Source organism: Burkholderia sp. 567 (assembly GCF_040545115.1).
Lineage (GTDB): Bacteria > Pseudomonadota > Gammaproteobacteria > Burkholderiales > Burkholderiaceae > Burkholderia > Burkholderia ambifaria.
Genome location: NZ_JBEPLG010000008.1, coordinates 55,750 through 385,083 on the forward strand (window position 1 = coordinate 55,750; position 329,334 = coordinate 385,083).

Annotated in this window: 306 protein-coding genes, 3 tRNA genes, 1 other RNA gene and 3 pseudogenes (1 of these 313 only partly in view); 197 read left to right on the forward strand and 116 right to left on the reverse strand. The window is 66.3% G+C overall.

The window, feature by feature from the left end; all coding sequences use genetic code 11:
- Positions 1-488, reverse strand: the 5' portion of a protein-coding gene (locus tag ABIC50_RS22850; RefSeq protein ID WP_012364094.1) for a PspA/IM30 family protein. Its footprint begins 193 nt before the window's first position; 488 of the gene's 681 nt are visible here — the first part of the coding sequence; the start codon lies at positions 486-488; its stop codon lies off the left edge, out of view.
- A 438-nt stretch (positions 489-926) separates the two neighbouring features.
- Here ABIC50_RS22850 and ABIC50_RS22855 point away from each other — a divergent pair, with 438 nt between their 5' ends.
- On the forward strand, positions 927-3,446 hold the full coding sequence (locus ABIC50_RS22855) for a penicillin-binding protein 1A (RefSeq protein ID WP_175660550.1): 2,520 nt from the start codon (positions 927-929) through the stop codon (positions 3,444-3,446).
- A 228-nt stretch (positions 3,447-3,674) separates the two neighbouring features.
- Here the strand turns inward: ABIC50_RS22855 and ABIC50_RS22860 are convergent, their stop codons facing one another.
- The 3 genes from ABIC50_RS22860 to mfd form a co-directional block, all read right to left on the reverse strand.
- Positions 3,675-4,694 (reverse strand): threonine/serine dehydratase family protein, encoded by a 1,020-nt coding sequence (locus tag ABIC50_RS22860; protein WP_006752026.1) that lies wholly within the window; start codon positions 4,692-4,694, stop codon positions 3,675-3,677.
- Between the two features lie 60 nt (positions 4,695-4,754).
- Positions 4,755-5,975 (reverse strand): acetylornithine deacetylase, encoded by a 1,221-nt coding sequence (argE, locus tag ABIC50_RS22865; protein ID WP_342612979.1) that lies wholly within the window; start codon positions 5,973-5,975, stop codon positions 4,755-4,757.
- Positions 5,976-6,071: 96 nt separating this feature from the next.
- The gene (gene mfd, locus ABIC50_RS22870) at positions 6,072-9,542 is read right to left on the reverse strand and encodes a transcription-repair coupling factor (RefSeq protein WP_165751591.1); all 3,471 of its coding nucleotides are present in this window, start codon (positions 9,540-9,542) and stop codon (positions 6,072-6,074) included.
- Between the two features lie 108 nt (positions 9,543-9,650).
- Here mfd and ispD point away from each other — a divergent pair, with 108 nt between their 5' ends.
- Positions 9,651-10,361 (forward strand): 2-C-methyl-D-erythritol 4-phosphate cytidylyltransferase, encoded by a 711-nt coding sequence (gene ispD / locus ABIC50_RS22875; RefSeq protein WP_354166950.1) that lies wholly within the window; start codon positions 9,651-9,653, stop codon positions 10,359-10,361.
- A 29-nt stretch (positions 10,362-10,390) separates the two neighbouring features.
- A complete protein-coding gene (gene ispF / locus ABIC50_RS22880; RefSeq protein WP_175660552.1) occupies positions 10,391-10,876 on the forward strand; it encodes a 2-C-methyl-D-erythritol 2,4-cyclodiphosphate synthase in 486 nt (161 codons plus the stop codon).
- Positions 10,877-11,035: 159 nt separating this feature from the next.
- Here the strand turns inward: ispF and ABIC50_RS22885 are convergent, their stop codons facing one another.
- The 4 genes from ABIC50_RS22885 to ompR form a co-directional block, all read right to left on the reverse strand.
- On the reverse strand, positions 11,036-11,563 hold the full coding sequence (locus ABIC50_RS22885; RefSeq protein ID WP_006752031.1) for a carboxymuconolactone decarboxylase family protein: 528 nt from the start codon (positions 11,561-11,563) through the stop codon (positions 11,036-11,038).
- A 76-nt stretch (positions 11,564-11,639) separates the two neighbouring features.
- Positions 11,640-12,188, reverse strand: coding sequence for a peroxiredoxin (locus ABIC50_RS22890; RefSeq protein ID WP_006478563.1), 549 nt, complete (start codon positions 12,186-12,188; stop codon positions 11,640-11,642).
- Between the two features lie 188 nt (positions 12,189-12,376).
- Positions 12,377-13,738 (reverse strand): ATP-binding protein, encoded by a 1,362-nt coding sequence (locus ABIC50_RS22895; RefSeq protein ID WP_011657176.1) that lies wholly within the window; start codon positions 13,736-13,738, stop codon positions 12,377-12,379.
- A gap of 40 nt (positions 13,739-13,778) precedes the next feature.
- Positions 13,779-14,513: an osmolarity response regulator transcription factor OmpR gene (gene ompR, locus ABIC50_RS22900; protein WP_004192636.1), complete on the reverse strand. Its 735-nt coding sequence runs from the start codon at positions 14,511-14,513 to the stop codon at positions 13,779-13,781.
- A gap of 258 nt (positions 14,514-14,771) precedes the next feature.
- Between ompR and ABIC50_RS22905 the strand changes: the two genes are divergently transcribed.
- The 3 genes from ABIC50_RS22905 to ABIC50_RS22915 all read left to right on the forward strand — a co-directional run bounded on the left by ABIC50_RS22905 (position 14,772) and on the right by ABIC50_RS22915 (position 18,012).
- The gene (locus ABIC50_RS22905) at positions 14,772-15,050 is read left to right on the forward strand and encodes a hypothetical protein (protein WP_126228058.1); all 279 of its coding nucleotides are present in this window, start codon (positions 14,772-14,774) and stop codon (positions 15,048-15,050) included.
- A 120-nt stretch (positions 15,051-15,170) separates the two neighbouring features.
- Positions 15,171-16,733, forward strand: a complete 1,563-nt coding sequence (locus tag ABIC50_RS22910) for a DUF1800 domain-containing protein (protein WP_354166953.1) — start codon at positions 15,171-15,173, stop codon at positions 16,731-16,733.
- Between the two features lie 67 nt (positions 16,734-16,800).
- Complete coding sequence (locus tag ABIC50_RS22915; protein WP_354166956.1) at positions 16,801-18,012, forward strand: DUF1501 domain-containing protein; 1,212 nt, start codon at positions 16,801-16,803, stop codon at positions 18,010-18,012.
- Positions 18,013-18,037: 25 nt separating this feature from the next.
- Here ABIC50_RS22915 and hpnD read toward each other — a convergent pair whose 3' ends face one another.
- Positions 18,038-18,871, reverse strand: coding sequence for a presqualene diphosphate synthase HpnD (hpnD, locus tag ABIC50_RS22920; RefSeq protein WP_354166959.1), 834 nt, complete (start codon positions 18,869-18,871; stop codon positions 18,038-18,040).
- Between the two features lie 235 nt (positions 18,872-19,106).
- Between hpnD and ABIC50_RS22925 the strand changes: the two genes are divergently transcribed.
- A tRNA-Leu gene (locus ABIC50_RS22925) sits at positions 19,107-19,193 on the forward strand.
- Between the two features lie 196 nt (positions 19,194-19,389).
- Positions 19,390-19,683 carry a hypothetical protein gene (locus ABIC50_RS22930; RefSeq protein WP_354166961.1) on the forward strand — a complete coding sequence of 98 codons (294 nt, stop codon included), beginning with the start codon at positions 19,390-19,392 and terminating at the stop codon, positions 19,681-19,683.
- 109 nt (positions 19,684-19,792) lie between these two features.
- On the opposite strand, the gene ABIC50_RS22935 is transcribed toward ABIC50_RS22930, so the two are convergent.
- From ABIC50_RS22935 to ABIC50_RS22950, 4 genes are all read right to left on the reverse strand, one after another.
- Complete coding sequence (locus ABIC50_RS22935; RefSeq protein ID WP_126228054.1) at positions 19,793-20,023, reverse strand: hypothetical protein; 231 nt, start codon at positions 20,021-20,023, stop codon at positions 19,793-19,795.
- A gap of 101 nt (positions 20,024-20,124) precedes the next feature.
- Complete coding sequence (locus tag ABIC50_RS22940) at positions 20,125-21,234, reverse strand: histone deacetylase-like amidohydrolase (RefSeq protein ID WP_354166964.1); 1,110 nt, start codon at positions 21,232-21,234, stop codon at positions 20,125-20,127.
- 16 nt (positions 21,235-21,250) lie between these two features.
- Positions 21,251-22,489 carry an MFS transporter gene (locus ABIC50_RS22945; protein ID WP_354166967.1) on the reverse strand — a complete coding sequence of 413 codons (1,239 nt, stop codon included), beginning with the start codon at positions 22,487-22,489 and terminating at the stop codon, positions 21,251-21,253.
- Between the two features lie 22 nt (positions 22,490-22,511).
- Positions 22,512-23,555 carry a porin gene (locus ABIC50_RS22950; protein WP_481183614.1) on the reverse strand — a complete coding sequence of 348 codons (1,044 nt, stop codon included), beginning with the start codon at positions 23,553-23,555 and terminating at the stop codon, positions 22,512-22,514.
- A gap of 299 nt (positions 23,556-23,854) precedes the next feature.
- On the opposite strand from ABIC50_RS22950, the gene ABIC50_RS22955 reads away from it, so the two are divergent.
- Both ABIC50_RS22955 and ABIC50_RS22960 read left to right on the forward strand, forming a co-directional pair.
- Positions 23,855-25,000: a helix-turn-helix transcriptional regulator gene (locus ABIC50_RS22955; RefSeq protein ID WP_229060537.1), complete on the forward strand. Its 1,146-nt coding sequence runs from the start codon at positions 23,855-23,857 to the stop codon at positions 24,998-25,000.
- A gap of 100 nt (positions 25,001-25,100) precedes the next feature.
- Entirely contained in the window at positions 25,101-26,099 is a 999-nt protein-coding gene (locus tag ABIC50_RS22960) for a 2-dehydropantoate 2-reductase (protein WP_175745817.1), read from the forward strand.
- A 280-nt stretch (positions 26,100-26,379) separates the two neighbouring features.
- Here the strand turns inward: ABIC50_RS22960 and ABIC50_RS22965 are convergent, their stop codons facing one another.
- Both ABIC50_RS22965 and ABIC50_RS22970 read right to left on the reverse strand, forming a co-directional pair.
- A complete protein-coding gene (locus ABIC50_RS22965; protein ID WP_011657164.1) occupies positions 26,380-26,829 on the reverse strand; it encodes a MarR family winged helix-turn-helix transcriptional regulator in 450 nt (149 codons plus the stop codon).
- A gap of 62 nt (positions 26,830-26,891) precedes the next feature.
- Positions 26,892-28,037, reverse strand: coding sequence for a glycerate kinase (locus tag ABIC50_RS22970; protein ID WP_354166972.1), 1,146 nt, complete (start codon positions 28,035-28,037; stop codon positions 26,892-26,894).
- Between the two features lie 386 nt (positions 28,038-28,423).
- Between ABIC50_RS22970 and tig the strand changes: the two genes are divergently transcribed.
- From tig to ABIC50_RS23005, 7 genes are all read left to right on the forward strand, one after another.
- Positions 28,424-29,770, forward strand: a complete 1,347-nt coding sequence (tig, locus tag ABIC50_RS22975; protein WP_011657162.1) for a trigger factor — start codon at positions 28,424-28,426, stop codon at positions 29,768-29,770.
- Positions 29,771-29,910: 140 nt separating this feature from the next.
- Complete coding sequence (clpP, locus tag ABIC50_RS22980) at positions 29,911-30,564, forward strand: ATP-dependent Clp endopeptidase proteolytic subunit ClpP (RefSeq protein WP_006496351.1); 654 nt, start codon at positions 29,911-29,913, stop codon at positions 30,562-30,564.
- 165 nt (positions 30,565-30,729) lie between these two features.
- Positions 30,730-32,001: an ATP-dependent Clp protease ATP-binding subunit ClpX gene (gene clpX, locus ABIC50_RS22985; protein WP_006754177.1), complete on the forward strand. Its 1,272-nt coding sequence runs from the start codon at positions 30,730-30,732 to the stop codon at positions 31,999-32,001.
- A gap of 197 nt (positions 32,002-32,198) precedes the next feature.
- On the forward strand, positions 32,199-34,622 hold the full coding sequence (lon, locus tag ABIC50_RS22990) for an endopeptidase La (protein ID WP_011657161.1): 2,424 nt from the start codon (positions 32,199-32,201) through the stop codon (positions 34,620-34,622).
- Positions 34,623-34,837: 215 nt separating this feature from the next.
- Positions 34,838-34,913, forward strand: a tRNA-Val gene (locus ABIC50_RS22995).
- A gap of 23 nt (positions 34,914-34,936) precedes the next feature.
- Positions 34,937-35,013 (forward strand) — tRNA-Asp (locus ABIC50_RS23000).
- A gap of 138 nt (positions 35,014-35,151) precedes the next feature.
- Entirely contained in the window at positions 35,152-37,086 is a 1,935-nt protein-coding gene (locus ABIC50_RS23005; protein ID WP_354166975.1) for a SurA N-terminal domain-containing protein, read from the forward strand.
- Between the two features lie 90 nt (positions 37,087-37,176).
- On the opposite strand, the gene ABIC50_RS23010 is transcribed toward ABIC50_RS23005, so the two are convergent.
- Positions 37,177-37,854: an arylesterase gene (locus tag ABIC50_RS23010; protein ID WP_354166977.1), complete on the reverse strand. Its 678-nt coding sequence runs from the start codon at positions 37,852-37,854 to the stop codon at positions 37,177-37,179.
- On the opposite strand from ABIC50_RS23010, the gene ABIC50_RS23015 reads away from it, so the two are divergent.
- Positions 37,853-38,554 (forward strand): ABC transporter ATP-binding protein, encoded by a 702-nt coding sequence (locus ABIC50_RS23015; RefSeq protein ID WP_354166980.1) that lies wholly within the window; start codon positions 37,853-37,855, stop codon positions 38,552-38,554. The two genes, ABIC50_RS23010 and ABIC50_RS23015, sit on opposite strands and share 2 nt — an antisense overlap.
- Positions 38,555-38,629: 75 nt before the next feature.
- On the opposite strand, the gene pgi is transcribed toward ABIC50_RS23015, so the two are convergent.
- From pgi to ABIC50_RS23030, 3 genes are all read right to left on the reverse strand, one after another.
- The gene (pgi, locus tag ABIC50_RS23020; RefSeq protein WP_175734953.1) at positions 38,630-40,252 is read right to left on the reverse strand and encodes a glucose-6-phosphate isomerase; all 1,623 of its coding nucleotides are present in this window, start codon (positions 40,250-40,252) and stop codon (positions 38,630-38,632) included.
- A gap of 111 nt (positions 40,253-40,363) precedes the next feature.
- Positions 40,364-41,908, reverse strand: coding sequence for an NAD(P)H-hydrate dehydratase (locus ABIC50_RS23025; protein WP_354166983.1), 1,545 nt, complete (start codon positions 41,906-41,908; stop codon positions 40,364-40,366).
- Between the two features lie 53 nt (positions 41,909-41,961).
- Positions 41,962-43,266, reverse strand: a complete 1,305-nt coding sequence (locus ABIC50_RS23030) for an FAD-dependent oxidoreductase (RefSeq protein WP_175737662.1) — start codon at positions 43,264-43,266, stop codon at positions 41,962-41,964.
- A 351-nt stretch (positions 43,267-43,617) separates the two neighbouring features.
- Here ABIC50_RS23030 and purL point away from each other — a divergent pair, with 351 nt between their 5' ends.
- Positions 43,618-47,682, forward strand: coding sequence for a phosphoribosylformylglycinamidine synthase (gene purL / locus ABIC50_RS23035; RefSeq protein ID WP_175675518.1), 4,065 nt, complete (start codon positions 43,618-43,620; stop codon positions 47,680-47,682).
- The gene (locus ABIC50_RS23040; protein WP_354166986.1) at positions 47,682-48,224 is read left to right on the forward strand and encodes a GNAT family N-acetyltransferase; all 543 of its coding nucleotides are present in this window, start codon (positions 47,682-47,684) and stop codon (positions 48,222-48,224) included. The genes purL and ABIC50_RS23040 overlap by 1 nt, the downstream gene beginning before the upstream one ends.
- A 235-nt stretch (positions 48,225-48,459) precedes the next feature.
- Here ABIC50_RS23040 and ABIC50_RS23045 read toward each other — a convergent pair whose 3' ends face one another.
- The 5 genes from ABIC50_RS23045 to ABIC50_RS23065 form a co-directional block, all read right to left on the reverse strand.
- Positions 48,460-49,242 (reverse strand): peptidylprolyl isomerase, encoded by a 783-nt coding sequence (locus ABIC50_RS23045; RefSeq protein ID WP_165751569.1) that lies wholly within the window; start codon positions 49,240-49,242, stop codon positions 48,460-48,462.
- An 18-nt stretch (positions 49,243-49,260) separates the two neighbouring features.
- Positions 49,261-49,569: a BolA family protein gene (locus ABIC50_RS23050; RefSeq protein ID WP_012364068.1), complete on the reverse strand. Its 309-nt coding sequence runs from the start codon at positions 49,567-49,569 to the stop codon at positions 49,261-49,263.
- 1 nt (position 49,570) lies between these two features.
- The gene (locus tag ABIC50_RS23055; RefSeq protein WP_105834071.1) at positions 49,571-50,101 is read right to left on the reverse strand and encodes a septation protein A; all 531 of its coding nucleotides are present in this window, start codon (positions 50,099-50,101) and stop codon (positions 49,571-49,573) included.
- 124 nt (positions 50,102-50,225) lie between these two features.
- Complete coding sequence (gene msrB / locus ABIC50_RS23060) at positions 50,226-50,657, reverse strand: peptide-methionine (R)-S-oxide reductase MsrB (RefSeq protein WP_011657150.1); 432 nt, start codon at positions 50,655-50,657, stop codon at positions 50,226-50,228.
- Positions 50,658-50,695: 38 nt separating this feature from the next.
- Complete coding sequence (locus ABIC50_RS23065) at positions 50,696-52,264, reverse strand: protein adenylyltransferase SelO (RefSeq protein WP_126228036.1); 1,569 nt, start codon at positions 52,262-52,264, stop codon at positions 50,696-50,698.
- Positions 52,265-52,427: 163 nt separating this feature from the next.
- Between ABIC50_RS23065 and ABIC50_RS23070 the strand changes: the two genes are divergently transcribed.
- From ABIC50_RS23070 to ABIC50_RS23090, 5 genes are all read left to right on the forward strand, one after another.
- Positions 52,428-54,071 carry a 3-(methylthio)propionyl-CoA ligase gene (locus ABIC50_RS23070; protein WP_354166988.1) on the forward strand — a complete coding sequence of 548 codons (1,644 nt, stop codon included), beginning with the start codon at positions 52,428-52,430 and terminating at the stop codon, positions 54,069-54,071.
- A gap of 194 nt (positions 54,072-54,265) precedes the next feature.
- Positions 54,266-56,350, forward strand: coding sequence for a 3-hydroxyacyl-CoA dehydrogenase NAD-binding domain-containing protein (locus tag ABIC50_RS23075; RefSeq protein WP_354166991.1), 2,085 nt, complete (start codon positions 54,266-54,268; stop codon positions 56,348-56,350).
- Between the two features lie 44 nt (positions 56,351-56,394).
- On the forward strand, positions 56,395-57,027 hold the full coding sequence (gene pncA, locus ABIC50_RS23080) for a bifunctional nicotinamidase/pyrazinamidase (protein WP_006753411.1): 633 nt from the start codon (positions 56,395-56,397) through the stop codon (positions 57,025-57,027).
- A 49-nt stretch (positions 57,028-57,076) separates the two neighbouring features.
- Positions 57,077-58,255 carry an acetyl-CoA C-acyltransferase gene (locus ABIC50_RS23085; RefSeq protein ID WP_126228033.1) on the forward strand — a complete coding sequence of 393 codons (1,179 nt, stop codon included), beginning with the start codon at positions 57,077-57,079 and terminating at the stop codon, positions 58,253-58,255.
- A gap of 297 nt (positions 58,256-58,552) precedes the next feature.
- Positions 58,553-59,953: a sensor domain-containing diguanylate cyclase gene (locus tag ABIC50_RS23090; RefSeq protein WP_011657144.1), complete on the forward strand. Its 1,401-nt coding sequence runs from the start codon at positions 58,553-58,555 to the stop codon at positions 59,951-59,953.
- 145 nt (positions 59,954-60,098) lie between these two features.
- Here the strand turns inward: ABIC50_RS23090 and ABIC50_RS23095 are convergent, their stop codons facing one another.
- On the reverse strand, positions 60,099-62,240 hold the full coding sequence (locus ABIC50_RS23095) for a glucosidase family protein (RefSeq protein ID WP_354166994.1): 2,142 nt from the start codon (positions 62,238-62,240) through the stop codon (positions 60,099-60,101).
- A 692-nt stretch (positions 62,241-62,932) separates the two neighbouring features.
- On the opposite strand from ABIC50_RS23095, the gene ABIC50_RS23100 reads away from it, so the two are divergent.
- Positions 62,933-63,463 (forward strand): isochorismatase family protein, encoded by a 531-nt coding sequence (locus tag ABIC50_RS23100; protein WP_354167336.1) that lies wholly within the window; start codon positions 62,933-62,935, stop codon positions 63,461-63,463.
- Positions 63,464-63,566: 103 nt separating this feature from the next.
- Here the strand turns inward: ABIC50_RS23100 and ABIC50_RS23105 are convergent, their stop codons facing one another.
- Entirely contained in the window at positions 63,567-64,277 is a 711-nt protein-coding gene (locus ABIC50_RS23105) for an immunity 52 family protein (RefSeq protein WP_354166997.1), read from the reverse strand.
- Positions 64,278-64,488: 211 nt separating this feature from the next.
- Between ABIC50_RS23105 and ABIC50_RS23110 the strand changes: the two genes are divergently transcribed.
- The 3 genes and pseudogenes from ABIC50_RS23110 (at position 64,489) to ABIC50_RS23115 (ending at position 66,018) form a co-directional block, all read left to right on the forward strand.
- Positions 64,489-65,532 carry a hypothetical protein gene (locus ABIC50_RS23110; RefSeq protein ID WP_354166999.1) on the forward strand — a complete coding sequence of 348 codons (1,044 nt, stop codon included), beginning with the start codon at positions 64,489-64,491 and terminating at the stop codon, positions 65,530-65,532.
- 100 nt (positions 65,533-65,632) lie between these two features.
- Positions 65,633-65,770 (forward strand): annotated as a pseudogene (locus ABIC50_RS34005) (hypothetical protein); the annotation flags it as partial.
- A complete protein-coding gene (locus tag ABIC50_RS23115) occupies positions 65,731-66,018 on the forward strand; it encodes an integrase core domain-containing protein (RefSeq protein WP_471686046.1) in 288 nt (95 codons plus the stop codon). The pseudogene ABIC50_RS34005 and the gene ABIC50_RS23115, both read left to right, overlap by 40 nt.
- A 63-nt stretch (positions 66,019-66,081) precedes the next feature.
- Here the strand turns inward: ABIC50_RS23115 and ABIC50_RS23120 are convergent, their stop codons facing one another.
- Positions 66,082-66,453 carry a hypothetical protein gene (locus tag ABIC50_RS23120; protein WP_126228029.1) on the reverse strand — a complete coding sequence of 124 codons (372 nt, stop codon included), beginning with the start codon at positions 66,451-66,453 and terminating at the stop codon, positions 66,082-66,084.
- A gap of 98 nt (positions 66,454-66,551) precedes the next feature.
- Positions 66,552-67,058 carry an Arm DNA-binding domain-containing protein gene (locus ABIC50_RS23125; protein WP_354167339.1) on the reverse strand — a complete coding sequence of 169 codons (507 nt, stop codon included), beginning with the start codon at positions 67,056-67,058 and terminating at the stop codon, positions 66,552-66,554.
- Between the two features lie 326 nt (positions 67,059-67,384).
- On the opposite strand from ABIC50_RS23125, the gene ABIC50_RS23130 reads away from it, so the two are divergent.
- The gene (locus tag ABIC50_RS23130) at positions 67,385-71,392 is read left to right on the forward strand and encodes a LexA family protein (protein ID WP_354167002.1); all 4,008 of its coding nucleotides are present in this window, start codon (positions 67,385-67,387) and stop codon (positions 71,390-71,392) included.
- A 56-nt stretch (positions 71,393-71,448) separates the two neighbouring features.
- Here the strand turns inward: ABIC50_RS23130 and ABIC50_RS23135 are convergent, their stop codons facing one another.
- The 5 genes from ABIC50_RS23135 to ABIC50_RS23155 all read right to left on the reverse strand — a co-directional run bounded on the left by ABIC50_RS23135 (position 71,449) and on the right by ABIC50_RS23155 (position 74,745).
- Positions 71,449-71,652: a helix-turn-helix transcriptional regulator gene (locus ABIC50_RS23135; RefSeq protein WP_207921131.1), complete on the reverse strand. Its 204-nt coding sequence runs from the start codon at positions 71,650-71,652 to the stop codon at positions 71,449-71,451.
- Positions 71,653-71,905: 253 nt separating this feature from the next.
- Entirely contained in the window at positions 71,906-73,228 is a 1,323-nt protein-coding gene (locus ABIC50_RS23140) for a pyridoxal phosphate biosynthetic protein PdxJ (RefSeq protein WP_354167005.1), read from the reverse strand.
- Positions 73,228-73,590, reverse strand: coding sequence for a beta-hexosaminidase (locus ABIC50_RS23145; RefSeq protein ID WP_354167008.1), 363 nt, complete (start codon positions 73,588-73,590; stop codon positions 73,228-73,230). The genes ABIC50_RS23140 and ABIC50_RS23145 overlap by 1 nt, the downstream gene beginning before the upstream one ends.
- A gap of 48 nt (positions 73,591-73,638) precedes the next feature.
- The gene (locus ABIC50_RS23150) at positions 73,639-73,857 is read right to left on the reverse strand and encodes a hypothetical protein (protein WP_354167011.1); all 219 of its coding nucleotides are present in this window, start codon (positions 73,855-73,857) and stop codon (positions 73,639-73,641) included.
- 456 nt (positions 73,858-74,313) lie between these two features.
- The gene (locus ABIC50_RS23155) at positions 74,314-74,745 is read right to left on the reverse strand and encodes a transcriptional regulator (RefSeq protein WP_354167013.1); all 432 of its coding nucleotides are present in this window, start codon (positions 74,743-74,745) and stop codon (positions 74,314-74,316) included.
- Positions 74,746-75,133: 388 nt separating this feature from the next.
- Between ABIC50_RS23155 and ABIC50_RS23160 the strand changes: the two genes are divergently transcribed.
- The 4 genes from ABIC50_RS23160 to ABIC50_RS23175 all read left to right on the forward strand — a co-directional run bounded on the left by ABIC50_RS23160 (position 75,134) and on the right by ABIC50_RS23175 (position 79,631).
- Positions 75,134-75,676: a phage regulatory CII family protein gene (locus ABIC50_RS23160; protein WP_354167341.1), complete on the forward strand. Its 543-nt coding sequence runs from the start codon at positions 75,134-75,136 to the stop codon at positions 75,674-75,676.
- Positions 75,624-76,046: a hypothetical protein gene (locus ABIC50_RS23165; RefSeq protein ID WP_502913494.1), complete on the forward strand. Its 423-nt coding sequence runs from the start codon at positions 75,624-75,626 to the stop codon at positions 76,044-76,046. The genes ABIC50_RS23160 and ABIC50_RS23165 overlap by 53 nt, the downstream gene beginning before the upstream one ends.
- Before the next feature lie 266 nt (positions 76,047-76,312).
- Positions 76,313-78,820 carry a virulence-associated E family protein gene (locus ABIC50_RS23170; RefSeq protein WP_354167016.1) on the forward strand — a complete coding sequence of 836 codons (2,508 nt, stop codon included), beginning with the start codon at positions 76,313-76,315 and terminating at the stop codon, positions 78,818-78,820.
- 223 nt (positions 78,821-79,043) lie between these two features.
- Complete coding sequence (locus ABIC50_RS23175) at positions 79,044-79,631, forward strand: hypothetical protein (protein ID WP_354167018.1); 588 nt, start codon at positions 79,044-79,046, stop codon at positions 79,629-79,631.
- Between the two features lie 279 nt (positions 79,632-79,910).
- Here the strand turns inward: ABIC50_RS23175 and ABIC50_RS23180 are convergent, their stop codons facing one another.
- Positions 79,911-81,137: a hypothetical protein gene (locus tag ABIC50_RS23180; RefSeq protein ID WP_354167021.1), complete on the reverse strand. Its 1,227-nt coding sequence runs from the start codon at positions 81,135-81,137 to the stop codon at positions 79,911-79,913.
- Positions 81,138-81,522: 385 nt separating this feature from the next.
- On the opposite strand from ABIC50_RS23180, the gene ABIC50_RS23185 reads away from it, so the two are divergent.
- From ABIC50_RS23185 to ABIC50_RS23325, 29 genes are all read left to right on the forward strand, one after another.
- Positions 81,523-82,092, forward strand: coding sequence for a MarR family transcriptional regulator (locus ABIC50_RS23185; RefSeq protein ID WP_354167023.1), 570 nt, complete (start codon positions 81,523-81,525; stop codon positions 82,090-82,092).
- A complete protein-coding gene (locus ABIC50_RS23190) occupies positions 82,055-84,043 on the forward strand; it encodes a phage terminase large subunit family protein (protein ID WP_354167026.1) in 1,989 nt (662 codons plus the stop codon). The genes ABIC50_RS23185 and ABIC50_RS23190 overlap by 38 nt, the downstream gene beginning before the upstream one ends.
- Before the next feature lie 9 nt (positions 84,044-84,052).
- Positions 84,053-84,259, forward strand: coding sequence for a phage head-tail joining protein (locus tag ABIC50_RS23195; protein ID WP_011657129.1), 207 nt, complete (start codon positions 84,053-84,055; stop codon positions 84,257-84,259).
- Positions 84,256-85,743 carry a phage portal protein gene (locus ABIC50_RS23200; RefSeq protein ID WP_354167029.1) on the forward strand — a complete coding sequence of 496 codons (1,488 nt, stop codon included), beginning with the start codon at positions 84,256-84,258 and terminating at the stop codon, positions 85,741-85,743. The genes ABIC50_RS23195 and ABIC50_RS23200 overlap by 4 nt, the downstream gene beginning before the upstream one ends.
- Before the next feature lies 1 nt (position 85,744).
- Positions 85,745-86,848 carry a head maturation protease, ClpP-related gene (locus ABIC50_RS23205; RefSeq protein ID WP_354167032.1) on the forward strand — a complete coding sequence of 368 codons (1,104 nt, stop codon included), beginning with the start codon at positions 85,745-85,747 and terminating at the stop codon, positions 86,846-86,848.
- Positions 86,849-86,878: 30 nt separating this feature from the next.
- Positions 86,879-87,223 (forward strand): head decoration protein, encoded by a 345-nt coding sequence (locus ABIC50_RS23210; RefSeq protein WP_175701312.1) that lies wholly within the window; start codon positions 86,879-86,881, stop codon positions 87,221-87,223.
- Between the two features lie 84 nt (positions 87,224-87,307).
- Positions 87,308-88,303, forward strand: coding sequence for a major capsid protein (locus tag ABIC50_RS23215; RefSeq protein ID WP_354167035.1), 996 nt, complete (start codon positions 87,308-87,310; stop codon positions 88,301-88,303).
- Position 88,304: 1 nt separating this feature from the next.
- Positions 88,305-88,595 carry a head-tail joining protein gene (locus tag ABIC50_RS23220; protein ID WP_284890545.1) on the forward strand — a complete coding sequence of 97 codons (291 nt, stop codon included), beginning with the start codon at positions 88,305-88,307 and terminating at the stop codon, positions 88,593-88,595.
- A 2-nt stretch (positions 88,596-88,597) separates the two neighbouring features.
- The gene (locus ABIC50_RS23225; RefSeq protein WP_284890546.1) at positions 88,598-89,128 is read left to right on the forward strand and encodes a phage tail protein; all 531 of its coding nucleotides are present in this window, start codon (positions 88,598-88,600) and stop codon (positions 89,126-89,128) included.
- Positions 89,118-89,642 (forward strand): hypothetical protein, encoded by a 525-nt coding sequence (locus ABIC50_RS23230; protein WP_284890548.1) that lies wholly within the window; start codon positions 89,118-89,120, stop codon positions 89,640-89,642. Before ABIC50_RS23225 ends, ABIC50_RS23230 begins: the two co-directional genes overlap by 11 nt.
- 3 nt (positions 89,643-89,645) lie before the next feature.
- Positions 89,646-90,326 (forward strand): phage baseplate assembly protein V, encoded by a 681-nt coding sequence (locus ABIC50_RS23235; RefSeq protein WP_354167038.1) that lies wholly within the window; start codon positions 89,646-89,648, stop codon positions 90,324-90,326.
- A 110-nt stretch (positions 90,327-90,436) separates the two neighbouring features.
- Complete coding sequence (locus ABIC50_RS23240; RefSeq protein WP_354167041.1) at positions 90,437-91,264, forward strand: hypothetical protein; 828 nt, start codon at positions 90,437-90,439, stop codon at positions 91,262-91,264.
- Between the two features lie 68 nt (positions 91,265-91,332).
- On the forward strand, positions 91,333-91,533 hold the full coding sequence (locus tag ABIC50_RS23245) for a hypothetical protein (RefSeq protein ID WP_284890554.1): 201 nt from the start codon (positions 91,333-91,335) through the stop codon (positions 91,531-91,533).
- Positions 91,534-91,550: 17 nt separating this feature from the next.
- The gene (locus ABIC50_RS23250; RefSeq protein ID WP_354167346.1) at positions 91,551-91,868 is read left to right on the forward strand and encodes a GPW/gp25 family protein; all 318 of its coding nucleotides are present in this window, start codon (positions 91,551-91,553) and stop codon (positions 91,866-91,868) included.
- The gene (locus ABIC50_RS23255) at positions 91,865-92,761 is read left to right on the forward strand and encodes a baseplate assembly protein (RefSeq protein WP_354167349.1); all 897 of its coding nucleotides are present in this window, start codon (positions 91,865-91,867) and stop codon (positions 92,759-92,761) included. Before ABIC50_RS23250 ends, ABIC50_RS23255 begins: the two co-directional genes overlap by 4 nt.
- Positions 92,751-93,329, forward strand: coding sequence for a phage tail protein I (locus ABIC50_RS23260; RefSeq protein WP_354167044.1), 579 nt, complete (start codon positions 92,751-92,753; stop codon positions 93,327-93,329). The genes ABIC50_RS23255 and ABIC50_RS23260 overlap by 11 nt, the downstream gene beginning before the upstream one ends.
- Complete coding sequence (locus tag ABIC50_RS23265; RefSeq protein WP_354167047.1) at positions 93,317-95,524, forward strand: phage tail protein; 2,208 nt, start codon at positions 93,317-93,319, stop codon at positions 95,522-95,524. Before ABIC50_RS23260 ends, ABIC50_RS23265 begins: the two co-directional genes overlap by 13 nt.
- 13 nt (positions 95,525-95,537) lie before the next feature.
- Complete coding sequence (locus ABIC50_RS23270; RefSeq protein WP_354167050.1) at positions 95,538-96,299, forward strand: tail fiber assembly protein; 762 nt, start codon at positions 95,538-95,540, stop codon at positions 96,297-96,299.
- Between the two features lie 79 nt (positions 96,300-96,378).
- Entirely contained in the window at positions 96,379-97,548 is a 1,170-nt protein-coding gene (locus ABIC50_RS23275; RefSeq protein ID WP_354167053.1) for a phage tail sheath subtilisin-like domain-containing protein, read from the forward strand.
- Between the two features lie 10 nt (positions 97,549-97,558).
- On the forward strand, positions 97,559-98,062 hold the full coding sequence (locus ABIC50_RS23280; RefSeq protein WP_175677924.1) for a phage major tail tube protein: 504 nt from the start codon (positions 97,559-97,561) through the stop codon (positions 98,060-98,062).
- 96 nt (positions 98,063-98,158) lie between these two features.
- Positions 98,159-98,461, forward strand: a complete 303-nt coding sequence (locus ABIC50_RS23285; RefSeq protein ID WP_011657111.1) for a phage tail assembly protein — start codon at positions 98,159-98,161, stop codon at positions 98,459-98,461.
- Positions 98,462-98,541: 80 nt separating this feature from the next.
- A complete protein-coding gene (locus ABIC50_RS23290) occupies positions 98,542-100,986 on the forward strand; it encodes a phage tail tape measure protein (RefSeq protein WP_354167056.1) in 2,445 nt (814 codons plus the stop codon).
- An 11-nt stretch (positions 100,987-100,997) separates the two neighbouring features.
- On the forward strand, positions 100,998-101,876 hold the full coding sequence (locus tag ABIC50_RS23295; RefSeq protein ID WP_354167059.1) for a phage tail protein: 879 nt from the start codon (positions 100,998-101,000) through the stop codon (positions 101,874-101,876).
- Complete coding sequence (locus ABIC50_RS23300) at positions 101,851-102,057, forward strand: tail protein X (protein WP_011657108.1); 207 nt, start codon at positions 101,851-101,853, stop codon at positions 102,055-102,057. The genes ABIC50_RS23295 and ABIC50_RS23300 overlap by 26 nt, the downstream gene beginning before the upstream one ends.
- Before the next feature lie 9 nt (positions 102,058-102,066).
- On the forward strand, positions 102,067-103,116 hold the full coding sequence (locus ABIC50_RS23305) for a phage late control D family protein (RefSeq protein ID WP_354167062.1): 1,050 nt from the start codon (positions 102,067-102,069) through the stop codon (positions 103,114-103,116).
- 79 nt (positions 103,117-103,195) lie between these two features.
- Positions 103,196-103,480: a phage holin family protein gene (locus ABIC50_RS23310; RefSeq protein ID WP_354167065.1), complete on the forward strand. Its 285-nt coding sequence runs from the start codon at positions 103,196-103,198 to the stop codon at positions 103,478-103,480.
- A gap of 2 nt (positions 103,481-103,482) precedes the next feature.
- Positions 103,483-103,977, forward strand: coding sequence for a glycoside hydrolase family 24 protein (locus ABIC50_RS23315; RefSeq protein WP_354167068.1), 495 nt, complete (start codon positions 103,483-103,485; stop codon positions 103,975-103,977).
- A complete protein-coding gene (locus tag ABIC50_RS23320; protein WP_354167071.1) occupies positions 103,974-104,468 on the forward strand; it encodes a DUF2514 family protein in 495 nt (164 codons plus the stop codon). Before ABIC50_RS23315 ends, ABIC50_RS23320 begins: the two co-directional genes overlap by 4 nt.
- Before the next feature lie 169 nt (positions 104,469-104,637).
- A complete protein-coding gene (locus ABIC50_RS23325) occupies positions 104,638-105,426 on the forward strand; it encodes a DNA adenine methylase (RefSeq protein ID WP_354167074.1) in 789 nt (262 codons plus the stop codon).
- A gap of 40 nt (positions 105,427-105,466) precedes the next feature.
- Here the strand turns inward: ABIC50_RS23325 and ABIC50_RS23330 are convergent, their stop codons facing one another.
- From ABIC50_RS23330 to ABIC50_RS23355, 6 genes are all read right to left on the reverse strand, one after another.
- Positions 105,467-106,201 carry an immunity 52 family protein gene (locus ABIC50_RS23330; RefSeq protein ID WP_502913501.1) on the reverse strand — a complete coding sequence of 245 codons (735 nt, stop codon included), beginning with the start codon at positions 106,199-106,201 and terminating at the stop codon, positions 105,467-105,469.
- Between the two features lie 5 nt (positions 106,202-106,206).
- Entirely contained in the window at positions 106,207-106,785 is a 579-nt protein-coding gene (locus ABIC50_RS23335; RefSeq protein WP_354167352.1) for a restriction endonuclease fold toxin 5 domain-containing protein, read from the reverse strand.
- A complete protein-coding gene (locus tag ABIC50_RS23340) occupies positions 106,670-107,149 on the reverse strand; it encodes a hypothetical protein (RefSeq protein ID WP_354167079.1) in 480 nt (159 codons plus the stop codon). Before ABIC50_RS23340 ends, ABIC50_RS23335 begins: the two co-directional genes overlap by 116 nt.
- Positions 107,142-107,645: a DUF4123 domain-containing protein gene (locus ABIC50_RS23345; protein ID WP_354167082.1), complete on the reverse strand. Its 504-nt coding sequence runs from the start codon at positions 107,643-107,645 to the stop codon at positions 107,142-107,144. The genes ABIC50_RS23340 and ABIC50_RS23345 overlap by 8 nt, the downstream gene beginning before the upstream one ends.
- 4 nt (positions 107,646-107,649) lie before the next feature.
- Entirely contained in the window at positions 107,650-108,057 is a 408-nt protein-coding gene (locus ABIC50_RS23350; protein WP_175765987.1) for a PAAR domain-containing protein, read from the reverse strand.
- Positions 108,058-108,173: 116 nt separating this feature from the next.
- Positions 108,174-108,641, reverse strand: coding sequence for a hypothetical protein (locus ABIC50_RS23355; RefSeq protein WP_354167085.1), 468 nt, complete (start codon positions 108,639-108,641; stop codon positions 108,174-108,176).
- A gap of 77 nt (positions 108,642-108,718) precedes the next feature.
- On the opposite strand from ABIC50_RS23355, the gene ABIC50_RS23360 reads away from it, so the two are divergent.
- Together ABIC50_RS23360 and ABIC50_RS23365 are read left to right on the forward strand one after the other, a co-directional pair.
- Positions 108,719-109,423: an SOS response-associated peptidase family protein gene (locus ABIC50_RS23360; protein ID WP_354167087.1), complete on the forward strand. Its 705-nt coding sequence runs from the start codon at positions 108,719-108,721 to the stop codon at positions 109,421-109,423.
- Positions 109,424-109,565: 142 nt separating this feature from the next.
- Positions 109,566-110,735 carry a PIN domain-containing protein gene (locus ABIC50_RS23365; RefSeq protein WP_354167090.1) on the forward strand — a complete coding sequence of 390 codons (1,170 nt, stop codon included), beginning with the start codon at positions 109,566-109,568 and terminating at the stop codon, positions 110,733-110,735.
- Positions 110,736-110,813: 78 nt separating this feature from the next.
- Here ABIC50_RS23365 and ABIC50_RS23370 read toward each other — a convergent pair whose 3' ends face one another.
- A complete protein-coding gene (locus tag ABIC50_RS23370) occupies positions 110,814-111,722 on the reverse strand; it encodes a hypothetical protein (RefSeq protein ID WP_354167093.1) in 909 nt (302 codons plus the stop codon).
- Between the two features lie 745 nt (positions 111,723-112,467).
- Here ABIC50_RS23370 and ABIC50_RS23375 point away from each other — a divergent pair.
- Positions 112,468-113,154, forward strand: coding sequence for a hypothetical protein (locus ABIC50_RS23375; protein WP_354167096.1), 687 nt, complete (start codon positions 112,468-112,470; stop codon positions 113,152-113,154).
- Between the two features lie 217 nt (positions 113,155-113,371).
- Here ABIC50_RS23375 and ABIC50_RS23380 read toward each other — a convergent pair whose 3' ends face one another.
- Positions 113,372-114,604 (reverse strand): tyrosine-type recombinase/integrase, encoded by a 1,233-nt coding sequence (locus ABIC50_RS23380; RefSeq protein ID WP_354167098.1) that lies wholly within the window; start codon positions 114,602-114,604, stop codon positions 113,372-113,374.
- Between the two features lie 177 nt (positions 114,605-114,781).
- Here ABIC50_RS23380 and ABIC50_RS23385 point away from each other — a divergent pair, with 177 nt between their 5' ends.
- The 5 genes from ABIC50_RS23385 to ABIC50_RS23405 all read left to right on the forward strand — a co-directional run bounded on the left by ABIC50_RS23385 (position 114,782) and on the right by ABIC50_RS23405 (position 118,175).
- Complete coding sequence (locus tag ABIC50_RS23385; RefSeq protein WP_006753419.1) at positions 114,782-115,096, forward strand: Dabb family protein; 315 nt, start codon at positions 114,782-114,784, stop codon at positions 115,094-115,096.
- Entirely contained in the window at positions 115,093-115,572 is a 480-nt protein-coding gene (locus ABIC50_RS23390; RefSeq protein WP_006753420.1) for a PaaI family thioesterase, read from the forward strand. The genes ABIC50_RS23385 and ABIC50_RS23390 overlap by 4 nt, the downstream gene beginning before the upstream one ends.
- A gap of 108 nt (positions 115,573-115,680) precedes the next feature.
- Entirely contained in the window at positions 115,681-116,679 is a 999-nt protein-coding gene (locus tag ABIC50_RS23395; protein WP_354167101.1) for an NADP-dependent oxidoreductase, read from the forward strand.
- A 61-nt stretch (positions 116,680-116,740) separates the two neighbouring features.
- Positions 116,741-117,700 carry an alpha/beta hydrolase gene (locus ABIC50_RS23400; RefSeq protein ID WP_175664841.1) on the forward strand — a complete coding sequence of 320 codons (960 nt, stop codon included), beginning with the start codon at positions 116,741-116,743 and terminating at the stop codon, positions 117,698-117,700.
- Positions 117,701-117,734: 34 nt separating this feature from the next.
- Complete coding sequence (locus ABIC50_RS23405) at positions 117,735-118,175, forward strand: GNAT family N-acetyltransferase (RefSeq protein ID WP_138847577.1); 441 nt, start codon at positions 117,735-117,737, stop codon at positions 118,173-118,175.
- Positions 118,176-118,220: 45 nt separating this feature from the next.
- On the opposite strand, the gene ABIC50_RS23410 is transcribed toward ABIC50_RS23405, so the two are convergent.
- Both ABIC50_RS23410 and ygfZ read right to left on the reverse strand, forming a co-directional pair.
- Positions 118,221-119,066: an NRDE family protein gene (locus tag ABIC50_RS23410; protein WP_105834083.1), complete on the reverse strand. Its 846-nt coding sequence runs from the start codon at positions 119,064-119,066 to the stop codon at positions 118,221-118,223.
- Positions 119,067-119,141: 75 nt separating this feature from the next.
- On the reverse strand, positions 119,142-120,176 hold the full coding sequence (gene ygfZ / locus ABIC50_RS23415; RefSeq protein WP_175703762.1) for a CAF17-like 4Fe-4S cluster assembly/insertion protein YgfZ: 1,035 nt from the start codon (positions 120,174-120,176) through the stop codon (positions 119,142-119,144).
- 77 nt (positions 120,177-120,253) lie between these two features.
- Here ygfZ and mltG point away from each other — a divergent pair, with 77 nt between their 5' ends.
- The 9 genes from mltG to ABIC50_RS23460 all read left to right on the forward strand — a co-directional run bounded on the left by mltG (position 120,254) and on the right by ABIC50_RS23460 (position 128,797).
- Complete coding sequence (gene mltG / locus ABIC50_RS23420) at positions 120,254-121,273, forward strand: endolytic transglycosylase MltG (protein WP_126228023.1); 1,020 nt, start codon at positions 120,254-120,256, stop codon at positions 121,271-121,273.
- A complete protein-coding gene (gene tmk / locus ABIC50_RS23425) occupies positions 121,273-121,893 on the forward strand; it encodes a dTMP kinase (RefSeq protein ID WP_354167104.1) in 621 nt (206 codons plus the stop codon). The genes mltG and tmk overlap by 1 nt, the downstream gene beginning before the upstream one ends.
- An 18-nt stretch (positions 121,894-121,911) precedes the next feature.
- Entirely contained in the window at positions 121,912-122,940 is a 1,029-nt protein-coding gene (locus ABIC50_RS23430) for a DNA polymerase III subunit delta' (RefSeq protein WP_105834086.1), read from the forward strand.
- A gap of 79 nt (positions 122,941-123,019) precedes the next feature.
- A complete protein-coding gene (locus ABIC50_RS23435) occupies positions 123,020-123,802 on the forward strand; it encodes a TatD family hydrolase (RefSeq protein WP_354167107.1) in 783 nt (260 codons plus the stop codon).
- Positions 123,803-123,842: 40 nt separating this feature from the next.
- Positions 123,843-124,553, forward strand: coding sequence for an ankyrin repeat domain-containing protein (locus ABIC50_RS23440; RefSeq protein WP_011657081.1), 711 nt, complete (start codon positions 123,843-123,845; stop codon positions 124,551-124,553).
- Between the two features lie 119 nt (positions 124,554-124,672).
- Positions 124,673-125,029: a Rap1a/Tai family immunity protein gene (locus ABIC50_RS23445; protein WP_006755340.1), complete on the forward strand. Its 357-nt coding sequence runs from the start codon at positions 124,673-124,675 to the stop codon at positions 125,027-125,029.
- 96 nt (positions 125,030-125,125) lie between these two features.
- Positions 125,126-126,298, forward strand: a complete 1,173-nt coding sequence (locus ABIC50_RS23450; RefSeq protein WP_006755342.1) for a mechanosensitive ion channel family protein — start codon at positions 125,126-125,128, stop codon at positions 126,296-126,298.
- A gap of 22 nt (positions 126,299-126,320) precedes the next feature.
- Entirely contained in the window at positions 126,321-127,496 is a 1,176-nt protein-coding gene (locus tag ABIC50_RS23455) for an AAA family ATPase (protein ID WP_175723134.1), read from the forward strand.
- 236 nt (positions 127,497-127,732) lie between these two features.
- Positions 127,733-128,797, forward strand: coding sequence for a glycosyltransferase family 4 protein (locus ABIC50_RS23460; RefSeq protein WP_012364042.1), 1,065 nt, complete (start codon positions 127,733-127,735; stop codon positions 128,795-128,797).
- 96 nt (positions 128,798-128,893) lie between these two features.
- On the opposite strand, the gene ABIC50_RS23465 is transcribed toward ABIC50_RS23460, so the two are convergent.
- The 3 genes from ABIC50_RS23465 to ABIC50_RS23475 all read right to left on the reverse strand — a co-directional run bounded on the left by ABIC50_RS23465 (position 128,894) and on the right by ABIC50_RS23475 (position 130,789).
- Positions 128,894-129,481, reverse strand: coding sequence for a BPSL1445 family SYLF domain-containing lipoprotein (locus ABIC50_RS23465; protein ID WP_011657078.1), 588 nt, complete (start codon positions 129,479-129,481; stop codon positions 128,894-128,896).
- 240 nt (positions 129,482-129,721) lie between these two features.
- Positions 129,722-130,180, reverse strand: a complete 459-nt coding sequence (locus ABIC50_RS23470) for a hypothetical protein (RefSeq protein WP_354167110.1) — start codon at positions 130,178-130,180, stop codon at positions 129,722-129,724.
- A 318-nt stretch (positions 130,181-130,498) separates the two neighbouring features.
- Positions 130,499-130,789: a PsiF family protein gene (locus ABIC50_RS23475; RefSeq protein WP_012364040.1), complete on the reverse strand. Its 291-nt coding sequence runs from the start codon at positions 130,787-130,789 to the stop codon at positions 130,499-130,501.
- 274 nt (positions 130,790-131,063) lie between these two features.
- Between ABIC50_RS23475 and ABIC50_RS23480 the strand changes: the two genes are divergently transcribed.
- On the forward strand, positions 131,064-132,086 hold the full coding sequence (locus ABIC50_RS23480; protein ID WP_354167113.1) for an asparaginase: 1,023 nt from the start codon (positions 131,064-131,066) through the stop codon (positions 132,084-132,086).
- 97 nt (positions 132,087-132,183) lie between these two features.
- Here the strand turns inward: ABIC50_RS23480 and lysM are convergent, their stop codons facing one another.
- The 4 genes from lysM to gcl all read right to left on the reverse strand — a co-directional run bounded on the left by lysM (position 132,184) and on the right by gcl (position 136,719).
- Positions 132,184-132,654: a peptidoglycan-binding protein LysM gene (gene lysM / locus ABIC50_RS23485; RefSeq protein WP_006755060.1), complete on the reverse strand. Its 471-nt coding sequence runs from the start codon at positions 132,652-132,654 to the stop codon at positions 132,184-132,186.
- Between the two features lie 500 nt (positions 132,655-133,154).
- Entirely contained in the window at positions 133,155-134,048 is an 894-nt protein-coding gene (locus tag ABIC50_RS23490) for a 2-hydroxy-3-oxopropionate reductase (RefSeq protein ID WP_165751549.1), read from the reverse strand.
- A gap of 41 nt (positions 134,049-134,089) precedes the next feature.
- Positions 134,090-134,899 (reverse strand): hydroxypyruvate isomerase, encoded by an 810-nt coding sequence (gene hyi / locus ABIC50_RS23495; protein WP_124520198.1) that lies wholly within the window; start codon positions 134,897-134,899, stop codon positions 134,090-134,092.
- Between the two features lie 44 nt (positions 134,900-134,943).
- Positions 134,944-136,719, reverse strand: coding sequence for a glyoxylate carboligase (gene gcl, locus ABIC50_RS23500; RefSeq protein WP_011657072.1), 1,776 nt, complete (start codon positions 136,717-136,719; stop codon positions 134,944-134,946).
- A 171-nt stretch (positions 136,720-136,890) separates the two neighbouring features.
- Between gcl and ABIC50_RS23505 the strand changes: the two genes are divergently transcribed.
- The 10 genes from ABIC50_RS23505 to ABIC50_RS23550 all read left to right on the forward strand — a co-directional run bounded on the left by ABIC50_RS23505 (position 136,891) and on the right by ABIC50_RS23550 (position 145,565).
- On the forward strand, positions 136,891-137,802 hold the full coding sequence (locus ABIC50_RS23505; RefSeq protein WP_059449916.1) for a LysR family transcriptional regulator: 912 nt from the start codon (positions 136,891-136,893) through the stop codon (positions 137,800-137,802).
- A gap of 172 nt (positions 137,803-137,974) precedes the next feature.
- The gene (locus ABIC50_RS23510) at positions 137,975-138,616 is read left to right on the forward strand and encodes an RNA polymerase sigma factor (protein WP_011657071.1); all 642 of its coding nucleotides are present in this window, start codon (positions 137,975-137,977) and stop codon (positions 138,614-138,616) included.
- The gene (locus tag ABIC50_RS23515) at positions 138,606-139,499 is read left to right on the forward strand and encodes a zf-HC2 domain-containing protein (RefSeq protein ID WP_354167116.1); all 894 of its coding nucleotides are present in this window, start codon (positions 138,606-138,608) and stop codon (positions 139,497-139,499) included. The genes ABIC50_RS23510 and ABIC50_RS23515 overlap by 11 nt, the downstream gene beginning before the upstream one ends.
- A gap of 241 nt (positions 139,500-139,740) precedes the next feature.
- A complete protein-coding gene (gene rpsF, locus ABIC50_RS23520) occupies positions 139,741-140,115 on the forward strand; it encodes a 30S ribosomal protein S6 (protein WP_006755436.1) in 375 nt (124 codons plus the stop codon).
- Between the two features lie 40 nt (positions 140,116-140,155).
- On the forward strand, positions 140,156-140,455 hold the full coding sequence (priB, locus tag ABIC50_RS23525) for a primosomal replication protein N (RefSeq protein ID WP_011657069.1): 300 nt from the start codon (positions 140,156-140,158) through the stop codon (positions 140,453-140,455).
- A 4-nt stretch (positions 140,456-140,459) separates the two neighbouring features.
- The gene (rpsR, locus tag ABIC50_RS23530; protein WP_011657068.1) at positions 140,460-140,735 is read left to right on the forward strand and encodes a 30S ribosomal protein S18; all 276 of its coding nucleotides are present in this window, start codon (positions 140,460-140,462) and stop codon (positions 140,733-140,735) included.
- 27 nt (positions 140,736-140,762) lie between these two features.
- Positions 140,763-141,215: a 50S ribosomal protein L9 gene (gene rplI, locus ABIC50_RS23535; RefSeq protein ID WP_006755438.1), complete on the forward strand. Its 453-nt coding sequence runs from the start codon at positions 140,763-140,765 to the stop codon at positions 141,213-141,215.
- A gap of 143 nt (positions 141,216-141,358) precedes the next feature.
- Entirely contained in the window at positions 141,359-143,779 is a 2,421-nt protein-coding gene (gene dnaB, locus ABIC50_RS23540; protein ID WP_354167118.1) for a replicative DNA helicase, read from the forward strand.
- Between the two features lie 138 nt (positions 143,780-143,917).
- Positions 143,918-144,544: a DUF47 domain-containing protein gene (locus ABIC50_RS23545; protein WP_006755440.1), complete on the forward strand. Its 627-nt coding sequence runs from the start codon at positions 143,918-143,920 to the stop codon at positions 144,542-144,544.
- Between the two features lie 10 nt (positions 144,545-144,554).
- Positions 144,555-145,565 (forward strand): inorganic phosphate transporter, encoded by a 1,011-nt coding sequence (locus ABIC50_RS23550; protein WP_011657066.1) that lies wholly within the window; start codon positions 144,555-144,557, stop codon positions 145,563-145,565.
- Positions 145,566-145,683: 118 nt separating this feature from the next.
- On the opposite strand, the gene ABIC50_RS23555 is transcribed toward ABIC50_RS23550, so the two are convergent.
- Together ABIC50_RS23555 and ABIC50_RS23560 are read right to left on the reverse strand one after the other, a co-directional pair.
- On the reverse strand, positions 145,684-146,748 hold the full coding sequence (locus tag ABIC50_RS23555; protein ID WP_354167121.1) for a C40 family peptidase: 1,065 nt from the start codon (positions 146,746-146,748) through the stop codon (positions 145,684-145,686).
- Positions 146,749-146,987: 239 nt separating this feature from the next.
- Positions 146,988-148,808, reverse strand: a complete 1,821-nt coding sequence (locus tag ABIC50_RS23560; RefSeq protein WP_012364032.1) for a PhoH family protein — start codon at positions 148,806-148,808, stop codon at positions 146,988-146,990.
- Here ABIC50_RS23560 and ABIC50_RS34010 point away from each other — a divergent pair.
- Positions 148,704-148,948, forward strand: a pseudogene (locus ABIC50_RS34010) (hypothetical protein); the annotation flags it as partial. The gene ABIC50_RS23560 and the pseudogene ABIC50_RS34010 sit on opposite strands and share 105 nt — an antisense overlap.
- Before the next feature lie 192 nt (positions 148,949-149,140).
- On the opposite strand, the gene ABIC50_RS23565 reads toward ABIC50_RS34010, so the two are convergent.
- The 9 genes from ABIC50_RS23565 to ABIC50_RS23605 form a co-directional block, all read right to left on the reverse strand.
- Positions 149,141-149,602, reverse strand: coding sequence for a peroxiredoxin (locus ABIC50_RS23565; RefSeq protein WP_011657063.1), 462 nt, complete (start codon positions 149,600-149,602; stop codon positions 149,141-149,143).
- A 107-nt stretch (positions 149,603-149,709) separates the two neighbouring features.
- Positions 149,710-150,606 carry a polysaccharide deacetylase family protein gene (locus ABIC50_RS23570; protein WP_011657062.1) on the reverse strand — a complete coding sequence of 299 codons (897 nt, stop codon included), beginning with the start codon at positions 150,604-150,606 and terminating at the stop codon, positions 149,710-149,712.
- A 13-nt stretch (positions 150,607-150,619) separates the two neighbouring features.
- Positions 150,620-151,672, reverse strand: coding sequence for a bifunctional UDP-4-keto-pentose/UDP-xylose synthase (locus ABIC50_RS23575; RefSeq protein ID WP_011657061.1), 1,053 nt, complete (start codon positions 151,670-151,672; stop codon positions 150,620-150,622).
- Complete coding sequence (locus ABIC50_RS23580; protein WP_354167123.1) at positions 151,669-152,616, reverse strand: formyltransferase; 948 nt, start codon at positions 152,614-152,616, stop codon at positions 151,669-151,671. The genes ABIC50_RS23575 and ABIC50_RS23580 overlap by 4 nt, the downstream gene beginning before the upstream one ends.
- Positions 152,613-153,647 (reverse strand): glycosyltransferase, encoded by a 1,035-nt coding sequence (locus ABIC50_RS23585; RefSeq protein ID WP_105834098.1) that lies wholly within the window; start codon positions 153,645-153,647, stop codon positions 152,613-152,615. The genes ABIC50_RS23580 and ABIC50_RS23585 overlap by 4 nt, the downstream gene beginning before the upstream one ends.
- Before the next feature lie 6 nt (positions 153,648-153,653).
- Positions 153,654-154,805: a DegT/DnrJ/EryC1/StrS family aminotransferase gene (locus tag ABIC50_RS23590; protein WP_354167126.1), complete on the reverse strand. Its 1,152-nt coding sequence runs from the start codon at positions 154,803-154,805 to the stop codon at positions 153,654-153,656.
- A gap of 149 nt (positions 154,806-154,954) precedes the next feature.
- The gene (locus tag ABIC50_RS23595) at positions 154,955-155,326 is read right to left on the reverse strand and encodes an SMR family transporter (protein WP_006758361.1); all 372 of its coding nucleotides are present in this window, start codon (positions 155,324-155,326) and stop codon (positions 154,955-154,957) included.
- 13 nt (positions 155,327-155,339) lie between these two features.
- A complete protein-coding gene (locus ABIC50_RS23600; RefSeq protein WP_175675486.1) occupies positions 155,340-157,016 on the reverse strand; it encodes a glycosyltransferase family 39 protein in 1,677 nt (558 codons plus the stop codon).
- Positions 157,017-157,152: 136 nt separating this feature from the next.
- The gene (locus ABIC50_RS23605) at positions 157,153-157,527 is read right to left on the reverse strand and encodes an Mth938-like domain-containing protein (protein ID WP_041489817.1); all 375 of its coding nucleotides are present in this window, start codon (positions 157,525-157,527) and stop codon (positions 157,153-157,155) included.
- Between the two features lie 316 nt (positions 157,528-157,843).
- Here ABIC50_RS23605 and ABIC50_RS23610 point away from each other — a divergent pair, with 316 nt between their 5' ends.
- The 6 genes from ABIC50_RS23610 (at position 157,844) to ABIC50_RS23635 (ending at position 164,192) form a co-directional block, all read left to right on the forward strand.
- Positions 157,844-159,082 (forward strand): pyridoxal phosphate-dependent aminotransferase, encoded by a 1,239-nt coding sequence (locus tag ABIC50_RS23610; RefSeq protein ID WP_006754745.1) that lies wholly within the window; start codon positions 157,844-157,846, stop codon positions 159,080-159,082.
- Between the two features lie 56 nt (positions 159,083-159,138).
- Positions 159,139-160,467, forward strand: a complete 1,329-nt coding sequence (locus ABIC50_RS23615; protein WP_175700439.1) for a homoserine dehydrogenase — start codon at positions 159,139-159,141, stop codon at positions 160,465-160,467.
- Positions 160,468-160,481: 14 nt separating this feature from the next.
- The gene (gene thrC / locus ABIC50_RS23620) at positions 160,482-161,933 is read left to right on the forward strand and encodes a threonine synthase (protein WP_105834102.1); all 1,452 of its coding nucleotides are present in this window, start codon (positions 160,482-160,484) and stop codon (positions 161,931-161,933) included.
- Between the two features lie 248 nt (positions 161,934-162,181).
- Complete coding sequence (locus ABIC50_RS23625; protein ID WP_354167129.1) at positions 162,182-163,429, forward strand: molybdopterin molybdotransferase MoeA; 1,248 nt, start codon at positions 162,182-162,184, stop codon at positions 163,427-163,429.
- Between the two features lie 19 nt (positions 163,430-163,448).
- Positions 163,449-163,706: a molybdopterin converting factor subunit 1 gene (moaD, locus tag ABIC50_RS23630; protein ID WP_006758354.1), complete on the forward strand. Its 258-nt coding sequence runs from the start codon at positions 163,449-163,451 to the stop codon at positions 163,704-163,706.
- A gap of 9 nt (positions 163,707-163,715) precedes the next feature.
- Positions 163,716-164,192 carry a molybdenum cofactor biosynthesis protein MoaE gene (locus ABIC50_RS23635; RefSeq protein WP_006755405.1) on the forward strand — a complete coding sequence of 159 codons (477 nt, stop codon included), beginning with the start codon at positions 163,716-163,718 and terminating at the stop codon, positions 164,190-164,192.
- A gap of 77 nt (positions 164,193-164,269) precedes the next feature.
- Here the strand turns inward: ABIC50_RS23635 and ABIC50_RS23640 are convergent, their stop codons facing one another.
- Positions 164,270-164,830 carry a group III truncated hemoglobin gene (locus tag ABIC50_RS23640; protein WP_354167132.1) on the reverse strand — a complete coding sequence of 187 codons (561 nt, stop codon included), beginning with the start codon at positions 164,828-164,830 and terminating at the stop codon, positions 164,270-164,272.
- A gap of 262 nt (positions 164,831-165,092) precedes the next feature.
- Between ABIC50_RS23640 and ABIC50_RS23645 the strand changes: the two genes are divergently transcribed.
- On the forward strand, positions 165,093-165,611 hold the full coding sequence (locus tag ABIC50_RS23645; protein ID WP_165751533.1) for an Rrf2 family transcriptional regulator: 519 nt from the start codon (positions 165,093-165,095) through the stop codon (positions 165,609-165,611).
- A 145-nt stretch (positions 165,612-165,756) separates the two neighbouring features.
- The gene (gene clpB / locus ABIC50_RS23650) at positions 165,757-168,354 is read left to right on the forward strand and encodes an ATP-dependent chaperone ClpB (RefSeq protein WP_354167135.1); all 2,598 of its coding nucleotides are present in this window, start codon (positions 165,757-165,759) and stop codon (positions 168,352-168,354) included.
- A 127-nt stretch (positions 168,355-168,481) separates the two neighbouring features.
- On the opposite strand, the gene ABIC50_RS23655 is transcribed toward clpB, so the two are convergent.
- A complete protein-coding gene (locus ABIC50_RS23655; protein WP_105834106.1) occupies positions 168,482-168,913 on the reverse strand; it encodes a YidB family protein in 432 nt (143 codons plus the stop codon).
- Positions 168,914-169,001: 88 nt separating this feature from the next.
- Positions 169,002-169,613, reverse strand: a complete 612-nt coding sequence (locus ABIC50_RS23660) for a ComEA family DNA-binding protein (protein ID WP_212070189.1) — start codon at positions 169,611-169,613, stop codon at positions 169,002-169,004.
- A 300-nt stretch (positions 169,614-169,913) separates the two neighbouring features.
- Here ABIC50_RS23660 and ABIC50_RS23665 point away from each other — a divergent pair, with 300 nt between their 5' ends.
- Together ABIC50_RS23665 and ABIC50_RS23670 are read left to right on the forward strand one after the other, a co-directional pair.
- Positions 169,914-170,375, forward strand: a complete 462-nt coding sequence (locus ABIC50_RS23665; protein WP_011657045.1) for a MerR family transcriptional regulator — start codon at positions 169,914-169,916, stop codon at positions 170,373-170,375.
- Positions 170,359-170,793 (forward strand): carboxymuconolactone decarboxylase family protein, encoded by a 435-nt coding sequence (locus ABIC50_RS23670; protein ID WP_011657044.1) that lies wholly within the window; start codon positions 170,359-170,361, stop codon positions 170,791-170,793. The genes ABIC50_RS23665 and ABIC50_RS23670 overlap by 17 nt, the downstream gene beginning before the upstream one ends.
- Before the next feature lie 28 nt (positions 170,794-170,821).
- Here the strand turns inward: ABIC50_RS23670 and ABIC50_RS23675 are convergent, their stop codons facing one another.
- Positions 170,822-172,753 carry a sigma-54-dependent Fis family transcriptional regulator gene (locus ABIC50_RS23675; protein WP_354167138.1) on the reverse strand — a complete coding sequence of 644 codons (1,932 nt, stop codon included), beginning with the start codon at positions 172,751-172,753 and terminating at the stop codon, positions 170,822-170,824.
- Positions 172,754-173,276: 523 nt separating this feature from the next.
- Here ABIC50_RS23675 and ABIC50_RS23680 point away from each other — a divergent pair.
- The 5 genes from ABIC50_RS23680 to lipA all read left to right on the forward strand — a co-directional run bounded on the left by ABIC50_RS23680 (position 173,277) and on the right by lipA (position 178,577).
- On the forward strand, positions 173,277-174,335 hold the full coding sequence (locus ABIC50_RS23680) for an ATP-NAD kinase family protein (RefSeq protein WP_354167141.1): 1,059 nt from the start codon (positions 173,277-173,279) through the stop codon (positions 174,333-174,335).
- Between the two features lie 98 nt (positions 174,336-174,433).
- Complete coding sequence (locus ABIC50_RS23685) at positions 174,434-175,417, forward strand: thiamine pyrophosphate-dependent dehydrogenase E1 component subunit alpha (RefSeq protein WP_011657041.1); 984 nt, start codon at positions 174,434-174,436, stop codon at positions 175,415-175,417.
- A gap of 67 nt (positions 175,418-175,484) precedes the next feature.
- The gene (locus ABIC50_RS23690; protein ID WP_126227995.1) at positions 175,485-176,489 is read left to right on the forward strand and encodes an alpha-ketoacid dehydrogenase subunit beta; all 1,005 of its coding nucleotides are present in this window, start codon (positions 175,485-175,487) and stop codon (positions 176,487-176,489) included.
- A gap of 4 nt (positions 176,490-176,493) precedes the next feature.
- Entirely contained in the window at positions 176,494-177,609 is a 1,116-nt protein-coding gene (locus ABIC50_RS23695; protein WP_354167144.1) for an acetoin dehydrogenase dihydrolipoyllysine-residue acetyltransferase subunit, read from the forward strand.
- A gap of 2 nt (positions 177,610-177,611) precedes the next feature.
- The gene (gene lipA, locus ABIC50_RS23700; RefSeq protein ID WP_354167147.1) at positions 177,612-178,577 is read left to right on the forward strand and encodes a lipoyl synthase; all 966 of its coding nucleotides are present in this window, start codon (positions 177,612-177,614) and stop codon (positions 178,575-178,577) included.
- 24 nt (positions 178,578-178,601) lie between these two features.
- Here the strand turns inward: lipA and ABIC50_RS23705 are convergent, their stop codons facing one another.
- The 8 genes from ABIC50_RS23705 to trxA all read right to left on the reverse strand — a co-directional run bounded on the left by ABIC50_RS23705 (position 178,602) and on the right by trxA (position 187,188).
- Positions 178,602-179,957 (reverse strand): MATE family efflux transporter, encoded by a 1,356-nt coding sequence (locus tag ABIC50_RS23705; RefSeq protein WP_354167150.1) that lies wholly within the window; start codon positions 179,955-179,957, stop codon positions 178,602-178,604.
- A 2-nt stretch (positions 179,958-179,959) separates the two neighbouring features.
- Entirely contained in the window at positions 179,960-181,717 is a 1,758-nt protein-coding gene (locus ABIC50_RS23710; RefSeq protein WP_354167153.1) for an ArnT family glycosyltransferase, read from the reverse strand.
- A gap of 216 nt (positions 181,718-181,933) precedes the next feature.
- Entirely contained in the window at positions 181,934-182,197 is a 264-nt protein-coding gene (locus tag ABIC50_RS23715; protein ID WP_006761151.1) for a type B 50S ribosomal protein L31, read from the reverse strand.
- Between the two features lie 158 nt (positions 182,198-182,355).
- Positions 182,356-183,186: a M90 family metallopeptidase gene (locus ABIC50_RS23720; protein ID WP_354167155.1), complete on the reverse strand. Its 831-nt coding sequence runs from the start codon at positions 183,184-183,186 to the stop codon at positions 182,356-182,358.
- A gap of 38 nt (positions 183,187-183,224) precedes the next feature.
- Positions 183,225-184,781: an MFS transporter gene (locus tag ABIC50_RS23725; protein ID WP_354167158.1), complete on the reverse strand. Its 1,557-nt coding sequence runs from the start codon at positions 184,779-184,781 to the stop codon at positions 183,225-183,227.
- Complete coding sequence (locus ABIC50_RS23730; RefSeq protein ID WP_175664811.1) at positions 184,778-185,278, reverse strand: MerR family transcriptional regulator; 501 nt, start codon at positions 185,276-185,278, stop codon at positions 184,778-184,780. The genes ABIC50_RS23725 and ABIC50_RS23730 overlap by 4 nt, the downstream gene beginning before the upstream one ends.
- Positions 185,279-185,403: 125 nt before the next feature.
- Positions 185,404-186,666, reverse strand: a complete 1,263-nt coding sequence (gene rho / locus ABIC50_RS23735) for a transcription termination factor Rho (protein WP_006753675.1) — start codon at positions 186,664-186,666, stop codon at positions 185,404-185,406.
- Positions 186,667-186,861: 195 nt separating this feature from the next.
- Positions 186,862-187,188 carry a thioredoxin TrxA gene (gene trxA, locus ABIC50_RS23740; protein ID WP_006402348.1) on the reverse strand — a complete coding sequence of 109 codons (327 nt, stop codon included), beginning with the start codon at positions 187,186-187,188 and terminating at the stop codon, positions 186,862-186,864.
- Between the two features lie 402 nt (positions 187,189-187,590).
- On the opposite strand from trxA, the gene ffs reads away from it, so the two are divergent.
- The 10 genes from ffs (at position 187,591) to ABIC50_RS23790 (ending at position 197,270) form a co-directional block, all read left to right on the forward strand.
- An RNA gene (gene ffs / locus ABIC50_RS23745) (signal recognition particle sRNA small type) lies at positions 187,591-187,689 on the forward strand.
- A 128-nt stretch (positions 187,690-187,817) separates the two neighbouring features.
- Positions 187,818-190,286: a DNA polymerase III subunit gamma/tau gene (locus ABIC50_RS23750; RefSeq protein WP_354167161.1), complete on the forward strand. Its 2,469-nt coding sequence runs from the start codon at positions 187,818-187,820 to the stop codon at positions 190,284-190,286.
- A 94-nt stretch (positions 190,287-190,380) separates the two neighbouring features.
- Positions 190,381-190,707: a YbaB/EbfC family nucleoid-associated protein gene (locus ABIC50_RS23755; protein ID WP_006755698.1), complete on the forward strand. Its 327-nt coding sequence runs from the start codon at positions 190,381-190,383 to the stop codon at positions 190,705-190,707.
- A 40-nt stretch (positions 190,708-190,747) separates the two neighbouring features.
- Positions 190,748-191,344 carry a recombination mediator RecR gene (gene recR, locus ABIC50_RS23760; RefSeq protein WP_006755697.1) on the forward strand — a complete coding sequence of 199 codons (597 nt, stop codon included), beginning with the start codon at positions 190,748-190,750 and terminating at the stop codon, positions 191,342-191,344.
- A 48-nt stretch (positions 191,345-191,392) separates the two neighbouring features.
- Complete coding sequence (locus ABIC50_RS23765) at positions 191,393-192,598, forward strand: CaiB/BaiF CoA transferase family protein (protein WP_354167164.1); 1,206 nt, start codon at positions 191,393-191,395, stop codon at positions 192,596-192,598.
- A 211-nt stretch (positions 192,599-192,809) separates the two neighbouring features.
- The gene (surE, locus tag ABIC50_RS23770; RefSeq protein ID WP_011657030.1) at positions 192,810-193,571 is read left to right on the forward strand and encodes a 5'/3'-nucleotidase SurE; all 762 of its coding nucleotides are present in this window, start codon (positions 192,810-192,812) and stop codon (positions 193,569-193,571) included.
- The gene (locus tag ABIC50_RS23775; protein ID WP_011657029.1) at positions 193,568-194,500 is read left to right on the forward strand and encodes a protein-L-isoaspartate(D-aspartate) O-methyltransferase; all 933 of its coding nucleotides are present in this window, start codon (positions 193,568-193,570) and stop codon (positions 194,498-194,500) included. Before surE ends, ABIC50_RS23775 begins: the two co-directional genes overlap by 4 nt.
- 5 nt (positions 194,501-194,505) lie before the next feature.
- A complete protein-coding gene (locus ABIC50_RS23780) occupies positions 194,506-195,393 on the forward strand; it encodes a peptidoglycan DD-metalloendopeptidase family protein (protein WP_354167167.1) in 888 nt (295 codons plus the stop codon).
- A gap of 11 nt (positions 195,394-195,404) precedes the next feature.
- Positions 195,405-196,490 carry an RNA polymerase sigma factor RpoS gene (rpoS, locus tag ABIC50_RS23785; RefSeq protein ID WP_011657027.1) on the forward strand — a complete coding sequence of 362 codons (1,086 nt, stop codon included), beginning with the start codon at positions 195,405-195,407 and terminating at the stop codon, positions 196,488-196,490.
- A gap of 3 nt (positions 196,491-196,493) precedes the next feature.
- Positions 196,494-197,270: a 3'-5' exonuclease gene (locus ABIC50_RS23790; RefSeq protein WP_006755578.1), complete on the forward strand. Its 777-nt coding sequence runs from the start codon at positions 196,494-196,496 to the stop codon at positions 197,268-197,270.
- Between the two features lie 27 nt (positions 197,271-197,297).
- Here ABIC50_RS23790 and ABIC50_RS23795 read toward each other — a convergent pair whose 3' ends face one another.
- A complete protein-coding gene (locus tag ABIC50_RS23795; RefSeq protein WP_354167170.1) occupies positions 197,298-198,152 on the reverse strand; it encodes an endonuclease/exonuclease/phosphatase family protein in 855 nt (284 codons plus the stop codon).
- A gap of 146 nt (positions 198,153-198,298) precedes the next feature.
- Between ABIC50_RS23795 and rlmD the strand changes: the two genes are divergently transcribed.
- A complete protein-coding gene (gene rlmD / locus ABIC50_RS23800) occupies positions 198,299-199,753 on the forward strand; it encodes a 23S rRNA (uracil(1939)-C(5))-methyltransferase RlmD (protein WP_207789416.1) in 1,455 nt (484 codons plus the stop codon).
- A 65-nt stretch (positions 199,754-199,818) separates the two neighbouring features.
- Here the strand turns inward: rlmD and ABIC50_RS23805 are convergent, their stop codons facing one another.
- Positions 199,819-200,517, reverse strand: coding sequence for a Bax inhibitor-1/YccA family protein (locus ABIC50_RS23805; RefSeq protein WP_006755774.1), 699 nt, complete (start codon positions 200,515-200,517; stop codon positions 199,819-199,821).
- 249 nt (positions 200,518-200,766) lie between these two features.
- On the opposite strand from ABIC50_RS23805, the gene ndk reads away from it, so the two are divergent.
- From ndk to ABIC50_RS23890, 17 genes are all read left to right on the forward strand, one after another.
- Entirely contained in the window at positions 200,767-201,192 is a 426-nt protein-coding gene (ndk, locus tag ABIC50_RS23810; protein WP_006755775.1) for a nucleoside-diphosphate kinase, read from the forward strand.
- A 55-nt stretch (positions 201,193-201,247) separates the two neighbouring features.
- Positions 201,248-202,387, forward strand: coding sequence for a dual-specificity RNA methyltransferase RlmN (rlmN, locus tag ABIC50_RS23815; RefSeq protein ID WP_011657023.1), 1,140 nt, complete (start codon positions 201,248-201,250; stop codon positions 202,385-202,387).
- 176 nt (positions 202,388-202,563) lie between these two features.
- Positions 202,564-203,583: a helix-turn-helix domain-containing protein gene (locus ABIC50_RS23820; protein WP_354167173.1), complete on the forward strand. Its 1,020-nt coding sequence runs from the start codon at positions 202,564-202,566 to the stop codon at positions 203,581-203,583.
- Positions 203,584-203,689: 106 nt separating this feature from the next.
- A complete protein-coding gene (gene ispG, locus ABIC50_RS23825) occupies positions 203,690-204,994 on the forward strand; it encodes a flavodoxin-dependent (E)-4-hydroxy-3-methylbut-2-enyl-diphosphate synthase (protein ID WP_012363994.1) in 1,305 nt (434 codons plus the stop codon).
- Between the two features lie 16 nt (positions 204,995-205,010).
- Positions 205,011-206,351 carry a histidine--tRNA ligase gene (gene hisS / locus ABIC50_RS23830; RefSeq protein ID WP_006754903.1) on the forward strand — a complete coding sequence of 447 codons (1,341 nt, stop codon included), beginning with the start codon at positions 205,011-205,013 and terminating at the stop codon, positions 206,349-206,351.
- A gap of 56 nt (positions 206,352-206,407) precedes the next feature.
- A complete protein-coding gene (locus ABIC50_RS23835; RefSeq protein WP_012363993.1) occupies positions 206,408-207,037 on the forward strand; it encodes a tetratricopeptide repeat protein in 630 nt (209 codons plus the stop codon).
- A 40-nt stretch (positions 207,038-207,077) separates the two neighbouring features.
- A complete protein-coding gene (bamB, locus tag ABIC50_RS23840) occupies positions 207,078-208,223 on the forward strand; it encodes an outer membrane protein assembly factor BamB (RefSeq protein ID WP_011657019.1) in 1,146 nt (381 codons plus the stop codon).
- A 247-nt stretch (positions 208,224-208,470) separates the two neighbouring features.
- The gene (gene der / locus ABIC50_RS23845; protein ID WP_126227979.1) at positions 208,471-209,808 is read left to right on the forward strand and encodes a ribosome biogenesis GTPase Der; all 1,338 of its coding nucleotides are present in this window, start codon (positions 208,471-208,473) and stop codon (positions 209,806-209,808) included.
- Positions 209,809-209,962: 154 nt separating this feature from the next.
- On the forward strand, positions 209,963-210,205 hold the full coding sequence (gene hfq / locus ABIC50_RS23850) for an RNA chaperone Hfq (RefSeq protein WP_006754897.1): 243 nt from the start codon (positions 209,963-209,965) through the stop codon (positions 210,203-210,205).
- 72 nt (positions 210,206-210,277) lie between these two features.
- Positions 210,278-211,453: a GTPase HflX gene (gene hflX / locus ABIC50_RS23855; protein ID WP_175697639.1), complete on the forward strand. Its 1,176-nt coding sequence runs from the start codon at positions 210,278-210,280 to the stop codon at positions 211,451-211,453.
- A gap of 47 nt (positions 211,454-211,500) precedes the next feature.
- Positions 211,501-212,862, forward strand: a complete 1,362-nt coding sequence (gene hflK, locus ABIC50_RS23860; RefSeq protein WP_354167175.1) for an FtsH protease activity modulator HflK — start codon at positions 211,501-211,503, stop codon at positions 212,860-212,862.
- A 14-nt stretch (positions 212,863-212,876) separates the two neighbouring features.
- Complete coding sequence (hflC, locus tag ABIC50_RS23865) at positions 212,877-213,776, forward strand: protease modulator HflC (protein ID WP_354167178.1); 900 nt, start codon at positions 212,877-212,879, stop codon at positions 213,774-213,776.
- Positions 213,777-213,812: 36 nt separating this feature from the next.
- Positions 213,813-214,004 carry a DUF2065 domain-containing protein gene (locus ABIC50_RS23870; protein WP_006755322.1) on the forward strand — a complete coding sequence of 64 codons (192 nt, stop codon included), beginning with the start codon at positions 213,813-213,815 and terminating at the stop codon, positions 214,002-214,004.
- Between the two features lie 112 nt (positions 214,005-214,116).
- On the forward strand, positions 214,117-215,265 hold the full coding sequence (locus ABIC50_RS23875; protein WP_006755321.1) for an ATP phosphoribosyltransferase regulatory subunit: 1,149 nt from the start codon (positions 214,117-214,119) through the stop codon (positions 215,263-215,265).
- A 113-nt stretch (positions 215,266-215,378) separates the two neighbouring features.
- Positions 215,379-216,725 (forward strand): adenylosuccinate synthase, encoded by a 1,347-nt coding sequence (locus ABIC50_RS23880; RefSeq protein ID WP_165751508.1) that lies wholly within the window; start codon positions 215,379-215,381, stop codon positions 216,723-216,725.
- An 8-nt stretch (positions 216,726-216,733) separates the two neighbouring features.
- Positions 216,734-217,330, forward strand: coding sequence for a phosphoribosyltransferase (locus ABIC50_RS23885; protein WP_006755319.1), 597 nt, complete (start codon positions 216,734-216,736; stop codon positions 217,328-217,330).
- A 274-nt stretch (positions 217,331-217,604) separates the two neighbouring features.
- Positions 217,605-219,518, forward strand: coding sequence for a potassium transporter Kup (locus ABIC50_RS23890; RefSeq protein ID WP_165751507.1), 1,914 nt, complete (start codon positions 217,605-217,607; stop codon positions 219,516-219,518).
- Positions 219,519-219,629: 111 nt separating this feature from the next.
- Here ABIC50_RS23890 and ABIC50_RS23895 read toward each other — a convergent pair whose 3' ends face one another.
- On the reverse strand, positions 219,630-221,954 hold the full coding sequence (locus ABIC50_RS23895) for a Tex family protein (protein ID WP_105834130.1): 2,325 nt from the start codon (positions 221,952-221,954) through the stop codon (positions 219,630-219,632).
- Positions 221,955-222,114: 160 nt separating this feature from the next.
- Here ABIC50_RS23895 and ABIC50_RS23900 point away from each other — a divergent pair, with 160 nt between their 5' ends.
- The 3 genes from ABIC50_RS23900 to yoaA all read left to right on the forward strand — a co-directional run bounded on the left by ABIC50_RS23900 (position 222,115) and on the right by yoaA (position 225,459).
- The gene (locus ABIC50_RS23900; protein WP_011657013.1) at positions 222,115-222,867 is read left to right on the forward strand and encodes a hypothetical protein; all 753 of its coding nucleotides are present in this window, start codon (positions 222,115-222,117) and stop codon (positions 222,865-222,867) included.
- A 77-nt stretch (positions 222,868-222,944) separates the two neighbouring features.
- Positions 222,945-223,160, forward strand: a complete 216-nt coding sequence (locus ABIC50_RS23905; RefSeq protein ID WP_006755091.1) for a YdcH family protein — start codon at positions 222,945-222,947, stop codon at positions 223,158-223,160.
- 55 nt (positions 223,161-223,215) lie between these two features.
- Positions 223,216-225,459 (forward strand): DNA repair helicase YoaA, encoded by a 2,244-nt coding sequence (gene yoaA / locus ABIC50_RS23910; protein WP_354167181.1) that lies wholly within the window; start codon positions 223,216-223,218, stop codon positions 225,457-225,459.
- Between the two features lie 78 nt (positions 225,460-225,537).
- On the opposite strand, the gene ABIC50_RS23915 is transcribed toward yoaA, so the two are convergent.
- Positions 225,538-226,362, reverse strand: coding sequence for an outer membrane protein assembly factor BamD (locus tag ABIC50_RS23915; protein ID WP_006755093.1), 825 nt, complete (start codon positions 226,360-226,362; stop codon positions 225,538-225,540).
- A gap of 41 nt (positions 226,363-226,403) precedes the next feature.
- Between ABIC50_RS23915 and ABIC50_RS23920 the strand changes: the two genes are divergently transcribed.
- The 7 genes from ABIC50_RS23920 to phaR all read left to right on the forward strand — a co-directional run bounded on the left by ABIC50_RS23920 (position 226,404) and on the right by phaR (position 233,533).
- Positions 226,404-227,621, forward strand: a complete 1,218-nt coding sequence (locus ABIC50_RS23920; RefSeq protein WP_175679767.1) for an RluA family pseudouridine synthase — start codon at positions 226,404-226,406, stop codon at positions 227,619-227,621.
- Between the two features lie 6 nt (positions 227,622-227,627).
- Positions 227,628-228,467: a peptidoglycan editing factor PgeF gene (pgeF, locus tag ABIC50_RS23925; protein ID WP_175745855.1), complete on the forward strand. Its 840-nt coding sequence runs from the start codon at positions 227,628-227,630 to the stop codon at positions 228,465-228,467.
- Between the two features lie 95 nt (positions 228,468-228,562).
- Complete coding sequence (locus ABIC50_RS23930; protein WP_175660663.1) at positions 228,563-228,700, forward strand: hypothetical protein; 138 nt, start codon at positions 228,563-228,565, stop codon at positions 228,698-228,700.
- A gap of 132 nt (positions 228,701-228,832) precedes the next feature.
- The gene (phaC, locus tag ABIC50_RS23935) at positions 228,833-230,707 is read left to right on the forward strand and encodes a class I poly(R)-hydroxyalkanoic acid synthase (protein WP_011657009.1); all 1,875 of its coding nucleotides are present in this window, start codon (positions 228,833-228,835) and stop codon (positions 230,705-230,707) included.
- 99 nt (positions 230,708-230,806) lie between these two features.
- The gene (locus ABIC50_RS23940) at positions 230,807-231,988 is read left to right on the forward strand and encodes an acetyl-CoA C-acetyltransferase (protein ID WP_354167184.1); all 1,182 of its coding nucleotides are present in this window, start codon (positions 230,807-230,809) and stop codon (positions 231,986-231,988) included.
- A gap of 119 nt (positions 231,989-232,107) precedes the next feature.
- Positions 232,108-232,848, forward strand: a complete 741-nt coding sequence (locus tag ABIC50_RS23945) for a 3-ketoacyl-ACP reductase (RefSeq protein ID WP_011657007.1) — start codon at positions 232,108-232,110, stop codon at positions 232,846-232,848.
- A 118-nt stretch (positions 232,849-232,966) separates the two neighbouring features.
- A complete protein-coding gene (gene phaR / locus ABIC50_RS23950) occupies positions 232,967-233,533 on the forward strand; it encodes a polyhydroxyalkanoate synthesis repressor PhaR (protein ID WP_011657006.1) in 567 nt (188 codons plus the stop codon).
- A 266-nt stretch (positions 233,534-233,799) separates the two neighbouring features.
- On the opposite strand, the gene ABIC50_RS23955 is transcribed toward phaR, so the two are convergent.
- Together ABIC50_RS23955 and ABIC50_RS23960 are read right to left on the reverse strand one after the other, a co-directional pair.
- A complete protein-coding gene (locus ABIC50_RS23955; RefSeq protein ID WP_175699760.1) occupies positions 233,800-234,075 on the reverse strand; it encodes a hypothetical protein in 276 nt (91 codons plus the stop codon).
- An 829-nt stretch (positions 234,076-234,904) separates the two neighbouring features.
- Positions 234,905-235,159 carry a hypothetical protein gene (locus tag ABIC50_RS23960; RefSeq protein WP_011657003.1) on the reverse strand — a complete coding sequence of 85 codons (255 nt, stop codon included), beginning with the start codon at positions 235,157-235,159 and terminating at the stop codon, positions 234,905-234,907.
- A gap of 31 nt (positions 235,160-235,190) precedes the next feature.
- Between ABIC50_RS23960 and ABIC50_RS23965 the strand changes: the two genes are divergently transcribed.
- Complete coding sequence (locus tag ABIC50_RS23965) at positions 235,191-235,418, forward strand: hypothetical protein (RefSeq protein WP_354167186.1); 228 nt, start codon at positions 235,191-235,193, stop codon at positions 235,416-235,418.
- Positions 235,419-235,671: 253 nt separating this feature from the next.
- On the forward strand, positions 235,672-236,424 hold the full coding sequence (locus tag ABIC50_RS23970) for an AbiU2 domain-containing protein (RefSeq protein ID WP_354167189.1): 753 nt from the start codon (positions 235,672-235,674) through the stop codon (positions 236,422-236,424).
- Positions 236,425-236,493: 69 nt separating this feature from the next.
- On the opposite strand, the gene ABIC50_RS23975 is transcribed toward ABIC50_RS23970, so the two are convergent.
- The 5 genes from ABIC50_RS23975 to ABIC50_RS23995 form a co-directional block, all read right to left on the reverse strand.
- Positions 236,494-237,288 (reverse strand): TIR domain-containing protein, encoded by a 795-nt coding sequence (locus tag ABIC50_RS23975; protein WP_354167191.1) that lies wholly within the window; start codon positions 237,286-237,288, stop codon positions 236,494-236,496.
- 111 nt (positions 237,289-237,399) lie between these two features.
- Positions 237,400-237,684, reverse strand: a complete 285-nt coding sequence (locus ABIC50_RS23980) for a hypothetical protein (RefSeq protein WP_354167194.1) — start codon at positions 237,682-237,684, stop codon at positions 237,400-237,402.
- The gene (locus tag ABIC50_RS23985) at positions 237,681-238,763 is read right to left on the reverse strand and encodes a phage Gp37/Gp68 family protein (protein ID WP_354167196.1); all 1,083 of its coding nucleotides are present in this window, start codon (positions 238,761-238,763) and stop codon (positions 237,681-237,683) included. Before ABIC50_RS23985 ends, ABIC50_RS23980 begins: the two co-directional genes overlap by 4 nt.
- A complete protein-coding gene (locus ABIC50_RS23990) occupies positions 238,760-239,107 on the reverse strand; it encodes a hypothetical protein (RefSeq protein ID WP_354167199.1) in 348 nt (115 codons plus the stop codon). The genes ABIC50_RS23985 and ABIC50_RS23990 overlap by 4 nt, the downstream gene beginning before the upstream one ends.
- Complete coding sequence (locus ABIC50_RS23995; RefSeq protein WP_354167201.1) at positions 239,104-239,514, reverse strand: hypothetical protein; 411 nt, start codon at positions 239,512-239,514, stop codon at positions 239,104-239,106. Before ABIC50_RS23995 ends, ABIC50_RS23990 begins: the two co-directional genes overlap by 4 nt.
- A 79-nt stretch (positions 239,515-239,593) precedes the next feature.
- Between ABIC50_RS23995 and ABIC50_RS24000 the strand changes: the two are divergent.
- A pseudogene (locus ABIC50_RS24000) lies at positions 239,594-239,762 on the forward strand (SOS response-associated peptidase family protein); the annotation flags it as partial.
- Between the two features lie 593 nt (positions 239,763-240,355).
- The gene (locus tag ABIC50_RS24005; RefSeq protein WP_354167204.1) at positions 240,356-240,985 is read left to right on the forward strand and encodes a hypothetical protein; all 630 of its coding nucleotides are present in this window, start codon (positions 240,356-240,358) and stop codon (positions 240,983-240,985) included.
- Positions 240,986-241,249: 264 nt separating this feature from the next.
- Here the strand turns inward: ABIC50_RS24005 and ABIC50_RS24010 are convergent, their stop codons facing one another.
- Positions 241,250-241,474, reverse strand: a complete 225-nt coding sequence (locus ABIC50_RS24010; protein ID WP_354167206.1) for a hypothetical protein — start codon at positions 241,472-241,474, stop codon at positions 241,250-241,252.
- 615 nt (positions 241,475-242,089) lie between these two features.
- Here ABIC50_RS24010 and rimO point away from each other — a divergent pair.
- The 4 genes from rimO to ABIC50_RS24030 all read left to right on the forward strand — a co-directional run bounded on the left by rimO (position 242,090) and on the right by ABIC50_RS24030 (position 246,407).
- Positions 242,090-243,451: a 30S ribosomal protein S12 methylthiotransferase RimO gene (gene rimO / locus ABIC50_RS24015; protein ID WP_354167209.1), complete on the forward strand. Its 1,362-nt coding sequence runs from the start codon at positions 242,090-242,092 to the stop codon at positions 243,449-243,451.
- Positions 243,452-243,454: 3 nt separating this feature from the next.
- The gene (locus ABIC50_RS24020; RefSeq protein ID WP_354167211.1) at positions 243,455-244,381 is read left to right on the forward strand and encodes a sugar kinase; all 927 of its coding nucleotides are present in this window, start codon (positions 243,455-243,457) and stop codon (positions 244,379-244,381) included.
- A gap of 187 nt (positions 244,382-244,568) precedes the next feature.
- Positions 244,569-245,111, forward strand: a complete 543-nt coding sequence (locus ABIC50_RS24025; protein ID WP_212085909.1) for a hypothetical protein — start codon at positions 244,569-244,571, stop codon at positions 245,109-245,111.
- Positions 245,112-245,222: 111 nt separating this feature from the next.
- A complete protein-coding gene (locus ABIC50_RS24030; protein ID WP_354167213.1) occupies positions 245,223-246,407 on the forward strand; it encodes a cystathionine beta-lyase in 1,185 nt (394 codons plus the stop codon).
- A gap of 77 nt (positions 246,408-246,484) precedes the next feature.
- On the opposite strand, the gene serB is transcribed toward ABIC50_RS24030, so the two are convergent.
- Together serB and ABIC50_RS24040 are read right to left on the reverse strand one after the other, a co-directional pair.
- Positions 246,485-247,330: a phosphoserine phosphatase SerB gene (gene serB, locus ABIC50_RS24035; RefSeq protein ID WP_354167216.1), complete on the reverse strand. Its 846-nt coding sequence runs from the start codon at positions 247,328-247,330 to the stop codon at positions 246,485-246,487.
- Between the two features lie 189 nt (positions 247,331-247,519).
- Positions 247,520-248,461, reverse strand: coding sequence for a LysR family transcriptional regulator (locus ABIC50_RS24040; protein WP_354167219.1), 942 nt, complete (start codon positions 248,459-248,461; stop codon positions 247,520-247,522).
- Between the two features lie 123 nt (positions 248,462-248,584).
- On the opposite strand from ABIC50_RS24040, the gene ABIC50_RS24045 reads away from it, so the two are divergent.
- The 3 genes from ABIC50_RS24045 (at position 248,585) to ABIC50_RS24055 (ending at position 250,991) form a co-directional block, all read left to right on the forward strand.
- Positions 248,585-249,601: a zinc-binding alcohol dehydrogenase family protein gene (locus ABIC50_RS24045; protein ID WP_354167221.1), complete on the forward strand. Its 1,017-nt coding sequence runs from the start codon at positions 248,585-248,587 to the stop codon at positions 249,599-249,601.
- 160 nt (positions 249,602-249,761) lie between these two features.
- A complete protein-coding gene (locus tag ABIC50_RS24050; RefSeq protein WP_105834522.1) occupies positions 249,762-250,313 on the forward strand; it encodes a DUF6013 family protein in 552 nt (183 codons plus the stop codon).
- Positions 250,314-250,517: 204 nt separating this feature from the next.
- Positions 250,518-250,991, forward strand: a complete 474-nt coding sequence (locus tag ABIC50_RS24055) for a PliI family lysozyme inhibitor of I-type lysozyme (RefSeq protein WP_175699765.1) — start codon at positions 250,518-250,520, stop codon at positions 250,989-250,991.
- Positions 250,992-251,034: 43 nt separating this feature from the next.
- Here ABIC50_RS24055 and ABIC50_RS24060 read toward each other — a convergent pair whose 3' ends face one another.
- Positions 251,035-251,838: an ABC transporter permease gene (locus tag ABIC50_RS24060; protein ID WP_165751492.1), complete on the reverse strand. Its 804-nt coding sequence runs from the start codon at positions 251,836-251,838 to the stop codon at positions 251,035-251,037.
- The gene (locus tag ABIC50_RS24065; protein ID WP_012363965.1) at positions 251,835-252,536 is read right to left on the reverse strand and encodes an ABC transporter ATP-binding protein; all 702 of its coding nucleotides are present in this window, start codon (positions 252,534-252,536) and stop codon (positions 251,835-251,837) included. Before ABIC50_RS24065 ends, ABIC50_RS24060 begins: the two co-directional genes overlap by 4 nt.
- Positions 252,537-252,687: 151 nt before the next feature.
- Between ABIC50_RS24065 and ABIC50_RS24070 the strand changes: the two genes are divergently transcribed.
- Positions 252,688-254,985 (forward strand): AsmA family protein, encoded by a 2,298-nt coding sequence (locus tag ABIC50_RS24070; RefSeq protein WP_354167223.1) that lies wholly within the window; start codon positions 252,688-252,690, stop codon positions 254,983-254,985.
- Between the two features lie 145 nt (positions 254,986-255,130).
- On the opposite strand, the gene ABIC50_RS24075 is transcribed toward ABIC50_RS24070, so the two are convergent.
- Positions 255,131-255,583, reverse strand: a complete 453-nt coding sequence (locus ABIC50_RS24075) for a lipocalin-like domain-containing protein (protein ID WP_105834488.1) — start codon at positions 255,581-255,583, stop codon at positions 255,131-255,133.
- A 168-nt stretch (positions 255,584-255,751) separates the two neighbouring features.
- Here ABIC50_RS24075 and ABIC50_RS24080 point away from each other — a divergent pair, with 168 nt between their 5' ends.
- From ABIC50_RS24080 to ABIC50_RS24105, 6 genes are all read left to right on the forward strand, one after another.
- On the forward strand, positions 255,752-257,344 hold the full coding sequence (locus tag ABIC50_RS24080; protein WP_354167226.1) for an ABC-F family ATPase: 1,593 nt from the start codon (positions 255,752-255,754) through the stop codon (positions 257,342-257,344).
- Positions 257,345-257,586: 242 nt separating this feature from the next.
- Entirely contained in the window at positions 257,587-258,336 is a 750-nt protein-coding gene (locus ABIC50_RS24085; RefSeq protein WP_354167229.1) for an FkbM family methyltransferase, read from the forward strand.
- Positions 258,337-259,329: a phosphotransferase enzyme family protein gene (locus tag ABIC50_RS24090; protein WP_354167232.1), complete on the forward strand. Its 993-nt coding sequence runs from the start codon at positions 258,337-258,339 to the stop codon at positions 259,327-259,329.
- A 1-nt stretch (position 259,330) separates the two neighbouring features.
- Positions 259,331-260,209: a radical SAM protein gene (locus ABIC50_RS24095; RefSeq protein WP_354167234.1), complete on the forward strand. Its 879-nt coding sequence runs from the start codon at positions 259,331-259,333 to the stop codon at positions 260,207-260,209.
- Positions 260,206-261,273: an asparagine synthase-related protein gene (locus ABIC50_RS24100; protein ID WP_354167237.1), complete on the forward strand. Its 1,068-nt coding sequence runs from the start codon at positions 260,206-260,208 to the stop codon at positions 261,271-261,273. The genes ABIC50_RS24095 and ABIC50_RS24100 overlap by 4 nt, the downstream gene beginning before the upstream one ends.
- Positions 261,274-261,280: 7 nt before the next feature.
- Positions 261,281-262,486 (forward strand): glycosyltransferase, encoded by a 1,206-nt coding sequence (locus tag ABIC50_RS24105; protein ID WP_354167239.1) that lies wholly within the window; start codon positions 261,281-261,283, stop codon positions 262,484-262,486.
- Here ABIC50_RS24105 and ABIC50_RS24110 read toward each other — a convergent pair.
- The gene (locus ABIC50_RS24110; RefSeq protein WP_354167242.1) at positions 262,443-263,132 is read right to left on the reverse strand and encodes a cephalosporin hydroxylase family protein; all 690 of its coding nucleotides are present in this window, start codon (positions 263,130-263,132) and stop codon (positions 262,443-262,445) included. The genes ABIC50_RS24105 and ABIC50_RS24110 overlap by 44 nt on opposite strands.
- Here ABIC50_RS24110 and ABIC50_RS24115 point away from each other — a divergent pair.
- Positions 263,131-264,123 carry a phosphotransferase gene (locus ABIC50_RS24115; RefSeq protein ID WP_354167245.1) on the forward strand — a complete coding sequence of 331 codons (993 nt, stop codon included), beginning with the start codon at positions 263,131-263,133 and terminating at the stop codon, positions 264,121-264,123. The two genes, ABIC50_RS24110 and ABIC50_RS24115, sit on opposite strands and share 2 nt — an antisense overlap.
- A 12-nt stretch (positions 264,124-264,135) precedes the next feature.
- On the opposite strand, the gene ABIC50_RS24120 is transcribed toward ABIC50_RS24115, so the two are convergent.
- From ABIC50_RS24120 to ABIC50_RS24140, 5 genes are all read right to left on the reverse strand, one after another.
- Positions 264,136-264,711 carry a polysaccharide deacetylase family protein gene (locus tag ABIC50_RS24120; protein WP_354167248.1) on the reverse strand — a complete coding sequence of 192 codons (576 nt, stop codon included), beginning with the start codon at positions 264,709-264,711 and terminating at the stop codon, positions 264,136-264,138.
- A 125-nt stretch (positions 264,712-264,836) separates the two neighbouring features.
- Positions 264,837-265,646 carry an ABC transporter ATP-binding protein gene (locus ABIC50_RS24125; protein WP_354167251.1) on the reverse strand — a complete coding sequence of 270 codons (810 nt, stop codon included), beginning with the start codon at positions 265,644-265,646 and terminating at the stop codon, positions 264,837-264,839.
- Positions 265,639-266,703: a FecCD family ABC transporter permease gene (locus ABIC50_RS24130; protein WP_354167254.1), complete on the reverse strand. Its 1,065-nt coding sequence runs from the start codon at positions 266,701-266,703 to the stop codon at positions 265,639-265,641. Before ABIC50_RS24130 ends, ABIC50_RS24125 begins: the two co-directional genes overlap by 8 nt.
- Entirely contained in the window at positions 266,700-267,635 is a 936-nt protein-coding gene (locus ABIC50_RS24135) for an alpha/beta hydrolase (protein WP_354167257.1), read from the reverse strand. Before ABIC50_RS24135 ends, ABIC50_RS24130 begins: the two co-directional genes overlap by 4 nt.
- Positions 267,636-267,642: 7 nt before the next feature.
- Positions 267,643-268,764, reverse strand: a complete 1,122-nt coding sequence (locus tag ABIC50_RS24140) for an ABC transporter substrate-binding protein (protein WP_175731030.1) — start codon at positions 268,762-268,764, stop codon at positions 267,643-267,645.
- Between the two features lie 162 nt (positions 268,765-268,926).
- On the opposite strand from ABIC50_RS24140, the gene ABIC50_RS24145 reads away from it, so the two are divergent.
- From ABIC50_RS24145 to ABIC50_RS24180, 8 genes are all read left to right on the forward strand, one after another.
- The gene (locus ABIC50_RS24145) at positions 268,927-269,898 is read left to right on the forward strand and encodes a helix-turn-helix transcriptional regulator (protein ID WP_354167260.1); all 972 of its coding nucleotides are present in this window, start codon (positions 268,927-268,929) and stop codon (positions 269,896-269,898) included.
- A 117-nt stretch (positions 269,899-270,015) separates the two neighbouring features.
- Positions 270,016-272,205 carry a TonB-dependent receptor domain-containing protein gene (locus ABIC50_RS24150; RefSeq protein WP_354167263.1) on the forward strand — a complete coding sequence of 730 codons (2,190 nt, stop codon included), beginning with the start codon at positions 270,016-270,018 and terminating at the stop codon, positions 272,203-272,205.
- 44 nt (positions 272,206-272,249) lie between these two features.
- Positions 272,250-273,440 carry an isochorismate synthase gene (locus tag ABIC50_RS24155; protein ID WP_354167266.1) on the forward strand — a complete coding sequence of 397 codons (1,191 nt, stop codon included), beginning with the start codon at positions 272,250-272,252 and terminating at the stop codon, positions 273,438-273,440.
- On the forward strand, positions 273,437-275,053 hold the full coding sequence (locus ABIC50_RS24160) for a (2,3-dihydroxybenzoyl)adenylate synthase (RefSeq protein WP_354167269.1): 1,617 nt from the start codon (positions 273,437-273,439) through the stop codon (positions 275,051-275,053). The genes ABIC50_RS24155 and ABIC50_RS24160 overlap by 4 nt, the downstream gene beginning before the upstream one ends.
- 48 nt (positions 275,054-275,101) lie before the next feature.
- Positions 275,102-275,977 (forward strand): isochorismatase, encoded by an 876-nt coding sequence (locus ABIC50_RS24165; RefSeq protein ID WP_354167271.1) that lies wholly within the window; start codon positions 275,102-275,104, stop codon positions 275,975-275,977.
- Positions 275,974-276,300 (forward strand): DUF2218 domain-containing protein, encoded by a 327-nt coding sequence (locus ABIC50_RS24170; RefSeq protein ID WP_354167274.1) that lies wholly within the window; start codon positions 275,974-275,976, stop codon positions 276,298-276,300. The genes ABIC50_RS24165 and ABIC50_RS24170 overlap by 4 nt, the downstream gene beginning before the upstream one ends.
- Positions 276,301-276,344: 44 nt before the next feature.
- Positions 276,345-281,051, forward strand: a complete 4,707-nt coding sequence (locus ABIC50_RS24175; RefSeq protein ID WP_354167277.1) for a non-ribosomal peptide synthetase — start codon at positions 276,345-276,347, stop codon at positions 281,049-281,051.
- A gap of 54 nt (positions 281,052-281,105) precedes the next feature.
- Positions 281,106-282,344, forward strand: coding sequence for an MFS transporter (locus ABIC50_RS24180; RefSeq protein ID WP_354167280.1), 1,239 nt, complete (start codon positions 281,106-281,108; stop codon positions 282,342-282,344).
- Between the two features lie 149 nt (positions 282,345-282,493).
- Here the strand turns inward: ABIC50_RS24180 and ABIC50_RS24185 are convergent, their stop codons facing one another.
- A complete protein-coding gene (locus tag ABIC50_RS24185) occupies positions 282,494-282,859 on the reverse strand; it encodes a hypothetical protein (protein WP_011656964.1) in 366 nt (121 codons plus the stop codon).
- 267 nt (positions 282,860-283,126) lie between these two features.
- Here ABIC50_RS24185 and ABIC50_RS24190 point away from each other — a divergent pair, with 267 nt between their 5' ends.
- From ABIC50_RS24190 to ABIC50_RS24200, 3 genes are all read left to right on the forward strand, one after another.
- Positions 283,127-284,563, forward strand: a complete 1,437-nt coding sequence (locus ABIC50_RS24190) for an aldehyde dehydrogenase family protein (protein WP_138847660.1) — start codon at positions 283,127-283,129, stop codon at positions 284,561-284,563.
- A gap of 127 nt (positions 284,564-284,690) precedes the next feature.
- Positions 284,691-285,881: an NAD(P)H-dependent flavin oxidoreductase gene (locus tag ABIC50_RS24195; protein WP_354167283.1), complete on the forward strand. Its 1,191-nt coding sequence runs from the start codon at positions 284,691-284,693 to the stop codon at positions 285,879-285,881.
- Positions 285,882-285,946: 65 nt separating this feature from the next.
- Entirely contained in the window at positions 285,947-286,588 is a 642-nt protein-coding gene (locus ABIC50_RS24200; RefSeq protein WP_012363958.1) for an OmpW/AlkL family protein, read from the forward strand.
- On the opposite strand, the gene ABIC50_RS24205 is transcribed toward ABIC50_RS24200, so the two are convergent.
- The 4 genes from ABIC50_RS24205 to ABIC50_RS24220 all read right to left on the reverse strand — a co-directional run bounded on the left by ABIC50_RS24205 (position 286,585) and on the right by ABIC50_RS24220 (position 291,528).
- Positions 286,585-289,152: a fimbria/pilus outer membrane usher protein gene (locus tag ABIC50_RS24205; protein WP_354167285.1), complete on the reverse strand. Its 2,568-nt coding sequence runs from the start codon at positions 289,150-289,152 to the stop codon at positions 286,585-286,587. The genes ABIC50_RS24200 and ABIC50_RS24205 overlap by 4 nt on opposite strands.
- Before the next feature lie 28 nt (positions 289,153-289,180).
- The gene (locus tag ABIC50_RS24210; protein WP_354167288.1) at positions 289,181-289,945 is read right to left on the reverse strand and encodes a fimbria/pilus chaperone family protein; all 765 of its coding nucleotides are present in this window, start codon (positions 289,943-289,945) and stop codon (positions 289,181-289,183) included.
- A gap of 115 nt (positions 289,946-290,060) precedes the next feature.
- Complete coding sequence (locus tag ABIC50_RS24215; RefSeq protein WP_354167291.1) at positions 290,061-290,726, reverse strand: DUF1120 domain-containing protein; 666 nt, start codon at positions 290,724-290,726, stop codon at positions 290,061-290,063.
- 598 nt (positions 290,727-291,324) lie between these two features.
- Positions 291,325-291,528 carry a DUF1289 domain-containing protein gene (locus ABIC50_RS24220; protein WP_006493160.1) on the reverse strand — a complete coding sequence of 68 codons (204 nt, stop codon included), beginning with the start codon at positions 291,526-291,528 and terminating at the stop codon, positions 291,325-291,327.
- A 355-nt stretch (positions 291,529-291,883) separates the two neighbouring features.
- On the opposite strand from ABIC50_RS24220, the gene ABIC50_RS24225 reads away from it, so the two are divergent.
- From ABIC50_RS24225 to ABIC50_RS24240, 4 genes are all read left to right on the forward strand, one after another.
- On the forward strand, positions 291,884-292,978 hold the full coding sequence (locus ABIC50_RS24225) for a polyamine ABC transporter substrate-binding protein (protein ID WP_354167293.1): 1,095 nt from the start codon (positions 291,884-291,886) through the stop codon (positions 292,976-292,978).
- Positions 292,979-293,064: 86 nt separating this feature from the next.
- Entirely contained in the window at positions 293,065-294,225 is a 1,161-nt protein-coding gene (locus ABIC50_RS24230; RefSeq protein WP_354167296.1) for an ABC transporter ATP-binding protein, read from the forward strand.
- Positions 294,222-295,151 carry an ABC transporter permease subunit gene (locus tag ABIC50_RS24235; RefSeq protein WP_011656955.1) on the forward strand — a complete coding sequence of 310 codons (930 nt, stop codon included), beginning with the start codon at positions 294,222-294,224 and terminating at the stop codon, positions 295,149-295,151. Before ABIC50_RS24230 ends, ABIC50_RS24235 begins: the two co-directional genes overlap by 4 nt.
- Positions 295,148-295,969: an ABC transporter permease subunit gene (locus ABIC50_RS24240; RefSeq protein ID WP_011656954.1), complete on the forward strand. Its 822-nt coding sequence runs from the start codon at positions 295,148-295,150 to the stop codon at positions 295,967-295,969. The genes ABIC50_RS24235 and ABIC50_RS24240 overlap by 4 nt, the downstream gene beginning before the upstream one ends.
- Before the next feature lie 104 nt (positions 295,970-296,073).
- Here ABIC50_RS24240 and ABIC50_RS24245 read toward each other — a convergent pair whose 3' ends face one another.
- Genes ABIC50_RS24245 through ABIC50_RS24255 form a run of 3 tightly spaced genes read right to left on the reverse strand, consistent with a single transcriptional unit; the run spans position 296,074 to position 299,476 of the window.
- On the reverse strand, positions 296,074-296,880 hold the full coding sequence (locus ABIC50_RS24245) for a sulfite exporter TauE/SafE family protein (RefSeq protein WP_175731042.1): 807 nt from the start codon (positions 296,878-296,880) through the stop codon (positions 296,074-296,076).
- Positions 296,881-296,898: 18 nt separating this feature from the next.
- A complete protein-coding gene (locus tag ABIC50_RS24250; protein WP_354167299.1) occupies positions 296,899-298,578 on the reverse strand; it encodes a bifunctional protein tyrosine phosphatase family protein/NAD(P)/FAD-dependent oxidoreductase in 1,680 nt (559 codons plus the stop codon).
- 28 nt (positions 298,579-298,606) lie between these two features.
- Positions 298,607-299,476 (reverse strand): MBL fold metallo-hydrolase, encoded by an 870-nt coding sequence (locus ABIC50_RS24255; RefSeq protein ID WP_471686044.1) that lies wholly within the window; start codon positions 299,474-299,476, stop codon positions 298,607-298,609.
- A 264-nt stretch (positions 299,477-299,740) separates the two neighbouring features.
- On the opposite strand from ABIC50_RS24255, the gene ABIC50_RS24260 reads away from it, so the two are divergent.
- From ABIC50_RS24260 to ABIC50_RS24280, 5 genes are all read left to right on the forward strand, one after another.
- The gene (locus ABIC50_RS24260) at positions 299,741-301,138 is read left to right on the forward strand and encodes a sigma-54 interaction domain-containing protein (RefSeq protein ID WP_175697544.1); all 1,398 of its coding nucleotides are present in this window, start codon (positions 299,741-299,743) and stop codon (positions 301,136-301,138) included.
- Positions 301,139-301,210: 72 nt separating this feature from the next.
- Complete coding sequence (locus ABIC50_RS24265) at positions 301,211-301,738, forward strand: M949_RS01915 family surface polysaccharide biosynthesis protein (RefSeq protein ID WP_354167305.1); 528 nt, start codon at positions 301,211-301,213, stop codon at positions 301,736-301,738.
- A gap of 157 nt (positions 301,739-301,895) precedes the next feature.
- Positions 301,896-302,456, forward strand: coding sequence for a DUF2975 domain-containing protein (locus ABIC50_RS24270; RefSeq protein WP_354167308.1), 561 nt, complete (start codon positions 301,896-301,898; stop codon positions 302,454-302,456).
- An 8-nt stretch (positions 302,457-302,464) separates the two neighbouring features.
- A complete protein-coding gene (locus tag ABIC50_RS24275; protein ID WP_011656947.1) occupies positions 302,465-302,689 on the forward strand; it encodes a helix-turn-helix domain-containing protein in 225 nt (74 codons plus the stop codon).
- Positions 302,664-303,371, forward strand: coding sequence for a hypothetical protein (locus ABIC50_RS24280; RefSeq protein ID WP_354167311.1), 708 nt, complete (start codon positions 302,664-302,666; stop codon positions 303,369-303,371). The genes ABIC50_RS24275 and ABIC50_RS24280 overlap by 26 nt, the downstream gene beginning before the upstream one ends.
- A gap of 57 nt (positions 303,372-303,428) precedes the next feature.
- Here ABIC50_RS24280 and ABIC50_RS24285 read toward each other — a convergent pair whose 3' ends face one another.
- From ABIC50_RS24285 to ABIC50_RS24300, 4 genes are all read right to left on the reverse strand, one after another.
- Positions 303,429-304,460 (reverse strand): MerR family transcriptional regulator, encoded by a 1,032-nt coding sequence (locus ABIC50_RS24285; protein ID WP_354167314.1) that lies wholly within the window; start codon positions 304,458-304,460, stop codon positions 303,429-303,431.
- A 126-nt stretch (positions 304,461-304,586) separates the two neighbouring features.
- A complete protein-coding gene (locus ABIC50_RS24290; protein WP_354167317.1) occupies positions 304,587-306,194 on the reverse strand; it encodes an efflux transporter outer membrane subunit in 1,608 nt (535 codons plus the stop codon).
- Positions 306,195-306,196: 2 nt separating this feature from the next.
- Positions 306,197-309,355: an efflux RND transporter permease subunit gene (locus ABIC50_RS24295; RefSeq protein ID WP_354167320.1), complete on the reverse strand. Its 3,159-nt coding sequence runs from the start codon at positions 309,353-309,355 to the stop codon at positions 306,197-306,199.
- Positions 309,352-310,461: an efflux RND transporter periplasmic adaptor subunit gene (locus ABIC50_RS24300; RefSeq protein WP_175655685.1), complete on the reverse strand. Its 1,110-nt coding sequence runs from the start codon at positions 310,459-310,461 to the stop codon at positions 309,352-309,354. Before ABIC50_RS24300 ends, ABIC50_RS24295 begins: the two co-directional genes overlap by 4 nt.
- Before the next feature lie 191 nt (positions 310,462-310,652).
- Between ABIC50_RS24300 and ABIC50_RS24305 the strand changes: the two genes are divergently transcribed.
- On the forward strand, positions 310,653-311,273 hold the full coding sequence (locus tag ABIC50_RS24305) for a TetR/AcrR family transcriptional regulator (RefSeq protein WP_105834449.1): 621 nt from the start codon (positions 310,653-310,655) through the stop codon (positions 311,271-311,273).
- 72 nt (positions 311,274-311,345) lie between these two features.
- On the opposite strand, the gene ABIC50_RS24310 is transcribed toward ABIC50_RS24305, so the two are convergent.
- Complete coding sequence (locus ABIC50_RS24310) at positions 311,346-313,079, reverse strand: ClcB-like voltage-gated chloride channel protein (protein ID WP_334041744.1); 1,734 nt, start codon at positions 313,077-313,079, stop codon at positions 311,346-311,348.
- A gap of 115 nt (positions 313,080-313,194) precedes the next feature.
- Complete coding sequence (locus ABIC50_RS24315) at positions 313,195-314,271, reverse strand: YeiH family protein (RefSeq protein WP_354167323.1); 1,077 nt, start codon at positions 314,269-314,271, stop codon at positions 313,195-313,197.
- A 113-nt stretch (positions 314,272-314,384) separates the two neighbouring features.
- Between ABIC50_RS24315 and ABIC50_RS24320 the strand changes: the two genes are divergently transcribed.
- The 8 genes from ABIC50_RS24320 to ABIC50_RS24355 all read left to right on the forward strand — a co-directional run bounded on the left by ABIC50_RS24320 (position 314,385) and on the right by ABIC50_RS24355 (position 322,223).
- A complete protein-coding gene (locus tag ABIC50_RS24320) occupies positions 314,385-315,278 on the forward strand; it encodes a LysR family transcriptional regulator (protein ID WP_229060391.1) in 894 nt (297 codons plus the stop codon).
- Positions 315,279-315,442: 164 nt separating this feature from the next.
- The gene (locus tag ABIC50_RS24325) at positions 315,443-316,207 is read left to right on the forward strand and encodes an IolE/MocC family protein (RefSeq protein ID WP_354167325.1); all 765 of its coding nucleotides are present in this window, start codon (positions 315,443-315,445) and stop codon (positions 316,205-316,207) included.
- Between the two features lie 28 nt (positions 316,208-316,235).
- Positions 316,236-317,228, forward strand: a complete 993-nt coding sequence (locus ABIC50_RS24330) for a sugar kinase (RefSeq protein ID WP_006754794.1) — start codon at positions 316,236-316,238, stop codon at positions 317,226-317,228.
- A 160-nt stretch (positions 317,229-317,388) separates the two neighbouring features.
- Positions 317,389-318,669 (forward strand): MFS transporter, encoded by a 1,281-nt coding sequence (locus ABIC50_RS24335; RefSeq protein ID WP_165751450.1) that lies wholly within the window; start codon positions 317,389-317,391, stop codon positions 318,667-318,669.
- A gap of 5 nt (positions 318,670-318,674) precedes the next feature.
- Positions 318,675-319,640 (forward strand): NAD(P)-dependent oxidoreductase, encoded by a 966-nt coding sequence (locus ABIC50_RS24340; RefSeq protein ID WP_354167328.1) that lies wholly within the window; start codon positions 318,675-318,677, stop codon positions 319,638-319,640.
- 322 nt (positions 319,641-319,962) lie between these two features.
- Entirely contained in the window at positions 319,963-321,006 is a 1,044-nt protein-coding gene (locus ABIC50_RS24345) for a LacI family DNA-binding transcriptional regulator (protein ID WP_011656933.1), read from the forward strand.
- Positions 321,007-321,060: 54 nt separating this feature from the next.
- Complete coding sequence (locus ABIC50_RS24350) at positions 321,061-321,849, forward strand: YhfC family intramembrane metalloprotease (RefSeq protein WP_354167330.1); 789 nt, start codon at positions 321,061-321,063, stop codon at positions 321,847-321,849.
- 11 nt (positions 321,850-321,860) lie between these two features.
- Positions 321,861-322,223 (forward strand): DUF3022 domain-containing protein, encoded by a 363-nt coding sequence (locus ABIC50_RS24355; protein WP_011656931.1) that lies wholly within the window; start codon positions 321,861-321,863, stop codon positions 322,221-322,223.
- 120 nt (positions 322,224-322,343) lie between these two features.
- Here ABIC50_RS24355 and ABIC50_RS24360 read toward each other — a convergent pair whose 3' ends face one another.
- A complete protein-coding gene (locus ABIC50_RS24360) occupies positions 322,344-322,775 on the reverse strand; it encodes a PGDYG domain-containing protein (protein WP_011656930.1) in 432 nt (143 codons plus the stop codon).
- 128 nt (positions 322,776-322,903) lie between these two features.
- A complete protein-coding gene (locus ABIC50_RS24365; protein WP_354167333.1) occupies positions 322,904-323,446 on the reverse strand; it encodes a Spy/CpxP family protein refolding chaperone in 543 nt (180 codons plus the stop codon).
- A gap of 364 nt (positions 323,447-323,810) precedes the next feature.
- Here ABIC50_RS24365 and ABIC50_RS24370 point away from each other — a divergent pair, with 364 nt between their 5' ends.
- Both ABIC50_RS24370 and ABIC50_RS24375 read left to right on the forward strand, forming a co-directional pair.
- Positions 323,811-324,275, forward strand: coding sequence for an Lrp/AsnC family transcriptional regulator (locus ABIC50_RS24370; RefSeq protein WP_006481526.1), 465 nt, complete (start codon positions 323,811-323,813; stop codon positions 324,273-324,275).
- 437 nt (positions 324,276-324,712) lie between these two features.
- On the forward strand, positions 324,713-325,813 hold the full coding sequence (locus ABIC50_RS24375) for a saccharopine dehydrogenase family protein (RefSeq protein ID WP_006755042.1): 1,101 nt from the start codon (positions 324,713-324,715) through the stop codon (positions 325,811-325,813).
- Between the two features lie 107 nt (positions 325,814-325,920).
- Here the strand turns inward: ABIC50_RS24375 and ABIC50_RS24380 are convergent, their stop codons facing one another.
- Together ABIC50_RS24380 and cydX are read right to left on the reverse strand one after the other, a co-directional pair.
- Positions 325,921-326,538 (reverse strand): P-loop nucleotide/nucleoside kinase family protein, encoded by a 618-nt coding sequence (locus ABIC50_RS24380; protein ID WP_041491177.1) that lies wholly within the window; start codon positions 326,536-326,538, stop codon positions 325,921-325,923.
- Positions 326,535-326,681: a cytochrome bd-I oxidase subunit CydX gene (cydX, locus tag ABIC50_RS24385; RefSeq protein WP_041491176.1), complete on the reverse strand. Its 147-nt coding sequence runs from the start codon at positions 326,679-326,681 to the stop codon at positions 326,535-326,537. The genes ABIC50_RS24380 and cydX overlap by 4 nt, the downstream gene beginning before the upstream one ends.
- A 179-nt stretch (positions 326,682-326,860) precedes the next feature.
- Between cydX and corA the strand changes: the two genes are divergently transcribed.
- Positions 326,861-327,838, forward strand: a complete 978-nt coding sequence (corA, locus tag ABIC50_RS24390) for a magnesium/cobalt transporter CorA (RefSeq protein WP_175675411.1) — start codon at positions 326,861-326,863, stop codon at positions 327,836-327,838.
- A 9-nt stretch (positions 327,839-327,847) separates the two neighbouring features.
- Here corA and ABIC50_RS24395 read toward each other — a convergent pair whose 3' ends face one another.
- Positions 327,848-328,135, reverse strand: coding sequence for a YciI-like protein (locus ABIC50_RS24395; protein WP_011656925.1), 288 nt, complete (start codon positions 328,133-328,135; stop codon positions 327,848-327,850).
- 464 nt (positions 328,136-328,599) lie between these two features.
- Here ABIC50_RS24395 and ABIC50_RS24400 point away from each other — a divergent pair, with 464 nt between their 5' ends.
- Positions 328,600-329,088 (forward strand): aminoacyl-tRNA deacylase, encoded by a 489-nt coding sequence (locus ABIC50_RS24400; protein ID WP_006755037.1) that lies wholly within the window; start codon positions 328,600-328,602, stop codon positions 329,086-329,088.
- The last annotated feature ends 246 nt before the right edge of the window (positions 329,089-329,334 follow it).

Below are 329,334 nucleotides of genomic sequence, written 5' to 3' on the forward strand. Positions count from 1 at the left end.
TTCTTGCCGCCGATGCCGCCGAGCGCGGTTGCCGCGACGTCCTTCGCCTGCGCGATTTCATGCTTCGCCTGCAGGATGTTCGAGCGCGAGTTCAGGTCGTTGCGGCGCTGGCGCATGTCGGCGATCTGCCCCTTCAGCTTGTCGACCGACGGTTCGAGCGTCGTCAGCTCGGCCGCGAGTGCATCGCGCTCGGCTTCGGCGTTCGATTGCGCGGCGAGCGCCTCGCGTGCGAGTGCTTCGTCGCCGGCCTGCAGCGCGCGCTTCGCGCCGTCTTCGTACTTCTTCACCTTGTCGTCGGCCGCATCGCGCTTGCTGCGCTGGGTCGCGACTTGTGCCTCGATCTCGATCAGCGAATTCTCGGCACGGCCGATGCTGTCGTCGAGCTCCCGCACGATCTGCCGTGCGTCGCGCGACGGATCCTGTACCGAGTCGGCCGCATCGTTCAGCAGGCCTTTGATCGTGCGCGAAATAGAGTCGAAAAGCGACATGAAATCCTCCGTGGTTGAAAGGTGCCGCGTGAGCGGCAGTACCCGTCGCGAATCGGTTCCGACCCGCGTGAGCCGGCGGATATTACACCGCCGGCTCCTTAAATACGGCTTAAGCGCTGGAGTTCAAGCGCGATGCGTGCGGAGTATTCGAACCTTTCGCGTTTGAAAGCAACGCCGCGGCACGCGACGGGCCGCGTGTCCATGATAGGCGGAGCATGCGGCCAATACGTTCCGCAAATCGCGGCGGTGCGGGAATTTTTACAAAAAATCGCGAAGTCAACCGGTCGATTTCATTAAAATGCGCTGTCACGTCGCGGGAACGGATCGCCGCGCGGCGGGGTCTGTCGACGTGACAGTTGCCACGATGCACCACACTCTGATTCATCCGCTTGCATTTCCGCATGCGTCCGAGGGCGCCACGCCGCCTGCCATTCCGACATGCCAATTATCAAACGACCGCCTTCTTCTTCCGACCGGAACGAACCTCACTACACATTGCGCCGTTCGCCGTCGGGAGCCTACTACCCCGATGACGACAACGGCGACGACGATCGCCGCACGCAGCGCCGTGGAGGCGGGGGCGGCGGCCGCCGCTCGTTCGGCTCGCGCGTCGCGCTGTGGTTCGTCGGACTGTTCGCGACGCTCGCGGTCGTCGGCGCGCTGATCGTCGGCTACGCACTCGTCGTGATGGCACCGCAACTGCCGTCGCTCGATGCGCTGACCAACTACCAGCCGAAGGTGCCGTTGCGCGTGTTCACCGCCGATCACGTGCTGATCGGCGAGTTCGGCGAGGAGCGCCGCAGCCTCGTGCGCTTCCAGGACATTCCCGACGTGATGAAGAAGGCCGTGCTCGCGATCGAGGACTACCGCTTCTACGAACACGGCGGCGTCGACTTCCTCGGCATCCTGCGCGCGGGCGTGGCCGACCTGATGCACGGCGGCGCGCGCCAGGGCGCGAGCACGATCACGATGCAGGTCGCGCGCAACTTCTTCCTGTCGAGCGAGAAGACGTATACGCGCAAGATCTACGAGATGCTGCTCGCGTACAAGATCGAGAAGGCGCTGACGAAGGACCAGATCCTCGAGCTGTACATGAACCAGATCTACCTGGGCCAGCGCTCGTACGGCTTCGCGGCCGCCGCGCGCGTGTATTTCGGCAAGGACCTGAAGGACATCACGCTCGCGGAAGCGGCGATGCTCGCGGGGCTGCCGAAGGCGCCGTCCGCGTATAACCCGGTCGTCAATCCGAAGCGCGCGAAGGTGCGTCAGGAATACATCCTGAAGCGCATGCTCGAGATCGGCTACATCACGCAGCCGCAGTACGACCAGGCGGTGAAGGAGGAGATCCGCGTGCGCACGCCGGGCAACCAGTATGCGGTGCACGGCGAATACGTGTCCGAGATGGTGCGGCAGATGATGTACCAGCAGTACAAGGACGAAACCTATACGCGCGGGCTGACCGTCACGACGACGATCAACTCGGCCGATCAGGAAGCGGCGTACCAGGCCGTGCGTCGCGGCATTCTCGATTACGAGCGCCGCCACGGCTATCGCGGGCCGGAAGGCTCGATCAACCTGCCGGCGGCCGGCGACGAGCGCGACGAGGCGATCGACGACGCGCTCGCCGATCATCCGGACAACGGCGATCTGCAATCGGCGGTGGTGCTGGCGGCGTCGCCGAACGCGGTCGAGGTGCAGTTCGTCGGCGGCGCGACGACGACGATCGGCCCGGCCGGGCTGCGCTTCGTGTCGGGCGCGCTGAATCAGCGCGCGAATGCCACGCTGCGGATCAAGCCGGGTTCGATCGTGCGCGTGCTGAAGGATGGCAAGACGGGCTGGCAGGTCGTGCAGCTGCCGCAGGTCGAAGGCGCGCTCGTCGCGATCGCGCCGCAGGACGGGGCGATCCGCTCGCTCGTCGGCGGCTTCGACTTCAACAAGAGCAAGTTCAACCACGTGACGCAGGCGTGGCGCCAGCCGGGTTCGTCGTTCAAGCCGTTCATTTATTCGGCGTCGCTCGACAAGGGCCTCGGACCGGCGACGATCATCAACGATGCACCGCTGTACTTCCCGCCGAGCGTGCCGGGCGGCACCGCGTGGGAGCCGAAGGACGACGACCAGCCGGACGGCCCGATGTCGATGCGTACCGGCCTGCAGCGTTCGAAGAACCTCGTGTCGATCCGGATCCTCGCGTCGATCGGCACGCAGTACGCGCAGCAGTACGTGACGCAGCGCTTCGGCTTCGATCCGGCGAAGACGCCGCCGTACCTGCCGATGGCGCTCGGTGCAGGGCTCGTCACGCCGCTGCAGCTCGCCACCGGCTATGCGGTGTTCGCGAACGGCGGCTACAAGGTCGATCCGTATCTGATCGCCGAAGTCGACGACGCGCACGGGCAGGCGCTGCAGCGGTCGCAGCCGGTGGTCGCCGGCAGCACGGCGGCGCGCACGATCGAAGGTCGCAACGCGTACGTGATGAACAGCCTGCTGCATACGGTCGCGACGGCCGGCACGGGCGCGGGCACCAACGCGCTCGGCCGCGGCGACCTGCAGGGCAAGACGGGTACGACGAACGATGCGAAGGATGGCTGGTTCGCCGGCTACCAGCAGTCGCTCGTCGCGGTCGCGTGGATGGGCTTCGATCAGCCGAAGAGCCTCGGCAGCCGCGAATTCGGCGCGCAGCTCGCGCTGCCGATCTGGGTGAACTACATGCGCACCGCGCTGAACGGCGTGCCCGAGCAGCAGATGCCGATGCCGGACGGCCTGACGACGGTCGACGGCGAGCTGTACTACGCCGATCGCACGCCGGGCAACGGCTTCGTCGGGAGCGTGGACATCAACCCGGCCGAGAACGCAATCAGCGCGAACGACGCACTCGGCTCGGCCGGCGCGGCCGGGCTTGCGCCGCCGCCCGTCACGCAGCAGGAGAAGCAGCAGATCATGGACATGTTCGAAAACAAGTAAGCGATACGCGGATGTTTCGCATGCGACGGGCGCCTTCGGGCGCCCGTTTTTTTGCGTGTCGCCGTGCGTCAACCCACGCGCGTCGGCGGCGTCATCTGCCTATTTCGCGTCCGGCACGCTTCGCGCTTGTAAAACGCTGCGCGCTCAACCACTTGCGTGCTTGCCCGGCGGGTTATCAACAGGGCTGTCAACATAAACTGGGGATAACCCGCAGCGCCATGCGCAGGTTCAGTGCTGCAGTTTCGCGTGCGCGAGATGCATGCCGAGTGTCGCGGGGTCGGTATTCGTGCCAGACAGCAGCACGCCGACGCGCTTGCCCTGCAGCGTCTCGCGCAGCGGGCCGAGCAGCGCCGCGAGCGCCGCCGCGCACGCCGGTTCGACCGCCAGCTTCAGGTGCGAGAACAGGAACAGCATCGCCGCGCGCAGCGCGTCGTCGGACACCGTGACGATGCGGTCGATGTGGCGCCGGCACAGCTGATAGCTGTATTCCTCGGTGTGCGGCGCCATCAGCGAATCGGCGATGGTCTGCATCGCGCTCATCTTGATCGTGTGATTCGCCGCGAAGCTGCGGCACATCGCGTCGGCGCCTTCCGGCTCGACGCCGTACACGTGCACGCGCGGATTCGCGAGCCGCAGCGCGGTCGCCATGCCGGCCGCGAGCCCACCGCCGCCGATCGGCACGATCACCGCGTCGAGATCGGGCGTCTGCGTCGCCCATTCGTAGCCGAGCGTCGCGGTGCCGAGAATCGTGTGATAGCCGTTGAACGGATGGATGAAGAAGCGGCCTTCCTCGGCCTCGATCCGCCGTACGAGGTCGAACGCCTGCGACGCGCTGCCGGCCAGCACGACTTCCGCGCGGTACTGCTTGCACTGCGCGATGCGCGTCGGGCTCGCGGTATGGAACATCACGACCTTCGCACTGCTGCCGAGCCGCATCGCCGCATACGCGACGGCCGCCGCATGATTGCCGGCCGAGACACACGTGACGCCGGCGTTCTTGCGCGCTTCGTCGAGTGCCAGCAGGTGCGTGAACGCGCCGCGCGCCTTGAAGCTGCCGCTCGCCTGCAGCAGCTCGAACTTGAAGTTGACGTGCGTGCCCTCGAGGGATGGGAGATCGGCGCGCTCGAACACCGGCGTGCGCGCGACCCACGGTGACAACGCGAAATGCTGCGCGGCGATTTCGTCGAGCGTCGGAATCGGCTCGCCGTCGATCGTCGTATGGGCGGTGCCCTGTTGTTCAGTCGACATGACGTGGCGGGTGGCGGGGGTGGGGCCGGCCCGCACACGCAGGCCGGCGTGGCGGGGCAGTCAGTGTGCGTCGACCGACATGCTGCGGATGAACTTGCGCAGAAACTGCTCGCAGGCGGCGAGCTGCGCGAGCTCGACATATTCGTTCGGCTTGTGCGCCTGCTCGATGTTGCCGGGCCCGCACACGACGCTCGGGATGCCCGCGCGTTCGAACAGGCCGGCCTCCGTGCCGTATGCGACCTTGCGCTTGTCCTGGTCGGCCGTCAGCGCGCGCACGAGCTGCGTGATCGCGGCCTGTTCCGTCGCGTCGAGGCCGGGTGCCGCCGCGATCTTCGAGAACTCGATCGCCGCGTTCGGATGTTCGCGCAGCATCTGCGGCAGCAGCGTTTCCTGCGCATACGCTTCGATGCGCGTGAAGATCTGCTCGGGATCGAGCGTCGGCAGGTTGCGGAACTCGAAGTCGAACCGGCATTCGGCCGGCACCGTGTTGATCGCGTTGCCGCCCTGGATCGTGCTCGTCTGCGCGGTCGTGAACGGTACGTCGTACAGCTCGTCGAACGGGCCTTCCGCACGGAAGCGCTCGGCGATGTCGCGGATGTGGCAGATGAGGCGCGCCGCGTATTCGATCGCGTTCAGGCCCTTCGGCGTCAGCGACGAGTGCGCGGCGTGACCGCGCACGCAGCAGCGGTACGCGTTGATGCCCTTGTGCGCGATGATCGGCCGCATGCTGGTCGGCTCGCCGACGATGCAGCCGGACGGCTTCACGCCGCGCTTGACGAGATCGGCGATCAGCAGCGGTGCGCCCGCGCAGCCGATTTCCTCGTCGTAGGACAGCGCGAAATGAATCGGCTTCGCGAGCTTCGTCGCCTGCATCTCGGGCAGCAGCGCGAGCGCCGCGCCGATGAAGCCCTTCATGTCGCAGGTGCCGCGGCCGTACAGGCGGCCATCGCGGATTTCCGGCGCGAACGGGTTGCTGTCCCACTGCTGGCCGTCGACCGGCACGACGTCGGTGTGCCCCGACAGCACGATGCCGCCGTCGGTCGAGCCGTCGTGCGCGGGCACGGTCGCGAACAGGTTGGCCCAGCCTTCGCGCGGATCGTGCGTGAGCGTCGACACGATGCCCTTCGCGGCCAGCGCGTCGCGCACCGCTTCGATCAGGCCGAGGTTCGGCACGCGGCTCGTCGTGTCCATCGACACCAGCTGCTTGATCCAGGGCAGGCTGACGAGCGAAGCGTCGCCTTGGTCGGCGGCGGACGGCGCCGTCGCGTCGAGAGTGGACATGGCAAAACTCCGTCTGAGGAATGGGAAAATCATACTCAAAAACGCGCCGGCCCGCCTTCGCCGGCCGCGATGCGGTGCAGCATCGCGGCCGCGCGCTCAGCGTGCCGCGGTCGCGGCGTCGGCGCGCGGCGCGAGCGCGCGCAGCGTTTCCTTGATCGTCGACACGCGGATCGCGAGATCGGGCGAGCGCGTCTCGATGCGCAGCTTGTCCTGGCCCGCGAGCTTGATGTGCCGGTGCTTCTGCACCATGTCGATGATGCGCATCGGATCGATCGGCGGATTCGGCTCGAACTGCAGCCCGATCGCGGCCTCGCTCGCGTCGATCTTGACGATGCCGAGTGGCTTCGCGGCCAGCCGCAGCCGGTGCGTCTCGACGAGCGCGTGCGCCTGCGGCGGCAGCTTGCCGAAGCGGTCGATCAGCTCTTCCTGGATGCCGTCGATCGCGTCGCCGTGCTCGCAGTTCGCGAGACGCTTGTACAGCGACAGCCGCTCCTGCACGTCCGCGCAGTAGTCGGCCGGCAGGATCGCGGGCGCATGCAGGTTGATTTCCGTCGTCGCGGCGAGCGGTGCGGTGAGATCGGGCTCCTTGCCGTTCTTCAGCGCCTTCACCGCGTCGTTCAGCATGTCGGTGTACAGCTGGAAGCCGATCTCGTGGATCTCGCCCGACTGCTTGTCGCCGAGCACCTCGCCGGTGCCGCGGATCTCGAGGTCGTGCATCGCGAGATAGAAGCCCGAACCGAGTTCCTCCATCTGCTGGATCGCCTCGAGCCGGCGCTGCGCCTGCTTGGTCAGCGACTGCGGATCGTGGACCAGCAGGTACGCATACGCCTGGTGGTGCGAACGGCCGACGCGGCCGCGCAGTTGGTGAAGCTGCGCGAGGCCGAACTTGTCCGCGCGGTGCATGATGATCGTGTTCGCGCTCGGCACGTCGATGCCGGTCTCGATGATGGTCGTGCACAGCAGCACGTTCGCGCGCTGCGCGACGAAATCGCGCATCACGCGTTCGAGTTCGCGCTCGTGCATCTGGCCGTGCGCGATCACGATGCGCGCTTCGGGCACGAGTTCCTCGAGCATCGCCCTGCGGTTCTCGATCGTCTCGACCTCGTTGTGCAGGAAGTACACCTGGCCGCCGCGTTTCAGCTCGCGCAGCATCGCCTCGCGGATCACGCTTTCTTCCTCGCGGCGCACGAAGGTCTTGATCGCGAGCCGCTTCTGCGGCGCGGTCGCGATCACCGAGAAGTCGCGCAGCCCCTCGAGCGCCATCCCGAGCGTACGCGGGATCGGCGTGGCGGTCAGCGTCAGCACGTCGACTTCCGCGCGCAGCGCCTTCAGCGCTTCCTTCTGGCGCACGCCGAAGCGGTGTTCCTCGTCGATGATCACGAGGCCGAGGCGCTTGAACTGCACGTCCGACGACAGCAGCTTGTGCGTGCCGATCACGATGTCGACGGTGCCTTCGTTGATCTGCGCGATCGCCGCATTCACTTCCTTCGTGGTCTTGAAGCGCGACAGCTCGACGATGCGCACAGGCCAGTCCGCGAAGCGGTCGACGAAGGTCTGCGTGTGCTGCTCGGCGAGCAGCGTGGTCGGCGACAGCAGCGCGACCTGCTTGCCGCCCATCACCGCGATGAACGCGGCGCGCAGCGCGACCTCGGTCTTGCCGAAGCCGACGTCGCCGCACACGAGGCGGTCCATCGGCTTGCCGCTCGTCATGTCGCCGATCACCGCCGCGATGGCCGCCGCTTGGTCGGGCGTTTCCTCGAAGCCGAAGCTTTCCGCGAACTTCACGTAGTCGCGCGGATCGAGCGCGAACGCGTGGCCTTCGCGGGCCGCGCGGCGCGCATACAGGTTCAGCAGCTCGGCCGCCGTGTCGCGAATCTGCTGCGCGGCCTTGCGCTTCGCGCGCTCCCACTGGCCCGAGCCGAGCGCGTGCAGCGGTGCGCTGTCGGGATCGGCGCCGCTGTAGCGCGAGATCACGTGCAATTGCGCGACCGGCACGTAGAGCTTGCTGTCGCCCGCGTATTCGAGGTGCAGGAATTCGGTCTCGCCTTCGCCGAGATCCATCGACACGAGGCCCATGTAGCGGCCGATGCCGTGCTGCGCGTGGACGACCGGGTCGCCGACCTTCAGCTCCGACAGGTCGCGCACCATCGCGTCGACGTTGCTCGCCTGTTCCTGGCGGCGCCGGCCCGCGCGCCGGCCGAGCGCGCCGTACAGCTCGGTTTCGGTGACGATCGCGTAGCCTTCGCCCGGCACCGCGAAGCCGCTCGCGAGCGGCGCGACACCGAGCGCGAACGGCGCATCGCTTTCGAGCCAGCCCGCGAAGTGGTCGTTCGACGCGGGGCGCAGGTGATGCTCGGCGAGCAGTTGCAGGATCGTTTCGCGGCGGCCGGCCGATTCGACCGTCAGCAGCACGCGCTTGCCCGACGATTCGACGAACGTGCGCAGCGCGGCGAGCGGATCGTCGGCATGGCGATCGACCGTGAGCTCGGGCAGGCCCGTCGCCCAGCCGCCGGCCGGCTGCGCGGGCAGCACGACGCGCGCGAACGGCTTCGCGAACGCGAAGAAATCCTCGTCGGACAGGAACAGGCGCTGCGGCTCGAGGATCGGCCGCTCGCGGTCGTGCGCGAGGAACGCGTGGCGCTGCTTCGTATCGGCCGTGAAGCGGCGGATCGACGCTTCGAGATCGCCGGTGAACACGAGGTGCGCGTCCTGCGGCAGGTAGTGGAACAGCGTGGCCGTCTCATCGAAGAACAGCGGCAGGTAGTACTCGATGCCGGCCGACGGCACGCCGTTGCCGATGTCCTTGTAGATCGGCGCGCGGCTCGGGTCGCCTTCGAAGGTCTCGCGCCAGCGGCTGCGAAAGGCCGTGCGCGCGGCTTCGTCGAACGGAAACTCGCGGCCGGGCAACAGGCGCACGTCGCGAACCGGGTAGAGGCTGCGCTGCGTATCGGGATCGAACGCGCGGATCGAGTCGACCTGGTCATCGAACAGGTCGATCCGGTACGGCAGCGGCGAGCCCATCGGGTACAGGTCGATCAGCGAGCCGCGCACGCAGTATTCGCCGGGCCGCACGACCTGGCTCACGTGTTCGTAGCCGGCCAGCGTGAGCTGCGCCTTCAGCTTCGCCTCGTCGAGCCGCTCGCCCTGCGCGAACGCGAAGGTGTACGCGGCCATGAACGACGCGGGCGGCATCCGGTACAGCGCGGTGGTCGCGGGCACCAGCAGGATGTCGCAGCGGCCCTCGCCGAGGTCGTGCAGCGTCGCGAGCCGCTCGGAGACGAGATCCTGGTGCGGCGAGAACGTGTCGTACGGCAGCGTTTCCCAGTCCGGCAGCAGGCGCACGCGCGCATCGGGCGAGAAGTAGCGGAGTTCCTGCGACAGCCGCTGCGCGTCGACCGCGTTCGCGCAGATCACCGCAAGGAGCGGCACCGCGGCGCGGTTCTCGGCGAGATAGCGGGCGATGGCGAGTGCGTCGGCGGAGCCGTGCGTGCCGTCGAAGGCGAACCGCTGGCCCGGTTTGACGCGGGCGACGGGCGAGGCGAACGGGATGGAAGCGTTGTCTGGCATAGGGACGGCAGGGGTGGCGGGCACGGGCGCGGCGCGGTGCGCCGGTCGAGACGAAAGACCTATTATAAAATCCGCTTCTCGATTTCATCTTTCCGGCGTTTCCACTTCGTGACTCCCCGACTTTTCGCCCTGATTCCTTGCGCCGGCACGGGCAGCCGCTCCGGTTCGGCCGTGCCGAAGCAATACCGCACGCTGGCCGGCCGCGCGCTCCTGCATTACACGCTCGCCGCGTTCGACGCGTGCAGCGAATTCGCGCAGACGCTCGTCGTCCTCGCGCCCGACGACACGCACTTCGACGCGCGCCGCTTCGCGGGCCTGCGCTTTGCGGTGCGCCGCTGCGGCGGCGGCTCGCGGCAGGCGTCGGTGCTCAACGGGCTGCTGGAGCTGGGCGAATTCGGCGCGACCGACCAGGACTGGGTGCTCGTGCACGACGCCGCGCGCCCCGGCATCACGCCGGAGCTGATCCGCACGCTGGTCGCGGCGCTGAAGGACGATCCGGTCGGCGGTATCGTCGCGCTGCCGGTGGCCGATACGCTCAAGCGCGTGCCGGCCGGCGGCGACGCGATCGCCCGCACCGAGTCGCGCGACGCGCTGTGGCAGGCGCAGACGCCGCAGATGTTCCGCATCGGCATGCTGCGCGACGCGATCCTGCGCGCGCAGCGGGAAGGGCACGACCTGACCGACGAGGCCAGCGCGATCGAATGGGCCGGTCATACCCCGCGCGTCGTGCAGGGCAGCCTGCGCAACTTCAAGGTCACGTACCCTGAAGATTTCGCGCTCGCCGAAGCGATCCTCGCGCGCGGCACGAACGCTTCCTGACTTTCACCTCATCTCACACCGGAATACGCATGGATTTCAGAATCGGACAAGGCTACGACGTGCACCAGCTCGTCCCGGGGCGCCCCCTCATCATCGGCGGCGTGACGATTCCGTACGAGCGCGGCCTGCTCGGCCATTCGGACGCGGACGTGCTGCTGCACGCGATCACCGACGCGCTGTTCGGCGCGGCGGCGCTCGGCGACATCGGCCGCCATTTCTCCGACACCGACGCCGCGTTCAAGGGGGCGGACAGCCGCGTGCTGCTGCGCGAGTGCGCCGCCCGCGTGAAGGCGGCCGGCTTCACGATCCAGAACGTCGACAGCACCGTGATCGCGCAGGCGCCGAAGCTCGCCCCGCATATCGACGGGATGCGTGCGAACATCGCGGCCGATCTCGGGCTGCCGCTCGAGCGCGTGAACGTGAAGGCGAAGACCAACGAGAAGCTCGGCTACCTCGGCCGCGGCGACGGCATCGAGGCGCAGGCCGCCGCGCTGCTGGTGAAAGAGGGCGCGTGAGCGCCTGATGCCGGGTCGACGCCGGCCCGAAGCGGCGCGCAGGCTGCGCCGCCGCAATGAAAAATGCCACGCGCTTGCGTGGCATTTTCGTTTCTGGCCCGGGGCGGCGGATGCGGCGTCGAAGGACCGCCGCACCGCGCTGCCGGCCGAGCGGTGCGCTTACTCGCCTTCGGCGGCGATCACCTGCGCGGCGGCGTTGATCACCGACGCGATGCGGCCGACGTCGCGCAGCTGCGTCGTCGTCATCCCTTGCTCGTTCTTCAGCAGCGCATAGTGCGACTTCACGCAGAAGTGGCACTTGCCGACGATCGACGCGGCGAGCGCGTACATCTCGAAGCGGCGCTTGTCGACGCCGCCGTGCGACGCATACGCGCCCATCCGCAGTTCGGCGCGCTGCGTCTTCAGGTCGGCGTCGTCGGCCATCTCGACATACGGATACCAGGTGTTGTTCATCCCCATCAGCGCGGCCGCCGTCAGCACGGCGTTCGTCTCTTCGGGCGACAGCACGCCGGCTTCGCGGATCGTCTTCACGAGCACGGTGCTCTTCGCCGCGACCGCTGCCGCCAGCGCCACGCCGACCGCATCGTTGCCTTCGAGCGACGAGCGCGAGATCGTGCCGTCGAGGTTCAGGCGAATGTCCTTCGCGTAGTCGGGAATACGTGCCTTAATCGAGTCGATGAATTCCATTGATATCTCCTATGGGTTGGCCGTTAAAAAAGCCCGCAGGCAGAACGTGCGCCGCGGGCTTCGTGCATCGATGCGCTTACAGCGTTGCGCCGCCGACTGCACGGTTGCACGGGCACAGTTCGTCCGTTTGCAGGCCGTCCAGAATGCGCAGGACTTCTTCCGGGCTACGGCCGACGTTCAGGTTGTTCACCGAAACGTGCTGGATCGTGTTGTCCGGATCGACGATGAACGTCGCGCGCAGGGCCACGCCGGCTTCCTTGTCGCGCACGCCGAGCTGGTCGATCAGCTCGCCCTTGACGTCGCCGAACGAGTAGTGGTTCAGCTTGTCGAGATCCTTGTGCTCACGGCGCCATGCGAGCTTCACGAATTCGTTGTCCGAGCTGCCGCCGAGCAGGACGGCGTCGCGCTCTTCGAACTGCTTCGTCAGCTTCGCGAACTCGACGATTTCCGTCGGGCACACGAACGTGAAATCCTTCGGATAGAAGTAGATGATCTTCCACTTGCCCGGGAACGACGCTTCGGTGACGGTCTCGAACGCCGACTGGCCGTTTTCCTCGTGATTGTTGAAGCCCGGCTTCGCGGCTACGACGGTGAATGCTTCGAGTTTATCGCCCACGGTTTTCATGCGGATACTCCTGTGTGAGTTGGGAAGAAGACTGAGTCAAGCTACCTCGGTGCTGCAACGTTGATGTGACAGCATGCGAAGACTGTAACACTATTAACCAAGCGATTCAATAGATTTTGACTAACGATTCCCATAGTTTTTTTCAACCGCACCGATAGTGTGACGCGCAGGACGCGTGCGCGAACGCGTCACGCCGTCGCACGCGCCTTGCCGGCGCCGGGGAATTCGAGCGTGACTTCGAGGCCCGCGTCGGGGCTGCGGTTGCGCAAGCGCAGCGCGCCGCGATAGCGGCCCACGAGGCGCAGCACGATCGCCATGCCGAGCCCCGTGCCGTCCGCCTTGGTGCGCGCCGTGTCGACGCGGTAGAACGGCCGCATCACGAGCGGCAGCTGATCCTCGGGAATGCCGGGGCCTTCGTCGGTCACCGACAGCTCGACCCGCGCGTGCGTCACGCGCGTCTCGAGCGTGATGCGCGACACGCCGTCCTGCCGGCTCTGGCCGTATTTGCGCGCGTTCTCGACGAGGTTGCCGATCACGCGGCGCATGTCGGTCTCGTCGGCTTCGATCACCGCGCTCGGCGCAAGCCGCGTGCGGATCTCGACGCCGTCCTCGCCCGACACGCGCGCGGCGACTTCGTGCGCGATCGACGACAGGTCGACCGGCTCCGGCTTGCGCTGGGACGGACGCGCGTAGTCGATGAAGGCCGCGATGATGCGGTCCATCTGCTCGATGTCGTCGACCATCGCATCCTTGGTCGCCTGGTCGGACGGGCTCATCTCGGTCTCGAGCCGCAGCCGCGCGAGCGGTGTGCGGAGGTCGTGCGAGATGCCCGCGAGCATCAGCGCGCGATCGGCCTCGAGCTGTTCGAGGTCGCGCACCATCTGGTTGAAGCTGCGGTTGGTCTCGGCCGCGACGCCCATCCCGCGCTCGGGCAGCAGCTCGGGCGTCTGGCCCGAGCCGATCTGGCGCGCGGCGAGCGCGAGCCGCGAGAACGGCCGGTTCACGAGGCTCGTGATGAACGCGGAGCCGAACAGCGACAGCGCGAGCGCGAACAGGCCCCAGCCGGCCCACTGCAGGCCGGTGACGCTGTCGAGCTGGTCGCGGTCGAGCGCGACCCAGTAGTCGTCGTCGTCGATCTTGAAGCTGATCCACACGCCGGGAATGTCGTTGACCGACTGCGCGATCACGGTCTCGTCGCCGAGCCGGCTGCGGATATCGTGTTCGATCAGACGGTTCAGCGATTCGTCGGGCTGCAGCTTGAACTTGTCGGTTTTTTCGCGCGGGTAGACGCGCACGCCCTCGTTGCTCTCGAGATCCTGCAGCAGCGCGCGCCGCAAATCGGGATCGGAATAGAGCAGGGCGGTGCGCGTGAGCTTCACGATCGCGACGAGCTGGAGCGCGACGCGCTGCGCGCGCGGCTCGCGCTCGATCACGCGAAAGCTCTGGAACCACGCGGCGAGACTGACCGAGATCAGCAGCGCGATCAGCAGGAAGGTGCGCCAGAACAGCCCGCCGAACGCGAGCTGCAGGAGGCGCCGGTCGATACGCATGGGACGGGCCGAGGACAGGCGAAACCGGAAAGGAAAAAGATCAGGCGGCGCCGTCCGGAATGAACACGTAGCCGAGGCCCCAGACAGTCTGGATGAAACGCGGGCTGCCCGGATCCGGCTCGATCAGCTTGCGCAGGCGCGAGATCTGGACGTCGAGGCTGCGGTCGAACACTTCGTATTCACGGCCGCGCGCGAGCTCCATCAGCTTCTCGCGCGACAGCGGCTGGCGCGGATGGCGCGCGAACACCTTCAGCACCGAGAATTCGCCGGTGGTCAGCGGGATTTCCTGGCCCGACTTCGTGAGCGTGCGCGTCGCGAGGTTCAGCGAGAATTCGCCGAACTCGAACACCTCGGTGGTTTCCGAGGGCGCGCCCGGCAGTTCGGCCGGCGCCTGGCGGCGCAGCACCGCGTGAATGCGCGCGACCAGTTCGCGCGGGTTGAACGGTTTCGGCAGGTAGTCGTCGGCGCCCATCTCGAGGCCGACGATGCGATCGACATCCTCGCCCTTCGCGGTGAGCATGATGATCGGCGTGCGATCGTTGCTGCCGCGCAGGCGGCGGCAGATCGACAGGCCGTCCTCGCCCGGCAGCATCAGGTCGAGCACGAGCAGGTCGAAGCGCTCGCGCACCCAGAGCTTGTTCATCGCAGTCGCGTTCTCCGCGACGTATACGTTGAAACCCTGCTCGCCGAGATATCGGCGCAGCAGATCGCGCAGGCGCGGGTCGTCGTCGACGACGAGAATCTTGGAGGGGTTTTTCGTTTCCATGAGCGGCATCTTATCGCGAATGGGAAATCACGCACGCTCGCGTATTTTCGCGCGTTACAGTCCGTTACAAAATTTACCCGTAGTGTCGCGTGGAGTAAAGGCACGCTATAGAGATTCCTTTACTCGAAGCCGGAGTTCGGTAGATACTCCCCAGCACTCCATCTTTCATCTTTGTACACCCGAATTCCGCAGGGTTTTTCAAGTACCAGAGGTAACCGGTTGCCGCGTGACGAAGCGAACAAATCGACCAGAGAAGCGAGGACGGTCATGCGATCTGCGCGGATTGCAGTGATGCTGACGATCGCACTTGCCGGTCCATATGCGTCGAACTTCGCGTATGCGCAGCGCCCCGAGGCGGGCGCATCGTCGCGCAAGCTGCAGCGCGGCAAGGCGCCGCAGTCCGACCGCGCCGCCGACACGGCGGTCCGGTCCGCCGTGCCTCCCGATCTCGAACAGCACCGCCGCGACGGGCACATGACGCCCGAAGAGCGCCACCTGCTGCGCCAGCACATCGAGGACGCCGTTCGCGAGCTGTACAAGCGCTGACACGCACGCGTGCCCGCACGGCAACGAAAGATTCCGTAGCAATTTTCCCGTCAACTTTCCCATGCGTGCCGCCGTTGAACCTGCATCCGCACCGCCGGTGCGTTCCGGGAGTCCACGACGATGAAAGCGAACGCTGCCGCCCCGGCATCGCCCGCGATGCAGGCGCCGCTCGACGCCGACGATGCGCTGTTCTTCCTGAGCCGCACCGGCTTTTCTCCCGCACCGGCCGAGGTCGCCCGCATCGTCGGCATGACGCGCGCGCAGGTCGTCGCCGACACGCTCGGCAACGTGCGGCGCGAGCCCGTGACGCGCTGGCCCGACTGGGTCGCCGAGTTGCCGCCGACCCGCGCGCAGCGCCAGGCGCTGACCCCCGATATGCGGCGCGACGAGCAGCGCGAGCGCAATCGCCGCTACGATGCGTTGCGCGCGGCGTGGGTCAACGAGATGGTCGCGACGCCGTCGCCGCTCACCGAGCGCATGACGCTGTTCTGGCACGGGCACTTCACGTCCGGGCAGGACAAGGTCCCGTATCCGCAGACGATGGCCGCGCAGCATGCGCTGTTTCGCCGCGAGGCGCTCGGCAGTTTCGACACGCTGCTGCACGCGGTCGCGAAGGATCCGGCGATGCTCCAGTATCTCGACGGCGCGAGCAACCGCAAGGGACGCCCGAACGAGAATTTCGCGCGCGAGGTGATGGAGCTGTTCACGCTCGGCGAAGGGCACTACACGCAGCACGACGTGACCGAAGCCGCGCGCGCGATGACCGGCTGGAGCGTCGATCCCGATACGCTGCGCTTCGTGGCGCGGCCCGAGTGGCACGACACGGGCGAGAAGACGATACTCGGCGAGACCGGTGCGTTCGACGGCGACGGGTTTCTCGACATCCTGCTGAAGCGGCCCGACACCGCGCGCTTCATCGCGGGCAAGCTGTGGCGCGAGTTCGTGTCCGATACGCCGGACGCCGGCGCGCTCGAGATCGTGGCCGAACGGTTCCGCGCGAGCGGCTACGACATCCGCACGGCGCTCGCCGCGCTATGGTCGACCGACGCGTTCTGGGATCCGGGCAATCGCGGCGTGCTCGTCAAGTCGCCGGCCGAGTTCGTCGTCGGGTCGGTGCGGCTGTTCGACGTCGCGTACGGCGATCCTCAGATGCTCGCGAACACCGTGCGCACGCTCGGGCAGAACCTGTTCTATCCGCCGAACGTGAAGGGCTGGCCGGGCGGCGCGCTGTGGATCAACAGCACCACGCTGCTCGCGCGCAAGCAGTTCGTCGAACAGCTGTTCCGCGCGACCGAGGCGGCCGGGATGCGGGCGCCCGCGCACGCGATGGCGCAGCCGGTGCCGAATGGGCGTGCGCGTGCGATGCCGGTTGCGGACACCGCCTCCGGTGCCAGCATGCCCGGTGCCGGTACGCCCGCTGCCGGTACGCCCGCTGCCGGTACGCCCGGTGCCGGCATGCCCGGCGCGCCGGTCAAGCCCGCACGCGGTGGCCTGCGGTTCGACCTCGAACGCTGGCTCGCGCAGTATCGTATGCGGCCGCAGGCGCGCGCCGGCTTGTCCACCGAGCTTCAACTGCAGCACGCGGTGCTGCCGGTGTCGCCGGTCGCGGCGATCGATACGGACTCGACCGGCAGCGCGTATCTCGAGGCATTGCTGATGGATCCGGCTTATCAACTGAAATGACCGAAACGACGACGAACAGGCGCGCTGCAGCGGTGGCCATGCCGCGCGGCGAACCGAAGGATGCACGATGAACCGACGTGATTTTCTGACGCTCACGGGCGCCGCGGCCGCGGCGGGCGTGTCGTTGTGGCAGCCGGCCACGCAGGCGGCTTCGATGCCCGCGACGGGGCGGGGCGGCTATGCGAACGTGTTGATCCTCGTCGAGCTGAAGGGCGGCAATGACGGCCTCAACACGGTCGTGCCGTATGCGGATCCGCTCTACTACCAGTTCCGCCGCGGCATCGGCATCAAGCGCGACCAGGTGCTGCAACTCGATGCGCATACGGGGCTGCACCCGGCGCTCGCGCCGCTGATGCCGCTGTGGCGCGACGGGCAGGTCGCGATCGTGCAGGGCGTCGGCTATCCGCAGCCGAACCTGTCGCATTTCCGTTCGATCGAGATCTGGGATACCGCGTCGCGCTCGGACCAGTACCTGCACGAAGGCTGGCTCACGCGCACGTTCGCGCAGGCGCCGGTGCCGCCGGGCTTCGCGGCGGACGGCGTCGTGCTCGGCAGCGCCGAGATGGGACCGCTCGCGAACGGCGCGCGCGCGATCGCGCTCGTCAATCCCGCGCAGTTCATCCGCGCGGCGCGGCTGGCCGAGCCGTCGTCGCTGCGCGAACGGAACCCGGCGCTCGCACACATCATCGACGTCGAGAACGACATCGTGAAGGCGGCGGACCGGCTGCGCCCACGCGGCGGGATGCGCGAGTTCAGGACGGCCTTTCCGGCCGGGACGTTCGGCACGTCGGTGAAGACCGCCATGCAGGTGCTCGCGGCATGCGAAGCGTCGGGGCCCGGTGCGCAGGACGGCGTCGCGGTGCTGCGGCTCACGCTCAACGGGTTCGACACGCACCAGAACCAGCCGGGGCAGCACGCCGCGCTGCTCAAGCAGTTCGCGGAAGGGATGGGTGCGATGCGCGACGCGCTGATCGAGCTCGGGCGCTGGAACCAGACGCTCGTGATGACGTATGCGGAATTCGGGCGGCGCGTGCGCGAGAACCAGAGCAACGGCACCGATCACGGTACCGCCGCGCCGCATTTCGTGATGGGCGGCCGCGTGGCCGGCGGGCTGTACGGTGCAGCGCCTGCGCTCGGACACCTCGACGGCAACGGCAACCTGCCGGTCGCGGTCGATTTCCGTCAGCTGTATGCGACCGTGCTTGGGCCGTGGTGGGGGCTCGATGCGACGCGCGTGCTGCAGCAGCGCTTCGACACGCTGCCGCTGCTGAAGGTGTGATGGGGGACGCGCGTTGTGGCGCGGGTCAGCGGCGGCGCGCGGCGCGCCATGCGATCCACAGCTTGCGGATTGGCGTCAGCGCGATGCGCTGGTGCAGCACCTGGTAGCCGTCGCGCTCGATTTCGTCGAGCAGCGCGTCGGCCAGTGCGATCTGCGCACGCAGCGTGCGTTGCGCGCGGCGTTCGGACGCGGGGATCGCTGCGTCGGCGGCGGCGAGCGCTTCGCGCGCGCGGGCCGTCTGAAACTGCAGCAGCTCGGTGAAGGCCGGGCTGTAGCGACGGTTCAGCAGGTCGGCCGCGGTCACGTTGTAGCGTTGCAGTTCGTCGATCGGCAGATAGATGCGGCCATGGCGCGCATCGTTGCCGAGCTCCTGCACGAATTGCGCGAGCATCAGCGCGCGGCCGGCATCCGCGGCCCACGGCTGCGGGTCGGCCGGATTCGCGGCGCTGGCGCGCGCGACCAGCGACGCGAAGGTGCCGCCGACCTGCGCGATGTAGCGTTGCAGGTTCGCGAAATCCAGGTAGCGCGCCTGCTCGAGATCCATCCCGTAACCGTTGACCAGCGTGCGCAGCGCATCGGCTTCGGCCGCGATCGCCGAGTGATGCTGCGCGAGCGCCTTCGTGACCGGGTGCGACGGTTCGCCGGCGGCGAGCGCGGCGAGCTCCTTGTGCCACCACGCGAGCTTCGTGTGTCCGACGGTCGGGTCGCTGGTTTCCTTGACGGTTTCCTCGAGTTCGCGGCGCAGCGCGAACAGGGCGGTCAGGCGCGGTTCGGCGGCGCGCGGCGCCTGGCGCAGCGCGTAGTAGACGCTGGAGCCCGCGGGGGCGGCCTTTTGCTGACAGTAGTCGTCGAAGTTCACGGGTGGGATCGTGGCGGAGGCGGGTTCGGGGGCGCGCGCCGGCGCGGGGCCGGCACGTCGAGCGCGGCATTCTAGCACCGCTGTCCGGCGGGCGCCGGCGGGGCGAGACAACGCCGCACAGATCGGGTAGAATCTCGCGCTCGCCTGATCGGGCGTGCCGGTTTTCGGGCCGGCATGAAGCCCCGGCGCGTGGAGAACGCATCTTGCGTGCCGCGCGGTCAGGCAGCAGGAATGCGCGTGAGTGGCGAAATTGGTAGACGCACCAGGTTTAGGTCCTGACGCCCGCAAGGGTGTGCCGGTTCGAGTCCGGCCTCACGCACCACGAAGTCGAACGTGCCCCGCCAAGGGCCGTTCCTGAAAAGCGCTGCCGGTCGGCTGATCCGCAGCGCTTTTTTCTTGATGCCGGTGTTTTCTCCGCCGGTAATCCGTCCATGCGCGCGCACGGAAAAGCGTGCCTGGCGAGTGTAATATCGTGCTCACTTTACCTATAAAAAGCACAACTACACCGAGGGCAATCGATGAAGACCACCGTGTATGCGCCGATTTCCGTTCTGGCGCTGATGCTCGCCGCGCCGGCATGTGCGTCAACGCCCGCCGACAACATCGCATGGAGCACCAGGCCGGCGCAGACGGTTGCATCGTCGTCGGTGTGCTCAGCCTATTTGGGGCGCGTGATTTCGAGCGGTGAGCGGATGACGACGGAAACCGTGCTGACAGCGGTCGGCCGGGTGCTGGCCGGCACAGCACCGCCCCTCGTCATTGCCGAGCACCGGGGCGCAGCCCCCAATCCGTGCGCGCAGCCCGGCTTGTGATGGGCGCGCAAGCGAACCTCAGCGATCATCGCTTCACCCTGAATCAAACCCGATAACCCGCGTCGCGCGTCGCGCAACCGCAGCGCTTTGTCGTTTTGAGTGACGCGTCTTAATCCCAGAAACTCCGCACCGCGACCGCCACGATCACCGGCACCGAAAACACCAGCGGAATCGCGAAATACTGCGCTTCGCGATCGACGATCCAGCTATAGATCAACCACGCCACGCCGATCGCGAACGTGATGAGGCCGACCAGCACGGCGGCGATATTCAGAGCCAGCTTCGAAGGCTGGCGGCGCGCTTTGTCGTTGGTGTCGGGTTCGCGCGGAGACGGTTTCATCTGACGAGGGGCCTGGCAGGTGTAAAAGCACAGGAAACCCCATCCGCCCCGATCGCGCAAGGGCCGGCGTGTGCCGACCCCGTATCTTGCGTGAACGCGCGTTACAACCCGAACGACGCTGCCAGTTCGTCGAGCAGCTCGCGCTGGAACGCGACGAACCGCTCGCCCGGCTGCTGCGCGATCGCGAGCTCGAGCATCGGATCGGCGACCTCGGTACGCATGCCGGCCAGTTCCTCGACGATCGCGAGCCCGCAGAACGGCACGTACGCCTCCGAATAGCCGCCTTCATGGATGATGACGAGCCGCCCGCCGCAGTGGCGCTGTGCTGCGTCCTTCACCGCCCGCGTCATGAACCGGTAGCTGTCGGTATGCAGCAGCATGCGCGCGAGCGGGTCGACCGCGCTCGCATCGAGGCCGCTCGCGACGACGATCAGTTCCGGCCGGAACCGTTCCAGCGCCGGCAGCACGATCCGCTCGAACGCATACCGATACGCGTCATCTCCGCTGCCCGCCAGCAACGGCACGTTCAGGTTCGCCCCGCCGCCCGCGCCTTCGCCGCGGTCGCCGCCGCCGCTGTAGCCGGGCGGAAAGCAGCGGTCCTGATGCAGCGAGATCGTCAGCGTGTTGGGATCGTCGTAGTAGATCGACTGCGTGCCGTTGCCGTGATGGACGTCCCAGTCGATCACCGCGACGCGGCCGATGCCGTGCTTCGCGCGCGCGGCCTCGATCGCGATCGGAATGTTCGCGAGCAGGCAGAAGCCCATCGGGCGATCGCGCAGGCAGTGATGGCCGGGCGGCCGCGACAGCGAGAACGCGTTGGCCGCATGCTCGCCGACGACGGTGTCGATCGCCGCGATCGCGAGGCCCGCGGACAGCGTGGCGATCTCGTAGCTGCCCTTGCCGAACGGCGCGAGATCGCCGAGGTCGCCGCCGTGCGCATCGCTGAGCGCGCGGAACGCGTCGAGATAGCTCGCCGGATGGATGCGCAGCAGATCGCCGGGGGTGGCCGGCGCGGCGCCGCGCATGTCGAGGTGAGCGGCAAGGCCCGACGCCTGCACGAGCGACAGGAAGCGGCGCTTCGAATCGGGAGACTCCGCGTAGCCGCCGCTCGATGGCGGCTGGACCCAGCCGCCGACCGGGAAGAACAGCGCGTGCGTGCCGCCGGTGTGCCAGAAGGTGCGTTCGTCGGTGAAGAAGGCAGTGCGATTCATGGGTGAGCTTGACCTGTCACGGTTGGGAAGAAACGGAAGTCATGGAAGTGCGCGCGCGGCGATCGAGATGGCGCAGCGCGGCGAACGATGCGATCGCGCCGGCGATGGCGGCCGCGAATAGCGCGTGCATCGTGCCGCCGGCATCGAGCAACAGCCCGGCGAGCAGCGGGCCGGCCGCGAGGCCCGCACCGATCACGAAATTGAGCGTCGCGACGAGGCGCCCGGACGTATCGATTTGCGCGACGGTCGCGAGCATGAACGGCAGCACGAACGTCCACGCGAACTTGAACGCGAAGATCGCGGCGCTGTAGCCGCTCGCATGCGGCAGCGCGGCGAGTGCGACGAGCGATGCCGCGAGCAGCGCGTAACCGGCGGCCAGCATCGCGCGCCGGGCAAGCCGGCCGCCCGCGCACGAGGCGAGCGCCGCGCCGGCAATCCCCATCACGCTCGCGATCGCGAGCACGTTGCCGGTCGACTGCGGATCGAGTCCGGCCTGCGCCGCCGCGCGGCTCGCGAACGTCCACACGCTGCCGATCGCGAGATAGAACATCAGCACCGCGCCAATCGCCAGCGCGACGAAACGTGGTGACGCATCGGCATCGGCATCGGCATCGGCATCGGCGCCGCCGCGCGCGGCCTGTGCCGACGCGGTCCGTACACCGAGCGTCGCTGGAAAGCCGCGCGACAGCGGCGCCGCGAACAGCGCGAGCACGGCCAGCGCGACATATAGCGCGCGCAGCCCGAACGCGGCGAACACGTGCGGCAGCACGAACAGGCCGATCGCGCCAGCGGTCAACTGGCCGACGACCCACAGCCCGTACACGCGATCGCTGTTCTCGCTCGTGGCCGCGCTGGTCATGCAGAGCACCATCAGCGAGCCGCCGCCGAGTGCGGTGACGGCACGCAGCGCGAGCAGCGCGCCGAAGCCCGGCATCCACAGCGCGGTCAGCAGGTTGCCCATACCGAACAGGGCGATCGCGCACGCAGCGACGCGGCGCGCATCGATGCGGCCGAGCCACAGATACGACGGTACGGTCGCGAGGCTGAACGCGCCGAGTTCGACGAAGAAGTAGGTGCCGATCTGCGATGCGGACAGCCCGAGCTGCGTCGCCAGCTGAGCGGCGACGGCCGGCGCGACGAGCAGCAGCAGCGGCGTGATGGCCGCGAACACGACGAGCGCGACGAGTGTCGAGCGCGCGAAGGTCGCCGTGTGGCTGTCGGATGGCAGTGCGGTATCGGAGCAAAGGGTTTTCATGGCGGGATCTCGCTGGACGGAATCAGAACAGGTGGTACATGCCGACCATCGCGCCGAACTGGGATGCGCCGGCAAGCGGCGTCGGGTCGTATTCGTAGACGGTCTGCGAGCTCTGCCCGCTGTTGCGCGCGTAGCCCAGGTTCATGTAGGCGACGGTGCGTTTCGACAGCGCGTAGGTGGTGCTCGCGATGAACAGCGTCGGGTGGCCGATCGCCGGCGTGTGCGAATCGGTGTGATAGACGCCCGCGTTCAGTCCGACTCCGCTCGAGCTCAGGTAGCGCGCGCCGCCCCAGACGATCGTGCGCGCCGCATCGAGGTCGCCGCTCACGCGTTCGACGCCCGCATAGACGGTGAGCGGCAGTGACGCGAATGCATAACGTGCGGCGAGCGTGCCGAGGTCGCGGCGGCGCGCGGAAGCATCGTCCGCGGCGGATGCGTCGCCGTGCGCCTGATGCAGCACCGCACTGACCGACAACCCGTTGCTCGTGTACTGGCCGCCGAGTTCGAGCACGCGCCCGGCGCGCGTATTGCCCGCGACGCCGGCCGTCGCCGCGAGGGCCTCGACATCGAAGCCGGCGAACGTGGGCGACTGATACTTGATCGAGTGGTCGATGAAATTCGCCGTCATCGGCACGATCACGCCCTGGCCGCTGTACGACGCGTACCACAGCGGGTCGTAGAACAGCGTCTTGTCGAATAGCACGCTGAATTGCCGGCCGAGCGTGACGGTGCCGGCCGGCCCCGCGACACCGACGTACGCGCCGCGGAAGAACGCATAGCCGGGGGCGGTCGCGGTGCCGTCGTTGAGGTTGAGGCCCTGTTCGAGCTTGAACAGCGCGCGCCAGCCGCCGCCGAGATCCTCGTTGCCCTTCAGCCCGATCTGCGAAGGCAGGATCCCGTAGTTCTGCAACTGCACGGCCGCGTGTCGTCCGTCGGCATGCGTCAGGTACTGCACGCCGGCGTCGAGCGCGCCGTACAGCGTGAGGGCCGATTGCGCATGCGCGGCAACGCTGCACGCAGCGAGCGCCGCGGCGGCCGTGGCCGTGCGGATGAAGCGGGGTGTCATCACGTCGGGTTCTCCATACCGTCCTGCATCGTGTGTTGTTGTCGCGACGCAGTGTCCGCAGCGGGAAAGCGGGCGAACAGTCGTGCAGATGAACGGTGTGGAAAACCCGCGGGGCACGGCGGGGACGTGCCGCGACGCCGCGGTGCGGCGTGCCGTGCGGCAGCAACGGGTGGCGTACCGTTCAAATGGATGGGGCTGCCGCGTGTTCCGGCAGTGACGCCCGCCAAAAATGCCGGTCGCTATAATCGGCCGGTCTGCGTTGCGCGCATCAGCGGCCCGGTCGGGCAGGGGAGCGGAAAGTGAGGATCACGACGGATATCGGGCAGGATCTCGACGCGCTGCGCGACGTGCCGGCCGCGATCGTGCTCGACGAATCCGCATGGCCGCCGTTGCCGCCACGGCGGGCCGATTTCGACGGGGTGACGCGCGGCAATGGAGCGCAGCGCGAACTCGGCCTGATGCTGCTCGACCTCTACGCGGTCGCCGCGCGGTCGAGCATCGGCGAATTCGAGTGCCGCTTCTTTTCGCTGCTGCAGGCGCTCATCCCCTTCGACGCCGCATGGACCGGCGTCGCCACGCACGTGCCGACCGGCCCCGTGATGCACAACAGCTTCCTGTATCGCCTTCCGCACGCGTTCTTCAGCGACTGGAAACGTGTGCGCGACTGCGATCCGCTCGCGCAACGCACGCTGCTCGGCGCGCACGGTCGAGCGGTGCGCCTGTCGGTCGTCGAACCAGGGTTCGATGCACGGTTTCGCGACTGGTGCGTGAAGTACGGGCTGGCGCAGTTGATGTGCGTGTGCACGCTCGATCGCCGCTTCGGGTTGACGACCTTCATGTCGATCTATCGCCAGGGCCTGAATCGTCCGTTCAGCGACGACGATGCGAGCCGCTTCGAGGAAGTGATCCCGCATCTGGCTGCCGCGCTGACGATCAACCGCGCGGCGCAGCTCACGCGCGAGCGCGACGACGCGGTTGCGCCGGCGGCACGCGCGCTGTGCGACAACTTCGGCGTGCTGCATCACGCCGATCACGGCTTCGACGACGTGCTGCGCACCGAATGGCCGACATGGACCGGCCCGCGTATCCCGGAGCCGCTGGTCGCGCATGGGCGACGCCAGTCGGGCCAGCCGTTCATCGGCGACGCGTTGCGCATCCAGTGCGTGCCCGTCGCGGGGCTGTTCCAGATCGAGGCGCGGCCGCGCTCGCTGCTCGACCGGCTGAGTCCGCGCGAACTGGCGGCGATCCGCTATTACGGCACCGGACGCTCGCATAAGGAGGTCGCCCAGCAGATGGCGATTTCGCCGACGACCGTCCGTCACTACCTGCGCTGCGCGTACCGCAAGCTTGGCATGCACGACAAGAGCCAGATCGCCGGCGTGCTCGGCGCGGCCGGTGGCCCGAGCGTCGACGAGCCGCCGGAGGCGGGCGGTGCGGCGCGCTGAATCGCCCGTGCGAACCCACGCCGCGGGCGCTTGCGTAAATGGTTGTGCCCGCAACCATTGAGCGTTATGCTCGTCAGCTTCCCGAAGACGGAATTTCATCATGAACGACACGAATTCAGGGTCGGTGCGCGCGGCGGTGGTCGGTGTCGGCGCGATCGGCGGATTGCTCGCGGCGGCGCTGTCGCGCGCCGGCATGACGGTGAGCGCCTACGCGCGCGGCGCGACGCTCGATGCGCTGAACGCACACGGCGTGCGCGTGATCGACGAGGCGGGCGCGGTGTCGTCGGTCCCGGTGCGCGCGAGCGACGACGCGGCCGCGCTCGGCGTGCAGGACTACGTGGTGATCGCGCTGAAGGCGCAGGCGTTGCCGGCGCTAGCCGCGCGCATCGCGCCGCTGGTCGGGCCCGGCACGGTGATCGTCGCCGCGATGAACGGGCTGCCGTGGTGGTTCACGCACGGGCTCGCGGGCCCGCTCGACGGCGTGCCGCTCGACGCGGTCGACCCGGACGGTGCGGTCTCGGCGGCGCTGCCGCCCGGGCAGGCGATCGGCTGCGTCGTGCACCTGTCGTCGAGTACCGATGCGCCGGGTATTGTGCGCCGCGGTCGCGGCAACCGCCTGATCATTGGCTCGCCCGATGCGCGGCTCGACGCGCCGACCGCGCGATTCGCGGCGGCGCTCGCCGCGGGCGGCTTCGACGTCGAATCGACGCCGGCGATCCGCACCGAGATCTGGACGAAGCTGTGGGGCAACATGAACATGAATCCGTTGAGCGCGCTCACGGGTTCGACCACCGAGCAACTGCTCGACGATCCGTTCACGCGAGACCTTGCATTGCGGATGATGGAGGAGGCGGCCGCGATCGGCGCGAAGCTCGGTCTCGATACGGGGATGGCCGGGCCCGAGCGGATCGCCTTGACGCGCAAGCTGGGCGCGTTCAAGACGTCGATGCTGCAGGATTTCGAGGCCGGGCGACCGCTCGAGACCGGGCCGATCCTCGGCGTGTTTCCGGAGCTGGGGCGCAAGCTCGACGTGCCGACGCCGTATTGCGACGCGGTGCTGGGGTTGCTGCGTCAGCGCGCGGCGAACAGCGGGCTATAGCGCAAGGGGATCGCTGCGGCGGTGGCCTGGTTTGATGAAGGACGACGAGCAGTCGTTCGATACGTGCACGGCGGGGAAAACCGGGCCGCCGCCCGTGCGCTTGCGCGATTCACGCGACGGAGACGAATGGGGCGATCTGCAGGATTCATCTGAATAAAGCAGGGGCGGGGGGATCGCTTGTGACGCATCTGCGCGGGCCGGCGTACAGCGCGGCGAGTCCGGTACAGGCGCCACACATTCGCAACGCGCACAGGGACACGGATCGCCCCCGCCACGAGACTCACTCGTCGCCGTCGACCGCGTGCGCGACCACCTTGTCGAGCAGCCGCTCGAACGTCTGGCGCTCGCTGTCGGACAGGCATGCGAGCAAGCCTTCATTCCACTTGCGCACGATCGGCATGATCCGGCGATGCAGCGCGCGGCCGTCGGCCGTCAGCGCGATCAGCACGATCCGGCCGTCGTCCTCGCTCGCGCTGCGCTCGAGCAGCCCCTGGCGCAGCAGCGCTTCCGCCGCGCGGCTCGCCTGGCTCTTGTCGAGATTGGTATGACGTGCGAGATCCATGATCGAGAACGGACCGAACGCGCCGACGGCGGCGATCACGCGCGCCTCGGGCAGCGAGATGTCCAGCTTGTGCCGGTACACGTCGGCGATCCCGCGGTCGGATCGCTTCGTGAGCGCATGGAGGCGATAGGTCAGAAACTGATCGAGCCCGGCTTGACGGCCTTTCATGTCGAATCCTGAAGAAAAAGGGCGGGCCCGATTGTTCCTGTATCGCGCGCTCGGGTCAACGGTCAGTGTGCGCCGTACTTCAGCCGTGTCAACTGCTCCGCTTCGTTCGCGAGCAGATTCGCCGCGTCGCGGATCGCGACGTCGAGCGTGATCGGCCCCGGTGCGGGTGAGAAGCAGCCGGCGAAGTGTTCGGACAGGCGCGGCAGCGCGGCCGAGTCGACGGCGCCCGACAGCAGCGACGCGGGCACGCCGGCGGCCTGCGCGTGACGGCACGCGATGAACGGCGCCTTGCCGTGCAGCGTCTGCACGTCGGAGCGGCCTTCGCCGGTGATCAGCCAGTCGGCGCCGGCGAGCGCCGCGTCGAGCCCGACCTGCCGCGCGACGACTTCCGCGCCGGCTTCGAACCGCGCGCCCAGCATGTGCAGCGCAAAACCCAGGCCGCCCGCGGCGCCGGCACCGGCCAGGTCGCGGCCGCGCCGGTCGAGCGCCGCCTCGAGCAGGTCGGCGAAGTGGCCGAGCGCGGCATCGAGGGTCGCGACTTGCTCGGGCGCCACGCCCTTTTGCGGACCGAACACCTCGGTCGCGCCATGCGGGCCCGTCAGCGGATTGTCGACGTCGGACATGCCGATGAATTCCGCTTCCTTCAGACGCGGATCGAGGGCTGACGCGTCGATCCGCGCGATGTTTGCGAGCCGCGCGGGGACGGGCTCGACCGGCTGGCCGGCCGCGTCGAAGCATTGCAGGCCGAGGCCCGCGAGCAACCCTGCGCCCGCGTCGTTGGTGCTGCTGCCGCCGAGCGCGACGAAGAAGCGGCGCACGCCTTCGTCGAGCAGCGTGCGGATTGCTTCGCCCATCCCGCGCGTGCTGCGCGCGTCGACCGGCACGCTCATGCCGACCGCGTCGGTGATGCCGACGATCTCGGCCGTCTCGACGATCGCAGTGCGCGCATCGATCACGCCCACCGCCGCATCGCGTGCCGCGAGCGACGCGCCGGCCACCTGCAGCGCACGCCGCGTGCCGCCGCCTGCCAGCATCGCATCGAGCGTGCCTTCGCCGCCGTCGGCCATCGGGCAGCAGCGCACGACCGCGTCGGGGCGAGCCCGGCGGATGCCGGTGGCGATCGCGTCCGCGACCTGCTCGGCGGAAAGCGAGCCTTTGAACGAATCGGGCGCGATGACGACGACAGGCGCGGACGGGTGGTGCGGCATGGTGTCTCCGGGAAGCGTAATTGGTGTGAAAAATGGGGGCGCGACGGCGGCGCACCCTCATTCGGAGCTTACAGGATGGCGGGCGCGCGGTGGATACGTCGTTCGGCATAGCGACAATCCGCGCGCATTGCCGTGCACGGGCGCGGGCGGCATGCAGGAGCGCACCCCTGTCATGAGGGATCTGGCGGTACGAGGAAAATTGTTTGCTAGAATAGTCGATTCTTCCGGCCAAAGCCGTGCTCCGAGCCGCTTGCGCTAGCCATTCGGCGCGTGCAGGGATGGCGTGGCGCTCCGGCGCGGCATGTGGATGTGATGCACATCTCGCCGCAGGCAGGCACGGCAAGGAAAACCCGATTCGCTCGAATAATTTTAGGACGATTGAAGCCATGGCTAACGTTGTTGAGAACCTCGGCAAGCTTGAACGCCGCGTGACGATTTCCCTGCCGAAAGACACCGTGCAGAAGGAAATCGACGCCCGTATCCAGAAACTCGCGAAGAACGTTCGCATGCCGGGTTTCCGCCCGGGTAAGGTGCCGCTGAAGATGGTCGCCCAGCAGTACTCGGGTCAGGTCGAAGCGGAAGTGCTGAGCGACAAGATCGGCCAGGAATTCTTCACGATCAGCCGCGCGGAAAACCTGCGCGTGGCCGGCCAGCCGAGCTTCGAGCCGAAGCAGGAGCAGGCCGAAGACGCATACGCGTTCGACGCGACGTTCGAGGTCTACCCGGAAGTGAAGATCGGCGATCTGGCGACGGCTGAAGTCGAGCGCTCGACCACGTCGATCGGCGACGCCGAAATCGACCGCACGCTGGACATCCTCCGCAAGCAGCGCGTGCACTACCACGCTCGCGGCGAAGCCGGCGAGCACGGCGACGGCGGCGCGGACACCGCGGCGAAGGACGGCGATCGCGTGACGGTCGACTTCGTCGGCAAGATCGACGACGTCGCGTTCCAGGGCGGCACGGCCGAAGACTTCCCGTTCGTGCTCGGCGAAGGCCGCATGCTGCCGGAATTCGAAACGGCGGCGCTCGGCCTGAAGGTCGGCGAACAACGTACGTTCGACCTGAAGTTCCCGGACGACTACCACGGCAAGGACGTGGCGGGCAAGACGGCGCAATTCACGGTCACGATGAAGAAGATCGAGTGGCCGCACCTGCCGGAAATCGACGCCGAATTCGCGAAGTCGCTCGGCATCGAAGACGGCGACCTGACGAAGATGCGCGCCGAGATCAAGGAAAATCTCGAGCGCGAAGCGAAGCGCCGCACGCAGTCGATCGTCAAGAACCAGGTGATGGACGCGCTGCTGAAGATTTCCGAACTCGACGTGCCGAAGGCGCTGATCGAGCAGGATCAGCAACGCCTCGTCGAAATGGCTCGCCAGGATCTGGCGCAGCGCGGCGTGCCGAACGCGAAGGACGCACCGATTCCGGCCGAGATGTTCGCCGAGCAGGCAGAGCGTCGCGTGAAGCTGGGCCTCGTGCTGGCCGAACTCGTGAAGGCGAACGGCCTCGAAGCGAAGCCGGAACAGATCCGCGCGGAAGTCGACGAGTTCGCGAAGAGCTACGAAGACCCGAAGGAAGTGGTCCGCTGGTATTATTCCAACCAGCAGCGCCTCGCCGAGATGGAAGCGTTCGTCGTTGAAAGCAACGTCGTCGACTTCGTGCTGGGCAAGGCAAAGGTGACGGACAAGGAAGTGAGCTTCGAGGCACTCGCGAGCGCATCGTCGCAAGCGTAAGTGTCGCTCTAGCGGCGTGCCGGCTGTCGGAGCGACGGCCTGCACGCCGTTTTTACGTCAAGCGCACGGTTGCCATTAATATGGCGATTGAGCGGGCGGCTTCCTTCCGTTCAATTTTCCATTCGAACAAGGTTCATTGAATGATCACTCGCGCTGAATTGCTGGACATGCTTGCTTCGAACGCGCCGCAGGGTTTCGAGGCGCAAGCGCTGGGGCTGGTGCCGATCGTCGTCGAAACGAGCGGCCGCGGCGAGCGTTCGTACGATATTTATTCGCGTCTCCTGAAGGAGCGCCTGGTGTTCATGGTCGGCGAAGTGAACGACCAGACCGCCAACCTCGTGGTCGCGCAATTGTTGTTCCTCGAGAGCGAGAATCCCGACAAGGACATCAGCCTCTACATCAACAGCCCGGGCGGCTCGGTGTCGGCCGGCATGGCGATCTACGACACGATGCAGTTCATCAAGCCGGACGTGTCGACCCTCTGCATGGGCCTCGCGGCCAGCATGGGCGCATTCCTGCTCGCATCGGGCGCGAAGGGCAAGCGTTTCGCGCTGCCGAACTCGCGCGTGATGATTCACCAGCCGCTCGGCGGCGCACGCGGCCAGGCGTCCGACATCGAGATCCAGGCACGCGAAATCCTCTACCTGAAGGAACGGTTGAACAACCTGCTCGCGCAACATACGGGCCAGGACGTCGAGCGCATCGCGCGCGACACCGACCGTGATAACTTCATGTCGAGCGAGGACGCGAAGGCGTACGGGCTGATCGACCAGGTGCTGCTGAAGCGCCCCTGAAATTAAGTGGGGTGCCGCCCCGATTGGGGCGGCGCCCGCTGCAACGTCCCGAGTGCCTTGAGCATCTGCGGCAAGCGCATCCAGCCGGCTCCGGTCGCGCCCTAGGCGCGGCGTCCGGAGCATTCGGCGTATCATGTCATTTACCTGTCCGGAGGCTCTACATTCATGGCGGACAAAAAAGGTTCGAACAGCGAGAAGCTGTTGTATTGCTCGTTCTGCGGAAAGAGCCAGCATGAGGTGAAGAAACTCATTGCCGGCCCGTCGGTATTCATCTGCGATGAATGCATCGACCTCTGCAACGAGATCATTCGCGACGAGGCGGCTGCCGCCGGCGTCGAGGCCAGCCTGTCCCGGTCGGATCTGCCGAGCCCGCAGGAAATTCGCGACATCCTCGATCAGTACGTGATCGGGCAGGAGCGCGCGAAGAAGATCCTCGCGGTGGCCGTGTACAACCACTACAAGCGTCTGAAGCATCTCGACAAGAAGGACGACGTCGAGCTGTCGAAGAGCAACATCCTGCTGATCGGCCCGACGGGCTCCGGCAAGACGCTGCTCGCGCAGACGCTCGCGCGGTTGCTGAACGTGCCGTTCGTGATCGCCGATGCGACGACGCTGACCGAAGCCGGCTACGTCGGCGAGGACGTCGAGAACATCATCCAGAAGCTGTTGCAGAACTGCAACTACGAGGTCGACAAGGCCCAGCGCGGGATCGTCTACATCGACGAAATCGACAAGATCAGCCGCAAGTCGGACAACCCGTCGATCACGCGCGACGTGTCGGGCGAGGGCGTCCAGCAGGCGCTGCTGAAGCTCGTCGAAGGCACGATGGCGTCGGTGCCGCCGCAGGGTGGCCGCAAGCATCCGAACCAGGATTTCATTCAGGTCGACACGACCAACATCCTGTTCATTTGCGGCGGCGCGTTCGACGGTCTCGAGAAGGTGATCACCGATCGCACGGAAAAGACGGGCATCGGCTTTGGCGCGACGGTCAAGAGCAAGCAGGAACGCGACGCGGGCGAAGTGCTGCGCGAGACGGAACCGGAAGACCTGATCAAATTCGGTCTGATCCCCGAATTGATCGGCCGCCTGCCGGTGGTCGCGACGCTCGGCAAGCTCGATGAAGCCGCATTGATGAAGATCCTCGTCGAGCCGAAGAATGCGCTCGTCAAGCAGTATCACAAGCTGTTCGCGATGGAGCGCGTCGAGCTGGAAATCCGGCCGGGCGCATTGCAGGCAGTCGCCCGCAAGGCGATCCGCCGCAAGACCGGCGCGCGCGGCTTGCGTTCGATCATCGAACAGGCATTGCTCGACGTGATGTACGAGTTGCCGGCGATGAAAGGGGTCAGCAAGGTCATCATCGATGAAAACGTGATCGATGGCGACGGCAAACCCCTGCTGATCTATGAGGACACGCCGAAAGTGGCGGGTTCGAACTGACCGGCTTGCCGACGATGTTCTGCGAAAAAGGCCGTTCATGAGTCCGTGGGCGGCTTTTTTTCGTTTATCTTGTGGGTAACTCTGACTCGACACGCGGTGGTTACTTTCTTACCGAATATTTCCCGCACTTGAAGGCTTGCAATTCGTTGTGGCGGCCTCAATTACCGAACAATTGATTCCACTCATGGGGAAATGAAATGTCAGGCACCCAACTTCTCCCGCCGGAACGCATCACGCTCCCGCTGCTGCCGCTGCGGGACGTCGTCGTTTTCCCGCACATGGTGATTCCGCTCTTCGTGGGCCGGCCGAAATCGATCAAGGCCCTCGAAGCAGCGATGGAAGGCGGCAAGCACATCATGCTCGTCGCCCAGAAAACCGCGGCCAAGGACGAACCGACCGAAAAGGACATGTACGAGGTCGGTTGTATCGCCAACATCCTGCAGATGCTGAAGCTGCCGGACGGCACCGTGAAGGTGCTCGTCGAGGGCCTGCAGCGTGCGAAGGCGTTGTCGATCGAAGAACAGGAGACACAGTTCTCCTGCGACGTGATGCCGCTCGAGCCCGATCACGCCGACAGCGCGGAAACGGAAGCGCTGCGCCGCGCGATCGTGTCGCAGTTCGACCAGTACGTGAAGCTAAACAAGAAGATCCCGCCGGAGATTCTCACGTCGCTGTCGGGCATCGATGAAGCCGGTCGCCTCGCGGACATGATCGCCGAGCGTCTGCCGCTGAAGCTCGACCAGAAGCAGCACATCCTCGAGATGTTCCCGGTCATCGAGCGCCTCGAGCATCTGCTCGCGCAGCTCGAAGCCGAGATCGACATCCTGCAGGTCGAAAAGCGCATCCGCGGGCGCGTGAAGCGCCAGATGGAAAAGAGCCAGCGCGAGTACTACCTGAACGAACAGGTCAAGGCGATCCAGAAGGAACTGGGCGAAGGCGAGGAGGGTGCGGATCTCGAGGAACTCGAGAAGCGCATCAACGCCGCGCGCATGCCGAAGGAAGCGAAGAAGAAGGCCGACGCCGAGCTCAAGAAGCTGAAGCTGATGTCGCCGATGTCGGCGGAAGCGACCGTCGTGCGCAACTACATCGACACGCTGATCGGCCTGCCGTGGCGCAAGAAGAGCAAGGTCAACAACGATCTGTCGAACGCCGAGCAGGTGCTCGACGAGGATCACTTCGGCCTCGAGAAGGTGAAGGAACGCATTCTCGAGTACCTCGCGGTGCAACAGCGCGTGGACAAGGTCAAGGCGCCGATCCTGTGCCTCGTCGGGCCCCCGGGCGTCGGCAAGACCTCGCTCGGTCAGTCGATCGCGCGTGCGACGAACCGCAAGTTCGTCCGGATGGCGCTCGGCGGCGTGCGTGACGAAGCCGAGATCCGCGGTCACCGCCGGACGTACATCGGTTCGATGCCGGGCAAGATCCTGCAAAGCCTCGCGAAGGTCGGCGTGCGCAATCCGCTTTTCCTGCTCGACGAAGTCGACAAGATGGGCATGGATTTCCGCGGCGATCCGTCGTCGGCGCTGCTCGAAGTGCTCGATCCGGAACAGAACCACACGTTCGCCGATCACTACATCGAAGTCGACTTCGACCTGTCGGACGTGATGTTCGTCGCGACGTCGAACTCGCTGAACATCCCGCCGCCGCTGCTCGACCGGATGGAAGTGATCCGTCTGTCGGGCTACACGGAAGACGAGAAGGTCAGCATCGCGCAGCGTTACCTGCTGCCGAAGCAGAAGAAGAACAACGGGCTGAAGGACGGCGAGGTCGACGTCACCGAACAGGCGATCCGCGACATCATCCGCTACTACACGCGCGAAGCCGGTGTGCGTTCGCTCGAGCGGGAAGTGTCGAAGATCTGCCGCAAGGTCGTGAAGATGCTGCTGCTGAAGAAGGCATCGGGCGCGATCAAGGTCGATGGCGAGAACCTCGATACGTTCCTCGGCGTGCGCAAGTACGACTTCGGCCTCGCGGCGAAGGAAAATCAGGTCGGTCAGGTGACGGGCCTCGCGTGGACGGAAGTCGGCGGCGATCTGCTGACGATCGAAGCCGCGGTGATGCCGGGCAAGGGCAACGTGATTCGCACGGGCTCGCTCGGCGACGTGATGAAGGAGTCGGTCGAGGCTGCGCGTTCGGTCGTGCGCTCGCGTTCGCGGCGTCTGGGCATCAAGGACGAAGCGTTCGAGAAGCAGGACATCCACATCCACGTGCCGGAAGGTGCGACGCCGAAGGACGGTCCGTCGGCGGGCGGTGCGATGACGACCGCGCTGGTGTCGGTGCTGACGGGCATTCCCGTGCGTGCCGATGTCGCGATGACGGGCGAGATCACGCTGCGTGGCGAAGTGCTGCCGATCGGCGGGCTGAAGGAAAAGCTGCTGGCTGCGCATCGCGGCGGCATCAAGCTCGTGCTGATTCCGGAAGAGAACGTGAAGGATCTGGCGGACATTCCGGACAACGTGAAGAACGCGATCGAGATCGTGCCGGTCCGCTGGATCGACAAGGTGCTCGAGCTCGCGCTCGAACGTACGCCGACCCCGCTGCCGCCGGAAGAAGAGGCGAAGGCTGCGGCACCGGTTGGCGACGCGGCGAAGGATGCCGGCTCGACGGAAGTCGTCAAGCACTGAGAAGCCGAACGCCGTCGTTGACGGTGGTTCACGAAACCCGCGGCGTGTCCGCGGGTTTTTTTATGCGCGTCGGCATCGCGTGCGTGAGTGTTGAACGATGCGCGTTAAAAAAATTCACGTGCGGGCTTGGCAAAATGATCGGGGATGAATTAAACTTGCGGGCTCGCTGGTTGTTGATGCCGAAACGCAGATCGCAGCCAGAACGAATCGGAAACGGGTGCTTAGCTCAGCTGGTAGAGCGGCGCCCTTACAAGGCGTAGGTCGGGGGTTCGAACCCCTCAGCACCCACCAGTTTCCCGATTCAGCCAGACCAAGGAGCGGTAGTTCAGTCGGTTAGAATACCGGCCTGTCACGCCGGGGGTCGCGGGTTCGAGTCCCGTCCGCTCCGCCAGAAAATGAGAAAGCCCGCCTTGTGCGGGCTTTTTCATTTTCATCGCCGGCCGCGCCCCGTTCGTTGCGCACCTGCTTTTCTCCCGTGCCACCCCGTATGTTGTAATATCGGACGTTTTGTCCAATTTTCCCGTCACGCATGCTCGATTTCTTCCGTAATCACCAGCGCCTGATGATGGCGCTCCTGCTCCTTATCGTGTTGCCGGGGCTGGGTTTCGTCGGGATCCAAGGTTTCCGCGGCTTCTTCGACGACAGCGCGAACGTCGCTGCGGTCAACGGGCACAAGATCACGCGAGTCGAATTCGACGGCGCGTTCCGCCAGCAGATCGACCAGGCGCGCCAGGCGCTCGGTGGGCAGTTCGACATCAAGGCATTCGACACGCCGGAACACCGCAAGCAGGTGCTCGACGGCCTGATCCAGCAACGCGTGCTGGCCGATGAGACGCAACGCCTGCACCTGACCGCATCCGATAACGCCGTGCGCGACGCGCTGATGAGCGACCCGATGATCGCGTCGCTGAAGAAGCCCGACGGTTCGATCGACGTCGAGCGCTATGCCCAGCTGCTGTCGTTCCAGGGGATGACGCCCGAGCAGTACCAGGAGCGCGTGCGCTACAGCCTCGCGCTGCAGCAGATTCCGGCCAGCATCGTGGCGAGCGCATTCACGCCGAAGGGCCCGGCGCAACGCCTGTCGGAGCTGGCCGCGCAGCAGCGCGAAGTGCAGGCGCTCGTGCTGAAGACGAGCGACTACGCGGCGAAGGTGCAGCCGACCGACGCGCAGCTCACCGCGTACTATGACGCGCACAAGCAGAGCTTCGCGACGCCGGAAACCGCGACGATCCAGTATCTCGTCTATTCGCCGGCCGCGGCCGCCGCGAGCGCACAGCCGAACGATGCGGACATCAAGAAGTTCTACGACGACAACCCGACGCACTTCCGCTCGGAAGCGCAGGTACGCGTGAGCCATATCTTCATCGCCGCGGCGAGCGACGCGAGCGCCGCCGACAAGGCAGCCGCGAAGGCGAAGGCCGAGCAGCTGCTGGCCGACGTGAAGGCGCATCCGGACCAGTTCGCGCAGATCGCGCAGAAGAACTCGCAGGATGCACCGTCGGCAGCGAAGGGCGGCGATCTCGGCTTCATCACGCGCGGCTCGACGGCGGGCGGCAAGGCGTTCGACGATGCCGCATTCGCGCTGAAGCAGGGCGACGTGAGCGGTGTCGTGCAGTCGGATCTCGGTTTCCACATCCTGAAGGCGACGGAAGTGAAGCCGTCGGTGGTCAAGCCGTTCGCCGACGTGAAGGACCAGATCGCGGTGCAGCTGAAGCAGCAGTATGCGGCGAAGGCGTTCACGGACAACGCGGAAGGCTTCACGTCGACCGTGTATGAAAAGGCGAAGACGCTGCAGCCGGCCGCCGACAAGTACAAGCTGACGATCCAGATTGCCACCGTCATGCCGACGCCGAATCCGCAGCTGCCGCCGACGAGCCCGCTGAACAACCCGAAGTTCCTCGCCGCCGTGTTCGCGAGCGACTCGGTGAAGAGCCGGAACAACACGCAGGCGATCGACGTGGGCAACAACACGCTGATCTCGGCGCGCGTGACCGACTACAAGCCGGCTGCCGTGCCGGCGCTCGACACGATCAAGGACGCGGTGCGTCAGAAGGTCGTCGCCGAGCAAGCCACGGAACTCGCGAAGAAGGACGGCGCGGCGAAGCTGGCCGAGCTGCAGAAGTCGAAATCGGCCGATGGCTTCACGCCCGTGCAGAAGGTGTCGCGCATGCAATCGCAAGGCCTGACGCCGGCCGCGCTGAGCGCCGTGTACAAGGTCGATGCGAAGACGCTGCCGGCCTACGTCGGGGTCGATCTCGGTGCGGACGGCTACGCGATCTATCGCGTGAACGCGGTGATTCCGGGCACGGCCGTCGATCCGCAGCAGCTCGCGGCCGCGCAGCAGCAGATGGCGCAGGTCGAAGCGCAAAGCGAAGGCGAAGCGTATCTCGCCGCGCTGCGCGACCGCTCGAAGGTGAAGCTGTACGGCACCACGCCGAGCCAGTCGCAGGACAGCGGCAACTGAGCGAAGCGCCATTAACGGTTTCGCACGCAACAAAAGAAAGCCCCGCTTCGAGCGGGGCTTTCTTTTTCCAGGCCGGGGTGAATCGCCAGATCAGCCGCGTGGTTTGCCGAGCAGCGGTTTCAGCGCGGGCCAGACGTTGTCGAGCAGGACGCCCTGCGCCTGCTGCGTGGGATGCATCTGGTCCGACTGGAACATCTCCGGCTTGTTCTCGATGCCGGCCAACAGGAACGGCACGAGCGGAACGCCGAGTTCCTTCGACAGCCGCGTATAGAGCGCATGGAATTTCTGCGTGTAATCGGGCCCGTAGTTGGGCGGCACGTACATGCCGACCAGCACGACCTTCGCACGCGCTTGCCGCGCATCGGCGATGATGTCACGCAGGTTCTGCTCGGTCGTCGCGAGCGGCACGCCGCGCAGCGCGTCGTTCGACCCGAGTTCGACGACGACGATCGACGGCTTGAGCCGTTGCAGCACCGCGGGCAGCCGTGCGCGGCCGCCGCTCGTGGTGTCGCCGCTGACGCTTGCGTTCGCGACGCTATAATCGATTCGCTCGGTCGCGAGCCGTTGCCGCAGCAGCGCAACCCAGCCGGTGTCGCGCGGCAGTCCGTATTCGGCCGACAGGCTGTCGCCGAGCACGACGAGCGCGGGCCGGCCCTGGCCCGATGTCGGGGCCGCCGTCGCGGCGCGTGCGGGCATGGTTGCTGCGAGCAGCGTCCCCAGCAGCGCGGCGAGCGCCGCGCGTCTCTTCCAGTGGAATGTCGTGTCCATGTTCAAGATTACCGATCCGATCATCGAAGTCCAAGACGTATACAAGCGGGTCGCCGATGCAACGGGCGAGCTGACGATCCTCGACGGCATCACGCTCAGTGTGCGATCCGGCAGCAGCCTCGCGATCGTCGGTGCGTCGGGGTCCGGCAAATCGACGCTGCTCGGCCTGCTTGCGGGGTTGGACAGCGCGACGAGCGGCACGGTTCGCCTGCTCGGTCGTGCGCTCGACCAGCTCGACGAGGACGAGCGTGCCGCGCTGCGCAACGGCGCCGTCGGATTCGTGTTTCAGTCATTCCAGTTGATGCCGCACCTGACGGCGCTCGAGAACGTGATGCTGCCGCTCGAGCTGCGGGGCGGCATCGGTGCGCGCGAAGCGGCCGAGCGGGCCCGCGCGCTGCTCGTGCAGGTCGGTCTTGGCGAGCGCACCGCGCATTATCCGAAGCTGCTGTCCGGTGGCGAACAGCAGCGCGTCGCGCTCGCGCGCGCGTTCGTCACGCACCCGGCGATCCTGTTCGCCGACGAACCCACCGGCAGCCTCGATGCGGCCACGGGCCACGCGGTCATCGACCTGATGTTCGAACTGAACCGCGCGCACGGCGCGACGCTCGTGCTCGTCACGCACGATGCCGAACTCGCGCGGCGCTGCGCGACGACGGTCACGATCGACGCCGGACGCATCGTCGCGCCGCAGGCGGCGTAGCAAGGCGCTGAATGCTGGCGCCGGTCGCACACGGTCGATCGCCGGTGCGACCGGCATGCGCATGACGTGGTCGCGTCAGCGCTTGAGCGCCGCACGCGCGCGCTCGATCAGCGCGGTCGTCGACGAATCATGCTTCGCGGGATCGACCGACTCGGCCGACAGGTCGGCTTCGACGACCTTGCCGAGAATCTTGCCGAGCTCGACGCCCCACTGGTCGAACGGATTGATGTCCCACACCGTCGCCTGCACCAGCACCTTGTGCTCGTAGAGCGCGATCAGCGCGCCGAGCGTGCGCGGCGTCAGCGCATCCACCAGCAGCGTCGTCGTCGGCCGGTTGCCGGGGAACGTCAGGTGCGGCGCGAGCGCTTCCTTGCCGGGGCCGGCGACCTTGCGTGCTTCGTCGAGCGTGCGGCCGAGCATCAGCGCTTCGCTCTGCGCGAAGCAGTTCGCGAGCAGCTTCGGATGATGGCTCGCGAGCGGATGCTCGGGCGTCAGCACCGCGATGAAGTCGATCGGCACGATCGTCGGGCCCTGGTGCAGCATCTGGAAGAACGCGTGCTGGCCGTTGGTGCCGGGCTCGCCCCACGTGACGGCCGACGTCGGGTAGTCGACGAACGTGCCGTCCAGGCGTGCGGACTTGCCGTTGCTTTCCATCTCGAGCTGCTGCAGGTACGACGGCAGGTAGTGCAGCGCTTCCGAATACGGCGCGACGAGATAGCTCTGCGAGCCGAAGAAGTTGCGGTACCAGATGCCGATCAGGCCGAGCAGCACCGGCAGGTTGCGCTCGAGCGGCGCCTGGCGGAAATGGCGGTCCATGTCGTTCGCGCCGGCGAGCAGTTCGTCGAACTGCTCGGGCCCGATCGCGATCATGATCGACAGGCCGACCGCCGACCACAGCGAATAGCGGCCGCCGACCCAGTCCCACATTTCGAACACGTTGTCCGCGTCGATGCCGAACTTCACGACTTCGGCCGGGTTCGCCGATACGCCGACGAAGTGCTTCGCGAGGGCGGTCTCGGGGCAGCCGCGCGCGACGAACCAGTCGCGCAGCGAGCGTGCGTTCGTCATCGTCTCGAGCGTCGTGAAGGTCTTCGACACGATGATCGCGAGCGTTTCCTCCGGGTCGACCTGTTCGAGTACGCGCGCGAGATCGGCGCCGTCGACGTTCGATACGAAGTGGGTCGAGATGTCCGGGCTCGCGACGTGATGCAGCGCATGTGTGACCATCTTCGGGCCGAGATCCGAGCCGCCGATGCCGATGTTGATCACGTGGCGGATGCGCTTGCCGGTGTAGCCGGTCCACGCGCCGCTGCGCACGGCGCGCGCGAAGGTCGCCATCTTCGCGCGCTCGGCACTGATCTGCGCATGGAACGGCGCGTGCGGGTCGGTCGCGCGCAATGCCGTGTGCAGCGCGGCGCGGCCTTCGGTCGGGTTGACGATCTCGCCGGCGAACATCGCGTCGCGGCGCGCTTCGACGCCCGCTTCGCGGGCCAGTTGCACGAGCAGGCGCAGCGTGTCGTCGTTGATGCGGTTCTTCGACAAGTCGGCCGCAAGGCCGCCGCCGGGAATCGTGAAGCGTTCGGCACGGGTCGGCGCGCGGTCGTTTTCCGGCGCGAACCAGTCGCGCAGGCGCGCATGGCGGATTTGTTCGAAGTGGGATTGAAGGGCAGTCCAGGCGGGGAGCGAATTCAGCGTCATGGCGGTTCGAGTGAAGCGTGAATCGGGAGGAATGCCGCGCCGGCTCATCGGGATCGGAAGGCCGGCGGACGAGAGGACCCGCCGTGCGGCGGGGCACTCAGTATAGCGGCGTTATATGTCGGCGCGCGGCGACGGGTAAAAAAGGCGATTGATCAGCGTGCGCACCATCGGCGCGAGTTCGCCCGCGACGAGGCCGGCCGGGCCGTTGCCGTTCGCGGTCAGCGTGTCGGCCGCGAGGCCGTGCAGATACACGCCCGCGAGCGCGGCTTTGTACGGCGCCACGCGCTGCGCGAGCAGCGCGCCGATCAGGCCGCCGAGCACGTCGCCGGTGCCGCCGGTCGCGAGCGCGGCATTGCCGGTCGGGTTGATCGTCAGGCGGCCGTCGGGCGCGGCAATCACCGTGCCCGAGCCCTTCAGCACGACGATGCTCGCGTAGCGCGCGGCGAGCGCCTGGGCAGCGGCCAGCCGATCGTGCTGGACCGTCGCGGTATCGCTGCCGAGCAGCCGTGCCGCCTCGAGCGGATGCGGCGTCAGCACGCACGCGAGGCCGTGCGCACCGCGGGCGGCAACGGCGGTCGCGAGCTCGGCGTGCGTTGCGACGAGGTTCAGCGCGTCGGCGTCGAGCAGCGTCACGGCGTCGTGCGCGAGCACGTCACGCACGAGGGTTGCCGCGGCCTCGCGCGTGCCGAGGCCGCAGCCTGCCGCGATCGCGGACATCGCATCGAGGTCGAGGCCGTCCGCCGGATGCAGCATCAACTCGGGAAACGGCGGGTCGTACGGCGGCGCGCCGGCGCCGAGGAAGCCGACATGCACCTTGCCGGCGCCCGCGAACAGCGCGGCACGCGCGGCGAGGATCGGCGCGCCGCACATGCCGGTGTCGCCGCCGAGCACCGCCAGGCTGCCGAACGTGCCCTTGTGCGACGCGAACGCGCGGGCGGGCAGCGCGGCGGCGAACCGGGCCGGCGCATTCAGCACGACGGCCGGCGCGGCGGGCGGAGCGACGTCGAGCGACGCGATGTGAATCTCGCCGGCGAGATCGCGGCCGTCGCCTGTGTAAAGGCCCGGCTTCGCGCCGATGAAGGTGAGCGTATGTGTCGCGGCGACGGCGACGCCCGCGCCGACGATCCGGCCCGTGTCGCTGTCCAGTCCGCTCGGCACGTCGAGCGCGAGCACGCGGCCGCCGCTTCGTGTGTGCGCGGCGATGCGCGCGGCCTGCGCGGCGAACGGGCCGTCGAGTGCGCGGCCGAGGCCGATGCCGAACAGTCCGTCGACGACCCACGCGTAATCGTCCAGCGATGCGGGTGGTTCGGTCGACAGCGGCACGCCGGCCGCGCGCGCGAGGCCGAGCGCCCATTGCGCATCGTCCGGCTTGACCGCGACCGGCATCCACGCCTGCGTGGCGACGCCAAGCTGCTGCAGCTGCGCGGCGGCCACCAGTGCGTCGCCACCGTTGTTGCCGGGGCCGACCGCGAACCAGACCGGCCGTTCGTCGCCGGCGACCCGTTCGGACAGCCAGCGCGCGGCGGCCGCGCCCGCGCGGCCCATCAGCGTGTGCGGCGGCAGTTCGGCGGTTGCGGCGGCCTCGGCCGCGCGCAGGTCGGCGACGCGCAGCAGCGCGAGCGGGGCGGAGTCGGGAAGCGGGCGGGTGTTCGTCATCGCGGAGTCATGGCGGCGAAGAGGAAGCCGCCCCGGGGGCGAGCCCGCGGCGGTCAGGTCGTGAAGCGCGCGGCGCTCAGCGCGGCGAGCGTGTCGGCCGGCCACTGCTGCGCGGCGCCGCCCACGCAGTCGGTCACCACTTTAGCAGACCCGCACGCGAGGCCCCAGCCGGCCGGGCCGTGGCCGAAATTGACGAACACGCGCGGATGCGGGGTCGGACCGACGACCGGCAGGCCGTCCGGCGACAGCAGCTGCGTGCCTTGCCACGACAGCGCGGCGGAAATCTTTGCGGCGCCCGGCACCCAGTCGTGGACGGCCTGGCCGAGCAGCGCGAGCGCGGCCTCGGACAACGGCTCGGGAAGCGGCTTCGCGGTGTCGGCGACGCTCTGCAGCACGCCGCCGCCGCCGATGCGCAACCGCTGGTGGGTGCGCGTGATCGAGATCCGCTTGATCGAATCGACGACGCTCAGGTGCGGCGCATGTTCTTCGTACGCGACCGGCGCGGTCAGCGTGTGGGCGCGCACCGGATGCAGCGGCAGCCGCCAGCCGAGCCGCTCCAGCAGCGGCAGGCTGCCGGCGCCGGCGGCGACCACGATCGCGTCGGCCGAAATCACGTCGACCTCGCGCGCCTTCGTCGCGTGCCGGCCGCCGGCCGGCGGCGCGAGCTCGACCGCGGCGCGGCCGGTGTCGACGCGGATCGCGGCGACGTCCGCGCCGAAGCGAAACTGCACGCCGTGCTCGTCGAGCGTCTGCTTGACCAGCTTCGCGAACAGCGGGCAGTTGCCGGTGCGCTCGGCCTCGAGCAGCACGCCGCCGGCGAAGCCGGGCTCGGCCGGCACCGACGGCTCGAGTGCCGCGCATTCGTCGGCGGTGAGCACCCGGTACGGCTGGTCGAGCGTGCGCAGCAGGTCGAGCGCCGGCTGCAGCGCGTCCCAGTCGCGCGTGTCGCGCACGACGTGCAGGATCCCGGGTTTCTGCTCGAATTCGAGCTGGAAGCGCGCCTCGATGTCGGCGAGCGACTCGCGCGACGCGTCGATCAGCGGGCGCAGCCGCGCGTACTGCGCGACGAATGCGTCGGGCTCGCGCAGCGCCGCGAGCTGCTTCACGAAGCGGCGCACGCCGCCGTTCAAGCCCGGCTTGTACACGATGCCGGTGTCGCGCGGCTGGCGCTGGTGCATGAAGGTGGGGCCGAACCAGACGTCGAGCGGGCTCGGCAGCAGCGCGCCGCCGTCGCCGTAGGTCGCACCCTGCGCGACGGTCGCGTGGCGCTCGACCACGCACACGCGATGGCCGGCCGCACGCAGCTGGTAGGCGGTGGCGACGCCGCTGAGTCCGCCGCCGATGACGATGACATCCATGGATTGCTTCGATGACGGGCGGCGCGCACGCCGCCCGGTGAGAATTCGCTGACGGGCCCCCGGCCCGGTGAACCGGGAATGATAGCGCCAAAAGCGCGCGAACCGGCGCCACGCGAGCCCATCCGATTCCGCCATCGTGCGGCCGCCGGCTGCCGCGGCCGGGCACGCCGGCCCGGCGGACGGATGGGCGGGCGGCTCGGCGAGGCGGGTGCGGCGGATTGCGGTGCACCGTCGCGGTGCGCGACGGGTCCCGATCGGCCGGTCTGGGGCGACCGACTTCCGGGTATAATTACGGCCTTCCTTTCGCCCCACGTCGCCACTTCGCGCGACTCATCGACGTCAGTCCAGCCCATGGCTCACTTCTCGTGTTTTCCCGGCGCTTCGGCCCTCTCCGATTTCCGTCAAACCCGTCTGCTCGACACGCTCAGGCAAATCGACGCCAACATCGTCGCGGTGCGCGGCCAGTTCCTGCACTTCGTCAATGCGGCCGAGCCGCTGTCGGCCGACGACAGCGCACGCATCGACGCGCTGATGCACTACGGCGCGCCGTTCGAGCCGGCGGCCGAGAAGGGCGCGACCGAGACCTTCGTCGTGCTGCCGCGCTTCGGCACGGTTTCGCCGTGGGCCAGCAAGGCGACCGACATCGCGCAGCACTGCGGCCTCACGCAGGTGCGTCGCATCGAGCGCGGCGTCGAATTCACGGTCACGCTGAAGTCGGGCCTGCTCGGCGGCAAGAAGGCGCTGTCCGACGACGCGCGCGCAGCCGTCGCCGCCGCACTGCATGACCGGATGACCGAAAGCGTGGTCGCCGCGCGCGACGACGCGAAGCACCTGTTCGACGAACTGCCGGCCAAGCCGCTCGCGACCGTCGACGTGCTGGGCGTCGGCCGCGGGGCGCTCGAGCGCGCGAACGTCGAGCTGGGCCTCGCGCTCGCCGATGACGAAATCGACTACCTGGTCGACGCGTTCCGCAAGCTCGAACGCAACCCGACCGACGTCGAGCTGATGATGTTCGCGCAGGCGAACAGCGAGCACTGCCGCCACAAGATCTTCAACGCGCAGTGGACGATCGACGGCGAGCCGCAGGACATGTCGCTGTTCGCGATGATCCGCAACACCGAGAAGTTGAGCCCGCAGGGCACGATCGTCGCGTATTCGGACAACTCGTCGATCATGGTCGGCGCCGAAGCCGAGCGCTGGTTCCCGCGCAACGCGGGCGCGGCCGGCGAGCCGGGCGAGCGCTATGGGCGCCACACCGAACTCACGCACACGCTGATGAAGGTCGAGACGCACAATCACCCGACGGCGATCTCGCCGTTCCCGGGCGCGGCGACCGGCGCGGGCGGCGAGATCCGCGACGAAGGCGCGACGGGCCGCGGTGCGCGTCCGAAGGCCGGCCTCACCGGTTTCACCGTGTCGAACCTCGACCTGCCCGGCGCACGCCAGCCGTGGGAAAACGCCCGCGACGCGGCGCAGCCGCTCGGCGAGCGCAACCCGAACGACGTGCACGGCCCGTACGGCCGTCCGGACCGCATCGCGTCGCCGCTGCAGATCATGATCGACGGCCCGCTCGGCGGCGCCGCGTTCAACAACGAATTCGGCCGTCCGAACCTCGGCGGCTACTTCCGCGTGTACGAGCAGAACGTCGACGGTCAGGTGCGCGGCTATCACAAGCCGATCATGATCGCGGGCGGCCTCGGCAACATCGCGGATCAGCATACGCACAAGCACGATGTGCCGGCAGGCTCCCTGCTGATCCAGATCGGCGGCCCCGGCATGCGGATCGGCATGGGCGGCGGCGCGGCGAGCTCGATGGCGACCGGCGCGAACACGGCCGAACTCGACTTCGACTCGGTGCAGCGCGGCAACCCGGAAATCGAGCGGCGCGCGCAGGAAGTGATCAACGGCTGCTGGCAGCTCGGCGCGGAAAACCCGATCCTGAGCATCCACGACGTCGGCGCGGGCGGCCTGTCGAACGCGTTCCCCGAGATCGTCGACGGCGCGGGCAAGGGTGCGCGCTTCGAGCTGCGCAAGGTCGCGCTCGAGGAATCGGGCCTGTCGCCGCGCGAAATCTGGTCGAACGAGGCGCAGGAGCGCTACGTGCTGGCGATCGCGCCGGCCGACCTGCCGCGCTTCGAGGCGATCTGCGCACGCGAGCGCTGCCCGTTCGCGGTGGTCGGTGTCGCGACCGACGAACGCCAGCTGAAGCTCGTCGACGACGAAGCGACGGGCGCCGACGAATACCCGGTCGACATGCCGATGGAAGTGCTGCTCGGCAAGCCGCCGCGCATGCACCGCGACGTCGCGCGCGTCGCCACCGAGCGCGCGCCGGTCGACGTGACGGGCATCGCGCTGTCGGAAGTCGCGGTCGACGTGCTGAAGCACCCGACGGTCGGCAGCAAGTCGTTCCTGATCACGATCGGCGACCGTTCGGTCGGCGGCACGTCGGTGCGCGACCAGATGGTCGGCCCGTGGCAGGTGCCGGTGGCCGACTGCGCGGTGACCGCGCTCGACTACGCGGGCTTCAAGGGCGAGGCGATGACGATGGCCGAGCGCACGCCGCTCGCGGTGATCGACGCGCCGGCATCGGGCCGCATGGCCGTCGGCGAGGCGATCACGAACATCGCGAGCGCGCCGATCGCGTCGCTCGACAAGCTGAAGCTGTCGGCGAACTGGATGGCCGCGTGCGGCACGGCCGGCGAGGACGCCGCGCTGTTCGATACGGTCCGGGCGATCGGCATGGAGCTGTGCCCGGCGCTCGGGATCGGCATTCCGGTCGGCAAGGACTCGCTGTCGATGAAGACCAAGTGGGACGAGCAGGGCGTCGCGAAGGAAGTGGTGTCGCCGGTGTCGCTGATCATCTCCGCGTTCGCACCGGTCGAGGACGTGCGCCGCCACCTGACGCCGCAACTGCGCCGCATCGCCGACGCGGGCGACAGCGTGCTGATCGCGATCGATCTCGGTCGCGGCAAGCACCGGATGGGCGGCAGCATTTTCGCGCAGGTCACGCAGCAGGTCGGTGACGCGACGCCGGACGTCGACGATCCGGAAGACCTGAAGCGCTTCTTCAACGCGATCCAGACGCTCAACGCGCAAGACAAGCTGCTCGCGTACCACGACCGCTCGGACGGCGGCCTGTGGGCGACGGTGTGCGAAATGGCGTTCGCGGGTCACGCGGGCGTGTCGCTGAACGTCGACATGCTGACGCTCGACCCGAATCACGAATCCGACTACGGCGACGCGAAGGACTGGGCGAAGCAGACGAGCGGCCGTCGCGAGGATCGCACGCTGCGCGCGCTGTTCTCGGAAGAGCTCGGCGCCGTCGTGCAGGTGCGCGCGGCCGATCGCGACGTGGTGCTCGGCGCGCTGCGCGAGTTCGGCCTGTCGGCGTGCTCGCACGTGATCGGCACGGTCAACGAGCGCGACGTGATCGAGGTGTACCGCGATGCGAAGAAGATCTTCGACGCGCCGCGCGCCGAACTCCATCGTGCGTGGGGCGAAGTGAGCTGGCGCATCGCGCGCCTGCGCGACAACCCGGCTTGCGCGGACGCCGAATACGACGCGCTGCTCGATGCGGCGGACCCGGGCATCTCGCCGGTGCTGACGTTCGATCCGGCCGACGACATCGCCGCGCCGTTTATCGCGACGGGCGCACGCCCGCGCGTCGCGATCCTGCGCGAGCAGGGCGTGAACTCGCACCTCGAAACGGCGTACGCGTTCGACCGCGCGGGCTTCGACGCGCACGACGTGCATATGAGCGACCTGCTCGCGGGCCGCGCGACGCTCGCCGATTTCGCGGGCGCGGTGGCGTGCGGCGGTTTCTCGTACGGCGACGTGCTGGGCGCCGGCGAAGGCTGGGCGAAGACGATCCGCTTCAACGCGAACCTCGCCGACATGTTCTCGGCGTTCTTCGCGCGCCCCGACACGTTCGCGCTCGGCATCTGCAACGGCTGCCAGATGCTGTCGAGCCTCGCGTCGATGATTCCGGGCGCCGAGGCGTGGCCGAAGTTCACGCGCAACAAGTCGGAGCAGTTCGAGGCGCGCTTCTCGTTCGTCGAAGTCGAGAAGTCGCCGTCGATCTTCTTCGCGGGGATGGAAGGCTCGCGGATTCCGGTGGCGGTCGCGCACGGCGAAGGCTATGCGGACTTCTCGCAGCAGGGCGACATCGATCGCGTCGCGGTCGCGATGCGCTACATCGACCACCGCGGCGAAGCGACCGAGCGCTATCCGTTCAACCCGAACGGGTCGCCGGCCGGCATCACGTCGGTCACGACGGCCGACGGCCGCTTCTCGGTGCTGATGCCGCACATGGAGCGCGTGCACCGCACGGTCACGATGAGCTGGCATCCGGAAGATTGGGACGAAGCGAGCCCGTGGATGCGCGTGTTCCGTAACGCACGCCGCTGGATCGGCTGATGTTCGATCCGCACGCACCGGTCGAGATCGTCACGCTGCGCGATGAACGCGCCGGCGACGTCGATGCGATCGGTCGCGTGATCGTGGCCGCGTTCGCGGACGAACCGCAGCATGGGCAGCTCGAGCGGCAGATCGTCGACGCGCTGCGCGCGGATGGCGCGCTCGCCGTGTCGCTCGTCGCGGAGCGCGACGAGCGCGTGATCGGTCACGTCGCGTTCTCGCCGGTGTCGATCGGCGGCGCGCCGGCCGGCAGCCACGCATGGTACGGGCTCGGGCCGCTCGCGGTGCGGCCCGAATGCCGGCGCCGGAGCATCGGTGCGGGGCTCGTGCGCACGGGGCTCGACGCATTGCGCCGGCTCGGTGCGCGCGGCTGCGTCGTGCTCGGCGATCCCGCGTACTACGCGCGTTTCGGCTTCGTGCCGTCCGGCGATCTCGTGTTCGCGGATGAGCCGCGCGAGTATTTCCTCGCGCTGGCGTTCGACGAAGCCGCGCCGCGGCCGTCGGGTGCGGTCCGCTATCACGCTGCGTTCTATCCCGCATAGCGGTTCGCCGCGCTGTCCGAACAGGGTCCCGGATCCCGCCGTTCCGAAAAGAAGCCGCTTAGAAGCGGCTTTTTCTTTGCGCGGCCGGGCAGGGCGGCGCGCGCCGTATCCGTGCGCATCCGGGCCGCAACGCGCGGGTCGACCGCAGCCGGCGCGGCGTGTGCCGCAGCCGCACGCACGCATGAAAAAGGCCGCTCACGGGGAGCGGCCTTGGCATGGGCGAATGTCGCCGACGTTACTGGATCTTCGCCTGCTGGCGCAGACCTTCCTCGAACGCCTGCAGCTTTTGCTGCACGATCTGCTGCGCGATCTGCGCCTTCACCTGATCGAACGGCGGCGGGGCGACGTCGCGGATGTCGTCGGCACGGATGATGTGCCAGCCGAACTGCGTCTTCACCGGCGTGTCGGTCATCTGGCCTTTCTGCAGCTTCTGCGCGGCCGCCGCGAATTCCGGCACGTACGCCTTCGGATCGGACCAGTCGAGGTCGCCGCCATTCTTGCCCGAACCCGGATCCTTCGAGTACTGCTTCGCGAGATCCTCGAACTTCGCGCCGCCCTTGATCTTCGCGATCAGGTCCTTCGCTTGTTGCTCGCTTTCGACGAGGATGTGATGCAGGTGGTACTCGCGGTTGCCGCCGGCGCCCTTCACGAGCTCGTCATAGCGCGCCTTCACTTCCGCGTCGCTCGGCTGGTTCTTCTTCAGGAAGCTCTCGATCATCGAGCGCAGCACGACCGTCTGCTGCGCGACGGCGACCTGCGCCTTCACGTCCGGACGGTTCGGGATGCCTTCGCGGATCGCTTCCTGCATCAGGATTTCGCGGTTCACGAGTTCCTGGCGCACGGCCTGCTGCAGTTGCGGGCTGTCGGTCTGACCTTGCTGGACGAGCTGCGCGACCATCGCGTCGGCGCGCGACTTCGGAATCGGCGTGCCGTTCACGACGGCGATGTTCTGGGCGAATGCCGGTGCCGCTGCAAAAGCAGCCGCCGCGACCCACAGGCGGGGGGATTTCAGGATCATCGGGAATTCCTGTTGAGACTAGATTGAAGATTCGTTGAATTCTTCGGGCGTATAAGCCACGATCGCGAGCGCGTGAATGCCGCGCTGCATCGCATCAGCGAGCGCATCATACACCAGCCGGTGCCGCGCCACGCGTGGCTTGCCCGCGAATGCGGCCGACACGATCGTGACCGTGTAGTGGCCGCCGGCGGCCGCGCCGGCGTGGCCCGCGTGCTGCGCGCTGTCGTCGCGCACCGCGAGCGACAGTGGCGCGAGCGAGGCGGTCAGGCGCGCTTCGATCAGCGCGATGCGCTCGTCGGGCGAGGCGTCGAGAAAGGCGTCGGTCATGTCATTCGTCCTTCAGGTACTTCGTGAGCCACAGGCTCTGCAGGATGATGAACACGACCATCGCGCCCGTCGTCCCGAACAGCTTGAAGTTCACCCACTGCGATTCGGTGTAGTTGTGCACCACGTACAGGTTCGCGACGCCGAGCACCGCGAAGAACATCGCCCACGCGACGTTCAGCTTGTCCCACACGGGATGCGGCAGCGTGAGCTGCTTGCCCATCATCTTCTCGATCAGGTTGTTGCCGAACGCATAGCGTGCGGCGAGCAGCCCGATCGCAAACAACCAGTACAGCACTGTCGGTTTCCATTGAATGAATTTTTCGTCATGCAGGACGAGGGTGGCGCCGCCGAAGACGACGATCACGCCGAGACTGACCCACAGCATCGTGTCGACCTTCCGGTGCCGGAAGGCGACCCACGCGACCTGGGCCAGTGTCGCGACGATCGCGACGGCGGTGGCGGTGAAGATGCCCCAGACCTTGAAGGCGGCGAAAAACAGGATGATCGGAAACAGATCGAACAGGAATTTCATGGCGCTCGCAGCTGCGTGAAAGACCGCATCGCGCGGCCTTTCACCGTTGTGGGGACCCGCCAGGCGACACCGTCCGGGATCGGCGCAGCCGGCGAAGCTGCCCGACCGATCCGTCCGGCGCCGCTCATTCGTTTTCGGGTCGGGACTCGAAGTTTAACGCAGCCGAATTGATGCAGTACCGCAAACCGGTCTTGTCGCGCGGGCCGTCCTCGAACACGTGGCCGAGATGCGCGCCGCAATGGTTGCAGCGGACCTCGACGCGCACCATCCCGTGCGTGCGGTCGATCTTCTCGTCGATCACCTCGCCGTTCAGCGGCTTGAAATAGCTGGGCCAGCCGCAGCCCGAATGGAATTTCGCGCCGGATTCGAACAGCGGCGTGCTGCAGACGACGCATTTGTAGATGCCGGCGTCTTCGGTGTCGGTGTATTCGCCGGTGAACGCGCGCTCGGTCGCCGCATGCTGCGTGACTTCGTACTGCATCGGCGTGAGCCGGCGGCGCAGCTCGGCGTCGTCCTTCTGGTACGGGTAGGTTTTATCGTCGGTATCGTGTGACATGTGGGAGTTCTCCTGATCGGTCGGTCGGGTCGTGCGGGTCACGACGAACAGCTCACTTCGAGCGACCCGGCCCAGTCGGGCGGCAATGCCGCATACGCTTCATGTTCCGGTTGTTCGTCGAACGGCCGGCGCAGCACCTGCGCGAGTCGTTCGACTTCGGAAAAGTCTTTTTCCTTCGCGCGCCGGATCGCGACTTCGGCCAGATGGTTGCGCAGCACGTATTTCGGGTTCACGCGGTTCATCGCGGCCGCACGGGCCGCGTCGTCGCGCGTCTCCTCGGACAGCCGCGCGCGGTAGAGGTTCGCCCACGCGTCGAACGCGTCGCGATCGATGAACAGGTCGCGCACCGGCGCGTCGCGGCTCGCGTCGTGCTTCGACAGCTGCGCGAGCCGGCGGAACGTCAGCGTGAAGTCCGCATGGCTCGCGTGCATCGTTTCGAGCAGCTTGTTCGCGAGCTCGGCGTCGTTTTCGCGTTCGAGCTCGAGGCCGAGCTTCGCACGCATCGCGCGTTCGAGCGCGGGGCCGAAGCGTTCCGGAAACTTCGCGAGCACGGCCTGCGCGTCGTCGACCGCGCGCTCGGCGCGCGCATCGTCGTCGGCGATGCCGTGCTGCAGCCCGATCAGCGGCAGCAGCGCCTGCGCGAGGCAGTAGCAGTTCCAGTGCGCGATGCGCGGCTGCATCCGGTACGCGTAGCGGCCGCTCGTGTCGGAGTGGTTGCAGATGTGATTCGCGTCGAACGCGTCGACGAAGCCGAACGGGCCGTAGTCGATCGTCAGGCCAAGGATCGACATGTTGTCGGTGTTCATCACGCCATGGCAGAAGCCGACGGCCTGCCATTGCGCGACGAGGTCGGCCGTGCGCAGCATCGCGGCTTCGAGCAGCGCGAGGTAAGGATCGTCGGCGTCGCGGCACGCCGGATAGAAGCGGTCGATCACGTGATCGGCGAGCTGGCGCAACAGGTCCGGGCGATCGTTCGAGAAGAAGTGCTCGAAGTGGCCGAAGCGCACGAAGCTCTCCGACACGCGCGTGACGACGGCCGACGTCTCGATCTCCTCGCGCACCACCGGCTGGTCGGAGCCGATCACCGTGAGCGCGCGCGTGGTCGGGATGCCGAGGTGATGCATCGCTTCGGAACACAGGAATTCGCGAATCGACGAACGCAGCACGGCGCGGCCGTCGCCCATCCGCGAATACGGCGTGCGGCCTCCGCCCTTGATCTGCAGCTCGTAGCGTCGGCCATCGGTGCCGGGGAGTTCGCCGATCGTCAGCGCGCGGCCGTCGCCGAGCTGGCCGGCCCACACGCCGAACTGGTGACCGGAATACACCGACGCGTACGGCAGCGCGTGCGCGGGCCAGTCGCGCGTCGGGTTGCCGGCGAACAGCTCGGCGAAGCCGGGCTGGGTGGCGAACGATGCAGGCAGGCCGAGCAGCTGCGCGACTTCGTCGGAACAGCCGACGACGTACGGCGCGGGCAGCGGCGCGGCCGGCAGCCGCGTATGAAACGCGTCGCCGAGCGTGACGAACGCGCCAAGGGCCGGCGCGCCGAGCGTGGCGGCGAGGTCGGGGAGAGTGTCAGCCGCATCGGCTGCGCTTCGGGAAAACGACATGTTGAGCGCCTCTGGGTAAGCCGATATTGTAAGGCGGCGCCGCGCCGCCCGCATGGCGGCCCGCGTGCGTTGCGCGACGCCCGTCCGGCCGTGGACGGGCCGCAAGCCGGCGCACCGCTTCAAGGCTGGTCACCGATTCGCGTCCTTCCGGGAGAACAAGACGATGGGTAAGCCGTTGCTGGGCCAGATGATGGACATGCCGTTGCTGGTGTCGTCGCTGATCGCGCATGCCGCGCGTTATGCGGGCGACACGGAGATCGTGTCGAAGCGCGTGGAAGGCGACCTGCATCGCTACACGTACCGCGACTGCGAGCAACGCGCGAAGCGCCTCGCGCAGGCGCTCGCCCGGCTCGGCGTCGAATCGGGCGACCGCGTCGGCACGCTGGCCTGGAACGGCTACCGGCACCTGGAGGCGTATTACGGGATCGGCGGGATGGGCGCCGTGTGCCACACGATCAACCCGCGCCTCTTTCCGGAGCAGATCGCCTACATCGTCAATCACGCGGAAGACCGCTACGTTTTCTTCGACATCAATTTCGCGCCGCTCGTCGATTCGATCGCGCCGCAGTGCCCGCACGTGAAGGGCTGGATCGCGATGACCGACGCCGCGCACGTGCCGTCCGGCGCGCTGCCGTACCTGTGCTACGAAACGCTCGTCGACGCCGAAGACGGCCACTATGACTGGCCGCGCCTCGACGAACTGCAGGCGTCGGGCCTCTGCTACACGTCGGGCACGACGGGCAATCCGAAGGGCGTGCTGTATTCGCATCGCTCGACGGTGCTGCACGCATACGGCGCCGCACTGCCCGACGCGATGAACCTGTCGGCGCTGGACGCCGTGCTGCCCGTCGTGCCGATGTTCCATGTGAACGCGTGGGGGCTGCCGTACGCGGTGCCGCTCACGGGCGGCAAGCTCGTGCTGCCCGGCAAGGACCTCGACGGCAAGTCGCTGTACGAACTGATGGAGGCCGAGCGCGTGACGTTTTCCGCGGGCGTCCCGACCGTGTGGCTCGGGCTGCTGAACTACATGCGCGAGGCCGGCGTGCGCTTCTCGACGCTGAACCGCACGGTGATCGGCGGCTCCGCGTGCCCGCCCGCGATGCTGCGCACGTTCGAGGACGAATACGGCGTGCGCGTGATCCACGCGTGGGGGATGACCGAGCTGTCGCCGCTCGGCACGCTCGCGAAGCTGAACTGGGCGCAGTCGCAGCGGCCGCTCGACACGCAGCGCCGGTTGCTGGAAAAGCAGGGGCGCGTGATCTGCGGCGTCGACATGCGCATCGTCGGCGACGACGGCCACGAACTGCCGTGGGATGGCGTCGCGTTCGGCGAACTGCAGGTGCGCGGGCCCTGGGTGATCGATCACTACTTCCGGAGCGATACGTCGCCGCTGTCGGACGGCTGGTTCCCCACCGGCGACGTCGCGACGATCGACCCGGACGGCTTCCTGCAGATCACCGACCGCAGCAAGGACGTGATCAAGTCTGGCGGCGAGTGGATCAGCTCGATCGACATCGAGAACGTCGCGATCGCGCACCCGGGCGTGGCCGAAGCCGCCTGCATCGCCTGTGCGCACCCGAAATGGACCGAGCGTCCGCTGCTCGTCGTGGTGCCGCGCGAGGGGGCGAACCTCACCCGCGACGCGCTGCTCGCGTTCTACGAGGGCAAGGTCGCGAAGTGGTGGGTGCCCGACGACGTCGTGTTCGTCGAATCGCTGCCGCACACCGCCACCGGCAAGCTGCAGAAGCTGAAGCTGCGTGAGACGTTCCGCGACTACGTGCTGCCGACGGCGGTCGGCGAGCCGTAAGCCGGGGCCGGCGACGATCCAACACGCAGTCCGCCACGCGGTCGCCCGATCCGGCCCCCGGATCGAAGAAAATTCAAATTGAACGACCGTGCTTTTTCGTTGTATGCTGCCTCCGTTCGATCCGGACATGCGGCCGTTCGACCGCGCACAATGAAGCGCAGCCACCCCGGCGCGCGATGCATGGAGGCAGGCAGATGGCAGTGGATTACTCGACTCGCGACGGCGTGGCCGTCATTACGCTCAACAATCCGCCCGTCAACGGGCTCGGCCTGTCGACGCGCCAGGGCGTCATGGACGCGCTCGATCGCGCCCTGCAGGACGCGTCGGTCACGGCGATCGTGCTGACAGGCGCCGGCCGCGCGTTCTCGGGCGGCGCCGACATCACCGAATTCAATACCCCGAAGGCCCTGCAGGAGCCGACGCTGCACACCGTGATTCGCGCGGTGGAGGCGAGCGCGAAGCCGGTCGTCGCGGCGCTGCACAGCGTCGTGATGGGCGGCGGCCTCGAGCTCGCGCTCGGCGCGCACTATCGCGTCGCGGCGCCCGGTGCTCAGGTCGCGCTGCCCGAAGTGAAGCTCGGCCTGCTGCCGGGCGCGGGCGGCACGCAGCGGCTGCCGCGTGCGGTGGGCCTCGAAACCGCGCTGAACATGATCGTGTCGGGCGCCCCGGTGCCGTCGGAGCAGCTCGCGAACAGCGGGCTGTTCGACGCGATGGCCGACGGCGACCTGCTCGACGCGGCCGTCGCGTTCGCGCGCAAGGTCGGTGCGCAGAAGGGGCCGCACCCGCGCGTGCGCGATCGCAAGATCGTCCACGAGAACGCCGCGGGCTTCATCCAGTTCGCGCGCAATTCGGCGCGGGCCGCCGCACCGAATTTCCCCGCGCCGCACAAGTGCATCGACGCGATCGAAGCCGGCGTGCTGAACGGTTTCGACAAGGGCAGCGCGGCCGAGCGTGAGGGCTTCGTCGCGCTGATGATGACGCCGGAAAGCCGCGCGCTGCGGCATGCATTCTTCGGCGAGCGCGCGGCGAGCAAGATTCCCGACGTGCCGGCTGACACGCCGGTGCGCGAGATTCGCCGCGTCGGCGTGATCGGCGCGGGCACGATGGGCGGCGGGATCGCGATGAACTTCATCAACGCGGGCCTGCCCGTCACGCTGCTCGAGACGAAGCAGGACGCACTCGAGCGCGGGCTGGCCACGATCCGCAAGAACTACGACGCGCAGGTGAAGAAGGGCAAGCTCACGCAGCAGAAGCTCGACGCGCGCATAGCGCTGATCACGCCGACGCTGTCCTATGACGACCTGAAGGACGCGGACCTGATCGTCGAGGCCGTGTTCGAGGAGCTCGGCGTGAAGGAGCAGGTGTTCGGCCAGCTCGATGCCGTGGCGAAGCCGGGCGCGATCCTCGCGTCGAACACGTCGACGCTCGACGTCGACAAGATCGCCGCGTTCACGAAGCGTCCGCAGGACGTGGTCGGCATGCACTTCTTCAGCCCCGCGAACGTGATGAAGCTGCTCGAGGTCGTGCGCGGCGCGCAGACCGCGAAGGACGTGCTCGCGACCGTGATGGCGGTCGCGAAGAAGATCCGCAAGACGGCGGTCGTGTCGGGCGTGTGCGACGGCTTCATCGGCAACCGGATGATCGAGCAGTACATCCGCCAGGCGCTCTTCATGCTCGAGGAGGGCGCGCTGCCCGCGCAGGTCGATCGTGCGATCGAGAAGTTCGGTTTCGCGATGGGCCCGTTCCGGATGAGCGACCTCGCCGGCAACGACATCGGCTGGGCGATCCGCAAGCGCCGCTACGTCGAGAAGCCCGATCTGCAGTATTCGAAGATCGCCGACCGCCTGTGCGAACTGGGCCGCTTCGGCCAGAAGACGGGCGGCGGCTGGTACGACTACGTGCCGGGCGATCGCAAGGCGAAGCCGTCGGCGCTCGTCGACGAGATGGTCGTCGCGTATTCGAAGGAGCGCGGCGTCGAGCGGCGCAAGATCGGCGACGACGAGATCGTCGAGCGGCTCGTGTTCGCGCTCGTCAACGAAGGCGCGAAGATTCTCGAGGAGAAGATCGCGTCGAAGGCGTCCGACATCGACATGGTCTACCTGACCGGCTACGGCTTCCCGCTCTGGCGCGGCGGCCCGATGCTGTACGCGGACATGGTCGGCCTCTACAACGTCGAGCGGGCGATTCGCCGCTACGCGGCCGCGCCGAACGGCGACGCGTGGCAGCTCGCGCCGTCGATCGTCGAGCGGGCGGCGGCCGGGCGCGGATTCAACGACTGACGGGCCCGCGTGACGGCACGGCGAGGCCCGCAAGGAGAAACGCAATGAAACGCACCGACGACGTATTGCTCGTGATCGACGTGCAGTACGACTTCATGCCGGGCGGCGCACTCGCGGTGCCGGACGGCGACGCGGTCGTGCCGGTGATCAACGCGCTCGCGCGACGCTTCGACCAGGTCGTGCTGACGCAGGACTGGCACCCGCGCGAACACGTGTCGTTCGCCGCGAACCACCCGGGGCACGAGCCGTTCTCGACGCTCGCGCTGCCGTACGGCGAGCAGGTGCTGTGGCCCGTGCACTGCGTGCAGGACACCGAAGGCGCGGCGCTGCATCGCGATCTCGACATTCCGCACGCCAGGCTCGTGATCCGCAAGGGCGGCGACGCCCAGCTCGACAGCTATTCCGCGTTCGTCGAAGCCGACCGCACGACGCGCACGGGGCTCGCCGGCTATCTGCGCGAGCTCGGCGCGAAGCGCGTGTGGTGTTGCGGGCTCGCGACCGACTATTGCGTCGCGTGGTCCGCGCTCGATGCGCGCGCGGCGGGCTTCGAGGCCGCGGTGATCAACGATGCGTGCCGTGCGATCGACCTGAACGGGTCGCTCGCGCACGCATGGCAACAGATGCAGGCGGCGGGCGTCGCACATGTGACGTCCGCGGGCGCGCGCCCGACGGCGTAGCGCATTCCCATCCGATTCAGGACATGAAGCAGGACCGAAGGAGACTCGCATGACCGAAGCCGTAATCGTATCGACCGCACGCACGCCGCTCGCGAAATCGTGGCGCGGCGCATTCAACATGACGCACGGCGCGACGCTCGGCGGCCACGTGGTCGCCGCCGCACTCGAACGCGCGAAGCTCGACCCCGCGCGCATCGAGGACGTGATCATGGGTTGCGCGAACCCCGAAGGCGCGACCGGCGCCAACATCGCGCGGCAGATCGCGCTGCGCGCCGGGCTGCCGGTGAGCGTGCCGGGGATGACGGTGAACCGTTTCTGCTCGTCCGGCCTGCAGACGATCGCGCTCGCCGCGCAGCGGATCATCGCGGGCGAGGGTGACGTGTACATCGCAGGCGGCGTCGAGTCGATCTCGTGCGTGCAGAACGAGATGAACCGGCACATGCTCCAGGAAGGCTGGCTCGTCGAGCACAAGCCGGAGATCTACTGGAACATGCTGCAGACGGCGGAGAACGTCGCGAAGCGCTACGGGATTTCGAAGGAGCGGCAGGACGCGTACGGCGTGCAGTCGCAACTGCGGGCCGCGGCCGCGCAGGAAGCCGGGCGCTTCAACGACGAGATCGTGCCGATCACCGTGCGCGCGGGCATTGCCGACAAGGCGACGGGCCGGCTGTTCACGCAGGACGTGACGGTGTCGGCCGACGAAGGCATCCGGCCCGACACGACGCTCGAAGGCGTGTCGAAGATCCGTTCGGCCGTGCCGGGCGGCGTGATCACCGCGGGCAATGCGAGCCAGTTCTCGGACGGCGCGTCGGCGTGCGTGGTGATGAACGCGGATGTCGCGCAGCGCGAAGGGCTGCGTCCGCTCGGCGTGTTCCGCGGTTTCGCGGTGGCCGGTTGCGAGCCGGACGAGATGGGCATCGGGCCGGTGTTCGCGGTGCCGAAGCTGCTGAAGCAGGCCGGGCTGAAGGTCGACGACATCGGCCTGTGGGAACTGAACGAAGCGTTCGCGGTGCAGGTGCTGTACTGTCGCGATACGCTCGGGATTCCTGAGGACCGCCTGAACGTGAACGGGGGCGCGATCGCGGTCGGCCATCCGTACGGTGTGTCGGGTGCGCGCCTGACCGGCCATGCGCTGATCGAAGGCAAGCGGCGCGGCGTGAAATACGTGGTCGTCACGATGTGCATCGGCGGCGGGCAGGGGGCGGCCGGGCTGTTCGAAATCGTTTGATTGCGACTGACCGACTCGCGGCTTCTCGAGTGGAAGCCGCGAGCGCCGGCCTTCGCAGGCCATTCGAAAGGAACCGGAAGTAAAACGCATTCATTCGATGCTGCCGTTTCCCCTTACTTGTCAAACGAATTGACGCATCTATACTTGCTCTGACATTTGCCTTTCGGCGGGATGGGCCAGCGCGTGCGTTGCACCGACGCTCGCGACGCGTTTCCGGTAGCCGGCGAAGACGATGCAGCACGCGTTTCCGGCACCGTGGACGTTCGAACCACGCAGCAGACCGAAACGGGGTTCAAATTGAGCACGACCTATGCATCCGGGGAACCGCCGCGTGTCGTCAGCGCGGCCGCGAGGCTCTACGCGAAATGCCTGCTGGTCGGATTCGCGCTCTTGCCGGCCTATCTGATTGCCTATTTGTGGTTTTTCGGCGACCCCCACGTCGTGTTCGAGAGCCACGCATTCCATGAAATCGCGATCGCGGCCGCCACGCTCGAAGGCGCCTTCGTCACCTACGTGACGTGGGTATGCTACCGGTCGTCCGGCGAACCGCTGCTGCGCTGGCTGACACTCGGCTTTCTCGGCTTCGCGATGATCTACGCGCTGCACGGGGCGTTCACCGGGATGGCGCACCACAATATCTGGCTGTTCCTGCTGTACGGGCCCGCGTCGCGGCTCGTGATGTCGATCCTGCTGCTGACGGGCATGCTGTCGTATTCGAATCCGCCCGACAGGCCGGAGAAGCGCACGCGTGCGCTAACGTGGCTGCCGTGGATCGCGTTCTTCCTGATCATCAATGTCGCGGTCGCCTACATCGCGTATTCGCCGGTCGCCGGCGCGCTGGGCACGCGGCTGTCGATGGAAGGCGGCGCGCTGATTTTTTCGCTGCTGAACGTTGGCGTGCTGCTCGCCAGGCGCATCCGGTCGCCGCTGATGGTGATCTACGGGATGTCGATCATGGCGTTCGCGCTATCGTCGGTCGCGTTCATCCTCGGCAAGCCGTGGAATCACATGTGGTGGCTCGCGCATGCGATCTTCGCGGGCGGGTTCTTCCTGCTCAGCTATGGCGTCGTGCAGGCGCTGCAGACGACGCGCTCGTTCTCGGCGATCTACCGCCAGGAAGACCTGATGAGCCGGCTGTCGGAATCGATGGCGCGCACCGATAGCGCGCTGCAGGAATTGCGGCGCACGAACCAGAAGCTCGAGTACATGGCCGCGACCGATCCGATGACGGGTGCGTCGAACCGCCGCCAGTTCATCGGGCAGGTCGAGCGCGAGATCGTGCGTGCGGAACGCGACGGCACGCCGTTTTGCCTGCTGGCGCTCGATCTCGACAACTTCAAGAACATCAACGACGCGTACGGACACCAGATCGGCGACGAGGTGTTGCGCGGCGTCGTGCGCCAGTGTCTCGAGGCGATTCGTCCCGCGGGTGCGCTTGCGCGGGTCGGCGGCGAGGAGTTCATGGCGCTGTTGCCCGAGATGCCGCTCGAAGGCGCGCGCATGACGGCCGAGCGCGTGCGTTCGTCGATCGCGAGCTCGCCGTTCGGGCTGGATTTCAAGCGCGTGCAGGTGACGGTCAGCGTCGGCGTCGCGCAGTACGGTGTCGACGGGAGTACGGTCGATGCGTTGCTGCGCGCGGTCGACGAACGGCTGTACCAGGCGAAGCGCGACGGGCGCAATCGCGTGGTCGCGCACTGATGAGCGACCGCCGCACATCTGGCGACGTGGCGCGCGTTGATGTGGGGCAGTGGCGCGATGCCACGTACCGCCGTTTTGCATGCAACCCGAACGAAGCCCCGCCCGCGGATACGCGCGCGGGGCTTTCGTTTCACCGACGGCCCGACTATCGTGACGTAAGCGCCGCCGTGTTCGCCGGCTGCGCGTCCTGAATCCGCTGCGATGCCTGCCACCAGTACTTGCCCGTGCGCAGTTGCGGATCGCGGATCGCAAGATACGTCGTGCTCCACAGCTGCGCCGCGTTGGCCTCGGTCGCATCCGCGCTGCGCGTGCCGAATGCGTCTGGCCGGTACTGGCCGTTGACGTACGACCAGGTCCACATCTCCGACGTGCGCATGTCGCGTCCGTTCGAGATCACCTGCCAGATCGTCTGCCGTGCCTGCGTCAGCAGCGTGCGCGTCGTGTCCGACAGGTCCTGGCGCGCGAGCTGGCGATCGAGCCCGGCGACCCACATTGCCTGCTGCCACGACCAGATCACCGTGCCGTGATACGCGGAACTCGTGAACTTCGGCCACAGCGCCTGGCTCGCATACGCGGGGTTTGCGATCAGCATCCCGACATCGGTGACGAGCCCGGTCGGGAAGGGCCGCGTGACGTCGGCGACGATGCGCCGCAGTTCGTCGTCCGGCGGCGTGCCGAACAGCAGCGCGAAGCCGCCGTCGGAATTCATGACCGGGATCGGGGCGCCTTGCTGGTCGAGCGACAGCGCGTAGAACGACAGCGGCGCGCTCGGCGCGGTGCCGGCCGGCACGCCGGCGGACGGCGCATAGGTCGACACGTCGGTCGCCGCCTGCGCGGCCGGCACGCTCACCTGGAACAGCGGCGGCGCCTGCTGCTCCCAGGTGGCTGCTTCGGTTGCCGTGTTCGCGAGCGCCGCGCGTTGGCCGGCGTCGAGGTACGGATCGAGCAGGCCGCGCGCGAGGAACGCGTTCGCCGCGCGCAGCGCGGCCGGCACGAGCACCGCATTCACGTCGTACGGGTAGACGCCGCCGCCGAGCCCGTCGGTGCTGTCGCGCCAGTTGCCGACGATCTCGCCGGGCCGCAGGCGGATCAGGTTCGCGACCGACGGCTGCTGCGCGAATGGCTGCGCGGTCGCCGCGACGTGCAGCAGGTTGACGACCAGCCGGCTGCCGTTGGTTTGGCCGTCGCTGCCGCGTTGCGCGAGATAGGCGGCCGCGCGCGCCTGGCCGCGCGTGTCGTCGATCAGCCAGGCCGCCGCGATCGGCGCGAGCAGGTAGTCGCTGTCGATCATCTTGTAGTCGTAGGCCGGCGTCGCATCGTTCGGCCGGCCTTTCTTCGCGTTGTCGACCAGCGCGAATTCGCCGATGCCTTCCTCATGCGCGACCTTGCCGTCGTTCGACAGGCGGCTCAGCACCGACGTCAGGCCGGCCTCGATCGCCGCCGGCGCCAGCACCGGCATCAGCATGCGCACCGAGATCAGCGTGTCGCGGCCGAAGTAGGTGTCGTACTGCCACGAGCCGGCCAGCAGCTTGTCGTGGAAGCTCAGGAATTCGAGCACGTTCTGGCTGACCGGGTCGGGGTTCACGGACGGCGCGAGCAGGTCGGCGCGCGTGATCGGCGACAACGGCGTCTCGCCAGACAGCGCGTCGACGTGCAGTTTCAGCGTGCGGGAGCCGGGCGCCGCGCGCAGCACGAGCTTGCCGCCCGCGGCCTGCGCGATGCTGCCGCCGTCGCGCAGCGTGATGCGCAGCGCGTAGCCGGGGGCGCCGTCGATCCTGTCGCGCTGCCATTGCGCGGCGCTGCCCTGGATCGTCGGGGCGGTGACGATCTCCGGCGGAATCGTCGCGCCGCCGTTGAAGTCGCGCAGGAAGCGCACGTTGCTGAGCACGCCTTGGCGGACCGTCAGCGTATCGGTGTCGACCGACACGTCGGCACCGATGCCGTGCAGCGGACGACCGTGCGTGTCGGGCGCCGACAGCGCGGCGGGCGGCGTGTCGAGGCTCCAGTTCACCGGCTGCGCCGTATTGTCGAACCACAGCCCGGTGCCGCTGTTGCCGGCCGGAAACACGACGAGCAGGCGCGGTTTCGTCGACGAACGCACGAGCAGATGCGCGGCGACCTGATCCTGCCGGTAGAACGCATTGATCTGTCCGCCGGCGTCCATGCGGAATGACAGGGCGGCCTGGTTCGACGGCGGATTGGCCGGCTTGATGTCGTCGTCGTTGCAGGCCGCGAGCAGGCTGGCGCAGACGAGTCCCATACACAGCGACTTCGCGAAACGATGCATGTGATGTCCCTCCTGGTGAATGGTGATTTTTTATGAGGATGATTGAAACAGCGGTGCGACGGCGTTCGGATCAATGCGTGATTTAATCCGGCGTGATGCGGGCGAATTGGACGGAATAGCCGGCAGGCGGTTAATGCCGGAATTGAAAAGAAAAAGGAGACTTCGCCTCCGTGAGGCACGGATCACTTCTGCTATAGGTGCCCCGGCATGGCGCCGGAAGCGACGCGTGTGCGGCGGGGAAATGAAACGTAAGCTGTCGTAGGGGATTCTAAAGTTCGGATAAAGATCGAGTCAATAATGATTTCGAATCCTCTCAAATTATCGCTTGAACGGGGGTGCAATTATTGCCGAAGGGGGGCGGTAAAATATTCGAATCGGGATGACTTTAAAATAACAGAATTTGGAATTCCGCGAAAATCGAACCGCAATGGATGTTGGTATAGGCCATTTGCTCGTGGTTACCGGGTGTTGAATCGACGACGTTGGATTCGGTGAATTCGACGCGTCGGGCTCGTTAGCAATCGGTGTTCCCGGCATGGGGCGAGTACGGTCGCGGGACCCCGTCGGTGTCGCCAAATTTGGTAGGCTTGGCAGCTTCCTTCACTTTTGTTTTTGGTCCTTCGTGGAGCTGCATGTGGCTCGACGATCGGCGGCGGACCAGGTTGCCTTTACATCATTTTGGAGAATGCCCGGTGTTGCACGTACCCGACGATTCAGTGCTCGTATTGGTCGATTTTCAGACACGACTGATGCCGGCGATCCACGACGGCGCGTCCGTCGTGGCGCAGGCCGTTCGACTCGGCCGTATTGCACGGATATTCGAGGTGCCGGTCGTCGGGACCGAGCAAAGCCCGCTCCGGCTCGGCGAGAGCGTGTCGGAGATCAAAGGGTTGTGCTCGGACATCGTGGCCAAGGACCATTTCGACGCATGCGCGGATGGTCTGGCCGATGCGCTTCGGGCCGAACGCAACAGCGTCATCGTTGCCGGTTGCGAGGCACACGTCTGCGTGTTGCAAACGGCCTTCGGCTTGTTGCGTAGCGGCCGTAAAGTGACGGTGATCAGCGACGCCGTGGGTTCTCGCAAAACGGTCGATCGAGAAGTGGCGATAGGGAGGCTTGGGGCGAACGGTGTGGAGATTGCGACGGTCGAGATGATCGCATTCGAATGGCTCGGATCCAGTCGGCATCCGCGCTTTCGCGAGGTGCTGCAATTGATCAAGTGAAGCGCAACGAAACTGAGCATCTGTAGCGCGGAGGACGCGGCGCAGTTTGTTGGGCTGTTCTAACCGACGATGCCGGCGCGGATTATCGCGCCGGCATCGTCGGTTACAGGTCCTTGAAGGCGGGGAGGAGATCCTGCTCGACGAGCCGGATCTCTATTCGGTTTGCCGTCTCGATGTGCTCGGGGTTCTTCATCGAGAATGGTGCGTCGGTTGTGCTGACGATGATGGTGCCCGTCTGCGATTTGCCGGCCTCCGGGACAGGAACGAGCTCACGTGCTTCCGGAAGCTGCTGCTGCGTAATTACCGTGGGTAGGTAGAGCATCCAGCCGACGCCGGGTTTGTCGTCGAATACCTGCCGTGTCGCGTAGCTTCTCGGCCCGACCGCGGCGTAGACGGGCTTAAAAGTGGCAATTGCAGTGTGAACGATTTTCAGCACGGAATTGAGGTCGCCGAGAATTGTCTTGTCGGCCAGAGATACCTCGAACGTATTGAGGTGTCCAGGTTCGTTCAGATGGCACGAAATGGTCGTGCCTTGATTGATGTCCTCGTTGCCGTCCCACAGGCTCACATATGTCGTTTCCGGATTTTCTCCAAACTTGTGTTTGAGTACGGCCAAAATGGCCGTGGACGGTGAGCCGTCCTCGAACGCCGGATATAGCAGTGCTTCTTCCAGGCTCTGTCCGCGTGCGTACCAGCGATTGATGCTAGGTTCGACCTCGGCAAGCGCGGTCGTAACGATCTGAATGCGTGACAGGACTTGCTCGAAGTTGGTGGGTTCGAGTTCGTGGTCCTTGAATCTCAGTCTGATGTCCATGATTGTCGCGATTTGCGGTTGCCAGTGGGGGCGAATTAGCCGTTCAGATCGCGGTGTTCCGCGACACGCAACCTGGGGGGCCGAACAGGGGTTCGTACGAGGCCAGCATTTTGCAGGACTACGGGCCCACTCGCGCTATGGCGAAGGTAAACGGGACGTCGGTTGCGCCGGGGCGTTATCAACATTTGGTCCAAGCTTAGGGAATGCCATCTTGAAAGACTCAGCGTTAAAACTCACGAAGCCGCGTGTTCAGTTGTTTCGGAAAGGTTCCCCGCGCACGCTTGTTACGCATGTCGGAACTATGCTCGCGATGGCCATGCTGTGGTCAGGTCTTGCCAGCGCAGCACAGCAGTCCACTCTGCGCTTTGCATTGCCTGGCGGAGCAGCAGTGATCTATAGCAATGCGGCGAACCCTCAAGATCCATTGCCCCGTCGGGCCTGGAAGAAAGCGGTGTTCTCCTTTCCGAATGGAACGACGTTTGGCCTGCTGCCACGAGCAGGTGAGTCGAACGCCGGCGGGGGAACGGAGATGGAGCCGCCTAACAAATGGAATATCTCTCCTTCAGGTCAATATGTAATCGTTATGCGAAACGAGCAGGGAACAGTGTTCATGGGGCAAGGGCAACCGGAAACGGTGCTGAACCGGGAGTACTGTTCCATGATTGAGATAAAAACAGGCTGTATTACGGCCGAGCAAACCGGAGAGATTTGTGGAGCGGGTTGGCAACCGAGTCAAGGTGCCCAGTGGGGAACAGATTCCCAAACTTCGATGATGCTCACGCGCGATCGTCCATCGGCAATTAACAAGTTAGCCTCCATCCATGCAGGACAGTCCCCGCATTTACTGATGCGCAATGCTTCGGGGGCCGACAATCTCTTGCGGTGTGACCCACCTTCCTCTGCCAATCACGAGTCCTATCAGAAAGTTGCAGCGGCTCTCAAGTCGGACGGGGCACGCATCGATGCGCAACTGATTGATATGGCGCTTTCGAGAGGTTCTGCCGCCACTGTAGGTACGCCAGTAGCGCAAGAAGTGGGTGCTGCAGGCCCGACCGCCACGGTATCGGTCGCAAAAGCGACTCTGTTCACAGCCGCCGACGACGCGACCGCAAGTCGAGCCTATCTCGTCCAGAATGATGTCGTAACCGTACTGAAGCAGTCTCCGAGTGGGTGGGCCTACGTAGACTACGTTAACGCATCCGGTAAGCATTTGCTTCGTTGGATTAAAGCCGATCAGATATCGATCAAGCAATGATGCAAGTTGCCAGGCTCCACTCGAGAATATGAATTTCATTCAATTCTCTTGAAGCGGAATTTCGAACGGGGTAGGGCATTGAGCAGTTTCGGGTGTTCGCGTGGCGCGTGTACTCGAGCAGTCGCGACAACGAGGACGATGTCCCAACCTGATTCAAGTGGATAACGGGCCGGAGTTCGTCAGCAAGGCGCTCGATGCCTGGACGCACCAACGTGGCGTCAAGCTGCAGTTCATCCGTCCAGGCAAGCCGGTGGAAACGCGCACATCGAAAGCTTCAACGGCTGGCTGCGCGAAGAATGTTTGAACCAGCATGCGTTCGTCAGTCTCGACGATGCACGCAAGCGAATCGAAGCGTGGCGCACTGACTACAACTCGGTGCGTCCATATAGCGCCTTAGGGCAACTGGCTCCGGACCAATTCCGGCAACTGCATCAACCGAAAACCGGCGAGCCCACTAAATTACGAATGGTGTACTCAGCGGGGTAAGGTCACGCCGTCCTAGACGGTATCCGACGGCTGGGCTGCCCGATACCCTGGGGGGAAGATAAATCAGGCGCGCGCCGTCACTGTGGCTACTATCAGCAGAATGAAGCCCACTACCGCGACGAGCGCATGTATGACCACAATGCCTTTTGGCAGCGGTCGGTGTTTCCAGTGATAGCTCAGATTCATGAAAACGCCGCCTGCGGCGGCCACGACAAAGAGCAGAATGGCTGCTATAGCCAGACCTGACAAACCAATCGTTGCTGCAGCGTAAATCAGCAAAGTGATGGCGGCGGCTGCCAATACGCCGTGCAGCATCGCCAACCCGGTCGGGGGAAGGTCTTTACCGGCGAAACGCATGCCGGCCATTACCAGACCGCCGAGCGCTGCAATGGCGATAATCACCGTCGATGTAACGAGAATTCGGAGTGGTTCCATTGAGACCTCCACAGGCCGGGCATTGCCAGCCAACGATCGTCTTACCTGAAAGCGGCCATCCCTCATAGCATTCGATCGCCACGTGTAACTGCGCATCGTCAAATTGCGGTTGGCGATCGTTCGAACCGGATACAGCGCAACTGCGCGCATAAATTGGTCCTGCCCCACGACCATAGGGCCAAGGGGCAATCATTGATGCGCGTGGTCAGCACTTCTTGTCGCGCATGAGACGGGTACGGTCCTTCTTGACGAGTTCGCGGGCACCGTCGCGCGTCGCGCGCGTCTTGGGTACTCGCCGATCGGAAGAGATTTTCTTTCCCAACAATTCTGTACTTGTATCGCCAAAGCCTGGAGCCGGACGGTTTCACCAAAAGATACAATCCATTGCCCTCAGTAAGTTTGGTACGCTTGTTGCCTGCTTTCGCTTGTCGGATCTTGACGTCGGTGAGTGGCACGGTAAAAAGACGGGTCTCGTCGTTGGACGATTCGAAATCGCCCCCGCTTTTTGCTACGCTCGCCGCGATTCTCGACGACCGTAAGCAAACGATGAAAGGGCACTTGATGCCCGACTGGCAAGGGTTCCAGGCGAATCGCCGAACCACCACGAACTGGAGCAAACGAAGTGATCAGACATATCGTCATGTGGAAGTTGCATTCATATTTGTCAATATAAGCACTTGAAAAATAACAATATATTGTTTTGACATGTTGTTTGGTACCCCCTCTAATACCCCCATTTTCGTGGGCTGTAACTCTTCGAGCAGGGTCCCATTTCAGGCATTGACGGAGCGTGTCGGATCTAGGGGTTTCCCGGAGCGACAGTGGTGGGCTTAGGTATGCGCAAAGCGTATTGGCGGCAACCACTATTGTCTGATAGAGAACAGGTGTACTCCAATGGAGTACACCTGTTCTCTATACCGGCATCCTCCTTATGAACAAAGCAACCGACCGCCGTAGCCAAGTGCTCAAATTCATCGAGTCGCAAGTTGACGCGAACGGGCGTTCACCGACTCTCGACGAAATCGCGGCCGCCTGCGGCCTTGCGTCTCGTAGTGCGGCGCAAAAGCACGTTCGTGCGCTCCAAGCAAACGGCGACTTGGAAGTGACACCAGGCATGGCTCGGGGTGCGCGCCCGAAGCGCGGCAAGCCGGCAGCGACAGAAGGCATCCAGCTGTTTGAAGTATCAGTTCGGGATATCGCCGACCTATCTGACACGGACCTCCGGGCTTTGGTAGCGAGGCTATGTATGGCTCGCTTGGCCGACGCAGGACTGCCGACAGCGCCGGTAATCTGGGGCGGGGATCAGCGGGCCCCAGATGGCGGAATTGATGTTCGAGTTCAGATGTCGGAGCAGGACAGACGACGCACGCACTTCCCTCGCGGCAGCATTGGCTTCCAAGTGAAGGCCACCAAAATGGGGGTAAGCGAAATCCAACGCGAGATGTGTCCAGGCGGCCTGCTCAGACCGTCTATTCGCGATCTAATCCAAGATCGCGGCGCCTACATTATCGCAAGCTCCGATTCCGCCGCCGATGCCGAATATAAAAAGCGTGTCGCCGCGATGAGGACGGCTGCTGCATCGGACGCAGATTATGAGCACGCAGAATTCGACTATTACGACGCGCGGCGGCTAGCAGATTGGGCGAATCGACATCCAGGCGTCGTCGCTTGGATCCGGAGCCGGCTCGGCCGCCAGCTGCAGGGCTGGCAACCGCATGGGCAATGGGCAAATACGCGCGAAGGGAAGGCGCATGCGTTCCTGCCGGATGATAAAAACCGATTGAGCGACCCGCTTGATCGCGAGCGCACCTTTCCTCTTATCGAGGGTTTGATCCATGTGCGAAAGATCCTTAGCAGCGGCGGTAGCGCAGTACGCTTGACGGGGCTTTCGGGGGTCGGCAAGACGCGTTTTGCTCAGGCGCTGTTCGAACAGAGCGCTGCTCCTGAACCTCTGGCTCCCGAGCTCGCGGTTTACGCTGATACTTCGCATAGTCCGGATCCGTCTCCATTAGCGGTTCTCGAACAGCTTCTTGCGTCGCATCGTCGCGCTGTCTTGATCATCGACAACTGCGGATCTCAGTTGCACAACCAGCTCACCGCACGCTGCAAAGGCTCGGATCGAGTGAGCCTCCTCACCATCGAATATGATATACGTGAGGACCTGCCTTTGGAGACGAACGTCTTTCAGTTGGAAGCGGCGTCGCCGGAACTGATCAATAAAGTAATTGAGCAGCAGTTCCCCCATATCTCACAAGTGAACGCGCGAACAATCACAGCGTTCGCTGACGGCAACTCACGCGTCGCAATCGCGCTCGCGAACACAATGGACTGCAACGATTCATTGGCCGGATTGACCGATCGAGAGTTGTTTAATCGGCTCTTTTGGCTCGGTAAAGAGGTCCAACACGAACTGAAGATCGCTGCGGAAGCCTGTGCGCTTGTCTACTCTTTTGACGGGGAAGACCTGGAGGGCGAGCTTGCTCAACTTGCGGTACTAACTGGCGAACCCGTCCTAGCGCTCTACCGTCACGTAAGCGAGCTTCAGACTCGCGGTCTGGCGCAGCGTCGCGGCCGTTGGCGTGCCGTACTGCCCCACGCAATCGCAAACACATTGGCCCAACAAGCATTGGAGGCCATTCCCTACGAATTCATTAATCAAAAACTGGTGCTCGGTCAGGAGCGTTTGCTCAGGTCATTCTCAAGACGACTTGGCTACCTCCATAGGTCCGTGAAGGCTGTTACTATCGTTCGCGAGTGGCTTTCGCCAGGCGGCCTTCTTGGTGATCTTGCTAGTCTCTCGCCGCTGTACATTGATGTACTCGCTAACGTTGCTCCTGTGGATCCAGCTGCCGCGCTTGAGGCCATCAAGCGCGGTGTAGATGGACCGGGGTCGGCAGAGGTGCTGGCACCATCAAACATTTCACGTTCGCGCATCGTCAGACTTGTCCGGTCTATCGCATATGAAAAGGAGTTCTTTGACGACTGCCTTAGTGTGCTACTGGCTTTCGCTTACGCTGAGCCCGAAGATAACAAGATAGATGCCACGCGACCGGTGATCTCTTCGCTATTTGGTGTCTATCTGTCAGGCACGCATGCGACTACTCAACAACGAGTTGACTGGATTAGACGGGCAATAAAGTCGAATGATATCCGGACCCAGGCAATCGGCTTCGATGCGTTGGCAACGGCCCTAAAGTGCGATTCTCTCTCGTCATTCTACGATTTCGAGTTTGGAGCACGCATCCGAGATTACGGCGCTCACCCGCACGGCGACGCCCTTCGCGAGTGGTTTGAAACCTTCATTAAGCTGGTGGCTGAGTTTGCGGGCCAAGACGACTTGTTAGCGGAGCGGGCACGTAACCTTCTAGCTCAGAACTTTCGGACGTTGTGGACGTGCGCGGGGATGGCTGATGCTCTCGAAGATGCTACGGTTCCGCTGCTGGACTCTGGATGGGAACGCGGATGGCTGGCGATTCGTCAGACCATCCGATTCGACGGCGATAGCTTGTCGGCCGACGTGCTGGCTCGCCTGTCACAACTTGAGGAGCGCGCGCGCCCAAAAACGCTAGTAGGGCGCGTCAAGGCTGTTGTCCTCAACGGTCATTCGGCGGACGTCGATTTCGCAGACGGGGAAAGTGATTTGAACGGTTACGATGTTGCAGAGCAAACCGCGCGAGAGCTTGGCGAACTCGTTGCCATAGACGACATCGCATTTGCCACGCTGTTACCGCTAGTAGTAACCAACAAGCAGGGGCGACAGGCGATGTTCGGTGCCGGTTTGGCGATCAAAACAAATTCACTAACGGGGTGTTGGGCAGCCTTGGTTGAGGCATTCGAGTCAACGCCCGCGGACCAACGAAATGTTCAGGTGCTTCGGGGGTTCTTGCAAACAGTATTCAAGCGCGATCGCGCGGTATTTGAGCAAATTCTCGACGAAGCAATGGATCGTGCATCCCTTGCTCAATGGGTTCCGGTGCTTCTGCTCAGTGGACCTTTGGATGATCGGGGCTGTCTGCGGCTCCTCGCGTCGATGGACAACCCGGCCGTGCCTGCCTGGGTCTTTAGCTACCTCAGTTTTGGCCGCGCGACCGAGCCCATTGAGAGCGACCGTCTGGCGCAACTGCTTCAGCGATTGAGTATCAAGCCTGACGGGGTAGGTGTCGCCATCGACATTCTCTACATGTATATTCACGGCAATTCCAATCCATTAGGTGGCCGTCTCACTGACGTCGCACGCAATCTGATTGCCAATGCCCCGTTTGATAAAAGCAATCATCGTCTCGATCATGAGCTCGCCCGATTGATTGAAAAATTCTTAGTCGGGACCGACGCTGAGAGTGTGGCTCGCAAGATATTGACGGAGTTTGCCGAGGCTCTCGAGAAATTCACGGTGTCTCGTCATGACCTGCCCGAGACGCTTGCGGCCTTGTTTAAGGTTCAACCTCGCATAGCTCTTGATTTGATGGTAGGTGACGGACCTGATGCCGATGAGGCCTACTTCCGGCGACGCGCGCTGGCGGGGGGGCGTCGTTCAAGTGCGCTTGCTAGCATTCCGATAGAGGCTTTACTGAAGTGGTGTCGCGAAGGGCCTTCCGACCGATGGAGGCACGTCGCGCCGCTTGTTCCCGCGTTTGAATCGAGCGAAGAACAGGGTGTCCCTCGCTGGTCAAAACAGGTGCTCGCTCTACTGGAGCAATCACCATTGCCAATTCAAGTCGCTGAGTCAGTTGCCGGCCTCATTATTCCTACAAGTTGGAGTGGATCACGCGCGGAGATTATTCGGCGACGTCTTCCGCTACTGGACCACTTGGCAGAGGTCCTTGGCCCCGATCATATAGATGAAATTGCAGGCTGGCGGAGAAACGTGATGCAAGCAATTGAACGAGAAGCGCATCGCGAGCTCATTGAGTACCAAGCTCGCGATGAGAGGTTCGAATAGTCGGGTCGCCACAAGCCCGGTGCGATACCAGCGCTGTGGCGAGTCATCGGGACACGTCATTGAGCGGCCGATGTGGCTGCCGATGTGATGGAGCGAATCCACGCTTGCACTTCCGTCTCTGCCCAAAGTGACAGGTTGCGCACGCGTCGCGGTCGTGGAAAGCTACCTTCTTTCATCATGTCGTAGATCGTCGTCTTGCCCAAGCCGACCATACTGATAACCGTCGGCAGTCGCAGGAGGCGTTCAGTGGTGGTACTCAATTCAGCTTTCCTCATTGTTCGTTGATAGGCAATGTCGCGCGGTCGAGTTGCGAAGGGCGTCGAGTCGCGCGAGCCTGCCTTGGCGGGTATCCGCCAAGGCTTTGTTCGTCTGGATCGTTTTTGCGGGCGTCAGCCCGTCGTGGTCCGACTGCATCGAAGCCGTTGACGCTCGCCAGTGCGATAGCCGGGCGCTTCTTCGCGTGTTCCCGCTTTCGCGGCAGCGGACGTGGGGTAGAAAGGGCCGGGCGCGGGGTCATTGGGCGGCCTCCTGCAAGGCAGCATGCTTGGCCGCAAGCTCGGGCGTCCAGTCGGGATCGGGCATCGTGTACAGCTTGTCGAGCCATTTGTTGACGGATGCTGCTGCCTTCGATTTGGCCCGCCCGCCGTGGTGCATCAGGCGAGTCAGATCGGACACGGCCGAGCGAATGGCTTGCACGCGGGTCGGAAATATCGCCGGCGTATCCCGCATCGATGGGTAGTGGTCGCCGAAGCCGTAGGTCGGTGCGATGTTCATTTCGAACGAATAGATCCACGCGCCTTCTTCGGGTTGCGCGATGTAGATGCTGGCGGGGATCAGAGCTGAATCAGTCGCCTTCGGTGCGTGAAGCTTCTCGCAGTCCTCAAACACGCCGTTCGGGTTTGGCGTGTGAATCGCATGCGTTTTCGCGCGCTCCGGAAGATCGAGCAGGTCTTCCATGCCGATCAGTGCGCGATGGACGCCCTCGATCGTGCCTGGCGAGAGTTTTCCGAAGCCGGGATCGTGCAAGACAGACTGCAGGGCCAGAAAAAGTTGCTTTGCCCGCGCATCGTTGATCTTCGCTGTTTTGGGGGCCGAGGGCTCGGAAGTCTTTGTGTCGCCGGTCAGGTGCTTCTTCGTGACCTTGGCCTTGCCAGCTTCCTTCGCTTTCGACAGACCTGACTGGATGCGCTCAAGCGCCTTGTCGCCGCCGTGCGCGCGGATCTCTTCGATCGCGAGGGTGCCTGCGATCGCGCCGCTGCGGACAAGGTCGTGGAGCTCGGCCGGGGCTTTCTCCAGGAGCGCGGCATCGCGGATCGACTGCTCGGAGATATTGAGTCGGGCGCAGATTGTTTTGGTGTCGAGTCCGTGAATGTCGCGCAGTTCGGCGATCGACGTCGCGAGATCGAGCGGCGACGACGGCTTCGATAGGTTGCTCACGTAGCCGTCGACCACCATTTCCGATCGTTTCACGTCACGCGAATCACGGACAACGATCGGAATCTTTCCGAGGTCTTTCCCGGCCTTGATAGCTGCTCCGGCCGCGAGGTAGCGATGCTGGCCCTTGTAGACGTAGAAATAATCCTTGCCGTCGACCTTGCGCGCATAGCAGTGCAGCGGGGAACCCTTGTCGTACCCGTTCTGCATCATGAGGGCGGTCAATTCCTTGACCCACTGCGGGTCGACCGGACGGACGTTGTCGCGAGGGTCGTATCGCAGCGCTTCATACGGCGTCATCCACAGGTCGGCGGAAGTCGCGCCAGCCGCGGCCGCTGCCGCCTTCGTGTTCCCGGTCTGGATGGGCGCGGTCATGTCGAGCTGTTGCGTGCAGTCGTTCATTACGCAACCTCCTGAGTTGCCGCCGCCCGCGTCTTACCCCGCTTCTTCGCTTTATCGATCGCCTTCGACGCCTCGACATCTGCTGCGCGCTTGGCGTCGCGCAGGCGCTTGATTGCATCGGCGCAGTTGCCTTCGTCCGGAATCGAGATCTGTCTGCGGGCGATCTCTGTACCGTCGAGGATCAAATATTCCGTATGCACGCTGTCCGGCAGCGGACGGCGTCCGACTACGTACTTGCCGATCAGAATCGGGGTCGACGGACGGCGGGCGTTTCGGTCGTATCGCGTGATGGTGCGAAGTGAGAGGGTATCTCGACGTTCGACATCGAAGAGAGGTTCGGCTTTGATTTTGATGCGCGGCATGGTGGTCTCCATGACGCCGGGGCCGCTTGCCCCGGCGGGGCGGGCGATTCAGACGGTGACGTGGTAAGCGGTCGGCGGCACGACGACCGGATCGTCCTGGAACACATTCACGACGACAAACAGCAGTGCGGCTACGACAGTCCAGCGGAAAATCGCCGACTTCTCAAAGTTGCTTTGGCGGGCCGACTCTGACGGCGTGACACGGTGCTGTTGTTCTTCGCGAAGCCACTCATGGCGGGCAGGCGATTGATGGTCGAACAGTTTCATAGGCTTCTCCGAAATCTGCGCTGGCGGCAGCAATGGAGATGTATATTAGGCATTCCTTTCTCGCATTGCAATAGGAATGCCTAACATTTTGCTCGATACATTCCTCCGCGCGCAGTTCACCGATAGAACCGAGCACAGCGAATGTCTTTGAAAGGTCTTGAATTCTTCCGATGAATTACTGTATGTTTATACAGTATTCGGCGTAAATATTTCCGAGGGGAGGTTGGTACGGGGCTATGTCAACAGGGGAATTGCGCTGCAAACCGGGCGATGTGGCGATCGTCAGTCGATGCCTGAACCGGTCGCGCATCGGTGTACTTGTGCGGGTGATTGGACCGCACGACACCAAGGATTTTGATTGGGATGTGGAACTTCTCGGTGGCCCGATTCGTGGCCGTGGCATTCGATCAGGACGAGTCGGAACGCATCATCGGGCCGCGCTGTTCGACTGGAACCTTACCCCTCTTGCGGGTCTGGGGCATTCAGATCGAGAAGATCTCCAGACTGTTGCTGGCTGCGCAGATCTTCAAACACCCTAAGTGTCTCGAGTAGGGCGACGAACGCGTTCGACGGCATTCCGACTCTGTCCGCTTTGGCGAGTGCGTCGACAAGAGCCTGAGCGTGCGCGCCCAAGGTCTCCTGTTTCTGGGGGGCCGGCGCATTGGCACGACGCACCATTTGCCCTTCGCCGGTCGCGAGCCACCAAGGATCGACGTTCAGGAACTCGGCTGCGAGCAGCAGGTTCGCCCCCTCCATCTTTTTTGTTTTGCCACTCAGCCAGTCGCTGACTGACGGGGCGCGTACCCGGCAAGCTCGCGCCAAATCCGCAGCCTTCTTTTCGGGCGGCAACTTCATTGCCTGTTCCAGGCGTTCGGCTAGTGTCGTCATTAGGAAAGCCTAACTGATTGGGCGTTAGGAATGCCTTGCATTTCGTGTAAGGAACGCCTAACATTGCGGCATGAATGCGCCACAGAACCGAGATCCGTACGCGTGTGCCGTAATCGACGCCTTCGGAGGTACGGCGGCCACCGCTCAGCTTTGCGAAGTTCGCATGCCGTCCGTATCGGAATGGCGGCGAAATGGCATTCCGCGAGCACGTCTGTTGTTCCTGAAGCTCGCACGCCCCGATCTGTTTGCGTCTCTGGATGCACACGACGAATCGAGGTGAAGCCGGCGCTGTTCCGTGCCCCCGGTTGTCACGCAACCACGGACCGAATCTTAGTTGCGTGCGCAAATGCGCGACAGGATGAAAGCCAGTGCCTACCAAATCCCACCTATGACCTGCCGATACGACAGCACTGAATGGCTGGACGTCCTCTATACGTCCGTTCGCAACACACCCGCAGGCGTCGCCGACGCGGCGAACTATTTGACGATCCGACGCGGCAAGAACATCACGCCGGAATCACTGCGCCTGCGTTTGCGAGGCGTCGGTGACAGCCGATTGTCGATGGAGATGTTCGAGCTGCTCATCGAGTGGATGCAGGAAAAGTCTGAAGCCGAGGTGCATGCGCTCGACGCGTTGCACGCGCTGAATGCACGGTTCGGATTGGTTGCGGAACAGGTTGACGATCATACGGCTGATGAGTCCGGGGAGCCGGGCACGCTGCGTCTCGTTTCGACGGCGCTGCACCTGCAGGCACACGTCGGTCTCGTCGCTGACGACGTGACACGTGCTTTGGCAGATCAGCGAATCGACGACCACGAAGCGGAGCGGATCATCGCGACCGGCCGCAAGGGCCAGCGCCTGTTCCAGCGTTTGATTCATGCTGCCCGCAACCTCGCCGCACGTCGCCGTCGTCGTCATGGAACGGTTTAAGCCCGGTATGGGCTGTTGTCGTGTGGCACGTGAGCAGGTCGAGCTGTGCTGCGGTTACGCGCAACAGCTCGCGTGCGCGGTCACCGCGCTGGCCGAGCGTCTCGACACCGCCCCCGATCGGGCGGGTTGCATCCTCGCCGAGCTGCTGACGACGTTCCCCGATCGCCTCGCCGTGTTCGTCGCGGAAGCGCGGCGCACCGGACGCATGGACGTGTTCATCGAGACAGCCGCCCGCGCATGTGCGGCACTTCCCACCAAGGCGGAACGCCACGCGTTTCGCGATCAGATCGTCGGTTCGCTCTGCGCGTCCGACCTGTCCACATTCGACGAGCGCATGTCAGCCGAGTGGCGTCGACTGCGCGGCAAATAACTGGAGACCGAAGTGAAGGTAAGTGCAACGAGTAGCGGCCTGCGACATGGCGCGTCGCACATTCGCCGCAGGCCGAGCGGGCTGAACTGCTATGCAGCCGGGCGCGGTGTTTGGCGCAGTTTTTCCCACCGAGCCGAGCGTGATCGAAGGATGCTCGAACTGCAAAACGAACGAGTGAATCGATAGCGTCGGGTGGGCTACTGAAGGCATTGGGATCCGGCCGCGACGTGCGGCCGAAGTTATTTTGATGGAGGGCAGATTTTCGTATGGGAACACTTGACCAGATCGTTCAGCAGTTGCGCGCAGCAGGGCATCCGGACCTGCCTGCAGGACACCCCGTCGCCGATGGCAAGCATCATCGCTATGGTCCGCGCAAGAAGTACTGGTATCAGCTGCGCGAGATCGTCAGCAAGGGAGCTGTGATCGGATACGGCGGCACGTTCGGCCATTTCTCAGGCGACGATCCCGGCACCGAGCGCTTCGAATGGGGTGGCGCACCGTTGAGCGAAGAGACGCTGGCGGAAACGCGTCGCCGTCAGGAAGCGGCCGAGCACGAGCAGGCCGAGCGTGACGCGCGACAGGCGAAGCTGGCCGCAAACCGTGCGCGTGATCAGTGGAGCCGGGCGTCCGAGAAGGGCGAGTCCGCGTACCTGGAGCGCAAGAAGATCACAGCCGAGGGCGTGCGCTTCGACACCGACGGCACGATGTTCGTGCCGATGTTCCAGTATGGCGACCAGCCACGTCTCGTTGGCCTGCAGAAGATCACGCCGGACGGCGCGAAGCGCTTCAACAAGGGCATGGAGAAGAAGGGCGCGTCGTGCCTGCTCGGCGCAGTCGGTGCGGACGACCAGATCGTGCTGGTCGCCGAAGGCTACGCGACGGCGCGATCGATCCGCATGGCAATTGACCGTGCATTCGCGGTCGACGTTTGTTTTGATGCGGGCGGCATCCTGCCGGCCGTGCGTCATTTTCGAGCAGCGTACCCGGACGTGCACGTGCTGATCTGCGCCGACGACGACTGGAAGATCGAGCAGCGTATGCGCGATTGGCTCGCCGACGAGTTTGCTTTCCGGGGCGAGCTGGTGTGCGGTGCCGATCCGGTTCGGATCGAGGCGAAGAACACGTGGTACATGGTCGCCGCAGCACGCCGGTGGGACAACAACGGAGTGCCATATATCGAAGTGAGCTACGGTAACGACGTGATGCCGCTGCGCCGCAAACGCTTCGAAAACACGGGCCTGAAGCGCGCGTATGAGGCGGCAGCCGAGGTCGACGACGTGAGCGTCGTCTATCCAGTATTCGCAAATCGTGGCGAACGCAAGCTGACGGATTTCAACGACCTGCATATCGAGGACGGTCTCGAAGCCGTCGCCGAGCAAATGCAAGCGGCGATCTTGCGCGTCATCGCGCCAGCGAACGACGAGATCCGGCCGGCGATGGTGGCACCTTCAACCGCGGACGCGTTGTCAACGAACCCCGCCGCGACGTCCGCTGCCGCGCAACAACCGGAATGGGATGGTCGCGAAGCTGAGAACGGCGCACACACGTGGGAGCACGATCTCGCGCGCTCGGACAAGGGCACGCTGCTGCCGACGCTCGGCAACGTGCACCTGATCCTGTCGAACCACAAGGCGTGGAAGGGCGTGATCGAACAGGACGACTTCGGTGGTCGCGTGATGAAGCGCAAGGCGCCGCCTTTCCCGCAGGGCGTCACGGGAGAATGGACCGACATGGACGATCAGCGCTGCGCGCTCTGGTTGTCGCAGCGGTACGGCCTATCCGTACGCACCGACATCGTCATGAACGCGGTCCTGCTTGTAGCAGACGCGACCCACTTCCACGATGTACGCGAATACCTAGAAGGGCTCCAATGGGATGGCGTGCCGCGCGTGCGCACGATGCCGTCGACGTACCTGCGCGTGGCTGACAGCGAGTATGTGCAGCTCGCGTTCATGAAATGGATGATCGCGGGCGTGGCTCGCGTGATGGAGCCGGGCTGCAAGGTCGACAACGTACTGATCCTCGAAGGCAAACAGGGCCACCGCAAGTCGACCGCCCTGAAGGTGCTGGCCGGCGCTGCATGGTTCACCGATACGCCGATCCAGATCGGCAACAAGGACACGTACGCGGTGCTGGCCGGCAAGTGGGTGATCGAGCTGGCTGAACTGGACTCGTTGAACAAGGCCGACTCGTCGGCGGTCAAGAGCTTCTTCGCGACGGCCGTCGACCGGTTCCGCAACTTCTACGGCAAGCGGGCAACCGACGTACCACGCCAGTGCGTGTTCGCCGGCTCGGTCAACTTCGATACGTACCTGAAAGACGAATCGGGCAACCGGCGCTACTGGCCGCTGCGTGTCGGTGGTCTGGTCGATATCGACGGCATCGTGGCCGTGCGTGATCAGCTTTGGGCGGAAGCCGTGCACCTGTACCGCTCGGGCGTCGTGTGGCACGTGACCGAGCAAGAGCGCCCCCTGTTCGAGATCGAGCAGGCCGAGCGTTACGAAGGCGACGTGTACGAGGACAAGATCGCCAAGGCCCTGGAATACGTTGGGCGTACGACGATGGAGGAAATCCTGGCCGACATCCTGAAGCTCGACACGTCGAAATGGACGCTGCCGGAGCAGCGCCGTATTGGCAAGGCGCTGAAGTCGCTGGGTTGGGTGCGCAAGCGGGAGTCGACGGGGGCGCGTGGCTGGTACTACGTGCGGGAGGAGCAGGAGCCTGAAGTCGAGCGCGAACTGGTTGCGGCGGGCGATGACGACAGTCCGCTGTAGTGCGTTGGCGCGCTGTGCTGCTATGGCGGGCGCGCCGCAGTGCCCGCTTTGGCGCGCCGTGGACGTCCCAAGTCCCGACGTCCCAAGGCGTGGCTTCGGGCGCGGGTGCAGGGGCGCGACATGCGCGACGTGAGCGGCGCACGTCGCGCATGTCGCAGGCGCGCACCCCTGCAAGCATTTTCCCTTGGGACATTTGAGACATTAGGACGAATAGGAGAGAGTCGTGATTGATTTGATGGAGCGGGCAGGCATCGCAATGAGCGTTCGTGGTCAGTTCACCGACCCGATTGCCGATCCTAAAGTTACTTTGGGCGCACTCGCTTTTGCGAACGATCTCGGTCGGTTGCTGGTGCGTATCAAGGCGGGACAGGAGACCAAGCCAGCGACGATCCGCAAAGCGACGTTGCTGTTTGCGCAGATGATCCGTTTGTCAGGCCGTTTCAAGCGCAGTCGGTTCACGGGCCTGAAGCGTGACGAGCGACGCGATCAGCGTGCAGGGCATGAAGTCGAGCGGGCGAAGGTCGACATTGTCGAGCGCTTCGCGTTGCGCTTGCTTGACGAATGGATCAACGATCAGTGCGTGCGGTGCGAAGGGCGCGGCATCGTTCGACGAGGCGGCCGCTACATTTGCCCGGATTGCGCTGGCTCGGGCAAGCGCCCGATTGACGAAGCAGCGCGTGCGCAGAGGATCGGTGTGCCGCTCGATGAATATCGTCGCCACTGGTCGCGTCGTTTCCATGACATGCATGCACTACTCGATCACGTGAATGGATCGGTATCTGACACAATGCGTCGACAATTGCGAGAATGAAACGTCTTCCATTCCAAGAGCAGATCGCGTAAACTTTGGACATCCTTTACTGCGTCACTGGATATTCGCTGGCACCGCGCGTTAGTCGTGCAAACCTCTCGGGACATAAGAACACTTAGTGGAGCCCGTTAGGTCGTGTGGGGGCATTCGTCCCTACGAAATGAATTGTGAAGCCCTGAGTGCGGAAGCACTCGGGGCTTTTTGTTTCAAACTTGTACATAGCAGTTGTTGCGCTTCTGACGCCAGCACGTGCAAGTGCTGGTTTACCATATTGACCTATCATTCAGCAGGCTTTCGCATGCCATTGCCCTGCGTGGCCTGTCCTGACGATGCTGGAAGCTTCATTTGATCATCCAACGTGTACTGATCGCTCAGCGGAGTTGTCGGGTCGGACACTGGAGGAATGTCACCCCTAATGCTCAATTTCGGTTGACCTAGACGCGATTGTGTCGATGTGGATTGTGATGGTCCCGCCGACTTGTTTTGAGGTGCTTTCTTCGTTGATGTACTGCCAGCATGCGGCGACGATGTTTCTGGCCCAGGGGCCGGCGAAGCCGCGGTGTCCCCATCGGTTTCGGACTCCCCAATCGAGACATCAAGAAGCTTGGCTCCAACGGCGATTGGAGCAGCGAAGTAGTAATTAAACGATAGCCCATCATCTCCGACCGAAGCAGACGTAAAGACGGCACCGGGAAGACCGAGGTTGACTGCTGCGTTCGCGGCAGTCTGAGCGTCCGACAAATGCTTGTTCGCTTCGTTTACATGGGCATCACTTGACGTGGATGCGGCAGCCGGAGGGTTGGCAACTGCTGTTTGCGATGCCGCTTGTTGAACATTGAATCTCGCTTGGTTTGGGTTCACATAGAGACGGGCCTGAGCATTAATTGCAGCAGCCTTGTCAGTCCCAAACGATAGAGACATGTGTCTGGTGTAGTACACCTCCTGTACGACAGCAAGGCGTACGGCTCCGCACGCAGTCGTATATTTTCTGGCGATGCCTTGATAGAGCGTAACGATTTTGCGACGGTTTGCAGGCCCCAAGTTATCCAGTGCGATGTTCGCTTGATCTTGTGCTTGAATCCAGGGAAGGCCAGCCCATTCGGCAGCGGGCATCGAGAGAACATAAGTCTCCAGTTTTTTCTTCTGTCCGCCTAGACCAAATACCGAGAACCCGGTCGGGGCAGCTGCGCCAGCAGAGATTGTAGAACCCACTACCTGGAAGATCTCAGGAAAACTGACGAGAGCGAGGCGAGTCCACTTTTTCGGCGTATTTATACCGGTCGCAACCTCCGGAATATCGATGCTTTGTCTCGCTGAGGTTGATTTCTCTGATGGGAGGTTCCATCGTTGTTTGAAGAAATCTGCGATTCGATCGTGAAAACCATCAAGGGGTGTCACGAAGATGGGTGGAAAGCGATCGGACGGCTTACCAGGATTTGTTGGATTGGAGCACACAATGTAGAGATCGCCCGGCTCAACGTTTGCGCGTGGCGGAAAAATCGTCACGAGCCCATAGGGTGCCAACTTTTGGCTCCATGCCATCGCGAGATCGCTTTGCTCTAGCGGGGGCTGACTGGTTGTACAGGCTGCAAGCGTCGCGGACATCGCCGCTAATACAGCTACACGTGTTCTGCTTTTCACGACATCCCCCGTTTATTGTCAGTTCATTTGTATTGCTTATTCGCGAGACCTTCATGGCAAATATTATGAGGCGGGCGTTGATTAAACAAGCTCGGATTGCACATGAACTCTGCGACGCGCGGCGGAGTGGCGGTGATGCATCTGGCCGTCCTGTGGGCCGCCTTGGGGACCCTAAGATGGGTTCGATACGCGGGGGCTCGCACCCGCGTTTTTTCTCTACTGTCGAATTCCTATAGGGGGGCACATTCACATGCTGACTCAGCAACAAATCGCTGATCACCTCGATCTGGAGCGCTCGACGGTATCGCGCCTTGTCGACCGTCTCAATATCGACTATCGGACGGCGTCGCTTGATGAAATCCGCGTTGCGTATCTTCGCCACTTACGAGAATCGGCTGCCGGCCGCGCAAGCGAGACCGGGATCGATCTCGTCGCCGAGCGCGCGATGACCGAGCGTGTGGATCGCGAGATCAAGCTGCTGACGTTGGCCGAGAAGAAAGGCCAACTGGTCAACGCGGCGCAGCTCGAACAGGCGTACGGCCAGATGGTCGGCGCATTTCAAACGGAATTGCTGGCGCTGCCCGACAAACTGGTGCAGGAGCTACGCACCCTGTACGGCGTCGAGGTCGACGTCGAATGGTTGAACGAGCACATGTATGGATGCCTTCAGCAGCTTTCTGAATACGACGCAGACAGTCCGGGCGGTGATTCGCCGGATTGCGAAGCTTCTCCGTCCGCCCGAGCGGATCGGGACGACGGAGTGGGCGCGCAAGCATCGCAGGATGAGTGCGAAAGCGACGGCGACGCCGGGCCGCTATAACCCGAACATCACGCCGTGGGTGTTCGGCATGCATGACGCGCTCGACGATCCGACCGTGCAAAAGATCGTGTGCATGAAGTCGGCGCAGGTCGCGTGGACGGATGGTGTGCTGCTGAACTACATCGGCAAGCGGATCGACGTTGATCCGTGCCCGATGATCGTGATGTTTGCGAAAGAGAAGTCGGCGAAGAAGTTCAACCTCGAAAAATTCGAACCGATGGTCGAGGTGACGCCTCGTCTGTCGGCAAAATTGCCGGTGCACGCCGCGCGCGACAAGAACAACCTGTGGGATCACAAGACGTTCCCGCGCGGGTTCCTCAAGTTCATTACGTCGAACGCGCCGGACGATGTGAAGTCGACGCCGGCCCCGGTCGTCGCGGTCGAGGAGCCGGACGATGCGAACACGAACGTGCGCGATCAGGGCGATTCGATCACGCTGCTGGAGGAACGCAACAAGAGCTATTCGGACAGCCGCCGCAAGGTAATTTTCGGTGGCACGCCCACCGTTGACGGCTTCTCGCGCATCCAGCAAGCGTATCTGACTTCGGATCAACGCATCTATCTGGTGCCGTGCCCCGATTGCGGCGAGGAGCATGAGCTGGCGTGGGAGAACGTGACCTGGAGCGAGGACGCCGAAGTCGCACATGAGGTGTTCGGCCGGGCACGGCCGGACTCGGCACGCTACACGTGCCCGCACTGCGGCTCGTTGTGGGACGACTCGGCGCGTGTGCGTGCGGTCCGGCATGGGCGATGGGTTGCGACGGCGCCGTTTCACGGCGTCGCGGGCTTTCGTCTGAACGAGTTGGTATCGCCGTTCCCCGGCTCGCGCATGGCTGAGCTGGTCAAGAAGTGGCTGACGGCCGAGAAGGCGCTGCGCGAGGGCGACGACACGAAAATGCGTGCGTTCGTGAACAACTCGCAGGGTCGGCCGTACAAGTACAAGAGCGACCTGCCGGAGCTGGACGTGCTGGCCGCGCGTGCGATGCCGTACGCGGCATTCATGGTGCCGGCCGGCGGTCTGTTGCTGACGCTGGGTGTCGACGTGCAGCACGACCGGCTCGCGATCATTTTGCGCGCATGGGGGCGCGGTGAGGAAAGCTGGCTCGTTGCGTGGGACGAGATTCACGGCAACGTGCTGCATCAGGAAGCCGATCCGTTGTCGGGCGGCGTATGGGGCGCGTTGACCGCGCTGGTGACGCACGGCTACCGGCATGAAAGCGGCGGCATATTGCGTGTTCGCGCGACGTCGATCGACTCGTCGGACGGCTCGACATCGGACGCGGTATACAAATATGTGCGTGCTGCGCAGCGGGCCGGGCTGAACGTGCTGGCGATCAAGGGCAGCACCGAGGCCAACGCGGAGATTTTCAGCGTACCGAAGGCGTCTGTCGATTCGACGCGCAACAACAGCAAGGCCGCGAAATACGGCCTGCGTCCATACATGGTCGGGGTCAGCAAGGCGAAAGACCTGATCCTGGACAACCGGCTGAAGCTCGATGGCGATGGGCCGGGGCGCATGCACTGGTACGTGGGCGTGCGCTCCGACTATCTCGCGCAGGTAACGGCCGAGGTCAAGGTGCCGGGGCGGATCGGCACCAAGCGCGTCTGGCAGAAGAAGGCCAGCGCCCGTAACGAAGCGCTCGACTGCGAAGTCTATGCGCTGCACGCGGCACGCAGCGCCAAAACGCACCTGATGACCGAAGCGCATTGGCGCGTCGAACAGGTGCGCATCTCGCAGGTTTCTCTGTTCGATGCTGTTCCGATATTGGAATCGCTACCGTCTGCATTGCCGGTCGAGACACTGCCGACCGTGCAGACGGATGCCGATCCACCGCCACCGATCGAGCCGGTTCAGCCGGTCGCTAAACCACCTGAAACCCCGCCACCGAGCGGGGTTTCGCGCATTCAGGGCCGGCGTGTCGCTCGCTCGACGTACCTGAAGCGCCGCTAGGAGAAACACATGGCATACACGATGGCGGACCTGCAGCGCATCCAGTCGGCAATCGCGAAGGGCGAGCTGGAGGTCCAGTACGCGGATCGCAAGGTGCGCTACCGGTCGATAGCCGAACTGCGTGACGCGCAGACCGAGATCATCCGGGCGCTGGATGGCGCGACCGGCCGCTCGCGGCTGATTCGCTTGCGGCACGCCGGCAAGGGGGTGCGATGAGCCGCGCGTATCCGGTTCTCGCGCAGCGCGGCTTTGTCGTGCCCACGCGCCTGAACGCGGCGGCGTACGAATCGGCCGGCACGCGCGGGGCGCGAGCGAAGTCATGGCAGGCGTCGAGCGCGGGACCGAACGCATCGGTCGTGCAGAACCTGCCGCTGATGCGCCACCGCGCCCGTGACGCGATCCGTAATGACCCATGGGCTAAGACCGCAATCGCGCGGCTGGTGTCGAACACGATCGGCACGGGTATTCAGGCGCATCCGCAGCATCCGGACGCGGACGTGCGCCGCGAACAAAAGCAACTTTGGGACGACAGCTCGGGCGAGCTGGATGCGGATGGTGTGCACGACCTGTACGGCTTGCAGACGCTCGCCGCGCGGGCGTTCTTCAGCGACGGCGAGGTGCTGGTGCGCCGCCGCCTGCGTCCGCCGCATGCCGGGCTGGCGGTGCCGATGCAGATCCAGTTGCTGGAAGGCGACCTGTTGCCAGTCACGAAGAACGAGCCGATTCCAGGCGGCGAGATCATCAACGGCGTCGAGTTCAACGAAGACGGCGAGCGCGTTGCGTATCACCTGCTGCGCCGCCATCCGGGTGAGTACAACCGCTTTGCCGGTGACGCGACGCAGACGGTGCGCGTACCGGCCGACGAGATCGCGCACGTATTCCACGGGCTACGGCCGGGACAGGTGCGCGGTGTACCGGAGCTGTCGACGGTGCTGCTGCGGCTGCATTCGCTCGACAACTTCGACGACGCGGTGCTGTTCCGCCAGGAGGTGAGCAACCTCTTTGCCGGGTTCATCGTGAAGCCGCAGGCCGAGGTTGGCCCGCTTGGCGATCCGGTCTCCGGTGCGCCGATAGAGTTCGACGTCGACGGCTTTTCGCCGGTCGTGTCGCTGGAGCCGGGCGCGATGCAGGAACTGGCGCCCGGCGAAGACGTGAAGTTCGCAACGCCTCCCGGTGCGGGGGCCGATTATGCGCCGTTCATGCGCCAGCAGCTGATGGCGGCAGCCGCGTCGGTCGGCATGCCGTACGAAGTGCTGACGGGCGACCTGCGCGACGTCAGCGACCGCGTGCTGCGCGTGTTGCTCAACGAGTTCAGGCGCTCGATCGAGCAGCTGCAGCAGAACGTGTTCATCCACCAGTTCTGCCGGCGGATCTGGCGCTGGTGGGTGGACGCGTGCGCGCTGTCCGGTGCGTTGCCGATGCCGAACTATCACCGCGCCCGGCGCGAGTACGTGCGCGTGCGCTGGGTGCCGCAGGGCTGGCCGTATATCCACCCGGTGCAGGACGTATCCGCCAAGCGTGCGGAGATCCGCGCGGGACTGACGAGCCGCACCGGGGCAATTCTGGCGAAAGGCGAGGATCCGGAGCAGGTCGACGACGAGAATGCGGCCGATCAGCAGCGCGCGCAACGGTTGGGGTTGCAGTACGACACGCATGCGACGGACGACACCGATCCGCTCGCACATACGAATGGGGAGTGAGATGAAACGCAATCGTAAGTGGTGGGATATCCGGGCGCAGGCAAACGCGGCCGGCGAGGTCGAGATCCGGATTTATAACGAGATCGGCTTTTGGGGCACGGACGCGCAGACCTTCGTGACCCAGCTCGATGCGGCAGCGGCCAACGCGTCCACGATCGTGGTGGCGATCAACTCGATAGGTGGCGACGTGTTCGACGCGTTCGCGATCTACAACGCACTGCGCCGGCACGCGGGCAAGGTGAAGGTGCGTGTCGACGGCGTCGCGGCATCGGCCGCATCGCTGATTGCGATGGCCGGCGACGAGATCGTGATGCCGGAGAACGCGCTGCTGATGATCCACAACGCGCACACGGTGACGGCGGGCGAGGCGAAAGACCTACGGCGTATTGCCGACCTGCTCGATAACGCAGGCGACGGAATCCTCGCCGCGTACGCGGCGAAGAGCGGTCAGTCGGTCGACGAGATCCGGGGCATGATGGACGCCGAGACGTGGCTGACGGCGGCGCAGGCGAAGGAGAAGGGTTTCTGCGACACGATCGAGGCGGCAGTGAAGCTGTCGGCGTCGGCCAGCTCGACGGCGCTGCTCGCGCGCTTTTCGGCGGTGCCCGATGTTGTGCGGGCGCTGGTCGACGAGACGGAGCCGACCGACCCGCCGCAGCCTGACACGCCACCCAATACACCGTCCGAACCCAAGCCTGATCCGAATCCGGAACCGGGTGTGCAGCCGGTGCCGCCGACGCCCGACGTGTCGGCGCTCGCATCGCACGTGTTCGCGGCATGCCGTGACGCGCGCCTGTCGCATTGCGCCGAGGCGATCGTGACGGCGACCGGCCTGAAGGATCGGGTAACTGTTGACGCGGCGATTCAGCAGGCCGCGGACATTGCCGGGATCTGCCTTGCGGCTAACGTGCCGGAGCTGACCGCGCAGTTCGTCGCCGACGGGCTGACACCCGATCACGTACGCGCGCGACTGTTCGAGCGCGTGACGGCGTCGCAACCACGCATCAATCCGCGCGCTCAATCGACGGCGCAAAACGAGCCGGCCGTGGTCGCGAATGCGCCGCGCGCGGCGTCCATCTACGCGGCTCGCAAGAGCGGCAAATAACTTTGACGATACCCGAGGAGGGGAACACTCATGTCGAACGTGAAGGTACAGGGCAGCCAGACAGCGGAATTTCTGGTGTCGGAGGGCAACGGGCAGATTTCGCGCGAACACATCGTGGTCAAGGCGGGACCGGCGCTGCCGTCCGGCCAGGTGCTCGGCGTGACGAGCACCGGCGAGTATGCGCCGTACGACAACGCGGCGAACGACGGGTCGGAGGTTGCTGCAGCGGTGCTGTACGCGCCGTTGCCGGCGTCCGAGGCACCGCGTTCGGCGACGGGCATCGTGCGGCTCGCCGAAATCGCCGCCGCGCGCCTGACCGGTCTGGATGCCGCCGGCCGCACCGATCTCGCCGAGCGTCACGTGATCGTCCGCTGATCGCAGCGCACGCTACCTGAAGCCCATCCAAGGCCACGCACCGCGCGTGGCCTTTTTTGTATCCATTTCCCTGTTGGAGGTTGTATGGCGGACATCGCCCTGTTTCAAGATGACGCGTTCTCGCTGTCGTCGCTCACGGCCGCGATCAACGAGCAGCCGCACGTACCCGGCCGCGTCGGCGCACTCGGTCTGTTCGAAGAGGACGGCATCACCACGACGACGATCCAGATCGAGCGCGACGGCGACACGCTGTCGCTGGTTTCGGCAGGCGAGCGCGGCTCGCCGTCGGCCGTTGTGGTCGGCAGCAAGCGCACGATGATCCCGTTCAACACGGTGCACCTGCCGCAGCGTGCGTTCGTGAAGGCTGACGAGATCCAGAACCTGCGCGCGTTCGGTTCTGAAACGGAGTTGGAGGCGCTGCAGACGGTCGTGAACCGGCGGCTCGCCAAGCTGCGCCGCCAGCTCGACGCGACGCACGAGTTCCACCGTATCGGCGCGATCAAGGGTGCGGTGCTCGACGCCGATGGCAAGACGGTGCTGATCGACCTGCTCCAGTACTTCGGTATCGAGCAGACGGTGATTCCGTTCGAGCTGGGCAAGGCGGACACCGAGATCCGAGTGAAGTGCATGGAGGTGCAGGACGCGATCGAGGATTCGCTGGGCGCGACAACGTACACCGGTGTGCGGGTGCTCTGCGGCCGGGCGTTCTGGAACAAGCTGATCGTCGCGAAGACGGTGAAGGAAACGTATCTGGCGACCGCGATGGCGGCGTCGCTGCGCGGCGATGCGCGCGACGCGTTCGACTTCGGCGGCTGCACGTTCGAGCGCTATCGCGGTCGTGTGGGCAACATTGGCTATGTGGCCGACGACGAAGCATATGCAGTGCCCGAAGGCGTGCCGGAGCTGTTCGTCACGCGCTTCGCGCCGGCCGACTATGTCGAGGCCGTCAATACGACGGGCCTGCCTTACTACGCGAAGCAGGAACTGGCGCAGTTCGGCAAGGGTGTGGACATCGAGGCGCAGTCGAACCCGGTGCACCTGTGCACGCGCCCGAAGGCGATCGTCAAGCTGAAGGCCTGACATGGCGTTCCGGGATCTGATCGCGGACGTCGATGCTGCAGTGCTGCGCGATCTCGGCGACGCGGATATCACGATCGACGGCCGGCCCGTCGACGGGATGTTCACGTCGCCGTGGCTCGGTCCGGATCTCGGAACGCAGCGCACGCAGCTCGTGGCGCCTGTCCTGCATGTCACGGACGCCGATGCGGTAGACGTCACCGAAGGCAGCATCGTCGTGACGCCGAGCGGGCGGTATCGCGTGTTCGAGCTGCATCCGGATGGGACGGGCTGGACGATCCTCATTCTGAGGTGACGATGGATCTGCTGAAGGTCGAGATCGACGTGAAGGGGGCGCTCGAAGCGCTCGCGGGCCTGCCGCCTTCCGCGATGCAGGCGGCATGGCGTCGGACGCTGCGCAAGACGGGGGCATGGATCCGAAGCCAGACCGCGAAGGAGGTCGGCAACGCGACCGGCATCCAGCAGAAGCTGCTCCGGCAGCGGATGTACTTCTTCTTGCGGTCGGCCGATACCGGCAAGGTATGGCTCGGGTTGAACCCGATCGAGGCGCATCGGCTCGGCTCTGTCCGGCGTACGAAGAAGGGTATGCGGGCCGGCAAAACGCTGTTCGAGAGCGCATGGCGCAAGACGAACCGGCAGCCGGACGGGCCGATTTATCGGCGTCTCGGCAAGGCGCGCACGCCGTTCGAGGTCGTCAAGGTCGAATGGTCGAAGACGGGCGATCCTGCGTTTCGCCGGGCGGCACAGGCGTGCGAGGTACGTCTCATGACGGTGCTGCGGCAGGAGGTCAACTATGAACTGCAGAAGGCGATGAACCGTGCTCGATAACCTCAAGCAACTACATGACGGCGTCGAGTCCGGCCTGCGCGCGAAGCTGCCGGAGCTTGAACGCATTCACGCGTATCCGAGGATCGGCAAGGCGATCGAGACGCCGTTTATCGCGATCGAGCTGTCGGAGCTGGAGCCGGGACACGATGACGGAACGGGCCGTGTGCCGCTGGTTGGACGATTACAGGCACGTGTGATCGTCGACCCGATCGTCCCCGGTGCTGAGCTGCTGGTGCGCGAGCTGTCCGCGCGTGTGCTGCAGGCGGTGCACGGTACGACGTGGGATTTGCCCGTGACGCCCGGCAGGCAGGTCGGCTCGGCGGGCGAGGATCCGTTTCGCCCGGAGCTCGATACGTATCTCGTCTGGCTCGTCGAATGGGAACACGAATTCGACCTGGGCGACGAATTCGAGCCGCCGGCGAAGGGACGCACGGTGGTGTGGGGCGTTGATCCCGATACTGGGCCGGGGCACGAAGACCGTTACTGGAATCCGGCGGATTACGCAGCGGGGTGACATGTGAGCGATTTCGAGCTGGGCGAGATGGATCGCCGCATGGCGTGCCTGACGCAGTCGGCGGTGGTTGAGGCGGTCACATACGATCCGCCGCGCGTGAAGGTGCGCATCGGCGATTGGGTCAGCGACTGGCTCAAATGGCAGGCGGGTGCGGCCGGCAAGGTCCGGCAGTGGCGTCCGCCGTCCGTCGACGAAGAGGTCGCGCTGTGGGCGCCGTCTGGCGATCTCGCGGGTGCGTTCGTCGCGCCCGGTTACTACACGGAGCAGCACGGCGGGTCGGGCCGATCGAGTCCGGACGAAACTGCGACCGATTACCCGGACGGCGCATTCGAACAGTACAACCATGCGAGCCATGAATACGTGCTGTCGGTGCCGGCGGGTGGTCGGATCGTGTTTCGAATCGGCGCGACGGAGTTCGAGCTGAGAGCGGACGGCGCGATGCTGCGTAGCGAGAAGCTGCTCGCCGATGTGCCCGACTCGACGTTCACCGGCAACACGACGACCGAGCGCTTGCTGACGTTCAACGGCGGCATGCAGGGCAAGTCGGGCGAGGATGGCAGCGTTGCAGTGAGGGTCGCGGGCGGCGCTGAGTTCACCGACGATGTTGTCGCGGCGGGCAAATCGGTCAGTGGACACAGTCACCGAGAACAGGGAGATGGGGAGTTGGTTAGCAAGCCAATTTAGTATCAAGCCGATAGATTTATCAGGTACCCGCGTGCCGTGGCGTGATGTAGGTTTTCTTCCGCAGTCTTCTTCTGCCTTTAGAAACGATACTCACGGAACGAGGTGTGCGAATGAGCACGGTAGAGCTTGAACAGGAATCTGAAAACCCCCCCGGTCGACAGCCTGAGAAACTGCATGAGCAACGGTCCGACCATAATGCCGTGCCGCAGCCCAAGCAGAAATCCATACTGGATTGGCCGTGGCCTGTAATCGTATCGATAGTCGGTTTGGTCTCTTTGGGTGTTGCGTATTCACTAGGGGATGCATATTACAGCTCATACCTAAGAAAATTTTGGATCGAGGCCGCTGCATTCCCAATCGATAAGGCGCAGCATCTTGTTCTGTCGTTGTTCGGCGCTCTAAATACGGTGGCTACCGTACAGGCTTGGCTCACCGAGCATAAGGTTCACGTTCTGAAATTCGTGGCGGCAATCCTATTCAGTGTTGCTGTGTGGGTCGTGGTCGAGAAGGGGCTACTTTGGGCAGTCGAACGCGCGAGCAAGCGGGCAGACGGTTCGACCAAATCTATCAAGCTTTGGCCAATCGTAGTTAGATTCTTCACGATCGTTTTTTGGATATGGACGTCTGCCGGGGCCGCATTCTTGCTCGGGATGTTCGTCCCGACATTTATGGCACTTCCCTCTGTAATAGGGGAGTCTGCCGGTGACGGAGTCGCCGGTGATCAGATGCGTGACTTTGATCTGGGGTGCTGGGTATCTCAAGCGAGATGTCAGATGGTGCTCAATGGCGGTAAGGAAGTAGCACGTGGCTACATCGTCGCCCAATCATCGACGCACGTTGCACTGTACTACGAAGGCAATACGGTACAACTGCCTCTTGATGGTTCGGAAATCAGAACAGTCGAACGACCGAACTTCGACCAGGCAATACCTCGTTGATGCAGCGTGTTCACTGTCAAGTTCCTTTGCCCCGCCCTGTGCGGGGTTTTTCATTTATGGGGGCGCCTATGGCGAAAGACACACAGCAAGACAGGGCGGCGACGCCCGTCACATTCATCGATACCGAGTTCCGCAGTCGTGTGATCGTGTTTCCGGACGGCTCGCACGTCGCCGTGCTGGCGGGCAAGACACAAGTCACGCAGCCGGAGCACATCGCGTATCTCGAATCGCGCGGGTGCTTTAAGCGCGTCCCGACGAAGGTGCAGTAGTGGTCGCGCTGGTCGGAATGTGCCGTCGCACGGGCCGGTTGATCGGTGGCATTGACCATCTCGTCCAGAGCATCGGGGACATTCTGAGCACGCGCAAGGGCACCCGCCGCGAGCGGCCTGATTACGGTTCTGATCTGCCGCTGATGGTCGACCTGCCGATCACGCGCGGCTGGATATCGGCCGCGCAGGCGGAAGCGGCGCGTGCGATCGGTCGATGGGAGCCTCGCATCGCGCTCGATCGCGTGCAGGCGCTGTCGGTCGTCGACGGCAAAGTAACTTTTCGGATCGCCGGGCGTTACGACGGCGACGATGTTGTATTCGAGGTGACGATATGACAGTGATCGATCTGTCGGCACTTGATCCGCCGGATCTCGTCGAAACGCTCGATTTCGAGGCCGCATATCAGTACAAGCTGCAGCACTTCAAGAGCATCTATCCCGATTGGACAGCAGCGCTCGAATCCGATCCGGTCGTGAAATTGATTGAGCTGGCGGCATACGATGAAGTCCGATTTCGCGCGCGTGTGAACGACGCAGGGCGGGCTGTGTTGCTGGCCTACTCGACAGGGGCGGATCTCGAACACCTCGCGGTGCTCTGGAATTTGCAGCGCGAGACGGTCGACCCCGGCGACCCCGAGGCGCATCCGCCGGTTCCTGCAACACGCGAGCGCGACGAACGCTTGCGACTGCGTACACAGATGGGCATCGAGCGTTCGTCGACGGCAGGTCCGTTCGGCGCGTACCGGTCCCTCGCGATGGACGCATCGCCGGACGTCGCGGACGTGCGCGTCGATCGGCCCGAGGCCGGTGTGGTGCGCGTGGTCGTGAAGTCGTATTCGAACGGTGGGGTGGCAAGCACGGCATTGCTCGACACAGTGCGCCGCGCACTTTCGCCGGAGGATCGACGGCCGCTGAACGATACGCTGCTGGTGGTCGCGGCTCAGCCCGTCAATTACGCGATCGTCGCCGACGTGTACATCGGGCGCGGACCGGATCCGGGCGTGGTGCTTGCGGCGCGACGGCAGGATCTCGATATCGCAGTCGCCGCAGGGGAGGCGTTACGCGTTGGCATGCCGCGCTCGGCCGTGACCGGAGCGCTGCATCCGAAATCGTCGGGTGTGGTGCGCGTCGACCTGAAGTCTCCGGCCGACGACGTCGTGTGCGCGATCGACCAGTTCGCACGCTGCACGTCGATCGTGCTCAATCCAAAGGTGGCCAATGACGACTGAAGCACTGCTGCCAACCAACCAGACGGGTCTCGAAGCTGCGCTCGCTCAGGTGATGCGCCCGAGTGTCGACCCGGACTTAATCCGTACGCTCTGGGATGCGGATCGCTGCCCGGAAGCGTTCTTGCCGTGGCTCGCATGGTCGCTCGCGGTCGACGGGTGGGAGCTGGCGGAGTCCGAAGACGCCCGCCGCGCGCTGATCAAGTCGTCATTGGCGATCTACCAGAAGAAGGGCACGCCATGGGCAATCCGCGAGATCGTGCGGCGGCTCGGTTTCGGCGAGATCGATATTCAGGAGGGGCGACAGGTCAAGCGACGTGACGGTTCGGTCAGACGCAACGGCCGGTATCTGTACGGCGGCTCGTCCGCATGGGCCGAGTACATCCTCACGCTGAAGCAGCCCGTGACGCGAGACCAAGGTGAAAACCTGAAGCGTGCCATCGAGCGCTACGCGCCGGCTCGCAGCTTGCTGGCATGGCTCGATTTTTCTGAGGTTGCGATCCGGCACAACGGCGTCGCGACGCGCAACGGTCAATATACGCGAGGGGTAATCGGAACATGGCCGATTTGAAGGAAGAGAGTAAGTGGGAGCCGGGGATTCGTCAGTTCGAGACGTCGGATCCCGTGCAGGGTGGCCCGGACGGCGTCGACAACATTGCACTCAAGCAGCTTGGCAATCGCACCCGCTATCTGAAAGATCGTGCGGACGCGGCCGACGAGGCTATTACCGGGCTCGGAGATCGGGCGGATGCGACGGACAAGCAGCTCGAGGATCTCGGCACCGACAAGGTCGCGCGATCGGGCGACGCGATGAAGGGGAAGTTGCTTGGCAAGGCCGGCGCAATGACGCCGAACAACACGAACAACGCTGGCTTTGCCTTTGACGGCGACCCGGACTCCGGCATGTTTTCGCCTGCTAAGGGGCATGTCCAGCTCGGCGCGCAAGGTATTCCGTACGTTGTCATGCTCAGCAACAACCTGACGCTTGGCGCTGCAGGGTGGCTCTCGCTAATTGCTGGCGGGGCCGAAAGTGGCCGCATCACTCCGGAGGGCCGATGGTTGATCGGCGGGGCTGGGGATAATGGTCAGGACACCGTGCGCGTACAAGGCTCGGTCGGCGCAACCGGTGGAATCCGCAGCTCCGGGTATGACACGAATGGCGCAGGTGGTCAGTTTCGCGCGGTGGGCACCGACTACGGCGTCATGATTCGAAATGACAACAAGAGTGCGTGGTTTCTGTCGACGAAGAAGGGCGATGCGTACGGCACCTACAACGACTATCGCCCGTTCTCCTGGTCGCTCGACACGGGCGTTGTCCGTATCGACGGATCGGGTGCCGGCACTTCGCTCGGCGGATACGTGCGTGTCGCCGGCAATCTGGAAGGTTCTGGAATCGCGTACTTCGCTGGAGGTGCGAGTCAGGCGCGGTCGTACGGTTCCGGCGTCATTCTGGGCGCCAACTCGGGTGGCGGCGTTGTCCTGAAATGCGCGACGGCCGACGTAAACATGAAGATGTGGGACGTGCAGTCGAACGAACGGCAGCTCAACATGCGTGCGGTCGACGACGAGTGGACTCAGGGTATCCCGTTCCTGACGGCGACGCGCGAGGACAAGAGCAATTCGATTCGCTCGCTGGCGCTCGTTCCTGCCGGCGGCCGGGTGCTGGTTGCCGGCGCACCTGACGACGGACGTTCGTCGTTCCAAAACAAGGGTGCGCTCAAGAGTAGCAACTCGTCTGGCGCGCTCATTGCATCGAACGGAGGCGGTGCCGGGCAGACGTCGATTCAACTGACGCGGGAAGGCGCACCGGCTGACCAAAAGACGTGGGAAGTGATCGCGGGCGCGGATGGCTCGTTGGCGGTTCGCTCAGTCAACGATACGTACACCAACTCGCAAGCCGCAATTAACGTGACCCGTGGTTCGACCTATGCGCTCGGCACGTTGCAATTGATGCCGCAGGGCGGGCGTGTCATGGTCGGGAAAGTGGGCGACGACGGTTCCACGCAATTGCAGGTCGGCGGCATGGTCACGGCCGTGTCGCCGCCGGCCGGCGACAACTCGAACAAGCTGATCACGTCGGCATGGTTTGCAGCGGCAGTCGCCGACGTGCAGATCGGACAGATCGTTTGGGAGGCTCGAACTGCGCCGCGTGCCGGATTCCTCAAGCTGAACGGCACCGAGCTGAAACGGGTCGACTATCCGCTGCTGTGGGCGTACGCGCAGGGCAGCGGTGCGCTCGTCGCGGACGCTGATTGGGGCAATGGTCGTCACGGTTGCTTCTCCAGCGGGGACGGCAACACGACGTTCCGACTGCCGGATCTTCGTGGCGAGTTTATTCGCTGCTGGGACGATGCGCGCGGCGCGGATGCGCAGCGGCAGATTGGGAGCTGGCAGGACAGCTTGAATCGCTTACACGCGCACGGTGCGTCTGCCGCTGCTGTTGGCGACCACTCGCACGGAGCATGGACAGATTCGCAAGGATGGCACGCTCACAGCATCCATGATCCTGGACACGACCACGGCATCCCCGTCGCGTCTGGTGGCGGCTACATCGGCGAAATAAACCTGAATGGCGGTGGCCGTGGGGATAAGCGCACCACCGGCAGCGGAACGGGCATTTCGATTAACGGTGACGGCGCCCACGGTCACAACGTCGGAATCGGGGGGGGCGGTGCGCACTCGCACGCGATCAGCGTCGCCGTCGACGGCGGCAACGAAAGCCGCCCGCGCAACCTTGCGCTGCTCGCCATGATTCGCGCTTACTAAATCGAGGTAGAACATGCTTTGCAATCAGTACGACAACCTGACGGGGCGCTACGTGGTGAGCTTTCTCGCCGAGCGCGATCCGATGAGCGCCGACCGATATCTCGTTCCGGCCTTCTGCACGCTCACACCGCTTCCCGATGTGCCGACGCGTTCCTGGCCGTTCTGGATTGACGGGAAGTGGGTAGTGCGTCCTGACTATCGCGGCGTGCGTCTGTATCGAACCGATACGGGCGAACCCGGCGAGATCACGGTCGCGGGTATCAGCCCGGACGGCGAAGGGCTCACCGAATTGCCGCGTCCCTCCGACGAGTACGTCTGGCGAGATGGCGCATGGGTCGTCGACGAGACGATTGTCGCCGAGCGCGTGCGAGCCGCCGCGATGACGGATTTCTACGCGCGAATGGAGAAAGCTCGTCAGCAGAATCTCGGCAAGATGGACGCGCGAGCAGCGGGCCTGCTGTCCGACGTCGAGGAGGCGATGTTCGACGCGTGGGCCGCGTATCAGGTCGCACTTGTACGCGTGGTGGATCTGCCTACCTTCCCCAAGGACATCGTGTGGCCTGACGAACCTGATCCGGCCGCCGTGCTGGCCAAGGTCGAGGCCGAACGGGCGGAGAAAGCCGCTCGCGAAGCCGAGGAAGCCGCTCGGCAGGAAGATGAGGCCGCCCGTGCTGATGGCACGGACGAAGTGGCTGCCGACGCTGCATCCACGACGTCCGGCGACAGCGCAAGCGTGAGCGATACCGCGCCGGCTGTCGAGGGCGACACAAAGTAACTTTCCCGGCGCGATAACGCGCCATCCCGTTTTCGTAAGCCGCTCAATCGAGCGGCTTTTTTCGTTTCTGGAGACCCGCATGGGATCGACTTCATTCTTTCACGGTATCACGACGACCGTCGTCGATAGTGGTCCACGCACGATCGCAGTGCCGTCGTCGTCGGTCGTTGGCATGGCCGACACCTACACGCCGGGCGCGGATCTGGCGCAGCCGAACGTACCGGTGCAGCTGACGAGCTATCGCGAGGCCGTGCAGGCGTTCGGCGAACAGAGCGCGATCGCGCGTGCGGCCCGTGCGATTTACGCGCAGAGCAGCGCGGTGGTGATCGCGGTTGGTGTGCCGGCGGTGGCGGACGCCGCGCAGCTCACGTCGGCAATCATCGGTGGCGTTTCGGCGGGTGGTGCGCGCACCGGCATGCAGGCTTTGCTCGACGCAAAGTCCCGCTACAACGCGCAGCCGCGTTTGCTCATCGCCCCCGGCCACACGTCAAAGCAGCCGGTCGCAACGGCGGCCGATTCGCTCGCCGGCAAGCTGCGTGCCGTCGCTGTGATCGATGGTCCGAACACCGACGACGAGGCCGCGATCGCGTACGCGAAGAACTTCGGCAGCAAGCGCCTGTACATGGTCGACCCCGGTGCGAGGGCATGGGACAACGCGACGAACGGTGAGATTGCGATGTCGGCGTCGTCGTATGCGGCGGGTCTTTTCTGCCAGACCGACGCGAAGATCGGTTTCTGGGCATCGCCCTCGAACAAGGAGATCGTGGAGATCACCGGGACGGCGCGACCGATCGAATACCTCGACGGCGACGAGACGTGTCGCGCAAACCTGCTCAACAAGGCGAACGTCACGACGATCATTCGCGACGGCGGGTTCCGCCTGTGGGGGAACCGCACCCTGTCGGCCGATCCGAAGTGGAAGTTCGTCACGCGGGTGCGCACGCTCGACATCGTGATGGACGCGGTGCAGGCCGGGCACAAGTGGGCGGTTGACCGCGGCATCACGGCGACGTACGTGAGTGACGTGACCGAAGGGTTGCGGGCGTTCATGCGCGACCTGAAGCGTCAGGGCGCGCTAATCAATTTTGAGGTCTACCCGGATCCGGAGTTGAACACTGCGAGCCAGCTCGAAGACGGCAAGGTGTACTGGAATATCCGATTCACGGATGTCCCGCCGGCCGAAAACCCGATTTTCCGCTTCGAGGTCACGAACCAGTGGCTGACCGAAGTGCTCGACAACCAGATCTAAGGGAGGGGCGATGATTCCGGAAACGCTGTACAACTGCAACACGTTCGTCGATGGACGTAGCTACGCGGGGCGCGCGACGAGCATGACGCCGCCGAAGCTGAAGATCAAGACGGACGATTTCCGCGCGGGCGGGATGGACGCGGCAGTCAAGGTCGATCAGGGCATGGAGCCGCTCGACGCATCGTTCGCGATGGCGACGATGGAGTACGAGGTGCTGCGCTTTTTCGGGCTGGTGGATCAGGGCGCGTTCAACGGCGTGTTCCGCGCGGTGTTCATGGACCGTAGCGGCAAGACGAAGAGCGCTGCCGTCTATTTGCGCGGCATGCTGTATGAAGTCGATCCGGGCGACTGGAAGCCCGGCGACAAAGTCGAAGCCAAATTCAGCGTGTCGTGCGACTACTACAAGCTGGAGGTCGCAGGTGTGATCGTGCACGAGATCGACATTTTCGCGTGCAAGCGCGTGATCAACGGTGTCGATCAGCTCGCCGAAGTCCGTAAGGGGCTCGGCATGTAAGTGCAACGTGTCGGTCATTCGACCACACGTTACAAAGCTACTTTGTTCAATCAATGGCGAGCCGACGGCTCGCCATTTTTCATTTCAGGAATCGCAATGGAACAGGTCACGATCAAGCTCGACTATCCGATCAATCTCAACGGCGTCGAGTGCGACACCTTCACGATGCGCCGGCCGAAGGTGCGCGACATGCGCGGTGCGCAAAAGCTTGCACCGAACGATGCGGAGGAACAGGAGCTGATCCTGTTCGCGTCGCTAGCCGAAGTCGCGCCTACCGATCTCGACGCGATGGATATGGCCGACTACGAACGCGTGCAGGACGCGTACTACTCCTTTCGACGCGTACGCAAAGCTGGACCGAAAGACGCTCAAGGCGCTGGCGAATCGGCTGGTGCGTGAATACGGCATGTCGCCGACGTCGATCGACGAGATGACGGTCGACGACATGCTCTGGTGGTTGACCGACTGAGAGGGCCGGGATGGCGAAAGACTTAGCGCTTGGCATCGTGATCGGCGGGGCTGTGTCGGCGACGTTCGGCAAGGCAATTACCGACACGTCGTCGAAGATCGATGCGATGAAGAAGCGGGCGAACGACTCGCGGCTCTGGCAGCGCCAGATCGGCGAGACGATGCGTCTGCAGGACGAGTTCCGCCGATTGCACCTGGCGGGCGATAGTGCGGCGGATGGCATCCGTCGCAAGCTCGACAGCAATCTGAAATCGTTGCGGGATGCCGGCGTCGAGGTCGACCGGCTCGATCGCGCGTACGCGCGGCTCGGCCGGACGACGCGCGGGCTGGATCTGAAGGCGTCCGGTTACGAGCGGCTGGCCGCTGGTCGGGAGGCGGGACGCGGCGTGATCGGCGATGCCGTGAAGCTGACCGCCTCGGTCGCGGTGCCGGCCACGATCGCGGCGAACTATCAGGCGATCATTCGCGACATCGCAATCAAGGCCGGCATCGCGCGCACGCAGGAAGAAGCGGCGATGGGCTCGCGTATTCGACGCGATGCCGGGGCGAACGGCATCGGCCGCAATGAGCTGGCTGACGCCGTCAACCAGATGGTTGCGGGCGGGATGGATCTCAATCGTGCGCTCAACTTCGCGCCGCTGGTCGCGAAGTTTTCGATCGGCCAAGGTGCGACGACGGTCGAGACCGCGAAGATGATCCAAGCGCTGCAGCAGAACGCGGAGATCGTCGACCCGCGTCAGATGGCGAAGGCGCTCGAAGCGATCGCCTATCTCGGCAAGGAAGGGTCGTTCGAGTCCGTCGACATGGCGCGGTGGTTCCCGGTGCTGCTCGCCGAAATGAAGAAGATCGGCATCACGGGGCAGGACTCGGTGACGCAGCTGGGGGCCATGCTCCAGGTGCAGATGAAGACCGCCGGCAGTTCGGACGAAGCCGCGAACAACCTGAAAAACTGGTTCTCGAAGATCGGTTCAGGCGAAACCGAACGCAACTATGCGAAGGCCGGCGTCGACTATCAGGCGAAGATGCGCGAGGCGATCGGCAAGGGCTGGTCGACGCTGGAGGCGTCGTTCGTGCTGGCACGTGCGTACATCGAGCGCGTCGATCCCGCCAAGGCGAAGCAGCTCGCGTCAGCGGCGAAGCAGTTCAATTCGGAGATGGACCCGGCCAAGCGACAGGCGCAGATGGCCGCGTTCGCCGAGACGATGAAGACCGGCGACCTGTTCAACGACATGCAGGTCAAGGCGGCACTCACCGCGTACATGCAAAACGCCGAGCTGTACACGAACCTGAAGCGCAACGCGCAGGACGCGAGCGGCGAGATCCAGAAGGATCTCGAAGCACGTCGCGAGACGTCAAAGCAGATCTGGAGTGAGGTCGGGCAGCGGTGGGACGACGCGATGCGCAGCATTGGCGACGCACTGCGTCCGATCACGGATCGTATCGGCGAGGGGGCGAAGGGTCTCGGCAGCGGTATCCAGTCCGTTGCCGATGCAGCCCCGAAGGCGACGGCAGCCGTCGTCGGCATCGCGGGGGCGGCGCTTGCCTTTCGTGGTGCAAGGGCACTTTGGAGCATTGGGCGCGGCGCATTCGACATCGCGCGCGGCACCGTGCTTGCGCGCGGCGGTCGAGCTGCAGCGGGTGGGTCACGTGCCGCCGGTGGCGTCGTCGGCCGTGCACTCGATGCGCTCGGCGGAGCTGCGGCGGCAAGCGGCGGCGTCCAGCGCGTGTTCGTCGTGAACCTGCCCGGCGCTGGCGTCGGCGGTGGCGGGCTTGGCGATCTGGCTGGCGGTGAGCGAGCCGGTCGCGCTGCGCGTCGTGCAGCAGCTCGGGGTGGTCGGCTCGGCAGGCTCGGGCAGATCTTCAATACGGGGCGCGCGTTGTTCGGTCGCGTTGCGCCGTATGCCGGCAAGCTCGCCGTGGCCGGCACGGTGTTGAAGCTCGGTCTTGCGGCGCGTGAAGCGTACGCCGTCGCGTCGAGCACCGACACCAGCACTCAGAAAGCGAACCGCTTTGCGGGGATTGCCGGGAGCCTTGCCGGTGGCGTGATGGGCGCGAAGGTCGGCGCAATGATCGGAGCGCTCGGCGGGCCGATCGGCTCGGCGGTGCTCGGTGTGATTGGCGGTGCGGTCGGCACGTTTGCCGGCGACAAGCTGTTCAGCGCTGTATCGCGCAGGGTGCTGGATCGTAAGCCTGACGATTCGCCTGCGAACGTCGCAGCGGTCGCGAAAGCGAAGGCGCTCGTGCCGGATGCGGCAGGCATCGGCGCTCGATCGGGGCCGCGTATCGAACAGCAGAACACCTTCGCGCCGGTCTTTCACGTGAAGATCGAAGCGAGCGATGCCGACATGGCTAACAAGTTCCTCGCGCAGGTCAGTCCGATGCTGACACGCATGATGGACGAGCATCAACGCAAAGCGAACAGCCGCACGGCGATGTTCGATGCGCCGCATATGTAAAGGAGGAAACCATGGATGTGATTCGGCAGATCACGGGAGCGGCGACGCAGGCCGGTATCGCAACCGAGCGAGTGCGGCAGATGGTTCGGATATTCGACCGAAACCGCGCGGCGAGCATGTCGACGGTCGACGCGCTGCAGCGTCTCGCGACGGGCAATCTGAGCAGCGCGGCCGAGCTGCTGACGGGTGCGTCGGGTGCGCTGTCGGTTGCCGGCGACCTGTTTCCACATGTCGGCACGGTGTTGCGCAGCTTCAACGCGGCACAGGCGTCGGTCGGCTCGATCCTGACGGCGATCGACGGATCGAATTTCCCCCTTGTGCGAGCTGCCGCCGATAGCGTCAAGTCGGCGCTCGGTGGGGCGTGGAATCAATTCAACGCGGCGGTCGGTATCAAGGATTCGGCGGTGATCGACGTGATCAAGTCGACGGGCGCCGGCTCGATGCTGTCGGGGCTGGCCAACGGGGCGACGTCGAGCACGCCGCACATGATGTCGATGACGAGCGAAGCGGGCGACGCGTTCCACTTCAACCTGTCGACCGCTGCGTACGACAAGCTGCGGCGCGCGACGCGGTATCGCGTGGCGTCTCAGGAGCGTCTGAACCGTCAAGAGGCGCTTCAGCCGGTGAGCGTTGGGGGCGAGACGATCGCGCTGTCGGGCGTCGTATTCCCGGCGCTCGGGGCCGGTACGAAGCAGATCGACCGGCTACGCGAGATCGGCGGGCGCATGAAGCCCGTGCAGCTCACGACGGGCGACGGCGACGTGCTTGGCCGCTGGTTGTTGCAGTCGATCGAAGAGGAGCAGGACGCGCTGCTCTCGGACGGCTTGCCGCGCAAGCAAACATTCTCGGTGGAGTTCGGCCGCTATGGCGAAGACTTTAAGAACGTCTGATGGCGACGTGCTCGACACGCTTTGCTACCGCTTCTACGGAACGCTGCAGGGCACTGTCGAGGCAGTGTACGAAGCGAATCCGGGACTGGCGAATCGAGCGCAGCCGTTCCCGGCCGGGGTCGAGATCCTGATGCCGGATCTCGATGCGCCGCGCGTTGAATCGGTGCAGCTCTGGACATAGGGAGGCGCGATGGAAGCAGTGTTTCAGGTCATCGCGAACGGCGCGGACGTGACCAAGGTGATTCAGGATCGGGTGCTGGAGATCCGGGCGATCGACAAACCGGGTCTAGACGCAGACGAGTGCACGATCACGCTGGACGATCGCGACGGCCGCATCGAGTTTCCGCCGAAGGGCGCGACGTTGAAGGTGTCGATCGGATGGGAGGGGCAGGGACTATCGATGCTCGGCGAGTATGCCGTTGACGAGGTCGGCGTGCGCGGCCCACCGGCGAGCGTTGTGATCCGTGGCAAGCCGGCGAACATGCGTGCGACGTCGAAGACGCAGCGATACGGGAGCTGGTCGAACGCGAAGCTGGCCGATATCGTCGGCGACGTCGCGCGTCGTAACAAGTGGTCGGCCGCGTGCGACGTCGATGTCGTCGTGCCGCGTATCGACCAGTTCGGCGAGAGCGACCTGCATTTCATTACGCGCGTGGCTCGCCAGTACGGTGCAACTGCGACGATCAAGGCCGGCAAGCTGATCGTCCTGCCGCGCGGTGGCGGTAAGAGCGCGAGCGGCAAGCCGCTGCCGATCGTGACGCTCACGCCCGACGATCTGATCGACTACGACATCAATTTCCCGGACCGCGCGAGCTTCGCGGCCGTTCGCGCCAAGGTACACGACCGCAAGACGGGCAAGAAGATCGACCTGACGATCCCGAATCCGGATGCGCCACCAGGTGCGTCCGCGGTGCATACCGAGCGCCATGCATTTGCGAGTCCGGAGGCCGCGAATGCGGGCGCGACGTCGCGCTTGGCGACGCTCAATCGGCATACGTCGACGAGTCGCCTCACGATGCGCGGCCGGGCAGATTTGTCGGCCGAGAAGACGATCGCGCTGAAGGGGTTCAAGAAGGGCGTGGACGGCGAGTTTCTGATCGAGTCGGTCGAGCATGCATACGCATCACGCGGATGGAATACGGTCGTGACATTGAATGGAGGGAACAAGGGGAAAGCGAAGGTCGGGCACGGGAAGAAGAAGGGCAAGAAGATCGATCTGGTGGTGCCGGCGCCGAAGTAACGCGTCGCGCATCGTAACTGAAGGCCGCTCACGGGCAACCGGAGCGGCCTTTGTTTTTTTATCGGGCGAAGGGGAGCCGATGCAAGAGCATGAAAAGACGATTCTGGAGCTGGTCATCATGGGTGGATTGATCGGGATCGCGAAGGTGTTGGTGGGTAGCGAGCATTTGACGTTTCGGCTCGTTGCAGGCCGCGCCGTGTTGGGGTCTGCAACGTCGATGGTGGCGGGGCTCGCGCTGTTGCAGATTCCGGATCTGCCGCCGATCGCGCTGCTCGGTCTCGGGAGCGCGCTTGGCATTGTCGGGTCGCAGTACCTCGAAGTGCTGCTGCGCCGGAATGCGAAGCGTCTGTTTGGGGAAAAGTGACGATGGCGCGAATCAGTATTGCGGCCGCTGGCGGAAAAAACCGCGTGGCGTTTCTCGACACGATCGCGGTGAGCGAGATCGGCTCGGCGCTGCTGGCGAAGTCGGACGACGGTTACAACGTGCTGGTCGGCTCGACCGCCTCGCGGCCGCTGTTGTTCTCCAGCTACGCGGCGCACCCGAACGTGCTCAATCGACAGATCCCGGTGCCGTCGACGGCCGCCGGCCGCTATCAGATCCTCACGCGGTGGTGGCGGATCTATCAGGCGCAGATGAAGCTGGCGGACTTCGGGCCGATCTCGCAGGACCGGTATGCGCTGCAGCAGCTGCGCGAGCACGGTGCGTTGTCGTTCATCGACGCAGGCCGGTTCCGCGAGGCGGTCGCGAAAGTCTCGAACGTATGGGCCAGTCTGCCAGGGGCCGGCTACGGTCAGCACGAAAATAAGATCGAACATTTGCTGGCAGCGTATCGCGCGGCCGGCGGGGAGGTGGTCGCATGAAATGGATCGACCCGCGCATCTGGCTGCTCGTTGTTGCCGGCGTCATTGCCGGCGCGGCGTGCGGGTATTCCAAGGGACATCGTGATGCCGACCAATCCGCGAAAGTCGCGGATCAGGCGAAGCAGATCGATGATCTGACGACGGAGCGTAGTGAAATTCGCCGCCAGCTGGCGGCTCAACAGGAGATCGCAACCGATGCTGCGAAAGAACGTGATCAGGCACGCCGCGATGCTGCTGCTGCCGATGGCGCTGCTGACGGCCTGCGCAAGCAAGTCGCCGCACTTGTCGCCGACGTCCGACGTGCCGGCGCTTCGGCCGGAAGCCCGGCAACCGGCGACGCCCTCGATCTGCTCGCCGACGTGCTCGGCCGGACTGACGAAGCTGCGGGAGAGTTGGCAAAGATCGCTGACGAGCGCGGCATCGCCGGCCAACAGTGCGAGCGCAGTTACGACGCGTTGATCGGCGACATGCAATTCAAACAGCCGCGATAACACGGCACCGAGACCGAGCGGTCTCGAGAGAAACAGGGCGACCGAGGGGCGTGAGGCAACACGCTTCCCGGTCGCCTTTCCACTGAGCACGCCAGTGAATCGGCCTAGGCCCTGCTACCTACCGGTAGGCGGGCCGGATTCTACACCAAGTTTTAAAACGGCTGTCACAATGGCAAATCCCATCATTCCTTGGATCGGCGGCAAGCGCCGTCTCGCAGATCACATCATCCCGCGATTCCCGTCGCACGACTGCTACGTGGAAGTGTTCGCGGGCGGCGCAGCGCTGTACTTTCTGCGCCCGCCGGCAAAGGTTGAAGTAATCAATGACGCAAACGGCGAACTGATCAATCTATATCGTGTTGTGCAGCACCATCTGGAAGAGTTCGTGCGTCAGTTCAAATGGGCGCTGACGAGCCGGCAGGTATTCGAATGGCTCAAACAAACGGTCCCGGAAACGCTCACCGATATCCAGCGTGCGGCAAGGTTCTACTACCTTCAGAAAAGTTGCTTTGGGGCGAAGCTGGAGGGGCAGTCGTTCGGCACGGCTACAACAACGCCGCCCGGTCTGAACCTGCTGCGCATTGAGGAGGAGCTGTCAGCGGCCCACCTGCGGCTCGCGAACACGTTCATCGAGCGTCTAGATTGGGCTGCGTGCATCGATCGCTACGATCGGCCGCACACGCTGTTCTATCTAGATCCGCCGTATTACGAGACCGAGGGATATGGCGTCGCATTCCCGTTCGGCGAATACGAGAAGATGGCGCATCGCCTGCGGTCGTTGAAGGGCCGGGCGATCGTGAGCCTGAACGATCACCCCGACATTCGGCGAGCGTTCAACGGGTTCTACATCGAAACCGTTCCGATTCAATATACGGTCGGTGGCGGCAAGGGCGTGGAGCGCAACGAGCTGATCATTTATAGCTGGGACGACGCTGCGCAGCCTGTGGGGCTGTTCTAACTGAGAATGCCGGCGCGGACAATCGCGCCGGCATCGTGCTTTACAGGTCAGCGAACGCGGGCAGAAGGTCCTGGTCGACGAGCCGAATCTCGATACGGTTGGCAACCTCGACGTGTTCGGGGTTGTCCTCTGAAAAAACGGCATCTGGGACGCTCACAATGATCGTCCCGGTCTGCTTCCGACCGGCTTCGGGAACTGGAATCAATTCGCGTGCTTCCGGAACTTGCTGAGCCGTGAGCGGCTTCGGGAGATACAGCATCCAGCCAACGCCCGGCTTGTCATCAAACACCTGTCGAGGAAAATACTCTCGTGGTGAAACAGAGACATACATCGGGTCATAAACCGTGACCATCGCGGACACTATCCTAGCCATGCCCTCATAGCTGCGCTCGTCCGCCGAGACTGCGCTCTGTGCCGGTAGCCCAATTTCTATCTCGCTGGGCCGCCTCTTCGCATCGATGGCTAGCTTCAGCCTCGCGCTGTTGGCCGCGTCCATTTGACCATTCCAGAAGCCAAATACTTTAGGAAGGTCCATCTTTTTTGCGTACCGTTGCGCCAACACTGCCAAAACGGCTGTCGAAGGTACGCCGGGCGCTTCATACATGGGATACAGACGGGCTTCTTCCTCTGTATCCGCCTTCAGCCACCACTGGCCTAAACGGTCGTCCTCACGTGACATGGCCTCAACCACCGGCCATAGCCGGACGAGATGAGCCGCAAAATCGCCAAGCGGAGCGAAATCGGTGGGGTTACGAAATTGCGCAACTATTTCCATGTTTGTCAGGGCACCCATTCTGATTCAACGCTAAGACGGGCAAGCGGCGTTCTCATGTACTTCCAAGTCCGCTCCGTCTGAAAATACCATTTCAATCGCGCAGGAGGATGATCATCGACAACCGCAGCCTGAGCTCCAGCCTGCTCCTCCATGTCATCAAAGGCCTTGGTGTACGGGACATCGTCCTTCTTCAAGAACTGATCGTACTTTCCCTTTGCTTCTATCAATAAACAGCTTTCCGGTCGAAAGCCGTCGAAGTCGCGCTGCCAGACCCACTCCATGCTCCAGGCCTCTTCAACGCTATAGGCGAACCCGGTAATTCGCCCTTGATACTCTCGGGAGTTGTCACTCATGCTCCAGTTGCGGCGCTGCATGCTCCCCGTCTCAGGCGGGCACTTCTTGCAGCTCTCGCCGGTGCGCGGAATCGCCCGGACATCCGGCTTTGCCTTGCTTTCGTCCTTTGGGGTATCACCCGACAGACTCCCCGTTCCCGCGACTGCTGCCCCGCCCAATAAGGCGACGCCAGCGCGCGCCAAGACTGGTCCGAGTTCCACTATCGCCGCTTCGATCGCCGGCACCACCAATCCCGCCATGCTCAGCCCCTCCCTTGTCGTTCTGATGTTCGATGCGCCATTTGATGACGCGTAGGTAATCGTGAAAGCGTTCGTCGACCGATCGGCCGGGGCGCGTTATCCATGCGCGTGTCGCCGGCTGCTCGTAAAACTTTGGCGCGTACGCTTCGATCCGCAGAAACGCGGCGACATTTTCATCGGCCTGAATGCCGAGCTGTCGAGCAGCGATGTATGCATTCCAGAGGCGCGTGGGTAACGTGCCGTCGTCGGCCAGCTTCGGGTCCGCTTTGACGAGATCCAGCCGAATGCGCTCGACATATCCGCGTGCATCGATCTCGGCGAGGCCAGCGACCTGTTCGCTTGTCAGCTCAAGCATGCGGGTGCACTCCCTTCAATTTTCCGTTCACTTCGACGAGCCAGTTGAAGGTCGGGACGAAGAACTGCATGCTCTGCGTCAATTCCATCAGCGATGCCATGTCGGCCATGATGCGGGCGTCGTAGAAGCGAAGGAGGGCTGTACGGCCATCCGGCAAGCGCACGTCGAGTCGACGGCGCAGCTCGTCGGCCAGTGATTCGATTGGATAGGCGCTGATCAGCCACGACATGCCTGTCGGGCCACCGGCCATCGCGGCGAGCGAACGTCGTACGTTGCCGCCCGCACGCTCGTAGTCGAGCAGCCACGGGCCCGCATCGGCGAGCGATGCGTCCGGTGTGCCATCGAACAGCGCCACGGACGCTTGCGATCGCTGAGGCGGGGACCCGCCAGCCGCATCCGCGAACAGGAGACCGTCGACCAGCGCGTACAAGTGCACCTGCATGGTCAACTGCTGTTGCCGCGTCAAGTAGAACGCTTCGATCGAATTGCTGGTCATGGTTCTACCCGCGCGCGATCATCGTGGCAGCATTTTCGGCTGCGGACTTCAGGCATTCGAGGCAGAGCGTAGGAGAAGGGGCCAGCGCTGCTGCAGCGTTGGCGACTGCACCTCCCGTCGTCGCTTCACCGGCTCCGACATCGTCGAGTGTCGCGGACGATTGCGAGGCGATCAGCGTCGCTCCGCAAGCGGTCTTCATGCCTTCGATGGCCGTTTCCCGGCCGGCGATTTGATGCGGGTAGCGTCGGCCTGTCGCGGGCAGGATCGGAAAGACGCCTTTGCATTGTGGGCAAAGTACCTTGTGTCCGACGCCGGCGATGGGTTTCCCGTCAATGGTGGCGGTCGCGGTGCCCTCCAGCACGCGACCGCCGTGCGTCGTCGTGTCGCCGACGCAGATCATGGCTCGGGCCATATGCTCTCTCGTAGATGTGGTTTTCGTATGAATTTACCATTTCCGGAAGAGCGGTCGAGCCTGTGGCCGTCGCGCCGTCGGTCAACGATTGTCAATCGAGCAGGGCAGCTTGGGCGTCAAAGCATCCCGGCCCGACCCTTCTCGGCGCGGAGCAGATGGCGCAGGCGCTGAAATTCGCCCTGTCCGCCGCCAAGCGCTCCCCGATCGGGGACGTTCTTGTCGACGTGATCGAACCACGCTTGAATGCGGTTGATCGACTGCCGGAGCGCCAGAATTTCCAGGATGAGCCAGCGTACCTGCAGGTCGGTGTGTTCGCGCCACAGGGCTCTCAATTCCGCGTCGGTTGGCGCATCGAACTCCGGCATCTTCGGTTTTAATTTGACCCTCGGATCCCTGAGATGCACGCGGTTGCGGTCTATCCTCGTACGCTCGATCGGCCGCGTCTCCGGGTTTTGAATCGGATCAAATACGGCCTCAATCCACCACTCCAGCTCGTGTTCCGTCAGTTCGGTAGGCGTACGTTTCCACTCGGTTTCCCCTAGGAACCGATATTCCCAAATGTATGCCCATTGAGGTTTGATCACGGCCGCGATACTGTATAAAAACACAGTGTATCGCGAGGTAAGATGGTTTGGTCAAGCACGGAAAGCAGGGGCAGCGGATGTGTACCAACTACGTGGCTCCCGGCGAGGATCCGGGGTTGAACGAACTGAAGATCGATAGCTTCAGAGACCTGTATCGCTGGACCCCTTGGAAGCCGGAGATCTACCAGGACTACGATGCGCCTATCGTTGCGAGCATTGAGGGGCAATTCGAGCCCCTGATTGCGGGTTTCGGGTTCTGGCCCCGACAACTGCAGAAAGCGAACATCGAGAAGGCGAAGGAGCAGGGCCGCAAACCGCCAATCCTGCGCAGCACGATGAACGTTCGCGACGACAACCTCGGGAAGTCCCTGCTATACGGGCCGACGTGGAAGTCAGGTGGCCGGTGCTTAATTCCAGCTCGGTACGTGGTCGAGCCGTCCTATCCGGATGCACGGCGGGATACCAGTGGGAAATGGATTCTCGGCCCTTGCGTGTGGCAGTGCATCGGCGTCATCGACCGCCCAACGATGTGCGTGGCCGGTATCTGGCGTACCGTGAAATACCCGGACGGGAAACCGCGCCATGTGATGACGATGATCACGGTCAACGCGGATCGCCATCCCATCATGTCGCGGATGCATAAGCCAGACGACGAGAAGCGGTCGGTCGTCATCCTGCGGCCGGACGACTGGGAAGAATGGTTGACGACGCCGAACATTGAGGCAGCGCGCGCGATGTTACAGTTATATCCAGCATGCGAGATGGTGGCGCAGCTAAAGTGACTTTGCTGGCATTAGAATGAAACTCATTATGCGCAACGCGCACAACAGCATTGCGCAAGATGCGGGCCGGGCCCATTGAACTGTCTCCCGGACTGAGAAATCGCCTTAGAATCATCTCGATAATTATCCAGCGGGGGACGGAATGGCGAGTCGGGGGAGGCCACGTAGGCGAAGGGTGCTGACTGTTGTGTTTGACACGAACGCGATATTCAATAAGGAGTTCGATAACCTTGTCAGTCGACCTGCGAGAGATCTAATAGCACGACACTCCAATCACGGAGACTTGGGAATCCGATGGGTAATTCCGGAGATCGTCCGCGGCGAGCGCGAATATCAAATGCGAGACCAATTCCGAGGCATCGCGGGAGAGCTTGCGAGAGCGGAGAGGCTTTTCGGTCAAGAATGGGGTATTACGCAGAGTGTCGTCGAGCAGCGAATCGAAGCACGTATTGCCCAGGAACTCGCGTCATTGCGGGTCGACGTGGTGCCATGCACGATTGACCGCGTGAATTGGGCGGATGTGATGCGCCGCGCCTGTTTCCGCGAGCCGCCGTTTGAGCGTGGAAAAAGTGAGAAGGGCTTTCGCGACGCGATCGTCTGTGAGACTTTTATTCAATTGGCGGCTGACCTCACGGGCGGTGACACCGCCATGCTCGTATCTGATGATCGTTTGGTGACGCAATACATTGAGTCCTGTGGGATCGCAATAAATAGGGCGCGCGTTGTCGAAAACCTCGAAGCGTTGAACGACGAGATCCAGTTGCGTGTGGCAAACGTTGATGAGGAGACTCAAGCACTTATCGAGCGCCGGGCACAGCAACTGTTCTTTCCTTGGGATAATCCGGCGAGTCCGGCCAGCATCTGGGCACGACAGAATCTCCATGATCGAATTTGGCACGAATTCGGTGATCACCTACGGCGGTCGCCGGCCGGTATGACTCACGTGCTGGTCGCACAAGAGCTCTCAAATGCACGACTGGTATCAAAGGACGGCGCTCGCGTTCACTTTGAATCAATGTTGATCGTAAAGTCGGCCTTTCGATTCTGGGTTCCTGCGCCAGAGACTCCGCAGGACGCGCCAGTGTCCCCGAGTGGGGTGCCGCTACCAAGTGGTCCTCGGCAGGGACTACCGCAATTCAACCCGAAGGCAAATCTCGGTCTATTAGGGCTGTTGGGTGCGACGCCAGCCGGTGAATGGAAGCAAGTCGACAAAGCATCGACTGATTCGGTCTCAATTAAATGGAGTGCGACTCTCACAAGCCGACGGGCTCTTACGCGTGCGAGGATTGATTCGCTTACGTTTAGTGAATAACGTATCTGCGCGCTGAGCGTTGCTGAACCTGAGGTCGGGAGTATGCCTGAATATCGATATTCATATTTAGAACATTCGTTAGCTCAATGAGTGGGATATGATGGGGCGATATCGCTTTCCGGTGAGCCACTGTTCGTACGTTAGCATTGTCTCCCATGCTACATCTCGAGGCATTTGTCGTCGATTTATGCGCGACTCATATTTTTCGATGACTTGTAAATAGTCGTTATTTCGTTTGCCAAAGGCTTTGCGAATCTTCTTTGGAATGTCGTCGAACGTCCCAGCAAAGGTGGACCGAATCGGAACGAAAAGAATGTGATCTTCCCCTTCGTTTGAAAACGACACGTCCCGACGGATATCTCCGTCACGCCAGATCGTGTGGCTCTCCGCTTCGACGTAGTTTGCTCCTTTTGACCAGATGCGAAAACCGAACATTGCTTCGCCGCGCCCAGTGCTTGCGATATATTTTTCGACGTTTGTATCGCAGCAACCAAGTCTGCTCCACGGTTCAGGTTCGCAAGCGATATAAAAGGCCTCTTGATCACTTAGTGAGCGACAAAACTCGGCTATCGTGCCAGAAAAGGTTTTTGGCGTGGTAAGTCCGTCCAGCAGTTCAGCGCCGGCCACGTGCAGATCGACCGTGAACTCTGTGTGCGCTCGCTCCTTTTTGAGCCGACTTTTTTTCCCCATCGTCCGTCCCCGACTTGAATTTGGATGTGCCTGTTTAATGTGAGCGTAGGTCTTGGCGTGGCTTTGATTGCCGAGCCTTGTCAAATAACGCGCAGGTACAGCTGCATCATTGGAGTGGCGGTTGCAGGTGCTGCGGTGGGTTGCGTGCTCATGTGACCGGGAAAAGTTGCTTTGGCAGCCGAGTTTACCAGCGGCCCTCACGCGCAAGCGCGAAGTTCGCCTTTCGGCCAGGTGCTGGGGATGACGACCGGCGGCTTCCGGCCACTTCCAGCTGCTCGCTCGAATGCGCGAGCGCACAATCAGTCGCCTGTCTTGGAGCTGACACCGGGCGTTCGCCGATCCACGCTCGTTCGATCAATCTCAATGTTAGCGGGGCTTCTCGCCGTTCAACGCGAGCGAGAAGATCACGAGTGCCACCGGCGGCTCGACAGGCGCAGGATGGGAGTCCCGAATCCCCGCCGCTGTGGTGTGGACTATACGGTACACCTAGAGCGCGGCACCGGAGCACTGGGCAAGTAAGAACGGGATATGGATGACAAGCTGCTGCCGTGTCTGTCACCAGCTCGGCTGACAGCACATTAATCTGAAACGGTTACATATAGTGGAAGCACAAACAGGTCGAACGCGGTTGGTTCTAACCACTACAAACGTTCAACCAGTCTTAGCATACGGGTTTTCCTGATTCGTGAGCTGCGTCCTTGAAAGCGCGATGACCTGTCGTCAAATGCTCCTATTTCGAAACTGAAACATTTTTTTGAATTTTCCATCTCGACTGCGTTCAGCATGCGGTCATTATTTTAATGAAATCATGTGCATAGCCTGCTTGGCACGGTTCTCGCTCAGGTCCGATGACGCAACCCGGTGTCACGCCGAGAGCTTGTGCAGTAGTTCTCGTTTGGGAAATTGTGACCATCCGAGCGTTGCGGGGTCACCCTACGGTGAACGATGGTGTGCGTTCAACTCGTATACTGAATAATCGCTAGCCTACGGTGATCAGACGGGGCGCTCGGTAGCTACCGGCCAATGTTCTTGGAGACACGTAATGGCAGATCAATGGAAGGCAAGCATCAAAGAAATTGCTGGGGTGGCCGTTGCGATGGTGGATGTAACGGTAACTAGGACGATCTTCTTGGATCCACAAACACTTGAACGGGTGGGTGGAGCTTTGAAGGAATCCGGGTTGTCGGCGGCGGGAGATTTTGCTAAAGCCGTTCAGAGCGTACCGGCCGATTTTCGGCGTTTCGTATTCACGCCGTGGTCCGACGCTGAAAGTCAACGGTTCAACTTGGGCAGTTTTTCTTCAATCGTTAAGATATTCGAGTCTCGGGCGTATTGGCGCGTTGACGGGACTGCCGAGGCAGGGTTTACAGGGATACTGAACTTTGGCGGTGTTGATCGAAAAATTGACCTGTCGGAAGCCGCGCTACCCGCGTTTCTCTCGTCCGTAGACGCGGTTGAGAAGCAAGCGGCACAGGACCTCGTCGACAACAAGATTAAGCGTGAGGAGTGGAACAAGACCAAAGAGCTTTGCGATGTAATGCACGCGAGTCACGATGACTGCGTTAAATTGTATGAGTTTAACCTCAGGACGCGCAGGGAAAGGGAGCAGTCAAAACGGGAACAACAAGAGCGGCAGCTTCATGACGGCGAGCGGGTGGTAGGCGACAAGGCGGAGTACACGGGGGACTTCCCGGACGGATTTGGCGACCACTTCCGCGATGTGGGATGAAGTGCCATCCGAAACTGTATGCTGCAGAATGGTTGCAGCTTCCAGCCCGCGTCGTCGGCGACCGTTTCTCGTTGGCCCAGGAGCGGTCGTTTCCGAATCGTATCCGGACTGCTCAAACGGGTCGGCAGCGGCCGGCCTTTCCAGAAATTGGTTGGCGTAGGTTTCAGCGTAGCTTTTGGATCGATGCCTTGTCAGATAAGGCGGAGAGACCTATGCATCATCGGTCATTGATGGAAGCGGTTGCGATACCGCTGTCCATACGCGCCTCATTTTCGACATCGTCAAGCCAGTTTGCCCAAGCCTGCATCATCTCCCGCCGTTCCCGCAAGTACTTTGCATGGTTGTATGTCGAACGCGTCTTGTCCTTATCCTTGTGCGATAGCTGCATCTCAACGACTTCGTCTTTCCATCCCATCTCATGAAGGTTCGTCGACGCGGTTGCTCGAAAGTCGTGACCGGTTATCGGTTCAGGGTTATCCGGAACCATGTAGTCGATCGCGCGATTGATCGTTGCGCGACTCATATGTGGGAGCTTTCGATTGCTATGAAGGATCGGCAGGATATATCCACGATGGCCATACATCTCCTGCAACTCGCGAAGTAGTTCAAGTGCTTGCTTGGGAAGGGGAACGATGTGCAGGCGTCGCGCTTTGATCTTTTCCGGCGGCACCCTCCATTCTGCGGTCCCTAGGTCAATTTCGTCCCATCGCGCCCGACAGAGCTCGATCGTTCTCGGAAATAACATCATCAGCAATCGAATTGCAATCGCGGTTCGTCTGCTCTTGTAGGTCGGAAGCTTCCGAAAGAGCCTCTTCAGTTCTTCGCGGCTCAATGGCCGAGCATTCTCTGTTGGTGGCTTTAGAACCGATCCGCGCAGCACGGATGCGGGATCTGTATCTGCCCGAAGCGTGATCACCGCATACTGGAACACGTTGGACACGTACTGGCGCAGTTTGATCGCTACGGAAGGGGAGCCACGCTCCTCGACTCGGCGCATCAAAGCAAGCACGTCGTGTGCAGTAATGGAACGCATGGGGCGGTTCCCGATATACGGGTACGCATCTGCTTCCAGCATGCGCAGAATCTCGCCATAGTGCCGCTCGGTCCAAGTCTTCCTCTTCTTCTCAAGCCATTCGTCGCTGACGGAACGAAAAGTTGCTTTGCCTTCGTTGATGCGCGTGGACAGCACTTCCTGTCGCGCGTGAGACGGGTGCAGTCCCTTCTTGACGAGTTCGCGGGCATCGTCGCGCGCCGCGCGCGCGTCTTGGAGGCTGACAGTTGGGTATTCGCCGATCGCGAAAAGGTTTTCTTTCCCAGCAATTCTGTACTTGTATCGCCAGAGCTTGGAGCCGGACGGATTAACCAAAAGATACAGTCCATTGCTGTCGGTAAGTTTGGTAGGCTTGTTGACTGCCTTCGCTTGTCGGATCTTGATGTCGGTAAGTGGCACAGTGAGATGGGGGTATCGTCTTCAGTTGGTCGAAATGATACCCCGTTTTATACCCCCTTTTTTCACGGCTGGACGCGATTTCCGGCGAACGTGAGCGAACGGTGTGAGGGAGTGAGATGACCGACAGGCAAGCCTTTGAGGCAAATTGACGAACCACCACGAACTGGAGCGAACGAAGTGATCAGACATATCGTCATGTGGAAGTTGAAGGAATCGGCGGAAGGCGGTACGCGTGCGCAGAACGCGCTGAAGCTGAAGGAAAAGCTCGAAGGCTGCCGCGATCTCGTGCCCGGCATCCTGCAGCTTGACGTCGGCGTGGCGACGCCCGGCCTCGATGCGACGTCGGACGTCGTGCTCGTGTCCGATTTCACGGACCAGGCGGCGCTCGATGCGTACCAGGTGCACCCGGTTCACCAGGAAGTGAAGAAATTCGTCGTTGCGGTGGCCGAATCGCGCCAGTGCGTCGACTATTTCTCCGAAAGCGCACGATGAGCGACGCGGCATCCCCGACGGACGGCCCGTCGATCGAAAGCCCGTTCGTCGATCTGCTCGGCGTGCGGCTCGTGTCCGCGAAGGACGGCGCGAGCGAGATCGTGCTGCCGCTCGACGAGCGGCACATGAACACGTGGAGCATCGCGCACGGCGGCGTGACGATGACGCTGTCGGACATCGCGCTCGCGATGGCCGCGCGCAGCCTGACCGACGACGGCGTCGGCGTCGTCACGGTCGAGATGAAGGTGAACTTCATGCAGCCGGGGCGCGGCGAGCTGCGCGCGTACGGACGCGTGATGCATCGTTCGACGACGATGGCGTACTGCGAAGGCGAAGTGCGCGACAGCGACGGCAACTTCGTCGCGAAGGCGCTCGGCACGTTCAAGTACATGCGGCGGCTCGCGGTGGGCCGCGACATCAAGCGACAACGCACGCGCACGGCGCCGGATGCCCAGCCCGGCCCGAGCGACGCGTAAGCGCTGCAACGAGCGGCCCTGCCTGATCGAAGGCAGGGCCGTGTTGTTTTGCGGCACGGATCCGCAACGGGATGGCGATACGGCGCGAACGAAGCCAAGGAGACAACAATGAACACGGTCAACCGCCAGATCCTGCTGGTGTCACGCCCGCAAGGCGCCGCGAGCGCCGACAACTTCCGGCTCGTCGAAACGCCGCTCGCACCGCTCGCCGCGGGCGAATTGCGGGTACGCAACCATTTCCTGTCGCTCGATCCCTACATGCGCGGTCGCATGAACGATGCGAAGTCGTACGCGGCGCCGCAGCCGCTGAACGAGGTGATGATCGGTGCCACGGCGGGCGAGGTGATCGACTCGCGGCACCCGGATTTCGCGGTCGGCGAGCACGTCGTCGGCCAGTTCGGCTGGCAGGAATACGGCACGTCGAACGGTGGCGGCCTGCGCAAGATCGACACGTCGCGGGTGCCGCTGTCCGCATGGCTCGGCGTGACCGGCATGCCGGGCGTGACCGCGTGGGTCGGGCTGAACCGGATCATCGCGCCGAAGGCCGGCGAAACCGTCGTCGTCAGCGCGGCAAGCGGCGCGGTCGGCAGCGTGGTCGGCCAGCTCGCGAAACGCGCCGGATGCCGCGCGGTCGGCATCGCGGGCGGCCCCGACAAGTGCCGCTACGTGGTCGACACGCTCGGCTTCGACGCGTGCGTCGACTACAAGGCCGGCCGGCTAGCCGACGACCTGGCCGCCGCGACGCCGGACGGTGTCGACGGCTGCTTCGAGAACGTCGGCGGCGCGGTGCTCGACACGACGATGGCGCGGATGAACGCGTTCGGCCGGATCGCCGTATGCGGGATGATCGCAGGCTACGACGGCGTGCCCGCGCCGCTCGCGAATCCGGGCCTGATCCTGCGCTCGCGACTGACGATGCAGGGTTTCATCGTGTTCGAGCATCCGGACGCGTGGCCGCCCGCGCTGGCCGAGCTGAGCGAACTCGTCGCGACGAAGCAGCTGCATTACCGCGAGTCGATCGCACACGGGCTCGAGCGGGCGCCGGACGCGTTCCTCGGGCTCCTGAAGGGCCGTAATTTCGGCAAGCAGCTGGTGCAGCTCGTCTGACCCGCGCGTGGCATCATGTGACGCTTGTCCGTTCACGGCGCCGCACGCGCCGTCCTCACCGATGCCGCTGAATCCGAAGATCGCCCAGGTGCTCGACATGGTCGAGCGCGCGAAACGTCCGTCCTATCACCACCAGACGCCGCAGCAGGCGCGCGCCGCGTACGAGAAGAGCGCGCCGATCCTTGACGTCGCACCCGCGCCGATGCATTCGGTCGAGGCCTGCGTCGTGCCGACGCGCGACGGTCGCGCGATCGGCGCGCGGCTGTACCTGCCGGTCGAGCCGAGCCTCGCCGAACCGCTGCCGGCGCTGGTCTATTACCACGGCGGCGGCTTCACGGTCGGCAGCGTCGACACGCACGACGCGCTGTGCCGGATGTTCGCGCGCGACGCGCAGTGCGCGGTGCTGTCGGTCGACTACCGGCTCGCGCCCGAACACCGGTTTCCGACCGCGGTGAACGACGCTGACGACGCATTGCGCTGGCTGCATCGCGAGGCCGCCGCCTTCGGCATCGACGCGACGCGGCTCGCACTCGGCGGCGACAGCGCGGGCGGCACGCTCGCCACGGTCTGCGCGGTGCTCGCGCGCGACGCGGGCATCGACCTTGCGCTGCAGATGCTGATCTATCCGGGCGTGACGGGCTACCAGGACACCGGATCGCACGCGCGGCTCGCGAATGGCTACCTGCTGACGCAGGACACGATCCAGTGGTTCTTCACGCAATACGTGCGCGATCGGTCCGATCGTGACGACTGGCGGTTCGCGCCGCTCGACGGCAAGCGCGGTGCGCCGTCGTTCGCCGGCGTGGCACCGGCCTGGATCGCGACGGCCGAATACGATCCGCTGCACGACGAGGGCGCCGCGTATGCGGACAAACTGCGGGCGGCCGGCAATTCCGTCACGCTGGTCTGCTATCCGGGGATGATCCACGAGTTCTTCAAGATGGGCGGCTACGTACCCGAGGTGCGGGCCGCGCATGCCGACGCAGTGGCGGCGCTCAAGGCGGCATTCGACGACGTTTGACGGCGGCGGCGCTCGACGCCGCGCGGAGGAAGCGATGACCGACGACTGGGTGGAAACGGGCGACTGGACGGTGCTGGGCGGCGATGCCGCGCGCATTCGCGATGCGGTGTTCGTGCGCGAGCAGCGGATTCCGCCGGAATGGGAGCTCGACGACGAGGATCCGCTGTCGCTGCATGCGGTTGCCTACCGGGTCGATGCGGCGACCGGCACACGCCGCGCGGTCGGGACCGGACGGCTGCTGCGCTCCGGCACGATCGGTCGCGTCGCGGTGCTGGCCGATGCTCGGGGGCAGGGTGCCGGATCGGCCGTGCTGCACGCGCTGCTGGACGCGGCGCGGCATCGCGGCGAACCGGTCGTGCGGCTCTACGCGCAGGATGCCGCGGTCGCGTTCTACGTACGGCACGGCTTCACGGCGATCGGCGACCGGTTCGTCGAAGTGGGTGTGCCGCACGTCGAGATGGCGCGCGCGCCCTAGAGCCCGTTATTCGTATGAACAGGCCCGGGCGCCGCTCGCGCCGGCTCAGCGCGGCTGCGTCGCGTCGATGTCGAACGTGAACGCGCGCTCGAACGTGCCGGGGCGAACGGTGCGGTGCGAGCCGTCGTCGTCGCAGCGTTCCTTGATGTCGACCGTCAACCGCACGCCTTCCTTCATCGTCACGCGCAGCGCGGTCGTGCCGCGCGTACCGTATTCGGGTGTCTCGATGAACGCGGCCGACAGCGCGCGCTCGCGCTCGATCGGAATACCGGTGTGCGGCAGCGCGTCGTCGTCCGCGACGCGCGGATCGCGCATCAGCTCGATCAGTTCGTCGAGCGACGGGGTCGGATTGTCGGTGAGCAGCGTGCCGAGTTCCGCACGCTTGCGCACGATTTTCGGCCAGGGCGTATCGAGCCGCGCGTTCGACAGCGCATGCACGCCGGCGCTGACCGCGACCGGCGGCGCGACAGCAGTTTCGCCTTCGGCCGGGCGGTTGCAGAACCACGCGAGTTCGCGCCGCTTCCAGTCGCCGACCAGCAGGTTGAAGCCGTTGTACACGGCCGAGTGCTCGGCCAGCGCGCCGAGATAATCGAGCGGCGCGACCGGCGGGCCGCCGAGGAAGTCGGACACGAGCTTGCCGCGGGTTGGTGCGCCCGCGCGAATGTCGAACGGCGCGCGGTAATTGGTCAGCGCCGCGAAGCGGCCGTCGCGGGACACGCCGAGCCACGTGCCGCCCGCTTCGAGATCGCGGCCGGCCAGCACACCCGGCACGTCCTCCCACCACGAAAGCGGCGCACTCGTACGGCGAAAGAATTCGTCGCGATTGGCGATGAGGGTAAAGACAGGACCGGCGGCGGCATCAGGCTGCCAGTCGAAGGCAATCAGACACATCGGGCGAATCTCTCGCAGGAAACATCGCGCGCCGGCCGCCACGTGCGAACCGGCGTGCAACAGGTTGTCAGTGCGTCACGCTTCCGTCGGCCATGCGTACGGTAGCGCGTCGAACGCGAGCGGCGGTCCGTCGGCCGCACCGAGGTGCACCGTGCCGCTGTCGAGCGCGGCCAGCTTGATTTCGACGAGCGCGTCGACGCCGCCCGCGGGTGCGGCGGCCGCATTGACGATCATTCCGCACGGCTGGCCCGGGTCGTCGCTGTGGAACAGCTCGACGCCGGCATGCACGGTGTCGGTCTCGCCGGCGACGTGCGCGAGCGCGGTGCGGCGCTTGATCGTGCCGCGGTACTGGCTGCGCGCGACGACTTCCTGGCCCGGGTAGCACCCCTTCCTGAAGTTAACGGCGCCGATCACGTCGAAGTTGACCATTTGCGGGACGAACTGTTCGACGGCCGGCTGCGTGATGCGCGGCTCGCCCGCGCGCACGTCGAGCCAGTCCCATACGGCCGGCGACACGACCGGCAGCTTGCCGCCGAGCGCGGCGAGGCGCGCGTCGACTTCCGCGCGCGGCCCGATCCACAGATAGCGCTTGCGGCCTGCTGCGTCCGGCACGCGGATCAGCGCCCCGGCCGGGCCGTCGACCTTCACGTGCACGCCGTCCGGCAGCGCGTCGAAGATGCCCGACAGCGCCTCGCGCACGTCGCCCGCGAAGCCGACCACCGCGAGCGTGTCGCTCGCGTCCGTCAGTTTCGCCTTCGCGCGCAGCACGAACATGGACAAGCGTTTCTGAACGGCGGCCTGGACGTCCTTCGAGACCAGCAGCTGCACGCCGTGACCGGCGCGCCAGGCGAGGAACGACGCGAGCAGGCGGCCCTTCGCCGAGCAGTAGCCGGACAGGCGCGCAGTCGCGGCATCGAGATGCTCGATGTCGTTGGTGAGCTGGCTGTGCAGGAACGTCGCGGCGTCGTCGCCGGCCACGTCGATCACGCCGAACTGCGGGAGCGGCATGCAGGCGCCCGGCGCGTCGAAATCGGCAGCGGACGGGCGGGGGAAAACGGGGAGCGAGGCAGTTGCGGCCTGGGCAGCCGGTGAAGCGAACGGTGTGCTCATGGAATGAGGGAACAGTCAACCCTGACTTTGACGGAGGCGAGCAAGTATTATATGGGTCTTACCTGAGTCACGTTTCCATGTCCCTACTGAAGAAATGCGCCGCGACGATCGTGGCGCTGGCCGTCGTTGTGGCCGCTGCCGGCGCGGGCGGCGGATATTACTGGGCGACCCGGCCGCTGTTGCTGGGCTCGGCGTCGCTCGACGTCACGATCAAGCCGCGCAGCAGCGTGAAGAGCGTCGCGCTGCAGCTCAAGCGCGGCGGCGTGCCGGTCGAGCCGCTCGGCTTCGTCGCGATGACGCGCGTGCTCGGGCTGTCGAGCCGGCTCAAGTCCGGCAACTACGAATTCAAGACCGGCATCACGCCGTACGACGTCCTGCAGAAGATCGCGCGCGGCGACGTGAACGAGTACGTCGCGACCGTGATCGAGGGCTGGACCTTCAAGCGGATGCGCGCGGAGCTCGACGGCAATCCCGATCTCGCGCACGCCACGGCCGGCATGAGCGACGCCGAGCTGCTGCGCGCGATCGGGGCGCCGGACGCCGCGATCCAGCGCGGCAGCGGCGAGGGGCTGTTCTTCCCCGACACCTACCTGTTCGACAAGGGCACGAGCGACCTGAACATCTACCGGCGCGCGTACCACCTGATGCAGACGCGTCTCGACGAAGCGTGGGCCGCGCGCGCGCCGGGGCTGCCGTACAAGACGCCTTACGAAGCGCTGACGATCGCGTCGATCGTCGAAAAGGAAACGGGCCACGCGGCTGACCGCACGTTCGTCGCGGCGGTGTTCGCGAACCGGCTGCGCATCGGGATGCCGCTGCAGACCGATCCGTCGGTGATCTACGGCCTCGGCGACGCGTACGACGGCCGCCTGCGCAAGCGCGACCTGCAGGCCGACACTCCTTACAATACCTATACGCGCCGCGGGCTGCCGCCGACGCCGATCGCCCTGCCGGGCGTCGCCTCGCTGCAGGCGGCGATCAATCCGGCCCAGACGGGCGCGCTCTATTTCGTTGCGAAGGGCGACGGCACGAGCGTGTTCTCGGATACGCTCGGCGATCACAACAAGGCCGTGGACAAGTACATACGAGGTCAATAATGGCGAGCGGTAAATTCATCACGTTCGAAGGCATCGACGGGGCGGGGAAGACCACCCACCTGCAATGGTTCTGCGAACGACTCCAGGCGAAGCTGGCCGCGGGCGGCCGGCAGGTCGTCGTCACCCGCGAGCCGGGCGGCACGCAGCTCGGCGAGAAGCTGCGCGAGATCCTGCTGAACCAGCCGATGGATCTGGAGACCGAAGCACTGCTGATGTTCGCGGCCCGGCGCGAACACCTCGCGCTCGTGATCGAGCCCGCGCTCGCGCGCGGCGACTGGGTCGTGTCCGATCGCTTCACCGACGCGACGTTCGCGTACCAGGGCGGCGGCCGTGGGTTGCCGCGCGACAAGCTCGAGACGCTCGAGCGCTGGGTGCAGGGCGGCTTCCAGCCCGACCTGACGGTGCTGTTCGACGTCGCGCCGCAGGTGGCGAGCGAGCGCCGCGGCGCCGTGCGCATGCCCGACAAGTTCGAAAGCGAGTCGGACGCGTTTTTCTCGCGCACCCGCGGCGAATACCTGCGGCGCGCGGAAGAGGCGCCGCACCGCTTCGCGATCGTCGACGCGACGCAGTCGATTCCCCAGATCCGCCAGCAGCTCGAACGCGTGCTCGCCGCGCTGTAACCCGAAGGAACGCACCACATGATCTATCCGTGGCAGACCGACGACTGGAACCGCCTGCAGCAACTGCGCCCGCAATGGCCGCATGCGCTGCTGCTGCACGGCCAGGCCGGAATCGGCAAGCTGCAGTTCGCGCAGCATCTCGCGCAGGGCTTCCTGTGCGAAGCGCCGCAGCCGAACGGCGAGCCGTGCGGCAGCTGCGCGGCCTGCACGTGGTTCGCGCAGGGCAACCATCCGGACTACCGGATCGTGCTGCCCGAGGTGCTCGCGGGCGAGGCGCCGGGCGCGGTCGACGACGCGAAGCCCGCCGACGCCGATGAAGGCGGCAAGAAGACGCGCGCGCCGAGCAAGGAGATCAAGATCGAGCAGGTGCGGGCGTTGCTCGATTTCTGCGGGGTCGGTTCGCACCGCGGCGGCGCGCGCGTGGTCGTGCTGTATCCGGCCGAGGCGCTGAACGTCGCCGCGTCGAACGCGCTGCTGAAGACACTGGAGGAGCCGCCGTCGGGCGTCGTGTTCCTGCTGGTGTCGGCGCGCATCGACCGGCTGCTGCCGACCATCATCAGCCGCTGCCGGCAGTGGCCGATGACCGTGCCGGCGCCCGACGCGGCCGCCGCATGGCTCGAGGCGCGCGGCGTCGACGATGCGCGTGCGCTGCTCGCCGAAGCGGGCGGCGCGCCGCTCGCCGCGCTGGCGCTCGCGAGCGACGAGAACCGCCCGCTGCGCGATTTCACGCTCGGCCAGCTCGCGGCCGGCGCCGCGTGCGATCCGTTCGCGTGCGGCGAGACGCTGCAGAAGCTGCCTGTGCCGCTGGTGCTCGGCTGGCTGCAGCGCTGGCTGTACGATCTGCTCGCGCAGCGCATGGCGGGCGCGCCGCGCTACTTCCCGATGCAGGCGGCCGCGCTCGCGCGTTGCGCGGAGGCGGTCGACGCGAACGCGTTCGCGCGCTTCATGAAGGCCGTGACGCGCCAGCGGACGGTCGAGAACCATCCGCTCAACGCCCGGCTCGTATTCGAGGAACTGTTTCTCGGTTATCGGGAAATGTTCGCGTGAGCGCGGATTGTTTCCTGCGGGTGGGGAAACGATTGCCGGCGAGCGCGTGAGCGCCCGTCTTACGTATTCAGGAAACACGATGTTCGTCGATTCTCACTGCCACATCAATTTCAAGGGTCTCGCCGACCGCCTGCCGGCCGTGCTGGAGAACATGCGCGAGCACGACGTCACGCACGCGCTGTGCGTGTCGGTCGACTTCGAGACGCTGCCCGACGTGCTCGCGATCGCGCAGGCGCACGACAACGTCTATGCGTCGGTCGGCGTGCATCCCGATCACGAGGACGCACGGGAGCCGACGCTCGCGGAACTCATCGAGCTGGCCGCGCACCCGAAGGTCGTCGCGATCGGCGAGACGGGCCTCGACTACTACCGCCTCGAAGGCCGCTCGATTGCCGACATGGAGTGGCAGCGCGAACGCTTTCGCACGCATATCCGCGCGGCGACCGCGACGATGAAGCCGCTGATCATCCATACGCGCGCGTCGTCGGAAGACACGCTGCGGATCATGGCCGAGGAGCGTGCGGACGTGCCGGGCGGCGTGATGCACTGCTTCACCGAGCCGTGGCCCATTGCCGAGCAGGCGCTCGCGCAGAACTTCCATATCTCGCTATCGGGCATCGTCACGTTCAAGAACGCGACCGACGTGCAGGACGTCGCGCGGCGCGTGCCGCTCGAGCGGCTGCTGATCGAAACCGACTCGCCGTACCTCGCGCCGGTGCCGTATCGCGGCAAGCCGAATGAACCTGCGTACGTCAGCCATGTCGGACGTTTTATCGCATCCGAGCGCGGGATCGCCGTCGAGGCGCTGGCCGATGCGACCACGCAGAACTTTTTCCGGCTGTTCAAGATCGCCCGCTCATGACGCGCGGCCAGCCGACAACCCAGGGAAGGAGCCCACAACAATGATGAAGCCGACCACATACCTGCCCAAGCGCGCCCTCGTCACCGCCGCACTCGTCGCGAGCGGCCTGTTTGCCGTCGCCGGCGCGCACGCCGAGTCGCTCGACGCGATCGTCAAGGCGGTCAAGTTCGACGACATCGACGACATCGGCAAGCAGCTGAAGAGCGGCAAGCTCGATCCGAACACGCTCGCGCCGAACGGCGATCCGATCCTCGTGATCGCCGCGCGCGAGAAGTCCGACAAGGTCGCCGCCGCGATCGCGACGACGCCGAACGTCGACCTCGAGAAGGAAGACAAGGCCGGCGAGAACGCGCTGATGCTCGCGTCGCTGAACGGTGACGTCGGCCTCGTCAAGCTGCTGATCGACAAGGGCGCGGAAGTCAGCAAGAAGGGCTGGGCGCCGCTGCACTACGCGGCCACCAACGGCCAGGACGCGGTCGTCAAGATCCTGCTCGACCACGATGCATATATCGACACGGCGTCGCCGAACGGCACGACGCCGCTGATGATGGCCGCGCGCGGCAACCATGCGACGACGGTCAATCTGCTGCTCGACCAGGGCGCCGATCCGCAGGTGAAGAACCAGCTCGGCATCACCGCGCTCGAGTTCGCGAAGCACTACAAGGCGCCGGACGCGATCGACATCCTGAGCAAGCGGACGGTGCGCGTCGGCGCATCGGCGCCGGCCGATGCCCAAAAGAGTGCAAAATGACGGTTTCGGCGCGGCGGCTAAGCGCCCGCCCGGCCGGAATCCGGCCGGCAGCGGGTGTGCGGCCGCCGCGCCGGTCGGTGCAGTGAGCGGCCTGGGGCCGCATTGACATAAGGAACACCATGTTGCGGGCTATGTTTTGTGCCGCGGCGTTTGCCGTGCCGTTGTCGGCGGCGGCTTTCACGGGCGCGGATCTCGACCGGCTGTGCGCGAAGACGGACGTCAAGTCGCGGGCGTCGTGCGCGGCCTACATCGAAGGCGCCGCCGATGGCGTCTACAACACCATCGACGCGATCGGCGGCACCACCGGGCCGCGCGTCGGGCAATACTTCTGCCTGCCGCCCGACATCCGGGCGCAGCAGATGACCGACGCGGTGCGCAAGTACATCGCGGAGAACCCGAAGCTGGCCGACTACAACGCGAGCACCGCGGTGTCGCTCGGCCTCGGCAAGGCGTTCCCCTGCAGGGGCGGCAGTTGATCTGACGCCGGATCCGGGCGCGCATGCGGCCCGGACATCGCCGACGCATCCAGGACGAGGCCGTCGCGCCTCATAACCGAAGCATCCCGGGCGCCGATGATTTCAATCGAGGAACTGCAGCGCATCGCCGATGCGCCGTTGCATTCATGGCTCGGCACGCTGATCGTGTCGGTCATCGTCGTGCTTGTCGTGTTGATCGTGCATCGTCTCGGCGCACGCATCGTCAAGCGCATCGCGCAGCCGTATCCGCTGATGAGCGTGATCCTGCGCTACATCGACAAACCGTCGCTCGTCACGCTCGCGCTGCTCGCGCTCGAGTTCGTGTGGCTCCAGGCGGACGAGAGCATGTCGTTCGTGCGCGGCATGCGCACCGCCGCCGCGGTCGGCTCGATCGTGTCACTCACCTGGCTGCTGGTGCGGCTCGCGGCCGGCGTCGGCGACGCGATCATCCAGGCCCATCCGATGGATACGGCCGACAACCTCCACGCGCGGCGCGTCCACACGCAGGCCAAGGTGCTCGTGCGGACCGTCATGGTGTTGATCGTGATCATCGGCACGGGCGCCGCGTTGATGACGTTCCCGAACGTGCGCCAGATCGGCGCGAGCCTGCTGGCGTCGGCCGGCGTCGCCGGCCTGGTCGCCGGTATCGCCGCGCGGCCGGTGCTCGGCAACCTGATCGCCGGGCTGCAGATCGCGCTCACGCAGCCGATCCGGCTCGACGACGTCGTCGTGATCCAGGGCGAGTGGGGGCGCATCGAGGAAATCACCGGCTCGTTCGTGTCGGTGCGGCTGTGGGACCAGCGGCGCCTCGTCGTGCCGCTGCAGTGGATCATCGAGAATCCGTTCACGAACTGGACGCGCAGCAGCGCGGAAATCATCGGCACGGTGTACCTGTCGGTCGACTACCGTACGCCGCTCGCGCCGCTGCGCGAGGAGCTCGCGCGGCTGGTTCATGCGGCGCCCGAGTGGGACGGGCGCGTCCAGGTACTGCAGGTGACCGACGCGACCGAGCGCGCGATGCAGTTGCGCGCGCTCGTCAGCGCGGTCGATTCGTCGTCGTGCTGGGACCTGCGCTGCCGCGTGCGCGAAGGGTTGATCGCGTACCTGCAGGCGCGTTTTCCGCAATGCCTGCCGCGCAGCCGGATGGAGCTGTATCCGCACGATTCCGCACCGGACGCGCCGAATCCCGTTCGGCCGCATGCGCGCCAGCCCGCCGCCAGCACGGCGGCCAACACCGCCGCCGATCCGCAGGCCGTCGACGGCCGCTGAACGTGGCCCGCCCTCCGTCACCATGACCGCGCTGAACACGCTTGCCATCGCCAATTACCGCTCGCTGCGTGAGCTGATCGTGCCGCTCGCGGCGCTCAACGTCGTCACCGGGCCGAACGGCAGCGGCAAGTCGAGCGTGTACCGCGCGCTGCGCCTGCTCGCCGACACCGCGCAGGGCCGCGTGATCCCGTCGCTCGCGCGCGAGGGCGGATTGCCGTCGACGCTGTGGGCCGGCCCCGAGCGCTTCTCGCGCGCGATGCTGGCCGGCGACGAGCCGGTGACGGGCACGGTGCGCACGGGCCCCGTGAGCCTGAGGCTCGGCTTCGCGTGCGACGATTTCGGCTATGCGATCGATCTCGGCCTGCCGGTGCCGAGCCGTTCGCAGTTCGCGCTCGATCCGGTGGTCAAGCGCGAATGCATCTGGGGCGGCGCGCTGCCGCGCCCGTCGACGCTGCTGGTCGACCGGCAGGGTGCGCAGATCCGCACGCGCACCGCGTCGGGCGAGTGGCGGACGATTCCGCAGCCGGTCGCGAGCTTCGACAGCATGATGACCGAGTTCGCCGATCCGACCGGCGCGCCGGAGATGATCGCGGTGCGCGAGCGGATCCGCTCGTGGCGCTTCTACGACCATTTCCGGACCGACGCGCAGGCGCCGGCCCGGCAGTCGCATATCGGCACCCATACGCCGGTGCTGGCGGACGACGGCGCCGATCTGGCCGCCGCGCTGCAGACGATTCGCGAAATCGGCGACGGCGCGGCACTCGATGCGGCGATCGACGACGCGTTTCCCGGCGCGTCGGTCGAGATCGACAATCCGGGCGGCCGCGGCCGCTTTGACGTGCTGATGCGCCAGCCGGGGCTGTTGCGGCCGCTCGCCGCCGCCGAACTGTCCGACGGCACGCTGCGCTACCTGCTGCTCGCGGCCGCGCTGCTGACGCCGCGGCCGCCGGCGCTGATGGTGCTGAACGAACCGGAGACGAGCCTGCATCCCGATCTGCTGCCGGCGCTCGGCCGCCTGATCGCGCAGGCCGCGCGGCGTTCGCAGGTGCTGGTCGTGTCGCATGCGGCGCGGCTCATCGCAACGCTCGAGCGCGAGGCCGGCTGCGAATCGCTGGTGCTCGACAAGCAGCTGGGCGCGACCGCGCTCGTCGATGCCGACACGCGCGACCTGCCGGCATGGAAGTGGCCGTCGCGTTGACCGGCGGGGCGGCGGGCGTTCGAGAACGAGCGGGCGCGCCGCGCGGAATGTATCCGGTCTGTAACAACACCCATAAAATGAAAGGCTGACGGTTCCCTGTACGGCGATCGCGAATAATAATGGGATATTCGGCTGGCGCCATGCCGGCCGGCGCCGCATGAAAGCGGGGCGGGGCGCAAACCGCGCACACGCCCGCCGGCCGTGCGGCAACGGACAGGACACAGGAGACGTGGACCATGAGAATTGCCCAGATCGCCCCGCTGACCGAATCGGTGCCGCCGAAGCTGTACGGCGGCACGGAGCGCGTCGTGTCCTACATCACCGAGGCGCTCGTCGATCTCGGCCATGATGTGACGCTGTTCGCCAGCGGCGATTCGACGACTCGGGCGAAGCTCGAACCCGTGTGGCCGCGCGCGCTGCGGCTCGATTCGTCGATCCGCGACCGGGTCGCCCCGCACATGCTGCTGATGGAGACGGTCGCGCGCCGCGCGAAGGACTTCGACGTGCTCCATTTCCACATGGACTACTACTCGTTCTCGGTCTTCAACCGGCAGCAAACGCCGTACGTGACGACACTGCACGGCCGGCTCGACCTGCCCGAGCAGCAGCCGGTGTTCGATACGTTCAACACGGCGCCCGTGATCTCGATTTCCAATTCGCAGCGCCAGCCGCTGCCGCAGGCGAAGTGGCTGACGACCGTCTACCACGGGCTGCCCGAGACGATGTACATGCCGCAGCCCGTCGAGCCGCGCTATCTCGCGTTCCTGGGCCGCATCTCGCCGGAGAAGCGCGTCGACACGGCGATCCGGATCGCCGGCCAGTGCGGGCTGCCGATCCGGATCGCCGCGAAGATCGATGCGGCCGACGAGGAATACTTCGACCGCGAGATCCGGCCGCTTTTCGCGTTGCCGCACGTCGAGTTCATCGGCGAGATCGCCGATCACCAGAAGGCCGAATTCCTGTCGGGCGCGCATGCGCTGCTGTTTCCGATCGACTGGCCGGAGCCGTTCGGGCTGGTGATGATCGAGGCGATGTCGTGCGGCACGCCGGTGATCGCATTCAATCGCGGCGCGGTGCCGGAAGTGATCGACGAGGGTGTGTCGGGTTTCATCGTCGAGGATGAAATCAGCGCGGTGGCCGCCGTGAACCGGCTGCACCTGCTGCCGCGCGCGCGCGTGCGGCAGCGCTTCGAGCAGCGCTTCACGTCGCGCCGGATGGCGCAGCAGTACGTCGATGTCTACCAGTCACTGATTCGCGCACAGAAGCGCTCGCGCTTCAAGGTGATCGACTCGACGACCTGACGCGTGACGCGGGCGGATAAAAAAACGGCGATGCCCGCAAGGACATCGCCGTTTGCGCATGGCCCGCGCACGCTGTGCACGGGCATGGCGTCAGCGTCAGATCTTGAGCTTCGTGACCTTCGTGCCGTTGATCGACACGTCGCCCATCAGGCCCGCGTTCGTGAGCACGATGACCTGGACCGGTGCGGTGGCCGTGTTGGAATCGACCGCGCCGTTCGCGCCCATCTTCACCAGCGCGACCGACGCGCCGGCGCCGGCTGCCCAGCCGTCCGAGCCGCGGAATTCGTCGAGCGCTTCCTGCGTCATGAACAGGAACACGATCGCCTTCGACTGCGCACCGGCCTGCAGGCCGACCGACAGCGACGACGTGTTGTAGTAGCCGACCGTGCTGCCGCCGACGCGCAGCGCGCCGTTGCCGGACTGGCCGCCGACGATCAGGCCGGCCTGCAGCACGTTCGGGAACACCAGCACGCCGCGCGACTTCGCGACGAGCTCACGCGAACCCTTGACCGTGGAATACATGCGCGACAGCGTGGCGTCGACGCTCGAGTCGATCGCTTGACGCTTCGACGCGTTGGTCGCGGCGTTGTCCGGCTTGTCCGGGGTGGTGGTGCAACCGGTGAGCGCGAGGCTACCGACGATGAGCGCAGCGGCAGCTTTCAGCACAAGATTCCGTTTTTGCATCGTTATTCTCCATCGGATGACGTTCGGAGTGAGTCTCGCTCAGGGAGCGGATCACGTCGGCAGTTATATCACAGTGGATTACAGCCTCTTTTCATTGCGATGTGAAAAAGCGTCAAATCGTCCGGGGATGTCGCGGCGCGCCAACGGACGGCGCGGCGGGTGCGGCGACGCGTCGCGCGCCGGCGCGATGGCAGGCGGCTAGCAGGAAAAGGAAAGGAGGGGCTGCGCGTCAGTGCGTGATCAATGCGTGACGGGCGGCGCCGGCGGAGTGGGCGGCTTGATCGGCGGGCGGCGCAGCGCACGCCGGATCAGCGCGATCACGACCCCGCATGCGAACAGGAACGCGGCCGGCACGACCCAATAGCCGACGAACGCGTGCCACAGATAACCGGCGAGCGTATTGCGGCGCACCACGTATTCGTCGCGGGCCGCCTGCTGGCGCGCCGCGTTGGCGCTCAGCACGTCGGCCGGGCAGCCGGCCGCCCGCGCCGCATCAGGATCCCCGTGGCACTTCGCGGCCGCGCCGGCGGCCTGTTGAGCGTCGGTGAGCTGCCAGGTGGTCAGCGCGAGCTCCAGGTCGGCCTTGTTGTACGCCATTTCCTCGCGGATCTCGCGCACGGCGACGATCGCGACGGGCACGGCCCAGAACACGATCACGATCAGCCAGCGGCGGAACCAGCGGTGTTGTCTCCATGCCATCCATGCCTCCGTTTGACGCGGCGTGCGCGTCCGTCTCGAGGGCGGCCCGATGGCGCTTCTTGTACTTGGGTGGGCCGCGTTGCAGCCATCATAGAAGAAATCGCGGCGAATTGCCGCACCATGTGACGGCATTCGCACGGCGCGCCCGGAAAGCGGGGCGGAAGGGCGGCGCAACGTATCGCGGCGTCGCCGTGGCGATGCCGCCGGACGATGCGCCGGCGCATCGGGCGCATCGCGCGCGTCGATGCGCGTGCAACGAAAACAAAAAAGCCGCGCCCGCCGAAGCGGTGCGCGGCATTCGTGCGGGAGCGCCGGAACTCAGGCGGCCGGCTGGCTGCTCAGGCAGCTCTTCATGAACGCCTTGCGGTCGTCGCCCTTCTTGCCGGTGGCTTGCGTGTTGCAGGCCTTCATCTTTTCCTGCTGCGTCATTGCCTTCGCGGGCTTGGCCGACAGGCATTCCTTCATGAACGCCTTGCGTTCGTCGCCCGTCTTGCCGGTGGCCTGGGTGTTGCAGGCCTTCATCTTGTCCTGCTGGCTGTTCGCCGCGAAAGCGGGGGAAGCCAGCATGCCGCCGAGAAGCACTGCGGCTACGAGCGATTGAATTTTCATTTCGACACTCCCATGGGGTGAATTGCGCTTTATATCGACGCCGTCACGAAGCCCGGTGCAACGGGAACAGGGTCGCATCGCGCCGCGCGCTCCGATTATGGCAAATCAATGTGAAAACACCAAAACGGCATTCGTATAACGCGGCGGGCCGCGTAGTCGTTGACGGTGCGTGCGCGCGCCGGTGATCGGGACAAACCATGACGCGAGTGCGTCGGCCCCGGCCGTACACGCGGAACCTGCCGGATGCCGGCCGCGAGCCATTACAATCGCGGCCATGAACACTTTGAACCCCGCATCCCCTTCGACGGCGGCGGCGCTGCCGCGCATCGCCGTACTCGCCACCGGCGGCACGATCGCCGGCGCCGCGCCGGACGCCGCCAGCACGGCCGGCTACCAGGCCGGCGCGCTCGGCGTCAATTTCCTGCTCGACGCGGTGCCGGCGCTCGCGTCGGTCGCGCGCATCGATGCCGAGCAGGTCGCCAGCATCGACAGCAAGGATCTCGCGCTGCCGCTGTGGAATACGCTCGCCGCGCGCATCGACGCGCTGATGGCCGATCCGGCGATCGACGGCATCGTGATCACCCACGGTACCGACACGCTCGAGGAAACCGCGTACGCGCTGCATCTGGTCGTGACCGGCGACAAGCCGGTCGTGCTGACGGCCGCGATGCGGCCGGCCACCGCGCTGTCGTCCGACGGCCCGCTGAACCTGCTGAACGCAGTGACGGTCGCCGCCCATCCGGCCGCGCGCGGGCAGGGCGTGCTCGTCGCGTTCAACAACCGGATTCACGGCGCGCGCGACGTCGTGAAGACGAGCACCTATGCGGTCGACGCATTCCAGTCGCCGGAACTGGGCGCGCTCGGCTGGGTGCAGGACGGCCGCGTCGAATTCGCACGCCGCGTGACGCGCGCGCGCGATGCGCAACTGGCGATCGCCGCGGCGTGGCCCCCGGTCGAAGTCGTCGCGAGCTATGCGGGCGTGACGCGCACGGCCGTCGATGCGCTCGTCGCGGCCGGCGTGCGCGGCCTCGTCGTCGCGGGCACCGGCAACGGGTCGATCCATGCGACGCTGCAGGCGGCGCTCGTCGATGCGGTGAACGCCGGCGTCGCGGTGGTGCGCGCGTCGCGGGTCGGCTCGGGGCACGTGATGCGCAACGGGGCGGCGAATGACGATGCGCTCGGTTTCGTGAGCGCCGGGTCGCTGAGCCCGTTCAAGGCACGCGTGCTGCTGATGCTGGCGCTCGCGAACGGCATTCAAGGGCGCGACGCGCTGCAACGCGCATTCGACACGCTGTGACCGTTCGCCGCCGAGCGGGCGGCGCGCGGCGCGCGGCGCGCATGAAAAAAAGGCAGGCCAATGGCCTGCCTTTTTTGCGTCAGTGCTGGGCGATTGCTCAGGACTGCGGCGGAATCACGAGCTTCTGGCCCGGATAGATCCGGTCCGGGCTCGACAGCATCGGCTTGTTCGCCTCGAAGATCGCCGGGTACTTGTTCGCGTCGCCGTACACTTCCTTCGCGATCGCCGACAGCGTATCGCCCGGCTTCACGTCATGGTACTGAACTTCCTGATCGTCCGGCTGCAGATCGTCGTCGTTGACGCCTGCGACGCCTTGCACGTTACCGGCCGCGACCTTGACCTTCGCCTTCGTGTCGAGATCGGCGACGCTGCCCGACAGCGTGACGGTGCGCGACGCGCCGTCGAACGCGACGGTCAGATTCGACGTATCGAGACCCTGCGTGCTGATGTAGTTCTTGATTGCATCGGCCGCGGTCTGGTTCGCCGCATTCGGATCTTCCGCTGCTTGCGCGTCAGCGTGACCCAGCAGTTTTTCACCCGCCTCTTTAATAAACGAAAGAAGACCCATCGCTGCACTCCCTAGGTGGTTGAAAAGAAAACGCGCCGTGAAGTGGCGAAAAAAACACCGCGCTGAGCGCGCTCACCGGAGTGAGCGCCAGGCGCGGCGGATTTCTCGAAAGGCGTGGCGAAAGTGTAGGCGTTCATCGCGACGATTGCATGAAAAATCGCACGCCTGAACGTAAAGAAATGTAATACGCGAAATCCGACAGGCGGACACCCGACGACGACGTCTGACCGACCAAGGCTTCCCCGGCGTCGCCGGGTGCCGCTGCGGACCCCACCACGCCGCTCTCAGCCCAGAGCGGCGTTTTTCGCCCCGTCGCGCACGCGGTTAGCGATGCGCGGCGGGGCGCCCCACCGTGATGCGCGCGTGTTCGCGCACCGATACGACCGGCCGCGGCCGGATCGCGAGCATGCGTCGCGCTGCGCCCGCGCTGCACTCGCGCTGCGCCCGCGCGCGTTCGCCGTTGCAGCGAAACGCGCGCCGCTGCATCCGCTACATCGGCGTTACGCGGCCGGCGTCTGGCCGATTTCGAAGTTCGACATGATCTCGAGCGCACGCACGAGTGCCGAGTGATCCCATGCCTTGCCGCCGTGCGACGCGCACACGCTGAACAGTTGCTGCGCGCTCGCCGTGTGCGGCAGCGCGAGGCCGAGCTTGCGTGCGCCGTCGAGCGCGAGGTTCAGGTCCTTCTGGTGCAGCTCGATGCGAAAGCCCGGATCGAACGTGCGCTTCGTCATGCGCGCGCCGTGCACTTCGAGGATCCGCGACGCGGCGAAGCCGCCCATCAGCGCCTGACGCACGCGCTCCGGATCGGCGCCCGAGCGCGCGGCGAACAGCAGCGCTTCGCCGACCGCCTCGATGTTCAGCGCGACGATGATCTGGTTCGCGACCTTGCAGGTCTGGCCCGCGCCGTTGTCGCCGACGAGCGTGATGTTCTTGCCCATTTTCTCGAACAGCGGCTTCGCGCGCTCGAAGGCCTGCTCCGGGCCGCCGACCATGATCGTGAGCGTCGCTTCGCGGGCGCCGACTTCGCCGCCGGACACCGGCGCGTCGAGGTAGTCGCAGCCGAGCGCATTGATCTGCTTCGCGAATTGCTGCGTGTCGAGCGGCGAGATCGAGCTCATGTCGATCACGAGCTTGCCGGCCGTCAGGCCCTTCGCGACGCCGTCGTCGGCGAACAGTACGTTACGCACGTCGGGCGTATCCGGCACCATCGAGATGATGATGTCCGCGTTCCGCGCGACTTCGGTCGAGTTCGCGACGACCTTCGCGCTCGCGCGCAGGTCGTCCGGCACCGGGAACGCACCGTTCACGACGAGCTGATGATCGCCCTTGAGCAGGTTGCGCGCCATGTGCGCGCCCATGATGCCGAGGCCGATGAAACCGATGGTTGCCATGTGAAAGTCTCCTATAGGGGCGTAGATGGGAAGGGCGGATCTCAGGCGGCGCGACGCGCCGAGCCCGGTGCGCAGCCGGCGACGCTTTGCAGCCAGCCGAGGCCTTCCGTCGTGGTGGTGCGGGGCTTGTATTCGCAGCCGACGTAGCCGGCATAGCCGAGCCGGTCGAGCAGCGCAAACAGGAACGCGTAGTTGATCTCGCCCGTGCCCGGCTCGTTGCGGCCCGGGTTGTCCGCGAGCTGGACGTGGCCGATCGACGCGAGGTTGCGTTCGATGGTCGCGGCCAGTTCGCCTTCCATGCGCTGCATGTGATAGATGTCGTACTGCAGGAACAGGTTGTCCGAGCCGACCGCGCGGATCACGTCGAGCCCTTCGGACGAGCGGTTCAGCGCGAAGCCCGGGATGTCGAAGCCGTTGCACGGCTCGACCAGCAGGCGGATGCCTTCGCGCTTGAGCGCGTCGGCCGCGAAGCGCAGGTTGTCGACGATCGTGACGAAGGTCTTGTCGCGCGCCGTGCTCGCCGACGGGATGCCGACGAGGCAGTTCAGCTGCGGCACCTTCAGCGCCTTCGCGTACTCGATCGCACGACCGACCCCTTCCTGGAATTCACCGACGCGATCGGGCAGGCACGCGATGCCGCGCTCGCCCTGGTCCCAGTTACCGGCGGGCAGGTTGTGCAGCACGAGGCGCAGGCGGTGCGTCTCGAGCCGCTCGGCGAGTTCCTCTTTCGCGTACGGATACGGGAACAGGAACTCGACGGCGTCGAAGCCCGCGTCCGCGGCCGCCTTGAAGCGGTCGAGGAACGGCACTTCGTTGAACAGCATGGTCAGGTTTGCAGCAAACTTCGGCATGAGCTAAGCCTCTTCGGTCGGTCAGTCAAAAAATGGCGTGCGGATCAGTCGAGCATCGAGATCGCGGTCGGCGCATGCTCGGCCTTCTCGGCGAGTTCCTCGAACTCGTTGATCGCGTCGATTTCGGTGCCCATCGAGATGTTCGTCACGCGCTCGAGGATCACTTCGACGACCACCGGCACGCTGAACTCCTGCGCGAGCGCCTGTGCCTGCTTCAGCGCCGGCTCGATCTCTTCCGGCTTGGACACGCGCAGCGCCTTGCAGCCGAGGCCTTCAGCCACCGCCACGTGATCGACGCCATAGCCGTTCAGCTCCGGTGCGTTGACGTTGTCGAACGCGAGCTGCACGCAGTAGTCCATGTCGAATGCGCGCTGGGCCTGGCGGATCAGGCCGAGGTACGAGTTGTTCACCACCACGTGCACGTACGGCAGCTTGAATTGCGCGCCGGCGGCCAGCTCCTCGATCATGAACTGGAAGTCGTAGTCCCCGGACAGCGCGACGATCGGGCGGGTCGGATCGGCCGCACGCACGCCGAGCGCGGCGGGAATCGTCCAGCCGAGCGGGCCGGCCTGGCCGCAGTTGATCCAGTTGCGTGCCTTGAACACGTGCAGGAACTGCGCGGCGGCGATCTGCGACAGGCCGATCGTGCTGACGTAGCACGTATCGCGGCCGAACACCTTGTTCATCTCTTCGTACACGCGCTGCGGCTTCACCGGCACGTTGTCGAAGTGGGTCTTGCGCTGCAGCGTGCGCTTGCGCGCCTGGCACTCGGACACCCACGCGCTGCGATCCTTCAGCTTGCCGGCGGCCTTCCATTCCTGCGCCACCGCGACGAACAGCTCGAGCGCGGCCTTCGCGTCGGACACGATGCCGAGGTCCGGGCCGAACACGCGGCCGATCTGCGTCGGCTCGATGTCGACGTGCACGAACTTGCGGCCCTTCGTATAAACCTCGACGCTGCCGGTGTGGCGGTTCGCCCAGCGGTTGCCGATGCCGAGCACGAAGTCGGACGCGAGCATCGTCGCGTTGCCGTAGCGGTGCGACGTTTGCAGGCCGACCATGCCGGCCATCAGCGGGTGGTCGTCGGGAATCGCGCCCCACGACATCAGCGTCGGGATCACCGGCACGCCGATCGTTTCGGCGAACTGCACGAGCAAGTCTTCTGCCGCCGCGTTGAGCACGCCGCCGCCCGACACGATCAGCGGCTTGTCCGCGTCGTTGAGCATCGCGAGCGCCTTCTCGATCTGCGCGCGGCTCGCCGCGGGCTTGTAGACCGGAAGCGGTTCATACGTGTCGATGTCGAATTCGATTTCGGCGAGCTGCACGTCGATCGGCAGGTCGACCAGCACCGGGCCCGGACGGCCCGAGCGCATCAGGTGGAACGCCTGCTGGAACACGCGCGGCACCAGCGCCGGTTCGCGCACGGTGACGGCCCACTTGGTGACGGGCTTCGCGATCGACTCGATGTCGACGGCCTGGAAGTCTTCCTTGTACAGGCGTGCACGCGGTGCCTGGCCCGTGATCGCGAGGATCGGAATCGAGTCGGCCGATGCGGAGTACAGGCCGGTGATCATGTCGGTGCCGGCGGGGCCCGACGTGCCGATGCACACGCCGATGTTGCCGGGCGCGGCACGCGTGAAGCCCTCGGCCATGTGCGACGCGCCTTCGACGTGGCGGGCCAGCACGTGGCTGATGCCGCCCGACTTGCGCATCGCGGAATAGAACGGGTTGATCGCTGCGCCCGGCACGCCGAACGCAGTCTGGATGCCTTCCTTCTCGAGCACGAGTACGGCTGCGTCGACGGCTCTCATCTTGGCCATGCATGTCTCCTTGAATGTGTGGATCTTGCGAATCGGTCTGTTGGGAACACTTTAGGGATGCAGGAAAGGTTTGATAAGATCAGCCGAAGTCGCTTATTTCGAAACTAAAAGTATGGAATGACGGCCGGACGGGGCTTCCCACCGGCGTCGACGCCGGGACGGAGACAGGAGATGGATCGTTTCAAGCAGATCGAGACGTTCGTGCGGGTCGCGGACGCGGGCAGCCTCGCGGCGGCGGCGCTCGAGGAGGGCGTGTCGCCGGTGGTGCTCGGGCGGCGCATCGATGCGCTCGAGAAGCGCCTCGGCGTGAAGCTGATGTACCGCTCGACGCGGCGGCTGGTGGTCAGCGAGGAGGGCGCCGCGTTCCTCGAGCGCTGCCGCGGGCTGCTGTCCGAATGGGACCAGGCCGAGAACGAGCTGGCCGCCGGGCGGCGTGCGGTCAGCGGGCACCTGATCGTGTCCGCGCCGGCCGCGTTCGGTCGCAAGCACGTCGCGCCGCACGCACCCGGTTTTCTCGCCGACAAGCCGGAAATGCAGCTGTCGTTCAACCTGACCGATCGCGTCGTCGATCTGGTGCGCGAAGGCTACGACCTGTCGATCCGGATCGGCGGCTCGGTCGATCCGAACTTCGTCGCGGTGAAGCTCGCGTCGAACCGGCGCGTCGTGTGCGGCACGCCCGAGTATTTCCGTCGTCACGGCCGGCCGAAGTCGCTGGACGACCTGCTCAAGCACAACTGTCTCGCATTCAACCTGCAGGGCGGGCAGAACCGCGGCTGGTATTTCCAGCGCCACGGCAAGATCGTCACGATGCGGGTGACCGGCAATCTCGACTGCAACGACGGCGAGCTGCTGCATCGCTGGGTGGCCGAGAGCCTCGGGCTCGGTTGGCGCTCGACCTGGGAAATCGCCGCGCAGCTCGAGACGGGCGAACTCGAGACGGTGCTCGACGAATACGCGCTACCGGACTACGACATCCTCGCGGTCTATCCGCAGCAGCGCTACGTGCCCGCGCGCGTGCGCTACTTCATCGACTACCTGCGCGAAGCGTATGCGCGGCCCGGCTACTGGAGCAGCACGCCGTAACGGGCGCGGCGGGCCCGGGCATTTTTTGCGCTTCACCGGCTTCATGCGGGAATAAACTCGATGCAGCGGCGGTAAGGTCATCGAGTGCGCACGCTGCCGGTCTGTCCGGGCATCGGACGCGAGACGGGTGCAAGACGGGCGCGGTTTGGGCCGCCGGGACCAGGGAGGCGATGTGGGGCAAGCCGGACAGGCGGTCGACGAGCGGGCAGAGGATGACGCGATCGCGCGCGGCGAGCGGTTTCGCGCGCTCGTGCTGCCGCATCTCGACGCCGCGTACAACCTCGCACGCTGGCTGAGCGGCAATCCGGGCGATGCGGACGACGTCGTCCAGGACGCGTGCATGCGCGCGCTGCGCTTCGTCGACTCGTGCCGCGGCGACAACGCCCGGCCGTGGCTGCTGACGATCGTGCGCCACACCTGGTACACGGAGTGGCGCCGCCGCACCCACGCGCACGAGGTTGCACTGCCCGACACGCTCGACGACACGGAGGTGCCCGACGACTGGCAGCCGGCGCCCGGCGATCCGCTCGCGCAGCTGCTGCGCGGCGAGAACGTGCGGCTCGTGAACGCGGCGCTCGCGAAGCTGCCGCCCGAATACCGCGAGGTGCTGGTGTTGCGCGAGATGGAGGATTTGAGCTACCGCGAGATCGCGGCGATCGCCGACGTGCCGGTGGGCACGGTGATGTCGCGGCTCTCGCGCGGCCGGCGCCGGCTTGCCGCGCTGCTGGACGGCACGCAGGTGCCGCCGTCCGGCCCCGCGTCGGGGCGTGCGTCGGCGAGCGGAACCGCATCGGAGGCGATCGATGGACTGTAACGAAGCGCGAGCCTTGCTGGACGCGGACGTCGACCGCGAGCTGTCGGCGCCCGATGCGTTGCGCGTCCAGCGGCATGTCGACGGGTGCGACGCGTGCCGCCGCGAACGCGAGCGGATCGTCGTGCTGGGGCGGGCCGTGCGGCAGGCCGATTATCACCGCGCGCCCGAGGCGCTGCGGGCGAGCATCCTCGCGGCGCTGCCGGCGGCAGGCGGCGCGCGCGAGCGCGGGCCGGCCGCGGCGGCGCCGGAGCCTGATGCGGCGCCGCGGCCTCGATCGAGCGCTCGCCGCTGGTTCTCCTGGCCGGCCGGCCGCGGCATATCGGCTCGCCCGGCCTCGGCCGGTCCGGGGCCGCGTGTCACGGCGGTGCCCGGGCTCGGCTGGGGCGTGGCGCTGGTGGTCGCGCTCGCCGCGGCGGCCGGGATGGCGCTGTCCGCCCGTCACGCCGCAACCGGCCAGATGGTCGACGAGCTGGTCGCGAGCCACGTGCGGGCCGGCCTGTCGGCGCGCGACATCGACGTGATCTCGACCGACCGGCATACCGTCAAGCCCTGGTTCAACGGCCGGCTCGACTATGCGCCGCCGGTCGAGGACCTGTCGGCGAGCGGCTTCCCGCTCGTGGGCGGCCGGCTCGACTACGTCGGGCGGCGCCGCGTCGCGGTGCTCGTGTACCGATACCGGCAGCACGTGATCGACGTGTACGTGCGGCCGGCCGGCGGCGGCGGGGAGGCGGCGCCGTACGCGACCGTGTCGCAGGGCTTTGCGCTCGACCGGTGGGACGCGGCCGGGATGACCTGGTGGGCCGTGACCGACGCCGAGCCGTCGGCGCTGGCCGCGTTCAGGACAGCGCTCGACGCGCGGCTGGGCGGGGCGCGCGGCGAGTGACGGCGGGACGCGGCGCCGGCCCGTCACCCGCGCTTGAGGCTCCGTCCCCCGATTCCGAGCGGGCGTGCGAGCCGCCGTTCGACCGCCGGCGCGGGTTCAAGTCTTTGAAAACATGGCCGAATCCGGTCCGGAATCGTCGATCGGTGTTGCATGCGCCTTGTATCCGGGTTAGAATCTTCGGCTTCTCACTTGCCACACCGGTTCAGACGCCCGGGTGGCTTCAATCCACAAGGAGTGTGTAATGCGTCATTACGAAATCGTATTCATCGTGCACCCCGATCAAAGCGAGCAAGTGCCCGCGATGATCGAGCGTTACAAGACCACGATCACGACGCACGGCGGCCAGATCCACCGTGTCGAAGACTGGGGCCGTCGCCAACTGGCCTACATGATCGAGAAACTCGCGAAGGCTCACTACGTCTGCATGAACATCGAGTGCGACCAGACGACGCTCGACGAACTCGAACACGCGTTCAAGTTCAACGACGCCGTGCTGCGCCACCTCATCGTCAAGATGAAGAAGGCCGAGACCGGCCCGTCGCCGATGATGAAGGAAGTTCAGCGCGAAGAAGCCAAGAAGGCGGCTGCTGCTCAGCCGACCGAAGCGCAGGCTTAAGTTCGTCATTCATTAAGCCATCAAGGAGCGCGCTACTCACGTGAACAGGTTGCAATTGACGGCGAGCGTCGTCGAACGCGCACCGGTGCGATATACGCCGGCAGGTGTTCCGATCGCAAGCGCCACGTTGCACCACCGCACGGAAGTCGTCGAAGCAGGCATTCCCCGTCAGGTCGAAATGACGATCGAGGCGGTGGCGGCCGGTGAGGCGAGCGGCAGGCTGGAAAGTCGTGAAATGGGCGTCGAAACGCTGTTCACGGGCTTCCTGGCAAAGAAAAGCCGCAACGCGAGAACCTTGGTGTTTCACATCACAGCATTGCAGGACATTGGAAAGGACTGAAATCATGCCCCGCCCGACTGGTAAGAAATTCGACAAGCGTCGTCAGCAACAAAACCCGCTCTTCAAGCGCAAGAAGTTCTGCCGTTTCACGGCAGCCGGCGTCGACCAGATCGACTACAAGGACACGGAAACGCTGAAGGACTTCATCGGCGAAAACGGCAAGATCACGCCGGCTCGTCTGACGGGTACGAAGGCGCACTATCAGCGTCAGCTGGATACGGCCATCAAGCGTGCGCGTTTCCTCGCGCTGCTGCCGTACACCGATCAGCACAAGGCGTAATCAGGCGACGCAATAAGGAGAATTCGAATGCAAATCATTCTGTTGGAAAAAGTCGCCAATCTGGGTAACCTCGGCGACATCGTCAAGGTCAAGGACGGTTACGCTCGCAACTTCCTGATCCCGAACCGCAAGGCTCGCCGTGCAACGAAGGAAGCGATCGCCGAATTCGAAGTTCGCCGCGCTGAACTCGAAAAGGTCGCCGCCGAGAAGCTGGCAGCATCGCAGGCAGTCGGCGAGAAGCTGAACGGCCAGTCGTTCGAAATCACGCAGAAGTCGGGCGTCGACGGCCGTCTGTTCGGCTCGGTCACGAACGGCGACATCGCGGAACTGCTGAAGAAGGCAGGCTACGAAGTCGAGAAGCTGCAAGTTCGCATGCCGGAAGGCCCGCTGAAGATGATCGGCGAGCACACGGTTCAGGTCGCGCTGCATACGGACGTCGTCGTCGACGTCACGATCAACGTGATCGGCGACCACGCGTAAGCGTCGTACGCAAGCTTCCCGGGCGGCTTCCGCTGTCCGGACAAGGGCAGGCGCCCGGGCAACCGGGGCCTGCCTTTTTTATTGCCTGTTCGTCGGGGCCCGTCTCTAGCAACGCCGTAGGTTATTCGCGATAATCCCAACCCATGAACGCGCCGCAAGATCCTCAAATCGAATCGCTGAAAGTCCCGCCGCACTCGGTCGAAGCCGAGCAGTCGGTGCTCGGCGGCCTGTTGCTCGACAACGCGGCATGGGACCGGATTGCCGACTTCCTGTCGCAGGGCGACTTCTATCGCTACGACCACCGGATCATCTACGAGCACATCGGCCGGCTGATCGCGTCGACGCGCCCGGCCGACGTCGTGACCGTGTACGAAGCGCTGACCACGTCCGGCAAGGCCGACGACGTCGGCGGCCTCGCGTACCTGAACGCACTCGCGCAGAACACGCCGAGTGCGGCCAACATCCGCCGCTATGCGGAAATCGTGCGCGACCGTGCGGTGCTGCGCCGGCTCGTGTCCGTTGCCGACGAAATCTCGGCCGACGCGTTCAATCCGCAGGGCAAGGAAGTCCGCCAGCTGCTGGACGAAGCCGAATCGAAGGTGTTCTCGATCGCGGAAGAAGGCGCGCGCGGCAACCAGGGCTTCCTCGAGATCGGCCCGCTGCTCACGCAGGTCGTCGAGCGCATCGACACGCTGTACCACACCGCGAATCCGAGCGACGTCACGGGCACGCCGACGGGTTTCGTCGACCTCGACCGGATGACGTCCGGGATGCACGGCGGTGAGTTGATCATCGTGGCCGGAAGACCGTCGATGGGTAAGGCGCAGCCGCTCGACGCGCGTGTCAGGACGCTGAGCGGCTGGAAGCGGATGGGCGAACTGGCCGTCGGCGATTCGTTGGCGTCGGTCGACGGCGCGCCGTCGATCGTGACCGGAATTTACCCACAGGGCGAGCGGCAGGTTTTCCGCGTCCGCTTCTCGGACGGCCGTTCAGCCGAGGCCTGTGACGAGCATTTGTGGTGCGTCCATTACCGCGAATGGCCGAAGCCGCGCATTCTGAATACGGCGGAAATCCGGACGCTGCTGACGCGCGAGCGGTACCGGAACCGCTTGTGGATCGACATGCCGAGCGGGGATTTCGGTCATCCCGAGGCGCTTCCTGTCGACCCGTGGGTCCTTGGCGCATTGCTCGGTGACGGCGCGCTCGGCGGCACGGCGGTGCGCTTCAGCGTCAAGGCGGAGGAGACGTTGGAGCGGATGCGCGCGCGGGTCGACGCGACGCTCGAACTCGAACATGCCGGGCGGTACGACTGGCGAATCAAGCGCCGTCCGTCCGGGTCCGCACCGCGGCCGCCCGTTAATCCGCTGAAGGCGGCGCTCGAGGCACTCGGCGTGTGGGGATGCACGAGCTACGACAAGTTCATTCCACGTGCCTATCTCGATGCGGGCAAGGACGCGCGGCTCGACTTGTTGCGCGGGCTGCTCGATACCGATGGCTGGGTCGAATCGTGGGGCACGGTGCGGTACTCGACGGCCAGCCCGCAGCTCGCACGCGATGTCCAGGAACTGGCGCGCTCGCTCGGCGCCTGGTGCCAGATTTCGGAAAAGGCGACCAGCTTCACGTCGCAGGGCCAGCGCGTTGCCGGCGTGACGGCCTACGTGTGCACGATCAGCCATCCGGACCCGCAGAGCCTGTTTCTGTTCGAAGGCAAGCGCGAGCGGCTGACGGCCGGCCGGATGCGCCGCAAGATGCCGGTGATTACCGGCATCGAGCCGTCGCGCCGCGCGGCCACGCAATGCATTTCGGTCTCGCATCCGTCGCGCCTGTACGTGACCGACGACTATGTCGTGACCCACAATACGGCCTTTTCGATGAACATCGGCGAATACGTCGCGGTGGAGTATGGGCTGCCGGTCGCGGTGTTCTCGATGGAAATGCCGGGCACCCAGCTCGTGATGCGTATGCTCGGCTCGATCGGCCGGCTCGACCAGCACCGGATGCGTACCGGCCGCCTGACCGACGAGGACTGGCCGAAACTCACGCACGCGGTGCAGAAGATGAGCGAGGCGCAGCTCTTCATCGACGAGACGGGCGGCCTGAACCCGATGGAATTGCGCTCGCGCGCACGGCGTCTCGCACGGCAATGCGGCAAGCTCGGCCTGATCATCGTCGACTACCTGCAGCTGATGTCGGGTTCGTCGCAGGGCGAGAACCGCGCGACCGAAATCTCGGAAATCTCGCGATCGCTGAAGAGTCTGGCAAAGGAGCTGGACGTGCCGGTGATCGCACTGTCGCAGCTGAACCGCGGCCTCGAACAGCGTCCGAACAAGCGTCCGGTGATGTCCGATTTGCGTGAATCGGGCGCAATCGAACAGGATGCGGACGTGATCCTGTTCATTTATCGTGATGAAGTCTACAACCCGGACAGCCCTGACAAGGGCACGGCCGAAATCATCATCGGCAAGCAGCGTAACGGTCCGATCGGCCCCGTTCGGCTCACGTTCCTGGGGCAATTCACGAAGTTCGACAACTTTGCAGGGGCGCAGACCTTCTACGGCGAGTGACGCCGGATGTAAAGCCCTAAATCGCCAAACGTTGTATCCAATCCCGCCGTGCGCATATGCGCGCGGCGCGGCCCGACCGGAAACGGTACAATGTCGCCCGTTTTCGTGACAGTAGTTTGACAATCTCTCAGGAATCCCATGTTCGGTCGATTCATGCCCACCGAGGGCAAGTTCTTTGAACTCTTCAACGCGCACGCGAAGCACATCGTTTCCGGTGGCCGCGAGCTCGAACTGCTGATCGACAATCTCGCCGACGCCGAGATTCACAAGCAAAACGTGCAAATTGCCGAGAAGGCCGCTGACAAGCTGACGCACGAAGCGATCGATCTGCTGCACAAGACCTTCATCACGCCGCTCGATCGCGACGAGATCCACAAGCTGATCACGACGATGGACGACATCCTCGACCTGATGGAAGACGTCGCGACGGCCGTGTCGCTGTACGACGTGCGCTCCGTCACGTCCGAGGCAAGCCAGCTCGCGCACATCGTCACGCAGTCGGCCCAGCACGTGCAGCAGGCCGTCGGCATGCTGTCCGACATGAAGCAGTCGGCGCAGATCCTCAAGCAATGCGAAGAGATCGACCGCTGGGAGTCGGAGGCTGATCGCGTGCTGCGCTCGGCGATGTCGAAGCTGTTCCGCGAGGAAGACGACGTGAAGACGCTCATCAAGCTGAAGGCGATCTACGAGCTGCTCGAGGAGATCACCGACAAGTGCGAGGACGTCGCGAACATCATCGAAGGCATCGTGCTGGAAAACGCCTGAGCGGACCACGATGCATTCGATACAACTCGCCCTATGGATGGTCGCGACGCTGGTGCTCGTCGCGCTCGTATTCGACTTCATGAACGGCTTCCACGATGCGGCGAACTCGATCGCCACCGTGGTGTCCACCGGGGTGCTGAAGCCCCAGCAGGCCGTCGTGTTCGCGGCCGCGTTCAACGTCATCGCGTATTTCATCTTCCACCTGAAGGTCGCGCAGACGGTCGGCAAAGGCACGATCGATCCGGAGATCGTTGACCACTACGTCGTGTTCGGCGCGCTGATCGGCGCGATCGGCTGGAACGTGATCACGTGGTACTACGGGATCCCGTCGAGTTCGTCGCACGCGCTGATCGGCGGCCTCGTCGGCTCGGCGCTCGCGAAGTCGGGCTGGAGCGCGCTGAACATCGACGGCCTGATGAAGACCGTCGCGTTCATCTTCATTTCGCCGCTGCTCGGCTTCATTCTCGGTTCGCTGTTCATGCTCGGCGTGTCGTGGCTGTATTTCCGCACCGCGCCAAGCAAGGTCGACCGGCGCTTCCGGCGGTTCCAGCTGCTGTCGGCGGGCTTGTACAGCCTGGGTCACGGCGGCAACGACGCGCAGAAGACGATCGGCATCATCTGGATGCTGCTGATCGCGTCGGGCTATGCGTCGGCGACGGCCGATGCGCCGCCTGCGTGGGTGATCGGCGCGTGCTACCTGTCGATGGGCCTCGGCACGCTGTTCGGCGGCTGGCGCATCGTGCGCACGATGGGCCAGAAGATCACGAAGCTCAAGCCGGTCGGCGGTTTCTGCGCCGAAAGCGGCGGGGCGATCACGCTGTTCATCGCGTCGTTCCTCGGTATTCCGGTGTCGACCACGCACACGATCACCGGTGCGATCGTCGGTGTCGGCGCGACGCAGAAGCTGTCGGCCGTGCGCTGGGGCGTCGCCGGCAATATCGTGTGGGCATGGGTGCTGACGATTCCGGCATCCGCGCTGATCGCGGCCGGCGGATGGTGGGTCGGGCACCAGATCTTCTGATTCCGACGCTGTCGCCTCGACACGCAATGCGCCGCCAACCGAAAGGTTGCGGCGCATTTTCTTTGGTGGTCGGGAAAAGTGCGGCGAACGACGCGGTTGCCGCCGACGATGAACCGCGTCAGTAACTGCCGTTCGCGAAGCGGGCGATCGGATCGTCCGCGGTGCCGGTGCGCGCGCTGACGGGCGCGGATTGCGTCGACGCACGCCACACCTGCGCGGGCTCGATGGTGCGCGGCGACGGCGCGGCGGCGGGCGGCGGTTCGTCGTCGAACGCGGCCGCCTGGGCGGCGGTCAGCGCGGTCGTCGGAATCTGCGTGCCGACCTCTGCCGGGACGGCCGCCGCTGCATTCGCGGTCGAGGCGAGCATGTCGCCGTTCGTGGAAGTTGCCTGCTGCCGGGCGGCCTGCATGCGCGGCGGCGGCGGTTCGTACGGATCGGCGGCGGTCGCGGCTGCCGGCGCCACCGCGGCGTTCGATACGACGGCCGCGGCTGGCGCGACCGGAGCGGGAGACGGGGCAGCGCTCGCTTGCGCAGCGGTATAGGCGGGCTGGCGTGGCGCGGCGGCAGTCGCGACAGCGGCCGGTGCGGCCGGCGGCGCGTCGCGTCGTGCCTCGTAGGTCGGCGTATCGAACGGTGCCGGTGTGCCGCGCGGCGGCGCGACACGGCGAATGCCGTCGAAGCGCTTGGCCCAGTACGGGTTCGTCAGGTAATCGAGCCGCACGGTGCCGCCGGTCGACGGCGCATTGACGAAGCGCAGCTTGCCGACATAGATGCCGACGTGCGAATGCGGGCGTCCGGTCGTATTGAAGAAGATCAGGTCGCCCGGCGCTACCTCTTCGGGGTCGATCGACACGCCGCGGCTGCTCATGTCGGCGGTCGTGCGCGGCAGGTTCACGTCGGCCGCGCGGCCGATCACGTAGCGCACGAGCCCGCTGCAGTCGAAACCGCTCGTGGGCGTGTTGCCGCCCCAGCGATACGGCACGCCGACGAGGCTCATCGCCTGGATCGAGATTTCTTCCTGGCCGACGCTGTGATCGACGAATTTCGGGAAATTGGCGGGCGGCGGGAACGCGCGCGGGGTCGTGATCTTCATGCCGGAGGTGCGCGATGCGGACTGCGGCGGCACGCTGGAGCAGGCCGCGAGCAGTGAAACGACGGCGACGGGAACCCAGATTCGAAGCATGAGAAGGCGGACGAGCGCGACGCGCTCGCCAATCGTATGACAACAGACAGACCCGATGGTAGACGTTCCGGCGGGGCTTAGGCAACCATTCCTGAGAATTTACTTGAAGTTTCGCGCGTAAGTGAGGTCGTTGCGTTACGAAGCGTGACCAACGTTTCCGACCCCAAAAATAAAAACGGCGCTCCGGAAACGGAGCGCCGCGTGGCGTCGACGGCCGGCGAGAGCCGGCGTGTCGTGCGTTACAGGATGTCCGACGCGTAGTCGGCGAGCCGCGAGCGTTCGCCGCGCGCGAGCGTCACGTGGCCGCTGTGGCCCCAGCCCTTGAAGCGGTCGACGACGTAGGTCAGGCCCGAGCTGCCTTCGGTCAGGTAAGGCGTGTCGATCTGCGCGATGTTGCCGAGGCACACGATCTTCGTGCCGGGGCCCGCGCGCGTCACGAGCGTCTTCATCTGCTTCGGCGTCAGGTTCTGCGCTTCGTCGATGATCAGGTACTTGTCGACGAACGTGCGGCCGCGCATGAAGTTCATGCTCTTCACCTTCAGGCGCGAACGGATCAGCTCCTGCGTCGCCGCACGGCCCCATTCGCCGGCCGCGTCGTCGGTCTTCTGCAGCACCTCGAGGTTGTCGTCGAATGCACCCATCCACGGCTGCATCTTCTCTTCCTCGGTGCCGGGCAGGAAACCGATGTCCTCGCCGACGGGCACGGTCGCGCGCGTCACGATGATCTCGTTGTAGCGCTTGTCGTCGAGCACCTGCGCGAGGCCGGCCGCGAGCGCGACGAGCGTCTTGCCGGTGCCGGCCTGGCCAAGCAGCGTGACGAAGTCGATCTCGGGGTTCATCAGCAGGTTCAGCGCGAAATTCTGCTCGCGGTTGCGCGCGGTGATGCCCCACACGTTGTTCTTGTGGTGGCTGTAGTCGCGCAGCGTCTGCAGCAGCGCCGTCTTGCCGTTCAGTTCGCGGACGATCGCATGGAACGTCGGCTCGCCGTTCTGCGGCTCGAGATAGACGAACTCGTTGACGAGCATCGACGCGACGAGCGGGCCGGTCACGCGGTAATACGTGGTGCCCGTCTTCGTGTCCTGCCAGCTCTCCATGCCCTTCGCGTGCTTGGTCCAGAAATCCTGCGGCAGCTCGCGCACGCCGTTGTAGAGGAGATCCTTGTCCTCGAGGACCTGGTCGTTGAAGTAGTCTTCAGCGGGCAGGCCGAGCGCGTGCGCCTTGATCCGCATGTTGATGTCTTTCGACACCAGCACGACCTGGCGGTCCGGCCGGTCGCGCTGCAGCGCGCGCACGACGCCGAGGATCTGGTTGTCGGCCTTGCCTTCGGGCAGGCCTTCGATCGGCGCGATGTCCGCGAGCTTCGTCTGGAAGTACAGGCGGCCGAGTGCCTCGCGGCTGCCGAGGCGCGACAGCGGAATGCCGGCCGAGATCGGGCCGCCGTCGGCGACCAGCGAGTCGAGCGTGCGGCTCACCTGGCGCGCGTTGCGCGCGACTTCGGACATCCCCTTCTTGTGATTGTCGAGTTCCTCGAGCGTCATCATCGGCAGATAGACGTCGTGTTCCTCGAAGCGGAAGAGGCTGCTCGGGTCGTGCATCAGCACGTTGGTGTCGAGCACGAACAGCTTCTGCAGTTCGGCTTCGGCCGGCTTGCGGCTGCGCGACTTCGTCGCCGCGCCGGCATCGCGCGCGGGCGCCGCGGACGGTTTGCCGGCGGCCGGCTTGTCGTTGCGTGCAACGACCGGCGCGGCGGGGGCCGCGGGTGCCGCCGGTACGGCCGGCGCCGGCATCGGCTGCAGCAACGCGGCCGTCTGCCGGGACTTGCGGCCGCGTGCGGGCGTGCTTGCGGTGTCGTGCTCCGACGACGCGACGGCGCGCAGCGGTGCGGTCGTGTTCGCGGCTTCGGTCATCGGTTGGGCCACGCTGGCCGGACCGTAGTCACCGGCTGTGGATGCGTCCCCTTCGGCGGATTTCTTCGCGGCTTTCGCGGGCCGCGCTTTCGCCTTGTATTCGTCGGGCGGCAGCAGGCTGCCGAGCTTGCTGGGGGGGGTAGGCAAAGGCATGGTGTCCCTCGGGAGGAATCGTGTCGCATGAAGTGCGCCGCTGATCGCATCCTGCGTGACGTAGACGCATGCAGTTTGCGCGCGGTGGCGCACAGGAATTTCGTCGAGCCGGTTCGCCTAAGTGTCGGTCAACTCCTTGACGAGATGACGGCCGGACCGAGAGCCGGCACGCAGTCCATAAAAAAAGCCGCTGCCCCGTGGACCGGGACATGCGGCTCGGCTGATACCGTCGTGATGCGCGTCAGGTGCCGGCAAGCAACGCAACGGGCACCGGCGCAGCTACGAGAAATATGGGGCGAACTGGCATTCATTGCGGCCCAATATAGCGCGGCTCAAAGCGCTTGTACAGCACTTAGCACGTCGTCCACGTGGCCGGGCACCTTGATGCCGCGCCATGCCTGGCGGAGCACGCCGTCGGCGTCGATCAGGAACGTCGAGCGCTCGATTCCGCGCACTTCCTTGCCATACATTTTCTTCATCTTGATGACGTCGAACAGCGCGCACAGCGCTTCGTCGGCATCGGAAATCAGCGGGAACGGCAGCTCGAGCTTTGCCTTGAAATTGTCATGCGAGCGCAGGCTGTCGCGCGACACGCCGATGACTTCGGCGCCAGCCTTCTTGAACTTCGGATAGAGATCGCGGAACTGCAGGCCTTCGGTCGTGCAGCCCGGCGTGTTGTCCTTCGGATAGAAATACAGGACGAGCTTCTTGCCCTTCAGGCCGGACAGCGAAATGTCGCCACCCGTAGCCGGTGCGGTGAAATCGGGAACTTGACGGTCAACTTCGACGGACACGTGTTTCTCCTGTTGTTATGGAAAGCGCCGCTCGGGCGGCGCGGTTCGGCGGGGGCGCTGCGGCACGCCGCGAGGGCGGGGCGGGCGGTGCCGGCGCGCGCGCACGCTCAGTCGGGCTGGACGATCAGTTCGCCGGAGCGGCCGGGGATTTCGCCCCACGTGACAGGGTACGATGGCAGCGAGTCGCGGTCCAGCGTCGCGTGGTAGTCGCCCATCGTCGCAAACGTATGGCCCTGCGCGCGCCAGCCGGCGAGCAGCTGCTCGAACACCGGCGCGAGCTTCTGGCCTTCCAGTTCCGCGTGCAGCGTGAACACCTGGTCGTGCGGATTGGCTTGCGTGAACTTGAGGATGTGCGCGGCGACGTTGTGCGTGTCGATGCCGTCGATGCCGAGCACTTCGTCGAGCGTCGGCAGCGTGGTCGGCATCTGCACGTGCGACAGCGTGCGGCCGCCGACCACCGGCAGGTACGGCGAATGGCCGCGACCGTCGGATGCGTAGCGCATCCCCCATGCGTCGATCTGCTCGAATGCGGCGTCGTTCATCTGCCAGCCGGCCGCGCCGTGCGTGACGGGCGGTGCGCCGAAGATGTCGATGAAGCGCGCGTGGCTCTTCTGCATTTCACGCGCGGTCCAGTCGCGATCGCGCACGCGCACGTTGTCCTGCCAGTACACGTGATCCCACGTATGGATCCCGCATTCGAAGCCGGCCTCGTGGATCGCGCGCATGTCGGCGATCGCACGGCGGCCGATGTCGGGGCCCGGCAGCAGCACGCCGTACATCAGTTGCTTCACGCCGTAATGCTCGACCACCGACGTGCGCGACACCTTCTTCAGGAAGCCGGGGCGGAACACGCGCCGCAGCGCCCAGCCCGTGTGATCGGGCCCGAGGCTGAAGAGGAAGGTCGCGCGCGCACTGAAGCGGTCGAAGATGCGAGCGAGGTTCGGCACGCCTTCGCGCGTGCCGCGCAGCGTGTCGACGTCGATCTTGAGGACGATACGAGCCAAGCGAGCGTCCCGGTCAGTTCTGCTCGACCAGCGCGCGCGCGTCGGCGACATGGCCGCGATACGCTTCGAAGATCTTGCGCAGTGCGTCGTCGAACGTCGATTGCGGCGCCCACGCGAGTTCCTGCATCGTGTTGTCGATCTTCGGCACGCGGTTCTGCACGTCTTGATAGCCATTGCCGTAGTAGGCGCCCGACGTCGTTTCGACGAGCTGCACCTGCTTCGCGGAGCCCGCGTATTCCGGGTATTCGGCGGCCAGTTCGAGCATCTTGTGCGCGAGCTCGCGAACCGAGAAGTTATTCTTCGGATTCCCGATGTTGTAGATCTTGCCCGACGCGACGCCGTTCTTGTTGTCGATGATCTTCATCAGCGCGCTGATGCCGTCGTCGATGTCGGTGAACGCGCGCTTCTGCGAGCCGCCGTCGACGAGGCTGATGTTCTCGCCGCGCACGATGTGGCCGAGGAACTGCGTGACGACGCGCGAGCTGCCTTCCTTCGGCGTGTAGATCGAGTCGAGGCCCGGGCCGATCCAGTTGAACGGGCGGAACAGCGTGAAGTTCAGGCCTTCCATCCCGTAGCCCCAGATCACGCGGTCCATCAGCTGCTTCGAGCACGCGTAGATCCAGCGCGGCTTGTTGATCGGGCCGTAGGTGAGCGCCGATGCGTCCGGATCGAACTCTTCGTCCGAGCACATGCCGTAGACCTCGGAGGTCGACGGAAACACGAGGTGCTTGCCGTACTTGACGGCCGAACGCACGATCGGCAGGTTCGCCTCGAAGTCGAGCTCGAACACGCGCAGCGGCTGCTTGACGTAGGTCGCGGGCGTTGCGATCGCCACGAGCGGCAGGATCACGTCGCACTTCTTCACGTGATACTCGACCCACTCCTTGTTGATCGTGATGTCGCCTTCGAAGAAATGCATCCGTTCGTGGTTGACGAGGTCGCCCAGCCGATCGGTCTGCATGTCCATGCCGAACACTTCCCAATCGGTGGTTTCAAGAATGCGCTTCGACAGGTGATGGCCGATGAAGCCGTTCACACCCAGGATCAGGACTTTTTTTGCTTTCATGAATGACGGGAAGAATGAATGAACTGCGCGAATTCCGCGGGCGTCACGACGGTTTCGCTGCCGTCGCGCTGCTGCCACAGCTCGAGAATGGATAGGGCGCGGCTGTCGCCGCAGACGCCGAATAGCGCATTATCGCTTACGTGCAGGCCGGGCGGCAAATCTGCCGCCGCCGCGGCGGCCGCGCTGCCGGGCGCCGCCAGGCGCGCGCGGGCGATCACGAAGCGCGTGCCGCCGACGTCGGTGAATGCGCCCGGATACGGGGGCGCGACCGCGCGCACCAGGTTGTAGACCTGCGCGGCTGGCTTCGACCAGTCGATGCGGCCGTCTTCCGGCTTGCGGCCGCCGTAGTAGCTGCCGTTCACGAGCTCGTTCGGCAGGTGCGGCGCCTCGCCCGCGAGCAGCGCCGGCAGCACGCGCCAGAGCGTCTGCTCGGCGGCGACCGTCACCTTGTCGAACACCTGCGCGGCCGTGTCGTCCGGCAGGATCGGCACCGCGGTCTGGCCGATGATCGCGCCGGCGTCCGGCTTCGCGGCCATCTCGTGCAGCGTCGCGCCGGTTTCCGTTTCGCCGTTCAGCACGGCCCAGTTGGTCGGTACCCGACCCCGGTATTTCGGCAGCAGCGAACCGTGCATGTTGTACGCGCCGCGCGGCGCGATCGCGAGCAGGTCCACCGGCAGCATGTGGCGGTAATAGAACGAGAAGATGAAGTCCGGCTGCGCGTCGGACACCGCGCGACGCAGTGCCGGGTCGGCGGGGTCGGCCGGCGTGGCGACGGGAATCCCGTGCTCGGCGGCAACCGATGCGACGCTGCCGAACCAGATGTTCTCGTTCGGGTTGTCCTCGTGCGTGACGACGAGCGCGACGTCGACGCCGCGTGCCAGCAGCACCTGCAGGCAGCGGACGCCGACGTTGTGATACGCGAAGACGACGGCGCGCGGCTTCATTGCGCGGCCTCCGAGCGGTTCATGCCCGGCACCGCCGGGATGCCGTCGTGCTGTTCGAGCACGGCCTGGATCAGGTAGCGCGGCCGCGCACGCACCTGCTGGTAGATGCGGCCGACGTATTCGCCGAGCAGGCCGAGCGCGAAGATGATCACGCCGAGCAGGAAGAACGTGATCGCGAACAGCGTGAACACGCCTTGCACTTCCGCGCCGACGATGAAGCGGCGCACGAGCAGCAGCACGAACAGCGCGGCGGAGCCGAGCGACAGGATCACGCCGATGAACGACAGCCACTGCAGCGGCACGACCGAGAAGCCCGTCACGAGGTCGAAGTTCAGCCGGATCAGGCTGTACAGCGAGTACTTCGACTCGCCCGCGAAGCGCTCCTCGTGCGCGACCTCGATTTCGGTCGGGTTCTGCGCGAACGTGTACGCGAGCGCGGGGATGAACGTGTTGACTTCGCCGCACACGTTGATCGTGTCGATGATGCGGCGGCTGTACGCGCGCAGCATGCAGCCCTGGTCGGTCATCTTGATCCGCGTGATGCGCTCGCGCAGCCGGTTCATCATCTGCGACGCCTTGCGCCGCCACAGGCTGTCCTGACGCTGCTTGCGGATCGAGCCGACGTAGTCGTAGCCCGCGCGCATCTTCTCGATCAGCTTGCCGATTTCCTCCGGCGGGTTCTGCAGGTCGGCATCGAGCGTGATGACGATGTCGCCGCGCGACTGCGCGAAGCCGGCGAGGATCGCCATGTGCTGACCGTAGTTGCCGTTGAGCAGCACGACGCGCGTCGTGTCGGGACGCACGTGGAACTGGTCCGCGAGCATCGCGGCCGAGCGGTCGCGGCTGCCGTCGTTGATCAGGATCACTTCGTACGACGTGCCGAGTGCGTCGAGTGCCGGGTAGAGCCGCGCGAACAGCGCAGCCAGGCCCTCTTCCTCGTTGTACACGGGGATGATGACCGATACCTCCGGGTTCGCGGCGCCCGGATGCCCGGCGCCCGGATGCCCGGCGCGTGCTTCAAGGTGATTCATGTACGCTTATTTTCCGTATTGATCGCAAATCTGGTTGATGGCGTCGGCCACGCGACGCACGTCGTCTTCGGTCATCTGCGTGAAGAGCGGCAGCGTGACGGTCGACGCGCCGTATCGTTCGGCGTGGGGGAACATGCCCTCCTTGAAACCGCGCGCACGATACAGCGTGAAAAGATGGACGGCCGGGTAGTGGACGCCCGTGCCGATCCCGCGTTCCTTCATCTGCGCCATGAAATCGGCGCGCGAGATCGACAACCGCTCGAGCGGCAGCGTGACCTGGAACATGTGCCAGTTGCTGTTCTCGAAATCGGCGACGGGCAGGCCGAGGCCGAGCTTCACGGCCGGGCCGTCGCCGAGCGCGGCGAAATACGCGCGCGCGAGTGCGCGGCGCTGCGCGGTGAAGCGCTCGAGGTGCGGCAGCTGGCCGAGGCCGACGCGCGCGGCGACGTCGGTCAGGTTGTATTTGCCGCCGAGCACGTCGCAGTCCATCCCGTCCAGGCCGGTGCGCGTGATCCCCTGCAGCCGGTACTTCTGCGCGAGCGTCGCCTCGTCCTCGTTGTTCAGCACGAGCGCGCCGCCTTCGATCGTCGTCAGGTTCTTGTTCGCGTGGAAGCTGAACGACACGATGTCGCCGAACGCGCCGATGCGCTTGCCGTGCCACGTCGAGCCGAGCGCCTGCGCGGCGTCCTCGATCACGCGCAGGCTGTGCGCGCGCGCGATCGCGTACAGACGGTCCATGTCGACCGGCAGGCCGGCCAGGTAGACCGGGATGATCGCCTTGGTGCGCGGCGTGATCGCCTGTTCGAGCTTGTCGAGGTCGATGTTGCGCGTGACCGGGTCGATGTCGGCGAACACGGGCGTCGCGCCGGTCTCGAGAATCACGTTGCTGGTCGACACCCAGGTTGCCGGCGTCGTGATCACCTCGTCGCCGGGGCCGACGCCTGCGATGCGCAGGCCGATCTCGAGCGTGCAGGTGCCCGAATTGAACGCGCGGACCGGACGGCCGCCGCAATACTCGGACAGCGCGGCTTCGAATTTCTGGCTTTGCGGGCCGGTGGTGATCCAGCCCGAGCGCAGCACTTCGACGACGCCCTGGATGGTTTCCTCATCGATCTCGGGGCGGGTGAACGGCAGAAACGGAGCGGTAGTCTGGCTCATGAACACGTTAGCCTGTAATGGCGTGTAATAAAGGGGTCGGGCGGTCCGGCCCGAAACCGGCATTAAACACCGGTTGGCGGATTCGTACCGTGATTTTTTGTAGGCGGACGCTTAATGCGCGTGCGTGCACCTGGGCCCGCCGGGCATGCTCAACTGCGCGCGAGCACGAGCACGCCGATCAGGATGATGCCGATCCCGACGAGCCGCTGGACCGACAGCACTTCGCCGAACAGGTACCACGCTGCGAACGCGTTGACCACGTAGCCGAGCGACAGCATCGGATACGCGATCGACACGTCGACCCGCGACAGCCCGAGAATCCACACGACGACGCTCAGCACGTAGCAGGCGAGGCCGCCGATGATCGGCAGCTGGGTCGCGATCTTCAGCCCGACCGGGATGATGTTCGCGCGGCTGAATTCGAAGTGTCCAACTGCGTTGACGCCGGCTTTCAGCAGAAGTTGCGCACAGGCGTTGAGCATCACGCCGGTGACGATGCAGACGAGCGAAACGGGATTCATGCGGTGGACGTCCTTACGATTGCGGTTTCTCGACGATCACGCGGCGGTTGTCGCGCGCGATCACGCGCATCGGCACGCCTTGCTTGACCAGCGTGTCGTACTGGCCGGTCGGCATGATCGCGAGCGCATGGGTTTCCTGCTTCCAGCGTTCGATCCATTGGCCGACGGTCGGGATCCATTTGTTCGGCTCGACCGAGATGCCGAAGGCGAGCTCGTCCTGGCGCTGGACCATGATCGTCGTGTGGCCCATATAGAACGGGAACGTGTGATCGAGCATCTCGATCGAGTAGAACGGCGTGTCGGGCGGCAGCTTCGCCAGTTCGGCGCGCACGGTGGGCGCGAGCAGCGCGCCCGAGCTGTAGCGGCCGAACTCGTCGTGACCGGTGCCGCCGATCGTGCCGAACGCGAGCCACGCGGCGCCGAACGCGGCGATTGCGGCCGCGACGCCCACGCGGCGGTTCAGCCACGCGGCGGCGAGCGTCAGCGCGGCCGCGACCGCGAGGCCCGCGTACAGCCACATCTGGAACGCGCGATACAGCGCGTTCGGCGTGCGGGCGTCACCCTGGTACGCGAGGAAGATGATCCCGAACGCCGCGACGACGAAGAACACGAGGTAGCCGAGCAGGTGGCGGCGGAACCGCTCCGCGGTCATCAGCGGCAGGTATGCGCCGATCATCAGCGCGAGCGCCGGCGCGACCGGCAGCACATACGAGATCAGCTTCGAATGCGATACGCTGAAGAACACGAAGATGAACGCGCTCCAGATCAGCAGCACGAGCATCGGGGAGAAGCCGTTCGGCTGGCGCGGCATGCGCACCGCGTGGCGGATGCTCTGCCACGCGACCGACAGCCACGGCAGGAAGCCGACCAGCAGCACCGGCACGAAGTAGTAGAGCGGGCCCGGGCGGTTCTGTTCCGGGGTCAGGTAGCGGCGGAACTGCTGGACGATGAAGAAGAAGTTGAAGAACTCGGGGTTGCGCTGCTGGACGAGCACGAACCACGGCGTGACGATCGCGAAGAAGATCACGAGGCCGCTCACCAGATAGAGCCGCTTCCACAGCGCCCAGTCGCGGGCGACCAGCGTATAGAGCACCAGCACGGCGCCGGGCAGGATCACGCCGACGAGGCCTTTCGACAGCACCGCGAACGCCATCGCGGCCCAGCACGCCCACATCCAGCCGCGCACCGCGCCCGCGCGCAGCCCGGGGCGCTGCGCGAGCAGCAGCGAGCAGAGCGACAGCGCCATCCAGAACGCGAGCCCCATGTCGAGCGCGTTGAAGTGACCCATCAGGTTCCAGTACGGCGAGCACGCGAGCACGACGGCTGCGAGGAAGCCCGACAGCGGGTTGAACAGGCGCGCGCCGGTGAAGCCGACCAGCAGCACGCCGGCGAAGCTGGCGAGGCCCGTGTAGAGGCGCGCCTGCCATTCGCCGATGCCGAACCACGCGAAGGTCAGCGCGTTCAGCCAGGTCTGCAGCGGCGGCTTCTCGAAGTACTTGTAGCCGTTGTAGCGCGGCGTGATCCAGTCGCCGGTGACGAACATTTCCCGGGCCATCTCCGCGTAGCGGCCTTCGTCGCTCGGGATCAGGTGGCGCAGCCCGAGCGGCGCGAACCAGACGATCGCGAGCGCGATGAACAGAAGGGCGAGCGTGATGCGGTTGAGCGGTAGCCTCGACGGCGTATCGTTCATGGATTTTGAGCCTGTTGGTTGTTGTGATGGGCCGCCGGCGGGTTGCGCCGGGGGCGGGCGGCCTGCCGGGTAGCGATCCGGATGATGATCCGGGGATCGACCCGGTGCGCCGGCCCGTGTTTTACCGCATCGGGGATTAACGTTCAATCAAGAGCGCGGCGGCGACTTTGCGGCCCTCGGCCATCAGGATGTTGTAGGTGCGGCAGGCGGCCTGGAAATCCATCGTCTCGACGCCGATCCGCTTGGCCGTAAGCGCGGCCACGAGCCGCGGGTGCGGGAAGCGCAGCCGCGCGCCGCTGCCGAAGATCACGAGTTCGGGCGCCGGGTCGAGCAGCATCGCGAAATGCTCGGGCGCGAGTGCGTCGAACGACGACACCGGCCATTCCCGCACCGGTGCGCCGGGCAGTACGATGACGCTCCCTTCGTGGCGTTGGAGGTTGACGTCGACATAATCGGGGCCGTAGCCGGTGACGGTGTTGAGCGCGCCGCTCGTGTCCTGGTGCAGTTTCAAATCGTTAATCCGCGGTTTCCGTAGGGGAGTGTCTGGCACGGGCCGCACGGGCCCGGGCGGCCGGTTTCGCGAGCCGGCGCATACGGGACGCCTGACGGCGCGGGCCCGCAGCGGCCATGGTGCATTGCGAAAGTCGGCCAAAATCCGCTAAATTATAACTTTTTGGTCGCCCCCGGGCGCCACTTGCGTCGTGCGTCGTCACAAGCGCCGTCCGACCGCCCGCTTTTTCCCAGTCTAGACAGCGCGCACAGACCGTCCGCTCTCCAGTTTTGATCCCGTCCCCCGGCCGCAAGGCCAACCCAGGAACCGTGTCGTCGTGAAACCGATTCAGAAGTCGAACAAGCTGCTCAACGTCTGCTACGACATCCGTGGCCCGGTGCTCGAGCACGCGAAGCGCCTCGAGGAAGAAGGCCACCGCATCATCAAGCTGAACATCGGCAACCTCGCGCCGTTCGGGTTCGACGCGCCGGACGAGATCATCCAGGACATGATCCGCAACCTGCCGGCGTCGTCCGGCTATTCGGATTCGAAGGGCGTGTTCTCGGCCCGCAAGGCCGTGATGCACTACACGCAGCAAAAGGGCGTGGTCGGCGTCGGCCTCGACGACATCTACATCGGCAACGGCGCGTCCGAACTGATCGTGATGGCGACCCAGGCGCTCCTGAACGACGGCGACGAGGTGCTGCTGCCGGCGCCCGACTATCCGCTGTGGACGGCCGCCGTGAGCCTGTCGGGCGGCACGCCGGTGCATTACGTGTGCGACGAGCAGAACGCGTGGATGCCCGACCTCGACGACATCCGCCGCAAGATCACGCCGAACACCAAGGCGATCGTCGTGATCAACCCGAACAACCCGACGGGCGCCCTTTATTCTGACGAATTGCTGCTCGAGCTGCTCGGGATCGCGCGCGAGCACGGGCTGATCGTGTTCGCCGACGAGGTCTACGACAAGATCGTCTACGACGGGCTCGAGCACACCGCGCTCGGTTCGCTGTCGGAAGACGTGATCACCGTCACGTTCAACAGCCTGTCGAAGAGCTATCGCTCGTGCGGCTACCGCGCGGGCTGGATGGCCGTGTCGGGCCTGGGCGGCGACAATCGCCGGCGCGCGAAGGATTACCTGGAAGGCCTCGGGATCCTGTCGTCGATGCGCCTGTGCGCGAACGTGCCCGGGCAGTTCGCGATCCAGACCGCGCTCGGCGGCTACCAGAGCATCAACGAGCTGATCGTGCCGAGCGGGCGCCTGTACAAGCAGCGCGAGCTCGCGTATGACATGCTCACGTCGATTCCCGGCGTGACCTGCGTGAAGCCGCAGGCCGCGCTGTACATGTTCCCGCGCCTCGATCCCAAGCTCTATCCGATCCAGAACGACCAGCAGTTCATCCTCGACCTGTTGCTCGAGGAGCGTGTGCTGCTCGTGCAGGGAACGGGCTTCAACTGGGCGGCCCCGGATCACTTCCGCGTGGTGTTCCTGCCGAACCTCGACGACCTGACCGATTCGATCAACCGGATCGCGCGCTTCCTCGACGGCTACCGCAAGCGCCATTCCGTCTGAGCGGACGGGTCCCCCGGCATTCAATCATTCATTCTTACTCATCGACCACACGCAGCATGGAACCGATCAAAGTTGGCCTGTTGGGCTTCGGCACCGTCGGCAGCGGCACCTTCACGGTGCTGAACCGCAACCAGGAAGAAATCAAGCGCCGCGCGGGGCGCGGCATCGAGGTCGCGCGCATTGCCGTGCGCAACCCGGCCAAGGCGCAGGCCGCGCTCGGCGGTGACGCCGGCGGCGCGCAGATCACCGATGATTTCAACGCGGTGGTGGACGATCCGTCGATCGCGATCATCGCCGAGATGATCGGCGGCACGGGCATCGCGCGCGAGCTCGTGCTGCGCGCGATCGCGAACGGCAAGCACGTCGTGACGGCAAACAAGGCGCTGCTCGCGGTGCACGGCACCGAGATCTTCGAAGCCGCGCGCGCGAAGGGCGTGATGGTCGCGTTCGAGGCGGCCGTGGCCGGCGGCATTCCGATCATCAAGGCGCTGCGCGAAGGCCTGACCGCCAACCGCATCCAGTACATCGCGGGCATCATCAACGGCACGACGAACTACATCCTGTCGGAAATGCGCGACCGCGGCCTCGACTTCGCGACCGCGCTGAAGGCCGCGCAGGAGCTCGGCTACGCGGAAGCCGATCCGACCTTCGACATCGAAGGCGTCGACGCCGCGCACAAGGCGACCATCATGAGCGCGATCGCGTTCGGCGTGCCGGTCCAGTTCGACCGCGCGTACGTCGAAGGCATCAGCAAGCTCGACGCGACCGACATCCGCTACGCGGAAGAGCTCGGCTACCGGATCAAGCTGCTCGGCATCACGCGCCGCGCCGAAAACGGCATCGAGCTGCGCGTGCACCCGACGCTGATTCCCGAGAAGCGCCTGCTCGCGAACGTCGAAGGCGCGATGAACGCGGTCGTCGTGCACGGCGACGCGGTCGGCACGACGCTGTACTACGGCAAGGGCGCGGGTGCGGAACCGACCGCGTCGGCGGTCGTCGCGGATCTCGTCGACGTCACGCGCCTGCATACGGCCGACCCCGAGCATCGCGTGCCGCATCTCGCGTTCCAGCCGGACCGCCTGTCGAACACGCCGATCCTGCCGATCGACGAAGTGACGAGCGGCTACTACCTGCGCCTGCGCGTGGCCGACCAGACGGGCGTGCTCGCGGACATCACGCGCCTGCTCGCCGAGACGGGCATCTCGATCGACGCGCTGCTGCAGAAGGAATCGGAGCAGGTCGACGACGCGAACGGCGAAACCGACATCGTACTGATCACGCACGAGACGCTCGAGAAGCACGTCAACAAGGCGATCGCGCAGATCGAAAGCCTCGCGACGGTGGTCTCGAAGGTGACGAAGCTGCGCATGGAAGCGCTGAACTGAGGACCAGGAACGACATGAACTACATCTCCACGCGCGGCGCCGGCATCGGCGAGCGCCATACGTTCTCCGACATCCTGCTCGGCGGTCTCGCGAAGGACGGCGGGCTGTATCTGCCGGCCGAGTATCCGAAGGTGTCGGCCGACGAACTCGCGCGCTGGCGCACGCTGCCGTATGCGGATCTCGCATTCGAGATCCTGTCGAAGTTCTGCGACGACGTGCCGGCCGACGACCTGCGCGCGATCACGCGCCGCACGTATACGGCCGCCGTGTACAGCAACACGCGCCATGGCGAGAACGCGTCCGACATCACGCCGCTGAAGACGCTCGGCACCGAGAACGGCACCGCGCTGTCGCTGCTCGAACTGTCGAACGGCCCGACGCTCGCGTTCAAGGACATGGCGATGCAACTGCTCGGCAACCTGTTCGAGTACACGCTCGCGAAGCACGGCGACGCGCTGAACATTCTCGGCGCGACGTCGGGCGACACGGGCAGCGCGGCCGAATACGCGATGCGCGGCAAGGCCGGCGTGCGCGTGTTCATGCTGTCGCCGCACAAGAAGATGAGCGCGTTCCAGACGGCCCAGATGTTCAGCCTGCAGGATCCGAACATCTTCAACCTCGCGGTCGAAGGCGTGTTCGACGACTGCCAGGACATCGTGAAGGCCGTGTCGAACGATCACGCGTTCAAGGCGCAGCAGAAGATCGGCACGGTCAACTCGATCAACTGGGCGCGCGTCGTCGCGCAGGTCGTGTACTACTTCAAGGGCTATTTCGCGGCGACGCAGTCCAATGAAGAGCGCGTGTCGTTCACGGTGCCGTCGGGCAACTTCGGCAACGTCTGCGCGGGCCACATCGCGCGGATGATGGGCCTGCCGATCGCGAAGCTCGTGGTCGCGACCAACGAGAACGACGTGCTCGACGAGTTCTTCCGCACCGGCGCCTATCGCGTGCGCAGCGCGGAAAACACGTATCACACGAGCAGCCCGAGCATGGACATCTCGAAGGCGTCGAACTTCGAACGCTTCGTGTTCGACCTGCTCGGCCGCGATCCGGCGCGCGTGATGCAACTGTTCCGCGACGTCGAGGAGAAGGGCGGTTTCGACCTCGCGGCGAGCGGCGATTTCGCGCGCGTGGCCGAGTTCGGCTTCGTGTCGGGCCGCAGCAGCCACACCGACCGCATCGCGACGATCCGCGACGTGTTCTCGCGCTACGACACGATGATCGATACGCATACGGCCGACGGCGTGAAGGTCGCGCGCGAGCATCTCGACGCGGGCGTGCCGATGGTCGTGCTCGAGACGGCCCAGCCGATCAAGTTCGGCGAGACGATCCGCGAAGCGCTCGATCGCGAAGCCGAGCGGCCGGCCGCATTCGATGGGCTCGAGGCGCTGCCGCAGCGTTTCGAGGTCGTGAAGGCCGACGCGCAACAGGTGAAGGACTTCATCGCCGCGCACACGGGCGCGTAACGCAGCGCCGGGCTGCCGGGCTCCCCCCGGCGGCACAGGACGGCCGGAATGCCGATTCGTCGCACGGATCGGGGTTCCGGCCGTTTCGTTTGGTGGCGACCGCGCGCAGGTCATCCGATGCCGCGCGAAGCCAGTGTCAGTGCCGCGCGTGCGCGCCGATCACAGTTGTCGCATGTCCGCCATATCGCACGTGCGCGCGACGGCGTCGCTACAATGACGTATTGACTCCAACGATCCCCGATTCCCCGATGTCGAACCCGAATTCCGTGGCGCCGCGCGCGCCGATGCTGTCGACCGCGGAAGCGCTCGCCGCGCTGCTCGATGCCGCGAAGCCGCTGCCCGGCGCCGAAACCGTCGCCACGCTCGACGCGCTCGGCCGCGTGCTGGCAGCCGACGTGAGCTCGCCGCTCGACGTGCCGCCGATGCATACGAGCGCGATGGACGGCTATGCAGTGCGGGTCGCCGACCTGCTGCACGGCGAGCGGCGCTTGCCGGTGTCGCAGCGGATCCCGGCCGGCCATCCGGCCGCGCCGCTCGCGGCGGGCACGGCCGCCCGGATCTTCACCGGTGCGACGGTGCCGCCCGGCGCCGACGCCGTCGTGATGCAGGAACAGGCGTCGGCCGACGGCGACGCGGTCGAGATCCTGCATACGCCGAAGGCCGGTGAATGGATCACCGCGCAGGGCGCGGACATCCGCCAGGGTTCGGTGATCCTGCCGGCCGGCACGCGGCTCACGCCGCAGGCGCTCGGCCTGGCAGCATCGGTCGGCTGCGCGCGGCTGTCGGTCGCGCGGCGGCCGCGGGTCGCGGTGTTCTTCACCGGCGACGAACTGACGATGCCGGGCGAGCCGCTGAAGCCCGGCGCGATCTACAACTCGAACCGCTTCACGCTGCGCGGGTTGCTGGAGCGGCTCGGCTGCCACGTGACCGACTACGGGATCGTGCCCGACTCGCTCGCCGCGACCCGCGACACGCTGCGCGAGACCGCGCGCGATCACGACGTGATCCTGACGAGCGGCGGCGTATCGGTCGGCGACGAGGATCACGTGAAGCCGGCCGTCGAGGCCGAAGGGCGGCTCTCGCTGTGGCAGATCGCGATGAAGCCCGGCAAGCCGCTCGCGTTCGGCGCGGTGCGCCGCGGCGACGAGCGTCCCGACGCGCACTTCATCGGGCTGCCGGGCAACCCCGTGTCGAGCTTCGTCACGTTCCTGCTGTTCGTGCGGCCGTTCCTGCTGCGCCTGTCCGGCGTGCGCGACGTCGCGCCGCGCGCGCTGTCGCTGCGGGCGGATTTCTCGCAAAGCAAGGGCGACCGGCGCAACGAATTCCTGCGCGCGCGCGTCAATGCGGCCGGGGGCCTCGACCTGTTCCCGAACCAGAGTTCGGCGGTGCTGACGTCGACGGTCTGGGGCGATGGCCTGATCGACAATCCGCCGCAGCACGCGATCAGCGCGGGCGAGACCGTGCGTTTCATTCCGTTTTCCGAACTGCTGTCGTAACGCGACGGCTTCCCGACCTATGAAGATTCAGCTGAAATTCTTTGCAAGCGTGCGCGAGGCGCTGGGCGTATCCGACGAGCAGGCCGACGTGCCCGACGGCGTGACGACCGTCGGCGACGTGCGCGCATGGCTGCGCCTGCGCGGCGGCGCGTGGGCCGAGACGCTCGCCGAAGGGCGCGCGTTGCGCATGGCGTGCAATCACGAAATGACCGACCCCGACACGCGGCTCACCGACGGCTGCGAGGTCGCGTTCTTTCCGCCGGTAACGGGCGGATGAGGGGGTGTCATGGCAACGATACGAATCCAGACCGACGATTTCGACCTGAACGCCGAAGTGGCGGCATTGCGCGCGCGCAATCCGAAAATCGGTGCGGTCGCGTGCTTCGTCGGCACCGTGCGTGACCTGAACGAAGGCGATTCGGTCGCCGCGATGGAGCTCGAGCACTATCCGGGGATGACCGAGAAGGCGCTCGAGAAGATCGCCGCCGAGGCCGGCCGGCGCTGGCCCGGCATCGACGTCGCGATCGTGCATCGCGTCGGCCGGCTGCTGCCGCTCGACCAGATCGTGATGGTCGCCACCGTCGCGTCGCACCGCGGCGACGCGTTCGCGTCGTGCGAGTTCGTGATGGATTACCTGAAGACCGAGGCGCCGTTCTGGAAAAAGGAAACGACGCCGGACGGCGAACGCTGGGTCGATGCCCGCAGCGCCGACGATGCGGCGCTCGCGCGCTGGGGCGTCGAATCGGGCAACACGCCGCGCTGAGCGCGGCATTCGCGTCGTGCGGCATTGTGCCGCGGGCGCTCCGGCGCTCCGGCGTTCAAGCGCCGCGAATCGCCGTGTCAGGCGTCCGGATCGACGCCGCGCCCGATGATCTTCGTCGGAAACGGCTCGCCGCGGGCGCGCGACGGTAGCGCGTCAGGATCATCGCCCGCGTCGCGGCGGCGCGGCGCGACCGCATCGAGCAGCGCCTGCTGCTCGGGCGGAATCTGATAGTCCCAGCCGAAGCGGCTCAGCTGCAGGCTCTGCGCGATCCGCAGCGCGGGTTCCATGAAGCGGATCGCCGCCGGCGGCGCGTAGCGCCCCTCGACGGTCTTCAGGAACAGCGACAGCCAGCGGCTGAAATGCGCGGGCTCGATCCCGTCGAGCGGCTGGTGCGCCTGCTGCACGTTGCCGCGATAGCCTTTGGTGCCGAGCACGAGGCTCGACCAGAAGCTGACCATCTTCGGCAGATGGTCGTCCCAGCGGCCGTCCAGCTTCGCGTCGAATACGGGCCCAAGCAGCGGATCGGCGCGCACGCGGTCGTAGAACGCGTACACGAGGTCGCGGATATTGTCTTCGGTCGGTTCGGCGTCGCGGGGGCGGGCCGGCGCGGTATCGGGCGAGGCGGGCAGGGCAGTCATCGCAAAAAGGGCCGGAAAAATCGGGGCGTTGGCGGAGCCCGTCGGCGCGGCAGCGCAGGGAATGCGCAGGACGCCGGGCGGATTTTGACGCAAAATAGCGTCGACCATTGCCTGAAAAATGCGTGGATTCCATGCATCTTATTGCGCGCAGGCCATCCCGGCAACCCGGCGCCTTCAGGCGCGCCCGCCGGCCGGTCCGGCGCGCGCCGATCGACCTGATTCGCATGATCGGGGCACGATCGATCATTTTCCGTATCCGCTCATGAGACTCACCGACTACACCGACTACTCGCTGCGCGTCATGCTGTATCTTGCCGTGCGCGGCGAGGGGCTCGCGACGATCCAGGAGATCTCGGACGCCTACGGCATCTCCAAGAACCATCTGATGAAGGTCGTCCAGCAGCTCGGCGAGCTCGGCTGGGTCGATACCGTCCGCGGCCGCAACGGCGGGCTGCGACTGTTCCCCGACTCGCTGAAGCTGACGGTCGGGCAGGTGGTGCGCGCGACCGAGAACGATTTCGCGCTGGTCGGCTGCTTTTCCGCCGACGGCGGCGAGTCGCGCGGTTGCGTGATCGAGCCGCAGTGCCGCCTGAAGGGCGTGCTGGCGGCCGCGCGCGATGCGTTCTTCGCCGAACTCGACGGCCACACGCTCGGCGAACTGGCCGAACCCGCGTCGCCGCTCGCCACTCTGCTGGGCATTCGTCCGATCGCGATGGTGCGTGCCGAGCCGTCCGGGGATCACGCGCTGGCCTCCACGGCAGCGCCGTCGAAGGCCGGCTGATACGCCGGCGTTACCCCGCCTCCCGCTGCCCTGTGCCCACGAACCGCTCCGTGTGTTTTTTGCGCTGAATCAACCCGAATTTCGCTTGAAACCCGCATAAGCATCCTCATCTTGGTGTTAATCGAAAATTGGAGGTCTCGACTAAATGAGAATCGACAAGCTCACCACCAAGTTCCAGGAAGCACTGGCAGACGCGCAAAGCCTCGCGGCAGGCCGCGACAATCAATACATCGAACCCGTTCACGTGCTGGCCGCGCTGGTCGCCCAGCACGACGGCTCCGCCCGCTCGCTGATGTCGCGCGCCGGCGTTCACGTGCAGGCGCTGCAAGGCGCGCTGAACGAGGCCATTTCGCGCCTGCCGCAAGTGACGGGCACGGGCGGCGACATCCAGATCGGCCGTGAATTGGCCGGGCTGCTGAACCAGGCCGACAAGGAAGCGCAGAAGCTCAACGACACGTTCATCGCGAGCGAGATGTTCCTGCTCGCCGTGTCCGACGACAAGGGCGAAGCCGGCAAGCTCGCGCGCCAGCACGGCCTGTCGCGCAAGTCGCTCGAAGCCGCGATCGCCGCGGTGCGCGGCGGCTCGCAGGTGCACAGCCAGGACGCGGAAAGCCAGCGCGAGGCGCTGAAGAAATACACGGTCGACCTGACCGAGCGCGCGCGTGCGGGCAAGCTCGACCCGGTGATCGGCCGCGACGACGAAATCCGCCGCTCGATCCAGATCCTGCAGCGCCGCACCAAGAACAACCCGGTGCTGATCGGCGAGCCGGGCGTCGGCAAGACCGCGATCGTCGAAGGGCTCGCGCAGCGGATCGTCAACGGCGAAGTGCCCGAGACGCTGAAGGGCAAGCGCGTGCTGTCGCTCGACATGGCCGCGCTGCTCGCCGGCGCGAAGTATCGCGGCGAGTTCGAGGAGCGCCTGAAGGCCGTGCTCAACGACATCGCGAAGGACGAAGGCCAGACGATCGTGTTCATCGACGAGATCCACACGATGGTCGGCGCCGGCAAGGCCGAAGGCGCGATGGACGCGGGCAACATGCTGAAGCCGGCGCTGTCGCGCGGCGAGCTGCACTGCATCGGCGCGACCACGCTCGACGAATACCGCAAGTACATCGAGAAGGATGCCGCGCTCGAGCGCCGCTTCCAGAAGGTGCTCGTCGATGAGCCGAGCGTCGAGGCGACGATCGCGATCCTGCGCGGGCTGCAGGAGAAGTACGAACTGCACCACGGCGTCGACATCACCGACCCGGCGATCGTCGCCGCGGCCGAGCTGTCGCACCGCTACATCACCGACCGTTTCCTGCCGGACAAGGCGATCGACCTGATCGACGAGGCTGCGTCGAAGATCAAGATGGAAATCGATTCGAAGCCCGAAGAGATGGACAAGCTCGACCGTCGTCTGATCCAGCTGAAGATCGAGCGCGAGGCCGTGAAGAAGGAGCAGGACGAAGCGTCGCAGAAGCGCCTGCAGCTGATCGAGGAAGAGATCGATCGTCTCGGCCGCGAATATGCGGACCTCGAGGAGATCTGGACCGCCGAGAAGGCCGCGGTGCAGGGCAGCGCGCAGCTCAAGGAAGAGATCGAGAAGGTGCGGGCCGACATCGTGCGCCTGCAGCGTGAAGGCAAGCTGGAGAAAGTTGCCGAACTGCAGTACGGCAAGCTGCCGCAACTCGAGTCGCAACTGAAGCAGGTCACGCAGGCCGAAGAGCAGGAGCAGCACAACCCGACGCGTCCGCGTCTGCTGCGCACGCAGGTCGGCGCGGAAGAAATCGCGGAAGTCGTGTCGCGCGCGACCGGGATTCCGGTGTCGCGGATGATGCAGGGCGAACGCGAGAAGCTGCTGCACATCGAGGAAAAGCTGCACGAGCGCGTGGTCGGCCAGGACGAGGCGATCAGCGCGGTCGCGGATGCGATCCGTCGTTCGCGCGCGGGTCTCGCCGATCCGAACCGTCCGTACGGCTCGTTCCTGTTCCTCGGCCCGACGGGTGTCGGCAAGACCGAGCTGTGCAAGGCGCTGGCGTCGTTCCTGTTCGATTCTGAAGAGCACCTGATCCGCATCGACATGAGCGAGTTCATGGAGAAGCACAGCGTCGCGCGGCTGATCGGCGCGCCGCCGGGCTATGTCGGCTACGAGGAAGGCGGCTACCTGACGGAAGCCGTGCGCCGCAAGCCGTACAGCGTGATCCTGCTCGACGAGATCGAGAAGGCGCATCCGGACGTGTTCAACGTGCTGCTGCAGGTGCTCGACGACGGTCGCATGACCGACGGGCAGGGGCGTACGGTCGACTTCAAGAACACGGTGATCGTGATGACGTCGAACCTCGGCTCGCAGGTGATCCAGGCGATGACGGGCGCGCCGCAGGACGAGATCAAGGACGCCGTGTGGATCGAGGTGAAGCAGCACTTCCGTCCGGAGTTCCTGAACCGGATCGACGACGTCGTCGTGTTCCATGCGCTCGATCGCAGCAACATCGAATCGATCGCGAAGATCCAGCTCGCACGCCTGCACGACCGGCTCGCGAAGCTCGACATGGCGCTCGACGTGTCGCCGGCGGCGCTCGAACAGATCGCGAAGGTCGGCTACGACCCGGTGTTCGGCGCGCGGCCGCTGAAGCGCGCGATCCAGCAGGAGATCGAGAACCCGGTCGCGAAGCTGATCCTCGCGGGCCGCTTCGGCCCGAAGGACGTGATCCCGGTCGACGTCCACGACGGCGAGTTCATGTTCGACCGCGTCGTGCACTGAGCGCCGCTGATCGCCCCCCGCCCGGTTCGAGCCGGGCGCGCAAAAACAAACACCCCGCTCAGGCGGGGTGTTTGCATATGGAGCGGCCGAAACCGCTGCCGGGGCCGTCAGCCGCTGCGGTGCGGGCTCAGGCCGGCTTGTTGCCGCCGAACATGCCGGCGAGCTGCGTGAGCGTGCCGAGCACGTTCGACGTATCGACCTGGCCGCCAGCCGGCACTTCGCCGTTTGGAGTTGCGCCGTTGACGACGTGCGGCAGCACCTGCGCGAGGATCGACGAGGCCTGCGACGGATCGATGCCGACCTTGGTCGCGAGCGCGCCGACGACGTCGGAGCCGAGCACGTTCTGCAGCGTGTCGCCCGAGATCGGCTGGTTTTCGCCGGTGCCGACCCACGAGCCGATGATCTCGCCGGCGCCGCCGGCCTTGAACTTCTCGATCAGGCCGTTCAGGCCGCCCGGCTGGTTGTTGATGAATTCGAGCGCGGTCGTGATGAGCGCGCTTTGCGAGTTGCCGCCGGCCTGGCCGCCGATCAGACCGCCAACGATGTCGAGGAGACCCATGGTTCTTCACCTTCACTGAAAAGGGCGCCGCAGCAACGGCGCCCGTTGATCGAAAGCCGCGCGCACGCCGTCGCGCGCGCGGCGCACATCAGGCGCCCGACGCCGCGGCGGCGGAGGCTGCCTTGTCCTTCTTGCTCTTCTTCTTCGAACCCTTGGTCGCCTTCGTGGACGACGCCGCGGCCGGCGCGCTCGCGCCCGCGCCTGCATCGGCGGATGCCGCCGCGGCTGCGGCCGCCTTCTCTTTCTTCGATGCGCGCTTGCTCTTGGCCGGCTTGGCCGCCGCTTCCGGCGCGCTGGCGGCCGGTGCGGTCGCCGTCGTGCCGGTCGGCGTGGTCGTCGGCGTCGATGCGGTGCCTGCCGACGTCGTGGCCGACGGGGTCGCCGACGTCGTCGCGGCCGGCTTCGACAGTTTCACGCCCTTCGGCGGCGTCGACGAGCCGCCGATCGTCAGGCCGTTTTCCTCGAGATGCCCGACCGACTTCGTGCCGAGACCCTTCACGCGGTTCGCGAGATCGTCCGCGTCCTTGAACGGGCCGTTCTTGGTGCGTTCGTCGATGATCGCCTTCGACTTCACGGGCCCGAGCCCCTTCACCGCTTCGAGCGCGGCCTGATCGGCCGTGTTGACTTCCACGGCCGCGGCGAGGCCGGCGGCAAGCGACAGCGACAGCGCGACGAACAGCATCAGCAGCTTTTTCAGCATGGCAAGGGCTCCCTGGTTCTGACGGATGAATGGGCGTTGCAACGGACGACTGGACGAGGCCCGGCCGGGCGTCGCCGTTAAGCATAGGACAAATGCGTGCCCTTTTTAAGACAGGCTATGACCGAATCTTGCTGAAGGCTTGCGCCGCTGTAAAGACGGAAAGCTGCACCGGGCAGCGGTTTTGACCATTCTTTACGGTGTCCGCGATGCGGTCCACGGCGCGGACTGCAAATTATTTGATCTGGCCGTGCGACGATGCTTGACTTAGAGTGAACTCTAACTCCTAACCTTGTTCCTGCCATGTCGAAAACCGTATCCAAACCTTCCGCCGCCGGTCCGCTAACGATCGGGCAAGTCGCCGAACTGACCGGCGTGTCGACGCATACGTTGCGGTATTACGAGCAGGCCGGCCTGCTGCGCGCGATTTCGCGCACGGCGGCCGGGCACCGGCTCTATGCGCCGGCCGACCTTGACTGGCTCGCCTTCGTGATGCGCCTGAAGGCGACCGGCATGCCGATCGCGCAGATGCAGCAGTTCGCGGCGTTGCGGGCACAAGGCGAGTCGACGTTCGGTGAGCGGCGGCGGTTGCTGTCCGCGCATCGCGATGCGGTGCGCGCGCATATCGCGGAGCTGCAGGCGAGCCTCGACGCGATCGGCGACAAGATCGCGTACTACGAGACGCAGGAACGCGAGACGGAACGACGGGCGAAACCTACTCATTCACTCTCTGAACAGGACGGACACCATGGAACGACTCGTTGAAGACCGCTATACGCGTGGCTGGAACAAGCTGAAGGAAATCGACGGCGAAGCGGGCGAACGCGTGGTCGCGGCGCTCGCGCCGATCGCGCCCGACTTCGGACGGCTGCTCGTCGAGTTCAGCTTCGGCGACATCTACAGCCGGCCGCAGCTCGACCTGAAAGCGCGCGAGATTGCGACGATCGCCGCGCTCGCTGCGCTCGGCAATGCGCAGCCGCAACTGAAGGTGCATATCGAGGGCGCGCTGAACGTCGGCTGCACGCGCGAAGAGATCGTCGAGGTGTTCATGCAGATGGCCGTCTACGCAGGATTCCCGGCCGCGTTGAACGCGTTGTTCGCCGCGCACGAGGTGTTCACGCGGCGTGATGAAGCGCTCGGCCGGGACGGCGCGGAAACCGAGGCGGCCGCGCACACGGCGTGATGCAAAGCGTGCCGATGCGTCGCAGTCATCAGATGCGGTGCGGCGCGACGATCCGGTGCTTGGCGATTCGCCGGTACAGCGTCGCGCGCGAGATGCCGAGCGCCTGCGCGGCCGCATCGGGCCGCCAGCGATGCGCGGTGAGCGCCGCGACGATGCGGCCGCGCTCGTCGTCCGGCAGTGCGCCGGCCGGACCGGCACCCAGCTGCGCGGCGAGATCGGCCGGCAGGTCGCGCCGCGTCACGCACGCGGCGTCGCATACCGCGCACGCATAGCGCAGCACGTTGCGCAGCTGGCGCACGTTGCCGGGCCACGGATACGCGGCGAGCTGCGCGGCGAGCGTCGGGTCGAGCGTGAGCACGTGGCCGGTCGCCTGCGCCTCCTCGGCGAACACGGTGGCGATCACGTCGCCCACGTCCGCGCGCTCGCGCAGCGGCGGCAGCTCGAACGTCGCGCCGCTCAACCGGTAATACAGGTCCTCGCGGAACGTGCCGTCGGCCACCATCCGCGCGAGATCGCGGTGGGTCGCGCAGATCACGTCGAGATCGACGCGCACGGGCGTGTCGCTGCCGAGCGGCACGACCTCGCCGTCGGCGAGCACGCGCAGCAGGCGCGTTTGCAGCGTGAGCGGCATGTCGCCGATTTCGTCGAGGAACAGCGTGCCGCCGTCGGCGAGCGCGATCTTGCCGCGCGCGCCGTGCTTGCGCGCGCCGGTGAACGCACCGGCCGCATAGCCGAACAGCTCGCTTTCGATCAGTGCCTCGGGCAGCGCGCCGCAGTTGACCGCGACGAACGGCCGCGCACGCCGCGCGCCGGCGTCGTGGATCGCGCGGGCGAACACTTCCTTTCCCGCGCCGGTTTCGCCGAGCACGAGTATCGGCAGCCGCTTGCTCGCAACCCGCAGCGCGAGTTCGGCCTGCTGCGCGACGCGCGCGTCGCTGCTGTGCAGGAACGGCGTCAGCGCGCCGACGTGGCGCTGCGCGGTGCCGGGTCGGCGGGAGGCCGGGGCGGCCCGTGCCGTGCCGGTTTCGCGGCCCGCACGCCGTAGCGGGGCACGCAGTCGCGCATAGAGCGGCGCGCCGGTCGCGCGCAGCCGCAGCGCGACGATCGCATCGAGCCGCGCGGCGTCGCGCAGCGGCATCTCGGTCGCATCGAAGATCTCGTCGATATGGCGCGGTTCGCGCAGCGCCGGCAGCGCGTCGCGCGCGTGCCGGTTCGCGGCGACGATATTGCCGCATTCGTCGAACGCGATCAGCCATTCGGGCTGCGCCTCGACGTAGTGACGGTTCGGATGCCCGAACAATATCCAGTGCTGCGCGGTGCTGTGCACGAAATAGCCGTCCTCGATCAGCGCCGCGCTCTGGCGCACGAGCTGATACACGAGCCGCTGGCTGTCGCGGCCGTCGGGCGACTGGACGGCCGACGCATCGAGCACGCCGATCAGTTCGCCGCCCGGCGAGAAGATCGGGGCCGCGCTGCAGGTGAGCGTGGTGAACGCCGCGCGGAAGTGGTCGGTCTTGTGCACGGTGATCGGCGCGAGATCGGTCAGCACGCTCGCGACGCCGCACGTGCCTTCCTCGCTTTCCGACCAGCACGAGCCGATGTGCAGCCCCGCATGGCGAAAGTCGTTGCGGCGCTCGCGGTCGATCCGGTAGTCGATCGTCACGCCATGCGCGTCGGTCAGCATCACGCAATAGTCGGCGACCCGAATCATCTCGTGCAGGCGCGTCAGGCACTGGCCCGAGGCGCGCAGGAACGCCTCCTCCTTGTCGCGCACCTCGCGCAACTCGGCCGCGGTCAGCACGCGCGGGCCGATCGACGAAGCGGGGTCGAGCGCGTAGCGCTCGAGCGAGCGCTGCCACGACGACACGAGACGCGCGGAATCGGCCGGCGCGGGCAGGCGCCCGGCGAGCGCGCCGAGCACACGGTCGGCGTGCTGGGCCTGGGGGACGGCATAGGGCATGGTCGGCTCCGGTTCCGTACGGCGGGGATTTCGATGCTCTTGTAGCACATCCGCGGCGGCGGATCACATTGCATCGCAGCACGCGCGCGACCTGAGACGTTCGTCTCACCGGCATCTCAGCCCGTCTCGCGCAGTTGAGACGCGTAGACACACACGGCAACACGGTGGTCGGGAGCGCGGCGATGCGTGCAACGCCGCGATGCGCGTGCGTTGCAGGTCAAACGGCAATGACGATCACGGCGCCGAAGCCGCCGTGTCGACAGATACACCACGTGAGACGCGCGGCCTGTTTCGCTCCGCTTCGCGCCGGCCGGCCGCAGGTGTCGGTGACGTGCGCGCCCCCCGGAGCCAGTCTCCACAAGGGTTTCGGGGACATTGCACACGCGATGGCACGCCGCTTGCAGATAGGACGGGCAACACCGGCGCGATCGCGTCGGCGACGACGATCCGCCGCCCTCGATGACGGCGGACGACACATGAAGGCCGGTGCGCGAGCGCCGGTCCACTGGATGGAGACAAGCCCGTGACGACGCCCGTGACCGTCGGCGTGATCGCGAACCCCGCATCGGGGCGCGACATTCGCCGTCTGACGACGCATGCATCCGTGTTCCCGACCGCGGAAAAAGCCAACATGGTCGTGCGCCTGCTTGCCGGCCTCGGCGCGATGGGTGTCGAGCGCGTGCTGACCCTGCGCGACAAGACGGGCATCGCGTCGCTGCTGATGCGGGCGCTCGACACGCATCGCGCGCTCGCGCCGCACGAACGCTGGCCCGACGTCGAATTCATCGACCTGCCGATCTCCGACACGGTTGCCGACACGCACGCCGGCGCGGCCTACATGCGCCGGAGGGAAGTCGCGCTGATCGTCGTGCTCGGCGGCGACGGTACCCATCGCGCGGTCGCCGCGCACTGCGGCGCGACACCGCTCGTCGCGCTGTCCACCGGCACCAACAACGCGTTTCCCGAACATCGCGAGGCGACCGTCGCGGGCATCGCGGCAGGACTCGCCGCGACCGGCGCCGTGCCGGCCGAGATCGCGTTCGTGCGCAACAAGCGGCTCGTCGTGCGCGGCGTGGCGGGCGCGAACGCGGGGCGCGAGGAGATCGCGCTCGTCGACGTGTGCGCGGCACGCCAGCGCTTCATCGGCGCGCGGGCGATCTCGGGGCCCGACGACATCGACACCCTGTACCTGACCTTCGCGGAGCCGGACGGCATCGGCCTGTCCGCGCTTGGCGGCGCGTGGGCGCCGCTGGAGCGCAGCGCGCCGCACGGGCTCGCGATGCGCTTCGCCGCCGACGGCAACGCGGCCGGCACGCCGCTCGTCGCGCCGATCGCCCCCGGCCGTGTCGATCGCGTCGTGATGCGCAGCTGCGAGCGGCTCGAACAGGGTGCGTGGCAGACGATCCCGTTCGAGCGCGGCACGCTCGCGTTCGACGGCGAGCGCGAGCTCGAGGTCGCGCGCGGCGATCGCTACGAGATCGCGCTCGACTGGCGCGGGCCGCTCACCGTCGATGTGGGCCGCACGCTGCGCTACGCGTCGTCGCGTCAGGTATTGCGCGCCGCCGGCGCGTGGCGCGACTGACGGCAGTTTCACGTTTCACCGACGGCCGCAGGCCGTGCAATCCGTCGCCGGGGCGTTGCCGCGGCGGCATTCGCAGTCAGACCTACCAGGAGACACACATGACCGTTTCGACACAGCTCAGCAGGGACAAGCTGCTGGACGCCTACCGGCTGATGCGCACGATCCGCGAATTCGAGGAACGTCTGCACGTCGAGTTCGCGACCGGCGAAATCCCCGGCTTCGTCCACCTGTATGCGGGCGAAGAGGCATCCGCGGTCGGCACGATGCTGCACCTCGGTCTCGAGGACTACGTCGCGACCACGCACCGCGGGCACGGCCACTGCATCGCGAAAGGCGTCGACGTGCACGGGATGATGGCCGAGATCTACGGCAAGAAGACGGGCGTTTGCCGCGGCAAGGGCGGCTCGATGCACATCGCCGACCTGTCGATGGGGATGCTCGGCGCGAACGGGATCGTCGGCGCGGGCGGCCCGCTCGTGTGCGGCGCGGCGCTCGCCGCCAAGCACAAGAAGACCGGCGGGGTCGGCGTGTGCTTCTTCGGCGACGGCGCGTCGAACCAGGGCGTGATCTTCGAATCGATGAACCTCGCGTCGGTGTGGCGGCTGCCGGCGATCTTCGTGGCCGAAAACAACGGCTACGCGGAAGCGACGGCGTCGAGCTGGTCGGTCGCGACCGACAACATCGCCGATCGCGCGAACGGTTTCGGAATGCCCGGCGTGATCGTCGACGGCTTCGACTTCTTCGCGGTGCACGAGGCGCTTGGCGAAGCGGTCGCACGCGCGCGAAGCGGCGGCGGCCCGACGCTCGTCGAGGTGAAGTTCACGCGCTACTTCGGCCACTTCGAAGGCGATGCGCAGACCTATCGCGCGCCGGGCGAAGTGCAGAAGCTGCGCGACGAGAAGGACTGCCTGAAGCATTTCGAAACGCGCGTCGTGCGCGCCGAAGCGCTGACGACCGACGAGCTGCGTGCCGTCGATGCCCAGGTGAAGACGCTGATCGACGACGCGGTTGCGCAGGCGAAGGCCGCGCCGCTGCCCGATGCGGCCGACCTGCTGGCCGACGTGTACGTGTCGTACCCGTGAATGCGATGTGACACGGCAGTCCCAGCTGGCAGCCGGCACGGCGAACCGAATATCCCAGGAGACAGACATGGCAAGGAAGATTACTTATTCGCAGGCGATCAACGAGGCGCTCGCGCAGGAAATGGCGCGCGACGACAGCGTGATCGTGATGGGCGAGGACAATGCAGGCGGCGCGGGCGCGCCGGGCGAGGACGACGCGTGGGGCGGCGTGCTCGGCGTGACGAAGGGGCTATTCCACAAGTTTCCGGGGCGCGTGCTCGACACGCCGCTGTCGGAGGGCGGCTACATCGGCGCGGCGGTCGGTGCGGCAGCATGCGGGATGAGGCCCGTCGCGGAGCTGATGTTCATCGATTTCATGGGCGTGTGCTTCGACCAGATCTTCAACCAGGCCGCGAAATTCCGCTACATGTTCGGCGGCAAGGCCGTGACGCCGGTCGTGATCCGCGCGATGTACGGTGCCGGTCTGCGCGCGGCCGCGCAGCATTCGCAGATGCTCACGTCGCTGTTTACGCACATTCCGGGGCTGAAGGTCGTGTGCCCGGCGACGCCGTATGACGCGAAGGGGCTGCTGATCCAGGCGATCCGCGACGACGATCCCGTGATCTTCCTCGAACACAAGCTGCTCTACACGCGGGAAGGCGACGTACCTGAGGAATCCTATGCGATTCCGTTCGGCGAGGCGAGCGTCGTGCGCGAAGGCGACGACGCGACGATCGTCACGTACGGCCGGATGGTGCATCTCGCGACCGACGCGGCCGCGAAGCTCGCGAAGGACGGCATCCACGTCGACGTGATCGACCTGCGCACGACGTCGCCGCTCGACGAGGAAACGATCCTGGAAAGCGCGGCGCGCACCGGCCGGGTGGTGGTCGTCGACGAGGCGAACCCGCGCTGCTCGATCGCGACCGACATCGCCGCGCTCGTCGCACAGCGCGCGTTCCGGACGCTCAAGGCGCCGATCGAGCTCGTGACCGCGCCGCACACGCCCACGCCGTTCGCCGGCGTGCTGGAAGACCTGTATATCCCGTCCGCCGATGCGATCGCGCAGGCGGTACTGAAGACGAGGAGCTGACACGATGTCGATTCACATGATCACGATGCCCAAGTGGGGGCTGTCGATGGAGCAGGGGCAGGTCAACGGCTGGCTGAAGTCAATCGGCGAGCGCGTGACGAAGGGCGACGAAGTGCTCGACGTCGAGACCGACAAGATCTCGTCGGGTGTCGAGTGCGCGTTCGACGGCACGCTGCGCCGGCAGGTCGCGCAGGAGGGCGAGACGCTGCCGGTCGGTGCGCTGCTCGGCGTGGTGGCGGCGGCCGACGCGAGCGACGCCGACATCGATGCGGCGATCGCCGAATTCCAGCGCGATTTCACGCCGAGCGCGGCCGCCGACGACGCCGGCGGCCCGCAGCCCGAGAAGGCGCAGATCGGCGGGCGCACGATCCGGTTCCTGAAGCTGGGCGACGGCACGGGCACGCCTGCGGTGCTGATCCACGGCTTCGGCGGCGACCTGAACAACTGGTTGTTCAACCATGCGGAGCTCGCCGCGCACCGGCCCGTGTGGGCGCTCGATCTGCCCGGCCACGGCGAGTCGGCCAAGGCGGTCGAGACCGGCAGCCTCGACGAACTGGCCGATGCGGTGCTCGCGCTGCTCGACGCACAGCATATCGACCGCGCGCACCTGATCGGCCATTCGATGGGCGGCGCGGTCGCGATGGCGGCGGCCGAGCGTGCGCCGCAACGCGTGGCGTCGCTGACGCTGATTGCGAGCGCCGGGCTCGGCGCCGACATCAACCGCGACTACATCGACGGCTTCGTCGCCGGCAACAGCCGCAATACGCTGAAGCCGCACCTCGGTGCGCTGTTCGCGGACCACGCGCTCGTCACGCGGCAACTGGTCGAGGACCTCGTCAAGTACAAGCGGCTCGAAGGCGTGCAGGCCGCGCTGGAGAAGATCGCGAACGCCGCGTTCGACGGCGCGGCCCAGCGGCGCGTGTTCCGCGACCGCGTCGCGTCGCTCGCGCCGCGCACGCTCGTGATCTGGGGCGAGCGCGACGAGGTGATTCCCGCGCAGCATGCGCAGGGCTTGCCGGACGGCGTGCGGGCCGAGGTGATCGCGGGCAGCGGTCACATGGTGCAGATGGAGGCGGCTGCCGACGTGAACCGCCTGATCGTCGCGTTTCTCGGAGACTGACGATGGCCGCCGCGCTCGAACGACCCAGCCTCACCGCGCTCGGCCAGCCGGGCGCGAGGAGCCGCGACAAGCTCGCGCGCATTCCGGTGCGCGTCGAGCCCGCGGCCGGCGCGGCGCTGCCGAAGCCGCCGTGGCTGCGGGCGCGGCCGATGATGAGCGAGGCGGTCGCCGACATGGCGGCCGTGCTGCGCGATCATCGGCTGCATTCCGTGTGCGAGGAGGCAATGTGCCCGAACATCGGCGAATGCTTCGCGCAGCGCACCGCGACCTTCATGATCATGGGCGGGCTGTGCACGCGGCGCTGCCCGTTCTGCGATGTCGCGCACGGCCGTCCCGAACCGCTCGATCCCGGCGAACCCGCGCGGCTCGCGGCCGCGGTCGCGGCGCTCGGGCTGCGCTACGTCGTGATCACGTCGGTTGATCGCGACGATCTGCGCGACGGCGGCGCCGCGCATTTTGCGGCCTGCATCGCGGCGGTGCGCGCGAGCGTGCCGGGCATCGGCGTCGAGGTGCTGACGCCCGATTTCCGGGGCCGCGTTCCCCGTGCGCTCGACGCGTTGTCGTCGGCGTGGCCGGACGTGTTCAATCACAACATCGAGACGGTGCCGTCGCTGTACCGGGCGGCGCGGCCGGGCGCCGACTATCGCGGCTCGCTCGAACTGCTCGCGCGGGCGAAGGCCGCGCGGCCGACGCTCGTGACGAAATCGGGATTGATGCTCGGGCTCGGCGAGCGCGACGACGAGGTGCGCGACACGCTGCGTGACCTGCGTGCGCACGAGGTCGACGTATTGACGCTTGGCCAGTATCTCGCACCGTCCGCGCACCATCTGCCGGTGCGGCGCTACGTGAGCCACGACGCGTTCGCCGCGTGGCGCGTCGAGGGGCTGGCGCTCGGTTTCAGGGAAGTCGTGGCCGGCCCGCTCGTGCGGTCGTCGTATCACGCGGCCGACGTGCTGGAGGACGCGTAGGCCGAGTAGGCCCCGAGCAGCGGGTCAGGCGCCGACGGACAGCGCCGCGCGGCTGACGCGGCGCAGGTAGAGGGCGAGTCCCGCACCGGCGAGCATCAGGCTGATCGTGTTCGCGAACCAGAAACCGCGCGCGCCGGTCAGCCATGCCGGCGCGATGCCGCCGATGTCGAAGCCGAGCACGTAGCCGCCGCCCAGCCCGACGCCCCACAGCGCGACCGCATAGATCACGGTCGGCACGACCGCGACCTTGTACGCGCGCAGCACGAATGCCGACGTGATCTGCAGCGCATCGAAGAAGTGATAGCAGGTGACGATCGCGACCAGCGGCAGCGCGGCGGCCACGACGGCTGGGTTCGGCGTGTAGCCGCTGACGATCAGCGGGCGCAGCGTGAACACGAGTACGCCATACGCGGCCGCGATCCCGCACGAGAGCATCACGCTGTGCCGGCCGAGCAGGCGCGCCTCGTCCGGACGGCCGGCACCGAGTGCGCGCGCGACGAGCGTCGATGCCGCGACGCCGATCGACAGCGGCGTCATGTACAGCACCGCGCTGATGTTGCCGGCGATCTGGTGGCCGGCGAGCGTCGTCGTACCGAACTGTGCGATGAAGAGCGCCATGCACGTGAACGACGTGACCTCGATCAGGTACGACAGGCCCATCGGCACGCCGAGCTTGAGAATCGCCTTCTGGCGCACCCAGACGGGCCAGCAAAAGCGCGAGAAGATCGCGAGCGGCGTGAACACGTCGAGCTTCGCGAGCAGCGTGAAGCCGATCAGCGCGAGCGCCCAGTTGATCAGCGTGCTGGCGAGCCCGCAACCGGGGCCGCCGAGAGCCGGCACGCCGAACCCGCCGAAGATGAACCACACGTTGAGCGGAAACTTGAGCAGCAGCGCGCCGATCTGCAGGATCATCGCGAGGCGCGGCTTGCCGGCCGCGTTGGTCAGCGCGTTGTAGATCCGGAACACGAGGCTGGCCGGCAGCCCGTAAGACAGGATGCGCAGGTAATCGACAGTGCGCTCGTGCAGCGCGGGCGGCGCGTGGGCGATGTGCAGCAGCGGTTCGGGAAAATGCAGCAGCAGGAAGCCGGGCACCGCGAGCATCAGCGCGAGCCACAGCGCCTGGCGGACTTCCTCGCCGATCTCGGCGTAGCGCCGGGCGCCATACAGCTGCCCGGTGATCGGCTGCAGCGCGGACAGAATGCCCGTCATCCCGATGTAGATCGACACGTAGATCGACGAACCGAGCCCGAGCGCAGCCAGGTCGATGGCCGAGTAGCGGCCGACCATCGCCGTGTCGATCACGCCGAACGCGATGATCGCGAGCTGGCCGACGAGCACCGGCCATGCGAGACCGACGATCCGGCGGATGTCGGCGAACATCGTCAATCGACCGTCCGGCGGCGCGGGCCACGGCGCTTGACGGGCGTCGTCGGCCGCTCGATGCGTTCGTACAGACGGAAGCGCTCGTCGCGGTCGGCCACGCGGCGGCCTTCCCACACGAGACGCCACACGTATTGCGACATCGCGCTCGGCTCGCCGAAGTCCGCGCGGTCCTGGCGCAGGATCACGTCGCACTCGCCCGAGAATTCGAAGTGCATGTCGCCGAAGTACGCGAAGGTCGCGATCTGCGCATCACCGAGCCGCACCGGCGAGATGCACGCGTAGTCCTTCGGCAGATGCGACGCGATCTGCTGCGCGACGTCGCTGTAGGTCCGGCCGTAGTTGACGATCGGCAGCCACAGCGTCATCAGCAGCACCCACATCAGCGTGGTGCCCGCGCTCGACAGCACGACGCTGCGCCACAGCACCTTCGGCTGGCGCGAGATGCGCCAGCGCGCGAGCAGGCACCAGCACACGGTGACGATCACCGCGCAGATGAACGACAGGATCTTGAAGTGCGGCTCGTAGCCCGGCACGAGGCGCGCGAGGTTGCGCGCGAGCGGATGCGGGAAGCCGGTGAGCGACGCGAGCCACACGAGCCACACGAAGGTGCCGAGGATCGTGAAGCTCAGCACCGCGAACCAGTCGATCGCGTTGATCGCGCCGCGTTTGAGCGTGGGCAGCGCGAAGGTGGCGAGCACCGCGAGCGGCGGCAGCAGCAGCATGTACATGCGGTTCGACTGCTGGCTCTGCAGGATCACGAGCGCGACGAGCGGCACGACGACCGACAGCGGAATCGCGATGTGCGCGCGGCGGCGCATGCCGGCCCAGCTCCACCAGGCCCAGATCGCGAGCGGCCACGCGGGCCACGTGAAGAGCGGCAGGTTCTTCGCCGCATAGCCGAGCACCGCGGTCGGCGGGCCCGAGAAGCGCATCAGGCTGCCGTGGATCCACTGGTTGAAGAACCACGCGGCGTCGTCGGGCGCCGCGTTGAAGGCGGCGAGCGGCCACAGCGCGGAGATCGCGGCCGCGAGCGGCACGCCGATCAGCGGCAGGCGCAGGTTGCGCATCTCCGGCGTGATGAGCCACAGCGCGGCCGTGCCGGCGAGCAGCGCGACCACGAGCACCGGGTTGCCGGACAGGGCGACGAGGCCCATCGCGATACCCCACCACAGCGCGCCCTGCATCGGCTTGTCGATGCCGCGCACGATGCCGTACACGAGCATCGCGATCCACGCGAACTGCGCGACCTGCGGCGTCGTTTCGTGGCCGCGCTCCGCGAGCCCGAAGCATGCGACCAGGATCAGCAGCGCGCCGTCGGCGAGCGTGCGGCCGTAGTCGCGCGGCTCCGGCTCGCCGCCGAATGCGTACTTGAACGGCTGAACCTCGGCGCGCCGGCCGAGCAGGTAGGCGGCGTACCAGACGAACGCGCACGCGACGCAGAACAGCACGCCCGTGTCGACGCGCGACGCGTTGCTCGCGTCGACCCACGGCGCCAGCGCGCGGATCGACAGCGCGCCGAGCCAGTAGCCGAGCGGCCCGTCGGTGGTGATGAACTTTCCGACCAGGTTCGGCAGCAGCCAGTCGTGCCAGCTGCCGGTGGCCATCGTCCACATCACGCCGAAGCCCGCCGCGTCTTCGTTCTTCCACGGGTCCCGGCCGAACAGGCCGAACGCCGCGTAGACGAGGCAGAGCGTAAGCAGCAGCCAGCGCGGCAGCGCACGCGTGGCGGAGGCGGTGAGACGGACGACAGGCTTCATGCAGATGAGCGTTTTGTTATGGGCGGCCGGCGCGGGCGCGCGCGGTCGAGCCGGTTTCTAGCATCCGGCATTGTAGACGTGCCGGGTGTTGCGCGTCAGGGGGTTCCTCGGGGCGCCGGCCGGCCGTTGCCGGGCGAGCAGAGACAAAAAAGGGCAGCCTGGGCTGCCCTTTTGTGCGATACCGGTGCGTTGCAACCACCGGATGCGGCGCGAAGCTTACTTCGCGAGTTTGCCGCTGGCGCGTGCGCCGAACTTGTTCTTGAACTTCTCGACACGGCCTGCCGTGTCCATGATCTTTTGCTGGCCGGTGTAGAACGAGTGCGATTCCGACGACACTTCGATCTTGGCGAGCGGGTAGGTCTTGCCGTCGAGTTCGATGTTTTCACGCGTCTGGATCGTCGAGCGCGTGATGAACTTGAAGCCGTTCGACATGTCTTGGAAGACGACTTCGCGGTAGTTCGGGTGGATGCCTTCTTTCATGGTCTTTCCTTGGTGAGAGCGGTAGCCAACCCGCCGCTTGCCGTGTCGGAACGCAAAATTGCGCTGCCAGACGACGCCAAGCCCGGCGCGAGCCACTTGCCTAAGGTCGAAAAACGGCGATTATGCCAGAAAATCAGATGGTTGACGAATAATTTTCATCACGCGCCGAGGGCGCCCGTGCGAGCCGGATCCTGCCGGTAGTAACGCGCGAGCAGCCGGTACAGCTCCGGAAATTCGGACTCGAACGCCCGCGGCCGCACGAACAGCGCTTCGCTGCACACCGCGAAGAATTCCGACGGGTGGTCGGCCGCATACGGATCGATCAGCGATTCCCGCTCGAAACTCGCCCACGCACGGTCCGGCACCGCGTCGACGCGTGCGCAGAACTGGTCGTACGCATGCTCGAACACGTCGGCCCAGGCCTGCGCGTCGAGGTGCGGCGCGTGCCAGCGGCGAAAAAGGGGCGGATAGCCGTCGGCCTCGCCGTTGACCATGTCGATCTTGTGCGCGAACTCGTGGATCACGACGTTGTACGCGTCGCGGCCGTCCGTCATCTGCGCGTCCTCCCACGACAGGATCACCGGGCCGCCTTCCCACGCCTCGCCGCTCGCGTCCTGCTCGACTTCATGGACGACGCCGTCCTCGTCCTGCACGGTCTTGCGGATCACGAATTCGCCTGGATACACGACGACGCCGACCCAGCCGTCGTACAGCGACAAATCCAGATTCAGCACGGGCAGGCACGCCTGCGCGGCGATCGCGACGATCATCTCGTCGGTCAGCTCGAGCCCGTGCGCGGTCGAAAACGACTTCTTCGCGATGAACAGGCTCGTGAGCTCGCGCAGCCGGCTGAGGTCGCCGGGCGGGAGCGCGTCGAGAAACGGCAGGCGCGCCACGGTGTCCTGCCACAACGCATCGGCAATCGGATGGCTGCGCAGCGCGCGGTCGCGGCGGCGGTCGTCGAACCAGCGGGTCAGTTTCGAAAGCATGGAGGCAGCGCGGGAAGATCCAAAGCCTGTCTTTTAACTCAATCGATCTCTTTTTGCCATGCCGCGAAGAGGCCGCCGACGAGCGCGACGCCCGCGAGGAAATAGAAACCGTCGAGCGACGCGAGGAACGACGCCTGTTGCGCGACCATCCGCGCGACCGACGCGATCGCGAGGGCGTGCGCGTCGTTCAGCGCATGGCCGGCTGCCGCATAGCTGCGCGCGAGCGCGTCGACGGTCTGCTGGAACAGTGGATCGAACACGTTCGCGCGCTCGACGAGCCGCGTCTGATGCACGGCCAGCCGGTGCTGCTCGACGATGATCACCGACGACGTAGCGAACGAGATCGTCAGTTGCCGCACGATGTTCTTCAGCCGGTAGCCGTGCGTGTATTCGTCGATCGCGAAGATACGGAACGTCAGGTTCGCGACCGGCAGCACGATGAACAGCAGCAAGAGCCCGCGCAGCAGCAGCGGGCCGATCAATGCGGCCTCGCCAACTTGTGGCGTCATCCGCGTCATCCACAGCGCGGCGGCGATCGCGATCGCGAAACCCGGCACCACGAACCATTTCTTGTGCGTGACGTGCTTCGCATAGCGCAGGTACGCGAACAGCGCGGTCGCCGAGATCAGCGACATCGTGCCGACCAGGCGCCCGGCGTTCTCGACCGGATAGCCGAGCCCGCCTTCGAGCAGGCGGGAGGTCAGGTAGCTGAAGCCGGTCGACTCGTAGTAATAGAACATGTACAGCAGCAATCCGACCTGGAACGTGCGCTCGCGAAACGCATGCAGCCGCACGAGGGGCGTCGGATGGTGCCACTGGTGATAGGCGAACCACGCGAGCGCGGCCACACCGACGAACGTCAGCATGATCAGCATCGGCGAGCCGCTGTAGAGCTGGTAGTGCACCTGCTGCAGCACGATCTGCAGCGCGCCTTGCGCGAGCGCGAACACGATGTACGGCCAGAAATGCCCGGAGCCGCGCACGTCGTCGGGCGTCCTGCCCGAATCGGGCAGCGTGAGGAGGGCGAGGATCGCGAATGCGATCCCCGCGGGCGCCGTGCACGCGAACAGCGCGCGCCACGTCGAATGCGCGACGAGCAGCCCGCCGATGATCGGCGCGAGCGCGCTGCCGAGCAGGATCATGATCAGGAACGCGCGCGTGGCGGGCGGCCGCGCCTGCGGCTTGAAGCTGATCTGGATCAGGATCCGGCACGCACCCATCATCGGACCGATGAAGTAGCCTTGGAAGCCGCGCGCGAACGCGAGCTCGAGCGACGTGTCGGCGAATGCCGCCGCGATCGCGCCGAACGAGAACATCAGCATGCAGCCGGCGACGTAGCGGCGATGTCCGAGCCGGTCGACCCACCATTGCTGCTGCAGGATGCCGAGCACGGCCGTAACCGCATAGGCGCTGGATGACCACACGAGTTCGTCGGGCGACGCGTTGATGCCGCCTGCGATGTAGCTCGCGAAGAACGAGAAGACTGCGTTGTCGAAGTAGTCGATGCCGGTGACGAGCGCGAGCGCCCATGGGAAGAGATCCGCGCGCAGGTTCGCGCGGCTCCACAGTGGCGGGCGACCGCGCGCGACGTTCATTCCCGGCCCTTGCGCGCGCGGCGCGTGCGGGCTTCGGCCTGCCGCTGCGCGATCAGCGCGTCGGGATTTTCGCCCGCGAGCCGTCGCTCGATGTAGTCGATGTCGTGCTGCAGTTCCTTGCGCAGCGCGACGGCTTCCTTCAGTTCGCGCTGGACGGCCGCGATCCGCTGGTCGAGCGTGTCGATCTGCTCGGCGAGGCCCGTGCGGATGTCGCGCAGCGACGCGTCCGAATAGCGGCGCCGGCCGTCGCCCGTTTCTTCGAGCGGACGCTTGAGCATCTCGGTGATGCCGTGCAGCGAAAAGCCGAGCGCGCGCAGCCGCAGGATGCGGCCGAAGCGCTCGAGATCGGCCTCATCGTAAAGGCGATAGCGACCGCCGCTGCGCGACGGCGTGACGAGTCCGCGCTCCTCGTAATACTTCAGCGTGCGCGGCGTGACGCCGAGCCGCGACGCGGCGTCGCTCACGGTCAGCAGCGGGGCGGAGGCATCGTTCGGCATGGGGGCGGGCATCGGTCGGGGCGATGGCGCGATTATAGTTCAACCTGTACGTTCACGTACAGGTTGGGTCGAAAAAACGGCCGCCGGGCAAAAGCGCGGGCGGCCGTTCGTGCGGGCGAGGGCGATCAGCCGCCGCGGCGCATCAGGTCGAAGAACTCGGAGTTGCTCTTCGTTTGACGGATCTTGTCGAGCAGGAATTCCATGGCCTCGACTTCGTCCATGTCATGGATGAACTTGCGCAGCACCCAGATCTTTTGAAGGATCTCGGGCTTGATCAGCATTTCTTCGCGACGCGTGCCCGACTTGTTCAGGTTGATCGACGGATAGACGCGCTTTTCCGCGAGGCGGCGCTCGAGGTGCACTTCCATGTTGCCGGTGCCCTTGAACTCTTCGTAGATCACGTCGTCCATGCGGCTGCCGGTTTCGATCAGCGCGGTGCCGATGATCGTCAGCGAGCCGCCTTCCTCGATGTTGCGCGCCGCGCCGAAGAAGCGCTTCGGACGCTGCAGTGCGTTCGCGTCGACACCGCCCGTCAGCACCTTGCCCGACGCCGGGATCACGGTGTTGTAAGCGCGTGCGAGACGCGTGATCGAGTCGAGCAGAATCACGACGTCATGCTTCATTTCGACGAGGCGCTTGGCCTTCTCGATCACCATTTCGGCGACCTGCACGTGACGCGTGGCCGGTTCGTCGAACGTCGATGCGATGACTTCGCCGGCGACCGAGCGCTGCATTTCGGTCACTTCTTCGGGGCGCTCGTCGATCAGCAGCACGAACAGGACGACGTCCGGGTGGTTCTGCTTGATCGCGTGTGCGATGTGCTGGAGCATCACGGTCTTGCCGGACTTCGGCGACGCGACGAGCAGGCCGCGCTGGCCCTTGCCGATCGGCGCGATCATGTCGATGATGCGGCCCGTGACGTTCTCTTCGCCGCGCATCTCGCGTTCGAGCGCCAGCGGCTTGTTCGGGTGCAGCGGCGTGAGGTTCTCGAACATGATCTTGTGTTTCGAGGCCTCGGGCGGCTGCCCGTTGACTTTGTCGACCTTCACCAGCGCGAAGTAGCGCTCGCCGTCCTTCGGCGTGCGGACTTCACCTTCGATCGTGTCGCCGGTGTGCAGGTTGAAGCGGCGAATCTGCGACGGGCTGATATAGATGTCGTCGGTGCTCGCGAGGTACGACATTTCCGGCGAGCGCAGGAAGCCGAAGCCGTCCGGGAGTACTTCGAGCGTGCCGTCGCCGAAGATCGTCTCTCCCGTCTTGGCGCGCTTTTTGAGAATGGCGAACATCAGCTCCTGCTTGCGCAGGCGGTTCGCGTTTTCGATCTCCAGGCCGTTGGCCATTTCGATCAGTTCGGACACGTGCAGAGACTTGAGCTCGGATAAATGCATACGGAGAACCCGCCAGGGAGGAGAAGCGACGAAAAGAAATAAGGGAGGAGGGGCGAGCGGAGGCGCTCTGAGACTTAATGCGTCTTGTAGACGTTTTTTGATTCTAGCATACGCTGATTCGTGCCTGAGCGGCCGATCGGCGGCTTGGCGGCGGACGTGTTGTCGGTTGACAACACGTCCGAGGAACGGCCCGTATTACAGGTGGCTGTCCAGGAATGCGGTGAGCTGCGACTTCGACAGCGCGCCGACCTTCTGCGCGGCGGCCGCGCCGTTCTTGAACAGGATCAGCGTCGGGATGCCGCGCACGCCGAACTTCGCGGGCGTCGCCTGGTTGTCGTCGACATTGATCTTTGCGATCTGCAGCTTGTCGCCGTAGTCCTTCGCGACTTCGTCGAGGATGGGGGCGATCATCTTGCACGGGCCGCACCATTCGGCCCAGAAGTCGACGAGCACGGGCTTGTCGGATTTGACGACGTCCTGTTCGAACGATGCGTCGCTGATGTGTTTGATCTGTTCGCTCATTGGGTCAATACCTCTTACGGTTCGGGGACTGCCTGCTTGGCGCGTTGCGGCGCTCCGGCGGCCTTTCGGCTGCCGGCCGCTGCGGCAGGTCACTCCGCTCTCCGGAAGGAAGGGCGCAGGCGCTGCATGGCGCGGCTCGCGGGTCGTTCGGGCGTCATATTAGCCTAAATTGCTATCTGCTGCGGGCGGCGATAGTAGCCGCTACGCGAGTAGGGGTACGACGCGCCGTTCGACCGTTGTGTTCCGAAGGTGGAGGCCGGCATGCAAAATACAAGAGCCGCGGTTATTGGGTGCGTCGCGCCCCGGCTTCATGCGCCCATGCGCGCGCCGGTTTGCTCGATCCCTCGCATTGTTGCGAACAAACGGTCGCATTCGACCGGAAGCGGTGATAGAATATGCCGTGACGGGCCTCCTCGCATGGTGGGGCGGTGAACCTGGTCAGGTCGGGAACGAAGCAGCCACAATCGTTTTCTGCCAGTGCCGAGGGTTGGGCTCGTCACCTTTCCTCTCGCCCCGTTCGTTGGGCGTTTTTTATTTCTGCGTCATTCTCCGTTTTTTCCTGCGCCTTGCCCGTTCTCCGCACCGTTTCGCGTGTCGGCGGGACGCAGCGTTACTGATACAATTTCCCGATGACCTATCAAGTTCTCGCACGCAAGTGGCGTCCGAAGGATTTCGCTTCGCTCGTCGGCCAGGAGCACGTCGTCAGGGCGCTCACGCACGCGCTCGACGGCGGGCGTCTCCATCACGCCTATCTGTTTACCGGAACCCGCGGCGTCGGCAAGACGACGCTGTCGCGGATCTTCGCGAAGGCGCTCAATTGTGAAACCGGCGTCACGTCGCAGCCGTGCGGCGTGTGCCGCGCGTGCCGCGAGATCGACGAAGGTCGCTTCGTCGATTACGTCGAGATGGACGCGGCGAGCAACCGCGGCGTCGACGAGATGGCCGCGCTGCTCGAGCGCGCGGTGTACGCGCCCGTCGATGCGCGCTTCAAGGTCTACATGATCGACGAAGTGCACATGCTGACGAACCACGCGTTCAACGCGATGCTGAAGACGCTCGAGGAGCCGCCGCCACACGTCAAGTTCATTCTCGCGACGACCGACCCGCAGAAGATTCCCGTCACCGTGCTGTCGCGCTGCCTGCAGTTCAACCTGAAGCAGATGCCGGCCGGGCACATCGTGTCGCATCTCGAGCGGATCCTCGGCGAAGAGCAGATTTCGTTCGAGCTGCAGGCGCTGCGTCTGCTCGCGCGCGCCGCGCAGGGCAGCATGCGCGATGCGCTGTCGCTGACCGACCAGGCGATCGCCTATTCGGCGAACGAAGTGACCGAAGCGGCGGTGTCCGGCATGCTCGGCGCGCTCGACCAGACCTACATGGTGCGCCTGCTCGATGCGCTCGCGGCCGGCAACGGGCCGGAGATCCTCGCGATCGCCGACGAGATGTCGCTGCGCAGCCTGTCGTTTTCCACCGCGCTGCAGGATCTCGCGAGCCTGCTGCACCGGATCGCATGGGCGCAGTTCGCGCCGGGCTCGGTGCTCGACGAATGGCCGGAAGCGGCCGACTTGCGTCGCTTCGCGGACGCGCTGAGCCCCGAGCAGGTTCAGCTGTTCTATCAGATCGCGACGGTCGGGCGCGCGGAGCTCGGCCTCGCGCCGGACGAATACGCCGGCTTCACGATGACGCTGCTGCGGATGCTCGCGTTCGAGCCGGCCGTCGGCGCCGGCAGTGCGCCGGGTGGCCAGCCGGCCGTGCCGCGTGCCGTACCCGCGCCCGCGCCGCGTGCGACCGCTGCCGCTGTGTCGGCTGCGGCGCCCAAGTCGCCATCGATATCGGCACCCAAGCCGCCAGCGGCAGCCGCACCGGCCGCCGCCGCGGAGGCCGTACGCCCGCAGGCTGCCGCTCCGGTCGCGCCCGCTGCGCGTCCGTCGCCGGTCCAGTCCGGCGATGCAGTGACTTCGTCGGCCGTGAATCCTGTCGCGACGCCGGCAGCGGCTGCGACTGCGACCGAAGCGCCGGCCGCACCGCAGCCGGAAGCGAACCGGGCACCTCAGGTGGCACCGGTGAGCGATTCGCCGCCGGCCGTGCGCAACGAACCTGAACCGCCTGCCGCCGCCAAGCGCGTCGACGAACCTGCGGCGCCTGCTGTCGCCAAGCGCGTCGACGAACCTGCGGCGCCTGCCGCCGCCAAGCGCATCGACGAACCTGCCGCGCCTGCCGAGCCGGCGCCGCGTCCCACGCCGGCCGCGCCTGCAGCACCTGCCGCGCGCCCGTCGGCCCGGGGTGGCGCAGCCGCCGCACTCGACGTGCTGCGCAATGCCGGCATGCGCGTGTCATCCGACCGCTCGCGGGCGGACGCCGCGCCGAAATCGGCCGCGGCCCAGCCGGCCGCCGACAAACCGGCGCCGTCGCGTCCCGCCGTGCAGGTGCCGACGCCGCGTGCGGCAGCTCGCGCACCGCAGGCAGCCGACACGCGCCAGGCGCCGCCGCCGTGGGAAGACATTCCGCCGGACGAATACGTGCCGCTCAGCGCCGACGAGATGTTCGGCGGTGGGGCCGACGACGGCTTCGTCCCGGTATTCGACAGCGGCCCCGACGACGTGCGCATTGCGCCGAAGCCGGCGGAGGCCCGTCCGTCCGCACCGGTCGACACGCGCCCGCTGCCGCCCGCGATCGCGCTCGATTCGATCGGCTTCGACGGCGAATGGCCGGCGCTGGCCGCACGGTTGCCGCTGAAGGGCGTCGCGTATCAGCTTGCGTTCAACAGCGAGCTGACGGCCGTCGACGCGACGACGTTGAAACTGTCCGTGCCGGTGCCGCAGTATGCGGACGCCGCCCAGGTCGCGAAGCTGAAGGCCGCGCTGGCCGACGCGCTCGGCAAGCCGGTCGAGGTCGCGGTCGAGGTCGGGCCCGCGCGGCGCACCGCGGCAGCGCTCGATGCGGCCGCGCGTGCGGCACGCCAGCGCGAGGCCGAGCAGGAGATCCACGGCGATCCGTTCGTCCAGCAGCTCGTGCGTGATTTCGGCGCGCGTATCGTCGAAGGCTCGGTGCGGCCGCTCGCCGATTCTGCGCCGGACGGCGCGCCGCCCACGCTGCATTGAACGAATCGCACCGCGACAGGCACAATCACGCCCGCACACATTGACCGGCATGCGCCGCGTGCCGGTTTTCACACGATCAAGAAGGAGTATTCCCATGTTGAAAGGCAACCTCGCCGGACTGATGAAGCAAGCGCAGCAAATGCAGGAAAACATGAAGAAGATGCAGGAGCAGCTTGCGCAGATCGAAGTCGAAGGGCAGTCGGGCGCCGGCCTCGTCAAGGTGACGATGACGTGCCGCAACGAAGTGCGTCGCGTGGCGATCGACCCGAGCCTGCTCGCGGACGACAAGGACATGCTCGAGGATCTGGTCGCGGCCGCATTCAACGATGCCGTCCGCAAGGCCGAAGCCACGTCGCAGGAGAAGATGAGCGGCATGACGTCGGGCCTGCCGCTGCCCCCGGGCTTCAAGCTGCCGTTCTGAGCGCAGCGTCCGTTCAGCCCGTTCAGCCTCCAGCCGCCGTATGAAACAGCCGTCCGCCCTGTCCGCGCTCGTCGAGGCGCTGCGTGTCCTGCCCGGCGTCGGGCCGAAATCCGCGCAGCGCATGGCGTACCACCTGATGCAGCACGATCGGGAGGGCGCGGAGCGGCTCGGCCGGTCGCTGCTGTTCGCGACCGAGCACCTGCAGCACTGCGAGAAGTGCAACACGTTCACGGAAGCGCAGATCTGCGAGGTGTGCAGCGACGACGAGCGTGATCCGACGCTGCTGTGCGTCGTCGAGACGCCGGCCGACCAGATCATGCTCGAGCAGACGATGACGTACCGCGGGCTGTATTTCGTGCTGATGGGGCGGCTGAGCCCGCTCGACGGGATCGGCCCGAAGGAAATCCATTTCGACCGCCTCGTGCGGCGCGCGTCCGACGGCGTCGTCAAGGAGGTCGTGCTCGCGACCAACTTCACGAACGAGGGCGAAGCCACCGCGCACTACCTCGGCCAGACGCTGAAGGCGCGCGGGCTCGCGGTCACGCGCCTCGCGCGCGGCGTGCCGGTCGGCGGCGAGCTCGAATACGTCGACGCGGGCACCATCGCCCGCGCGATGCTCGACCGCCGCACGATGTAAGCCGGGCGCCGCCGGCGAGCGGCGCCGTTCCTCATGTCAGGGAGACACATGAGCACCAGTCAGGGCCCGCTCGCGGGCGTCAAAGTGCTCGAATTCGGGACGCTGATCGCGGGGCCGTTCGCGTCGCGCCTCTTGGCCGAATTCGGCGCGGAAGTGATCAAGATCGAGGATCCGAACGGCGGCGACCCGCTGCGCAAGTGGCGCAAGCTGCATCCGGAGCAGGGCGGCACGTCGCTGTGGTGGTCGGTCCAGGCACGCAACAAGAAATCGGTCACCCTCAACCTGAAATCCGATGCCGGCAAGGCGATCGCGCGGCAGCTCGCGCGCGAGGCCGACATCGTGGTCGAAAACTTTCGCCCGGGCCTGCTCGAGAAGCTCGGCCTCGGCTACGACATCCTGTCGGCCGACAACCCCGGTCTCGTGATGGTGCGCCTGTCCGGCTACGGGCAGACGGGCCCATACCGCGACCGGCCCGGCTTCGGCGCGATCGCCGAATCGATGGGCGGATTGCGCCACATCACCGGCTATCCGGATCTGCCGCCGCCGCGCATCGGCATCTCGATCGGCGACTCCATCGCCGCGCTGCACGGCGTGATCGGCGCGCTGATGGCGCTGCACCACCGCAACGTGAACGGCGGCGCGGGGCAGGTGGTCGACGTTGCGCTGTATGAAGCGGTATTCAACATGATGGAAAGCGTGGTGCCCGAATACGGCGTGTACGGGATGGTGCGCGAGCGCACCGGCGCGTCGCTGCCGGGCATCGTGCCGTCGAACACCTACGCGTGTCGCGACGGCAGCATCGTGATCGGCGGCAACAGCGACCCGATCTTCAAGCGGCTGATGAAGGCGATCGAGCGCGACGACCTCGCGGACGATCCCGCACTCGCGCGGAACGACGGACGCGTGCCGCGCACGCAGGAAATCGACGACGCGATCGCCGCGTGGCTCGCGTCGCGCACGATCGACGACGCGCTGGCCGTGCTCAATGCGGCCGACGTGCCGGCCGGGCGCATCTACAGCGCCGCCGACATGTTCACCGACCCGCAGTTCGTCGCGCGACAGATGATCCAGCGTTTCAAGCTCGCCGACGGCACCGACATTCCGCTGCCGAACATCACGCCGAAGCTGTCCGGCACGCCGGGCGAAACGCGCTGGCTCGGGCCCGAACTCGGCGAGCACACGGACGAGGTGCTGCGCGGCCTCGGCTACGACGCGCAGGCGATCGCCGCGCTGCGCGAGGCCGGCGCGATCTGAGCGTCGTCCCCAGCGCCGGCGAAGCGCGCGGGGTTTCCCGGACGGGACTTCCTTCCGGGTCGATGACTGCGGGCGGCCGAGTGTTTTCCCGAGTGGGTGGAACGCCGCCGCGCAATGCGGCGGCGCACCGCATGCGCGAGCTGCATGCGGGCCCGTCAGACGCCGCCGGACTGTCGCTCTCGCGCCATCTTTCCTCGGTTACAATCGCCGGATGCGAATCCTACTCAGCAACGACGACGGCTATCTCGCCCCCGGTCTGGCCGCGCTCAGCGACGCGCTGCGGCCGTTGGCCGACCTCACCGTGATCGCACCCGAGCAGAACTGCAGCGGCGCGTCGAATTCCCTCACGCTGTCGCGGCCGCTGTCGGTGCAGCGCGCGACGAATACGGGTTTCTTCTACGTGAACGGCACGCCGACCGACTCGGTGCACGTCGCGTTGACGGGGATGGCCGACGAGCGTCCGGACCTCGTCGTGTCGGGGATCAACAACGGCCAGAACATGGGCGAAGACACCCTCTATTCAGGGACAGTTGCGGCCGCCACCGAAGGCATCATGTTCGGCGTGCCGGCCATCGCGTTTTCGCTGGCCGACAAGGGCTGGGCGCATCTGGCCGACGCCGCGCGCGTCGCCGCGGAAATCGTCGAGCATTACCTCGCGCATCCGCTACCCGGTCAGCCGCTGCTGAACGTCAATATTCCGAATCTGCCGTACGACGAACTGAGAGGCTGGAAGGTCACGCGCCTCGGCAAGCGTCACCCGTCGCAGCCCGTGATTCGCCAGACCGACCCGCGCGGCGAGCCGGTCTACTGGATCGGTGCGGCGGGTGCCGCGCTGGACGCGAGCGAAGGGACCGATTTCCACGCCGTCGCAAACGGTTTCGTGTCGATCACGCCGCTACAGCTCGATCTCACGCATACGCAAATGCTGCCTGCAACGCGCGAATGGGCGCGCGCAGGCGGGCGGGCTTCATGAGCGGCGAGCGCGCGAAGCGGTTCCCGCTCGCGCTCGAAGATCTCAAGCGAGCGCCACGCAAATCGGAAGTCCGGTCCGGGTCCGGCGAACGCCATGCGGCGAGCGCGGTGCCGAAGGCCGCCGACAAGCCCGCCGCCGTGCTCAAGCCGGTGGCGAAGACGGGCGCCGCTCGCGCGCTGCCCGGCACGGCCGCCGCGAAGCCTGCGACCGCACCGAAACCGACCGTGCTGAAGCCCGCGATGCCGAAACCGGCCGCGCCGACGATCGCGCCGGCCGGCGCGTTCGCGCTGACCTCGGAACGTGTGCGCGAGCGCATGGTCGAACGCCTGCGCGCGAACGGCGTGACCGACGCGCGCGTGCTGGATGCGATGGCCGCGGTGCCGCGCCACATGTTCGTGGATCCGGGGCTCGCGACGCAGGCTTACGAGGATGCCGCGTTGCCGATCGGCCACCAGCAAACGATCTCAAAGCCGTCGGTCGTCGCGCGCATGATCGAGCTCGCGATGGCCGGCCGCACACTCGAGCGCGTGCTCGAGATCGGCACCGGTTGCGGCTACCAGGCCGCGGTGCTGAGTCACGTCGCGCGCGACGTGTATTCGATTGAACGCATCAAGCCGCTCTACGAGCGCGCGAAGCTGAACCTGCGGCCGCTGCGCGTGCCGAACATCCGTTTGCATTATGGCGACGGGCGTGTCGGCCTGCCGTCCGCGGCGCCGTTCGACGCGATCGTGATCGCGGCGGCGGGCCTCGACGTGCCGCAGGCGCTGCTCGAGCAGCTCGCGATCGGCGGGCGGCTCGTCGCGCCGGTCGGCGCGCAGAGCGGGCAGCACCAGGTGCTCACGCTGGTCGAGCGCGTCGCGCCCGCGCAATGGCGAGAGTCCCGGCTTGATCGCGTTTTCTTTGTCCCTTTAAAATCCGGAGTGATTTGAAACCGATGAGTATGTTGCGCGCGATGCAAAACAACCGAACCAGGGAACCGCTCACGTTCGCCCAGCGCGCGATCTGTGTGGCTGCATTCTCCACGCTACTGGCCGCCTGTGCGACGCGCCTCGACAACGCGCCCGTCGTCGACCGCTCCGGAACGCTCGGCACGACCGCTGCCGCGCAGCCGGCGGTGCCGCTCGGCCCGCCGCCGCCCGGCTTCTACCGTGTGAAACCGGGTGACACGCTGTACCGGATCGCACTCGAGAACGGGCAGAACTATCGCGACATCGCCGCGTGGAACAACCTGACCAACCCGAACCAGATCGAAGTCGACCAACTGCTGCGCGTGGCGCCGCCGGGCGGCGCCGCGGTTGCCGGCTCGCAGGTTGCCGCGCCGATCGGCGGCACCGCCGTCGCGACCGCGCCGCTCAGCAGCGGTCCCGCGACGCCGGCTGCAGGCGCGTCGTCGTCCGCGGTCACGCCGCCGGCTGCAGCCTCCGCATCGAGCGATGCGGCAGCAGCGCCGAGCGGCCCCGTGACGTTTGCGTGGCCCGTGCGCGGCCCGCTGCTGAACGGTTTCGACGACGCGAAGAACAAGGGCGTCAATATCGGCGGCACGTCGGGAGAACCCGTGAAGGCGGCGGCCGATGGCCGCGTCGTCTACTCGGGCAATGGCCTGCGTGGCTACGGCAACCTCATTATCATCAAACACGATGCAACTTACCTCACGGCGTATGCACATAATCGCGCTTTGATGGTAAAAGAGGGGGACGCGGTGACGAAGGGGCAGAAGATCGCCGAGATGGGTAACAGCGATGCCGACCGCGTGATGCTGCATTTCGAGGTTCGCCGGCAGGGTAAACCTGTCGATCCGCTGAAGTATTTGCCGCCTCAATAACCGAGACGACCATGCCGAAATCGAAGCGCCACGAGCCGCAAGCCGAGTCTGAGAAGATCAGTCGTGCCACGCAAGCATCGGTGGGGCGAGCTGGCGCTTCGAAGGACGACGAAGACGACGTCGCGGAAAACGAACGTGATCTCGAGGCAAGCGACGCCGAAGCGGACGGCGACGGCGAGCGCGAAGGCCGTGCGGAAGCAGCGCCCGACGTCGACGATTTCCGCGCATTGCTGCAGGCCGAGCTCACGGCCGACACGATCCAGCATTACCTGAACCGCATCAGCGTGAAGCCGCTCCTGACCGTCGAGGAGGAGCAGCGCTATTCGCGTCTCGCGAAGGCCGGCGAATTCGAGGCGCGGCAGGTGATGATCGAGCGCAACCTGCGTCTCGTCGTCAGTATCGCGAAGGGTTACCTGAACCGCGGCGTGCCGCTGCTCGACCTGATCGAGGAAGGCAACCTCGGCCTGATGCACGCGATCGAGAAATTCGACCCGACGCGCGGCTTTCGCTTCTCGACCTATGCAACGTGGTGGATCCGCCAGAGCATCGAGCGGGCGATCATGAACCAGGCGCGCACCGTGCGCCTGCCCGTGCACGTGATCCGCGAGCTGAACCAGGTGCTGCGCGCGAAGCGCCACCTCGAAAAGAATTCGATGTCGACGGGCGAGGCGGCCGAGCGCCGCGAAGCCAGCATCGACGACATCGCCTATCTCACCGGCAAGACCGCCGAGGAAGTCACCGACATCCTCGCGCTCAACGAGCACACTGCATCGCTCGACGCGCCGCTCGACCTCGATCCCGCGAGCAGCCTGCTCGATCTGCTGCCCGACGACCAGAGCCAGTCGCCCGACGCCGAGGTGCAGCACCGCGAGCTCGAGACGCTCACGCGCGCGTGGCTGTCACGGCTGTCCGACAAGCACCGCCACGTGATCGAGCGTCGCTTCGGCCTGAACCACATCGAACCGGCCACGCTCGAGGAGCTGGCGGACGAGATGGGGCTTACGCGCGAGCGCGTGCGGCAGATCCAGCAGGAAGCGCTGGTGCGCCTCAAGCGGTTCTTTGCCTCCAATGGCGTACGCAAGGACGCCGTTCTGTAACTGATGACTCCGATTCTCGTTTTTGACATCGAGACCATTCCCGATGTCGACGGCATTCGCCGTCTGGAAGATCTGCCCGCGACGCTCGACGATGCCGCGGTGGCCGAACACGCGTTCGCCGCGCGCCGCGAGAAGACCGGCGGCGACTTCCTGCCGCATCACCTGCAGCGCATCGCGGCGATTTCCTGCGTGTTCCGCGACAACAACGGTTTCCGTGTGCGCTCGCTGGGCACCCCCCAGGACAACGAGGCGACGCTGATCCAGTCGTTCTACCGCGTGATCGAGAAATACACGCCGCAGCTCGTGTCGTGGAACGGCGGCGGCTTCGACCTGCCGGTGCTCCATTACCGTGCGCTCGTGCACGGGATTCCCGCGACGCGCTACTGGGACCTGGGCGAGGACGACCGCGAATTCAAGTGGAACAACTACATCGCGCGCTATCACTCGCGGCATACCGATCTGATGGACGTGCTCGCGATGTATCAGGCGCGCGCGAACGCGCCGCTCGACGCGCTCGCGAAGCTGTGCGGCTTTCCGGGCAAGCTGGGGATGGACGGCAGCCAGGTATGGCCGGCGTTCCAGGACGGGCGGATCGAGGAAATCCGCAACTACTGCGAAACCGACGTCGTCAACACCTACCTGCTGTATTGCCGGTTCCAGCTGATGCGCGGCGGCCTCACGCCGAGCGAATATGCGGACGAGATCCTGCTCGTGAAGAATTCGCTGGCGCAGGAGCCTGCGTCGCATTGGGCCGAATACCTGGCCGGCTTCGACGCGTGACGCGGGCGGCCCGCGTCGCGGCCGCGATCAATCGACCTCGAGCACGACCGGCTGGTGATCCGACGCGCGCACGTCGCCGTCGATCTCGCAGCGCGTGACGCGCGGCAGCAGCGTATCGGTCACGAACACGAAATCGCACGCGAGCGGCCCGTCCGACCATTGCGCGGTGTCGTAGACGCCGGCGGTCGGCGGCGGCGTATGGCCCGGGTGCCGGGCAACCCATGCATCGACGAACGACGGCGCGTCGGCGATCGGCTCCAGCAGGCGCCGGTATGCATCGCTGTCGAATGCGCTGTTGAAATCGCCGCAGATGATCGCGTCGCGCGCCTGGCCGGTCGCGGTGAACGGTCCCGTGGCGTTCTCCGCCGGGGCAGGCTGATCGGCGTGGAAGCACGCTTCGCGGTGCCGGGCGCGCATCGCATCCACCTGTGCGAGCCGCTGGCGCGCGGAATAGAATTCGAGGTGTGTCGTGATGATACGCAGCGCGCCCGGCGGCGTTGTCAGTTCGACCTCTAGCGCGACGCGCGGCATCGACGGCCCGCTGGCGTCGGCCGGCCACGGCAGCAACTGGCGCAGCACGCGTCCGACCGGCAGCCGGGTCGCGATCGCATTGCCGAACTGCCGGCGCGCCGCGTCGGGTTCGAGCGGCGGCAGGTCGGCGCCGATCGCCTCGAAGATCGTATAGCCGGGCAGCAACGCCGCCAGTTCGGTGAACTGATCAGGGCCCGGCTGGCCGGGCAGCGCGCCGAAGCCGCGCGTGACTTCCTGCATGCACAGCACGTCGAAGTCGCCGAGGCGGCGGGCGGCGGCGATGGTGCGCGCTAGGTCGACGACGCCGTCCGCGTCCCGACCCCATTGAACGTTCCAGTCGATCAGTCGCATGGTCGATTCTCCTGCGAGCAGAGAGCCACCTGCGAGCAGAACTTGTGCCGCCGGCGGGTCGGCAAGACACCGCGCCTGCGGGTCCTTTGTGCAGTACGTGGCGCGTGGATGCATCCGTATGGGCACATGCGCGATGAAAGCGGGCGATGCGGGCTGGCGTCGTCTACAATCTCGCCTTCTTCAACGTTTGTCAGGAAAAGCTGGTGTCCGAAGCCGTCCCCACTTCTGCGCGCAAATCGAAAAATGCGCCCGTCGCGCCCGGGCCTGCCCCGGTTCTCGAGATCGAATCGCTCGACATGGAAGCGCGCGGTGTCGGCCGCACGGTGACCGAGGACGGCACGCCGGGCAAGGTCATCTTCGTCGAAGGCGCGCTGCCCGGCGAGCGTGTGACCTATTCGAGCTACCGTCGCAAGCCGAGCTACGAGCAGGCGACCGTGGTCGACATCCTGCGCCCGAGCGTGCTGCGCACGCAGCCGAAATGCGCGTTCTTCGGCACCTGCGGCGGCTGCTCGATGCAGCATCTCGACATGCGCGCGCAAGTGGCGATCAAGCAGCGCGTGCTCGAGGACAACCTGTGGCACCTGGCGAAGCTGCGCGCCGAGACGGTGTTCGCGCCGATCCATGGCCCGTCGTGGGGCTACCGCTACCGTGCGCGCCTGACCGTGCGCAACGTCGCGAAGAAGGGCGGCGTGCTGGTCGGGTTCCACGAAAAGAAGAGCAGCTATGTCGCCGACATGACGAGCTGCGAAGTGCTGCCGCCGCACGTGTCGGCAATGCTGGTGCCGTTGCGCCGGCTGGTCGAGGGGCTGTCGATTCGCGACAGGATGCCGCAGATCGAGCTCGCGGTCGGTTCGCAAGTCACGGCGCTGGTGCTGCGCGTGCTGGAGCCGATCAATGCGGACGACGAAGCGCTGCTGCGCGCGTTCGCGGACGAGCACAAGGTGCAGTTCTGGCTGCAGCCGAAGGGCCCGGACACGGTGACGCCGTTCTATCCGCTCGACGTGCCGCTCGACTACACGCTGCCGGAGTTCGGCATCCGCATGCCGTTCAAGCCGACCGACTTCACGCAGGTCAACCATCAGATCAACCGCGTGCTGGTGGGCCGCGCGCTGCGCCTGCTCGCGCCGTCGCGCGACGATCGCGTGCTCGACTTGTTCTGCGGGATCGGCAACTTCACGCTGCCGCTCGCGCGACTGTCGCGCGAGGTGATGGGCATCGAGGGCAGCGACACGCTGACGACGCGCGCGCTGGCGAATGCGCGCGAAAACGGCGTCGATGGCCACACGACGTTCGCGTGCCGGAACCTGTTCGAAGTGACGGGCGACGATCTCCGTGCGCTCGGCGCGTTCGACAAGTTCCTGATCGACCCGCCGCGCGAAGGCGCGCTCGCGGTGTCGAAGGCGCTGGCCGAAATCGCGCAGAGCGGCGAAGGCCCGCTGCCGAAGCGGATCGTCTACGTGTCGTGCAACCCGTCGACGCTCGCGCGCGACGCGGGCCTGCTCGTGCACGAGGCGGGTTACCGCCTGAAGGGCGCCGGGGTCGTGAACATGTTCCCGAATACGTCGCACGTCGAATCGATCGCGCTGTTCGAGCGCGACTGAGCGGGCGGGCGGCGGACGTAAAAAAACCGGCCCGCGGGCCGGTTTTTCATGGGGTGTGGCGAACGTCAGTTGCGGTTGCCGCCGAAGATGCCGAGCAGCGCGAGCAGGTTCGTGAACACGTTGTACAGGTCGAGGTAGATCGCGAGCGTGGCCGAGATGTAGTTCGTCTCGCCGCCGTTCACGACGCGCTGCACGTCGAACAGCATGTAGGCCGAGAAGATCGCGATCGCGAGCACCGAGACGGTGAGCATCAGCGCCGGCAGCTGCAGGAAGATGTTCGCGACCGACGCCAGCAGAATCACGATCACGCCCATGAACAGCCACTTGCCGAGCCCGGAGAAGTCGCGCTTGCTGACGGTGGCGATCGTCGCCATCGAGGCGAAGATGATGCCGGTGCCGCCGAACGCCAGCATGATCAGCGACGGGCCGTTCGAGAAGCCGAGGATGAAGCTGAGCAGTCGCGACAGCATCAGGCCCATGAAGAACGTGAAGCCGAGCAGCACGAACACGCCGGCCGCGCTGTTTTTGGTCCGCTCGATCGCGAACATGAAGCCGAACGCGATCGCGAAGAACGCGAGCAGGCTCATCATCGGGCTCGTGGCCGCGAACAGCGAGAAGCCCGTCGCGACGCCGACCCAGGCGCCCAGCACGGTCGGCACCATCGACAGCGCGAGCAGCCAGTACGTGTTCCGCAGCACGCGGTTACGAACCTCGGCGGTGCTGACGGAACCGCCGCGGCCGAAATTGTACGGATAGTCGTTCATGGTTTCTCCTAACATTGAACGCGTGGGCGTCCGGGGCCGGTTCGGCGCGCGCGATGTGCGGCGCAGCAAACCGGGGCAGCTATGGCTAAGATACGTTCCGCGCCGCCAGGTTTCAATGCGGACGGCGCAAAAAACATATGGATTCGAAACCTTTCATTCGTGTAAGGGTTCAATCGCAATGATACACGGGATCGTGCTACAATAGCGGATTCATTTGAACCTGTAACTTCTTAATTTTTTGGAGTTTTTATGGCAATCGAGCGCACCCTGTCGATCATCAAGCCGGATGCGGTGGCAAAGAACGTGATCGGTCAGATCTACAGCCGTTTCGAAGGCGCCGGCCTGAAGATCGTCGCATCGCGCATGGCTCACCTGTCGCGTGGCGACGCAGAGAAGTTCTATGCGGTTCACGCAGCACGTCCGTTCTTCAAGGACCTCGTCGATTTCATGATCTCGGGCCCGGTGATGATCCAGGTTCTGGAAGGTGAAGGCGCGATCCTGAAGAACCGCGACCTGATGGGTGCGACGGATCCGAAGAAGGCGGAAAAGGGCACGATCCGCGCCGACTTCGCCGACAGCATCGACGCGAACGCCGTGCACGGCTCGGACGCTGCCGAAACGGCCGCGGTCGAAATCGCGTTCTTCTTCCCGGAAATGAACGTCTACTCGCGCTAAGCCCTGGCTGGCAACAAGTAGGCAGGATTCAGCGCAAGCGGCAAGGCAGCACATCATGACGAGCGAAACTTCCGTCAATCTTCTCGACTTCGATGCCGAGGGTCTTGTCGCGTACTGCGGCAGCCTTGGCGAGAAGCCGTTCCGCGCCAAGCAGTTGCAGCGCTGGATCCACCAGTACAACGCCGGCGATTTCGACGGCATGACCGATCTCGCGAAGTCCCTGAGAGAAAAGCTCAAGGGCCGTGCGTCGATCGTGATGCCCGAGATCGCCAGCGATCACGTTTCCACCGACGGCACGCGCAAGTGGCTGATCGACGTCGGAAACGGCAATGCGGTCGAAACCGTGTTCATCCCGGAAGAGACGCGCGGCACGCTGTGCGTGTCGTCGCAGGCCGGGTGCGCGGTCAACTGCCGCTTCTGCTCGACGGGCAAGCAGGGCTTCTCCCGCAACCTGTCGACAGCCGAAATCATCGGTCAGCTCCGGATGGCCGAATTTGCACTGCGTGCGTCGCTCGGTCGCGCGCCCGGTCCGAACGGCAAGGCCGAACGGGTCGTCACCAACGTGGTGATGATGGGCATGGGCGAGCCGCTGCTGAACTACAACGCGGTCGTGCCCGCGATGCGGCTGATGCTCGACGACAACGCGTACGGCCTGTCGCGCCGCCGCGTCACGCTGTCGACGTCCGGCGTGGTGCCGATGATGGACCGCCTCGGCGCCGAACTGCCGGTCGCGCTTGCCGTTTCGCTGCACGCGCCGAACGATGCGCTGCGCGACGAGCTGGTGCCGCTCAACAAGAAGCATCCGCTTCGCGAGCTCATGGCCGCGTGCCAGCGCTATCTGAAAGTCGCGCCGCGCGACTTCATTACTTTCGAATACTGCATGCTCGACGGCGTCAACGACACCGAAGCGCATGCGCGCGAACTGCTTGCCGTCACGCGTGACGTTCCATGCAAGTTCAATCTGATCCCGTTCAATCCGTTTCCGGAATCGGGCCTCATCCGCTCGAAGCCGGAGCAGATCAAGCGCTTTGCACAGGTCCTCATCGACGCGGGTGTCGTCACGACCGTGCGCAAGACGCGCGGCGACGACATCGACGCCGCGTGCGGCCAGCTGGCCGGCGCCGTGAAGGATCGCACGCGCCTGGCGGAGCGAACGGGCGCAGCAGCAAAAATCATCGAAGTTCGGGCAATTTGACGGGGCGCCAGGTCGGGGCGGCCTGGCCCGGATGCCCGAGCCTCTTGGCGGTACAACACGCGAATAGCGATCGGTCGCGGCGCCCCGGCGCCGCGCATGATATGGACAGTTGCGGGTGCCGGCCGGCGCAAGCCGGCGGCGCTCGCCAGTGAAGAAGAATCGACGCGAGGACAAGGATGAGTGAGCCGCAGCCGACAAACGGCGCAGAGACGGATGCCGCGAAGCCGGCACCGGCGGGGTTGGAAACGCTGACGGCCGTCGGCAGCCGGCTGGCGCATCTCCGGGAGGCGAAGGGCTGGACGGTCGACGACGTGTCGGCGCGGCTCAAGGTCGCCCCGCAGAAGCTGCGTGCGCTCGAGGCAGGCGACATCAGCCATTTGCCCGGCGTGACGTTCGCGCTCGGCGTCGTGCGCAGCTACGCGAAGATGCTCGGCGTCGATCCGGAGCCGTTTGCGCAGGCGTTGCGCCGCGAGCGCGGCGTGCCGGAAGTCGATCTGTCGATGCCCGCGTCGTCAGGCACGGATCTGCCGCGCGGCCGCGTGTCGATTCCGCTCGGCGGCTCGTCGCGCCACCATCCGTGGCTGTGGGGGACGGCGATCGTCGTCGTCGCGGTGGTCGCGGTGCTCATGTGGCACACTGGCGGCGATTCGTCGAGCTGGCTCGCACGTTTCAAGGGCGGCGACACCGACCATGCGTCGGCGGCCAGCGCGCCGGCGGCGTCTTCGGTCGAAGAGGCCGCCGCGGGCGGTGCGTCGGCGGCAACCGGCAGCGATGCGCCGGCGCAGGTCGCGGCATCCGCCGTGGCGCCGCAGGCCGTTGCATCGGCTGCACCGGCTGCACCGGCTCCGGCCCCAGCGGTCGCGGCGCCTGCGTCGCAACCGGTCGTGACGGCCGCGGCGAGCGGCGCGGCCGTGCCGGCCCAGCCCGCGAGCGTCGTGGTGGCGGCAGGCCAGTCGATGATCGAACTGAAGGTCAAGCAGGATTGCTGGTTCAGCGTGCGCGACAAGAACGGCAAGGAGCTGTTCTCGGCGCTGGTGCGGGCCGGCGAGACGAAGCAGGTCGCCGGCGACGGGCCGTTCAAGGTCACGATCGGCAACAAGGCAGGCATGGACGCGGTCGCGTTCGACGGAAAACCTGTCGATCCGGCAAAATATTCGGCAGCGCGGGGTAACGTGGCGCGGTTCACGTTGCCCTGATGTCAAGCGCCGTGGCGCGGGCCTGTCCAGCACAGGCCGCGAGGGCACGGCGCTTTTTCAATTCATGCGCCGCTTCGCGGCGCATTCCGCGTAAATGGATCTATCGATGCAATCCGAAGCTCAATCCCCACGCAGCAGTCAGATTTGTTCAACCGAGCCGGTGTTCGGCGGGCATCAGCCGCGTCGCGTGTCGCATGCGGTGGATGTTCGTTGGGGCGGGCAGCTCGTGACGATCGGCGGCGATGCGCCGGTGCGCGTCCAGTCGATGACGAATACCGACACGGCCGATGCGATCGGCACGGCGATCCAGATCAAGGAACTCGCGAACGCGGGCTCCGAACTGGTCCGCATCACCGTGAACACGCCGGAGGCCGCGGCCGCCGTGCCGGCGATCCGCGAGCAGCTCGACCGGATGGGCGTGACCGTGCCGCTCGTCGGCGATTTCCACTACAACGGCCACCTGCTGCTGCGCGACTACCCGGGCTGCGCGGAGGCGCTGTCGAAGTACCGGATCAATCCCGGCAACGTCGGCCAGGGCGCGAAGCGCGACACGCAGTTCGCGCTGATGATCGAAGCCGCGGCCAAGTACGACAAGGCGGTGCGGATCGGCGTGAACTGGGGCAGCCTCGACCAGGACCTGCTCGCGCGCATGATGGACGAGAACGGCGCGCGTGCGCAGCCGTGGGGCGCGCAAAGCGTGATGTACGAGGCGCTGATCCAGTCGGCGATCGGCTCGGCCGAGCGTGCGGTCGAACTCGGTCTCGGCCGTGATCGCATCGTGCTGTCGTGCAAGGTCAGCGGCGTGCAGGACCTGATCGCCGTGTACCGCGAGCTCGGCCGCCGCTGCGGCTTCGCGCTGCACCTCGGTCTGACCGAGGCCGGCATGGGCTCGAAGGGCATCGTCGCATCGACGGCCGCGCTCGGCGTGCTGCTGCAGGAAGGGATCGGCGACACGATCCGCATCTCGCTGACGCCGGAGCCGGGCGCGCCGCGCACGGGCGAGGTGATCGTCGGCCAGGAAATCCTGCAGACGATGGGCCTGCGCTCGTTCGCGCCGATGGTGATCGCGTGCCCGGGCTGCGGCCGCACGACGAGCACGCTGTTCCAGGAGCTCGCGATGCAGATCCAGACCTACCTGCGCGAGCAGATGCCCGTATGGCGCAAGGAATATCCGGGCGTCGAGAAGATGAACGTCGCGGTGATGGGCTGCATCGTCAACGGCCCGGGCGAATCGAAGCACGCGAACATCGGCATCAGCCTGCCGGGTTCGGGTGAGAACCCGGCCGCGCCCGTCTTCATCGACGGCGAGAAGGTCAAGACGCTGCGCGGCGAGCGGATCGCCGAGGAATTCCAGCAGATCGTCAGCGACTACGTCGCACGCAACTACGGCCGCACCGAGGCCCTGAATTAATTCGTCCACACACACGATGACTGAACAGAAACGCAAGATCGAGAAGCTCACCGGCGTCAAAGGCATGAACGACATCCTTCCGCAGGATGCCGGCCTGTGGGAGTTCTTCGAAGCCACCGTGAAATCGTTGCTGCGCGCGTACGGCTACCAGAACATCCGCACGCCGATCGTCGAACACACGCAGCTCTTCACGCGCGGCATCGGCGAAGTCACGGACATCGTCGAGAAGGAAATGTACAGCTTCACCGACGCGCTGAACGGCGAGAACCTGACGATGCGCCCGGAGAACACCGCGGCCGTCGTGCGCGCGTCGATCGAGCACAACATGCTGTACGACGGCCCGAAGCGCCTGTGGTACATCGGCCCGATGTTCCGTCACGAGCGTCCGCAGCGCGGCCGCTACCGCCAGTTCCACCAGGTCGGCGTCGAGGCGCTCGGCTTCGCGGGCCCGGATGCGGACGCCGAGATCATCATGATGTGCCAGCGCCTGTGGGACGACCTCGGGCTGACCGGCATCAAGCTCGAGATCAACTCGCTCGGCCTCGCGGAAGAGCGGGCCGCGCACCGTGTCGAACTGATCAAGTACCTCGAGCAGTTCGCCGACGTGCTGGACGAGGACGCGAAGCGCCGCCTGTATACGAACCCGCTGCGCGTGCTCGACACGAAGAATCCCGCGCTGCAGGAAATCGCGCAGAACGCGCCGAAGCTGATCGACTTCCTCGGCGACGAATCGCGCGCGCACTTCGAAGGGCTGCAGCGCCTGCTGCTCGCGAACAACATTCCGTTCAAGATCAACCCGCGTCTCGTGCGCGGCCTCGACTACTACAACCTGACCGTGTTCGAGTGGGTGACCGACAAGCTCGGCGCACAGGGCACCGTCGCGGCCGGCGGCCGCTACGATCCCCTGATCGAGCAGCTCGGCGGCAAGCCGACCGCCGCATGCGGCTGGGCGATGGGCATCGAGCGCATTCTCGAACTGCTGAAGGAAGAGGATCTCGCGCCCGAGCAGGAAGGTGTCGACGTGTACGTGGTGCACCAGGGCGAGACGGCGCGCGAACAGGCGTTCATCGCGGCCGAGCGTCTGCGCGACACGGGCCTCGACGTGATTTTCCACTGCAGCGCCGACGGCGCGCCGGCAAGCTTCAAGTCGCAGATGAAGCGGGCCGATGCAAGCGGTGCCGCGTTCGCGGTGATCTTCGGCGAAGAAGAGGTCGCGAACGGCACGGTGGGCGTGAAAGCGCTGCGCGGTGCGGGCGAGGAAGGGGAAAAGAACGTTCAGCAGACCGTACCGGTCGAAAGCTTGACCGAATTCCTAATCAATGCGATGGTTGCATCCGCCGAAGACGGCGACGACTGATCGCGCTCGCATTCGCTCGACAAGAAAAAGCCTGAACAGGAAGGAATCGCTCGCCGATGAGTTATCACGACGAACAAGAATCGATTGAAAGTGTCAAGGCGTGGTGGGCCCGCTGGGGCAACCTCACCACGTGGATCGTGCTCGCGGCGCTGGTCGTCGCGGCCGGTTTCAACGGCTGGAATTACTGGCAGCGCCGTCAGGCCGCCGAGGCTTCCGGGTTGTACGAGCAGGTCCAGAAGGCCGCCGCCGCGAACGACAAGGCGACGATGGCCCGCGCGGCCGCCGACATGGAAGACAAGTTCGCCCGCACGCCGTACGCGCAGATGACGGCCCTGTCGGCCGCGAAGACGCTCTACGCGGCAGGCGACGCCGCCGGCGCGAAGGCCCAGCTGCAATGGGCTGTCGATCACGCCAGGGATGACGAGTACAAGCAGATCGCGAAGCTGCGTCTCGCATCGCTGCTGCTCGACGAGAAGGCGTACGATGCGGGCCTCGCGCTGCTGTCCGGCACGCCGGTCGATGCATTCAAGGGCGTCGTGGCCGATCGCCGCGGCGATCTGCTGGCCGCGCAAGGCAAGACCGACGACGCGCGCGCGGCGTACAAGCTCGCGCTCGACGGCCTGCCGCAGGACGACCAGTCCGCGCGCCAGCTCGTGCAGTTCAAGCTCGACGCGCTCGGCGGCTGATTCCGGCCCCCTCAACCTCTTAACTCTGCTTCGCTAACCGATGAATTTGCTGAAACGTTACGCTGTGCCCGTAGCCTGCGCGGCGGCTGTCCTGGCATTGGCGGCCTGCTCGTCGTCGAAGGACGCGCGCCGCGTGCCGACGCCGCTCACCGAGTTCAAGCCCGTCATGGACGTGCAACAGGTCTGGAAGGCGAGCGTCGGCAAGGGCGGGCGCTACCTGTTCACGCCGGTGGCTGTGGGCGACGCCGTCTATGCCGCGGGCGAGAACGGTTCGGTCGAGAAGATCGACGCGAAGACGGGCCAGACGCTGTGGCGCTCGAAGGTCGGTTCGGACCTGTCGGCCGGTGTCGGCAGCGACGGCAACCTGACCGCGGTCGGCGCGCTCAAGGGCGGCGTGTTCGTCTTGGGCCCCGACGGCAAGCTGCTGTGGAAGACGAGCGTGCAGGGCGAGATCTTCTCGCCGCCGCTGGTCGGCAACGGCCTCGTGATCGTGCGCACGATCGACGGCCAGGTGATCGCGTTCAACGCGCAGACGGGCGAGCAGAAGTGGAACTACCGCAACCGCGCGGTGCCGCTGAACCTGCGCGTGTCGGCCGGCATGACGTTCGCGGGCGACGCTGCCGTGCTGGCGGGCTTCCCCGGCGGCGGTCTGGTTGCGATCAACCTGCAGACGGGCGAGCCGTTCTGGCAGACGCCGGTGTCGTTCCCGAAGGGTGTGACCGAAGTGGAGCGCATCAACGACGTCAGCGGTCCGCCGACGCTCGTGGGTGCCGAAGCATGCGCGGTCACGTTCCAGGGGCAGATCGGCTGCTTCGACGCAAACTCGGGCCGTCCGCTGTGGGAAAAGGCGTTCTCGAGCCGCAGCGGCCTCGCGCAGGACGATTCGGTCGTCGCCGGCGGCGACGACTGGTCGGTCGTGACGGCTTACGACTCGGCGAGCGGCAACCAGCTCTGGCGCAACGACAAGCTGAAGAGCCGCGACGTCGGCGTGCCTTACCTGCTTGGCCATGCGGTCGTGATGGGCGACTACAAGGGCTTCGTGCACTTCCTGTCGCGCGAGGACGGCAGCTTCATCGCGCGGATGAAGACGGACGGCAGCGCGATTACCGCGGCGCCGGTCCTGGCGGGCAATACGCTCGTCGTGCAGACGAAGGACGGCGGCCTGTACGGGTTCCGTCCGCGCTGACGCGCACGCAACAGGCGCGATCGCGGCGCGGCGGGCTCGTCCCGCGCGCCGCGGTCGTGCGACACGAAGGCGGCCGGTGTTCCCGGCCGCTCGGTATTTGAAAGGCAGTTCGAAACGAAAGACCACGGCGTGCAACGCGCGCCCGGCGCGCGCATCCGGCGCGGCGCGAATTCGTGATATTTTCATTCAGCGCAGCCGCCCGCAGCAGCGGGCCTCCCGCTGCTGCGCATCACCGTAGAAAACACAGATGAAACCGGTCATTGCCCTTGTTGGGCGCCCCAATGTGGGGAAATCCACGCTGTTCAACCGGCTCACGCGCTCGCGTGATGCGCTGGTCGCCGATTTGCCCGGCCTCACGCGCGATCGCCATTACGGCGAAGGGCGGGTCGGCGAACGGCCGTACCTGGTCGTCGATACCGGCGGCTTCGAACCCGTCGCGAAGGACGGCATCCTGCACCAGATGGCACGCCAGACTCGGCAGGCCGTCGAGGAAGCCGACGTCGTCGTGTTCATCGTCGACGGCCGTAACGGGCTCGCGCCGCAGGACAAGTCGATCGCCGACTACCTGCGCAAGACCGGCCGGCCGATCTTCCTGGTCGTCAACAAGGCCGAGGGGATGAAGTACACGGCGGTCGCGACGGACTTCTACGAGCTCGGCCTCGGCGATCCGCGCGCGATCTCGGCCGCGCACGGCGACGGCGTGACCGACATGATCAACGAGGCGCTGGAAGTCGCGTACGCGGGCCAGCCCGAGGAAGCGGACGACGACGATCCGTCGCGCGGCATCAAGATCGCGATCGTGGGCCGTCCGAACGTCGGCAAGTCGACGCTCGTGAACGCGCTGATCGGCGAGGACCGCGTGATCGCGTTCGACATGCCGGGCACGACGCGCGATTCGATCTACGTCGACTTCGAGCGTAACGGCAAGAAATACACGCTGATCGACACGGCAGGCCTGCGGCGCCGCGGCAAGGTGTTCGAGGCGATCGAGAAATTCTCGGTCGTGAAGACGCTGCAATCGATTTCCGACGCGAACGTCGTCATTCTTCTGCTGGATGCGCAGCAGGACATTTCCGACCAGGACGCGCACATCGCCGGCTTCGTCGTCGAGCAGGGCCGCGCGCTCGTGATCGGCGTCAACAAGTGGGACGGTCTCGACGACCACGCGCGCGATCGCGCGAAAGCGGATTTGACCCGCAAGCTGAAATTCCTCGACTTCGCGAAATCGCACTACATTTCGGCCGCGAAGAAGACGGGCATCGGCGCGCTGATGCGCTCGGTCGACGACGCGTACGCGGCGGCCATGGCGAAACTGCCGACGCCGAAGCTCACGCGCGCGCTGATCGAGGCCGTCGAGTTCCAGCAGCCGCGCCGTCGCGGCCCGGTGCGTCCGAAGCTGCGCTACGCGCACCAGGGCGGACAGAATCCGCCGCTGATCGTGATCCACGGCAACGCGCTCGACGCGGTGACCGAAACGTACAAGCGCTACCTCGAAAACCGATTCCGCGAAACTTTCTCCCTGACCGGGACTCCATTGCGCATAGAGTTCCGTTCGTCGAACAATCCGTACGCGGACAAGGGCTGAACATGCCTGCCACGCACGTCCCGCAAGGGCCAGGCCGCATGGCCTGCTGCCGGGCGGGGCAGGCAAAATCAGCTATAGTGTAGCGATTGGCGCCGGATCTCTTTTTCTTCGGCGCCAAATTCAGATCAACCTGCAAAAAAAGATGGAGTACGCCATGAGCAACAAAGGGCAATTGTTACAAGACCCGTTTTTGAACGCACTGCGCAAAGAGCACGTTCCCGTTTCGATCTATCTCGTCAACGGCATCAAGCTCCAAGGGAACATCGAATCGTTCGACCAGTACGTCGTGTTGCTCCGTAATACGGTGACCCAGATGGTCTACAAGCACGCCATCTCGACGGTCGTGCCGGCGCGCCCGGTGAATTTCCACCCGGACGCGGAAGCGACCACGTCCTAACCTATCGCAGCGGCCGGCATCCGGTCGCCGCGAGCGACCGATGCCAGCCGCCTTATCTTGACACCCGATAATTTGATCAACGCAGCGCTCGTCGGCATCGACTTCGGCAAGACCGATTTCGAAGCCAGTCTGGAAGAACTCAGTCTTCTCGCCTCCAGTGCGGGGGCCCGTCCCGCCGTCACCCTCACCGGTCGTCGCGCCAGTCCCGATGCCAAGATGTTCATCGGCAGCGGCAAAGCCGAAGAACTCCGGCTCGCCTGCGACGTACACAACGTCGAAATCGTCATCTTCAACCACGCGCTGGCACCGGCCCAGCAACGCAACCTGGAGCAGGCGCTCAACAGGCGGGTGGTCGATCGCACGAGCCTGATCCTCGATATCTTCGCGCAGCGCGCCCGCAGCCACGAAGGCAAGCTTCAGGTCGAGCTTGCGCAGCTGCAATACCTGTCGACCCGGCTGATTCGCGCATGGACCCACCTGGAGCGGCAAAAGGGCGGTATCGGCCTGCGCGGCCCGGGCGAAACCCAGCTCGAAACCGACCGCCGGCTGATCGGCGAGCGCATCAAGATGCTGAAGTCGCGGCTCGACCGGCTGCGCCGGCAACACAGCACGCAGCGTCGCCAGCGCGCGCGCAGCGGCACGATGTCGGTGTCGCTCGTCGGCTATACGAACGCGGGCAAGTCGACGCTGTTCAATGCGCTGACGAAGGCGCAGGCCTATGCGGCCGACCAGCTGTTCGCCACGCTCGACACGACGTCGCGGCGCGTGTATCTGGGCGACGAGGTCGGGCAGATCGTCGTGTCCGATACGGTCGGGTTCATCCGCGAACTGCCTCACCAGCTGGTTGCCGCGTTTCGCGCGACCCTCGAGGAAACGATCCATGCGGATTTGCTGCTGCACGTGGTCGATGCGTCGAGCGCGGTGCGGCTCGAACAGATCGAGCAGGTGAACGGCGTGCTGCACGAAATCGGCGCGGACACGATCCGGCAGGTGCTGGTGTTCAACAAGATCGACGCCGTGCCCGAGCTGGCAGCCCGCGGCGACGCGGTCGAGCGAGACGAGTATGGTAATATTTCGCGCGTCTTTTTGAGCGCGCGCACCGGTCAGGGTCTCGACACGTTGCGTGCCGCCATCGCCGAAATCGCCTCCGCGGAACACCTTACCGGCGCGACGTTACCCAACGGCGCGCTCGACGGCGCTCCCGCAGAACCACACGAAGACCACACGATTTCCGAACACGGGCGCTAACCGGCCCCGGCCGGTTCGCTGACGTCCCATCTGGTGAACAAACTCTGGTGAACGAATACAACGAGCGGAGTACCTGGCGGCGGATGCGCGCCTTGCTGTCGATCAACGATCCCCGCTGGGGACGCGGCGAAGGCAAGGGCAACGACGCATCCCGTCCGCGTGCGAACGAATCGAAGCGTCCGCCCGGTGGCGACGGTGACGGTCCGCCCGATCTCGACGAGATGTGGCGCAACTTCAACCGGCGTCTGAGCGGCCTGTTCGGCGGCAAGGGCGGCAACGGCTTCCGGCCCGACAACGGCCGGGCCGCGCGCGTCGGCGTCGGCATCGTGATCGGCGTGCTGGTCGCGGTCTACGCGGGCAGCGGGCTGTTCGTCGTGCAGGACGGCCAGACGGGCGTCGTGCTGCAGTTCGGCAAGCTGTCCGGCACGGTCGGTCAGGGCGTGCACTGGCGTGCGCCTTATCCGTTCGCGTCGCACGAGATCGTCGACACGTCGCAGGTCCGTTCGATCGAGATCGGCCGCAACAACGTCGTGCGGCTCGCGAACGTGAAGGAAGCGGCGATGCTGACGCGCGACGCCGACATCGTCGACGTGCGTTTCGTCGTCCAGTACCGGATCCGTTCGGCAACCGATTACCTGTTCCGCAGCGTCGACCCCGAGCGCGGCGTGTCGGAGGCCGCGCAGGCCGCGGTGCGCGCGATCGTCGGTACGCGCAGCGCGGCCGACATGCTGAACCAGGACCGCGACGCGCTGCGCGAGCAGCTGTCCGCCGCGATCCAGCGCGATCTCGATCGCTACCAGTCGGGGCTCGAAGTCACGGCCGTCACGATGCAGAGCGTCGCGGCGCCGGAGCAGACGCAAGCCGCGTACGCCGAAGTCGCGAAGGCGCGCGACGAGCGCGAGGCCGCCAAGCGTACCGCGCAGGCCTATGCCAACGACCTGCTGCCCAAGGCGCAGGGCAATGCCGCGAAACTCGTCGACGAAGCGAAGGCGTATGCCGATCGCGTGGTCACCGAGGCCGAAGGCGACGCCGACCGCTTCAAGCAGGTCTATGCGCAGTATTCGAAGGCGCCCGCGGTGATTCGCGAGCGGATGTACCTCGAGACGATGCAGGAAATCTATTCGAACGCGACGAAGGTGTTCGTCGGCAACAAGGGTAGCAACGTCGTGTACCTGCCGCTCGACAAGCTCGTCGAGCAGGAGCGACAAAACGCCGCGAGCGCCACGAATGCCGCGACGCCCGCCGGCGCATCCGCGCCCGACGCAGCGTCGGCGCCGGCCGGCGCGGCGGCGAGCGTGCCCGCGAGCGCGGCCTCGGCTTCGGCCGCGGCGGCGCCCGCACCGGGCAGCGACGTGCTGCGGTCGCGCGAAGCGTTCCGCAGCCGCTCGCGCGAAGACGATACGAAGTAACGGGAGCGCAGAACATGAACCGAATCATTGCGCTCGTCGTCGCAATCGTGATCGTCGCCTTCGCGGCATCGTCGACCGTGCTGACCGTCGATCCGCGCCACACGGCCGTGCTGTCGGGCCGCGACGGCACGCAGCCCGAACTCGCGGGCCCCGGCATCCATTTCAAGCTGCCGCCGCCGCTGCAGACGGCGACGCTGATCGACACGCGCCTGCAATCGCTCGAATCGTCGGATCCGCTGCAACTCGCGACCGAAGACAAGCACGATCTGCTCGTCACGTATGCGGTCAAGTACCGGATCAGCGATCCGATGAAGTACTTCACGGCGACGAGCGGCGACTCGGCCACCGCCGCCGAGCGTCTGACCGGCGCGCTGAAGAGCGCGCTCGGTGACGCATTCGGCAAGCGCGCGCTCGACGACGCGCTCGGCGGACAGCGCGACATCGCCAATGCGGCTCGCGATGCGGTGCGCGCGCAGGCATCCGGCTTCGGCGTCGACGTGGTCGATGTCCAGTTGACGCGCGTCGACTTGCCGGCCGCGCAGGCCGACGCCGTCTATCAGCGGATGATTGCCGCGCTGCGCGCGCAGGCCGCGCAGGTGCGCGCGGACGGCGCTGCGGATGTCGAACAGATCAAGGCCGATGCGGAGCGCGAACAGCAGGCGGTGCTCGCGAATGCGTACAAGTCCGCGCAGACGATCAAGGGCGAGGGCGATGCGAAGGCCGCGTCGATCGCCGCCGACGCGTTCGGCCAGGATCCGCAGTTCTACCAGTTCTACGCGAGCCTGCAGGCTTACCGGAATACCTTCAAGCGCAACGACATCATCGTGGTCGATCCCGACAGCGAGTTTTTCCGTTTCATGCGCAGCCCGACGGGCGGTGCCGCACCGGCGGCACCTGCTCCCCGCAAACACTGACCTTGGGGCGCCGCGTCGAGCGGCGCCGTCGTTCGCATGGATCTGGCTGGTTCGTTGTTGCTCGCGGTAGCACTGATGCTGATTATCGAGGGGGCGTTTCCCTTCGTGTTTCCCGTCGCCTGGCGCGACACGTTTCGTAGAATAGCGGAGCGGCCGCCGCATCATATCCGGATCGGCGGGCTCATCGTGATGGCGCTGGGGCTCATCCTGCTGCTGCTCGCCACCTGAACGGAGACCTGAACGAGACGGCCAATCCGCCGTCCGTTCCGCACGATTCCGATTTCCGATTCATCTCGTGGCGCGCGCGTCGCGCCCTGTTTCCCGTCGTAGGACCGTACCGATGTCGACCTGGTTACTTCCCGAGAATATCGCCGACGTACTGCCGTCGGAAGCGCGCAAGATCGAGGAGCTGCGCCGCAGGCTGCTCGACCGCTTCCGTTCGTACGGCTACGAAATGGTGATGCCGCCGCTGCTCGAATACCTCGAGTCGCTGCTGACGAGCGGCGGCGCCGACCTGCGCCTGCGCACCTTCAAGCTGGTCGACCAGCTGTCGGGCCGCACGCTCGGCCTGCGCGCGGACATCACGCCGCAGGTCGCGCGCATCGACGCGCACCTGCTGAACCGCCAGGGCGTCACGCGCCTTTGCTATGCGGGGCATGTGATGCATACGCGTCCGCGCGGCCTGCACGCGACGCGCGAGCAGATCCAGATCGGCGCCGAAATCTACGGGCATGCCGGGCTGGAAGCCGATCTCGAGATCCAGCAACTGATGCTCGACGCGCTGCACCTCGCGGGGCTGTCGCGAATCCGTCTGGACCTGTGCCATGCAGGCGTGCTCGCGGCGCTGCTCGCGCGCGACGCGCAGGCCGCCGAGCGCGGCGAGTCGCTGTACGACGCGCTGTCGGGCAAGGACGTGCCGCTGCTGAACGAACTCACCGACGATCTCGGCGCCGACACGCGCGCGGCGCTGCGTGCGTTGCCGCATCTGTACGGCGACGCGAGCGTGCTCGACGAGGCGCGCGCACGGCTGCCGGTGCTGCCCGAGATCACGCGCGCGCTCGACGATCTCGCGCAGCTCGCGGCCCAGGCGAAGGGCGTCGAGGTGGCGATCGATCTGGCCGACCTGCGCGGCTACGCGTACCACAGCGGCGCGATGTTTACCGCGTACATCGACGGCGTGCCGAACGCGATCGCGCGCGGCGGCCGTTATGACCACGTGGGGCAGGCTTACGGTCGCGCCCGCCCGGCGACGGGCTTCTCGCTCGATCTGCGCGAGCTCGCGCGGATTTCGCCGATCGAGGCGCGCGGCACCGCGATTCTCGCGCCGTGGGCGCAGGACGATGCGCTCGGCGCGGCCGTCGCGGCGCTGCGCGATGCGGGCGAGGTCGTGATCCAGGCATTGCCCGGGCACGACCACGTGCTCGACGAATTCGCGTGCGACCGATCGCTCGTCGAGCGCAACGGCGCATGGGTGGTCGAACCCCGTTAAAGAGGTGTTCGCGGGCCGTCGTTCGGCGTGCATATCGTTGAAGCGAAACGGAAAAATTCGGAATCGCCCGCGAACCTAGGTAGAATACGTTTTTAACCAGCTAACGAATCAACATGTCTGCCAGCGCAGTGAACGTGACTCCCGGGCGCAATGTCGTCGTCGTGGGAACGCAATGGGGTGATGAAGGCAAGGGCAAGATCGTCGACTGGCTGACGGACCACGCTCAGGGCGTCGTGCGTTTCCAGGGCGGTCACAACGCCGGCCACACCCTCATCATCGGCGGCAAGAAAACCATCTTGCGCCTCATTCCGTCGGGCATCATGCGTGAAGGCGTCGCCTGCTACATCGGCAACGGCGTCGTCCTGTCCCCCGAGGCACTGTTCAAGGAAATCGGCGAGCTGGAAGAAGCCGGCGTGAACGTTCGCGATCGCCTGTTCATTTCCGAAGCCACGACGCTGATCCTGCCGTACCACATCGCGATCGACCAGGCGCGCGAAGCGCGCAAGGGCGCGGGCAAGATCGGTACGACCGGCCGCGGCATCGGCCCCGCGTACGAAGACAAGGTCGGCCGCCGCGCGCTGCGCGTGCAGGACCTGTTCGACGCGAAGACCTTCGCCGACCGCCTGCGCGAAAACCTCGATTTCCACAACTTCGTGCTGACCCAGTACCTGGGTGGCGCAGCCGTCGATTTCCAGGCCACGCTCGACACGATGCTCGGCTATGCCGATCGCCTGAAGCCGATGGTGGCCGACGTGTCGCGCCGCCTGTACGACGCGAACAACGCCGGTCAGAACCTGCTGTTCGAAGGCGCGCAGGGCACGCTGCTCGACATCGACCACGGCACTTATCCGTTCGTCACGTCGAGCAACTGCGTCGCGGGTGCGGCATCGGCCGGCGCCGGCGTCGGTCCGCAGCAGCTGAACTACATCCTCGGCATCACGAAGGCGTATTGCACGCGCGTCGGCGCGGGCCCGTTCCCGAGCGAGCTGTACGATGCTGACAACCCGCAGCGTCAGGATCAGGTCGGCGTCACGCTGGCGAACGTCGGCAAGGAATTCGGCTCGGTCACCGGCCGTCCGCGCCGCACCGGCTGGCTCGACGCGGCCGCACTGCGCCGCTCGATCCAGATCAACGGCGTGTCGGGCCTCTGCATGACGAAGCTCGACGTGCTCGACGGCCTCGATGAAGTCAAGCTGTGCGTCGGCTACAAGATCGACGGCAAGGACGTGGACATCCTGCCGCGCGGTGCGGCCGATGTCGCGCGTTGCGAGCCCATGTACGAAACCTTCGCCGGCTGGAAGGAAAGCACCGTCGGCATCAAGACGTGGGACGCGCTGCCGGCGAATGCGCAGGCCTACCTGACCCGTGTCCAGGAAGTGGCCGGCGTGCCGGTCGACATGGTTTCGACCGGCCCGGATCGCGACGAAACGATCCTGCTCCGCCATCCGTTCAAGGTGTAATTTTCAGCATGACGCAGCAAATCACGATGACGGCGGCAGACTTGATGACCGATCCGCGCAACGACGACAAGAACCTGTGGGTAGGCTGGGACGAATACCATCGTCTGATCGAGCTGCTCGCGCTCCAGGTGCATGCATCGGGCTGGAAGTTCGACCAGATCCTGTGCCTCGCGCGCGGCGGTCTGCGTGTCGGCGATCAGCTCTCGCGCATCTATGACGTCCCGCTCGCGATCCTCGCGACGAGTTCGTACCGCGAAGCGGCCGGCACCGAGCAGGGTGAGCTCGACATCGCGCAGTACATCACGATGACGCGCGGCCAGCTCGCGGGCAACGTGCTGCTGGTCGACGATCTCGTCGATTCGGGCGTCACGCTCGCGCGTGTGCAGGAGCATCTCAAGGAGCGCTATCCGGCCGTCACGGCCGTGCGTTCGGCCGTACTCTGGTACAAGGGTTGCTCGAAGGTGAAGCCCGACTATCACACGCAGTATCTGCCCACGAACCCGTGGATTCATCAGCCGTTCGAAGAGTGGGACACCGTTCGTCCGCACAACCTCGAGGCGTGGATCAAGCGTGGTCGCGCGCAGCGCGACGGTTCGGGCGCGTAAGCGCCCGGCCGATCGAACGAAAGCCTTGTACGGCGCCGCTTGCGGCGCCGTTTTTCATTGGGGCGCGAGGCCGGCGGTCGCGGCGATCGGCCGTTCGCGGTAGGCAGACGGCGCTGCCCCGGCTATGATGGCAGCCCTGCCACAGCTTGCGCAGGATTGCATGCGCGGCGTGGATCACGTGGTGTCAGGGCAACACGGCAGGGCGGTGTTTCAGGGGGGCGCGAGTAGAATAGCGCTCGTTTTGTCCGAACCGGACCCGATTATTACGCTTCATATGAACGACACGATCCAGGCGACCGACGCAGCCCATGCGCATTCGACGCACCAACACTCGATGCGGGCGCTTGCGATAGCGGCCATCGGCGTCGTGTTCGGCGACATCGGCACGAGCCCGCTGTATGCGCTGAAGGAGGCGTTCAGCCCCGCACACGGCATCCCGCTGACCGAAAGTTCGATCCTGGGGGTGATCTCGCTGCTGTTCTGGGCGATCATCCTCGTGGTCGGTATCAAATATCTGCTGTTCGTGATGCGGGCCGACAACAACGGCGAGGGCGGCGTGCTCGCGCTGATGGCCCTGTCGCTGCGGCCGCTCGACTCGAAAACCCGCGTCGCGGGCGCGCTGATGGCGCTCGGGATATTCGGCGCGTGCATGTTCTACGGGGACGCGGTGATCACGCCGGCGATCTCGGTGATGTCGGCGGTCGAAGGTCTCGAAATCGCGACACCGCACCTGTCCCACCTCGTGCTGCCGATCACGATCGTGATCCTGATCGCGCTGTTCTGGATCCAGCGCCACGGCACCGCGCTGGTCGGCAAGCTGTTCGGCCCGATCATGGTCGTGTGGTTCATCGTGATCGCGGCACTCGGCGTGTACCACATCGCGCGCGTGCCGGGCATCATCGCGGCGATCAATCCGTACTACGCGGCATCGTTCATGGCCGACCACCTGCTGCAGGCCTACGTCGTGCTGGGTTCGGTCGTGCTGGTGCTGACCGGTGCGGAAGCGCTCTACGCGGACATGGGCCACTTTGGCGCGAAGCCGATCCGCCTCGCCGCGTACGGGCTCGTGATGCCGTCGCTCGTGCTGAACTACTTCGGCCAGGGCGCGCTGCTGATCCAGAACCCGAAAGCGATCGAAAACCCGTTCTTCCTGCTGGCGCCCGAGTGGGCATTGCTGCCGCTCGTCGTGCTGTCGACGGTCGCGACCGTGATCGCGTCGCAGGCTGTGATTTCGGGCGCGTATTCGCTGACGTCGCAGGCGATCCAGCTCGGCTACGTGCCGCGCATGAAGGTGCTGCATACGTCCGAGCTGGCGATCGGCCAGATCTACGTGCCGGTCGTGAACTGGCTGCTGCTGTTCGTGATCCTCTGCATCGTGATCGGCTTCAAGAGCTCCGACAACCTGGCGGCGGCGTACGGTATCGCGGTGACCGCGACGATGGTCATCACCACCGTGCTGGCGTGCGTCGTGATGGTGAAGGTGTGGAACTGGAACCGGCTGCTCGTCGGCGCGATCATCGCGGTGTTCCTCGCGATCGACCTCGGCTTTTTCGGCGCGAACCTGCTGAAGGTCGCGCAGGGCGGCTGGCTGCCGCTCGGCATCGGCGCGCTGCTGTTCTTCCTGCTGATGACCTGGTTCAAGGGTCGCCACATCGTCAAGGAGCGCACGGCCGCGGACGGTATCCCGCTCGAGCCGTTCCTGCACGGGCTGCTCGCGCATCCGCCGCACCGCGTGTCGGGCACCGCGATCTACCTGACCGGCAACGACAAGCTCGTGCCCGTGAGCCTGCTGCACAACCTGAAGCACAACAAGGTGCTCCACGAGCGGACCATCTTCCTGACGTTCGTCACGCGCGACATTCCGTACGTGCGCGACGACACGCGCCTGAGCTCGCGCGATGCGGGTGGCGGCCTGTACATCGTCAAGGCCCAGTACGGCTTCAACGAGACGCCGGACGTGAAGGCCGTACTCGAGGAATTCGGCCGCTCGCACGACATGACGTTCGAGCTGATGGACACCTCGTTCTTCCTCGCACGCGAAACGGTCGTGCCGACGCATCTGCCCGGCATGTCGATCTGGCGCGAGCGCGTGTTCGCGTGGATGCATCAGAACGCGGCGAAGCCGACCGACTTCTTCTCGATCCCGGCGAACCGCGTCGTCGAGCTCGGCACCAAGATCGAGATCTGACCGGCGCGCGTGGGCCGCGATGGCGGCCCAATTTGGTAGTGCGCTTGCCGCGCCATGAAAAAGCCCGCCTGTCGGCGGGCTTTTTTTCGTGCGTCGAAAACCTTCGCGCGTTCAGCGCTTCAGCTTCGCGAACGCGGCGGCCATCGCACCGGCCGGTTCCGGCTCGCGCGAACGCTGCGGGCGGGCCGCGCCGCGGCCGGCATTGCCGCGCTCCTGACTGCTGCGCGGCGCCATGCCGGGCGCGGCCGCTTCGTCGTCGAGGCGCATCGTCAGCGCAATGCGCTGGCGTTTCACGTCGACGTCGAGCACCTTGACCTTGACGACCTGGCCGGCCTTCACGACTTCGTGCGGATCCTTGATGAACTTCGTCGACATCGCCGACACGTGGACGAGGCCGTCCTGGTGCACACCGATATCCACGAATGCACCGAAGGCCGCGACGTTCGTCACGACCCCTTCGAGGAGCATGCCGGGCATCAGATCGGACACCTTCTCGACGCCGTCGCGGAACGTGGCGGTCTTGAATTCGGGCCGCGGGTCGCGACCCGGTTTTTCGAGTTCGGACAGGATGTCGCGCACGGTCGGCAGGCCGAAACGTTCGTCAACAAATTCCGTCGGCGACAGTCCGGACAGCGCGTCGCGGCTGCCGAGCACGTCGTCGATGCGCTTGTTGATCTTCGCGAGGATCCGTTCGACGACCGGGTAGGCCTCCGGGTGGACCGACGAGCGGTCGAGCGGATTCTCGCCGCCGTTGATGCGCAGGAAGCCGGCCGCCTGTTCGAAGGTCTTGTCGCCGAGGCGCGGCACCTTGCGCAGATGGTCGCGCGACGGGAACGGCCCGTTCGCGTCGCGATAGTCGACGATGTTGCGCGCGAGCGTCGCATTCAGGCCCGATACGCGTGCCAGCAGCGCGACCGACGCGGTATTCGCGTCGACGCCGACCGCGTTCACGCAATCCTCGACGACCGCGTCGAGCGAGCGGGCGAGTTCGCGCTGGTTCACGTCGTGCTGGTACTGGCCGACGCCGATCGCCTTCGGCTCGATCTTCACGAGTTCGGCGAGCGGATCCTGCAGGCGGCGCGCGATCGACACGGCGCCGCGCAGCGACACGTCGAGTTCCGGGAATTCCTTCGCGGCCAGCTCGGACGCCGAGTAGACCGACGCGCCGGCTTCCGACACGACGATCTTCTGCAGCCGCAGTTCGGGGTGCTTCGAGATCAGCTCGCTCGCGAGCTTGTCGGTTTCACGGGACGCGGTGCCGTTGCCGATGCTGATCAGCTCGGCCTGCGTCTGCGCGGCGATGCGCGCGAGCTTCGCGAGCGAGCCGTCCCAGTCGCGGCGCGGCTCGTGCGGGTAGATCGTGTCGGTCGCGAGCAGCTTGCCGGTGCGGTCGACCACGGCGACCTTCACGCCCGTGCGCAGGCCGGGGTCGAGACCGATCACGGCCTTCGGGCCGGCCGGCGCGGCCAGCAGCAGATCCTTCAGGTTGCGCGCGAACACGCGGATCGCCTCGGCTTCCGCCGTTTCACGCAGTTGCGTGAGCAGTTCATTCTCGATGTGCGGCTGCACCTTCACGCGCCAGCACCAGCGGCACACGTCGGACAGCCACTTGTCGGCGGGACGGTTCTGGTTCGCGATCCCGAAATGGCGCGCGATCATCGCTTCGCCGGGATGCGGAACCTGCGCGTCGAGTTCCTCGCCGAGGCCCAGCTTGACGGTCAGCACACCGGCGTTGCGGCCGCGGAACAGCGCGAGCGCGCGGTGCGACGGCACGGTCCGGATCGTCTCAGCGTAGTCGTAGTAGTCGCGGAATTTCTCGCCTTCCTCGTTTTCCTTGCCCTCGACCACGGCCGACGACACGACGCCCTGGCTGTGCAGATAGTCGCGCAGCTTGCCGAGCAGCTCGGCCGTTTCGCCAAACTGTTCGGACAGGATGTCGCGCGCGCCGTCGAGCGCGGCCTTCACGTCGGCGACTCCCTTGTCGGCATCGACGTACGCGGCGGCTTCGGCCTGCGGGTCGAGCAGCGGATTCGCGAGCAGCGCCTGCGCGAGCGGCTCGAGGCCGGCTTCGCGGGCGATCTGCGCGCGCGTGCGGCGCTTCGGCTTGTACGGCAGATAAAGGTCTTCGAGCACCTGCTTGCTGTCGGCCGCGTCGATCGCGGCGCGCAGTTCGTCGGTCAGCTTGCCCTGTTCGTCGATGCTCGACAGGATCGTCGCGCGGCGATCCTCGAGTTCGCGCAGATACAGGAGGCGCTCCTCGAGCTGGCGCAGCTGCGTGTCGTCCAGGTTGCCCGTCACTTCCTTGCGGTACCGGGCAATGAACGGAACGGTCGAGCCTTCGTCGAGGAGTTGCACGGCCGCCGCGACCTGGCGCGGCTGGACGGACAGTTCGGTGGCGATGCGCTGTACGATCTTGAGTGCTACGGTTTCCGTCATGTCGTGGATGATGTGCCTGCTGAAATCGCGGCGCGGGCCGGCAGACCGCGCGCGGCGGGCTGCGAGTCGGGCCCGCCGGACCAGATGCCGCGGGTGGGTGAAGCGGGGCATTTTGCCATAAATGGCGGAGCGTCCAGCCGGGGGTGATAGAATTTGACACATGTCCCGCAGCTTTCCTACGACGTTGCCAACTTCCCGCATTTCTCTCGTCGCGCTCGGCGCAGCGCTTGCCGCGGCTTTGTCCGCCGGGTCCACCGTCGCGTACGCACAGGCATCGGGCGCAAGCGCGCCTGACGCCGCTGCCGCCGTGCCCGTCGCAGCCTCCGCCACGCAGGATTTTGACGCCCGTCAAAAAGTGCTCAATCAACGTTCCGCGGAAAACGATTATCGTTATGCGGTGGCGGAGCACGATTGCTACAGCAAGTTCTTCGTCAATCACTGTCTCGGCAATGCGCGCGACCGGATGCGCGAGGAGCGGGCGAGCATCCGCCAGGAGCAGCTCGCGCTCGACGACGAGCAGCGTGCGGTGCGGGCGCAGCAGCGCGACCAGCAGCAGGCGCTGAAGCAGGCGCAGAATGCGGCGGAAGCGCCGCAGCGCGCGGCGAACGACGCGGCCAACGCGGCTGCGTTCCGCGACAAGCAGGAGCAGAATGCACTGAAGCGGGCGCAGCGCGGCGCGGAAGCGCCGCAGCATGCCGCGAGCAAGCAGGCCTACGACCAGAAGCAGGCCGACTTCCAGCGCAAGCTCGACCAGGCGCACCAGCAGGCCGCGCAGAAGGCGCAGGAGCGGGCGGACAACGCCACGCGCTACGAGCAGAAGCAGAAGGAAGCCGCGCAGCACAAGGCCGATGTCGAGCGGCGTCAGCAGGAAGCGGCCCAAAAGGCCAAGCAGCAGCAACAGCAGGGGCAGTAACGTATTGGATTGATCCGGACTCAGTCTCATGCGTGCCGGCACGCCAGTCGGCGCGCTGCTTCGATGAGGAGGCGCATATGCAAAACCGTCCCACGGAACAGCAGCAGGAATTGCACAACCGTTTGGCAGCATTGCAGGAGCAGCACCAGCAGCTCGCTCGAGAGATCGAGCTGAAGGAAGGACACTCCGACATCGACGACATTACGCTGCACCGGCTGAAGAAGGAAAAGCTGGCAGCCAAGGACAAAATCATTTTGCTGCAATCGCAGCTGGAACCGGATAAGCGCGCCTGAGCGCGGCCTGGCAAGCGCCGGCGCCGCCTCGGCGCTGGACACAGGAACGCTTGCCTTGAATTCACCGCTTGAAGCCAACCCCGATGCCCGGCCTGACGCGTCGTCTGCCGGGCGCGTTCGTGCGCCCGAAGGCACGTTCGAGCTGAGCCGCAAGCGCGTCGACGAACTCGACACGATCTTCGGTGAAGGCGGACTGCTTGCGCGCGCGCTCGACGGCTATCATCCGCGTCAGTCGCAGATCGAGATGGCGCGCGCGGTCGCGTCCGCGATGGAGGCGTCCGCGCGCCGTCTGCCCGAACCGGAAATCTTCGAAACCCGCAAGCGGCCCGCGCGCCGCCTCGGCGAAGGCGACAAGGCAGCCGAATCCGCGGCGGACGCTGCGGCGGCCGACACCGACAGCGACGCCGGCGACAACACGCTGATCGTCGAGGCCGGCACCGGTACCGGCAAGACCTATGCATACCTGGTGCCCGCGATGCTGTGGGGCGGCAAGGTGATCGTGTCGACCGGCACGAAGCACCTGCAGGACCAGCTGTTCCAGCGCGACATCCCGACCGTGCGCAACGCGCTCGCGGTGCCGGTGACGGTCGCGATGCTCAAGGGCCGCTCGAACTACCTGTGCCATTACTATCTGCAGCGCACGGCCGACAACGGCCGCCTGCCATCGCGACAGGACACCGCCTACCTGCAGGAAATCGTCCGGTTCGCGAAGATCACGAAAAGCGGCGACAAGGCCGAGCTCGCGAGCGTGCCGGAGACGGCGCCCGTATGGTCGATGGTCACGTCGACGCGCGACAACTGCCTCGGCCAGGAGTGCCCGCATTACAAGGAGTGCTTCGTGATGCAGGCGCGGCGCGAGGCGCAGCAGGCCGACGTCGTCGTCGTCAACCATCACCTGTTCTTCGCGGACATCATGCTGCGCGACACCGGGATGGCCGAGCTGCTGCCGAACGCGAACACGGTGATCTTCGACGAAGCGCACCAGCTGCCGGAGACGGCGACGCTGTTCTTCGGCGAGACGCTGTCGACCACGCAGATCCTCGAACTCGCACGCGACACGGTCGCCGAAGGCCTGAGCCATGCGCGCGATGCGGTCGAGTGGGTGAAGCTCGGCGGCGATCTCGAGCGCGCGGCGCGCGACCTGCGCCTCGCGTTCGCGAATGACCAGATCGTGCGCATGTCGCTCGCGCAACTGGGCGACGATCACCCGATGTTCGGCGCGCTCGACGCGCTCGAGGCGGCGCTCGATGCGCTCGCATCGGCGCTCGCGAGCCAGGCCGAGCGGGCGGAATCGCTCGGTGCGTGCCTGCGGCGCGCGCGCGAGCTGCAGGACCTGCTCGCGGGCTGGGTCGCGCCCGGCGCGGCGCAAGCGGCCGCGCAGGCCGATGCCGCGGCAGCCGGCGACAAGGCGGGTGCCGACGACCCGAACGAGAAGGTGCGCTGGGTCGAAGTGTTCGCGCATACCGTCCAGCTGCACGAGACGCCGTTGTCGGTCGCGCCGATCTTCGCGAAGCAGCGCGCCGGCGTGCCGCGCGCGTGGGTCTTCACGTCGGCGACGCTGTCGGTGCGCGGCGACTTCACGCACTACGCGGCCCAGATGGGCCTCAGCTCGCGGCGCTCGATGACGCTCGCGAGCCCGTTCGACTATCAGACGCAGGGCCTGCTGTACGTGCCGCGCAACCTGCCGCAGCCGTCGTCGCCGGCGTTTACCGACGCCGTATTCGATGCCGCGCTGCCGGCGATCGAGGCGTCGGGCGGCGGCGTCTTCATGCTGTGCACGACGCTGCGCGCGGTCGACCGGATCGCGTCGAAGCTGCGCGACGTGATCGAGTCGCGCGGCTGGAACACGCCGCTGCTGGTGCAGGGCGATGCCAGCCGCACCGAGCTGCTCGACCGCTTCCGTTCGTACGGCAATGCTATCCTCGTCGGCAGCCAGAGCTTCTGGGAAGGTGTCGACGTGCGCGGCGACGCGCTGTCGCTCGTCGTGATCGACAAGCTGCCGTTCGCGCCGCCCGACGATCCGGTGCTCGCCGCGCGACTCGATGCGCTAACGAAGAAAGGCTTGAGCCCGTTCGCGGTTCACCAGTTGCCGCAGGCCGTGATCACGCTGAAGCAGGGCGCGGGCCGCCTGATTCGCGCGGAGACCGATCGCGGCGTGCTGATGATCTGCGACACGCGGCTGGTCGACAAGCCGTACGGTCGCCGGATCTGGCAGAGCCTGCCGCCGTTCAAGCGCACGCGCGAGATCGCGGTCGTGCAGGACTTCTTCGACGAACATCGCGCGAAAAAACGCGCGTGACGCTCCGCCGCCCGCTACGGGCGGCGCCAATAAAAAACCCGGCTCGATGGCCGGGTTTTTTTGTGCGGCGAGCGTCGCTCAGAACTGCCACCACGACTTCTTCGTGCCGGGGCGCGAATGGCCGGTGATGTACGGGCTGTCCGGGAAGGTGCCCGCGAGCACGCGCTTCGTGTCTTCCGCGAGTTGCGGCTGGTTCAGCTTGCCATACGACAGGATCATGATGTGCAGCGCGTCCTCGATCGCCGGCGCGCCCTTGTAGTCCTTGATCGCGAGCTGCGCGCGGTTGATTGCCGCGACGTAGGCGCCGCGCCGATAGTAGTAGTCGGCCGCGTGGACTTCGTGCGACGCGAGCGCGTTGACGATGTAGCGCATCCGCGCCGCGGCGTCGGGCGCATACTTGCTCTTCGGGTAGCGGTCGACGACGACCTTGAACGCATCGTACGATTCGCGCAGTGCCTGCGGATCGCGCTCGCTCATGTCCTGGCCGGAGAAGCGGCCGAACAGGCCGAGATCGTCGTTGAAGTGGATCATCCCCTTCAGGTAGTACGCGTACGGGATATCCGGGTGATCCGGGTGCAACTGGATGAAGCGGTCGACGGCCTGGTCGGCGGCTGCCGCTTCGTTGTCCTTCCAGTTGCAGTACGCGACGTTGATCTGCGCCTGTTGCGCGAAATGACCGAACGGATCGCGGCCTTGCAGCGATTCGAAATATTTCGCGCACTTGCCCCAGTCGCCGCCGGACAGTGCATCCTGGGCCTCTGAGTATAATTTGTTGTTCGACCAGGTAGCCGTCTCGTCCTGCTTCTGCGGTAAGCCGTGGCAGCCGGCGATGAGGGCCGCGGCCGCTACCGCCGCAGCTCGGGCGGCGACGGTTTTGGCCGTACGTTTGGTCGAATTCATCATGCTCGCATGTCCTAGCTTCAAGTCTCGGTGACCCAGTCTAAATGACCCGTTCAAGTTCGCAGAATGCCCCGCGGGGCAAGTCAAATCGCGAAGATTATAGCCCAAGCGATCGGCCCGCCGACGCCGCATCGGGGGATTCTCCCGATGACGGCCTGGCCGCAGGCGCGATGCAACCGCCTGTCGTGCCGTCCGTGGCGGCCGATGAGACGCCGCGCGTCGTCGAAGTGCCGCTGTCGCTCGCAGGCGAACGCCTCGACAAGGCGCTTGCCCAGCTGTTCCCCGAATTCTCCCGCAGCCGCCTGCAGAGCTGGATCGAGGCGCAGCGCGTGCTGATCGACGGCGCGCCGGCGAAGATCCGCCAGCCGGTGCCGCTCGGCGCCAGGATCGAGCTCGTGCCCGACCTGCTGCCGGAGCAGCTGGCGTTCACGCCGGAGCCGGTGCCGCTCGACGTGATCTACGAGGACGACGCGCTCCTCGTCATCAACAAGCCGGCCGGCGTCGTCGTCCATCCCGCCGCCGGCAACTGGAGCGGCACGATCCTCAACGGGCTGCTGCATCGCTACGGCGACGCCGCGGCCGGCCTGCCGCGCGCCGGGATCGTGCACCGGCTCGACAAGGAAACGTCCGGTCTGATGGTGGTCGCGCGCACGCTTGCCGCGCAGACCGACCTCGTGCGCCAGTTGCAGGCGCGCACGGTGAAGCGCCGCTATTTCGCGCTCGTGTGGGGCACGATGCCCGAAGACGGCACGATCGACGCGCCGATCGGCCGCGATCCGCGCGAGCGCACGCGCATGGCCGTCGTCACCGGGGCGTCGGGCAAGCCCGCGCGCACGCATTTCCGTACGGTTGACACATGCCTGTGGCAACGTCAGCCGGTGTCCGCGATCCAGTGCGACCTCGAAACCGGCCGCACGCACCAGATCCGCGTGCACTGCGCGCATGTCGGGCATCCGCTGCTCGGCGATCCGGTGTACGGGCGCGCGCGCGGCAAGCGCTCGGTCGCGCCGCTGCCGGACGGGTTCGCGCGGCAGGCGCTGCACGCGTGGCGGCTCGGCCTCGTGCATCCGCTCACGGGCAAGACGATGCAGTGGCGCTGCCCGTTGCCGGACGACATGAACGCGCTCATCGCGGCGCTCGGTTTCGGGCAGGCCAGCGAGGAATTCGACGATGACGAAGGCGTCTACGACGATGACGATTTCGCCGGCGAATATCAGGATTACGACGACGAGTCGGATCCGGACGACGACGAGGAGGAGTGAGTGCCGATGACGAACCTGGCGCCGTTGACGTGGCAGGACTGCGTACAGCCCGACTGGCAGGTGTCACCACGCGTTCGCGCGCTGATCACGACGCGCGACGGCGGTGTGAGCGAAGGGCCGTACGGGCGCTGGCGGGACGGCGCCGCGTTGCCGGGCGGGATGAATCTCGGCTTGCATACCGGTGACGATCCGGCCCATGTCGCCGCGAATCGCGCGCGCTTGCTCGCGCTGGCCGGCCAGTCCCGCGCGGCGTGGCTCGAGCAGGTTCACGGCGCGCGGATCGTGCGCGCGGACGAGGTGATCGACGCCGCGCCGGGTGCCGCGGCGCCCGTGCAGGCCGACGCGAGCGTGACGGACCGCGCGGGCGCGGTCTGCGTCGTGATGGTCGCGGATTGCCTGCCGGTGCTGCTGTGCGACGCGCAGGGCCGGGCGGTCGGTGCCGCGCACGCGGGCTGGCGCGGGCTCGCGGCCGGCATCATCGAACAGACCGCGGCCCGTGTCGCGGCGCTCGCCGGCGGCGCGGCGGATGAAGTCCATGCGTACCTCGGGCCCGCGATCGGCCCGCAGGCGTTCGAAGTCGGCGCCGACGTGCGCGACGCGTTTCTCGACACGGCTGCGCAGTCGGAGCATGATGGGACGCGGCAAGCGTTCGTCGCGATCGACGGCGCGCCCGGCAAGTTCCTCGCCGATCTCCATGCGCTCGCCCGCCTGCGCCTCGCGCGTGCGGGTGTTGCGCACGTGAGCGGCCGGTCCGCCTGCACGGTCACCGAACGCACGCGCTTCTATTCATATCGGCGCGACCGCGTGACCGGCCGCATGGCGGCGGCGATCTGGCTGGCCGATTGACGACGGATCGCGCGCTTGCGCGCGCGGTTTATTGCACTGCAAAATCGGTTTATCTCGATATTGACGCAGCAATGCGGCGTTGCATGGACAACCGAATGAATAATCCCGAAGTCAAGTCAACCAAAATATTTGAGGGTTCGCCGGAAGCCTTGTCCCGCCTGTTGCGCGTGGATTATCTCCGGGCAGAAACGTTCAGTGGTTTGACCCAGGCCTTCACATGGGGAAAACGATAATGATAAAAATACCGCACTGCGGCAGAATCTGGAGACGCCTCTCCAGAGCATGACGGCCCGGCTCGCAGCCGGCACGCCGCGCGCGAGCAGGATTTCACGATTGACGCTCACGAATCACCGGTAAGGCAGGTAATGACAGCATCGAAAAATTCGTCGACGTCCGCTCAGGCGGGCACTTCCGCAGGCAGCGCCGGATTCGGCCAGGCGGTCCAGCCGATGCAGCAGATGTTCGAGGCATGGCTGAATGCCTGGCGTGGTTTCGCTGATCCGGCACGCGCCGCCACGGCCGCGACCACCGCGAACCCGTTCGCCGCATTCCAGTTCCCGACATCGCTTCCGTTCCAGATGCCGTCGATGCCCGATCTGAGCAGCTTCGGCGGCATGGCGTCTCCGTTCGCGGGGCTGAAGCTGCCGGCGGCCGCGATCTCGCCCGAACGGCTCCAGAAGTTGCAGGCCGACTATGCGCGCGACTGCGTGACGCTGATGCAGCAGGCGGCCGCCGCGAAGCTCGAGTCGCCCGAGCTGAAGGACCGCCGCTTCAGCTCGGATGCGTGGAAGGCCTCGCCCGCGCATGCGTTCGCGGCGGCGTGGTATCTGCTCAACGCGCGCTACCTGCAGGAACTGGCCGACGCGCTCGAGACCGATCCGAAGACGCGCGAACGCATTCGTTTCTCCGTCCAGCAATGGACGGCCGCCGCCGCGCCGAGCAACTTCCTCGCGCTCAATCCCGATGCCCAGAAGTCGATCCTCGAGACGCAGGGCGAAAGCCTGCGGCAGGGGATGATGAACCTGCTCGGCGACATGCAGCGCGGCAAGATTTCGCAGACCGACGAATCGCAATTCGTCGTCGGCAAGAACCTCGGGTGCACCGAAGGCGCGGTCGTCTACGAGAACGACCTGATCCAGCTGATCCAGTACTCGCCGAAGACGGACAAGGTGTTCGAGCGGCCGCTGCTGATCGTGCCGCCGTGCATCAACAAGTTCTACATCCTCGACCTGCAGCCCGAGAATTCGCTCGTCGCGCATGCGCTGTCGAGCGGCCATCAGGTGTTCCTCGTGTCGTGGCGCAATGCCGATGCATCGGTCGCGCACAAGACGTGGGACGACTACATGAACGAAGGGCTGCTCGCCGCGATCGACGCGGTGCAGCAGGTCAGCGGCCGCGAGCAGATCAACACGCTCGGCTTCTGCGTCGGCGGCACGATGCTCGCGACCGCGCTGGCGGTGCTCGCCGCGCGCGGCGAACATCCGGCCGCGTCGATGACGCTGCTGACCGCGATGCTCGACTTCACCGACACCGGCATCCTCGACGTGTTCGTCGACGAGGCGCACGTGCAGATGCGCGAGCAGACCATCGGCGGCAAGAACGGCACGGCGCCGGGGCTGATGCGCGGCGTCGAGTTCGCGAACACGTTCTCGTTCCTGCGGCCGAACGACCTCGTGTGGAACTACGTCGTCGACAACTACCTGAAGGGCCGCACGCCCGCGCCGTTCGACCTGCTGTACTGGAACAGCGACTCGACGAGCCTGCCCGGTCCGATGTACGCGTGGTACCTGCGCAATACCTATCTCGAGAACAAGCTCCGCGTGCCGGGCGCGCTGACCGTGTGCGGCGAATCCGTCGACCTGTCGCGCATCGACGTGCCGACCTTCATCTACGGGTCGCGCGAGGATCACATCGTGCCGTGGCAGACGGCCTACGCGTCGACGTCGATCCTGACGGGGCCGCTGAAGTTCGTGCTCGGCGCGTCGGGTCACATCGCGGGCGTGATCAATCCGCCGGCGAAGAAGAAGCGCAGCTTCTGGGTCAACGAAGGCGACCTGCCCGAATCCGCGGACGACTGGCTGGCCGGCGCGACCGAGCAGCCGGGCAGCTGGTGGACGACCTGGGTCGAGTGGCTCGATCAGTACGGCGGCCGCAAGGTGGCGCCGCCTGCCCAGCCCGGTTCCGCGCAGTTCCCGGTGATCGAGCCGGCGCCGGGCCGTTACGTGTTGCAGCGCGATTGACGAAAGCCGGACGGCAGCGCACGCTGTCCGGTGCACCGCAGTTTTTTTAACAGGGCCGGTAACGATGCGCCGTGTCGTGCGGGCCTGGAGGAAAGGGAAATGACGGACGTAGTGATCGTATCGGCCGCGCGGACCGCGGTCGGCAAATTCGGCGGCTCGCTCGCGAAGATCGCGGCACCGGAACTGGGCGCGACGGTGATTCGCGCGGTGCTGGAGCGCTCGGGCGTGAAGCCCGAGCAGGTGAGCGAAGTGATCATGGGCCAGGTGCTGGCGGCAGGTTCGGGGCAGAACCCGGCGCGTCAGTCGCTGATCAAGGCCGGCCTGCCGAGCGCGGTGCCGGGCATGACGATCAACAAGGTGTGCGGCTCGGGCCTGAAGGCCGTGATGCTGGCGGCGAACGCGATCGCGGCGGGCGACGCGGAGATCGTGATCGCGGGCGGCCAGGAAAACATGAGCGCGGCGCCGCACGTGCTGCCGGGCTCGCGCGACGGGTTCCGGATGGGCGACGCGAAGCTGGTCGACACGATGATCGTCGACGGCCTGTGGGACGTGTACAACCAGTACCACATGGGCATCACGGCGGAGAACGTCGCGAAGGAATACGGGATCACGCGCGAAGAGCAGGACGCGTTCGCGGCGCTGTCGCAGAACAAGGCGGAAGCCGCGCAGAAGGCCGGCCGCTTCAACGACGAGATCGTGCCGGTGTCGATTCCGCAGCGCAAGGGCGAGCCGCTGCAGTTCGCGACCGACGAGTTCGTGCGTCACGGCGTGACGGCGGAATCGCTGGCGGGCCTGAAGCCGGCGTTCGCGAAGGACGGCACGGTGACGGCGGCGAACGCGTCGGGGCTGAACGACGGCGCGGCGGCGGTACTGGTGATGTCGGCGCAGAAGGCGGCGGCGCTGGGCCTGACGCCGCTGGCGCGGATCAAGGCGTACGCGAACGCGGGCGTGGATCCGAGCGTGATGGGCATGGGCCCGGTGCCGGCATCGCGTCGCGCGCTGGAGCGTGCGGGCTGGACGCCGGGCGACCTGGACCTGATGGAAATCAACGAGGCATTCGCGGCGCAGGCGCTGGCGGTGCACAAGCAGATGGGCTGGGACACGTCGAAGGTGAACGTGAACGGCGGGGCGATCGCGATCGGTCACCCGATCGGCGCGTCGGGCTGCCGGATCCTGGTGACGCTGCTGCACGAGATGGTCAAGCGCGACGCGAAGCGCGGTCTGGCGTCGCTGTGCATCGGCGGCGGGATGGGTGTCGCACTCGCGGTCGAACGTCCGTAACCGGTCGTCCGTCAACGCCAAACCAATCCGTGCGCCGGACGATTGCGGCTTCGGCCGGCACCACGTGAAGTCAGAGGGGCCTCCGGCGGGTCTCGAAACCAAAAAATGGAGTGAGATTTATGTCTCAGCGAATTGCGTACGTAACGGGCGGGATGGGCGGCATCGGCACCAGCATCTGCCAGCGTCTGTTGAAAGACGGCTTCAAGGTGGTCGCGGGTTGCGGCCCGAACTCGCCGCGCCGTGTGAAATGGCTCGAGGACCAGAAGGCGCTCGGCTACGATTTCATCGCGTCGGAAGGCAACGTCGGCGACTGGGACTCGACCAAGGCAGCGTTCGACAAGGTCAAGGCCGAAGTCGGCGAGATCGACGTGCTGGTCAACAACGCGGGCATCACGCGGGACGTCGTGTTCCGCAAGATGACGCACGAAGACTGGACGGCGGTGATCGACACCAACCTGACGAGCCTGTTCAACGTGACGAAGCAGGTGATCGATGGCATGGTCGAGCGTGGCTGGGGCCGGATCATCAACATTTCGTCGGTGAATGGCCAGAAGGGGCAATTCGGGCAGACGAACTACTCGACCGCGAAGGCCGGCATCCACGGTTTCACGATGTCGCTCGCGCAGGAAGTCGCAACGAAGGGCGTGACGGTCAACACCGTTTCGCCCGGCTACATCGGCACCGACATGGTGAAGGCGATCCGTCCGGATGTGCTCGAGAAGATCGTCGCGACGATCCCGGTGCGTCGTCTTGGCGCGCCGGAGGAAATCGGTTCGATCGTCGCGTGGCTCGCGTCGAATGAATCGGGTTTCTCGACGGGCGCCGACTTCTCGCTGAACGGCGGCCTGCACATGGGCTGAACGTCGGGCTGCCCGGGCCCGGATGGCCGCGCAGCCTGGCGTTTCCGAAAGCCCCCGCCTCCCGGATTCGGGCGGCGGGGATTTGTCACTTGCGCTACGCTGCACTCAAAGGCGTTACATGACTACTACAAAGAAAACGGCCGAGCGGCTCATCAAGAAGTACCCGAACCGCCGGCTCTACGATACCGAGACGAGCACGTACATCACGCTGACCGACGTCAAGCAACTCGTGCTGGAACAAGAGGACTTCAAGGTCGTCGATGCGAAATCCAACGAAGACCTGACGCGCAGCATCCTGCTGCAGATCATCCTCGAGGAGGAGAGTGGCGGCGTGCCGATGTTCTCGTCGTCGATGCTGTCGCAGATCATCCGTTTCTACGGTCATGCGATGCAGGGCATGATGGGCACGTACCTGGAAAAGAACATCCAGGCGTTCATCGACATCCAGAACAAGCTGACGGATCAGTCGAAGAACCTGTACGAAGGCAACGCGATGAATCCGGAAGTCTGGTCGCAGTTCATGAACATGCAGGCGCCGATGATGCAAGGGATGATGACGAGCTACATCGAGCAGTCGAAGAACATGTTCGTGCAGATGCAGGAGCAGATGCAGAACCAGGCGAAGTCGATGTTCAACACGTTCCCGTTCAAGCAACCGGGCGCGACGGAGCCGGAGAAGAAGTAAGCGGCGATCCGGTGTGGACGCGCAAAGTGTCGCGCCGGCATCGCGCGGGACGGCCCGTGTGGGACGGCCCGTAGGGGACGGCAACGGGCCGCGTCGCGGAATGATTGTCCGCCCGGTGGCATTGCCCGCGAGTGCATGGGCGTTGTCGTACCGTAGCACATCAGTGCAGATTAAAACGCACAAGGCCGACCGGCAAAGCCCGGTCGGCCGAATATCAGATAAAGCGCTGATTGTAAAAGATGCCGATGGCCGGATTTTCGGCCGGCTTATCGAATCGCGAAGCGGCTTGCTGCCGATCCGTTCGCGCAGTTATTTCCGTAAATAAAGAGATTTCTATTTTCGGAAAATGCCGAGTAGATGATCGGAAAAACTTCCTTGGCACTGAACGAGTAAATGCCGTCGTTGATGGATACGAGGAGGTTGCCGCTCGTATCGGTTTCGATCTTGTCGATCTTCCCTGCCTTGCAAAGCGATTCCGCGGAGGCGTACGAGGATGCGGCAAGCATCATGGCGAAAACGAGGGTGGCCGCGAGTTTTTTCATGGTCTTTCCTTGGTGAATGAGTGGATTGCTTGGGTTGTGATACAGGTAATGCACGGTTCAGTATTGGCTGGTCGAACAGGCGCCGATGTCTGATCGACGTGAAATATATCGGAGATTAATTGGGTGTTGAATGGGAGTGGCGGATTTGGCAATGGTTTTTGTGGATTGTTGATTGTTTTAAAATATTCTGGTGAATTGTGTGTTGTGTGGTCCGGCAAAGGCTGGGGGTTAATGATGGTTGGGGTAAAATAAATCTACCGATTATTGTTGTTTTTATGATTTTTGGTTGTGGCGCGGTTTGTGTTTTTATTTATTTTTATTTGCTCGGCCGATTTTTTGAATAATTGCCTTAGGTATTGAGGCTGGCAGCCGCCACCGACGAAGTGCGCAAGGCCATCGACGAGCGTGCCGCCGGGCGCATACGTTTCATAGGCGTGTTTCGGTGTGGTACTCGTGCAGGATCGTGCACGTGTCTGCAGCCGGAGCGAGGATTGGGTCGCCGGTGCGGTTTGTCAGTACCGCGCGGTGAGTGCGGTCGATGGTGGGAAGCTTCGCCCGGTGGCGTTCTGCGAGGCGCTGGCGGAGGCACGCGATAACGGCGGCGCGCAGGCTGCGCGCGTTCGGGTACGGTCGATAGCGATAGTCACGCGGCTGCGCCGACAACCGGCCGGTCGCAACTCGATGCGGCGCTGTGGCTGGTCGGCGATGGCGACGAGGCGATCTGGTTCAACCGGTGCCTGACGGCCGCGACGTATCCGAAGTGAGCATCGGATCGAGTACGGGCCTGCTTCGGTGGACTTTTTGGGATTTCGTCACGGGACTGGATGCGTCACGACGCCGGATCGAATCCGTCTTCGCCATCCGAAGGCGGTAGATCGAGAACGAGCTTGACCGCGCTGTAGTTGGCCTTGAGCGAAAACACGCGGCCGATCACGAAAAACGTCTGCCGGGAATTTTCGAGCTCGACGAAATCGCCGGGCTGCGGCACGTGGGCACCCTGGTCGTAGGAGAAGCTGGTGCTGGTTTGCTCACCGATGGCTTCTGCCGCGTGCTCGGTGAATTCGATCGTGATGTGGGTGGTCATGCGAGCCCCGTTGAGTGGATGGAAGAGAGCGATGGCTTCGATTTTCGCATGGCAGCGCCGCGAATCCGCGGCGATTGTTGCGCGACCGCAAGCTGGTGTCGACGACGCAGCCGCCCTCCATCAGCGAGAGGCCGGACCGGCCGGCGCCGATGCCTGCGAATGCGAACACGCCGAGCGCGCCTTACCGGACGTGGCGCTGGTGGTAGGCCGACAGCCCTCCCCCGAAATGAAAGGGTCGCATCAAACTCCCGATTCGTGACCCGCCGCCCATCATGTCGCGTATTCGAGCGGGCGGCCCATGCTGTCGCCAGCGGCTCATTTTGGCTCGACGCCCATAAATAGCTGTAAACTCAAGCTTTTGCCGCCACGCCCCCACATTCCAGATGTCTCAGTCCCCCAAAGTAGGCTTCGTATCGCTCGGGTGCCCGTAAGACAATCAATATAAACCGCTGTTCCCCCGGAGTCGCAGTTTAAAATTCGTCGTTCATGTCTAAGTAAGCAGGCGACAGAAGATGACCCCGGAACAGAAAAGTGACCAGTCCAAGCAGTCGACTGAATTTGACGGGGAGCTGGACGGTATGCGTCAGGCAGTTAATGCCGCGGAAGACGAAGCAATGCTCGCTGTTCAGTTTCATGAATCGTGGCGGCCGGCAGCCTTCGATGAGGAACTGCACGCGCGAATGGGCCAGTCGTACGCAACCCATACATTTCAAATAGTTCGCAGTGCGCTTCGCCGCGAGATGTTGATGGCGCTAATGCGGATATGGGACAAAGACAGTCGCACAGTCCGCCTTGCTGCTATTGTGGAGAAGTTGCGCAATAAAGCATTTTTTGAAGGACTCGTGCGAAATAGAGCACAGCGAATGGGCTTCAACTTCGACTGCACGGATGCCATGAGAGACGCGCTGAAGCCGAAACGAGATCAGGTGGTAAAGCTCGTCCACCGGTACGCGAAGGACGGGGAAAGCGCAGAAGTCTTTGAGCGTGTATCAACACTACGGCATCAATGGTTAGCACATCGCCAGATTGATCGTGAGCCGATCAGTGCCTCAGTTGGGGGCGACTCTGAACGAGAAATCGAACAGTTCTATCAAGACACACTAGAAATTATCCGCTTACTTCTGAGTATAGTTTTGGCACGTGCATTTGATATAGCAAATGATGGTGCAGGCGTGTATAGCCATCATGCTAGTTTTTTCTGGGCATCTGTGCGCGGAGAACGAACCGAAGGACACCCTAACTTCCGCGCGCCGGACCTTGAATGAGTGTTTGTCGACACAAAGCAAAACGGCGCTTTGCGCCGTTTTTTCTTACTGGTCTTCCAATGGGTGGGGTCAGTGCTTGTACATCGCTTTCAGCTCTCGAGCGAGGACACCAAAGGACGCTGAAACATTACCCTTCGGAAATGGTACGTAGACGACACCCAACAAGTTTGTGGGGATGCTAACCCCTTCCTCATGCAACAGGCATACGCGAGCGCGCCCATACTTCGCCTGAAAAAATCCAATCTCGTGCATCACATTTTCACGGGCACGCGCCAGCCCGTCGCTATCAATGTCGTCTCCAGTCATGACGATCACCGCGCTATCGCACTCTGCTGCGTTTTTTTCGAGCTTTTCGATGATCGTTTGTCCGGCATTCGCCTCCTGAGCCAGCTCGATGGTCGAGATCTCTATATCCTTCTCTATGTAGGCTTGGACTTCGCGCCAGTCGTTTGACCTGCCATGTGAGATGAAGACTTGCGTTTTCTTGTCTGACTTTGCTTGGTCGGTAGGTTGAGATAGCTCGCTGTTCGCACGGATTTCGAATACCTGATCGAGATCTCGTTTCAATTGTTCAAGCTGGCTTCGGGCGTACCAATGGGTCACACCATCAGCCGGCGTCCCTGCGATCTCGGCGTGCGGCTCGGAATCCATAGGTTGGAAGTCTCCATATAGATCAGGCAGCAGATTCCGGAGCTGATCGACCAACTCCCTCGCTTGCTTGAATTGATGGCCGATATTACGAGGGTGAAAAATTCGAATTGGAACTTGACGAGCACGTGCGGCATTCCCTTCTAGTTCTAAGGCCGCGGAGAGTGCTTTTTCGATACCCGCAAGCTTTGCCATAACTGTTGCGACGGTCTGCATATTGGTCTCCCCGTTTTCGGTAGATTCTTGACGGTACTGGTTGGCTTTGAACCGCTCAGCGAGAGGATTGACACTATGAAAACGACAAACGGCGCCGAAGCGCCGACGACTTTATGCCGAGGAAGGCTTTGATAGTACTCGAAGGTGCCCGTTTCCGATAAGGAAGTTTCGGTACGCTCTGATGGCAACCTCCCACACCGCCCGCATCACGTTCGGCCCCGAATCGATGATGCGGCCTTGCATGTCGATCACCGCGAGCGTTGCCGGCTCGCCGTTCGGCGTCGTGATGCTCAACCCCTGAAAGCTGACCGCGCTGATCGTGCTGGAGATCGGCGCCACGACCTGCAGGTCGGCCGCCGGCGCGCGGGCGTTGTTCTGTTGGTTCTTCTTCGTCACTGCTCCGGTCCTCTCGTGTGTTGCGGAAATTCGTTGTGCGTGCGGCCGTCGAGTAGACGTCCGGCGGCGTGCTTCCCGACGCGCAGCAATGTCTGCGCGCCGAGCTGCGTTGCACGGAGTCGCCCTTCGAGCTCGCGATTGCTTCCGTCGTCGGAAACGGCAAAGCTCACGCCGTCCGTGTCGGCCGGCAGCCATTCGCCCCATTGCTTGAACAGGAACGGCACGCCGGCGCTCGCGCATTGGTCGCGCAGGTCGCGGGCCCAGTTGGGATGCATCGGGCGTGCGCCGGGGCTGCTTTCGCCGCCGGCGATGACCCAGTTCACGCCGTAGATCAGCCACGGATCGATCGCCTGGCCGCCGCATCCGCATTCGTGCCCGCTGCAGCAGCGCGCCGGGCCTTCGGGCCAGAGCGTCTCGGGCCACAGCAGGTCGATCGGCCCCAACATCGGTTCGATCGACAGGAATCGCACACGCGCGGGCACCGCGAGCAGCTTCGGTATGTCGCGGTCGGCCTCGGCCTGGTTGACGACAGTCGCACCGATCCAGACACCGGGCCACGGCAACTCGTCCCACGTGTTGAGCCCGCACGACATCTCGTCGACAACTTCGTTGAGCATTGCGCGCGCATTGCCGATCCGCTTCGTCAGCAGCAGCCAGTCGAGATTCGGGGTCTGCGCGATCAGCGCGAACAGGTCTTGGCGCCATGCGGGATCGACGGCGTTATCGAACACGTCAGCGAGTGACGCGCAGAACACGCGCGGGCGTGCCGGCACGACTCCGATCGGCAGGCATTGGGCATTAGGGCAGACGGGCCCGCCGGCGTCCATCGCCGGCCGGTTTCCGCGCCAGCCGCAGACGCGGCACTCGAAGAAAGGTCGGTTGTTCCACGCGAGCGGCTTCTGCCAGTTCGCGGCCGACGTTCGGTAGCGCACGGCGTGCGTACCCCATTCGACGCCGAGCGCTCGAGCCGGCGTGCTGCGTTCGGCGTAGCAGTGGTCGCACGCCGGCGACACCTTCGTGCAGCCAATCCACGGGTTGAAGGTGTGGTCGCACCACTCGATCTTGCTGTTCTCGCTCATCGTGTCCTCGCTGCCATGCAAAGCGCCGCACGGGAGCGGATCTCGCGGTCGTACCCGGTGAGAGTGGTTTTCCAGTCGTGCACATACTTCGGACCGGCAATCGAGATGCCGGCCGTCTGCGCGTCAGTTTCTGCGCCGCTCGGCAGTGCGTAGCCGGGACAGACTCGCGCCCCGTGCTTGCGCACGCCGCGCTTCAGCCGGCCGTTTGCAACGAGTGCTTCGAGCGTCGGTTTCAGTTGCGTGGCGCGCAGCTTGAATTTCGCTGCTACCGCCGTTGCTTCGTTGACCTTGCCGGGCAGGAAGGTCGAGAGGATTGCGTCGTGATTGGGGCGGTGTATGCTCATGTGGCACCCCCGATGTCGGCTGCTTCGTCGTCGCTTCGAGGATCGTTCGTTGGGAGGATCGCAAGCGCCTCGTCGCACTGTTCGAGGATCGACGCGATTTTCTTCCTGAGCGACGTGAGCCTGCCGAACGAATCCATCACATCCGAGGCCAGGACCGCCTTTCCAGCCTGGCCAATCTCTTCGCTGTCGCTCCACCGGGCAATCTCCACGCCGCTGATCCGCTCGATGTCCGCCAACTGCTCGCGCAGGGCCCGCAATTCACTGGTTCGCGCCTCGATCTCGCGCTGCATGCGCTTCTCGTCATCAGCGCGCAGCGCCTCCACCTTCGCATCGACGGCCGCCCGTACGATGTCCTCGTCGGCGGCACTCGCGTGGCGCATCATCGCGGCCACGAACTCACGCGTCATGCGCACAGATTCCAGTTTCGGCGCAGCTACCTCCTCGCACAGCGCGCCGCTGCCCCCACGTCGCCGGCGTATCGCAACGCCCGGCGCGCCGGCCGGGCAGCGCTGCTTGATCCCGGCGGCATGGATCTACGAGCCGAACTGGGAGACGGGCAAGCACGTCCGGTACCGGATCGGTGTCGGTGACTGGCAAGCCATATTGCGTCGCCGGCGTCTGGCGGACGTGGAAGGGATCGGACGGCGCCGAGACGTGATTGGACTCTAAATCGCGCGCTACTCAAATCGGGGGAGACGTCGGCTGCACATAAAGAACGTCGAGGCCGCGCGCGGTGCTGCAGTTGTATCCGGCTGATGAGATAGGGGTAGCGCAGAAGGTTCTGCGACATGCGATTGCTGGCGATTGGTTCTCTTCGGATAGTCGCCCCGGGCGGACAAGCAGGCAGAGCGCATCACGCAGTTCGCAGTGTCGCTGGATATCACCGTGACGGCGGTCCGATCGACCCGAACGCGTTCGCGTCAGGCTCCATCAACAGGACATCGTGATCGTGGCGAATCGATGAAGAATCAGGGCGGCCGCGGGGCGTGCGGCAACACGCTTTCCGACTATTTTCGGTGCGTGCCATGTGGGGTATTCGCGATTATCGAATGGCGAGTTGTTTTGTTTCGTGCTTTGTATTGATTTCGTGTAATTGAGTGTAATTGACCCCTGGAGTGTGGGGTGACTATATTTGTTGTGCGCGGGATTTGTGTGTCGCGCTGATATATGGGAAGGGTGCTACATAGAAGTCCTGGGGTTCTGGTGGCATGGTTGTGCTTGTCATTATATTTCAATCTGGAGAGAAAAATGGCTTTTATACAATATAATCAAATCATCCGTCTCGGAAACGATTATAACGGAACTAACCAAGGCGGCTACCTCGGTGTTGGTCCTGCGTCGACGATTTCCTCAGCTCTCGCCAAGGACATGGTCGGAACGTACAAGAGCTACCAGGGGAATGACATTCCAACGCAATGGGAAATTGAGGTATTGGTGACCACTGGTGACGGCACTTACGTTCGTAGTGGTGATCGGGTTAAACTTAAAAGCGTCTCGGATGGATATTATTTGGCATTATTCAATAATACTTTTGATGGCGATTCTGGCTACTCTGTGGCAACCGCCGAAGATACAAGTGGGTTTGGGAATAGTAATGCCAGTAATGCTACCACCACCTGGTCGATTTTTGTTAATAACCCGCCAGGTACAGGCGTCAATGATTCGAAGGTAGACGACGTGAATCCAATAATTTTAGTGGCTACTTTTAACCGAACGATAAATGGCAACACGGCAGGCCCATTTGCGAGCATTCTGGACACTAACAACTACGCTCCTAGCAGCACGGGACTCTACATTAAAGTCACGGGTGCGCGTCTCATGAATCGTGACAAGGGTAGCGGCGCGTGGCGGGCAAGCATCGCGCAAAGTTCAACTTAAATTTCGCGCACGTCAATTGTCGGAGCCCTGGTGGCGTGCGTAGCCCGCCACCAGCATAGTGGAAGTAGGTCAGTCAAAACTCGCAACGTTGATCGTTCGGGGGAGCTTGTCAACCGCGAACGAGTCGAGTGTGCCGATTTCCTTCATTTCTTTCTCGGCTACGAGCGCCAGCTTGTCGATGTGGCGTAGTGTTCGGCGTAACGTGCCTATACGATCTCGATTGGTTGCCAATACGGGCCGGCGAGTTGGTGATCGATTCCTTTTTCACGCTGATCCAAGCGGTCCAGGCAATTCAGAAGCACCCCGCTCGATAGCGACGTCCTCGGCTGCACGCCATTCGCCTGAACGTCGATCGACGTTCAGCATCCGGGTGTTGCCATGTTTCCCGATAAGGACGACGCCGATCGTGCCGCGATCGAGGGCAGGCTGGAATCCGGATTGATAGATGACGATTCGTGAGAACGTGTCGGCGACTAGCTGACGGGCCATCCGTTGTAGTCGAACTGCTCAACGCCTTGTACCAGTTGACGCTACGCCTCCGCAGCGGCCGGCGCATCGTTCGACGCCGATGCGGCGAGGTGATGCTCGAAGGATTCGATGTCCCCGCGCGCGCTCGCGATCTGGCTTTCGAGCTCACGAACACGCCGCAGCACGGCGGTCGACGCCTCCCCTCGTCGAGCAACGCGTCTGTGGCGCGCTCCGGTTGCGCTTTGCGACGCTCGCGGTTGTACTCCCGACCGTCGCTTGCCGTCACGACCGTAAGGCCGGCGTTTACGATTTGCGCGAACTGCGCCTGCAGCGGCTCGGCGCGCCTCAGTCGATTCGGACCCTCAATGACTAGGACGGAGCCGGCCGGCACGTAGCCGTCCTCGACTGCGCGCAAGAACACGCCGAGCGCGCCTTGCCGGACGTGGCGCTGACAGTAGGCCAACAGCCCTTCGTGCCGAAGTGATGGGGCCGCATCAAGCTCCATCTTATGGTCGGCTGCCCGCCGTTTGGCGTATTTGAGCGGGCGGCCCATGCCGTCGCCAGCCGCTCATTTTGGCTCGCCGCCCATAAATAGCTGTAAACTCACGCTTTTGCCGCCACGCCCCCACATTCCAGATGTCTCAGTCCCCCAAAGTAGGCTTTGTATCGCTCGGGTGCCCGAAAGCCCTCGTCGACTCCGAACAAATCATCACGCAGCTGCGCGCCGAAGGTTATGAAATCTCCGGCACGTACGACGGCGCCGACCTCGTCGTCGTCAACACCTGCGGTTTCATCGACGAAGCGGTGCAGGAAAGCCTCGATGCGATCGGCGAAGCGCTGACCGAGAACGGCAAGGTGATCGTCACCGGCTGCCTCGGCGCGAAGTCGAGCGCGAGCGGCTCGAACCTCATCGAGGAAGTCCACCCGAGAGTGCTCGCCGTCACCGGCCCGCACGCGGTGGGCGAAGTGATGCAGGCCGTGCATTCGCACCTGCCGAAGCCGCACGACCCGTTCGTCGATCTCGTGCCGGCCGCCGGCATCAAGCTCACGCCGCGCCACTACGCATACCTGAAGATCTCCGAAGGCTGCAACCACCGCTGCACGTTCTGCATCATCCCGTCGATGCGCGGCGATCTCGTGTCGCGTCCGGTCGCCGAAGTGATGCTCGAGGCGGAGAACCTGTTCAAGTCTGGCGTGAAGGAACTGCTCGTGATCTCGCAGGACACGAGCGCGTACGGCGTCGACGTGAAGTACCGCACGGGCTTCTGGAACGGCAAGCCGATCAAGACGCGCATGACGGATCTGGTCGCCGCGCTCGGCGAACTCGCCGCGCAGTACGGCGCATGGGTGCGCCTGCACTACGTGTACCCGTATCCGAGTGTCGACGAAGTCATTCCGCTGATGGCCGAAGGCCCGTTCAAGGGCCACGTGCTGCCGTATCTCGACGTGCCGTTCCAGCACGCGCATCCGGAAGTGCTGAAGCGCATGAAGCGCCCGGCCAACGCGGAGAAAGTGCTCGAGCGCGTGCAGAAGTGGCGCGAGATCTGCCCGGACCTGACGATCCGCAGCACCTTCATCGCCGGCTTCCCCGGCGAGACGGAAGAGCAGTTCGAAACGCTGCTCGACTTCATCCGCGAGGCGGAACTCGATCGCGTCGGCTGCTTTGCGTATTCGCCGGTCGAAGGCGCGAGCGCGAACGAACTGGTCGGCGCGCTGCCGGACGACGTTCGCGAAGAACGCCGCGCGCGCTTCATGGAAGTCGCCGAGGAAGTGTCGGCGCAGCGCATCCAGCGCAAGGTCGGCAAGACCCTCAAGGTGCTGATCGACGAAGTCAGCGCGGAAGGCGGCATCGGCCGCACGGCGGCGGATGCGCCTGAGATCGACGGCGTCGTCTATGTTGAGCCGGCGACGAAGGCGTCGAAGCGCTACAAGGTCGGCGACTTCGTGTCGGTGAAGATCACGGGCGCGGACGGCCACGACCTGTGGGGCGAGGTTTAAGCGATGACCGCGGCATTTCCGGAGATCCTCGCGCTCGGCGAGGCGATGATCGAATTCAACCAGTCGCAGCCGGGGCGTCCGGAGTTCCTGCAGGGCTTCGGCGGCGACACGTCGAACTTCTGCATCGCCGCGGCGCGCCAGGGCGCGTCGACGGGCTTCGTGTCGGCGATCGGTGACGATCCGTTCGGCCGCTTGCTGACCGACATGTGGGCGGCGGAACACGTCGACACGACCTATGTGCGGATCGATCGCACGGCGCCGACCGGCGTGTATTTCGTCACGCACGGCGCCGCCGGCCACCAGTTCGACTATCTGCGCGCGGGCTCCGCGGCGAGCCGCTACACGGTGGCCGACCTGCCGCTCGACGCGCTGGCCGCGGCGAAGGCCGTGCACCTGTCGGGCATCAGCCTCGCGATCAGCGCGGCCGCGTGCGACGCCGCGTTCGCGGCGATCGACCATGCGCGCAGCAACGGCGCGCAGGTCAGCTTCGACACGAACCTGCGCCTGAAGCTGTGGCCGCTGCCACGCGCCCGCGCGGTGATGCGCGAGGCGCTGCGCCAGACGGACATCTGCCTGCCGAGCTGGGACGATGTCACGGCGCTCACGGGCGCGAACGATCGCGACGCGATCGTCGATGCGATGCTCGAACACGGGCCTCGGGTCGTCGCGCTGAAGCTCGGCAAGGAAGGCGCGTATGTCGCGACGCCGAACGAACGGCGCGTGGTGCCGGGCTTCGCGGTCGAGGCCGTCGACGCGACGGGCGCGGGCGACTGCTTCGGCGGCGCGTTCGTCGCGCGGATCGTCGCCGGCGACGATCCGTTCGCGGCCGCGCGTTATGCGAACGCGGCGGCGGCGCTGTCGACGACGGGCTACGGCGCGGTCGCGCCGATTCCGCATCGCGATGCGGTGGAACGTCTGGTGCAGGGCTGACGCGGATCCCGCACGCCGGCCACGCGCTGCGCTCATTCGGACCTTCGGATGGCGCGCGACCTGAACGGGGGCGGGCGGCACGCGTACTGCATCGGCGGCGGCTATACGCTCGTGACGATGTACATCGGCGACGAGCAACTCATCGCCAGGTTTTTCGAGCGAATCTGAAGCAAGGGAGCAACACAAGGTGGGTCGATATCTGGAATGGCAACGGGCGCTGGTAATCGCCGGCGCGCTGGCGGCGGGCGTCGCGATGCCTGGCATGGTCGCGGCTCAGCCCGTCGCGCCGGGCGCGCAGCAGGATGAAGCGGCGCCCGTACGGCCGCTGCGTCCGAACCCGGAATTCGCCCGCCTGCCGCGCTACGAGGGCACGCTCGGCGACCGGCCGATCGTCGCGCATCTCGGCCCGAAGACGGACGAGGAAGGCGTGCACGGCGAATACCAGTTCACCGATACGGGCGAGGTGATCCTGCTCGCCGGCGATCGCGACGGCGACACGCTCGAAATCGAGGAATCGAACGACGGCACGAACATCACGGGCGTGTGGATCGGGCGCTTCGATTCGACGGGCGAGCTGAAGGCCGACCGGATGAACTCGGACGAATCGGATCCGCAACCGGTCGTGCTGCGCGCGGCGCCGGGCAAGCGCGCGGCGCTGCAGGTACGCGACGGCCGCGTGCAGGAAATCGAGACGGTCAGCGGCATCGTCAACCTGCGCACCGACGACTGAGCGCGCTGGCTCGGTGCGCGCGGCGCGCATTGTACCGGGCCAACCACGCCGAATTTGGCTAATCTAGCGACACATTCCGCAACCGAACGGCCTTTCCCCGGGCCTCCAGCCATGACTGCATCCACTCCGAAGCGCGCACTCCAGACCCGCATCGTTCAACCCGACGACGTCATTCCGGACGGCTTCCGTTCGTTCGTGCCGCCGGTTGCGCGTGCATCGACGGTCGTGTTCCCCGATCTCGCGACGATGCGCGCGCTGGTCTGGCACAACGACAACCAGTGGCGCTACGGCCTGCACGCGACCCCGACGTCGCTCGCGCTCGCGCAGCGGCTGGCCGAGATCGAGGGCGGCGCGCATGCGCTGCTGCAGCCGTCGGGCCTCGCGGCGATCATGAACGTCTATTTCGGGATCGTGAAGGCGGGCGACGACGTACTGATCCCGCACAACGTCTACGGGCCGAACGCCGATTTCGGCAACTGGCTCGCGAAGGATTTCGGCATCACCGTACGCTTCTACGATCCGCTCGTCGGCGCCGGCATTGCCGAGCTGATCCAGCCGAACACGCGCTTGATCTGGCTCGAGGCGCCGGGCTCGGTGACGATGGAAGTGCCCGACGTGCGCGCGATCACGACGGTTGCGCAGGCGCGCGGCATCGTCACCGCGATCGACAACACGTATTCGGCCGGGCTCGCGTTCAAGCCGTTCGAGCATGGCGTCGACATCTCGGTGCAGGCGCTGACCAAGTATCAATCGGGCGGCAGCGACGTGCTGATGGGCGCGACGATCACCGCGAACGCCGAGCTGCACGCGCAACTGAAGCTCGCGCGGATGCGCTGCGGGATCGGCGTTTCGGTCGACGATTGCTCGCTGGTGCTGCGCAGCCTGCCGAGCATGCAGGTGCGCTTCGATGCGCACAGCAAGAGCGCGCTGGCGCTCGCGCAATGGCTGAAGGCGCGGCCGGAGATCGCGGCGGTGCTGCATCCGCAGTTGGCCGATTGCCCGGGACACGCGTCGTTCGTGCGCGACTTCACCGGCGCGGGCGGGCTGTTCTCGGTGATATTCGACGAACGCTACAGCAGCGAGCAGATCGATCGTTTCGTCGAGGCGCTCGAACTGTTTGCGATCGGCTGGAGCTGGGGCGGCGCGTGCAGCCTCGCGATGCCTTACGACGTGGCGTCGATGCGTGCGGACTGGCCGCATCGCGGCACGCTGGTGCGCTTCTACGTCGGTCTCGAGGACGAAGCCGACCTGCGCGCGGACATCGAGCGCGCGATGCAGGCTACGCTCGGCCGATAACGAAACCGCAGCGGAAAAACACAACGCCGGCGTGAGGCAACCTCGCGCCGGCGTTTTTCATGGGCGGGTTGCGCGGATCAGAACAGCCGCAGCAGCCCGTCGAGGCCGACATGGTCGAATGCGACGGTGGCCGCACCGCGCACGACGGGCTTCGCGTGGAACGCGACCGACAGCCCGGCTTCGGCCATCATCTTCATGTCGTTCGACCCGTCGCCCATTGCGATCGCGCGGGTAGGCTCGATGCCGAGCGACGCACAGGTCTCGCGCAGCAGGCGCGCCTTCACGTCCGCGTTGACGATCTCGCCGAGCACCTTGCCGGTCAGCTTGCCGTCGACGATCTCGAGCGTGTTCGCATGCGCGAAGTCGATGCCGAGACGTGCCTTCAGGCGCTCGGTGAAGAACGTGAAGCCGCCCGACACGAGCAGCGTCTTCAGGCCCGCGGCCTTCACGCCGGCGAGCATCTTCTCGGCGCCCGGCGACAACTGCAGCCGTTCCTCGTACACGCGCTCGAGCGCGTGCGCGTCGAGCCCCGCGAGCAGCGCGACGCGGCGCGTGAGGCTTTCGTTGAAGTCGCGGATCTCGCCGCGCATCGCCGCGTCGGTGATCTCCGCGACCTGCGTCTTAAGCCCGCAGAAATCGGCGATCTCGTCGATGCATTCGATCGTGATCAGCGTCGAATCCATGTCCATCACGGCGAGCCCGAAGTCGCCGAGCGTGCGGCCGGCTTCGACGAAGCCGAAGTCGAGCGCATGCGTGCCGCAGTACGCGTCGATGTCGAGACGCTGCGCGGCGTTCACGTTTTCGATGCGCAGCGCATGTTCGTCGGTCTGCACGATGCGGGTGCCGCGCGATAGCGCGAGCAGCGGTTTGTGATGCGCGTCCGACAGCGGCGCGAGACTCTGGATGACGAGGTTGTGGGTCATGGCGGAATGATTGAAAGCGAATGAAACGCGTGCGCGGCCGGCATGTGGCCGCCTGCGAACGCGGGCCCTGTCCGGCGTCGGGCCGCTGCGTCGCGAACGCGCCATTGTAGCCGGTTGGTATCCGGTCGCGGCCGGATCGCCGTGGATGGCCGGCCAGTGCCGCCGCCAGCGCCGCCCACAGGATAGCGTTCAGCGTTCGTCCGCGCGATCCCAGTAAGGCGGATCGCCGAAGTGCTCGGCCAGGAACGCGATGAACGCGAGCGTCTTCAGCGGCACGTGCGCGCGGCTCGGATAGACGGCCCAGATCGCGACGTCCTGCGCGAACGGGTAGTCGTCGAGCACGGTGACGAGCGTGCCGTCCGCGAGCAGCGGGCCGACGTCCCAGGTCGACTTGATCGCGATGCCGAAGCCGTCGACGAGCGCTTCGCGGATCGCCTCGCCGTTGCTCGCGACGAGCCGGCCGCCGACCCGCACGGTCAGCGGCCCCTGCGGCGTGACGAACGACCAGTCGCGCTGGTCGCCGAGGATCACGCATTCGTGCTGGGCGAGATCGGCCGGATGGCGCGGCGTCCCGTGTTCGGCGAGATACGCGGGCGAGCAGCACAGCACGCGCCGGTTCGCGGCGAGCTTGCGCGCGACCAGCGTCGAGTCCTTCAGCGCGCCGAGGCGGATCGCGACGTCGTAGCCGTCGTCGACGAGATCGACGATCTCGTCGGAAAGCCGCAGGTCGAGCGACACGGACGGGTAGCGGCGCAGGAACGCGGGAATCACGGGCGCGACGTGCTGGCGGCCGAACGACGACGACATCGACACCTTCAGCCGTCCATACGGCTCGCTGCGGCCGTGGCCGACCGACGCCCGCGCGGCGTCGGCGGCCGACAGCAGCGCCTCGGCTCGGGCCATGAAGACCTCGCCGTCCTGCGTGAGGCTGATGCGGCGGGTGGTGCGGTGCAGCAATCGCGCGCCGAGCTGGCGCTCGAGCTGCGCGATGCGCGCGCTGGCGACCGCGGCCGACACGCCGAACTCCCGCCCGGCGGCCGTCACGTTCGCGAGCAGCGCGGCGCGCACGAACAGGCCGACGTCGAGCAGGTCGAGCGGCTTGTCCGGGGCCGGAATTGAATCGGCGCTCATTATTCTAAAATTCCTGAAAATGTTTCAGGAAATATAGCGGTTTTCTCGAAAGATCGGGCAGCCTACGATGGCATGCATGGGGCTGCGCCGCGGCCCGCCCGATTTCCCTGAAGGAGTTTCGTGATGAAAGCCGTTGGACTGACCCGTTACCTGCCGATCGACGACCCGCAGGCGCTGCTCGACGTGGAACTGCCGCAACCGGTGCCGGGCCCGCGCGACCTGCTCGTGAAGGTCGAGGCGATTTCCGTGAACCCGGTCGACACCAAGGTGCGCGCGCCGAAGGCGCAGGTCGAGGAAGTACCGCGCGTGCTCGGCTGGGATGCGGCGGGGACGGTCGTCGCGGTCGGTGCCGAGGTCACGCTGTTTCGGCCCGGCGACGAGGTGTTCTACGCGGGCAGCATCACGCGCCCCGGCGCGAACAGCGAATTCCACACGGTCGACGAGCGGATCGTCGCACGCAAGCCGCGCACGCTCGATTTCGCGGCGTCGGCCGCGTTGCCGCTCACCGCGCTCACCGCATGGGAGGCGCTGTTCGACCGGCTGCGCGTGTCGCCGCAGGGCGCGGACGCGGGCAAGTCGGTGCTGATCATCGGCGGCGCGGGCGGGGTGGGGTCGATCGCGATCCAGCTCGCGAAGACGCTCGGCAAGCTGCGCGTGATCGCGACCGCGTCGCGCCCGGCGTCGGCCGAATGGGTGCGCTCGCTCGGCGCGGACGACGTGGTCGACCATTTCGGCGATCTGCCCGCGCAGTTGCGTGACATCGGCCATCCGGAAGTCGACTACGTGCTGATCTTCAACGACACCGACCATCATTTCCCGGCCGCGGCGGAAGTCATCCGGCCGCAGGGCGGCATCTGCACGATCGTCGAGAACGGCAAGCCGGTGCCGGTCGAACTGCTGAAGGCGAAGAGCGCGGCGTTTCACTGGGAGTTCATGTTCACGCGCGCGATGTTCGAGACGCCGGACATGATCGAGCAGCACAAGATCCTGAGCGAGGTCGCGCGGCTCGTCGACGGCGGCACGCTGCGCACGACCGTCGGCGAGCAGCTCGGCACGATCAACGCGGCGAACGTGCGGCGCGCGCATCAATTGCTCGAGGGCGGCCGCGCGATCGGCAAGCTCGTGCTGAGCGGCTTCTGAGCCGGCGTCGCGCGTAAGGGTGGCTGCGCCACGAACGCAAGCGGGGTAACACCCGATGCGTTTGCGGCGCATTGCATGCCGCTTGGCGGTAGACTGGCAACGCATCATGCATCGAAAACCGCGCGGCACGCGCGTGCCGCCGCATTACAAGGAGGTCAGCATGAGCCAACGCAGCTTGTCAGTCGCCGCATCGTGGTCGGCCGTGTTCGCGGCGGCGTGCGTCAGCGCGAGCGTATTCGCGGCGCCGCCGGTCAAGGGCAGCCTGAAGGGCGGCGGGACAGGGCAGCTCGAATACACCGTCAAGGTCGACTCGAAGACCTTCGGCAATACGCAGGAGACCCGCAAGATCCGCTCGGGCGAAACGGACGACTTCAACTGGAAGTCGGTGCCGCCGAGCGGCGCGGTCGCGATGCCGGACGGTTGCCCGAACGCCGACAACCTGCCGCGCGACGCGAACGGCGCGATGGTGCGCCAGACCCAGGTGCGGCTCGCGCCGTCGGTCGACGCGAAGGGGAACGCGAACGTGCAGATGAGCTTCCAGGCGGCCGCGCCGAAAGGCACGCGCAACGCGAGCGCGGGCGGCAAGTCGCTGCAATGCCCGGACGTCGTGTCGGTGAGCCAGGTCAAGTGGGTGTCGCTTTCGACCAATGGCGGTTCGAAGACGGTCACGATGAGCGACGGCACCAGGGTGACGGTGTCGATCAAGCACTGAGTGCAGTGCGCGGGCCGGTCGCGGCCGGTGCGCGCGCAACCAATCGCGGTGTGTTGCAGCGCCGCGCGCGACGGTTTCGTGGCGCGCGGCTTTGGGCTTTTCATCGTTTGATGATCGACTTCGTCGAGCCCGGCGTGCGTGACGTCATGCCGGTGTCACGCTATCCTCGCGGCATCCGCCACCTCCTTCCCTGAACGTCATTCCATGAAACATCGCATGCGCGCGCTGCTGTCGGCCGCTGCGTTCGTCGCCGCACATGCGCAGGCGGCCGACGATTGCAGCTTCGTGAAAAAAGTCGAGCTGTCGTCACGACAGCAGACCGCCGTCGTGTCGAGCGGCGCGCTCGAACCGTGCTCGACGGGCAGCTATGCGGTGCGCGTGTATTCGACCGCGCATGCGGCGCCCGGCTTCGATACGGATGACTACGTGACGGGCGTGCTGCATGCGCGTGACGGCACCGTCGCCGATGCGTTCACCGCCGATCTCGGCGCACGTGCGCCGCAGGCGCTTGTCGTCACGACGCGCTCGGCCGGCAGCGGCGGTTATGTCGGTGCGCAGGCCTATGTGACGACGCCGCGTGCAGTGCGGCTCGTCGCGTCGGTCGACGGGCTGGCGCCCGATGCCGATGTGACGGCCGCGTTGCGTCAGGCGCTCGGAAAGCGCCGCGCAGCCCGCTGACCGCACGCCACGCGAAGGCCGCGTGCATGGCGGCAGGCGCGCGTCACGGCGCGCGTTCCTCGAGCCGCGACGCGAGAAAGCGGTGGTCGGCCGAGAACAACCGGCGATACGTCATCAGCACCGCGCCGACGGTACCCAGGGCGGATGCCGCGGCGATCAGGAACATGATCACGATCTGATAGCGAACGGCCTGCAGCGGCGACTGGCCGGCCAGCACCTGACCCGTCATCATCCCCGGCAGGCTCACGACGCCGACCACGGCCATCTGGTTGAGCGTCGGCAGCATGCCCGCGCGCACGGCCTGGCGCGCGGCGTCCTGCGCGGCTTCCCAGCGCGTGGCGCCGAGCGCGAGTGCGGTCTCGACGCGGTCGCGCCGCGCGGTCAGTTCCTCCATCATCCGCTCGACGCCGAGCGACACGCCCGTCAGCGTATTGCCGAGGATCATCCCGAGGATCGGGATCACATATTGCGGCGCGTACCACGGATGAATGCGGATCACGACGAACAGGCCGATCGCCGCGACGAACCAGCTGCTGAACCAGATCGACGCGATGCTGTCGACGCGTTGTCCGCGATACGCATGCTTGCCGCGACCGGCGCCCGCCAAGCCGGCGATCAGCGTCATCAGCGCGGTGATCGGCAGCACGACGCTCCAGTGCGGGTGGCCGAACACCCAGCCGAGCACGTAGCCGATCGCGAGCAGCTGCACGACGGTGCGCACGGCGGCGAGCGCGAGCTTGCGCCCGAGGCCGAGCGACAGCGCGGCCGAGATCGCGCCATTGACCGCGACGAGGCCGGCGGCGATACCGACGTCGACGAGACTCAGTTCCTGCAACGACGGGCTCATTGCGCCGCCTGCGTCGCGCGCGCGGCGTGCAGCACGCCGGCCTGCATCACGAGCCGCATCGTGCCGATTCGTGCGGCCTGCGCCGGATCGTGTGAGATCCACATGTACGCGCGCGCGTCGGGCGCCGCGTCGAACCACGCGCCGACGAGCGCTTCGATCGCGCGCGTCGACTCGGGGTCGAGCGCGGACGTCGGCTCGTCGAGCAGCAGCACGTCGGGGTCGAGCTGTAGCACGCGCAGCAGCGCGGCGATCTGCGCTTCGCCGCCCGACAGTTCGCTCGCACGCTTGTCGAGAAAGTCGGCGCCGCGGCCGGCACGCGCCGCGAGCGCTTCGGCGCGCGCACGGTCGAACGTCGCGTCGCGATAGATCGCGAGCGAGTACGGGTAGCGCAATTGCGCTTCGACGGTCCCGTCCATCTGCGCGGGCCGCTGGCGCACGTACGCGACACGGCGCCGGTAGCCCGGAATCGCGCCGCGCCGGATGCGCTTGCCGCGCCACAGGATGTGACCGCCATCGAGCGGATCGAGCAACGCGAGCGCGCGCAGCAGCACGCTCTTGCCGGAACCCGACGCTCCCGTGATAGCAATTCGCGATCCCGCGGCGAGGCTGAAGTCGGTCGGCGTCAGCAACGTCTTGCCGCTGCTGGCGTCGCGGCGCGTGATCTGTTGCGCATCGATGAGGCCGGTGGGGACGGTCATGTCACAAATGAAAAAAAGCGTTAACGGCGCCGAAGCATTGGCGCAGCGTGCGCCATAATACCGATTGAAAGCCGCCGGTGTCGTGTTCGATTCACTCACGGGAGGGGCCCGACATGGCGCGCAAACTCTGCAGAACAACAACGGAACCGCCATGACGCTAGCTCGAGCCATTGGCAAGTCGGCTGCATGGATTGTCGGTATCGTCGCATTGATCATCGCGGCCACCGGCATCTTCATTTTCACGTTCGACTGGAACCACGCGAAACCGTGGGTCAACGAACATGTGAGCACCGCACTTGGCCGTTCGTTTGCGATCCACGGCGATCTCAGGGTCGACTGGCACCGCCCGCAAGGCGAGACCGGCTGGCGCGCATGGGTGCCCTGGCCGCGCTTCTCGGCCACGCAGCTCGAGATCGGCAACCCCGACTGGGCGAAGGGCCCGAAGTTCGTCACGCTCGACGCCGCCCACTTCGATCTCGCGATTCTCCCGCTCTTCACGCACCAGATCGTCATTCCGTCGATCGACGCCGTCAATCCCGCAGTCGACCTCGAGCGGCTCGCCGATGGCCGCAACACGTGGACCTTCGAATTCAAGCAATCGGGCAAGCCGACGCGGTGGAACCTGCGGCTCGACAGCTTCGCGTTCGCGAAGGGGACCATCGTCTATCGCGATGCGATCACCAAGGCCGATCTCACGATCGCGGTGGATACGCTCGGCCATCCGATTCCGATCGGCGACGTGCTGAAGGAGCAGGAACAGACCTCGCTCGCGGCGTCCGCCCAGCATGTCGGCAAGCAGGGGGCCGCGCAAATGGCCGCAAAGGCGCATGCGGAGGCCGCGTCCGCTGCGTCGGGCGCATCCGCCGCACAGGGCGCGAGCACGGCGTCGACGGCCGTGGCCGCATCGGGGGCGGCGTCTGCCTCCGCAGCCAGGCCGGTCTCGTCAGCATCGACGGCCGTGCCCGCATCCGCCGCGAGCGGCGCATCCGGCGCCGCGGTGCCCGCGAAGTCGGAGCCGACGTATGCGTTCGGCCTCAAGGTTGACGGCCGCTACAAGAACGTGCCGATCACCGGCACCGGCAAGGTGGGCGGCGTGCTGGCGGTCGAGAGCGCGACGCAGCCGTTCCCGCTGCAGGCCGACGTGAAGGCCGGCGATACGCGGCTCGCGATCGTCGGCACGCTGACCGATCCGCGGCATCTCGCGGCGCTGAACCTGCGGCTGTGGCTGCAGGGCACGTCGATGTCGCACCTCTACCAGCTCACCGGCATCACGCTGCCCGACACGCCGCCGTATGCGACCGACGGACGGCTGATCGGCAACTTCAATCCGCCCACGAGCACGTTCCGCTACGAGAACTTCAAGGGCCGCGTCGGCGGCAGCGATCTGCACGGCACGCTCACCTGGGCGCAGCGCAAGCCGCGGCCGAAGCTGTCGGGCGAAGTCGTGTCGAACCTGCTGCAGTTCTCCGACCTCGCGCCGGTGATCGGCGCCGATTCTCCCGCGAGCAAGGCGAAGCGCGGCGACACGACGCGCCAGCCGCCGGACCGCGTGCTGCCGGTCGCGGCGTTCCGCACCGAGCGCTGGAGCGCGATCGACGCGGACGTGAAATTCACCGGCCGCAGGCTGATCAAGAGCCCGCAGTTGCCGATCACCAACCTGTACACGCACATCCTGCTGCAGGACGGCGTGCTGACGCTCGAGCCGCTCCAATTCGGCGTTGCTGGCGGCACGCTCGCGACGAATGCGCATCTCGACGGCAGCCGCACGCCGCTCAAGGGCCGTTTCACGCTGAGCGCGCGCCACCTGAAGCTCAAGCAGCTGTTCCCGACGCAGAAGGTGATGCAGACCGCGCTCGGCGAGATCAACGGCGACGCGTCGCTGTCGGCGACCGGCAACTCGCCGGCCGCGCTCGCCGCGACGTCGACCGGCGAGGTGAAGGCGCTCATCACGGACGGCCGCATCAGCCTGCTGCTGATGGAGGCGGCGGGCCTGAACGTCGCGAACGTCGTCTACGAGAAGCTGTTCGGCACCCGCGACGTGAAGATCAATTGCGCGGCGTTCGATTTCGTCGCGAATGACGGCATGCTCGAGCCGAAGGTCTTCGCGCTCGATACGGACGACGCGCTGATCAATGTCGACGGCCCGGTCAACCTGCGCGACGAATCGGTCGACCTGAAGATCCATCCGCACACGAAGGGTTTCCGGATCTTCTCGCTGCGTTCGCCGCTGTACGCGAAGGGCACGTTCAAGAATCCGAAGGTCGGCGTCGAGGCGGGCGCGCTCGCGCTGCGCGCCGGCGCGGCGGTCGGGCTCGGGCTGATCAACCCGTTCGCGGCGCTGATTCCGCTGATCGCGCCGAGCAACAACCGCGACGTGCCGTGTTCGCAGCTGTTCGCGCAGATGAAGGCCAAGGCGGCCGAGAAAGAAGCGGCGAAAGCCGGCAAGTGACCTGCGACGGCGGTGGGGCAGGCGGGACGGGACGGCACGGTGCCGCGCTGGCTGGCTGGCTGGCCGGCCGTGCTCGTTGCGACGCCGGCGCGGTCGCGTGGGCGCGCCGCCGCCGCCGGCGCGCCATGTCTCCAGGGGCCGCTGCTCAGCGGCGGGCGCGCACCCAGACGAGTACCGCGTCAACCTCCCGGCCGCTGATGACGACGGGCCCGGCCGTGCCGAGTTGCATCCGGTCGCCGTCGATACTGACAACCCGCTGCTGGACGTTGCCGATCCAGTTCGGATACAGGCTCACGTCCATTTCATGGGTCAGTGTACCGTTGTCGTCGACGTTAAAAGGGCCTGAATACGCGATGTAGCCGTGCGCCGCGGCGGCGCGTTCCTCGACGCTGCCGCCCTGCAGGTCGCCGTCCGCATAAGGCGGGCGGCCGGGCGCCATCAACTGCGCGGACATGTAGCCGTCCGGCGTGTACAGGATCCAGCCGCGCGCGTCGCGGCCGAGCGGGTAGGTGACGGTGCCGCCGTCGCGCGGGCGGATTTCGTAGGACACGAGGCGCCATGCGCCGACGAGTTGTTCTCGAAGCTGGCTGGTTGGCATGCGGGGTTCCGGTGTGACGGCGATGGCGCGTATGCCGTCGTGTTGACGGGGCGGCCCGACACCGGTCAACGACCGTATCACGGGGGCCGCAGCGGTGCGGTCGGCAGTTTCTCCGACACCTGCTAAAATACACGGTTTTCCGTCGATTTCTCTCTTACGGGACCTGCCGTGCTTTCTACTGCCAACATCACGATGCAATTCGGGCCGAAGCCCTTGTTCGAGAATATCTCGGTCAAATTCGGCGAGGGCAACCGCTATGGTCTGATCGGCGCGAACGGCTGTGGCAAGTCGACCTTCATGAAGATCCTCGGCGGCGACCTCGAGCCGAGCGGCGGCAACGTCGCGCTGGAGCCGAACGTGCGTCTCGGCAAGCTGCGCCAGGACCAGTTCGCGTATGAAGACGTGCGCGTGCTCGACGTCGTGATGATGGGTCACACCGAGATGTGGGCCGCGATGACCGAGCGCGACGCGATCTACGCGAACCCGGAAGCCACCGACGACGACTACATGCACGCGGCCGAGCTCGAAGGCAAGTTCGCCGAATACGGCGGCTACGACGCCGAGGCGCGCGCGGGCGCGCTGCTGCTCGGCATCGGCATCGAGGAGAAGTTCCACACCGGCACGATGGCCGACGTCGCGCCGGGCTGGAAGCTGCGCGTGCTGCTCGCGCAGGCGCTGTTCTCGAAGCCGGACGTGCTGCTGCTCGACGAACCGACCAACAACCTCGACATCAACTCGATCCGTTGGCTCGAGCAGACGCTCAACGAGTACAACTCGACGATGATCATCATCTCGCACGATCGTCACTTCCTGAACTCGGTGTGTACGCACATGGCCGACATGGACTTCGGCACGCTGAAGGTCTGGCCGGGCAACTACGACGACTACATGCTCGCATCGGCACAGGCGCGCGAGCGCCAGGCCGCGGCGAACACGCGGGCGAAGGAACGCGTGGCCGAGCTGCAGGACTTCGTGCGCCGCTTCTCGGCGAACAAGTCGAAGGCTCGCCAGGCAACGAGCCGCGCGAAGCAGATCGACAAGATCAAGATCGAGGAATTCAAGCCGTCGTCGCGTCAGAACCCGTTCATCCGCTTCGAGTTCGACAAGAAGCTGCACAACGTCGCGGTGGTTGCCGAAGAGATCACGAAGAAGTACGAGCGCACGATCTTCCAGAACTTCAACCTGTCGGTGCAGCCGGGCGAGCGCATCGCGATCATCGGCGAGAACGGCGCGGGGAAGACGACGCTGCTGCGTTCGCTGCTCGGCGCGCTGCCGCTCGATCACGGCACGGTGAAGTGGTCCGAGAACGCGAATGTCGGCTACATGCCGCAGGATACGTACGAGGAGTTCCCGAACGACATCACGCTGATGGACTGGATCGACCAGTACCGCAAGGACGGCGATGACGAGACGATGGTGCGCGGCACGCTGGGCCGCCTGCTGTTTTCGTCGGACGACATCAAGAAGTCGGTGAAGGTGCTGTCGGGCGGCGAGAAGGGCCGCATGATCTGGGGCAAGCTGATGCTCGGCCGCCACAACGTGCTGCTGATGGACGAGCCGACCAACCACATGGACATGGAGTCGATCGAGTCGCTGCAGATCGCGCTCGAGCAGTTCGAAGGCACGCTGATCTTCGTGTCGCACGACCGCGAGTTCGTGAGCGGGCTGGCGAACCGGATCATCGAAGTGCGCACGGACGGCACGCTGTTCGACTTCGGTGGCAATTACGAGGAGTTCCTGATGAGTCAGGGGCAGGAGTAAGTGCCCGGAGGTTTCGTCCGCGCATGAGTTCCGGTGCGGCACCGACCAGAACGCACGGAGCGAACCGTCAGAAGCGCATCAAGCCCGCATCGACAGCAGTGTCGATGCGGGTTTTTTCATTTCCGCTTGCGCCCGGGCCCGACCGCATCGCGAATTCCGGTTTCCTCCCGTTGACCGACTTCAGGTAAATTACCGCCGAACGCCATTCATCATTCCCCATTTCGACCCGGAGCCGTCCCTCGATGCAGGACCATCCCCTCCCGCTCGACCTGTCCGGCCTTGCGCAAAGCCTTTACGCGCAGGGCACCGAGGAGGGCATCCTGGCGCGCCTGATGGAGCGGATCGCGCCGGCCAACCGCTTCTGCGTCGACATCGGCGCGAGCGACGGCCTGCGCAACAGCAACACCGCGCGGCTGCTGCACGAACAGGATTGGGCCGGCGTGCTGGTGGAAGGCAGCGCATATCGGTTCGGCAAGCTTGCCGCCCACTACGCGGGCGCGGAGCGCGTCCGTCTGTATCAGGACCGCGTCCAACCCGATACGGTCGATCGACTGCTCGCCGATGCGAACACGCCGGCCGACTTCGACCTGCTGTCGATCGACATCGACGGCAACGATTACTGGGTGTGGCGCGGCCTGCAAGCGTTTCAGCCGCGCATCGTCGTGATCGAATACAACCCGTACTACACGCCGCCCGAACGCTGGGTCATGTGCTTCAATCCGGACCACGAATGGGATGGCTCGACCTACTACGGTGCAAGCCTCGAATCGCTCGTTCATCTCGGCAGGCGGAAGGGCTATGAACTCGTCTGCTGCGACGACATGGGCAACAACGCGTTCTTCGTGAGGCAGGACCTGTACCCGCTGCTCGGCATCGCGAACAACGATCCGTCGGTGCTGTTCCGGCCGGCGATGTACAAGCTGCGCTACGTCGGACACAACACGTTCCTGACCGGTCATCCGTATCGACACGGGCCGGCGGAGCACATCTGAATGGACCGGCTTGCGATCCCCTTTGACGAGATTCGCGACGCCTACGCGCTGGGCCGAAGCGACGCGCCGCGCCAAGTCAGCGAACGCGTGTGGTATCTGCCGACTGACAGCGGCGGTGTGGCAGTCAAGCTCTACGCGCTCGAACACCATGCGCGCGCGGCCAGGGAGGCCGCCGTCCTTGCGCATCTGGAAAGGCACGGCGATGCCCGCGTTCGTGTCCAGACGCTGAAACGCACGACAGCCGGCGCATCGCTGTGGACGGGGCAGGACTCGCACGCGATGCTCACGCGCTGGGAAGCCGGGCAGTTCAGAACCTACGATACATTTTCGCCGGCCGAGTGGAATGCGCTCGGCGCGAGTCTGGCCGCACTGCACCTGAGCCTCGACCGGCTGCATCTGCCGTCGCTCGACACGATCCGCGCGCGGCTGACCGCGATCGATGCGGACGCGGTGCGCCGCAGCCTGCTCGACGCACGGGATCGTGCGCACGCGATCGACGGCGGCGCGGACCTGCGCCGCTATGTCGATCTCGCGCTGCGCATGCTCGAGCGCTACTATCCGGGCAGTCTCGACGCGTTTCCCGGCGACGATCCGCAGCACCCGATTCACAACGACTACAACCAGTTCAACTATCTGTTCACGGGCACGCTGCCGCCGCTGATTCTCGACTGGGAGGCATCGATCGGCGCGCCGCGCGAATACGAACTGGTGCGATGTCTGAATCATTTGCCGCTTGAGGCGCCGCATCTGGCGGCAGCCTTCGTGCGCGCGTATGGCCGGGTCCGGCCGGTGAATCCCGCGCACCTCGCGTGGGCCGTCGATGCCGCGTGCCTGCAGCACGCGCTCAAGCTGTGGGTCGTGCAAGGCTGGCTCGACGATCCGTCGCGCTTCGCGTCGCACCTGAGCGGCGCGGTGACGATGGCGTCCGCGATGGTGGACGCGCGCGAGCGTCTGATCGATTTCTTTTCCCGTTGCGTGGAAGCAGGAAGCTGAAGTGAATGCGAATCCGAACACCATCCCGAATCCGCCGCGCGCCGGCGAGCGACAGCATGTCTTCCCGCCGCCGCTGGATCGCGACTACCGCGTCGCCGATGGGCGCGTCCGGACGCGCTCGCTGGAAGCGCATATCGTCGACCACTGCAACCTGACCTGCGCGGAATGCTGCTCGCTGTCGCCGCTGCTGCCCGAGTGGTATGCGAGCCCCGAATCGATCGAGTCCGATCTGCGCAAGGCCGCGAAGGTGCTGAGCCCGCGCATTTTCAAGCTGGTCGGCGGCGAACCGCTGTTGCACCCGGCGCTCGTCGAACTCGTCGAACGCGTGCGCGGCACGGGCATCGCGCCCGAAATCTCCGTCACGACGAACGGCCTGAAGCTCGGCGAGATGCCGGACGCGTTCTGGCAAGCGGTGGATGCGCTCACCATCTCCCGCTATCCGAAGCCGGCGCTTTCGCCCGACCTGATCGCGCATGTCGAGCACCAGGCCGCGCGTTTCGACGTGCGCCTGAACTGGAAGATGCAGGACGTGTTCACGACGATGAATCGTGCACAGCCCGGCACGGATCGCGACGACGCGCGGCGTCTCTATCACGATTGCTGGATCCGCGAGCGCTGCCATATGATTCGCGACGGCATGTTCTACACGTGTACGCGTCCGGCGCATTTCCATACGCTCTACAAGGGCGAGAAGGATTTCCAGGCCGACGGCCTGCCGCTGCGCGACGACGCCGGCATGCTCGATGCGATGCTCGCCTATCTGCAGCGCGAGGCACCGCTCGAAGCATGCCTGCATTGCCGCGGCGGCAGCGCGCCGGTCGCGCCGCATCGAATCCTGAAACGCATTGAAGTGGACACCTTGAAGGCTCGTTATCCATGATCGTCGGCACGCGCGACCCGTTCGGTTTCGATCGTCTGCACTACCATCCGCGCAGCGGCGTGGCGGCGTCCGGCATCCGCGCCGTCCTGCAGGCGTCGGGGCAGGCGGCCGGCGCGCCGGATGCGGCCGCCATCGCGGGCTACCTGAGCGGCCAGCGCCTGATCGGCCGCACGGTGCTGCGCGACGTGCTCGCGGTGCCGCCCGGTCATGCACTGATCCGGGCGCCGCACGGCCTGACGGTGCGGCCGGCGCCCGAGCGGCCCCGGCATGCCGAGCTGGACACCGTGCTGCGCGCATCGCTGCAACGCGCGCTCGACAGCGGCAAGCGCGTCGCGCTGGCGCTGAGCGGCGGGCTCGATTCGGCGCTGCTGCTCGCGTTGCTGCGCGAACTCGGCGCACAGCGGCACGTGACGTCCTATATCCTCGCGACCGACATGCCCGACTACTGCGAACTCGACGCGGCGCTCGAACTCGCCGCGCAGATGCAGGCGAACGTGAAGATCGTGCGCGTGAACGAGGCCGACTTCGTCGCGGCGCTGCCGAGAACGACCCATGCGGTCGAGGAGCCGATGTTCAACCTGCACCCGGTCGCGAAGCTGCTGCTGGCCGAGGCGATCGCCGCGGACGGCGTCGAGGTGGCGATCACCGGCGACGGCGCGGATCAGGTCTTGCGCCGCGACCGGTCGGCCAACTATCTGCCGCTGTGCCATGCGTTGTTCGACGAGGCGTCGGTCGATCTGCATCCGCCGTTCGTCGATGCCGACGTCGTCGCGCATCTGACGAGCATCGCACCCGACCCGAACAAGCAGTGCCTGCGCGATCTCGGTGCGCGCCTGAACCTGCCGGACCATCTCGTGCACGGCCCGAAGCGCGGGCGGCTCGCACCGGCGATGGATCTCGCGCCGCTGCTCGATCGCGACCGCACGCGTGCACTGGCCGACTCGCTCGGTCTGGCCGCGCCCACGTTGCAGGCGGATACCGAGCGCGTGCTGTGGGTAACGCTGACGCTGATCCTCGATCATCTCGATCGCCTTCATCTCGATGCCGCGCATCGCCCAACCTGAGTCGCTCATGAAACGCATCCTGTTCTGCGTGGTGCCCGAGAAGGGCCACGTCAATCCGTGCATCGGCCCGGCCCAGCATCTGCGCGCGGCCGGCTGCGACGTCGCGTTCTACGCGCCGGCCGACATCAGCGCGCAACTCGACGGCGCCGGGGGCTTTGCATTCGTCGGGCCGCGCGAGACGCCCGAACGCCACGATCTGTCGCGCGGCGCGAGCTTCGCCGCGAACATTCGCGACGCCGACTGGCTGAGGCACTGGATCCGCACGCTGCTGATCGACCTCGCGCCCGCTCAGGTGGACGGCATCCGCGCCGTGCTGCGCGAATGGCAGCCCGACGTGGTCGTGATCGATCCGCTGCTCTACGCAGCGGCGATCGCCGCCGAGCTGGAAGGGCTGCCGTGGGTCTCGATGTCCAATTCGCTGAATCCGGTGCTGCCCGACGCGCTCGATTCGGAACTGCTCCGTACGGTGCGATGGCTCGAGCCGGAACGCACGCGCCTGTTCGCGCGCTACGGTCTCGACGCGCGTTTTCGCGGTTGCGACATCCTGTCGCCGCATCTGACGCTCGCGTTCACGACCGACGCGCTGGTCGGTACGCCGCCGCCCGGTGTCGAACTGGTCGGCCCGGCGATGCCTTCGGGCCCGCGCGGCGACGAGACGGCGTTCCCGTGGGAACGCCTCGACGCGGATCGCCCGCTCGTCTACATGTCGCTCGGCAGCCAGCTTTACTACCACCCGGAGCTGTTCGCGAAAGTCATTGACGCGACGCGCACGACGTCGGCGCAACTGGTGCTGTCGGTGGGCGAACTGGCCGATTCGGATTTGCTGCCGGTCGATGACGAGCGCGTCGTCGCGGTGCGTTACGCGCCGCAACTGGCGCTGCTGCGGCGCACGCACGCGTTCGTCAGCCACGGCGGCGCGAATTCGGTGATGGAGTCGCTCGCGTGCGGCGTGCCGATGCTGCTGTCGCCGTTCTGCAACGACCAGTTCCATTCGGCGCACTTCGTCGAACGGGCCGGCGCGGGATGCGTGCTCGATCTGCAGCAGGCCGGCGTCACGGAGATTGCCGACGCGCTCGAACGCCTGTTGCGTCCCGGATCGTTGCGCGAGCAGGCGGCGCGGATCCGCGCGAGCTACGCGCGCGACGGTTCGGCGCAGGCCGCCCGCCTGATCAGCGCACTCGCTTCAGGAAGCCGCCTGGCGACAGCGTCATGAGCACGCGGTCCTCGATGTCGTGGTCGACTTCGAACCGGTCGTCGCCGGCGAGAAACGCCTGCACGGCCGTGGCCGGGTTGTTGCCTCTGCCGTACGGCTTGCCGTCGAACATCGACTCGGGCAGATACTCCATGATGGTATCCATCACGATCGCGTAGCTGCCGGGCGTCACGAGCGGCGCATAGCAGGCGAGTTCGCGCAGCACGTGCGCGTGCGTATGCGTGAGATCGAGGATCGCCATCACGCGCGCGCCGTCGCCGATCCGCGCGCGTACCGATGCGAGCGTGTCGGTTGCGCACGATTCGCCTTCGATCAGCACCATGCGATGGGCGAGCCGGTGCGATTGCAGGCGCTGCCTGACCTCGTCGCGCAGGCGCGGTTCGATCGCGACCACACGGCCGTGGCCACCCGTCAATTCCAGCATCGACGCGGAGAACACGACGCCGCCGCCCGCCGCGATGCCGGTCTGCACGATGCAGTCGGGACGCGCGCGCCAGATCAGCTCCTGCAGCGCGAGCATGTCGCCGGGCAGATGGAAGAAGCGCTCGCCGAGCCAGCGCGTCTGGAACAGATGGTCGAATTCGGCGGCGCGCGTCAGCCATTCGATGTTGATGTCCCGCATGCGGGCCGAAGGACGCTCTGACATGGTCAATGCAACGAGTAGGAATGACGTGAAAACGCTGGAACCGTGGCTTCACCGGTACTGGAACATCGCGCCGGCGCGCCTGCAGGCGCTGGCGTCGGGCCATACTAACAAAACGTACCTCGTCGAGTGCGCCGCGGGGCGCACGGTGCTGCGCGTGTCGTGGTCCGGCAAGCCGGTCGGGCAGGTGCATCGCGAGGCGTCGATACTCGGGCGTCTCGGCCGTTTGCGCACGGCGCCGACATTGCCCGCGCTGCCGCGGCTGCGGCCGACCGTGGATGCGCAAACCGGTGTGCAGGCCGCCGATGGAAGCTGGCTGCACCTGTTCGAGCATATCGACGGACGTCCCGGCCTGCCCGACGACGCGCAGGCCGGCGCGATCGATGCGATGCGTGCGCTCGCGCATCTGCATGCGGCACTGGCGTCGATACCCGTGAGCGAATCGGCACCGCTGGCGTGGCTGTCGGCGCGTCATGCGCGCGTCGCCGCGCGGGCGATGCCGTCGTTGGCGGGCGATCTGGGCCGTGACTACGCCACGGTGATCCGGCGAATCCGCGCGCATCTCGACGCCGCCGCACGCTGGATGACGGGGCCGGTGCACTGGCTGCACGGCGACTATCACGCGGGTAACCTGCTGTACGTGGGCAATGCGGTGAACGGCGTGCTGGATTTCGACGATGTGGGGCAGGGCGCGCAATGGCTCGAGGCGGCCTTTGCGTTGTTCGCGCTGTCGCGCGATGCGGCCACGGACGATCGCTTCGTATTCGATGCACGGCGCTGGGAAGCCGGCCTGCAAGCCTACGCAGCGACGCGGCCTGACGCTGCGCCGGACTGGATGCACGTGAGGCGGGATGCGCTGAGGGTGCTGTTCTGCGCGGACCAGACGCTGATCCATCTCGAAGCCGCGCAGCGCGGCCTGTGGATGCCGGGGCCCGGCATCGGATTTCTCGGCGGCTGGCGCCAGTTGCTGGACGAGGCGGCGCCCGAAAGCTAGCCGGCCGTCGTGTCAGCGCTGCCGATTCAGGAACAGGCGCACGGCTTCGACCGTGTTGGGCCGCGCTTCGCCGTGCCGCGATCCGTCGTGCATGCAGAACAGCACGTCGCGATGCCGCGCCGCGCTGGCGTCGACATGCGCGCACATTGCGTCGAATAGCGCCTGCGGTGACGGCGCCGGCCGCTGCCAGTCATCCAGTATCGCGGTCCAGCCGGTGTGTTCGCGTTGCAGGCGCGCGAGCACGGTCGCGCGATTGTCCTGCGGCATCAACCCGTACGGAAGGCGCAGCGGGATCGCGTCCGGCGCAGGAACGCCGGCGCGGCGGCAGGCCTCGCGAATCAGCGCGTCGGTTGCCTCGATCTCGTCGATCAGCACGTCGTCCGCCAGCGCGCCCGGTCTCGCGTGCGAATGGGTGTGATTGCCGAGCCGGTGGCCTTCGTGCGCCATTCTCGCCGCGACGTCGAGCGCGCCTGCCAGGTTCGTGCCGAGCAGGAAGAAGGTCGCCTTGCACGATGCGTCGCGCAGGACGTCGAGCAACGCGGGCGTCGACGGGCCGGGGCCGTCGTCGAAACTGAGGTGAATGGACATCGCGTGGACGGCGCGTCGTGTGAGGGGAACCTGAACGATAGCGCAATCCGGAGGCTGCTCGGTCGTGCGTTGTCAGCGAGCGAAAGCCTGCGCGCGCAACCGCCCGTGCTCAAGCGTCGAATCGCTCAATTGTCGCAAGCGAGCGCCGACTCATCCGGAATTGCCCGCTCTGCCAGCGCGACATAATCGCCCGACGCCGTGCGTTCGACCCTTGCATCGACGCGGTACGCGCGCCGCAGGTTCGGCGGCGTCAGCACGTCGGCCGGCGCGCCGTCCGCGACGAGTCCGTCGGCGCTCAGCAGCACGAGCCGGTCGCAGAAACGCGAGGCGAGATTCAGGTCGTGCATCGCGACCAGCACGATTGCGCCACGCCGGCGGGCCGCCTCGCCCACCGCCTCGAGCGCGAGCAATTGCCAGCGCAGGTCGAGCGCGCTGGTCGGTTCGTCGAGCAGCAGCAGCGGCGTGTCGCGCACGAGCACCTGCGCGAGTCCGACCATCTGCCGCTGGCCGCCCGACAACCGGTCGAGTGGCGACATTGCCAGCGGGTGCAGCCGCAGCCGCGTGAACACCTGTTGCAAACGCCGGTCGCGCGTCGCGTCGGACAGGCCGCCGCAGGTGGCGCGCAACGCGCTGCGCACGGCTTCGTACACGAGTAGCGACGACGGCTGCGGCAAGGTCTGCGGCAGATAGCCGACTTGCCGCGTGTGTTCGCGGCGCGACCCGTCCAGCAGGTCGAAGCTGCCGAATGTCGCGCGACCGGTCGCGGACGCAAGCCGCGCCAGTGCGCGCAGCAGCGTCGACTTGCCGACGCCGTTCGGCCCGAGCAGCCCGACCGTCGTGCCCGGCTCGACCGGCGCGAGCGACAGCCCGTCGAGCACGAGCCGGGCGCCGTAGCGGACGCACAGCGCGTCGAGATGCAGCATCGGCTCAGCCATGGAGCCTCCTGCGCCGGCTGACGAGCAGCATGAACAACGGCACGCCGACCAGCGCGGTGATGATGCCGATCGGCAGCGTCACGCCGGGGATCAGCGTCTTGCTAAGCACGGACGCGCTGGCCAGCATGATCGCGCCGGCAAGCGCCGCGCCCGGCAGGTAGTAGCGATGCTCGTCGCCGACCAGCAGCCGCGCGACGTGCGGCCCGACGAGGCCGACGAAACCGATCGTGCCGACGAACGACAGCGCCGTCGCGGACAGCAGGCTGATGCGCGCGAGCGCGACGAGCCGCAGCCGCTCGACCGAGATACCCATGCTGCGCGCTTGCTCGTCGCCGGCGCGCAGCGCCGTCAACGACGCGACGTCGACGCTCGCCCACAGCGTGCAGGTGGTGAACACGCAGGTCAGCAGCGCGATCTTGCCCCACGTCGCGCGCGCCAGGCTGCCCATGCTCCAGAACACGATCTGCTGCAACGCATTTGCGTCGGCGATGAACTGCAGCAGCCACTGCAGGGCCTCGAAGCTGAACATCAGGCCGATGCCGAACAGCACGACGGTTTCGGTCGTCGCGCCGTGGCGCCACGCGAGCCAGACGATCAGCAGCGTCGCGACGCATGCGCACGCGAACGCGCCGAGCGACAGCGCGACGTTCTCGTTCCACAGCACCAGGTGCCAGCCGGAAATCACGACGAGCGACGCGCCCACGCTCGCGGCGGCCGACATGCCGAGCGTGAACGGACTCGCGAGCGGGTTGTTCAGCACGGTCTGCATTTCGGCGCCGGCGAACCCGAGCGACGCGCCGACGAGCACGGCCATCAGCGCATAGGGCAGCCGCACGTCCCACAGGATCACGCGCTGTTCGAGCGGCAGCCCGTCGGGCCGGAACAGGCCGCCGACCACATCGGCGAGCGGAAACGGCGATGGGCCGGTCGAGACGTCGACGACGAGCAGCGCGACGAGCACGCATGCGAGCGCGGCCAGCGCACCGACACGCCGCGCGGCGACTGCGCGATAGCGAAGTCGCAGCGAAGAAGGCGAAACGGGGGGCGTCGTGCTCATGCGAGCGCTCCGGACGCGGGCTCGGACACCACGCGTGACGCCAGCGCGAGACTCGGCAGCACGACGCCGCCGTGATCCTCGCCGTCGATCAGCCGGAACGCGGCGTCGAGCCCGGGGCGGCCGCCCACGCGCGCGATGAAGTCGCGGGCGGAACTCACCTGCTTGCGCGCCTGCTGGCGGCGCATCCGTTCGGCGTCGGGGTTCGGTGTGCCTTCCTCGAGGCTGCCTGCGGTCACGAGGACGCGCAGCGGCCATGCGAGCGGGGCGGTTTGCGCGGCGAACCGGTCGGCATAGGGCAGCAGCGCGCGCTCGCCCCACCAGATCGACGGGCTCGCGGCCACGTAGCGCCGAAACAGGTGCGCGCGCGTGAGCATCGCGTACAGCGTCAGCAGGCCGCCGTACGAGTGACCGAACAGCGTCTGCCGCTCGGGATCGACCGGCAACTGGCGGGCGAGCCACGGCTGGAGGTCGTGCTCGATGAAGTCGAGAAAACGGTCCGCGACGACGCCGCGGCCGTTCGGCAACGGCGCGAGCGTGTAGTCGTCCGCGCGCGCGGCCATGTCGTAGGGCCCGTCGACCGGATAGCCGATGCCGATCACGACGGCCTCGGCGTCGCGCGTGCCGTCCGGCCGTGCGCGGCGATTGCGGATGAGCTGCGCCGCGAGCGGGAACAGCGCATTGCCGTCGAGCACGGTGAGCACCGGATGGGGCGCCGAGCCGGAACGCTCGGCCGGCAACGCGACGAACAGGCGCCGCGTGCGGCCGGCGATCGTCACGTCGAACTGGCGGCTGTCCGGCACGAAGACGGGGGGCGCGGCGTCGAGGCCGGGCCACGCAGGTGCATCGGCGGCACAGGCGGGCGCGAGCCGGCCGCCGAGCGGGCCGGCCAATCCGGCGACGAGGAGGGCGCGGCGCATGGAGGAGGCGGGCATCTGCATGTCAGGAACCTTCCTGCATCCAGTATTCGCCTTGAAGCGGAACGGGCTGGAAGCGTCGCACCATCGTGTCGAACGTGGTGCGCGGATCGAGATCGGAGAACAGTGCCGGATGCAGCCACTTGGCCATCACCTGCACGGCGACGACGTTGAACGGTGAATTGTAGAAGTGATGCCAGATCGCATACGCACGCCGCTCACGGACCGCGCGCAGCCGCGTGATCTGCGGCCGCTTCAGCGACCGGTCGAGGGAGCGGACGGCGGCGTCGTGCGGCACGCCGGCGCCGAGCGCGATGCGTTGCGGCGCGCTTTGCAGCGTCTGGAGCGAGCCAATCGCGGTGCCGATGTAGAAATCGGGCTGGCGGCTCAGCAGGTATTCGGGGTTCAGCGTGCCGTGCTCGCCGGGCACGCGGCCTTTCGCGACGTTGTTGCCGCCGGCGGCGTCGAGCAGGCGCCCCATCATGCCGGTCATCGTGTCGCAGCAGTCGCTCGACAGGCCGACGCGGCTTTCGAGAAACACGCTCGGCGCGGCCGGGTGCGCGGTCGCGAGCCGCGTGCGGACGAGGTCAAGCTGCTGTTGCCAGTACGCGTTGAATTCCGCCGCGCGCTGCGGCGAGCCGAATACCTGGCCGAGCAGCGCGATGCTGCGCGGCGTGTTGACGAGCGGGTCGTGCCGGAAGTCGACGAACACGATTGCGACGCCGGCCGCCTCGAGCCGCGCGAGCGTTTCGCGATCGCGCTCGCCGGGGCCGTGGCCGCCGCCGAGCCCGAAGATCGCAACCTGCGGCCGCAGCGCGAGCGCGCGCTCGTCGCTGAAGCTGCCGGTCTGCGAGCGTCCGATGCGCGGCACGTCCTTCAGGCGCGGGAAGCGCGCGAGCCATTGCGCGTAGCTCGCGGGATCGAGTTGCTCGAAATCACCCATCATGCCAACGAGGCGGCGCGTCGGATCGTCACCGTCGACCACTGCCAGCGCCGGCAGCAGACGGCCCTCGCCGAGCAGCACGCGCTCGACGCGCGCGGGAATCCGGACCTGCCGCCCGGCCAGGTCGGTGACGGTCGTCGTGTCCGCCTGTGCGGTATGCACCACGAGCCATCCGCACAGCCATACGCCCAGCATGGCCCACATTCCGCTTGTCTTTTTCACGTGACTCCCGATACGATATAAATGAGAATAATTCTCATTTAATTGTAGCCGAGCCGGGGCCGCGGCATGGGCGTCGGATGTTTGATTGAACGCGAAAATAGTTTGTGCAGGCGCACGAGACCTGCGCGCGGGGGGTATGACCACATGACAGCGCTGACGCCAGCCGCTTTCCATTCCGATCGGAACCGACACGACGCGCACGTCGCGCGGATCCGCGAGGTGCGGCCCGGGCTGCGGATCCATTCGGACGATGCAACGGACGAATTCGACGCCGTGATGTCGGGGCAGTGTTCGCCGGGCCTGCATCTCGTGCTGCTGCTCGAGGGCGCACTCGACGTGTCGTACGGCAGCCGGCGCGTGGTGTTGACGACCGACGGGCGCCGCACCGGTCGCGCGGATCGTGAAGCCGCGCGGCCCGCGGTCCGGATGCAGTCGTTCCTGCTCAACGCCGTCGAGCCGGACACGTTCCGCAGGCGGCTCAGCAAGGGTGGTTATGCGCGGCGGCTGAGCCTCGCGATGTCGGGTGAATGGCTCGGCCATCTGCAGGCAGCCAGCCGCGGTGTCCTGCCGGAACAGCTCGGCACGATGCTGTCCGCCCATCTCGCGATCCGCTTCTGGCAGCCGACGCCGCGCGCGACGGCGCTCGCCGAACAGATCGTGCGGCCACCCGCCTATCAGCCAATGCTGCAGGCGATCTATCTGGAGAGCCGCGTGCTCGAACTGCTCGCCGAGGCGTTCACGCCGCTCGAGACCGACGCGGCGCAGGCGGCGGAGGCGTCGCTCGGCTCGCGCGACTATCGACGGATGGCCGAACTGCGCGCGTTCCTCGCGAGCGACGCGGCGCAGGCACTGTCGATCGACGACATCGCACGGCACGCCGGGATGAGCGCGAACGCGATGCAGCGCCAGTTTCGTGCGGCCTACGGCACGACTGTGTTCGACTTCGTCCGCGAACATCATCTGCAACGCGCGCGGCTCGCGCTCGAACGCGACGCGGTGAGCGTCAAGCAGGCCGCAGCGCTTGCGGGCTACACGAGCGCCGCGAACTTCGCGACGGCCTACAAGCGCCGCTTCGGCGTCACGCCGACGCTCGCGCGACGCAGCGACAAGCGCTGACGACGGCCGGCGACGGCGCTCAAACGACTTCGATGCTTACGCAAAGATTTCGGTGGATTACATGTTTCATAATGCAAATGAGAATCAATCACATTACGAAACGTCGAAAGCGCCACCATGTCGAGTCAAGCCGCAAGCTTTGTATTGAAGCCGGTCGTCGTCGCCGGTCTGTATCTGATGAGTGCGCCGTGCGCGTGGGCGCAGACGCCTGACGCAACGGCGGAACCCGCCGCCGCGTCCGCCGTCGCCACACCGGCCACACCGGCCAAGCCGGCCAAATCCGCGTCGCCGGAGGCCGCCGCCGATCCGGCCGCGATGAAGGAGATCGTCGTCACGGCGAGCCGCCGCGAGCAGGCGATCCGCGAGGCGCCCGCGAGCATTTCGGTGATCACCCGGGAAGAGATCGAGGCGAAGCCGTATACGTCGGTCGCCGAGATCGTCGGTAACGTCGAGGGCGTGAGCGTCGTCGGTGCATCGCCGAACGACCAGGACATCTCGATTCGCGGGATGCCGGGCGAGTACACGCTGATTCTCGTCGACGGCCGTCGCCAGAACACGCGCGAAACGATGAACCGCGGCACGGCGGGCGTGCAGTCGAACCTGATGCCGCCGCTGTCCGCGATCGAGCGGATCGAGGTCGTGCGCGGGCCGATGTCGTCGCTGTACGGCGCCGACGCGATGGGCGGCGTGATCAACGTGATCACGCGCAAGGTGCCGAAGCGCTGGGGCGGCACGATCACGGCCGGCAGTGTGTGGCAGCTCGAATCGAACCAGGGCGACACGCAGAGCGTCGATTTCTGGCTCGGCGGCCCGCTGAAATCCGACGTGCTCGGGCTGCAGGCATCGGGGCGTCTCCTGCATCGCGGCGAAGACGACATCTACTACCCGAACAGCGGAACGGGCGGAGCGAACGGGCAACGGATCGGCAGCTTCGACGTGAAGTTGTCCGCGAAACCCGTGAGCAACCAGGACGTGAGCGTGAACGTCGGGCGCGAGCAGCTCACCTATCTCAGCACGCCGGGCAAGAGCGCCGCGCCGCTCACGCCGCGCACGGCGGCCACCGCGCTCACGGAGACGCGTCATGTCCGCGATTACTGGGGCATCACGCACGACGGCCGCTGGGGCTTCGGCGACACGACGGTGTCGCTGTACGGCGAGCGCGGCGTGCAGGACCAGTGGACGCCGGCCGGGCGTTCGCCGGTCAAGCCCGCGCTGACCGACACGATCCTGGAAGCCAAGACCGCGGTGCCGTGGTGGGGCGAGCGCAACATCATGACCGTGGGCGGCCAGCACATCTGGTCGAGGCTGTCGGGCGTGAGCGTGCAGGACGCGGTGCCGAAAGGGCATGGGGCCAATGCGGATCGCGTCGCACGCAACGCGTGGGCGCTGTTCGGCGAGAACGACTACTTCTTCAACGCCCGCCTCACGCTGACGACCGGCGTGCGACTCGATCACGACGATCGCTACGGCAGCCACGTGAGCCCGCGCGTCTACGGCGTGTACCAGCTCGGCAACGCATGGACGGTGCGCGGCGGCGTATCGACCGGTTTCCGTCCGCCCTCGCTGCGCCAGAGCACGGCCGGCTACTGCATGACGTCGGGCGGCGCGGCGGGCGCGGTCCCCGGCACGCTGTGCGGCAATCCGGATCTCAAGCCGGAGACGAGCCTGACCGAGGAACTCGGCGTGCGCTACGACCTTGGCGACACGTACGCGGGCCTGACGCTGTTCAACAACCTGTTCAAGAACAAGGTGGCGAGCTACGACACGGGCAACGCCGATCCGCGCTCGCCGGGCCGCAACATCTACGTGTACGACAACATCGACCGGGTCAAGCTGTACGGGCTCGAGATCGGCGCGGGCACGCGCGTGTCGCGCACGCTGAAGATGTCGGGTGGATACACGCTGACCGAATCGCGCCGCGAGGGCAGCGGCGAGAAGGCGTTCAACGGCAGTTCGCTCGACGGCTATCCGCTCGACAAGACGCCGAAGCACAAATTCAACGTGCAGGTCGACTGGACGCCGACAGCCAAGCTCGATCTCTACGCGACGGCGAACTACAGCGGCAGCGAATACTGGGCCGCGTTCCGCAACGGCGCGCAGGGCGTGCGCGAGCGGCCGTCGACGACGACCTTCGATCTCGGCGGGCGCTACCGGATCGACAAGCGTTTCTCGGTCAATTTCGCGGTGCTGAACCTGACCAACAAGATGGTGCCGATCGACGATCGCACGCGCACGACCGGGCTGAGCGGCAACTGGCTCGTCGACCAGGGGCGCCGCATCGCAGTGAGCATGACCGCGGAAATGTGACGGCATGGCCGGCGCGCCGGCTCATTCAATCTGGAGGCAATATCATGAATGCGATTTCCCGACCTGATGAATTATTAGTACCCCATAGCGTGTGGGATGTGTATCGCGCGGATACCCCGCTGTTTCTCGCAACGCCGGCGCATACGCTGCTGGTCTGCGATGTCGCGGAGGCGATCCCGCATGCGAACGCACCGCTCGCGGCGCGTGTGAACCACGCGTTGCACCGCGCGCGGACCGACGGCCACGCGGGCGCGGCGGTAGTCGGTGCGGTGCCGTTCGACGTCGACGTCGACGCGCCGGCCGTGCTGCGGGTCGCGCGCACGATGCTGCGCGCGCGGCCACTCGGCGCGCAGCGGGCAGCCGTGCGCGCCGGTACGCGCTACGCGACGCGCGAAGTGCCGTCCGCGGATGCCTATGCGGACGCGGTCGCGCAGGCGGTCGCCAGGATTCGCGCGGGCGAGCTCGACAAGGTGGTGCTGGCGCGCACGCTGGAGGCGACCGGCGACGCACCGGTCGACGTTGCGGCGCTCGTTGCGCGCCTGGCGTCGTGTAATCCGCACGGCTATACGTTCTCCGTGGATCTCGGCGCGGGTCGCACGTTGCTGGGCGCGAGCCCGGAGCTGCTCGTGAACCGCTTCGGCAGCGTCGTGCGCGCGAATCCGCTGGCGGGCTCCGCGCCGCGCAGCCGTGATCCGGTCGAGGACCGGCGCCGCGCGCAGGCGCTGCTGGCGTCCGCGAAGGATCTCGACGAGCACCGGGTCGTCGTCGAAGCCGTGCGCGACAACCTCGCGCCGCTGTGTCGGCGGCTCGACGTGCCGGCGCGCCCGTCGCTCGTCCAAACGGAAACGATGTGGCATCTGTCGACCGAGGTGTGCGGCGAAACCGATGCGGATGCGTTGACGCTCGCACTCGCGCTGCATCCGACGCCCGCCGTCTGCGGCGCGCCGCGCGCGGCGGCGCGCGACTGCATTCGCGATGCCGAGCCGTTCGATCGCGGCTTCTACGCGGGGATGCTCGGCTGGGTCGACGCAGGGGGCGACGGCGAGTGGGTCGTCACGATCCGCTGCGCCGAGGCGTTCGACCGCACGCTGCGGCTCTATGCGGGCGCGGGCGTGGTCGGCGAATCGACGCCCGACGGCGAACGCGCGGAAACCGCCGCCAAGTTCCGGACGATGCTGGATGCGCTCGGTATCGATCACGATGCCGCAACGGGCGCCGCGCGGGAGTTCGCATGACGTCCGCGAAATGCACGCCGTGGCCGGACGCGTTCGCCGCGGCGTATCGGCAGAAGGGGTACTGGCTCGGCCAGTCGTTCGCGCAATGGTTCGACGAACGCGTCGCGCGGCACGCCGAACGCGTCGCGCTCGTACAGGGCGACCTGCGCTGGTCGTACCGGACGTTCGCGGCGGAAGCCGAGCGCACGGCCCGTGCGTTGACCGCGTGCGGGATCGTGCCGGGCGAGCGCGTCGTCGTGCAGTTGCCGAACTGCGTCGCTTTCTTCGCGGTGACGTTCGCGCTGTTCCGGATCGGCGCGCTGCCGGTGTTTGCGCTGCCCGCGCATCGCCGGCGCGAGATCGGCTACTTTTGCCGGCACGCGGGCGCGGTCGCCTATGTCGCGGCGGAACGGCACGACGGGTTCGACTACCGGGCGCTCGCGAGCGAAATTCGCGCCGATGCGCCGACGCTGCGTCACATGCTGTTCACCGCGCCCGGCAATACGCGCGTCGCACTGCCGGAGCCGACGCCCGACGTCGCGCTGCCGCCGGGGCCCGGCGCGCACGAGATCGCGTTCCTGCAACTGTCGGGCGGCAGCACGGGTACGCCAAAGCTGATCCCGCGCACGCACGACGACTACCTGTACAGCGTGCGCGAGAGCGCGCGCATTTGCGGGCTGACCGAGCGCAGCGTCTATCTCGCGGCGCTGCCGGCCGCGCATAACTATGCGCTGAGTTCGCCGGGTTCGCTCGGCGTCTTCGATGCCGGCGGCACCGTCGTGCTGAGCGACGGCGCGAGCCCTGATGCCGCGTTCCCGCTGATCGAGCGCGAGCGCGTGACGGTGGCGGCACTGGTGCCGCCGCTCGTGCCCGTGTGGTTGGCAGCGGCCGGGCAGCGGCGCGGCGCGCTCGCGAGCCTCGAACTCGTGCAGGTCGGCGGCGCGCGCTTCGATCCGGCGCTCGCGGCCCGCGCGGCCGACGGCTTCGGCGCGCAATTGCAGCAGGTGTTCGGGATGGCCGAAGGGCTCGTCAACTACACGCGGCTCGACGATCCGCGCGACGTGGTGATCGCCACGCAGGGGCGCCCGATCTCGCCGGACGACGAGGTCCGCATCGTCGACGATGACGACCGTCCGGTCGAACCCGGTGAGGTCGGCCATCTGCTGACGCGCGGCCCGTACACGATCCGCGGCTACTACGACGCAGCCGCGCACAACGCGCGCGCGTTCACGACGGACGGCTTCTATCGCACCGGCGATCGCGTCCGCCTGACGGCGGGCGGCCAGATCGTCGTCGAGGGGCGCGCGAAAGACCAGATCAACCGCGGCGGCGAGAAGATCCCGGCCGAGGAGATCGAACACCTGCTGCTCGCGCATCCGGGTGTCGTCGACGCGGCGCTGGTCGCGATGCCCGACCCGTATCTCGGCGAACGCAGTTGTGCGTACGTGATTCGCGGCGTGCCGGCGCCGGCCGCGGCGGATCTCGTGCGCTTCGTGCGTGAACAGGGCGTGGCGGCGTACAAGGTGCCCGACCGGATCGAATTCGTCGACGCATTCCCGAAAACGCCGGTCGGCAAGATCGACAAGCGCGCGCTTCGACAGCACATCGCGGATCGGCTCGCCGCCGCCGCTTGACGGGCACGGCGACGTCCGGTCGATTCCTCCATTCCAATCCTGTCCATCATGGCCATTCCGAAAATCGCTTCCTATCCGATGCCGGCCGAGCTGCCGGCGAACCGCGTGAACTGGCGGTTCGACCCGCACCGCGCGGCGCTGCTCGTGCACGACATGCAGGACTACTTCCTCGACTTCTATGACCGTGCGGCCGCGCCCGTGCCGACGCTCGTCGCGCATGTACGCCGCCTGATCGATTTCGCGCGTGCGGCCGGGATGCCGGTCTACTACACCGCGCAGCCGGCGACGCAGGCGGCGGCCGACCGGGCGCTCCTGACCGACATGTGGGGACCGGGCCTCACCGCGCAGCCGTCGCGCGCGGCGATCTGCGACGCGCTCGCACCGGCGTCCGGCGACACGGTGCTCGACAAGTGGCGCTACAGCGCGTTCCGGCGCTCGCCGCTCGAGACGTGCCTGCGCGAGCGGGCGCGCGACCAGCTTGCGATTTGCGGGATCTATGCGCACATCGGCTGTCTGATGACCGCCTGCGATGCGTTCATGCGCGACGTGCAGCCGTTCTTCGTCGCCGACGCGCTCGCGGATTTCTCCGAGCGCGAGCACCGAATGGCGCTCGACTACGTGGCGGGCCGCTGCGGGATGGCGGTGACCACGGACGCGCTCGCAGGCGTCGCGCCGGCGGATGATTCGGCACCCATGCTCGTCGCGATCGCGGCGCAGGTCGCCCGCAGCCTGCGGATACCGGCCGCCGACCTGCGCGAGCACGACAATCTGGTCGATTGCGGGCTCGATTCGATCCGGATGATGACGCTCGTCGAGCAGTGGCGCGCGCAAGGCTACGACGTCACGTTCGTCCAGCTCGCCGAGCAGCCGACGCTAGGCGCATGGACGCAGGTGCTGCAGCGCGCGGCGCAGGTGAGCGCATGACGGCGCATCCGGCGATGCCCGATGCGCGTCCGGCGTCGTTCGTCAGCACGGCGCAGGTGTCGGTGCCGCAGGCCGACCGCGTGCTGTTCAAGCTGTGCAAGAACTACGCGATCAAGGTACCGGTCGTGTTCGACGAACATCGCGCGACCATCGATTTCCCGTACGGCGTCTGCCGGATGCTGCGCACCGACGACGTGCTGCAGCTGCGCTGCGAAGCCGATTCTTCGGAGCGGCTCGAGCAGATCCAGCACGTGATGGACGAGCACCTGGTGCTGATGTCGCGCAACCGGGCGCTGGTGGTCGCATGGGAGCGGGGCGCGTGACGCGGCCCGCCGCCGGCTCAATGAACTTCGGAGCAAGCCTGCCGATGAAAAACGAATCCTTGCCGATCCGCGCGACTTCCGCGCAATACGGAATCTGGGTCGCGCAACAGGTCGACTCCGACGATCCGGGCTATCTGACGGCCGAGACCGTCGAGCTCGACGGCGCGCTCGACGTCGCCGCGCTGACCGACAGCGTCGAGGCCGTGCTCGATCACGCCGACGCGCTGCACATGCGGTTCGTGTGGCAGGACGATGCGCTGTGGCAGGCGCGCCGGACGCCGCGCACGCGGTTGCCGCTCGTCGACCTGTCGGCGCAAGCCGATCCCGTGCAGGCGGCGCACGCGTGGATGAAGGCGTCGCTGTCGGTCTGCTGCGACGTGACAGCCGATCCGCTGTACCGTACCGCGCTGCTGCGGCTGTCGCCGACCCGGCACTGGTGGTATCTGCAGGTGCATCACATCGCGCTCGACGGCTTCGGCTACGGGCTGCTGCAGCAGGCCGTGGGCGCCCGCTACAACGCGCGCGTCGGCGGCGGGCCGCTGCCGGCGCTGCCCGACTGGCGGCTGGATCGCGTCGTGGAGGCCGAGGCGCGTTATCGCGCCGACGGCGGCTTCGATGCCGATCGCGCGTTCTGGCGTGCGCATCTGCGCGACGTGCCCGCGCCGCTCGTACTCGCGCCGAAGCAGGACATCGCCGCCGATGCGCGGCGCGCGACGCGCGTGTTCGACGCCGACCGCGTGCACGCGCTGCGCGCGGCTGCCGAGCGAGTCGACGTCGACTGGAATGCGTGGCTGCTGTGCGCGGTCGGCATCTGGCTTGCGAAGCAGGGCGGCCAGCGCGACCTGACGCTCGGGCTGCCGGTGATGAACCGGCTCGGCACGCCGGCGCTCGGCGTGCCGTGCATGGCGATGAACATCGTGCCGCTGCGCATGCACGTCGACGCCGAACGCTCGCCGCGTGCGCTCGCGCGCGAATGCGCGGAGCGCCTGCGCGCGATCCGGCCGCATCTGTATTACCGGTACGGCTGGATTCGCGGCGATCTCGGGCTGCTGGAGCGCAACGCGTTCCTGTTCAATCAGGCCGTCAACGTGATGCCGTTCGAACGCCGGGTCGTGTTCCACGGGCTCGCGAGCGATACGCGCGCGGTGAGCGGTGGCCCGGTGAAGGATCTGAACGTGACGCTCACCGTGCGTGGCGGCGCGTGGCACCTGACGCTGGAAGCGAACCCGAACGCGTACGACGAGGCCGTGCTCGCCGCGCATGCGCGCAACCTTGCCGAGTGGCTCGACGCATTTGCCGAACAGGCGCCGGATGCGCCTGTCGGCGCGTTGCTCGAGGGGATGCCCGCGCCGTCGATCGTGCGCGGCGCGCCGATCGACGGGCCGTGCGACGACGTGCTCGCGCTGGTCGAGCGCATCGCGCGCGATGCACCGTCGCACCCGGCGATCGAGGCCGGTGACGGGCGCATCGACTACCGCTCGTTGCTCGCCGATGCCGCCGCACTCGCGACGGAACTCGAACGACGGGGCGTGGGGTGCAATGCACGCGTCGCGATCGCCGCGCCGCGTGCGCCCGACGTGATCGCAGCGATGCTGGCCGTGCTGAAGGTCGGCGCGACGATCGTGCCGATCGATCCGGACGGACCGCCGCAGCGCGTCGCGGCGATGCTGGCGGATGCGGCGCCCGCACTGGTGATCACGCGCGATGCGTATCGCGAATGCGCGGGCGAGCGGTCGGTGCTCGATCTGGACGCGGCGCGCGTGCCGTTGCCGCACGACGTGGTGTGCGTGGCGCCCGATGCGGCACGGCCCGCGTACCTGCTATACACGTCGGGATCGACCGGCCGGCCGAACGGCGTGCTGGTCGGGCGCGGCGCGCTCGCGCATTTCGTCGCGAGCACGCGCGACGTGTATCGGATCGGTCCGGGCGACCGCACGCTGCAGTTCGCGCCGCTGCATTTCGATGCGAGCTTCGAGGAGATATTCGCGACGCTCTGCAACGGCGCGACGCTCGTCTTGCGCGACGACGCGATGCTCGACTCGGTCGACGCGTTTACGGCCGAGGTCGAACGCCGCCGCATCACGGTGCTCGATCTGCCGACCGCTTACTGGCACGTGCTCGCCCACGCACTGGACGCACGCCATGCGCAGCACCTCGCCGGCGTGCGCCTGACGATCATCGGCGGGGAGGCCGCGTTGCCGGAGCGGATCCGGCGCTGGCATGCGCACCTGCCGCATCTGGCGCTGCTGAACACCTATGGGCCGACCGAAACGACGATCATCGCGACGGCCGCCTGCGTGAGTGGCCCCGGCGCGATCTGGCGCGACGGCGAGCCGGTGCCGATCGGCACGCCGCGCGCGGGCGTCGACGCGTATGTCGTCGACGAGCGGCTGTATCCGGTGGCCGAGGGCCGCACGGGCGAACTGGTGCTGTGCGGCGACGCGCTTGCGCTCGGCTATCCGGGCAATGCGGCGCTGACGTCCGGGCGCTTCGTCAGGCTGCCGGGGAGCGGCGTGCGCGCGTACCGGACCGGCGATCTCGCCACCGTGCGCGACGGCCGGCTGGTGTTCGACGGCCGGATCGACCACGAGGTGAAGATCAGCGGCGTGCGCATCGATCCGCGCGAGATCGAGGACTGGCTGCTGCGCACGCCGGATGTGCGCGAGGCGGCGGTCGTCGCACTGCGCGGCGACGCCGACGTGACGACACTCGCGGCATTCGTCGCCGGGGTCGACGACACGGCCGCGCTGCGGGCGCGGCTCGCCGACGCGCTGCCGGCCGCGGCGATTCCCGACACATGGCACGTGCTCGAACGGCTGCCGCGCAACGTCAACGGCAAGACCGATCGCAACGCATTGCGGCAACTGGCGATAGCGGGCCGCATCGGCGTGGACGACGATCCGCGCGCCGACACGCTCGAACGGCAGGTGATGCACGCGTGGCGCAGCGTGCTCGGCGGCGTCGCGCTGACGCCGGATTCGAATTTCTTCGACATCGGCGGCAAGTCGTTACAGGCGATCCAGATGAGCGCCCGGCTGGCGACCGCGCTCGGTCGCGATGTGCCGGTGTCGATGCTGTTCCGCCATGCGACGGTCGCGGCACTGACGGCCGCGCTGCGCACGCCGCTGCCATACCGGCCGCGCGCGGAGCGCGATGCGTTCGCACCGCATCTCGCGATCCAGACGGCTGGCGCGCCCGCGCAGCGGCTGATCTGCATCCATCCGGCCGACGGCCTCGCGTGGAGCTACCTGCGCCTCGCCGCGTACCTGCCCGACACGACGATCGACGGGCTGCAACTGTCGGTCGGCGACACGAACGGCGCGGCCGATTTCGACGCGCTCGTCGACACCTATGTGCGGCGCGTACGGGCGCTGCAGCCGGACGGTCCGTACCACCTGCTCGGCTGGTCGCTGGGCGGCGCGCTCGCGTACGCGGTCGCCGCGGCCCTCGAACGCGCCGGCGCGCCGGTCGGCGTGCTCGCGCTGATGGACAGTTATCCGTCGTCCGCGTGGACAGCACCGCCCCCAACCGGAGACTGGCGACGCGCTGCGGATCCTGCTGACGGTGAACGGCGATTTCGACACGGCGGCGTTGTCCGACGTGCTGCTGCGGCAGCGCCTGCTGCGCGCGAACAGCCCGTTCGCCGCGCTCGGCGGCGGGGGGCTCGACGCGCTGGTCGGCGCGACGCTGCGGCAGATGCGCCTGTTCCGCGCGGCGCCGACCCCGCATTACGGCGGCGAACTGCTGCTGTTCAACGCGACCCGCAAGCGGCCCGGCACGCCGACGCCCGACAGCTGGGCCGCGCTCCGGCCGGTGGCGTTGATGACTTGCGTGGCGCTCGACTGCTCGCACGACGGGATGTCCGATCCCGAGCCGATGGCGGCGATTGGCGCCGCACTGACCGAACGGCTCGCCGCATGGGCCGACATGGAAACCGTTATGAGGAACGCGAATCGATGAGCAGGGAAACCGAGATGACATTTCCGGCGGGCGTGGCCGTCGTGACGGGCGCGGCGCGCGGGATCGGCGCCGCGGTGGTTCACGCGCTCACCGCGTGCGGCGTCGACGTCGCCGCGTTCGACATCGACGCAGACGCGCTCTCGCGTGCGCACGAGGATCGCCCGCCGGCGCCAGGCCGCGTCCATCCGTTCGCGGTCGACGTGGCCGACGCGCGCGCCGTGCGCGCGGCGATCGAGCACGTGGAGGTGGCGGTCGGCCCGATCGGCATGCTCGCGAACGTCGCCGGCGTGCTGCGGCTCGCGGCCGCGACGTCGCTGACCGACGACGACTGGGCGCATTGCTTCGCAGTGAACGCGCATGGCGTGTTCCACCTGTCGCGCGCGGTCGCACAGCACATGATCGAGCGGCGCGCGGGCAGCATCGTGACGGTCGGGTCGAATGCAGCGCTCGTGCCGCGCACGCAGATGGCCGCCTACGCCGCGTCGAAGGCCGCCGCGCATCAGTTCACGCGCTGCCTCGGCCTGGAACTGGCCGGCCACGGCATTCGCTGCAACATCGTCGCGCCGGGATCGACCGACACGCCAATGCAGCGCCAACTGTGGCGCGGCCCGGAAGGCCCGGCGGGCGTCATCGCGGGTTCGCTCGAAACCTATCGCACGGGCATCCCGCTCGGCCGCATTGCGGCCCCCGACGACGTCGCCGGCACCGTGCTGTTCCTGCTGTCCGATGCCGCGCGCCACGTGACACTGCACACGCTGTGCGTCGACGGCGGCGCGACGCTCGGCGTGTGAGCGCCCATCCGCCTTCCGTTGCCCGACGTTTACCTTCTTTCATCGGAACACCTTATGTCGACGACTTCCGCTGACTCGCTGCCTACGCCGGCCGATGCCGGCAAGTCTTTCCTGCCGCTGCTGCTCGCCAATTTCGCGATGGTGGCCGGCACCTATGTATTCGTCACGATCGCCGGACCGATGGCTCGGCGCATGCATCTCGAGCCGCTGCACGTCGGCGCGATCATCGGCATCGTCGGGCTCGTGTGGATGATCGCCGCGCCGCGGTGGGGGCGCGTGGCGGACACCCGCGGGCGGCTGCCGGCGATGCGCGCGGCGATCGGCGGCTTCGTTGCGAGTTCGCTGCTGCTGACCGGCTACGTTGGCTGGGCGTTGCGCGACGGCGGCAGCGCCGTGCCGCCGGTATGGGTGGGCTTTGCCGCGCTGCTCGTCACGCGCGCGGCGATGGGCGGCTGTTATGCGGGGCTGCCCGTCGCGGCCATGGCGCGGATCGCGGACCGGACGCCGGCCACGGGGCGCGCGGCCGTGATCGCGCGATTCGGTGCAGCGGGTGCGATCGGGATGGTGCTCGCGCCGCCGCTTGCGGGCTGGTTGGCCGGGTTCGACATGACGCTCGCGCTCGCCATTTTTGCGCTCCTGCCGCTCGCCGGACTGGCGGGGCTGCGACGGCTGCGCGACGACGGCGCGCATGCAGTGCGGCGGGCGTCGCCGCGGCTGAAGCCGACTGATCCGCGCGTGCGCCTGCCGTGGTGCAGCGCGTTCGCGCTGTACAGCGCGGTGATGATCGCGAACAGCGTGCTCGGCTTTTACGTGATCGACCGGCTGCACGTGCGAACGGGCGACGCGTCGATGGTGGCCGGCTACGTGCTTGGCAGCGCCGGCATCGGGCTGATCGCGGCGCAGTCGGTGGTCGGCCGCCTGCGTGCGGTCGCGCCGCTCCAATGGCTGCGCTGGGGCGCGCTGGCGGGTGGCATGGGGTTCGTGTCGACGCTGGCCGCACCGGCCGGGCACCCGATGCTGCTGTGCGCGAGCTACTTCGTGGCGGCGTGCGGGATGGGCGCAGCATTTCCCGCGGTCGCGGCGCTCGCGAGCACCCGCGTTGAAGCGCACGAGCAGGCCGCGTGTGCCGGTACGATGTCGATGGCGCAAGGGCTCAGCATGGTCGTCGCACCGCTGGCCGGCACGATGCTGTACGAACTGCATCCGGCGGCGCCGTTCGTGTCGATCGGCGTGGTGCTCGCGGCCGTATGCGTCGCGACATGCGGCGTTGGGGCGCGCTCGCCGGCGGCGTGACGGTTTTCGCGCATCGGGCGCGCCGGCTCAGACGGCGGTGCGCGCGCACCATACCCCGCCAGCCGTTCCGGCTGCTGCGCCCGCATCGACGATAAAACCCCGGCGCATAGTGCGTGAGCCGCCTGCACGCATGCGGCTCCAGATGCGGATCAATCGGCCAGCCGCTTGTCCGCGAGCGCCTTGCAGCAGTCTTCGTACACCCATTGCACGAGTTTCGCCCGATAGTCGAGATCGTCGGTATCGACGATTTCCTCCACTGCGTCGCGCGCCCACGACGCGTCGACGAACCCCGCATGCCGCTTCGCGATGTCCTGCGCGAGCGCCGCGAGCCGGGCGACCGCGAGCCAGTCGGCCTGACGGTGATGGCGGTCGAGCCAGCGGTGCGCGGCCTGGACCTGGAACGTGGCGTCCGGCCACGATTCGTTGAGGTAAAACGCGCCGAGATTGCCGCAGGTGAGCCAGCAAAGCAGTTCCAGGCGGTCTTGCGAGCCGAGAGTGTGGGATGCGTCGGACATGGCAGCGCTCACGAAATGCGTCGATTCCGGGCGGCGCCGGCCGCAACGGGCCGATGCCGATAATAAAAACATAGCACGATGCGAGCCCGCCCGCGCACCCGGGCGGATCCTGACGCGGCGGCGGTTGCGTGGCGGGCGCGCCGGCCTGCGTCGCCGGCGGCACAGCAAGGGCGCGATAGCGCCGGGTCCTTTCGAATGGCTGTCAATCGTCACACCAGCGGACGGAAACGCTCGCTAGAATGTCGGCTTCCCTGGAGGCGGAAAACGATGAAAATCTACGACCAGTTCTACATCGACGGCGCATGGCGCAAACCGGCCGGAACGGGCACGATCGACGTGATCGACTCGGGTACCGAGGCCGTGATCGGCCGGATTCCCGAAGGCGTCGCGTCGGACGCGCAGGACGCGATCCGCGCGGCGCGCGCGGCATTCGACGCATGGGCCGCGACGCCGGCCGCGACGCGCGCGGGCTATCTGCGCAAGATCGTCGAGCGCCTGCAGGCGCGCAGCGAGGAACTCGCGCAGTCGATCACCGGCGAAGTCGGGATGCCGATCAAGCTGTCGCGCGCGATCCAGGTCGGCGGCCCGATCTACAACTGGAAGGCGTACGCGAAGCTCGCCGAATCGTTCGAATTCGAGGCGACGGTCGGCAACTCGCTGGTCGTGCGCGAGCCGGTCGGCGTCGTCGCGGCGATCACGCCGTGGAACTATCCGCTCAACCAGGTCACGCTGAAGGTCGCACCGGCACTCGCGGCCGGCTGCACCGTCGTCCTGAAGCCGTCCGAAGTCGCGCCGCTCAACGCGTTCATGCTCGCCGAAGCGATTCACGAAGCGGGCCTGCCGCCGGGCGTGTTCAACCTCGTATGCGGTTATGGCCCGGTCGTCGGCGAGGTGCTGGCGACCGATCCGGACGTCGACATGGTGTCGTTCACCGGTTCGACGCGTGCCGGCAAGCGCGTGGCCGAACTCGCGGCCGCGGGCGTGAAGCGCGTCGCGCTCGAACTCGGCGGCAAGTCGGCGTCGGTGATCCTCGACGATGCCGATTTCGCGACGGCGGTGAAGGGCACGGTCAACGCGTGCTACCTGAACGCGGGACAGACCTGTTCGGCGCACACGCGGATGCTCGTGCCGGAGGCGCGCTACGACGAGGCGCGCGAGATCGCGAAGAAGGCGGCCGAAGCATATGTCGCGGGCGACCCGCGTGACGAAACGACGCGCCTCGGCGCGCTCGCGTCGGCCGCGCAGCAGCAGCGCGTGCAGGCGTATATCCAGCGCGGGATCGACGACGGCGCGGAACTCGTGACGGGCGGCACGGGCCTGCCGGAAGGGCTCGCGAAGGGCTTCTTCGTGAAGCCGACGGTGTTCGGCCGCGTCGATCCCAAATCGACGATCGCGCAGGAAGAGATCTTCGGGCCGGTGCTGTCGATCATCACGTATCGCGACGAAGACGAAGCGGTGCGCATCGCGAACGATTCGCCGTACGGGCTCGGCGGCGCGGTGTGGGCGGGCAGCGACGAACGCGCGATGCGCGTCGCGCGCCGCATCCGCACGGGCCAGGTCGACATCAACGGCGGCATGTGGAACGGCGCCGCGCCGTTCGGCGGCTACAAGCAGTCGGGACACGGCCGCGAGAACGGCGTGTACGGGCTCGAAGAGTATCTCGAGTACAAGTCGATGCAGCTCAAGCCGGCGAATCCGGCCTGAGCGTTTTACCCCGCATGACCCGAAACGGCACGCTCGCGTGCCGTTTTTTATTGACGGCCGTCAAGGTGCGCACCGGTGGATCGTCGATCATCGCGTTTCCGATTTTCGATGTTTCGACGAGGTTCAGATGACCGCACGCACTTCCTTCCCGCCGCTCGAGATTCGCGGCCGCACGTTGCTGCCCGTGGTGCAGGGCGGCATGGGCGTCGGCATTTCCGCGCACCGGCTCGCCGGCAGCGTCGCGCGCGAAGGCGCGCTCGGCACGATCGCCAGCATCGACCTGCGTCACCACCATGCGGACCTGCTCGCGCGCTGCCGCGCGAATCCCGATCGCGCGACGCTCGAAGCCGCGAACCTCGACGCGCTCGCGCGCGAGATTCGCCTCGCGAAAACCTACAGCGAAGGGCGCGGGATGATCGCGGTCAACGTGATGAAGGCGGTGAGCGCGCATGCGGACTACGTGCGCGTCGCGTGCGACGAGGGCGCGGACGCAATCGTGATGGGCGCCGGCCTGCCGCTCGATCTGCCCGACCTCACGCAGGGGTACGACATCGCGCTGATCCCGATCCTGTCGGACAGCCGGGGCATCGCGCTGGTGCTGAAGAAGTGGATGAAGAAGGGGCGGCTGCCCGATGCGATCGTGATCGAGCATCCCGCGCATGCGGGCGGCCACCTCGGCGTCACGCAGATCGACGACATGCACGATGCGCGCTTCGATTTCGCGCGCGTGCTCGACGAGACCGCGCAGGTGATGGCGTCTCTCGGCCTCGCGCGCGACACGATCCCGCTGATCGTCGCGGGCGGGATCAACAGTCACGACACGGTGCGCGCGGCGCTCGCGGCCGGCGCGAACGGCGTGCAGGTGGGCACCCCGTTCGCGGTGACGGAGGAGGGCGACGCGCATCCGAACTTCAAGCGCGTGCTGGCCGAGGCGCTGCCCGATGACATCGTCGAATTCGTCAGCGTGACGGGGCTGCCGGCGCGCGCGGTGAAGACCCCCTGGCTCGATCGTTACCTGCGCAACGAAACGCGGATTCGCAACAAGCTCGGCGCGTTCCGCCAGCGCTGCCCGACCGCGCTCGAATGCCTGAGCGTCTGCGGGCTACGCGACGGCATCGAGAAGTTCGGCCATTTCTGCATCGACACGCGGCTCGCGGCCGCGCTGCGCGGCGACGTCGCGAACGGCCTGTTCTTCCGCGGCCGCGAAGCGCTGCCGTTCGGCAACGCGATCCGTAGCGTGCGCGATCTGCTCGATCTGCTGCTGACGGGCCGCGCAGCCGAGCCTGCGACAAACCGTCCGATGTTTACGCTGGCTTGACGAATATCAAGATGCCCGAAAGACCCTACAGAGAGAATGGAATGCATTCTTCAGGGGTCCGCACCATGCATAAAACGATTCGAACTTGTGTCACTGCTGCCGCGATCGCGGCGAGTCTCGCCGCGCTGCCTTCGCTGTCGCACGCGGCTTCGCCGGGCGACGGCATCAACCAGGGTGACGTACTGGTCCGGCTGCGCGCGATCAGCATCCAGCCGAACGAGCGCGCGAGCGACACGCTCGGCGCGATCAACACGGGCGTGAATAACGCGATCGTGCCGGAGCTCGACTTCACGTACATGATCCGCGACTACCTCGGCGTGGAGCTGATCCTCGGCACGTCGCGGCACCAGATGACGTCGAGCCTCGGCAATCTCGGCGGCGTGGGCGTGCTGCCGCCGACGCTGCTGCTGCAGTACCACTTCAACCATGCCGGCAAGGTGCGCCCGTACGTCGGCGCGGGCCTGAACTACACGTACTTCTACAACAACGGGCTCAACGTCGGCGGCGAGGGCGTGTCGATCAACAAGAGCAGCTTCGGCCCGGCGCTGCAGTTCGGCGTCGACGTGCAGCTCACGAAAAAGGTATTCATGAACGTCGACGTGAAGAAGATCTGGATGAGCACCGATGCGACGCTCGGCGACAAGGGCATCGGCACGCTGCACATCGATCCGCTGATCGTCGGCGTGGGCGTCGGGATGAAGTTCTAGGCGCGTTCGGACAAGAACAGAGTTGGGGTTGGCGGCATGTCAGTCGGCATGCCGCTCTTTTTTTGTGCGGCTTGCGCGACGGACGCGGGCACCGATTCGCAGCGCGCGTCGGCCCGCTCGTAATAGCGCGTCGTCGCAGGCGGCTCGGCTGGCAGCGCGATCGCCAGGCGACAGTACGCGCCGTCCGGCAACGCGACCCGCAGCGGCGTCGTCAGTTGCGCGCCCGTGAGCAGCAACCTGCCTTCGCTTCCGGTGACGGTCACGAACCGGTCGTCGTCGTCGACGACGGTCGACAGCACCGGCAGCGGCGCGCCGTTCGAGAGCGTGACGGTCAGCAGCACGCGTCGCGTCTGCTCGACGGCGAATTCGACGCGGCTGACCGAGCCGCGGCCGGCTTCGACGGTCTGTATGCCGTTCTTCAGGTCGAGATTGCGCGGCAGGCTTTTCGTGTTGATCCGCACGAGCGTTTGCGTGTACGCGGGCAGCGATGCGATCACGGCGCGGCCGTGGCGATCGGTCCAGACCGGGCCCGACGGCGTGATGAGTTCGATGCCGGCGCGATCGCCGACGCGGGCGAGTGCGAGCGTGTCGCGGATCTCGTACGGCGACAGCATGCCGACGCCATCGAGCAGCGCGACCGCACCGCGCAGATTGACACCGAGCGTCGCGCGATCGGCGCCGTAGAGGCCCGCGTTGACGATCGCGCGCACATGCTTCGGCGTGGCGCTGACGGTCGCGCGGATCGACGGCGACCGGATCGCGGTGTCGTAGTCGGCCGCGACGCTGTAACTGCCGGTCCGGCCGAACGTGTCGGAATAGCGGGCGCCCGAACGCACCGAATCGCCGGTGACGTTCGCAAACGCGCTGACGCTGCGCGTGCCGATCGGCACGGTCGCGCTCACATAAACCTGGGTGCCGATGGCGCCGCGGGTGCCGAACGTCCGGCTCACGTTCAATGCGAGTGAGCCCCGCCCGAGCGGGCGGGTCCATGCGCCGGCGATGCGCTGCATCGCGGGGCCGTCGATCACCGCGACGCGCGTGTAGTCGAACGACAGCATGCCGAGCGTGCGATCGTGCCAGCCGAGCGCTGCCGCGAACTGGGTGCGCGCCGGCGGCGTGAATGCGTCGATCGATCGCACCGCATCGGTCAGTTCACGGTATCCGGACGTGCGCCGGACGAACGACACATTGGCGCGCAATGGCGTGTCGCCGTTGCTCGACAGCGCGATACGCGTCTGCGCGCCGGTGCGGCCGGCAGCGCGGGTGAGGTCGACACCGACGGCCGCGGCGACGCCGGCAAGCGGTGCGAATTCCACGCTCGCGGCGCCCGACTGCAACGGCGACGACATGAGGATGCCGGCGTTGAGCCGCGCGCGTTGCCGGATCTGCCAGCCACGCGTGGCGGTCGCGAGCCACGGCGCTTGTGCGTAGCCGTCGTTCTGCAGGCGGCCCACCGCGATCGCGAGCCCTTGCGCGGCGGCGAGCCCGGCCCCGGGTAGCGACGAACCCGGCACGATGAAATGCTGCACGTCGCCCGTGGCCTCGACGACGGTCACGTCGAGATCCGCGCTGCCGCTGACGAGCGGCAGGTCGGTCAGCGTGAACGGCCCCGGCGGCAACTGCGACGCATGGATCAGTACGCCGAGCTGGCGTACCTCGACGCGCGCCTGCGTGCGTGCGATCCCGGTCACGCGTGCGGCCGCGCCGGGCGCGACGGCGAGCGCTTCGTCCGGAAACATCTGTACACCGAACGTCCGGCCGATCGAGAACAGCGTCGAGCGCGGCACGATCTGCCCGGCCTGCAGCGTCGTGCCGCGCGACGCGAACGTGCGCTGCGCGTAGGCTGCCTGATGATCGACGCCGGCATGGCCGCCGACGACCGTGGCGATCTGGCTGCTGCGCACGATCCAGTCCGCCGCGTTGAAACCGGCTTCGGTCGTGGCTTGCCAGTATTGCGACGTGCCGGCCGGGTTGCGCGTCGTCATCGCGAGCAGGTCGTAGTTGACGAGCCCGGCGAAGCCGCCGTGCTCGAACGTGTCGGGCGTGCGCGGCCTCGTGTCGAGCGCGTCGGCCGGCACGACGAGGTCGACGGCGCCGTCGGCCGGGCGCAGCTTGATGATCGCCTGCGGATAGGCGCGCCGGTAGTCGTAGCATGGCGGCGTATCGGCGCCGGCGTTCTCTGCGGTCGCTGCGGTCGCTGCGGCCGCATCCCGTAGCGCATCGGGCACGACGAGGCCGGCCGCGCGCAGCAGGCCGGGCGTCGCGCACAGGTTGCCGTTGTCGTCGAATCGCGCATCGGCGCGGCCGGCCCGCTTGCCGTTGACCGTCAGCCGCACGGAAGCCGTGCCGGGCATGAAGCGCGGCGCGTGCGCGAAATAGCGGCTCGCGGTGGCGTCGATCCCGTGCTCGCGCAGCGCGCCGGTGTCGAACTCGACCGTGTCGGACGCGGTGTCGCCCGGGCGGGTGGCGGCGGCGCACCGCATGCAGGTCGCAACGGCGCACAGCGCGAGCGCGACGAAGCCACGCGCGACGCGGCCGCGCGGGCCATGAATGGCACCTGACATCGCAAATCAGCAATCGCCGACGCGGCGCTTACCGTTGCGTGGCCGCTGCGGGCGCGTTCGCCGCATTGGCCGCATTGGCCGCGGCGGGGACCAGCGCTGCGTCGTAGTGATCGACCGAGTAGCCGTAGACGGTGGCGGGGAAGAGGCGCACGCGCTCGGGCGTCACGGCGTCGCGGGCCAGTGCGATCCGGCGGGTCTGTCCGGCCAGCACGTAGGGTGCCGGCAGCGACACGATCTGCCGCGACGGCAGCAACTGCACTTTCTGTTCGAGACGCACCACATAGCGGCTGTCGTTGCGCACGATCAGCTTGCCGTCCTCGATCGACCACTTCAGCAGTTCCCACGGCCTGTCGTTACGCGCGAGGTCTTGCGGCTGGATCAGCACCGGCAGGTTCTGGCGAATGATCGTCTGGATCTCGTTTTTGCCCGGGCGTTTCGGCGGAATGCCGGAGAACGAGACGCGGGCGAGGCGCTGCGTGGCGAGCGGCGCGTTGCCGGCGAGAACGAAGCGGATGAGCTGCACCGCACCGGCTTCGACACGCGCGATCGGGGGCGTCACGATGAGGAGCTCGGCCTTGTCCTCGGGAATGGGCTCGACCGTCGTATGCAGGAGTGTCGGATGGTTGTCGGTGTTCCTGACCGAGATCGTGCCTTCCCCGTCGGCCTCGTCGACGATCACCACGGACGTCTCGGGCACGACGCCCATCGCGTGGACGACGCTCGAACCGATCAGGCAACCGAGGAGCGGGGCGAGCAACGACGCCCGCAGGGTATGGCGTGCAGGGAATTTCATGGCGGTGGCAGGCAGGGGCGGTAATCGTGCGGCGCACCGCCGCTTCGGCGAAGCGGCGGTGCAGTCGACGCCTGTCAGGCAATCGACGCGATCGGAGGAAAAACGCGTACCGGAATTACAGGTACACGAGCGACACGGTGGCGAGGCCGTCGAGATTGATTTCCTGGCTCAGGTCGAGATTCGACGTCTTGTCGATCGCGGCCTGCACGTCGAGCGTGCCGGTGAAGACCTTCGCCGCGACCGGGACGGTCTGGCCTTTCTTCGCCCACGACTCGTAGTCGCCGGTGTTGGTGGCGACCCCGTTGGACGTCGCCCAGCTGGCGCCGCTGGTGGCCGAACCAATCGAATCGACCGCCGCACCATCCGCCGTGAACGAGTTCGTTCTGAAACGGAATGCAAAAGCGCCGATATTCTTGCCGCCGGCCGCTCCGAGACCGAATTGCGTTTTAACCGGATTGGACGAGCCGAAGAAATTGATATTGCCGGTAAATGCGCCGGTGCCCGCGCGATTGTCCTGCGCGCTCAGTGCGACGCGGGCCGCAGCGTCACACGTGATCGTGATCGAATCCGACAGAACCTGCAGCAGCGTGGGCGCGGTCGGACTGAGTTCGGCCGAGCCGATCAGTCCGTAATCGAACGTGCCGCCGCCGGCGAGCGTCGGCGTGCAGGCGCCCGGCTTGATCTTGCCGGTGACCGCGACGTCGAACGAGTCGGCGAACGCCGACGCGCTCCCCAGGGCGAGCAGACCTGCCATCACGACATGCGACGCTTGGTTAGTCATCTTAATGAATTTCATTGGAGCGGTTTCCTTTAACTAGCCGGAATTCCGAAGGTAATTCGGTGATCCGGTTTTTCGATGGGTGGAAGATAAATCGCTCGCCATAATTTCCGGGGAGCGAATGGAATTTATCAATTAGATTTAATAATTGAAATCGTACTTGTACAGATTTTTGCGACTATTTCAGTGGAATTTATGGAATTTAATCGAGAAAATAATCCGATTTATCGATGGAGGCTGGTGTTTTGATCGTTACGAATGTCAGATGTAATATTTTTCAGCTTCGATAAGGATCAAGCGGATTGGATTCAATCTGAGCGGACAATATCGAAAAAACGGAAGGCGCGACCCCGGCATGCCGGTTGGCAACGGACGGTCGCGACGCAGCACGTGCGACGTCATTGCGCCGATGGCGCTTGCTGGCAGCGGGAATTCGGAACGGAAACGGAGCGGCGTCGCGTCGATGCGACGGAGCGAGTGCGGTGGTGAGGCGGGGAGGAGAGAAATGCGGCCGGGTCAGGCGCGCCGGCGGCCGGCCCCTGATCGGGCCAGCGGCGCCCGGGCGGGCGCATCGCGTCGGCATGCGCCGACGCGGGACGGCTTACAGCTTGTCGTACTGGAAGCGCATCGCCGTGCCTTCGCGCGTGATGCGCTCCCACACGGCCCGCTTTTCGTCGTCGCTCAGGAACACCCAGTTCGATACCTCGGCGGCCGTGCGGCCGCAGCCCTTGCAGACTTCGTCGAAGAGGGTCGAGCAGACGCCGATGCAGGGGCTGTCAGGCAGGTCGTGGAGATTGGAGGCCATCGGAAGGTTTTGCGCCGTGAAATCGTCAGGGCATCATTTTAATGCATGGAGGCCGGGCAGCCGGCCGGATGCCGGCGCGCCGCCGGTGCGCACGCGGTTTTGCCACCGCTTTCTTTTCCTGATGGACAGGCGTCGATTAACCGATAGAATTCCCCGGGAACGCCCCGCCGTGCGGGCCGCCCGGGCGGCTTGCGACAGCAATCTGTTCCGTTTGCGCGACACGGGCATGATTTTTTTGTGACGGCGCGCGAATAATGGTAGCGTTCGGGGTTTTCGAGGGGCGGCGTGCCGCAATGCGCCGCCATGACGAGGCAGACGGCAGCCGGACACACGGTCCGGCCGGAGGGAGAACGGGATGAAAGCAAAGGTAGTGGGCCGGTTCGCAGCGCTCGCGCTGTGCGTGGGTGCGTCGGCCGCAGCGGCGAAGGATACGCAACTCAATATCTATAACTGGTCGGACTACATTGCGAAGGACACGATCCCGAACTTCGAGAAACAGACGGGCGTCAAGGTTCGCTACGACAACTACGACAGCGACGACACGCTGCAGGCGAAACTGCTGACGGGCAGCTCGGGCTACGACATCGTCGTGCCGACCAGCAACTACGCAGGCAAGCAGATCGCGGCCGGCATCTTCGCGCCGCTCGACAAGTCGAAGCTGCCGAACCTCAAGCACCTCGATCCGCAACTGATGGCGCTCGTCGCCGGCGCCGATCCGGGCAACAAGTACACGGTGCCCTGGGCCTACGGCACGACCGGTCTCGCCTACAACCTGACGAAGGCGCAGCAGGCGCTCGGCAAGGTTCCGCTCGACAACTGGGACATCCTGTTCAAGCCGGAAAACCTCTCGAAGCTGAAGAGCTGCGGCGTGTCGGTGCTCGACGCGCCGGACCAGATGTTCGCGGCAGCGCTGCACTACATCGGCAAGGATCCGATGAGCACGAACCCGGCCGACTACAAGGCCGCGATGGAAGTGCTGAAGAAGATCCGCCCGTACATCACGCAGTTCAACTCGTCGGGCTACATCAACGACCTGGTCGGCGGCGACATCTGCTTCGCGTACGGTTGGTCGGGCGACGTCGTGATCGCGAAGCATCGCGCGCTCGAAGCGAAGAAGCCGTACAAGGTCGAGTACTACATTCCGAAGGGCGGCGCACCGGTCTGGTTCGACGTGATGGCGATTCCGAAGGACGCGAAGAACAAGGACGCCGCGCTGCAGTGGATCAACTACATCGAGGATCCGAAGGTGCACGCGGCGATCACGAACGCCGTGTACTACCCGAGCGCGAACGCCGAGGCCCGCAAGTACGTGCGGCCGGACGTCGCGAACGACCCGGCCGTCTATCCGCCGGCCGACGTCGTGAAGACGCTGTTCCTGCTCAAGCCGCTGCCGCCTGAAATCCAGCGTCTGCAGACGCGTCTGTGGACCGAGCTGAAATCGGGCCGCTGACGCGAGCCGAAGTGAGCCAGCAGTCATGAAGCCCCTGGTGCCCCCGGGGGCTTTGTTCGTCAAACGCAGGAGAGAAGCAGCACATCATGAATAGCCAGTCGGGTGCGCCGGTTGCGGGCGCGCCGTCCTTCGTTCCTTCGTCCGGCGCGAATACGCGCGCCGAGACCTTTGTCCAGATCGTCGACGCCGTCAAGAAATTCGGCGAGACCGAAGTGGTGCGCAACGTGAACCTGACGGTGCGCCAGGGCGAGCTGTTCGCGCTGCTCGGCAGTTCGGGTTCCGGCAAGTCGACGCTGCTGCGGATGCTCGCGGGCCTCGAGACGGTCACCTCGGGCAAGATCCTGATCGACGGCGAAGACCTCGCGCAGATGCCGCCGTACAAGCGGCCCGTGAACATGATGTTCCAGTCGTATGCGCTGTTCCCGCACATGACGGTCGAGGCGAACGTCGCCTACGGCCTGAAGCAGGAAGGCACGCCGAAGGCCGAGCTGAAGGAGCGCGTCGCCGCGGCGCTCGAGCTCGTGCAGATGAGCAAGTACGCGAAGCGCAAGCCGCACCAGCTGTCGGGCGGCCAGCAGCAGCGCGTCGCGCTTGCGCGCTCGCTCGTCAAGCGCCCGAAGGTGCTGCTGCTCGACGAGCCGATGTCGGCGCTCGACAAGCAGATCCGCCAGCGCACGCAGATCGAGCTCGTCAACATCCTGAAGAAGGTCGGCGTCACCTGCATCATGGTCACGCACGACCAGGAAGAAGCGATGACGATGGCGAACCGGCTCGCGGTGATGAGCGAAGGGCAGATCGTGCAGATCGGCTCGCCGAACGAAGTCTACGAATATCCGAACAGCCGCTTCTCGGCCGAGTTCATCGGCTCGACGAACCTGTTCGACGGCGTCACGGTCGAGGACGAACCCGACTACGTGTACATCGAATCCCCGGAGCTGCCGAGCCGGCTGTACGTGAGCCACGGGATCACGGGCCCGCTCGGGATGCCGGTCACGGTGTCGGTGCGCCCGGAGCGGATCGCGCTCACGCGCAAGCCGCCCGAAGGTGCGTTCAACTGGGCGCGCGGCAGGATCACCAACGTCGCGTACATGGGCGGCTATTCGCTGTATCACGTGAAGCTCGACGCGGGCAAGACGGTGATCGCGAACGTGTCGAGCCTCGCGATCACCGAGCTCGACACGCCGTCGCTCGGCGACGAGATCTACGTGCGCTGGAGCGCGACCGCAGGCGTGGTGCTGACGTCATGAACGCGTTCAAGTCCCTGCTCGCATGGCCGGTGCGGCGCTTCAACCTGACCGGCGGCTCGGCGGTCGTCGCGGGGCCGTACACGTGGCTCGTGCTGTTCTTCCTCGTGCCGTTCGTGCTGGTCGTGAAGATCAGCTTCGCGGAGCTGCAGCTCGGCATCCCGCCGTACACGGAGCTCGCGTCGTACACCGACGGCGTGGTGCACATCGCGCTGAACCTGTCGCACTACGCGTTCCTGCTCACCGACAGCCTGTATTTCGCGACCTACGTGAATTCGGTTGTGGTCGCCGCGATCACGACGGTGCTGTGCCTGCTGATCGGCTATCCGATGGCCTACTACATCGCGCGCTCGAACCCGGCGACCCGCAACCTGCTGATGATGGGCGTGATGCTGCCGTTCTGGACGTCGTTCCTGATCCGCGTGTACGCATGGATCGGGATCCTGAAGAACAACGGGCTGCTGAACAACTTCCTGATGTGGATCGGCCTGACCCATACGCCGATCGAGCTGTACCGCACCAACTACGCGGTGTACATCGGGATGGTGTATTCGTACCTGCCGTTCCTCGTGATGCCGCTGTACGCGCACCTCGTGAAGATGGACCTGCGCCTGCTCGAAGCCGCGTACGACCTGGGCGCCAGGCCGTGGCGGGCCTTCGTGCAGATCACGCTGCCGCTGTCGAGGAACGGGATCATCGCGGGCTGCCTGCTGGTGTTCATTCCGGCGGTCGGCGAGTACGTGATTCCGGAACTGCTCGGCGGCGCGAACACGCTGATGATCGGTCGCGTGATGTGGAATGAGTTCTTCAACAACGCAGACTGGCCGATGGCGTCGGCCGTGACCTGCGCGATGGTGCTGCTGCTGCTCGTGCCGATGGCGATGTTCCAGCACTTCCAGGCGAAGGAGCAGGAGGGCCGCCGTCGATGAAGCCGAATCGCTACCTGCAGTTCGCGGCGCTGTTTGCCGGCTTCGCGTTCCTGTATATCCCGATCATCAGCCTGATCGTCTATTCGTTCAACGAGTCGAAGCTCGTCACCGTGTGGTCGGGCTTCTCGTTGCGCTGGTACGCGGCGCTCGTGGACGACGACGAGCTGCTGACGGCCGCATGGCTGTCGCTGAAGATCGGCGTGCTGACCGCGTTCGCGTCGGTGTTCATCGGCACGTGGGCCGGCTTCGTGCTCGCGCGCATGGGCCGCTTTCGCGGCTTCGCGCTGTTCAGCGGAATGATCAACGCGCCGCTCGTGATTCCCGAGGTGATCCAGGGCATCTCGCTGCTGCTGCTGTTCATCGAGCTGGCGAAGTGGATCGGCTGGCCGGCCGAGCGCGGCGTGTTCACGATCTGGCTCGGCCACGTGATGCTGTGCATCTCGTACGTCGCGATCATCGTGCAGTCGCGCGTGCGCGAGCTCAATCCGTCGCTCGAGGAAGCCGCGCTCGATCTGGGCGCGACGCCGCTGAAGGTGTTCTTCACGATCACGCTGCCGCTGATCTCGCAGGCGCTGATCGCGGGCTGGCTGCTGGCGTTTACGCTGTCGATCGACGACCTCGTGCTGTCGGCGTTCCTGTCGGGCCCCGGTTCGACGACGCTGCCGCTCGTCGTGTTCTCGCGCGTGCGCCTCGGCCTGAACCCGGAGATGAACGCGCTCGCGACGCTGTTCATCATCGCGGTGACGGCCGGCGTCGTGATCGCGAACTTCGTGATGCTGCGCCAGGAACGCAAGCGGATGGCCGCGTTCGCCGTCTGACGTTTCCACGCACAGGTTGCGCACGCAACGAAAAACGCCCGGCGCCGACGACGATTCGGGCCGGGCGTTTTGTTTTGGGGTGCGCGCGGCGCGCGGCGCGTGGCTTATGCGCTGAACGCCGCCTTCGCCAGCAGCCCGCACGCCACGCAGACGAGTACGGCCGCGAAGCCAGCCTGCACGTGCCGCGCGGACAGGCGCCGGGACGCGCTGCGGCCGACGGCCATCCCGAGCGCGGTCGCGACCGTGAACCACAGCATCATGTCGAGCGGCGCGCGCGTGCCCGACACGAGCGTCGCGAACACGCCGCCGGTGCCGACCAGCGCGATCACCATCAGCGACGTCGCGACCACGCCGTGCATCGACACGTTCGTGAACTTGCGCAGCATCGGCACGATCACGAAGCCGCCGCCGACCCCCAGCAGCCCCGTCATCAGTCCCGTCACCGCGCCGGTCGACGCGAGCGCGACGCCGACCGGCCAGGACCACACGAGCCGGCCCGTATCGGGATTCACGCGACCGACGCACAGCGGCGATTCGGCCGTGTCGCCGGGCGCGTTGCGCAGCGCCTGCCGTAGCAGGCGGCCCGCGACGACCAGCATCGTCAGCGCGAACAGCGCCAGCAGCACGCGCTGCGGCAGCACGTGCGCGAGCCGCACGCCGAGCGTCGTGAGCGGCACGCCGGCCACGGCCATCAGCAGCGCCGCGCGATAGCGCACGAGCCCGCGGCGAAACCCTTCGAGCGCGCCGAGCGCGGCACTGCCCGCGACCGCGACGAGGGCGACGGGCGTGGCCTGTTGCATCGGCCAGCCCATCCCGGCGACGAGCGCGGGCACCGCGAGAATGCCGCCGCCCGCGCCGGTGAGGCCGAGCACGGCGCCGACGAAGCCGCCGAGTACGAGGGAAATCAGCATGATGTCAGCGGGTTCCGGTCAACGGGCGATCGCGGGCTTCGCGAGCCATTCGCGGCCCTTGAGCATCGCCTTCCAGTAGAGCGGCGGCAGCACGCGCTCCTTGAGCAGCCACGCGAGCCGCGACGGGCGCTTTCCGTCGATCAGCCACGCGGGGAAGGTCGGCGCGACCTTGCCGCCGTACAGGAATTCGGCGAGCACGATCTTGCCGCGCTCGACCGTGAGCGGGCACGATCCGTAGCCGTCGTACGCGGCGTTGCCGAGCGCGCGGCCCAGCGACGCGAGCAGGTTGTGCGCGACGACGGGCGCCTGCTTGCGTGCGGCCGCGGCGGTTTTCGCGTTGGTCGTGTTGGTGACGTCGCCGAGCGCGAAGATGTCCGCGAACCGCTTATGCCGCAGCGTCGCCGGATCGACGTCCACCCAGCCGGCCGCGTCGGCGAGCGGGCTCGCGCGCACGAAATCGGGCGCCTTCTGCGGCGGCACGACGTGGATCATGTCGAACGCGCGCTCGACGGTTTCCGTGCCGCCGTCGGGCAGCGCGCGCGTGAACGTCGCGCGCCGCGCCGGCCCGTCGATCGCGACGAGGTTGTGGCCGAACGACAGCGCGATGTCATAGCGTTTCACGTATTCCATCAGCGCGGGCACGTAGTCGGCGACGCCGAACAGCGCGCCGCCCGCATTCAGGAACTCGACGTTCGCGGCGTCGAGGCGCCCCGAGCGCCGCCAGTGATCGCACGACAGGTACATCGCCTTTTGCGGCGCGCCCGCGCACTTGATCGGCATCGGCGGCTGGGTGAACAGCGCATTGCCGCCGCGGAACGCCTGCACCAGTTCCCACGTGTACGGCGCGAGATCGTAGCGATAGTTCGACGTGACACCGTTGCGGCCGAGGGTTTGCGCGAGGCCGTCGATCGCGTGCCAGTCGAGCTTGAGCCCCGGGCACACGACCAGCCTGCGGTAGCCAATGCGCCGGCAGCCGTCGAGCACGACCGTGTGCGCGTCGGGTTCGAAGCCGGCGACCGCTGCCTGGATCCATTTCACGCCGCGCGGCAGCAGGTCGGCCATCCGGCGCGCGGTCGTGTCGGGCCGGAACACGCCCGCGCCGACCATCGTCCAGCCCGGCTGGTAGTAGTGGGTATCGGCCGGGTCGATCACCGCGATATCGAGCGACGCGTCGCGCGCAAGCAGGCTCGACGCGACCGCGACGCCGGCCGCGCCCGCGCCGACGATCACGATGTCGTGCCGCGCGTCGACGGCCGGTGCGGCCGGACGGCCGCCTGGCGCGAGGCCCTGCGCAAGACGTGGCGCGAGCGCGCCGAGGTCGTAGCCGGCCGCGGCGGCGCTCGCGACGATGTCGCCGGCCGGGCGCCGGCCCGCCTGCGACAGCGCCCACAGCGTCGCCGAACGCGTGCCGCTGCGGCAGTACGCGAGGACCGGGCCGGCGAGCGTCGTGACGAGCGCGCCGAACTGCGCGGCCTGATCGTCGGTGACCTTGCCGGTGTCGACGGGCAGGTAGTGCACGGCGATGCCGAGCGGCGCGGCGGCGGCGCGGATCTCGGCGACGGTCGGCTGGTCGGCGCCTTCGCCGTCCGGACGGTTGCAGACGATCGCGCGGATGCCCGCCGCGTGCAGCGCGGGCAGGTCCGTCGCGGCGATCTGGGGCGAGACCGACAGCAGGTCGGTCAGCGGGCGGATGGTCATGTCGGGGTTCTCCGGTCGGGGCGGCGGCTCAGATCGCGTCGAGCGGGATCTTCAGGTAGCGCACGCCGTTGTTTTCGGGCTCGGGCAGGTGGCCGGCGCGCATGTTGACCTGCACCGACGGCAGCATCAGCACCGGCATGTCGAGCGTCGCGTCGCGCGCGGTGCGCATCGCGACGAAATCGTCCTCGGTCACGCCGTCCTTCACGTGCACGTTCGCGCGGCGCTGGTCGGCGACCGTCGTCACGAACTGCACGTCGCGGCCGCCCGGCTGGTAGTCGTGGCACAGGTACAGGCGCGTATCGGGCGGCAGGCTCAGCACGCGCGCGATCGAGCGGTACAGCGTGCGTGCGTCGCCGCCGGGGAAGTCGCAGCGGGCGGTGCCGTAGTCGGGCATGAACAGCGTGTCGCCGACGAACGCCGCGCGCTGCGTCGCATCGTCGACGCAGTAGGTCAGGCAGGCGGGCGTATGGCCCGGCGTATGCAGCGCGCGAATCGTCAGCGCGCCGAGCGCGAGCGTGTCGCCGTCGTCGAGCAGGCGATCGAACTGGCTGCTGTCCTGCGCGAAGCCGGGGCCGGCGTTGAACAGCGTGCCGAATACGTGCTGCACGCGGCGCACGTGCGAACCGATCGCGATCCGGCCGCCGACGTGCGCCTTCAGGTACGGCGCGGCCGACAGGTGGTCGGCGTGCACGTGCGTTTCCAGCAGCCAGTGCACCGTCGCGCCGAGTTCGGCGACGCGGGCGATCAGCCGGTCGGCGCTGGCGGTGCGCGTGCGTCCGGACTTCGGGTCATAGTCGAGCACGCTGTCGATCAGCGCGCACGCGCGGCTCTCGGTATCGAGCAGCAGATAGCTGACGGTGTGGGTCGCCGGGTCGAAAAAGCCTTCGACCGACAGCATGGGGGCATGGCTCACGGAATGTCCTCGATCGGGTTCTGCATAGGCAATCGGCAGTTCGATGTTCAAGAAGCGTGCCAATCCGTGCCATGAGGCTGGGCGATCCGGCAGGTGCTTGATTCGGTTCGGATTTTCGGCGCGATCGCGATGCGTCGGGGGCGCGGCCGGCGAATGGCCCCCCGCGCGGACTGCCATGTCTGGCAGTGTCGTGGCAGAATTGGCAGTCGGCCTGGCAGTTCGCTCGGCCATTCGTTCTCCAGCCACCCCATGAATCCGCACGACACTATTCCGATCGTTCCCGCGCAGTCGCCCGCCGTCATGCCCGACGTGCGCGCGCTCGTCGCGTATCTGGAACAGGATCCGCAGCCGATGATCGTCCTCGATCCCGACTACCGCATCCTCGCGGCGAACGATGCGTACCGGCGCCAGTTCGGCGTGGCGGGCGTCGAGCACGTCGGGCGGCACTGCTTCCAGGTGTCGCATCACTACGACGTGCCGTGCGATCAGGCCGGCGAGCATTGCCCGATGAAGCAGGCGCTCGAGTCGCGCAGCCTGAACCGCGTGCTGCACATTCACCATACGCCGCGCGGCCCCGAGCACGTCGACGTGGAATTGCGGCCGATCTTCGACGCGCGCGGCGACGTGATCGCGTACGTCGAGCGGCTGACGACGGTGCGCAGCGCGTCCGCGCAGCCCAGCGCGGAAGGGCTCGTCGGCGGCGCCGACGCGTTCAATGCGGCGCTCGGCGCGCTGCAGCGCGTCGCGCCGTCGATGCTGCCCGTGCTGCTGCTCGGGGAATCGGGTACCGGCAAGGAACTGTTCGCGCGAGCGCTGCACGAGGCGAGCGCCCGCGCGATGGGGCCGTTCGTGGTCGTCGATTGTTCGGGCATCGCCGAGACGCTGTTCGAGAGCGAGCTGTTCGGCTACGAGAAGGGCGCGTTTACCGGCGCGAACCAGCGCAAGCCGGGCCTCGTCGAGACCGCGCAGGGCGGCACGCTGTTTCTCGATGAAATCGGCGACGTGCCGCTGCCGATGCAGGTGAAGCTGCTGCGGCTGATCGAGTCGGGGACGTTCCGGCGCGTCGGCGGCGTCGAGGCGCTGCGCGCCGATTTCCGGCTCGTCGCGGCCACGCACAAGCCGCTGCGCGAGATGATCGACGACGGCCGGTTCCGGCAGGACCTCTACTACCGGATCAACGCGTTTCCGATTCCGCTGCCGGCGCTGCGCGAACGACAGGGCGACGTCGCGCTATTGGCCGAATCGATCCTGCGTCGCATCGCGAACGCGCGCGGCAACGCGGGCGACGCGAGCGCCCGGCCGTTCGCGGCCCGACCGTTTGTGCTGACCGAGCGCGCACGCGCGTGCCTCGATGCGTATGCATGGCCCGGCAACATCCGCGAGCTGCGCAACGTGCTCGAACGCGCGTGCCTGTTCGCGGACGACGGCACGATCCGCGTCGAGCACCTGCCGGCCGAACTCGTCGCGGCGGCAGCGGCGCCGCAGGAGCGTGACGCGGACGCGCGCGGCCTGTCGGACGCGGAGCTCGTGCGCATCGCGCGCACGTTCGACGGCACGCGCAAGGCGCTTGCCGAGCACGTCGGGATGAGCGAACGGACGCTGTACCGGCGGATGAAGGCGCTCGGCCTCGGCTCGCGCGAGCGCTGAACGGGGGCGCGACGCTGGTGGCCGCACGCGGCTTTGTCGATAATGGCGCGTTCGATTCCACTGCCATCGCCGATGAAAAGACGTTTCCTTTCGCGTTGCCTGTTGCTTGCAGCCGCCGCGCTGGCCAATCCGGCCCGGGCCGCCGACTACACGTGGACCGATGCGGCCGGCACGCATGCGGTGACGCTTGCCCGAACTGCGTCCGGCGACGACGTCGAGCTCAAGGTGTCGGCGACGCTCGACGGCCGGCCCGACTGGACCGTGCGCGACTATGTGAAGGCGTGCCCGGTCGACGTGATCCTCGACGTCGTGCCCGCATCGATCGAGATGCGCGACCTGCTCGGCAATGGCCGCAAGCAGTTCCTGTTCGCCTACAGGATCGGCTGCCGCGGCGACGTCAGCGCCGACCAGGTCAAGTACTTCCTGATCGACGCCGGCACGAAATACGTGTTGCGCGGCGAGGAAACCGTCACGGTCAAGGGCAAGGTCGTGGACGGCGGCGCGGCGCCGGTGCCGAATGCGGACCTGAAGGCCCAGCCAGTGTTCCTGCGCTACATGACGAAGCACTGGCGCGCGATCAGCAGGCGCGAGTACGAGTAGGCGGCCGCCGGGCCGTTGCGCGCGATACAGGCGGGCGGCCGACACCAGTCGAGCATGCTGCACAATAAAAAATCACAATTGAACAACAATTAATTATCGTTTTACGATAACTATCGACGTACAATCGACGCTCGTTATTCGACGTCGAGGACTTCTCATGCATTCCGATCGCATTGCCCGTATCAGCCAGCAGATGGCCACCGTCACGCTGGGGTTCATCGTCGGCATGCTGGTGCTCAACGCCGCGTGCTGGGCGTTTCCGTCACTGAACGGGGCCTCCGGGCCCGGCCTCGTGTTCGGCCTCACCGATTCGGTGATCTCGAACCTGCGCGTGGACGTCGCCGCGTTCCCGTGGTGGCAGAAGGCCGTCGGCATCCTGTTGTCGAGCGTGCCGTTGATTGCGCTCGCGAACGGCCTGCGTCATCTGCGCGCGTTGTTTCGCACCTACGCGCGCCGCGACTACTTTTCCGTGCAGGCGGCCGGCCACCTCGGCAAGACGGGGCGTGCGATCGGCCTGTGGGTGTTGCTGAGCCTGTTGTGCGAGCCGCTGCTGAGCATGTGGGCGACGCTGCGCGAACCGGCCGGCCATCATGTGGTCACCATCGGCTTCAGCTTGCCGTACGTGGTCGCGCTGTTCACCGCGGCGTGCATCGCGGTCATCGCGCACATTCTCCGGCAGGCGAGCGAGCTCGACGCCGAGCATCGGCAATTCGTCTGAGGCGCGCGATGACGATCGTAGTCAGGCTCGATGTGATGCTCGCGACCCGCAAGGTCCGCTCGAAGGATCTCGCGGCGGCCGTCGGCATCACCGAACAGAATCTGTCGCTGCTCAAGCAGGGCAAGGTGAAGGGCATCCGCTTCGCGACGCTCGAGGCCATCTGCCGCTATCTCGACTGCCAGCCCGGTGACCTGCTCGCGTTCAGCGATGACGGTGTCGGCGAGCCGGACTGACACATCGCCGCCGCGACGTGTCGAGACGGCGGGGTGCCGTCGGCCGCGCATCGTCGCGCTGGCCGTCGCAGTCTCCGTATCGATTCACCTGCTCGGATGGTTCGTGCTGCAACAGGCACCGACGGCTACCGGCCTGAAAGCCGGGGCGCCGCCCCGGATCACGCTGCGTGTCGAGCTGATTCCCGCGCGGCCCGCGCCCGGGGGGCGCGCGCGTGACGCCGGGCGAACCGGCCCGGTCGTGGGTGAGGGCGGAGTCGAGCGCGCCGTGCGATCGACGAAACGATCCGCCGCGGTTGCAACGTCGCGCATGACGATGCGGCCGACTTCGGAGGTGGCGGGCGTTTCGCATCGGCAACGCGAGACACCTGCCGGCGCAATCGCAAACCGATTTGAAAATCATCCCGAGACCGCATCCAGCCCCGACCTCGACTGGCGCCGCGATCTGGATGCAATCGGCTCGCGGCATGCGGCGGCGCGCAGTCCGGCGCAGGCGGCGGTTGGTGCATTGGGCGCGTCGTCCGGCGGCTCGGCGGCGAGCCGCGACACCGTCGACGCGAAGCTGGCCGACGGCATGTCGGACGCCCGTCGCGCCGACTGCCGGCACGCCTATTCGGGCGCGGGCCTGCTCGCATTGCCGATGCTCGCACTGGATGCGGTTCGCGACACCGGCTGCAAATGGTGAAACGGGCGGCATGCGGGAAACCCGCGTGCCGCCCGCACCTTCATGCGCTCAACACGCTCAGCGCGCAGGCACAAGATGCGCCATCGCATCGCGCACGAAACCGAGCAGCGTGTCGTCGGTCCACGAATCCTTCGTCAGCGCCGGCTCGTTCATCAGCGCGTGGCGAAACTTGGCGTGCGTGGCTGGATCGTGGCCCGCGTAGCTGCAGAACAGATCGAGCCAGCGCTGCGCGAGCGCACGGCCTTGCGGCGAATCGGGCGTCGCGCCCGCGTCGATCGCGTCGCGCACGTCGGCCATCAGTTGCGGCCATTCCAGCGCGCGTTCGCCGTAGTGCGCGCGCATGAAGCGGATCTCGTCCGGCGCGAGATACTTCTCGAAAATGCGCATTTTCGACTCCGCCGTCGCGCGCAGCACATAGTCGCGCAGCGCGGTCGAAATGCCGATCTTCGACTGCATCGCCGGTTCCCGTTCGTGCATCAGGTTCAGCTTCGCGAGCAGCCGCGGGTCGTTGTTCGTGTCGCGCACGAGCAGCGCCATCCAGCGCGCGGCGAGCGCACGCACGCGCTCGTCCTCGGGCGGCACGCCCGCGTCGTACAGCGCACGGACCTCGCCGATGAGCGAAATCCATTCCGCGTCGCCCGCCTGGCTCTTCTGGTACATCGGCATGCGCGCGAGTTCTTCCTCGGAAAAATATTTGTCGTACACGGTCATCAACTCCAGTGTGGTGAGCCAATCGGCCAGTTCCGGCTCCGTGCCCGCCGCGAGCTGCGCGTGCAGGCTCACGAGCCGCTCGCGTAGGCGCGCGGTCTGCGCGAGCTGACGGTCGAGCAGCGCGATCTGCTTCGAGATGAGATCGACGAGCGGGGTGGTGCCGGGCTGGTTCAGGTGATCGCCGATTTCGGCGAGCGACAGTCCGAAGCGACGCAACGCCTGGATCTGGTGGAGCCGGGCGATGTCGTGGCGGTCGTACAGCCGGTAGCCGTTGTCGGCGCGCGCCGAAGGCGTCAGCAGACCGATTGCGTGATAGTGATGAAGCGTGCGGACGGTCAGCCCGCTGCGTTTCGCCAGTTCTCCCACTTTCAGTCGCATTCGTTCCTCCGTTCGGTGCGCACACTGGAGTCTCGAACGTTACGCTACGTGAGGGTCAAGCGGAAGATCGCGGATCGGCGCGCGGGATGGTCCCGCGCGCCGTGCGCCCGAAGGAGAAACCGCGCGCTATTGCAGTGACGACGGCGAAGGCGGTGACAGCAGAGCGTCGGGCGCGGCCGTGCGCGCCTGGGTGGCGGGGGCGTCGTGAGCCGCGTTGCCGGGATGGCCGGCCGTATCGGCTTTCCCGGCTTTCCCGTCCTTGCCGGCGCCGTCGACCGGCGGCGTGCCCATCGCCTGGTAAAGCCGCGCGGTATCCGCGAACCGTGCGCCGGTCGCGCGAAGCTCGTCGAGCCGCGCATTGCGGTACTGCAGCTCGCTCGCGCGCGCGGCCGACGGCGGCAGCGCGCCGAGCCGCACGCGGGCGGCCGCGTCGTCGTACGCGCCGCGCGCGGAAAGCGCGGCGTGCGACGACGCGTCGAGCGCCTCGGCATCGTGCTCGAGCGCCGCCAGCGAATCGGCCACATTCTGGAACGCGCCGAGCACGGCCTGCTTGTACTGGTCGACCGCGGCCTCGTAGGTCGCCTTCGCCGCGCGACGCTGGGCGAGCAGCGCACCGCCGTGGAAGATCGGCTGGCTCAGCGACGCGCCGACATTCCAGATCGAGCCGGCGCCCGACAGCATCGTCGGCCAGCTGAAGCCGCCTTTGCCCATCGCCGCCGACAGCGACAATTGCGGGAACATCTGCGCGGTCGCGAGGCCGACTTCGGCCGCGGCGGCCTTCAGCCCGGCGTCGGCGGCCTGGATGTCCGGGCGGCTTTGCAGCAGGTCCGACGGCACGACGACGGGCACCTGCTCGGGCAGGTGCAGATCGGCGAGCGCGAGATCGGCCGGCGGCCGGTCGGGCGTGCGACCGACCAGCACCGCGAGCGCATGGCGGGCGGAGTCGCGTTGCTGGCGCAATGCGGGCAGGCTCGCCGCGAACGTGTCGGCGCTTTGCCGCGCAGTCAGCGCGTCGCTGCGCGACGCCGAACCGAGCGCATGGCGGCGTTCGGCGTCGTGCGCCTGATCGTTCGCGAGCGCGACGAGCCGCTCGGTCGTCTCGATCTGCGCGTTGAGCACCGCGACGGTGATCGACGCGGTGACGATGTTCGCGGCCAGCGCGCGCCGGGCGGCTTCGAGCTGGAACGCACTGACGTCGACGCGTTTCGCGAGCGCGCGGTTCGCGAAGCGCGACACGCCGAACAGATCGACCGTGTAGCTCGCCTGCAATTGCCCGACGAACGTGTCGTACAGCAGCGTCGGCGCGCCGAGCGCGGGAATCGGCACGCCGAGCGCGCGCTGGCGCGTGGCCTGGGCGCCCGCGTCGATCGACGGCAGCATCGAGCTGCCGATCTGCCCGCGTAGCTGCTCGCGCGCGGCATCCAGCGAATGCGACGCGGCGCTGAGCGTCGGGCTGTTGCGCAGCCCTTCGTCGACGAGCGCGTTCAGCGCATCGGAACGGTATTCCTTCCACCAGTCGGGCACCGGCTGCGCGCCGACCTCGAACTGCTGCGCGACGCCTTGCGCGGCGACGGTCTGCTGCACTTGGGGCGTCGCGCCGTAATGCGCGGGCGACGGCATCGCGGGTGGCTCGCCGCTCGGCGCGAACCATGCGCAGCCGGCGAGCGGCCCGACGAGGCTCGCGGCCGCGAGCGCCCGCGCGGCCTTCGTTTTCAGGTTCATCGACAGTTCCATGGTCAGGCTCCCGACGGCGCGGCAGGCGTGCCGTCGTGCGGCGGTTCGTGCGGGTCGCGTTCGTCGCGCTTCACGCGGAACCACGCGGCGTACAGCGCGGGCAGGTAGAACAGCGTCAGCACGGTCGCGCTCGTGATCCCGCCCATCAGCGCGGTCGCCATCGGCCCGAAGAAGTTCGAGCGCAACAGCGGGATCAGCGCGAGCACGGCGGCCGCGGCTGTCAGCGTGATCGGACGGAAGCGCCGCACGGTCGCGCCGACGATCGCGTCGAGGCGTCCGTGGCCGGCCGCGATGTCCTGCTCGATCTGGTCGACCAGAATCACCGAGTTGCGCATGATGATCCCGAACATCGCGATCACGCCGAGCATCGCGACGAAGCCGAACGGCTGGCCGAACAGCAGCAGCGTGCCGACCACGCCGATCAGCCCGAGCGGCGCGGTCAGCACGACCATCAGCACGCGCGAGAAGCTCTGCAGCTGAATCATCAGCAGCGTGAACACGGCGATCGCCATCAGCGGCATCTGCGCGTTGATCGACTTCTGCGCTTTCGCGCTTTCCTCGACCGACCCGCCGATGTTGATCTGGTAGCCGACCGGCAGTTGCGCGCGCAACGGATTCAGCTTGCCGTCGATCGTATGCGTGACGTCGATGCCCTGGGCGCCGGCGCGTACGTCGGACTGGACGGTGATCGTCGGCTGGCGGTCGCGCTCCCACACCACGCCGTATTCGAGTGCCGGCGTGAAGCGGCCGAGCGAGCCGAGCGGCACGGGGCCGTTCGGCGTCGGCAGCGCGAGGCCCGCGAGCTTCGCCGGGTCGACACGGTCCGCACGCGGTGCGCGCAGGTCGACCGCGATCAGCTTGTCGCGTTCGCGATACTGGGTGACGGTCGTGCCGGACAGCGTCATCGCGAGGAAGCTCGACACGTCCTGCGACGTGACGTTCAGCTCGCGCGCCTTCTTCTGGTCCAGCTCGAAGCGCACCGAGCGCTCGGCCGGCTCGTCCCAGTCGAACTGCACGTTCACCGTGCGCGCGTCGCCGCGCATCGTCGCCGCGACCTTCTCGGCGATCGAGCGTACCGTCGCGATGTCGTCGCCGCTCACGCGGAACTGCACGGGGTAGCCGACGGGCGGGCCGTTCTCGAGCCGCGACAGCCGCCAGCGCACGGCCGGGAACTGGTCGCGCAGCGTGGTTTCGAGCCAGGTGGCGAGCTTCTCGCGATCCTTGACCGATTTCGCGGTGACGACGAACTGCGCGAAGTTCGGCAACTGCAGCTGCTGGTCGAGCGGCAGGTAGAAGCGCGGCGCGCCGCTGCCGACGAAGTTCACCGAATGATCGATCTCGGGCCGCTTGTCGAGTATTTTCTCGAGGCGCTCGGTCTCGCGCAGCGTCGCCGCGAACGACGCGCCTTCGGGCAATCGCACGTCCACGAGCAGCTCGGGGCGATCCGAGCTCGGGAAGAACTGCTGCGGCACGAGCGAGAAGCCCATCAGCGCGACGACGAACAGCGCGCCGGTGATCAGCAGCACGACGAAGCGCCGCTCGATGCACCAGTCGACCCAGCCGCGCAGCCGCTGGTAGAAACGCGTGTCGTAGATGTCGTGCTCGTGATCGTCCGGCAGGTGGGCTTCGTGCGCGTGCTTCTTGCGCTCGGGCAGCAGGTGATAGCCGAGCAGCGGGATCAGCACGACGGCCGCGAACCACGACGCGATCAGCGCGATCGCCGACACCTCGAAGATCGAGCGCGTGTACTCGCCGGTGCTCGACTTCGCGAGCGCGATCGGCAGGAAGCCCGACACCGTGACGAGCGTGCCCGTCAGCATCGGGAACGCGGTGCTGGTGTACGCGAACGCGGCGGCGCGCGCGCGGCTGTAGCCCTGCTCGAGCTTCACGGCCATCATCTCGACCGCGATGATCGCGTCGTCGACGAGCAGCCCGAGCGCGAGCACCAGCGTGCCGAGCGACACCTTGTGCAGCCCGATGTCGAACAGGTACATAAACAGGGCGGTCACGGCGAGCACGACCGGAATCGAGATCACGACGACCATCCCGGTGCGCAGGCCGAGCGACACGAGGCTCACGACCAGCACGATCGCGACGGCTTCGGCGACGGCTTCCAGGAAATCGTCGACCGAATGCGCGACCGCGTGCGGCATGCTCGACACCAGTGTCAGCTTGAGGCCTGCCGGCAGCTGCGCCTGCAGGTTCTTCGATTCGGCATCGAGCGCCTTGCCGAGCCGGATCACGTCGCCGCCCGGCTGCATCGTCACGCCGATGCCGAGCACGGCATGGCCGTTTGCGCCTGGACCGGCCGTCCGCATCTGCGTGACGACCGGATCGTCATAGCCGCGCTTCACCGTCGCGAGATCGCCGAGCCGGAACGTGCGGCCGTTGATCCGGATCAGCGTGTCGGCGATCGCCGCGACGTTGTCGAACTGGCCGCTCGGCCGCACGAACACGCGATCGTCGGCGGTCGTCAGCACGCCGGCCGACGAGATGTCGTTCTGCGCGTTGATGGCCTGCCCGAGCTGCTGCGGCGAGATGCCGAGGCGCGTGAGCTGCGTGTTGTCTGCCTCGATGAAGATCCGCTGGTCGGGGTCGCCGAAGTAGTCGACCTTGCCGACGCCCGGCACGCGCAAGAGCACGGTGCGCAGCTGGTCCGCATAGTCGTGGAGCTGCGCGGGCGTGAAGCCGTCGCCTTCGAGCGTCCAGATGTTGGTGTAGACGTCGCCGAACTCGTCGTTGAAGAACGGGCCCTGCACGCCGGGCGGCAGCGTATAGCCGATGTCGCCGACCTTCTTGCGGATCTGGTACCAGGTCTCGGGCACGTCCTTCACGGGCGCCGCGTCCTTCATCGTGAAGAAGATCAGCGATTCGCCGGGCCGCGAATAGCTGCGCAGGAAGTCGATGGCCGGCGTTTCCTGCAGCTTGCGGCCGATCCGGTCGGTCACCTGTTCCTGCACCTGCCGCGCGCTCGCGCCCGGCCAGAACGTGCGGATCACCATCACGCGGAACGTGAACGGCGGATCTTCGGATTGCGCGAGCCGCGTGTACGCGAGGATGCCCGCGAGCGTCGCGAGCGCGATCAGGTAGACGACCAGCGCCTGATGGCGCAGCGCCCATGCCGACAGGTTGAAGCGGCCTTCTTCGCGGGGGCCGCTCATGATGCGAAGTCCTGCGGGTGCAGCGGCGCGACCGGCCGCACCTTCTCGCCCGCGCTGACCGTATGCACGCCCTGCAGCACGACGCGTTCGCCTGGCTGCAGCCCGTGCGACACGGTGACGGTGCGTTCGTTGAAGCGCGCGACGTCGACGCGGCGCAGTTCGAGCGTGTCGTCCTTGGCGCGCACGACCCACACGGCCGGATGCGGGCCGTCGTGGAACAGCGCGGTCGCGGGCAGCGTGATGCTCGGCGCGTTGCCGGCAACCGGTGCGCCGTCGAACGCGACGTTCGTGGTCATCCCGAGGCGCACGGCCGGATCGGGCGCGGCAAGCGTGAGCTTCACGCGATAGGTGCGGCTCTGCGGATCGGCGGCCGGCGCGATCTCGCGCACCTTCGCGGCGAACTGGCGGCCCGGCAGCGACGGCAGCGTGACGCTCGCCGCATGGCCGGGCGTGAGCGACGCGAGCGCGGCCTCGGGCACGTCGCTGACGACGTCGACGTCGCCCGACCACGCGAGCTGGTAGACGGCCTGGCCGGCCGATACGTTCTGGCCGGTGTCGGCCTGTTCCGCGGTGATGGTGCCCGCGTGATCGGCGACGAGCGTCGCATAGCGGAGCTGGTTCTTCGCGAGCGCGAGCTGCTGCTGCGCCTGATCGCGCTGCGCGAGCGCCGACGTGTAGCTGTTCTGGGTCTGTTCGAGCTGAGCGGTCGCGATCAGGTTCTCGCGCGCCTGTGCGCGGTCGCGCTCGAGTTGCTGCTTCGCGAACGCGAGGCTGTGCGTCGCGGCATCGAACTGTGCCTGCGCACTCGCGGCGTTCTTCTCGACGTCGGACGGATCGAGCAGCGCGACGACCTGGCCGGCCTTGACCGTATCGCCGAGCCGCACCTTGCGCTCGACGATCTTGCCGGCGATGCGGAACGACAGCGGCGTCGCATAACGGGGCTGGATCTCGCCGGGCAGCGTGGTCGCGACCGCGGCGCCGTCGGCGTGCGCGGGCAGCGCGACGACCGGGCGCGGCGCGGGCGGCGCGGCTTCCTTCGGGTGACAGGCGGCAAGGACGAGCGCGGTGCCGATCAGCAGCACGGCGCGGGAACCGGAGCGATTCACGAAACCCCCAGATCAGGTGAGAGCGGAACGAAGCCGGCAAGCGCGATGGGCGCTTGCCCCGAGTGGCGCCGGGTGGGCGCGCACGGACAGTGCCGAACGAAGTCGTTCGGAAACTGCGGCGAATTCTAATACACACCTGTATCTGAATGCAAAGATGAATCCGGATGGGGGTTGATGCTAGACTGCGCGCCATGAAACCACAGCGCTTAACTCGCGAGCAGAGCCGGGACCAGACGCGCGAACGTCTGCTGAAAGCCGCGCACCGGATTTTTCTGAAGAAGGGCTATGTCGCCGCGAGCGTCGAGGACATCGCGGCGGCCGCCGGCTATACGCGCGGCGCGTTCTACTCGAACTTCCGCAGCAAGTCGGAGTTGCTGCTCGAGCTGCTCGAGCGCGACCATGATTCGGTGCGGGCCGATTTCGAGGCGATCTTCGAGGAAGGCGGGCCGCGCGAGCAGATGGAGTCGACGGCGCTCGCGTACTACAGCACGCTGTTTCGCGACGACGAGTATTCGCTGCTGTGGGGCGAGGCGAAGCTGCAGGCGGCGCGGGACGCGAAGTTTCGCGTGCGCTTCAACCAGTTCCTGCACGGCAAGCGGCTGCAGATGGCCGAGTTCATCCAGCGCTTCGCCGAGCGTGCGGGCACGCCGCTGCTGCTGCCGGCCGACACGCTCGCCTTCGGGCTGATGTGCCTGTGCGACGGCGTGCAGTCGTATTACACGGCCGATCCGCAGCACGTGTCGGCCGACGCGGCCGAAGCGGTGCTGGCGGGGTTCTTCGCACGGGTCGTGCTGGGTCGCGAGCCGGGCTGAACGCTCAGGCGGCGGGCGGCGCGGTGATCGGCGATGCGGCGCTGCCGCACCGGGCGTCGCGTACCTAGTACGTCATCGCTCGCCGGTCATCCGCCGGTACGCGTCGAGCAGCGACGTCTTGTAGACGACCCCCGCGAGCGTCGGCTCGGCTTCGCTTTCGATCACCGGCAGCCGTTCGCCCTGGAACGCCATGAAGCGTTCGAGCGCGGTCGCGAGCGGCATGTCGGGCGTGAGCAGCGGAAACGGCGTGTGCGCGTAGTGCGCGGCCGTCTTGTCGGTCGTGTCGCGCTTGTCGAGCAGGTCGGACGTGATGTCCTTCAATGCGACCGCGCCGCGAAAGCGCCCGGCGTCGTCGGTCACGTACAGATACTTCACCGGATATTCGAGAAACACGCGCGTCATGTCGGCGACGCTCGCGGCGAGCGGCACGACCGTCTGCGCGGGCTGGATCAGTTCGCGCATCTGCGTGGTGCGCAGCCGCAGCCGTTCCTGCGCGTCCTGGTGGTGGCGCAGCGTGATCTCGTACATCGACGTCGTGCCGGTCGCGCGCGCGACGAAATACGCGAACACGCACGACACCAGGAGCGGCAGCACGACCTGGTAGCTCAGCGTCATCTCGAAGATCATCAGGATCGCCATCAGCGGCGCCTGCGTGGCGCCGGCCATGAACGCGCCCATCCCGACCATCGCATACGCGAAGTACGCGGACGTGTGGCCCGGCCACAGCGCGTTCATCGCGAGGCCGAACAGCGAGCCGAACACGGCGCCGACGAACAGCGTCGGCGTGAACACGCCGCCGACCGCGCCCGAGCCGGCGGTCGCGGCGGTCGCGATCACCTTGAACACCAGCACCGCGACGAGCGCCTGCCAGGTCCACGGCGCATGCAGGATGTTATTCACGACGCTATAGCCGTTGCCCCACACGTCCGGAATCCACACCGAGATCACGCCGACCACCAGGCCGCCGAGCGCGAGCCGCACCGGCAGCGGCACGGGCAGCCGCTTGAACTGGTTCTTCGATGCATCGAGCAGATGCAGGAACTGCGGCGCGAGCACGCCGCACAGCGCGCCGAGCACGACGAACAGCAGCACCTCGGGGCCCGTCACGGCCGGGAACACCGGCATCTCGTACGGCGGCCGGTAGCCGGCGAATTCCCGCATCACGATGTTCGCGACGACGGATGAGACGACCATCGGCCCGAAGCTCTCCATCGCGATCGTGCCGAGCACGATTTCGGAGATGAAGAACGCGCCGGCGATCGGCGCGTTGTACGCGGACGTGATACCGGCCGCCGCGCCGCATGCGACGAGCAGGCGCAGGCGCGGCGGGTCGAAGTGCACGAAGCGGCCGACCAGCGACGCGGCCAGCGCCGCGAGCTGCACCATCGGGCCTTCGCGGCCGATCGAGCCGCCGCTGCCGATCGTCAGCAGCGACGACACGCTGCGCCACAGGCTCTGGCGCACCGGCACGACGCCGTCGCCAAGCGCGACGGCTTCCATGTAGTCGGTCTTGGCGGCCTTGCTGTCGCCGCGCGTCGCGAGCAGCAGCACGCAGCCGGCCAGGAAGCCGCCCGCGGCCGGCATCCAGAAGCGCACGTACCACGGCAGGCTTCTCGCCATCTGCACGAAGCTGCCGCTGTGCCCGGAGATCAGGTGCTGCATCAGGTCGATGCCTTCGCGGAACGTCATGGTGGCGAAGGCGCCGCCGACGCCGACGACGGCCGACCAGATCAGCATCGTATGGGCGTCCGACAGGCGGAACAGCGTCTGGGCGCGAGTGCGCAGCTTCAGCAGGAACGAGAGCACGGCTGAAAGAGATTGATGAAGGGGACGAAGGAAAACGACGCGAAGCATAGCACTGCGCCGCGCCCGCGGGACCTTCCCGTCGGGCGCGGCGCGTGTCGCGGCGTGGATGTGCGGCTCAGCCAAGGCAGCGCTGCACGGCCCAGGTGATCCCGTAGCCGCCGGCGATCAGCCAGACGTACAGGATCAGGCCGGTGGTGAGGGCGCGCGGGCCTGCCTCGCGGATCTGCGACACGCGGGTCTCGATGCCGAGCGCGGTCATCGCCATCGTCAGCGCGAAGGTGTCGAGCAGGTTCAGCGTATGCGTGACGTCGGCGGGCAGCACGTTCAGCGAATTGACGATCACGAAGCCGAGGAAACCGAGCGCGAACCACGGCACGGCCACCTTGCGCTTGCCGTGCGCGCCGTCGGCGTTCGCGCTGGCCGAGCGGGCGGAGCGGGCGAGCCACCAGCCGAGCGCGAGCAGCACCGGCACCAGCAGCATCACGCGGGTCATCTTCACGATGGTCGCGACATGCGTGACCTGCGGGCTGATGTCGCTCGCCGCGCCGACCACCTGCGCGACCTCGTGGATCGTGCCGCCGAAGAACAGGCCGAGGCCGGTCGGGTCGAGACCGAGCAGGCCGGCGTGATACGCGAGCGGGTACAGGAACATCGACAGCGTGCCGAACAGCACCACGCTGCCCACGGCCATCGCGCTCTGGTGCGGCTTCGACTGCAGCGTCGACTCGAACGCGAGCACGGCGGCCGCGCCGCAGATCGCGCTGCCGGCGGCGGTCAGCAGCGCCGCGTCGCGATCGAGCTTCATCACCTTCATGCCGACCCAGGTGCCGATCACGAGCGTGCTGACGACCACCAGCACCGATACCGTCAGGCCGGGCAGGCCGACCTGCGCGACTTCCTGCAGGCTCACGCGCAAGCCGAAGAACGCGACCGCGATGCGCAGCAGCTTGCGCGCGGAAAAGTTGACGCCGGCCGCCCAGCTCGCGGGCATGCCATCGCGCAGCGCGTTGCCGTACAGCGCGCCGGCGACGATCCCGACGATCAGTGGCGACAGGCCGAGCCCGGCGATCGCCGGGAGTTCCGACAGGCTCGTGACGGCGGCGGCGAACAGCGCGACGAACAGCACGCCGTTCAACTGGCCGCGCATCGACGGCGCGGCGTGGCTGAGATGCGGAGCAGGAGCAGTGGACATGAAGGGCACCGTGGCGAAGCAGGTTGCGATGGCTTAATCCTAATTTGGATATATCGATATGAAAAATTGTGATTTGTGACGTAAACTATCCGGAAAGCCGATAATTCACTCCAATGACCCCGGATCAACTGATAACGTTCGCGGCCGTCGCCGAACATCTGAACATCAGCCGTGCTGCGGTGGCGCTGCATCTGTCGCAGCCGGCCGTATCGGGGCAACTGCGCCTGCTGCAGGACGAGTTCGGCGAGCTGCTGTACCAGCGCGACGGTCGCGGCATCCGCCTGACGCCGGTCGGCGAACAGCTCGCGGAATACGCGAAGGCGCAGCGCGACACGTTCGCGCAGGCGCGCGCGTTTCGCGACGCGGTGCGCGGGCTCGACGCCGGCACGCTGCGGATCGGCGCGAGCACGACGCCGGCCAGCTACCTGCTGCCGTACCTGATCGCGGCGTTCCAGCCGCGCGTGCCGCGGGTGACGATCCAGACGATGAGCGGCAATACGGCCGACGTGGTCGCCGCGCTCGCGTCGCTCGACATCGCGATGATCGAAGGGCCGCCCGGCGAGGCGCTGCCGCCCGGCACCGCCGTGCACGCGTGGCACGAGGACGAGATCGTCGCGGTCGTGCCGGCCGGCCATCCGCTCGCCGCGCCGGAGTACGAAGCCGGCGTCACGCTCGACGCACTCGCCGCGCATCCGCTCGTGCTGCGCGAGGAGGGCTCCGGCGTGCGGCAGCTCGTCGAACGCGCGTTCGCGCACGGCGGCGCGCCGATGCGCGTCGCGTTCGAGATCGCCGGCGTCGAGGCCGTGAAGGAGGCCGTGCGTGCGGGGATGGGCGTCGGGTTCGTATCCGCGATGTCGCTGCGTCACGAGGAGGCGGCGCTCGTGCCGCGTTCGCTGGCCCCCGCGCCGCTCACACGCCATTTCTCGATCCTGGTGCCGCACGGCGCCGCGCCGTCGCGCGTGGCCGCCCGGTTCCTCGACATGAGCCTCACGCACGACGCCCGATAAGCGGCGGAACCCTTGCCGGCAACGCCGGACGCCGCTGCGCGGCCCACCGGATTCGCGCGGCCGCCGGCCTTAGGGATTTCCTCTATGGTGCGCACCCGCAGCGAAGCGCACCATCCGTCTCAAGCAAATGGAACCGGTTCCATTCCGGTAAAAAAAGGGCAGAAATGGCAGACATCGTGATCGTGGCGAGCGCATTCGGGATGGACCGCGTGCGTCAGGAGGGCCACCGGGCGTTTCTCGCGACCGCGGCGGCATCGGGCGCGACCGGCTTCGAGGTGCGCCGCGAGCTGTTCGCATCCGACGACGACGCGACGCCCGCCGCGCTGGCCGCGCTCGGCACGGCACTCTCCGCACACGGGCTGTGGTCGGTCTATTCGACGCCGGCCACGTTGTACACGGAAGCCGGCGCGCTCGACGCCGACGCGCTGCGCGACACGCTCGTGGAAGCCGACGCCCTCGGCGCGCGCTTCGTCAAGTTCCAGCTCGGCGGCTTTGCCGGCGACGCGCATGCGGCGGAAATCGTCGCGCTGTCGCGTGGCGCGCGTGCCCGCGTGGTGGTCGAGAACGGCCAACTGCCGATCGGCGGTGCGCTCGCGCAGTTCCGCGGGCTGTTCGATGCGCTCACCGAGGCCGGCACGCCGGATGCACTCGGCATGACGTTCGACATCGGCAACTGGCAGTGGCCGGGCGAAGCGCCGCTCGCGTGCGCGCACGCGCTCGCGCCGCATGTGGAATACATTCATTGCAAGGCTGTCGTGGGCGACGGCGCGCGCCGCTTCGCGGTGGCGCCCGCGCCGGGCGATCCGCTCGTCACGGGCGTGCTCGCGGCGCTGCCGCAAGCGGTGCCGCGCGGGATCGAGTTCCCGTTCGATGCGGCCGACCTGGCGGGCGATGCCGGGCGGCGCGTCGCGTGGCTCGCCGCCGCGTGACGCCGGAAGGATACGGAGGAATGCACTCATGAAAGCAGCACTCGATGTCGTGACCTACGGCGAAGCGATGGCGATGTTCGTCGCCGCCGAGCCCTGCCACCTCGCGCACGCCGCGCAATTCACGAAGCGGATCGCGGGCGCGGACCTGAACGTCGCGATCGGCCTGTCGCGGCTCGGCTTCCGGGTCGGCTGGATGAGCCGGGTCGGCCGCGATTCGTTCGGCACCTACGTGCTCGACACGCTCGCGCGCGAAGGCATCGACGCGTCGTGCGTGACTGTCGATCCGCGCTATCCGACCGGCTTCCAGCTGAAGTCGCGCAACGACGACGGCAGCGACCCGACCGTCGAATATTTCCGCAAGGGCTCGGCCGCGAGCCACCTGTCGTGCGACGACTACGTCGCCGATTACGTGCTCGGCGCGCGGCACCTGCACCTGACGGGCGTCGCGCCGGCGATCTCCGCGACGTCGTGCGAGCTCGCGTTCCAGCTGGCGCGCGAGATGCGCGCGGCCGGCAAGACGATTTCGTTCGACCCGAACCTGCGCCCGACCCTGTGGCCGTCCGCCGACGTGATGGCGAAGACGCTGAACGCGCTCGCGACGCTCGCGGACTGGGTGCTGCCGGGGCTCGCCGAAGGGCGGCAACTCACCGGGCACGACACGCCGGCCGACATCGCGGGCTTCTATCTGGCACGCGGCGCGCGCGGCGTGGTGATCAAGCTGGGTCCCGAAGGCGCGTATTTCCGCACGGCCGACGGCCGCGCGGGCACGGTGGCGGGCGAGCGTGTCGCGAAGGTGGTCGACACGGTCGGCGCCGGCGACGGCTTCGCGGTCGGCGTGGTCAGCGCGCTGCTGGAAGGGCGCTCCGTCGAGCAGGCGGTCGCGCGCGGCAACCGCATCGGGGCGCTCGCGATCCAGGTGATCGGCGATTCGGAAGGCCTGCCGACCCGTGCGGCACTCGATCAACTCGAAAACGTCAGCAATCGCGCCGATCGCTTAGAGGAAACCGTCACCGCGCAATGAGAGGCCGGACACGGCACAATCCGCGGACCCATTTCGTGCTTCACGCACGGTTTTGCATGAGGCCGGACGAGGCGACCAGACGCCGAGGCCGGTCGATTCCCGACAGGACGGGAGCGGAGCCAGGCGACTCGCCACTCCAACCTATCTAGGAGACATTCTGATGGCAGCCAATCTCGCAGTCCGACGCTGGTGGACGATCATGCCGATCGTCTTCATCACCTACAGCCTTGCCTACCTCGATCGCGCGAACTACGGGTTCGCGGCGGCGGCCGGCATCAACCAGGACCTCGGGATCAGCAAGGGCCTGTCGTCGCTGATCGGTGCGCTGTTCTTCCTTGGCTACTTCTTCTTCCAGATTCCGGGCGCGATCTATGCGGAGCGCCGCAGCGTCAAGAAGCTCGTGTTCGTCAGCCTCGTGCTGTGGGGGGCGTGCGCGGCGCTCACGGGCGTGGTCGCCGACATCCCGTCGCTGATGGTGATCCGCTTCGTGCTCGGCGTGGTCGAGGCGGCCGTGATGCCGGCGATGCTGATCTACATCAGCAACTGGTTCACGAAGAGCGAGCGCTCGCGCGCGAACACGTTCCTGATCCTCGGCAACCCCGTCACCGTGCTGTGGATGTCGATCGTGTCGGGCTATCTGGTGCACGAATTCGGCTGGCGCCACATGTTCATCGCCGAAGGCGTGCCGGCCGTGATCTGGGCCGTGTGCTGGTGGTTCCTCGTGCAGGACAAGCCGGCCGATTCGCCGTGGCTCACCGCGCAGGAAAAGCGCGACCTCGACGCCGTGCTCGCGGCCGAGCAGGCGGCGATCAAGCCGGTGCGCAATTACGGCGAGGCGTTCCGTTCGCCGGCCGTGATCAAGCTGTGCGCGCAGTATTTCTGCTGGAGCATCGGCGTGTACGGCTTCGTGCTGTGGCTGCCGTCGATCGTGAAGAACGGCTCAGAGCTCGGGATGGTCGCGACCGGCTGGCTGTCGGCGCTGCCGTACCTCGCGGCGACGATCGCGATGCTGGTGGCGTCGTGGGCGTCCGACAAGGTTGGCTCGCGCCGCGGCTTCGTGTGGCCGTTCCTGCTGATCGGGGCGGCCGCGTTCGCCGCGTCATATGCGCTCGGCTCGTCCCATTTCTGGATCTCGTATGCACTGCTGGTCGTCGCGGGCGCCGCGATGTACGCGCCGTACGGCCCGTTCTTCGCGATCGTCCCGGAACTGCTGCCGAAGAACGTCGCCGGCGGCGCGATGGCGCTGATCAACAGCATGGGCGCGCTCGGCTCGTTCGTCGGCTCGTATTTCGTCGGCTACCTGAACGGTGCGACCGGGTCGCCCGTCGCGTCGTATGCGTTCATGAGCGCCGCGCTCGTCGCCGCGGTGATCCTCACGCTGTCCGTCAAACCCCAGGCGCGCGATGCGCATCCGCTCGCGACGCCGCTGCAAGGAAAATGAAAACGATGAAGCCTCGTATCGTCGCGTACAAGCCGTTGCCCGATGATGTTCTCGCGTACCTGCGCGAGCATGCGAACGTCGTGCAGGCCGACGGCCCCGCCGCGCTCGCCGATGCGTTGGGCGACGCGCACGGCGCGATCGGCGCGAGCCTGAAGGTCACGCCGCAGATGCTCGATCGCGCGCCGAAGCTGAAGGCCTGGTCGACGATTTCGGTCGGCTACGACAACTTCGACGTCGCGGATCTCACGCGGCGCGGGATCGTGCTCGCGCATACGCCCGACGTGCTGACCGAATCGACCGCCGACACCGTGTTCTCGCTGATCCTGGCGTCCGCGCGGCGCGTGGTCGAACTGGCGGAGTGGGTGAAGGCCGGCCACTGGCATCGCAGCATCGGCCCCGACCTGTACGGCACCGACGTGCAGGGCAAGACGCTCGGCATCGTCGGGCTCGGTCGGATCGGCGGCGCCGTCGCGCGCCGCGCGGCGCTCGGTTTCCGGATGCAGGTGCTGTACACGAACCGTTCCGCGCACGCCGAAGCCGAGACGCAATACGGCGCGCGCCGCGTGACGCTCGACGAGCTGCTCGCGCAGTCGGATTTCGTGTGCCTGCAGGTGCCGCTGTCGCCCGAAACGCATCACCTGATCGGCGCGGCCGAATTCACGAAGATGAAGCGCGGCGCGATCCTGATCAACGCGTCGCGCGGGCCGGTGGTCGACGAGGCCGCGCTGATCGACGCGCTGCGCGCCGGCACGATCCGCGGCGCGGGGCTCGACGTGTTCGAGAAGGAGCCGTTGCCGGCGGATTCGCCGCTGCTGCGGATGAACAACGTGGTCGCGCTGCCGCATATCGGCTCGGCGACGCACGAGACGCGCCATGCGATGGCGCGCTGCGCCGCGGAAAACCTGGTCGGCGCGCTGGCCGGCACGCTGCGCACGAACCTCGTCAATCCCGACGCGCTCGCGCGCGCTTGACCGGCGCGGGCCGCCTGGCGGGGCCGCAGGCGTGGTTAGAGTCGATGGTCTTGGTGCGGGAGGGCTGGCTGCGTTATGATCGCCCGCTCGTTGCATCGATGACCCGGCCACGCGGCCGGCAGCGTTCGACGACGGGCATCCGTGCCAGGTCCGGCGCGGCCGATCGCCGTGCGTGCCAGGCGACCGGGGCGGGCGCGAGTGCGCCGGCTTCGGGCGAGCGCGCGGCAGCGGATCGGCGGCGTCCGGCCGGTGGCTTTCGTTTCCAACAACAAAGGTCCGTCCGCACACGAAGCGGCGCGGATCGTACGTCGCGAGGCACGACTTGAGCGATTCGCAACCTTCCACGCAGCGTCCCGCGACGATCAGCGACGTCGCACGCGAAGCCGGCACGGGCAAGACCAGCGTTTCGCGCTATCTGAACGGCGAGACGCACGTGCTGTCCGCCGATCTGCGCCAGCGGATCGAGACGGCGATCGCGCGCCTGAACTACCGGCCGAACCAGATGGCGCGCGGGCTGAAACGCGGCCGCAACCGGCTGCTCGGCATGCTCGCGGCCGACCTGACCAATCCATACACCATCGAAGTGCTGCAGGGCGTCGAGGCCGCGTGCCACGCGCTCGGCTACATGCCGCTCATCTGTCACGCGGCGAATGAAGTCGAGATGGAGCGGCGCTTTCTGCAGCTGCTCACGACCTACCGGGTCGAAGGGCTGATCGTCAACGCGCTCGGCGCCGAGGAAGACGTGCTGCGCCCGCTGCGCGGCGCCGGCATCCCGGCGGTGCTCGTCGACCGGACGGTCGAGGGCTTCGAGGCCGACCTGATCGGGCTCGACAACACCGATGCGATCGAGACGGCGCTCGCGCATCTGGTCGCGCGCGGCTTCGATGCAATCCATTTCGTCGTGCAGCCGTTCGAGCGCGTCAGCTCGCGGCGCCTGCGCGAGGCTGCGTTCCGCGCGGCGCTCGGCGCACGCGGGCTGCCGGTGCCGCCGACGGTCGTGCTCGACCTGAACGAGCCTGCGGCGGCCGCCGCGGCGCTCGCCGACCTCGACGCGCGCCTCGACGACGCGACGCGACGCGGCGTCCGGGCAGCGCTGTTCGCCGCGAACGCGCCGGTCGCGCTCGCGATCGCGCGCCATCTGCGCGCGCGTTTCGGCGCCGCGTGGCAAGAAAAGGCCGCGCTGCTGTCGATCGACGATCCGGAATGGGCCGAACTGATCGGCATCACGACGATCCGCCAGCCGACCTACGAGATCGGCTACAAGGCCGTCGAATTCGTGCACGAGCGCATCGACGGCGCGGCCGGCGACGTGCGCGTCGCGATGCTGCCCGGTGAGCTGATTGCGCGCGCGTCGACCGCAAGCTGAGTATCATTCGGGGCACGCAGCGCGCCAGGTGCGCTGCCCCGAACAAGGAAATTCATGACTGTCGCTCCCGTCACGCTGGCGGTGCTGATCGCCGCCACGCTGATCATCGCGCTATTGCCGTTCGTTCTCTTCCGTATCCTGCGCAAGCCGCTTGCGCTCGACCGCCGCGACACGATCGTCGGCGTCGCCGTCTTCACGCTGTTCGCGATGATCGTCGAACGCGCATTCCATGGCCTCGTGCTGAGCCAGACGCCCGCCGGCGGCTGGCTCACGCAGCCGCTCGCGTTCGTCGCGTACAGCGCGCTCGCCACCGCCGTATTCGAGGAAGTCGGCCGCTATCTCGGGATGCGGATCCTGAACCGCCGCTACGGCGCGTCGGCCGGCGACGGGCGCGGCATCGGCTACGGGATCGGCCATGCCGGTGCCGAAGCGTGGTTTGTCGGCGTGCTCGTATGGGGCCAGTGGTCGTATCTCGCGTGGCTCGCGAGCCGCGGGCAGCTCGAGACGCAGCTCGCGGATCTCCCCGGCGACACCGTCGTGCGGCTGCACGTGATGCTGGCCACGTTGTCGGCACAGTCGATCCTGCTGTTGCTGCTCGAGCGCTGCGCGGCGTTCGTGGTGCAGCTCGCGCTGTCGGTGCTGGTCTGGCGCGGCGTGCGCGCCGGCCGCGCGGGCGTGCTGCCGCTCGCGATCGTGCTGCATGCGCTGGCGGTCGCGCCGGCGCTGCTGTATCAGGTGCGCGTGTTGCCGGCCGGATCGCTCGAGGCGGTATATGTCGCGCTGGCCGCGATCCTGGTCGCCGTGCTGGTGAAGGCAGGCCGGTCGCCGCGTGCGTCGGCCTGACGGAGGACGGAATGGACGACTATCTGATCGAGTGCCAGAGCAGCGAATTCGACGCGCTCGCGCGCGTGATCTGCGATCTCTTTCCGGAGCAGACGCGCTTCGCCGAAAGCAGCGACGAGCGCGGGCGATTCCTGTCCGTGCACTGGCTGGCGATGCGTTTCGGCTCGACGCCGAAACGGATGACGCTCGACATTCGCATCGTGCCGCCGGCGCTGGCTCGCTATCTGGCGCTCAAGCCGATGCAGCGCGCCCGCAGTCATGCGGTGCTGCATGCGTACACGGAAGCGATGCTGGGCTCGCTGGAAGAGCGCCACGCGGCCGGCGAGGCCGTCGAGCGTGACGCGGAGCTGGAACTCGACGAAGACTTCGCGTGAACGTGAGCGCGCGCCGGCGCGATGCGGGCAGAGCGCCGCTGTGGCAACGCAGGCATGACGCCAACGTTCAGGCCGCGACGCGCGACGACAGCACGCGATGCCTCGCGCGCCTGCGGTGGGTCACGCGTCGCGGTAGACCTGCGCGAAACGCTGCGCTTGCACGACGCCGTAGTCGCCGGGCGCATACTGCATCACCCAATCGCCGGCGACGCCGCGCAGCGTGTCGCCGTTTTCCGAGCGGGCGATCGTGAACGGCTCGTCCATGCGGCGGGCGAGCACGACGGCCGGCCGGTTCCGGTACGCGCCCGGCGTGCCGTGCGCGAGCGCCGGGTCGGCGGGCAGGTACTTCGCGTCGAAGCGTGCGCGCGACACGACCCAGCGGTCGCCGGTCGAGCCGGTGATCAGTGCGTCGCCCGCGACATAGCGGTTCGGGCCTTCGAGGCTCATCAGTTCGCCATCGGCAGCCGCGAACGCGACCGTGACGGTTTCGTCCTTGACGACGTGACGGGCCTGCGGGTCGGTACGCAGATCGATGTGCTTGAGTTCGAGCATGGCGGGGGGAAGTGCGGGAAAAGCCGGGAGCTTATCCGAATTCGGCGCGCCGTGTGACGCGCCGAATTCCCGCGGGAGGCGCGACGCCGTTCGCCCGTCCGGGCAACGCGGCGCCGGCGAAGCGGACGTCAGGGTTGCGCGGGCGCGCTGGCGGCCGGCGCGGCGGCTGCCTTGCCTTCCTTTTTGGCCTTGCCCGAGGCGCGGTGTTCGCCGCCATGGTGCAGCCAGCTGCGGAACGTCGTGTCGGCCAGCGCCTTCTGTTCGGCCGGGAAGCTCTGGTAGAGCGGCGCGAATGCGTCGGCGAGCTTCTTCGCGCCGTCCGCGTTCGCCTGCGCGAGTTCCGCGTACTGCTTCATGTCGTCGACCGCGGACACGTTGCGGTTTTCCATCCGTGCGCGATACAGGTGGCCCATCGTTTCACCGTTCTCGCGCATCGTGTCGGCGAACGTCTTCCATTGCGACTCCTGCGCCGACGTGATCTTCAGCTGATCGTGCAGGTACTTGATGCGCTGCTCGATGCGCGCTTCATGGCGTGCCGCGCGCTGTTCGGCGCTCGGCGCGGACGCTGCCGCTGCCGTCGTCGAGGCGGGCGTTTGTGGTTGCGGCGGCGTTTGTGCGAATGCGCCTGCTGCAACGGCGAGCATCGCGAGGGTGAGCGAGATTTTCTTCATGGTTGGCTCTCCGGGGTGGTGTCGTGCGAGCGGGCGCCGCGGCCTGTGCCGCGAGCACGCATCTCGCGTCGCCTGCTATTAGTAGCACGTTGCGTGTCACGCGGCGGTGAAAGCGACACTTGCTTACATCCGAAACGAATCGAAATTGAAGGGCCACGCACATAGCGGATGGGCGGCGGACGATGGCGTGCGATGGCGTTCGGTTGTGCGTGTGTCGGCACGCCGGGCGTCGCACGCGAGCGAGGAGCGCGGTTCGGACGCATGAACCAGCGATGGCGTGCGACGCCGTTTGGGCGCACCGGCGTTCGGCGCTATCATCGCGTCACGTTCCATTTCGCCGGCGCGCTGCCGCCGGCCCAGCCTCATGCGTCCACCTCGCCTCGACCAACTCGACGACCTCGACCGGCAACTCGTTGCGCTGCTGCAAGCCGATGCGCGCGCAAGCGTTGCCGATCTCGCGCGGCAGCTCGACGTCGCCCGCACGACGGTCGTCGCGCGCATCGCGCGGCTCGAGCGCACGAACGTGATCGCCGGGTACAGCGTGCGGCTCGGGCAGGACGTGCTCGATGCGAGCATTTATGCGTATGTCGGCATCATCCTCACGCCGAAGTTCGGCAAGGACGTGTTGCGCAAGCTCGACCGGATGCCCGAAGTGCAGCTGCTGTGCGCGGTGAGCGGCGAATACGACTATGTCGCGTGGCTGCGCGCCGATTCGCCGGAGCGGCTCAACGACCTGCTCGATCAGATCGGCACGCTCGAGGGCGTCGAGCGCACGACGACGTCGATCATTCTGTCGCGCAAGATCGATCGCGGCACGATCGGCGGATGATGCGCCGCATGCGGCGTCGGGCTTGACGCCGCGGCGCGATTCGTCGCGTAGGTTGTTCCTCCTTTACCTTTCCTTGAACACCGGCCGTCGGCGTTCGCCGCAGGGCGGGGCGTTGCCTCGTGCATCGTCACACGAGCGTCGTCGTTGGGTCGAATGCCGGCCCGCCCGCGCGTAACGATTCCTTCCCCTGCGCCTGTCCCGATTTACTCGTTTCTTCCTGTCCGTCCACACGCCTCGATGGCGACCCGTTTGCGGCGCGCCGTATACGCGATTTTTAGGCGTTTTGGTCGTTGTGACGAAATGAATCGTCATTTCGTCGAATTTATCGGTCGTTTCGCATCATTCTTCGTCTTGGAACTGATTTTGCGCATCCCTAAACTGTGTTCATGGCTCGACGCCGTACACCAACACCAAACCCATCATCAGGAGATAAGCGCATGAAAATCGCCATCGTCGGCGCAGGTCTGATCGGCCACACCATTGCTCACATGCTGCGTGAAACGGGCGACTACGAAGTCGTCGCGTTCGACCGAGATGCGGATGCGCTCGCCAAGCTGTCGCGTGAAGGGATCGCGACGCAACGCGTCGATTCGGCCGACGCCAATGCGATCCGTGAAGCCGTGAAGGGCTTCGATGCGCTCGTCAACGCGCTGCCGTACTACCTCGCGGTCAACGTCGCCGCGGCGGCCAAGGCGGCCGGCGTCCATTACTTCGACCTGACCGAGGACGTGCGCGCCACCCACGCGATCCGCGAACTCGCCGACGGTTCGGACCGTGCGTTCATGCCGCAGTGCGGCCTCGCACCGGGCTTCATCGGCATCGCCGCACACGAGCTCGTGAACGGCTTCAGCGAAGTGCGCGACGTGAAGATGCGCGTCGGCGCGCTGCCCGAGTATCCGACCAACGCGCTGAAGTACAACCTGACGTGGAGCGTCGACGGCCTGATCAACGAATACTGTCAGCCGTGCGAAGCGATCCGCGACGGCCGCAAGCAGTGGGTGCAGCCGCTCGAAGGCCTCGAGCACTTCTCGCTCGACGGCACCGAATACGAGGCGTTCAACACGTCGGGCGGCCTGGGCACGCTGTGCGAGACGCTGTCGGGCAAGGTCGAGACGCTCGATTACAAGTCGGTGCGCTATCCGGGCCACCGCGAACTCGTGCAGTTCCTGCTCGAGGACCTGCGCCTGTCGAGCGACCGCGACACGCTGAAATCGATCATGCGCCGCGCGGTGCCGTCGACCAAGCAGGACGTCGTGCTCGTGTTCGTCACGGTGACGGGCGTGAAGGATGGCCAGCTCGTGCAGGATGTGTTCACGCGCAAGATCTTCGCGAAGGACGTGTGCGGGATGCACATGAGCGCGATCCAGATCACGACGGCCGGCGCGATGTGCGCGGTGCTGGATCTGTTCCGCGAGAAGAAGCTGCCGCAGAGCGGCTTCATTCCGCAGGAGAAAGTGTCGCTGAAGGCGTTCCTGTCGAACCGCTTCGGCAAGCTGTACGAAGGCGGCACGATGGAGCGCGTGCACGAAGTCGCCTGACGGATCTCCGGCACGAGGGCCGTGCAACGCCGGGAGCGCAACAGCGCTTCCGGCGTTTTTTTTGAGGCTGGTCGAAGCAGGCAGGAGCAGGGCGGTGCGTGTGCGGCTCAGGCGGGCAGCGGCGGGACCATCGTTGCCTGCGGCGCCGGCGGCACGATGCGGTACAGCAGCGCATCGATGTCCGCGTCGGACGGCGCGGTATTGTCGAACATCACGATGCCGTCGCATTCGTGGCCGGTCGGCACGAAGCGGCGTTGCCGGTATTCGTCCCAGTGCGCGAGCTTGTACGCGTCGTTCGGGTTGCCGCGCGCGACGATCCGCTGGTGCGCGACGTCTTCCGCCGTATGCACCCAGACGACCGTCAGCGCGATCTCCGGCCCGATGCCGAGCCACGCGCGGTCGAGGATGCGGCGGTCACGCACCTCGCGCGACAGCGGGCCGACCACGAGCGCGCCGATGCCGAGCGCGAGATTCTCGCGGGCCGTGTCGAGCAGGCCCTGATATTCGGGATCGCGCAGATGCTTCAGGTAGAGCGGGCTGTCGCGATCGTTCGGATCGGAGGTGAGGGCGCCCATCGCGGCCGAGCTGTAGCGGCCGTAGAGCGTGTCCTTGTCGAGCAGGCAGAAGGCTTCGCCGGTCGCGCGCATCAGCGGCCCGATCAGCCGCTTTGCGAGCGTGGTCTTGCCGGTGCCGGCATGACCGCAGAAGAACACCAGGTGCGTCACGAATACCGGCTCCCCGAGCCCGCGCGCGACGCGTCGGTGCGCTTGTCGTCGCGCGGGAACACTTCCGCCTCCAGCCACATCACGTTGATGATGCCGAAGCCGAGCGCCACGCCGATGCCGAGGATCCACGAGAAATACCACATGGGGCTGTCTCCTTGATGGTTGGGCCGCGCGGCCGTGCCGTGCGTTTGCCGAAGCGGTGCCGCGCGCGTGCCGCGGCGCAGGCAGCCCGATCATGACCAATATCGGCGCGCCGCGCAAGCCGGGCCGCCTGCGCGTCAAACCGGTAAACTGATGCGCAAACCGCAACATTACAGACACCATGCTGATCAATTGTGCTGCATACCAGGACGGCCGCAAGCTGGCCGACATCGATATCGATGCCATCAGCGACTACGTGTCGAAGCCAGAGTGTTTCGTGTGGGTCGCCCTGAAGGATCCGACACCGGAAGAGATCGACCTGATGGGCGAGGAGTTCGCGCTGCACGAACTCGCGCTCGAGGATGCCCGCAAGGGGCATCAGCGCCCGAAAATCGAGGAGTACGGCGATTCGCTGTTCGCGGTGCTGCATACGGTCGAGCTCGAGGAAGACGGCGAATTCAATGTCGGCGAGCTGAACGTGTTCGTCGGCCCGAACTACGTGCTGTCGATCCGCAACCATACCGAGCAGGACTTCCGCGCGGTGCGCAAGCGCTGCGAGCGCGAGCCGCATCTGCTGCAGGAGGGCTCGGCGTTCGTGTTCTATGCGTTGATGGACCAGGTCGTCGACCGTTATTTCCCGATCCTCGAGACGCTCGGCACCGAGCTGGAGGAACTCGAGGATCGCATCTTCGCGAAGGCCACGCTCGCGTCGTCGCGGGCGATCATCGAGGATCTCTATTCGCTGAAACGCCGGCTCGTGATGCTGTACCAGCACACCGCGCCGCTGATGGAGCCGCTCGCGAAGCTCACCGGCGGCCGCATTCCGCAGGTCTGCAGCGGCATGCAGCATTACTTCCGCGACGTGTACGACCACCTGCAGCGGATCGTGAAGACGATCGAAGGGCGGCGAGAGATGGTCGTGACCGCGATCCAGGTCAACCTCGGGATGATCTCGCTCGCCGAGAACGAGGTGACCAAGCGGCTCGGCTCGTTCGCCGCGCTGTTCGCGATCCCGACGATGATCGCCGGCATCTACGGGATGAACTTCGCGAACATGCCCGAACTGCACCTCAAGTACGGCTTCTACGGCTGCATCGCGGTGATGGTCGCGGCCGATCTCGCGCTTTGGTGGCGCTTCAGGCGGGCGGGGTGGCTGTAGCCGCGACGCCTAGTGCGGTGCGTGCTTGCCGACCACGACGCGCCACGGCCGCACGCGCCACGACTTGACGAGGCCGTTCTGCACGTACGGATCGGCGCGCGCGAACGATTCGGCGGCTTCCGGCGAATCGCCTTCGAACACGAGCACGGCCTGATCGGACGGATCCTGCAACGCGCCGGCAAGCACGAGCTCGCCGCGTTCGGTCGCCGCCTTCGCAAGCGCGAGGTGCTCGGCGCGGTATTGCTCGCGCCGGGACAGGTAATCGTCGACGAGTTCGTAGATCAGCTGGTAATGCATGGTCGCTCCCGGAATCGGCCGCCGCAGGATGGCGGGCGCTTGGGCTCAGTATAGGGCCGATTCGGGCTTTGTCGGGGCGGCTGGCGGCGGCTTGCCGGATCGTGGCTGGCTGAACTTGGCGGCCGTCGGGGATGATTTCGATATCTCGTTACCTGTCTTTTTAACGCAACTAACGGTCTAACGCGACTCCGCCGTCGCATGATTTTGCGTTATCGCGCCGGACGGCTCATCGCAGGTTTGGTCTACAGGCAAGGTGGGTTTGGGAAGCGTATGGGACGCGCATTCCGGGCCGGAATTTCACATGCCGGCGAGGGCGGTCGCGTGATCGGAAAAAGGGCCGAAGCCCGGTGTGGGCGTCCGGACGGGGTGCCGCGGGAGGGCGTTTCCATTGGCCGCAATGCGACCTATGCTGAACAAATCCGGAGCGAACTCCGTTCGCCCGATTCGCCGAGACGAGGTGTGCCATGCCTGTATCAGCCACCCTGCAGGATTGCCTGCGCCAGAAGTCATCGCGGTACGAAGTCGTGTACCACCCGTATAGCCATACCAGCATGGAGACGGCCGCCGCCGCGCATATCCCCGGCGATCGCCTCGCCAAAACCGTGCTGCTCGAGGACGACGAAGGCTACGTCGCCGCCGTGCTGCCGACGTCGCACGCGGTGCGATTGTCGGATCTCTGGGTCAAGACCGGCCGCCATCTCGTGCTCGCCAGGGAAATGGAACTGCGCGAACTGTTCAAGGATTGCGACCTGGGCGCGTTGCCGCCGGTATGCATGGCGTACGGAATGAAGACGTTCCTCGAGGAACAGCTCGCCCAGCAGCCCGAGGTGTATTTCGAGGCCGGCGACCACGAAGCGCTGATCCATATGACGCAGGACGAATTCCTGTCGCTGATGGAAACGGCCGAGCGCGCGCATTTCTCGCACAAGATGCAGGGGATGTGGGTTTCCTGATTGCGTTGGTGCGGGAGGTTTGTCGTGAATGAGAACGGCGCCTGATGGGTGCCGTTGGGGGCGTTGCGGGCTGTGGATCCAGGCGTCGTCGGGTTGCGTTGCGTTCGAATCAGCTATGTTTCCGGCTCAATTTCGTATTTGACATAATCATAATTATCGAAGTTGAATTTGTAAGAGCAAAGTTGTAATGTCGCATCTGGGCAAAGTTGAAATGTCGTAGTCCGAGGGTTTCGGCGCATGCTGGCG

What these genes read in the sequence shown, in the direction of transcription:
- ABIC50_RS22855 (WP_175660550.1), top strand. Translation starts at nt 927, where the DNA reads ATGCCAATTATCAAACGACCGCCTTCTTCTTCCGACCGGAACGAACCT.
- ABIC50_RS22860 (WP_006752026.1), bottom strand. Translation starts at nt 4,694, where the DNA reads ATGTCGACTGAACAACAGGGCACCGCCCATACGACGATCGACGGCGAG.
- argE (WP_342612979.1), bottom strand. Translation starts at nt 5,975, where the DNA reads ATGTCCACTCTCGACGCGACGGCGCCGTCCGCCGCCGACCAAGGCGAC.
- mfd (WP_165751591.1), bottom strand. Translation starts at nt 9,542, where the DNA reads ATGCCAGACAACGCTTCCATCCCGTTCGCCTCGCCCGTCGCCCGCGTC.
- ispF (WP_175660552.1), top strand. Translation starts at nt 10,391, where the DNA reads ATGGATTTCAGAATCGGACAAGGCTACGACGTGCACCAGCTCGTCCCG.
- ABIC50_RS22885 (WP_006752031.1), bottom strand. Translation starts at nt 11,563, where the DNA reads ATGGAATTCATCGACTCGATTAAGGCACGTATTCCCGACTACGCGAAG.
- ABIC50_RS22890 (WP_006478563.1), bottom strand. Translation starts at nt 12,188, where the DNA reads ATGAAAACCGTGGGCGATAAACTCGAAGCATTCACCGTCGTAGCCGCG.
- ABIC50_RS22895 (WP_011657176.1), bottom strand. Translation starts at nt 13,738, where the DNA reads ATGCGTATCGACCGGCGCCTCCTGCAGCTCGCGTTCGGCGGGCTGTTC.
- ompR (WP_004192636.1), bottom strand. Translation starts at nt 14,513, where the DNA reads ATGCCGCTCATGGAAACGAAAAACCCCTCCAAGATTCTCGTCGTCGAC.
- ABIC50_RS22905 (WP_126228058.1), top strand. Translation starts at nt 14,772, where the DNA reads ATGCGATCTGCGCGGATTGCAGTGATGCTGACGATCGCACTTGCCGGT.
- ABIC50_RS22910 (WP_354166953.1), top strand. Translation starts at nt 15,171, where the DNA reads ATGAAAGCGAACGCTGCCGCCCCGGCATCGCCCGCGATGCAGGCGCCG.
- ABIC50_RS22915 (WP_354166956.1), top strand. Translation starts at nt 16,801, where the DNA reads ATGAACCGACGTGATTTTCTGACGCTCACGGGCGCCGCGGCCGCGGCG.
- ABIC50_RS22930 (WP_354166961.1), top strand. Translation starts at nt 19,390, where the DNA reads ATGAAGACCACCGTGTATGCGCCGATTTCCGTTCTGGCGCTGATGCTC.
- ABIC50_RS22935 (WP_126228054.1), bottom strand. Translation starts at nt 20,023, where the DNA reads ATGAAACCGTCTCCGCGCGAACCCGACACCAACGACAAAGCGCGCCGC.
- ABIC50_RS22940 (WP_354166964.1), bottom strand. Translation starts at nt 21,234, where the DNA reads ATGAATCGCACTGCCTTCTTCACCGACGAACGCACCTTCTGGCACACC.
- ABIC50_RS22945 (WP_354166967.1), bottom strand. Translation starts at nt 22,489, where the DNA reads ATGAAAACCCTTTGCTCCGATACCGCACTGCCATCCGACAGCCACACG.
- ABIC50_RS22950 (WP_481183614.1), bottom strand. Translation starts at nt 23,555, where the DNA reads ATGACACCCCGCTTCATCCGCACGGCCACGGCCGCCGCGGCGCTCGCT.
- ABIC50_RS22960 (WP_175745817.1), top strand. Translation starts at nt 25,101, where the DNA reads ATGAACGACACGAATTCAGGGTCGGTGCGCGCGGCGGTGGTCGGTGTC.
- ABIC50_RS22965 (WP_011657164.1), bottom strand. Translation starts at nt 26,829, where the DNA reads ATGAAAGGCCGTCAAGCCGGGCTCGATCAGTTTCTGACCTATCGCCTC.
- ABIC50_RS22970 (WP_354166972.1), bottom strand. Translation starts at nt 28,037, where the DNA reads ATGCCGCACCACCCGTCCGCGCCTGTCGTCGTCATCGCGCCCGATTCG.
- tig (WP_011657162.1), top strand. Translation starts at nt 28,424, where the DNA reads ATGGCTAACGTTGTTGAGAACCTCGGCAAGCTTGAACGCCGCGTGACG.
- clpP (WP_006496351.1), top strand. Translation starts at nt 29,911, where the DNA reads ATGATCACTCGCGCTGAATTGCTGGACATGCTTGCTTCGAACGCGCCG.
- clpX (WP_006754177.1), top strand. Translation starts at nt 30,730, where the DNA reads ATGGCGGACAAAAAAGGTTCGAACAGCGAGAAGCTGTTGTATTGCTCG.
- lon (WP_011657161.1), top strand. Translation starts at nt 32,199, where the DNA reads ATGTCAGGCACCCAACTTCTCCCGCCGGAACGCATCACGCTCCCGCTG.
- ABIC50_RS23005 (WP_354166975.1), top strand. Translation starts at nt 35,152, where the DNA reads ATGCTCGATTTCTTCCGTAATCACCAGCGCCTGATGATGGCGCTCCTG.
- ABIC50_RS23015 (WP_354166980.1), top strand. Translation starts at nt 37,853, where the DNA reads ATGTTCAAGATTACCGATCCGATCATCGAAGTCCAAGACGTATACAAG.
- ABIC50_RS23010 (WP_354166977.1), bottom strand. Translation starts at nt 37,854, where the DNA reads ATGGACACGACATTCCACTGGAAGAGACGCGCGGCGCTCGCCGCGCTG.
- pgi (WP_175734953.1), bottom strand. Translation starts at nt 40,252, where the DNA reads ATGACGCTGAATTCGCTCCCCGCCTGGACTGCCCTTCAATCCCACTTC.
- ABIC50_RS23025 (WP_354166983.1), bottom strand. Translation starts at nt 41,908, where the DNA reads ATGACGAACACCCGCCCGCTTCCCGACTCCGCCCCGCTCGCGCTGCTG.
- ABIC50_RS23030 (WP_175737662.1), bottom strand. Translation starts at nt 43,266, where the DNA reads ATGGATGTCATCGTCATCGGCGGCGGACTCAGCGGCGTCGCCACCGCC.
- purL (WP_175675518.1), top strand. Translation starts at nt 43,618, where the DNA reads ATGGCTCACTTCTCGTGTTTTCCCGGCGCTTCGGCCCTCTCCGATTTC.
- ABIC50_RS23040 (WP_354166986.1), top strand. Translation starts at nt 47,682, where the DNA reads ATGTTCGATCCGCACGCACCGGTCGAGATCGTCACGCTGCGCGATGAA.
- ABIC50_RS23045 (WP_165751569.1), bottom strand. Translation starts at nt 49,242, where the DNA reads ATGATCCTGAAATCCCCCCGCCTGTGGGTCGCGGCGGCTGCTTTTGCA.
- ABIC50_RS23050 (WP_012364068.1), bottom strand. Translation starts at nt 49,569, where the DNA reads ATGACCGACGCCTTTCTCGACGCCTCGCCCGACGAGCGCATCGCGCTG.
- ABIC50_RS23055 (WP_105834071.1), bottom strand. Translation starts at nt 50,101, where the DNA reads ATGAAATTCCTGTTCGATCTGTTTCCGATCATCCTGTTTTTCGCCGCC.
- msrB (WP_011657150.1), bottom strand. Translation starts at nt 50,657, where the DNA reads ATGTCACACGATACCGACGATAAAACCTACCCGTACCAGAAGGACGAC.
- ABIC50_RS23065 (WP_126228036.1), bottom strand. Translation starts at nt 52,264, where the DNA reads ATGTCGTTTTCCCGAAGCGCAGCCGATGCGGCTGACACTCTCCCCGAC.
- ABIC50_RS23070 (WP_354166988.1), top strand. Translation starts at nt 52,428, where the DNA reads ATGGGTAAGCCGTTGCTGGGCCAGATGATGGACATGCCGTTGCTGGTG.
- ABIC50_RS23075 (WP_354166991.1), top strand. Translation starts at nt 54,266, where the DNA reads ATGGCAGTGGATTACTCGACTCGCGACGGCGTGGCCGTCATTACGCTC.
- pncA (WP_006753411.1), top strand. Translation starts at nt 56,395, where the DNA reads ATGAAACGCACCGACGACGTATTGCTCGTGATCGACGTGCAGTACGAC.
- ABIC50_RS23085 (WP_126228033.1), top strand. Translation starts at nt 57,077, where the DNA reads ATGACCGAAGCCGTAATCGTATCGACCGCACGCACGCCGCTCGCGAAA.
- ABIC50_RS23095 (WP_354166994.1), bottom strand. Translation starts at nt 62,240, where the DNA reads ATGCATCGTTTCGCGAAGTCGCTGTGTATGGGACTCGTCTGCGCCAGC.
- ABIC50_RS23105 (WP_354166997.1), bottom strand. Translation starts at nt 64,277, where the DNA reads ATGGACATCAGACTGAGATTCAAGGACCACGAACTCGAACCCACCAAC.
- ABIC50_RS23120 (WP_126228029.1), bottom strand. Translation starts at nt 66,453, where the DNA reads ATGGAACCACTCCGAATTCTCGTTACATCGACGGTGATTATCGCCATT.
- ABIC50_RS23130 (WP_354167002.1), top strand. Translation starts at nt 67,385, where the DNA reads ATGAACAAAGCAACCGACCGCCGTAGCCAAGTGCTCAAATTCATCGAG.
- ABIC50_RS23140 (WP_354167005.1), bottom strand. Translation starts at nt 73,228, where the DNA reads ATGAACGACTGCACGCAACAGCTCGACATGACCGCGCCCATCCAGACC.
- ABIC50_RS23145 (WP_354167008.1), bottom strand. Translation starts at nt 73,590, where the DNA reads ATGCCGCGCATCAAAATCAAAGCCGAACCTCTCTTCGATGTCGAACGT.
- ABIC50_RS23150 (WP_354167011.1), bottom strand. Translation starts at nt 73,857, where the DNA reads ATGAAACTGTTCGACCATCAATCGCCTGCCCGCCATGAGTGGCTTCGC.
- ABIC50_RS23155 (WP_354167013.1), bottom strand. Translation starts at nt 74,745, where the DNA reads ATGACGACACTAGCCGAACGCCTGGAACAGGCAATGAAGTTGCCGCCC.
- ABIC50_RS23160 (WP_354167341.1), top strand. Translation starts at nt 75,134, where the DNA reads ATGACCTGCCGATACGACAGCACTGAATGGCTGGACGTCCTCTATACG.
- ABIC50_RS23165 (WP_502913494.1), top strand. Translation starts at nt 75,624, where the DNA reads ATGCTGCCCGCAACCTCGCCGCACGTCGCCGTCGTCGTCATGGAACGG.
- ABIC50_RS23170 (WP_354167016.1), top strand. Translation starts at nt 76,313, where the DNA reads ATGGGAACACTTGACCAGATCGTTCAGCAGTTGCGCGCAGCAGGGCAT.
- ABIC50_RS23185 (WP_354167023.1), top strand. Translation starts at nt 81,523, where the DNA reads ATGCTGACTCAGCAACAAATCGCTGATCACCTCGATCTGGAGCGCTCG.
- ABIC50_RS23190 (WP_354167026.1), top strand. Translation starts at nt 82,055, where the DNA reads ATGAGTGCGAAAGCGACGGCGACGCCGGGCCGCTATAACCCGAACATC.
- ABIC50_RS23195 (WP_011657129.1), top strand. Translation starts at nt 84,053, where the DNA reads ATGGCATACACGATGGCGGACCTGCAGCGCATCCAGTCGGCAATCGCG.
- ABIC50_RS23200 (WP_354167029.1), top strand. Translation starts at nt 84,256, where the DNA reads ATGAGCCGCGCGTATCCGGTTCTCGCGCAGCGCGGCTTTGTCGTGCCC.
- ABIC50_RS23205 (WP_354167032.1), top strand. Translation starts at nt 85,745, where the DNA reads ATGAAACGCAATCGTAAGTGGTGGGATATCCGGGCGCAGGCAAACGCG.
- ABIC50_RS23210 (WP_175701312.1), top strand. Translation starts at nt 86,879, where the DNA reads ATGTCGAACGTGAAGGTACAGGGCAGCCAGACAGCGGAATTTCTGGTG.
- ABIC50_RS23215 (WP_354167035.1), top strand. Translation starts at nt 87,308, where the DNA reads ATGGCGGACATCGCCCTGTTTCAAGATGACGCGTTCTCGCTGTCGTCG.
- ABIC50_RS23220 (WP_284890545.1), top strand. Translation starts at nt 88,305, where the DNA reads ATGGCGTTCCGGGATCTGATCGCGGACGTCGATGCTGCAGTGCTGCGC.
- ABIC50_RS23225 (WP_284890546.1), top strand. Translation starts at nt 88,598, where the DNA reads ATGGATCTGCTGAAGGTCGAGATCGACGTGAAGGGGGCGCTCGAAGCG.
- ABIC50_RS23240 (WP_354167041.1), top strand. Translation starts at nt 90,437, where the DNA reads ATGAGCACGGTAGAGCTTGAACAGGAATCTGAAAACCCCCCCGGTCGA.
- ABIC50_RS23245 (WP_284890554.1), top strand. Translation starts at nt 91,333, where the DNA reads ATGGCGAAAGACACACAGCAAGACAGGGCGGCGACGCCCGTCACATTC.
- ABIC50_RS23250 (WP_354167346.1), top strand. Translation starts at nt 91,551, where the DNA reads ATGTGCCGTCGCACGGGCCGGTTGATCGGTGGCATTGACCATCTCGTC.
- ABIC50_RS23255 (WP_354167349.1), top strand. Translation starts at nt 91,865, where the DNA reads ATGACAGTGATCGATCTGTCGGCACTTGATCCGCCGGATCTCGTCGAA.
- ABIC50_RS23260 (WP_354167044.1), top strand. Translation starts at nt 92,751, where the DNA reads ATGACGACTGAAGCACTGCTGCCAACCAACCAGACGGGTCTCGAAGCT.
- ABIC50_RS23265 (WP_354167047.1), top strand. Translation starts at nt 93,317, where the DNA reads ATGGCCGATTTGAAGGAAGAGAGTAAGTGGGAGCCGGGGATTCGTCAG.
- ABIC50_RS23270 (WP_354167050.1), top strand. Translation starts at nt 95,538, where the DNA reads ATGCTTTGCAATCAGTACGACAACCTGACGGGGCGCTACGTGGTGAGC.
- ABIC50_RS23275 (WP_354167053.1), top strand. Translation starts at nt 96,379, where the DNA reads ATGGGATCGACTTCATTCTTTCACGGTATCACGACGACCGTCGTCGAT.
- ABIC50_RS23280 (WP_175677924.1), top strand. Translation starts at nt 97,559, where the DNA reads ATGATTCCGGAAACGCTGTACAACTGCAACACGTTCGTCGATGGACGT.
- ABIC50_RS23285 (WP_011657111.1), top strand. Translation starts at nt 98,159, where the DNA reads ATGGAACAGGTCACGATCAAGCTCGACTATCCGATCAATCTCAACGGC.
- ABIC50_RS23290 (WP_354167056.1), top strand. Translation starts at nt 98,542, where the DNA reads ATGGCGAAAGACTTAGCGCTTGGCATCGTGATCGGCGGGGCTGTGTCG.
- ABIC50_RS23295 (WP_354167059.1), top strand. Translation starts at nt 100,998, where the DNA reads ATGGATGTGATTCGGCAGATCACGGGAGCGGCGACGCAGGCCGGTATC.
- ABIC50_RS23300 (WP_011657108.1), top strand. Translation starts at nt 101,851, where the DNA reads ATGGCGAAGACTTTAAGAACGTCTGATGGCGACGTGCTCGACACGCTT.
- ABIC50_RS23305 (WP_354167062.1), top strand. Translation starts at nt 102,067, where the DNA reads ATGGAAGCAGTGTTTCAGGTCATCGCGAACGGCGCGGACGTGACCAAG.
- ABIC50_RS23310 (WP_354167065.1), top strand. Translation starts at nt 103,196, where the DNA reads ATGCAAGAGCATGAAAAGACGATTCTGGAGCTGGTCATCATGGGTGGA.
- ABIC50_RS23315 (WP_354167068.1), top strand. Translation starts at nt 103,483, where the DNA reads ATGGCGCGAATCAGTATTGCGGCCGCTGGCGGAAAAAACCGCGTGGCG.
- ABIC50_RS23320 (WP_354167071.1), top strand. Translation starts at nt 103,974, where the DNA reads ATGAAATGGATCGACCCGCGCATCTGGCTGCTCGTTGTTGCCGGCGTC.
- ABIC50_RS23325 (WP_354167074.1), top strand. Translation starts at nt 104,638, where the DNA reads ATGGCAAATCCCATCATTCCTTGGATCGGCGGCAAGCGCCGTCTCGCA.
- ABIC50_RS23330 (WP_502913501.1), bottom strand. Translation starts at nt 106,201, where the DNA reads ATGGAAATAGTTGCGCAATTTCGTAACCCCACCGATTTCGCTCCGCTT.
- ABIC50_RS23340 (WP_354167079.1), bottom strand. Translation starts at nt 107,149, where the DNA reads ATGCTTGAGCTGACAAGCGAACAGGTCGCTGGCCTCGCCGAGATCGAT.
- ABIC50_RS23345 (WP_354167082.1), bottom strand. Translation starts at nt 107,645, where the DNA reads ATGACCAGCAATTCGATCGAAGCGTTCTACTTGACGCGGCAACAGCAG.
- ABIC50_RS23350 (WP_175765987.1), bottom strand. Translation starts at nt 108,057, where the DNA reads ATGGCCCGAGCCATGATCTGCGTCGGCGACACGACGACGCACGGCGGT.
- ABIC50_RS23360 (WP_354167087.1), top strand. Translation starts at nt 108,719, where the DNA reads ATGTGTACCAACTACGTGGCTCCCGGCGAGGATCCGGGGTTGAACGAA.
- ABIC50_RS23365 (WP_354167090.1), top strand. Translation starts at nt 109,566, where the DNA reads ATGGCGAGTCGGGGGAGGCCACGTAGGCGAAGGGTGCTGACTGTTGTG.
- ABIC50_RS23375 (WP_354167096.1), top strand. Translation starts at nt 112,468, where the DNA reads ATGGCAGATCAATGGAAGGCAAGCATCAAAGAAATTGCTGGGGTGGCC.
- ABIC50_RS23390 (WP_006753420.1), top strand. Translation starts at nt 115,093, where the DNA reads ATGAGCGACGCGGCATCCCCGACGGACGGCCCGTCGATCGAAAGCCCG.
- ABIC50_RS23395 (WP_354167101.1), top strand. Translation starts at nt 115,681, where the DNA reads ATGAACACGGTCAACCGCCAGATCCTGCTGGTGTCACGCCCGCAAGGC.
- ABIC50_RS23400 (WP_175664841.1), top strand. Translation starts at nt 116,741, where the DNA reads ATGCCGCTGAATCCGAAGATCGCCCAGGTGCTCGACATGGTCGAGCGC.
- ABIC50_RS23405 (WP_138847577.1), top strand. Translation starts at nt 117,735, where the DNA reads ATGACCGACGACTGGGTGGAAACGGGCGACTGGACGGTGCTGGGCGGC.
- ABIC50_RS23410 (WP_105834083.1), bottom strand. Translation starts at nt 119,066, where the DNA reads ATGTGTCTGATTGCCTTCGACTGGCAGCCTGATGCCGCCGCCGGTCCT.
- ygfZ (WP_175703762.1), bottom strand. Translation starts at nt 120,176, where the DNA reads ATGAGCACACCGTTCGCTTCACCGGCTGCCCAGGCCGCAACTGCCTCG.
- mltG (WP_126228023.1), top strand. Translation starts at nt 120,254, where the DNA reads ATGTCCCTACTGAAGAAATGCGCCGCGACGATCGTGGCGCTGGCCGTC.
- tmk (WP_354167104.1), top strand. Translation starts at nt 121,273, where the DNA reads ATGGCGAGCGGTAAATTCATCACGTTCGAAGGCATCGACGGGGCGGGG.
- ABIC50_RS23430 (WP_105834086.1), top strand. Translation starts at nt 121,912, where the DNA reads ATGATCTATCCGTGGCAGACCGACGACTGGAACCGCCTGCAGCAACTG.
- ABIC50_RS23435 (WP_354167107.1), top strand. Translation starts at nt 123,020, where the DNA reads ATGTTCGTCGATTCTCACTGCCACATCAATTTCAAGGGTCTCGCCGAC.
- ABIC50_RS23440 (WP_011657081.1), top strand. Translation starts at nt 123,843, where the DNA reads ATGATGAAGCCGACCACATACCTGCCCAAGCGCGCCCTCGTCACCGCC.
- ABIC50_RS23445 (WP_006755340.1), top strand. Translation starts at nt 124,673, where the DNA reads ATGTTGCGGGCTATGTTTTGTGCCGCGGCGTTTGCCGTGCCGTTGTCG.
- ABIC50_RS23450 (WP_006755342.1), top strand. Translation starts at nt 125,126, where the DNA reads ATGATTTCAATCGAGGAACTGCAGCGCATCGCCGATGCGCCGTTGCAT.
- ABIC50_RS23455 (WP_175723134.1), top strand. Translation starts at nt 126,321, where the DNA reads ATGACCGCGCTGAACACGCTTGCCATCGCCAATTACCGCTCGCTGCGT.
- ABIC50_RS23460 (WP_012364042.1), top strand. Translation starts at nt 127,733, where the DNA reads ATGAGAATTGCCCAGATCGCCCCGCTGACCGAATCGGTGCCGCCGAAG.
- ABIC50_RS23465 (WP_011657078.1), bottom strand. Translation starts at nt 129,481, where the DNA reads ATGCAAAAACGGAATCTTGTGCTGAAAGCTGCCGCTGCGCTCATCGTC.
- ABIC50_RS23470 (WP_354167110.1), bottom strand. Translation starts at nt 130,180, where the DNA reads ATGGCATGGAGACAACACCGCTGGTTCCGCCGCTGGCTGATCGTGATC.
- ABIC50_RS23475 (WP_012364040.1), bottom strand. Translation starts at nt 130,789, where the DNA reads ATGAAAATTCAATCGCTCGTAGCCGCAGTGCTTCTCGGCGGCATGCTG.
- ABIC50_RS23480 (WP_354167113.1), top strand. Translation starts at nt 131,064, where the DNA reads ATGAACACTTTGAACCCCGCATCCCCTTCGACGGCGGCGGCGCTGCCG.
- lysM (WP_006755060.1), bottom strand. Translation starts at nt 132,654, where the DNA reads ATGGGTCTTCTTTCGTTTATTAAAGAGGCGGGTGAAAAACTGCTGGGT.
- ABIC50_RS23490 (WP_165751549.1), bottom strand. Translation starts at nt 134,048, where the DNA reads ATGGCAACCATCGGTTTCATCGGCCTCGGCATCATGGGCGCGCACATG.
- hyi (WP_124520198.1), bottom strand. Translation starts at nt 134,899, where the DNA reads ATGCCGAAGTTTGCTGCAAACCTGACCATGCTGTTCAACGAAGTGCCG.
- gcl (WP_011657072.1), bottom strand. Translation starts at nt 136,719, where the DNA reads ATGGCCAAGATGAGAGCCGTCGACGCAGCCGTACTCGTGCTCGAGAAG.
- ABIC50_RS23505 (WP_059449916.1), top strand. Translation starts at nt 136,891, where the DNA reads ATGGATCGTTTCAAGCAGATCGAGACGTTCGTGCGGGTCGCGGACGCG.
- ABIC50_RS23515 (WP_354167116.1), top strand. Translation starts at nt 138,606, where the DNA reads ATGGACTGTAACGAAGCGCGAGCCTTGCTGGACGCGGACGTCGACCGC.
- rpsF (WP_006755436.1), top strand. Translation starts at nt 139,741, where the DNA reads ATGCGTCATTACGAAATCGTATTCATCGTGCACCCCGATCAAAGCGAG.
- rpsR (WP_011657068.1), top strand. Translation starts at nt 140,460, where the DNA reads ATGCCCCGCCCGACTGGTAAGAAATTCGACAAGCGTCGTCAGCAACAA.
- rplI (WP_006755438.1), top strand. Translation starts at nt 140,763, where the DNA reads ATGCAAATCATTCTGTTGGAAAAAGTCGCCAATCTGGGTAACCTCGGC.
- dnaB (WP_354167118.1), top strand. Translation starts at nt 141,359, where the DNA reads ATGAACGCGCCGCAAGATCCTCAAATCGAATCGCTGAAAGTCCCGCCG.
- ABIC50_RS23545 (WP_006755440.1), top strand. Translation starts at nt 143,918, where the DNA reads ATGTTCGGTCGATTCATGCCCACCGAGGGCAAGTTCTTTGAACTCTTC.
- ABIC50_RS23550 (WP_011657066.1), top strand. Translation starts at nt 144,555, where the DNA reads ATGCATTCGATACAACTCGCCCTATGGATGGTCGCGACGCTGGTGCTC.
- ABIC50_RS23555 (WP_354167121.1), bottom strand. Translation starts at nt 146,748, where the DNA reads ATGCTTCGAATCTGGGTTCCCGTCGCCGTCGTTTCACTGCTCGCGGCC.
- ABIC50_RS23560 (WP_012364032.1), bottom strand. Translation starts at nt 148,808, where the DNA reads ATGCCTTTGCCTACCCCCCCCAGCAAGCTCGGCAGCCTGCTGCCGCCC.
- ABIC50_RS23575 (WP_011657061.1), bottom strand. Translation starts at nt 151,672, where the DNA reads ATGAAAGCAAAAAAAGTCCTGATCCTGGGTGTGAACGGCTTCATCGGC.
- ABIC50_RS23580 (WP_354167123.1), bottom strand. Translation starts at nt 152,616, where the DNA reads ATGAAGCCGCGCGCCGTCGTCTTCGCGTATCACAACGTCGGCGTCCGC.
- ABIC50_RS23585 (WP_105834098.1), bottom strand. Translation starts at nt 153,647, where the DNA reads ATGAATCACCTTGAAGCACGCGCCGGGCATCCGGGCGCCGGGCATCCG.
- ABIC50_RS23590 (WP_354167126.1), bottom strand. Translation starts at nt 154,805, where the DNA reads ATGAGCCAGACTACCGCTCCGTTTCTGCCGTTCACCCGCCCCGAGATC.
- ABIC50_RS23595 (WP_006758361.1), bottom strand. Translation starts at nt 155,326, where the DNA reads ATGAATCCCGTTTCGCTCGTCTGCATCGTCACCGGCGTGATGCTCAAC.
- ABIC50_RS23600 (WP_175675486.1), bottom strand. Translation starts at nt 157,016, where the DNA reads ATGAACGATACGCCGTCGAGGCTACCGCTCAACCGCATCACGCTCGCC.
- ABIC50_RS23615 (WP_175700439.1), top strand. Translation starts at nt 159,139, where the DNA reads ATGGAACCGATCAAAGTTGGCCTGTTGGGCTTCGGCACCGTCGGCAGC.
- thrC (WP_105834102.1), top strand. Translation starts at nt 160,482, where the DNA reads ATGAACTACATCTCCACGCGCGGCGCCGGCATCGGCGAGCGCCATACG.
- ABIC50_RS23625 (WP_354167129.1), top strand. Translation starts at nt 162,182, where the DNA reads ATGTCGAACCCGAATTCCGTGGCGCCGCGCGCGCCGATGCTGTCGACC.
- moaD (WP_006758354.1), top strand. Translation starts at nt 163,449, where the DNA reads ATGAAGATTCAGCTGAAATTCTTTGCAAGCGTGCGCGAGGCGCTGGGC.
- ABIC50_RS23635 (WP_006755405.1), top strand. Translation starts at nt 163,716, where the DNA reads ATGGCAACGATACGAATCCAGACCGACGATTTCGACCTGAACGCCGAA.
- ABIC50_RS23640 (WP_354167132.1), bottom strand. Translation starts at nt 164,830, where the DNA reads ATGACTGCCCTGCCCGCCTCGCCCGATACCGCGCCGGCCCGCCCCCGC.
- ABIC50_RS23645 (WP_165751533.1), top strand. Translation starts at nt 165,093, where the DNA reads ATGAGACTCACCGACTACACCGACTACTCGCTGCGCGTCATGCTGTAT.
- clpB (WP_354167135.1), top strand. Translation starts at nt 165,757, where the DNA reads ATGAGAATCGACAAGCTCACCACCAAGTTCCAGGAAGCACTGGCAGAC.
- ABIC50_RS23655 (WP_105834106.1), bottom strand. Translation starts at nt 168,913, where the DNA reads ATGGGTCTCCTCGACATCGTTGGCGGTCTGATCGGCGGCCAGGCCGGC.
- ABIC50_RS23660 (WP_212070189.1), bottom strand. Translation starts at nt 169,613, where the DNA reads ATGCTGAAAAAGCTGCTGATGCTGTTCGTCGCGCTGTCGCTGTCGCTT.
- ABIC50_RS23665 (WP_011657045.1), top strand. Translation starts at nt 169,914, where the DNA reads ATGTCGAAAACCGTATCCAAACCTTCCGCCGCCGGTCCGCTAACGATC.
- ABIC50_RS23670 (WP_011657044.1), top strand. Translation starts at nt 170,359, where the DNA reads ATGGAACGACTCGTTGAAGACCGCTATACGCGTGGCTGGAACAAGCTG.
- ABIC50_RS23675 (WP_354167138.1), bottom strand. Translation starts at nt 172,753, where the DNA reads ATGCCCTATGCCGTCCCCCAGGCCCAGCACGCCGACCGTGTGCTCGGC.
- ABIC50_RS23685 (WP_011657041.1), top strand. Translation starts at nt 174,434, where the DNA reads ATGACCGTTTCGACACAGCTCAGCAGGGACAAGCTGCTGGACGCCTAC.
- ABIC50_RS23690 (WP_126227995.1), top strand. Translation starts at nt 175,485, where the DNA reads ATGGCAAGGAAGATTACTTATTCGCAGGCGATCAACGAGGCGCTCGCG.
- ABIC50_RS23695 (WP_354167144.1), top strand. Translation starts at nt 176,494, where the DNA reads ATGTCGATTCACATGATCACGATGCCCAAGTGGGGGCTGTCGATGGAG.
- lipA (WP_354167147.1), top strand. Translation starts at nt 177,612, where the DNA reads ATGGCCGCCGCGCTCGAACGACCCAGCCTCACCGCGCTCGGCCAGCCG.
- ABIC50_RS23705 (WP_354167150.1), bottom strand. Translation starts at nt 179,957, where the DNA reads ATGTTCGCCGACATCCGCCGGATCGTCGGTCTCGCATGGCCGGTGCTC.
- ABIC50_RS23710 (WP_354167153.1), bottom strand. Translation starts at nt 181,717, where the DNA reads ATGAAGCCTGTCGTCCGTCTCACCGCCTCCGCCACGCGTGCGCTGCCG.
- ABIC50_RS23715 (WP_006761151.1), bottom strand. Translation starts at nt 182,197, where the DNA reads ATGAAAGAAGGCATCCACCCGAACTACCGCGAAGTCGTCTTCCAAGAC.
- ABIC50_RS23720 (WP_354167155.1), bottom strand. Translation starts at nt 183,186, where the DNA reads ATGCTTTCGAAACTGACCCGCTGGTTCGACGACCGCCGCCGCGACCGC.
- ABIC50_RS23725 (WP_354167158.1), bottom strand. Translation starts at nt 184,781, where the DNA reads ATGAACGTCGCGCGCGGTCGCCCGCCACTGTGGAGCCGCGCGAACCTG.
- ABIC50_RS23730 (WP_175664811.1), bottom strand. Translation starts at nt 185,278, where the DNA reads ATGCCGAACGATGCCTCCGCCCCGCTGCTGACCGTGAGCGACGCCGCG.
- rho (WP_006753675.1), bottom strand. Translation starts at nt 186,666, where the DNA reads ATGCATTTATCCGAGCTCAAGTCTCTGCACGTGTCCGAACTGATCGAA.
- trxA (WP_006402348.1), bottom strand. Translation starts at nt 187,188, where the DNA reads ATGAGCGAACAGATCAAACACATCAGCGACGCATCGTTCGAACAGGAC.
- ABIC50_RS23750 (WP_354167161.1), top strand. Translation starts at nt 187,818, where the DNA reads ATGACCTATCAAGTTCTCGCACGCAAGTGGCGTCCGAAGGATTTCGCT.
- ABIC50_RS23755 (WP_006755698.1), top strand. Translation starts at nt 190,381, where the DNA reads ATGTTGAAAGGCAACCTCGCCGGACTGATGAAGCAAGCGCAGCAAATG.
- recR (WP_006755697.1), top strand. Translation starts at nt 190,748, where the DNA reads ATGAAACAGCCGTCCGCCCTGTCCGCGCTCGTCGAGGCGCTGCGTGTC.
- ABIC50_RS23765 (WP_354167164.1), top strand. Translation starts at nt 191,393, where the DNA reads ATGAGCACCAGTCAGGGCCCGCTCGCGGGCGTCAAAGTGCTCGAATTC.
- surE (WP_011657030.1), top strand. Translation starts at nt 192,810, where the DNA reads ATGCGAATCCTACTCAGCAACGACGACGGCTATCTCGCCCCCGGTCTG.
- ABIC50_RS23775 (WP_011657029.1), top strand. Translation starts at nt 193,568, where the DNA reads ATGAGCGGCGAGCGCGCGAAGCGGTTCCCGCTCGCGCTCGAAGATCTC.
- ABIC50_RS23780 (WP_354167167.1), top strand. Translation starts at nt 194,506, where the DNA reads ATGAGTATGTTGCGCGCGATGCAAAACAACCGAACCAGGGAACCGCTC.
- rpoS (WP_011657027.1), top strand. Translation starts at nt 195,405, where the DNA reads ATGCCGAAATCGAAGCGCCACGAGCCGCAAGCCGAGTCTGAGAAGATC.
- ABIC50_RS23790 (WP_006755578.1), top strand. Translation starts at nt 196,494, where the DNA reads ATGACTCCGATTCTCGTTTTTGACATCGAGACCATTCCCGATGTCGAC.
- ABIC50_RS23795 (WP_354167170.1), bottom strand. Translation starts at nt 198,152, where the DNA reads ATGCGACTGATCGACTGGAACGTTCAATGGGGTCGGGACGCGGACGGC.
- rlmD (WP_207789416.1), top strand. Translation starts at nt 198,299, where the DNA reads ATGCGGGCTGGCGTCGTCTACAATCTCGCCTTCTTCAACGTTTGTCAG.
- ABIC50_RS23805 (WP_006755774.1), bottom strand. Translation starts at nt 200,517, where the DNA reads ATGAACGACTATCCGTACAATTTCGGCCGCGGCGGTTCCGTCAGCACC.
- ndk (WP_006755775.1), top strand. Translation starts at nt 200,767, where the DNA reads ATGGCAATCGAGCGCACCCTGTCGATCATCAAGCCGGATGCGGTGGCA.
- rlmN (WP_011657023.1), top strand. Translation starts at nt 201,248, where the DNA reads ATGACGAGCGAAACTTCCGTCAATCTTCTCGACTTCGATGCCGAGGGT.
- ABIC50_RS23820 (WP_354167173.1), top strand. Translation starts at nt 202,564, where the DNA reads ATGAGTGAGCCGCAGCCGACAAACGGCGCAGAGACGGATGCCGCGAAG.
- ispG (WP_012363994.1), top strand. Translation starts at nt 203,690, where the DNA reads ATGCAATCCGAAGCTCAATCCCCACGCAGCAGTCAGATTTGTTCAACC.
- hisS (WP_006754903.1), top strand. Translation starts at nt 205,011, where the DNA reads ATGACTGAACAGAAACGCAAGATCGAGAAGCTCACCGGCGTCAAAGGC.
- ABIC50_RS23835 (WP_012363993.1), top strand. Translation starts at nt 206,408, where the DNA reads ATGAGTTATCACGACGAACAAGAATCGATTGAAAGTGTCAAGGCGTGG.
- bamB (WP_011657019.1), top strand. Translation starts at nt 207,078, where the DNA reads ATGAATTTGCTGAAACGTTACGCTGTGCCCGTAGCCTGCGCGGCGGCT.
- der (WP_126227979.1), top strand. Translation starts at nt 208,471, where the DNA reads ATGAAACCGGTCATTGCCCTTGTTGGGCGCCCCAATGTGGGGAAATCC.
- hfq (WP_006754897.1), top strand. Translation starts at nt 209,963, where the DNA reads ATGAGCAACAAAGGGCAATTGTTACAAGACCCGTTTTTGAACGCACTG.
- hflC (WP_354167178.1), top strand. Translation starts at nt 212,877, where the DNA reads ATGAACCGAATCATTGCGCTCGTCGTCGCAATCGTGATCGTCGCCTTC.
- ABIC50_RS23870 (WP_006755322.1), top strand. Translation starts at nt 213,813, where the DNA reads ATGGATCTGGCTGGTTCGTTGTTGCTCGCGGTAGCACTGATGCTGATT.
- ABIC50_RS23875 (WP_006755321.1), top strand. Translation starts at nt 214,117, where the DNA reads ATGTCGACCTGGTTACTTCCCGAGAATATCGCCGACGTACTGCCGTCG.
- ABIC50_RS23880 (WP_165751508.1), top strand. Translation starts at nt 215,379, where the DNA reads ATGTCTGCCAGCGCAGTGAACGTGACTCCCGGGCGCAATGTCGTCGTC.
- ABIC50_RS23885 (WP_006755319.1), top strand. Translation starts at nt 216,734, where the DNA reads ATGACGCAGCAAATCACGATGACGGCGGCAGACTTGATGACCGATCCG.
- ABIC50_RS23890 (WP_165751507.1), top strand. Translation starts at nt 217,605, where the DNA reads ATGAACGACACGATCCAGGCGACCGACGCAGCCCATGCGCATTCGACG.
- ABIC50_RS23895 (WP_105834130.1), bottom strand. Translation starts at nt 221,954, where the DNA reads ATGACGGAAACCGTAGCACTCAAGATCGTACAGCGCATCGCCACCGAA.
- ABIC50_RS23900 (WP_011657013.1), top strand. Translation starts at nt 222,115, where the DNA reads ATGTCCCGCAGCTTTCCTACGACGTTGCCAACTTCCCGCATTTCTCTC.
- ABIC50_RS23905 (WP_006755091.1), top strand. Translation starts at nt 222,945, where the DNA reads ATGCAAAACCGTCCCACGGAACAGCAGCAGGAATTGCACAACCGTTTG.
- ABIC50_RS23915 (WP_006755093.1), bottom strand. Translation starts at nt 226,362, where the DNA reads ATGATGAATTCGACCAAACGTACGGCCAAAACCGTCGCCGCCCGAGCT.
- ABIC50_RS23920 (WP_175679767.1), top strand. Translation starts at nt 226,404, where the DNA reads ATGACCCGTTCAAGTTCGCAGAATGCCCCGCGGGGCAAGTCAAATCGC.
- pgeF (WP_175745855.1), top strand. Translation starts at nt 227,628, where the DNA reads ATGACGAACCTGGCGCCGTTGACGTGGCAGGACTGCGTACAGCCCGAC.
- ABIC50_RS23930 (WP_175660663.1), top strand. Translation starts at nt 228,563, where the DNA reads ATGAATAATCCCGAAGTCAAGTCAACCAAAATATTTGAGGGTTCGCCG.
- phaC (WP_011657009.1), top strand. Translation starts at nt 228,833, where the DNA reads ATGACAGCATCGAAAAATTCGTCGACGTCCGCTCAGGCGGGCACTTCC.
- ABIC50_RS23940 (WP_354167184.1), top strand. Translation starts at nt 230,807, where the DNA reads ATGACGGACGTAGTGATCGTATCGGCCGCGCGGACCGCGGTCGGCAAA.
- ABIC50_RS23945 (WP_011657007.1), top strand. Translation starts at nt 232,108, where the DNA reads ATGTCTCAGCGAATTGCGTACGTAACGGGCGGGATGGGCGGCATCGGC.
- phaR (WP_011657006.1), top strand. Translation starts at nt 232,967, where the DNA reads ATGACTACTACAAAGAAAACGGCCGAGCGGCTCATCAAGAAGTACCCG.
- ABIC50_RS23955 (WP_175699760.1), bottom strand. Translation starts at nt 234,075, where the DNA reads ATGAAAAAACTCGCGGCCACCCTCGTTTTCGCCATGATGCTTGCCGCA.
- ABIC50_RS23960 (WP_011657003.1), bottom strand. Translation starts at nt 235,159, where the DNA reads ATGACCACCCACATCACGATCGAATTCACCGAGCACGCGGCAGAAGCC.
- ABIC50_RS23965 (WP_354167186.1), top strand. Translation starts at nt 235,191, where the DNA reads ATGGCTTCGATTTTCGCATGGCAGCGCCGCGAATCCGCGGCGATTGTT.
- ABIC50_RS23970 (WP_354167189.1), top strand. Translation starts at nt 235,672, where the DNA reads ATGACCCCGGAACAGAAAAGTGACCAGTCCAAGCAGTCGACTGAATTT.
- ABIC50_RS23975 (WP_354167191.1), bottom strand. Translation starts at nt 237,288, where the DNA reads ATGCAGACCGTCGCAACAGTTATGGCAAAGCTTGCGGGTATCGAAAAA.
- ABIC50_RS23985 (WP_354167196.1), bottom strand. Translation starts at nt 238,763, where the DNA reads ATGAGCGAGAACAGCAAGATCGAGTGGTGCGACCACACCTTCAACCCG.
- ABIC50_RS23990 (WP_354167199.1), bottom strand. Translation starts at nt 239,107, where the DNA reads ATGAGCATACACCGCCCCAATCACGACGCAATCCTCTCGACCTTCCTG.
- ABIC50_RS23995 (WP_354167201.1), bottom strand. Translation starts at nt 239,514, where the DNA reads ATGACGCGTGAGTTCGTGGCCGCGATGATGCGCCACGCGAGTGCCGCC.
- ABIC50_RS24005 (WP_354167204.1), top strand. Translation starts at nt 240,356, where the DNA reads ATGGCTTTTATACAATATAATCAAATCATCCGTCTCGGAAACGATTAT.
- ABIC50_RS24010 (WP_354167206.1), bottom strand. Translation starts at nt 241,474, where the DNA reads ATGGCCCGTCAGCTAGTCGCCGACACGTTCTCACGAATCGTCATCTAT.
- rimO (WP_354167209.1), top strand. Translation starts at nt 242,090, where the DNA reads ATGTCTCAGTCCCCCAAAGTAGGCTTTGTATCGCTCGGGTGCCCGAAA.
- ABIC50_RS24020 (WP_354167211.1), top strand. Translation starts at nt 243,455, where the DNA reads ATGACCGCGGCATTTCCGGAGATCCTCGCGCTCGGCGAGGCGATGATC.
- ABIC50_RS24030 (WP_354167213.1), top strand. Translation starts at nt 245,223, where the DNA reads ATGACTGCATCCACTCCGAAGCGCGCACTCCAGACCCGCATCGTTCAA.
- serB (WP_354167216.1), bottom strand. Translation starts at nt 247,330, where the DNA reads ATGACCCACAACCTCGTCATCCAGAGTCTCGCGCCGCTGTCGGACGCG.
- ABIC50_RS24040 (WP_354167219.1), bottom strand. Translation starts at nt 248,461, where the DNA reads ATGAGCGCCGATTCAATTCCGGCCCCGGACAAGCCGCTCGACCTGCTC.
- ABIC50_RS24045 (WP_354167221.1), top strand. Translation starts at nt 248,585, where the DNA reads ATGAAAGCCGTTGGACTGACCCGTTACCTGCCGATCGACGACCCGCAG.
- ABIC50_RS24050 (WP_105834522.1), top strand. Translation starts at nt 249,762, where the DNA reads ATGAGCCAACGCAGCTTGTCAGTCGCCGCATCGTGGTCGGCCGTGTTC.
- ABIC50_RS24055 (WP_175699765.1), top strand. Translation starts at nt 250,518, where the DNA reads ATGAAACATCGCATGCGCGCGCTGCTGTCGGCCGCTGCGTTCGTCGCC.
- ABIC50_RS24060 (WP_165751492.1), bottom strand. Translation starts at nt 251,838, where the DNA reads ATGAGCCCGTCGTTGCAGGAACTGAGTCTCGTCGACGTCGGTATCGCC.
- ABIC50_RS24065 (WP_012363965.1), bottom strand. Translation starts at nt 252,536, where the DNA reads ATGACCGTCCCCACCGGCCTCATCGATGCGCAACAGATCACGCGCCGC.
- ABIC50_RS24070 (WP_354167223.1), top strand. Translation starts at nt 252,688, where the DNA reads ATGACGCTAGCTCGAGCCATTGGCAAGTCGGCTGCATGGATTGTCGGT.
- ABIC50_RS24075 (WP_105834488.1), bottom strand. Translation starts at nt 255,583, where the DNA reads ATGCCAACCAGCCAGCTTCGAGAACAACTCGTCGGCGCATGGCGCCTC.
- ABIC50_RS24085 (WP_354167229.1), top strand. Translation starts at nt 257,587, where the DNA reads ATGCAGGACCATCCCCTCCCGCTCGACCTGTCCGGCCTTGCGCAAAGC.
- ABIC50_RS24090 (WP_354167232.1), top strand. Translation starts at nt 258,337, where the DNA reads ATGGACCGGCTTGCGATCCCCTTTGACGAGATTCGCGACGCCTACGCG.
- ABIC50_RS24100 (WP_354167237.1), top strand. Translation starts at nt 260,206, where the DNA reads ATGATCGTCGGCACGCGCGACCCGTTCGGTTTCGATCGTCTGCACTAC.
- ABIC50_RS24105 (WP_354167239.1), top strand. Translation starts at nt 261,281, where the DNA reads ATGAAACGCATCCTGTTCTGCGTGGTGCCCGAGAAGGGCCACGTCAAT.
- ABIC50_RS24115 (WP_354167245.1), top strand. Translation starts at nt 263,131, where the DNA reads ATGGTCAATGCAACGAGTAGGAATGACGTGAAAACGCTGGAACCGTGG.
- ABIC50_RS24110 (WP_354167242.1), bottom strand. Translation starts at nt 263,132, where the DNA reads ATGTCAGAGCGTCCTTCGGCCCGCATGCGGGACATCAACATCGAATGG.
- ABIC50_RS24120 (WP_354167248.1), bottom strand. Translation starts at nt 264,711, where the DNA reads ATGTCCATTCACCTCAGTTTCGACGACGGCCCCGGCCCGTCGACGCCC.
- ABIC50_RS24125 (WP_354167251.1), bottom strand. Translation starts at nt 265,646, where the DNA reads ATGGCTGAGCCGATGCTGCATCTCGACGCGCTGTGCGTCCGCTACGGC.
- ABIC50_RS24130 (WP_354167254.1), bottom strand. Translation starts at nt 266,703, where the DNA reads ATGAGCACGACGCCCCCCGTTTCGCCTTCTTCGCTGCGACTTCGCTAT.
- ABIC50_RS24135 (WP_354167257.1), bottom strand. Translation starts at nt 267,635, where the DNA reads ATGCCCGCCTCCTCCATGCGCCGCGCCCTCCTCGTCGCCGGATTGGCC.
- ABIC50_RS24140 (WP_175731030.1), bottom strand. Translation starts at nt 268,764, where the DNA reads ATGTGGGCCATGCTGGGCGTATGGCTGTGCGGATGGCTCGTGGTGCAT.
- ABIC50_RS24145 (WP_354167260.1), top strand. Translation starts at nt 268,927, where the DNA reads ATGACAGCGCTGACGCCAGCCGCTTTCCATTCCGATCGGAACCGACAC.
- ABIC50_RS24150 (WP_354167263.1), top strand. Translation starts at nt 270,016, where the DNA reads ATGTCGAGTCAAGCCGCAAGCTTTGTATTGAAGCCGGTCGTCGTCGCC.
- ABIC50_RS24155 (WP_354167266.1), top strand. Translation starts at nt 272,250, where the DNA reads ATGAATGCGATTTCCCGACCTGATGAATTATTAGTACCCCATAGCGTG.
- ABIC50_RS24160 (WP_354167269.1), top strand. Translation starts at nt 273,437, where the DNA reads ATGACGTCCGCGAAATGCACGCCGTGGCCGGACGCGTTCGCCGCGGCG.
- ABIC50_RS24165 (WP_354167271.1), top strand. Translation starts at nt 275,102, where the DNA reads ATGGCCATTCCGAAAATCGCTTCCTATCCGATGCCGGCCGAGCTGCCG.
- ABIC50_RS24170 (WP_354167274.1), top strand. Translation starts at nt 275,974, where the DNA reads ATGACGGCGCATCCGGCGATGCCCGATGCGCGTCCGGCGTCGTTCGTC.
- ABIC50_RS24175 (WP_354167277.1), top strand. Translation starts at nt 276,345, where the DNA reads ATGAAAAACGAATCCTTGCCGATCCGCGCGACTTCCGCGCAATACGGA.
- ABIC50_RS24180 (WP_354167280.1), top strand. Translation starts at nt 281,106, where the DNA reads ATGTCGACGACTTCCGCTGACTCGCTGCCTACGCCGGCCGATGCCGGC.
- ABIC50_RS24185 (WP_011656964.1), bottom strand. Translation starts at nt 282,859, where the DNA reads ATGTCCGACGCATCCCACACTCTCGGCTCGCAAGACCGCCTGGAACTG.
- ABIC50_RS24190 (WP_138847660.1), top strand. Translation starts at nt 283,127, where the DNA reads ATGAAAATCTACGACCAGTTCTACATCGACGGCGCATGGCGCAAACCG.
- ABIC50_RS24195 (WP_354167283.1), top strand. Translation starts at nt 284,691, where the DNA reads ATGACCGCACGCACTTCCTTCCCGCCGCTCGAGATTCGCGGCCGCACG.
- ABIC50_RS24200 (WP_012363958.1), top strand. Translation starts at nt 285,947, where the DNA reads ATGCATAAAACGATTCGAACTTGTGTCACTGCTGCCGCGATCGCGGCG.
- ABIC50_RS24205 (WP_354167285.1), bottom strand. Translation starts at nt 289,152, where the DNA reads ATGTCAGGTGCCATTCATGGCCCGCGCGGCCGCGTCGCGCGTGGCTTC.
- ABIC50_RS24210 (WP_354167288.1), bottom strand. Translation starts at nt 289,945, where the DNA reads ATGAAATTCCCTGCACGCCATACCCTGCGGGCGTCGTTGCTCGCCCCG.
- ABIC50_RS24215 (WP_354167291.1), bottom strand. Translation starts at nt 290,726, where the DNA reads ATGACTAACCAAGCGTCGCATGTCGTGATGGCAGGTCTGCTCGCCCTG.
- ABIC50_RS24220 (WP_006493160.1), bottom strand. Translation starts at nt 291,528, where the DNA reads ATGGCCTCCAATCTCCACGACCTGCCTGACAGCCCCTGCATCGGCGTC.
- ABIC50_RS24225 (WP_354167293.1), top strand. Translation starts at nt 291,884, where the DNA reads ATGAAAGCAAAGGTAGTGGGCCGGTTCGCAGCGCTCGCGCTGTGCGTG.
- ABIC50_RS24230 (WP_354167296.1), top strand. Translation starts at nt 293,065, where the DNA reads ATGAATAGCCAGTCGGGTGCGCCGGTTGCGGGCGCGCCGTCCTTCGTT.
- ABIC50_RS24235 (WP_011656955.1), top strand. Translation starts at nt 294,222, where the DNA reads ATGAACGCGTTCAAGTCCCTGCTCGCATGGCCGGTGCGGCGCTTCAAC.
- ABIC50_RS24240 (WP_011656954.1), top strand. Translation starts at nt 295,148, where the DNA reads ATGAAGCCGAATCGCTACCTGCAGTTCGCGGCGCTGTTTGCCGGCTTC.
- ABIC50_RS24245 (WP_175731042.1), bottom strand. Translation starts at nt 296,880, where the DNA reads ATGCTGATTTCCCTCGTACTCGGCGGCTTCGTCGGCGCCGTGCTCGGC.
- ABIC50_RS24250 (WP_354167299.1), bottom strand. Translation starts at nt 298,578, where the DNA reads ATGACCATCCGCCCGCTGACCGACCTGCTGTCGGTCTCGCCCCAGATC.
- ABIC50_RS24255 (WP_471686044.1), bottom strand. Translation starts at nt 299,476, where the DNA reads ATGCTGTCGGTCGAAGGCTTTTTCGACCCGGCGACCCACACCGTCAGC.
- ABIC50_RS24260 (WP_175697544.1), top strand. Translation starts at nt 299,741, where the DNA reads ATGAATCCGCACGACACTATTCCGATCGTTCCCGCGCAGTCGCCCGCC.
- ABIC50_RS24265 (WP_354167305.1), top strand. Translation starts at nt 301,211, where the DNA reads ATGAAAAGACGTTTCCTTTCGCGTTGCCTGTTGCTTGCAGCCGCCGCG.
- ABIC50_RS24270 (WP_354167308.1), top strand. Translation starts at nt 301,896, where the DNA reads ATGCATTCCGATCGCATTGCCCGTATCAGCCAGCAGATGGCCACCGTC.
- ABIC50_RS24275 (WP_011656947.1), top strand. Translation starts at nt 302,465, where the DNA reads ATGACGATCGTAGTCAGGCTCGATGTGATGCTCGCGACCCGCAAGGTC.
- ABIC50_RS24280 (WP_354167311.1), top strand. Translation starts at nt 302,664, where the DNA reads ATGACGGTGTCGGCGAGCCGGACTGACACATCGCCGCCGCGACGTGTC.
- ABIC50_RS24285 (WP_354167314.1), bottom strand. Translation starts at nt 304,460, where the DNA reads ATGCGACTGAAAGTGGGAGAACTGGCGAAACGCAGCGGGCTGACCGTC.
- ABIC50_RS24290 (WP_354167317.1), bottom strand. Translation starts at nt 306,194, where the DNA reads ATGGAACTGTCGATGAACCTGAAAACGAAGGCCGCGCGGGCGCTCGCG.
- ABIC50_RS24295 (WP_354167320.1), bottom strand. Translation starts at nt 309,355, where the DNA reads ATGAGCGGCCCCCGCGAAGAAGGCCGCTTCAACCTGTCGGCATGGGCG.
- ABIC50_RS24305 (WP_105834449.1), top strand. Translation starts at nt 310,653, where the DNA reads ATGAAACCACAGCGCTTAACTCGCGAGCAGAGCCGGGACCAGACGCGC.
- ABIC50_RS24315 (WP_354167323.1), bottom strand. Translation starts at nt 314,271, where the DNA reads ATGTCCACTGCTCCTGCTCCGCATCTCAGCCACGCCGCGCCGTCGATG.
- ABIC50_RS24320 (WP_229060391.1), top strand. Translation starts at nt 314,385, where the DNA reads ATGACCCCGGATCAACTGATAACGTTCGCGGCCGTCGCCGAACATCTG.
- ABIC50_RS24325 (WP_354167325.1), top strand. Translation starts at nt 315,443, where the DNA reads ATGGCAGACATCGTGATCGTGGCGAGCGCATTCGGGATGGACCGCGTG.
- ABIC50_RS24330 (WP_006754794.1), top strand. Translation starts at nt 316,236, where the DNA reads ATGAAAGCAGCACTCGATGTCGTGACCTACGGCGAAGCGATGGCGATG.
- ABIC50_RS24335 (WP_165751450.1), top strand. Translation starts at nt 317,389, where the DNA reads ATGGCAGCCAATCTCGCAGTCCGACGCTGGTGGACGATCATGCCGATC.
- ABIC50_RS24340 (WP_354167328.1), top strand. Translation starts at nt 318,675, where the DNA reads ATGAAGCCTCGTATCGTCGCGTACAAGCCGTTGCCCGATGATGTTCTC.
- ABIC50_RS24350 (WP_354167330.1), top strand. Translation starts at nt 321,061, where the DNA reads ATGACTGTCGCTCCCGTCACGCTGGCGGTGCTGATCGCCGCCACGCTG.
- ABIC50_RS24355 (WP_011656931.1), top strand. Translation starts at nt 321,861, where the DNA reads ATGGACGACTATCTGATCGAGTGCCAGAGCAGCGAATTCGACGCGCTC.
- ABIC50_RS24360 (WP_011656930.1), bottom strand. Translation starts at nt 322,775, where the DNA reads ATGCTCGAACTCAAGCACATCGATCTGCGTACCGACCCGCAGGCCCGT.
- ABIC50_RS24365 (WP_354167333.1), bottom strand. Translation starts at nt 323,446, where the DNA reads ATGAAGAAAATCTCGCTCACCCTCGCGATGCTCGCCGTTGCAGCAGGC.
- ABIC50_RS24370 (WP_006481526.1), top strand. Translation starts at nt 323,811, where the DNA reads ATGCGTCCACCTCGCCTCGACCAACTCGACGACCTCGACCGGCAACTC.
- ABIC50_RS24375 (WP_006755042.1), top strand. Translation starts at nt 324,713, where the DNA reads ATGAAAATCGCCATCGTCGGCGCAGGTCTGATCGGCCACACCATTGCT.
- cydX (WP_041491176.1), bottom strand. Translation starts at nt 326,681, where the DNA reads ATGTGGTATTTCTCGTGGATCCTCGGCATCGGCGTGGCGCTCGGCTTC.
- corA (WP_175675411.1), top strand. Translation starts at nt 326,861, where the DNA reads ATGCTGATCAATTGTGCTGCATACCAGGACGGCCGCAAGCTGGCCGAC.
- ABIC50_RS24395 (WP_011656925.1), bottom strand. Translation starts at nt 328,135, where the DNA reads ATGCATTACCAGCTGATCTACGAACTCGTCGACGATTACCTGTCCCGG.
- ABIC50_RS24400 (WP_006755037.1), top strand. Translation starts at nt 328,600, where the DNA reads ATGCCTGTATCAGCCACCCTGCAGGATTGCCTGCGCCAGAAGTCATCG.